Annotated in this window: 428 protein-coding genes, 13 tRNA genes, 6 rRNA genes, 1 other RNA gene, 6 pseudogenes and 1 riboswitch (2 of these 455 cut by a window edge); of the genes and pseudogenes, 287 read left to right on the forward strand and 167 right to left on the reverse strand. The window is 60.5% G+C overall.

The annotated features are described in order from the left end of the window. The 13 genes from fliR to fliF form a co-directional block, all read right to left on the reverse strand. On the reverse strand, positions 1-387 hold the 5' portion of the coding sequence (gene fliR / locus KVY02_RS00810; protein ID WP_218314132.1) for a flagellar biosynthetic protein FliR. It extends 405 nt beyond the left edge of the window; only the first 387 of its 792 coding nucleotides appear in the window; it begins with the start codon at positions 385-387; the stop codon falls past the left edge of the window. Between the two features lie 3 nt (positions 388-390). Continuing rightward, the gene (gene fliQ, locus KVY02_RS00815) at positions 391-660 is read right to left on the reverse strand and encodes a flagellar biosynthesis protein FliQ (RefSeq protein ID WP_081139170.1); all 270 of its coding nucleotides are present in this window, start codon (positions 658-660) and stop codon (positions 391-393) included. A 28-nt stretch (positions 661-688) separates the two neighbouring features. Continuing rightward, entirely contained in the window at positions 689-1,477 is a 789-nt protein-coding gene (fliP, locus tag KVY02_RS00820; protein WP_081139171.1) for a flagellar type III secretion system pore protein FliP, read from the reverse strand. After that, complete coding sequence (gene fliO, locus KVY02_RS00825) at positions 1,474-1,911, reverse strand: flagellar biosynthetic protein FliO (RefSeq protein ID WP_081139173.1); 438 nt, start codon at positions 1,909-1,911, stop codon at positions 1,474-1,476. Before fliO ends, fliP begins: the two co-directional genes overlap by 4 nt. Next, complete coding sequence (gene fliN / locus KVY02_RS00830; RefSeq protein WP_081139174.1) at positions 1,908-2,426, reverse strand: flagellar motor switch protein FliN; 519 nt, start codon at positions 2,424-2,426, stop codon at positions 1,908-1,910. The genes fliO and fliN overlap by 4 nt, the downstream gene beginning before the upstream one ends. Continuing rightward, a complete protein-coding gene (gene fliM, locus KVY02_RS00835) occupies positions 2,423-3,478 on the reverse strand; it encodes a flagellar motor switch protein FliM (RefSeq protein WP_081139176.1) in 1,056 nt (351 codons plus the stop codon). Before fliM ends, fliN begins: the two co-directional genes overlap by 4 nt. Positions 3,479-3,499: 21 nt before the next feature. Next, entirely contained in the window at positions 3,500-3,973 is a 474-nt protein-coding gene (fliL, locus tag KVY02_RS00840; RefSeq protein WP_081139177.1) for a flagellar basal body-associated protein FliL, read from the reverse strand. A gap of 161 nt (positions 3,974-4,134) precedes the next feature. Beyond that, positions 4,135-5,385 carry a flagellar hook-length control protein FliK gene (locus KVY02_RS00845; RefSeq protein ID WP_081139179.1) on the reverse strand — a complete coding sequence of 417 codons (1,251 nt, stop codon included), beginning with the start codon at positions 5,383-5,385 and terminating at the stop codon, positions 4,135-4,137. An 18-nt stretch (positions 5,386-5,403) separates the two neighbouring features. Continuing rightward, positions 5,404-5,856 carry a flagellar export protein FliJ gene (gene fliJ / locus KVY02_RS00850; RefSeq protein ID WP_016915702.1) on the reverse strand — a complete coding sequence of 151 codons (453 nt, stop codon included), beginning with the start codon at positions 5,854-5,856 and terminating at the stop codon, positions 5,404-5,406. Beyond that, positions 5,857-7,245 (reverse strand): flagellar protein export ATPase FliI, encoded by a 1,389-nt coding sequence (gene fliI / locus KVY02_RS00855; protein WP_081139180.1) that lies wholly within the window; start codon positions 7,243-7,245, stop codon positions 5,857-5,859. Between the two features lie 4 nt (positions 7,246-7,249). Continuing rightward, positions 7,250-8,005, reverse strand: a complete 756-nt coding sequence (locus KVY02_RS00860; RefSeq protein WP_081139182.1) for a flagellar assembly protein FliH — start codon at positions 8,003-8,005, stop codon at positions 7,250-7,252. Continuing rightward, the gene (fliG, locus tag KVY02_RS00865) at positions 7,998-9,002 is read right to left on the reverse strand and encodes a flagellar motor switch protein FliG (RefSeq protein ID WP_016915705.1); all 1,005 of its coding nucleotides are present in this window, start codon (positions 9,000-9,002) and stop codon (positions 7,998-8,000) included. The genes KVY02_RS00860 and fliG overlap by 8 nt, the downstream gene beginning before the upstream one ends. Beyond that, a complete protein-coding gene (gene fliF, locus KVY02_RS00870; protein ID WP_081139183.1) occupies positions 8,995-10,752 on the reverse strand; it encodes a flagellar basal-body MS-ring/collar protein FliF in 1,758 nt (585 codons plus the stop codon). Before fliF ends, fliG begins: the two co-directional genes overlap by 8 nt. Before the next feature lie 255 nt (positions 10,753-11,007). On the opposite strand from fliF, the gene fliE reads away from it, so the two are divergent. Then, positions 11,008-11,334, forward strand: a complete 327-nt coding sequence (gene fliE, locus KVY02_RS00875) for a flagellar hook-basal body complex protein FliE (RefSeq protein WP_081139185.1) — start codon at positions 11,008-11,010, stop codon at positions 11,332-11,334. Positions 11,335-11,479: 145 nt separating this feature from the next. Here fliE and KVY02_RS00880 read toward each other — a convergent pair whose 3' ends face one another. After that, positions 11,480-11,830, reverse strand: coding sequence for a flagellar protein FlaG (locus tag KVY02_RS00880; protein WP_016915708.1), 351 nt, complete (start codon positions 11,828-11,830; stop codon positions 11,480-11,482). A gap of 253 nt (positions 11,831-12,083) precedes the next feature. Here KVY02_RS00880 and KVY02_RS00885 point away from each other — a divergent pair, with 253 nt between their 5' ends. The 27 genes from KVY02_RS00885 to KVY02_RS01015 all read left to right on the forward strand — a co-directional run bounded on the left by KVY02_RS00885 (position 12,084) and on the right by KVY02_RS01015 (position 39,732). Next, a complete protein-coding gene (locus KVY02_RS00885) occupies positions 12,084-13,775 on the forward strand; it encodes an HD domain-containing phosphohydrolase (protein WP_081139186.1) in 1,692 nt (563 codons plus the stop codon). A gap of 174 nt (positions 13,776-13,949) precedes the next feature. Beyond that, complete coding sequence (fliS, locus tag KVY02_RS00890; protein ID WP_081139188.1) at positions 13,950-14,366, forward strand: flagellar export chaperone FliS; 417 nt, start codon at positions 13,950-13,952, stop codon at positions 14,364-14,366. Positions 14,367-14,372: 6 nt separating this feature from the next. After that, positions 14,373-14,777, forward strand: coding sequence for a flagellar protein FliT (gene fliT / locus KVY02_RS00895; protein ID WP_081139190.1), 405 nt, complete (start codon positions 14,373-14,375; stop codon positions 14,775-14,777). Then, entirely contained in the window at positions 14,774-16,021 is a 1,248-nt protein-coding gene (locus KVY02_RS00900) for a flagellar hook-length control protein FliK (protein ID WP_081139191.1), read from the forward strand. Before fliT ends, KVY02_RS00900 begins: the two co-directional genes overlap by 4 nt. Next, positions 16,008-16,298, forward strand: coding sequence for an EscU/YscU/HrcU family type III secretion system export apparatus switch protein (locus KVY02_RS00905; protein ID WP_081139193.1), 291 nt, complete (start codon positions 16,008-16,010; stop codon positions 16,296-16,298). The genes KVY02_RS00900 and KVY02_RS00905 overlap by 14 nt, the downstream gene beginning before the upstream one ends. 107 nt (positions 16,299-16,405) lie before the next feature. After that, positions 16,406-16,738 (forward strand): flagellar transcriptional regulator FlhD, encoded by a 333-nt coding sequence (flhD, locus tag KVY02_RS00910; protein WP_081139194.1) that lies wholly within the window; start codon positions 16,406-16,408, stop codon positions 16,736-16,738. Beyond that, on the forward strand, positions 16,735-17,259 hold the full coding sequence (flhC, locus tag KVY02_RS00915; RefSeq protein WP_016915715.1) for a flagellar transcriptional regulator FlhC: 525 nt from the start codon (positions 16,735-16,737) through the stop codon (positions 17,257-17,259). The genes flhD and flhC overlap by 4 nt, the downstream gene beginning before the upstream one ends. 223 nt (positions 17,260-17,482) lie before the next feature. Continuing rightward, positions 17,483-18,352, forward strand: a complete 870-nt coding sequence (motA, locus tag KVY02_RS00920; protein WP_016915716.1) for a flagellar motor stator protein MotA — start codon at positions 17,483-17,485, stop codon at positions 18,350-18,352. Beyond that, positions 18,349-19,269 carry a flagellar motor protein MotB gene (gene motB, locus KVY02_RS00925; RefSeq protein ID WP_016915717.1) on the forward strand — a complete coding sequence of 307 codons (921 nt, stop codon included), beginning with the start codon at positions 18,349-18,351 and terminating at the stop codon, positions 19,267-19,269. Before motA ends, motB begins: the two co-directional genes overlap by 4 nt. Before the next feature lie 43 nt (positions 19,270-19,312). Beyond that, positions 19,313-21,424 carry a chemotaxis protein CheA gene (cheA, locus tag KVY02_RS00930; protein WP_081139196.1) on the forward strand — a complete coding sequence of 704 codons (2,112 nt, stop codon included), beginning with the start codon at positions 19,313-19,315 and terminating at the stop codon, positions 21,422-21,424. Further along, on the forward strand, positions 21,421-21,921 hold the full coding sequence (gene cheW, locus KVY02_RS00935; RefSeq protein ID WP_081139197.1) for a chemotaxis protein CheW: 501 nt from the start codon (positions 21,421-21,423) through the stop codon (positions 21,919-21,921). Before cheA ends, cheW begins: the two co-directional genes overlap by 4 nt. A gap of 126 nt (positions 21,922-22,047) precedes the next feature. Next, complete coding sequence (locus KVY02_RS00940; RefSeq protein ID WP_232710722.1) at positions 22,048-23,328, forward strand: methyl-accepting chemotaxis protein; 1,281 nt, start codon at positions 22,048-22,050, stop codon at positions 23,326-23,328. A gap of 73 nt (positions 23,329-23,401) precedes the next feature. Next, positions 23,402-25,564, forward strand: a complete 2,163-nt coding sequence (locus tag KVY02_RS00945) for a methyl-accepting chemotaxis protein (protein ID WP_218314133.1) — start codon at positions 23,402-23,404, stop codon at positions 25,562-25,564. After that, positions 25,561-26,433 (forward strand): CheR family methyltransferase, encoded by an 873-nt coding sequence (locus tag KVY02_RS00950; protein WP_218314134.1) that lies wholly within the window; start codon positions 25,561-25,563, stop codon positions 26,431-26,433. Before KVY02_RS00945 ends, KVY02_RS00950 begins: the two co-directional genes overlap by 4 nt. Before the next feature lie 79 nt (positions 26,434-26,512). Then, on the forward strand, positions 26,513-27,574 hold the full coding sequence (locus KVY02_RS00955; protein WP_218314135.1) for a protein-glutamate methylesterase/protein-glutamine glutaminase: 1,062 nt from the start codon (positions 26,513-26,515) through the stop codon (positions 27,572-27,574). A gap of 42 nt (positions 27,575-27,616) precedes the next feature. Then, complete coding sequence (locus KVY02_RS00960; RefSeq protein WP_100730908.1) at positions 27,617-29,299, forward strand: methyl-accepting chemotaxis protein; 1,683 nt, start codon at positions 27,617-27,619, stop codon at positions 29,297-29,299. A 54-nt stretch (positions 29,300-29,353) separates the two neighbouring features. Continuing rightward, complete coding sequence (cheY, locus tag KVY02_RS00965) at positions 29,354-29,743, forward strand: chemotaxis response regulator CheY (protein WP_016915725.1); 390 nt, start codon at positions 29,354-29,356, stop codon at positions 29,741-29,743. A gap of 42 nt (positions 29,744-29,785) precedes the next feature. Then, entirely contained in the window at positions 29,786-30,481 is a 696-nt protein-coding gene (cheZ, locus tag KVY02_RS00970; RefSeq protein ID WP_016915726.1) for a protein phosphatase CheZ, read from the forward strand. Between the two features lie 132 nt (positions 30,482-30,613). Next, complete coding sequence (gene flhB / locus KVY02_RS00975) at positions 30,614-31,780, forward strand: flagellar biosynthesis protein FlhB (protein WP_016915727.1); 1,167 nt, start codon at positions 30,614-30,616, stop codon at positions 31,778-31,780. Next, positions 31,777-33,861, forward strand: coding sequence for a flagellar biosynthesis protein FlhA (flhA, locus tag KVY02_RS00980; RefSeq protein ID WP_016915728.1), 2,085 nt, complete (start codon positions 31,777-31,779; stop codon positions 33,859-33,861). Before flhB ends, flhA begins: the two co-directional genes overlap by 4 nt. Before the next feature lie 50 nt (positions 33,862-33,911). Further along, positions 33,912-36,086 carry a flagellar biosynthesis protein FlhF gene (flhF, locus tag KVY02_RS00985; RefSeq protein WP_218314136.1) on the forward strand — a complete coding sequence of 725 codons (2,175 nt, stop codon included), beginning with the start codon at positions 33,912-33,914 and terminating at the stop codon, positions 36,084-36,086. Next, positions 36,083-36,670 (forward strand): hypothetical protein, encoded by a 588-nt coding sequence (locus KVY02_RS00990; protein ID WP_016915730.1) that lies wholly within the window; start codon positions 36,083-36,085, stop codon positions 36,668-36,670. The genes flhF and KVY02_RS00990 overlap by 4 nt, the downstream gene beginning before the upstream one ends. 195 nt (positions 36,671-36,865) lie before the next feature. Beyond that, positions 36,866-37,177 carry a flagellar protein FlhE gene (locus KVY02_RS00995; RefSeq protein WP_232710723.1) on the forward strand — a complete coding sequence of 104 codons (312 nt, stop codon included), beginning with the start codon at positions 36,866-36,868 and terminating at the stop codon, positions 37,175-37,177. Positions 37,178-37,203: 26 nt separating this feature from the next. After that, the gene (locus tag KVY02_RS01000) at positions 37,204-37,908 is read left to right on the forward strand and encodes an RNA polymerase sigma factor FliA (RefSeq protein ID WP_016915732.1); all 705 of its coding nucleotides are present in this window, start codon (positions 37,204-37,206) and stop codon (positions 37,906-37,908) included. Positions 37,909-37,947: 39 nt separating this feature from the next. Continuing rightward, positions 37,948-38,766, forward strand: coding sequence for a motility protein A (locus tag KVY02_RS01005; RefSeq protein WP_081139211.1), 819 nt, complete (start codon positions 37,948-37,950; stop codon positions 38,764-38,766). 4 nt (positions 38,767-38,770) lie between these two features. Further along, positions 38,771-39,442: an OmpA/MotB family protein gene (locus KVY02_RS01010; RefSeq protein WP_016915734.1), complete on the forward strand. Its 672-nt coding sequence runs from the start codon at positions 38,771-38,773 to the stop codon at positions 39,440-39,442. A 23-nt stretch (positions 39,443-39,465) separates the two neighbouring features. Beyond that, complete coding sequence (locus KVY02_RS01015; protein ID WP_081192109.1) at positions 39,466-39,732, forward strand: hypothetical protein; 267 nt, start codon at positions 39,466-39,468, stop codon at positions 39,730-39,732. On the opposite strand, the gene KVY02_RS01020 is transcribed toward KVY02_RS01015, so the two are convergent. The 3 genes from KVY02_RS01020 to uvrA all read right to left on the reverse strand — a co-directional run bounded on the left by KVY02_RS01020 (position 39,729) and on the right by uvrA (position 44,037). Further along, complete coding sequence (locus KVY02_RS01020; RefSeq protein WP_218314137.1) at positions 39,729-40,289, reverse strand: hypothetical protein; 561 nt, start codon at positions 40,287-40,289, stop codon at positions 39,729-39,731. The genes KVY02_RS01015 and KVY02_RS01020 overlap by 4 nt on opposite strands. A 38-nt stretch (positions 40,290-40,327) precedes the next feature. Further along, positions 40,328-41,065: a Crp/Fnr family transcriptional regulator gene (locus KVY02_RS01025; protein WP_016915737.1), complete on the reverse strand. Its 738-nt coding sequence runs from the start codon at positions 41,063-41,065 to the stop codon at positions 40,328-40,330. Positions 41,066-41,193: 128 nt separating this feature from the next. Then, positions 41,194-44,037 (reverse strand): excinuclease ABC subunit UvrA, encoded by a 2,844-nt coding sequence (uvrA, locus tag KVY02_RS01030; RefSeq protein ID WP_193462132.1) that lies wholly within the window; start codon positions 44,035-44,037, stop codon positions 41,194-41,196. Positions 44,038-44,221: 184 nt separating this feature from the next. Here uvrA and KVY02_RS01035 point away from each other — a divergent pair, with 184 nt between their 5' ends. Genes KVY02_RS01035 through KVY02_RS01050 form a run of 4 tightly spaced genes read left to right on the forward strand, consistent with a single transcriptional unit; the run spans position 44,222 to position 47,931 of the window. Then, positions 44,222-45,601: an MFS transporter gene (locus KVY02_RS01035; RefSeq protein ID WP_081192189.1), complete on the forward strand. Its 1,380-nt coding sequence runs from the start codon at positions 44,222-44,224 to the stop codon at positions 45,599-45,601. Between the two features lie 41 nt (positions 45,602-45,642). Then, the gene (gene ssb / locus KVY02_RS01040) at positions 45,643-46,254 is read left to right on the forward strand and encodes a single-stranded DNA-binding protein (RefSeq protein WP_081192103.1); all 612 of its coding nucleotides are present in this window, start codon (positions 45,643-45,645) and stop codon (positions 46,252-46,254) included. A gap of 58 nt (positions 46,255-46,312) precedes the next feature. Continuing rightward, positions 46,313-47,209, forward strand: coding sequence for a sugar nucleotide-binding protein (locus KVY02_RS01045; RefSeq protein ID WP_218314138.1), 897 nt, complete (start codon positions 46,313-46,315; stop codon positions 47,207-47,209). Beyond that, complete coding sequence (locus KVY02_RS01050; RefSeq protein ID WP_081139220.1) at positions 47,206-47,931, forward strand: lysophospholipid acyltransferase family protein; 726 nt, start codon at positions 47,206-47,208, stop codon at positions 47,929-47,931. The genes KVY02_RS01045 and KVY02_RS01050 overlap by 4 nt, the downstream gene beginning before the upstream one ends. A gap of 101 nt (positions 47,932-48,032) precedes the next feature. Here KVY02_RS01050 and fabB read toward each other — a convergent pair whose 3' ends face one another. Continuing rightward, complete coding sequence (gene fabB / locus KVY02_RS01055; RefSeq protein ID WP_039180755.1) at positions 48,033-49,250, reverse strand: beta-ketoacyl-ACP synthase I; 1,218 nt, start codon at positions 49,248-49,250, stop codon at positions 48,033-48,035. Positions 49,251-49,262: 12 nt separating this feature from the next. Beyond that, positions 49,263-49,778, reverse strand: coding sequence for a 3-hydroxyacyl-[acyl-carrier-protein] dehydratase FabA (fabA, locus tag KVY02_RS01060; RefSeq protein WP_016915744.1), 516 nt, complete (start codon positions 49,776-49,778; stop codon positions 49,263-49,265). A 277-nt stretch (positions 49,779-50,055) separates the two neighbouring features. Here fabA and KVY02_RS01065 point away from each other — a divergent pair, with 277 nt between their 5' ends. Further along, complete coding sequence (locus KVY02_RS01065; protein ID WP_081139223.1) at positions 50,056-51,894, forward strand: putative bifunctional diguanylate cyclase/phosphodiesterase; 1,839 nt, start codon at positions 50,056-50,058, stop codon at positions 51,892-51,894. A gap of 255 nt (positions 51,895-52,149) precedes the next feature. Here the strand turns inward: KVY02_RS01065 and phrB are convergent, their stop codons facing one another. The 3 genes from phrB to KVY02_RS18210 all read right to left on the reverse strand — a co-directional run bounded on the left by phrB (position 52,150) and on the right by KVY02_RS18210 (position 55,422). Beyond that, positions 52,150-53,562, reverse strand: coding sequence for a deoxyribodipyrimidine photo-lyase (gene phrB / locus KVY02_RS01070; RefSeq protein WP_100730921.1), 1,413 nt, complete (start codon positions 53,560-53,562; stop codon positions 52,150-52,152). A gap of 30 nt (positions 53,563-53,592) precedes the next feature. Then, positions 53,593-54,513, reverse strand: a complete 921-nt coding sequence (locus KVY02_RS01075) for a MerR family transcriptional regulator (protein ID WP_198517433.1) — start codon at positions 54,511-54,513, stop codon at positions 53,593-53,595. Between the two features lie 744 nt (positions 54,514-55,257). Further along, a complete protein-coding gene (locus KVY02_RS18210; protein WP_256357544.1) occupies positions 55,258-55,422 on the reverse strand; it encodes an FAD-dependent oxidoreductase in 165 nt (54 codons plus the stop codon). A 200-nt stretch (positions 55,423-55,622) separates the two neighbouring features. Here KVY02_RS18210 and KVY02_RS01085 point away from each other — a divergent pair, with 200 nt between their 5' ends. Next, the gene (locus tag KVY02_RS01085; protein ID WP_218314139.1) at positions 55,623-56,525 is read left to right on the forward strand and encodes a TIGR01777 family oxidoreductase; all 903 of its coding nucleotides are present in this window, start codon (positions 55,623-55,625) and stop codon (positions 56,523-56,525) included. A 30-nt stretch (positions 56,526-56,555) separates the two neighbouring features. Here the strand turns inward: KVY02_RS01085 and rapA are convergent, their stop codons facing one another. Together rapA and KVY02_RS01095 are read right to left on the reverse strand one after the other, a co-directional pair. Then, positions 56,556-59,501 carry an RNA polymerase-associated protein RapA gene (rapA, locus tag KVY02_RS01090; RefSeq protein ID WP_100730923.1) on the reverse strand — a complete coding sequence of 982 codons (2,946 nt, stop codon included), beginning with the start codon at positions 59,499-59,501 and terminating at the stop codon, positions 56,556-56,558. A gap of 114 nt (positions 59,502-59,615) precedes the next feature. Then, on the reverse strand, positions 59,616-60,419 hold the full coding sequence (locus KVY02_RS01095) for a TlpA disulfide reductase family protein (RefSeq protein ID WP_218315023.1): 804 nt from the start codon (positions 60,417-60,419) through the stop codon (positions 59,616-59,618). A gap of 66 nt (positions 60,420-60,485) precedes the next feature. Here KVY02_RS01095 and KVY02_RS01100 point away from each other — a divergent pair, with 66 nt between their 5' ends. The 3 genes and pseudogenes from KVY02_RS01100 to KVY02_RS01110 all read left to right on the forward strand — a co-directional run bounded on the left by KVY02_RS01100 (position 60,486) and on the right by KVY02_RS01110 (position 62,319). Further along, a complete protein-coding gene (locus tag KVY02_RS01100; protein WP_016915758.1) occupies positions 60,486-60,719 on the forward strand; it encodes a hypothetical protein in 234 nt (77 codons plus the stop codon). Further along, a complete protein-coding gene (locus KVY02_RS01105; protein ID WP_218314140.1) occupies positions 60,703-60,936 on the forward strand; it encodes a hypothetical protein in 234 nt (77 codons plus the stop codon). The genes KVY02_RS01100 and KVY02_RS01105 overlap by 17 nt, the downstream gene beginning before the upstream one ends. A 31-nt stretch (positions 60,937-60,967) precedes the next feature. After that, a pseudogene (locus tag KVY02_RS01110) lies at positions 60,968-62,319 on the forward strand (IS1182 family transposase). Between the two features lie 166 nt (positions 62,320-62,485). On the opposite strand, the gene tnpA reads toward KVY02_RS01110, so the two are convergent. Then, entirely contained in the window at positions 62,486-62,941 is a 456-nt protein-coding gene (gene tnpA, locus KVY02_RS01115; RefSeq protein WP_125203849.1) for an IS200/IS605 family transposase, read from the reverse strand. 21 nt (positions 62,942-62,962) lie between these two features. Here tnpA and KVY02_RS01120 point away from each other — a divergent pair, with 21 nt between their 5' ends. Together KVY02_RS01120 and KVY02_RS01125 are read left to right on the forward strand one after the other, a co-directional pair. Beyond that, complete coding sequence (locus KVY02_RS01120; RefSeq protein ID WP_218314141.1) at positions 62,963-63,601, forward strand: hypothetical protein; 639 nt, start codon at positions 62,963-62,965, stop codon at positions 63,599-63,601. Positions 63,602-63,618: 17 nt separating this feature from the next. After that, positions 63,619-64,020 carry a transposase gene (locus KVY02_RS01125; protein ID WP_256357598.1) on the forward strand — a complete coding sequence of 134 codons (402 nt, stop codon included), beginning with the start codon at positions 63,619-63,621 and terminating at the stop codon, positions 64,018-64,020. Positions 64,021-64,297: 277 nt separating this feature from the next. On the opposite strand, the gene typA is transcribed toward KVY02_RS01125, so the two are convergent. Next, positions 64,298-66,124: a translational GTPase TypA gene (gene typA / locus KVY02_RS01130; RefSeq protein ID WP_016915760.1), complete on the reverse strand. Its 1,827-nt coding sequence runs from the start codon at positions 66,122-66,124 to the stop codon at positions 64,298-64,300. Positions 66,125-66,287: 163 nt separating this feature from the next. Here typA and KVY02_RS01135 point away from each other — a divergent pair, with 163 nt between their 5' ends. The 49 genes from KVY02_RS01135 (at position 66,288) to yegQ (ending at position 103,733) form a co-directional block, all read left to right on the forward strand. Beyond that, complete coding sequence (locus tag KVY02_RS01135) at positions 66,288-67,271, forward strand: biotin--[acetyl-CoA-carboxylase] ligase (RefSeq protein ID WP_218314142.1); 984 nt, start codon at positions 66,288-66,290, stop codon at positions 67,269-67,271. Continuing rightward, on the forward strand, positions 67,268-68,107 hold the full coding sequence (locus KVY02_RS01140) for a type III pantothenate kinase (protein WP_016915762.1): 840 nt from the start codon (positions 67,268-67,270) through the stop codon (positions 68,105-68,107). Before KVY02_RS01135 ends, KVY02_RS01140 begins: the two co-directional genes overlap by 4 nt. Before the next feature lie 140 nt (positions 68,108-68,247). Further along, positions 68,248-68,331, forward strand: a tRNA-Tyr gene (locus tag KVY02_RS01145). A 105-nt stretch (positions 68,332-68,436) separates the two neighbouring features. Then, positions 68,437-68,510: transfer RNA gene (locus tag KVY02_RS01150), tRNA-Gly, on the forward strand. Positions 68,511-68,524: 14 nt separating this feature from the next. Then, positions 68,525-68,599, forward strand: a tRNA-Thr gene (locus KVY02_RS01155). A 143-nt stretch (positions 68,600-68,742) separates the two neighbouring features. After that, positions 68,743-68,818 (forward strand) — tRNA-Trp (locus KVY02_RS01160). Between the two features lie 71 nt (positions 68,819-68,889). After that, positions 68,890-69,273 carry a preprotein translocase subunit SecE gene (gene secE, locus KVY02_RS01165; protein ID WP_016915763.1) on the forward strand — a complete coding sequence of 128 codons (384 nt, stop codon included), beginning with the start codon at positions 68,890-68,892 and terminating at the stop codon, positions 69,271-69,273. Between the two features lie 8 nt (positions 69,274-69,281). Continuing rightward, positions 69,282-69,815 (forward strand): transcription termination/antitermination protein NusG, encoded by a 534-nt coding sequence (nusG, locus tag KVY02_RS01170; protein WP_016915764.1) that lies wholly within the window; start codon positions 69,282-69,284, stop codon positions 69,813-69,815. Positions 69,816-69,935: 120 nt separating this feature from the next. Then, positions 69,936-70,367 carry a 50S ribosomal protein L11 gene (gene rplK / locus KVY02_RS01175; protein WP_016915765.1) on the forward strand — a complete coding sequence of 144 codons (432 nt, stop codon included), beginning with the start codon at positions 69,936-69,938 and terminating at the stop codon, positions 70,365-70,367. 2 nt (positions 70,368-70,369) lie between these two features. After that, positions 70,370-71,062 carry a 50S ribosomal protein L1 gene (rplA, locus tag KVY02_RS01180; RefSeq protein WP_096921649.1) on the forward strand — a complete coding sequence of 231 codons (693 nt, stop codon included), beginning with the start codon at positions 70,370-70,372 and terminating at the stop codon, positions 71,060-71,062. Between the two features lie 326 nt (positions 71,063-71,388). Next, positions 71,389-71,895 (forward strand): 50S ribosomal protein L10, encoded by a 507-nt coding sequence (gene rplJ / locus KVY02_RS01185; protein ID WP_016915767.1) that lies wholly within the window; start codon positions 71,389-71,391, stop codon positions 71,893-71,895. 102 nt (positions 71,896-71,997) lie between these two features. Then, a complete protein-coding gene (gene rplL / locus KVY02_RS01190; RefSeq protein WP_016915768.1) occupies positions 71,998-72,366 on the forward strand; it encodes a 50S ribosomal protein L7/L12 in 369 nt (122 codons plus the stop codon). A 364-nt stretch (positions 72,367-72,730) separates the two neighbouring features. Continuing rightward, positions 72,731-76,807: a DNA-directed RNA polymerase subunit beta gene (rpoB, locus tag KVY02_RS01195; RefSeq protein WP_218314143.1), complete on the forward strand. Its 4,077-nt coding sequence runs from the start codon at positions 72,731-72,733 to the stop codon at positions 76,805-76,807. 10 nt (positions 76,808-76,817) lie between these two features. Further along, positions 76,818-81,032, forward strand: a complete 4,215-nt coding sequence (rpoC, locus tag KVY02_RS01200) for a DNA-directed RNA polymerase subunit beta' (protein WP_218314144.1) — start codon at positions 76,818-76,820, stop codon at positions 81,030-81,032. Positions 81,033-81,229: 197 nt separating this feature from the next. Continuing rightward, positions 81,230-81,604: a 30S ribosomal protein S12 gene (rpsL, locus tag KVY02_RS01205; RefSeq protein ID WP_009098973.1), complete on the forward strand. Its 375-nt coding sequence runs from the start codon at positions 81,230-81,232 to the stop codon at positions 81,602-81,604. Between the two features lie 141 nt (positions 81,605-81,745). Then, on the forward strand, positions 81,746-82,216 hold the full coding sequence (gene rpsG, locus KVY02_RS01210) for a 30S ribosomal protein S7 (protein ID WP_016915771.1): 471 nt from the start codon (positions 81,746-81,748) through the stop codon (positions 82,214-82,216). A gap of 167 nt (positions 82,217-82,383) precedes the next feature. After that, the gene (fusA, locus tag KVY02_RS01215) at positions 82,384-84,507 is read left to right on the forward strand and encodes an elongation factor G (protein ID WP_218314145.1); all 2,124 of its coding nucleotides are present in this window, start codon (positions 82,384-82,386) and stop codon (positions 84,505-84,507) included. 29 nt (positions 84,508-84,536) lie between these two features. Then, complete coding sequence (gene tuf, locus KVY02_RS01220) at positions 84,537-85,730, forward strand: elongation factor Tu (protein ID WP_218314146.1); 1,194 nt, start codon at positions 84,537-84,539, stop codon at positions 85,728-85,730. A 159-nt stretch (positions 85,731-85,889) separates the two neighbouring features. Next, entirely contained in the window at positions 85,890-86,201 is a 312-nt protein-coding gene (gene rpsJ, locus KVY02_RS01225) for a 30S ribosomal protein S10 (protein WP_009098983.1), read from the forward strand. A 150-nt stretch (positions 86,202-86,351) separates the two neighbouring features. Further along, positions 86,352-86,990: a 50S ribosomal protein L3 gene (rplC, locus tag KVY02_RS01230; protein WP_016915774.1), complete on the forward strand. Its 639-nt coding sequence runs from the start codon at positions 86,352-86,354 to the stop codon at positions 86,988-86,990. A 15-nt stretch (positions 86,991-87,005) separates the two neighbouring features. Then, positions 87,006-87,611: a 50S ribosomal protein L4 gene (gene rplD / locus KVY02_RS01235; RefSeq protein ID WP_096921646.1), complete on the forward strand. Its 606-nt coding sequence runs from the start codon at positions 87,006-87,008 to the stop codon at positions 87,609-87,611. Further along, positions 87,608-87,904 carry a 50S ribosomal protein L23 gene (rplW, locus tag KVY02_RS01240; RefSeq protein WP_016915776.1) on the forward strand — a complete coding sequence of 99 codons (297 nt, stop codon included), beginning with the start codon at positions 87,608-87,610 and terminating at the stop codon, positions 87,902-87,904. Before rplD ends, rplW begins: the two co-directional genes overlap by 4 nt. A 17-nt stretch (positions 87,905-87,921) precedes the next feature. Continuing rightward, positions 87,922-88,752 (forward strand): 50S ribosomal protein L2, encoded by an 831-nt coding sequence (gene rplB, locus KVY02_RS01245; RefSeq protein WP_016915777.1) that lies wholly within the window; start codon positions 87,922-87,924, stop codon positions 88,750-88,752. 33 nt (positions 88,753-88,785) lie between these two features. Beyond that, complete coding sequence (gene rpsS, locus KVY02_RS01250) at positions 88,786-89,061, forward strand: 30S ribosomal protein S19 (RefSeq protein ID WP_009098993.1); 276 nt, start codon at positions 88,786-88,788, stop codon at positions 89,059-89,061. A gap of 18 nt (positions 89,062-89,079) precedes the next feature. Beyond that, on the forward strand, positions 89,080-89,412 hold the full coding sequence (gene rplV / locus KVY02_RS01255; protein ID WP_010626471.1) for a 50S ribosomal protein L22: 333 nt from the start codon (positions 89,080-89,082) through the stop codon (positions 89,410-89,412). An 11-nt stretch (positions 89,413-89,423) separates the two neighbouring features. Continuing rightward, entirely contained in the window at positions 89,424-90,131 is a 708-nt protein-coding gene (rpsC, locus tag KVY02_RS01260) for a 30S ribosomal protein S3 (RefSeq protein WP_016915778.1), read from the forward strand. A 15-nt stretch (positions 90,132-90,146) separates the two neighbouring features. Next, positions 90,147-90,560 carry a 50S ribosomal protein L16 gene (gene rplP / locus KVY02_RS01265; RefSeq protein ID WP_007112000.1) on the forward strand — a complete coding sequence of 138 codons (414 nt, stop codon included), beginning with the start codon at positions 90,147-90,149 and terminating at the stop codon, positions 90,558-90,560. Further along, positions 90,560-90,751: a 50S ribosomal protein L29 gene (gene rpmC, locus KVY02_RS01270; protein WP_016915779.1), complete on the forward strand. Its 192-nt coding sequence runs from the start codon at positions 90,560-90,562 to the stop codon at positions 90,749-90,751. Before rplP ends, rpmC begins: the two co-directional genes overlap by 1 nt. Position 90,752: 1 nt before the next feature. Beyond that, positions 90,753-91,013: a 30S ribosomal protein S17 gene (rpsQ, locus tag KVY02_RS01275; RefSeq protein WP_009723897.1), complete on the forward strand. Its 261-nt coding sequence runs from the start codon at positions 90,753-90,755 to the stop codon at positions 91,011-91,013. 51 nt (positions 91,014-91,064) lie between these two features. Continuing rightward, on the forward strand, positions 91,065-91,436 hold the full coding sequence (gene rplN / locus KVY02_RS01280) for a 50S ribosomal protein L14 (protein WP_009723896.1): 372 nt from the start codon (positions 91,065-91,067) through the stop codon (positions 91,434-91,436). A gap of 14 nt (positions 91,437-91,450) precedes the next feature. Further along, the gene (gene rplX, locus KVY02_RS01285; RefSeq protein WP_009723895.1) at positions 91,451-91,765 is read left to right on the forward strand and encodes a 50S ribosomal protein L24; all 315 of its coding nucleotides are present in this window, start codon (positions 91,451-91,453) and stop codon (positions 91,763-91,765) included. Positions 91,766-91,783: 18 nt separating this feature from the next. Beyond that, positions 91,784-92,323 (forward strand): 50S ribosomal protein L5, encoded by a 540-nt coding sequence (gene rplE / locus KVY02_RS01290; RefSeq protein ID WP_016915781.1) that lies wholly within the window; start codon positions 91,784-91,786, stop codon positions 92,321-92,323. Positions 92,324-92,333: 10 nt separating this feature from the next. Next, on the forward strand, positions 92,334-92,639 hold the full coding sequence (rpsN, locus tag KVY02_RS01295; protein WP_026001935.1) for a 30S ribosomal protein S14: 306 nt from the start codon (positions 92,334-92,336) through the stop codon (positions 92,637-92,639). Positions 92,640-92,671: 32 nt separating this feature from the next. Next, complete coding sequence (rpsH, locus tag KVY02_RS01300; protein WP_016915783.1) at positions 92,672-93,064, forward strand: 30S ribosomal protein S8; 393 nt, start codon at positions 92,672-92,674, stop codon at positions 93,062-93,064. Between the two features lie 9 nt (positions 93,065-93,073). After that, positions 93,074-93,604, forward strand: coding sequence for a 50S ribosomal protein L6 (rplF, locus tag KVY02_RS01305; RefSeq protein WP_016915784.1), 531 nt, complete (start codon positions 93,074-93,076; stop codon positions 93,602-93,604). A 9-nt stretch (positions 93,605-93,613) separates the two neighbouring features. After that, complete coding sequence (gene rplR, locus KVY02_RS01310; RefSeq protein ID WP_008959159.1) at positions 93,614-93,964, forward strand: 50S ribosomal protein L18; 351 nt, start codon at positions 93,614-93,616, stop codon at positions 93,962-93,964. 11 nt (positions 93,965-93,975) lie between these two features. Continuing rightward, positions 93,976-94,476: a 30S ribosomal protein S5 gene (gene rpsE, locus KVY02_RS01315; protein WP_081192069.1), complete on the forward strand. Its 501-nt coding sequence runs from the start codon at positions 93,976-93,978 to the stop codon at positions 94,474-94,476. A 6-nt stretch (positions 94,477-94,482) separates the two neighbouring features. Beyond that, positions 94,483-94,665: a 50S ribosomal protein L30 gene (gene rpmD, locus KVY02_RS01320; RefSeq protein ID WP_009723888.1), complete on the forward strand. Its 183-nt coding sequence runs from the start codon at positions 94,483-94,485 to the stop codon at positions 94,663-94,665. Positions 94,666-94,668: 3 nt separating this feature from the next. Beyond that, on the forward strand, positions 94,669-95,103 hold the full coding sequence (gene rplO, locus KVY02_RS01325) for a 50S ribosomal protein L15 (RefSeq protein WP_016915786.1): 435 nt from the start codon (positions 94,669-94,671) through the stop codon (positions 95,101-95,103). Then, entirely contained in the window at positions 95,104-96,435 is a 1,332-nt protein-coding gene (gene secY / locus KVY02_RS01330; protein WP_016915787.1) for a preprotein translocase subunit SecY, read from the forward strand. It begins immediately after the preceding gene. A gap of 50 nt (positions 96,436-96,485) precedes the next feature. Next, positions 96,486-96,599 (forward strand): 50S ribosomal protein L36, encoded by a 114-nt coding sequence (rpmJ, locus tag KVY02_RS01335; RefSeq protein ID WP_081139244.1) that lies wholly within the window; start codon positions 96,486-96,488, stop codon positions 96,597-96,599. A gap of 121 nt (positions 96,600-96,720) precedes the next feature. Continuing rightward, a complete protein-coding gene (gene rpsM, locus KVY02_RS01340) occupies positions 96,721-97,077 on the forward strand; it encodes a 30S ribosomal protein S13 (protein WP_016915788.1) in 357 nt (118 codons plus the stop codon). A 52-nt stretch (positions 97,078-97,129) separates the two neighbouring features. After that, complete coding sequence (gene rpsK, locus KVY02_RS01345) at positions 97,130-97,516, forward strand: 30S ribosomal protein S11 (protein WP_009099028.1); 387 nt, start codon at positions 97,130-97,132, stop codon at positions 97,514-97,516. Between the two features lie 12 nt (positions 97,517-97,528). Next, on the forward strand, positions 97,529-98,149 hold the full coding sequence (gene rpsD / locus KVY02_RS01350) for a 30S ribosomal protein S4 (RefSeq protein WP_016915789.1): 621 nt from the start codon (positions 97,529-97,531) through the stop codon (positions 98,147-98,149). A 125-nt stretch (positions 98,150-98,274) separates the two neighbouring features. Continuing rightward, a complete protein-coding gene (rpoA, locus tag KVY02_RS01355) occupies positions 98,275-99,270 on the forward strand; it encodes a DNA-directed RNA polymerase subunit alpha (RefSeq protein WP_016915790.1) in 996 nt (331 codons plus the stop codon). A gap of 39 nt (positions 99,271-99,309) precedes the next feature. After that, entirely contained in the window at positions 99,310-99,696 is a 387-nt protein-coding gene (gene rplQ / locus KVY02_RS01360) for a 50S ribosomal protein L17 (RefSeq protein WP_016915791.1), read from the forward strand. A gap of 330 nt (positions 99,697-100,026) precedes the next feature. After that, positions 100,027-101,322, forward strand: a complete 1,296-nt coding sequence (locus tag KVY02_RS01365) for a D-alanyl-D-alanine carboxypeptidase family protein (RefSeq protein ID WP_218314147.1) — start codon at positions 100,027-100,029, stop codon at positions 101,320-101,322. 78 nt (positions 101,323-101,400) lie between these two features. Beyond that, positions 101,401-102,276 carry a DMT family transporter gene (locus KVY02_RS01370; RefSeq protein WP_039180630.1) on the forward strand — a complete coding sequence of 292 codons (876 nt, stop codon included), beginning with the start codon at positions 101,401-101,403 and terminating at the stop codon, positions 102,274-102,276. Between the two features lie 101 nt (positions 102,277-102,377). Then, positions 102,378-103,733: a prephenate-dependent tRNA uridine(34) hydroxylase TrhP gene (yegQ, locus tag KVY02_RS01375; RefSeq protein WP_218314148.1), complete on the forward strand. Its 1,356-nt coding sequence runs from the start codon at positions 102,378-102,380 to the stop codon at positions 103,731-103,733. On the opposite strand, the gene KVY02_RS01380 is transcribed toward yegQ, so the two are convergent. The 7 genes and pseudogenes from KVY02_RS01380 to KVY02_RS01410 all read right to left on the reverse strand — a co-directional run bounded on the left by KVY02_RS01380 (position 103,726) and on the right by KVY02_RS01410 (position 107,538). Then, on the reverse strand, positions 103,726-104,463 hold the full coding sequence (locus KVY02_RS01380) for a DODA-type extradiol aromatic ring-opening family dioxygenase (RefSeq protein ID WP_016915795.1): 738 nt from the start codon (positions 104,461-104,463) through the stop codon (positions 103,726-103,728). The genes yegQ and KVY02_RS01380 overlap by 8 nt on opposite strands. Before the next feature lie 53 nt (positions 104,464-104,516). Continuing rightward, positions 104,517-104,927 carry a DoxX family protein gene (locus tag KVY02_RS01385; protein ID WP_016915796.1) on the reverse strand — a complete coding sequence of 137 codons (411 nt, stop codon included), beginning with the start codon at positions 104,925-104,927 and terminating at the stop codon, positions 104,517-104,519. A gap of 6 nt (positions 104,928-104,933) precedes the next feature. Then, positions 104,934-105,122 (reverse strand): annotated as a pseudogene (locus KVY02_RS01390) (LysR family transcriptional regulator); the annotation flags it as partial. After that, complete coding sequence (thiE, locus tag KVY02_RS01395; RefSeq protein WP_081192061.1) at positions 105,119-105,733, reverse strand: thiamine phosphate synthase; 615 nt, start codon at positions 105,731-105,733, stop codon at positions 105,119-105,121. The gene thiE and the pseudogene KVY02_RS01390, both read right to left, overlap by 4 nt. Continuing rightward, complete coding sequence (gene thiM / locus KVY02_RS01400; protein ID WP_218314149.1) at positions 105,723-106,532, reverse strand: hydroxyethylthiazole kinase; 810 nt, start codon at positions 106,530-106,532, stop codon at positions 105,723-105,725. Before thiM ends, thiE begins: the two co-directional genes overlap by 11 nt. 26 nt (positions 106,533-106,558) lie before the next feature. Then, positions 106,559-106,650, reverse strand: a riboswitch (TPP riboswitch). 48 nt (positions 106,651-106,698) lie between these two features. After that, positions 106,699-107,043 carry a hypothetical protein gene (locus KVY02_RS01405; RefSeq protein WP_218314150.1) on the reverse strand — a complete coding sequence of 115 codons (345 nt, stop codon included), beginning with the start codon at positions 107,041-107,043 and terminating at the stop codon, positions 106,699-106,701. Between the two features lie 120 nt (positions 107,044-107,163). After that, complete coding sequence (locus KVY02_RS01410; RefSeq protein WP_016915801.1) at positions 107,164-107,538, reverse strand: DUF2237 family protein; 375 nt, start codon at positions 107,536-107,538, stop codon at positions 107,164-107,166. A 204-nt stretch (positions 107,539-107,742) separates the two neighbouring features. Here KVY02_RS01410 and gloA point away from each other — a divergent pair, with 204 nt between their 5' ends. Both gloA and KVY02_RS01420 read left to right on the forward strand, forming a co-directional pair. Beyond that, positions 107,743-108,276: a lactoylglutathione lyase gene (gene gloA, locus KVY02_RS01415; protein WP_016915802.1), complete on the forward strand. Its 534-nt coding sequence runs from the start codon at positions 107,743-107,745 to the stop codon at positions 108,274-108,276. Position 108,277: 1 nt separating this feature from the next. Continuing rightward, positions 108,278-108,643 (forward strand): DUF6164 family protein, encoded by a 366-nt coding sequence (locus tag KVY02_RS01420; RefSeq protein WP_218314151.1) that lies wholly within the window; start codon positions 108,278-108,280, stop codon positions 108,641-108,643. On the opposite strand, the gene KVY02_RS01425 is transcribed toward KVY02_RS01420, so the two are convergent. Beyond that, on the reverse strand, positions 108,624-109,316 hold the full coding sequence (locus tag KVY02_RS01425) for a cupin domain-containing protein (protein ID WP_218314152.1): 693 nt from the start codon (positions 109,314-109,316) through the stop codon (positions 108,624-108,626). The two genes, KVY02_RS01420 and KVY02_RS01425, sit on opposite strands and share 20 nt — an antisense overlap. 139 nt (positions 109,317-109,455) lie before the next feature. Then, a pseudogene (gene ampC, locus KVY02_RS01430) lies at positions 109,456-110,604 on the reverse strand (class C beta-lactamase). Between the two features lie 183 nt (positions 110,605-110,787). Here ampC and KVY02_RS01435 point away from each other — a divergent pair. Then, positions 110,788-111,675 carry a LysR family transcriptional regulator gene (locus KVY02_RS01435; protein WP_218314153.1) on the forward strand — a complete coding sequence of 296 codons (888 nt, stop codon included), beginning with the start codon at positions 110,788-110,790 and terminating at the stop codon, positions 111,673-111,675. A gap of 20 nt (positions 111,676-111,695) precedes the next feature. Here KVY02_RS01435 and KVY02_RS01440 read toward each other — a convergent pair whose 3' ends face one another. From KVY02_RS01440 to KVY02_RS01460, 5 genes are all read right to left on the reverse strand, one after another. Beyond that, positions 111,696-112,751 carry a metal ABC transporter solute-binding protein, Zn/Mn family gene (locus KVY02_RS01440; RefSeq protein WP_218314154.1) on the reverse strand — a complete coding sequence of 352 codons (1,056 nt, stop codon included), beginning with the start codon at positions 112,749-112,751 and terminating at the stop codon, positions 111,696-111,698. Between the two features lie 22 nt (positions 112,752-112,773). After that, the gene (locus KVY02_RS01445) at positions 112,774-113,664 is read right to left on the reverse strand and encodes a metal ABC transporter permease (protein WP_096921635.1); all 891 of its coding nucleotides are present in this window, start codon (positions 113,662-113,664) and stop codon (positions 112,774-112,776) included. Continuing rightward, a complete protein-coding gene (locus KVY02_RS01450; protein WP_218314155.1) occupies positions 113,648-114,382 on the reverse strand; it encodes a metal ABC transporter ATP-binding protein in 735 nt (244 codons plus the stop codon). Before KVY02_RS01450 ends, KVY02_RS01445 begins: the two co-directional genes overlap by 17 nt. Further along, positions 114,379-114,528, reverse strand: a complete 150-nt coding sequence (locus KVY02_RS01455) for a hypothetical protein (RefSeq protein ID WP_167385702.1) — start codon at positions 114,526-114,528, stop codon at positions 114,379-114,381. Before KVY02_RS01455 ends, KVY02_RS01450 begins: the two co-directional genes overlap by 4 nt. A 158-nt stretch (positions 114,529-114,686) precedes the next feature. Beyond that, entirely contained in the window at positions 114,687-115,352 is a 666-nt protein-coding gene (locus KVY02_RS01460) for a hypothetical protein (protein WP_256357545.1), read from the reverse strand. Positions 115,353-115,783: 431 nt separating this feature from the next. Between KVY02_RS01460 and KVY02_RS01465 the strand changes: the two genes are divergently transcribed. Genes KVY02_RS01465 through KVY02_RS01485 form a run of 5 tightly spaced genes read left to right on the forward strand, consistent with a single transcriptional unit; the run spans position 115,784 to position 123,509 of the window. Then, positions 115,784-117,343 (forward strand): class I SAM-dependent DNA methyltransferase, encoded by a 1,560-nt coding sequence (locus KVY02_RS01465; protein ID WP_218314156.1) that lies wholly within the window; start codon positions 115,784-115,786, stop codon positions 117,341-117,343. A 56-nt stretch (positions 117,344-117,399) separates the two neighbouring features. Beyond that, complete coding sequence (locus KVY02_RS01470) at positions 117,400-118,611, forward strand: restriction endonuclease subunit S (protein ID WP_256357599.1); 1,212 nt, start codon at positions 117,400-117,402, stop codon at positions 118,609-118,611. Beyond that, positions 118,608-119,246: a type II toxin-antitoxin system toxin DNA ADP-ribosyl transferase DarT gene (locus KVY02_RS01475; protein WP_218314158.1), complete on the forward strand. Its 639-nt coding sequence runs from the start codon at positions 118,608-118,610 to the stop codon at positions 119,244-119,246. Before KVY02_RS01470 ends, KVY02_RS01475 begins: the two co-directional genes overlap by 4 nt. 10 nt (positions 119,247-119,256) lie before the next feature. Next, positions 119,257-120,294 carry a type II toxin-antitoxin system antitoxin DNA ADP-ribosyl glycohydrolase DarG gene (locus KVY02_RS01480; RefSeq protein ID WP_081137940.1) on the forward strand — a complete coding sequence of 346 codons (1,038 nt, stop codon included), beginning with the start codon at positions 119,257-119,259 and terminating at the stop codon, positions 120,292-120,294. Then, entirely contained in the window at positions 120,291-123,509 is a 3,219-nt protein-coding gene (locus KVY02_RS01485) for a type I restriction endonuclease subunit R (protein WP_218314159.1), read from the forward strand. Before KVY02_RS01480 ends, KVY02_RS01485 begins: the two co-directional genes overlap by 4 nt. Positions 123,510-123,635: 126 nt before the next feature. On the opposite strand, the gene KVY02_RS01490 is transcribed toward KVY02_RS01485, so the two are convergent. After that, on the reverse strand, positions 123,636-123,953 hold the full coding sequence (locus KVY02_RS01490; protein WP_081137944.1) for a hypothetical protein: 318 nt from the start codon (positions 123,951-123,953) through the stop codon (positions 123,636-123,638). Between the two features lie 139 nt (positions 123,954-124,092). On the opposite strand from KVY02_RS01490, the gene KVY02_RS01495 reads away from it, so the two are divergent. After that, complete coding sequence (locus KVY02_RS01495) at positions 124,093-124,326, forward strand: hypothetical protein (RefSeq protein WP_218314160.1); 234 nt, start codon at positions 124,093-124,095, stop codon at positions 124,324-124,326. Between the two features lie 17 nt (positions 124,327-124,343). After that, positions 124,344-124,805, forward strand: a complete 462-nt coding sequence (locus tag KVY02_RS01500; RefSeq protein WP_218314161.1) for a diguanylate cyclase domain-containing protein — start codon at positions 124,344-124,346, stop codon at positions 124,803-124,805. A 75-nt stretch (positions 124,806-124,880) separates the two neighbouring features. Here the strand turns inward: KVY02_RS01500 and KVY02_RS01505 are convergent, their stop codons facing one another. Then, the gene (locus tag KVY02_RS01505) at positions 124,881-125,804 is read right to left on the reverse strand and encodes an alpha/beta hydrolase (RefSeq protein WP_218314162.1); all 924 of its coding nucleotides are present in this window, start codon (positions 125,802-125,804) and stop codon (positions 124,881-124,883) included. A 141-nt stretch (positions 125,805-125,945) separates the two neighbouring features. Between KVY02_RS01505 and KVY02_RS01510 the strand changes: the two genes are divergently transcribed. After that, on the forward strand, positions 125,946-126,971 hold the full coding sequence (locus KVY02_RS01510) for an acyltransferase family protein (protein WP_218314163.1): 1,026 nt from the start codon (positions 125,946-125,948) through the stop codon (positions 126,969-126,971). 92 nt (positions 126,972-127,063) lie between these two features. Here KVY02_RS01510 and KVY02_RS01515 read toward each other — a convergent pair whose 3' ends face one another. Then, entirely contained in the window at positions 127,064-127,681 is a 618-nt protein-coding gene (locus tag KVY02_RS01515; RefSeq protein WP_218314164.1) for a hypothetical protein, read from the reverse strand. 635 nt (positions 127,682-128,316) lie between these two features. On the opposite strand from KVY02_RS01515, the gene glnA reads away from it, so the two are divergent. The 4 genes from glnA to glnG all read left to right on the forward strand — a co-directional run bounded on the left by glnA (position 128,317) and on the right by glnG (position 133,023). After that, positions 128,317-129,723: a glutamate--ammonia ligase gene (glnA, locus tag KVY02_RS01520; RefSeq protein ID WP_218314165.1), complete on the forward strand. Its 1,407-nt coding sequence runs from the start codon at positions 128,317-128,319 to the stop codon at positions 129,721-129,723. 152 nt (positions 129,724-129,875) lie between these two features. Next, positions 129,876-130,355 carry a DUF4124 domain-containing protein gene (locus KVY02_RS01525; protein ID WP_100732155.1) on the forward strand — a complete coding sequence of 160 codons (480 nt, stop codon included), beginning with the start codon at positions 129,876-129,878 and terminating at the stop codon, positions 130,353-130,355. 186 nt (positions 130,356-130,541) lie between these two features. After that, positions 130,542-131,603, forward strand: a complete 1,062-nt coding sequence (gene glnL, locus KVY02_RS01530) for a nitrogen regulation protein NR(II) (protein ID WP_016915830.1) — start codon at positions 130,542-130,544, stop codon at positions 131,601-131,603. Next, positions 131,596-133,023, forward strand: a complete 1,428-nt coding sequence (glnG, locus tag KVY02_RS01535) for a nitrogen regulation protein NR(I) (RefSeq protein WP_081193481.1) — start codon at positions 131,596-131,598, stop codon at positions 133,021-133,023. Before glnL ends, glnG begins: the two co-directional genes overlap by 8 nt. 113 nt (positions 133,024-133,136) lie before the next feature. Here the strand turns inward: glnG and KVY02_RS01540 are convergent, their stop codons facing one another. The 7 genes from KVY02_RS01540 to KVY02_RS01570 form a co-directional block, all read right to left on the reverse strand. After that, positions 133,137-134,105, reverse strand: coding sequence for a tripartite tricarboxylate transporter substrate binding protein (locus KVY02_RS01540; RefSeq protein ID WP_016915832.1), 969 nt, complete (start codon positions 134,103-134,105; stop codon positions 133,137-133,139). Between the two features lie 46 nt (positions 134,106-134,151). Continuing rightward, positions 134,152-135,663 carry a tripartite tricarboxylate transporter permease gene (locus tag KVY02_RS01545; protein ID WP_100732152.1) on the reverse strand — a complete coding sequence of 504 codons (1,512 nt, stop codon included), beginning with the start codon at positions 135,661-135,663 and terminating at the stop codon, positions 134,152-134,154. 1 nt (position 135,664) lies between these two features. Continuing rightward, on the reverse strand, positions 135,665-136,132 hold the full coding sequence (locus KVY02_RS01550; RefSeq protein ID WP_232710938.1) for a hypothetical protein: 468 nt from the start codon (positions 136,130-136,132) through the stop codon (positions 135,665-135,667). Positions 136,133-136,394: 262 nt separating this feature from the next. Then, the gene (locus KVY02_RS01555; RefSeq protein WP_232710937.1) at positions 136,395-137,285 is read right to left on the reverse strand and encodes a ChaN family lipoprotein; all 891 of its coding nucleotides are present in this window, start codon (positions 137,283-137,285) and stop codon (positions 136,395-136,397) included. 3 nt (positions 137,286-137,288) lie between these two features. Continuing rightward, positions 137,289-137,465 (reverse strand): DUF6435 family protein, encoded by a 177-nt coding sequence (locus KVY02_RS01560; protein ID WP_016915837.1) that lies wholly within the window; start codon positions 137,463-137,465, stop codon positions 137,289-137,291. A 90-nt stretch (positions 137,466-137,555) separates the two neighbouring features. Next, a complete protein-coding gene (locus KVY02_RS01565; RefSeq protein WP_016915838.1) occupies positions 137,556-138,068 on the reverse strand; it encodes an alpha/beta fold hydrolase in 513 nt (170 codons plus the stop codon). A 4-nt stretch (positions 138,069-138,072) separates the two neighbouring features. Further along, positions 138,073-138,204, reverse strand: coding sequence for an entericidin A/B family lipoprotein (locus KVY02_RS01570; protein ID WP_016915839.1), 132 nt, complete (start codon positions 138,202-138,204; stop codon positions 138,073-138,075). Between the two features lie 694 nt (positions 138,205-138,898). Here KVY02_RS01570 and KVY02_RS18215 point away from each other — a divergent pair. Further along, a complete protein-coding gene (locus KVY02_RS18215) occupies positions 138,899-139,030 on the forward strand; it encodes a hypothetical protein (protein ID WP_016915840.1) in 132 nt (43 codons plus the stop codon). A 65-nt stretch (positions 139,031-139,095) separates the two neighbouring features. On the opposite strand, the gene KVY02_RS01575 is transcribed toward KVY02_RS18215, so the two are convergent. The 3 genes and pseudogenes from KVY02_RS01575 to KVY02_RS01585 form a co-directional block, all read right to left on the reverse strand. Further along, positions 139,096-140,541, reverse strand: a complete 1,446-nt coding sequence (locus KVY02_RS01575) for a sodium/glutamate symporter (RefSeq protein WP_081137972.1) — start codon at positions 140,539-140,541, stop codon at positions 139,096-139,098. Between the two features lie 93 nt (positions 140,542-140,634). Then, positions 140,635-141,175 (reverse strand): annotated as a pseudogene (locus KVY02_RS01580) (phosphatase PAP2 family protein). Beyond that, complete coding sequence (locus KVY02_RS01585; RefSeq protein WP_100732149.1) at positions 141,138-142,301, reverse strand: glycosyltransferase family 4 protein; 1,164 nt, start codon at positions 142,299-142,301, stop codon at positions 141,138-141,140. The pseudogene KVY02_RS01580 and the gene KVY02_RS01585 overlap by 38 nt, the downstream one beginning before the upstream one ends. Positions 142,302-142,526: 225 nt before the next feature. Here KVY02_RS01585 and KVY02_RS01590 point away from each other — a divergent pair, with 225 nt between their 5' ends. Next, a complete protein-coding gene (locus tag KVY02_RS01590; RefSeq protein ID WP_218314166.1) occupies positions 142,527-144,110 on the forward strand; it encodes a bifunctional metallophosphatase/5'-nucleotidase in 1,584 nt (527 codons plus the stop codon). A 30-nt stretch (positions 144,111-144,140) separates the two neighbouring features. Here the strand turns inward: KVY02_RS01590 and KVY02_RS01595 are convergent, their stop codons facing one another. The 4 genes from KVY02_RS01595 to ugpB all read right to left on the reverse strand — a co-directional run bounded on the left by KVY02_RS01595 (position 144,141) and on the right by ugpB (position 148,407). Further along, positions 144,141-145,193 carry a sn-glycerol-3-phosphate import ATP-binding protein UgpC gene (locus KVY02_RS01595; RefSeq protein ID WP_100732147.1) on the reverse strand — a complete coding sequence of 351 codons (1,053 nt, stop codon included), beginning with the start codon at positions 145,191-145,193 and terminating at the stop codon, positions 144,141-144,143. A gap of 2 nt (positions 145,194-145,195) precedes the next feature. Next, the gene (gene ugpE, locus KVY02_RS01600; RefSeq protein WP_218314167.1) at positions 145,196-146,038 is read right to left on the reverse strand and encodes a sn-glycerol-3-phosphate ABC transporter permease UgpE; all 843 of its coding nucleotides are present in this window, start codon (positions 146,036-146,038) and stop codon (positions 145,196-145,198) included. 27 nt (positions 146,039-146,065) lie between these two features. Next, the gene (ugpA, locus tag KVY02_RS01605; RefSeq protein WP_039183234.1) at positions 146,066-146,950 is read right to left on the reverse strand and encodes a sn-glycerol-3-phosphate ABC transporter permease UgpA; all 885 of its coding nucleotides are present in this window, start codon (positions 146,948-146,950) and stop codon (positions 146,066-146,068) included. A 131-nt stretch (positions 146,951-147,081) separates the two neighbouring features. Continuing rightward, positions 147,082-148,407 (reverse strand): sn-glycerol-3-phosphate ABC transporter substrate-binding protein UgpB, encoded by a 1,326-nt coding sequence (ugpB, locus tag KVY02_RS01610; RefSeq protein WP_218314168.1) that lies wholly within the window; start codon positions 148,405-148,407, stop codon positions 147,082-147,084. Positions 148,408-148,582: 175 nt separating this feature from the next. Between ugpB and argE the strand changes: the two genes are divergently transcribed. Next, positions 148,583-149,749, forward strand: coding sequence for an acetylornithine deacetylase (gene argE, locus KVY02_RS01615; protein ID WP_218314169.1), 1,167 nt, complete (start codon positions 148,583-148,585; stop codon positions 149,747-149,749). Positions 149,750-149,780: 31 nt separating this feature from the next. On the opposite strand, the gene KVY02_RS01620 is transcribed toward argE, so the two are convergent. The 4 genes from KVY02_RS01620 to KVY02_RS01635 all read right to left on the reverse strand — a co-directional run bounded on the left by KVY02_RS01620 (position 149,781) and on the right by KVY02_RS01635 (position 153,530). Then, on the reverse strand, positions 149,781-151,295 hold the full coding sequence (locus KVY02_RS01620) for a tripartite tricarboxylate transporter permease (protein ID WP_218314170.1): 1,515 nt from the start codon (positions 151,293-151,295) through the stop codon (positions 149,781-149,783). Between the two features lie 12 nt (positions 151,296-151,307). Continuing rightward, positions 151,308-151,757 (reverse strand): tripartite tricarboxylate transporter TctB family protein, encoded by a 450-nt coding sequence (locus KVY02_RS01625; RefSeq protein WP_218314171.1) that lies wholly within the window; start codon positions 151,755-151,757, stop codon positions 151,308-151,310. A gap of 79 nt (positions 151,758-151,836) precedes the next feature. Beyond that, positions 151,837-152,802 carry a tripartite tricarboxylate transporter substrate binding protein gene (locus KVY02_RS01630; protein WP_218314173.1) on the reverse strand — a complete coding sequence of 322 codons (966 nt, stop codon included), beginning with the start codon at positions 152,800-152,802 and terminating at the stop codon, positions 151,837-151,839. A gap of 89 nt (positions 152,803-152,891) precedes the next feature. Continuing rightward, positions 152,892-153,530 carry an RraA family protein gene (locus KVY02_RS01635; protein ID WP_256357546.1) on the reverse strand — a complete coding sequence of 213 codons (639 nt, stop codon included), beginning with the start codon at positions 153,528-153,530 and terminating at the stop codon, positions 152,892-152,894. Positions 153,531-153,619: 89 nt separating this feature from the next. Between KVY02_RS01635 and KVY02_RS01640 the strand changes: the two genes are divergently transcribed. Further along, entirely contained in the window at positions 153,620-154,522 is a 903-nt protein-coding gene (locus KVY02_RS01640; protein ID WP_218314175.1) for a LysR family transcriptional regulator, read from the forward strand. Positions 154,523-154,580: 58 nt separating this feature from the next. Here KVY02_RS01640 and KVY02_RS01645 read toward each other — a convergent pair whose 3' ends face one another. Further along, entirely contained in the window at positions 154,581-154,895 is a 315-nt protein-coding gene (locus tag KVY02_RS01645) for a hypothetical protein (RefSeq protein WP_218314176.1), read from the reverse strand. Between the two features lie 156 nt (positions 154,896-155,051). Here KVY02_RS01645 and KVY02_RS01650 point away from each other — a divergent pair, with 156 nt between their 5' ends. The 11 genes from KVY02_RS01650 to KVY02_RS01695 all read left to right on the forward strand — a co-directional run bounded on the left by KVY02_RS01650 (position 155,052) and on the right by KVY02_RS01695 (position 168,836). Beyond that, complete coding sequence (locus tag KVY02_RS01650; RefSeq protein WP_218314177.1) at positions 155,052-155,516, forward strand: YchJ family protein; 465 nt, start codon at positions 155,052-155,054, stop codon at positions 155,514-155,516. A 366-nt stretch (positions 155,517-155,882) separates the two neighbouring features. Next, positions 155,883-156,911 carry a Bug family tripartite tricarboxylate transporter substrate binding protein gene (locus KVY02_RS01655; protein ID WP_218314178.1) on the forward strand — a complete coding sequence of 343 codons (1,029 nt, stop codon included), beginning with the start codon at positions 155,883-155,885 and terminating at the stop codon, positions 156,909-156,911. A gap of 30 nt (positions 156,912-156,941) precedes the next feature. After that, positions 156,942-158,207: a hypothetical protein gene (locus KVY02_RS18220; protein WP_256357547.1), complete on the forward strand. Its 1,266-nt coding sequence runs from the start codon at positions 156,942-156,944 to the stop codon at positions 158,205-158,207. Next, a complete protein-coding gene (locus KVY02_RS18225) occupies positions 158,201-160,426 on the forward strand; it encodes a sensor domain-containing phosphodiesterase (protein WP_256357548.1) in 2,226 nt (741 codons plus the stop codon). Before KVY02_RS18220 ends, KVY02_RS18225 begins: the two co-directional genes overlap by 7 nt. A 9-nt stretch (positions 160,427-160,435) precedes the next feature. Further along, positions 160,436-160,723 carry a GIY-YIG nuclease family protein gene (locus tag KVY02_RS01665; protein WP_039183214.1) on the forward strand — a complete coding sequence of 96 codons (288 nt, stop codon included), beginning with the start codon at positions 160,436-160,438 and terminating at the stop codon, positions 160,721-160,723. Between the two features lie 25 nt (positions 160,724-160,748). Beyond that, a complete protein-coding gene (locus tag KVY02_RS01670; protein ID WP_218314179.1) occupies positions 160,749-161,783 on the forward strand; it encodes a histone deacetylase family protein in 1,035 nt (344 codons plus the stop codon). Between the two features lie 64 nt (positions 161,784-161,847). Then, entirely contained in the window at positions 161,848-162,276 is a 429-nt protein-coding gene (locus KVY02_RS01675; RefSeq protein WP_218314180.1) for a hypothetical protein, read from the forward strand. Positions 162,277-162,308: 32 nt separating this feature from the next. Further along, a complete protein-coding gene (locus tag KVY02_RS01680; RefSeq protein WP_218314181.1) occupies positions 162,309-163,988 on the forward strand; it encodes a VRR-NUC domain-containing protein in 1,680 nt (559 codons plus the stop codon). Next, on the forward strand, positions 163,985-166,252 hold the full coding sequence (locus tag KVY02_RS01685) for an ATP-dependent DNA helicase (RefSeq protein WP_218314182.1): 2,268 nt from the start codon (positions 163,985-163,987) through the stop codon (positions 166,250-166,252). Before KVY02_RS01680 ends, KVY02_RS01685 begins: the two co-directional genes overlap by 4 nt. Before the next feature lie 48 nt (positions 166,253-166,300). Next, positions 166,301-167,080, forward strand: coding sequence for a sulfite exporter TauE/SafE family protein (locus tag KVY02_RS01690; RefSeq protein WP_218314183.1), 780 nt, complete (start codon positions 166,301-166,303; stop codon positions 167,078-167,080). A gap of 28 nt (positions 167,081-167,108) precedes the next feature. Further along, positions 167,109-168,836 carry an ExeM/NucH family extracellular endonuclease gene (locus tag KVY02_RS01695; protein WP_218314184.1) on the forward strand — a complete coding sequence of 576 codons (1,728 nt, stop codon included), beginning with the start codon at positions 167,109-167,111 and terminating at the stop codon, positions 168,834-168,836. Positions 168,837-168,919: 83 nt separating this feature from the next. Here KVY02_RS01695 and KVY02_RS01700 read toward each other — a convergent pair. Then, positions 168,920-168,996: transfer RNA gene (locus tag KVY02_RS01700), tRNA-Pro, on the reverse strand. A gap of 89 nt (positions 168,997-169,085) precedes the next feature. Further along, positions 169,086-170,090: an octaprenyl diphosphate synthase gene (gene ispB / locus KVY02_RS01705; RefSeq protein ID WP_039183196.1), complete on the reverse strand. Its 1,005-nt coding sequence runs from the start codon at positions 170,088-170,090 to the stop codon at positions 169,086-169,088. 285 nt (positions 170,091-170,375) lie between these two features. On the opposite strand from ispB, the gene rplU reads away from it, so the two are divergent. The 4 genes from rplU (at position 170,376) to proB (ending at position 173,505) form a co-directional block, all read left to right on the forward strand. Further along, on the forward strand, positions 170,376-170,687 hold the full coding sequence (gene rplU / locus KVY02_RS01710; protein ID WP_016915863.1) for a 50S ribosomal protein L21: 312 nt from the start codon (positions 170,376-170,378) through the stop codon (positions 170,685-170,687). Positions 170,688-170,717: 30 nt separating this feature from the next. Beyond that, positions 170,718-170,975 carry a 50S ribosomal protein L27 gene (gene rpmA, locus KVY02_RS01715; RefSeq protein ID WP_016915864.1) on the forward strand — a complete coding sequence of 86 codons (258 nt, stop codon included), beginning with the start codon at positions 170,718-170,720 and terminating at the stop codon, positions 170,973-170,975. A gap of 139 nt (positions 170,976-171,114) precedes the next feature. Then, the gene (cgtA, locus tag KVY02_RS01720) at positions 171,115-172,305 is read left to right on the forward strand and encodes an Obg family GTPase CgtA (RefSeq protein ID WP_016915865.1); all 1,191 of its coding nucleotides are present in this window, start codon (positions 171,115-171,117) and stop codon (positions 172,303-172,305) included. Positions 172,306-172,344: 39 nt separating this feature from the next. Beyond that, positions 172,345-173,505, forward strand: a complete 1,161-nt coding sequence (gene proB, locus KVY02_RS01725) for a glutamate 5-kinase (protein ID WP_256357600.1) — start codon at positions 172,345-172,347, stop codon at positions 173,503-173,505. On the opposite strand, the gene KVY02_RS01730 is transcribed toward proB, so the two are convergent. Both KVY02_RS01730 and KVY02_RS01735 read right to left on the reverse strand, forming a co-directional pair. Further along, positions 173,478-174,485 (reverse strand): DUF1853 family protein, encoded by a 1,008-nt coding sequence (locus KVY02_RS01730; protein ID WP_218314185.1) that lies wholly within the window; start codon positions 174,483-174,485, stop codon positions 173,478-173,480. The genes proB and KVY02_RS01730 overlap by 28 nt on opposite strands. Positions 174,486-174,587: 102 nt before the next feature. After that, entirely contained in the window at positions 174,588-175,901 is a 1,314-nt protein-coding gene (locus KVY02_RS01735; RefSeq protein ID WP_218314187.1) for a ferredoxin reductase family protein, read from the reverse strand. Between the two features lie 197 nt (positions 175,902-176,098). Between KVY02_RS01735 and KVY02_RS01740 the strand changes: the two genes are divergently transcribed. After that, positions 176,099-177,448 carry a Glu/Leu/Phe/Val family dehydrogenase gene (locus KVY02_RS01740; RefSeq protein WP_218315027.1) on the forward strand — a complete coding sequence of 450 codons (1,350 nt, stop codon included), beginning with the start codon at positions 176,099-176,101 and terminating at the stop codon, positions 177,446-177,448. Positions 177,449-177,537: 89 nt separating this feature from the next. On the opposite strand, the gene KVY02_RS01745 is transcribed toward KVY02_RS01740, so the two are convergent. Continuing rightward, positions 177,538-178,014 (reverse strand): PepSY domain-containing protein, encoded by a 477-nt coding sequence (locus KVY02_RS01745; RefSeq protein WP_016915870.1) that lies wholly within the window; start codon positions 178,012-178,014, stop codon positions 177,538-177,540. Positions 178,015-178,137: 123 nt separating this feature from the next. Between KVY02_RS01745 and KVY02_RS01750 the strand changes: the two genes are divergently transcribed. The 12 genes from KVY02_RS01750 (at position 178,138) to KVY02_RS01805 (ending at position 191,322) form a co-directional block, all read left to right on the forward strand. Next, positions 178,138-178,500 (forward strand): PepSY domain-containing protein, encoded by a 363-nt coding sequence (locus KVY02_RS01750; RefSeq protein WP_081138002.1) that lies wholly within the window; start codon positions 178,138-178,140, stop codon positions 178,498-178,500. Positions 178,501-178,512: 12 nt separating this feature from the next. Next, entirely contained in the window at positions 178,513-179,187 is a 675-nt protein-coding gene (locus KVY02_RS01755; protein ID WP_016915872.1) for a winged helix-turn-helix domain-containing protein, read from the forward strand. Next, on the forward strand, positions 179,184-180,554 hold the full coding sequence (locus KVY02_RS01760) for a sensor histidine kinase (protein WP_218314189.1): 1,371 nt from the start codon (positions 179,184-179,186) through the stop codon (positions 180,552-180,554). Before KVY02_RS01755 ends, KVY02_RS01760 begins: the two co-directional genes overlap by 4 nt. Before the next feature lie 10 nt (positions 180,555-180,564). After that, on the forward strand, positions 180,565-182,511 hold the full coding sequence (locus KVY02_RS01765) for an alkaline phosphatase family protein (RefSeq protein ID WP_218314190.1): 1,947 nt from the start codon (positions 180,565-180,567) through the stop codon (positions 182,509-182,511). Between the two features lie 98 nt (positions 182,512-182,609). Further along, complete coding sequence (locus tag KVY02_RS01770; RefSeq protein WP_016915875.1) at positions 182,610-184,358, forward strand: bifunctional diguanylate cyclase/phosphodiesterase; 1,749 nt, start codon at positions 182,610-182,612, stop codon at positions 184,356-184,358. 130 nt (positions 184,359-184,488) lie between these two features. Then, positions 184,489-185,469, forward strand: coding sequence for a phosphate/phosphite/phosphonate ABC transporter substrate-binding protein (phnD, locus tag KVY02_RS01775; RefSeq protein ID WP_081138007.1), 981 nt, complete (start codon positions 184,489-184,491; stop codon positions 185,467-185,469). 108 nt (positions 185,470-185,577) lie between these two features. After that, positions 185,578-186,447 (forward strand): phosphonate ABC transporter ATP-binding protein, encoded by an 870-nt coding sequence (phnC, locus tag KVY02_RS01780; protein WP_016915877.1) that lies wholly within the window; start codon positions 185,578-185,580, stop codon positions 186,445-186,447. Then, positions 186,444-187,271 carry a phosphonate ABC transporter, permease protein PhnE gene (gene phnE, locus KVY02_RS01785; RefSeq protein WP_016915878.1) on the forward strand — a complete coding sequence of 276 codons (828 nt, stop codon included), beginning with the start codon at positions 186,444-186,446 and terminating at the stop codon, positions 187,269-187,271. The genes phnC and phnE (KVY02_RS01785) overlap by 4 nt, the downstream gene beginning before the upstream one ends. A 34-nt stretch (positions 187,272-187,305) precedes the next feature. Beyond that, the gene (gene phnE / locus KVY02_RS01790) at positions 187,306-188,121 is read left to right on the forward strand and encodes a phosphonate ABC transporter, permease protein PhnE (RefSeq protein WP_100732296.1); all 816 of its coding nucleotides are present in this window, start codon (positions 187,306-187,308) and stop codon (positions 188,119-188,121) included. 12 nt (positions 188,122-188,133) lie between these two features. Then, positions 188,134-188,763 carry a histidine phosphatase family protein gene (locus KVY02_RS01795; RefSeq protein ID WP_039181483.1) on the forward strand — a complete coding sequence of 210 codons (630 nt, stop codon included), beginning with the start codon at positions 188,134-188,136 and terminating at the stop codon, positions 188,761-188,763. Between the two features lie 112 nt (positions 188,764-188,875). Then, entirely contained in the window at positions 188,876-189,355 is a 480-nt protein-coding gene (locus tag KVY02_RS01800; protein ID WP_218314191.1) for a C40 family peptidase, read from the forward strand. Between the two features lie 251 nt (positions 189,356-189,606). Continuing rightward, the gene (locus KVY02_RS01805) at positions 189,607-191,322 is read left to right on the forward strand and encodes a putative bifunctional diguanylate cyclase/phosphodiesterase (protein ID WP_371317413.1); all 1,716 of its coding nucleotides are present in this window, start codon (positions 189,607-189,609) and stop codon (positions 191,320-191,322) included. Positions 191,323-191,380: 58 nt separating this feature from the next. Here KVY02_RS01805 and KVY02_RS01810 read toward each other — a convergent pair whose 3' ends face one another. Beyond that, positions 191,381-191,980 carry a putative metalloprotease CJM1_0395 family protein gene (locus KVY02_RS01810; RefSeq protein ID WP_100731978.1) on the reverse strand — a complete coding sequence of 200 codons (600 nt, stop codon included), beginning with the start codon at positions 191,978-191,980 and terminating at the stop codon, positions 191,381-191,383. Positions 191,981-192,052: 72 nt separating this feature from the next. Between KVY02_RS01810 and KVY02_RS01815 the strand changes: the two genes are divergently transcribed. The 7 genes from KVY02_RS01815 (at position 192,053) to KVY02_RS01845 (ending at position 198,449) form a co-directional block, all read left to right on the forward strand. Further along, positions 192,053-192,283, forward strand: coding sequence for a DUF2835 family protein (locus tag KVY02_RS01815; protein ID WP_081138023.1), 231 nt, complete (start codon positions 192,053-192,055; stop codon positions 192,281-192,283). Positions 192,284-192,397: 114 nt separating this feature from the next. After that, positions 192,398-192,979 carry an antibiotic biosynthesis monooxygenase gene (locus KVY02_RS01820; protein ID WP_081138025.1) on the forward strand — a complete coding sequence of 194 codons (582 nt, stop codon included), beginning with the start codon at positions 192,398-192,400 and terminating at the stop codon, positions 192,977-192,979. Between the two features lie 249 nt (positions 192,980-193,228). Beyond that, positions 193,229-193,900 (forward strand): glutathione S-transferase, encoded by a 672-nt coding sequence (locus tag KVY02_RS01825; RefSeq protein ID WP_016915887.1) that lies wholly within the window; start codon positions 193,229-193,231, stop codon positions 193,898-193,900. 56 nt (positions 193,901-193,956) lie between these two features. Beyond that, entirely contained in the window at positions 193,957-194,982 is a 1,026-nt protein-coding gene (locus KVY02_RS01830; RefSeq protein ID WP_218314193.1) for a transporter substrate-binding domain-containing protein, read from the forward strand. 543 nt (positions 194,983-195,525) lie between these two features. Further along, entirely contained in the window at positions 195,526-196,167 is a 642-nt protein-coding gene (locus KVY02_RS01835) for a reverse transcriptase domain-containing protein (RefSeq protein ID WP_213262323.1), read from the forward strand. Positions 196,168-196,172: 5 nt separating this feature from the next. Further along, positions 196,173-196,802 carry a reverse transcriptase domain-containing protein gene (locus tag KVY02_RS01840; protein WP_213262322.1) on the forward strand — a complete coding sequence of 210 codons (630 nt, stop codon included), beginning with the start codon at positions 196,173-196,175 and terminating at the stop codon, positions 196,800-196,802. Positions 196,803-196,823: 21 nt separating this feature from the next. Beyond that, positions 196,824-198,449, forward strand: a complete 1,626-nt coding sequence (locus KVY02_RS01845) for a putative bifunctional diguanylate cyclase/phosphodiesterase (protein ID WP_256357549.1) — start codon at positions 196,824-196,826, stop codon at positions 198,447-198,449. Between the two features lie 77 nt (positions 198,450-198,526). Here KVY02_RS01845 and nhaD read toward each other — a convergent pair whose 3' ends face one another. The 6 genes from nhaD to KVY02_RS01875 all read right to left on the reverse strand — a co-directional run bounded on the left by nhaD (position 198,527) and on the right by KVY02_RS01875 (position 206,098). Further along, entirely contained in the window at positions 198,527-200,005 is a 1,479-nt protein-coding gene (nhaD, locus tag KVY02_RS01850; protein WP_218314195.1) for a sodium:proton antiporter NhaD, read from the reverse strand. 242 nt (positions 200,006-200,247) lie between these two features. Further along, a complete protein-coding gene (locus KVY02_RS01855; RefSeq protein ID WP_100731974.1) occupies positions 200,248-201,861 on the reverse strand; it encodes an ABC transporter ATP-binding protein in 1,614 nt (537 codons plus the stop codon). Next, positions 201,854-202,693: an ABC transporter permease gene (locus KVY02_RS01860; protein WP_100731973.1), complete on the reverse strand. Its 840-nt coding sequence runs from the start codon at positions 202,691-202,693 to the stop codon at positions 201,854-201,856. Before KVY02_RS01860 ends, KVY02_RS01855 begins: the two co-directional genes overlap by 8 nt. 45 nt (positions 202,694-202,738) lie before the next feature. After that, positions 202,739-203,698 carry an ABC transporter permease gene (locus KVY02_RS01865; protein WP_016915892.1) on the reverse strand — a complete coding sequence of 320 codons (960 nt, stop codon included), beginning with the start codon at positions 203,696-203,698 and terminating at the stop codon, positions 202,739-202,741. Between the two features lie 14 nt (positions 203,699-203,712). Continuing rightward, complete coding sequence (locus tag KVY02_RS01870; RefSeq protein ID WP_016915893.1) at positions 203,713-205,311, reverse strand: ABC transporter substrate-binding protein; 1,599 nt, start codon at positions 205,309-205,311, stop codon at positions 203,713-203,715. 19 nt (positions 205,312-205,330) lie between these two features. Then, entirely contained in the window at positions 205,331-206,098 is a 768-nt protein-coding gene (locus KVY02_RS01875; RefSeq protein ID WP_100731971.1) for an HAD family hydrolase, read from the reverse strand. Positions 206,099-206,419: 321 nt separating this feature from the next. Between KVY02_RS01875 and KVY02_RS01880 the strand changes: the two genes are divergently transcribed. Further along, positions 206,420-207,355, forward strand: a complete 936-nt coding sequence (locus KVY02_RS01880) for a TAXI family TRAP transporter solute-binding subunit (RefSeq protein WP_256357550.1) — start codon at positions 206,420-206,422, stop codon at positions 207,353-207,355. On the opposite strand, the gene KVY02_RS01885 is transcribed toward KVY02_RS01880, so the two are convergent. Beyond that, entirely contained in the window at positions 207,352-208,308 is a 957-nt protein-coding gene (locus KVY02_RS01885; RefSeq protein WP_218314199.1) for a calcium/sodium antiporter, read from the reverse strand. The genes KVY02_RS01880 and KVY02_RS01885 overlap by 4 nt on opposite strands. Before the next feature lie 97 nt (positions 208,309-208,405). Beyond that, entirely contained in the window at positions 208,406-209,374 is a 969-nt protein-coding gene (locus KVY02_RS01890) for a LysR family transcriptional regulator (RefSeq protein ID WP_218314201.1), read from the reverse strand. Positions 209,375-209,518: 144 nt separating this feature from the next. Here KVY02_RS01890 and KVY02_RS01895 point away from each other — a divergent pair, with 144 nt between their 5' ends. Then, entirely contained in the window at positions 209,519-210,463 is a 945-nt protein-coding gene (locus KVY02_RS01895; RefSeq protein ID WP_218314203.1) for a sodium-dependent bicarbonate transport family permease, read from the forward strand. Between the two features lie 153 nt (positions 210,464-210,616). Here the strand turns inward: KVY02_RS01895 and KVY02_RS01900 are convergent, their stop codons facing one another. The 3 genes from KVY02_RS01900 to smpB form a co-directional block, all read right to left on the reverse strand. Beyond that, a complete protein-coding gene (locus KVY02_RS01900) occupies positions 210,617-210,937 on the reverse strand; it encodes an addiction module antidote protein (protein ID WP_081138037.1) in 321 nt (106 codons plus the stop codon). A gap of 496 nt (positions 210,938-211,433) precedes the next feature. After that, positions 211,434-211,813, reverse strand: a transfer-messenger RNA (tmRNA) gene (ssrA, locus tag KVY02_RS01905). A 44-nt stretch (positions 211,814-211,857) separates the two neighbouring features. Next, positions 211,858-212,349, reverse strand: coding sequence for an SsrA-binding protein SmpB (gene smpB, locus KVY02_RS01910; protein ID WP_016915901.1), 492 nt, complete (start codon positions 212,347-212,349; stop codon positions 211,858-211,860). A 126-nt stretch (positions 212,350-212,475) separates the two neighbouring features. Here smpB and KVY02_RS01915 point away from each other — a divergent pair, with 126 nt between their 5' ends. Further along, positions 212,476-212,910, forward strand: a complete 435-nt coding sequence (locus tag KVY02_RS01915) for a type II toxin-antitoxin system RatA family toxin (protein ID WP_039181434.1) — start codon at positions 212,476-212,478, stop codon at positions 212,908-212,910. Further along, positions 212,900-213,211: an RnfH family protein gene (locus KVY02_RS01920; protein ID WP_100731966.1), complete on the forward strand. Its 312-nt coding sequence runs from the start codon at positions 212,900-212,902 to the stop codon at positions 213,209-213,211. The genes KVY02_RS01915 and KVY02_RS01920 overlap by 11 nt, the downstream gene beginning before the upstream one ends. Positions 213,212-213,214: 3 nt before the next feature. Here KVY02_RS01920 and KVY02_RS01925 read toward each other — a convergent pair whose 3' ends face one another. Continuing rightward, a complete protein-coding gene (locus tag KVY02_RS01925; protein ID WP_100731965.1) occupies positions 213,215-213,682 on the reverse strand; it encodes an outer membrane protein assembly factor BamE in 468 nt (155 codons plus the stop codon). 72 nt (positions 213,683-213,754) lie between these two features. Here KVY02_RS01925 and fur point away from each other — a divergent pair, with 72 nt between their 5' ends. Next, the gene (gene fur / locus KVY02_RS01930; RefSeq protein ID WP_016915905.1) at positions 213,755-214,207 is read left to right on the forward strand and encodes a ferric iron uptake transcriptional regulator; all 453 of its coding nucleotides are present in this window, start codon (positions 213,755-213,757) and stop codon (positions 214,205-214,207) included. A 151-nt stretch (positions 214,208-214,358) separates the two neighbouring features. Here fur and recN read toward each other — a convergent pair whose 3' ends face one another. Then, positions 214,359-216,032, reverse strand: a complete 1,674-nt coding sequence (gene recN / locus KVY02_RS01935) for a DNA repair protein RecN (RefSeq protein ID WP_081193533.1) — start codon at positions 216,030-216,032, stop codon at positions 214,359-214,361. A 200-nt stretch (positions 216,033-216,232) separates the two neighbouring features. On the opposite strand from recN, the gene grpE reads away from it, so the two are divergent. The 9 genes from grpE to greA all read left to right on the forward strand — a co-directional run bounded on the left by grpE (position 216,233) and on the right by greA (position 227,936). Further along, positions 216,233-216,862 carry a nucleotide exchange factor GrpE gene (gene grpE, locus KVY02_RS01940; protein ID WP_218314205.1) on the forward strand — a complete coding sequence of 210 codons (630 nt, stop codon included), beginning with the start codon at positions 216,233-216,235 and terminating at the stop codon, positions 216,860-216,862. Positions 216,863-217,013: 151 nt separating this feature from the next. Then, positions 217,014-218,948, forward strand: coding sequence for a molecular chaperone DnaK (gene dnaK / locus KVY02_RS01945; RefSeq protein ID WP_016915908.1), 1,935 nt, complete (start codon positions 217,014-217,016; stop codon positions 218,946-218,948). 109 nt (positions 218,949-219,057) lie between these two features. Next, the gene (gene dnaJ, locus KVY02_RS01950; RefSeq protein WP_218314206.1) at positions 219,058-220,209 is read left to right on the forward strand and encodes a molecular chaperone DnaJ; all 1,152 of its coding nucleotides are present in this window, start codon (positions 219,058-219,060) and stop codon (positions 220,207-220,209) included. Positions 220,210-220,398: 189 nt separating this feature from the next. Beyond that, positions 220,399-221,301 (forward strand): DMT family transporter, encoded by a 903-nt coding sequence (locus KVY02_RS01955; RefSeq protein ID WP_218314208.1) that lies wholly within the window; start codon positions 220,399-220,401, stop codon positions 221,299-221,301. 121 nt (positions 221,302-221,422) lie between these two features. Next, positions 221,423-221,704 (forward strand): DUF2218 domain-containing protein, encoded by a 282-nt coding sequence (locus KVY02_RS01960; RefSeq protein ID WP_016915911.1) that lies wholly within the window; start codon positions 221,423-221,425, stop codon positions 221,702-221,704. Between the two features lie 113 nt (positions 221,705-221,817). Then, positions 221,818-222,624, forward strand: coding sequence for a 4-hydroxy-tetrahydrodipicolinate reductase (gene dapB, locus KVY02_RS01965; RefSeq protein WP_218314210.1), 807 nt, complete (start codon positions 221,818-221,820; stop codon positions 222,622-222,624). Between the two features lie 387 nt (positions 222,625-223,011). Further along, a complete protein-coding gene (gene carA / locus KVY02_RS01970) occupies positions 223,012-224,157 on the forward strand; it encodes a glutamine-hydrolyzing carbamoyl-phosphate synthase small subunit (protein WP_026001950.1) in 1,146 nt (381 codons plus the stop codon). A 75-nt stretch (positions 224,158-224,232) separates the two neighbouring features. Next, entirely contained in the window at positions 224,233-227,463 is a 3,231-nt protein-coding gene (gene carB / locus KVY02_RS01975; RefSeq protein WP_218314218.1) for a carbamoyl-phosphate synthase large subunit, read from the forward strand. Next, positions 227,460-227,936 carry a transcription elongation factor GreA gene (gene greA / locus KVY02_RS01980; protein ID WP_016915915.1) on the forward strand — a complete coding sequence of 159 codons (477 nt, stop codon included), beginning with the start codon at positions 227,460-227,462 and terminating at the stop codon, positions 227,934-227,936. The genes carB and greA overlap by 4 nt, the downstream gene beginning before the upstream one ends. A gap of 113 nt (positions 227,937-228,049) precedes the next feature. On the opposite strand, the gene yhbY is transcribed toward greA, so the two are convergent. Beyond that, positions 228,050-228,376: a ribosome assembly RNA-binding protein YhbY gene (yhbY, locus tag KVY02_RS01985; RefSeq protein WP_016915916.1), complete on the reverse strand. Its 327-nt coding sequence runs from the start codon at positions 228,374-228,376 to the stop codon at positions 228,050-228,052. 114 nt (positions 228,377-228,490) lie between these two features. On the opposite strand from yhbY, the gene rlmE reads away from it, so the two are divergent. The 16 genes from rlmE to KVY02_RS02065 all read left to right on the forward strand — a co-directional run bounded on the left by rlmE (position 228,491) and on the right by KVY02_RS02065 (position 245,440). Further along, a complete protein-coding gene (rlmE, locus tag KVY02_RS01990; RefSeq protein WP_016915917.1) occupies positions 228,491-229,138 on the forward strand; it encodes a 23S rRNA (uridine(2552)-2'-O)-methyltransferase RlmE in 648 nt (215 codons plus the stop codon). A 213-nt stretch (positions 229,139-229,351) separates the two neighbouring features. Next, a complete protein-coding gene (ftsH, locus tag KVY02_RS01995; protein WP_218314220.1) occupies positions 229,352-231,346 on the forward strand; it encodes an ATP-dependent zinc metalloprotease FtsH in 1,995 nt (664 codons plus the stop codon). A 99-nt stretch (positions 231,347-231,445) separates the two neighbouring features. Then, positions 231,446-232,357 carry a dihydropteroate synthase gene (gene folP, locus KVY02_RS02000; RefSeq protein ID WP_016915919.1) on the forward strand — a complete coding sequence of 304 codons (912 nt, stop codon included), beginning with the start codon at positions 231,446-231,448 and terminating at the stop codon, positions 232,355-232,357. A 1-nt stretch (position 232,358) separates the two neighbouring features. Further along, entirely contained in the window at positions 232,359-233,723 is a 1,365-nt protein-coding gene (gene glmM, locus KVY02_RS02005; RefSeq protein ID WP_081193552.1) for a phosphoglucosamine mutase, read from the forward strand. A 77-nt stretch (positions 233,724-233,800) separates the two neighbouring features. Then, positions 233,801-234,550, forward strand: a complete 750-nt coding sequence (tpiA, locus tag KVY02_RS02010) for a triose-phosphate isomerase (RefSeq protein ID WP_016915921.1) — start codon at positions 233,801-233,803, stop codon at positions 234,548-234,550. A 4-nt stretch (positions 234,551-234,554) separates the two neighbouring features. Continuing rightward, entirely contained in the window at positions 234,555-234,914 is a 360-nt protein-coding gene (gene secG, locus KVY02_RS02015) for a preprotein translocase subunit SecG (RefSeq protein WP_016915922.1), read from the forward strand. Between the two features lie 30 nt (positions 234,915-234,944). After that, positions 234,945-235,031 (forward strand) — tRNA-Leu (locus tag KVY02_RS02020). A 109-nt stretch (positions 235,032-235,140) separates the two neighbouring features. Further along, positions 235,141-235,217 (forward strand) — tRNA-Met (locus KVY02_RS02025). Between the two features lie 282 nt (positions 235,218-235,499). Beyond that, positions 235,500-235,961: a ribosome maturation factor RimP gene (gene rimP, locus KVY02_RS02030; protein WP_016915923.1), complete on the forward strand. Its 462-nt coding sequence runs from the start codon at positions 235,500-235,502 to the stop codon at positions 235,959-235,961. A gap of 68 nt (positions 235,962-236,029) precedes the next feature. Next, positions 236,030-237,544, forward strand: a complete 1,515-nt coding sequence (nusA, locus tag KVY02_RS02035; protein ID WP_026001951.1) for a transcription termination factor NusA — start codon at positions 236,030-236,032, stop codon at positions 237,542-237,544. Positions 237,545-237,571: 27 nt separating this feature from the next. Beyond that, on the forward strand, positions 237,572-240,112 hold the full coding sequence (gene infB / locus KVY02_RS02040) for a translation initiation factor IF-2 (RefSeq protein WP_081193554.1): 2,541 nt from the start codon (positions 237,572-237,574) through the stop codon (positions 240,110-240,112). A 17-nt stretch (positions 240,113-240,129) separates the two neighbouring features. Beyond that, positions 240,130-240,543: a 30S ribosome-binding factor RbfA gene (rbfA, locus tag KVY02_RS02045; protein ID WP_218314222.1), complete on the forward strand. Its 414-nt coding sequence runs from the start codon at positions 240,130-240,132 to the stop codon at positions 240,541-240,543. After that, positions 240,543-241,463 carry a tRNA pseudouridine(55) synthase TruB gene (gene truB, locus KVY02_RS02050; protein WP_218314224.1) on the forward strand — a complete coding sequence of 307 codons (921 nt, stop codon included), beginning with the start codon at positions 240,543-240,545 and terminating at the stop codon, positions 241,461-241,463. The genes rbfA and truB overlap by 1 nt, the downstream gene beginning before the upstream one ends. 118 nt (positions 241,464-241,581) lie before the next feature. Continuing rightward, positions 241,582-241,851 (forward strand): 30S ribosomal protein S15, encoded by a 270-nt coding sequence (gene rpsO, locus KVY02_RS02055; protein ID WP_016915928.1) that lies wholly within the window; start codon positions 241,582-241,584, stop codon positions 241,849-241,851. Positions 241,852-241,988: 137 nt separating this feature from the next. Next, positions 241,989-244,151: a polyribonucleotide nucleotidyltransferase gene (gene pnp / locus KVY02_RS02060; RefSeq protein WP_081193556.1), complete on the forward strand. Its 2,163-nt coding sequence runs from the start codon at positions 241,989-241,991 to the stop codon at positions 244,149-244,151. Positions 244,152-244,270: 119 nt separating this feature from the next. Beyond that, positions 244,271-245,440: an MFS transporter gene (locus KVY02_RS02065; RefSeq protein ID WP_016915930.1), complete on the forward strand. Its 1,170-nt coding sequence runs from the start codon at positions 244,271-244,273 to the stop codon at positions 245,438-245,440. Positions 245,441-245,503: 63 nt separating this feature from the next. Here the strand turns inward: KVY02_RS02065 and KVY02_RS02070 are convergent, their stop codons facing one another. The 11 genes from KVY02_RS02070 to dksA all read right to left on the reverse strand — a co-directional run bounded on the left by KVY02_RS02070 (position 245,504) and on the right by dksA (position 257,830). Beyond that, positions 245,504-246,682, reverse strand: a complete 1,179-nt coding sequence (locus tag KVY02_RS02070) for an acetyl-CoA C-acetyltransferase (RefSeq protein ID WP_039181351.1) — start codon at positions 246,680-246,682, stop codon at positions 245,504-245,506. A 253-nt stretch (positions 246,683-246,935) separates the two neighbouring features. Further along, complete coding sequence (gene panD, locus KVY02_RS02075; protein WP_016915932.1) at positions 246,936-247,316, reverse strand: aspartate 1-decarboxylase; 381 nt, start codon at positions 247,314-247,316, stop codon at positions 246,936-246,938. 32 nt (positions 247,317-247,348) lie between these two features. Next, complete coding sequence (gene panC, locus KVY02_RS02080) at positions 247,349-248,209, reverse strand: pantoate--beta-alanine ligase (protein WP_218314225.1); 861 nt, start codon at positions 248,207-248,209, stop codon at positions 247,349-247,351. Between the two features lie 21 nt (positions 248,210-248,230). Continuing rightward, on the reverse strand, positions 248,231-249,022 hold the full coding sequence (gene panB, locus KVY02_RS02085; protein ID WP_016915934.1) for a 3-methyl-2-oxobutanoate hydroxymethyltransferase: 792 nt from the start codon (positions 249,020-249,022) through the stop codon (positions 248,231-248,233). A gap of 113 nt (positions 249,023-249,135) precedes the next feature. Continuing rightward, positions 249,136-249,693 carry a 2-amino-4-hydroxy-6-hydroxymethyldihydropteridine diphosphokinase gene (gene folK, locus KVY02_RS02090; RefSeq protein WP_218314226.1) on the reverse strand — a complete coding sequence of 186 codons (558 nt, stop codon included), beginning with the start codon at positions 249,691-249,693 and terminating at the stop codon, positions 249,136-249,138. Next, positions 249,690-251,075: a polynucleotide adenylyltransferase PcnB gene (gene pcnB, locus KVY02_RS02095; RefSeq protein WP_218314227.1), complete on the reverse strand. Its 1,386-nt coding sequence runs from the start codon at positions 251,073-251,075 to the stop codon at positions 249,690-249,692. Before pcnB ends, folK begins: the two co-directional genes overlap by 4 nt. A gap of 821 nt (positions 251,076-251,896) precedes the next feature. Further along, positions 251,897-253,282, reverse strand: coding sequence for a sigma-54-dependent transcriptional regulator (locus KVY02_RS02100; protein WP_218314228.1), 1,386 nt, complete (start codon positions 253,280-253,282; stop codon positions 251,897-251,899). Further along, entirely contained in the window at positions 253,260-256,205 is a 2,946-nt protein-coding gene (locus KVY02_RS02105; protein ID WP_218314229.1) for an ATP-binding protein, read from the reverse strand. Before KVY02_RS02105 ends, KVY02_RS02100 begins: the two co-directional genes overlap by 23 nt. Beyond that, positions 256,195-256,371 (reverse strand): hypothetical protein, encoded by a 177-nt coding sequence (locus KVY02_RS02110; protein ID WP_016915939.1) that lies wholly within the window; start codon positions 256,369-256,371, stop codon positions 256,195-256,197. The genes KVY02_RS02105 and KVY02_RS02110 overlap by 11 nt, the downstream gene beginning before the upstream one ends. A gap of 1 nt (position 256,372) precedes the next feature. Continuing rightward, a complete protein-coding gene (gene gluQRS, locus KVY02_RS02115; protein WP_081193564.1) occupies positions 256,373-257,272 on the reverse strand; it encodes a tRNA glutamyl-Q(34) synthetase GluQRS in 900 nt (299 codons plus the stop codon). Positions 257,273-257,392: 120 nt separating this feature from the next. Further along, a complete protein-coding gene (gene dksA, locus KVY02_RS02120; RefSeq protein ID WP_016915941.1) occupies positions 257,393-257,830 on the reverse strand; it encodes an RNA polymerase-binding protein DksA in 438 nt (145 codons plus the stop codon). A gap of 201 nt (positions 257,831-258,031) precedes the next feature. Here dksA and KVY02_RS02125 point away from each other — a divergent pair, with 201 nt between their 5' ends. Next, on the forward strand, positions 258,032-259,192 hold the full coding sequence (locus KVY02_RS02125) for an aminotransferase class I/II-fold pyridoxal phosphate-dependent enzyme (RefSeq protein ID WP_081138070.1): 1,161 nt from the start codon (positions 258,032-258,034) through the stop codon (positions 259,190-259,192). Continuing rightward, a complete protein-coding gene (gene sfsA / locus KVY02_RS02130) occupies positions 259,189-259,917 on the forward strand; it encodes a DNA/RNA nuclease SfsA (RefSeq protein ID WP_081138071.1) in 729 nt (242 codons plus the stop codon). Before KVY02_RS02125 ends, sfsA begins: the two co-directional genes overlap by 4 nt. On the opposite strand, the gene KVY02_RS02135 is transcribed toward sfsA, so the two are convergent. From KVY02_RS02135 to KVY02_RS02160, 6 genes are all read right to left on the reverse strand, one after another. After that, entirely contained in the window at positions 259,914-260,375 is a 462-nt protein-coding gene (locus KVY02_RS02135; protein ID WP_081193570.1) for a DUF4426 domain-containing protein, read from the reverse strand. The genes sfsA and KVY02_RS02135 overlap by 4 nt on opposite strands. Before the next feature lie 12 nt (positions 260,376-260,387). Further along, positions 260,388-260,987, reverse strand: coding sequence for a methionine biosynthesis protein MetW (gene metW / locus KVY02_RS02140; protein ID WP_016915945.1), 600 nt, complete (start codon positions 260,985-260,987; stop codon positions 260,388-260,390). Further along, the gene (locus KVY02_RS02145) at positions 260,987-262,183 is read right to left on the reverse strand and encodes a homoserine O-succinyltransferase MetX (protein ID WP_039181315.1); all 1,197 of its coding nucleotides are present in this window, start codon (positions 262,181-262,183) and stop codon (positions 260,987-260,989) included. The genes metW and KVY02_RS02145 overlap by 1 nt, the downstream gene beginning before the upstream one ends. A gap of 55 nt (positions 262,184-262,238) precedes the next feature. Beyond that, on the reverse strand, positions 262,239-262,832 hold the full coding sequence (locus KVY02_RS02150; protein ID WP_081193576.1) for a YggT family protein: 594 nt from the start codon (positions 262,830-262,832) through the stop codon (positions 262,239-262,241). A gap of 87 nt (positions 262,833-262,919) precedes the next feature. Next, entirely contained in the window at positions 262,920-263,747 is an 828-nt protein-coding gene (gene proC / locus KVY02_RS02155) for a pyrroline-5-carboxylate reductase (RefSeq protein WP_218314230.1), read from the reverse strand. Positions 263,748-263,815: 68 nt separating this feature from the next. After that, positions 263,816-264,514, reverse strand: a complete 699-nt coding sequence (locus tag KVY02_RS02160) for a YggS family pyridoxal phosphate-dependent enzyme (protein ID WP_218314231.1) — start codon at positions 264,512-264,514, stop codon at positions 263,816-263,818. A gap of 34 nt (positions 264,515-264,548) precedes the next feature. On the opposite strand from KVY02_RS02160, the pseudogene KVY02_RS02165 reads away from it, so the two are divergent. Continuing rightward, positions 264,549-264,884, forward strand: a pseudogene (locus KVY02_RS02165) (ATPase, T2SS/T4P/T4SS family); the annotation flags it as partial. Positions 264,885-264,982: 98 nt separating this feature from the next. Here KVY02_RS02165 and KVY02_RS02170 read toward each other — a convergent pair. Continuing rightward, positions 264,983-266,125, reverse strand: a complete 1,143-nt coding sequence (locus KVY02_RS02170) for an anhydro-N-acetylmuramic acid kinase (protein WP_218314232.1) — start codon at positions 266,123-266,125, stop codon at positions 264,983-264,985. Between the two features lie 115 nt (positions 266,126-266,240). Here KVY02_RS02170 and tyrS point away from each other — a divergent pair, with 115 nt between their 5' ends. From tyrS to KVY02_RS02205, 7 genes are all read left to right on the forward strand, one after another. Beyond that, a complete protein-coding gene (gene tyrS / locus KVY02_RS02175; RefSeq protein ID WP_218314233.1) occupies positions 266,241-267,440 on the forward strand; it encodes a tyrosine--tRNA ligase in 1,200 nt (399 codons plus the stop codon). 480 nt (positions 267,441-267,920) lie between these two features. After that, positions 267,921-269,453, forward strand: a 16S ribosomal RNA gene (locus KVY02_RS02180). A gap of 86 nt (positions 269,454-269,539) precedes the next feature. Beyond that, positions 269,540-269,616: transfer RNA gene (locus KVY02_RS02185), tRNA-Ile, on the forward strand. A gap of 114 nt (positions 269,617-269,730) precedes the next feature. Continuing rightward, positions 269,731-269,806, forward strand: a tRNA-Ala gene (locus KVY02_RS02190). 244 nt (positions 269,807-270,050) lie between these two features. Continuing rightward, positions 270,051-272,941, forward strand: a 23S ribosomal RNA gene (locus KVY02_RS02195). 165 nt (positions 272,942-273,106) lie between these two features. Continuing rightward, a 5S ribosomal RNA gene (gene rrf, locus KVY02_RS02200) occupies positions 273,107-273,222 on the forward strand. The 16S, 23S and 5S rRNA genes sit together here with 2 tRNA genes alongside, the layout of an rRNA operon. Positions 273,223-273,550: 328 nt before the next feature. Continuing rightward, the gene (locus tag KVY02_RS02205) at positions 273,551-273,739 is read left to right on the forward strand and encodes a hypothetical protein (RefSeq protein WP_016915953.1); all 189 of its coding nucleotides are present in this window, start codon (positions 273,551-273,553) and stop codon (positions 273,737-273,739) included. 128 nt (positions 273,740-273,867) lie between these two features. Here KVY02_RS02205 and KVY02_RS02210 read toward each other — a convergent pair whose 3' ends face one another. Beyond that, positions 273,868-274,722, reverse strand: a complete 855-nt coding sequence (locus KVY02_RS02210) for a Tim44 domain-containing protein (protein WP_081138795.1) — start codon at positions 274,720-274,722, stop codon at positions 273,868-273,870. Between the two features lie 142 nt (positions 274,723-274,864). Between KVY02_RS02210 and KVY02_RS02215 the strand changes: the two genes are divergently transcribed. After that, on the forward strand, positions 274,865-275,440 hold the full coding sequence (locus KVY02_RS02215; RefSeq protein ID WP_218314234.1) for an isochorismatase family protein: 576 nt from the start codon (positions 274,865-274,867) through the stop codon (positions 275,438-275,440). Here the strand turns inward: KVY02_RS02215 and yaaA are convergent. Further along, entirely contained in the window at positions 275,437-276,222 is a 786-nt protein-coding gene (gene yaaA, locus KVY02_RS02220; RefSeq protein ID WP_081193819.1) for a peroxide stress protein YaaA, read from the reverse strand. The two genes, KVY02_RS02215 and yaaA, sit on opposite strands and share 4 nt — an antisense overlap. A gap of 150 nt (positions 276,223-276,372) precedes the next feature. Continuing rightward, positions 276,373-277,404 carry an NADP(H)-dependent aldo-keto reductase gene (locus KVY02_RS02225; protein WP_081193821.1) on the reverse strand — a complete coding sequence of 344 codons (1,032 nt, stop codon included), beginning with the start codon at positions 277,402-277,404 and terminating at the stop codon, positions 276,373-276,375. Positions 277,405-277,652: 248 nt separating this feature from the next. Between KVY02_RS02225 and KVY02_RS02230 the strand changes: the two genes are divergently transcribed. Together KVY02_RS02230 and KVY02_RS02235 are read left to right on the forward strand one after the other, a co-directional pair. Further along, positions 277,653-278,150, forward strand: coding sequence for a tetratricopeptide repeat protein (locus KVY02_RS02230; protein WP_218314236.1), 498 nt, complete (start codon positions 277,653-277,655; stop codon positions 278,148-278,150). A 50-nt stretch (positions 278,151-278,200) separates the two neighbouring features. Next, a complete protein-coding gene (locus KVY02_RS02235) occupies positions 278,201-278,710 on the forward strand; it encodes a hypothetical protein (RefSeq protein ID WP_218314237.1) in 510 nt (169 codons plus the stop codon). On the opposite strand, the gene KVY02_RS02240 is transcribed toward KVY02_RS02235, so the two are convergent. The 5 genes from KVY02_RS02240 to KVY02_RS02260 form a co-directional block, all read right to left on the reverse strand. After that, entirely contained in the window at positions 278,711-279,256 is a 546-nt protein-coding gene (locus KVY02_RS02240; RefSeq protein ID WP_218314238.1) for an LOG family protein, read from the reverse strand. It abuts the gene before it with no gap. Positions 279,257-279,306: 50 nt separating this feature from the next. Further along, a complete protein-coding gene (locus KVY02_RS02245; RefSeq protein WP_016915961.1) occupies positions 279,307-279,828 on the reverse strand; it encodes a DUF501 domain-containing protein in 522 nt (173 codons plus the stop codon). 12 nt (positions 279,829-279,840) lie between these two features. Continuing rightward, a complete protein-coding gene (locus tag KVY02_RS02250; RefSeq protein ID WP_016915962.1) occupies positions 279,841-280,143 on the reverse strand; it encodes a hypothetical protein in 303 nt (100 codons plus the stop codon). A gap of 39 nt (positions 280,144-280,182) precedes the next feature. Continuing rightward, complete coding sequence (locus KVY02_RS02255) at positions 280,183-280,590, reverse strand: acyl-CoA thioesterase (protein WP_039183441.1); 408 nt, start codon at positions 280,588-280,590, stop codon at positions 280,183-280,185. Positions 280,591-280,654: 64 nt separating this feature from the next. Continuing rightward, positions 280,655-281,461 carry a hypothetical protein gene (locus tag KVY02_RS02260; RefSeq protein ID WP_081138798.1) on the reverse strand — a complete coding sequence of 269 codons (807 nt, stop codon included), beginning with the start codon at positions 281,459-281,461 and terminating at the stop codon, positions 280,655-280,657. Positions 281,462-281,523: 62 nt separating this feature from the next. Between KVY02_RS02260 and KVY02_RS18230 the strand changes: the two genes are divergently transcribed. Next, positions 281,524-281,649 (forward strand): hypothetical protein, encoded by a 126-nt coding sequence (locus tag KVY02_RS18230; protein ID WP_016915966.1) that lies wholly within the window; start codon positions 281,524-281,526, stop codon positions 281,647-281,649. Positions 281,650-281,668: 19 nt separating this feature from the next. On the opposite strand, the gene KVY02_RS02265 is transcribed toward KVY02_RS18230, so the two are convergent. Next, entirely contained in the window at positions 281,669-282,100 is a 432-nt protein-coding gene (locus tag KVY02_RS02265; RefSeq protein ID WP_016915967.1) for a hypothetical protein, read from the reverse strand. Between the two features lie 38 nt (positions 282,101-282,138). Here KVY02_RS02265 and KVY02_RS02270 point away from each other — a divergent pair, with 38 nt between their 5' ends. Beyond that, positions 282,139-283,302 (forward strand): MalY/PatB family protein, encoded by a 1,164-nt coding sequence (locus tag KVY02_RS02270; protein WP_218314239.1) that lies wholly within the window; start codon positions 282,139-282,141, stop codon positions 283,300-283,302. A gap of 23 nt (positions 283,303-283,325) precedes the next feature. Here KVY02_RS02270 and KVY02_RS02275 read toward each other — a convergent pair whose 3' ends face one another. Together KVY02_RS02275 and KVY02_RS02280 are read right to left on the reverse strand one after the other, a co-directional pair. Next, complete coding sequence (locus KVY02_RS02275) at positions 283,326-284,270, reverse strand: tetratricopeptide repeat protein (RefSeq protein WP_081138808.1); 945 nt, start codon at positions 284,268-284,270, stop codon at positions 283,326-283,328. A 153-nt stretch (positions 284,271-284,423) separates the two neighbouring features. Beyond that, positions 284,424-284,500, reverse strand: a tRNA-Met gene (locus KVY02_RS02280). 276 nt (positions 284,501-284,776) lie between these two features. On the opposite strand from KVY02_RS02280, the gene phbB reads away from it, so the two are divergent. Next, positions 284,777-285,523 (forward strand): acetoacetyl-CoA reductase, encoded by a 747-nt coding sequence (gene phbB / locus KVY02_RS02285; protein WP_081138809.1) that lies wholly within the window; start codon positions 284,777-284,779, stop codon positions 285,521-285,523. Between the two features lie 95 nt (positions 285,524-285,618). On the opposite strand, the gene KVY02_RS02290 is transcribed toward phbB, so the two are convergent. Then, complete coding sequence (locus KVY02_RS02290; protein WP_218314240.1) at positions 285,619-288,432, reverse strand: DUF349 domain-containing protein; 2,814 nt, start codon at positions 288,430-288,432, stop codon at positions 285,619-285,621. Between the two features lie 181 nt (positions 288,433-288,613). On the opposite strand from KVY02_RS02290, the gene minC reads away from it, so the two are divergent. The 4 genes from minC (at position 288,614) to sbcB (ending at position 292,200) form a co-directional block, all read left to right on the forward strand. Beyond that, positions 288,614-289,360 (forward strand): septum site-determining protein MinC, encoded by a 747-nt coding sequence (gene minC / locus KVY02_RS02295; protein WP_100731961.1) that lies wholly within the window; start codon positions 288,614-288,616, stop codon positions 289,358-289,360. Positions 289,361-289,518: 158 nt separating this feature from the next. Beyond that, positions 289,519-290,337, forward strand: a complete 819-nt coding sequence (gene minD / locus KVY02_RS02300; protein ID WP_081138813.1) for a septum site-determining protein MinD — start codon at positions 289,519-289,521, stop codon at positions 290,335-290,337. Then, positions 290,334-290,585: a cell division topological specificity factor MinE gene (gene minE / locus KVY02_RS02305; RefSeq protein ID WP_016915987.1), complete on the forward strand. Its 252-nt coding sequence runs from the start codon at positions 290,334-290,336 to the stop codon at positions 290,583-290,585. The genes minD and minE overlap by 4 nt, the downstream gene beginning before the upstream one ends. A gap of 121 nt (positions 290,586-290,706) precedes the next feature. Further along, positions 290,707-292,200, forward strand: a complete 1,494-nt coding sequence (gene sbcB / locus KVY02_RS02310) for an exodeoxyribonuclease I (RefSeq protein ID WP_081138816.1) — start codon at positions 290,707-290,709, stop codon at positions 292,198-292,200. Positions 292,201-292,213: 13 nt separating this feature from the next. Here sbcB and KVY02_RS02315 read toward each other — a convergent pair whose 3' ends face one another. Continuing rightward, positions 292,214-295,057 (reverse strand): insulinase family protein, encoded by a 2,844-nt coding sequence (locus KVY02_RS02315; protein ID WP_218314241.1) that lies wholly within the window; start codon positions 295,055-295,057, stop codon positions 292,214-292,216. Further along, positions 295,057-295,743: an SOS response-associated peptidase gene (locus KVY02_RS02320; protein ID WP_218314242.1), complete on the reverse strand. Its 687-nt coding sequence runs from the start codon at positions 295,741-295,743 to the stop codon at positions 295,057-295,059. Before KVY02_RS02320 ends, KVY02_RS02315 begins: the two co-directional genes overlap by 1 nt. Before the next feature lie 199 nt (positions 295,744-295,942). Here KVY02_RS02320 and KVY02_RS02325 point away from each other — a divergent pair, with 199 nt between their 5' ends. Continuing rightward, complete coding sequence (locus tag KVY02_RS02325) at positions 295,943-296,557, forward strand: TetR/AcrR family transcriptional regulator (RefSeq protein WP_218314243.1); 615 nt, start codon at positions 295,943-295,945, stop codon at positions 296,555-296,557. Positions 296,558-296,610: 53 nt separating this feature from the next. Further along, a complete protein-coding gene (locus KVY02_RS02330; protein ID WP_371317414.1) occupies positions 296,611-297,216 on the forward strand; it encodes a 1-acyl-sn-glycerol-3-phosphate acyltransferase in 606 nt (201 codons plus the stop codon). Positions 297,217-297,221: 5 nt separating this feature from the next. On the opposite strand, the gene KVY02_RS02335 is transcribed toward KVY02_RS02330, so the two are convergent. Both KVY02_RS02335 and KVY02_RS02340 read right to left on the reverse strand, forming a co-directional pair. Further along, positions 297,222-298,496: an HlyC/CorC family transporter gene (locus KVY02_RS02335; protein ID WP_218314244.1), complete on the reverse strand. Its 1,275-nt coding sequence runs from the start codon at positions 298,494-298,496 to the stop codon at positions 297,222-297,224. A 69-nt stretch (positions 298,497-298,565) separates the two neighbouring features. Next, positions 298,566-299,351, reverse strand: coding sequence for a cytochrome C assembly family protein (locus tag KVY02_RS02340; protein WP_218314245.1), 786 nt, complete (start codon positions 299,349-299,351; stop codon positions 298,566-298,568). Positions 299,352-299,608: 257 nt separating this feature from the next. On the opposite strand from KVY02_RS02340, the gene ffh reads away from it, so the two are divergent. From ffh to KVY02_RS02395, 11 genes are all read left to right on the forward strand, one after another. Further along, positions 299,609-301,036: a signal recognition particle protein gene (gene ffh / locus KVY02_RS02345; RefSeq protein ID WP_081193952.1), complete on the forward strand. Its 1,428-nt coding sequence runs from the start codon at positions 299,609-299,611 to the stop codon at positions 301,034-301,036. Between the two features lie 301 nt (positions 301,037-301,337). Further along, on the forward strand, positions 301,338-301,586 hold the full coding sequence (rpsP, locus tag KVY02_RS02350) for a 30S ribosomal protein S16 (RefSeq protein WP_009098555.1): 249 nt from the start codon (positions 301,338-301,340) through the stop codon (positions 301,584-301,586). Positions 301,587-301,643: 57 nt separating this feature from the next. Next, a complete protein-coding gene (gene rimM, locus KVY02_RS02355) occupies positions 301,644-302,189 on the forward strand; it encodes a ribosome maturation factor RimM (protein ID WP_016915997.1) in 546 nt (181 codons plus the stop codon). 89 nt (positions 302,190-302,278) lie between these two features. Further along, complete coding sequence (trmD, locus tag KVY02_RS02360; protein ID WP_144984778.1) at positions 302,279-303,055, forward strand: tRNA (guanosine(37)-N1)-methyltransferase TrmD; 777 nt, start codon at positions 302,279-302,281, stop codon at positions 303,053-303,055. Positions 303,056-303,204: 149 nt separating this feature from the next. Beyond that, positions 303,205-303,561 (forward strand): 50S ribosomal protein L19, encoded by a 357-nt coding sequence (rplS, locus tag KVY02_RS02365; RefSeq protein WP_016915999.1) that lies wholly within the window; start codon positions 303,205-303,207, stop codon positions 303,559-303,561. 104 nt (positions 303,562-303,665) lie between these two features. Next, complete coding sequence (gene xerD, locus KVY02_RS02370) at positions 303,666-304,547, forward strand: site-specific tyrosine recombinase XerD (RefSeq protein ID WP_016916000.1); 882 nt, start codon at positions 303,666-303,668, stop codon at positions 304,545-304,547. 19 nt (positions 304,548-304,566) lie between these two features. Beyond that, the gene (locus KVY02_RS02375; RefSeq protein ID WP_256357551.1) at positions 304,567-305,313 is read left to right on the forward strand and encodes a DsbC family protein; all 747 of its coding nucleotides are present in this window, start codon (positions 304,567-304,569) and stop codon (positions 305,311-305,313) included. Positions 305,314-305,398: 85 nt separating this feature from the next. Next, a complete protein-coding gene (locus tag KVY02_RS02380) occupies positions 305,399-306,715 on the forward strand; it encodes a homoserine dehydrogenase (protein ID WP_039183386.1) in 1,317 nt (438 codons plus the stop codon). A 2-nt stretch (positions 306,716-306,717) separates the two neighbouring features. Next, entirely contained in the window at positions 306,718-308,106 is a 1,389-nt protein-coding gene (thrC, locus tag KVY02_RS02385; protein WP_016916003.1) for a threonine synthase, read from the forward strand. Between the two features lie 6 nt (positions 308,107-308,112). Further along, the gene (locus tag KVY02_RS02390; RefSeq protein ID WP_026001960.1) at positions 308,113-309,903 is read left to right on the forward strand and encodes a single-stranded-DNA-specific exonuclease RecJ; all 1,791 of its coding nucleotides are present in this window, start codon (positions 308,113-308,115) and stop codon (positions 309,901-309,903) included. Positions 309,904-309,973: 70 nt separating this feature from the next. Beyond that, a complete protein-coding gene (locus KVY02_RS02395; RefSeq protein ID WP_016916005.1) occupies positions 309,974-310,591 on the forward strand; it encodes a YitT family protein in 618 nt (205 codons plus the stop codon). 75 nt (positions 310,592-310,666) lie between these two features. Here KVY02_RS02395 and KVY02_RS02400 read toward each other — a convergent pair whose 3' ends face one another. Further along, on the reverse strand, positions 310,667-313,213 hold the full coding sequence (locus tag KVY02_RS02400) for a heavy metal translocating P-type ATPase (RefSeq protein WP_218314248.1): 2,547 nt from the start codon (positions 313,211-313,213) through the stop codon (positions 310,667-310,669). Then, complete coding sequence (locus KVY02_RS02405; protein WP_218315029.1) at positions 313,180-313,623, reverse strand: MerR family transcriptional regulator; 444 nt, start codon at positions 313,621-313,623, stop codon at positions 313,180-313,182. The genes KVY02_RS02400 and KVY02_RS02405 overlap by 34 nt, the downstream gene beginning before the upstream one ends. 268 nt (positions 313,624-313,891) lie before the next feature. Between KVY02_RS02405 and KVY02_RS02410 the strand changes: the two genes are divergently transcribed. The 8 genes from KVY02_RS02410 (at position 313,892) to rimI (ending at position 321,694) form a co-directional block, all read left to right on the forward strand. After that, complete coding sequence (locus KVY02_RS02410; protein WP_218314249.1) at positions 313,892-315,247, forward strand: OmpP1/FadL family transporter; 1,356 nt, start codon at positions 313,892-313,894, stop codon at positions 315,245-315,247. Between the two features lie 235 nt (positions 315,248-315,482). Further along, a protein-coding gene (gene prfB, locus KVY02_RS02415; RefSeq protein ID WP_139790145.1) for a peptide chain release factor 2 occupies positions 315,483-316,581 on the forward strand; the annotation gives its coding sequence in 2 pieces (ribosomal slippage) (positions 315,483-315,557 and positions 315,559-316,581; 1,098 coding nt in all). Between the two features lie 34 nt (positions 316,582-316,615). Beyond that, positions 316,616-318,127: a lysine--tRNA ligase gene (lysS, locus tag KVY02_RS02420; protein WP_144984700.1), complete on the forward strand. Its 1,512-nt coding sequence runs from the start codon at positions 316,616-316,618 to the stop codon at positions 318,125-318,127. Between the two features lie 89 nt (positions 318,128-318,216). Next, positions 318,217-318,603: a hypothetical protein gene (locus KVY02_RS02425; protein ID WP_016916012.1), complete on the forward strand. Its 387-nt coding sequence runs from the start codon at positions 318,217-318,219 to the stop codon at positions 318,601-318,603. Positions 318,604-318,691: 88 nt separating this feature from the next. Further along, positions 318,692-320,095, forward strand: a complete 1,404-nt coding sequence (locus KVY02_RS02430; protein WP_100732346.1) for an MFS transporter — start codon at positions 318,692-318,694, stop codon at positions 320,093-320,095. Between the two features lie 42 nt (positions 320,096-320,137). Next, complete coding sequence (locus tag KVY02_RS02435) at positions 320,138-320,446, forward strand: BolA family protein (RefSeq protein ID WP_081138839.1); 309 nt, start codon at positions 320,138-320,140, stop codon at positions 320,444-320,446. After that, entirely contained in the window at positions 320,443-321,264 is an 822-nt protein-coding gene (locus tag KVY02_RS02440; RefSeq protein ID WP_256357552.1) for a hypothetical protein, read from the forward strand. Before KVY02_RS02435 ends, KVY02_RS02440 begins: the two co-directional genes overlap by 4 nt. Next, the gene (gene rimI, locus KVY02_RS02445) at positions 321,248-321,694 is read left to right on the forward strand and encodes a ribosomal protein S18-alanine N-acetyltransferase (RefSeq protein ID WP_218314251.1); all 447 of its coding nucleotides are present in this window, start codon (positions 321,248-321,250) and stop codon (positions 321,692-321,694) included. The genes KVY02_RS02440 and rimI overlap by 17 nt, the downstream gene beginning before the upstream one ends. Here the strand turns inward: rimI and KVY02_RS02450 are convergent. Continuing rightward, complete coding sequence (locus KVY02_RS02450) at positions 321,691-321,885, reverse strand: cell division protein ZapB (protein WP_016916017.1); 195 nt, start codon at positions 321,883-321,885, stop codon at positions 321,691-321,693. The genes rimI and KVY02_RS02450 overlap by 4 nt on opposite strands. Before the next feature lie 105 nt (positions 321,886-321,990). After that, complete coding sequence (gene rsmD / locus KVY02_RS02455; protein WP_189463761.1) at positions 321,991-322,611, reverse strand: 16S rRNA (guanine(966)-N(2))-methyltransferase RsmD; 621 nt, start codon at positions 322,609-322,611, stop codon at positions 321,991-321,993. 90 nt (positions 322,612-322,701) lie between these two features. Between rsmD and ftsY the strand changes: the two genes are divergently transcribed. The 19 genes from ftsY (at position 322,702) to KVY02_RS02550 (ending at position 342,097) form a co-directional block, all read left to right on the forward strand. Then, positions 322,702-324,063, forward strand: coding sequence for a signal recognition particle-docking protein FtsY (gene ftsY, locus KVY02_RS02460; RefSeq protein ID WP_218314252.1), 1,362 nt, complete (start codon positions 322,702-322,704; stop codon positions 324,061-324,063). Further along, positions 324,060-324,728, forward strand: a complete 669-nt coding sequence (gene ftsE, locus KVY02_RS02465; protein ID WP_218314253.1) for a cell division ATP-binding protein FtsE — start codon at positions 324,060-324,062, stop codon at positions 324,726-324,728. Before ftsY ends, ftsE begins: the two co-directional genes overlap by 4 nt. Then, the gene (gene ftsX / locus KVY02_RS02470; protein ID WP_218314258.1) at positions 324,725-325,783 is read left to right on the forward strand and encodes a permease-like cell division protein FtsX; all 1,059 of its coding nucleotides are present in this window, start codon (positions 324,725-324,727) and stop codon (positions 325,781-325,783) included. Before ftsE ends, ftsX begins: the two co-directional genes overlap by 4 nt. A 206-nt stretch (positions 325,784-325,989) precedes the next feature. Beyond that, a complete protein-coding gene (rpoH, locus tag KVY02_RS02475) occupies positions 325,990-326,859 on the forward strand; it encodes an RNA polymerase sigma factor RpoH (protein ID WP_026001966.1) in 870 nt (289 codons plus the stop codon). A gap of 205 nt (positions 326,860-327,064) precedes the next feature. Further along, positions 327,065-327,775: a mobilization protein gene (locus KVY02_RS02480; protein WP_081138845.1), complete on the forward strand. Its 711-nt coding sequence runs from the start codon at positions 327,065-327,067 to the stop codon at positions 327,773-327,775. Between the two features lie 233 nt (positions 327,776-328,008). Further along, positions 328,009-328,275, forward strand: a complete 267-nt coding sequence (gene rpsT / locus KVY02_RS02485) for a 30S ribosomal protein S20 (protein WP_016916025.1) — start codon at positions 328,009-328,011, stop codon at positions 328,273-328,275. Between the two features lie 99 nt (positions 328,276-328,374). Continuing rightward, positions 328,375-329,952 (forward strand): murein biosynthesis integral membrane protein MurJ, encoded by a 1,578-nt coding sequence (gene murJ, locus KVY02_RS02490; RefSeq protein WP_016916026.1) that lies wholly within the window; start codon positions 328,375-328,377, stop codon positions 329,950-329,952. Between the two features lie 102 nt (positions 329,953-330,054). Then, on the forward strand, positions 330,055-331,092 hold the full coding sequence (gene ribF / locus KVY02_RS02495) for a bifunctional riboflavin kinase/FAD synthetase (protein ID WP_026001968.1): 1,038 nt from the start codon (positions 330,055-330,057) through the stop codon (positions 331,090-331,092). Between the two features lie 8 nt (positions 331,093-331,100). Further along, positions 331,101-333,932, forward strand: coding sequence for an isoleucine--tRNA ligase (gene ileS, locus KVY02_RS02500; RefSeq protein ID WP_218314259.1), 2,832 nt, complete (start codon positions 331,101-331,103; stop codon positions 333,930-333,932). Continuing rightward, positions 333,925-334,461: a signal peptidase II gene (gene lspA, locus KVY02_RS02505; protein ID WP_016916030.1), complete on the forward strand. Its 537-nt coding sequence runs from the start codon at positions 333,925-333,927 to the stop codon at positions 334,459-334,461. Before ileS ends, lspA begins: the two co-directional genes overlap by 8 nt. 28 nt (positions 334,462-334,489) lie before the next feature. Further along, on the forward strand, positions 334,490-334,933 hold the full coding sequence (gene fkpB / locus KVY02_RS02510; RefSeq protein WP_081138848.1) for an FKBP-type peptidyl-prolyl cis-trans isomerase: 444 nt from the start codon (positions 334,490-334,492) through the stop codon (positions 334,931-334,933). Between the two features lie 36 nt (positions 334,934-334,969). Then, the gene (gene ispH, locus KVY02_RS02515) at positions 334,970-335,950 is read left to right on the forward strand and encodes a 4-hydroxy-3-methylbut-2-enyl diphosphate reductase (protein WP_016916032.1); all 981 of its coding nucleotides are present in this window, start codon (positions 334,970-334,972) and stop codon (positions 335,948-335,950) included. 105 nt (positions 335,951-336,055) lie between these two features. After that, positions 336,056-336,454 carry a type IV pilin protein gene (locus KVY02_RS02520; protein WP_269799722.1) on the forward strand — a complete coding sequence of 133 codons (399 nt, stop codon included), beginning with the start codon at positions 336,056-336,058 and terminating at the stop codon, positions 336,452-336,454. Between the two features lie 25 nt (positions 336,455-336,479). After that, positions 336,480-336,860: a type IV pilus modification PilV family protein gene (locus KVY02_RS02525; protein WP_230478472.1), complete on the forward strand. Its 381-nt coding sequence runs from the start codon at positions 336,480-336,482 to the stop codon at positions 336,858-336,860. A gap of 17 nt (positions 336,861-336,877) precedes the next feature. Then, positions 336,878-337,345: a PilW family protein gene (locus tag KVY02_RS02530; RefSeq protein WP_081138852.1), complete on the forward strand. Its 468-nt coding sequence runs from the start codon at positions 336,878-336,880 to the stop codon at positions 337,343-337,345. A gap of 18 nt (positions 337,346-337,363) precedes the next feature. Next, positions 337,364-337,819: a pilus assembly PilX family protein gene (locus KVY02_RS02535; protein WP_081138854.1), complete on the forward strand. Its 456-nt coding sequence runs from the start codon at positions 337,364-337,366 to the stop codon at positions 337,817-337,819. Positions 337,820-337,868: 49 nt separating this feature from the next. Continuing rightward, positions 337,869-338,891 carry a tryptophan--tRNA ligase gene (locus tag KVY02_RS02540; RefSeq protein ID WP_096921537.1) on the forward strand — a complete coding sequence of 341 codons (1,023 nt, stop codon included), beginning with the start codon at positions 337,869-337,871 and terminating at the stop codon, positions 338,889-338,891. A gap of 138 nt (positions 338,892-339,029) precedes the next feature. Beyond that, entirely contained in the window at positions 339,030-340,241 is a 1,212-nt protein-coding gene (locus KVY02_RS02545; RefSeq protein WP_081138857.1) for a YeeE/YedE family protein, read from the forward strand. Between the two features lie 176 nt (positions 340,242-340,417). Further along, positions 340,418-342,097: an NAD-dependent malic enzyme gene (locus KVY02_RS02550; RefSeq protein WP_081138858.1), complete on the forward strand. Its 1,680-nt coding sequence runs from the start codon at positions 340,418-340,420 to the stop codon at positions 342,095-342,097. A gap of 63 nt (positions 342,098-342,160) precedes the next feature. Here the strand turns inward: KVY02_RS02550 and acnA are convergent, their stop codons facing one another. After that, positions 342,161-344,908, reverse strand: coding sequence for an aconitate hydratase AcnA (gene acnA / locus KVY02_RS02555; RefSeq protein WP_081138860.1), 2,748 nt, complete (start codon positions 344,906-344,908; stop codon positions 342,161-342,163). A 254-nt stretch (positions 344,909-345,162) separates the two neighbouring features. Here acnA and trxB point away from each other — a divergent pair, with 254 nt between their 5' ends. Further along, positions 345,163-346,113 (forward strand): thioredoxin-disulfide reductase, encoded by a 951-nt coding sequence (gene trxB / locus KVY02_RS02560; RefSeq protein WP_039182403.1) that lies wholly within the window; start codon positions 345,163-345,165, stop codon positions 346,111-346,113. Between the two features lie 11 nt (positions 346,114-346,124). On the opposite strand, the gene KVY02_RS02565 is transcribed toward trxB, so the two are convergent. After that, positions 346,125-346,658 (reverse strand): GspH/FimT family pseudopilin, encoded by a 534-nt coding sequence (locus KVY02_RS02565; protein ID WP_081138862.1) that lies wholly within the window; start codon positions 346,656-346,658, stop codon positions 346,125-346,127. An 80-nt stretch (positions 346,659-346,738) separates the two neighbouring features. Between KVY02_RS02565 and thiO the strand changes: the two genes are divergently transcribed. After that, positions 346,739-347,836, forward strand: a complete 1,098-nt coding sequence (gene thiO / locus KVY02_RS02570; RefSeq protein ID WP_081138863.1) for a glycine oxidase ThiO — start codon at positions 346,739-346,741, stop codon at positions 347,834-347,836. A gap of 4 nt (positions 347,837-347,840) precedes the next feature. Here thiO and KVY02_RS02575 read toward each other — a convergent pair whose 3' ends face one another. Beyond that, positions 347,841-348,110 carry a PP0621 family protein gene (locus tag KVY02_RS02575; RefSeq protein WP_081138865.1) on the reverse strand — a complete coding sequence of 90 codons (270 nt, stop codon included), beginning with the start codon at positions 348,108-348,110 and terminating at the stop codon, positions 347,841-347,843. A gap of 135 nt (positions 348,111-348,245) precedes the next feature. Here KVY02_RS02575 and KVY02_RS02580 point away from each other — a divergent pair, with 135 nt between their 5' ends. Continuing rightward, positions 348,246-349,880 carry an NAD+ synthase gene (locus KVY02_RS02580; protein ID WP_081138866.1) on the forward strand — a complete coding sequence of 545 codons (1,635 nt, stop codon included), beginning with the start codon at positions 348,246-348,248 and terminating at the stop codon, positions 349,878-349,880. A gap of 25 nt (positions 349,881-349,905) precedes the next feature. Here the strand turns inward: KVY02_RS02580 and KVY02_RS02585 are convergent, their stop codons facing one another. From KVY02_RS02585 to KVY02_RS02595, 3 genes are all read right to left on the reverse strand, one after another. After that, positions 349,906-352,059 (reverse strand): putative bifunctional diguanylate cyclase/phosphodiesterase, encoded by a 2,154-nt coding sequence (locus KVY02_RS02585; protein ID WP_218314261.1) that lies wholly within the window; start codon positions 352,057-352,059, stop codon positions 349,906-349,908. 83 nt (positions 352,060-352,142) lie between these two features. After that, entirely contained in the window at positions 352,143-353,852 is a 1,710-nt protein-coding gene (locus KVY02_RS02590) for a methyl-accepting chemotaxis protein (RefSeq protein WP_218314263.1), read from the reverse strand. 235 nt (positions 353,853-354,087) lie between these two features. After that, positions 354,088-354,903 (reverse strand): outer membrane protein assembly factor BamD, encoded by an 816-nt coding sequence (locus KVY02_RS02595; RefSeq protein ID WP_016916046.1) that lies wholly within the window; start codon positions 354,901-354,903, stop codon positions 354,088-354,090. Positions 354,904-355,100: 197 nt separating this feature from the next. Between KVY02_RS02595 and rluD the strand changes: the two genes are divergently transcribed. The 5 genes from rluD to ilvN all read left to right on the forward strand — a co-directional run bounded on the left by rluD (position 355,101) and on the right by ilvN (position 362,280). After that, on the forward strand, positions 355,101-356,060 hold the full coding sequence (gene rluD / locus KVY02_RS02600; RefSeq protein WP_081138870.1) for a 23S rRNA pseudouridine(1911/1915/1917) synthase RluD: 960 nt from the start codon (positions 355,101-355,103) through the stop codon (positions 356,058-356,060). Next, entirely contained in the window at positions 356,057-356,812 is a 756-nt protein-coding gene (pgeF, locus tag KVY02_RS02605) for a peptidoglycan editing factor PgeF (protein WP_081138872.1), read from the forward strand. The genes rluD and pgeF overlap by 4 nt, the downstream gene beginning before the upstream one ends. A 159-nt stretch (positions 356,813-356,971) precedes the next feature. Then, complete coding sequence (gene clpB, locus KVY02_RS02610) at positions 356,972-359,566, forward strand: ATP-dependent chaperone ClpB (protein WP_016916049.1); 2,595 nt, start codon at positions 356,972-356,974, stop codon at positions 359,564-359,566. Between the two features lie 498 nt (positions 359,567-360,064). Next, the gene (locus tag KVY02_RS02615; protein ID WP_218314265.1) at positions 360,065-361,789 is read left to right on the forward strand and encodes an acetolactate synthase 3 large subunit; all 1,725 of its coding nucleotides are present in this window, start codon (positions 360,065-360,067) and stop codon (positions 361,787-361,789) included. Beyond that, complete coding sequence (ilvN, locus tag KVY02_RS02620) at positions 361,789-362,280, forward strand: acetolactate synthase small subunit (protein WP_016916051.1); 492 nt, start codon at positions 361,789-361,791, stop codon at positions 362,278-362,280. The genes KVY02_RS02615 and ilvN overlap by 1 nt, the downstream gene beginning before the upstream one ends. 77 nt (positions 362,281-362,357) lie before the next feature. Here ilvN and ilvY read toward each other — a convergent pair whose 3' ends face one another. Further along, positions 362,358-363,245, reverse strand: coding sequence for an HTH-type transcriptional activator IlvY (gene ilvY / locus KVY02_RS02625; RefSeq protein WP_218314267.1), 888 nt, complete (start codon positions 363,243-363,245; stop codon positions 362,358-362,360). Between the two features lie 191 nt (positions 363,246-363,436). Between ilvY and ilvC the strand changes: the two genes are divergently transcribed. The 5 genes from ilvC to rrf (KVY02_RS02650) all read left to right on the forward strand — a co-directional run bounded on the left by ilvC (position 363,437) and on the right by rrf (KVY02_RS02650) (position 370,949). Further along, a complete protein-coding gene (gene ilvC, locus KVY02_RS02630) occupies positions 363,437-364,453 on the forward strand; it encodes a ketol-acid reductoisomerase (RefSeq protein WP_016916053.1) in 1,017 nt (338 codons plus the stop codon). Positions 364,454-364,603: 150 nt separating this feature from the next. Beyond that, positions 364,604-365,488, forward strand: a complete 885-nt coding sequence (gene pssA, locus KVY02_RS02635; RefSeq protein WP_081138874.1) for a CDP-diacylglycerol--serine O-phosphatidyltransferase — start codon at positions 364,604-364,606, stop codon at positions 365,486-365,488. A 480-nt stretch (positions 365,489-365,968) separates the two neighbouring features. After that, positions 365,969-367,499: ribosomal RNA gene (locus tag KVY02_RS02640) — 16S ribosomal RNA — on the forward strand. A gap of 294 nt (positions 367,500-367,793) precedes the next feature. Next, positions 367,794-370,680 (forward strand): 23S ribosomal RNA (locus KVY02_RS02645). Between the two features lie 153 nt (positions 370,681-370,833). Then, a 5S ribosomal RNA gene (rrf, locus tag KVY02_RS02650) occupies positions 370,834-370,949 on the forward strand. Positions 370,950-371,048: 99 nt separating this feature from the next. Here the strand turns inward: rrf (KVY02_RS02650) and hisC are convergent. Next, on the reverse strand, positions 371,049-372,110 hold the full coding sequence (gene hisC / locus KVY02_RS02655) for a histidinol-phosphate transaminase (RefSeq protein WP_100732029.1): 1,062 nt from the start codon (positions 372,108-372,110) through the stop codon (positions 371,049-371,051). Positions 372,111-372,301: 191 nt separating this feature from the next. On the opposite strand from hisC, the gene KVY02_RS02660 reads away from it, so the two are divergent. From KVY02_RS02660 to mnmH, 4 genes are all read left to right on the forward strand, one after another. After that, positions 372,302-372,751 carry a copper resistance protein NlpE N-terminal domain-containing protein gene (locus KVY02_RS02660; protein WP_026001970.1) on the forward strand — a complete coding sequence of 150 codons (450 nt, stop codon included), beginning with the start codon at positions 372,302-372,304 and terminating at the stop codon, positions 372,749-372,751. 163 nt (positions 372,752-372,914) lie between these two features. Beyond that, on the forward strand, positions 372,915-374,288 hold the full coding sequence (radA, locus tag KVY02_RS02665; protein WP_026001971.1) for a DNA repair protein RadA: 1,374 nt from the start codon (positions 372,915-372,917) through the stop codon (positions 374,286-374,288). Positions 374,289-374,346: 58 nt separating this feature from the next. Further along, positions 374,347-375,384, forward strand: a complete 1,038-nt coding sequence (gene selD, locus KVY02_RS02670; RefSeq protein WP_081136420.1) for a selenide, water dikinase SelD — start codon at positions 374,347-374,349, stop codon at positions 375,382-375,384. Beyond that, positions 375,381-376,469, forward strand: a complete 1,089-nt coding sequence (mnmH, locus tag KVY02_RS02675) for a tRNA 2-selenouridine(34) synthase MnmH (protein WP_081136418.1) — start codon at positions 375,381-375,383, stop codon at positions 376,467-376,469. Before selD ends, mnmH begins: the two co-directional genes overlap by 4 nt. A gap of 16 nt (positions 376,470-376,485) precedes the next feature. On the opposite strand, the gene KVY02_RS02680 is transcribed toward mnmH, so the two are convergent. Further along, complete coding sequence (locus KVY02_RS02680; RefSeq protein WP_016916058.1) at positions 376,486-377,178, reverse strand: type 1 glutamine amidotransferase; 693 nt, start codon at positions 377,176-377,178, stop codon at positions 376,486-376,488. A 155-nt stretch (positions 377,179-377,333) separates the two neighbouring features. Here KVY02_RS02680 and KVY02_RS02685 point away from each other — a divergent pair, with 155 nt between their 5' ends. Further along, positions 377,334-377,936 carry a YjaG family protein gene (locus KVY02_RS02685; protein ID WP_016916059.1) on the forward strand — a complete coding sequence of 201 codons (603 nt, stop codon included), beginning with the start codon at positions 377,334-377,336 and terminating at the stop codon, positions 377,934-377,936. Positions 377,937-377,965: 29 nt separating this feature from the next. Here the strand turns inward: KVY02_RS02685 and KVY02_RS02690 are convergent, their stop codons facing one another. From KVY02_RS02690 to hisB, 5 genes are read right to left on the reverse strand one after another with little or no spacing between them, the layout of a single operon-like run. Continuing rightward, positions 377,966-378,472: a hypothetical protein gene (locus KVY02_RS02690; protein WP_218314269.1), complete on the reverse strand. Its 507-nt coding sequence runs from the start codon at positions 378,470-378,472 to the stop codon at positions 377,966-377,968. Positions 378,473-378,481: 9 nt separating this feature from the next. Continuing rightward, a complete protein-coding gene (gene hisF, locus KVY02_RS02695) occupies positions 378,482-379,255 on the reverse strand; it encodes an imidazole glycerol phosphate synthase subunit HisF (protein ID WP_081136412.1) in 774 nt (257 codons plus the stop codon). Beyond that, positions 379,252-379,998, reverse strand: coding sequence for a 1-(5-phosphoribosyl)-5-[(5-phosphoribosylamino)methylideneamino]imidazole-4-carboxamide isomerase (gene hisA, locus KVY02_RS02700; RefSeq protein ID WP_081136410.1), 747 nt, complete (start codon positions 379,996-379,998; stop codon positions 379,252-379,254). Before hisA ends, hisF begins: the two co-directional genes overlap by 4 nt. 11 nt (positions 379,999-380,009) lie before the next feature. Next, positions 380,010-380,651 carry an imidazole glycerol phosphate synthase subunit HisH gene (hisH, locus tag KVY02_RS02705; RefSeq protein ID WP_100732030.1) on the reverse strand — a complete coding sequence of 214 codons (642 nt, stop codon included), beginning with the start codon at positions 380,649-380,651 and terminating at the stop codon, positions 380,010-380,012. Positions 380,652-380,703: 52 nt separating this feature from the next. Continuing rightward, entirely contained in the window at positions 380,704-381,297 is a 594-nt protein-coding gene (gene hisB, locus KVY02_RS02710) for an imidazoleglycerol-phosphate dehydratase HisB (protein ID WP_218314271.1), read from the reverse strand. Between the two features lie 173 nt (positions 381,298-381,470). On the opposite strand from hisB, the gene KVY02_RS02715 reads away from it, so the two are divergent. The 7 genes from KVY02_RS02715 to KVY02_RS02745 all read left to right on the forward strand — a co-directional run bounded on the left by KVY02_RS02715 (position 381,471) and on the right by KVY02_RS02745 (position 386,259). Beyond that, the gene (locus KVY02_RS02715) at positions 381,471-381,953 is read left to right on the forward strand and encodes an acetyl-CoA sensor PanZ family protein (protein ID WP_026001972.1); all 483 of its coding nucleotides are present in this window, start codon (positions 381,471-381,473) and stop codon (positions 381,951-381,953) included. Beyond that, complete coding sequence (locus KVY02_RS02720) at positions 381,953-384,286, forward strand: AsmA family protein (protein ID WP_218314273.1); 2,334 nt, start codon at positions 381,953-381,955, stop codon at positions 384,284-384,286. Before KVY02_RS02715 ends, KVY02_RS02720 begins: the two co-directional genes overlap by 1 nt. Positions 384,287-384,383: 97 nt before the next feature. Beyond that, positions 384,384-385,481 (forward strand): A/G-specific adenine glycosylase, encoded by a 1,098-nt coding sequence (mutY, locus tag KVY02_RS02725; RefSeq protein ID WP_218314275.1) that lies wholly within the window; start codon positions 384,384-384,386, stop codon positions 385,479-385,481. Positions 385,482-385,525: 44 nt separating this feature from the next. After that, positions 385,526-385,801: an oxidative damage protection protein gene (locus tag KVY02_RS02730; protein WP_039182763.1), complete on the forward strand. Its 276-nt coding sequence runs from the start codon at positions 385,526-385,528 to the stop codon at positions 385,799-385,801. 153 nt (positions 385,802-385,954) lie between these two features. Next, positions 385,955-386,030 (forward strand) — tRNA-Phe (locus tag KVY02_RS02735). Positions 386,031-386,036: 6 nt separating this feature from the next. Continuing rightward, a tRNA-Gln gene (locus KVY02_RS02740) sits at positions 386,037-386,111 on the forward strand. Between the two features lie 72 nt (positions 386,112-386,183). After that, positions 386,184-386,259, forward strand: a tRNA-Thr gene (locus tag KVY02_RS02745). A 171-nt stretch (positions 386,260-386,430) separates the two neighbouring features. On the opposite strand, the gene KVY02_RS02750 is transcribed toward KVY02_RS02745, so the two are convergent. Then, positions 386,431-387,231 carry an inositol monophosphatase family protein gene (locus KVY02_RS02750; protein WP_218314276.1) on the reverse strand — a complete coding sequence of 267 codons (801 nt, stop codon included), beginning with the start codon at positions 387,229-387,231 and terminating at the stop codon, positions 386,431-386,433. 577 nt (positions 387,232-387,808) lie between these two features. Between KVY02_RS02750 and KVY02_RS02755 the strand changes: the two genes are divergently transcribed. From KVY02_RS02755 to KVY02_RS02765, 3 genes are all read left to right on the forward strand, one after another. Beyond that, positions 387,809-388,612: a Crp/Fnr family transcriptional regulator gene (locus KVY02_RS02755; RefSeq protein ID WP_016916070.1), complete on the forward strand. Its 804-nt coding sequence runs from the start codon at positions 387,809-387,811 to the stop codon at positions 388,610-388,612. 287 nt (positions 388,613-388,899) lie between these two features. Beyond that, positions 388,900-389,880, forward strand: a complete 981-nt coding sequence (gene thpD / locus KVY02_RS02760) for an ectoine hydroxylase (protein ID WP_218314277.1) — start codon at positions 388,900-388,902, stop codon at positions 389,878-389,880. 139 nt (positions 389,881-390,019) lie between these two features. Next, entirely contained in the window at positions 390,020-390,685 is a 666-nt protein-coding gene (locus KVY02_RS02765) for a fumarylacetoacetate hydrolase family protein (RefSeq protein WP_100731015.1), read from the forward strand. A gap of 139 nt (positions 390,686-390,824) precedes the next feature. On the opposite strand, the gene speA is transcribed toward KVY02_RS02765, so the two are convergent. Together speA and KVY02_RS02775 are read right to left on the reverse strand one after the other, a co-directional pair. Then, positions 390,825-392,735 carry a biosynthetic arginine decarboxylase gene (gene speA / locus KVY02_RS02770; RefSeq protein ID WP_371317415.1) on the reverse strand — a complete coding sequence of 637 codons (1,911 nt, stop codon included), beginning with the start codon at positions 392,733-392,735 and terminating at the stop codon, positions 390,825-390,827. Positions 392,736-392,743: 8 nt separating this feature from the next. Further along, the gene (locus KVY02_RS02775) at positions 392,744-393,700 is read right to left on the reverse strand and encodes a homoserine kinase (RefSeq protein WP_081192761.1); all 957 of its coding nucleotides are present in this window, start codon (positions 393,698-393,700) and stop codon (positions 392,744-392,746) included. A 173-nt stretch (positions 393,701-393,873) separates the two neighbouring features. On the opposite strand from KVY02_RS02775, the gene polA reads away from it, so the two are divergent. Further along, the gene (gene polA / locus KVY02_RS02780; RefSeq protein WP_218314278.1) at positions 393,874-396,639 is read left to right on the forward strand and encodes a DNA polymerase I; all 2,766 of its coding nucleotides are present in this window, start codon (positions 393,874-393,876) and stop codon (positions 396,637-396,639) included. Between the two features lie 89 nt (positions 396,640-396,728). Here polA and KVY02_RS02785 read toward each other — a convergent pair whose 3' ends face one another. After that, positions 396,729-397,754, reverse strand: a complete 1,026-nt coding sequence (locus KVY02_RS02785; protein ID WP_039182799.1) for a Fe(3+) ABC transporter substrate-binding protein — start codon at positions 397,752-397,754, stop codon at positions 396,729-396,731. A gap of 215 nt (positions 397,755-397,969) precedes the next feature. On the opposite strand from KVY02_RS02785, the gene KVY02_RS02790 reads away from it, so the two are divergent. Continuing rightward, complete coding sequence (locus tag KVY02_RS02790; RefSeq protein WP_039182802.1) at positions 397,970-399,067, forward strand: ABC transporter ATP-binding protein; 1,098 nt, start codon at positions 397,970-397,972, stop codon at positions 399,065-399,067. Between the two features lie 25 nt (positions 399,068-399,092). Here KVY02_RS02790 and KVY02_RS02795 read toward each other — a convergent pair whose 3' ends face one another. Both KVY02_RS02795 and hisD read right to left on the reverse strand, forming a co-directional pair. Further along, positions 399,093-400,793: an ABC transporter permease gene (locus tag KVY02_RS02795; RefSeq protein ID WP_218314279.1), complete on the reverse strand. Its 1,701-nt coding sequence runs from the start codon at positions 400,791-400,793 to the stop codon at positions 399,093-399,095. Positions 400,794-401,047: 254 nt separating this feature from the next. After that, on the reverse strand, positions 401,048-402,358 hold the full coding sequence (gene hisD, locus KVY02_RS02800; RefSeq protein ID WP_016916080.1) for a histidinol dehydrogenase: 1,311 nt from the start codon (positions 402,356-402,358) through the stop codon (positions 401,048-401,050). Positions 402,359-402,587: 229 nt separating this feature from the next. Here hisD and KVY02_RS02805 point away from each other — a divergent pair, with 229 nt between their 5' ends. Then, positions 402,588-403,517 carry a 3-hydroxyacyl-CoA dehydrogenase gene (locus tag KVY02_RS02805; RefSeq protein ID WP_218314280.1) on the forward strand — a complete coding sequence of 310 codons (930 nt, stop codon included), beginning with the start codon at positions 402,588-402,590 and terminating at the stop codon, positions 403,515-403,517. Between the two features lie 42 nt (positions 403,518-403,559). After that, the gene (locus tag KVY02_RS02810; protein ID WP_218314281.1) at positions 403,560-404,588 is read left to right on the forward strand and encodes a LacI family DNA-binding transcriptional regulator; all 1,029 of its coding nucleotides are present in this window, start codon (positions 403,560-403,562) and stop codon (positions 404,586-404,588) included. 45 nt (positions 404,589-404,633) lie between these two features. Here KVY02_RS02810 and KVY02_RS02815 read toward each other — a convergent pair whose 3' ends face one another. The 3 genes from KVY02_RS02815 to dctP all read right to left on the reverse strand — a co-directional run bounded on the left by KVY02_RS02815 (position 404,634) and on the right by dctP (position 407,632). After that, the gene (locus tag KVY02_RS02815) at positions 404,634-405,965 is read right to left on the reverse strand and encodes a TRAP transporter large permease (protein ID WP_016916082.1); all 1,332 of its coding nucleotides are present in this window, start codon (positions 405,963-405,965) and stop codon (positions 404,634-404,636) included. Beyond that, the gene (locus tag KVY02_RS02820) at positions 405,962-406,465 is read right to left on the reverse strand and encodes a TRAP transporter small permease subunit (protein WP_016916083.1); all 504 of its coding nucleotides are present in this window, start codon (positions 406,463-406,465) and stop codon (positions 405,962-405,964) included. The genes KVY02_RS02815 and KVY02_RS02820 overlap by 4 nt, the downstream gene beginning before the upstream one ends. Before the next feature lie 63 nt (positions 406,466-406,528). Further along, a complete protein-coding gene (gene dctP, locus KVY02_RS02825) occupies positions 406,529-407,632 on the reverse strand; it encodes a TRAP transporter substrate-binding protein DctP (RefSeq protein ID WP_218314282.1) in 1,104 nt (367 codons plus the stop codon). Between the two features lie 331 nt (positions 407,633-407,963). Here dctP and KVY02_RS02830 point away from each other — a divergent pair, with 331 nt between their 5' ends. Then, a complete protein-coding gene (locus KVY02_RS02830) occupies positions 407,964-410,174 on the forward strand; it encodes a GNAT family N-acetyltransferase (RefSeq protein ID WP_218314284.1) in 2,211 nt (736 codons plus the stop codon). A gap of 27 nt (positions 410,175-410,201) precedes the next feature. After that, positions 410,202-411,689 carry an aminoacyl-histidine dipeptidase gene (locus tag KVY02_RS02835; protein ID WP_218314286.1) on the forward strand — a complete coding sequence of 496 codons (1,488 nt, stop codon included), beginning with the start codon at positions 410,202-410,204 and terminating at the stop codon, positions 411,687-411,689. Positions 411,690-411,782: 93 nt separating this feature from the next. On the opposite strand, the gene KVY02_RS02840 is transcribed toward KVY02_RS02835, so the two are convergent. Beyond that, positions 411,783-412,259: a Dps family protein gene (locus KVY02_RS02840; RefSeq protein ID WP_096921498.1), complete on the reverse strand. Its 477-nt coding sequence runs from the start codon at positions 412,257-412,259 to the stop codon at positions 411,783-411,785. 184 nt (positions 412,260-412,443) lie between these two features. Beyond that, complete coding sequence (locus tag KVY02_RS02845) at positions 412,444-413,574, reverse strand: glycerate kinase (RefSeq protein WP_189463898.1); 1,131 nt, start codon at positions 413,572-413,574, stop codon at positions 412,444-412,446. 117 nt (positions 413,575-413,691) lie between these two features. Here KVY02_RS02845 and KVY02_RS02850 point away from each other — a divergent pair, with 117 nt between their 5' ends. The 4 genes from KVY02_RS02850 to KVY02_RS02865 all read left to right on the forward strand — a co-directional run bounded on the left by KVY02_RS02850 (position 413,692) and on the right by KVY02_RS02865 (position 416,349). After that, complete coding sequence (locus KVY02_RS02850) at positions 413,692-414,252, forward strand: hypothetical protein (RefSeq protein ID WP_081136385.1); 561 nt, start codon at positions 413,692-413,694, stop codon at positions 414,250-414,252. Beyond that, the gene (locus tag KVY02_RS02855) at positions 414,249-414,614 is read left to right on the forward strand and encodes a hypothetical protein (protein ID WP_081136383.1); all 366 of its coding nucleotides are present in this window, start codon (positions 414,249-414,251) and stop codon (positions 414,612-414,614) included. Before KVY02_RS02850 ends, KVY02_RS02855 begins: the two co-directional genes overlap by 4 nt. Before the next feature lie 29 nt (positions 414,615-414,643). After that, complete coding sequence (locus KVY02_RS02860) at positions 414,644-415,285, forward strand: DUF1007 family protein (RefSeq protein ID WP_081192740.1); 642 nt, start codon at positions 414,644-414,646, stop codon at positions 415,283-415,285. A gap of 62 nt (positions 415,286-415,347) precedes the next feature. Beyond that, entirely contained in the window at positions 415,348-416,349 is a 1,002-nt protein-coding gene (locus KVY02_RS02865; RefSeq protein WP_081136379.1) for a nickel/cobalt transporter, read from the forward strand. Positions 416,350-416,355: 6 nt separating this feature from the next. Here the strand turns inward: KVY02_RS02865 and KVY02_RS02870 are convergent, their stop codons facing one another. Then, entirely contained in the window at positions 416,356-416,775 is a 420-nt protein-coding gene (locus KVY02_RS02870) for an HIT domain-containing protein (RefSeq protein ID WP_081192736.1), read from the reverse strand. A 153-nt stretch (positions 416,776-416,928) separates the two neighbouring features. Here KVY02_RS02870 and KVY02_RS02875 point away from each other — a divergent pair, with 153 nt between their 5' ends. Both KVY02_RS02875 and KVY02_RS02880 read left to right on the forward strand, forming a co-directional pair. Beyond that, positions 416,929-417,060 (forward strand): entericidin A/B family lipoprotein, encoded by a 132-nt coding sequence (locus KVY02_RS02875; RefSeq protein WP_039182850.1) that lies wholly within the window; start codon positions 416,929-416,931, stop codon positions 417,058-417,060. A gap of 94 nt (positions 417,061-417,154) precedes the next feature. Next, entirely contained in the window at positions 417,155-417,505 is a 351-nt protein-coding gene (locus tag KVY02_RS02880) for an I78 family peptidase inhibitor (RefSeq protein WP_218314288.1), read from the forward strand. Here KVY02_RS02880 and KVY02_RS18495 read toward each other — a convergent pair. Next, positions 417,502-417,582, reverse strand: a pseudogene (locus tag KVY02_RS18495) (LysE family translocator); the annotation flags it as partial. The gene KVY02_RS02880 and the pseudogene KVY02_RS18495 sit on opposite strands and share 4 nt — an antisense overlap. On the opposite strand from KVY02_RS18495, the gene KVY02_RS02885 reads away from it, so the two are divergent. Further along, positions 417,545-417,925: a hypothetical protein gene (locus tag KVY02_RS02885; RefSeq protein ID WP_212636730.1), complete on the forward strand. Its 381-nt coding sequence runs from the start codon at positions 417,545-417,547 to the stop codon at positions 417,923-417,925. The pseudogene KVY02_RS18495 and the gene KVY02_RS02885 sit on opposite strands and share 38 nt — an antisense overlap. Here the strand turns inward: KVY02_RS02885 and KVY02_RS02890 are convergent. The 7 genes from KVY02_RS02890 to KVY02_RS02920 all read right to left on the reverse strand — a co-directional run bounded on the left by KVY02_RS02890 (position 417,879) and on the right by KVY02_RS02920 (position 424,988). Continuing rightward, complete coding sequence (locus KVY02_RS02890) at positions 417,879-418,883, reverse strand: ion transporter (RefSeq protein WP_218314290.1); 1,005 nt, start codon at positions 418,881-418,883, stop codon at positions 417,879-417,881. The two genes, KVY02_RS02885 and KVY02_RS02890, sit on opposite strands and share 47 nt — an antisense overlap. A 33-nt stretch (positions 418,884-418,916) precedes the next feature. Beyond that, a complete protein-coding gene (locus tag KVY02_RS02895; protein ID WP_081192732.1) occupies positions 418,917-419,435 on the reverse strand; it encodes an acyl-CoA thioesterase in 519 nt (172 codons plus the stop codon). An 86-nt stretch (positions 419,436-419,521) separates the two neighbouring features. After that, positions 419,522-420,832 carry a short-chain fatty acid transporter gene (locus KVY02_RS02900; protein WP_096921492.1) on the reverse strand — a complete coding sequence of 437 codons (1,311 nt, stop codon included), beginning with the start codon at positions 420,830-420,832 and terminating at the stop codon, positions 419,522-419,524. A gap of 152 nt (positions 420,833-420,984) precedes the next feature. Continuing rightward, on the reverse strand, positions 420,985-422,289 hold the full coding sequence (locus KVY02_RS02905) for an MATE family efflux transporter (RefSeq protein WP_081192730.1): 1,305 nt from the start codon (positions 422,287-422,289) through the stop codon (positions 420,985-420,987). A 3-nt stretch (positions 422,290-422,292) separates the two neighbouring features. Beyond that, positions 422,293-422,541 (reverse strand): YfhL family 4Fe-4S dicluster ferredoxin, encoded by a 249-nt coding sequence (locus KVY02_RS02910; RefSeq protein ID WP_016916102.1) that lies wholly within the window; start codon positions 422,539-422,541, stop codon positions 422,293-422,295. A gap of 72 nt (positions 422,542-422,613) precedes the next feature. After that, the gene (coaD, locus tag KVY02_RS02915; RefSeq protein ID WP_039182878.1) at positions 422,614-423,108 is read right to left on the reverse strand and encodes a pantetheine-phosphate adenylyltransferase; all 495 of its coding nucleotides are present in this window, start codon (positions 423,106-423,108) and stop codon (positions 422,614-422,616) included. Continuing rightward, on the reverse strand, positions 423,105-424,988 hold the full coding sequence (locus KVY02_RS02920) for a beta-ketoacyl synthase (RefSeq protein ID WP_218315031.1): 1,884 nt from the start codon (positions 424,986-424,988) through the stop codon (positions 423,105-423,107). Before KVY02_RS02920 ends, coaD begins: the two co-directional genes overlap by 4 nt. 218 nt (positions 424,989-425,206) lie before the next feature. Here KVY02_RS02920 and KVY02_RS02925 point away from each other — a divergent pair, with 218 nt between their 5' ends. The 5 genes from KVY02_RS02925 to KVY02_RS02945 all read left to right on the forward strand — a co-directional run bounded on the left by KVY02_RS02925 (position 425,207) and on the right by KVY02_RS02945 (position 431,914). Beyond that, on the forward strand, positions 425,207-425,872 hold the full coding sequence (locus tag KVY02_RS02925; protein ID WP_081136372.1) for a tRNA (guanine(46)-N(7))-methyltransferase TrmB: 666 nt from the start codon (positions 425,207-425,209) through the stop codon (positions 425,870-425,872). A gap of 120 nt (positions 425,873-425,992) precedes the next feature. Further along, complete coding sequence (gene dacB / locus KVY02_RS02930) at positions 425,993-427,426, forward strand: D-alanyl-D-alanine carboxypeptidase/D-alanyl-D-alanine endopeptidase (RefSeq protein ID WP_256357601.1); 1,434 nt, start codon at positions 425,993-425,995, stop codon at positions 427,424-427,426. A 25-nt stretch (positions 427,427-427,451) separates the two neighbouring features. Beyond that, on the forward strand, positions 427,452-427,823 hold the full coding sequence (locus tag KVY02_RS02935) for a diacylglycerol kinase (protein WP_016916107.1): 372 nt from the start codon (positions 427,452-427,454) through the stop codon (positions 427,821-427,823). 110 nt (positions 427,824-427,933) lie between these two features. Next, positions 427,934-430,900, forward strand: coding sequence for a bifunctional [glutamate--ammonia ligase]-adenylyl-L-tyrosine phosphorylase/[glutamate--ammonia-ligase] adenylyltransferase (glnE, locus tag KVY02_RS02940; RefSeq protein WP_218314294.1), 2,967 nt, complete (start codon positions 427,934-427,936; stop codon positions 430,898-430,900). Positions 430,901-431,020: 120 nt separating this feature from the next. Continuing rightward, positions 431,021-431,914, forward strand: a complete 894-nt coding sequence (locus KVY02_RS02945; protein ID WP_218314296.1) for an AEC family transporter — start codon at positions 431,021-431,023, stop codon at positions 431,912-431,914. A gap of 37 nt (positions 431,915-431,951) precedes the next feature. On the opposite strand, the gene KVY02_RS02950 is transcribed toward KVY02_RS02945, so the two are convergent. Next, on the reverse strand, positions 431,952-432,335 hold the full coding sequence (locus KVY02_RS02950) for a hypothetical protein (RefSeq protein WP_081136365.1): 384 nt from the start codon (positions 432,333-432,335) through the stop codon (positions 431,952-431,954). A 207-nt stretch (positions 432,336-432,542) separates the two neighbouring features. On the opposite strand from KVY02_RS02950, the gene KVY02_RS02955 reads away from it, so the two are divergent. Both KVY02_RS02955 and KVY02_RS02960 read left to right on the forward strand, forming a co-directional pair. Continuing rightward, a complete protein-coding gene (locus KVY02_RS02955) occupies positions 432,543-434,165 on the forward strand; it encodes a BCCT family transporter (RefSeq protein ID WP_100731000.1) in 1,623 nt (540 codons plus the stop codon). A gap of 44 nt (positions 434,166-434,209) precedes the next feature. Continuing rightward, a complete protein-coding gene (locus tag KVY02_RS02960) occupies positions 434,210-434,356 on the forward strand; it encodes a hypothetical protein (RefSeq protein WP_016916112.1) in 147 nt (48 codons plus the stop codon). Between the two features lie 32 nt (positions 434,357-434,388). Here KVY02_RS02960 and KVY02_RS02965 read toward each other — a convergent pair whose 3' ends face one another. From KVY02_RS02965 to KVY02_RS02975, 3 genes are read right to left on the reverse strand one after another with little or no spacing between them, the layout of a single operon-like run. Next, positions 434,389-435,654 (reverse strand): sensor domain-containing diguanylate cyclase, encoded by a 1,266-nt coding sequence (locus KVY02_RS02965; RefSeq protein ID WP_218314301.1) that lies wholly within the window; start codon positions 435,652-435,654, stop codon positions 434,389-434,391. After that, positions 435,651-436,388, reverse strand: a complete 738-nt coding sequence (locus tag KVY02_RS02970; RefSeq protein ID WP_256357553.1) for a substrate-binding periplasmic protein — start codon at positions 436,386-436,388, stop codon at positions 435,651-435,653. Before KVY02_RS02970 ends, KVY02_RS02965 begins: the two co-directional genes overlap by 4 nt. Further along, complete coding sequence (locus tag KVY02_RS02975; protein ID WP_218314302.1) at positions 436,378-437,118, reverse strand: substrate-binding periplasmic protein; 741 nt, start codon at positions 437,116-437,118, stop codon at positions 436,378-436,380. The genes KVY02_RS02970 and KVY02_RS02975 overlap by 11 nt, the downstream gene beginning before the upstream one ends. A gap of 191 nt (positions 437,119-437,309) precedes the next feature. On the opposite strand from KVY02_RS02975, the gene KVY02_RS02980 reads away from it, so the two are divergent. The 3 genes from KVY02_RS02980 to KVY02_RS02990 all read left to right on the forward strand — a co-directional run bounded on the left by KVY02_RS02980 (position 437,310) and on the right by KVY02_RS02990 (position 439,439). Then, the gene (locus tag KVY02_RS02980; RefSeq protein WP_218314303.1) at positions 437,310-438,656 is read left to right on the forward strand and encodes an MFS transporter; all 1,347 of its coding nucleotides are present in this window, start codon (positions 437,310-437,312) and stop codon (positions 438,654-438,656) included. Between the two features lie 16 nt (positions 438,657-438,672). After that, positions 438,673-439,188, forward strand: a complete 516-nt coding sequence (locus tag KVY02_RS02985; RefSeq protein WP_016916117.1) for a retropepsin-like aspartic protease family protein — start codon at positions 438,673-438,675, stop codon at positions 439,186-439,188. Between the two features lie 71 nt (positions 439,189-439,259). Further along, positions 439,260-439,439, forward strand: coding sequence for a PLDc N-terminal domain-containing protein (locus KVY02_RS02990; protein WP_039181690.1), 180 nt, complete (start codon positions 439,260-439,262; stop codon positions 439,437-439,439). A 97-nt stretch (positions 439,440-439,536) separates the two neighbouring features. On the opposite strand, the gene KVY02_RS18235 is transcribed toward KVY02_RS02990, so the two are convergent. Further along, positions 439,537-439,668, reverse strand: coding sequence for a hypothetical protein (locus tag KVY02_RS18235; RefSeq protein WP_016916118.1), 132 nt, complete (start codon positions 439,666-439,668; stop codon positions 439,537-439,539). Between the two features lie 227 nt (positions 439,669-439,895). On the opposite strand from KVY02_RS18235, the gene KVY02_RS02995 reads away from it, so the two are divergent. Further along, entirely contained in the window at positions 439,896-440,654 is a 759-nt protein-coding gene (locus tag KVY02_RS02995; RefSeq protein WP_016916119.1) for a winged helix-turn-helix domain-containing protein, read from the forward strand. A 17-nt stretch (positions 440,655-440,671) separates the two neighbouring features. After that, positions 440,672-442,294, forward strand: a complete 1,623-nt coding sequence (locus KVY02_RS03000) for an ATP-binding protein (RefSeq protein ID WP_218314304.1) — start codon at positions 440,672-440,674, stop codon at positions 442,292-442,294. Here KVY02_RS03000 and KVY02_RS03005 read toward each other — a convergent pair. Continuing rightward, complete coding sequence (locus KVY02_RS03005) at positions 442,266-443,195, reverse strand: LysR family transcriptional regulator (RefSeq protein ID WP_096921478.1); 930 nt, start codon at positions 443,193-443,195, stop codon at positions 442,266-442,268. The genes KVY02_RS03000 and KVY02_RS03005 overlap by 29 nt on opposite strands. A gap of 99 nt (positions 443,196-443,294) precedes the next feature. Here KVY02_RS03005 and metE point away from each other — a divergent pair, with 99 nt between their 5' ends. Then, positions 443,295-445,592: a 5-methyltetrahydropteroyltriglutamate--homocysteine S-methyltransferase gene (gene metE / locus KVY02_RS03010; RefSeq protein ID WP_218314305.1), complete on the forward strand. Its 2,298-nt coding sequence runs from the start codon at positions 443,295-443,297 to the stop codon at positions 445,590-445,592. A gap of 49 nt (positions 445,593-445,641) precedes the next feature. Here metE and ppk1 read toward each other — a convergent pair whose 3' ends face one another. Both ppk1 and hemB read right to left on the reverse strand, forming a co-directional pair. Next, on the reverse strand, positions 445,642-447,852 hold the full coding sequence (ppk1, locus tag KVY02_RS03015) for a polyphosphate kinase 1 (RefSeq protein WP_218314307.1): 2,211 nt from the start codon (positions 447,850-447,852) through the stop codon (positions 445,642-445,644). A gap of 115 nt (positions 447,853-447,967) precedes the next feature. Beyond that, entirely contained in the window at positions 447,968-448,975 is a 1,008-nt protein-coding gene (hemB, locus tag KVY02_RS03020; RefSeq protein ID WP_081192705.1) for a porphobilinogen synthase, read from the reverse strand. Positions 448,976-449,161: 186 nt separating this feature from the next. Here hemB and elbB point away from each other — a divergent pair, with 186 nt between their 5' ends. Further along, a complete protein-coding gene (gene elbB / locus KVY02_RS03025; protein ID WP_100730995.1) occupies positions 449,162-449,821 on the forward strand; it encodes an isoprenoid biosynthesis glyoxalase ElbB in 660 nt (219 codons plus the stop codon). Positions 449,822-449,905: 84 nt separating this feature from the next. Here elbB and tatC read toward each other — a convergent pair whose 3' ends face one another. The 5 genes in view from tatC to ubiB are tightly spaced (at most 54 nt apart) and all read right to left on the reverse strand, a layout consistent with a single transcriptional unit that may run on beyond the window. Beyond that, positions 449,906-450,682 carry a twin-arginine translocase subunit TatC gene (tatC, locus tag KVY02_RS03030; protein WP_081192702.1) on the reverse strand — a complete coding sequence of 259 codons (777 nt, stop codon included), beginning with the start codon at positions 450,680-450,682 and terminating at the stop codon, positions 449,906-449,908. Further along, positions 450,679-451,095: a Sec-independent protein translocase protein TatB gene (tatB, locus tag KVY02_RS03035; RefSeq protein WP_081192701.1), complete on the reverse strand. Its 417-nt coding sequence runs from the start codon at positions 451,093-451,095 to the stop codon at positions 450,679-450,681. Before tatB ends, tatC begins: the two co-directional genes overlap by 4 nt. A 3-nt stretch (positions 451,096-451,098) precedes the next feature. After that, a complete protein-coding gene (gene tatA / locus KVY02_RS03040; RefSeq protein ID WP_039181664.1) occupies positions 451,099-451,380 on the reverse strand; it encodes a Sec-independent protein translocase subunit TatA in 282 nt (93 codons plus the stop codon). A gap of 24 nt (positions 451,381-451,404) precedes the next feature. Next, positions 451,405-451,758, reverse strand: a complete 354-nt coding sequence (locus tag KVY02_RS03045) for a phosphoribosyl-ATP diphosphatase (protein ID WP_081192700.1) — start codon at positions 451,756-451,758, stop codon at positions 451,405-451,407. 54 nt (positions 451,759-451,812) lie between these two features. After that, positions 451,813-453,170, reverse strand: the 3' portion of a protein-coding gene (gene ubiB / locus KVY02_RS03050) for a ubiquinone biosynthesis regulatory protein kinase UbiB (protein ID WP_081192698.1). It continues 265 nt past the right edge of the window; 1,358 of the gene's 1,623 nt are visible here — the last part of the coding sequence; its start codon lies beyond the right edge, outside the window — the gene reads right to left on this strand; the stop codon is at positions 451,813-451,815.

Here is a 453,170-nt window from a genome sequence, read left to right on the forward strand (position 1 = left end):
AATACGCGACAACACCATGATGTTGGTGCCGCTAGAGGGATCAAAGAAACTGGCAAAGGCCAACCCCATCTGCAAACCGATGAATTCGCCCGCTGCCTGTACCACGGCAAACATGATATGCATGACCAACCCAATGGCCAGCCCTATCAGCATCTGCTCAATGATGATACCCACACCTGCCCACGACATGAGCGCAACCTCTGGCATGGGAGGTAGCAAGGGAGCGATCACTACCGCGATGACGGCAGCGAGTGCCACTTTGACCTGATTAGGCACGCTGGAGTGGCCCCACAGCGGGGAAGCGGTCATGAAGGCCGTAATGCGCACGAAGGGCCAGAAAAACGCGACCAGCCAGCCCTGCAACTGGGCAAAGGTGACCTCAACCACGGCCTACATCACCATCGCGGGAATATTACTGAATAGACGGTGTGTGAAGTCCGTGATCAAGCCGATGAGCCAAGGGCCTGCCACGACCAGTACGGTGAATACTGCAAGAATCTTGGGGATAAAGGTCAGCGTCATTTCGTTGATCTGCGTGGCAGCCTGAAACAGACTGACCAGCAGGCCGACGAACAGGGCGGCCAGCAGTATGGGGCCTGCCAGGAGTAGCATTACCCGCATACCCTGGTAAGCAAGGCTCATTACCATCTCTGGCGTCATGTTCGTTCTCCTTATCGGCCTGGCGGTACTAAATCATGTAAAAGCTCTCAGCCAGTGAGCCGATGATCAGTTGCCAACCGTCCACCAGCACGAACAGCATAAGCTTGAAAGGAAGTGAAATCGTGACGGGGGGGACCATCATCATCCCCAACGACATGAGTGTACTGGCCACCACGAGGTCAATGATCAAGAAGGGAATGAAGATCGTAAAGCCAATTTGAAACGCGGTTTTCAGCTCGCTGGTGACGAAAGCGGGGAGCAGTACACGCATGGGAAGCTCTTCCGGGCCTTGCATCGGGCCTATGTCGGCCAGGCGCACGAAAAGCGCCAGGTCAGGTTCCCGGGTCTGTGCCAGCATGAACTCTCTGAACGGAATTTGTGCCTGGAGTAGGAACTCTTCAAAGTTGATCGCTTCCTGAGTCAAAGGCACCCAGGCCGTATCGTACACCTGGCTGATAACGGGCGACATGACAAAAAAAGTCAGAAATAGCGCAATACCCAGCAAGACCTGATTAGGGGGCGTGGCCTGGGTGCCCATGGCGGTTCTCAGCAGGCTCAGTACGATGATAATGCGCGTGAAGCTGGTCATCATCAGCAGCATGGCGGGCAGGAATGCCAGTGAACTGAGGAAGAGCAGGGTTTGCAGAGACAGCGACCACTGTTGGCCACCATCGCCTGTTGGCTGTGAGGTCAGGCCGGGAAGCTGCTGCGCCTCTGCGGGCACGCAGAGCAGAGAAAACCAGCAGCCCAGTAATAGCAGGCTGAGGAACCATTTCGGTAGTGCCAGAGAGCGAAACAAAAGCAGAGCATGCGTCATGGTTTGGGCTGAGAGTCGGTGGAGTGCGGGGTGGCGGAATGCTTATGACGATAGCCGGCCAAGGCGCTGCTGAAACGTTGAGCAAAAGGCGCTGGTGAGCCTTCTGGATCAGGCTGCGCACGATCTTCGGGAGCGGGGCGCTCCTGGAGCTTGGTGACTTTCCCGCCACTGACTGCCAGCACCAGCCAGGTATCCTCGATTTCGACGACCACGACCCGCTCTCGGCTGCCAATGGCGGTGCTGCCCACGACACGTAGCTGCGCCCCATGGTCGTAACGATGCTGCTGCCAGCGTTTGAGCAGGGCAGTGCACACCAGTATGATCGCAATCACCAGAACCAGTGCAGCAGCGGTCTTTCCGAGGACGGCCATGCCGATAAGGGCATCGCCGCCGCTTAACGCGTCCACGGGCGTCGATGTCGTCGCGACACTCATCGGTTGAGTTTATGAATGCGCTCGGAGGGCGTGATGATCTCGGTAATACGAATGCCGTACTTATCCTCGATGACCACGACTTCCCCCTGGGCAATCAGGTAGCCGTTGATGAGAATGTCCATGGGCTCACCCGCCAGGCCCTCGAGCTCAATGACAGAGCCCTGGGCAAGCTCCAGTAGCTGCTTGATGGTGAGCTTTGTACGGCCAAGCTCAACGGTGAGTTTGACAGGGATATCCATGATCATTTCCAGATCACGGGTGGCACCACTGCTCTGTTCACCATTCAGAGGGAGGAAGACATCGTCACTGGCTGGCTTGGCCATGGGAGCTTCTTGTTCAGGCTCTTCACTGGCATCCGTTTGTTCGGCAGCCTCTTGCTCCGCCATCGCGGCAGCCCAGGGGTCATCATCGTCACTGGCGGCATCGGCGCTGGACGATGACTCTTCTTGTGCAGACATGGCTTCCGCCCAATCGTCATCAGAAACTTTTTGATCGGGTTTGTTTGGGTCTGTCATGCTTTGGGTTCCTTGGCTTTCTGTCGCGTTGAACCTTTAATAAAGTCCTGGGACGATACGTTATTCATGGCAGCATGGTCGATCAAGCGCAGAACGCGCAGTGCGCGCTGCTGCCGCTGGCTGCCGTACTCACACTCCATGACAGGTACGCCATCGACCCGCGCGGTAATCGTGGAAGGGATGTCCATCGGCAATACATCGCCTTTTTTCAACCCCATCACGTGGGCAATGCGGCTGGGGATCTGAGCGAACTCTGCAATGAGTTCGACTTCAGACTGGCGAAGCTCGCTGGCCATGCGTCGTGTCCAGGTGCCGTCGCTGTCATGGTTGCTGTCATTGATCGGGTTGACCAACAGGTCTCTCAGCGGCTCGATCATGGCGTAGGGCATGCAGATTTGGAAGCTGCTGGATAAATTACCGACTTCGATATTGAACTTGGTATTGACGACGATCTCGTTGGGCGAGTTGGTAATGTTCGCGAATTTGGACTGTATTTCCGAACGCAGAAAGTGTACGTCCAACGGGTATACGACCTTCCAGGCTTCCTTATAGGCATCAATGGCGAGGTTCAGCAGGCGCTGAATGATACGTTGTTCGGTATTGGTGAACTCGCGGCCATCTGATTTCGTCACGAAGCGTCCATCACCGCCAAACAGGTTGTCTACCACCATGAAGACCAGGTTCGGGGGGAAGACCACCAGTGCGGAGCCACGCAGTGGCTTCATCGATACAATATTGAGGTTTGTGGGCACCGGGACGTTGCGAGAGAATTCGCTGAAGCTTTGGTAACGCACTGACTCGACGGTAATATCCGAGCTGCGACGAATCAGGTTGAACAGCCCATTACGAAAATAGCGCGCAAATCGTTCGTTGATAAAGTCCAGTGCATGCAAACGCTCCCTGATGACCCGGTGTTGAGTCGACGGGTCGTAGGGGCGTATGCGCGCTTCATCTGATGTGTGTGATGACGTAGCGGTCGGCTCATCATCACCACTGACGCCCTTCAAGAGAGCATCGATTTCTTCCTGGGACAGTAGATCGTCCTGCGACATGAACGGCTCCAGTACCCGGGATTATTGAACGATGAATTCGGTGAACAGCACTTCCCGGAGATCCAGGGGCGGCTGATTCTCAGTCAGGGGAACCGATAAACGACTGATAATGTCCTGAGCCAGCGCTTCCTTACCTTCGGTGGAGGTCAGCTCACTCGCTTGCTTGCCCGACAGGAGAATCAGCAGGCGGCTGCGTACCTGGGGCATGTGCTCTTCAATGATGGCTTTGCTCTGTTCGTTGCCTACGCGTAGTGTAATACCGGTATAGAGCAGGCGTGACCCGAAACGATCATCGGCCAGATTGACAGTAAAAGGTTCGATGCGCGTAAAGACAGGTGGCGTCGGCGCGAGCGTCTGCTGCTGGGTTTCGCCTTCGGCTCCGCCCTGCTGGTCAAGAACGAGATAGATAGCCGCTGCTGCCCCTGCGGTGGAGAGCAATACCAGCATGATCATTACTATAAGCAGTTTTTTAGATCCGCCGCTTGATTCAGCCATTGTGATTCCCATGGTATTCATGCATGACACTCACCAGGCATTATGCCGAACGGGTGTGATCATGAAGAAACGAACAGGCTTATTGGAATAGCCTATCTCTTGGTTTAGCAGGCTGCTACTTTCGACAGCCCATGCTCCCTACTATGTACCTGGCGTTTTTCTCAGGCATATAAATCTACCCGGCCGTCCAGCGTGGTCGTCACCATGCTGTTTGTCTCTACTTCCGCAGCAACGTCCTGTGTGCTAGTCCCATGCTGTGTGCCTGTTTCCGGGTTTTGCTGTGAAAACGCTTGGCCGCTTGCATTTTGTTCACCGACAGAAGCATCAGTCAAAGCGATACCCTGTTCAGCCAGAATTTCTCGCAGTTGTGGTATAGCTTGCTCGAGCACTTGGCGGACCTGTGCGTGGGCCGTCAAAAAGTGAGCCTGGGCGCCATGCTCCGTCATTTTTAAAGAAATGGAGAGTGGGCCGAGTTCAGCAGGGTGAAGATTCATTTTCACCTGCTGTTCACCGCCAAGTTGGGTAATGTGAACCAGTTGCTGCCCAAGCTGTGATGGCCATGAAGGGCTTGAAACGGGCGCGCTTAGGGTAGCCTGGGTCGGTGTAATCGATGATGCTGACACAGAGGGCACTGCATTGTTAGGCGCCATTAGTGAGGGAGCTGCTGGCGCGGAACTCTGGGCGCCCTCTGGCGTTGCCAGACTCTGTATGACATTGGTGGGGGCAGTGTCAAAGGAGCTGCGTGCTAAAGCATTAGCCGTATCGCCTGTCAGGTTGGCATAAACACTTGTCGGCGATAGCAGCGGCTGTTTAGCTTGAGCGTCCAGCGTTTGGTAGATATTTGCAGTGCTATTACTCGCTATAACGAGCTGGCTAGTCACTGGGTTTAGTGATTGCAGCAGGGGTAGAACCTCGTGCTCTTCCAGTGACAGCTGTTCGGCAATCGAGCGAATAGTTGCTTCAACCACTGGAGGAGCGGGTGTCGTAGCAGTCTCCGTTTGATATGAGGTCATCAATGTTAGCCGCTGCGCGATTTCCTGAAGCTCGCCCTGAGAGGGCAGGGGTGCATCTAATGAGACTAACTCGGAGGATGATCGCTCAGCTTCGGACAAGACACTTGATGCAGGGGCGCTGCTGAGATAACCCATGAGCGCCTCGAGAGCCTCTGTATCCAATTGAATGCCCAGTGCATCAAGGGCGCTTGAAAAAGATGCAGAAGGAAGTGCATCTGATGAAGCGGTGAGCTGCGCAGATGGATTCGCTGCGTGAAGTAGGCGATGTTGTCCTTGCGATGCCAGCTGCAGCGTCTGGCGAAATAAACCATTGTTAGGTGAGTCACCTGAGGTTCTGGAAGCACTGCCTGTGGTGCTAGCATGGCCCTGACTCACGGAAAGTAGCATGTCGATATTCATATAAATCCCGGCGCCACGTTACAGCGGCTTATCAGGGCTCTGACGAGCCATACGGTTAGTGACCAACTCATCGTTGGCTTTCTGTTCATGCCTTGCCTGCCGTCGATGCTCTTCCAGCAAGCGTCGTGAGGCCAGTGTATCGTAAGAAGAGAGCCGACGCTGCTCCTGCTGCCAGTTCTGCTGGCTTTGCTGTACGCGTTTCTGTTGCGCTGCCAAGGCTTGACGTGCTCGGCTCAGTGCCGCATCAAGAGACGCCAGAAACTGCTGATAGTTATACATGGTGGCAGGGTCGATACCTTCTCTCATCGCCTGCTGCAGGCGTTCGGCGTACTCCACACGATAACGGCTCAGTGACGCTAGCTGCGCCTCCGTTTGTTGTTCCGTTTGGCGCTCCTGGGCTAGCAACTTTCCCGCTTGGTCCCGCGCATCACGCGCCAGGTCGGTCAGCATGTCGATCTGATGGTTACTCATTTAGCCTCCCACCACCGTGCGTAGCGCCTGGCGAGACTCGGCCAGCGTTGCGCACTCATCAATGTTTTGTTGTAAAAAGCGCTCCAGGCTTGGAAAGCGGTTGACCGCCTCGTCCAGTCTGGGGTCGTGTCCTGGGCTATAGGCGCCCACACTGATCAGGTCTCGGTTGCGTTGATAGCGCGAGAAGATCTGCTTGAAGGTGCGTGCTTCCTGCTGTTGCTCGGGCGTGACGATGGCCGTCATGGCGCGACTGATCGAGGCTTCGATATCGATGGCGGGATAGTGACCCGCCTCTGCCAGGGTGCGCGACAGCACGATATGGCCATCCAGTATGGCGCGGGCAGAATCGGCAATGGGATCCTGCTGGTCGTCGCCTTCCGTCAGTACGGTGTAAAAGGCAGTAATAGAGCCGCCGCCGCGCTCTGCGTTACCGGCGCGCTCTACCAGCCCCGGTAACTTGGCAAATACGGAAGGTGGATACCCCTTGGTGGCAGGAGGCTCACCAATGGCCAGCGCAATCTCGCGTTGGGCCATGGCGTAGCGGGTAAGCGAATCCATGATCAGCAGGACATTGCGCCCTGAGTCGCGAAAGCTCTCCGCAATGCGCGTGGCGTAGGCTGCCCCTTGCAAGCGCTGCAACGGGGAGGTGTCCGCAGGTGCGGCGACCACGACGGCACGCCGACGACCTTCCGGGCCCAGTATGTTGTCAATGAAGTCCTGCACTTCGCGGCCACGCTCGCCAATCAGGCCGACCACGATGACGTCCGCTTCGGTATAGCGTGCCATCATGCCCAGCAGGACGGATTTACCTACGCCGGAACCCGCAAACAGGCCCATCCGCTGCCCTCTACCCACACTCAATAGCGCATTGATGGCACGAATGCCCACATCGATTTGTGCTTCGATGGGCGCTCGAGACAGCGGGTTCAAGGGCCTCGAGCTGAGCGTCGTGCGTGACGCTTCCTCGAGGTTTTCTCGGTCGTCGAGGGGCGTGCCGTTGCCATCGAGTACCCGCCCAAGCAGTTCGTCGCCCATTGGGAAGCGGCGCGCGCTATGCCCGTTGCCATCGACCAGCGGTGTGACACGAGCGCCGGGCATCAAGCCGGAAATCTCTTCGAGCGGCATCAGGAAAAGCTTTTCGCCTGAAAAGCCAACGACTTCCGCTTCGGCAAATTTATCGCTGTCGTTCAAGCGACCATCGGCGCCGGGTAATTCAATGTGGCAGGCGCTCCCTACGGCGACGCGTAACCCGACGACTTCTATGACCATGCCCGTGGCCCTGACGACCCTACCGCTGGTGCGGTAGTGAGGCAGGCGGCTGATGCGCTGAGTGGTGCGCTGAAGGGCTTTGCGCCAGCGGTGCTGATGCGGGCAGGAGAGCGTGTTCATCGTATCAACCTGCGGAAGGAGCGCTATGGCGCTTGCGCAGCTGTGTCTGGACGCTTTGCCAGCGACTTTCAAAGGTTGCGTCCAGCTCCCCTTGAGCGCTGGTGACTCGGCAGCCTCCACGGGAGAGTTGATCATCAGGCTGGAGTACCCACTGGGCAGCCTCTAGCTCACTCCCCAGGTGTTTTTCAACGAGGGTGTGGTCTGTCGGGTTCAGCCAAAGGCGCTGTTTGCCCACCAGAGGCGGCTCAGTGTGTAGAAGCTCACGCACGATCTGCAGGATGTGGTCAGGGTGTTTATCAAGCGCATCACCAGCCAGCTGCTTGCCAGTCGCTAGCGCCAGCTCGGCAAGATCATGGGCGATGGTGTCGTCCAGGCGCTCGAGTGCCTCGGAAAACTGCTTTGCCAAGGATGCCAGTGGCGCTAACGCTTTTTGCAACTGTGCATTGAGCTCCTCGGTCGCTTGTGCACGGCCCTCCTCAAGGCCCTTGGTCAGCCCTTCTTCATGGCCGCGTGACAGGCCGGCCTGGTACCCCTCTTCTTCGGCCGCCTCGCGAATCTGCTCATAAATTCTTTGACGCTCCTGCTCTTCACGGGCGCGTGCTTCTGCAGCGGCTCGTTTAGCCGCTTCGACCTTGCGTTGGTGTGCCGTTGGGCCTTGTCCGCGGTCATTATCCGACGCTTGTGAGGCGAGCAGCTCCTCCATTTGCCAGCGGCGCCACTGGCCGTGGCGGTCGAACTCAGGTGAGTGAGTATTAGACATACTCATCATCTCCACCGGCTAGCACAATTTCGCCTGAGTCGGCCAAGCGCCGCACGATCTGCAAAATGGCTTTTTGCTCGGTTTCCACTTGCGACACCCGGATGGGACCGCGGGCTTCCATGTCTTCGCGTACCAGATCGGCAGCACGCTGCGACATGTTGCGCAGGAACTTGTCCACCAGTGCGTCCTGGGCTCCCTTGAGTGCCACCACCAGTGAGTTGGTCTCCACCTCCTGAAGCACCATCTGAATGGCACGATTGTCCAGGTCGAGCAGGTTTTCGAACAGGAACATTTCGTCGATGATTTTTTGTGCCAGATCTTCGCTGTGGGAGCGCACCGTCTCGATGGCGACTTCTTCCTGGGACGAGTTCATCAGGTTGAGGATCTCGGCAGCCGTTCTCACGCCGCCCATCTTGCTGCGCTTGAGGTTCTGGCCGTCCAGCATGCTGGTGAGCACTTCGGTCAGCTCCTGCAGGGCTGCCGGTTGAACACCGCTAAAGGTGGCAATACGCAGTACGACATCGTTGCGTAGCTTCTCTTCGAACAGTTCGAGAATGTCAGCCGCCTGGTGACGATCCAGATGTACCAGAATGGTCGCGATGATTTGTGGGTGCTCGTCACGAATCAGCTCGGACACCATGGAGGCTTCCATGAGGTTGAGCGCATCGATACCCGAGTTGTTGCCCGTAGATTCGAGAATGTCCTCGATCAGGCTGGTGGCGCGCTCGCTGCCCAATGCCTTGGTCAGGACGGAGCGGATATGCTCGCTGGAGTTGAGGTTCAGCGCGACAAACTCTTCGGTTTCCCGATGGAACGCCTCCAGCACGGCCTTCATATCTTCATGCGACACTTGATGCAGTCGTGCCATCTCGGTGCTGATCTCCTGCACCTCGCCGGCGCTGAGAAACTTGAATACCTCGGCGGCGCTGTCTTCGTCCAGGGCCAGCAATAGAATGGCGCTTTTACGTGCTCCGCTCATCTCCGTGATGCTAGTCATTGGCATTCATCCAGCTGCGGATAATCATGGCCACCATGCGTGGGTCTTCCTGGGCCATTTCGCGCAGATCATTGAGATTGTGTTCATACAGTGATGTCTTGCGTCGACGTTTGGGCTTGTCGCTGTAGGTGTCCCCGTCATTGACATCACCGTCTCTTTCATCAACATCACTGTCATCGTCACTGCCGACACTGGTGTTCAAAATACCACCGGGCGTCGCTGTGGCCACCAAAGGCGGCTGTGTGTAGCGTTTGATCAGCGGGCGAAGAATCAACCAGTAAAGCAGGAAAGCCACCAGCGCCACCAGCAAGTAGCGACCCAAATTGGCTGCCATGGCCAATGTGTCTGGCTGCTGCCACCAGACGGTTTCGGTGCGTGGGTCTTCATCGATAGCAAACGGCGTATTGACAATTTCGACCTGGTCTCCGCGTTGACCAGAGAACCCCATGGCTTGCTGAACCAGGCGCTCCAGCTGTGCCACTTCTTCAGCACTGAGGGCGACTTGCTCGGTCCCCCCCTCTTCATTGGTGACCGTACGGAAATTCACCACCACAGCCGCTGTCAGGCGCTCTATCTGTCCCAGGCGGTGCTGGATGTGCTCGATGCTGCGATCGACCTCGTAATTGACGACATCTTCCTGGCGCAAGTTGCGCAAGGCACCTGGCTCAGTTGTCGTATCCTCTGCATTGTCATCGGGTTGGTTGATAGGGGAGGGGGCAACGCCTGGCGGCGTATTACTCAGCGCGCCGGGAATGCCTGACGCCAGCGGGTCATCTCCATCGTACGACAGGCTTAGCTGGCGGCTACGTACGGCTGACTCGTTGGGGGTCTGGTTGGGGCGATAGCGTTCTGAGGTCTCTTCGCGGCGCGAAAAATCGATTTGTGCAGCGACCTGCGCGCGGACGTTGTCGCGACCTACTATCGGCAGCAGAATGTTTTCGATGCGCTGCTGATAAGAGCGCTCGACTTCCGTAATGTAAGCAAGCTGGGTGCCGTCCAGGTCATTGCCCTGCTGTGAGTTAGCGGTCAGCAGACGCCCATTTTGATCCACAACGGTTACGTTTTCGGTGGAAAGCTCCGGAACACTACTAGAGACCATGTGGACAATGGCGCTGACCTGTCCCTCTCCAAGAACGCGCCCGGGCAGCAGTGTCAAGACGACGGACGCCTTGGCGGGCTCTCGGTCACGTATGAAGACAGATGGCTTGGCCATGGATATGTGAACGCGCACGCGCTCCACGGGGCCCAGAGATTCAATCGAGCGTGCCAGCTCGCCTTCCAGACCGCGTTGAAAATTGACCTGTTCGGCGAACTGACTGATCCCGAAAGCCTGGTTGTCCATCAGTTCCAGCCCAAGGTTGCCGCCTCTGGGAAGCCCTTGCTCGGCAAGCTGGAGTCTTAACGTGTGTACTTGAGCGCTTGGCACCAGTAGGGCCTGACCGCCTTGACCGAACTGGTAAGGCACGCCGCGGCTGTCCAATTCGGCAATGATGCGCCCACCGTCCGCTTCGTTCAGGTTGCTGTAGAGTACACGGTACTCTGGGCTGCTGGCCCACATGAAAAGCGCAGCCACCACCGCGATGGAAGCTGCTGAAGCGATCAAGACAACCACCAGCGGATTGCCTCGCAGTTGCTTCATTGCGCGTTCGAGGGCTGATGGGGATGCGGATTCGCTAGAAGACACCCCGCTTTGCGAAGCGTTTGCTGTCGTACTGTTTGGACGGCCTGCCGTAGCACCGGTTTCGCTCATGCATCCCTCCAGCAGGGTTGGCAAAACGGGTGTAGGCCCAGGCGCATCACTAAAGAAGGCATAGGCTCTTTCCGTCAATCGCGGTGATCCACCAAAAAACAGGGCGGAATTATGATGAACGCCATTATGATGAGGTGTGTCCACCATAAATGAACGAAAAGCCTGGCTTTTCGCGCGCATTTGTTCGTATGAGATGGGCTGTGTCAGTGGTAGGCTCCTGCTAACACATTAAACGTCGCGATATGAGGAGTTGGTATGAGTTCGCCCTCCCTACAGTCTGCCCTTCAGCAAATGCATAGTCTGGCGGCACAGGCTGCCCAGCCCGTTCGTGGTGAGCAGGTCTCGACGGTCGTGGGGCAAGCTGGATTCGGCAGTGAACTACAGGCGTCTATCCAGAGAATCAATCGTTTACAGCAGTCAGCCAATGCCAAGGCGATGGCCTTTCAGGCGGGAGAGCCGAATATTGAGCTCAACGATGTCATGGTGGATATGCAAAAAGCCAGCGTGGCCTTCCAGATGGGTATGCAGGTGCGTAACCGGTTGGTGACTGCTTACCGAGACGTCATGAATATGCAGGTGTAAGGTGACGTACAGAGCGTGATGCTGTGGTGCCGCAACGCTAGAAAGCGCCATCAGTAGGAGCGCTATTTTGTAGTGTTTTTGTCCTGTGGCTATCGTGAGGTTCACTATGTTATGGGGTTGCCAGCGCAAAAGAGCGCTGGCAACGTCATACGTTCAAGGAAATCAGGTTGCCCTGTAGCTCTCCCAGTCGCTCTGCCATCGTAATGACCTCCTCGGCAGGAATTTGGCGAATGACATCGCCGGTTTCGCTGTCGATGACGCGGGTAATGATGCGTGAGGAGTCCTCGCTGATATCGAACTCGAGTCCGCGTGCCCTCATGGCTTCATTGATACGCTGTATCGGTTCCAGGAGTTCTTCCCTTGTCGTGCTCAATGCCAACGACTGATGTTCCTCCTGGGTGGGGGCGGTCAGCTCGGGAGGCGTGCGTATTGGTCGCTCCTGTGAGCCGGGAATACTTGACGTGGCGACCGCTAGGTCGATTGGCAGTGGGCCCATAAACAACGTTCCTCTTTGCTAAGCCATTCAAGGCTGGGTAACGTAAACTTAGAGGTCGATGCAGGTGTTGGATAGCCTCCAACAGAGTTATCGGCGAGATGTTCACAAACTTTATCTTTTTCAGTATAGACAAAAAGAAAAGCCTGATAGGCAGTAATCGGCATGCGGAGCCATTGGGGCTTCTGCTATGCTCGGTTCCCTTATATCAAGGGTGGGTTCACATGACCACCGCGGCTGTGAAAGCGAGGCACGCATGGCAGTCCAGCAAGATGAGTATGAACGTATTTCAAATCCATCCGCCATCAGTTCTCTGCTGAATACCATGATAGAGGGTGGTGGGGTGTCGCTTTGCCTTGATACCCCGGAGGCGCGTCCAGAGCCCATTGTATTAATGGAGCAGCACGAGGGTGAGACGCTGGTAATGGACTTGTCTTCCGTTGACTATTTGCTGTATCGCTTGGAGCAAGGCGAGCGTTTCTTTCTGCGGGGGCAATCTCAAGGCAAGGTGTTGCGTACACCGCTGCTTGCCCTCACCGAAACGCGCCGTTCTGGTGGGCGTTTTTTATGCTGCAGTGAATATCCGGACTCCGTAGATGTGCTTCAGCGGCGTGAGTCATATCGCGCTGAGCTGCGTATGGGCATGGTGGTCTCCGCGACCGTTTATGGCGCAGGCGAAGAAGGAGCGCCAGGCGAGTTGCGAGACCTCTCTCAGGATGGGTGTCAGCTTGAACTGCCGTTGACAGCGAGCGGCGTGCTAGCCGAGTCATCGGAGCCCATGCGTCTGGTGTTGGCATTTCCAGACGGTACTCAGTTCGAAGTGCATGCTATCGCTCGCCATCAAAAAATGGATCCAGAGCGTCACCTGTTACGCGTTGGCTTTCGTTTTGCAGGCTGCACCTCCGAGCAAGAGCGGCAGATCTGGTACTTCGTATGCGAAATCGAGCGGGAGGCTGCTCGCTACAAGAAGGAAGCCCAGGAGGAGCGTCAGCCCTCTCCGCTGTTCGCACAGCCTGGTAAGCGTGTGCCAAACGGTGAGCAGGTGGGGCGGCGTGACATTCGTCGTTACGCGACGCCAATGGCAAGGCGTGTGGTTAAAGTGGCAGCCTATCTGGATGCTCAGTTGCTGATGCTGACACAAGGCCATGATGTTGACTCACGACAGCTATCGCGCAATGCCGACCGTATTCTGCAGCTTCATGAAGAGGATCGCGAGGCGCTGCTGTTCGCGTCGCGCTGCTTGTCCATGGAGCCACTGTTGGTGCGGCATGGTATTGCCGTAGCGGTTCATCTGCTGGATCTGGTGGGCGAAAATGTGCCGCGTGATGTGCGCAAGGCAATCGTTGCCAGTGGTCTGGTGCATGATCTGGGGAAAGCGCTGATACCTCAGGTGGTCTTCAAGGCGCCCAATTTCGAGCCCCGTCATCGCCACATGTTGAGTGAGCATGTGTCGCTGCTAATGGCTCGATTGAAGACTTGCCAGTGGTTATCTGCCACGGTGGCGCAGGCGGTCATTGGTGGCATTAACGAGCGCCTCGATGGTAGTGGCTATCCTGATGGGCTGACCGGGAGCGATATCACTGAGCTGTCTAAAGCGAGTGCCGTGGTGGATGTAGTGGAAGCGATGAGGCGGGATCGGCCGGACCGACCGGCGCGAACTGCCCAGCAGATCTATCGACACCTGTTGAATCATCCTCATCAGTTTGATGTGCGATGGATCAAGCGCTACATCGAGCGCTTCAAAACGTTACCCATTGGCTCGCTCGTGCTGTTTTCCAGCGAACAGCTGGGATGGATTGTTCGCCTGGATGACGCAGGCGCACCTTTTGAAGTGGCGTTGACCCAGCAGGCGGAGCCACCCATGCGTGAAAACTTGCTTGGAAGCGTGCGGGGTGATGTGCGTGAGCGGCTTGGTAAGCCGATGCGAGAAGTTGCTGTCTCTACTTGAGCCCGTACCGCACCTTTGGAAAGTCACCTGTCGTCAATGAAATAGTGTCGGTACTTATTAAAGTCTGCTGACAGGGCGCCGATATGTCAGTTAGCGAGCAATTATGCCAAGTCTCAATTATCCAGCAGCGTATCGCTCTTTGTCGGCTGCTGCTTTTACAAGGAGGGCCCTCTGATGACCTATACTCGCAGCGGTGCAGCCTACGGTCGTGGAGCAGGCGCTTATGCCCGGGTCGGCGTGGAAAGTGGTGTCATGTCGGCGGACCCACACCAGCTGATCGTCATGCTTTTCGATGGCGCACAGGCGGCGATTCGTGCAGCCCGCATTCACATGCAGGCGGGCAACACGGTGGAGAAAGGTAAATCCATCTCCAAGGCGCTGGATATCGTCAATAATGGCCTGGCCGCCGCGCTGGACCAGGAAAAAGGTGGCGAAATTGCTGAGCAATTGGCATCGCTGTATGACTATATTGCCCGTTTGCTGTTAGCTGCGAATCTGCGTAACGATGAAGAGAGCCTAAGTCAGGCGGAGCAGCTGCTCGAGGACATTGCCTCTGCATGGCGTGAAATTGGTCAACGGCAAAGTGCGTGAGGCAATATGACAGCTTCCGAAACGGCTCATGACAACTCCAGGCAAGCGCTCATTGATGCCTATGCAAGGCTGCTGGCGAGTGTGCGCTATATGCATGAGCTTGCAGATAAAGAACAATGGGCAGAGCTGATCGAGCAGCGTAGTAACTACGTCATGCTGGTGGAAAAGTTGCGTGAATTGGACAGCGTGGTTCGGTTGGATGATGACAGCAAGCGGCGCAAAGCGGAGTTGCTTGAGCAGATCCTGGAGCATGATGTAGACATTCGCCGTCGCCTGGTTGCCAGACGAGATGAACTCGGTAAATTAATCAGTGTGACGCAGCGGCAGCGAGATTTGCATCGCGCTTATGCCCCTCAGCAGGGGAACAGTGCTTTCCCTGTGGATGCCGAAAAGGATGAGGGTGTCTCGTGAGCGGCATTACGCCGCTCATCGATACACTGTTACATCAGGTGCTGGGTCGGCAAGCTGAGGCGTCCTCTCAGCGTGCCTTGAATTCGCCGGTTCAACCAGTGTCGCCAGGCGAAGGGCCAAGAGCCTTGCAGGGCGATGCTAGTCTGGATGGACGGCCTTTACCCCCGGTTCTGGGGGATCTGCGGCGCTTGCCGGGGGCTGTGGACGGGCTGCGGCAGCCTCCCGCCGGGGAGCCGACGCAAAACGCAACGCCCAGCTCAACGCAAACGCACTTCAGTCCGGCGGCACGTACGATTGCCGATGTGTTATTGCGCTTTCCTGCGCCTCCTGCCGCCATCAGGCCGACAGCCCCCTTGTTATCACCTCAGGAGTCGCCGTCGACCACGCTGTTGGCGAGTCGTCTGGAAGGTAGTATCCGTGACAGCGGGTTATTTTACGAATCACACCTCAAGCGCTGGTTTCAGGGTGAGATGTCCCTTCAGCAACTGTTGCGTGAGCCACAGATGCAGCCGGGGCCGCGCCCTACGGCTCTGCCCCTGCCAGGTATGGCGCCCTTGGCGACGCAGGGTACGCCCTTGGGTGTACCCTCGTCCCAAGGCAGGCCCTTGGCGATCCTGCCCGAATATCCTCTGGTCCCCCTCAAGGGAACCGCTGCTCTGTTAGACCGGCCGCTGCCTCTCCCCGTCGCTTCTTCTGCCATGGCGGTGCCCTCGACGCCTGCCGTCCCGACCACCCAGCCTGACCCCCTCTTTGTGGTCGAACGCCGAGAAGCAACCAGCGCTCAGCCAGCCACGGTGGTTACGGAGCAGGAAATGGCTTCTCGGAGTGTGAGAGAAGTGGTGCATGACAGCTTGCAGGGAGTGGTGCGTCAACAGCTGGAAATGCTGGTCACCCCGACACTACGTTGGGAGGGTGACGTATGGGCCGGTATCTTCATGGCGCTTGTCGTTAACCTGCCTGGGCGTGACACGCATGATGAAAAGCAGCCCGCCGATGACGCTCCGTCTGAGTGGCGCTCAGAAATACAGCTCGATGTGCCGGAGTTGGGGGTCTTTAGTGTTGCGCTTTGGCTGCATAAACAGGTGCTGAGCATTGATTTGACCGCTGGTAGCCTGGAAACGTATGAGCGGCTCAATAGCGGGCTTGATCGCTTGGAGCAGCGTTTGAAAGCGCTGGATTTTGCCAAAGTGCAGGTCAACGCTCGCTATATTCCACCTGAGGAGCCTTCCGATGTTGCCCGGTGAGCGTCGGCGCCAAGCCGTTGCGCTGGCCTACAAGGAGGGGGAGCAGGCGCCGCGCGTAGTGGCAAAAGGGTACGGTGATTTGGCTGACAGAATCATGGCAGAAGCCCAGCGGCAGGGTATCTACGTCCACGATGCGCCTGAACTCGTTGCCTTGCTGATGCAGTTGGAGTTGGATACTGAGATCCCTGCCAGCCTGTATCAAGTGGTGGCGGAGCTACTGGTGTGGGTGTTCGAATTATCAGACGGCGAGCTGAGTCAGCGTGAAAGGCGCAAGTAGCCAATGCAGTCGTTGTATGCAACCATGATGCGAGGTAAAGAAAAAAGTCATCAATGGCGCCACTATAACGGTCATAACGATGCGCCTGGGTCGTTCGATGGGACACTATGAGTCAAACAAGCTTTCTTGATGAAATACAAGAGATAAACCTCGCTTACCTTCTGCTTGCTCAGCGCCTGTTGAGCGAAGATCGGGAGGCGGCCATGTTTCGTCTCAAAATTGACGGTGAGCTGGCAGATCTGTTGGTCTCACTGAATGCCTGGCAACTCACCAAGCTGGCCCGCAGCAACCAGTTGGTCTGTCGCTTCAGTCATGCCAGCGGCGAGCGGCTGTGTCAGGTTCTGGACAACCCGCGAGATCAGGGGTTGGCAGGATTGCATGCTTCACTGCTATCTGCCTGTGAGCCTTTTTCCTCACTATCGTCAGGAGAGTCGAAGTGAGTCAAAAGAGCCTTGTGGATGAAATGCATCAGGTGCAGCTGGCCATTGAGCTGATCGAGCTGGGTGCTCGTCTACAAGTGCTGGAGACGGAAACGGAGTTGAGTCGTACCCGTTTGATCAAGCTCTATAAGGAAGTGCGCGGCATGTCACCACCTAAAGGCATGTTGCCTTTTTCGGCAGACTGGTTCGTCACTTGGCTGCCGAATGTGCACTCATCACTGTTTTATAATATTTATCTTGGCTTGCTCGAAGGTACGGAGTGTGAACGTATCGACGCTTTCGTCAAAGCGTACCGGTTATATGAAGAGCAGGTATCGCTTGAGGGTGCAGAGTCGGTGTTGGGTCTAACGAGAGCGTGGACGCTGGTGCGTTTTTTCGAAAGCGACCTGCTGCAATTGACCACTTGCACTCGTTGTGAGGGCCGCTTCGTGGCACATGCCCATAGTCCCGTTCATGACTACGTGTGTGGTATTTGCCAGCCCCCCTCGCGGGCCGGCAAAACACGCAAATCAGGGCGTTGAACGTATAAAATTGTCACACCTCTGGCGGCCGTGAACAAAAGCAATAAACTGCGTTTTAACGCATAGATAGCGGTAAAAGTCGTTGATACTTTCTCATTAAACCGTGCTGTCACCTGAGTATGATAGACCTAAGCTGCATTTTAGATAGGGCTGCCGACATCTTTTGGTTGGGTGTCGAGTATGGCTCTGTTGATAAACCACTCATATCGCAAGGACACTGCTTGTGCTGATACTCCTGGGTTATGTCGTTGTCTTGTTCTGCGTCTTTGGCGGCTATGTGATGGCTGGTGGTAGCCTGGGGCCGCTCTATCAGCCCTTGGAGCTACTGATAATTGGAGGCGCTGGCGTGGGGGCGTTCCTGGCGGCCAACAACGGTAAGGCGATCAAGGCCACGTTCAAGATTTTGCCAAGGCTCAAGCGTACCAAGAAGTACAACAAGGCCTTGTACATGGAACTCATGGCTCTGCAGTACAAGATTCTGTCCAAGGTGCGTCGAGAGGGCATGCTGGGGATCGAGCGCGATATTGATAACCCCCAGGAGAGCCCGCTATTTCAAGAGCATCCTGACGTACTGGCCGACTCTCATATCATGGACTTCCTGACGGATTACCTGCGCTTGATGGTCAGCGGTGGCATGGAACCCATGGAAATCGATGAGCTGATGCTCCACGAAATCGAAGTCTTCGAGCAAGAGGCGCACATCCCTATTGATGCGATTGCCAAAGTGGGAGATGCCATGCCTGCTTTTGGTATCGTGGCAGCCGTCATGGGGGTTATCAAGGCGTTGACCTATGCGGACGCTACGGCAGAACAGATGGGGCAAATGATCGCCATGGCGTTGGTGGGCACCTTCCTCGGTATTTTGATGGGCTATGGCTTCATCAGCCCGATTGCCAGTTATGCCGATCGCCAGGCCAAGGAAGCTGAAAAAATGCTTCAGTGCATTCGCGTGACGCTGTTGGCCAGCTTGCACGGCTATGCTCCACAGTTGGCGGTCGAGTTTGGGCGCAAGGCGTTGCATAGCACCGAGCGCCCCAGCTTCTCTGAACTGGAGGAGTACGTGCGCGATGCCAAAAAGGGCGGTAATGCATGAGCAAGGGAGGGGATAAGCGCCCGATCGTCATCCGGCGCAAAAAGGTGGTCCATGCCCACCATGGGGGGGCATGGAAAATCGCACTGGCAGATTTCATGACGGCGTTGATGGCGCTGTTCCTCGTCATGTGGATTCTTAGTGTATCCAGTGAAGAGACGCGCAGAGGCGTTGCCGAGTATTTCAGCACGCCGCTGGTCACGGCGATTACCGGTGGTGATCGTTCGGGGAGCACTCGTGTTATACCGGGCGGTGGGCCGGATCCCACCCATAGTGATGGTGAGCATGCGCGGATCGGCGTCTTGCAGCAAACGCGGCCCAGTGCACAAGAGCGTCGTTTCTTTGAAGATTTGCAAACGCGTATAGAGCGGGCAATCGAGCGTGATCCCGATCTGCGTGAGTATCGTAACCAGATGCGCTTCGACCTGACGCGTGAAGGCCTGCGTATTCAGTTACTGGATACCGCGCAGCGGCCAATGTTCGAGCTGGGTAGCGATCAGGTAGCCCCTTACATGCGCAGTTTGTTACGCACCATGGCGCCGCTGCTCAATGATTTGCCGAATGACTTGAGTATCAGCGGGCATACGGACAGCGTTCCATATGCAGGCGGATATCGTGGTTACAGTAACTGGGAGCTTTCCAATGACCGTGCCAATGCATCACGCCGTGAGCTGGTGGCGGGAGGGCTTGATCCAGATCAGCTGCTGCGCGTATCTGGCTTTGCAGACCGAGTGCTGCTCGCGGACACTACGCCGACGGATCCCATCAATCGACGTATCGAACTTGTGGTGCTGCTGCCGGAAATCGCCGAGGCTATACGTAATCCGGGTGTTTTAGCGCCTAGCATGCCGTTTTCGACCGAGAGTGTGTCGGAAGAACTTTTGCAACAAAACATACCGCAAGCCAGCGACAGCCCATGAGCCTGGCTTGCCACATAATGATGACGTTCAAGTGGAGCGGTGCATGGACATAGCGGATTTTTTTGACACCTTCTTTGAAGAAGCCGAGGAGCTGCTGGCGGACATGGAGCAGCACTTGTTGGAACTGGATGTCGATAATCCGGATGGCGAGCAGCTGAACGCTATTTTCCGCGCGGCGCACTCCATCAAAGGAGGTGCAGGTACCTTTGGTTTCAGCGTGCTGCAAAAAACCACGCATATTTTTGAAAACCTGCTGGATCACGCGCGCAAGGGCGAGCTTGCGCTGCGCGCAGACCTCGTTGATACCTTTCTGGAGGCTAAAGACATCATGCATGAGCAACTCAATGCCTATCGCAATGAGGAAGAGCCGAACCAGGAAGCTTATGAGCGCATCTGCGAGACACTGCAGCAAATTGCGCTGGAAGAAATTGGCAAAACGCTGGATGCGCCAGCCGCTCCCAAGGCAGAAGAAGCGTTTGCCAAAGAGGCGACTCCTTCTGTCGACAGTAGTGCAGGGGATAGTGAAGAGGAGAGCCCGGCAGGCGAGCATCGCCTCAAGGTGGCCCTTCTCAATGTCGGTGAGAAAGACCGCCTGCTGCTGGTAGAAGAGTTGGAGCAGCTGGGTGACGTAGAGTCCCAGTCGGGTGATGAAAAGCGCTACGAAGTCGTCCTGAAGGGCGACGTCAGCGCCGATGATATCGAAGCCGTGATGTGTTTTATCATTGAAACAGATCAGATCGACATTACGTCACTGGCCGCCAGCGCACCTGCTGACCCCGTCGGGCCTCCAGCGTCAAGCGCCGATGCAGCGCCTCAGGAAAGTGCCCCAGCCGCTAAAGCGCCTGCGCCTGACAAGCCGGCTGCTGCAAAGACCGCCAACAAAAAAACCGCAGAGCAAGCGCCCAAAAAGACGGCTGCCGAAAGCTCGTCGATCCGTGTATCGGTCGATAAGGTGGATCAGATCATCAACCTTGTCGGCGAGCTGATCATTACTCAGTCGATGCTGGATCAGACGGTGAGTGACCTCGAAGGCCAATCGGTCAGCAACAGCTCCCTGCAAAATGGCATGAGCCTGCTGCAGCGTAATGCCCGTGACCTCCAGGAAGCCGTCATGTCGATCCGCATGATTCCCATGGAGTTCGTATTCAGCCGCTTCCCAAGGGTTGTGCGTGATACGGCCAGCAAGCTGGGCAAAGAGATCGAGCTGATCACCGAAGGCAAGTCCACCGAGCTGGACAAGAGCCTGGTAGAACGCATCACCGACCCGCTGACACACCTGGTGCGTAATAGCCTGGATCACGGTGTGGAAATGCCGGATGTGCGTGAATCGCTGGGCAAACCGCGTGTGGGCAAGCTGGTGCTTTCGGCGCGCCACCAGGGCGGGAACATTCTGATCGAAGTGCGTGATGACGGTGCAGGCATGGACCGTGATCGGCTGTTGGCCAAGGCGCGTGAAAATGGCCTCAACGTGTCGGATACGATGTCCGATGAAGAGGTGTTCCAGCTCATTTTTGCGCCCGGCTTCTCCACTGCCAAGGAGGTGACCGATGTCTCTGGTCGTGGCGTTGGCATGGATGTGGTCAAACGTAACATCCAGGGCATGGGTGGACGTGTCGAAATCCAGTCGACAAAAGGCGAAGGCACCAATACACGCATCGTGTTGCCGCTGACCCTGGCCATTCTGGACGGCATGTCCATCAAGGTAGGCAATGAGACGTTCATTCTGCCGCTATCCACCGTGTTGGAGTCGCTACAGCCCGCCAAAGGGGACATGTACGCCATGGCAGGGGATGACGTGGTACTCAAGGTGCGCGACGAGTATCTGCCGGTCATCGCCATTCATGAAGTACTGGACGTCGAAAATGCCATCACTGACCCCACCCAAAGCATTGCCGTCATCGTGCAGGGAGAAGGACGTCGCTATGCCATGTTGGTCGATGAGCTGATCGGCCAGCAGCAGGTCGTCGTCAAGAATCTGGAAGACAATTACCGCAAGGTGCCGGGCGTATCGGCCGCTACCATCCTGGGGGACGGTAGCGTTGCGTTGATTCTCGACATTACCGGCTTGCATCGCTTGAGCCGGGCGAAAAAAGAAGCAGGTAAAACCGCTAATCAACCCCATCTCTCTTATTACAAAGAGGCTGAGCCGTCATGAGTCATTCATCCAACGTAGCAGTGTTAGCCGCTGCTGAAGCAGAAAACCGCGAATTCCTGGTGTTTTCACTCGGGGATGAAGAGTACGCCATCGATATCCTGAAGGTTCAGGAAATTCGGGGCTATGAAAACGTGACCCGTATTGCGAACGCACCCGATTTTATCAAGGGAGTTACGAACCTTCGCGGGGTCATCGTGCCCATCGTCGACCTGCGCATCAAGTTCCATCTCGAGAATGTGGAGTACGGTGGTCAAACAGTTGTGATCGTGGTCAATGTTGCCGATCGCATTGTTGGTATCGTGGTCGACGGAGTTTCCGATGTGATGACGCTCGTGCCTGATCAGATTAAGCCTGCACCTGAGTTTGGGGTGACGCTCTCCTCCGACTTCCTGAGCGGCTTGGGCAGTTTGGATGACCGGATGTTGGTGCTGGTAGATATCGACAAACTGCTGACCAGTGAAGAGATGGCGTTGGTGGACAGTACGAGCCATCACTAATACTCGAGATGGGCACAGGGAGCGTGCCCGTTTTGTTCCAGCTAACCCGCCTTGGCGCCAGGGACAGCACTCGCCGGTATGGTGGCGTTTGGAGTAATGCGTGTGACACAGCTAGTGCGTCAACTGATGAGTAATATGACGGTGCGTCTTAGTTGGGGGTTGGTGTTGGCCACCTTTTCACTGCTGGTCGTGCTGGCCTGTGGTATTGGCCTTTACGCGCTTCATCATGGCGCTACGCTGGTTCAGGCAACGGCGGACGCCCAGGCGCAGCAGCAGGCATTTACGGCCTTTGCCGAGCGTATCCGCTGGGCGCTCATTGCCATCGTGTTAATGACGATTGCCACTGTTGTCATCGTATTGTGGGGCGTCACGGTCAACGTTTTGCGTCCACTGGATCGCCTGGTGGGCTACTTCGAACGCATGGCTCAGGGCGATTTGAATCAGCAGATCACCTCGCCAGGCAAGAGTGAAATCGGCAAGCTCTACAGCGCCATGGCGCACATGCAGGCAGCGCTTTCGGAAACGGTGGGGGTCGTTCGGCGTAGTGGAACCACCATCTTCGAGCGCTCCCAGCACATTGCCAATGGTAATAATGACCTCTCCTCGCGTACCGAGCAGCAAGCCTCTTCCCTTGAGGAGACGGCTTCCAGCATGGAGCAGCTCGCCTCCACCGTCAGCCATAATGCCGACAATGCCCGCCAGGCGAGTCAACTGGCGGGCGATGCGACCCTGACCGCGCGGCGTAGCGGGGAAGAAGTGGGGCAAATCGTCGAGACCATGCAGGATATCAGCGCCAGCTCGCACCAGGTGGCGGACATCATTACGGTGATCGATAACATCGCTTTTCAGACCAATATTCTCGCGCTCAATGCCTCGGTAGAAGCCGCGCGGGCAGGTGAACATGGCAAGGGGTTTGCCGTCGTGGCCCAGGAGGTGCGCAGCCTGGCCAGCCGCAGTGCCAACGCAGCCAAAGAGATTCGCACACTGATCGATACGTCATTGGGTAAAGTGGATACGGGCACCCAGCGCGTCAATCAGGCGGGCCAGACCATGCAGGATCTGGTCACCGCGGTACAGCGGGTCAGTGACATCATGGATGAGATTGCGGCAGCTTCTGAAGAGCAAAGCAACGGCATCGGGCAAGTGAACCAGGCGGTTGCCCAGATGGATCAAGTCGTTCAGCAGAACGCTCAGCTGGTGCAGCAAGCGGCACGCAGCGCCAACGAGCTGGAAAGCGAAGCAGCAAGGTTACGTGAAGCGGTGGAGCGCTTTCGTGTGGCGGAAGGGGCAGCTCCCCCATCTACCGCGCCTGTGCTGTCTCAGCCGATGAAGCGTCCTTCTGCCTCTGCGTTGGCCGCCCCAGCACTGACAAGGAAGGCGTCCCAGGAAGAGTGGGAAGCGTTTTAAGCACAACCAGTTTCTGCACAGCCAATGCCCTGAACCAGCGCCAAGCGCCTAAAATTAACAATAAGGCAGTAAGATGCGTAACAACCAGCCAGTCACTCAGCGCGAAGTCGAGTTGAGCCAGGACGACTTCCTCGTTTCTCGCACCGATCTCAAGGGGCGTATTACCTACGCTAATCCGGCCTTTATCGAGATTAGTGGCTACCGTCATGATGAACTGATGGGCGCGCCTCACAACCTGATCCGCCACCCTGATATGCCCGCCGCCGCCTTCGGAAACCTGTGGAGTACCCTGAAGCGTGGCGATACCTGGCGGGGGCTGGTCAAGAACCGGTGCAAGAGTGGCGACCATTACTGGGTAGATGCCAGCGTTACGCCGATCGTGGAAAACGATCAGGTGGTGGGCTACACCTCGGTGCGTGTGCAGGCAACGCGTGAAGCCATTCAACAAGCGGAGCAGCACTACAGCGACATTCGAGAAGGGCGCAACAAGCGTCTTTATCTGGATAAAGGGCGTGTTCGCCAGCGTGGGCTCGTTGCCAGAGTCAGACGTATGCGTCTGGATACCATTCGCGCCAAGCTGATAGGAATGGTGTGCATTGCGGCTCTCCTGCTGATCGCCAGCGGTGGATTGGGGCTATACGGTTTGAACGTGGCGGGTGAGCGCCTGGAGGGCCTGAACAACGACGGCCTGCGTGATGTCATTCGGCTGCAACAGATCGATCAGACCATCGCTCAGACGCGCCAGTCGATGATCGAGCCCGAGCGTATGCAGCTCATCACCCAGCGTTTCGACATGGGGGATACCGTGGCAGCCAGTGCTGCCCAGGTGGCGGATGTGTGGCAGGCCTATTACAGCCGTGAGGTGAATGCCACGCCACTGGCCAGCCAGTTCGATGAACAGCTGCAGGCCTTTCTGGATAATGGCATGCGGCAGGCGGTCAATGTGCTGCAAGCGGAAGAGACCTACCAGGCGTTTACTGGTCTGGACGCCGTGATCCGTGTCATGAACGAGGATGGCCGGGCGCTCTCTTCCCTGGTCAATGAACTGATTGCCCAAAAGCAGGCAACCGCGGAAGTGATGGCCTCCGAGGCCGAGCGGGGACAAACCGTCATGCTGAGCGCTCAGGTCGGTGTGCTAGCCACCGGCTTGGCACTGTTGATCGTGATCAGCCTGCTGACGCTGCGCTCCATTACACGACCGCTGAAGCAAGCCTCGCGGTTTACCTTGCAGATTGCCGGCGGCAATCTTGCCGCCAGAGTACCGCCCAGACGGCGTGATGAAATAGGCCAGCTCATGGATGCTCTCGACACCATGCGCAAGAGCTTGAGCAGCATCATTGGCGAGGTCAAGACAGGCATTGATGTCGTCACGCCAGCGGCCAAGGATATTGCCAGCGGTAACGAGGCGCTTTCATCACGTACCGAGCAGCAGGCGGCATCGCTGCAACAGACGGCGTCCAGCATGGAGGAAATGACCACTACCGTTCGTCAAAACAGTGATAACGCTCAAGAAGCACGACGTCTGGCCGATAATAATGCAACAAGGGTGTCACAAACGGGTGAGTTGATGACGCAGTTGGTCGATAACATGCAGCGAATCACGCAAAGTTCGCAGAAGATGACCGACATCATCAACGTCATTGACTCCATTGCCTTCCAGACCAACATTCTGGCCCTCAATGCGTCAGTCGAAGCCGCACGAGCGGGAGAGCATGGGCGTGGGTTTGCCGTCGTGGCCGAAGAGGTACGCAAGCTGGCGGGACGTAGTTCCGATGCGGCTCAGGAAATTCGCGGCCTGATTGATGACTCGAGTCAGCAAGTGGGCGAAGGGGCGGGCCTGGTTGAAAGGGCCGAAGTCGCGATCAGCGAAGTGGCTGAGGCTGCCCGTAGCGTCACGCAAATCATGCACGACATTTCGGCAGCCTCCCAAGAACAGAGCAGCGGTATCGCCGAGGTCAATCAGGCGGTGGCCGAAATGGACCAGGCGACGCAGCAGAATGCACTGCGTGTTCAGGAAACGGCACAAGCGGCGCTGGCCCTGGAGCAGCAGGCAGAGCTTCTGGCGTTGTCGGTCGAGGCTTTCCGCCTGTCGGGACATCGCGAGATGTCGCCACAACGTCAGCATCCGCAGGCTGCCGAGCTGTCGAAGGTGACTGCGCAACCGGGCAACGCTACACCGCCTGCGCCGGTCAAGAAACGGCCAATGGCTTCTGTAGAGGAGTGGGAAACATTTTGACAGACCAACGCGAACGGGGAGTCGACGCCGGACAGTGGGCGTCCAGCGGACAGATGGAGCGTGATCTGGTACTCACCGATGCGGACTTTACGCGTATTCGTGAGCTTATTTATCAGCGTGCAGGCATCGTGCTGGCGGAGCACAAGCGTGAAATGGTGTTTAGCCGCTTGGCCAAACGGCTGCGCCACCATGGCATGACGCGCTTTACCGACTACCTTTCGCGGCTTGAGCGTCAGCCCGACGCCAAGGAGTGGGAGGCGTTTACAAATGCGTTGACCACTAACCTCACGGCCTTTTTCCGTGAGTCACACCACTTTCCACTACTCGCAGAGCATATCAAGCATAAGCAGGAGCCGATCACCATCTGGTGTTCGGCGGCATCGACGGGGGAAGAGCCCTACTCGATTGCCATGACGCTACTGGAGACCCTTGGTGGCAGAGCGTCACAGGCCAAGGTAATCGCCACCGATATCGACACCGAGGCACTCGCCAAGGCGCGCCGTGGCATCTACTCCCAGGAGCAGGTGCGCAAACTGGATGAAGCTCGCGTGAAACGGTTTTTCCAGAAAGGCACGGGTAACCACATTGGGCTGGCCCGGGTACGGCCGGAGGTGTCTGCGCTGGTCGAGTTCATGCCGCTCAACCTGCTGGCGCCGCAGTGGCCTGTCAAAGGCCCTTTTGATGCTATTTTTTGCCGTAACATTATGATTTATTTCGATAAAGATACGCAGGCGAAAATACTCAAACGGTTTGCACCACTGATGAAGCCTGATGGTTTGCTCTTTGCTGGGCACTCGGAAAACTTCTCTTACATCAGCGATGCTTTCAAGCTGCGTGGACAAACCGTCTATACCCTTGCCAAACGATGATCGTTGTGTGTGACGCTGTTGGTGCGGCCACGGCCCACAGGAGTAATGCCGAAATGGCGACTGTTAAAGGAGGCGTGCTTTGAGCGCAGCCAAGATCAGAGTGTTGTGCGTCGATGACTCGGCGCTGATTCGTGACCTGTTGACCGAAATCATCAACTCGCAGCCTGATATGGAAGTGGTCGCGGTGGCCCCTGACCCCATTGCGGCCCGTGACCTTATCAAACAGCACAACCCGGACGTCTTGACGCTGGATGTCGAGATGCCGCGTATGGACGGGCTGGATTTTCTCGAGCGCCTGATGCGCTTGCGCCCCATGCCGGTGCTGATGGTTTCCTCGTTGACCCAGAGTGGTTCCGAGATCACTTTGCGGGCATTGGAGCTGGGCGCGCTGGACTTCGTTGCCAAGCCGAGCCTGGGTATTCGTAGCGGCATGATGGAGTACGCCAACGAAATCGCTGAAAAATTGCGCGCGGCGGCCCGCTCTCGGCCGCGACAGGCGCGCAACAAGAACACCCCGCCACCCAGCCAGCTCAAAGCGCCGATGATCTCCAGTGAGAAGCTGATCATCATTGGCGCTTCCACAGGGGGCACCGAGGCAATCCGCGCCGTGCTGGAGCCTTTGCCAGCCAATGCGCCTGCCATTCTGATCACTCAGCACATGCCCGGTGGCTTCACCCGTTCGTTTGCCGAGCGGTTGGACAGGCTGTGTCGTATCACCGTCAAGGAAGCCACCGATGGTGAGCGCGTGCTGCCAGGCCATGCCTATATCGCCCCTGGTGACCAGCATCTGGAGTTGGCACGCAGTGGCGCCAACTATGTGGCGCGGCTCAATGATGGCCCGCCGGTGAACCGTCATCGCCCGTCGGTCGATGTGTTGTTCCACTCCGCAGCCAAGCATGCCGGGAAAAACGCGGTCGGCGTGATTCTGACCGGCATGGGCAAGGACGGAGCTGCCGGGCTTCTGGAAATGCGTCAGGCAGGGGCCCCGACCATTGCCCAGAACGAAGAGACCTGTGTGGTGTTCGGGATGCCCCGTGAAGCCATCGCCGTAGGGGGCGCGGTGGACGTGCTGCCACTGGATGAAATTCCATCGAAAATGATGGCGCTGGTGGCCGCCTCTGGACGCGCTCAGCGCGTCTAAGGCCTTAGAGACAAGACAAACGATCCAAGGGAATTCATAACAATGACACGTTTGCTGCGCAACCTTAGTATTCATCTGGCCGTCATTTTCGCGCTAGTCTGCTTCGTGGGCTTGATTCTACTGATTGCCGGTTTGAGCATTGCCTCGGACCGCAGTGCACAGAGCAATTTGGCCACGCTGGATCTTATCGGCAATCAGCAGCTCAATGAGCTGAATCGCGCTGACTCGCTGCTCAACCAGGCCATGCTGGCGCTGGAAACCGCTTCGAACCTGCTGATGGTGGGGCAGACCCGTCAATCCAACGAGCAGGTGGATATCGCTGCCAATCGTCTGGAGCGTGCCGAGCGTCGTTATACGAACTTCATGGCCACACCGCGTAGCACTGAGGGCGAGTTGCTAGGGGGGGCGGTGGATGAAAGTTTCGTGCGGGTATTGGCGTTGGTCAAGGAGCAGCATGCCAGCTTCGACACCATGGACATCTCTACCTTCAACCACCTGCGCGGCGAGTTGATCGAGCCCTTGGACGAGTTGGCTGCCAATACCACGGCGTTTATCGAATATGCTTTTGGCCGCGTGGGCGCCGTACGTGAAGACGCTCAGGCGCAAGGCAGTCTCTTTACCACGATCAGTATCGCTGCCGAGGGGCTCGCGCTGCTGGTCGCACTGGCCATCTACCTTGGCCTGCGCCGTACGGTGATCAGGCCGCTGAGCGATGCCGCTGCGCGCCTTGGACGCATTGCCGAAGCCGATTTAACCCAGCCGCTCCCCCAGGCGGGCAAGAACGAGATAGGTCGACTGTTCGCTGCCATGGCCACCATGCAGCAGAACTTGAGTGCCACCGTGTCGAGGGTGCGTGAGGGCAGTCAGGCAATCCATCACGGCACTCGAGAAATTGCCAGCGGCAACGCAGACCTGTCCTCCCGCACCGAGCAGCAGGCCGCCTCCATCGAGCAAACTGCGGCCAGCATGGAACAGATGACGGCCACCGTGAAGCAGAATGCCGATAATGCTCGCCAGGCCAGCACGTTGGCAGCAGATGCATCCACTACCGCCGAGCAGGGAGGGCAAGTCGTCGCACAAGTGGTACAAACCATGCACGGTATTTCGACCAGCTCGCAAAAAGTGGCTGATATTACCAGTGTGATCGACTCGATTGCTTTCCAGACCAACATATTGGCGTTGAACGCTTCCGTGGAAGCTGCGCGGGCGGGTGAGCAGGGGCGTGGTTTCGCGGTGGTGGCTGGCGAAGTACGTAATCTGGCCAGCCGCAGTGCGGACGCCGCCAAGGAGATCAAGTCCCTCATCGAGGCCTCGGTCAGCCAGATTCAGCAAGGCTCCTCGCTGGTCGAGCAGGCAGGGCAGACCATGACGGAAGTGGTCACGGCAGTGCGGCGTGTCACGGATATCATGGATGAGATATCGGCGGCCTCGCAAGAGCAGAGTGATGGCATCGAGCAGGTCAGTCAGGCCGTTGGCCAGATGGATCAAGTGACTCAACAAAATGCCGCGCTCGTTCAGCAGGCGTCCGCAGCGGCAGCCTCGCTGGAGGAGCAGGCCAATCGCCTTGAAGAGGCCGTTGCGGTCTTTCAGGTGCTCAATGCGCGGGCTGAGCGCACTCACGCGCCAGCGTCCGTGGCAACGTCGGCGCTGCCCAAGGCCGCCGCCAACCCGCCAGCTCGTCGTGTTGCTGCTCAACAGCACCACGATGAGTGGGAAGAGTTTTAACCCTGACTGAATCAGCAGTCCCCCTGTAAATATTGTGATGTGAGAGGATGACCAATGGCCGATAAGAACATGAGCTTCCTGGTAGTAGATGATTTCCCCACGATGCGCCGCATTGTGCGTAGCCTGCTGAAAGAGCTGGGTTTTACGAATGTGGACGAAGCGGAAGATGGCCAGGACGCCCTCAACAAGCTGCGGGCAGGCAATTTTGAGTTTGTCGTTTCCGACTGGAACATGCCCAACCTCGACGGCCTGGAGATGCTCAAGGAAATCCGCCAGGATGAAGCGTTGAAAGACTTGCCGGTACTGATGGTGACGGCCGAAGCCAAAAAAGAGAACATCATTGCGGCAGCCCAGGCCGGTGCCAATGGTTACGTGGTCAAGCCGTTCACTGCGGCCACTCTGGAAGAGAAGCTGAATAAAATCTTCGAGAAGATGGGTAAATGACGCAGCTGGGCTTTGGTGCTCGGTCAACGAGGAGACAACATAATGAGCCAGAATGAGCAGGGTGGTGCTACCAAACTCTCTGAAGAGGCTGCTGAGGACCTGATCGTCCGGATTGGCAAGCTCACTCGCATGCTGCGTGACAACATGCGTGAGTTGGGGTTGGATAAGGAGATCGAAAAGGCCGCAGAGGCAATACCTGACGCTCGTGACCGTCTACACTACGTGGCCACCATGACCGAGCAAGCGGCAGACAAGGCCTTGAATGCCATTGATCGTGCCCAGCCGCTGCAGGATCAGCTCTCCGAGCGTGCCGAAGCCCTGGACAAGCGTTGGGCCGAGTGGTTCGAGGCGCCCAAAGAGCTGGATGATGCCAAGGCGCTGGTCAAGGAGACGCGCACGTACCTGAGCGATGTGCCCGAAATCACCGCTGCCACCAATAAGGAACTGCTGGACATCATGATGGCCCAGGACTTCCAGGATCTGACGGGCCAGGTCATCAAGAAGATGATGGACGTGATCCGTGAAATCGAGCACCAGCTGGTGCAGGTGCTGATCGATAACGTCCCGGGGGCAGAAGCGCGCGAAACCATGCAGCGTAAGGCGAACGATCAGTGGAAGAACGAAAATGCACGCCGCAATGAGGAGCTGCTGAATGGCCCTCAAGTAAAAGAGAATGCCACGGATATCGTCACGGGCCAGGACCAGGTAGACGACTTATTGGATGAATTGGGCTTTTAATGCCGGGTTATTGATATATTGTAAGTAGCCGCATCTGGCAAAATGGCAAACTGCTCAGCCGTCCTTTGGGGCGGCTGAGTGCATCGTATGGCGCATTTTGAGTCATCGTCCCCTCGTTAGCCGGATGACCGCATGGCAGATAACGACAGCGATCAGGAAAAGACCGAAGAGGCGACGCCCCGACGGCGGGACAAGGCCCGTGAAGAGGGGCAGGTTCCTCGGTCCCGAGAGCTGACGACTTTCATGATTCTTCTGGGAGGCGTGGTTGGCCTCTGGAGCATGGGACAAATGCTCTATGACCAGCTGGGGGCTGTCATGGAGCAAGCATTTCTGTTCGAGCGGCGCCAAGCCATGGAAACCACCCCCATGCTGGTCAATGCGCTCGACCTGGGCCAGCGAACGCTCTTCACGATGTTGCCGCTTTTTTTACTGCTCGCGGTGATTGCATTGATGGCCCCCGCGTTACTGGGCGGGTGGCTCATATCCGCCAAGTCGATGAAGCCAAAATTCTCCAAGCTGAACCCTGTAAAAGGGATCAAGCGCCTGTTTTCGATGCAGTCGTTGACCGAGCTTGCCAAGGCGATAGCCAAATCCATTCTGGTGGGTAGCGTTGCGTTCAGCTTTTTGTATTTTAATATTGGCAGGTATTTGGGGTTGATGGATCAACCTGTTCAGCAAGCCTTGACCACGGCGCTCAATATGGCTGCCTTGGCCGCTGGCCTAATCGTGTTCTCCTTGATCGTGGTGATCCTGATTGATGTACCTTTTCAACTATGGAACAACGCCAAGCAGCTCAGGATGACCAAGGAAGAAGTCAAACGAGAGCACAAGGACTCGGAAGGGGATCCCCACGTCAAGGGACGCATTCGCCAACAGCAGCAGGCCATGGCGCGTGGGCGCATGATGAGTAAAGTCCCCGAGGCGGACGTGATCATCACCAACCCGACCCATTACGCGGTGGCCTTGATGTATCAGGAAGGGAAAATGGGTGCGCCCAAACTGGTGGCCAAGGGTGCCGATGCCGTGGCCGCGAAAATCCGTGAGATCGGTGCAGAGGCCGGTGTGCCGCGACTGGAAGCAGCACCGCTGGCGCGCGCCCTGTATCATCATGTAGATCTGGAGGCGGAAGTGCCGACCGAGCTGTATACCGCCGTGGCCGAAGTCATGGCCTGGGCCTACCGTCTCAAGCACGTTTCACAACAAGGAGGCGAGGTGCCCCCCACCCCCGATAACCTGCCGGTCCCACCGGAAATGGATACGCCCGGCCGTCGTGCCGATGGCAATGAGGCGCAGCCATGAAAAGTTTGAGCCAGCTAATCAATCAGCGTAACTGGTCCAACGATGTCAGTATGAAACTGCTGGCAGGACCGCTGCTGATCCTGATGATCCTGGGCATGATGATTCTGCCCCTGCCGCCGTTCGCACTCGACATGCTCTTCACCTTCAATATTGCTCTGGCGATCATGGTGCTGCTGGTCAGCATGTTTGCCGAACGGCCACTGGATTTTGCCGCGTTTCCTGCCGTCCTGCTGTTTACCACGCTGCTGCGGCTCTCGCTCAACGTTGCCTCCACACGCGTGGTGCTGATGGAAGGGCACCAGGGGGGGGATGCTGCGGGCAAGGTTATCGAGGCGTTTGGCACCTTCCTTGTCGGGGGGAACTTTGCCGTTGGCTTGGTAGTGTTCTTGATTCTGGTGATCATCAACTTCATGGTCATCACCAAAGGGGCCGGGCGTATTGCCGAAGTCGGTGCCCGCTTTGTGCTGGATGCCATGCCTGGTAAACAGATGGCCATCGATGCCGATTTGAACGCCGGTTTGATTGGCGAAGAGGATGCCAAGAAGCGTCGCGCAGAAGTAGCCCAGGAAGCCGACTTTTACGGTTCCATGGACGGTGCCAGCAAGTTCGTGCGTGGCGATGCGGTAGCCGGGCTAGTCATCATGGTGGTCAACATCATTGGTGGTCTGCTGATTGGCATGATGCAGCACAATATGGGGTTCGGCGATGCCGCGCGCACCTATACGCTGTTGACCATCGGTGACGGTCTGGTGGCCCAGATTCCGGCGCTGGTGATCTCCACGGCGGCGGGCGTGACCGTCTCTCGGGTGAATACCGAGCAGGACGTTGGTCAGCAGATGATCAGCCAGCTGTTCGTGAATCCGCAGGTGATGATTCTGGCGGCCATGGTGATGGGCTTGCTGGGCCTCGTGCCGGGTATGCCCAACTTTGTTTTTCTGCTGTTCACTGCACTGTTGTCCGGGCTGGCCTGGTACCTGATTCGTCACAAGAATCAGGCGCTGGTCGAGCAGGAGCTGACTGCTGCACCACCCCCCATGCTGCAGGAAACCCCTGAGGCGAGTTGGGAGGATGTCCAGCTCGTGGATACGCTTGGGCTGGAAGTGGGGCACCGTTTGATTCCGCTGGTGGATTCGCGCCAGAAGGGCGAGCTGCTGGGGCGCATCAAGAGCGTGCGCAAGAAATTTGCTCAAGAGGTGGGCTTTCTGCCGCCGGTGGTGCATATTCGCGACAACCTGGAGCTACCGCCTAACACCTACGTATTATCCATGAAAGGCGCCGAAATCGGGCGTGCCGAGGCTCAGCCGGGCAAGTGGCTGGCCATTGATCCCGGCCAGGTGTCGGGGGAACTGCAGGGTACGCCGACACAGGATCCGGCGTTTGGTTTACCAGCGGTCTGGATCGACAGCAACCAGCGTGAGCACGCGCAGGTGTATGGTTACACGGTGGTAGATGCCAGTACGGTGATTGCCACGCACCTCAACCATCTGCTGCATCGCCACTCTCCAGAGATGCTGGGTCGTCAGGAAGTTCAAAAGCTATTGGACAAGCTGGGGGACGATCAAAAGTCACTGGTCGAAGAAGTGGTGCCCAAGGCTATCTCGTTGACGGTATTGCAGCGTATCTTGCAGAACCTGCTGGATGAGGATGTCTCGATTCGCGATATGCGTAGCGTGCTGGATACCCTGGCCGAGCATGCTGGCCAGCAAAAGGATCCCAATGAACTCACGGCACTGGTGCGTATCGCGCTGGGCCGCGCGATTACCCAGCAGTGGTTTGCCGGGCAGGAGACACTGAACGTCATGGGGCTGGATGCTCAACTGGAGCAAGTGTTGCTGCAGGCCATGAATGGCAACGGTGCCATGGAGCCAGGCCTTGCGGATACCCTCATGAATCAAGCCCAGCAAGCGTTGGAGCGTCATGAAGGCAGCGGAGAGGCACCGGTGCTGGTGGTGCAGCACTCGCTGCGTGCCGTGCTCTCGCGTTTTCTGCGCCGTCGCATGCGCCACCTGGTGGTCATGTCTCAGGCAGAAATTCCTGACGACCGCACGCTGCGTGTGACCACGCTGGTGGGTGGTCGCTGATGCCGCTCCTGATGGTTAGCCGTCTTTCGTACACAGGTAACAGGTGAAGCATGAGCGTTAGACGTTTTGTCGGAGCCAACAGCCGCGATGTCATGCGCCAGGTGCGAGAAGTACTCGGCGATGACGCCCTGATCGTGGCCAATCGGCGCACCGAAGGGGGAGTCGAAATCCTCGCCATGGCAGACGATGCCGTCGATCAGTTCGATCCTGCCCCCAGTCCGGCCACGCAGCAGGAACCCGCTGCGCCGGTGTTTTCGTTGCCCCAACAGCCAGACCCGTTGGAAGCCATGAGCGAGCGCCTGCTGCGTGAAATGCAAGAGATGCGCGAGCTGCTGGCGCGACGACAACCCGACCCTGCGCCAGGGGCGGATAGCGCGTCAGAGCATTTGCAGCAGGTGATGCTGCGCGTCGGCTTCAGCAACGAGCTGAGTCAGGAAGTGGTCGAGGCACTGCCCGACGAGCTGGCAGCGTTACCGGCCTCCAGTGAGACCTTGATGACCTGGTTGCGTGGTCAGCTCATGGCGCGGCTGAGCGTGCTCCGTCAGGAAGACGCATTTTTCGACCAGACCGGCATTGTGGCCCTGGTAGGCCCTACCGGGGTTGGCAAGACGACCACGACGGCCAAGCTGGCGGCTCGTTTTGTGATGCGCCACGGCACACGCCCAGTGGCGCTGGTGACCACCGACAGCTTCCGGATTGGTGCCCACGAGCAGCTGCGCATCTACGCGCGACTGCTGGATACTCCCATGTATGCGCTGGATGTCGAGCAGCCCATCGACGAGCTGGTAGGGCGCCTGCAGGGCAAGCAGTGGGTGATTGTCGATACCGTAGGCATGAGTCAGCGCGACCAGCGGGTGATCGAACAGATCGCTCACCTGCAAGGTGGCCAATCCACCGTGCGTCTGGTGCTGATGTTGAACGCTGCCAGCCAGCCCGAAACGCTGGAGGAGGTCGTGCTGCGCTACCGTCAGGCAGCCAGAGCGGCGGGGGCTACGTTGGATGACTGCATCATCACCAAGCAGGACGAAGCCGGGCGGCTGGCTCCGGCGCTGGATATCGTCATGCGCCACGGCATGCGCGTCCTGTTTGGCTCTTATGGTCAGCAGGTACCCGAAGACATGGCCGTGGCCGACGCTCGGGCGCTGATCGATCAGGCGTTGGCTGCACAGCCCCGCGCTGCGCGCCACGCCGAATCACCGGCGCCCATCAGCTTGCCACGCTGGTCGCGGGATGTGCTGGGGCAGGGGCGTCGGCTCTCGTCGGTATTGTCTCGGCTGCGTAAGCGGGTGGTGGATTTTCATCTGTTGGAAGCCGCCTGGGATATCGGGGCACTGCCCGGCGTCGTTCAGGATCAGCGGCTGGATGAGCTGCTGGCAGGAGCGGAGGCCAATAGCGCTGCCATGGGGCTGGCCTGGTCGCCGCGCCGCCAGGGACGTGGCTGTGATTGGACGATGCCGGACATTCGGCTGGATGAGCAAGGCCGCTGGTTGGCCCTGACCCGCCTTCAGCATCGTCAGCCAGCCGGCTGGCTGCCGCGCCTGGCGGAGTGCGGAGAGAATATGGCAGTGCATCTCCTCCCCGCCCTGCCGGAGCCTGACGTACTTGCCTGGTTGCATGGCCAACGTTTGACCTGGGTCAGCGCGGTACACGCCAGTCAGCGCGTAAACTGTCAGGGCGAGCGCTACACCCTGAAAGGCCTGTTTCAAGAGAGCACGCTGACCCATAGCGTCTCAATCCGTTTTCGCGGCCAGCGAATGCAGTTGTGGAACGCCTATGTGGAGGTGCAAACAGCCTCGGGCCACCCGCTGCTGGCGTGGGTAGGCGATATCCAGGACCCGGAAACAGACAAACACGTCGCGCGTCGCTACTGGTTGACACCCGCACGGCTGGGCAGCGATGTTCTGTCTCTGCTGGTCACACAGCTCGAAAGCGATGGGCTGGCCGCACTCACCAGGCGTGCCTGGCAGCAGCTCAAGGACAATGACGGCGGTGAGGTCAGTCGTGAGCTGCGCCTGCTGATGGCCAGCGGCGCGGCGGCCGTGGCAGGCCATCTCGACCTGGCCGATGATGAGCACGGCCAGGCGCTGCGAACGGACCTGATTCGGTTACTGGGTAGCCAGCGCAAGCGTCGCGACACGGCGCTGCTGGATGCGCTGCTGCATGTGCTGATGGCCCGCGATGCCATTCGTCAACTGGGCAGTGTCAGCCTCGAGGATGTGCTATGAAGGGCCAGGACCAGGCGGCAGGGCTGAGAAAATGGGCAGATTTACAGCGTCAGCAGCGCGGCGAGCAACAGGAAGAAGCGCAACAAGAACCGCAAGAGGCAATGGACGTTGACGTGCCGTCAGTCGATGCTGCGTCAGCCGTCACTGCCACTTCGCCAGAGGTCACCACGGCGGCGGCCAATGTGTCGCCGCCGCGTCCAACGCGGACACTGGTGGTGGTGGGCCTGAGCTCAGCGGGCGCCGTGCAGGTAGACAAGGTCAAGGGGCGCCTGGCCCAGTGGGCGTCGCTGGGGCGCCAATGGGCGGGTGATCCGCAGGAGTGGGACATCAAGGTAGCCCAGCCAGAGACAGGGTCGCTGACGGCCCTGGCCGAGCGCTACCCCCATTGGGCGCTATGGGTCAACAGCGATGCCGAAGCCTTTGCGAGCATGTACCGCGCGCTGCGCCAGATGCGCGAGCGGGGCGGGCCAGCGCGTTTGCTGGCACTGCACGAGCCCCACTTGCCGCGGCAGGGGCTGCTCGACAACCTGCGTGATGCCGCCGAGCATTACTTGCAGATAGAGCTGTTGCTGCTGGCGCGCTGATGGCCCCATGACAAGGTGCCGCCCATGGTTCTACACAAGAGGTCGCTCAACACGATGCGTCGGCAAACATTGATCCACGTCGTAAAGTGGTCGACAGTGACACGCAGAGCGCGCTGCTCAAGCGCAGCGCTCCTGATGCTGGCGTTTGGGTTCGCCAGCTCGGTGCTAGCGGCCACGGGGAGCTGGAGCAGCCAAATGCCCTCGGTGATGGTGGCCATGAGCGATCGGGCAAGCAGTAGCCAGGCCATCAGCCCCCCTGCGGGCGTACCGCTGGGAAGTGCGACGTTGGCGAGAGTGCAATGGCGTTTCGAGACGCCTGCCCACGTGCCTGTCAACGCCTGGCTGTGCCATCCTGAACAGTGTGTGCCCTTGGGGAGCGCGCGTGGCAGTACCATGGCACTGTCCGGCCTGAGCGCCAGCGAACCGCTCTATATGCGTTTTGCGCTGTCGCCGGGGCAGCGACCCGTGCGGGTGCAGGGGTTACAGGTCATCGTGAACTATCAGTAAAGATCGTTTAGCCGTGAGGCGATAGGATGTATACAGCACAAGGCAGGATCAAGCAGAGTGAGCTGTTGACGCAATACATGCCACTGGTGAGACGTCAGGCCTTGACGCTGCAGGTCAGATTGCCCGCCAGTATCGAGCTGGATGATCTGATTCAAGCGGGTATGGTGGGCTTGCTGGAGGCGCTGGGTCGCTTTGATGCCGCACAGGGCGCGACGTTTGCCACGTTCGCCAGCCAGCGCATCCGGGGGGCCATGATGGATGAGCTGCGCACTCGGGATTGGCTGCCGCGCAGCGTGCGCCGCTCTGCCCGGGCGGTCGATGAAACCGTGCGCCGTTTGGAGCAGGTGCTGGGCAGGCCCCCCGAAGAGACGGAAATCGCGCAGGCATTGGATATGCCATTGAGTGACTATCAGCAGCTGCTGAATGACACCAACAGCGGTCAGTTACTGCCTTTCGAGGAGCTGGTGGCCGATGGCGGTGAGCCAGCGGGTGACGAAGGCAGCGCCAATCGCCCGTTCGAGCAGCTGCTCGATGAGCAGCAGCGGCGCACGCTCATCGAAGCCATTGAGGCGCTTCCCGAGCGTGAAAAACTGCTGATGGCTCTGTATTACCAGGAAGAGATGAACCTCAAGGAAGTGGGAGCGGTACTGGGTGTGACCGAGTCGCGAGTATCGCAACTGCATAGTCAGGCCGTTAGTCGCCTTCGTGCTCGCTTGAGCGACCAGCATTAACCCTCTTACCCTCTCACGTTAACCGGCAAGGAACCGTTGATGAACCCCTCTACGCTGATCGGCATATTTGCCAGCATGCTGTTATTGGTAAGCGTGCTGTTCTTCACCGCAGAATCACCCGAAAGCTTTATCAATTTGCCTGGCCTTGCCATCGTCATTACCGGCACCCTGGCAGCGACATTCATCAGCTACCCCCTGAAGGAGGTGCTGCGGGTGGTGCGCCTGGTAGGGCTGGTATTCCGCCGCGAGAATACCTACGTGCGCGACGATATCAGCGAGTTGGTGGCCATGTCGCGGTTATGGTTCAAGGGCGATGTGCGAGCCGTGGAGCGGGAGCTGGAGCACACGCGCAACCCGTTTCTGCGCACCGGGATTCAACTGGTCATTGCCAATACCAAGGAAGATGAAATTTTTGACATGCTGCGCTGGCGAATCGCACGTCTGAAGGCGCGGGAGCATGCCGAAGCACAGATTTTTCGCACCATGGCCACCTATGCGCCGGCCTTCGGCATGATCGGTACGCTGGTGGGGTTGGTCAACATGCTGGAAGTCATGGATGCGGGCGATCTGCAGGTGATTGGTCCGCGCATGGCCGTGGCGCTGCTCACCACGTTCTACGGTATTTTGCTGGCCAATCTGGTCTTCAAACCCATTGCCGTCAAGCTGGAGCGGCGCACCGAAGAGCGGTTGATCACCATGAACATGGTGTTGGAAGGCATTTCACTGATTACCAAGCGTCGTCTGCCGTCGTTCATCGAAGAGACGCTGAACTCGTTCGTGGCCAACTACCACGATGAAATTCGTGATGCGAGCGTCAAGCCGCGCCCGGATGCCGACCCGGCGCTAAAGAAAGGGTAGCCCCATGCTCAATCAGGATGCACGGCATGCGCTGGAGCTGCCTGCGGCAGCAAGCGAGAGCGATGAAGGGTGGCTGACCAGTTACCTGGACGTCTTGACGCTGCTGATTACCCTGTTCGTGCTCTTGCTGGCGCTGACGCCTCCTGGCGGTGGCGAAGGGAGGGAGAGCGATGCCATGGGGCCGGCCAGTGCCATCATGGCCATGCCGTTGGCCTCATTGGCCACTGGTATTCATCCACGTCACGACGGCGTGCAGCCGCAGATGGCCGGGCTGGATATTCCAGGAGTCAGTGTCTCGCAGGGCCGTGAAGGTATCACCCTGCGCATCGACGACAGCCTTTTGTTTCCCAGCGGTAACGATGTGCTAACGCCCCAGGGCCTGATCGTGTTAGAAGGTCTCACGTCGGTACTCCAAACGTTCGAAGGCCAAATCTCGGTGGAAGGACATACCGATAATGTGCCCATTGCCACCCCGCGTTTTCCCTCTAACTGGGAGCTTTCCACGGGGCGAGCCATTGCCGTGGTACGCCAGTTGGAGCGCCAGGGTATCGCCATTTCTCGTATGCGGGCAGTTGGCTATGCCGACACCCAACCCATGGAAAGCAACGCGACCGCGGACGGGCGAGCTGCCAACCGACGCGTTGAACTGCTGCTCAAGCAGCAGGTCGAGGGGTAAAGCTCTATCTCGAGGCTATCTTTGTGTTGACGCATCACTCTCGACTGCAATTCTTTGGCGCCGTGCTGGTGCTCGATCCCGACTGTCGGCAAATGCAGGTCGCTCTGGGTGAAAACCTGACGCTGGCCATTTCGGCTTACGAAATCAGCACGCTCAATATGCACCTCGAGCAAGAGCGCAAGGCGCTGGCTCTGGCCAACCATCGGCTGGAACAGTTGGCCCACTTCGATCCATTGATCCAGGCCTGGAACCGCTATCGTGTGGAAATCGCCGAGCAGCGAACCGGTTAATCTTCTGTTGTGCTGTCCTCGCACAGCTGCTGCATGCGCGCGATGGCGCTGTCTGCACCGGCAAGGCTGAAGGTCATGTACCACGGCTCCTGCTCGTTTTGGTCGAAGCCCAGGAACAGCTGCTCACCGGTGCGCATCTGTGCCATCAGTGTGTCGAGATCGCTCAGGTAAAAGTGCGCGTAGAAGCCGTCATCGCCGCGCTCGGTGATGAACTCGGCCATGGTGTCCACGATGGGTTGGTCATCGATACGCAGCCGGGTAGGCACCAGATTGACGGCGCGGCTCTCGCCCTGCTGCTGTGCCAGGGTCACGCGCATTTCCAGCCAGGGGAGGTCGCATACCCCTTGGGTGGTATTGAGGCTCAAGGTGGCATCGGAGTAGCTGTGGGTTTCGACAGCACGAAAATGGCGCTCTTCGCCCAGTGACAGCGCCATCGATGACCAGTGTTCATGGGGTTCGGCGTGCTCCACGTTGAACGTGGCCGCCTGGACGAGCTGGGCGTTGCCCAGCAGGCTCCCCCCCAGTATCGCCAGCAGTGTACGGCTCTTGACGGGCATAAGCGGTATCATCGTTGAAGGTCTAAAAGATAGGGCGTTCAAGCTTCCAGCAACGGCCTGACGTTGTCGGTCAGGTAGCAGTCGTCGAACTCTCCTTCGGTAGCCAGCGCATCGAGGTCCGGAATGGTGACATGGTGCCGGTCACGAAACACCAGACCGTCTTCGCTGAGTGCGGTGAAGGTTCGGCTGACATGAACCGGGCTCAAGCCCAGGATGTCGGCCAACTGCTCCTGTGACAGGGGGAGGCGGAACTGCCCGCTGATATCGTCGTTGGTCTGGCGCAAGCGCAGATACATTTCATGTAGGAAATGGGCCATCTTCTTGCGCGCGCTGCGCCGTGCCAGGTTGACCAGCCGTTCGGTCAGCAGCGCTTGCTGTCGGCTGGCAATGGCAAACATCACCGACGTGAGCGACAGCGACTCGCGGAAGACCTCCAGCATACGCTTGTGGGGAAAGTGGCAAATGACGCCGTCGCTGATCATGCGGACATTTTCAAGGCGCTGGGAAAACGCAAACTCTCGCAGGCCGATGATGTCACCGGGCAGGAAAACCTCCAGAATCTGACGGTCGCCGTTTTCGAGGTGCCGGTAGGAGTAGGCCCAGCCGCTGCGCAGCGTGCAGAACTCATTGGCCGGTGCGCCCATCTCCCAGAGCACCGTGCCTGCCTTGATGTTGGTGGGGCTCTCTTCCAGCGAGGCCAGCAGCGCTTTCTCGTCATCGTTGAGCGAGCAGTAGTGGCTAAAGTGGCGGATGATGCAGCTTTTGTCCTGTTCCACAGCGTGTGTCTCCTCACAGGAAGCAACCATTGTTAAGCAGTCTCGCTGCTTACTATAAGCAGTCAGCGCCGCCTTTTCCTGAATTTTTTGGCCGCTGCCTAAACGCTTGGGCAGCGGCCATGATGCGGCTAGCGTGTGGCACGGCTGCCACGTTCGAGTAACGGTGCCAGAAAGCGCCCGGTGTGCGATACCGTCTGTTTGGCCAGCTGTTCAGGGGTGCCCTCGGCGATGATTTGACCTCCGCCCGAACCGCCTTCCGGCCCCAGGTCGATCAACCAGTCGGCCGTCTTGATGACATCCAGGTTGTGCTCGATCACCACGATGGTATTGCCGTGGTCGCGCAGGCGGTGCAGCACCGTCAGCAGCTGGCGGATATCCTCGAAGTGCAGGCCGGTGGTGGGTTCATCCAGAATGTAGAGGGTTTTGCCGGTGTCGCGCTTGGCCAGCTCGCGCGCCAGCTTGACCCGCTGAGCCTCGCCCCCGGAAAGCGTCGTGGCGCTTTGCCCCAAACGGATGTAGGACAGCCCCACATCCATGAGCGTTTGCAGGCGTCGGGCGATGGCGGGCACGGGGCTGAAGAAGGCCAGCGCATCTTCCACCGTCATCTCCAATACCTCGTGGATGGTCTTGCCTTTGTAGTGGATATCCAGGGTTTCGCGATTGTAGCGCTTGCCCTTGCAGACGTCACAAGGGACGTAGATATCCGGCAGAAAGTGCATCTCCACCTTGATCATGCCTTCGCCCTGGCAGGCTTCGCAGCGGCCGCCCTTGACGTTGAAGCTGAACCGCCCGGGTTTGTAGCCCCGGGAACGAGCCTCCTGGGTACCGGCGAACAGCTCACGAATAGGCGTGAAAATGCCGGTATAGGTGGCCGGGTTGGAGCGCGGGGTGCGGCCGATCGGGCTCTGGTCGATGTCGATGACCTTGTCGAGCTGGTCCAGGCCTTCCACCTTTTCGTAGGGAGCCGGTGTCAGGGTGGTGGCCCGATTGAGTTCACGGGCGGCAATCGGCATCAGCGTGCCGTTGATCAGCGTCGACTTGCCGGAGCCGGAGACGCCCGTCACGGCAATGAACAGCCCCAGTGGCAGGCTGAGGGTGACATTTTGCAGGTTGTTGCCCGTGGCACCGCGCACCACCAGTTGCTTCTCGGGATTGCCCGGGATCCGGTAAGGCGGGACGGCGATTTCGCGGCTGCCGGAGAGATATTGGCCGGTCAGCGAATTCGGGTTGTCCATCACCTGCTGCGGCGTGCCCTGGGCGACGATCTCGCCCCCATGGACACCTGCACCGGGGCCGATGTCCAGCACGTGGTCCGCCGCGCGGATGGCATCTTCGTCGTGCTCGACGACGATCACGGTGTTGCCCAGGTCGCGCAATCGCTCCAGCGTCTTGAGCAGACGGTCGTTGTCCCGCTGGTGCAGCCCGATGGAGGGTTCGTCCAGAATGTACATGACGCCCACCAGGCCAGCACCGATCTGGCTAGCCAGGCGGATACGCTGTGCCTCACCCCCGGAGAGCGTGTCGGCGCTGCGTTCGAGGTTCAGGTAATCAAGCCCCACGTTGACCAGAAATTCCAGGCGAGCATGGATCTCGTTGACGATCTTGTCGGCAATTTCTCCCTTGCGCCCGGGAAGCGCCAGCGCGCCAAAGTAGCGCCACGCCTCGCCAATCGGCAGGTGGACGATATCCGCGATGTTTCGGTCATCGACATACACATGGCGAGACTCCTTGCGGAGCCGCGAGCCGTGGCAGGCGGTGCAGGGCTGAACCGCAATGTACTTGGCCAGGTCGTCGCGCACCATGCTGGACTCGGTTTCCCGGTAGCGGCGCTGCATGTTGGGCAGCACCCCTTCAAAGGCATGCTCACGGGTGACTTTCCGGCCACGGTCTCCCACGTAAACGAAGGGGACCAGCTCGCCACCACTGCCGTTGAGGATGATGTCCCGCTCGTGGCGGGCCAGCTCCTGCCAGGGCGTTTCCAGCTCGAAGCGGTAATGCTTGGCCAGCGCCTGTAGCTGGGTAAAGTAATAAATGTTGCGCCGATCCCAGCCCTTGATCACGCCTTCCGCCAGGGAAAGCTCGGGGTGGCTGATCAGTTTCTCCGGGTCGAAGTACTGCTGTATGCCCAGGCCGTCGCAGGTCGGGCACGCCCCTGCCGGGTTGTTGAACGAAAACATCCGCGGCTCCAACTCGGAGAGCGAATAGCCGCAAACGGGGCAGGCAAAGCGGGACGAGAAGACCAGATCGTCCTGCTCGCCGTCCATGAAATGCACCATGGCGGTGCCGTCGGCCAGGTTCAGGGCCGTCTCGAAGGATTCCGCCAGGCGCTGGGCGATATCGTCACGTACCTTGAAACGGTCCACGACCACGCTGATATCGTGCTTCTTGCGCTTGTCCAGCGGCGCTATGTCGTCCAACTCCAGCACCTGGCCATCAATCTGGACGCGCACGAACCCCTGCGCGCGCAGCTCGGACAGCAGCTGTAAATGCTCCCCCTTGCGGCCTTTGACGACCGGCGCCAGCAGCATCAAGCGGGTGCCTTCCGCCAGGTTCATGACCTGATCGACCATCTGGGAGATCGTCTGGGCTTCCAGGTCCTCGCCATGCTCTGGGCAGCGAGGGGTGCCGGCACGGGCAAACAGTAGGCGCAGGTAGTCGTAAATCTCGGTAATCGTGCCAACCGTCGACCGAGGGTTGTGAGAGGTGGATTTTTGCTCGATGGAGATGGCCGGAGAGAGCCCTTCGATGTGATCCACATCGGGCTTTTCCATCATTGATAGAAACTGGCGCGCATAGGTGGAGAGCGATTCCACATAGCGCCGCTGGCCCTCGGCGTAGAGCGTATCGAACGCTAGGGACGACTTGCCGGAGCCTGACAGGCCGGTAATCACGATCAGCTTGTCGCGGGGCAGCTCCACATCGATCTGCTTGAGGTTGTGGGTGCGGGCACCCCTGACCAGAATGCTGTCCATCAACACCTCGAATCGCGTGGCAAAAGCGTAATTATACGGTTGCGGCACCCCTTCCGGCAAAACTGTCTCGCTTCGCTGCAGCGTGGCGGGCATTTCATGCTTGGCGTTTCCAGCGTGCCGACAAAGCGCTAGAATGGGCGGTTATTTCAGGCCGTTCGGCCCACTCATCGTACACAAGGGTTCTATGCGCAAGGTTTCTGCACTGCTGCTGGCTGCCGAGCGCCGAGCCATCAGCGGCTTGGCCGGTCTCTACGCATCTCGCATGCTGGGACTCTTCATGGTGCTGCCGGTGCTGGCCTTGTATGCCGATACGCTGGAAGGGGCGACGCCGTTACTGGTTGGTCTGGCGTTGGGCGTGTATGGCCTGACCCAGGCCGTTCTGCAGATTCCGTTTGGCTGGCTGTCCGACCGGATCGGTAGAAAGCGAGTGATTGCCATGGGCCTGCTGATTTTTGCCGCAGGCAGCGTCGTGGCCGCCACGGCGGATACCATTGGTGGCGTGATCGTCGGTCGCGCGCTGCAGGGTAGCGGCGCCATTGCGGCGGCCATCATGGCGCTGCTGGCCGACCAGACCCGCGAGCAGGTACGCACCGTTGCCATGGCGACCATTGGCCTCTCCATCGGTGTGTCCTTTGCCGTTGCCATGGTGCTGGGGCCCTGGCTGGCGTCATGGGGAGGGCTGTCGAGCCTGTTCTGGTTCACGGCACTGCTCACGTTGGTGGGCTTGCTGGTATTGTGGCGCTGGGTGCCGCCAGCGCCCAGGCGCCTGCGCCACCGGGATGTCGGGCTGGACCGTCAGCAATTCAAGCGTGTCATTACCCGCTCGGACTTGTGGCGTCTGGATGTGTCGATTTTTGCCCTGCACCTGGTGCTCATGGCCATTTTCGTGGCCGTGCCGTTCCGCTTGCTGAACGCCGGGGTAGCGGTGGAGTACCATGGACTGGCCTATCTGGCCATCATGGGACTGTCGTTTGTCGCCATGGTGCCGCTGGTGATCGTGGCCGAAAAGCGCCAGCGCATGAAACTGATGTGCCTGCTGGCCATTGGGGCCATCGTGCTCAGTTTGGCGGCGCTGGGGCTACCGCTCTCCCAGGGGCAGTGGCTGTTTGTCTGGCTGCTGGTGTTTTTTACCGGCTTCAATTTGCTGGAGGCAACGCTGCCATCCATGCTAAGTAAACTGGCGCCTGCCGGAGCAAAAGGCACCGCCATGGGCGTCTACTCCACCAGCCAGTTCCTGGGCGCGTTTTTGGGCGGTACCCTGGGGGGGTGGCTGGCGCACACCTGGGGGCTGGACGCCGTGTTCATCGGCTGTGCGGTGCTGGCGCTGTGCTGGTGGCTGGCCATGTGCGGCATGCCGTCACCGCCGCCGCTCTCCAGTGAAGTGGTGGCATTGCAGGATACCCAGGCCGATGCCATGGACCTACTCATGGAGCACCTGGCCGATGTGGCGGGTGTCGAAGATGTCATGGTCGTGCCGGAAGAGCGCCTGGTATATTTGAAAGTCAATCGTAAAGAGCTTGATCAGGCGGCACTGGCCCGGTTGATTCCGCCACCGCGGCCCTGATCAATGAGAGACCATCACCGTTTACGACAAGGAGCGACCTTATGGCGCGCGGTATCAACAAAGTTATTCTGATCGGTAATCTGGGCCAGGATCCGGAAGTGCGTTTCACCCCTTCCGGTACAGCGGTCGCCAACCTGAACCTGGCCACCTCGGACACCTGGATGGATCGCCAGAGCGGCCAGCGGCAGGAGCGTACCGAATGGCACCGCGTGGTGCTCTTCAACAAGACGGCTGAAATTGCCCAGCAGTACCTGAAAAAAGGCTCCAAAGTCTATATCGAAGGTCGTCTGCAGACGCGTAAATGGCAGGACCAGAATGGCCAGGACCGTTACAGCACTGAAATCGTCGCCAACGACATGCAGATGCTGGATGGTCGCAGTGGTGACTACCAGGGAGGGGGGGCGCCGCAGGGTGGCTATGCCCAGCAAGCGCCAGCCCAGTCTGCGCCGCCGCAACAGCATTACCAGCAGCCGCCTCAGCAGGCACCTCAGCAGGCACCTCAGCAGGGTGGCTACGCTCCGCAACAGCATGCCGCGCCTCAGCGTGGCGGCGCGGCGCCTCAGCAGCAGCCGCCTGCGCATCAGCAAAACAGCAGCTACGGCGCTCCGGATCCCGGTAACTTCGACGATTTTGACGACGAAATTCCGTTCTGATCGCCATGCCGTGCTGGGCGTTGCCGCCACCCTACCGGGTTGAGAAAAGGGGTCTGTCTTGAAGCTGCTAATACTGAATGCAGGACACTGCTTGAGCCTGGCATTGGCCCGTGAGGCAAGTCGGCGCTCGGATACCGAGTTGGTGATTGAGCAGGGCGTGAGCGTTTCTCCAGACCAGCTGGCGGCCATCGCCCCGGAGGCGGTGATCATTCCGCCTCTGTCGCATCCCCTCAGCATGACGCCCGCCGATGTCTATGCCCATGCCGATGCGGTGGACCAGTGTGTCGACGCCTGTCGGGCGGCTGGCATTGCCCTGGTGTGGTGCGTGTCCGACCAGCTCTACGAAGAGGGGTTCGAGATCCCGATCGACGAGCATGTCGTGCCGGCCCCCCGTGATGAGTGTTTGCGCCGCCTGGTGCAGACCGGTGACCGTATTCGCGCGGAGTATCACCGCCACTTGATCGTGCGGCTGGGGCCGCTGTTCGCCCTGGAAGGTAGCCATGCCTGGCTCAATGAAGTCATCGACAGCTTTGTAGCAGGCCAGTCCGTGCGTGCGGCCGAAGACGTGATTTTTTGCCCTACCTCGGCGGATGCCGTGGCCATGGCGCTGGTGGGCATGCTTCAGCAGCAAGCCTGTGGGGCCGATGCCTGGGGGGCGTATCACCTGGCAGGCACCGAGCCGGTCAGTGCGTTTACGTTCGTCTCCATGGTGCGTACCCAGCTGGCCACCCATCTCGAAGGGCGTGGCGAAGCGGTCGAGCTGGGTGAGGTGCAGGCGTTGAACCACCATCACGATGCCAAGCTGCGGCGAGTGCTGAACTGTCGCCGCGTGCTGGACGTCTTTGGCGTGCACCAAAAACCCTGGCGGCTCGAGGTAGGGCGGATGCTGGATGCCTGGTGCCTGACCCGCACTCAGCCGACCGTCACCGGTACTGGAACAGGAGAGTCCGCTTGATGAATGTGGTACGCAGCCTGGTGTTTTATCTGGGCTATTTTTCAGCCATGCTGCTGATTGGTGTGCTGTTCCTGCCCGTGGCACCGTTTCTTCCCCTGGCGGCGCGCTATCGTCTGTTGAACCTCTACAACTACTTCCTGATGGTCTGGTTTCGGCTGGCCTGTGGGGTACGTTACGAAATTCAAGGGCGCGAACATATTCCTGCGGGGCCTTGCGTCATTCAGGCCAACCACCAGTGTGAGTGGGAAACGCTGTTCCTGCAGGTCATGAAGCCGCCGGTCTGTACGGTGCTCAAGCGAGAGCTGCTGCGTATCCCTGTGTTTGGCTGGGGGCTGCGCCTGCTACGTCCCATTAGCCTGGATCGCTCCAGGCCTGCTCGGGCCATGAAACAGGTGCTGACGCAGGGGGTGGAGCGTTTACACGGCGGACTTTCGGTACTGATCTTTCCGGAAGGCACGCGTGTCGATCCTGGTGTGCGCAAGCGCTACAACAAGAGCGGTAGCGTGGTCGCCTGCCGTGCCGGTGTGCCGGTGCTGCCGGTGGCGCACAATGCCGGTGAGCGTTGGCCGGGTCGCCAGTGGGTCAAACGCCCGGGTGTCCTGCGTGTGCGCATTGGCCCGCCCATCGACACCGCTGGGCGTACCCCAGACGAAGTATTGGCTGATGTGGAGGCGTGGATCGAAGGGCAGCTTCGCGAGATCTCCGAGGTGCCCAGGCCTTAAAAGCCGTTGCTCCAAAGCCAGTGCCCTGACAAACAGCGCACACGCTGCACCAACACAAACGGCGCCCTTGGGCGCCGTTTGTGTGGGTCGTTGAGACCGGATCAGCCGTTATAGCGCTGGAATACCAGGCAGGCATTGGTGCCGCCGAAGCCAAAGCTGTTGGACAGCACGCGGTCAATGGTGGCGTCATCGCGGCGTTGGGTCACGATATCGAAACCATCGGCTTGCTCGTCCAGGTGCTCGACATTGGCCGAGGCCGCCACGAAGCGGTGCTGCATCATGAGCAGCGAGTAGATCGCTTCTTGCACGCCGGTGGCGCCCAGCGAGTGGCCCGTCAACGATTTGGTAGAGCTCATGGCAGGCGTTGTGTCGCCAAAGACGCTACGGATCGCCTTCAATTCGGCCACATCGCCCACGGGGGTCGAGGTGCCGTGGGTATTGATGTAGTCGATGCTGCCATCGACGGTCGCCATGGCCTGACGCATGCAGCGCATGGCGCCTTCGCCAGACGGCGCGACCATGTCATGGCCATCGGAGGTTGCGCCGTAGCCGACCAGCTCGCCATAAATTTTGGCGCCGCGTGCCTTGGCATGTTCCAGCTCTTCCAGCACCAGCATGCCGCCGCCGCCCGCGATGACGAAGCCATCACGTGCTTGATCATAGGGGCGAGAAGCGTGCTCAGGAGTGTCGTTATAGTGCGTAGACAAGGCCCCCATGGCATCGAAAAGGCACGATAGCGTCCAGTGCTCTTCTTCACCGCCGCCTGCAAACACGACATCCTGCTTGCCTAGCTGAATCTGCTCCATGGCGCTGCCGATACAGTGAGCCGAGGTGGCGCAGGCAGAGGAGATGGAGTAGTTGATGCCCTTGATCTTGAACGGCGTGGCCAGACACGCCGAGACCGTGCTGCCCATGGTACGGGTGACCCGGTAAGGACCGACGCGACGCAGGCCTTTTTCGCGCATGACGTCGGCGGCTTCTACCTGGTTGGCGCTGGAGGCGCCGCCAGAGCCGGCAATAAGGCCGGTTCGCTCGTTGGAAACCTGCGCTTCGGTCAGGCCTGAATCTTCGATGGCTTGGGCCATGGAGACATAGGCGTAGGCGGCTGCATCACCCATGAAGCGGCGCAGTTTACGATCGATCAGTGCGTCCAGGTCGATATCGACGCTGCCTGCCACGTGGCTTCTGAAGCCGCGCTCGGCGTACTCTTCCTTGAACCGAATACCGCTACGCCCACTCTTGAGCGCATCCAGGACCTGTTGCTGGTCGTTGCCCAGGCAGGACACGATGCCAAGGCCGGTGACTACCACTCGTCGCATGGGAGCCTCCTGTTAAAAATTCGCAGTGGAGGTGAATAGGCCAACGCGCAGGTCATTGGCCTGGTAGATGTCGCGCCCGTCAACGGATACGGTGCCATCGGCAATACCCAGAATGAGCCGACGGGTAATGATGCGCTTCACGTTGATCCGGTACGTTACCTTTTTCGCATCGGGCAGAATCTGCCCGCTGAACTTGACGTCGCCACAGCCCAGGGCACGGCCCCGGCCAGGGTGACCCAGCCAACCGAGGTAGAAACCGACCAGCTGCCACATGGCATCCAGGCCCAGGCAGCCGGGCATGACCGGGTCGCCCGGGAAGTGGCAGTCAAAGAACCACAGGTCAGGCGTGATATCCAGCTCGGCGATCAATTCGCCCTTGCCGTGCTCACCGCCCTCTTCATGGATGTGAATGATGCGGTCAAGCATCAGCATGTTGGGGGCAGGCAGCTGTGCGTTGCCAGGGCCAAACAGCTCGCCGCGTGAGCAGGCCAGCAGTTCTTCGCGATCAAAGGAATGTTGCTTGGTCACTGAATCGTTCCGAAAGTCAAAAATGGTGGTTGCGCCTAGTCTACTTCCCGAAACCGCTGAATGCACGCCGCAGGCGTCTTATCCTGTGTTTTTAAGGCGCATCGTGACTGCCAATGACGACCATGGTCGCGTACGGATGCGGCACTCCATGCGCGAAATTGCCTAATCAACGGATGATTCACGTAATATGATCTATCCAGGGGTGGGGTAAGGCGGCATGATGTCATCCATACCGTTGCCGACGTAGTGACTGCTGAATAGGACAACAAGAAACGCCATGTGGCTGCCTATCTCGATGAATCGTCCTTTGGTCTGGGTGGCGCTGACTGCGCTGCCTGCCTGTGTCTGGATTCCAGATGCCGCGCTGCGCATGGTGGCGGCTGGTCTGGTTTCGCTGGGCTTGTGGGACGCCTGGCAACAGGTGCGCCAGCAGCGCTTGCGCTTGCGACTTTCCCTCGATGCCATTGGGCTGGCAGGGGACGCGATCGTGATTAGTGATGTCGATAACCGGGTCCTGATGGTCAACCCTGCGTTTACCGATATTACTGGATATGACAGCCAGGAGATAGTCGGCCGCAAGTTGGAGACCCTTGCCGCGCCGCGCCACGACAAAGCCTTCTATCAGAATTTCTGGAACACGCTGAAGGCCACCGGGCGTTGGGAAGGCGAGGTGTGGAACCGCCGCAAGCATGGCGACGAATACCCCGAATGGCTGAAGGTGCGTGCCGTCACCGACCGCCGCGGCAATATCACCCATTTCATCAGTCTGTTTGCCGATATTTCGGCGCAGAAGGCCCGCGAGCGCGACCTGCGCCGCATCGGCTATGAAGACCCCCTGACCGGGCTGCCCAATCGCCGCCGCCTGCATGACCTGATGGCATCACGCTTGCGCCACCTGCGTGCGGGAGAGAGCCTGGATATTGCGCTGATCGATATAGACGGCTTGAAATCGGTCAACGACAGCCTAGGCGTAGAGTACGGAGACCGCCTGCTGGCACGCTTTGCGCAACGGTTGGCCAGTTACATGGCAGGCAGTGTTGTGGGTCGACTGGGCGGCGATGAGTTCATGGTCATTCGCACCACTACCTTCGATGACCATGACAAGTGGATCATGACCTTGCGCGACCATATGGGGCGCCCGTTTGAAATCAACGACCAGTCGCTGCGCCTGGGGCTCTCCATCGGTAGTTGCCGGGCACCCGAAGATGGGCGTGATTCCGGCGTACTGTTCCAGCGCTTGGAGTCTGCGCTGTACAGCGCCAAGCGGCTGGGGCGTAACCATAGCCAGCGTTTCCGGCCGGCGCTCGACAAGCAGGACAACCCTCAACTGGCGCTGGTGAGTGACCTGCGCGCGGCGCTGATCTCGGGAGACCAGCTGGAGCTGCACTACCAGACCCAGCATCATCCCGGTACCGGCGAGCTGATGGGAATGGAAGCGCTGCTGCGTTGGCGCCACCCGCAAGACGGCATGATTTCACCAGGAGACTTCATTCCGTTGGCCGAGCGCCACGGCCTGATGGCCGAGCTGGGCAGTTGGGTCATCGAGAAAGCCTGCGCGCAGCAGGCCCATTGGCAGAACAGCGGCATGCCCAAGGTCACGGTGTGGATCAATATTTCGGCACTGCAGCTGTTTCAGGGCGATCTGGAAACGCAGTTGGCGACCTGCCTGGAGCGCTATCAGCTAAAGCCTGCCCAGATCGGCCTGGAGCTGACCGAGTCGGTGCTGCTCGACGAGCGTGCCGGTGACATGGGGCCGCGATTGCAGGCGTTACGCGATCAGGGGTATGCCATTGCCATTGACGATTTCGGCACGGGCTATTCGTCGCTGGGTTACCTGAAACGGCTGCCGGTCGACAAGATCAAACTGGACCGCGCCTTCATTCGCGATCTGCCCCATGATCAGGCCGATGCTGCAATCGTCACAGCCGTTCTTGCCATGGCGGCGGGGATGGGGCTCGACGTCGTCGCGGAAGGCGTCGAAACCCAGGCGCAGTGCCAGTTTCTGATCAAGGCGGGCTGTACCCTGGTGCAAGGGTTCTATTTTGCCAAGCCGCTCTCTGCCGCTGAGCTGGAGCAGCGCTGGTTGCCGCCACCCTTGGCGGAAGGGGCCAACTGATCAGCTCACGACGCTGGGTTGATAGCGGCGCATGTAAGTGCTGATGCCCCAGCAGCGCGAACACGGCAATGATGGCGCTGGCCGCCTCGTCCGCACTGACCTGCATGGGCATGGGGAAGTCGTTGCGATCCGTGAGAGGGGGCTTCACGAACCCAGGGCGAAATAGCGTTCCAGTGCTTGCCTACCCTCAATGTGATGGAGCGGATCGTTGAAAAAAACTTCTTCAGTATATGCCTCGTATGGTTTTTATCTGGCCTACTTCGACAAGGCCTTGAAGGCGTCCAGGGCACGTTGACGGGCGGCCTTGTGATCGACGATGGGAGCCGGGTAGTCCACCGGGTTCAGCATGTCCTGTGGTGGCGCATGACGCGCCTTGGCGGGCAAGGAAGCCAGCTCTGGTAGCCAGTGGGCGATGAAGGCCCCTTCAGGGTCGAAACGCGTTGACTGGGTGGTGGGGTTGAAGATGCGGAAGTAGGGCGCAGCGTCCGTGCCCGTGGAGGCCGCCCACTGCCAGCCACCGTTGTTGGCGCAAAATTCACCATCGACCAGATGGCGCATGAAAAAGGCTTCCCCACGCCGCCAGTCGATCAATAAATGCTTGCTCAAGAACATGGCGGTGACCATACGCAGTCGGTTGTGCATCCAGCCGGTCGTCACCAATTGGCGCATGGCCGCATCCACGATGGGGTAGCCAGTGCGCCCTTCGCACCAGGCTGCAAACCCCTCATCGTCGTCACGCCAAGCCAGATCGCGGGTATGCTCCTGAAAGGGTTGGTGCCGGCACACCTGAGGAAAGCCCACGGCCACATGCTGGTAAAACTCTCGCCAGATCAGCTCGCTGACCCAAGTGGTGAGTCCGGCGTCCCCGTCCGCCAGATGCCCCTCGTTTTCGCTCATCACGGCTTGTAAACATTGGCGATACGAGATCATGCCCAGCGCCAAGTAAGGCGAAAGCTCACTGGTACCACGTACGTTGGGGAAGTCGCGCTGTCGTTGGTAGTGCCGCCCGCGAAAGCGTAGAAAGCGCTCCAGGTGATCGCTGGCCGCGTTTTCACCCGCAGGCCATTGGCGGCCATCCACGGGGGAGTCCTCGAGCTCGGGGAGGGCGGGCAGTGGATCACTGGGCAGGTCCAGAGGCGACTGCGCCTGAGGCGTATCGCGTAGTGCCAGCTGCTCCTGAGTTATCTGCTTGTGCCACGCCTTGGCGAAGGGGGTGAAGACGCCATAGTAATCGCCCTTGCCGGTCAGCAGGCTGCCTGGCGCAAAGGCAATGGCATCGTGGTGGCCCTGTGCCGTAATACCCGCGTGTTTGAAGGCTTTCAGGACGGCCTGGTCACGGCGCTGTTCGTTCAGCGGATATTCGTAATTGAAGTGCAGTTGCTTTACGCCGTGCTCTTGAGCTAGCGCGAGCAGCACATCGGGGGCTTTATCGAAGCTATCGATATCGCGATGCAATAGCGGGATGTTGAGACCGCTCAAGGACTCCTTGAGGGAATGCACACCGCGTGCCCAGAAATCGAGCTTGTTAGCGCCGTGACCATGGGCGCGCCACTGCTTTACGCTGCGTAAAAAGACGGCCACCACCGGGCCTTTGGCGGCAGCCGCCGCCAAGGCAGAGTTATCGTGAATACGCAGGTCACTGCGTAGCCAAACCAACTGCAGATCCATGCGCACTCCCGTGGCGTGTCCTGTTGAGTGCTAAAGAATACCTGACTCGCGTAGCAGCGGGCGCAAACGCGCCACGGCCTGAGGCAGGTCATCGCCCAGCATGTGTACCGGGCCGTCGCGCAGCTCTGTTTCACGCAGCCGGGCGACTTCGCCGCACACGCCGATCGGTACGCCCAAACGCTCGGCCGCCTTGGGCAGGTCGACCCGAATGTAGTGGTCGTTTTCGCGCTGACCGCTGGAGAGCAACACCATGGAAGAGTGCAGGCGCGATACTGCCTGGGGCAGATCTTCCAGTGCCAGCGAATGGTCGAGCAGCTGTACACGGTAGCCCTGTTCGCTGGCCATCAGCGCACACATCAGCACCCAGAGCGGGCCCGGGTCATCAGGCATGGCGGTCAGCAGCAGCAGCGGGCCGCGGGTAGCCTGGTTGGCATAGTGCAGGCGAATGCCCACCTGGCTACGCAGGAAGGATTCGAAGGTGCGGCGCACCAGGTCGTCCGGCTGAGCGGCCCATTTGGCTTCCAGGCTCAAAATGACCGGCTGCCAAAGTTCGTTGATGGCCACGCTGAGCGGGTAGAGCGCCAGGCTTTGGTGATACAGCGCCTCGAGTTTGGGCAGGTCGACCGCTTCGATGATGGCTTGCAGCTGCTGCCGCTGGCTGGCCCAGTCACCGGCATCCGGTGCAGGGGCTTCCACGGTTTCCGGCTGGTCCAGCAGGTCGGCGACCTGACTGACCGGTACGCCACGGTTGAGCCACTGCAGGATACGCTCGATGCGACTGATGTCGTCCTGCGCATAAAGCCGATGGCCTTTTGGCGTGCGTTGCGGGCGAATCAAACCGTAGCGTCGCTCCCAAGCGCGCAGGGTGACCGAGTTCACACCCGTCAGACGGGAAACTTCCCGAATCGGATAGAGCGGAGTATCGGGTGGGTGGGTCGCCTTGTTGCTCATGGGCGCCATTGCCTCTTGGTTGCCTGCAATAGGTATTGCAGGGGTCTGTCTGTAATTGCCGTGGCGATCTTGCAGTGCCGGGTCGGCGGTATGCCACTCATTCGGGTTCGGGGCGTGTCGCTACGTCGATGAACCGATAATCGCTGAAATAGCGTCACGCTATTATAGCCACCTTTGTACAACTTGTGGCCGCTGGGTACAACCTCTGTGGCTTCCATGCCGCGACACTCCTGTGGTGATAATCGTTAGACCGACCGGCCTATTAAGGCCCTTGCCAGCGCATTCCCGGATAGCCAGGCATCCTCGACGCGGCTGCCTTTCCAGCTGTTACCGCATAGTGCGATACCTTGCTGGCTGTATAGGTATCCCTATCCGTTTGGCTTGGCGGGTTGGGCGTATCGCCAGCGATGATGACGACGCGGCTGAAGGCCCCATGATGGTTTCCTGCAGCGTCTTTCAAATGCCATGCGCCATCCGCCACCCGCTTCGAGCGCGACGATACGCGGTTCCGAAAGGAGGGCCGTGTGTGCATGAAGAGCGATGGCGTCTATCAGATACCGAGTCAGCGCACTCATGCGCGGAGCTCCGGTATAACGCAACTGGCCGTCATCGTGTGTTTGCCAACCGGATGCACTAGCCTGATAAGTGCACGTTGGCCAAGGGGCCACGCAGCCTGCGTCTTGCCACTGGGCGAGCTGTTGGGCGAAATCGGCATTGCGCACGGTAAATGCCTGAGCGCCCAGATCAAGCGTCGCCGCGGTGCGGCCCTCGCGCCTTGTCGAATAGGCTGACCGTCACGCCTTGCTGTGCCAGCAGGTGGGCGCAGGCCAGTCCTGACATGCCTGCGCCAATGATGGCCACGGCGTCGTGTGGAGTCAGCGCAGGGGGGGCAGCAAGGTGTTGGGGCATGGCGGCTCGCGAAGTGGACATCATGTTGAAGAGTGATTCTATTGTAGCAATTATGTATAGATATCGTGCAATTTAAAAAGTTGCAATACGGATGGTCGACTCGCCCGCTGCACCCAGCGACGGCGTTTTGCCATAGGTGATGGATAGATCATGGATAGGTGATGGAGTGCAGGGGCTATCCAGCTTCAGGAGGGCATACCATGCGAGTACTGATTACCGGCGGCAGCGGATTCGTGGGGCAGCGGTTATGCCCACAGCTGATTGCCCAAGGGCACGACGTGCAGGTGGTGTCGCGCACGCCCCACAAGGTACGCGGAAAGCTGCCCCCCGAGTGTGATATTCGCGATAGCGCGCAGGCATTTATCGATACGCCCCCCGATGCGCTGGTGAACCTGGCAGGGGAGTCGATAGCCGCCAAACGTTGGAGCGCCGAGCAAAAGGAGCGGTTGATCCGCTCGCGGGTCGACAGCACCCAGCAGCTGGTGGCGCTGTGCGAGCAGTTGGCGGCCAACGGCCAGCCGTTGCCTGCGGTCCTGGTCAGTGGCTCGGCCATGGGGTATTACGGCGATCAGGGCAGCAAGGTCGTAGATGAGGCTACCCCGCCCCACGATGAGTTTGCCCATCGGCTGTGTGCCCAGTGGGAAGCCGCTGCCAGGCCGGTGGAAGCTTTGGGGGTTCGGTTGGCCATTCTGCGCATAGGCCTAGTGCTGGAGGCAGGCGGCGGCACCCTGCAAAAAATGGTGCCGCCTTTCAAGCTAGGGCTGGGTGGGCGGTTCGGCGATGGTCAGCAGTTCATGCCTTGGGTCCATCGAGACGACCTGGTGGCTGCCATTATCTTCTTGATCAACGGCTCTGGTCTGTCGGGCGTTTTCAACGGCAGTGCACCGCATCCGGTGACCAACGCCGAGTTCACCCAGACGCTGGCTAGGCAGCTGCATCGTCCCGCCATTTTCCCGGTACCTGCCTTCGTGCTGAAGGCGGGCTTCGGCGAGATGTCACAGCTGCTGTTGACCGGCGCGGACATGCGACCGGCACGACTGCTCGAGGAGGGGTTCAGATTTCAATACCCGACGCTACCGAAAGCGCTGGCGGCCATTTTCTAGCCGCCAGCAAGCCGCTGGTCTAGGCGTTCGCTAGGCGTTCGGGTCAACGGTGATAATGACCCGCACCGAGTCGAGCCGCAGACGAGTGTTTTCGATGGCATCGCTGAGCGCCTGACGCTCCTGCTTGAGGGCTTCCAGCTCCTCGCTGCGCACCGCCGGGTTGTGCTCTGCCAGCGCCGTCAGGCGGGCCAGCTCGGCATCCAGCTGAGCACGCATGCGCGTTTCGGCGGCTTCCACGATGCTGGGCAGCTCCCGCTCGGCCTCGCTCTCCCCCTGGGTCAGCAGGTCACGCAGCTGGTCATGACGGCTCTTGATTAGGTCACGGGCCAGCGACTTGTTGACCTTCTGCAGATTTTTGCCCAGCCCGGTAAAGGAGATCTTGCTGGTCAGATTGGCCCCTGACTCATCCAGCAGTACCCGGACGGCCGTGGGGGGCAAAAAGCGGTTCAGGTGCAGCGCTTTAGGCGCCGGGCAGTGGGTGCGGAAGATCAGCTCGGCCATCAGTCGTCCACTGGGAATGGCCGGATGGCGCAGCAGCGCCAGGGCAGTATTGCCCATGGTGCCATCCAGAATGCGGCCCATCATCTCGCGCAGCAGCGGGTGCTCCCAGGAGAGGCGTTGCACGTCATCCCGCGCCAGGGCCTGGCCACGGCTGTAGGTGGCAGAGAAGCCCTCTTCCCCTTTGACCAGCCCCGGCAGTCCGTCCAGCATGTGCTGGCTGGGCTGTAGGTGCAGCAGGCCATTGCCAATTTCCTGACTATCGACCCCGAAGATATCCAGCGCACGCTCCACGTAGCGGGGCAGTGCCGGGTCTTCATCCAGCTCACGTACCGCATCAATGACCTGTTGCGCTTGGGCCGGGCGGCAGGCGTTCAGCTCCAGCAACCGGTTGCGGCCCGCGTCGCGCTCGGCCAGTTTGGCGGTGAACATTGCGTGGGTTTCGTCGATGATCTCGGTGAGCGCCTCATCGTCGAGCAGCGCATCGGCCAGCGCGTCGCCAAAGGCGTCGAACAGGTCGCTGCCAATGCCGTGGGGGGCGCTGAAAGCGGCCATGCCTTCGTCGTACCAGCGCTGCAGTCGCTCCCCCGGGCTGCCGATGAAGCTGGGCACGTGCAGTTCGATGGCGTGGCGTTGGCCAATCCGGTCGAGGCGGCCAATCCGCTGCTCCAGCTGGTCCGGGTGCTGGGGCATGTCGAACATCACCAGATGACGACAGAACTGGAAGTTGCGGCCTTCGGAGCCAATCTCGGAGCACACCAGCACCTGGCAGCCATCTTCCTCGTCGGCGAAGGCGGCGGCGGCGCGGTCGCGCTCCACCAGCGACAGCCCTTCGTGGAAGACCGGTGCCTGGTAGCCGCCCAGCACACGCAGGCCTTCGGCCAGCCCTTCGGCGGTTTCGCGGTGGTGGGCAATGACCAGCACCTTGTCGTTGGCAAAACCGTCTTCGCTGTCGTCGCTGAGCTTTTCCAGCAGCCAGTTGACCCGGGGGTCGATATGCCACCAGGGTTCACCGTTCAGCGGATCATTGCTCAGCTCGCGGTACATGGCATCCGGGTAGATCAGTACGTCCGGGTGGTCCATGCCGGTTTCGATCAGCAGCTCGTCCAGATAGTCCTCGTCGCGCTCCAGGCGGCGCAGCACTCGGCGATAGGCGGAAGGCAACTCCAGCTTGGTCAAGTGCAGCCGCCGCTCCGGGAAGCCGCCCACGTGGCGTCGGCTGTTGCGGAACATGACGCGCCCGGTGCCGTGACGGTCGAGCAGTGCATCGCGCAGTTGGGCACGGGCCGCGTCCTGCTGTTCAGAGCTGGCCTCGGCGTTGCACAGCGTCGCCAGCAGGGCCTGGCTGTCGCGGTCGTCGGCGATGGTGGCCACGCGCTCGCGGGCGCTGGGTGTCTGGGGCAGTTCCTCCAGCGCATCGATGGCGCTGGCCACGGCGACGTAGTGCTGCTCTTCGTCCTTGAAGCGCTCGATGTCGTGGTAGCGCTCCGGGTCCAGCAGGCGTAGCCGCGCAAAGTGGCTCTCCTGGCCCATCTGCTCGGGGGTGGCGGTGAGCAGCAGCAGGCCGGGGATCTCGGCGGCCAGCTGCTCCACGCACAGGTAGCCGGGGCCGCTGGTCTCCGGGTGCCAATCCAGGTGATGCGCCTCGTCGACGATCAGCAGGTCGAAACGGCTGGCCAGGGCCTGCTCCTGACGGTGACGATTGGCAAACAGCCAGCCCTGGCTGGCCAGCACCAGCTGGGCGCTCTCGAACGGATTGGCGCTGCCGTGGGCCTGGCTCTGATGCTCGTCGAGCAGCGTGACGGTCAGCGAGAAGCGGCGCAACAGCTCCACCAGCCACTGGTGGGTCAGGCTGTCGGGTACCAGAATCAGCGCGCGCTCTACACGGCCTGCCAACAGCAGGCGGTGGAGGATCAAGCCTGCTTCAATGGTCTTGCCAAGCCCCACTTCATCGGCCAGCAGCACCCTGGGGGCGTGGCGGCGTGCGACTTCGTCGGCGATATAGAGCTGGTGGGGAATCAGGTCGATGCGCGGCCCGGCAAACCCCAGGGCGCTGTGCTGTTCGATACGCTGAAAGTGATGCAGGGTACGAAAACGCAGGTCGAACCAGTCGTTGCGGTCCACCTGGCCGGTCAGCAAGCGGTCTCGGGCCTGGTCGAACTGCATGGTGTCGGCCAGGCGTGCTTCGGGCAGTTCGCGCAGGTTGCCGTCGCTGTCTTCACCGATGTAGGTGATCAGACCACGGCTCTCTTTGCTGTCGTCCACGATCATCTGCCAGCCGTCGGCTGACAGGACCCGGTCACCGCTGCCGAACATGACTCGGGTGAGGGGCGCCTGGCGGGTGTTGTAGGTGCGGGTTTCCTGGCTGGCACTGAACAAGATGGTAACGCTACGGGCGTCGCAGTTAAGCACGGTGCCAAGCCCAAGCTCGGCCTCGCCGTCGCTAATCCAGCGCTGGCCGGGAGAAAAATCGCTCATGATGCCTCGAGGAAGTCGTCAAAATCGGGTCGCTCGCCACCGGAATGAGCCTCGGTGGCAGACAGGGCGGGGGATTCTAACGCAAAGCAGCGAGGGGATTAAGGGCTATCATGGTCAATCGTTCAGCCAGCGCTCCAGGTGAGCACGGGTGAGTTCACCCACATGCACGTCCAGGGTACGCCCCTGGGCGTCGAACAGTACGGTCGTGGGCAGGCCGGGGGCCGCGAACTCCGCCATCAGCAGCTGCCGAGGGTCGCGCAGTGCATAACGAAACACCAACTGCTGTTCATCCAGGTAGCGCACGATGGGCAGCAGGTCTTCGCCCTGGTTGACCACCACCACGCTGACCCCGTCCCGCTGGTCTGCTGCTTCCAGCAGCGGCATTTCGCGGAGGCAGGGTGGGCACCAGGTGGCCCACAGGTTGACCATCAGCAGGTCACCTTGCGTATCGAGGGAGGCCAGATTCACCGGGTTGCCGTCCAGGTCTTCCAGGGTGATGTCCGGCACGGAGGCCACCGCAAAGGTGGGCCCCAGCGGCGCCAGAGTGACCAGGACCAGCCACAGGCTGGCCGCGCCCACGGTCATGGCCAAGCCGCCAAGCATGGCCAGCAGCCGTTCACGCAGTACCCAGGCGGTCCATATCAGGCCCGCTACCAGGCCGCCAAGGGCATTGAAACCCGGCTGCCACAGCTTGAGGATATCCAGTGGCGCCTGACTGTAGCTCTCCCAGTGTAGAATGACGAACACGGCACGGGCGCCGACCAGCCATACCAGCAGCAAGCCGTTGAACCAGCGCGTGTGCTGCTGGGTACTCAGCCCCAGCAGATAACGGCTGCTCACCAGCAAAATGAGCGCTACACCCAGGGCGTAGAGGCGTGGCGTCGAGATCAGCAGCGGGCCAAGTGCAATGGCATTCATCAGTTTGTCCGTAAGCAGGTACACTGATTCACCATATCATGCATGCAACACATCACGGAGAGGTCGATGTCGCAAACTTCCTTTGACCGCCTGCGCGCCCTGGCGATTGGCTCACAGGCGTTGGGGCTAACGCTCATTATCACCCTGGAAACCGTGATGGGCGACGCCGCCCGGCCCTGGCAGGGGGGCGTGCTGGCGGCCATGGTGGGCGTGGCGCTGACCATTGCCACGCTGCGCTGGTACCGCGCTAAGCGCCGCCAGAAGCAGCAAGCGGAAGCTGCGCGTGAATCATCAGGCTGACGCCTCTGCCTGGCAAGCGCTGAAGGTGTCGCTGGATGCGCAAGGGCAGCTGGTCTGGCAGTGGCAGCAGGAAGGGCAACTGGCGGTGCTGAGTGAAGAGCCCGGAGGCTGGTGGCGACACTTCAACGCCTGGATCAGTCGTGTGCTGCGCCTGGAGAAGTGGTTATCGAACATTCTAGCAGCCTGTCGGTCTTTCCGTTGCACCGTGAGATACTGACCACCGTCATCGCCGAGCTGAGAAGATCGCCATGAGCCGCTTCATCCCTGTGGATCGCCAGACCGATTACCTGCTGCCGCCTTCGGTAGACGAGTGGTTGCCCGATGGTCACCTGGCGCGGTTCGTTGTCGATGTTGTCGAACAACTGGACCTCTCGACGTTGACCCGGCGTTACATGGGGCGGGGTTCCAAGGCACATCACCCGGCGGTGCTACTGAGCCTGCTGATCTACGGCTACGCCACCGGGGTGGTCTCCAGCCGCAAGATCGAGCGTGCCACCTATGACTCGGTGGCGTTCCGCTACCTGGCCGCCAATACCCATCCCGACCATGACACGCTGGCCACCTTTCGCCGCCGCTTTCTGCCGGAACTGGAACAGTTGTTCGTACAGGTGCTGCTGCTGGCCCGCGAGATGAAGCTGCTCGCTTGGCACCATCGCCCGACGGCACCAAGCTCAAGGCCAACGCCAGCAAGCACAAGGCGTTGTCGTATGGCCATGCCAAGAAGCTGGAGGCACAGTTCAGGGCAGAGGTGAAAGCGCTGACCGAGCGGGCCGAGTCGGCGGACAAGGAGGACGCGGCCGACGGCATGGATATCCCCGCCGAGATTGCCCGCCGTGAAGCCCGCCTGGCGGCCATCGCTGAGGCGAAGGCCAAGATCGAGGCGCGCGCCGAGGAGCGGGACGCCACCGAGCAAGCCGCCTATCAGGAAAAGGTGGCGCGGCGGGAGGCGCAGCGCAAGGCCGGCAAGAAGCCCCGTGGGCGTGACCCCGAACCGCCCACTGGTGGCCCGCGTGACAAGGATCAGATCAATTTCACCGACCCGCAGTCGCGCATCATGCCGGTCACCGGCAAGGGGTTTGATCAGTGCTACAACGCCCAAGCCGCGGTTGATACCGAGAGTCTGCTGGTGACCCATGTCCACGTCACGCAGGCGACCAATGACAAGCAGCAAGTCATGCCGCTACTGACGGCCTGGCAAGGTTACCCGGAAACGCTGGGAAAACCTGACCACCTGCTGGGTGATACCGGCTACTTCAGTGCCAGCAATATCCAGGCCTGCCATGACCATGGTATCGAACCGCTGTTGGCGATGAAGCGAGACGTCCATCACCTTCCGGTCTTTGAACGTTTCGCCGCGGATCCGCCTGCCCCGGAGAGCGAGGACCCCGTCGAACAGATGGCACACCGCTTGAAGACGCAGGCGGGCCGAGCGCTCTACGCATTGCGCAAACATACCGTGGAGCCGGTCTTCGGGATCATCAAACACGTGATGGGGTTCCGGCAGTTCTCGCTACGCGGACTGGATAAGGTCAGCGGCGAGTGGCGATTGGCCACCATGGCGTGGAATATCAAGCGGATGCACCGGTTGACGGCGGGCTGAGGGCTCGCCGCGCCCAACCGGCCAGCAGGCAAGGCGTCAGAACCGCCTTGCAGAAGCTGAGGGGCAGGTTAAGAGCCACACAACAGCACCAACACCAACACCAACACAGGGGGGGGTGAAGAACCCACGCCTCAGCTCATCCATTAACCTCAAGTCCGACAGACTGCTAGTGCGAGGATGGATAGCGAGGGGCGCGAGAGCGCCCCTGGTCCGGCCTCGATTGTTGCTCAATATACTGCTTGACCATGCTCAGGGGGGCGCCTCCGACACTTCCCGCAAAGTAGCTTGGACTCCACAGCGAGTTCTTCCGGTAGGCGGGCTGCACCAGTTCAGGGTGTAGTAACTTCATCCGCCGGCTGGATACCCCCTTCAAACTATTCACCAGCCTGGATACCGCCACTTTGGGTGGAAAGTTGACAAGCAAATGGACGTGATCGGTTTCACCGTTGAACTCCTGTAGCTCCGCCTCGAAGTCCCGACACACTCGGTCGAAAAGCAATTCGAGGGAGTTGAGATGCGCGCCGGTGAACACCTTGCCCCGATACCTGGTGACAAATACCAAATGGGCATGGAGTTTAAAAACGCAGTGTCTTCCTGTTCTGATAGCTTGTTTGGTTTCCATAGACCAAGTATATTCGAAGCCATGAAGCAGACCAAGACCCTCAAGGTTCGAGTGAAGGACAAACACGCCGCCGAGCTTAACCGCATGGCCCGCAGCGTGAATTTTGTTTGGAACTACCTCAACGAACTGTCTTCCCGAGCCATTCGGGAGAAAGGTCTGTTTCTGTCTGCCTACGACATGCACCCCTATACCAAGGGTGCTGGCAAGGACCTCGGCCTGCACAGCCAAACGCTGCAATGCATCGCTGCTGAATACGTTGCCCGCCGCAAGCAGTTCAAAAAGCCCCGCTTGAATTGGCGCAAGTCCGGCGGTGTACGCCGCTCACTTGGCTGGATTCCGGTCAATACCGGCGCGGCCAAGTGGAAGAACGGGCAGGTATTTCACAACGGCACCTACTTCAAGGTGTGGGATAGCTACGGCCTGTCGACATACAAGTTCCGTGCCGGCAGTTTCAACGAAGATAGCCGGGGCCGGTGGTATTTCAATGTTGCGGTCGAGGTGGACGTGCAGCCGACGCTTGGGCAGGGCGCCGTTGGCATCGACCTTGGGCTCAAGGATGTACCCTGTAGCGATGGAGGAAGGCTGGAAAACAGCCGCTTCTACCGCCGCATGGAAGACCAGTTGGCGACAGCTAACGTGCCCGCAACAAGCGGCGGGTAAAAGCTATTCACGCCAAGATCAAGAACCGTCGCCAGGACGCGCAGCACAAGTTTTCCCGGAAACTCGTCAACCAGTACGGCGAAATCGTCGTGGGCGATGTTTCCTCAACCAGGCTCGCGAAGACCAGGATGGCCAAAAGCGTCTACGACGCTGGCTGGTCACAACTGAAAACGATGCTGGAATATAAATGCGCTCACGCAGGCATCGTCTTCAAGGTCGTTCGCGAAACCAACACCACCCGCGCCTGTTCGTCGTGCGGCTCGCTTAGCGGGCCGCAGGGCGTCAACGGGTTGCGAGTAAGGGTCTGGGAGTGCGTGGAGTGTGGTGTACTCCACGACCGGGACGTGAATGCGGCCCGGAATATCCTCAGCCTCGGGGCAGGACGTTGCCCTCAAGAAGTTGGAATCCCCGTCCTTTAGGGCGGGGAGGGCGTCAAGACCGCTCATGCGCAGGAGTGTCCCTGATAGTGGTGTCGGATGGGGGTAGGTATCCAAACACTTGTAGGAAGTGTAGCGTGACAGCCCCCCGAGGGCGTCAACGATTGCGTTACTGTGCGATAGAATGGCGACGCTTTCCAGCGCGCTAGTGTTTAGGTTGCGTTAATGATGATATTTGTGGCCCGTTCAGCCCAGTCGACCATGGGTCGAGATAGCAAAAAGCCCGCACGATGGCGGGCTTTCGGTGTCAGCGGTCAGCTTACTTCTTGCTGGAGCGCTTGCGCTCGTTCTCTTTCAGCAGCTTCTTGCGCAGACGGATGAAGCTCGGCGTCACTTCGACCAGCTCATCGGAGTCGAGGAACTCGATAGCCTGTTCCAGCGTGAACTTCACCGGCGGCGTCAACACGATGTTTTCATCGTTGCCCGACGCGCGCATGTTATCCAGCTTCTTGCCCTTGGTGGGGTTGACCACCAGGTCGTTGGCGCGGCTGTGGATACCGACCAGCATGCCTTCGTACACTTCGGTACCGTGGTCGATGATCAGCTTGCCGCGCTCTTGCAGTGTATACAGAGCGTAGGCCAGCGCCTTGCCATCCACCATGGAGACCATGACGCCGTTGCGACGCTCGATGGCGGCATCGGGCTTCAGCGGGCCGTAATGGTCGAAACGGCTGGTCAGAATGCCGGTGCCCGACGTCAGCGTCAGGAACTGGCCACGGAAGCCGATCAGGCCACGTGCCGGGATGATGAAGTCGAGGCGCACACGGCCCTTGCCATCCGGGTTCATGTTGGTCAGCTCGCCCTTGCGGTAGCCCAGCTCTTCCATGATCGAGCCCTGATGCTGCTCTTCACAGTCGATGATGACTTCTTCGTAGGGCTCCTGCTTGACGCCGTCGATCTCCTTGATGATGACCTCGGGGCGACCAACGGCCAGCTCGAAGCCTTCACGACGCATGGTTTCGATCAGTACCGACAGGTGCAGTTCGCCACGGCCAGAGACCTTGAACTTCTCGGGCGTTTCGCCCTGCTCGACGCGCAGCGCCACGTTGTGGATCAGCTCCTGGTCCAGGCGATCCTTGATGTTGCGGCTGGTGACGAACTTGCCATCCTTGCCTGCGAACGGCGAGTCGTTGACCTGGAAGGTCATCGAGACGGTGGGCTCGTCTACGGACAGCGGCGGCAGGGCTTCGACGGCGCTCGGGTCACACAGGGTGTCCGAAATGGACAGCTCTTCGATACCGGTGATGCAGACGATATCGCCAGCGGTGGCTTCGGTAGTTTGTACGCGCTCGAGGCCCATGTGGGTCATGACCTGGCCGATCTTGCCCTTGCGCACCTTGCCATCCACACCGATCACCGAGATCTGCTGGTTGGGCTTCACGGAACCGCGTTTGATGCGGCCCAGGCCGATGACGCCGACGTAGCTGTTGTAGTCCAGGGCAGAAATCTGCATCTGGAACGGCCCATCGACTTCGACTTTCGGCGGCTCGACGATATCGACGATGGCCTGGAACATCGGGTCCATGTTGTCGGCCAGCTCTTCCGGGTCCATGCCCGCAATGCCGTTCAGGGCCGAGCAGTAGATGATCGGGAAGTCGAGCTGGTCGTCGGTGGCGCCCAGGTTGTCGAACAGATCGAAGATCTGGTCGATGACCCAGTCAGGCCGTGCGCCGGGGCGGTCGATCTTGTTGACCACCACGATGGGCTTGAGGCCCTGCGAGAAGGCTTTCTGGGTCACGAAGCGAGTTTGTGGCATCGGGCCGTCCACGGCGTCGACCAGCAGCAGCACAGAGTCCACCATGGACATGACGCGCTCTACTTCACCGCCGAAGTCGGCGTGCCCAGGGGTGTCCACGATGTTGATGTGGTAATCCTTGCCATTGCTATCTTGCCACTGAATAGCCGTATTCTTGGCCAGGATGGTGATGCCGCGCTCTCTCTCCTGGTCATTGGAGTCCATGACTCGCTCCTGACCCTCGGCCTTGCGGTCGAGCGTTCCGGACTGGCTTAACAGTTTGTCTACCAAGGTAGTTTTACCGTGGTCAACGTGGGCAATAATGGCAATGTTGCGAAGATTCTCGATCACGACGCGATCCTGCTGGAAAAATAGGGCGGCATTATAGGGTCTGGGTACGGTCCACTACCAGCACTGTCTTAAATAAAGCACCAAGTCAATAACCTAAACGCGGCAGTTTTCGCCTTCGTGACGGTTCCGTTAAGATAGGCGTTTTCCCAGTTGGGGCAGGCACATGACCATCGGTAACCTGATGCGTTTGTTGAGCGATGGCGAGGTTCATTCCGGTGAACAGTTGGGGGAGGCGTTAGGCGTTTCCCGAGCCGCCGTGTGGAAGCAGCTGAAGAAACTCGAAGCGCTAGGCGTGGAGCTGGTCGCCGTGAAAGGACGAGGCTATCGCCTGGCTTACCCGCTCGAGCCGTTGGATGGGGCGCGTATCGTCGAGCGGCTACCTGCGGATGCCCGCCATTTGCTGGCGCGTCTGTTCGTCGAAGATCAGCTGCCCTCCAGTAATGAGTACCTGCGTGAGCGGTTTTCACAGGGTGCAGGCCACGGCGAAGTGTGTTTCGTCGAGCTGCAGACGGCAGGGCGCGGACGGCGCGGCCGTGTCTGGTCGACGCCCTGGGGGCAGAGTTTGATGGTGTCCATGGGCTGGCGCTTCGAATCCGGCGTCAATGCTCTGGAGGGGCTAAGTCTCGCGGTGGGCGTCGTGGTCTCTCAGGTGCTCGAGCAGTATGGCGTGGCGCCCAAGCTGAAGTGGCCCAACGACGTGCTGTTGGCCGAAAACGAGGGCGAGCTTGGCAAGCTCGCAGGTATTCTGATCGAAGTGACGGGGGATGCCGCAGGCCCCTGTGAAGTAGTGATCGGCATTGGCATGAACTTGATGCTGCCCGATAGTCTCCGAGCGACCATCGACCAGCCGGTGGCCGCATTGTTCGATGCGCAGCCCGGAATCTCGCGCAACCAGCTGGCGGCGGACATGGTATCGGGGTTGCTGAGCATGCTGGCAGGATTCGAAACCAGCGGATTTGCACCCTGGCTCGATGCTTGGAACCAGCGCCATGCCTACTCAGGGTTGCCCATTCGGGTCATCCAGGGGGAGCGCACCAGCGATGCCGTTGCAGGCGATGTCGATGAAAGTGGTAACCTGTGGGTTACTGAAAACGGTCACTCGCGACGCCTGTCGGGCGGTGAGATTAGCGTACGTAGGCGTCTATGATTCTGGATTTGGATATCGGCAACACGCTGTCGAAGTGGCGGCTCAAGGATGCCGAGAGCAGCGAGATCCGCTCACGCGGGGCCGTATGGACCCGGGAGGAGTGGCGTCCAGGGGCGGATATTCCTGACTTGGGCGTAGTAGAAGCGGTGCGCATTTCCAGCGTGGCCAGGGCCGCCGTGCTGGACGAAACTGTCGCCCTGCTCCGCCGCCAGGTGCGTCAGGTCCATGTGGCGCGCTCGACACCCGAGGCGCTGGGCGTCGTCAATGGCTATGAGGAGCCCGGCCGCCTGGGCGTAGACCGTTGGATGGGGGCCTTGGCGGGTTACCAGCTGGCCGGCGGCTGCTGTGCGGTGGACTGCGGCAGTGCCATCACCATTGATTTCGTGTTGCCGGGCGGGGTGCATCTGGGGGGCTTCATCATCCCGGGGTTACGGTTGATGAAAGAGAGTCTCAAGCTGGGCACCCGCAATGTGGCCATCGACCCCGATAGCGAGGCCGATGCGCTGCTGGAGCCTGGCAGGCGCACGGTGGATGCCGTCAACCATGGCATCTACATGGCGGCGGTCAGTGCCATCAATCGCATTTACAGCGAGGTATGTGACCAGCAAGGAGTGGCGCTGCCCATGCTGCTGACCGGGGGGGATGCGCGCGTGGTGTCGCGCGGGGTTCAGGTGCCCCATGCTGTCTGGCCCGACATGGTGTATGGCGGCCTCGAAGCCACATTTCCGCTGACCTTCGCCGAGCGCGCAGGCAAGATGTCGGGTGCGCCGCGGGTGCCGGAGCCGGTTTCGTTGGAAAAAATTCGCGCAGGGCTTGCATTCTCCATGCTGCTTTGACAGAATGCAGCGCGTTCCAAAGCAGATGCAGTCGAGTCGCAGCGCTGATTGGTTAAATCAGTAAGCAGTAAAGATCTCGAAAATAAAGAGATTTTGGCTTGACACTGTTTTGAAGGCTGGCATAATGTGCCGCCACAGCTGGAGAGGTTCCCGAGTGGCCAAAGGGAGCAGACTGTAAATCTGCCGCGAAAGCTTCGAAGGTTCGAATCCTTCCCTCTCCACCAGATTGTATGAGTGCTGATTTGTCAGTGCTCGTGAATGAAAAGCCGGTAAGCGGGCATTAGCTACTGTTTCTCGTGCAGCGGATTGTCATTCTTTAGGCAAGTTCGGCGGGCGTAGTTCAATGGTAGAACCTCAGCCTTCCAAGCTGATGGTGCGGGTTCGATTCCCGCCGCCCGCTCCAGTTTGATGTGTTTGGCTCATGTAGCTCAGGGGTAGAGCACACCCTTGGTAAGGGTGAGGTCGACGGTTCAATTCCGTCCATGAGCTCCATATTGCGGAAAAAGCGAGCGATGCTCGCTTTTTTTGTCTTCGCTCACGGCAGTGGGTGTGATGTAAGGGTTGTCAGGCGGAAAAATCTTCGCTATCATGGCGCCCGCTCTTGCGTAGGTGGTAAATTGCGCATTTGACGATACAGGCCAGTAGCTCAATTGGCAGAGCAGCGGTCTCCAAAACCGCAGGTTGGGGGTTCGATTCCCTCCTGGCCTGCCAATCTTCCCCAGGTTGGCATGTCTTTCTAGAATTCCTTTGTCGCTCGCTGCACCCTTAGGAGTCTCGTTTTTATGAAGCCTAGTTCCGTAAAACATGGCGATGAGGTGCAACAGACGCGCCATGACGGGCTCAAGTGGGCGGCGACTGTAGCGCTGCTTGTTGTTGCAATCGTTGGTAATACCTATTTCGCCGATATTGGCCTGCTCTATCGTGTCCTCGGTGTCGTTGTGCTGTGTGCATTGGCAGGATTGATTGCACTCACTACCGCCAAGGGTCGCGACCTGATCGAGCTTGCTGTCAGCGCCAGGAAAGAGATTCAGCGCGTTGTATGGCCAACCCGTCCTGAAACCATTCAAACGACTGCCATCGTACTGGTAGCGGTGCTGGTGGTGGGGTTGATGCTGTGGTTGATTGACACTCTTCTTGGCTGGGCGATGTCCGGCGTTATTGGTTAGGAGTTTTCATGTCCAAACGTTGGTACGTCGTCCACGCTTATTCCGGCTTTGAGAAGCATGTCATGCGCTCGCTGATCGAGCGTGTGAAAATGTATGGCATGGAAGATCGCTTTGGCGAAATCCTGGTGCCGACGGAAGAAGTGGTCGAGATGCGCGACGGCAAGCGCCGCAAGAGTGAGCGCAAGTTTTATCCTGGCTATGTGCTGGTCGAGATGGAGATGGTCGACGAAACCTGGCATCTGGTGAACGAAACGCCGCGTGTCATGGGGTTCATCGGTGGCACCAAAGAGAAGCCGGCGCCCATCACCAGTCGCGAAGCCGAAGCTATTCTTCGTCGTGTGAAGGACGGCACCGACAAGCCGCGTCCCAAGACCATGTTCGAGCCGGGTCAGTCCGTGCGTGTCATCGATGGTCCGTTTGCCGATTTCAACGGTGTCGTTGAAGAGGTGAACTACGACAAGAGCCGTCTGCAGGTCAGTGTGCTGATCTTTGGCCGCGCGACGCCTGTAGAGCTTGAGTTCTCTCAGGTAGAAAAAGAGTAATCTCAAATTGTTGCAGGATGGCGCCGTGGGTGCCGTCCTGGATTCATGTAAAGCAGCCCCGCGCTGCTTTACGCGTACCGGGGAGCCGTCAGGCGTTATCACCCAATTGGAGTAATTATCATGGCCAAGAAAGTACAGGCTTACATCAAACTGCAGGTTGCTGCAGGTAAAGCCAACCCGAGTCCGCCCGTAGGCCCCGCGCTGGGTCAGCACGGCGTGAACATCATGGAATTCTGTAAGGCGTTCAACGCCGCGACTCAAGAAATTGAGCCGGGCCTGCCGACGCCTGTCGTGATTACCGTCTACTCAGACCGTAGCTTCACGTTCGTCACCAAGACGCCGCCTGCTGCCGTACTGCTGAAAAAAGCAGCGGGCATCAAGTCCGGTTCTGGTGAGCCGAACAAGAAGAAGGTTGGCACCGTGACACGTGCACAGCTGGAAGAGATCGCCAAGACCAAAGAGCCTGACATGACGGCTGCTGATCTTGAAGCCGCAGTGCGCACCATCGCTGGTAGCGCTCGCAGCATGGGCTTAAACGTGGAGGGTCTCTAATCATGGCTAAACTGTCCAAGCGCGCCAAGATGATTCGCGAGAAAGTAGACAGCAACAAGGCTTACTCTCTGGAAGAAGCCGTTGCCCTGCTTTCTGAGCTGTCAACCGTGAAGTTCAAAGAGTCTCTGGACGTTGCGATCAACCTGGGTGTTGATCCGCGTAAATCCGACCAGGTCGTTCGTGGCGCTACCGTCATGCCTAACGGCACCGGTAAAGACGTTCGCGTGGCTGTGTTCACTCAGGGTGCCAACGCCGATGCGGCCAAAGAAGCCGGCGCTGACATCGTGGGCATGGAAGAGCTGGCCGAGCAGGTCAAGAAAGGCGTGATGGATTTCGACGTCGTCATCGCTTCTCCGGATGCCATGCGCGTTGTCGGTCAGCTGGGCCAGATCCTCGGTCCGCGCGGCCTGATGCCGAACCCGAAGGTCGGCACCGTGACGCCTGACGTGGCCACTGCGGTCAAGAATGCCAAAGCGGGTCAGGTGCGTTTCCGTACCGACAAGAACGGCATCATCCACACCACGCTGGGCAAGGTCGATTTTGACGCGACCGCCGTTCAGGGTAACCTGGAAGCACTGGTAGCTGACCTGAAGAAGCTCAAGCCGAGCTCTTCCAAAGGCATCTACTTCAAGAAATTCACCCTGTCCACTACCATGGGCCCGGGTTTGACTATCGACCACTCCTCGCTGGTATAAGCGAGTCGAGGATAGTCCTGCTGGCGGCACGGGCGAAATCTCGTGTTGCCGGTGGCTGGAACCGAGCAAGAACTTTGCGGTCCCTCGCTGAGCTTTATGCCAGATGAGGCACCGTCAAAGACCGCAGGTGCCGCCGCTTTTCTGAAGTGGCGGCTTAATCGCCCTAAAGCGCCTGCGCAGATGGTGTGGCCGCCAGTTGGTTAACGCTTTTAGCAACCGCTTTCTGGTGAGCACCATCCCCTAAGGCTTCCTGTGCCGCTGTTGGGCCTGGAAGAGATGGTAACCTCCGAAACCTTGACGGGTTTCGGCACGAAGGAGTGATCACTGTGCCACTAGCACTTGAAGGCAAGAAAGCGATTGTTGCCGAGGTCAGTGAAGCGGCCAAGGGCGCACTCTCCGTCGTAGTTGCCGATTCTCGCGGCGTCACGGTCGGTAAAATGACCGATCTGCGCAAGCAGGCGCGTGAGAATGGTGTAGAGCTGCGTGTTGTTCGTAACACGCTGGCTCGCCGCGCACTCGAAGGCACCCAGTGGGAGTGTCTGAACGAGAGCTTCGTTGGTCCTACTCTGCTGGCTTTCTCCACTGAGCATCCGGGCGCTGCCGCTCGTCTGTTCAAGGAGTTTGCCAAGACTGAGCAGAACTTCGAAGTGAAAGCGTTGGCCTACGAAGGTGAGCTGATTCCGGCTGCTGACATCGATCGTCTGGCAACCCTGCCGACTTACGACGAGGCAATTGCCAAGTTGATGTCGGTCATGAAAGAAGCCTCCGCTGGCAAGCTGGTTCGTACCCTGGCCGCCCTGCGCGACCAGAAGCAAGAAGCCGAAGCTGCCTAAGCAGCGTTTCTTGCGGGCCGCGTTATCGACACGCAGCCTGAACCTGCAATAAATCCCGAGTTCTCGGTTGTCCGAGACTCCCGCAAAGTTAGGAATGGAACAATGGCACTGACCAAAGACGATATCATCAATGCTGTAGCCGACATGTCCGTAATGGAAGTTGTCGAGCTGATCGAAGCGATGGAAGAGAAATTCGGCGTTTCTGCTGCCGCAGCCGTTATGGCTGGTCCGGCGGCTGCTGGCGAAGCTGCTGAAGAGCAGACCGAATTCGACCTGGTACTGGCGTCTGCTGGTGACAAGAAAGTCAACGTCATCAAAGCCGTTCGTGAAATCACCGGTCTTGGCCTGAAAGAAGCCAAAGGCGCTGTTGACGGCGCTCCGGCGACCATCAAAGAAGCGATGTCCAAGGACGACGCTGAAGCTGCCAAGAAGAAGCTGGAAGAAGCGGGCGCAACCGTCGAGCTCAAGTAATCCTTGTGCTGATGGCTTTACGCGCTGCGTAAGCTTCCACGGCTGGCGGCGGGCTATCCCGCTGCCGGCCTTTTTCTGTTGTAATATGCTGCCGTGCAGCGAAACGACAGAGCCGCTGCGGTAAAAAGCAGCACAATAGCAGGACCGTTGTTGTGAAGCGTACGTTGTTGTAATGCGTCAGTTGTAAAGCGTGAGCGTGTCGGCAGGCAACAACGAAGCGCGGACAGCACTACCGTAACACTGTTATCTATCAAGATTTTTGACGGCGAGCTACCGATTGAGGAGCTTGCTGTCTGCGTCTGAAACGCCCGCGGGCAGATGACCACGCATCGGTCACCCATGGTGAACAAGCTGGGGAATACAGATGGCTTACTCATATACTGAGAAAAAACGCATCCGCAAGGATTTCGGCAAACTGCCCCAAGTGATGGATGTGCCTTACTTGCTGGCCATCCAGCTTGATTCCTACTACGACTTTCTCCAGCAGGATCGTTCGCCTGATGAGCGGCACGAAGTGGGTCTGCACGCGGCATTCAAGTCCGTGTTCCCGATCGAGAGCTTCTCGGGTAACGCTGCGCTGGAGTATGTCAGCTATCGCTTCGGTACGCCGGCGTTCGATGTGAAGGAGTGTCAGCTGCGTGGCGTGACCTACTCCGCCCCGCTGCGCGTCAAGGTTCGCTTGATCATCTATGATCGCGACTCCTCGAACAAGGCTATCAAGGATATCAAAGAGCAGGAAGTCTACATGGGGGAAATCCCCCTGATGACCGAGAACGGTACCTTCGTTATCAACGGTACCGAGCGGGTAATCGTTTCCCAGCTCCACCGCTCACCCGGTGTGTTCTTCGATCATGACAAGGGCAAGAGCCACTCTTCCGGCAAGCTGCTCTACTCTGCTCGCGTGATTCCTTACCGTGGCTCATGGCTCGACTTCGAGTTCGACCCGAAAGACAACGTCTTCGTGCGTATCGACCGTCGTCGCAAGCTGCCGGCTTCCGTGCTGATGCGCGCGCTGGGCATGAGTACCGAAGAGATCCTCGACGAGTTCTTCGAAACCAGTACCTTCCATATCGAAAAGTCTGGCTTCTCCGTGGAGCTGGTTCCGTCGCGCCTACGCGGTGAAACCGCCACCTTCGACATCAAGGGTGCCGATGGTGAACTGATCGTCGAAGAAGGTCGTCGGATCACCCAGAAGCACATCCGCCAGTTGGAAAAAGCGGGTCTGGAGCGTCTGGAAGTGCCGATGGAGTACCTGTTCGGCAAAACGCTGGCCAAAGACCAGATCGACACCAGGACGGGCGAGCTGATCTGCCCGTGCAACACCGAAATTACCCCAGAAGTGCTGGAGCGCATGGCTCAGGGTGGCATTACCCAGATCGAAACGCTCTACACCAATGACCTGGACTGCGGTTCCTTCGTTTCCGACACGCTGAAGCTGGACACCACCAGCTCGCAGCTGGAAGCGCTGGTCGAAATCTACCGCATGATGCGTCCTGGCGAGCCGCCCACCAAGGAAGCCGCCGAAACGCTGTTCCACAACCTGTTCTTCACCGAAGACCGCTACGACCTGTCGGGCGTGGGTCGGATGAAGTTCAACCGTCGTCTGCGTCGTGACTCCGACGTGGGCTCCGGTGTATTGGACCGCAAGGACATCCTCGATGTGCTGCGCGAGCTGATCAACATCCGTAACGGTTTTGGTGACGTCGACGATATCGACCACCTGGGCAACCGTCGTATCCGCTGCGTTGGCGAAATGGCCGAGAACCAGTTCCGTGTAGGTCTGGTGCGCGTCGAGCGTGCGGTGAAAGAGCGTCTGTCCATGGCGGAGAGCGAAGGCTTGATGCCCCAGGACTTGATCAACGCCAAGCCCGTGGCGGCGGCGGTGAAAGAGTTCTTCGGTTCCAGCCAGCTGTCCCAGTTCATGGACCAGAACAACCCGCTTTCCGAGGTGACTCACAAGCGTCGTGTATCGGCACTCGGTCCGGGCGGTCTGACCCGTGAGCGTGCAGGCTTCGAAGTACGTGACGTACACGCCACGCACTACGGTCGTCTGTGCCCGATCGAAACGCCGGAAGGCCCGAACATCGGTCTGATCAACTCGCTGGCCACCTACAGCCATACCAACAGCTATGGCTTCCTGGAAACGCCGTACCGCAAAGTGAATGCCTGTCAGGTCACCGACGACATCGTTCACCTGTCGGCGATCGAGGAGGGCGACTTCGTTATCGCCCAGGCGTCGGCGGCGGTAGACGAGTCTGGCAAGCTAATCGATGACCTGGTGCAGGTACGCCACCGCGGCGAAACCACCTTCATGCGTCCTGAGCAAGTGACGCTGATGGACGTGTCTCCGCGTCAGGTGGTCTCGGTCGCAGCGGCCTTGATCCCGTTCCTGGAGCACGATGATGCCAACCGCGCCTTGATGGGTGCGAACATGCAGCGTCAGGCCGTTCCGACCCTGCGTGCCGACAAGCCGCTGGTCGGTACCGGCATGGAGCGTTTCGTGGCCCGCGACTCCGGCGTATGTGCCGTGGCGCGCCGAGGCGGCGTCATCGACTCCGTGGATGCGCGTCGTGTGGTGGTGCGGGTCAATGAAGATGAGATCATCGGCGGCGAAGCCGGCGTCGACATCTACAACCTGACCAAGTATACCCGCTCCAACCAGAACACCTGTATGAACCAGCGCCCCATTGTGCGGCCTGGCGACAGCGTGGCACGCGGCGATATTCTGGCCGACGGCCCGTCTGTCGACATGGGGGATCTGGCTCTGGGCCAGAACATGCGCATCGCGTTCATGCCCTGGAACGGTTACAACTTCGAAGACTCCATCCTGCTCTCCGAGCGTGTCGTTCAGGAAGATCGCTTCACCACGATTCACATTCAGGAACTGACCTGTGTGTCTCGTGACACCAAGCTGGGGCCGGAAGAGATCACCTCCGATATCCCCAACGTCGGTGAATCGGCGCTGGGCAAGCTGGACGAAGCGGGCGTTGTGTACATCGGCGCTGAAGTCGGCCCCGGCGACATTCTGGTGGGTAAGGTAACGCCGAAAGGTGAAACCCAGCTGACGCCGGAAGAGAAGCTGCTGCGCGCCATCTTCGGTGAGAAAGCCTCTGACGTGAAAGACACCTCCCTGCGCGCCCCCACCGGCATGAAGGGTACGGTCATCGACGTTCAGGTCTTCACCCGTGACGGCGTCGAGAAGGACTCCCGTGCCCTGTCCATCGAGCAGATGCAGCTGGACGAAGTACGCAAGGACCTGCAGGAGACCTACCGGATTGCCGAAGACGCGACGTTCGAGCGTCTGAAGCGCACCCTGGAAGGTCAGGCCGTCAACGGTGGCCCGAACCTGAAAAAAGGCGACGTGCTGAGCGAGACGTACCTGGACGAACTGCCCCGTCAGCAGTGGTTCAAGCTGCGCATGCAGGACGAAGCCTACAACGAACTGCTGGCCCAGGCCGATGAGCAGCTCGAAAACCGCCGTAAAGAGATGGACGAGCGTTTCGAAGACAAGAAACGCAAGCTGACCCAGGGCGACGACCTCGCGCCGGGCGTGCTGAAAATCGTCAAGGTCTACATGGCGGTGAAGCGTCGCATTCAGCCAGGCGACAAGATGGCCGGTCGTCACGGTAACAAGGGTGTTATCTCCGCGATCATGCCCATCGAGGACATGCCGTTCGACGAGAAGGGCGAGCCGGTGGACGTGGTGCTGAACCCGCTGGGTGTACCGTCGCGCATGAACGTCGGTCAGATCCTGGAAACCCACCTGGGCATGGCGGCACGCGGCCTGGGCGTCAAGATCGAGGCCATGCTGCGCGATGCGCGTGGCCAGCAGGTTGCGGAAATTCGTGACTTCCTGGGGCAGGTCTACAACACGCCTGGCACCCGCATGGAGGACATCGATTCGCTGACCGATGAGGAAATCATCGCGCTGGCGAAAAACCTCAAAGGCGGTGTGCCCATGGCCACGCCGGTGTTTGACGGTGCCAAAGAGCACGAGATCAAGCACCTGCTGAAGCTGGCAGACATTCCGGAATCCGGTCAGATGGTGCTGTACGATGGTCGTACCGGCGATGCCTTCGACCGCTCGGTCACCGTTGGCTACATGTACATGCTGAAGCTTAACCACCTGGTAGACGACAAGATGCACGCGCGTTCTACCGGTTCTTACTCGCTGGTGACTCAGCAGCCCTTGGGTGGTAAGGCACAGTTCGGTGGTCAGCGCTTCGGTGAGATGGAAGTGTGGGCGTTGGAAGCCTACGGCGCTGCGTACACGCTACAAGAGATGCTCACCGTCAAGTCGGACGACGTCGAAGGCCGCACCAAGATGTACAAGAACATCGTGGATGGCGACCACACCATGCAGGCAGGCATGCCGGAATCCTTCAACGTACTCGTGAAGGAAATCCGCTCGCTGGGCATCGATATCGAGTTAGAGAGCTAGGAGCCGTCATATGAAAGATTTGGTGAAAGTACTCAAATCGCAGTCTCAGTCCGAAGAGTTCGACGCGATCAAGATTACCCTCGCGTCGCCGGACATGATTCGCTCCTGGTCGTTTGGCGAGGTGAAGAAGCCCGAGACCATCAACTACCGTACCTTCAAGCCGGAACGGGATGGTCTGTTCTGCGCCAAGATCTTTGGCCCGGTCAAGGACTACGAGTGTCTGTGCGGCAAGTACAAGCGCATGAAGCACCGTGGCATCATTTGTGAGAAGTGTGGCGTCGAAGTCACCAAGGCTGCCGTGCGCCGTGAGCGCATGGGCCACATCGAGCTGGCCTCGCCGGTCGCTCACATCTGGTTTTTGAAATCACTGCCGTCGCGTATCGGCATGTTCCTCGATATGACCCTGCGTGATATCGAGCGCGTGCTGTACTTCGAAAGCTTCGTGGTCATCGACCCGGGCATGACCACGCTGGAGCGTGGTCAGCTGCTCAACGACGAGCAGTACTTCGAAGCCCTGGAAGAGTTCGGCGATGACTTCGACGCCCGCATGGGTGCCGAAGCCGTTCAGGAACTGCTCAAGGACATCGATCTGGAAGAAGAGATCAACACGCTGCGCGAAGAGATTCCGCAGACCAACTCTGAAACCAAGATCAAGAAGCTCTCCAAGCGCCTGAAGCTGCTCGAAGCGTTCTACCACTCCGGCAATGCGCCGGCGTGGATGGTCATGGAAGTGCTGCCCGTGCTGCCGCCGGATTTGCGTCCGCTGGTGCCGCTGGACGGTGGCCGCTTCGCGACCTCCGATCTCAACGACCTCTACCGTCGTGTGATCAACCGTAACAACCGCCTGAAGCGTCTGCTGGACCTCAATGCGCCGGACATCATCGTGCGTAACGAGAAGCGTATGCTGCAGGAAGCGGTGGATGCGCTGCTGGACAATGGCCGTCGCGGCCGTGCCATCACTGGCTCCAACAAGCGTCCGCTGAAATCCCTTGCCGACATGATCAAGGGTAAGCAGGGCCGTTTCCGTCAGAACCTGCTGGGTAAGCGTGTCGACTACTCCGGCCGTTCGGTCATCACCGTGGGCCCGACCCTGCGTCTGCACCAGTGTGGTCTGCCGAAGAAGATGGCCCTCGAGCTGTTCAAGCCGTTCATCTACTCCAAGCTGCAGTCGCTGGGCCATGCGTCCACGATCAAAGCCGCGAAGAAGATGGTCGAGCGTGAACTGCCGGAAGTGTGGGATATCCTGGCCGACGTCATCCGCGAACACCCGGTACTGCTCAACCGTGCACCGACCCTGCACCGTCTGGGTATCCAGGCGTTCGAACCGCTGCTGATCGAAGGCAAGGCGATCCAGCTGCACCCGCTGGTGTGTGCGGCTTACAACGCCGACTTCGACGGTGACCAGATGGCGGTCCACGTACCGCTGACCCTGGAAGCCCAGCTCGAAGCGCGTGCGCTGATGATGGCCACCAACAACGTGCTGTCGCCTGCCAACGGCGAGCCGATCATCGTGCCGTCGCAGGACGTTGTTCTGGGTCTGTACTACATGACCCGCGAAAAGATCAACGCCAAGGGCGAAGGCATGGTGTTTTCTGACCTCAACGAGGTAGAGCGTGCCTTCGGTACTCAGTCCGTCTCGCTGCATGCACGCGTCAAAGTGCGCCTGGATGAAGTGGACGTCGACGAAGAGACCGGCGAGCGCTCCAGGCATCGTCGCCTGTACGACACCACCGTGGGTCGTGCCCTGCTGTTCCGCATTCTGCCGGAAGGCGTACCGTTCGCGCTGATCGATCAACCGATGAAGAAGAAGGCGATCTCCAGCCTGATCAACGAAGTGTATCGTCGTGCGGGCCTCAAGCCCACGGTCATCTTCGCTGACCAGCTGATGTACACCGGCTTCCGTCTGGCGACCTGGTCCGGCGCCTCGATCGGTGTCAACGACTTCGTCATTCCCGACGCCAAGACCGATATCGTCGAAGCGGCCGAAGCCGAAGTCAAAGAGATCGAAGACCAGTTCTCGTCCGGTCTGGTGACCGCAGGCGAGAAGTACAACAAGGTTATCGACATCTGGTCCAAGGCCAACGACAAGGTGGCCAAGGCGATGATGGCAGGTATCTCCAAGGAGACCGTCGTCGACCGTGAAGGCAATGAAGTGGAGCAGGACTCCTTCAACAGCGTCTTCATCATGGCCGATTCCGGTGCCCGTGGTAGCGCCGCCCAGATCCGTCAGCTGGCGGGTATGCGTGGTCTGATGGCCAAGCCGGATGGCTCGATCATCGAAACCCCCATCGTGGCCAACTTCCGTGAGGGTCTGAACGTACTTCAGTACTTCATCTCGACCCACGGTGCACGTAAAGGTCTGGCGGATACGGCCCTGAAAACGGCCAACTCCGGTTACCTGACTCGCCGCCTGGTCGACGTGGCCCAGGATCTGGTGATCACCGAAATCGACTGTGGTACTGAGAACGGTCTGACGCTGCACCCGATCATCGAGGGTGGCGACATTATCGTACCGCTGTCACAGCGTGTACTGGGCCGAGTGGTGGCGCAGGACGTCATCGATCCGAGCACCGAAGAAGTGCTGATCCCGCGCAACACGCTGCTCGACGAGAAGTGGTGTGCATCGCTGGACACCATGGGTGTGGACGAGATCATCGTGCGCTCCACCATTACCTGTGACACCGCCCATGGCGTTTGTTCATCCTGCTACGGCCGTGACCTGGCGCGTGGCCATCAGGTCAACATCGGTGAGTCGGTGGGTGTCATCGCTGCCCAGTCCATCGGTGAGCCGGGTACCCAGCTGACCATGCGTACGTTCCACATCGGTGGTGCGGCATCGCGTTCCTCGGCGGTCGACAGCGTACAGGTGAAACACGGCGGTAAAGTACGCCTGCACAATATCAAGCACGTTGAGCGTGCCGACGGCAAACTGGTGGTGGTGTCTCGTTCAAGCGCCCTGGCCGTCGCCGACGATCATGGTCGTGAGCGTGAGTACTACAAGCTGCCTTACGGTGCCGAGCTGTCGGTTCGCGACGGTGACGTCGTCGACGCTGGTACGATCGTGGCCAAGTGGGACCCGCACACCCATCCGATCATTGCGGAAGTGGAAGGTAAGGCCCAGTTCATCGATCTCGACGAAGGTGTCACCATGCACCGCAGCGTCGATGAAATGACCGGCCTCTCCTCCATCGAGGTCATCGAGACGGCTGCCCGCCCGATGGCCGGCCGCGACAAGCGCCCGATGGTGATGCTGCAGGACGCCGCAGGCGAGTACGTGTCCGTGTCCGGTTCCAACACGCCGGTACAGTACCTGCTGCCCGGCAACTCGATCATCTCCGTGGACGACGGCTCGACCATCGGTGTGGGTGAAGTCGTTGCCCGTATCCCGGTAGAAGCCTCGGGTAACAAGGACATCACCGGTGGTCTGCCGCGGGTAGCCGACCTGTTCGAAGCGCGTAAGCCGAAAGAGTCGGCCATTCTCGCGGAAATCAGCGGTGTGGTGAGCTTCGGTAAAGAGACCAAGGGCAAGCGTCGTCTGACGATTACCCCGGAATCTGGCGATCCGTTCGAAGCGCTGATTCCGAAATGGCGTCAAATCGCCGTCTTCGAAGGCGAATCCGTCGAGAAGGGCGAAGTGATTTCCGATGGCCCGAGCAACCCGCACGACATCCTGCGCCTGCTGGGTGTGGCGGAGCTGGCCAAGTACATCACTGCCGAAGTACAGGACGTATACCGTCTGCAAGGTGTAGGCATCAACGACAAGCACATCGAAGTCATCGTGCGTCAGATGCTACGCAAGGTAGAGATCACCGATTCCGGCGACTCTGACTTCATTACCGGCGACCAGGCAGAACTGGTGCGCGTGCTGGAGCAGAACGAGCGTCTGGAGAAAGAAGGCAAGTTCCCGGCCAAGTACCAACGCTTGCTGCTGGGTATCACCAAGGCCAGCCTGGCCACCGAGTCGTTCATTTCGGCGGCGTCGTTCCAGGAAACGACCCGCGTATTGACCGAAGCGGCGGTAACCGGCAAGCGCGATTACCTGCGTGGCCTGAAAGAAAACGTGGTAGTTGGACGTCTGATTCCGGCAGGTACCGGTCTGACTCACCACGCAGAGCGTCGTCGCAAGCGCGAAGACGTAGAGCGTCTGTTCAACCCCTCGGCTACCGAGGTTGAGCAGGAGCTGGGTGCTCAGTTGACCGCCCTGGATTCAGACGACGATCTGTAACCCAGGACAGGCCAAGAGCAGCCAAGAGCGGCTGGCCCTGAATGGCAGGAACCTGGCGGTAAACCACCGCCAGGGCTTGACGCCAGGCAGGGTCAGCCTTTAGAATGCGCAGCCTTTAACAGTGGGGTGGGTGCGCCCGCATCCGCTGCTTGTATTTGTTAATAGGCCAAGGCAACCATTGGAGTCAGCTAAACACCATGGCAACGATTAATCAGCTAGTGCGCAAGCCGCGCAAGCGCCCCGTCACCAAGAGTGACGTGCCTGCGCTTCAGGCATGCCCGCAAAAGCGCGGCGTTTGTACGCGCGTTTACACCACCACCCCCAAGAAGCCGAACTCGGCCCTGCGTAAGGTTTGCCGTGTGCGCCTGACCAACGGTTTCGAAGTCTCTTCTTACATCGGTGGTGAAGGTCACAACCTCCAGGAGCACTCTGTTGTTCTGATTCGCGGCGGTCGTGTAAAGGATTTGCCAGGTGTGCGTTATCACACCGTTCGTGGCGCCCTTGACACCTCTGGCGTACAGAACCGTAAGCAGGGTCGTTCCAAGTACGGTACCAAGCGTCCGAAGTCCTAAGGCGCTGAACGCAGCCTCATGGAGCGCTGCGGTGTTACCTTTTAACCGAATATGATGGTCTGATAAGAGTAAGGTCGGGCGGCGCCAAAGGCGCAAGCAGGTTCCGAGTTTACCTGAAGGATCCTTAATTGAGGGCTTATCATGCCTAGAAGAAGAGTTGTAGCTAAACGCGAAATCCTGCCGGATCCCAAGTTCGGAAGTGAGCGTCTGGCGAAGTTCATGAACCACCTGATGGTCAGCGGCAAGAAGTCCGTAGCTGAGCGCATCGTCTATGGTGCGTTGGACAAGGTTGCCGAGCGTAGTAAAGAAGAGCCGCTGGAAATCTTCGACAAGGCGCTGGAAACCATCCAGCCGATGGTCGAAGTAAAGTCGCGCCGCGTGGGTGGTGCTACTTATCAGGTGCCGGTTGAAGTTCGTCCGTCACGCCGCCAAGCGCTGGCAATGCGCTGGCTGGTAGACGCTGCGCGTCGTCGCGGTGAGAAAACGATGGTTCAGCGCCTGGCAGGTGAAATGCTGGATGCCGCTGAGGGCAAGGGCTCTGCTGTCAAGAAGCGTGAAGACGTGCACCGTATGGCAGAAGCCAACAAGGCCTTCTCTCACTATCGTTTCTAAGCTCGACGTTTCTGGGCTCGTGTCTTTTTCTGTCGGTTGCAGTGCGTTAAAGCTTTTTATCGTCATGTTGCAACACGCCGCCGCTATCGTTGTCGATGGCGGCGGTGGCATAAGCAGAAATGGCACCGCTGGATTAACGAGCATCGCCAACTAACGGGAGTTTCACCGTGGCACGCAAAACACCGCTTAATCGCTACCGTAACCTGGGGATTGTGGCTCACGTCGACGCAGGTAAAACTACCACCACTGAGCGTGTACTGTTTTACACTGGCGTAAACCACAAGCTGGGCGAAACGCATGAGGGTGCGTCTACGACCGACTGGATGGAGCAGGAGCAGGAGCGTGGTATCACTATCACCTCTGCTGCTGTAACCACCTTTTGGAAGGGGATGAATCATCAGTTTGATGAGCACCGTATCAACATCATCGACACCCCCGGGCACGTTGACTTCACTATCGAAGTTGAGCGTTCTCTGCGTGTTCTCGATGGTGCGGTCGTTGTACTGTGCGGTTCCTCCGGCGTTCAGCCGCAGACCGAAACCGTATGGCGTCAGGCCAACAAGTACGAAGTTCCGCGCATGGTGTTCGTCAACAAGATGGACCGTACCGGCGCTGATTTCTTTATGGTTGTCGACCAGCTGAAAGAGCGCCTGGGTGCCAACGCCGTGCCGATCCAGATTAACTGGGGCACGGAAGAAGACTTCAAGGGCGTTATCGACCTGATCGAGATGAAGGCTATCCTCTGGAACGAGGAAGACCTTGGAACGAGCTATGAGCTTGTAGATATCCCTGCAGAGTTGGTCGAAACCGCTGAAGAGTACCGTGAGCAGATGGTCGAAGCCGCTGCCGAGGCCTCTGAAGAGCTGATGGACAAGTACCTTGAACAAGGCGAGCTGAGCGTCGCTGAGATCAAGGCAGGCCTGCGCGCCCGTACATTGGCAAGCGAAGTCGTTCTAGTCACCTGTGGTTCTGCCTTCAAGAACAAAGGTGTTCAGGCGGTTCTGGACGCAGTAGTTGAATATCTGCCGTCACCAACGGAAGTCAAGGCCATTGAAGGTGAGCTGGACGACAAGGATGGTACTGTCGCAACTCGTGAGGCTGACGATAATGCTCCGTTTGCTGCACTGGCGTTCAAGATTGCTACCGACCCCTTCGTTGGTACTCTGACCTTCATTCGCGTCTACTCGGGCGTTCTGAAGTCTGGTGACGGCGTCTACAACTCCGTCAAGCAGAAGAAAGAGCGCGTTGGTCGTATCGTTCAGATGCACGCTAATACACGCGAAGAGATCAAGGAAGTACTGGCGGGCGACATCGCGGCCTGTATCGGCCTGAAAGATGTCACCACCGGTGACACCCTGTGCGATATCGACAACAAGATCGTTCTCGAGCGCATGGAGTTCCCGGAGCCGGTGATCTCGGTTGCTGTTGAGCCGAAATCTAAAGCTGATCAAGAGAAAATGGGCGTTGCGCTTGGCAAGCTGGCCCAGGAAGATCCTTCGTTCCAGGTCAAGACCGACGAAGAGACCGGTCAAACCATTATCTCCGGTATGGGTGAGCTGCACCTGGACATCATCGTCGACCGCATGCGTCGCGAGTTCAAGGTAGAAGCCAATATCGGTAAGCCGCAGGTCGCCTACCGCGAAACCATTCGCGGCAGCGTCGAGCAGGAAGGCAAGTTCGTTCGTCAGTCTGGTGGTCGTGGTCAGTTCGGTCACGTCTGGCTGCGCATCGAGCCGCTGACTGCAGAAGAGAAGGGTGAAGGCGAAGAAGAAATCTTCTTCAAGTTCAACTCTGAAATCGTGGGTGGTGTGGTTCCCAAGGAATACGTCCCTGCGGTTGAAAAGGGTGCTTTCGAGCAGCTGAAAAACGGTGTCATCGCGGGTTACCCGATGATCGACGTCAAAGTCACGCTGTTTGATGGTTCCTACCATGACGTGGACTCGAACGAGACTGCGTTCAAGATTGCTTCTTCCATGGCAGTGAAAGAAGGTGCCCGGAAGGCCAAGGCCGTGCTGCTGGAGCCGGTGATGAAGGTCGAAGTCGTGACCCCCGAAGATTTTATGGGTGACGTCATGGGCGACCTGAACCGTCGTCGCGGCCTGGTGCAGGGCATGGATGACTCTCCCTCTGGTAAAGTCATTCGTGCAACGGTGCCACTGGGTGAGATGTTCGGTTACGCAACCGATCTGCGCTCACAGACCCAGGGCCGTGCGAGCTACTCTATGGAGTTCGCGAAGTACGAGGAGGCGCCCTCCAGCGTCGTTGAAGCCGTCATCAACCAAAACGGTTAACCGTTAGCTAACGTAAAGAGGTTATAGCAGTGGCTAAGGAAAAATTTGAACGTTCCAAACCGCACGTCAACGTCGGCACCATCGGTCACGTCGACCACGGTAAAACGACTCTGACAGCGGCCCTGACCCGCGTGTCTGCTGAGGTTTTCGGCGGCGACTGGCGTGCATTCGATACTATCGATAACGCACCGGAAGAGCGTGAGCGTGGTATCACCATCGCGACTTCTCACGTTGAGTACCAGTCCGAGCAGCGTCACTACGCGCACGTTGACTGCCCGGGACACGCTGACTACGTCAAGAACATGATCACCGGTGCTGCTCAGATGGACGGCGCTATCCTGGTGTGTTCTGCCGCTGACGGCCCCATGCCGCAGACTCGCGAGCACATCCTGCTGTCTCGTCAGGTTGGCGTACCGTACATCGTTGTGTTCCTGAACAAGGCGGACATGGTCGATGACGAAGAGCTGCTCGAGCTGGTCGAAATGGAAGTTCGTGAACTTCTGAACGAGTACGACTTCCCGGGTGACGACACGCCGATCATCACTGGTTCTGCGCTGATGGCTCTGAACGGTGAAGACGAGAACGGCATGGGTACCACCGCCGTTACCAACCTGATCAAAGCTCTGGATGACTACATCCCTGAGCCGGAGCGTGCTATCGACCAGCCGTTCCTGATGCCGATCGAAGACGTATTCTCTATCTCTGGCCGTGGTACTGTTGTTACCGGTCGTGTAGAGCGCGGTATCGTTAAAGCCGGTGAGGAAGTGGAAATCGTGGGTATCCGCGACACCACCAAAACCACCGTTACTGGCGTTGAAATGTTCCGTAAGCTGCTCGACGAAGGTCGTGCAGGTGAGAACGTTGGCGCGCTGCTGCGTGGCACCAAGCGTGATGACGTCGAGCGTGGCCAGGTTCTGGCCAAGCCGGGCACCATCAACCCGCACACCACGTTCGAAGCCGAAGTATACGTACTGTCCAAGGAAGAAGGTGGTCGTCACACGCCTTTCTTCAAGGGCTACCGTCCGCAGTTCTACTTCCGTACCACCGACGTAACCGGTACTTGTGAACTGCCGGAAGGCGTTGAAATGGTAATGCCGGGCGATAACATCAAAATGGTTATCACCCTGATCGCTCCGATCGCCATGGACGAAGGTCTGCGCTTCGCTATCCGCGAAGGTGGCCGTACCGTAGGTGCTGGCGTCGTAGCCAAGATCGTCAAGTAAGCTGTTGACTTGATGATGCAAGGGGGCTCGCAAGAGCCCCCTTTTCTGCGCACCAATCGCAAATGTTTGACATGGCCGATTGGCGTGCCTATAATGCGCATCCTTTGAATGCGTGGGTAGACGGCTCGCGCCGTCGACATCCATTGGAGTTTAGGGCAAATGCAGAACCAGAAGATTCGCATTCGGTTGAAAGCGTTCGACCATCGCCTGATCGATCAGTCCACTGCGGAAATCGTTGAAACCGCTAAGCGTACTGGTGCTCAGGTTCGTGGTCCGATCCCGCTGCCGACCAACCGCGAGCGCTATACCATCCTGATTTCTCCGCACGTCAACAAGGACGCGCGTGATCAGTATGAGATTCGCACTCACAAGCGTGTGCTCGACATCGTTGAGCCGACCGAGAAAACCGTTGATGCGCTGATGAAGCTCGACCTCGCCGCTGGCGTAGACGTGCAAATCAAGCTCGACTAATACACTAGACACTTTGCGGCCCAGCGCTCATCGCCATCTGTCGAGAGCAGCAGCCGCCGCGCCGTGAGGCGCCACACAATGTGCTAGTGGAATGCTCTGGAAAGGGCAGCCATAGCGGGTGATAGCCCCGTACACTATAGGAGACTGAGCATGACTATCGGTTTAGTCGGTATCAAGGCCGGGATGACCCGCGTCTTTACCGAAGACGGCGCATCCGTGCCCGTGACCGTTATTGAAGTTGATCCTAACCGTGTAACGCGCGTCAAGACGCTTGAGTCTGACGGCTACGCAGCGGTTCAGGTCACTACTGGTTCTCGTAAAGCCAAGCACCTCACCAAAGCGCAAGCGGGTCAGTTTGCCAAGGCGGGTGTCGAGGCTGGTCGTTCGCTGATGGAATTCCGCCTTGCAGAAGGCGAAGAAGCTCCTGAAGTGGGTGGCGAACTCACCGTATCCCTCTTCGAAGCTGGTCAAAAGATCGACGTGACCGGCACCTCTAAGGGTAAAGGCTTCCAGGGTGCTGTTAAGCGCTGGAACTTCCGTACCCAAGACAACAGCCATGGTAACTCCCTGTCGCATCGTGCGCCGGGTTCTATCGGCATGTGTCAGACACCTGGTCGCGTATTCAAGGGCAAGAAAATGGCCGGTCAAATGGGTAACACCCGTTGCACCGTACAGAGCCTTGAGATCGTCCGTGTCGACGCCGAGCGTAACCTGCTGCTGATCAAGGGCGCTGTACCGGGAGCGACCGGTAGCAACGTTATCGTTCGCAGCGCCGTGAAAGCTGGCTGAAGGGGATAATTACCAATGAATCTGAATCTTGCTGCAGGCACGGGTACCGTTGAAGTAGCCGACGCCACTTTTGGCAAAGAATTCAACGAAGCGCTGGTGCACCAGGTCGTCACTGCCTATCTGGCAGCTGGTCGTCAGGGTACACGCGCTCAAAAGAGCCGTTCCGACGTGCGTGGCGGTGGTAAGAAGCCGTGGCGTCAGAAGGGTACCGGTCGTGCACGCGCTGGTACTATCCGCTCTCCGCTGTGGCGCAGCGGTGGTGTTACTTTCGCGGCGCGTCCTCAGGACTACACCCAGAAAGTAAACCGCAAGATGTACCGCGCGGCGATGCGCTCCATCCTGTCTGAGCTGGTCCGTCAAGAGCGCCTGGTCGCGATTGAAGAGTTCAGCGTAGAAGCGCCGAAGACCAAGCAGGTAGCTGCCAAGCTGAAAGAGCTCAACCTTGAGAAAGTGTTGATCGTCACTGAAGAAGTCGACGAAACGCTCTATCTGGCCGCACGCAACCTTCCCCACGTTGACGTGGTGGATGTCGCTGCAGCTGATCCGGTGAGCCTGGTTGCCTTTGACAAGGTCCTGGTCACCGTCTCCGCCCTGCGTAAATTCGAGGAGAAGCTGGCATGAACCAGGAACGCGTATTCAAGGTTCTGCTTGGACCGCACGTGACCGAAAAGGCCGCGATGGCAGCCGAGCGCAACCAGTACGTTTTCAAGGTGGCACCCGATGCTACCAAGCCCGAGATCAAGAAAGCCGTTGAAGCACTGTTCGGCAAGAAGGTCGGTGGCGTTCAAGTGCTGAACGTCAAGGGTAAAACCAAGCGTACTGCTCACGGCGTTGGCCTGCGTAAGGGTTACCGCAAGGCGTATGTGACCCTGGCTGCGGGTGAAACGCTCGAAGACTTCTCTGGCGCCGAATAAGGGCAGGAGTACGGATAATGGCAATCGTCAAGACCAAACCCACATCCGCCGGTCGTCGCCACGTCGTCAAGATCGTTGGTGAGGAACTGTACAAGGGCCGTGCTTATGCACCGCTTTTGGAAAAACAGTCCAAGTCCGGTGGCCGTAACAACTACGGTCGCATCACCACCCGCCACGTGGGCGGTGGTCACCGTCATCACTATCGGTTGATCGACTTCAAGCGCACCAAGGATGGCATTCCGGCCACCGTTGAGCGTCTGGAACACGACCCGAACCGCAGTGCGCACATTGCACTGCTGAAATATGCCGATGGCGAGCGTCGTTACATCATTGCACCGAAAGGCGTCAGCGCCGGTGACGTGCTGGAATCTGGTGTCAACGCGCCCATCAAGAAAGGCAATGCCTTGCCGCTGCGTAACATCCCGCTCGGTTCTACCGTTCACGGTATCGAACTGAAACCGGGTAAAGGCGCGCAGATTGCTCGCAGTGCCGGTACTAGCGCTCAGCTGGTTGCTCGTGAAGGTAACTACGCCACCCTGCGTCTTCGCTCTGGCGAAATGCGCAAGGTGCTGGCCGAGTGCCGCGCGACCCTGGGCGAAGTGAGCAACTCCGAGCACAGCCTGCGTCAACTTGGCAAGGCCGGTGCGAAGCGCTGGAGAGGCGTGCGTCCGACAGTTCGCGGCGTCGCGATGAACCCTGTGGATCACCCGCACGGTGGTGGCGAAGGCCGCACCAGCGGTGGCCGTCACCCGGTTACTCCGTGGGGCGTGCCGACCAAGGGTCACAAGACGCGTAAGAACAAGCGCACCGACAAGCTGATCGTACGTCGTCGTAACAAGACGCGTTGATCTAAATTGCCAAGACATTAAGAGGTAACGGCTGTGCCACGTTCACTAAAGAAAGGTCCCTTCATTGACCTTCATCTTTTGAAGAAGGTAGAGGCTGCAGTGGAGAAGAACGACCGTAAACCGATCAAGACCTGGTCGCGTCGTTCGATGATCCTGCCAAACATGGTAGGCCTCACAATCGCTGTCCATAACGGTCGCCAACACGTCCCGGTGCACGTCTCCGAGGAAATGGTTGGTCACAAGCTGGGCGAATTCGCTGCCACTCGCACTTATCGCGGGCATGCGGCGGACAAGAAAGCCAAACGGTAAGCCAGAGAGGATTGAGAGATGGAAGTCACAGCTAAGCTGCGTGGCGCTCGTTTATCCGCCCAGAAGGCCCGTTTGGTGGCTGACCAGGTGCGCGGTAAACCGGTCGCCGAAGCACTCGACCTGCTGACCTTCTCACCGAAGAAGGCTGCCAAGCTAGTCAAGAAAGTGCTGCAGTCCGCCATTGCAAACGCGGAAGAAAATAACGGCATGGATATCGACGAGCTGCGTGTCTCGACCATCTGCGTCGATGAGGGCATGACGCTCAAGCGTATCAAGCCGCGTGCCAAAGGCCGCGCGGATCGTATCTTGAAGCGCACCTGCCACATCACCGTCAAGGTAGCCGAGAAGTAGGAGTCGACCAGATGGGTCAGAAAGTCAATCCAACAGGCATTCGACTGGGCATCGTCAAAGACCATGCTTCTGTCTGGTATGCCGAGCGCGGCGCCTATGCCGATAAGCTCAACAACGATCTCGAAGTGCGCAGCTTCCTGGACGAGCGTCTGAAAAGCGCCTCCGTAAGCCGCATTCACATCGAGCGTCCGGCGAACAATGCCCGCATCACCATTCACACTGCCCGTCCGGGTATCGTGATTGGCAAGAAAGGTGAAGATGTCGACCGTCTGCGTCGTGATCTGACCGAGATGATGGGCGTTCCGGTGCATGTGAACATCGAAGAAGTTCGCAAGCCCGAGCTGGATGCCAAGCTGGTTGCTGCCAACGTGGCAGGTCAGCTTGAGCGTCGCGTCATGTTCCGTCGTGCCATGAAGCGCGCGGTACAGAACGCAATGCGTCTTGGCGCTGGCGGCATCAAGATTCAGCTGTCAGGTCGTCTGGGTGGCGCCGAAATCGCACGTACCGAATGGTACCGCGAAGGTCGCGTTCCGCTGCACACTCTGCGTGCGGACATCGACTACGCCACTTACGAAGCTCACACCACCTACGGCGTCATCGGCGTCAAAGTGTGGATCTTCAAGGGTGAAATCCTCGGCGGTATCGAGGAAGTACGTGCCAAGGCCAAGCAACAGCAACAGCCTGCCGGCAACGCGCCCAAGAAGAAAGGTTCCAGGTAAGGGGAGAGCGAGTCGATGTTACAGCCCAAGCGTATGAAATTCCGCAAGATGATGAAAGGCCGCAACCGTGGCCTGGCGCATCGCGGAAGCAAGATCAGCTTCGGGGAGTACGGTCTCAAGGCAACCGGTCGTGGCCGCATCACTGCGCGTCAGATCGAAGCTGGCCGTCGTGCGATCACACGTCACGTCAAGCGTGGCGGTAAAATCTGGATCCGCGTTTTCCCTGATAAGCCGATTTCCAAGAAGCCGCTCGAAGTTCGTATGGGTAAGGGTAAAGGTTCAGTTGAGTACTGGGTAGCCCAGATCCAGCCGGGTCGGGTCCTGTATGAAATTGAAGGTGTATCCGAAGAGCTGGCCCGTGAAGCATTTGAACTGGCCGCCCAGAAGATGCCCCTGTCCACCACCTTTGCGAAACGGACGGTGATGTGATGAAAGCCCAGGAAATTCGTGAAAAGTCCGTAGGAGAGCTCCAAGAGCAGCTCCTCGAGCTCCTCCGCGAGCAGTTTAACCTGCGCATGCAGAAGGCCACTGGCCAACTGAGCCAGACTCATCTGCTCAAGCAGGTCCGTCGGGATATCGCCCGCGTTAAGACTGTGCTCAACGAGAAGGCAGGTGATTGAGATGGCCGAAGAGAAAAAAACACGTACGCTGACCGGCAAGGTGGTCAGCGACAAGATGGACAAGTCCATCGTCGTCATGATCGAGCGTCGTGAGCGTCACCCGATCTACGGAAAATACGTCAAGCGCTCCACCAAGCTGCACGCCCATGATGAGGCGAACCAGGCAAAGGCAGGCGATACGGTTTCCATTCAGGAGTGCCGTCCGCTTTCCAAGAAGAAAGCCTGGACGCTGGTCGAGGTGGTCGAGCAGGCCAAGGGTTAATCCCCTGCGTCTGTTCAACCAGTGCAGTCAGATTAGGTTTGGAGAAAACCGATGATTCAGACTCAGACAATGCTGGATGTCGCCGACAACAGCGGAGCGCGCCGGGTGCAATGCATCAAGGTGCTGGGCGGTTCACACCGTCGCTACGCCCGCGTTGGTGACGTCATTAAAGTAACGGTCAAAGAAGCTATTCCTCGTGGCAAGGTCAAAAAAGGCCAGGTCCTCAAGGCAGTAGTCGTTCGTACCCGTAGTGGCGTCCGTCGTAGTGACGGTTCGCTGATCCGTTTCGATGGAAATGCGGCAGTTTTGTTGAATAACACCAACGAACAGCCGATCGGCACGCGTATCTTCGGGCCGGTAACTCGTGAACTTCGTAATGAGAAGTTCATGAAGATCATTTCCCTAGCGCCTGAAGTGCTGTAAGGAGCGAGGCGGATATGCAAAAGATCAAACGTGACGATGAAGTCATCGTCATCGCCGGGAAGGATAAGGGCAAGCGCGGCACGGTGAAGCGGGTACTTGAAAACCGTTTCGTGGTGTCCGGTGTGAATATGATCAAGCGTCACACCAAGCCTAATCCCATGGCGGGAAATCAGGGCGGTATCGTCGAGCGTGAGGCTCCGATTCACGCGTCCAACGTAGCCATCTTCAATTCGGAGACCGGTAAGGCGGATCGCGTCGGCTTCCAAGTGAAGGAAGACGGTACCAAGGTACGTATCTACAAGTCGACGCAGACGCAGATCGACGCCTAACGCGAGTCGGGTAGCATAATGGCGAACTTGAAAGAACGTTATCAAAACGAGGTGGTAGCTCAACTCAAAGAGCAGTTCAGCTACGCCAACGTAATGCAGGTACCCCGGATCACGAAAGTGACTCTGAACATGGGTATCGGCGAAGCGGTCAGCGACAAAAAGCTGATCGACAATGCCATCGGCGACCTGGAGAAGCTTTCCGGTCAGAAGCCGCTGGTGACCAAGGCACGCAAGTCCATCGCGGGCTTCAAGGTGCGCGAAGGTTGGCCGATCGGTATCAAAGTAACACTGCGCTCCGAGCGTATGTGGGACTTCCTGGACCGTCTGGTGAACATTGCCATCCCACGCGTGCGTGACTTCCGTGGTCTCAACCCGAAGTCCTTCGACGGTCGCGGCAACTACTCCATGGGTGTGCGTGAGCAGATCATCTTCCCGGAGATCGAATATGATAAAGTCGATCGCGTACGGGGGCTGGACGTCACTATCACTACTACCGCCAACACCGACGAGGAAGGTCGTGCGCTGCTTGCAGCACTGAACTTCCCGTTCAAGAAATAAGGGTTGGATCATGGCTAAGAAAAGTATGATAGAGCGTGAGCTCAAGCGTACTCAGCTGGTCGAGAAGTTTGCGGCTAAGCGCGCAGAGCTCAAGAAAATCATCTCGGACGTGAACGCTTCTGAAGAAGATCGTTTCGAGGCGACGCTGAAGCTGCAGCAACTGCCGCGCGACTCCAGCCCGGTGCGTCAGCGTAACCGCTGCCGCGTGACTGGCCGTCCGCACGGCTTTTACAACAAGTTCGGCCTCGGCCGTAACAAGCTGCGTGAAGCCGCCATGCGTGGCGACGTCCCTGGCCTCAAAAAGTCCAGCTGGTAACGCCACGTAGAATCATCAGGAGCGCACATTAAATGAGCATGCAAGACACTCTGGCGGATATGTTTACCCGTATCCGCAATGCGCAGATGGCCACCAAGGAGACGGCTACCATGCCGTCCTCCAAACTGAAAGTCGAAGTGGCCCGAGTGCTAAAGGAAGAAGGCTACATTACCGACTTTGCGGTGGCTGAAGGCGTCAAACCCGAGCTGACCGTTACTCTCAAGTACTTTGAGGGTAAGCCGGTTATCGAGCACATTCAGCGGGTTTCCAAGCCGTCTCTGCGTCAGTACAAGGGCAAGGATAACCTGCCCAAGGTAGCCGATGGCCTGGGTATCGCGATTGTCACCACCTCTAATGGTGTCATGACCGATCGTGCCGCGCGCCAGGCTGGCGTCGGTGGCGAAGTCATCTGCACCGTATTCTAGGAGGCTGGAATGTCCCGCATAGCGAAATATCCGGTTAAAGTGCCTGCTGGCGTTGATGTCAAAATCGATGCTGGCCAGCTGACCGCCAAAGGCGGCCAGGGCACGCTGTCCATGCCCATTCACCAGGACGTGGTGATTGGTCAAGAAGACGGCCAGCTGACCTTCGCCCCGAGTGAGTCTGCCAAGAGCTGGGCAATGGCCGGTACTACCCGCGCCCTGGTTCAGAACCTGGTTACGGGCGTATCCGAGGGTTTCACAAAAACTCTCGAAATTGTTGGCGTCGGTTATCGTGCCCAAGCTAAGGGCCAGACGCTCAATCTTTCACTGGGCTTCTCGCACCCGGTCGACTACGAACTGCCTAAAGGTGTTACAGCGGAAACGCCGAAGAACACCGTGATCGTGCTGAAAAGCGCGGACAAGCAGATGCTCGGTCAGTGCGCCGCGGAAATCCGCGCCTTCCGTCCGCCTGAGCCGTACAAAGGCAAGGGTGTACGTTACGCCGACGAGCAGGTGCGTCGCAAAGAAGCCAAGAAGAAGTAAGGCAGGGTTATGAACGCGAAGAAAGAATCTCGTCTCCGTCGTGCCCGCCGCGCTCGCGCCAAGATCCGCGAGCTGGGCGTGTATCGCCTGTGCGTCAACCGTACCCCGCGTCACATCTATGCGCAGATTATCTCGCCGGATGGTGGCAAGGTGCTGGCCAGCGCTTCTACGCTGGACAAGGCACTGCGCGAGGGTGCGACCGGTAACTCAGACGCGGCCTCCAAGGTCGGTGCTCTGATTGCCGAACGCGCTAAAGAAGCAGGCATCACCCAGGTGGCCTTCGACCGTGCTGGCTTTAAGTATCACGGTCGCGTCAAGGCTCTGGCCGACGCCGCACGTGAAGGCGGCCTGGAATTCTAAAGGGTTTTACGATGGCGAAGAACGAACAGCAAAACGGTGATCTGCAGGAGAAGTTAGTGCAGGTCAACCGCGTCGCCAAGGTGGTCAAGGGTGGTCGTATTTTCGGCTTCACCGCACTGACCGTCGTAGGTGATGGTAAAGGTCGTGTCGGTTTCGGTCGTGGCAAGGCGCGTGAAGTGCCGGTCGCAATCCAGAAAGCGATGGACCAGGCTCGTCGCAACATGGTCAAGGTCAACCTTGCAGGTCACACACTGCAGTACCCGGTAAAAGCCCGTCACGGTGCTTCCAAGGTGTACATGCAGCCGGCCTCCGAAGGTACTGGTATCATCGCTGGTGGCGCCATGCGTTCCGTACTGGAACTGGCAGGCGTTCACGATGTACTGGCCAAGTGCTACGGTTCCACCAACCCGGTTAACGTGGTGCGGGCGACTGTCAAAGGTCTCTCTTCCATGCAAGCACCGGAAGACATCGCCGCCAAGCGCGGTCTGTCTGTCGAAGCGATCACGGGGTAAGGCACCATGGCAGCAACGATCAAGGTTACCCAGATCCGCAGCACCATCGGCGTTTTGCCCAAGCACAAGGCTACTATGAAAGGCCTGGGTCTGCGTCGCATCGGTCATACGGTTGAGCTGGAAGACACCCCTGCCGTACGCGGCATGATCCACAAGGTTAACTACCTTGTGCGCGTTGAGGGAGAGTAATCCATGAAACTCAATACCCTGAGCCCGGCGCCGGGCTCCAAACACGCTGAAAAGCGCGTTGGTCGTGGTATCGGTTCCGGTCTGGGCAAGACCGGTGGCCGTGGCCACAAAGGTCAGAAATCACGCAGTGGCGGTAGCGTCAAGCCTGGTTTCGAAGGCGGTCAGATGCCGCTGCAGCGTCGTTTGCCGAAGTTTGGCTTCACGTCTGCCAAGTCGCTGGTATCTGAAGAAGTACGCCTGGCGGAACTTGCCAAGGTTGCCGGTGACGAAGTCACCATGGAAACCCTGAAGCAAGCCAACGTGCTGAAGGATGCGACGCTGCATGCGAAGATCATCCTTTCTGGCGAACTGAACAAAGCGGTTACCGTTCGTGGAATCAAGGTCACCAAAGGTGCCCGTGAAGCGATCGTAGCCGCTGGCGGCAAGGTAGAGGACTAAATGGCCAAGTCAGGAAACATGCCGGCGATGGGCAGCGGTCTGAGTGAACTGTGGGCGCGTTTGCGCTTCGTGCTCCTCGCCATCGTGGTGTACCGTATCGGTGCCCACATTCCCGTTCCCGGTATCAATCCTGACCAGCTTGCTGCCTTGTTCAGGGAGCAACAGGGCACCATCCTGGGCATGTTCAACATGTTCTCGGGTGGCGCCCTGGAGCGCATGAGCGTCCTCGCCCTGGGCATCATGCCCTATATTTCGGCGTCGATTATCATGCAGCTGATGACTGCAGTCTCCCCTCATCTTGAACAGCTCAAGAAAGAGGGCGAGGCTGGCCGCCGCAAGATTAGCCAGTACACCCGCTACGGCACGGTGCTACTGGCTTTTGTCCAGGCTACCGGCATGTCCGTGGGTCTGGCTAGCCAAGGCATCGCTTACAGCGCTGACTTCAGCTTCTATTTCACCGCCATCATCACGTTTGTGTCGGGTGCGGTGTTTATGATGTGGCTAGGTGAGCAGATCACCGAGAAGGGCATCGGCAACGGTATTTCGCTGCTGATCTTCGCGGGGATCGTCGCTGGGCTGCCCAGTGCCGTGGGGCAAGCCTTCGAGCTTGCTCGTAACGAAGGGGCCTGGAATGTTCTTCCGCTGTTAGCGCTGTCCGTGCTAGGTATTGCCACCGTGGCATTCGTGGTGTTCATCGAGCGTGGCCAACGCCGCCTCAAGGTGAACTACCCACGTCGCCAAGTGGGCAACAAGATGTATGCAGGTCAAAGCAGCTACTTGCCGTTGAAGGTGAACATGGCGGGCGTCATTCCCGCGATCTTTGCCTCCAGTATCCTACTCTTCCCGGCCTCTATCGGTCAGTGGGTAGGTGCTGGCGAAGGCATGGAGTGGTTGCAGCGAGCCTCGCAGGCGTTAGGCCCGGGCCAACCGCTTTACATCTTGCTTTTCGCTGCGGCAGTGGTATTCTTCTGCTTCTTTTACACAGCGCTGGTCTTCAACCCCAAGGATGTGGCTGACAATCTCAAAAAGTCAGGCGCTTTCCTGCCGGGCATTCGCCCCGGCGAGCAGACCGCTCGCTATATCGACAAAGTGATGACTCGTCTCACTCTGTTCGGTGCCTTGTATATCACTGCGGTTTCCCTGATGCCCCAGTTCCTGATCGTAGCATGGAACGTTCCGTTCTTCTTTGGCGGTACGTCGCTGCTGATCGTGGTAGTGGTCATCATGGACTTCATGGCCCAGGTGCAGTCGCATCTCATGTCGCATCAATATGACTCAGTGATGAAGAAGTCCAACCTGAAAGGCTACGGTAGCGGCGGCATCATGCGCTGAGGCGCCCCTAACGAATTGGCGCGCCGCGAGCCGTTTTTGGAGAAAGAACGATGAAAGTTCGAGCTTCCGTAAAGAAGATGTGCCGTAACTGCAAGATCATTCGTCGCAATGGCGCTGTACGCGTCATCTGTGTCGAGCCGCGGCACAAACAGCGTCAGGGCTAAACCTGGGCTGTTTTAAGCGGGTGCAGGCATACCCCTTGCCTTCGGGCTCCTAAAGGGGTATGCTGTTGCGCCTTTTGTAGATGAATAAACGAGCAAGCCGCTCAAATTTCGGAGTAAGCTGATGGCCCGTATTGCAGGCGTCAATATCCCGGACAACAAGCATGCGGCGATCTCGCTGACCTATATCTTCGGGATTGGCCGTACTCGCGCTCAACACATCTGTGTTGCTGCCGGTATCGCGCCGACTACCAAGATCGTAGATCTGTCTGGCGAAGAGCTGGACACCCTGCGTTCTGAAGTTGGTAAGTACACCGTAGAAGGCGACCTTCGTCGTGATGTCACGCTTAACATCAAGCGTCTCATGGACTTAGGCTGCTACCGTGGTCTGCGTCATCGTCGTAGTCTTCCGCTGCGTGGTCAGCGGACCAAGACTAACGCGCGTACCCGTAAGGGCCCGCGTAAGCCGATCCGCAAATAACACGCAGGCTCTTTAATCGAGAGCTGACGTTAAGACAGGAATAGACATCAACATGGCTAACCCGCGTAGTAACCGTAAAAAGGTTAAAAAGCAGGTAGTGGACGCCGTCGCGCACATCCATGCCTCTTTTAACAACACGATCGTGACGATCACAGACCGCCAGGGCAATGCTCTTTCTTGGGCAACAGCCGGTGGTTCGGGTTTTCGTGGTTCTCGCAAGAGCACCCCGTTCGCTGCGCAAGTTGCAAGCGAACGTGCAGCAACTGCTGCAGCCGAGTATGGTGTGAAAAACGTAGACGTGCTGGTCAAGGGCCCCGGTCCCGGCCGTGAATCCGCCGTGCGCGCACTGAACGCCGCCGGCTTCCGCGTGCAAAGCATCGTAGACGCGACGCCCATCCCCCATAATGGCTGCCGTCCGCCGAAGAAACGCCGCGTTTAAGGAGACAGATTCATGGCTCGTTATATTGGACCGAAGTGCAAACTGTCTCGTCGTGAAGGCACCGATCTCTTCCTGAAGAGTGGCGTGACTCCCTTCGAGAAAAAGTGTAAATCCGAGCAGATCCCGGGTGTACACGGCCAGCGTCGTCAGCGTCTTTCCGACTACGGCTTGCAGCTTCGCGAGAAGCAGAAAGTACGCCGTATGTATGGCGTACTCGAAAAGCAGTTCCGCAACTACTACAAAGAAGCCGCTCGCCTGAAAGGTGCGACCGGTGAAGTACTGTTGCAACTGCTTGAATCCCGACTGGATAACGTCGTCTACCGCATGGGCTTCGGCTCGACTCGCTCTGAAGCGCGTCAGCTGGTCAGCCACAAGGCGATTTCCGTCAACGGCCGCACCGTTAACGTTGCTTCCTACCAAGTGAAGCCGGGTGACGTGGTAGCTGTTCGTGAAAAGGCGAAGAACCAGGCTCGTATCCAAAGCGCGTTGAGCATTGCTGCCAACCGTGGCGATATCACCTGGATCGAAATCGACGCCAAGAAGATGGAAGGCACTTTCAAGGCTCTGCCTGAACGCGGTGACCTGACTGCCGACATCAACGAAAACCTGATCGTCGAGCTGTACTCCAAGTAAGCAGTCTGTTTGTTACTTCTGCTTCTTGAGGCCTGGGCGGGATAGCAAAGCTAACCGCCCAGATGCTCTTGAGTATTGTGCTTTAGAGTACTCAGTATCCGTTTGGCAGCCTGAAAGGTGTTCATATGCAGCGTTCAGTGACAGAGTTTCTTCGCCCCCGCGACATCAAGGTCGAAGAGATCAGCGCACATCATGCCAAAATCGTTCTCGAACCGTTCGAGCGCGGCTTTGGTCACACCCTGGGGAATGCACTTCGTCGCATTCTGCTTTCATCCATGCCCGGCGCTGCCGTGGTAGAGGCTGAAATCGCCGGTGTAGAGCACGAATACAGTGCGCTCGAAGGGGTGCAGGAAGATGTCATCGAAATCCTCCTGAACTTGAAAGATGTTGCGATCAAGATGCACAGCCGCGATGAGGCGGTGCTCTCGCTGAACAAGCAGGGCCCAGCCGTCGTCACCGCTGGCGACATTGCGCTTGATCATAGCGTCGAAATCGTCAACCCGGACCACGTCATTGCACACGTCAATGAAGGTGCCGAGCTGAAAATTCAGCTTAAGGTAGCGCTGGGTCGTGGTTACGAACCGGCTGACGCTCGTGGCTCTGATGAAGAGACCCGTGCTATTGGCCGCCTGCAGCTGGATGCCACCTTCAGCCCTGTTCGCCGTGTTTCCTACTCGGTCGAAGCCGCTCGTGTCGAGCAGCGTACCGACCTCGATAAGCTGATTATCGACCTGGAAACCGACGGTACACTGGATCCGGAAGAGGCTATCCGTCGCAGTGCGACCATTCTGCAAGAGCAGCTGGCCGCCTTCGTCGACCTGGAAGCTGACAAAGAGCAGGAAGTCGAAGAGGAAGAGGATCACGTTGATCCGATCCTATTGCGCCCCGTAGACGATCTCGAGTTGACCGTTCGCAGCGCCAACTGTCTGAAAGCCGAGAATATCTACTACATCGGTGATCTGATCCAGCGCACGGAAGTGGAGCTGTTGAAGACCCCGAACCTCGGTAAGAAGTCCTTGAATGAAATCAAGGATGTATTGGCAGCGCGCGGCTTGTCCCTCGGTATGCGGCTGGAAAATTGGCCACCCGCTAGCCTGAAGGACGACAAGGCCTCCGCGTAAGCGTCGACTTGAGTCCCAGTTTGGTAAGGAATCACAACCATGCGTCATCGTAAGAGTGGTCGTCATCTGAATCGTACCAGCTCGCACCGTCAGGCCATGTTCAAGAACATGTCTGTCTCGCTGGTCGAACATGAAGTCATCAAGACAACCCTGCCCAAGGCCAAGGAACTGCGTCGCGTTATCGAGCCGCTGATCACCCTGGCAAAGCAGGATAGCGTTGCAAACCGCCGTCTGGCGTTTGCTCGTACGCGCTCCAAAGAAGCCGTCGGCAAACTGTTCAACGAGCTGGGTCCGCGTTACGCCGAGCGTCCGGGTGGTTACATCCGTATTCTCAAGTGCGGTTTCCGCACCGGCGACAACGCCCCCATGGCCTACGTTGAACTGGTAGACCGCCCGGTAGCCCAGGAAGAAGCCGCTGCAGAGTAAGCGTAGCGCCCCTTCCAAGGCACAATGAAAACCGCCCCTCACCGGGCGGTTTTTTTGTGTCCATGTTTTTATGTCTACGGGATATGAACAGATTGCCTGTCGGGCCGGGATTAATCTATATATAAGCCCTCGGGCACATCCATTTGTCGGCAGGCCATGCTAGTCTTATTCGGCTGAGCATGGCCATTCAAGGGCGGTGCCAGGTCATCAGTAAGTGTGTGCCAGGGTATCAGGCGCGAGTGACGTTTAGCAGTGATGTACATTCATCAAGGGGCAGGTATGGCAGCAGAGGCAAGGTATTCACGGACAGCGGCAACGGTATGGCTGTTGATGCTCGGTCTACTGGTGATCGGCAGTATCACCAAAGCTCAGGCCAACCCCCGCTATGCGGGCATCGTCGTCGATCTGGAACATGGTGAAGTCCTCTATTCTGAGAACGCCGACGAAGCGCGCTACCCCGCCTCACTGACCAAGATGATGACCATGTACCTCACCTTCGAAGCGCTGGAGAGAGGGGACTTGCGGCTCGATCAGGCGCTGCCGGTGTCGGCTCAGGCGGCGGCCATGCCCGCCAGCAAGCTCTGGTTGTCAGCGGGCAGCACCATCAGCGTGGACACCGCCATGCGTGCCCTGGCGGTGCGCTCTGCCAACGACGTGGCCGTGGTGGTGGCCGAGGCCTTGGGCGGCAGTGAGCAGCGCTTTGCCCATATCATGACGGAGAAGGCCCGGGAGCTGGGCATGAGCAGGACGACTTTCCGCAATGCCTCGGGGTTGCCGGATGACCAGCAGGTCACGACGGCGCGGGATATGCTGACCCTGTCGGTGCGTGTGATCCAGGACTTTCCTCAGTACTACCACTACTTTGGGCTGCAGGAGTTCACCCATCGTGGCACTCGCCACACTAGCCACAACCGCCTGGTGCGTGACTATCCCGGCGCCGACGGCCTGAAGACCGGCTTCATCCGTGCCTCCGGGTTCAATGTCGCGACCACTGCCGTACATAACGGCCGACGCATGGTGGCGGTGGTGATGGGCGGTTTCACCGCCGCCTCCAGGGATACGCACATGGCCAGCCTGCTGGATCGCAGTTTCGAGCGCGCAGCGCTACGCGACCACCAGACCTGGATTGCCAACACCAGCTTCTCGCAGGAGTACATGGGCTTTGGGGGCTCACAGCAGCCGATCTCGCCTCCTCCCGAGCCCCCATCGCGGCCGATGATGGCGCATATCGACACCAGCGCACCGGTCACGGCGGCGGCCGTGGAGGCCCAGTGGTCACAAACCATGGCGCCTACACCTTCCCCGCAGGGTGACCCGCTGCTGGCCTTGATCGAGCAGGAGCGTGGCTTTGCCTCGGCGGGAGCGGCACCGGCCTCCGGAGGCGGGAACTGGGGCATCCAGGTGGGCGCATTCAGCCAGGCGTACCAGGCGGAACAGTTGGCCCAGCAGGCTGCCCAGCGCTTACCCAGCGATGTTGGAGGGCAAGTCGCCATCGATACCCTGGAGGGGCGTTCGACGGTGTTCCGAGCACGTGTCGTGGCCCTGGATGAAGCACGTGCCCGTCAGGCCTGTCAGTCATTGCAGGCCCAGGGCATGGACTGCATGGTGGTGAACGCCAGCCTTTGACGCCACCCGGCACGCCAACGCCCCGCCAGTGCAGCATTGGCGGGGCGTTTTGTTTTATGCGACCACAGGAGGAACGCCATGACATCTTCCCTGAAAGGCATTCTCTGCATGTGTGCAGGCGTACTGTTTCTGGCCTTGGGAGACGCGGTATCGAAATGGTTGGGTGAGGTGCACTCGCCGCTGCAAATCATTTTTTTCAGAGCGCTGGTGTCGCTACCGCTGATCGCTCTGCTGGCTCATTTTGGTGGTGGGCTGCGCAAGCTGCGTACGCGTCGCCCGGGCGTGCACCTGCTGCGCGGGCTCATTTATACCGCCACCATGGTGTGCTTCGTCTGGGGGTTGACCCTGCTGCCGCTGGCGGAAGCCACGGCGATTGCCTTTGTGGCCCCGCTGTTCGTGACGCTGCTGTCGGTGCCGTTACTGGGTGAGCGTATCGACCCGCCAGTGCTGGCCGCTTCGCTGCTTGGCTTTGTCGGGGTGCTGATCGTGGTGCGGCCAGGTGGTGATGCCTTTCAACTGGGGGCCATGGTGGTGCTGGGAGCGGCGGTGTTCTACGCACTGATGATGGTCACCGCGCGGCGCTATGGCGCCAACGAGCACCTGTGGGCCATGGTGTTCTACATGACGGCCGTGCCGCTGGTACTGACGGGCCTCAGCCTGCCCTGGGTATGGCAAACGCCCCATCCCTGGCACTGGCTGGGCTTTGCCGCCTCCGGGGTGCTGGGGGTGGGGGCCACGGCGTTCATCACCTTGGCCTTTCGCCATGCGCCCGCCGCCATTGCGGCGCCCTTCGATTACACCGCCATGCTGTGGGCCGTGCTGCTGGGGTGGTGGTTCTGGGGAGAACTGCCGGACGTCTGGGTCTGGGTAGGCAGCGCGCTGATCATGTGCAGCGGTCTGGCCATTGCCTATCACGACCGTCGCACCACCCTGAAACGTCGCCCCACGGCCTGACATGCACCGGGAATTGACCCAGGTCAGCAAACCGGCCGACGGGCCGCAACCCGAAAGGTGCGCTGGCTATAATGCCGCCCGTTCAAACAACGGTGACGGTTATGCAAGCTCCCGAACTTCTCTCGCCTGCGGGCACGTTTCACAACATGCGTTACGCGTTTGCCTACGGGGCCGATGCGGTCTACGCCGGGCAGCCGCGCTACTCGCTACGGGTGCGCAATAACGACTTCAAGGTGGCGACGCTGCACCGGGGCATCGAGTATGCCCACGCCAGAGGCAAGCAGTTCTACGTGGCCTCCAACATCGCTGCGCACAATAGCAAGCTCACGACCTACCTGCGGGATATGGAGCCGGTGATCGAGGCTGGGCCGGACGCTCTGATCATGTCCGACCCCGGGCTGATCATGATGATCCGTGAGCGCTGGCCGCACCAAGTCATCCACCTGTCGGTGCAGGCCAACGTGGTGAACTGGGCCGCGGTCAAGTTCTGGCAGCGGCAGGGGATTCAGCGCATCATTCTTTCTCGGGAGCTATCGTTGGAAGAGGTGGCCGAGATCCGCACCGAATGCCCGGATATCGAGATCGAGACGTTCGTTCACGGTGCGCTGTGCATCGCATATTCAGGACGCTGCCTGCTCTCGGGGTACGTCAATCGCCGTGACCCGAACCAGGGCACCTGCACCAACGCCTGCCGCTGGCAATACAAGACGCTGGATGCCACTCAGGATGCCACCGGCGACCTGATACCCGTGGCGGCGGACACCGAGCGGGCCGCGTTGGTCGAAGATGTCTCCCGGCCGGGCAAGCGGATGCCCCTCTACGAAGACGAGCACGGCACTTACCTGTTCAACTCCAAGGACCTGCGCGCCGTGCAGCACGTGGCACGCTTGGCGCGCCTGGGTGTGGCGTCACTGAAGATCGAAGGACGCACCAAGTCCCACTACTACGTGGCGCGCACTGCGCAGGTGTATCGTCAGGCCATTGACGATGCCGTGGCAGGCCGCCCCTTCGACATGGGCTTGATGGATCAGTTGGAAAACCTGGCCAACCGAGGCTATACCGAGGGCTTTTACCGCCGCCATGTGCACGATGAGTTTCAGAACTACGAGCGCGGCCACTCCGTTGGCGTGCACCAGCAGTTCGTGGGCGACATCATCGGCGTCGATGCCACGGGCAGCCTGCTGGACGTCGAGGTCAAGAACCGCTTCGAAGTGGGCGATGCCATGGAGCTGATGCTGCCCGGCGGCAATCGTCGTTTCGTGCTGAAGCAGATGGAAAACGGGCGCGGTGAGTCTCAGGCTGCCGCACCCGGCTCAGGGCATCGTGTCCGCATAGCGCTACCTGGCGCGCCCATCGCCCCGGAGCAGTGGGAGTTTGCCCTGCTGATGCGGGATCTTCCTACCGCTTCCTCCCGCACCTCCGCCCAAGCCAGCCATCTGGGCGTGGCCGTCAGTTGAACGCGTAGACATCCATCGCCAGCACGCCGTGCTCGACGCTATGGTGCAGCCGCTGGCCCTGACCCCCGGCTCCCATGGCGACCAGTAACGGTTGGAAGTGCTCCGGCGTGGGATGGTTACGCTGGGCATGGGGAGCCGTTTGCCATGTCAGCAGCGCCTCCCGCGCGTCTTTTTCCAGTTGGGTGTGTGCCCAATCGGCAAAGGCATCCACCCAGCCTGGTGCCTGGCTGCCCTGGGGCAGTAGCGCATGCAGGTTATGGGTCAGGCTGCCGGAGCCCACGACCAGAATACCTTCGCTGCGCAGGTGGGCAAGCCGCTGGCCCAACTCCATCAGCGCCGCGTTGCTCCACCGGCTGGGAAGCGACAACGACACGACCGGTAGCCTGGCCTCGGGGTACATCAGGGAAAGTGGCACCCAAGCGCCGTGGTCCATGCCGCGCTCCACGAGTCTGGCACCGAGCGTTTTGCCCAGCGTTGCGGCCAGGGCTGGGTCCCCCGGTGCCGGGTACTGCACGGCGAACAACGCTGCCGGAAAACCGCCAAAATCGTGGAGGGTCTCGGGGTGAGCGCTCTGACTGATGAGCAGCTCCGGCGTTTCCCAATGGGCAGAGACCACGACGATGGCCTTGGGGCGAAGCGTCTGGCCCAGCTCACGCAGGAACTGGTGAGCGGGCGTGGGGGTCAGCGCCAGCATGGGCGAGCCGTGAGAGATAAACAGGCTAGGTAACATAAGGCACCTCGATGTGCGGCCTGCCAGCGTAGGCGCGCCAGCAGGCCAGTGGCTCACGCGAAGCGGCGTGCAACGACCAGGCTGCCGCTGCCAAGGCCGGCTTGCACGACCAGTGCAATGGCCCAGAATACCGGGAATTCCCAGCCGCCGCCCGGGTTGGAGAAGAGCCAGCCGTTACCGATATGTACCCAGGCGGCTCCCAGCAAAACCGGTACCAGGGCAAGGCTGACCCAGCGGGTATAGATACCCAGCAGCAAGGCCAAGCCTCCGCCGACTTCCGCCGCAATGGTCAGGTAGGCCAGAAAGCCTGGCAGGCCCAGCGACTCAAAATAGCCGACCGTTCCAGGCAGGGTGAACACGAATACTTTCAACAGCCCGTGGGCCAGGGTCATGATGCCCAGGCTGATGCGCAGCAGGGCAGTGGCATGCAGGTGTGATGCTTGGGTTGTCAGTGTCGTCGTCATGGTGTTCTCTCCTGCTTCCGTCAGGTGCAGCCGCCGGGTGGTGCGCTGTATCAGCCGCGCGCCCAGCGATTCCTCGAGCGCCATGACCCGGCGCGATAGCAAGGTGCGCGAGAGGTCCAGGGCCTCCGCCGCCCGCGTGTAACTGCCTAACTCGGCCACCTTGACGAAGGCTGTCAGTTGGTCGAACTGGGTCATGACCTGAAGAACGCCTGGGCCGCCTGACGTGGGTCAGGATGGCCGCAAATGGCCGAGATCACCGCGAGCCCGTGGGCACCGGCGGCTTTCACCTGGGCGGCGTGCTCGGCTTTCAAGCCGCCGATGGCCACGCTGGGCAGCGGGCAGGCACTGGCCAGTTGGGCCAGCCCGGTAAAACCGATGGGCTGCGCGTGGTCCTGCTTGCTCCCGGTGGCAAACACGGGCCCCAGCCCCACGTAATCCAGCAGCGCCACGGGGGCACGCTGCAACTGCTCCAGGGTATTGATGGAGAGCCCGATGATCGCCTGCTTGCCCAGTACCTGGCGGGCCTGCATCACGTCCGTATCGCTCTGACCAACGTGCAAGCCGTCGGCACCGCTGGCGTGCGCCACGTTCAGCCGGTCATTGATGATCAGCGGCACTCCGCTACCTGCCAGCACTTCCTTGAGACGCTTGGCCTGGGCAATCATGGCTTCGTCGCTGGCCTGCTTGTCGCGTAGCTGGACCAGCGTGACGCCTCCTGCCACGGCGGCTTCCACGGTACGTTCCAGGCCCGTGGAGGCGCATAGCTGAGCATCCGTGACCAGATAGAGCGTAAGATCAACCGACATGTAGGGTCTCCGAGTGAGGTAGTGCAGGCAGGTCATCTGCCGTGAGCGAGTACAGGGTATCCAGCAGCGTCACATAGAAACTGCCTGGCCCTTCGGCCTGCTGCCCGGCGTGACTGCCTGCCAGATTGAAGTAGGTCAGGGCGCCGAGCGTGGCGGCCAGCGGGGCGTGACGGTTGGCCGCCACGAAACCGGCGACCAGCGCGCTGAGCCCGCAGCCCAGGGTGGTTACCCGTGGCATCAGCGGGTGGCCGCCAGTCAAACGATACAGCGACTGGCCATCGGTGACGATATCGGTGGCCCCGGTCATGGCGACGACACACTGATACCGACGCGCTGGGGTGATGGCCGCTTGGGTGGCATCGTCGGTGCTCACCGTGGCATCCACGCCCCGGCCCTGGTGGGCAAGGCCGCTCAGCGCCATGATTTCCGAGGCATTGGCACGAATCACGCTGGGCTGGTAAGCCAGCAGGGACAGGCAAGTTTGCTGGCGCAGCCGCGTGGCACCCACGGCGACCGGGTCCAGCACCCAGGGCACCGCGTGGGTTTGGGCAGAGTGGGCGGCCAGCTGCATGGCCTCGGCCCAAGGGGCAGAGAGCGTACCGATGTTGATCGAGAGCGCTCCCGCGATGGCGGTAAATTCCGCCACTTCTTCCTGGGCATGCAGCATAGCGGGGGAGGCCCCGGCGGCCAACAGCAGGTTGGCGGTACTGTTCATGGCAACGTAGTTGGTGATGCAGTGTACCAGCGGGGTCTGGTCACGCAGCGCGAGCAGCGTCTCGCGTGGGCTGGGTAGGGTCATGACTTCCTCCCGGCAGGGAGGTGGTGAATGAAAGCACCACGACTCCCTACGCCGGTGCTATCCGGTTCAGGTTCAAAGGGTGCTTCTCAGCCGCGTCGCGGCGCCCCTGTCGTAGGCGTACTATCCTCGGCCAGGCGGGATGTGTAAAGCCAATGGCGCGGAAAGATCAGCGAAACGCGATGCGCGTGCCGTAGGTCAGCATTTCATCGGGCGTCATGGCGTTGCCCGCGACGCCGATCATTTCGTCGCCGCACTGGTCAGAGAAGGTCAGCACGCCGTGGGTCAGCCCCAACTGCCCCAGCGCATCGCGGATCTCTCCGGTGCCCAGAAACGTACTGACTTCTCCCTGGGCGTTGCTCAGTTCCGAGACGCCATGAGCATGATGAAAGCGGACCTTGTAGATGCCATCCATCGAGACGACCTCCACGATGGGGGAAAAGCCGTTCTGTAGCGCGTTGGCCAACTGCTTCAACGTCAGGCGATCATCTAGCGTCATTTCAATGTCGGTCATGACACACTCCCAGGCTAACGATACGCTGAATGTACAGCTATAGAGATAGTAGTGTAGAAGAGTTGCATAGAAAATCCACTGCGACCGATGCCGGGGGGAGCGCCCCGTGCGCTGGCAGGCCTAGTGCACTGCATCCAGAGCGTGTTGCTGCAGTTTGATCAGCGGAATGATGTCCAGCGTGCGTGCATTGGTGCCTGACAAAATCACCGGTGGGGCCAGGCCCACCTCTTCAGCCTCTGCCCAGCGGTGGGCACACAGACACCAGCGGTCGCCGGGCTGTAGGCCAGGGAAGCCGTACTCGGGGCGCGGGGTGACCAGGTCATTGCCCTGCGCGCGTGAAAACGCCAGAAACTCCTCGGTGACCATGGCACATACCGAATGAATGCCCACATCGTCGGTACCGACTCGACAAAAGCCATCACGGTAAAACCCCGTCTTGGGTGAGTGACAGCAGGGGGTGAGCGGCTCACCCAGTACATTGAGATCACGTGACATGCGGCCTCCTCAGGCAGGGGCTAGAATTATCGCAGCGCCGCCCTCATACATAAGCCAAGGGTTCGGCGGCGGATTCGATGGGGTTCGCGTTAGCAGCAGCCTAAAGCCTTGTACATGGTACGGGGTTCGTCAAAGTATTTACGTACCAAAGTGCCTGCCTGGTTACCACCATGCAGAGACATCACGCAGCAACAGGAGAGAGTCATGTCGTTTTCAGGTGAACAGCATCCCGGTGTTGCCCCCGCGGCTCCCCAGACCCAAGGGTTTCGGTTGAATCACACCATGCTGCGGGTCAAGGACCCGGAGCGCGCGCTGGCGTTCTATTCCCGCGTATTTGGCATGCAGGTGCTGCGGCGGCTGGATTTCGAAGAGATGCAGTTCTCGCTCTATTTTCTGGCCAACGTGGAAGCCGACGACAAGGTGCCGGAGGACCAGAACGCTCGCACCGCCTGGACCTTCAGCCAGAAGGGCCTGCTGGAGCTGACCCACAACTGGGGCACCGAGACCCAGCAGGACTTTGCCTACCACGACGGCAATGCCGAGCCCCAAGGGTTTGGCCACATCTGCTTCAGCGTGCCGGACCTGGAGGCCGCCCAGGCCTGGTTCGACGAGCACGATGTCACCTTCGTGAAGCGTGCCGACCAGGGCAAGATGAAAGACGTCATTTTCGTCAAGGACGCGGACGGCTACTGGATCGAAGTGATTCAGGCGGATCGCATGGCGGCATTGGGCGGCTAACATGGCACATTTGCTGTTCCGGTTGCGCCACGTGACCGATGAAGAGGCCATGGAAGTGCGCCAACTGCTGGATGAACACGGCTTCGACGTGTATGAGACCCAGGCGGGGTTTTTCCGCCTGGGGGTCGATGCCATCTGGCTGCGCAACCCGGCCCAGCGAGATGACGCCGAGGCGCTGCTGGCGCAGTACCAGGTCGAACGCCAGGCCAGCGCGCGAAAGGCCCACCAGGAGGCGGTGGCCCGCAACGAAGCACCGACCTGGAGGAAGCGGTTACGGGAACAGCCGATTCAGATCGCGCTGGTGATGGTCGCTGTCATCCTGATCGCACTGCTGACCCTGCTGCCGTTCATTGGGCTGGCGCGTTAGCCTGGCACACCGCATCCGTCAGGTGCCCGCGCTTCATGTACATCATGACGCCATGTTCACCGGCGCGCAGCGATGGAGTAGCCTCAGGTGGGAAGCGGCACCAGCTGCCCTGCGGGTATTCGTTGCCCGCCTCGTAGAGCGAGCCTTCCAGTACCAGCAGTTCCAGCCCGCCCGGTAGCGCAGGGTAATCGATGGTCACCTCATGCTCCCAGCGTTCCAGGCTGACCCGCTCCTGTGCGTAGGTATGCAGCATCTTGTAGCCGATGCCTGGCCGCCGGTCGGGCTGCCAGGGCAGGCGGTGGGCAGGAATGGCCAGCTGCAGCAGGTCGTTGTCATCGAACTGATGCAGTTTCACCAGAATCAGCGCACCTTCTTCGCCAATATGGGGCGTATGGCCAGTGCCAATGGGATTGCGCAGGTAGCTGCCCGCAGGGTAGCGGCCATGTTCGTCGGCAAACACGCCCTCCAGCACCAGAATCTCTTCACCGCCGCCATGGGTATGGTGGCTGAACTGGCTGTGCGGCGCGTAACGTACCAGGCTGGTGGCGCGGGCGACTTCCTCGCCAATCCGGTCCAGCATCATACGTTCCACGCCTGCACTGGGCGACGCGACCCAGTGATACTGCTCCGGCGTCATACAGGCAAAGTGGCTAAAATCGGCGTTCAGGCGCATGGGCTTGGCTCTTTGCAATGAGTGAGATGAGCAGGGAGAGGGGCTAGTCTCCTTTATCAGCGCTGCAAAACGCAATCTTCCCTCATGCTTGACCTCGTCATTTGCAAACAAACCGCCGCTCGAAAGCGGCGGTTTTTCATTACGGGGTGTCGGTCAGCGCACTGAGAATATGGTGAGCCGTCTCGATACGCGCCTGATTGGGGTAGTTGCGGTTTGCCAGCAGCACCATGGCGATCTACTCGCTGGGCACGAAGACCACATAGCCGCCGAAGCCATTGGTTGAGCCCGTCTTGTTGTAGTAGGCCGCTTGCCGAGGGGCTTGCGGTGGCGTGAGGCGATGTGCCGGGTTGGGCGCCAAAATCATCTCGAGCGAATTGCCTTCCAGCAGTGTCTCCAGGGTCACCGGGTAGTGATAGTGCTCCCAGCCCAGGCCCTGGGTCATGGGGCCAACGTCGAAGTAGCCTGTGCGTGTCGTTGCCAAGGCGTCATCCAGCCGTTCCGTCGTGCCGCTGGCATTGGCCGGGTCTCGCATGTTCGCCTCCAGAAAGGTCAGCACGTCGGCGGCATTGGCTTTCAGCCCGTAGGCCTGGGCATCCAGCACGCCTGGGTTCACCCGAATGGGCTCATCCTCCTTCGAGTAGCCGTAGGCATAATGTGCCCGTTGCGCGTCGGGCACTTGAAAATGAGTGTGTTCGAGCCCGAGCGGTATGAACAGCGTTTCTTCCATCAGCGTCTCGAAAGGTCTGCCCAAACGTTGCGCGGTGAGATGGCCCAGCAAACCGATGCTCGGATTGGAATACAGACGTTGTGCCCCTGGAGCAGATTCGGGTTGCCATTGGCGGTAGTAATCGATCATTTGCTCTTCTGATGGCACCGAGTCCGGAAACTGCAGCGGAAGCTCGCCTGCCGTGTAGGTGCCCAGTTCCAGCAAGGTGATCTCATCGAAGGCACTGCCTTCAAGGGCTGGCCAGTAGCCGCTGGCGGGGTCAGAGAGGGAAAGGGCACCGCTAGACTGCGCGTAGCCTGTCAAGGCCGCCGTGAAAACCTTGCTGATGGAGCCTAGCTCGAAAAGCGTCTCATCCGTGACCGGCTCCTCCGTCTCCAGGTTTGCAAGCCCATAATTAAAGTAATACGGCTGCCCCTGAATGCTTAGCGCGACGGCCATGCCGGGGATACGATACTGTTCCATCAGCGGGGTGATCGTGCTGTCCAGCAACGCTTGAAGATCGGCCTCGTGAGGCTCTTCGAGCGCCCAGGCTGCCCCGCTGAAAAGTAAGGAGGAGGCCATGAGAAGACAGCGGCGTGCTGAAAACGGCGTGCGCATGCAAAACTCCTGTTGCGATGAGTCATGTCGGTGGAAGGCAGCTCTGGTCGATACAGAAGCCACGGGTGACTAAAATAAAGAGCGCGATGGGTCTCCACAAATGGCAAGATTTTGCATGAGCTATTAGAAAAATTTGGGGGTGGCGCAGTGCGTTCCTATTTGCCGTTGAAGGCTCTGCGGGCCTTTGAGGCATCGGCCAGACATTTGAGCTTCACGCGTGCAGCAGAAGAGCTGCACGTGACACAGGCGGCCGTGAGCCATCAGGTCAAGCGCCTGGAAGGGCTATTGAAGGTGCCGCTATTCACACGTTTGCCCCGAGGGCTAATGCTGACTCAGGAAGGCAAGCTGCTGTTGCCTGTGCTGAAGAATGCGTTCGATCAGATGTCGCATACGTTGGAGCGGTTAGGCGAAAGCCGTCATCGTGAGGTCTTGAACGTGGGTGTGGTGGGTACGTTTGCCGTGGGTTGGCTGCTGCCACGGCTGGCAGACTTTCATGACGCGTATCCGTTCGTCGATTTACGGCTCTCCACCCACAACAATCGTGCCGATCTAGCCGCTGAAGGTCTCGATTTTGCGATTCGCTTTGGCACGGGCGCCTGGCATGGCACGGCGGCTCAGCCACTACTGCCTGCATCGCTTTCGGTGCTGTGTGCTCCGGATATTGCTGCACGGCTCGACACGCCAGCCGATGTGTTGCATGAAACCTGGCTGCGTTCGTATCGTGCCGATGAGTGGGCCGAGTGGTTGTTGGCCGCCGGATTGCCTCGTAGCCTTCCCACGACCCAGAGCATCGTCTTCGACTCTTCCATTGCCATGGTGGAAGCCGCGCTTCAAGGGGTGGGCGTGGCATTGGCGCCACCGTTGATGTTTTCTCGGCAGCTGAGCAGTGGTGCGCTGGTGCAGCCTTTCGACACCACTGTCAGTCTAGGGGGGTACTGGCTGACACGCCTGCAAGCGCGGGCAGAAACCCATGCCATGGCGTCTTTCAGGCAGTGGCTGCTCACCACGATCAACCTGCGTGAGACTGAGCGGTAAGCAGCCGTTGACCTCAATGATCAGTGACGATGACCATGATCACCGTGGTCGTGGTCGTGGTCGTGGTCGTGGTCGTGGTCGTGGTCGTGGTCGTGGTCGCCATGACCATGATCATCATGGCCCGGTTCGGCCAGGGCGGCGTGGAGTACCGTGGCGTTGTGGCGCATCATGCCCAGGTAAGTGCTGGCATCGCCCTCACTGGCCAGCGCATCCGCGTAAAGCGTGCCTGCAATGGGCAGGCCGGTTTCTTCGGCCAGTTGCACGATAATGGACTGGTTGGTCATGTTCTCGTGGAACAGGGCCTGAACGTTCTCCTGCTCGATTACGTCTACTAGTGCTGCCATGCTGGCGCCGCTGGGATCTGCTTCGGTAGAGAGCCCCACCGGCGACAGGAAGTTGACCCCATAGGCACGGGAGAAGTAACCGAAGGAGTCGTGGCCGGTGATGACGCTGGCGGAAGCCGGGATCTCACTGATCAGCGCACGAATTTCGGCATCCAGCTCCGCCATGTCAGCCAGATAGCGATCCGCATTGGCCTGGTACTGCTCGGCGTTGTCCGCATCGACTTCCATCAAACCGTCGCGGATGTTCTCGACGTAGACCCGCGCCTGGGTCATGTCCTGCCAGGCATGGGGATCATCGTCGCCGTGCTCGTGGTCATGACCGTGACTGTGGTCATGTCCATGATCGTGGTCGTGATCGTCATGCCCATGATCGTCATGGCCCGCGTAGGCCAGGGCGTTGATGCCATCCGTTGCGGTGACCACCGGGCCTTGATAGTCGCTGGAGTCGATCAGTCGCTCCATCCAGCCTTCGAACAGCAGGCCGTTGAAGACCACCAGGTCGGCCTCGGCCAGTGCACGGGCATCACCTGGGCGCGGCGAGTAGACGTGTGCATCGCCGTCAGGGCCGACCAGGGAAGTGACCTCGACATGCTCGCCGCCCACGTTCTCGACCATATCGGCCAGAATCGAGAAGCTGGTGACCACCTGCACACGCTCATTGGCGATGGCGGCAGGCAGGGCCAGCATGGCCGAAACGCCTACCAGCCAGCGGGAGGTATGGGAAAGGGACATGACAAACTCCTTTAGTGAATGATCAGGATGTCTGCTCCAGGGCGAGTGGCGTGGTCTTGCGTCGCAGCTTGGCCGCTAAGCTGTGATAGCGGCCAAACAGCGCTGACAACAAGTAAGCCACCCCTGCGAGCAGGATAATGCTTGGCCCCGAAGGGGTATCAAAATGGAACGACAGCAGCAGCCCGCCAGTGCTCGACACCATGGCCAGCACCACCGCGATGCCGATCAAACCTTCCAGCCGCTTGCTCCAGAACCGGGCCGCCGTGGCGGGCAGCATCATCAGCCCCACGGCCATCAGCGTGCCCAGGGTTTGGAAGCCCGCCGTCAGGTTCAGCACCAGCAGCCCCAGAAACACGCTATGCACCCAGCCACTGCGGTGGCTTTGGCCGCGCAAGAACAGCGGATCCAGGCACTCCACCACCAGCGAGCGGAAAATGACCGCCAGCGTGACCACGATGAGCGTGCTGATACCGGCAATCAGCAGCAGGGCGGTCGAGTTGATGGCCAGAATGGAGCCAAACAGCACGTGGGTTAAATCCACGCTGCTGCCGCCCATGGAAATCAACATGACGCCCGCCGCCAACGAAATGATGAAAAAGCTCGCCATGGCTGCGTCTTCCCGCTGGCCGCCCATTTTGGAAACGGCCCCGGCCAGTAGCGCCACCATCAGCCCGAACAGCACGCCGCCCACACTCATCACCGGCAGCGAAAACCCCGCCAGCAAGAAGCCCAGCGCCACCCCCGGCAAAATGGCATGGGCCATGGCATCGCCAATCAGGCTCATGCCGCGCAGCACCAAAAACACGCCCAGCGGCGGCGCGGCCAAGGAAAGTGCCAGCCCACCCACCACGGCGCGGCGCATGAAGCCGTAATCGAACGGCGCGATAAACCACGCGTCAAGCAGTGCCAGCATGACGACCTCCCAACGAGAAGGGCACCACCTGGGCGGGGGCGTGATGAGTGTGCAAGGCACTCGGTGCCACCCAACGGCCATGGCCGCCGCTCAGCATCAGCACCTCATCGGCCAGGCGGCGCAGGTGGTCCATGTCGTGCAGCACGATGATGATCGTCACGCCTTCATCGGCCATCTGGCGCAGGATACGGATCAAGATATCCACCGTGTCGCTGTCCACGTTGGCGAACGGCTCATCCAGCAGCAGCAGCTCGGCTTCCTGCATCAGCGTGCGGCCAATCAGTGCCCGCTGGCGCTGGCCGCCGGACAGCTCGCCCAGTGGCCGATGTGCCAAATGGGAGATGCCCAGCCGCGCCATGATCTCGCGACCCTTGCGGTAGTGCGCCGCGCAGTAACCTTTCATGGCCCCATGGCTTGGCCAACTGCCGGTCATCACCAGCTCTTCCACGCTCATGGGGAAGGTCAGATCCAGAGCCAACTGCTGCGGCAACCAGGCACGACGCGCCTTGTCTACCGTGCACACCACGTTGCCGCTGATGGGCCGGAGTTCGCCCATGATGGCCTGAATCAGGGTGCTTTTACCTGCGCCGTTGGCACCAATCAGCGCGGTGATCGCGCCGCGCTTGATGTCGCCGTCCACATGCTCCAGCACGGTGCGCCCACCCTGTGCCAGGTGCAGGTCGTGCAGTTGCAGGCGCGAAGAGGAACGCTCACTCATAGCGGCCACCCGCCTGCCCACGCCACCAGCCCCCACAACGCCAGCAGGGGAAGGGCAACCAACCCCAGCCGTTTGGTGGCCGACAACGACATCAGCGAAAAATGACAAGGACCTTCCTTGTTATGGCGATGCATGTGCTCACTCATCGAGCAACCTCACTCACGAATAAATAAGTTATAACATAACGAATAGAGAAACAAAAAAAGAGCCGCATATTTTACGCGCTCATGCGGCCCTGACAACGACAAGCGTACCTATAAAAAGTGCCCGGCAAGCCGAGCACGAAAAGCAGCCTGGCCCACCTTCAGAACCGCCAGGTCGCGCTCAGCTGTTGAGGGGTAACCAGCAGGGCATATTCGCCTTCCAGCGTGACCGGGCCCAGCGACACCCGGGCCGGTTGGAAGTGGTTGATCGCGCGGGACGCCTGATGGGGCTGGGTCCAGATCTGTAATTCATTGATCAGCATGCCGGTGGCAAAATTGACCGCGCCATCCCGCTCCCGGCCATCGGCCGCAATCACCGCGCCGGCCACGCTGTTCACCACCAGGGAGCTGACCCGCGCTTCCCAGCCACGGCGTTCGCGTTCTGCCTGGGCCAACTGCAGGCCCAACGCCTGCACCCCGCTCAACTCGCCCTGGGCCTTCAGCCGCTCATACTCTGCCAGCGCCGCCCGATGTGGCTGGCGATCGGTGAGCGTTCCCGCCAGCGCCAGCGCCGACTTCACCACGCCAATGCGCGCATCGAAACGGTCATCGCGGCTGCTGGCCTCGCTGGACTGGTAGGCATCGACCACCAGGCTGGCCGCGTAAATGCCGCTCCAGCCCGCCTCCCACCACTGCGCCTGACGCGCCCCGTTCTCGAACACGCGGTCGTACGTGGCCCACTCATTTCCAGTTTGCGCCTGGGAGGGCAGTGTCAGCATCAGCGTTGTTGCTGCAAAAAGCACTCGCAAATAATGTTGTAACTGCATTGGGAACCGCCTGAAGGGCCGAGACATTAGCGTTAAGCGTAGCATGAGGGGAGTACGAACTTGTAAAAAAGAGGGGTGTTGGCCGCGCTTTGGCTAGTGCTGGCTGGGTTGAAAGCTTATCGACGTCAACGGGCAGCTAGGCGATCTGTTTACTTGCTTACTGCTCGGAGCCGCACTAAGCCTGAAGGCCATTAGCGCGTGCCTGAAAACCGCTTTCCATATTGCGCTGAGCTTCCTTGAGCCAGGTGTCGGCTGCAGAGATAGTAAAGCTACTCTCTCAGTAAAATTCGTTATCGGTGTCCTTGCCGTTAAGAATTTTTGCGATTGTGGCGGCCCTGGAAAGACCTTTCATACTGGTACATTACCTCTGTTGCCTGTAGTAAGCTCATATCAATTCCCTGAGAACACGCTAAAACACCCGGAGTATCATCTTGGTCGATGGAAGTGCAGAAAAACGGCTGTGGGCAGCAGCTGACCAGTTATGGGCCAACACCGGCCTCAAGCCTGCCGAGTTTTCAGCTCCTGTGCTGGGCTTGATCTTCCTGAGATACGCAGAGAAGAAGTACGCTGCCGCTGAAAAGAAGCTGGGACCGGTGGGCTCCGGTGGCCGCCGCAAGGTGAGCAAGGACGACTACCTGGCCGAGGGGGTGATCTTTCTCCCCGAGACCGCCCGCTTCTCCTACCTGCTGTCGCTCACCGAAGGCGACAACATCGGGCGAGCCGTCAATGATGCCATGAAGGCCATCGAGGAGGAGAACCCCGACCTCAAGGGTGCCCTGCCACGCAACTACACCCGCCTGGAGAACTGGGTACTTCAGGAGCTGTTCAAGCTCATCGGCCCGGTGGATCTGTCGGGGGACGCCTTCGGCAAGGTCTACGAGTACTTCCTGGGCAACTTCGCGCTGAAGGAAGGCCAGAAGGGCGGGGTCTTCTACACGCCCGAGTCCATCGTCAAGCTGATCGTCGAGATCATCGAACCCTACCACGGGCGCATCTTCGACCCGGCCTGTGGGTCAGGCGGCATGTTCGTCCACTCGGCAGACTTCGTGGAGCGTCACCACAAGACGGCCATGGACGAGATCTCGATCTTCGGCACCGAGAAGGACCAGACCACCGTCAACCTCAACAAGATGAACCTGGCGGTGCATGGCCTCTCCGGCGATGTGCGGGTCTCCAACACCTACTACGAGGATCCGCACCACGCGGTCTACAAGAACGGTGAGGGCTTCTTTGACTTCGTGATGGCGAATCCCCCGTTCAACGTCTCAGGGGTGGACAAGGAGCGTCTAGAGGGCGACCCACGGTTCCCCTTCGGGATGCCCAAGACCGACAATGCCAACTACCTCTGGATCCAGCTCTTCTACGCGGCCCTGAAGCCCACCGGGCGGGCTGGCTTTGTCATGGCCAACTCTGCAGGGGATGCCCGAGGCAGCGAGCAGGTGATCCGCCAGAAGCTGATCGAGTCTGGTGCGGTGGATGTGATCGTCTCGGTGGGGCCGAACTTCTTCTACACCGTCACGCTGCCCTGCACCCTGTGGTTCTTCGATCGCGCCAAGAGCGAGACTGAGCGTGGTGACAAGGTGCTGTTCATTGACGCCCGCCACCTCTACCGCCAGATCGACCGAGCGCACCGCGACTGGCTACCGGAGCAGATCGAGTTCCTGGCCAACATTGTTCGCCTTTACCGTGGCGAAGAGATCGAGCTCGATCAGGGCAGCGAGCCGCTGCTGGCCGAGAAGGGTCTCGCCGAGGGCTACGCCGATGTGCCTGGGCTCTGCAAGGTGGCGTCTCGCGAAGAGATCGAGGCGCAGGGCTGGTCGCTGAACCCTGGGCGGTATGTCGGGGCAGCGGCTAGAGAAGCCGAGGATGTGGACTTTACGGAGCGCTTGGAGGCGTTGGCTGAGGAGCTGGAGGTGTTGAACGCCGAAGCGAGGGAGCTGGAAGACCAGATTGGCCAAAATGTCGCCCGCTTACTGGAGGTGCCAGCGTGAGCAGTACGCTACACCAGAACTGGGAGCAACTTACCCTTGGGGATCTAGGGCGAGTTGTGACGGGGAGGACTCCGCCATCTAGCAAGCCTGAGCTATTTGGTGACCAATACCCGTTCATAACTCCGACTGACATGGCTTTTTCTGATCGGTCTATACGTCCTGAGCGCGGAATTTCTGACACAGGGGCTGAGAGCCTGTCAAGAATCAAGCTTCCGGCCAAAACGCCCTGCTTTGTCTGCATTGGCGCAACCATTGGGAAGCTCTGCTTAACTTCTGAGGAAAGCTTTACCAATCAGCAAATCAACAGCATTGTTGTCAACAAGGATAGGCACAACCCTGATTTTGTATACTACCTGCTCCGCCATGTATCAGGGCAAGTGAAATCATTGGCAGGTGGGGCGGCAACCCCAATCATCAACAAGAGTGCCTTTAGCGAGGTGCCAGTTCTGGTGCCCTCTCTGGAAGTCCAAGAATCCATTGCCTCCATCCTCTCCACCTACGACGACCTCATCGAGAACAACACGCGCCGCATCGAGATCCTCGAGGAAATGTCCCGGCGGCTGTACGAGGAGTGGTTCGCCCACTTCCGCTTCCCTGGGCATGAGGAGGTGAGCTTCAAGGAGAGTGAGCTTGGGAAGATTCCTGAGGGGTGGGAGGTTGCTTCTCTTGAGTCGTTTGGCACGATTCTGACTGGCAAGACACCCAGCAAGAAAAAGCCTGAGCTATTCGGGAGTGAAGTTCCGTTCATCAAGCTCCCTGATATGCACGGCCAAATCTTCATTACTGAGACTACCGAAGGGCTCTCCCGTGAGGGTCAGCAGTCGCAGTGGAAGAAGACTGTTCCTGCCAACTCTATTTGTGTGAGCTGCATTGGAACAGGAGGAATCGTCGTGATTACCTCGGAGCCTTCTCAGACCAACCAGCAGATCAACACCGTTGTGCCCACCAAGAGCGATCTGAGAGAGTTTCTTTATTTCACGGCACTATTTCTTCGGGATGACATCAATAACTACGGCGCCACTGGCGCGACTATGACGAACCTGAGTCGTGGTAAGTTCGCGTCGCTTAAAGTGATTGCACCCTGCGAAGAGGTGTTGTCTTCATATAGTAAGCTCGCAGCGCCAATGTTCGATCTTATTCTAAATCTGCAACGAGCAAATCGTAGTCTCCGCGCCCAGCGCGACCTGCTACTCCCCAAGCTGGTCTCCGGTGAAATCGACGTATCCGATATTCCCATGCCCGATGACAAGGAGGTCGAAGCCGCATGACGCCCCCTGACCCGACGCATATCTTCCATATCACCGCCCTTGAGAATTTGCAGCAGATCCTCGCGGCCGGTGAGCTACGAGCCAAGCGTTCGTTGGAGCAGGAAGATACGGGTTACACCAACATTGCCCACACAACCATTCAGGATCGGCGTCTTCATACGCCGGTGCCTTGTGGCCCTGGTGGTGTGTTGCATGACTACGTGCCGTTTTACTTCGGGCCACGTTCTCCTATGCTATTCACGCTTTCAAAAGGCAATGTCGAGGGATTCACAGGCGGCCAGCAATCTATTGTCCACATAGTATCCAGCGTCCAGAGAGTAGAGGCAGCTGAACTGGGGTTCGTGTTTACCGATGGCCACGGGATTATGGAGTTGACGGATTTCTACGATGACCTGATCGGACTGAACGAAATTGACTGGCCGTTGATGCGTGCCCATTACTGGGCAGATACTGATGAAGACCCTGACCGTAAACGCCGCAGGCAGGCTGAGTTCCTGGTTCATGGAAGATTCCCCGTTGAGCTCATTATAGGAATAGGGGTGATGAACGAGCACATAAAAGAAGCAGCCGAAACCTTGATCCGACGTTCAGGGCTGAACATTCCGGTGGCCGTCAAAGCCGGTTGGTACTACTGAGGGGGCATTTATGATTGAAACGACACAAGGCAATTTGCTGGAAGCCGATGCCGAGGCCCTCGTCAATACCGTGAATTGCGTGGGTGTTATGGGGAAAGGTATCGCCCTGCAGTTTAAGCAAGCGTTCCCTGAAAACTTTTCGCTGTATGCCCGCGTCTGCAAAGAAGGGGGCATGCTGCCCGGCAAAATGTTGGTCTTCGAAACGGGCGACATGGTCAATCCGAAGTACATCATCAACTTCCCGACCAAACGGCACTGGAAGGGGAAGTCGAAAATGGAAGATATTGATGCGGGCTTGGTGGATCTGGTCGCGCAGATTAAACACTACCGTATTCGATCAATTGCTATACCTCCGCTAGGGGCGGGGCTAGGTGGGCTTAACTGGGCAGACATCAAACCGCGAATTGAGCAAGCCTTTGCAGATCTGCCGGATGTCCGCGTGCTGATGTTCGAACCAAAGGGAGCCCCACCGGTTGAGCAAATGCCAGTGCGCACAAAACGGCCAAAGATGACCCCTGGGCGGGCACTGCTGATTCGGTTGTTAGACCTTTATGGCCGCCAGGGTTACCGCCACAGCTTGTTGGAAGTACAGAAGCTTGCCTACTTTTTACAGGCCGCTGGTGAGCCGATGCGGTTGCAATTCACCGCGCACCACCTTGGGCCCTATGCAGATAACCTAAACCACGCGTTACAGCGGATGGAAGGGCACTTTATTAGGGGCTATGGTGACCGCTCCGGTAATGCTGAAATCCGCCTGATGCCCGGTGCTTTGGAAGAAGCGCAAGCATTTCTGGAAAACAATTCAGAAGCCGAGCACCACCTTGAGCGCGTCAAGGCACTAATAGAAGGCTTTGAAACCCCCTATGGCATGGAGCTGCTGTCTACGATTCATTGGATAGTGACCCATGAGCCTGATAACGCCAGCAGCCTGGAACACCTCAGCGAGCGCGTAGCTGCCTGGAATCATCGCAAAAAGCAATTGATGAAGCCCAAGCATATTCACAAGGCCTATGCGCGCATTGAACAACAAGGATGGGCCTCTGCATGACACCACCGCCATCTCCTGCTTATGCCTACTCTGAGGACGCCTTGGTCGAGCAGCCTGCTATTAAGCTGTTTGCTGACTTGGGCTGGGACACTACCAATCTCTACGGGGAGTGGTCGGGAACGGTATCGAGCGAGGGGCGGCAGACCCAGCAGGATGTGGTGCTGGTGCCACGGTTGCGGCTGGCGCTGGAAAAGCTCAACCCCAAGTTGCTCGCTGATGCGCTGGAGAAGGCCGTTGAAGAGCTGACCCGCGACCGTGCCACGTTGCTAGCGGTGAACGCTAATCTGGAAGTCTATCGGCTGCTCAAGGATGGCGTGAAGGTTGAGGTATCCGAAGACAATGGTGGCACCGCTATCGAGACGGTGCGGGTGATCGACTGGAGCCATCCCGAGACGAACGACTTCCTGCTGACCTCGCAGTTCTGGGTAAGGGGCGAATTGCACACCCGGCGCACCGATCTGGTCGGCTTCGTGAACGGGCTGCCGCTGCTGTTCATGGAGTTGAAGGCCAGTCACAAGACCCTCAAGGCCGCCTATGACGGCAACCTGAGCGACTACCGCTCGGTGATCCCCCAGCTGTTCACCTACAACGCTGTGGTGATGCTCTCCAACGGCTCCGAGACCCTGGTGGGCAGCACCTTCTCCCCCTGGGAGCATCTCTTCGAGTGGAAGCGCATCAACGACGAGGGCGAGAAGGGCGTGGTGTCCTTGGAGACCGCCATACGAGGTATCGCCGAGCGGGCGCGGCTGCTGGACATCGTGGAGAACTTCACGGTGTTCGAGGAGGCCCAAGGCGGCACCATCAAGAAGATAGCCAAGAACCACCAGTACCTCGGGGTGAACAAGGCCATCGCCGAGTTGCTGCGGATCAAGGATCGCCCTGCTGGTGAGGCGGGTCGGCTGGGGGTGTTCTGGCATACCCAGGGCTCAGGCAAGTCGCTCTCCATGGTGTTCTTCACCCAGAAGATCCACCGCACCATCCCCGGCAACTGGACGTTCGTGATCGTCACCGACCGCAACGAGCTGGACGAGCAGATCTACAAGACCTTCGCTGCCACCGGGGCGGTCAACGAGGTGGAGGCCCACGCCGAGAGCGGTGCCCACCTCAAGCAGCTGCTCAGCGAGGATCACCGCTACGTCTTCACGCTGATTCAGAAGTTCGGCACCAGGCAGGGCGAGACCTACCCCAAGGTCTCTGACCGCCAGGACATCATCGTCATCACCGACGAGGCCCACCGCTCCCAGTACGACACTTTGGCCATGAACATGCGCACAGCGCTGCCCCATGCCGCCTTCCTAGGTTTTACCGGCACACCGCTGATGGCCGGTGAAGAGAAGACCAAGGAGGTCTTCGGCGACTACATCTCGGTCTATGACTTCGGGCAATCCATCGCCGATGGTGCCACGGTGCCGCTCTACTACGAGAACCGTATCCCCGAGCTGCAGCTGATCAACGAGAACCTCAACGACGACCTGACACGGCTGCTGGAAGATGCCGAGCTAAACGAAGATCAGGAGAAGAAAGTCGAGCGGGTCTTTGCTCGGGAGTACCACCTGATCACTCGCGACGACCGCCTGGAAGCCATTGCCGAGGATCTGGTGCAGCACTTCGTTGGTAGGGGCCACCAAGGCAAAGCGATGATGGTCTGCATCGACAAGGCCACCGCCGTGAAGATGTACGACAAGGTACAGGCCCACTGGAAGGGCTACCTGGCCCGTCTTCAGGCTGACCTGGCGTCTGCCCCTGAGGAACAGCAGGAGGCGCTCAAGCACAAAATCGGGGTGCTGGAGACGACCGATATGGCGGTGGTGGTCTCCCAGGGGCAGAACGAGGTGAAGGAGCTGGCGGACAAGGGGCTCGACATCTTGCCTCACCGCAAGCGCATGGTGGAGGAAGACCTCGACGAGCAGTTCAAAGATTCTGGTGGCCCGCTGCGCTTGGTGTTCGTCTGTGCCATGTGGATCACCGGCTTCGATGTTCCGTCCTGCTCGACCATCTATCTTGATAAGCCGATGAAGAACCACACCTTGATGCAGACCATCGCCAGGGCCAACCGCAAGTTTCCCGGCAAGGAAGCGGGTCTGATCGTGGACTACGCGGGTGTCTTCAGGAAGCTGCAGGAGGCGCTGGCCATCTATGGTGGGGCTTCATCCAGGGTAGCTGAGCCGAGGGCAGGATACGGTGATGAGCCACCCCAAGGCGGTGACGCACCGATCCACCAGAAGGCCGAGCTGGTGGAGTACCTCAAGCATCTGTTGGCCAAGGGAATTGGCTTCCTGACTGAAAAGCAGATTGATCCCGAAGCGATCAAAACGGCTGGAGGCTTTGATAAGGTGGCCTTGCTGGACGATGCGGTAGAGAAGCTGCTGGAAAGCGAGGAGACCAAGAAGTCCTTCCTGCACCTCGCCAGGGCGACCTCCCGAGTCTACCGAGCCATTCTCCCCAATCCCTCAGCCAATGAGTTGGCCCCCGATGCGGTGCTGCTCTCCGTGCTGGCCCAGAAGATCAAGGCGCTGGAGCCCGAGGTGGACATCTCTCAGGTGATGAGGGAGGTGGATGACCTGCTGGATCAGTCGGTAGCCCCGGTGCCCTACGTCATCGAGGAGACGGACGAGGAGAAGCTCTTCGACCTCAGTCAGATTGACTTCGAAAAGCTCAAAGAAAAATTCAACAGTGGCAAGAAACGCACCGAGACCGAGAAGCTGCGGGCGCTGCTAAACCAGAAGCTGGAGAGCATGGTGGCCAAGAACCCCAGCCGCACCGACTTCATGGAGAAGCTGCAGAAGCTGATCGAGAAGTACAACTCGGGCAGCCTGAACATCGAGGCATTCTTCCAGCAGTTGATGGCGTTCACCGAGGAGCTACAAGCGGAAGACCAGCGAGCGATCCGCGAGGGGCTCTCCGAGGAGGAGCTGGCGCTGTTCGACATCATCACCAAGCCAGCCCCAGAGATGAGCGACAAAGAGGTAGCGAAGGTGAAGGCCATGTGTCGGGAACTTCTGAAGACCCTCAAGAAAGAGAAGCTGGTGCTGGACTGGCGCAAGAAAGCCCAAGCCAAGGGGGATGTTCGCCGTACCCTGGAGATCGTCTTCGACCGGGGGCTGCCGGACAGCTTCGATGAGACGATCTACAACGAGAAGTGCGAGGCCGCCTTCCACCACCTGATGACCAGTTATTACGGTGGTGGGCAGAGCGTTTATTCGGTAGGCACATGATTCAAACGTACACAACCAGGGAGCTGTAACACAAGTGTTGAGGCGGTGAGTTCATGCAGGTGCCTGCCGCATGGGTGGCCCATGCTTAACCCCCACCCCAACATGTCGCCCGAGCGGGGGCCGTGGTTACTCTTTTTCGTTCTCTTCTTCCTCTTCCCAGTGTTCCATGGCGCGTTTGTCGTCGGGTAGGCGGACGATGTCGCCGATGTCGATTTTCTGGTGTGATTTGAAGCGGTGGCCGTGTTCGTCGAGGATGGCGGCGACGCTGCCGATGCTGACGGCGTCGTCGTCACGGTAGGCTTCTACTTTGACGCGTACGATGCGGCCCTGGTAGCGGGCGGAAAGGATAGCGCCGGGGTAGGGGGAGGTGTGGTCAGGGTCGTTCTTGAAGTACTCCACCACGCTCGCGCTGCCGGGGTCGTCCCACTCAATGTGTTTATGCATAGGAAGGCTTCCTTTCGTGGGTCTAAAAAAGGGTTCCTTTTCAGTGTAGTTTGCGTTGGTAGAAGTCAACCAATGTTCGTGGACACCGTGGGCTGGGCCGCTTAACTTAATCGTTTACGAACCAGAGAGCAGAGCGCCCATGCACTTATACCATGCGCTGTTCGAGCAGTCGGCGACCCCGCTGTTTGTGATGATGTGCGATGGCCAGGCGTGCGTTCAGGGCAATGCTGCTTTTCGGCGTACGGTCGGTTGGCAAGCCATGGGCTCGGAAGCGGCCTTGGGGCGCTGTTTTCCATTGGATGGGGCGAGCGTGCTGGACACTATTCGCCGCTGTGACGAACAGCAGCAGCCATGCGCGTTGAATGTCCGGTGAGGGGAGTCGGGGCGGGCGTGGCAACTGCAGCTTTCGCCCGTGCGCGATGGGGGGCCAGCGAGCAGCGCTTTCGCCAGCTGGTCGAGCAGGCCAACGATATCATCTACACGCTGAATGCCGAAGGCACGCTGACCTATGTGTCGCCGAACTGGCCGTGCATTCAGGGCCATGAGGTCGAGGAGGTGCCGGGGCAGGTGATGAGCTTTCTGGGGATTTCCCATGATGTGACGCCACGCCGGGAGATGGAGCAAAAAGTGCTGCATCTGGCCCAGCACGACACCTTGACCGACTTGCCCAATCGGTCACTGTTCTTCAGTCACTTGAGCAGTGCCATCGCTCAGTCCAAACGATGCGATACACCGCTGGCGCTGTTGTTCATCGACCTGGATGATTTCAAACCCATCAACGATCGTTTTGGTCATGGCGTCGGCGACCAGTTGCTGCAGGCCGTGGCCCAGCGTCTCCCTGCACGCTGCTGAAGAGTCCACGCTGATCCACTGCGCCGACCAGGCGATGTATCAGGCAAAGGCGCAGGGGCGTAATCAGGCGGTGCTTTATGCACCTGCGTCGTCAGATGCGTCGTGACCCACGTACTGGAACAGGAAGTTGAGCGCGGCGGGTAGGCTGGCGCGCCACACACGCCAGGTGTGCCCACCGGGGTACAGGTCTAGCCGCACCAGCCCTGGCTGAATGCGTTCCATGGCCTGGCGTAGCTGACGAGCGTGGTATTCGGCGTCGTATACGTCACTGCGCCCGGCGCTGATGTAGAGCGGCACGGGCGGAGTGTCGCCCTGTTCGGCGGCGGGGCGCGGTGTGACCTGAAGGCGATAGTGTTCCAGGTGCGCGGGGTAATTGAGCTGCTCCCACAGTGCCTGGTCGAACTGGCCCCGTTCATCCAGAAAGGTGGGGTGGCGGTGCGCCGACGAGTTGCTGGGCGGCGTGGGCACGTAGCTGGCAGGGCTCAGCGCGGCGGCGGCGGCAAACATTTCGGGGTGTTCCAGCGCGAAGTTGAGCGCGCCGTAGCCGCCTGCCGAAAGCCCAGCCACCCCTCGCTGCTCACGAGTGGTGCCCACGTGGTAGTGGGCTTCGATGTGAGGCATCAGGTCGTTGAAAAAGGCGCTGCGGGCGGGTTCGTTATGGCCATCTACCCACCAGCTGCGGCTGCCTGGCATCACGAATACGGCGGGGGGAATATGCCCTGCCTGAATCAGTCGGTCTGCCACTTGTGGCAGGTTGCCCCGAGTAGCCCAGTCCAGCTCGTTACCGAAAGAACCGTGCAGCAGGTAGATCACGGGGTAGGGCGTTGTCGCTTGGCTGTCATAGCCATCGGGTAAATACAGCGTATAAGGGTAATCGTAGCCCAGCGTGGGGGAGTAGAACTGCTCGCGCACCACCTCGCCTGCCAGTGCGACGTTGCTCAACACCAGCCAGCCAAAGAGCCCGGCCAAGCGTCCAGCCAGCAGAGCAATGCGTTGCAAGGCAGTTCTTCTGATCACGGGGCCTCCGGAATTTACGGGCATTTACAAGGTCGGACAGCAGGCGGCTCGCGGGTGTTCACTCTCGGCCGCTATTAACAGGATAGCGGCTAGGCGGTGCGCTGGGGGAAACCGGGAGGCTGGATGCAGAAAATCGAGGAAATCTACTGGCTGCGTGCTTACGGCTGCATTGCCGTTTTTTTGTTTCATTGGCTGGACCATTTGAACCAGCGGGTAGATAACCTGGCCACCGACCTCATGCGGATTCCCCTGGTGTTGGGCACTCCCGTGTTCCTGTTCATCTCGATATTCGTTTTCGCCGTGCGTTACGACAAGCAGATCCCGCCGGGCTTTCTGCTCCAGCGGGTCAAGTACGTCATGCTGCCTTACCTGATGTATGGCTTTATCTATTCGACGGCAGAGTGGTGGCGGTTGTCGGGCAGCGACGATGCCGTGGGCTTCCTGGCCAATGCGCGCAGCTACTTCATCTATGCGGGCTGGCACGGGTATTTCTTGATCATCGCCATGCAGTTCTATGCGGCGTATTGGGCATTTACCCGCTGGCAGCTGTGGCGGGTGAATCCGGTGCCCTGGCTTTGGGTGGCGTGTGTGGTCAGCATGGCCTACTGGGGGCTGGCGTACTGGTTCCAGGTAGAACCCCCTGGCTACTTGCTGTGGATCGCGCCCCTGGGGTGGGTGTATCTCTTCTTTCTGGCGCTGGTGCTGGTGCGCTATTACCCGCTGGCGCCTCGTGCCGTGCTGCAGGAGCGCCCCGTGTGGCTGCAAACGCTGTCGCAGTCCCGTTGGCTATGGGGGTGGGTGGCGCTGATCGTGATGGCCACCTTTGCTCATTGGCTGGCGTTCTCTTCCAAGGAAGTCTGGGTCATTCCCTTTTTCGTGCTGTTCGTGCTGGTGACCATGCGCCGCTTGAAGGGGCGCCGAGCGCCTGGCTGGGTGCGCTATATCAATGCCTACTCCTTCGGTATTTACCTGGCCCACCCGATGTTTTTTGCCATTACCGATACCTTGGTCGGCGTGGAAACGCTGCCGCTGGTGCTTTACGCACTGCTCTTGATCGTGGTGGCCAGCGTGGGCTCGGTGCTGTTGAACAAGGCGGTGAACACCACCACTTGGGGCGCCATGCTGTTTGGCAAACGCCTGAAAGTATGAGGCTGGCGTTAGGTAAGCCTCGCTGGGGTCGTTCAGTATGCCTTGTGGATTGGGGAAGGCGTTGAAGAGTGATGAAGGGACGAGGGCGACGATCAGTGTGGGGGGGGTTCGGTAGAAAAGCGTGCTTTCAACGCGCTCAGTGGAGAGCCTCGCGGCAACCCCAGTGCTTGCCCGCTGAGGGTCTTCAGGCGGGTAGGGCAGGCATGCAGGCGCTGTAGCAGGTCGGTCATTGCCGTGACCTCCAGCTCGGGGTCGAAGCCTCCCAGGCGTTCCAGCCAGGTTCGGCTGATGGCCATGTAAGGGGGCAATGCGGCGTTAGGGCCACGTAGCTGCTGCCAGAGGCGCTCTGGCAACCGAGGCGTTATCGCGCTGATGATCAGCGCATCCAGCGTTTGCGTATCTAGCTCGGGGTACAGCAGGGGCCATAGCTGTGCAGGCAATACCTGTTTGTGCATGGCCACCAGCAGCCATTCTGCTTGGCTGACATACGCCGCCTGATTCAGGCGAGCGCCCAGTTTCTTCTCTGGGGTGACGAGGCAGTGGGCGTGAAAACGGTGCTCCAGGGTCGCGAAGCGCTCATCCAGAAACGCGGCGGTCACGATCACGGGCACGAGATGCTCGGCCAGGCCAGATTGACGAATGGATCGCAGGTGGCGAGGAAGGCAGGCTCCCGCCACAGAAGCATCGACGATAAAGCAAACCGTACCCATGTCAGTGGCTTCCTTATGTGGTAATGACTCGCCTATTTGTAATTTATTGTAGGTGTTGGTTTCTTTTCGTAGCAAGTGGAAGGGTCGAGAAGCGCATAAAAATCGACCGTCTGGCTAATGCACTAATTTTGTGCAAAGACTGTTTTTTGCGTATTTTTTTGGTGCAGGTTGGGTGGGTGCAGTGCTCCATGTGATGACGTGACGAGCCAATGCGACATCAAGAGGCATCAGGAATAATTATTTTTTCTTTTTGAATCATGCTGTTATTTTTTTGAAGGCCATATTGGTGCATAGTTGGCATGCTACGTGCTTATGTTTTGTGACGGCTTCGTAGGCAGTTTTGTGACAGCTTCGTAGGCAGTTTTGTGACAGCTTCGTAGCCAGTTTTGTGAACAGTTTCATGGGCCGTCTGTCAGTCGCTAGCAGGTCATAGGCAGAAGCCTCTCGGCGTGCTACAACGATAGCCGGTCTGAAATGATCGCTGGGCGATTTGTTATCCATGGTCAAACAAACGTAAAGCGAACAAAAAAGACAAATGCGCCACGTGCCAGGGTACGTAGACGATTTGTTGCATAACACTTTTATCGATAGCTTACTGTTTCAAGCTTTAAGCCACGCTCATACCGGAGGGCACTATGTCAGCCAAGACTCTTGCGCTAATCGAAGAACACGATGTTAAGTGGGTAGACCTGCGTTTCACCGACACTCGCGGTAAAGAGCAGCACGTGACCGTGCCTGCGCGTGACGTGAACGAAGAGTTTTTTGAAAACGGCCAAATGTTCGATGGTTCTTCCATCAATGGCTGGAAGGGCATCAACGAGTCTGACATGATCCTGCGCCCGGAAGACGGCACCGGCTTCCTGGACCCCTTCACCGAAGACGCCACCCTGATTCTGCGTTGCGACATTATCGAGCCTGCCACCATGCAGGGCTACGACCGCGACCCGCGCTCCATCGCCAAGCGCGCTGAAGCCTACCTGCAGTCTACTGGCCTGGGTGATACTGCGTTCTTTGGCCCGGAGCCTGAATTCTTCATCTTCGACGAAGTGCACTGGAAGTCTGACATTCAGGGCTCCATGTACAAGATCACTTCCGACGAAGGCGCCTGGGCCACTGATAGCAAGGTCGAGACTGGCAACCTGGGTCACCGTCCGCGCCTCAAGGGTGGCTACTTCCCGGTTCCGCCGGTCGACAGCTTTCACGATATCCGTGGTGCCATGTGTAACACCCTGGAAGCGATTGGCCAGACCGTCGAAGTACACCACCACGAAGTGGCCAACGCTGGTCAGAACGAAATCGGCGTGAAGTTCAACACGCTGGTGAAGAAAGCCGACGAAGTTCAGGAAATGAAGTACGTGATCCACAACGTGGCGCACGCTTACGGCAAGACCGCTACCTTCATGCCGAAGCCGCTGGTAGGCGACAACGGTTCTGGTATGCACGTACACCAGTCGTTCTGGAAAGATGGTCAGAACCAGTTCGCGGGCGATGAGTACGCTGGCCTGTCTGAAATGGCGCTGTACTACATTGGCGGTATCATCAAGCACGCCCGTGCTCTGAACGCCTTCACCAACGCTTCTACCAACTCGTACAAGCGTCTGGTGCCGGGCTTCGAAGCGCCGGTCATGCTGGCCTACAGCGCCCGTAACCGTTCTGCTTCCATCCGTATTCCGTACACTGCCAGCCCGAAAGGCAAGCGTGTCGAAGCGCGTTTCCCTGATCCGACGGCGAACCCCTACCTGGCGTTCTCTGCCATGCTGATGGCGGGTATCGACGGTATCAAGAACAAGATCCATCCTGGCGATGCCATGGACAAGAACCTGTATGACCTGCCGCCGGAAGAGGGCAAGTCGGTTCCCACCGTGGCTCACAGCCTCGACCAGGCCCTGGAAGCACTCGATGCTGACCGTGCGTTCCTGACCGAAGGCGGTGTATTCACCGACGAGATGATCGACGCTTACATCGAACTGAAAATGGAAGACGTCGAGCGTATCCGCATGACGACTCACCCGATCGAGTTCGACATGTACTACAGCTGCTAAGCTGATGGCATGACTGCTAAGATCACCCTTGCGGTGTGACGAGCCAAAACCCCGCCTCGGCGGGGTTTTTTTATGGGCAGAATAGTTGAGGAGGCAGCATGGTGAGTAAGCGGCGTGTTGCATGGTCAGCCATATTATCCACAGGGGTTTTCGTGGCCGCCTGCCTGTGGGTAAGCGCTGCCAAGGCACAAACGGTGTACCGCATCGTTGATGCCCAGGGCAACGTGACCTTTACCGATAACCCCGAGCGCGGCGGCGAAGTGTTGCGGCTGGCGCCTCTGCCCAGCTTGCCCGCTGCACGCCCAGCCGCGCTCTCGGCGGCACGCCCTGCAGGGCGCCCGGGCCAGCCGTTCATGCCCTATGACCGGTTCATCATCGTTGCCCCCGCGCCTGGGGCTTCTCTGCGCGGTGGCATGACGCCAGTGGAGGTCAGCGTTTCCCCTGCGCTGCGTGAGGACCACCAGATCCAGCTGCTCGTCAACGGCGAGCTTAGCCAATCCCCTCTGCATAGCGATGCCTTTTGGCTGGCAGGCTTGCCCCCGGGGCAGCATCGTTTGCAGGCAGAGCTGCTGGACAGCCAGGGGCGCATTCAGCATCGCACCGATCAGGTGACGATTTTTATCGCTGATTAAGTGTATGCACTATAATGGTGCGTTGAATTAGCTAAATCTTCCGTCCCTTGCGCTATAAACGCCCGAGCGGTATCGGTAGGCTGCCCCTAAGCCGTGCATGGCGCCGTTTTGGGTAACCTGGCGCGCTTTTTGCACTTCCTCAGCTAAATCACTAACGCTACGGTTAGCGACGCTTCAGGACACGCCATGTATCAGCGCTTACTAGAACACCTCACGACGGCGGTATTGCTGCTGGACGGCGAACTTCGGGTTCGCTGGATGAATCCGGCCGCCGAGGCGCTGCTGGCGGTGAGCTTCAGTCGGGTACAAGGCATCAGTCTGGACACCCTGCTGGGCGGTGACGAGAGTATCGATGACGTGCTGGCCAAGGCGCGCGATGCGTTTCACCCTTACACCCAACGCGAAGCGCGTATTACGCCGCTCAATAGTGACCCCCTGACGGTGGATTACACCGTGACGCCGCTGTCCGCCGACGAGCTGCTGCTGGAGGTGGAGCCCCGTGATCGGCTGATGCAGATTTCCCGGGAAGAAGCGCTGACCACTCGCCAGGAGACCATCAAGGTGCTGGCGCGTGGGCTGGCCCATGAGGTGAAAAACCCCTTGGGCGGTATCCGCGGCGCGGCGCAGCTGCTGGAGCGCGATCTGGACGACCCGGCCTTGCGGGAGTTTACCCACATCATCGTCGAGGAAGTGGACCGTCTGCGCGATCTGGTGGACTCCATGCTGGGCCCCAACCGCATCATCAAGCATGAGCCGGTGAACATTCACAAGGTGCTGGAGCGCGTGCGTGCGCTGCTGTTGGCCGAGCATCCGCAGGTCACCGTTAACCGCGATTATGACCCCAGTCTGCCGGACCTTTCTGGCGACGAGTCGCAGATGATCCAGGCCGTGTTGAACGTGGCCCGCAACGCGGTACAGGCCATGAGCGAAGCCGACACGCCGTCCCCCACGCTGACCCTGCGCACCCGTGCCCGCCGCCAGTTCACGCTGGGGGCCGAGCGCCATCGGCTGGTCAGTGAGGTGGGCGTGATCGATAACGGCCCCGGCATTCCCGATGCGTTACGTGAAACGCTTTTTTACCCCATGGTGTCAGGCCGCGCGGAAGGCAGCGGCCTGGGGCTATCGATTGCTCAGTCAATTTTGCATCAACATCAAGGATTGATCGAATGCGATTCCCGACCCGGACACACCGAATTTCGTTTACTGATTCCATTGGTTATTAATTTACCGGAGATGCGTCATGACTGAGGCGACACGTACCGATGTTGCACGGGTGGTTATCGTCGATGATGACCGCGCTATCCGCTGGGTGCTGGAGCGCGCGCTAGCGCAACCCGACCTGGATGTCGAATGTATCGAGCGGGCGGATACGGCGCTGGCTCGGCTGCTGGAAAATCCACCAGATGTGCTGGTCACCGATATTCGCATGCCGGGAATCGACGGCCTCGACCTGATGTCTCGCGTGCGTGCGGCTCACCCCGATCTGCCGGTCATTGTCATGACCGCCCACTCGGACCTGGATAGCGCGGTGGCCTCTTATCAGGGGGGCGCTTTCGAGTACCTGCCCAAGCCCTTTGATGTCGACGAAGCGCTGGCGCTGGTGCGGCGGGCGGTGGCCCATGCCCGCGAGCGGCAGCGGCCGGTCAGCGTACCGGAAGGGCTGAGCGCCGAGATCATCGGCGAAGCGCCTGCCATGCAGGAGGTGTTTCGCGCCATTGGCCGCTTGTCGCACTCCCATATTACGGTATTGATCAACGGGGAGTCGGGCACCGGTAAAGAGCGGGTGGCCCAGGCGCTGCATCAGCACAGCCCGCGCTCCGGCAAGCCGTTCATTGCCCTCAATATGGCGGCAATTCCTCGTGACCTGATCGAGTCGGAACTGTTTGGCCATGAGAAAGGCGCCTTTACCGGTGCCGCCCAGCAGCGCCAAGGGCGTTTCGAGCAGGCCAACGGCGGTACGCTGTTTCTGGATGAAATTGGCGATATGCCCGCCGAGACGCAAACGCGCCTGCTGCGGGTGCTGGCCGATGGCGAGTTTTACCGGGTCGGCGGCCATACGCCGGTCAAGGTGGATGTGCGCATCATTGCCGCTACCCACCAGAACCTGGAATCTCTGGTGGATGAAGGGCGTTTTCGTGAGGATCTGTTCCACCGCCTGAACGTGATTCGGGTGCACCTGCCGCGCCTGGCCGAGCGCCGTGAAGACATCCCCCGCTTGACGCGTCACTTCCTGGCGGAGGCGGCCAAGGAGCTATCCACCGATATCAAGGTGCTGACGCCCGAGGCAGAAGCTCACCTGACGCGGCTGCCGTGGCCGGGTAACGTTCGTCAGCTGGAAAATATCTGCCGTTGGCTCACCGTGATGGCATCGGGCAGGGAGATCCTGATCGAAGACCTGCCTCCCGAGCTGCGCTCGGTCAGCGCGCCGGAAGGAGGTGCTTACGGTGATTGGCGCTCGGCCTTCCGGGATTGGGCCGACCACGCCCTGGCCGAAGGGCATACGCACCTGTTGGAAGAGGCGGTGCCGGATTTCGAGCGCATCCTGATCGAAACCGCCCTGAAGCACACAGGGGGGCGCAAGGGGGAAGCGGCCGAGCTGCTGGGCTGGGGGCGCAATACCCTGACACGCAAGCTCAAGACGCTGCTGCCCGCGCTAGCCGACGAGTAGCCCTGTTGGCAATCGCCGTCGGCTCGGCGATGCTGGCCCGGAACCACTAAAAAGCCCGCTGACACGGTCAGCGGGCTTTTTCATGCCATCCTGTTGATGGCATGCGGGGCAGCTTAGTCGTCTGCGCCCGGTACGCCGCCCAGCTCTTCGATCAGCGCCTTGTAGCTTTCGGTCTGCTCGGTGAGGGTCTGGGTGACTTCGTCTTCAGACAGGTACACCACCGGCATCAGGATGCGCTCTTCGGTGATCTCGATGAAGCGCTCATCCTGAGTGGCGGCTTCCAGTGCTTCTGCCAGGCGCTCGACGTGGGCATCCGGCGTATTGTTGGGCACCATGACCACGCGAATTTCTGCCGGGTTGATGTCATAACCGGCTTCTTGCAGGCTGGGCGCATCCGGGAAGGCTACCAGACGGTCTTCTGCCAGGCTCAGCAGGACCGGCATTTCACCCGTTTCTGCGTAGCCGGAGTGGGTGCCGCCGCTATAGGCGAAGTCCACGTCGCCAGAGAGAATCAGCGGTGCCATGCCAGCGCCGCCTGCCGTGGGCACGATGCGCAGGTCAAGACCTTCCTGCTGGGCAATGTACTCGATGATCATGCGATCCAGGGCGGTCTGCGTGGCATAGCTGGTGCCGGGGTTTTCGCGGGCATACTCCACCAGCGACTCCCAGCTGTCACCAAAGGGGCGATTCTCGCCGGTCACGATAGCCGACTGGCCCAGCGTCACGCCCGCCACGTAGCGGAAGTCGTCCAGCTGGTAGGCGGTTTCCGTGGCCAGCGGGCCGTAGGTGATGGTCATGGAGGTGCCAAAGGCAAAGGTGTAGCCTTCGTCGTTATTGTTGGCCAGGCGAGTCAAGGCCACGCCACCGCCCGCGCCCGGCTGGTTGACCACGTTCACCGGCTGGCCCAGCTCTTCTTCCAGTACGTTGGCCAGCACGCGGGCTTGAATGTCGGTGCTGCCGCCTGCGCCAAAGCCGACGACCATGGTCAGCGGCTTGCTGGGGAAGTCATTGGCCTGGGCGGTGCCAGCGGCCAGGGTCAGCGCTGCCGAAACGATGGCGGTGGTCAGAAGATGCTTTTTCATGGTGGTTTCCTCGATGGTTTTTTCTTGGTAGTGAAGGTTGCTCGGTTTAGCCGTGTTGCCGACGCTGCCGGTACTGGCGATAACTGCTCCACAGCAGGTGCAGTACCAGCAGGCCAGTGGCGACCACAAACGTCAGTGCAATGGGGCGCTGCATGAGAATGCCGATGTCGCCCCCGGAAAGAATGACTGACTGGCGCAGGTTCATCTCCAGCATGGGCGTGACGATGAAAGCGACCAGGAAGGTCACGAAGGAGTAGTCATGCTTCTTCAGGAAATAGCCGAAGATCGCGAAGCCAAACACGGTCAGCAGGCCAAAAGTGCCGTAGCCCTGCACTTGAATGCCGGCCAGGCAGAGAAAGATCACCACGGGGATGACGATGTTCTGCGGCACATCCGTGACGCGGGCAAAGATACGTAGCCCGTACCAGCCTACGGCCAGCATGATCAGGCTAGCGACCACCATGCCTGCAAAGATGGTGAACAGCATTTGTGGATGGTCGCGCAGCATCAGCGGGCCGACCTGAATGCCGTGGATCATGAAAGCACCCACCAGCAGTGCCGCCGACACGCTGCCGGGAATACCCAGCCCGAACAGCGGAATGTAGCTGGCGGGAATGACGGCGTTATCGGCAGCCTCGGCGGCGGCAATGCCATTGGGGTTGCCCTTGCCGAAGCTATCCGGGTCTTTGGCGCCGCGCTTGGCGAGCCCATACGCCATGAACGAACCTACCGATGGCCCCAGGCCCGGCAGTGCGCCAACGAACGCCCCGACGCCGGTGCTTTTAAAGATGGTCGGCAAGGTGCTTTTAAACTCTTTAAAGGAGAGGTCGTCTTCTGGGTTATGGCCAAGTTTGACGGAGCTGGCGCCTTTATTACGCCGATAAGCTTCCAGTTGTACGAACATTTCCGAAAGAGCCAGGGTGCCGATCACTAAAGGGAGAATGGGCACGCCTTCCATCAGCTCCGCGTAGCCAAACGTAAAGCGCATGGCGCCGGTTTCTGGGTCTAACCCAACCGTTCCTAAAATAACGCCCATGCCCCCGGCGGCCATGCCCTTTAAAAAAGAGCCTCCGGCCATCCCGGCAATAAAGACCAGGGCAAAAATGAGAATGGCAGCCAGTTCATAAGGGCCAAACTTGAGGGCAATCGAGGCAAAGGGAATAACGACGACGATCAATAGCAGTGTCGATAACAGGTCGCCGACCACCGACGCCAGTAGCCCTACCTTGAGCGCCTTGCGAGGCTGGCCATTGTTGGCCATGGGGTAGCCATCCAGACAGGTGGCTGCAGAAGAGGGCTCGCCCGGGGTGTTGAGCAAAATGGCAGAAACGGCGCTGCCCGCTGCCGTGCCCTTGGAGAGGCCAATCAAAAAGGCGATGGCGGCATAGGCCGACATGTAGAAAGTGAGCGGTATGGCAATGGCAATGGCCACCGATCGGTTCAGGCCGGGAATGACGCCCACGATATAGCCCAATAACACGCCTCCTAAAATGACGCTGATGGAGTGCAGTGTTAATGCATCGCCAAAGGCACTGGTAATAGCACTGAATTCTGGCATGTTAAACAATTCCTATGCGCATGAGTTGCACGGTCAGTAAGTAAAGTGCTGCGGTAGGAATCGCGGCAGAAAGTGCAATAACATACCAGCGCCGTTCACCCAGTAGTGCAACGAGACAACCTATAATAAAGGGGGCCAGCCACGTTAAAGGGATAAAGTTAGCGAGTAGGATAAAGAGTAATACATATAAGAAAGGCCAGGCTTGATACCAAAGATTGATAAGCGATAAACGCTTTAATAAAGGTGCTCGCTGTTGTTTAAGGCGAATAAAACTGACGATAAGGAGTATGGCAGCACAGATCAACATGACCCAGGCGCCTAGCGTGGCCAAACGCTGTGGATGCATACCAAACGCCATGCCGGAGCCACCGTAGCGCGGGATTAGCCAGACCAGCAGCCAACAGGCGACCAGGGTAACGCCGATTCCGGACCACAGGTTTCTTCGCTGTAATTGAGAGTCAGGTGTCATGGGGGCAGTATCAGCAGGTGAACAAGCCTTCTACCGTAGAGATCACGGTTGTTGTAATCAATTGGTAACGAGCTGCATATTAAACGGTACAATCAACGGTTTTTTGAGTATAGAGTAGGCTATACGGAAAGGCGTCATCAGTGCCGCTCAGCGTGCTTTCATGGCTAATGCTGAACCGTAGCAATATAAAATGCTTAGTCTATTAGCTAGCGAATAAACATTTTGGCGCATGGTTTTAACATAAGTGATATTGACCGCTTGTTCAGGATGACGCGTCTGGCATTGGGGTGGGTAATATGAAGATGGCATCGCTCAAGGCCGGGTCGGGAAGCACGCACTCCTCAAGTTCCCAGGGTAAGAGACTGAACGTGTCCTGAATGCCCAGCCCTTCCAACTGGTGCGCTACGCCATGGCCATGCACCACATGCCCAAGACCCATCAGCCCCACGGTCAGGGCACTCCCTTGTGCGGCGTCCGCTAGCCCCTGCGCCATGGCAACGTCCCAGCTGAGCTGAGCTTGAATGAACCGTTCCAGCATGTCGGGATTTTCCTGCCCCATGGCATGCTGGTCGAAGACTTCCTCCAGATACGTTTGGTAGGCGTCATTGGCAGGTCGCGGGGCAGGAATACCGTGGCGCTGTTCCGCGGGAATATGGTCGACCTCTTCGCTGGCCATTCGCTGGCGTAGGGCGGGAGTGATGTTGAGTGCCTTCAGTGGAATGCGGTTCAAGCGCGCAAAGTGAAGGATGGGCCAGTAAAGCTCAGGATCGAACCCCCAGGCTTCCTGCCAGTCGCTCTGCTCCAGAAACGCGTCTTCGGAAAGCTCCCCCGCGACCCAGCCTTCCAGTACCGGCTGCGCTTCTCTGGGCAACATCTCCAGGCCAATCACCATATCGCTCTCATAGGCGTACAGGCCTGCCAGGGTATGCAATTGCCAGCGGTGGTGTTCCATGGCGTCGTGCCGTTCCCCTAGCAGCACCACTGGCCGTTGCGCTGCCAGGTTGAGCACCGCATCGGCAGTCACGGCCTGACCCGATTGCCACCAGCGCCCCTGAAGCTGGCACGTTTCTGTTGCCTGTGCCTGTGCCTGTGCCTGTGACACCATGCCCAAGGCCAGCATCAGGCGGCACACGCCTCTTGGCAAACGGCCCATGGGCTAGCGGCCTTCGTCCTTCAAACGGTTGATTTCCTGCAACAGCGCTTCGGCTTCGGCGGTCAGGGTCGCATTGGCGCGCATGTCGCCATTGCGAGACGCTTGCATGGCCTCGGTGAGTTTGCGTTCGTAGTCCTGCTGCAGTTTTTTTTTGGGGTCGCGCTTGAAAAGTCCAAACATGAGCTACCTCCTATTGTGTGTATATTATTTGTATAGGTTTATGGTGCCCATGTCGAGGTTTTGGCAAGCTAATCCTGGCGTGTGCGAGCATCAGCTGGCACAGGTGGCCAAAAATCGTGTGAAATCCGCCAGGATGACCTCCAGGCTGCTGTGTAGCCGATGGTCGTCATCCACCATGCGCAGCGAGAGCCGCTGGCGCTGGGCGTGCTCGATGACCGGGCCTGGCAGCACTACGTCATCCTGCCAACCGTGAATGATATGGGTGTGTTGGGCCTGAATGATGGGGGAGGTTTCCGGGTAGCGGGGCATGCCGAGCGCGGGAGCCAACAAGAAGCAGCCGAGTACGGGCGTTTCGGCACTCAGTGCCGCACTGATCCATCCGCCCAGGCTAGACCCCGCCAGAATGCATCGGGATGGGTCATCGCCTCGGGCATTCAACGTCTCACGTAAATGAGCCAAACGGGCTGCAGGCTCGCTCATGCCGCGATAATCCATGACCACGGGCTCACAGTCATCTACATGCTCTGCGACGCCTTTTAGCGCCTGTATCTTCAAGGCGCCGGGGCCGCTCTCCAGGCCGTGGGAAAGAAAGACCGTCATCATGGGGTTACTCCGCCGAGCGCTGAATGGCAGCACCACCCCGCTCGATATCCTGGCCCATGCCGCGAACCGTATTACATCCGCTGATGACCAGCAGGGTCGACATCAAAAGTATGCCAAGCAGCATGGAGCGTTTCATGAGAGTGTCCTCAGTGGGGCTCATCCCCGAGAGTGGGGCATTCGATATATAACATAAGCGTTAACGGGGAGGCCCGCCACTGGTCGTGATGCCTGGGTGACACAAACGGCGGTGGCAGGCTAAAAATGCGCTATACGCATTTGTCGCATGTGCCACTTTTACACAGGTTTGGGCGGCTCAGAACACTACGTTGGCATAGATTATGCTCCTTTTTATTTAATTCAAGCAATTGTTTTTAATGTATTTTTTAATTTTTTCGCAAGTATTGGTCCGCCTTGTGCAGTACCATGGTTAGTAGCATAAACTGCCTCGGGTTCACAGGAAGTGACCCTTCTTTATCAACAGCGTGGGCAGGCTAACAGGCAGTCATGGAGGGCAGGACGCCCAGAAAGCATCAAGGACGTGTAGGGACATCGAGCCTGCCCACTCTTGTCAGCACCTGGATGTGCTGGCCATCAAAGCCAAGGATTGGCAGCGATGCAAAACAGCCATCTCGCGTGCGTGGGATGGTTTTTTTGCGTTATTTTTGTTTTCTCAAGTAACTGATTTTAGATAATTTTACAAATCCATCCCTGCGTCTGTACAGTAATGGTACAGATGGGCGCAGTGTTTTGGTCTATCCTGTCGTGTAGACCAACTTTTAGCGGTGAGAAGACGTCAACGCAACGGCCGCACACTGACAGGGACACGCGTTATGGCGATGGTATTGATGTTATGCATGTTCGTGCTCTTCCTGGGGTTTTCGGGGGTGGGCCTGTATATGGCGTTCAAGACGTCATTTTCCGGGGGCCTGGAAGAGCGTGACGACATGCCGCCCGATATGTAAGCCATCCTATGTAAGCCATCCAATACAAAAATGCCCGCAGCTGCGGGCGTTTTGCTATGTGACGTTTACTTGCCTTGCCATCGACCCTTGCCACGGTCGGGCACCATCCGGCCAAAGTAGAGCAGTCCAAATGCCAGCCAGCCGACGGTTAGTATGGCCGTGAAGCCCAGCACGGCAGGTGCGCCAAACTGGGCAATCAGCGGTAACGCGGCGGCGGTAAACAGGCCACCGCCCACCACGGGTTCGAACATCAGCTGTTTGTAGCCAAAGCTCTCCAGTGCGCCAGACTTGTTCTTGGGGTCTGCCATGCGCATCAGCAACAGCCCCGTGACAGTGACCCCCATGGATTGGCCGAAGTCACCAATACCGCGTTCGAACCAGTTTTCGGGGATGACGCGGGGAGCAATCACGATCAGTACGAAGAGGCTCCAGGCAATCCCGGCAACGGCCAGCAGCAGGAACGGCACGAAGTAATCGCCCAGTGTGGTCAGCGAAAGCGTTGCGAGGGCGGCCACAATGGTGAAATCCAGAGCGGTGCCTGCAATACGAGACATGGTGCGGGTGGATACGTGCCGTTCCAGCCCAAAGCGCATGACACACAGCTGTACGATCACCCCGCCAATCATGGCGATGGGAAACAGCGGCACGTGGGCGAGTATTTCCAGCCCACCGTCGCGCGCCCAGGTCATCTGCTCGATCCACTGCAGGCCTGTCAGCAGCAGCCAGCCAATCACGATGGCAATGCCCACTAGGCCAATATGCAGGCTCAAAGGGTCGGTGGTGCCTGCCTCTTGTGCCAGATCCTTTTTGAATTCGCTGAACTCCTCTGTAGAGGGCCGCTCGTCTTCACGCAGGCTTTCATCCGGCTGGTCTTCTTCACGGGTGGGCTTGACCACGCCTCTGCGTGCCGCGATGTTGATCATCACCGTACCGATCAACACCCCCGAAACGATGCCGACGGTGGCCAGGCCAAGCGCCAGGTCGGCGCCTTCCTCAAAACCGAGATCGGCGAAAGTGTCGGCCATGCCCGCGGCGGTGCCGTGCCCCCCTTCGAAACCGATTTCAATCAGCGCCCCTACCATGGGGTTCATGTTGAAAAGCGGTACCAGCACCAGCAGGGCAAGGCTTAGCCCGACCACATACTGGCCCCAGGCCATGGTCTGACCCACCACGACCTGGGGCCCTGCGCGTAGCCAGATGGTGCGCAGCCCAGGGATGGCCTTGCCAATGAATAGGGCAGCAAAGACCACGTTGATCAGCAGCCCGGGCAGCGCCGACCAGCTCTCCTGGACGTAAGCGGGGAACAAGCCGGGGCTATCTTCGAAAAGCGTGGGCATGAAGCGCCCGATGACATCGGGGCCGAGCAGCAGTAAGAGCAGCCCGCCAATCACCGAGCTGGGGAGAAACAGGCGGCGCAGCCAGGGCAGCCAAAGGCGCAGCGCGTTACTGACCAGCAGCACCAGCGCAATGAGCACCAGCGCGATAAACAGTTCACCAACGGTCATGGTCATCTCATCGCTCCTTGATGATTCGAAAAGGGTAATGAGATAAACGTAGCGCCAATCAAATGAAAGCGCTATGGCGTTCAGGTATTCGAAAAGGGCCTAGCCCATCCAGTAGAGTCCCAATAGCGCAAATCCATAGCCCATGGCGGCCCCGGCCAGCACGTCACTGACATAGTGCAGGCCCAGCCCCACCCGCGAGATCGCGATGATCAAGGCAAGCGGTAACACAATGGGTAACAGCCAGGGGGGTATGGCTAGCCACCAGCACGCTGAACATCACGGCATGCATGGTATGGCCACTGGGAAAGCTGTAGCGGTCTCGGGCGGGTTCACCACAGTGGACGCCCCCCAGGTAGGTGATGAAGGGACGCTCACGACACAGCCGGGTTTTCACCAGCTTATAGACCAGGATCGCCAGTAGCGCGATCAGTGAGTATTGCCACATGCGCCAGAGGCCGTCCGCTTGCAGCCAGGGCTGAGCTGCAATCAGTAGTACCCAAATGGGCCAATCACCCAGTTTGCTGGCCGTCTGGAGCGTCAGACGCCAGGGGCGGTAGAGCGAGAGATGCGTCACGCGCTGACACAAGCGCCACTCCAACAGGTCAAGACGATCGAATACGACAAGCGGGCGAGCTCGCATGGCGGGCCTCCTGGGCATGGTGCAGGTAACGTAGAAATTGCTCGGCAATGCCCGTCCAGCTCTGTTCCAGCGCGCGCAGGCGGGCGACTCTTCCTAGTCGTGCGTAATCGGCAGGGTGCTGACACAGCGTGACCGCCGCGTGTTGAAAGCCCAGCGCATCGTCGGTCGCCACGGTGATGCCGTTATGGCCACTGTGAATCAGTTCTGCGCTGGCCGCGTGGCGAAACGCCACGACCGCCAGACCGCTGGCCATGGCTTCGGTCACCACGTTGCCCCAGGTTTCAGACAGCGAGGGAAACACGAACATGTCGGCGCTGGCGTAATGGCGAGCCAGCGAATGCTTGTCTACGAAACCGGTGAAGTGGGCCTCGGGCAAGGCTTTTTGCAGCTGGCTGCGGGCCGGGCCGTCGCCGACGATGACCTGAGCCATATCGGGGCGAGCGCTGCGCATGGCTTGCAACGTTTCCTGCAGGAGCGAAAGGTTCTTCTCGGGTGCCAGGCGCCCTACGTACAGGGCTACCGGTTGATGCTCGCTGACACCCCACTGCTGACGCAGCGCGAGGTCGCGGTGGGCGGGCGAAAAGCGTTCGCCGTCGATGCCCCGGGACAGCACCTGTACGTCTTTGATGCCATCCTGGCGCAGCGCCACGGCTTGCTGCTGGGTAGGCACCAGGGTGAGCGCGCAGCCGTTATGGAAATAGCGCAAATAGCGTCGTGTCGCTTTGCTCAGCCAGGCAACCCCATAATCCTGACAGTAGTGGTCGAAGTTGGTATGCCAACCGGCCACCAGTGGCAGGTCCAGGCGCTGGGCTGCCTGGCGGGCTGCCCAGCCCAGCGGGCCCTGGGTCGCCAGATACACGACATCCGGGCGGTACTGCTGCCAAAAGCGCTGAAGCTTCCCGGGGCGGGCAAAGCCTACCTGAACGTCGGTATAGTTAGGCAGCGCAAACCGCCTGACCTGAAGTTCCCGAGTAGCGCACGCGGCGCTTCCGGGTTGACGCGGCGCCGGGCGTATCACGTCCACTGTGATGCCCAGCAACAGCAGTTCACGACACAGCCGGTTCAGCGTGTGCGCGACGCCGTTGATTTCCGGTGACCATGTTTCGCTGACGATACAGAGTCGCATGAGCGATTCATCCCTTTATCACGTTTAGCCACCATGGTGAGGCTCAACAGTGACACCGAGGCGACAGCCAAGTGAACAAGCGATGACATGGCGAATGACCATGCCTTGTGTTGCAGAGAGCAACTATCGTTATATGAAGAAGAACGTGACTTGACCCTGACGGAAGGAACTCAGTCCATGACCTCACGACACTTTGTTACTCCATGCGCCATTGCAGGCGCACTCATGATCTCGGCATCAGCCGTGATGGCCGACGATACCTTTACCCTGACGATCTATCACACCAACGACCTGCATGGCCGCACGGATGCTTACCCGGCCCTGGTGGCCACCTTGAACGAGGCCCGGGAGACCTATGGCGAGGGGTTGCTGCTGGATGCGGGGGATATCTTCTCCGGGACGCTCTACTTCAACGAGTTTCAGGGCCAGGACGCACTGACCTTCATGAACCTGATGGGCTACGACGCGTTCGTGCCGGGGAATCATGAGTTCGACCTGGGTGACCCTGAGACCGGTCATCAGGCGTTGGCGGCGTTCTTTGCAGGGGCAGACTTCCCCATTTTAGGCGCCAACCTGGACTTTTCGGCTTCTCCCGAGTTTGCCGAGCGCCTCGGGGAGAGCATCACGGCCGACCCCCAGCCGGGGTATCTCTATGACGGCATGATCCTCGAACATCAGGGGGAGCGTATCGGGATCTTCGGATTGAGCACCCAGGATAGCGATGCCATCTCCAGCCCGGGCCAGGTCACCATTGGTGAGTATCGACAGGCGGCCGAAACGATGGTCGAGGCGTTCGAGGCACAGGGAGTCAACAAGATCATTGCGCTCACGCATCTGGGCTACGACAGCGACCCCAGCGTCGGTAACGACCTGCTGCTGGCAGAGCAGGTCGAGGGGATCGATGTCATCATCGGGGGGCATAGCCATACGCGGGTCGCACCGCCTACGCTGCTGACCGAGCACTGGCCAGCGCCCACCGTGATAGGGCAGGCAGGTGAGTATGGCCAGCACCTGGGAGTCATGCAGGTGACCTTCGATGCCGAGGGCGTGGTGCAGGAGGTCAGCGGTGAGCTGCTGGCCGTTGACGAGCGCACGCCGGATGCGGCTGCGCTGGAGCTTTTAGCACCGTATACCGCGGCCATCGAGGCACTGCGTGACGAACAGGTAGGTGCGAAGGCGATTCTGGCGCTGCCCAACCCTCGTCATGGCCAGGGCGATGCGCTGAGCGTACGCGCCAACGAGACGGCGCTGGGCAACCTGATTGCCGACGGTCAGCTCCATGCAGCGCGCAAGGTGGTACCGGACACCCTCATGGCGCTACAGAACAGCGGCGGTATTCGTGAGGCGCTGCCCCAAGGGGATATCACCGTCGGCGACCTGATCGCCGTGCAGCCGTTCGGTAACCGGTTGACGTTACTGGAAGTCACCGGTGCCGAGCTGCTTGAAACCTTCGAAATCGCCCTGACCAATGCGCCGGACGAAAGCGGCGGCTTCCTGCAGGTGTCGGAAGGCACGCGGCTCACCTACGACAGCCGTCAGCCCGCAGGCGAGCGTCTCATCAGCCTGGAGGTGAACCGTGAAGGCGCCATGCAGGCGATCGATCCGGACAAGACCTATACCGTGGCCACCAACAACTTCACCGCGGCAGGTGGCGATGGCCACACGGCGCTGGGCGCTGCCCATGAAGATGGGCGCTATACCATCGTGGGCCATACCGATTGGGAAATGTTGCGCGATCACGTGGTGTCCCATGGCGAGGTGTTTTACCAGCCTCAAGGTCGTATTGTCGATATTGCCCAGGACGAATAGTCACTTCATCGCCCTGGGCAAGCGGTAGGCTCAGCCGGTGCGCTGCCCCGTGGTGGCATTGAACGGGTGCAGGGCACCGGCGGTGACGTACAGGTTGAGCGTCTCGCCCTCCTGAACGGGAGGCTGGCCTGCGGTTTTCAGTACCGTAGGCTGTTGGCGGTCGGCCAGATGCACGTACAGGTGGCTTTCGGCCCCGGCTGCTTCGTATAGCATCAGCGTGGCTCGTAGGGCGATATGCGGCTCGGCAGGCGGTGTCAGCAGCATGTCATCCGGGCGAATACCCAGAGTGTCCGTGCCTTCCGGCAGCTGGCTCAATATCCCTTGATGATCCTGGGGGGCCAGATAGGCCTGCGGCAGGATGTTCATGGCAGGGGAGCCGATGAACTGGGCCACGAACAGCGTGGCAGGCCGTGTGTAGATCTCCATGGGCGTGCCCACCTGCTCGATATTGCCTGCGTTCAGCACCACCAGGCGGTCGCCCAAGGTCATCGCTTCGAGCTGGTCGTGGGTGACGTACAGGCTGGTGGTCTTCAGACGACGCTGCAGCTGCTTGATCTCGACGCGCATCTGCACCCGCAGCTTGGCATCCAGGTTGGAGAGCGGCTCGTCGAACAGGAAGGCCGAGGGCTCGCGTACCAGCGCGCGTCCCATGGCCACGCGCTGGCGCTGGCCACCTGAAAGCTTGCGCGGTTTGCGCTCCAGATACTCCTCGATTTCCAGCATTTTGGCGGCGGCGCGCACGCGCTGGTCGATGTCATGCTTCTTGAAACCGCGGTTTTTCAGGCCGTAGGCCAGGTTGTTGTACACCGTCATGTGAGGGTAGAGCGCATAGTTCTGGAACACCATGGCGATGTCCCGTTCGGCTGGCTCCAGCCGATTGACCACCCGCTCGCCGATCTTCAACGTGCCTTCGGTAATGGTTTCCAGCCCGGCCACCATGCGCAGCAGGGTCGATTTACCGCAGCCGGAAGGCCCCACCAGTACCACGAACTCACCATCTTCGATGTGCAGGTCAATGCCTTTGACGGCTGCCACGTTACCGGCGTAGGTTTTCTTCAGCCCTTCCAGGGTAATGCTGGCCATGGTTACTTCTCCGTCTCGGTCAGGCCTTTCACGAACAGGCGTTGCATAAACAGGATCACCAGAACCGGCGGCAGGGCCGCCATGACGACGGCCGCCATGATCAAGTGCCATTGGGGATTTTCATCGGAGGTCATGCGCTGAATGCCCATCACGATGGTGTAGTAATCCGGGTTGGTGGTGATCAGCAGCGGCCACAGGTACTGGTTCCAGCCGTAGATGAACATGATCACGAACAGCGCCGCGATATTGGTGATCGAGAGCGGCATCAGAATGTCCTTGAAGAACTTCAGCGGCCCTGCGCCGTCCACCCTGGCGGCTTCCAGCATCTCTTCAGGGATGGTCATGAAGAACTGGCGAAACAGAAAGGTAGCGGTGGCCGAGGCAATCAGCGGAATCGACAGCCCGGCAAAACTGTTGAGCATCTTCAGGTCGGCCACTACCTGGAAGGTGGGGATGATGCGCACCTCCACCGGCAGCATCAAGGTGATGAAGATCAGCCAGAAGAACAGCATCCGAAAGCGGAAACGAAAATAGACGATGGCAAATGCGGACAGCAGCGAGATGGACAGTTTGCCCAGCGTAATGGCCATGGCCATTACGAAGCTGTTCCACAGCATGGTGCCTGCCGGTGGCGCGCCCGCGTTGGAAACGCCGGACTGCCACATGCGCGTGTAGTTTTCCAGGCCGTGGCTGCCGGGCAGCATGGGCAGCGTGCCGCGCAGCAAGTCGCCGGGTGCCTGGGTCGAGGCCACCAGCGCCACGTACACCGGAAACACCACCACGGCAACGCCCAGGATCAGCGTCAGATGGGCCAGAATGTTGGCCCAGGGGCGGTTTTCAACCATAACGAAACTCCTCACAATCCGCCTGGGTCAGTAGTTGACCCGGCGCTCGATGAAGCGGAACTGAACGATGGTCAGGGCGATCACGATGGCCATCAGAATGACCGACTGCGCCGCCGAAGAGCCCAGGTTCAAGCCTACGAAGCCATCGGCATACACCTTGTACACCAGGGTGTTGGTGGCCTGTGCGGGGCCGCCCTGGGTCGTGGCGTGGATAATGCCGAAGGTATCGAACATCGCGTACACCACGTTGACCACCATCAGGAAAAACGTGGTGGGGGAAAGGAGCGGAAAGACGATGGTCCAGAAGCGCTTCATGGGGCTGGCCCCGTCGATGGCGGCGGCTTCGATCAACGACTGCGGGATGGACTGCAAGCCCGCTAGAAAAAACAGGAAGTTGTAGGAAATCTGCTTCCAGGCGGCGGCAAAGATCACCAGCAGCATGGCGTCGCTTCCTGACGTGCGGTGGTTCCAGCGGTAGCCCACCATGTCGAGCATGTAAGGCACGATGCCGATGGAAGGATTGAAAATGAACCACCACAGCACCCCGGCAATGGCGGGCGCAATGGCATAAGGCCAGACCAGCAGGGTGGTATAGGCGCTGCGCGAACGGATCATGCGATTCACCGTGCAGGCCAGCAACAGCGCCACCGACATCGAAAGCAGCGTGGTGCCGATGGCAAAGGTGGCCGTGACCGACAGCGCATTGAGGTAGTTGCCATCGCTGAACAGGCGAGTGAAGTTCTCCAGACCGACGAAGGTCGTGCGCAGGCCGAAGGCATCTTCGCGCAGCAGCGATTGATACAGCGCCTTGCCCGCCGGCCAGATGAAAAAGATCAGCGTAATGACGATTTGCGGGGCCAGCAGCGCATAAGGCAGAAAGCGCCCCGGAAAGGTCATGCGTTTGGTTTGCATAAGCAGGTTTCCGCGAGAACGGGTAGCACGTAAGGCGAGGGGTACGCAGGTCGAGGAGTACACCGATGCCTAGCGATACTTGAAACGACTTCGCCGCCTGATCAGTACCAGGCGGCGAAGCAAGTGCTTACTTACTGGTTGGCGGACTGGAAGTCACGCAGCAGGCGGTTACCCCGCTCAACGGCTGCATCGGCAGCGGCCTGACCAGATTTGTTGCCGGTCATGACGGCTTCCATCTCTTCGGAGATGATGTCGCGAATCTGCACGAAGTTGCCGAAGCGCAAGCCCTTCGAGTTTTCGGTGGGCTCGTTCAGCGTCATCTGCTTGAGCGCGATATCCGCGCCTGGGTTCTCGTCGTAATAGCCCTGCTCGGTGCTCAAGTCCCATGCCGCCTGAGTGATCGGCAGATAGCCGGTTTGCTGGTGCCATTTGGCCTGCACTTCGGGCTCTGAAAGGTACTCGAAGAAGGCAGCAACGGCTTCGTACTCTTCATCGCTATGGCCTTGCAGTGCCCACAGCGTGGCACCCCCGATAATCGAGTTCTGCGGCGCGCCGTCGACATCGGCATAGTAGGGCTGCATGCCGAAGCCTACTTCGAAGTCGGCGTTGGCTGCTACATCTGCCCGTGAGGCCGATGAGCCGAAGAAGATCGCGCACTCCTGGGAGTAGAACATGGGTTCGGCATCAGGGCTTGAACCGGGGCCGCCCCATTTGTAGGCACCCGCGTCCTGCCAGGCTTTCAGGTTGTCCCAGTGGCGGGCCACCAGGTCGTTATTGAAGTTCAGCTCGGTTTCCAGGCCACCAAAGCCGTTCTCCAGAGTGCCCAGCGGCGAGTTGTGCATGGCGGAGAAGTTCTCCAGCATCACCCAGCTTGGCCATGAAGAGGTGAAGCCACAGCGTGCGGCACCCGACTCGGTGATCTGAGTGGCCTGTTCGGCCAGTTCTTCCCAGGTCTGTGGCGGCTGTTCCGGGTCCAGGCCAGCGGCCTCGAACACATCACGGTTGTAGTACATGATGGGCGTCGAGGAGTTGAACGGGAACGACAGCATGTTGCCGTTGGTGTCCGTGTAGTAGCCCACCACGGCGGGCAGGAAGGCATCCGGGTCGAAAGCACGGCCGTGGGCTTCCATCAGCTCGTAGACCGGGTAGATCGCACCGTCGGCATTCATCATGGTGCCGGTACCGACTTCGAATACTTGCAGGATGTGGGGCTGTTCGCCTGCACGGAAGGCCGCGATCGCGCCAGTCATCGTTTCGGTGTAGTTGCCCCGATAGCTGGGGGTGACGCGGTAATCGTCCTGGGAAGCATTGAAGTCTTCGGTCATCTCTTCCAGCAGGTTACCGAGCTGACCTCCCATGGCGTGCCACCACTGAATGTTGGTCGTGGCCTGGGCCGACAGGCTGAAAGTGGCCGTCGCCACACCGAGGGCAAGAGCATGCAACGTGAAACGAGACATAACGACTCCTTGTAGGTCATGCGCAGTACGTTTGTTGAATTTTTTGGGTGCACTGCACAGTAGAAAGTGTAGATGACGCTTTCATGAACGCACGGTGAAGTTGTCGTGACGGTCAGCATTTCCAAATGCCCATGGCGGTGCTAGGGTGGCCAAAAGCCTGCACAGCGAGAGCACTATGAGCGATGTCACCACGCTACTGACCAGACTGGTCGCCTTCGATACCACCTCCAGCGCGTCCAACCTGGCCCTGATCGAATTTGTCGAAGCGTACCTGGCCAAGGCTGGCGTCGCTTCCGAGCGGGTGATGAGCCCCTGTGGCACCAAAGCCAACCTGATTGCGCGCATCGGCCCTGATGCGCCCGGCGGGGTGATGCTTTCCGGGCATACGGATGTGGTGCCCGTCGTAGGGCAGCCGTGGAGCAGCGACCCGTTCACCCTGCGTGATGGGGGCGATGGTCGGTTGTATGGGCGAGGTACCTGCGACATGAAAGGGTTCATCGCCTGCGCGCTGGCCATGGTGCCCGAGTGGGTCAAGGCGCCTTTGCAGCAGCCTGTCTACCTGGGCTTTTCCTATGACGAAGAGATCGGCTGTGTTGGGGCGCCGAGTCTGATCAAGCGCTTTTATGAGCACTACTCCACCACGGCACGGGTCATCGTCGGCGAGCCGACCAGCATGCAGCCAGTGGTTGCCCAGAAAGGCGCTACCAACCTGCGCACTACTGTAGTGGGGCGCGAGGCCCACAGCAGCCAGGTGAACCAGGGCACCTCGGCGATTCATGTGGCGGCCAGGCTGGTCACTTTCATCGAGGACACCATGGCCACGCTGGTCGAAGAAGGACGCGTGGACGAGGCGTTCAACGTGCCGCATACCAGCCTGCACGTGGGCAAGATCAAGGGGGGCACGGCCATCAATATCATGGCGCGGGAGTGCCAGTTCGAGTGGGAGATACGCCACCTGCCTACGGAAACCTTCGAAGAGGTGTATGCCCGCTTCAGCGACTACTGCGCCACGCTGAGTGAGGCCCTGGCGGCTCAGGGGAAAACCGTCGACATCACCACAGAGCCCTTGAACGTGACGGTGCCCGGGTTGGCAAACCGTGACAACCAGCAGGTGCTGCAACTGGCAGAAGCGCACCTTCCGGCAGGCTGTTGCCAGCATGCCGTGGCCTACGCCACCGAGGCTGGCCAGTTTCAGGGGCAGGGGCTGCAGACGATCATTCTGGGGCCGGGCAGTATTGCCCAGGCACACCAGCCGGATGAGTATATCGAGCTTGCACAATTAGAGGCGTGTACTGCCTTCCTAGGTAAGATGGCTACCACGCTGAAGCAGCCATGGCAGTGACCCGCCATGGCTGCTATTGAGACTTATCGCGTTAGACTACTTGGTGTGCCTTGTGCCGCTTCCAACGTACGATGAGGGGCGAGGAAAGGGCTAGTAGGATCAGCCCCATGAGCAGTAGTGAAAAGGGGCGGTCAAAATAGTAGCCCAGCAGGTTGCCTTTGGACATCACCAAAGATTGTCGGAAGCCGATCTCCGCCATTGCGCCGAGAATCATAGCCAATACGATGGCGGCTGTTGGGAAATCGGTTTTGCGCATCATATAGCCCAGCAGTCCAAACGCGGCCATGACATAAACATCGAACATGCTGTTATTGATGGTATAGGCACCCACGACTGATAACACCACGATGATCGGTGCAAGAATGGCAAAAGGCACCGTTGCCACTTTGACAACCTGCTTTGCCAACGCCAAGCCGACGATCCCCATCAATATATTGGCCAGCAGCAGTCCTACGATAATGGCATAGACAATATGCGCATTGACGCTGAACAGTTCATGACCGGGTTGCAGGCCATGAATGTACAGTCCGCCCAACATGACGGCAGTCGCCGCACTGCCTGGAATACCTAGCGTCAGCAGGGGAATCATGGCGCCGCCGGTCACGGCATTGTTGGCTGTTTCCGCTGCGGCCAACCCTTCGATCTCGCCCTTGCCAAAACGATCCGACTGTTTGGCATTACGCTTGGCTTCGTTGTATGCCACCCAAGACGCCACATCGCCGCCCGCGCCCGGTAAGGCGCCTACGACGACGCCAATGACCGAAGAGCGCGAAATCGTGCGTCTCAGTTTTCGCCACTCGGCTCGGCTGGGGAAGAGCTGTCCGCTCAGCTTGGGGGCTTGGGAGCTAGGGGCGTGGGTACCGTGCAGCTTCTCTGCTTGAATCATGACCTGCGAAATAGAGAAGAGGCCGATCATGGCGGGAATCAGCGAAATTCCACTCTCCAGCTCAGCTATGCCAAAGGTGAAACGCGGATAAGCGGTCATCACATCGACTCCTACCAAGCTGATCAATAGACCCAAGAGGCCGGCAGAAAGACCTTTCACCAGAGCACCGCTCGAAAGACTGCCAATAATGGTCAAGCCGAATATGGCGATTAGAAAATATTCTGGTGCGCTGAAGCGCAGTGAAATTTGTGCCAAAGGAGGTGCGAGTAATAGCAGGGCCATCACGCTCACCAAGCCGCCGATTACAGAGCAGAGCGTAGAAGTTCCTAATGCCTTGAGCCCTTCGCCGCGCTGTGTCATCTGATAGCCATCCACTGCCGTCGCGGCCGATGCCGGTGTGCCTGGCGTATGAATCAGGATTGCCGTAATGGACCCCCCATATACCGCCGATGCATAAATGGCTGCAAGCAAAACCAGCGCCGCTACTGGTTGCATGCCAAACGTGACCGGAATTAGCAGGGCAATGCCCATGGTGGCACTCAGTCCAGGCAGCGCGCCCAGAAAGATTCCTCCGAGGACCCCGACAATCAGCATGAGGAGGACATCTGGAGAGGCAAGCTGGGAGAGCACCGATAAAAGTAGGGCTGTATCAATAGTCATGATCCCTCTCCTCTACAAGAGCAGTCCGGTAGGCAGCGAAATGCGAAGTTGCCAGACAAATAGTAGATAGACAAAGGTGTTCATCAGCACGAGGACGAAGAACATTTGGACATACGACTTGAGGCCGAAGTAAAACATGAAAAAAAGGGCGGCGAGGGAGCTGGCCGTAAAAAAGCCAAGGACGCTGATGAGCGCTAAATAGATACACAGAGCGGTAAACGTCACGGCAGGGCCGCGTATATGGGGGCACACAGGCGTGGAGTTGACGTTGGCCTTTTGGGCTGCTCGTGTCTTGGAGATACCCGATACGAGAATCAGTAGCGAAAACAAGCCTAAAACGGAAAGAATGAGTTTAGGAAACACCGCTGGGTCGGCGGGCATCATCATTGTCAGACTATAAAACGTGATTGAGAACAGCAGCATGGCTAACCCAATAGACACGTCCATATGGAGCGTTTTCATAAAACCACCAGTTTATTATTGTAGAGAATGGAGTGAGAGGGGGCCGTGAAGCGTGGAGCTGTCACGGCCAGCGACTTGACTACCAACCGAGGAGGTCTTCGAGTGCTCTAACGCTCTCCTCTTCCTCCTCCAGCATCTCTCGGTAGGCATCTCCAGTACGGATGTCGACCATCAGGCCCATCTCTTCCATCCTGGCCATGTGCTCAGGATCCTGCATGCCGCGAACGAACGCCGCCTCCAGCAGCTCGCGTTGGGCAGGGTCAATCCCTTTTGGTGCTGCAATGCCTCTCGCTGACCAGGAGATGACGCCTGAATAGCCAAGCTCCTCCAGGGTCGGCACGTCGGGAATGAAGGATGATCGCTCAGGCGCCATGATCGCAATAATATTCAGATCGCCGTTGCGGTGTGCCATGTTGGTATCGCCCACATTAGAGAAGTTGACATCGACATGGCCCCCCTGAATAGCGGCGCGCTGTTCTGCTGTGCCTGTCGTGTGTACAGGCACAAATTGCGTGTTGTACTGGTGATTCATCTTCAGCATGGCGATGTGATCATCACCGTTGGCCCCGGTGGTTGAGGCCGTTAGCACATTGGCCTGCGCATAGGCCACCAGCTCATCAATATCACTGAAGCGTTTTTCGTCCTTATTGATCGAAATAACCCCATAATCCGTGACATGGTTGGCAATGGGTTCGAAATCAGCCAGGTCGACATTACGGCGGTACTGTGGATCCAGGTATCCAGTGATCAGGTTGGGTGTGTTGATGTACCCTAACGTGTAGCCGTCACTGGGCGAGTTGAGCAGCTGTGTCCAGCCAACCCAGCCTCCGCCGCCTGGACGGTTGATAATATTAAGCGGTACACCAAGCTCACGTTCGACGGCCGGAAACAGAATGCGCGCGCCCACGTCCGTATTGCCTCCCGCGCCGAAGGAGATGAGTGTCGAGATGGGTCTCTCTGGATAGTCAGCCGCTGCCGCGGAGGTTGCAAAAATCATGGGCAGCGAGAAACAGGTAATCAAACTGATGGTTGTTATCGTTTTCATGTTTGCGCTCTTTTTATGATCTATTGTACAGGCTTGTAGTTATGAGGAAGCGGTATCAATCGTTCATGTTCTACATAGACGGGGCGACATTAAGTCAGGTTGAGGTGCCGTAACGTGTCCTGCAGGCCGAGTAGCTCGACGGTGCTGCGACCTTTTTTGATCTCTTCCCGGTAGGAGGCTTCTGCGTTTTCGCGCTTGACAGTGGCTTCTAGTACCGCGGCGAGGTGTTGCTGAGGAACCGCCACTACGCCGTCTTCATCACCGAACATATAGTCCCCAGGCTGAATGGCTGTGTCCCCGATGCAAATGGATGCATTGACTTTACCGGGTTGCTTCTTGGCGGTGCTCTTGATGCTCAAGCCACGACAGAAAACTGGGAAGCCCAGCGTTTTGATCGCTTGGGCATCGCGAACTGAGCCATTGATGATCAGCCCTGCCACGCCTTTGCTGATCGCCTGCTCTGTGAGGATATCTCCCCAAGGGCCTGCCTCGATAAAGCCCTTGGCGTCCACTACCAGGACATCCCCTGGACGGGTATGCAGCAAGGCGTAATGCAGCATGAGGTTATCGCCGGGGCGTATCTCCACCGTAAAGGCGGGGCCAGAGAGGCGCATAGAGGGGCAGAGAGGTTTGATGCCGCTGTCGAGAGCGCCGATGGCGCCTTGCGCTTCATAAATAGAGGCACTGCCGAACTGGCTCAGTTGTGATGCGAGATGCTTGTTTGTCATTATTATGCTCCTTGTTTGACAACTACTTTACTATTGTTTATTGATTGTCTGTAATCAATTAACGAATAACGCACACAGGTTCAAAAAAAATGAATCTTCGCCAGGTACGCTATTTTTGTGAGGTGGTCGATGCCGGTGGGGGCAGTGCCGCTGCTAAGCGACTTTTCGTAGCACCGACTGCCATCAGTGCCCAAATTGCGCTGCTGGAACAAACCGTGGGTGGAGAGCTCTTTGATCGCTCAACGCGACCGATGCAGCTCACATCGCTAGGTAAGTACGTCTATCCTCGCGCAAAAGAGCTGCTGCTACAGGCGTCGCGCTTGGAACAAGAGGCCAAGCAAGTGGCGAACGGAAGTGGCGGGTGGTTGGGGGTAGGGTTCATTCGCTCGACGTTGTTTTCATTACTGCCCAATGTGATCAAAGGCTTTCGCGAGGCGCATTCCGAGGTTCACCTGGATCTCGTCGAAGTACTGTCGGAATACCAGGAAGAGCGCCTGAGGGCGCGCCGGATTGATGTTGGTATTTCACGGTTCATCGGCACCTTCGAACGGCAGGCGGATATGGACTACAATATTATCATCGACGACCCTTTCTGGGTCGCCCTGCCCGTAGATCACCCGTTAGCCAAGCGAGCGCATTTTTCCATACGTGATTTCGAGCAACTTCCCTTCATTCTCTATCCGAAAGATACACGAAGTCCTTTTGGCCAGAAGATACTGACTCACCTTGATGAGAAGGGCGTTCGCCCGGCGATCATTCATGACGCGATTGAGATACACACGGCATTAGCACTGGTGGGAGCAGGGTTGGGAGGCACATTAGTGAGCGGTTCGATTACGCCCAACAACCGGCGAGATGTCGTGTTTCTACCCGTCGAAGATATCGACATCAGTACCACGCTGGTAGCGGTGACTCGAAAAGGCGAGACAAGTCCATTATTGGAGGCGTTCGTACACATACTGGCCAAGCAGGCGGGTGAGTCCATTCAGTGATACCCATAAAAACTTTCCACTCCATGAGGAGTGGAAAGCCTACCGTTACCGAAGGACTTCAATGCTGAGGATAGTGCTCTTCATAAAGCTCGGCTTTCGCATGGCGCATGACATCTTCGCAGGCCTGCTGGCGAGCCAGTTGGGTCAACAGCTTCTGGGTGACTTCAAAGCCTTTGCCCAGGCAGTGGTCGACTTCGTCTCGGCTAACCGTAGGCGACACGTCGTAGTCGATCTTCACCGTACGCCCTTTGCCTTCCAGGCGGTCTGCCAATGCTCTAAGCCGCCACGCGATTCGCTCTTTCCAGTTTGCTGATTCTTCCGCGCCTTCGTTTACGCTAAACGTGCACTGCCATTCCGGTCTGTAAACCTTCATAGGAGAACCTCCACTGCGTTTGGAAAGAATGATCGATCGTGTTGTCGTACTCCGTCTGTCTGAAGATCTTGCTCTGCTACTATACCTGACTCGGGCCCTATTACCGAAACAAAACGTCTACAGCCTTTACTTATTGCACAAGCCAGAGTCACCGTTATGACCCACCCCATGCCGGAAAGTTGCCCCTGTGGCAGCACGTTGCCACTGGCAGCCTGCTGCCAGCCGTTTCATCAGGGCCAGGCCATTCCAGAAACCCCGGAAGCCCTGATGCGTTCACGATACACCGCCTTTGCGTTGAATGAGCGTGACTATTTGCTGGCCACCTGGCACGCCACCACGCGCCCAGCCACACTGCCACCCGACCCCACGACGCAGTGGCAGTCGCTTGTCATCGTGTCGGCACCGCAGCCTTCCCGCGATGAAGGGCACGTGCACTTCAAGGCAACGTTCAGGGAATCAGGCCGTTGGCAGGTGCTGGAAGAAGCCTCGCGGTTCGTATGGGAAGAGCAGCGGTGGTGGTACGTCGACGGAAAGCCCGCCGTGATCCTCCTGAAGCCGGGCCGTAACGATGCCTGCCCTTGTGGAAGCGGACGCAAATTCAAGGTATGTTGCCAGCTTTGACATCCTCCCCTCCCTCAGCTTGCGCTGCCGTCTAGCGACGGAAAGGAAGGGGATTCCCAGGTTGTTACCTTCCTGGTTTCTGCTTCCAAGACGATTGCCCGAGGGAATGGCTTGGTTATCGCCGTAAAAGTCCCACAGTGGGGATTTTTACGGTGGCGAACCAACTCATATCCCCCAGGTCTCACATCGTCTCCACAGACGTAACTTTCCGAGTGCCCCTCGGTAGGTCGTGTCGACGTGAGTAGTATAGCACTGTACAAATCATCAGCAAGGGCATCCTGCGGATGCCGCGCTATCCATCCGCTCACTAAAAGTAAGCGGTTTTTCGCGCTGATTGATAAGACTAAGTAGCATGAGGCACCCCCGATGAACGCGAAGCAAACCGAACGACGACGGCAGCGTGGCTTATGGTCTTCATCGAGCGGCTGGGGGGCCATCGTGCTGTTGGGGTGGCTAAGCCTTTTCGTGGGCGCCTCTGCCCATGGCCAGACGCAAACGGAGCCTTACCCTGCCACGGACATGACGCTGGTGCTGCCCTACGGGGAAGGCGGCGCAACGGATGTCTTGTTCAGAGCCATTGCCGAGCGTGCCCAGGTCGCGCTACAGGCCCCCATCGTCGTCGTGAACATGCCCGGCAGCGGGGCCACGCTGGGGGCGCAGTTCGTCAAGGAATCCCCGCCCGATGGTTACACCGTACTGGGCAGCCATCAAACCATCGACCTCGCCTACCTGTCGGGGCTTGCCAACTTTTCGCATGAGGCATTCGCCCCCATTGCCCTGCTGACCCGCACCGTGAATATTCCGGCCACCTATGCAGGTCACTCGGTCAGCAGTGCTTCTCAGATTGCCGAAAAGGTGCGCGAACAGCCGGGCAAGCTGCTGTTCGGGGTGATTCCCAACTCAACGGACCACTTTTTTTGGCTACACTTCTTCGCGCAGGCCGGTATCGATGCCAGCGATGTACAGTTCGTCCAGTATCCTGATACCGGTGCCCAGGTCGTGGCCTTGTTAGGCAGAGAGCTTGATTTTGCCATGCTCAACCTGCCGTCTGCAGGCACCCTGTTTGCGTCGGGTGCCCTGGTGCCTCTGGGCGCTGCCAGCGAGCAGCGTCTTGCGGCGCTACCGTCCGTGCCGACGCTTCTGGAGCAGGGCATCACGCTGGTCAATACCACGGACCGCGGTTTGCTTGCTCCCTTGAACACGCCTCCTGAACGGCTGGCCAGCATTGCCACCGCCTTCCGTCAGGCGCTGGAAGCGCCTGACCTGGCACGTCGCTTGATGGACTCCCACGGCTCTCTGGTGGACTTTCGCCCGCTGGAGGCCTATGGCCAGTATCTGGATGAGCAGTATCAACAGTTGGAAAGCCTGACCCAGCGGTTAGCGTTCGAGCGCTAGCCAGACCATCGACCGGAGCCTCCACGTCCCATGCCCTTGAATACTCGTGATTTAGCCGCCGAGACGCTACTGCTGCTGGTGTCAGCGACGCTCCTGTGCATGGGCGCCACCAGCCTGTTGGTGGGGCTGGTGCTGCCACAAGTGGTGTTCGGCCCGATGCTGGTGCCGGATGCCGCGCTGGCGACGCTGCTCATCGGCGTTAGTTTACTGGCCACGCTGTGCCAGTGGCGCGTGTTGAGACTGGCAAGTGCCGGGGGCTTGACGCTGCTGCTGCTGTACACCTTGCTGCACAACCTGATGGCGCAGGGCGTCAGCGAATCATGGGTCACTGGGCAGCCGCGCATAACCAGCTTGGCGGCGGCAGTGTTGCTGGTGGTCAATGTCTGCCTATGGCGCGGGGTCGAAGGGGTAGCAAGACAGCGCTGGTGGCGCGCGGCAGGCATAGGTTTGCTGCTGTTTGGCGGTGTGGTGGTTCTTCAGTTATGGCGTCCTCAGGCAAACCAGGTGACGCTATTTACCTCCTCGCCTCTGGCGGTACTGGTGTTCATCGTTCTGTTGGGGGCTGCACTGTTGGTGGCCGGCTGGCGGCAGCGTCATGAGCGGCTCAGCCCGGGCCGCTTGACCGTGATGGTCGGGTTGGCAGGGGTGTTGGCCAGTAGCATTGCGTGGTTGCTGTTGAGCATGCATCAACGCTCTTCCACCGAGCAGCAGGCGGGTTATCTGCTGGATAGCGTGCAGCTCAATGCCGAGCAGATGATGACGGAAAGGCTGCAGTTGATGCAGCGTATGGCCGAACGCCTGGCAATGGTAGAGGGCCAACCGCGTGACGTGTTGTTGACCCGCGACGCCCAGAACTATTTTCGTGACACACTCAGTCTGCATGCGATTGCACTGATGGATGCGTCGGGAGTGCTGTCATGGTCGCAGGGACGCAGGCACACCAGCGATATCTGGCTGCTGGAGCAACTGAGCACTCCGTCTGTCCAGGCATGGGCCGATATTCCGTTCGATCGTCCGCGCCTCTTGATACCGGACAGCCTCCAGCCTAATAACGTGATTATGTTGATCCCCATCCCGGATAGTGCACAACGGTTGCTGGCTTCGTTCAACCTGGGCGAGCTGCTGAGTAATGAATTGCGCCTGGCACTTGGGCCGTTTCATGTGGATGTCAGCCGCCTTCAGCACCGTCTGGTGCGGCTGCACCCTTCCGGGTTCACGGTCGATGATGGCGAAGCCTCCACACTGATGCTGGCATCTCGGCATATGGGGTTGCCGGGGGGATCAACCTCATGCTGAGCGCCTATCCCGGCCAACACTACAACTGGGCACTGTTGGGCGTGATGCCGCTGAGCGTCACGCTGGGTGGGCTGGTGATGAGCTGGCTGCTGGCGTTCAGCGTGGGGTTGGTGGGCGCGAGCGTCACCCGGGCCAAAGAGCTGGCCGAAGCGCGCCACTCCCTGGCCGACAGCGAGCAGCGCTATCGTTCGCTGTTTGCGCACCACCCCGACGCCATTTTTGCCGTGGATCCCGAAGGGCGTTTCATCGAAGCGAATGCAACCTGCGGGCGTGTGACCGGCATTCCTCGGGAAGAGGTCTTGCAGCGTCACTTTGCCAACGTTGTCGACCCTGACGACGTCACGCATGTGGCGCAACAGTTTCAGCAGGTGCTGGGCGGTGAAATCGCGCGCTTCGAAGTCTCGCTGCGCCACCGTGATGGCCAGCAGCGCTTGCTGGATGTGATCGGTATTCCGATCACGGTCAATGGTCGAGTCGACGGAGTGTACGGCATTGCACAGGACGTCACCGCAAGCCGCGCCCAGCAGACTCGCCTTCGGACTCTGGAGCGCAGCGTGGAAGCCAGCGTGAACGGCGTGCTGATTGCCGATGCCCGCGCACCGGATTTGCCCATCATCTACGCCAACCGTGCATTTAGCGTGATGACCGGCTACTCGCTGGAAGAAGTCACGGGGCAGAACTGTCGTTTTCTACAAGGGCCGGAGAGCGACCCGGATATGGTGGAGAGGCTGCGCCACGGTATCCAGCATCAGCATGAGACCCACGTCACGCTGTGCAATTATCGCAAGGATGGCACGCCGTTCTGGAACGATCTTTACGTCGCGCCGGTGCGCGATCAGGAAGGCGTGGTGACCCACTTCGTCGGGGTGCAGCACGATATTTCCAAGCACAAGGCCTACGAGGCACGTTTGGCTTACCATGCCACCCATGACGACCTGACTCGCTTGCCTAATCGCATGCATTTCGAAGAGACGCTGCAGGCAGAGTTCGCCCAGGCCCAACAGGGGGAGCATGCCATTAGTGTGCTGTTCGTGGATCTGGACGATTTCAAGCCGATCAACGACAGCCTGGGCCATGCCGTGGGAGATCAGGTATTGATCGAAGTAGGCCAGCGGCTGAAGGCGGCACTGCGCCAGGAAGATACGGTGGCCCGCTTGGGCGGTGACGAGTTCGTGCTGCTGATTTCGTCGGTCAGTGACGAAAAGCAGGTGATCGACATCGTCGAGCGCCTGTTGCCCGCCCTGGCTCGCCCTTACTGCATCGATGGCCACGAGCTGTACCTGACGGCCAGTGTCGGCATCGCCATCAGTGGGCCGACCACACCCCAGCCACAAAGCTTGATTCAGCAGGCAGACATGGCGATGTACAAGGCCAAGCAGCAAGGGCGCAATGCGTATGCCTGGTTCAGTAACGACATCAACGAGCTGGCCAGCGAGCGCGTCATCCTGCGCAACGACTTGCAGGAAGCCATCGAGCATGATTGTCTGGAGCTGCATTATCAGCCGCTGTTCGACCGTTCGGGTAATATCGTCAGTGTCGAGGCGCTGGTGCGCTGGCGGCACCCTGTGAAAGGCTATATCTCTCCTGCACGTTTCATTCCGCTGGCCGAAGCAACGGGGCAGATCATGCCCATCAGCGAGTGGGTCCTGCAGCGTGCCTGTAGCGACATGCTGAGCCTGCAGCAAAAGGGGTTGGGAAGCCTGAAGGTGGCGGTCAATCTCTCGCCTTTGCAGTTTCATCGCGCAAGCTTTCTGGCGACGCTGCGCCAGACGCTCTCGTCGACCGGTCTTCCTGCCGAGCAGCTGACGCTGGAACTGACCGAAGGCATCCTGATGAACAACACCGAGGCGGCAATTGGTATTCTGCATGCGCTGCGCAGCATGCAGGTGAGCGTCGCCATTGATGACTTCGGCACCGGCTACTCGAGCTTGAGCTATCTGAAACACCTGCCCATCAGCACCATCAAGATCGATCGCAGCTTCATCAACGAGCTGATTCACAGCGATGACGATGCCGCCATCGTGCAGGGCATCATTTCCATGGCCCACCATTTGGGGCTTGGCGTGGTGGCCGAAGGGGTCGAGAATGACGCCCAGCACCAACGTTTGATGACTTACCGCTGTGACATGTTCCAGGGCTTCGGGCTGGCCAAACCCATGCCGCTGGCGGAGCTCGAAAACATCATGGCGGCATTCACGGCTTCGACCACCTCTGGCTGACGAGAAAACATGGCGTTGACCACCACGACCTGGTACCTGTATCTGCTGGAGTGTCGGCGAGGCACCTATGTGGGCATCACCAATGATTTGACGAAGCGCTACCAGGCCCACCGAACCGGCAAGGGCGCGCGCTATACCCGTGCGCACCCGCCCACGGCGCTCTTGGGGGCGCAGCCGTTTCCTGATCGCGCCACGGCCAGCCAGGCCGAGTACCGCTTGAAACAGCGCACCCCGGATCAAAAGCGCCACTGGGCCCGCCAATGGCCGGTCGAAGGGTGGCACCCGGAAAGCGAGTAAACACACCATGGCAACAGGAGCCTTCATGCGTACGTTTTTTTCCGAGGATAGCCGTCTGCGTCAGGCGCGCAGTGAACTGCACGATGGCACGCTGGTCAGCCCCTTCGAATGCCCGGCGCGCATGGATCTCGTGCTGGCGGCGCTGGCGCAGGCCAATATCGAGGTGCAGGCGCCGCAGGCCTATGGGCTCGACCCCGTGCTGGCGGTGCACGATGCAGACTACGTGGCGTTCCTGGAAGGCTGCTGGCAGGCATGGCAGGCCGCCGGTCATGAAGGCGAGGCCATTCCCAATATCTGGCCAGCGCGGACCCTGCGCGGCGACCGCATACCGCGCTCGGTGAGCGGCCAGCTGGGCTACTATGCACTGGCCGCCGAAACCTCGATCAGCGAGGGGACGTTTGCGGCGGCCATGGCCAGCAAGGACACTGCGCTGGCCGCCGTGGAGCATACGCTGACCACCGGCGAGCCCAGCTTTGGGCTGTGCCGCCCGCCCGGCCATCACGCAGCCTTCGATCAGTTCGGCGGCTACTGCTTCTTCAACAATGCCGCCATTGCTGCCCAGCGGGCCCTGGCCAGCGGCATGCATCGCGTGGCCGTGCTGGACGTGGACTTTCATCACGGCAACGGTACCCAGCAGATTTTCTACCAGCGTGACGATGTGCTGTTCGCTTCCCTGCATGGCGACCCCGACGTGACCTTTCCCTACTTTTCCGGCTATGCCGACGAAACGGGGGAGGGTAAGGGAGAGGGCTACACGCTGAACTACCCGCTGCCGCCCGGTACGTCGGTGGCGCGGTGGATGGCGGCGTTGGACGATGCCTTGACCCGGATTGCCCAGGCCGAGTGTGAGCTGGTGGTGGTGTCGCTGGGCGTGGACATCTTCGAAGGCGACCCGATCAGCGCTTTTACCTTCCAGCACGCCGACTTTACGGCCCTTGGCCAGCGGCTGGCCCAGTGTGGTTTGCCCTGCGTCTTTTTACTGGAAGGGGGCTATGCAGTGGGAGATATCGGTGTCAATGTGGTCAATGTCTTGCAGGGCTTTGGTGCGGGTGCGAGATGACAACGGCACCAAATTCGGGCAGTCTTATGCCTTTTTAGCCTATCAATGATGGCGGGAGCGTGTCGTGGCAGTCTACGGCGGAATACAGGCACATGAAGTGGAGCGTTGGCTGAATGCCCTCACCAACGCGGCCTATGACCGACGCTGCCCGCTCTCCCAAGTGCATGGCGGCAACGCCCGTGCGCGCACCGCTCGCCAGGACCTGCTTTATCTGGCGACCTCGTTTCGCGGTGGCGAGCGCAGTCGCGAAGCCGTTGCCGACGGCTTGAGCCGCTGGTGCCAGCACTACCTCAGCGAAGCGGAATGGTACGTGCTGGTGGGCGGTCGCAAGCCGCCCTCCTCGAACGTTACCAGCACCGCACCTCTCGCGGGTCAGCCCCGTGATGCCCAAGCCGGTAGCGAGTCTGCCGCCCCTTCCGAGGATGATGCTTCCTTGGAAGATCCCTTCGTGGACGACGCGCTAGACGCGCTTTATCAACACCGAGTGGGTTAACCCACGCCATCCAGCGCTGTTACAATGGATGCATGAACAGTGCTCATGCCGTTTCGGCCACCGCCTCCCTCGATGACCCTTTTTACTACCTGGCGAATTTCCGCTTCGTGGTCGATTGGGTGCAGTCGCGTCACGGCGATTTGCTGAGTGCCGAGGAGCATCACGCCCTCCAGCAATGGTCACGGCTGCCGCGGGCTGCTCAAGCGCTGCTGGTACGCATGGTGATGCGCAAAGGCGAGCTGTTCCGCATCGATAAGCTCAGCTATCCCGAGATTGGCGACACCCAGCAGGCACTGGCCCCGCTACTGGCCCAAGGGTGGGTCGACGAGACACCGCCGTTGAGCATCGAGGCGCTATTTCGGCTGCTGCGCCTCAGCGAGCTGCGCGACGCCCTGCAACCGATGATCCTTGAGCTGGGCATCGCCCCCAGGGCGACCAAACGCGAACTTCAGGCGGCACTGACACCAAGGCTTACCGAGGCGCGCCCGCTGCAGCAGTGGTGGCCAGAGGCCACCACGAACATCGTGCGCCTCGACATCATGGCGCTATGCGACCGCCTGCGGCTGATGTTCTTTGGCAACCTGCGCCAGGACTGGGCCGAATTCGTGCTCACCGAGCTTGGCTTGCAGCGTTTCGAACAGCTTCCGCTCTCTTCGGATTCGCGTGCATTTCAGCGCCGCGAAGAGGTCGATACCTATCTCACGCTGCACCGCCTGCGCGAGCGCCTGGAGAGCGGCGAGGCGCCGGGAGTGCTCGCCACGGACGTGCCCGCTGCCTTCGGCAACCGCTGGCTGGACGCCCGCCGCTCGCGGCTGCTGCTGACCCTGGGGCACGCGGCAGAGCGCAGCGGTGAGGCGGCCCTGGCCCTGGCGCTGTATGCCGAGTCCAGCAACAGCGAAGCGCGTATTCGTCGGCTGCGAGTGCTGGAGCGCCTGGGCCGCTATCAGGAGGCTTACGCGCTTGCCGAGGCGTCTCTCGATCAGGCAGGCGAGAGCGAAGCCCAGGCGCTGGGACGCCTGCTGCCACGCCTGACGCGCAAGTTGAATTTGCCCGCCCCATCGGCCGCGAAAGCCGTCGATGCCCCCACTTACGTGCTGGAGCTGCCCGGGCCTCAGCCGGTGGAGCGCGCCGTTGCCGAGCACTTATCCACCGCCCGTGCGCCGGTCTTCTATGTGGAAAACGGCCTGATCACGGGGCTGTTCGGCCTGCTGCTCTGGCCAGTCATTTTCAAGCCGCTGCCAGGAGCGTTCTTTCACCCGTTCCACAGCGGGCCTGCGGACCTCTACCGCGAAGACTTCGTGGGCCAGCGCCAGGCAGAGATCGACGCCTGCCTGGCGCAGCTGGAGGATGGCCGCTACCGCGCGACGATTCTGGCCACCTGGCAGGACAAGCAGGGGCTTGCTTCCCCCTTCGTGCATTGGGGAGTGCTGAGCGAACCGCTGGTCACCATGGCGCTTGACTGCCTGCCCGCCGCGCACCTGCGCGGCTGTTTTACCCGCCTGCTGGGGGATCTCAAGCACAATCGCGCAGGCCTGCCGGACCTCATTCAGCTGATGCCGGAAGCAGCAGATGGCGAGCCGCGCTATCGGATGATCGAGGTCAAAGGGCCGGGGGACCGCCTGCAGGATAACCAGCGCCGCTGGATCGACTTCTTCTGCCGCCAGGAGATGCCCGTCGAGGTTTGCCACGTGCGCTGGCAGCCCCACCCATGAGCCGCTATCGCGTGGCGGTGCGTACCCTGTGTGACTTCACCGCCCGCCAGGGTGACCTGGACCACCGCTTTACGCCCGCACCCAGTGCTCAGGAGGGCATCGAGGGGCACGCTCTGGTGGCCAGGCGGCGGGAAAAGATCCCCGGTTATCTTGCCGAACTGCCGCTCTCCGCTGAGTATCAGGGGCTGCGCGTATCTGGCCGCGCCGATGGTTTCGATGTGGCGGGCAACTGTGTCGAAGAGGTCAAGACCCATCGCGGTAGCCTGGCGCGCATGGCGGATAACCAAAGGGCGCTGCACTGGGCGCAGGTGAAAGTGTACGGCGCGCTGCTCTGTGCCGAACGGGGCCTTGCGCATATCACGCTGGCGCTGGTGTACCTGGAGATTGCCAGCGGTCAGGAAACCCGGCTGACCTGCGAAGCCCGCGCCGATGAGCTGGAAACGTTTTTTGCCCACCAGTGCCAGCGCTTCCTTACCTGGGCCGACCAGGAGGCGGCCCACCGCGAGCGCCGCGATGCATGGCTCGCCACGCTGAGCTTTCCCCATGCGGATTTCCGCCCCGGCCAGCGGGCACTGGCCGAGGATGTCTTCAAGGCGGCCAGCACCGGCCGCTGCCTGCTGGCCCAGGCGCCTACCGGTATCGGCAAGACCCTGGGCACGCTGTTTCCCATGCTCTCCGCGATGCCCCGCCAGCGGCTCGACCGGGTCGCCTTTCTGACCATGAAAACCCCCGGCCGCCGCCTGGCGCTGGATGCCCTCACCAGCCTGCAGGCCCCCGCACAGCCGCTGCGGGTGCTGGAGCTGGTGGCGCGTGACAAGGCCTGCGAGCACCCCGGTACGGCGTGCCAGGGCGATGCCTGCCCGCTGGCAAAAGGCTTTTACGATCGCCTGCCCGCGGCCCGTCAGGCGGCGGTGGAACATGGCTGGCTAGACCGCGAGGCCCTGCGCGAGGTGGCGCTGGCGCATCAGGTGTGCCCTTACTACCTGGGCCAGGAGCTGGCCCGCTGGGCCGATGTGGCCGTGGGGGATGTCAATCACTGGTTCGATAGCCACGCGCTTTTGCACGGGCTGGCCCAGGCCAACGACTGGCGGGTGGGCCTGCTGGTGGATGAAGCCCACAACCTGGTCGAGCGTGCCCGTGGCATGTACAGCGCCGCGCTCTCCCAGCAGCGTCTGAGCTACCTGCGGCGCCACTCCCCACCGGCGCTGGCCAAGCCCTTGGCGCGCGTTGGCAGGCAGTGGCAGGCCCTCAACAAGGCGGTGGAAGACCAGGCGCCGGAGCGTCGTTATCACCTGCTGGATACGCTACCCACCAAATTGTTGGGTGCACTGCATACCTTGGCCGGGGCGATCACGGATTATCTGGTGGAGCATCCCGACGGGGCGAGCCAGACGCTTCAGGAACTGCTGTTCGAGGCGCTGGCGTTCTGTCGCCTGGCAGAGCAGTTTGGCGATCATTCGCTGTGCGACCTGGACGTCGCGGGGAAGGGCAGTGCCGTCCTCGGCCTGCGTAACGTGATCCCGGCGGATTTTCTTGGCCCGCGCTTCAAGCGTGCCCACTGCGCGGTGCTGTTCTCCGCCACGCTGTCGCCCTTTCACTACTATGGTGACCTGCTGGGGTTGCCGGAGCACAGCGTCTGGCGCGAGGTGGCGTCTCCCTTCGTGGCGCAGCAGCTGGAAGTGCAGCTGCGCACGGATATCTCCACCCGTTACCATCACCGCGGGGCCTCGGTGGCGCCCATCGTGGCGACCCTGGCGGCGCAGTACCAGCGCCACCCGGGGCATTACTTGGCGTTCTTCAGCAGCTTTGCCTACCTGGAACAGGTGCTGGCTGCGTTTGCCCAGGCCCACCCGGACATTCCCGTGTTTGCCCAGACGCGCAGCATGCAGGAGGCCGAGCGCGACGCTTTTCTGGCGCGTTTTACGCCCGGCGGCTGCGGCATCGGTTTTGCAGTGCTGGGGGGCGCTTTCGCGGAGGGGATCGACCTGCCCGGCGAGCGGTTGATCGGTGCCTTTGTGGCCACGCTGGGCTTGCCGCCCTTCAACGACTTCAACGAAGCGCTGAAGGCTCGGTTACAGGCGCGCTTTGGGCGCGGAGACGACTACACCTACCGTGTGCCGGGCATGGTCAAGGTCGTACAGGCGGCGGGCCGGGTGATCCGTGGCCCCGAGGACCGTGGGGTTGTGGTATTAATGGATGACCGCTTTTCCCAGGCGCGTATACGGGCGCTGCTGCCACGCTGGTGGCAGCTGGATACCCCTTGACGCTGAGTCACGTCCCCTAACCCATAACCACAAGGACCGCATTGCACCATGGCCGATCTACTCTGGTACCAGTACGTACTCATTGGGCTGATCTTTGCCTGGAGTGGCTTCGTGCGCACCAGTTTGGGCTTTGGTGGCGCCGTGCTGGCGCTGCCGTTCTTGCTGCTGGTCAGCAACGAGCCGCTGGTCTTTCTGCCCATCATTGCCATTCATCTGCTGATCTTCTCCAGCTGGATTGCCTGGAACGGGCACCGGCAGGTGCGGCAGGCGGGCAATGGAGCCGCGGTGCAAAGCAATATCGATTGGGGGTATCTGGTCAAGGCGCTGAAGATCATGATCATCCCCAAGCTGGTCGGGGTGGTGGGCCTGCTGACCCTGCCCAACCATGTCATGACCAGCATCATCTTTGGCATCGTGATCATCTACGCCATTGGCTACGTCTTGAACAAGCCGTTCCAAAGCAAGCACCGCTATGTGGATTACCTGCTGCTGGGGCTGGGCGGCTATGTCAGCGGCACCTCGCTGATTGGCGCGCCGCTGATCGTGGCGGTGTTTGCCGCCCATGTGGCCAAGGAGCAGCTGCGCGATACCATGTTCGTGCTGTGGTTCATCCTCGTGGTCATCAAGATGGTGTCGTTCGTGGTGGCGGGGGTCGACCTGCAGCTGGTGCATCAGCTATGGCTGTTGCCGTGCGCTCTCATTGGCCACCTGCTGGGAGAAAAGGCGCACCGTTACCTGCTCCATGCCGATACCGGGCTGTTCTTTCGGGTGCTGGGGGCGGTGCTGATTCTGGTCAGCGTGGTGGGCTTGCTGAGCATGCCAGGCTAAATCACATTTCAAGAGGAGCGGTGGTCGCATGAGATTCATCGACGCGCTGGCCAGCCTGCAACGTGCAGGCCAGCTGCACAGATCCCTTCGGCGAGCGACCCACGGCATCGTGTGGCTCGTGCTGCCGCTGGCGCTACCTGCCATGGCTAGCTGCCCGGCAGCGTCCACCACGGACCTGGCGCACATCAAAGGCATTGGCGAGCAGTCCGCCCTCGCCGAAGGCCAGCGCGTGACCATCGATGGCGTCGTGACCGGGGAGTTTCTGGGGCGCGAGCGCCTCAGCGGGTTCTACCTGCAGCAAACCACCGAGCAGGGCCCGGTAGGCATATTCGTGTATGCGCCGGAGCTGGCCGAGCACAAGGCCGCGCAGGTAGTGGCGGGCCAGCAACTGCAGCTACAGGCGCGTACAGGAAGCTTTCGCGGCAACCCCCAGCTGCAGCGCGTCACTCGGCTGGTGACCTGTGACAGCGCAGGCGAGCTGCCCGAGCCCATTGCGTTATCCTGGCCCCAGGACGCGGCCTCGCTGGACGCCATGGAAGCGCTATTGGTCACTTTCCCTGAGCCGCTGACGGTCACCGATAACCATGATCTGGGCCGTTACGGCACGCTGGCGCTGGCCAGCGAGCGACGCTTTCGGCCGACCCATAGTGCCGCCCAGGCAGCTCCTTCGCCTGCGCCACTGTTGCTGGACGATGGCAGCTACCGCACGAACCCCGACCCCGTGCCCTATCTGAACGAGCAGGGGACGCGCCGCGTAGGCAGCACCCTCGACGGGCTGACCGGGGTGCTCACCCACGCCTTTGGCGACTACCGTCTGCACCCCACACAAGCGGTCACGTTCACCGACAGCAACCCCCGCCCTGGCCCGCTGGAAGCACCGGGTGATGCCCTGCGGGTGGCTACCTTCAACGTCGAGAACTACTTCATCACCCTGGGGGAGCGTGGCGCCGCCAATGCGCCCGCGCTGGAGCGCCAGCGCGGCAAGCTGGCAGCGGCCATCGCGGGGCTGGAGGCGGATATTCTGGCGCTGATCGAAATAGAGAACCGCCCCGACGCGTTGACCGATCTGGTCGAGCAGTTGCACCAGCGCACGGGGATTCGCTACCAGCCGGTGGGCGAGCCCGAGCGTCATGGAACGGACGCCATTCGGGTGGCGTTGCTCTATCGGCCGGACCGCGTGGAGGCCCTGGGAGCCCTGCATATCGACCGTGACGATGCCCACGACCGACCGCCGCTGGCCGGCTTCTTCCGCAGTGTGCGAGGTGGGCCAGAGGTAGGGGTGGTGACCGCGCACTTCAAGGCCAAATCCGGCTGCCCTGCGCAGGGGGATATCGACCGTGGCCAAGGCTGCTGGAACGAGCGGCGTGTTGCTCAGGCGCAGGCCACCCAGCGTTTTCTGGACACCTTGCGCGAGGAAGCGGGCCATGAGCGTTTGCTGCTACTGGGGGACCTCAATGCCTACGGTGCCGAAGACCCGATCCGCACTTTGGTACATGCAGGCATGACCGACCTGATCGCGCGTCATCTCCCCGCCGAGCGCCGTTACACCTACGTGTTTCGCGGTGAGTCCGGGTATCTTGACCACGCCCTGGCCAGCGCTGAACTGGCCGAGGCCGTGCAGCAGGTGCATACCTGGCCCATCAACGCCGACGAGCCGCGCTTTTTGAGCTACGACCAACAGCCGGACGACACCCCGCCCAGCCCGTTTCGCTCGTCAGACCACGACCCCATCGCGGTGGACCTGGTATGGCCATGAAACGTGGCGGGCGCTGATGAGGGGCGCAAAAACAAAAACGGCCACTTTCTCTAAGAGCTAAGTGGCCGTTTTCGTTGAATTCTTGGTCGGAATAGCAGGATTCGAACCTACGACCTCTGCCTCCCGAAGGCAGCGCTCTACCAAGCTGAGCTATATTCCGAGGGTTGCCAAGGCGTGCTTAACAACGGGACGCATCATACGTAGTTCAGGGGCTTTTTTCAAGCCCCTTTTGCGCTTGTCGGGCGCCGGTCAGGCCTGACGCTCCACGGCGAGGCGGGCCAGCTGGGCCATGCTGTCGCGGAAGGGGCTCTCGGGCAGCGCGTTCAGCTCGGCCAGGGCTTTGTCGGCCATCTCGACGGCGCGGTCGCGGGTGTAAGTGAGAGCGCCGGTGGCGTGAATGATCTCCAGCACCTCGTCCAGTTGCTCCAGGCCGCCTTTGCGAATCACCTGGCGGATCAGCTTGGCCTGTTCGGGGGTGCCGCGCTCCATGGCGTGGATCAGCGGCAGGGTCGGTTTGCCCTCGGCCAGATCGTCGCCGACGTTCTTGCCCATGGCGTCGGCGTCGCCCTGGTAGTCTAGCAGGTCGTCGATGAGCTGGAAGGCCAGGCCGAGATAGCGGCCGTAGTACTGCAGCGCGCGCTCCTGCTCCGGGGTGGCATCGGCCAGCACCGCACCGCTGTGGGAAGCGGCTTCGAAGAGCATGGCGGTTTTGCCCTGAATGGTCTCGAAGTAGTCGGCTTCCGAGATGCTCGGGTTGCCGATGTTGGTCAACTGGAGGACTTCGCCTTCTGCGATGACACAGGTCGCGCCGGAGAGGATCGCCATGATGCGCATGGAGCCGACATCGACCATCATCTGGAACGAGCGGGAGTAGAGGAAATCGCCTACCAGCACCGAGGGCGCATTGCCCCAGGCGTCGTTGGCCGTTTTCTTGCCACGGCGCATGTGCGACTCGTCCACCACGTCGTCATGCAGCAGGGTCGAGGTGTGCATGAACTCGATCAGCGTGGCGAGGGTGATGTGCTTGTCGCCTTCGTAGCCCAGCGAACGCGCTGCCAGCAGTACCAGCAGCGGGCGCAGGCGCTTGCCGCCGCTTTCGATGATGTACTGGCCGATGGTTTCCACCAGCGGCACGCGAGAATTCAACTGCGTCACAATGGTGCGGTTGACGGCCTCAAAATCGTCGGCCACCACGGCGTGCAGCGGTGAAGGCGAAGGGCTGGCAGGCGGGGTTGAGGAGACGTTGGCTGTCATGGGTTCCGTTCATCGCGGCAGGTAAGAGAGTGGGGGTCATGCTATGGGGCTGCCTGTGAGGCGTCAAGGCATAGCGGCGCCGGGCGGGCGGCGGGGTGATTGACAAGCCCCGGTGGCCTTGTGGTAAAGCGCGATAGTCGTTATAATCCGCGACCCACTCATCATGCTCCCTGTCAGATGGCTGCCAAAAGAGGCGCCACTCGCAGCAGGTCGATAAGAGCGGAAGGCGATGAGCGTTGGTTACGCGGGGCGTAACTGGCATTAACGACAAGTCCGGAGAGCGACATGTACGCAGTTATCAAAAGCGGTGGCAAACAGTACCGCGTTCAAGAAGGTCAGACCCTCAAGCTCGAAAAAATCGAAGTCGCGACCGGCGAAACGATTGAATTCGATGAAGTGCTGCTGGTTGCAGACGGCGACGACGTGAACATTGGCGCACCTTTCATTAGCGGTGCCAAGGTTTCCGCCGAAATCGTTTCCCACGGCCGTGGCGACAAAGTCACCATCATCAAGTTCCGCCGCCGGAAGCACCACATGAAGCGTCAGGGCCACCGCCAGTGGTTCACTGAAGTCAAAATTACCGGAATTTCTGCGTAAGCAGTCACTTCCCTTTAGGAGGATTTTGCAATGGCACATAAAAAGGCAGCCGGCTCCACGCGTAACGGTCGCGATTCCGAATCCAAACGCCTGGGTGTGAAACTGTACGGTGGCCAAGCGGCAACCGCCGGTAACATCATCGTGCGTCAGCGCGGAACGCGCTTCCACGCTGGCACTGGCGTTGGCCTGGGCCGTGACCACACGCTGTTCGCTCTGAACGACGGTGTCGTCAAGTTCGAGACCAAAGGTCCGAAAAACCGTAAATTCGTCAGCATCGTTTCTGCCTAAGCAACCTGGGTTGCGCAGTGCGAAGATGACGAAAGAAAAGCCCCGCCATGGCGGGGCTTTTTTGTCTTTTCAAGCCCTTTTGCCCGTACCGGGAACAGGGTGATGTAGTCAGGGCGGCGGAAGCGGCCGGGAGAATCCAATGCAGTTCGTCGATGAAGCCTCGATCATTGTTGAGGCAGGTAAAGGCGGCAATGGCTGTCTGAGCTTTCGCCGCGAGAAATATGTGCCCAAGGGGGGCCCGGACGGTGGTGATGGTGGCCACGGGGGCAGCGTTTATCTGATTGGTGACGATGCGCTGAATACCTTGATCGATTTCAAGTTTCAGCGCTTCTACAAGGCCGAGAACGGCCAGGGCGGCATGGGTCGCCAGATGAGCGGCAAGGCCGGTGAAGACCTGCACGTCAAGGTGCCGGTGGGCACCACCGTGATCGACGAGGACACCCTCGAGGTGATCGCCGATGTGACCGAGATCGGGCAGGTCGTGCTGGTGGCGGCCGGTGGTCGTCGTGGCCTGGGTAACATCCACTTCAAATCCTCCACCAACCGCGCACCGCGCCGCACCACGCCGGGTACCGAAGGCGACCGCCGCAATTTGCGCCTGGAAATGAAGGTGATGGCAGATGTGGGCCTGCTGGGCATGCCCAATGCCGGCAAGTCGACGCTGATTCGTTCGGTGTCGGCGGCCAAGCCGAAGGTGGCCAACTACCCCTTCACCACCCTGGTGCCGAACCTGGGCGTGGTGAAGCTGGGCATGCACGAGCACTTCGTGATGGCCGATGTACCGGGGCTGATCGAAGGCGCCTCCGACGGCGCAGGCCTGGGGCTGCGTTTTCTGAAGCACCTGACCCGCACGCGGCTGCTGTTCCACGTGGTCGATGTGGCGCCGTTCGACGAGTCCGATCCGGTCGACGCTGCCCAAGCCATCGTGCACGAGCTGGGCCAGTTCTCACCGGCGCTCTCCGAGCGGCCGCGCTGGCTGGTGCTGAACAAGTTCGACCTGCTGCCGGAAGAGGAGCGCGAAGCGCGGGCCCAGGCGATCATCGATGCGTTGAACTGGGAAGGCCCGGTGTTCCGTATTTCGGCGATCAGCAGCGAAGGCACCGACAAGCTGGTGCAGGCGGCGTACCGCTGGCTCACCGAGCAGCAGCGTCTGGAAAACGAAGACGAAGAGGCCCATGCCCGCGAGCAGGAGATGCGTCGCCGCATGGAAGAGGAGTCGGTGGCCCGTACCGAAGCGCGCCTTGGTCGTCGCCGCAAGCGCGATGACGAAGAAGACGATGACGATTTCGACGACGATGATTACGATGTCGAAGTAGAGTACGCCCCGTAAACGGCAGGCGTGCCGACCAGGATGAATCGCGTGAGCGCAATGGCGTGGGAGAGTCGCGACGTGGAACACAACGAGCAGTTGCCGGGCCGTGAGGCGCTGAGTAGCGCCCGCCGGATAGTGGTCAAGATTGGCAGCGCGCTGCTCACCAACGATGGTCGCGGGCTGGATGAAGCGGCCATTGGCGGCTGGGTAGATCAAATTGCTGCCCTGCACCAGCAGGGTATCGACGTGGTGCTGGTCTCTTCGGGAGCCGTGGCGGCAGGCATGGTACGCCTGGGGTGGCAGGCACGCCCCAGCGCCGTGCATGAACTGCAGGCGGCGGCGGCCGTGGGGCAGAACGGGCTCACCCAGTGCTACGAGCAGCACTTTGCTCGCCACGGCATGCTCACCGCGCAAATTCTGCTCACCCACGACGACCTCTCCAACCGCAAGCGCTACCTGAACGCGCTGTCGGCGCTGCGCACCCTGGTCGAGATGCGCGTAGTGCCGGTGATCAACGAAAACGATACCGTCGTCACCGACGAGATCCGCTTTGGCGATAACGACACCCTGGGCGCGCTGGTGGCCAACCTGCTCGAAGCCGATGCGCTGCTGCTGCTCACCGATCAGGAGGGCCTGTTCGATGCCGACCCGCGCCATCATCCTGACGCTCGATTGATTGCCGAAGGCCGTGCCGATGACCCACGGCTGGCCGCCGTGGCAGGCAGCGGCGGTGCGCTGGGCCGAGGGGGCATGAGTACCAAGGTGCGTGCTGCGCAGCTGGCGGCGCGTTCCGGCGCGGTAACGGTGATCGCCAGCGGCCGTCAGCCCGAGGTGATCACCCGTATCGTGCAGGGCGAACCGCTGGGCACGCTGCTGCGCCCGGACCAGGCGCCCATGGCGGCCCGCAAGCGCTGGCTGGCAGGGCAGCTACAGGTACGCGGTACGCTGGTGCTGGATGCCGGTGCGGTCAACGTGCTGCGCGGCAAAGGCTCCAGCCTGCTGGCCGTGGGCGTGCGGGACGTACAGGGCAGCTTCAGACGCGGCGACATGGTGCTGTGTGTGGACGAACAGGGCGCACGGGTCGCCAAGGGGCTGGTCAACTACGGTGCCGATGAGGCACGCCAGCTGGCGGGCCAGCCCAGCCACCAGATCGAGGCCATCCTTGGCTATGTGGAGGCCCACGAGCTGATTCATCGCGATAATCTGGTGGTGGTGTAAGGCGGCAGCGGTATTTGCTGTGGCCAGCCGTCCGGCACGATCATCACCCGCAACGGGGGGTGAGCCGGGTGGCTGAGCATCACCTGCTGAGGCCCGTAGCGGTCGACCAGCGGCATCACGCTGGCCGTTTGTAGCGCCAGCTCATCGAAGGATTCCGGCAGCGGCGGCGCTAACCAGTGGGGCTTTTCCAGCCAGGCCATGCTGGGTGCGTCGGCGTAGCTCTCTGCCAGTGCTGGCCAATCCTTCCTGTAGCACCACAGCCCGCGCCGGTGGTCAGGCGTTGCCCCGTCCGGCGGTGGCAGCGTTGCGTGCCACGGGTAGAACAAGACGCCGGGCATGGCCACTCGGGGCTGCAAGGCGGGCAGGGTTTCGCCGCTGTCGCGGGGGGCGAGCCAGTGGCGCAGCAAGTGTCGCGCAGGTGGCGTACACGACAGCGGCAGCTGATGCTGGCGCAAGTGCTGGCACTTCAGCGCCAGACTATCCAACCCTCCGGGGCCAATCCAACGGCTCTGGCTAGTTTGCTCTCCAGGCCCTTCGGGCAACCCCAGATAAAACTTGATGGCCACCTCCAGGTGCATGGGCGCCGGGTTCTGCCGAGTACGGTAGAGAATATCCAGCTCGCCCAGCGTCAGGCGGCGCTGGGTAATGCGTACGTTGTGGCCCAGCAGGCGAGTGTTGGGCGCGCTGTCCAGCAGCAGATGCCACAGCCGTTCATGGTAATGCCCCATGCGCTGAGGCGGTAAACGCCTTGTCCTTCCAGCCGCTTGTGGAGACTCATCCTGCCGAAAATGGTCGGCATGGCGGGCCAGCCAGGCGTGGCGCTGGGCGGCGCTGGCCAGGCCCAGCTCGGCGGGGGTAGGGCGGCCAGCCAGATGCTCGGCCAGCGTCACCAGGTCCGGGGTTGCCAGCAGCCACAGCATGTCGCGCAGCAGCCGCTGCGGCGAGTGGGGCCAGACGCCTTCCAGGCAGCCGTCGCTCATGCCATCAACGCAGCCAGAGGGCCAGCAGCGTCAGGGCAATCAACACGACCAGCGTGGCAGTGCCCAGGTGGCGGGCGTAGTGGTGCAGCATGCGAACCTCTCTCAGACGATGTCGAAGCGATCGGAAAAAATGTGCGTCGGCGGGATGCCGTGGGCAATCAGCCCGCGTTCGGCGCTATCCATCATCGGGTCTGGGCCGCAAATGTAACAGTCGGTCCGCGGGTCCAGGTCCGGCAAGACACGTTCGATCAGTGCCTCATCCACATAGCCGGTTTCGCCCTGCCACCCTTCGTGCGGGGCGGACAGCACGTGAACCACTGTCAGGGGCAGCGCTTTGCTGAGCGTTTCCAGGCGCTCACGGAAGGTGGCTTCCTGCCAGGTCGGGTTGGCATAGATCAGCCAGATCGGGGGCGCCTTGCCTGTATCACGAAAGCTGCGCAGCATGCTGATGAACGGGGTGATACCGATACCGCCCGCCAGCATCACGATGCCATGGGGGTTATCGGGGTTGGGGGTAAAAGCGCCGTATGGCCCTTCGATGAACGCTCGTGTGTTGGCCTTGACCTTGGGCAGCGTACGGGTGAAGTCCCCCAGCCGCTTGGCACTGAAAGCCACCCTGCCCGGCTGTGATGCGCTGGAAACGATGGAAAAAGGGTGCTGCTGCAAGGCAAAAGGGGTATCCCCCAGAGTGATCCAGAAAAACTGCCCGGGCTGGAAGTCCAGCTGGTGCTGGCCATCTGCCTCCAGCGTCAGCGTCGTGGTGTCGCCTCGCTCCAGCTGGTTATCCACCACGCGCCAGGGCTGGCGGCGCAGCCGCCACGGGCGCAGCAGGCGAGTTTCCACCAGCAGCCCTAGCGGCAGCAGGAGCAGCAGGGCAAAGATGCCCGAGGTGACGACGCCTTGGGTGTAGCGCTGAGCCATCAGCGCATGCCCCAGCCCGCCCATGACCACGAAAGCGGTCAGGCCGCCATGCAGCAGTCGCCATGTCTCGTAACTCAACCCCAGCCGCTTGCGCCATAGCGAGGTGACCACCAGGGTCAGGCTGGCCAGCAGCAGGGCCATCAGGGCCAGGGCGCGGAGGGTGTCCTCGCGGGGATCGAGATAGTGCAATAGGTTGGGTTCGGCGATGAATGTCAGCGTGGGATGCGCCAGCACCAGCAGCAGGGCACCGATCCCCAGCTGGCGATGAAACTGCAGTACGTTGTCGAACCCTGCGCGGTTACCAAAGCCATGACGGCCCGAAATCAGCGCTTGCAGCGCCATGATGCTCAGCGCCAGCGCACCGAGCAATACGCCTGCCTCGGCCAAGGCGCTGCGTGGAGCTGGCGGCGACACCAGCAGCCAGCTCACCGGCAGTAATGCCAGCACCATGTAGAGAGTGACCCAAAGCAGCGCTTGGCGGATGACGTGGTTCACGAATGCTTCTCCTTGTGCGTCCTTGCGAATGGCGAGTGTTGCCCCGTCTTCCTGTGGGTGGCTAGTCCAAGTGTGGGAAAAACCGAGCATTTCGCAAGTCTGGCCGCCAACGCAGCAGGAGCTGCTACGCTGACGGAAGGGCCATCGAGAGTCAGTATGGCCGATAGCGCCAGCATTCACCCGACAGGAGCAGCATGATGGGCAAAGGAAAATCGAAGAAAAGCCAGCCGAGCAAGTCCGACTCTACAGCGTCCTCGGCGGCTGCCAAGGCGCCACAGCAGCTGACCCCCGATACCGGGGCTGCCTTGTTTGAAGACGCTCGTTCGCGGCTGGTGGCCGTGTTCGAGGCGTTGGAAATCCACCCGGATGCTCAGGCGCGTTTGATGCAGCCGAGCCTTTCATTGCAGGTCAGCGTGCCGGTGCGCATGGATGATGGCAGCCTGAAGGCGTTTCCGGCCTGGCGCGTGCAGTACGACACCAGCCTGGGACCTGCCAAGGGCGGGGTTCGCTTCCACCCGGACGTGAACCAGCATGAAGTCACCACGCTGAGCTTCTGGATGGCGGTGAAGTGCGCGGTGGTCAACCTGCCCTACGGTGGCGGCAAGGGCGGCGTTCAGGTGGATGCCAAGTCGCTGTCGTCGCTGGAGCGGGAGCGGCTGGCACGGGGCTATATCCGCGCCATCGCCGACATCATGGGGCCCGACCGCGACATCCCCGCACCGGACGTGAATACCGATGCCACGGTGATGGGCTGGATGATCGATGAGTACGAGCAGATTCTGCGTGCCCAGGCGCCAGCCGCCATCACGGGCAAACCGCTGCCGCTAGGAGGCTCGCCAGGCCGGGTGGAAGCCACCGGCCGTGGCGCGCTCAAGGTGCTCGACCTGTGGGCGGCGCAGCGCGAGCGGGCGCCGGAAGAGACCACCGTGGCGGTGCAGGGCTTCGGCAACGCCGCGTACCACTTTGCCCGTTTGGCCAGCGCCGAAGGGTATCGCGTGGTCGCGGTTTCCGACTCCAGCGGAGGCCGCTATGCGGCGGACGGGCTGGACATCGAAGCGCTGAAAAAGGACAAGCAGTCCCACGGCAAGCTGTCGAAAAGTCAGCAGGGGAAAGCCCTGAGTGGCGAGCAGCTGCTGGCGCTGGAGGTGGATGTGCTGGCGCTGGCCGCGCTGGAGAATCAGGTGCATGGTGACAACGTGGCCGAGGTGCAGGCAGGCGCCATTCTGGAGATCGCCAACGGCCCGCTGACCAGCGATGCCGACCGGGCGCTCGAAAAGCGCGACGTGGACGTGCTGCCCGACGTACTGGTCAATACCGGCGGGGTCGTGGTCAGCTACTTCGAGTGGCTGCAGAATCGTGCCGGTGAAAAGTGGAGTGAAGAGCAGGTCAACGAGCGGCTGGATACACTGCTGGAGCGCGAGGCAAGCCAGGTACTCAAGCGGGCCGAGCAAGAGCAGGTGTCGTTTCGTCACGCGGCGTACTGTCAGGGCATCGAGCGGATTGCCGAGGCCATCATGGCCCGCGGCAACTGCCAGGACTGCCGCTAACCCACGGTGTCGATGACGTCATGACGCCATGAAGATGACATGAAAAAGGCGGGCCACCAGGGCCCGCCATGCAAGGTGGCTTGCGCGTATCAGTCGCGGTCGATCTCGGTGACCTGGAACGAACCCTGACGCATCTTGATGTCCAGCTCACGACCGTTCTGGTCGCGCCCTTCGATGTCGATGGTGCCGTTCTTGTCGATCTCGATCTCCTCGAACTCCATCATGCCTTCCTGGCTGGCGATATTGAGCGCCTGGCGCACATCGTCTTCGCTCATGCCCCAGGCGCCGGTGATCAGACGCTTGCGCTCTTCCTTCAGGGTATCGCCGTTATCCAGCGAGAACTCGACATCAGCGTACCACTCATCGTCCAGCCAGCCTTCGACTTCGGCGCGTCCACGGCTCTTGATGCTGATCTCTTCATAGTGCGTAAAACCATAATCGCTGGCGTAGGTCAGAATGTCGTCGATGCGGTCCACCGGCTGGGTATCGGCATATACGGTGCTGGCGGCTGCGCTCAACAGCAGGGCAGAGGCAGGAATCATCAGCATTTTTTTCATGGCGTTCATCACAAGCTCCTTTTTCATGATATGTCAGTTGAAGCGACGAGACAGTTATAGCAGCTGGGGTCTTACCGGAAGCTGACAAAGTCATTCATCTACCGTTCATGTTGACTTTGGCATGCTGGCACCATGAAAACCACGACCGCTTTCCTACGCTCCTTGCGCACCTGGCTCCGCCTTCGGGTGGTGGCCTGCGCGCTGGCGCTGGCCTGGATGGGTAACGCCATTGGCGACCAGCCTTGGCAAGCGCTGCACGGTGAAGTAGGGCGTGGCGATGTGGTGCCGCTGGAGACGATTCTGGACTGGCTGGAAGTCAACTATATGGGCGATATTCTGGAAATCGAGATCGACCGGGACGACGGGCTGGTGGAGTATGAGATCAAGATGCTGGGCCCCCAGGGCCAGGTGGTCGAGTTCGAGTTCGATGGTCACAGCGGCCAGTTGATGAAGATCGAAGGTGTCCGCATTCGCGAGATGCAGCGTAACCCCTGAAAGGATGGCGTGATGAAGTGTTTGCTGGTAGAGGATGACCAGGCGCTTGCCCGTGAGCTGAGCCAGGCCCTGCGTGAAGGCGACTGGATCGTCGAACGAGCCGAAAATGGTCAGGAAGCCGACTTTCTGGTGCGTACGGAAGCCTACGATACGGTGATTCTGGACATCGGCCTGCCGGATGGCGATGGCACCCGCTGGCTCTCTTCCTGGCGGGAAGATGGCATCGACCTGCCGGTGCTGATCTTGACCGCTCGTGAGCGTTGGGCCGACAAGGCCGCAGGCTTTACCGCCGGAGCCGATGATTACGTGACCAAGCCTTTCGAGCCCGCTGAAGTACTGTTTCGGCTGCGCGCTCTGGTGCGACGCACCCATGGCCACGCCCATCCGGTCTTGCGGGTAGGCGAGCTGAGCCTGGATACCCACACCCAGCACGTTACCCTGGTGGGCAGGCCCGTCAGCCTGACCGCCCAGGAAACCCGTCTGCTGAGTTATCTCATGCATGCCGCGCCGCGGGTAGTAAGCCGCAGTGAGCTCTCGGAGCACGTCTATGACCGTGACCACGAGCCCGACTCCAACGTCATCGACGTGCAGGTCAGCCGCCTGCGACGCAAGCTGGGTGCCTGGCGTATTGCCACCCTGCGCGGCCAAGGCTATCGCCTGCTGGCCGATGAGCCTGACACACCATGAGCGCTGCCGGGCAGCCTTGGCGGCAACGCTGGGCCAGCCGCTCCATTCATCTGCGCTTGCTGCTGGCAGCGCTGCTGATCGTACTATTGGCCCTGCCGGTGGCGGGTGGGCTGCTGGCCCATCACTATCGTAGCGCCGCAGTGAGCGCGTTCGACGAGCGTCTCGAAGCAACCCTCAACGTGATCATTGCCGGGGTCGCCTACGACCCCCTGAGTGAACAGCTGCGCTACGAACGTGGCTTGGGCGATCCCCGTTTCGAGCATGTGTTTTCGGGCTGGTATTGGCAAATCACCGACAGCGAGCAGCACACGGTAGCGTCGCGCTCGCTATGGGATCAGCGGCTGCCCGTGACCCACAGCGAACAGCTCTCGGCGCGTACCGTGCCGGGGCCAAGAGGGCAGCAGCTGAGAGTGGTGGAGCGGGATATCTATCTGGCCCCCCTGGAATCGCCTTTGCACGTTAGCGTGGCCGCCCGGGACGATGTTCTGGTGGCCGAGATTCAGGCTTTTCAGCGTCTGCTGTGGCTAGGCTTGCTGGGGCTTGGTGCCGTGTTGCTGGGAGTGCTGGCGCTCCAGGTGCGCTGGGGGTTGGCGCCTTTACGCCGCATGAATGCCAACCTGCGCGACGTGGAGCAGGGACGGGCAGCGCAACTGGATACCCGGCTGCCGCAAGAGTTGGCCACCCTGGCCAGCTCCATGAACGCCGTATTGGCGCGCGACCAGCGGCTGATCGAGCGCGGACGCTATACGGCGGGTAATCTGGCCCACGCCCTCAAGACGCCGCTCAGCGTCATGCGCCTGCTGGCGAAGCAGCTGCCCAGCGACAGCCGAGCCACCTGGGACGTCGAGCTTTCGCGTATCGACAACGCGGTGCGTCACCACCTGGCCCGGGCCTCGGCGGCGGGAGACAGCGGGCGTTTCGCGGCCATTGACCTGCAGGCTACCCTGGCGCCGCTGATGAACGGGCTGGCGCGTCTCGCTCAGCGGCGGCACATCACCCTGACGCAGCGTGTGGATAGCCAGATGCGAGTACACATGGACGACCAGGACCTGCAGGAGATGGTGGGAAATTTACTCGATAATGCCCTGCGCTGGGCCAGCCAGACGGTGCATGTGAGCTTTCAGGCGCAGCAAGGCGTATTGAGGCTCACGGTGAGCGATGACGGCCCCGGCATGACCGCCGAGGAGTGCCAGGCGGCGGTGCAGCGCGGCAAACGGCTGGATGAGCAGCGCTCCGGGAGCGGGCTGGGGCTGGCCATCGTGGCCGATCTGGTGGCCCTGTATGGCGGACAGATGCGCCTGCAGCGCGCCGAACAGGGCGGGCTGCAGGTGGTGATCGAACTACCCGTGCTGGCCGCGCGGGCCTGAAGGAGCAACGATGATCGACGTCACCGAAACACTGCCTGACGTACTGGTGGGGCCGCTACTGCGTCGCTTGTCGCCGTCACGCCTGGTGATGTGGCTGGTGGCCACGCGACCGCTGGCTCTCCAGCTGGTTCTGTTTCCGGACACCCCCGACCAGCAAACCTACCCACTGTCTCGCCAGGATCACCAATGCGTGGCCATCGGCGAGCGGGCCTACCTGTACTGCATCGATCTGAGCTTGCCCAGGGTACTGCCCACCGATACACGCATCGCCTACGATCTGCAGGTACAGAGCCGCCAGGGCGCATGGCAGCGCCTTCCCGAGTGGGCGCCGTGGTTATGTCACGCCGGGCAGGCCTACCCGGCCTTTGTGCTGGCATCGCGTCACCACCGCCTGATGCACGGCTCCTGCCGCAAGCCCCATCACGACAGCCCCGATGGTCTGGTGCGTGCCGATGCCTGGCTGGCCGAGCGCCAGCAGGCCCCTGGCGAGTGGCCTGCCTGGCTATTGATGACCGGTGACCAGGTCTACGTGGATGACGTAGCAGGCCCCACCCTGCGCGCCGTGCATGCACTCATCGCCCGGCTGGGGCTGGCCGATGAGCAGTTGGAAGGCGCCACGGTGAATGATAGCCAGGCGCTCTATGCGGCTCCCGAAACCTATTATCATCGCGAGTCGCTGCTGCCGGATGTCACCAGCAACGCGGCCCTGCGCGAGCGTTTCTTCGGCGGGGTGAAAAAGCCGGTGTTCACCTCGGCGCACGCCCAGAACCACCTGATGACCCTTGCCGAAATGCTGGCCATGTATTGTCTGGTCTGGTCGCCGACTCCCTGGCAGATCATTGCGCCCACGCCTCCCGAGCTGGCCGAGCAGGAGGCCGAAGCGTACCGTACCGAACAGGCGGTCATCGATGCCTTCGTGGCAGGGTTGCCCCAGTGCGCGCGGCTGATGGCCCACGTGCCCAGCCTGATGATCTTCGACGATCACGACGTCACCGATGACTGGAACCTGACCGCCGATTGGGAGCGCTGTGCTTATGGGCATCCGTTCTCCAGGCGCATCATTGGCAACGCGCTGGTGGCCTACCTGCTTTGCCAAGGGTGGGGCAATGCTCCGGACAAACTCAACCCGCTGCTGCATCAGGTCGGCACGTTGTTCGATGGGTCGGGCACCTTGAACCCCCAGGCCCAGGACAGCGTGATCGAGCGGCTTCTGCGCTTTCAAGGGTGGGAGTTTCAGGTGTCAGGCGCCCCCGCGCTGATCGTGCTCGATACCCGTACGCGCCGCTGGCGCAGTGAGCGCAACCCCAAACGGCCCTCGGGGCTGATGGACTGGGAGGCGCTCATGGAGATGCAGCAGGCGCTGTTGGGCACCCCCAGCGCGGTGATCGTCTCGCCTGCCCCGATGTTCGGGGTCAAGCTGATCGAGGGCATTCAAAAGCTGTTTACCCTGGCCGGCAAGCCGTTGATGGTCGATGCCGAAAACTGGATGGCCCATCGCGGTGCTGCCAGCGTGCTGCTGCACATCTGGCGGCACTCCAGGACACCCGGCAACTACGTGATCCTGTCGGGGGACGTGCACTACTCCTTTGCCTACGACATCGTCGTACGCGGGCAGGAGCAGGCCCCGCATCTGTGGCAGATCACTTCCAGCGGCGTGAAAAACACCTTCCCTCGGCGGCTGCTGGATACCTTCGACCGGCTCAATCGTTGGCTATACGCGCCGCTGTCGCCGCTCAACTGGTTTACCCAGCGGCGCAAGCTCAGCATCTACCCCCGGGACCCCGAGCAGGCCAGCGCTGGCGAGCGGCTGTGGAATGCCAGTGGGATAGGCCTGGTCAGTCTCGACGAGAACGGTCGTCCCACCGATATTCGTCAGTTGGATGCCCGCGGTGGCGACGCGGTGTTTCCGCCGCCGGACATCCCAGGCATGAAGGCGCCAACCGATGGTTCGTCATGAAAATGTCATGTAAATGACGCACGCTTGCTGCCCTGGCACCTTCCTGATGGAGTTGACAAGTCATAGGGATCGTTGACGTTTGACAGGGCAGCAGGCACATGACCGCACAAGAAACTCAGTGGCTTAACCAGATTATCGCGGCAGAAGAGCTGCACGTACTTTTTCAGCCCATTGTCGATGCCAATCAGCAGGCCATTTATGGCTACGAAGCGCTGATTCGTGGCCCCAGCACCTCTCCGTTGCATTCACCGCTAAGGCTGTTCGACGTGGCGACCCAGGCCGGGCTGCTGGTGGAGCTGGACCTGCTTTGCCGACGGCTCGCCATTCGCCGTTTTGCCGAACTCGCACTCCCTGGGCTGCTGTTCCTCAACGTCATGCCGCTGACCATCGTCGAGCGTGATTTCCGCGAGGGGCTGACGCTGGGCTTCATTCAGGAGAGTGGCCTGCCGCCGGAGCGGGTGGTGATCGAGCTGACCGAGCACGTGCCCATTCACGATTACGACCTGATGCGCCAAGCGGTGGCTCACTACCGCGACATGGGGTTTCAGGTGGCCCTGGATGACCTGGGGGCCGGTCACTCCAGCCTGCGCCACTGGGCGGAGCTGCGCCCGGATTTCGTCAAGCTGGACCGCCATTTCATTTCCGGCATCGATCAGGAACCCGCCAAGCGGGAGTTTCTGCGCTCGATACTGGACGTCGCCAAAAGCCTCGACTGCCAGCTCATCGCAGAAGGGGTCGAAACCGCGGCAGAGCACCTGTGCCTGTGGGAGCTGGACCGTGGATTGGCGCTGTTGCAGGGGTTCTACTTCGCACGTCCCAGCGTTCAGCCGCCTGTTCAGCTCAATACGCTGCTGCCCGCCACCACGCAATTGAAAACTCCCGCCGGGCGTACGGCGCATACCATCCTGCGCAGCGTGGAGGCCGTGGCGCCCAGTGTGTCAGTGCCCACGTTGGCGGAACGGTTTCGTGAAACGCCGCATCTGCGCTGCGTGGCTGTGATCGAACAGGGCGTGCCCATTGCCGTGGTGCGGCGCAACGGGTTCCTGACGCTGTTCACCAACCCTTATAGCCATTCGCTGTACGCCAAGCGCTGCGTGCTGGACATCGCCGATCGCAAGATGCTGGTGGCCGCCGCCGACATGCCCTTGGAAACGCTGAGCCAGCAGCTGACCGACAGCCGCGACATCGAACAGGAGGACTTCGTCATCGTCGATGGCGAAGGGCAGTATCTGGGTATGGGCAATATCGTCGATTTGCTGCGCGAGATCACCGCCATCCAGGTGCGTCAGGCGCGCCATGCCAATCCGCTCACCGGGCTGCCCGGTAACATTCTGATCAATGAAACCCTCACGGCCTACCTGAGCCAGGGCAATGGCTTTGCCGCTGCCTACGTGGATCTGGATCACTTCAAGGCGTTCAACGATGCCTATGGTTATGCCCGCGGGGATCATGTGATCATCTCGCTGTCGCGGCTATTGCAGGCTCAGGTGGAAAGCGCGGGGGGCTTCATCGGGCATATCGGTGGCGACGACTTCATGATGCTGTTACCGCTGGAGCACTGGGAGAGCGTGTGCCAGCAGATTCTGGCCTCCTTCGAGGTCATGGCCCCGAGCTTCTACGAGGAAGAGGATCGCCAGAGAGGCGGGCTTTCCATCGAAAGCCGTCAGGGAAGCGTCAGCTTTTTCCCTTTCGTCAGCGTGTCGGTAGCCGTCAAGCCCATCAGTGACCCGGGCCAATGCAAGGCCCTGGACATTGCCAGCCAGCTCTCCGAACTCAAGCACCAGGCGAAGAAGATTGCCGGGAACAGCCTGTTCGTGGAACGGCGTGGCTGCTGCGTGGGGCCGTGAGCCGCCAGAGCGGCAGGTCGTTCACGCGGGTGTCATGTAGACGTCACGAAGTTGTCACCCGCCAGACTCGCCGCTGTCATCCTGGGGCGTCAGGATACATCCACCTCTTCACTACCCCGTTAGGTGATCCATGCAATCCTCTCGTCTCTCTACCGTGTCACTCTCGCGCACCCTGATCAGTGCTGCCGTTGCCAGTGCCTTCGCTTTCAGTGCGATGAATGCGGCTGCCGATCTCTCCTCACGCTACGTGGACAACGATGGCGACATGGTGGCCGATATCCCCAGCGATGAGTCTCGGTGGGTCGATCCGGACACGCTGGTCTTTGCTTACACGCCGGTTGAAGACCCGGCGGTCTACGCCGACGTATGGGCGGGTTTCCTGGATCACCTGAGCGAAGCGACGGGTAAACGCGTTCAGTTCTTCCCGGTGCAGTCGAATGCTGCCCAGCAGGAAGCGCTGCGCGCTGGCCGTCTGCACGTGGCGGGCTTCAACACCGGTGGCGTACCGGTGGCGGTCAACTGTGGCGGCTTCCGTCCCTTCGCCATCATGGCGGCCGAAGATGGCAGCTACGGTTACGAAATGGAGATCATCACCTACCCCGGTAGCGGTATCGACGGCATGGAAGACCTGCAGGGTCGTCAGTTGGCCTTCACTTCCGAAACGTCCAACTCGGGCTTCCGCGCACCGTCCGCGCTGCTGCGCTCCGAGTACGGTCTGGAAGCCGGTGATGACTTCGAAACGGCTTTCTCCGGCTCCCACGACAACTCCATCCTGGGCGTCATCAACAAGGATTACGATGCGGCGGCCATTGCCAACTCCGTTGCCCATCGCATGCTGTCACGGGGTGTCATCAACGAGGGTGATTACGAGGTGATCTACACCTCCGAAACCTTCCCCACCACGGCATACGGCACCGCCCACAACCTGACGCCCGAACTGCAGCAGCAGATCCAGGATGCGTTCTTCAGCTACGACTGGGAAGGCACCGCCCTGCAGGCGGAGTTCGAGAACTCTGGCGAAGCGCAGTTCATCCCCATCAGCTATGAAGAGCACTGGTCGGTCATCCGCACCATTGCCGATGCCAATGGCGTCACTTACGACTGCGATTGATTCCAGCGCTGCGTGACCCTGTCGGCCAGGAGGGCAACCTTCTGGCCGACGCGTTATGGGGTCGAGTCAGTTGAACGTTTTGAGCGACAAGCAAACGAGGCATTCTCCATGTTGACACTCACTGGCGTTGGCAAGCGTTACCCGACGGGCGACCGCGCGCTGACCGATATTCACCTATCGCTGCCCAAAGGCCAGGTGATGGCGCTGATTGGGCCATCGGGTGCAGGCAAAAGTACCCTGATCCGCTGCGTCAATCGTCTGGTGGAGCCCAGCCAGGGCAGTATCCGCCTGGAAGAGACCGAACTGACCAAGCTGTCGGGCAGCCGCCTGCGTCACGCACGTCGCTCCATGGGCATGATTTTTCAGGAATATGCCCTGGTCGACCGGCTGACCGTCATGGAAAACGTGCTGTCGGGCCAGCTGGGCTATGTCGGCTTCTGGCGCAGCTTCTTGCGCCGCTACCCCCAGGAAGCCGTTGCTGAAGCATTTCGCCTGTTGGAGCGAGTGGGCTTGCCCCATGCCATCGACAAGCGCGCCGACGCGCTGTCGGGTGGCCAGCGCCAGCGTGTCGGCATCGCCCGCGCACTGCTGCAAAGCCCCAAGTTATTGCTGGTGGATGAGCCCACCGCCAGCCTGGACCCCAAAACCTCGCGCCAGATCATGCGTCTGATTCGCGAGCTGTGCGCCGAGCGCGAGCTGGCTGCCATCATCAATATTCATGACGTGGCTCTGGCGCAGCAGTTTGCCGACCGCATTGTGGGCCTGCGTGCCGGACAAATCGTCTTCGACGGCAAGCCCAGCGAACTCACCAGCGAGATCCTCACCACCATCTATGGGGAAGAGGACTGGGACACCACGCCCGAGCCCGCCGACGAAGAGGACGAGGCAACACAGGTAACTCGTACTGCAGCGTCAGTCGCCAAAACACACCATGACGCGCGGCCGCTCGCCCAGGTCGCCAGTGGAGGCGCGCTATGAGCACGGCAGACGCCACGGCGCGCCAGCAAGCTGCGCGCCAGGGTCAGTGGCGGCGTCTGCCGCTGATCGAAAACCCACGGCTGCGCTGGGGCCTGGCCATCGGTGTGGTGGTGTATCTGGTGCTGGCGCTGTCGTCGGTGCAGGTCAACTGGGCGCGGGTGGCGGAAGGCTCCGGCCGAGCGCTCAACTTTCTAGGGGCTTTTTTGCAGCCCGATTTCCTCAGTCGCCAGAACGACATCATCGCCGGGCTGATGGAAAGCCTGACCATGACGCTGACCTCCACCGTGATCGGCGTCTTGCTGGCGATCCCGGTAGGCCTGGGCGCGGCACGCAACATTGCCCCGCTGCCCATCTATACCCTGTGCCGCGCCATCATTGCCATCTCGCGGACGTTTCAGGAGATCATCATCGCCATTCTGTTCGTGGTGATGTTCGGCTTCGGGCCGTTTGCGGGCATGCTGACGCTGGCCTTCGCCACCATCGGTTTCATGGCCAAGCTGTTGGCAGAAGATATCGAGGACCTGGACTGGAAACAGGTCGAAGCCGTGCGTGCCACGGGGGCAAGCTGGTGGCAAACCATGAACCATGCGGTGCAGCCGCAGGTGATGCCGCGCTTGATCGGGCTCTCCATGTACCGTCTGGACATCAATTTCCGTGAATCGTCGGTGATCGGCATCGTCGGCGCGGGGGGCATTGGCGCCACGCTGAACACCTCGCTGAGCCGTTACGAATACGGCACCTCGGCGGCGATCCTGCTGATCATCATTGCCATCGTGCTGATGAGTGAATACGCCTCCAGCCATGTGCGCCGCTGGACCCAGTAGCGCTGCGATGCTTTAACCCGTAAAGGAAATTTCCATGCCTGTTTCGAGTTCCCCTCAAGGCGTGCCGCAGTGGCAGCGGCGCACCACCCGTGCCCAGTGGCTCCAGTATGTGGCCTGGCTGGCAGGTGTCTGCCTTTTCCTGCTCTGCTGGAAAGTGATCTCCGACAACACCATGTGGGTGTTCGTGGAGGATGCTGGCCGCCAGGGCAGTGACCTGATCAACCGCATGATGCCGCCCCGCTGGGAGTATGCCAGCGTCCTCTGGAAGCCCATGTGGGACACCCTCAACATCGCCACGCTAGGCACCGCGCTGGGCATCGTCATGGCGTTCCCGGTAGCTTTTCTGGCGGCTCGCAACACGACGCCCCACCCGCTGGTGCGCAGCCTGGCGTTGACCATCATCGTTTCGTCACGCTCCATCAACTCGCTGATCTGGGCGATGCTGCTGGTGACCATTCTCGGCCCCGGCGTGCTGGCGGGCATCATTGCCATTGCGCTACGCTCCATTGGGTTCGTGGGCAAGCTGCTCTATGAAGCCATCGAAGAGATCCACCCCACGCCCGTCGAGGCCATCAGCGCTACCGGGGCGAGCCGCCTGCAGGTGATGAACTACGGCGTGTTGCCCCAGGTGATGCCCGCGTTCGCCGGTATCAGCGTGTACCGCTGGGATATCAACATTCGTGAGTCCACGGTGCTGGGGCTGGTGGGCGCAGGCGGCATCGGGCTGCAGCTCAACGCCTCGATCAACAGCCTGGCCTGGAATCAGGTCAGCGTCATCTTCGTGCTGATCTTTGCCACCGTGCTGGTGTCCGAGTGGGTCTCTGCCCGCGTGCGCCACGCCATCATCTGACCGGGAGATACCATGCGCTTTCCTGATGCCGACATCATGACCATCGACCTGATGCGCCACGGTGAGCCACTGGGTGGCCGCATGCTGCGCGGCAGCACCGACCACCCCCTCAGCGAAACCGGTTGGCAGCAGGCCACGGCGGCCGTGATGCGTCACACGGTCGATGGCAGGCCGCCGTTCGATGCCATCGTCAGCTCCCCCCTGGCGCGTTGCCATGAGTTTGCCTTGTGGTTGGGGGAGGAGTTCGACCTGCCCGTGCAAGTGGACGATGACCTGGCCGAGCTCTATCTGGGACGCTGGGAAGGCAAGACCCATGACCAGGTGTTTGCCGAGGAGGGGCACGCGCTGATGAACGCCTTCTGGCACGATCCCACCACGGCAGCGCCGCCGGAAGGGGAAAGCCTGGCGGCGCTGGATGCCCGCGTGAGTGAAGCGTGGCAGCGCCTGCTGAGCCGCCCGCCGGGCAAACACGTGCTGGTGGTGGCGCATCTATTCGTCTGCAACGCGCTGCTGCGTCAGGTGATTGCCCAGCCGCTGACCCACGGGCTGGTGATGGACCTGCCTTACGCCGCCATGAGTCGACTACGCCACGAGCGCCATGCGCTGGGCGAAACGACCTTCGTGGAGTGGATCGGGCGCTGAGATGCGTTGCCTGATACGCCCTGACGGATGCTCTTCCGTATAGGCGGCTAGCGGGCACGCGTGACCTGGGCCATGATAGAGACACCCTATCGAGGCTTCTCAGGAGTGCCCCATGCCGTTTGCCCGCGTTTATTCCCTCCTGTCTCTGGCCCTGCTGTTAGTACTGGCCGGTTGTGCCAGCAAGGACGTGGCTCCCCCCGCCAAGCCGCCCGTGCAAGGGGGCATGTCACTGGAGCGTGCGCTGATTCTCTCTTACGCCCAGCAATCCATCGGCATTCCTTACCGCTTTGGCGGCAACTCACCGGATGGTCTGGACTGCTCTGGCCTGGTCGAAATGACCTACCGCGCAGCCGGATTACGTGTGCCCCGCACGGCGGACGGCCAGTACCGTGCTCTGCCACGGGTCGATACCCCCCGCCCAGGCGATCTGCTTTTCTTTGGCGAGGGCAGCAAGGCCACCCACGTGGGCATTTATGGCGGTAATCGTCAGATGATCCATGCCCCGGGCAGTGGCCGTGCCGTGGTCAGCGTTCCGCTGGATATCGACTACTGGCAGCAGCGCTTTTTGGGGGCGGCTTCACTGGCGCCCTAGCAGCAACCGACAAGGCTCCGAGAATCACACGCAGCCTTTGCGGATGCCTGCACGCGCGTTGATAGAGCGCTGTTGCCGCCAGGAACATAGCAGGCAAGACGGTGTTAATATGGCGAAAAGTCATTAAAGTAACGCTGTTTAGACGAGGAGAGCAGAGACGCATGTGCCCGCCCTTGAACGACCCAAAGGAGCAGTCTTTGCCTCACCCCGCCATGGCTTCCGGCGCTCAGGCGTCGGCGTGGCGTGTGGCAATGTCGACCCTGGATACTCAGGATGCTGCCTCGCCCAGTGCGTCGGCGTTCCGCTATGCCAATGAAGCCATCATCATTACCAACGCCGATAACCAGGTCATAGAGGTGAATCCGGCGTTCAGCGAGCTCACGGGGTTGGCGCTGGAAGACGTGCGCGGCAAGACCCCGGAAGCGTTCAGTATCCTGCCACTGGACGACCACCGCAGCGTACGTTTGATGCGTGAAGAGCTGCAGCTACGTGATCGCAGTAAAAGCCAGGTCAGTTACCGCAGCCATGATGGGCAATTCTATCCCGGCATGCTGTCGATCAATCGCGTCCGCGATACCCAGGGGCGGGTGGATCACCATGTCATGGTGCTGGCAGACCTGTCTGCCATTCCTGCCCATGCTCGGCACCTCAACCGCGAGGTCTATTTCGATGCCTTGACCGGTTTGCCCAACCTGCAGCTGTTGACGCAACTGATTCAGGAGTCGATCCAGCACGCGGAAAACCAGCAGCAGACGCTGGCGGTATGCTCGCTGGATATCGACCACTTCCAAGCCATCAACGAGCGCCTTGGATTGACGGTGGGGGATGCGCTGCTGTCGGCGTTTGCACAGCGACTTAGCCACCAGCTGTTTGGTGATGACGTACTGGCACGCATTGGTGGGGATGAATTCGTCCTGTTGCTGCACCATGGGGTCGATGACGTCTTCTTCGAGAAGCTGCTGGGCTCCATTCGCCAACCGCTGATGGTCGAAGGCCAGGTGGTTTACCTGACGGCTAGCCTCGGCATTACGCGCTACCCGCACGATCATGTGCAGGGGGATGTGCTGCTGCGTCATGCCAACCAGGCCATGTATCGTGCCAAACAACGGGGCCGCGACACCCACCACTTTTTCGATCCCCATCACGACCGTTTGCTACAAGCTCGTCATGAGCAGCGCCAACGCTTCATGGATGCGCTGGACCACGATGAGCTGCGACTGCACTATCAGCCGCAGGTGGACATGCGCAGTGGCCAGGTCGTCGGCGTGGAGGCATTGATTCGTTGGCAACATCCCGAGCGCGGGCTGCTGTCGCCGGGGCAGTTCCTGCCCGCCATCGACGCCACGCCGCTGGAAATCGACCTGGGCGAGTGGGTGATCGAGCAGGCGCTGCGCCAGCTGGCGAGTTGGCAGACGGCCAACATCGTCCTGCCCATCAACGTCAACATCAGCCCTGCGCACCTGCTGACCAGCCAGTTCAGCCAGCGCCTGGCGGCGCTGTTGGCGCGCTATCCGACGGTCTCGCCTGCGCTGCTGAAGCTCGAAGTACTGGAAAGCGCGGCCATGCACGATGTGACCGCCGCGCTGCAAACCATGGCCCGCTGTCAGGCGCTGGGGGTCAGCTTTGCGATCGATGATTTTGGCACTGGCTATTCGTCCTTGACCCATCTTCGCCAACTGCCGGTCAGCTTGATCAAGATCGACCAAAGCTTCGTGCGTGACATGCTGGTGGACCGCGACGACATGGCGATCGTCGAAAGCGTCATCTACATGGCCAACCGCTTCCAGCGGCCGATGCTGGCCGAAGGGGTCGAAACCCTGGAGCATGCCAGGGCGCTGATGGTGCTGGGCTGCGAGCTGGCCCAGGGCTATGGTATCGCTCGGCCGATGCCGCCGGAAGCGTTGCCGGGCTGGCTCGAGCAGTGGCCGCTACGCGATGATTGGCACGGCTTGAGCCGCCTGCAATGAACCCAAGCGTCAAGAGGAGTGGCGGTGGTTGAGGCTGTGACTGACGTCGTGGTCGAGATCAAGCGGCCTGTTCGGCAGTGGCTGACTCAGGGGCCGACGGGTCCGTGCCGTCGCCGCTGCGGGCCTGGTTCATCTCGCTTTGCTCTCGGGCCGCTTCCAGGCGGGCTTCCAGCAGGTACTGGCGTGCCTGGGCGGCCACCTGAAGGTCCTTGGGAGATGGGTCGGCGGGTGCAAGGGCGGCAGCGATGACGGTCTGCATTTTTTCAATGGTGGCCTGGGGGGCGCCCGGCACCGGACCATAGTCGATGGACACTTCGCCCGCGACCGCATAACGCTGCCCATCAGGGCCGATTTCGTACTCGTAAGTGGCGCCTCCCGTATAAGGCCCACCCACGGTTTGGTGTGCCATTTCGTGCTGGCGCACCGCGCGGTCGGTCTGTTTGAGCTGCTCCAGCTGTTGGATCTCTTCGGGTTCCAGCGGGGTGCCGTCTGGGCGAGTGGGGCCTGCCGTTGCCGGGGTCGTTTCATCGCTGGCAGCTTCCTCGTCGGCATCGTTTGCGCGCTGTGCTTGAGAATCGGCAGCGACCCTGGCGTTAGGCAGGGTAGGTGAAGGCCAGAGCGTGGCGCTATAGGAAGCGCTGAGTGATGAAAGATCCATGGGCGGTTACCGATGTTGAGATCGAATCCAGTATGATGAAGTATCAGCGACACTACCCGATGACGCAACGCCATGCCTTCCATTGACGTAATGATCCATTTGACGGCAGCCGAATGCCTTGCCCATTATGAAGGGCAGTATGACAACGTGCGCGTGCGCAGCGTGGATGGTCGCTGGGTGGTCTTCCCGGCCACCGCCCTGCGCCGCGTGGTGGGCCGCGACGGCGTGAATGGCGTGTTTCGGCTGTTCTTTACCGAGCAGGGTAAATTCCACGATATCGTTCCCCTGGCCCCGCATGCCTAGCTGTGCCCGCGTGGTTTTCCCTCTATAATGTAGCCGTGTGCTTCAGGCGTACCCACCTGAATGCCTGCAACCCGCCTATCCGGCAGTGGTTGCCTACTTATCAGGAGATCACCCATGTCTACCTCACCTGTCACCTTGATGGTGGCGCGTCGCGTGGCCAATGGCCGCTATCAGGACTTTATCCGTTGGCTCAATGAAGGCCGTGAGCTGGCTGCCGACTTTCCGGGCTATCTGGGCTCAGGGGTGCTGGCACCGCCTCAGGACGATGACGAATACCAGATCATTTTCCGTTTCGAAAGCGCAGCGCGACTCGCTTCCTGGGAGCACTCCGCGTCGCGCCATGCCTGGCTGCAGCGTGGCAAGGGGCTCTACGACGCGCCCCATGAGCACCGTGCCACCGGCCTGGACAGCTGGTTCAACGTGGCCCCCAATGGTGCTGCGCCGCCGCGTTGGAAGCAGGCCGTTGCCGTCTGGCTGGCCTTCTTTCCGGTCTCACTGCTGTTTCATTGGCTGTTTGGCGGCCTGTTGGCCGAGTGGACGCTGATACCGCGCGTGTTGCTCAGTACGCTGGTGCTGACGCCCGTGATGGTATTCGTATTTATTCCACTTTCAACGCGGTTACTGGCACCCTGGCTGCACGGTAAATGGTCACCAAAAGATTTGCTCCACCGTATGTGGCAACAGTACAGGGCGTGACACGCAGTGGCTCTTTTAGCCACTTTTGTAGCGGGTTGTGGTAATTGAAAACAGTCACTTAAAGATACTTTAAAGCGCACTAGAAGACGTTTTTCGAAAAGACGTAGATAATATTCTCAGTGCGCCACTCTCTCGATGGGGTTCAACGCTGTAATAGTGCTAAGCTGAAATCATTCAGCTAACGCGTGCAGTCAATGGATGCTGGCACCAGCTTGAAGGCTGCGTACCAAATCGCCTTATGGAGTCGTCATGATCCGCGTACACCACCTGGAAAAATCACGTTCTCACCGCATTCTGTGGCTATTGGAAGCTCTCGGGCTAGAGTATGACATCGAAGTCTATCAGCGTGACCCCAAAACACAGCAAGCCCCTGATGCCCTGAAAAAAGTGCACCCATTGGGCAAGTCACCCGTGATTACCGATGGCGAACTGACCGTGGCCGAGTCGGGGGCCATCATCGATTATCTGGTCAACCGCTACGGAGAAGGGCATTTTCAGCCGGGGCCAGATAAAAGTAACGAATGGGTTAACTATCGTTACTGGATGCATTATGCCGAAGGCTCTTTAATGCCGCTGTTGGTGATGGGATTGATCTTTAGTCAAATTCCTAAACAGTCGCCCTGGTTCGTCAAACCCATTGCCCAGGGTATTAGTGGCACCGTTCACAAACGCTTTCTGCAACCACAGCTGAAACAACATCTTGGCATGATCGAGTCGCACTTGAAGGCGCACGGCAATTTTGCCGGCGAGTTTCCGAGTGGCGCGGACATTCAAATGAGCTTTCCCATGCAGGCCGTGGCCGCCACCCAGTCGCTGGATGCGTTTCCGGCGATTACCGCCTTTGTGGCACGCATTGAGCAGGACTCGGCCTGGCAGCGGGTCGTGGAGCGTGCAGGGCCATTGACCATGCCCGGTGAGTGACCATTACCATGCTGTGCAACAGGGGGAGGCGTGCGAGACAGGCTGCTTGCCATGCTGTGTTGCTGACGATGGTGTTTGGGGCAGTATCGCCGCTAGCCGCTGCGCAAACGCTGCGTGTCGGGGTGTATCACAACCCGCCTAAGCTGTTCACCGATGACCAGGGGCAATTGCGTGGTGTGTTGGGTGAGCTGCTTACGGCAATGGCCCTGAAAGAGCAGTGGCAGCTGGAAAGCGTCCCGTGCGATTTTCAGCAGTGCCTGACGCTGCTGGAGCAGGATGATATCGACCTGTTGCCGGACCTGGCGTGGAGCGAAGAGCGTGCCCAGCGCTTCGCCTTTCATGCCGAGCCGGTCATGCACAGCTGGTCACAGCTTTACCAACCCAGCGACAGCCGCGTCGAGGCCATTCTGGATCTCGAGCAGCAGCGTGTGGCGGTGGTGGAGGGCTCTATCCAGCAAAGCTACCTGATGACCGTGACGCAGCGCTTCGATATCGACGTGATGTGGCTGCCAGTGGATAGTTTTGCGGCGGGCTTCCAGGCAGTCGCGCTGGGCGATGCCGATCTGGTGGCGTCCAATCATCTGTTCGGCGACTGGCGAGCCAACGATTACGGGCTGCGTGAAACCCCTATCATCTTCCAGCCTTCACGGCTCTTTTATGCCGCCTCGCCTGGTTTGGATGCCCATATCCTGGAGCGCATCGACGCTACTCTGGTGGAGTGGAAAAACGACGCGGCGTCGACGTACTACGAGACCCTGAGTGCCTGGCGGGCGCATGGCCCGCCTGCTCCTCTGGCGCCCGGGTGGCTATGGTGGCTCGGCGGTGTGTTACTGGTGGTGCTGGTGATCGCCCTGGCGGGTAATGTGCTGTTGCGCCGCCGCGATAGCCTCAATCGGCAGCAGCTCACCACTCACGAACATATGCTGTCCAGTATTCTGGATAGTGTCGATGCTTATATTTATATCAAGACACCTGATCTCAAATATCGCTACGTCAACCATCAGATTTGTGTGCGCCAGGCAAAGCCTGGACATCCGGGAAACCGAGAAGGTGGAAAGGATGTCGTGAAACCCAGTGGGTGAAAGTCCCACCCGGCCAAGGCTAGCCACCAGCCGGCAGCGAGTGTTGCGTGGTGTCGGGTAACCGCCGCTGCGAAGCGTACACAGCGAGTGGATAGGCCGTGTGATAGAGCCCCGAAATTGTGGTAGTGGCAGTCGCCGACAGTTTTCAAATGCTGGAAGGCAACACGACCCTGCCGTATGGCTTGGCAGGGAAGGGCCGCCGGGGTCGAAGAGCAGGGCATGTCCATACAGGGGTTTCCCAGGAACCTGGGAGGCCCGTCCTTCTCCTCTGAACGACAAAGGTACAGGCATGGGGCTGCCTGCGGCGAAAGCTCCCGGTCCGGTGCTGTCGTGCCTGACGGTACCGGAAGCAAACAACAGGCACTCAGGGGGTACGGCCAGGCGACCATAAGGAGCCAGCCGGATGGAAGGGCGGGAGTCGGAGTCGCTCATAGTACCGAAGAAGGCGGGGAACCTACTCGACGGGACCCGCTGGAGGGAAGGGGCGGCCAATCATCAGAACTGCACGAGGGCAACATGACAGGTGCACAGGAACCTGAGGTCATGTCCACGAAACAAGTGCGGATAGCAGCGCTGGCAGAGCGCTTCCCGCAGCGTGCCTTCACGTCACTGGCGCATCATATCGACGCCCAGTGGCTGAGGACGGCCTACCTGATGACGCGCCGTGACGGCGCCGTCGGGATCGACGGCCAGACGGCGGACGACTTCGCGCGCGACTTCGAGGCTAACGTCCAGCGTCTGCTGGAAGCGGCCAAGAGCGGTCGCTACCGGGCGCCGCCGGTGCGGCGCGTCAATATTCCCAAGGGAGACGGGCGCTCCACACGGCCGATTGGCATTCCTACCTTCGAAGACAAGGTCCTGCAACGTGCCGTGGTGGCCCTGCTGGAGCCGCTCTATGAGCATGATTTTCACGAGTGCTCGTATGGTTTCCGGCCGGGGCGCTCGGCGCATCAGGCCATCGGAACGGTGAGGAATGGCCTGATGTCGATGGGCGGAGGCTGGGTCATTGATCTGGACATCAAAGCCTTCTTCGACACGATCGACCACCAGCACCTGCGTGCGTTTCTGCAGCAACGAGTGAAGGACGGCGTGATCCTCCGCCTGATCGGCAAGTGGCTCAAGGCCGGGGTATTGGACGCCGGGCAATGGCAGAAGGGCGAGATAGGCAGCCCACAAGGGGTGTGATTTCCTTGCTGGCGAATGTCTACCTCCACTACGTGCTGGATGAGTGGTTTGAGCAAGACGTCAAACCACGCCTGCGCGGACGGGCATTCTCGGTGCGCTTCGCCGATGATGCCGTGCTCGCCTTCAGCAACGAAGCTGATGCCCGCAAGGTGCTGGAGGTACTGGCCAAGCGCTTTGCGCGCTTCGGCCTTACCCTGCACCCGACCAAGACTCGGCTGGTACGGTTTCGGCCACATCGCGAGCTACGGGCCGAGACCTTCGACTTCCTGGGCTTTACCTATTACTGGGGGAAGTCCCTGCGTGGACGCTGGATCATCAAGCAGAAAACGGCCAAGGACCGGTTCAAGCGAGGCCTGAAGCGAATTTCGCTGTGGTGCCGAGCCAACCGCCACCTGCCCCTGCGTGATCAGCACCGCCAACTCTGTCGAAAGGTTATGGGGCACTATGCGTACTACGGGATAACCCACAACATCGAGTCTCTGCAACGCTTCCAATACAGGGTTCAGACAACCTGGATCAAGTGGCTCAGGAGGCGATCGCAGAGAGGATGGTTCCCGTGGGAGAAGGCAAGGCAACTGTTGCTGACACTCCCGTTACCGCGAGCGAGAATCGTGCACCGAGCGTCCTTCGTGTGAACCTGACGGTTGAGGAGCCGAGTGCGTCAATCGCGCACGCTCGGATCTGTGGGGGGCCGGAACGAGCAATCGTCCGGTCTACCCGACCATCTGTTCGACCGGCCTGTCGAGCAGATCGTCGGTCGGGGGGACGATGCTTTTTTCGATGCGGCCAGCGCTGCAGAAATGGCTGAAGTGGACCGCCAGGTGCTGGCCACAGGCCAGAAAACAACGGTCGAAGAGCACAACGTGCTGCAGGGAGAGGAGCGGGTGCGCACCTTCCTGTCGGTCAAAATGCCGTTGATCATGTCACCGGGGGAAGCGCCCAGCCTATGCGGTATTTCCACCGAGCTGACCGACTATCTGGAGATGCAGTCGCGCACCCATCACCTGGCCTTTTATGATGCCCTGACCGGCTTGCCCAACCGTCGCCTGCTGCTCGAATCGCTGGCCGAGGCCACCCACTGCCCGTCCGGGGGCTATAGCGCCCTGCTGATCGTGGACCTCGACAATTTCCGGCTGGTCAACGACATTCAGGGCCACGACAGCGGCGAGCAGCTGCTCATCAACGTGGCGGAAAACCTGCAGCAGCGCTTGACCGAGGACGCCACCCTGGCACGCTTCAGCAGCGATGAGTTCGTGATTCTGATCAATCGGCTGGGAGAGCAGCAGCATGACGCTGCTTCCTACGTCGAGCGCGTGGCCCGCCAACTGCTGGATAACATCTCCCAGTTACGCAACGACCGGGCACTCCCCATTACGGCCAGTGTGGGCATTACGCTCTTCAACGGGGCTGGCAACCCCATGAACGGCGTGTTGCAACAGGCTGACATGGCGCTGCAGCAAGCCAAGTCAGCCGGCGGCAATACGCTGCGTTTTTTCAATGTGGATATGCAGACCAGCGTGCTGGAGCGGGCAAGCCTGGAAGGCGATCTGCATCAGGCGCTGCAGCGCCAGGAGCTGGCGCTGCATTATCAGGTACAGGTGGATCATCAGGGGGTGACGACCGGCGTGGAAGCGCTGCTGCGCTGGTACCACCCCCAGCGTGGCTGGGTGTCGCCGGGCACGTTCATTCCGCTGGCCGAAGAGAACGGCCTGATCGTGCCCATTGGCTATTGGGTCTTGCGATGTGCGTGCGAGCAGTTGGCCAAGTGGTCGCACCAGACTGCTTACGCCGCATTGACCATCTCGGTGAACGTCAGCTCGGTGCAGTTCCAGCAGCCTGAGTTCGTGCGCAATGTGGAAGCCTTGCTGGCCGAAACCCAGGCGCCGCCTGGGCGGCTGGTGCTGGAAGTGACCGAGAGCCTGCTGATGCGCGAGCCGACGCGGGTGCGCAATACCATGCTCAAACTGAGGGCCCAGGGGATTCGCTTTGCGCTGGACGATTTTGGGACGGGCTACTCGTCGCTGAGTTACCTGAAGCGCCTGCCGCTGGACGAGTTGAAGATCGACCAGTCCTTCATTCGTGAGCTGTTGACCGACAAGACCGACGCGGCCATTGTCGATACCACCATCCTTCTGGCGATCAGCCTCGGGCTGACCGTGGTGGCCGAAGGCGTCGAGAAAAAGGAGCAGTTGGATTGGCTAAAAGGGCACGGCTGCTACCGCTATCAGGGCTACCTGTTTGGTAGGCCTACGCCAATCGAGTACCTGTTCGAATCCTACTAGCTTGGCACAGGCACCCATCGCAAAACGCCCACCCCGGTGGGGGTGGGCGTTGTCAGAACGGTGGCCGCCGTCAGCGCTCAGCCGTATACCGAAAAGCTGCCTGCGTTGAGCCACAGGTGGGCGATAATGCTGGCAATGTAGCCCAGCAAGATGACCGGTGCCCAGCGCAGGTGGCCCATGAAGGTGTAATAGCCGCGCGCCTGACCCATGACGGCCACGCCAGCGGCCGAGCCAATCGACAGCAGGCTACCCCCGACCCCAGCCGTCAGCGTCATCAGCAGCCAATGGCCGTGTGACATGTCCGGCTGCATGGTGAGTACGGCGAACATCACCGGGATGTTATCCACCACCGCCGAGACCACGCCTAACGTGATATTCGCCCAGGTGGCGTCCCAGTTGGTATATAGCGCGTCCGAGAGCAGCCCCAGGTAACCCATGAAGCCCAGCCCGCCCACGCACATGACCACCCCGTAGAAGAACAGCAGCGTATCCCACTCGGCGCGGGCCACACGGTTGAAGACGTCGAAGGGCACCACGCCACCCAGCTGCTCCAGCTTTTTGTTGTCGCCCAGGCGGCTATAGCGCTCGCGCTTGCGCTCCAGCGAGCGAGGCAGGCTCTTGCGCAGGTAGTAGCCAAAGAACTGCAGGTACCCAAGCCCCGTCATCATGCCCAATACCGGCGGCAGATGGAGCAGCGTATGGCACGCGACGGCAGTGGCAATGGTGAACAAGAACAGCGCAATGATGCGTCGGGCACCGCGCTTGAGCTGCACGTCTTCATAGACGCTGTTGGGCTTCTGGTTCTTGATGAACAGGCTCATGATGACGGCCGGTACCAGGAAGTTGATCAGCGAGGGAATGAACAGGATGAAGAATTCCTGAAACTGAATCAGACCCGCCTGCCAGACCATCAGCGTGGTGATATCGCCGAAGGGACTAAAAGCGCCCCCTGCATTGGCAGCCACCACGATATTGATACACGCCAAGTTGATAAAGCGTTTATCGCCTTCTGCCACTTTAGTAATAACGGCACACATCAGAAGTGCCGTGGTCAAGTTGTCGGCAATAGGCGAAAGTACAAAGGCTAAACCACCCGTCAGCCAGAATAGCGTGCGGTAATTAAAGCCTTTGCGCAGCATCCATGAGCGCAGTGCATCAAAGACGCGGCGCTCTTCCATGGCGTTGATATAGGTCATGGCGACCAGCAGGAACAGCATTAGCTCGGTGAACTCCAGCAGTGTCACCCGAAACGCATACTCCGACGTTTCCGACATGCCGTTCTGGACGTACACCCAGCCAATGAGTCCCCATATCACCCCTGCTGCCACCAGCACGGGCTTGGACTTGCGCATGTGGATCTTCTCTTCGGCCATGACCAACGCGTAGGCCAGCACGAAGATGGTTACGGCAAAAAAGCCAATGGCAGAACTGGTCAAGTCGATCTCACCGGTCACCGCGAAGGCGGCCGGGCTTGCCAGTAGCAGCAAAGCCGCTAACAAAAAAAGCCAGCCACGAGTCCATCGGGGCTGGCCAGGGTCATGATGCAACGTCAACATGGCGTGTTTATCCTTATAATGATGAGAAGAAAGGGGTTAATAAGCCACGCCAGTTTAACAAGCTATATTGCATTGCAATACGGAATAAAACCGAATGAAAAGCGACAGGGCGTAAGCGATTACGTCTTTTTTTTGAAATTATCCGTTTCGCTAATAGTAAAGCACTCATAACAGTGTCATGAGTAAAGACTGGCCTGCGCCACTCACTCGCCCACGGGCAAACGTGAGCGGCGCAACCCGCGTTAGCGGGTAGCCATGGCCTCTTCCAGCCAGCCCAGCTTCATTTGCGGCACCGACGCCAGCAGCGTCTGGGTGTAGTCGTCGAAGGGCGGGGCGAGCACCTCATCACGCTGTCCGTAGCGGACGACCTTGCCCTGGTGCATCACCGCGATACTGTCGGCGATGGCTTTTACGGTGGCCAGGTCGTGGGTAATGAACAGATACGCCACGTTCTCTCTTTCCTGCAGGCGCAGCAGCAGCTTGAGAATGCCGTCGGCCACCAAGGGGTCGAGGGCGCTGGTCACTTCATCGCAGATGATCAGCTTGGGTTTGGCCGCCAGGGCGCGGGCAATGCAGACCCGCTGTTTCTGCCCCCCGGACAGCTCGGCGGGGTAGCGGTCGATGAAGCTTTCTCCCAGCTCGATCTCGTCGAGCAGTTCGACGACCCGCTGGCGTCGCGCCTTGCCTTTCAGGCCGAAATAGAACGTCAGCGGTCGGCCAATGATGGTTTCCACCGTGTGGCGTGGGTTCATGGCCACATCGGCCATCTGGTAGATCATCTGCAGTTCACGCAGCGTCTCCTTGCCGCGCTCGCCCAGGGTGTTGGGCAGGGCCCGGGACTGGAAGCTGACCTGCCCCTGGTTGGGCGGCAGCAGGCCGGTGATCACCCGAGCCAGGGTCGATTTGCCCGACCCGGACTCCCCGACGATGGCCAGCGTCTGGCCAGGGCTGACCGCCATGCTGACCTCGTGAAGCACGTTGCCTGCGCTGTTGCTGTAGGCGGCGCTGACCTGCTCGATGGCCAGAACCGGCGTTTCTTCCGGCGTCTTGGCGGCATGATCGATGGAGCGCACCGAGACCAGCGCCTGGGTGTAGGGCTCTTGAGGGGCCTCGATGATCTGCCGCGTCGGGCCGTACTCCACCATGGCGCCGTGACGCAGCACCATGATGTCGTCCGCCACTTGGGCCACCACGGCCAGGTCGTGGGTGATATACAGCGCGCCCACTCCCGTCTTGCTGATGGCATGCTTGATGGCGGCCAGAACGTCGATCTGGGTCGTCACATCCAGTGCGGTGGTCGGCTCATCGAAAATGATAAGGTCGGGCTCGGGGCACAGCGCCATGGCCGTCATGGCCCGCTGCAGCTGGCCGCCGGAGACCTGATGCGGGTAGCGGCTGCCAAAGTGTTCCGGGTCAGGAAGGCCCAGTTGGCGGAACAGCTCCACGGCGCGCGCTTCGGCTTCCTTGCGGCTGGCCAGGCCGTGGAGCAGGGTGGTCTCGATGACCTGTTCCATCAGCGTATGGGCAGGGTTGAACGCGGCGGCGGCCGACTGGGCCACGTAGCACACTTCTTTGCCGCGCAGCTGGCGCAGCGCCTTGGGCGAGCCGTCGAGAATGTTGCGGCCGTTGACCCAGACTTCGCCGTCCAGGCGTATGCCGCCCCGGCCATAGCCAGCCGGCGAGAGTCCGATGGTGGACTTGCCTGCCCCGGATTCGCCGATCAGCCCCAGCACCTTGCCGCGCTCCAGCGTCAGGTCGACCCCTTTGACGATGTTGATCTCCTGGGGCGGCTCGCCGGGCGGGTAGGCCGTGGCATCGATGGTCAGGTTGCGAATCGTCAACAGCGTATCAGCCACTGCGGCCTCCTTTCAGGTCGGTGGTGTGGCGCAGGATCCAGTCGGCCACCAGATTGACCGAAATCGCCAGCACGGCAATGGCGGCGGCGGGAATCAGGGCGGCGGGAACGCCGAACACGATGCCCTGTCGGTTTTCGCGCACCATGCTGCCCCAGTCGGCTTCCGGAGGCTGTACCCCCAGGCCCAGAAACGACAGCGACGATAAGAACAGCACGGCAAAAATGAACCGCAGGCCCAGCTCGGCCACCAGGGGCGTCAGCGCATTGGGCAGAATCTCGCGAAAGACGATCCAGCGTTTGCCTTCACCGCGTAGCCGTGCGGCTTCCACGTAATCCATCACGTTGATGTTGACCGCCACGGCGCGGGAGATACGAAACACGCGCGTGGAGTCCAGCACCCCCATGATCAGAATCAACATGAGAAGGGTGCTGGGCATGACCGACAGGATCACCAGCGCAAAGATCAGTGTGGGAATCGACATCACGATATCGACCCCTCGGGAAATCAGCTGGTCTATCCAGCCGCCATAGACGGCCGCCAGAATGCCCAGCACCGAGCCAATCGAAAAGGCCAGCGCCGTGGCCAGGGCGGCAATGGTAATGGTCGTACGGGCACCGTAGATCAGCCGCGAGAGTAAGTCGCGGCCCAGGTTGTCGGTGCCCAGCAAAAACTCGGCAGACGGGCCCATCCACATGTCGCCGACGCTCTCGGACATGCTGTAGGGCGCCAGCCAAGGGGCGAATATCGCCATGATCAAGAAGCTGAAGGTCAGCAGCAGCCCGACCAGCGCGGTCACGGGCATGCGCTTCAGCAGCGTTAAGGGTTTCGACATGGTGTTACGTTCCTGTCTGGTCACTGTGGCCTGGCAAGCAGCCGGTCATTTGGGATGACGCAGGCGTGGGTTGGTCAGGATGGCAATGATGTCGGCCAGCATATTGAGTCCGATGTACACCGCCGCAAAGATCAGTCCCACCGCCTGGACCACCGGGACATCGCGCTTCGAGACGTGGTCGATCAAGTACTGCCCCATGCCTGGGTAGACAAAAATCACCTCGACCACCACCACGCCGACGATCAGGAAGGCGAGGTTCAGCATCACCACATTGACCACCGGCGCGATGGCATTGGGAAACGCGTGGCGGGCAATGATGCGAAACGAGCCCAGCCCCTTGAGCTCGGCGGTTTCGATATAGGGCGACTGCATGACGTTGAGAATGGCGGCCCGAGTCATGCGCATCATGTGGGCTAGAATCACCAGCGTTAACGTGGCCGCAGGCAGTGCGATGGCGTGCAGACGTTCACCCAGGCTCATGCCGCCATGCACCGTGGAGACGCTGGGAAACCAGTTGAGCTGGACGGCGAACAGGTAGATCAGCAGGTAGCCGATAAAGAATTCCGGCAGGGAAATGGCGGTCAGCGTGGAGCCGGAAATCACCCGGTCCGGCCAGCGGCTCTGGTAGCGCACGGCGACCAGCCCCAGCAGGATGGCCAGCGGCACTGCAACGATCGCTGTCCAGAAGGCTAGAAACAGCGTGTTGCCTGCGCGGCCCCAAAGAGACTGGGCGATATCCTGACGGTTGGACAGGGCAGTGCCTAGATCGCCTTGCAGAATGCCGCCCAGCCAGTCGATGTAGCGTGACCAGGCGGGCTGGTCGAGGCCCAGTTCTCTGCGCAGGTTGTCGACGGCCTGGGGCGTGGCGCTTTGCCCCAGAATCGACTGGGCCACGTCGCCGGGCAGCATCTCGGTGCCCGCGAAAATCAGCACCGACACGGCCAGCAGGAGCAAGAGGCCCAGCGCCAAGCGCTGGGCAATCAGTTTAAGGACAAAAGAGTTCATGGCAGCCTTCCGGGTTATGACGTCAACCAGCACTTCGAAAGCGCAAAGCCTGCCATCATTTCGCCCATCGGGTTGGCTGACCAGCCGCCCACGTTGTCCAGAGTGGCCTCGATGTAGTCATTGAACATGGGCAGAATCAATCCGCCTTCGTCGCGGACGATCATGGCCATGTCGTGGTACAGCTCGCTGCGGCGGTCTGTATCCAGCTCGCCGCGTGCTTCGCGGGCCAGGGCATCGAAGTCCTCGCGGAAGAAGCGGGTGTCGTTCCAGTCGGCGCTGGAAATGTACGCTGTGGAGTACATCTGGTCCTGGGTGGGGCGGCCGCTCCAGTAGGAGGCGCAGAAGGGCTGCTTGTTCCACACTTCCGACCAGTAGCCGTCGCTGGGCTCGCGGCGGACTTCCATGTTGATGCCCGCCTGGGCGCAGCTCTGCTGAAACAGCTGTGCGGCATCCACGGCACCGGGAAAGGCCACGTCGGAGGTGCGCAGCACGATGGGGCTGTCGTGGCCGGATTTCTTGTAGTGATAGCTGGCCCGCTCGGGGTCGAATTCCCGCTGGGGAATGCTGTCGGGAAACAGCGGGTAAGCGGCGTTGATGGGGAAATCGTTGCCCACGCTGCCATACCCGCGCAGGATACGCTCGACCATGTCTTCGCGGTTGATGGCGTACTTCAGGGCCAGTCGCAGGTCGTTGTTATCGAACGGCGCCGTGTCGCAGTGCATGGGGAAGACATACTGAGCACGCCCGGAAGTGTTGTTGATCACGATGTTGGGCAGGCGCTGCACCATGTCCACCACCCGCGGCTCGACCCGGTTGATCATGTGCACCTGACCGCTCTGCAGCGCCGAGATGCGCGCCGTCGGGTCGTTGATGATGGTGATCTCGATCTGGTCGGCGAAGCCGTACTCGTCCGGGTTCCAGTAACCATCGAAACGCTCGGCGATCTGGCGCACGCCGGGCTGGAACTCCACCACTTTGTAGGGGCCGGTGCCGATGCCTGCGGCTGGGTCCTGCTTGCCACCGCCCGGCTGAATCATCAGGTGGTAATCGGAAAGCAAAAACGGCAGGTCGGCATTGGGCTCCAGCGTGACGATGGTGACTTCGTAGGTATCCGTGGCGCGAATCGACTCGATGCCGCGCATGATGCCCAGCGCACCGGACTGCGAGCTCTCGTCCGAATGGCGTTCCAGCGTGGCCACGACGTCGTCGGCGGTCATCTCCTGGCCATCGTGGAACAGCACGCCACGGCGCAGCTTGAAGACCCAGGTCTTGGCATCCGAGGAAGAGTCAATGCTTTCCGCAAGGCGGGGTACCAGCTCGCCTTCTGGTGAAACATTGGTCAAGGCTTCCCCCCAGGACTGCCCGAAGGAGTGCTGCACCTGGCTGGTCCAGCTGGCTGGGTCAAGGCTGTCCGTCGACTCCCCGCCTTGCATACCGGCGCGCAGAATACCGCCGCGTTGAGGAGTGCCCGTGCTGGCCAATACCTGGCTGGAGAGCAGCGAGCCAGCAAAGGGCGCGGCAATGCCCAGAGCCATGGCGCGACGCATGAAGTCGCGGCGCGACAGCTGGCCGCGTTTTGCTTGCTGGGTGAGAGACTCGAGTGTTGGATGCATGGTGTGTTCCCTTGATGGATTAATGATGAGGCCGTGCGATAGTCAACTCGTCATAGTCACGAATCACGTGATCCGCGTGGGTAAGGTGGGAGCCGTCCAGGTGAGGAGCGGCGCAGATACCGATACCGCCCAACAGACCGGCGGCCTGACCCATGGCCATGTCGCCATTGGAGTCGCCGATGATCAGCGTACGTTGCGGTGCCGTGCCCAGCTGTTCGCAGGCGAGTAGCGCCATCTCCGGGTAGGGCTTGCCGCGCGACACTTGATCATGCCCCAACACAGCAGAAAACGCATCGGCCAGCGAGAGCAGCTTTAGATGCAAATGCGCATTGTGGGCGTCATCGGAGGTGACCACCGCCAGCGCAATCCCCGCCTGTCGTGCCTGCGCTACGAAGTTCATCAGGCCCTTTACGGGGGTCACGCAGTTGGGCCAGTCCAGCGTGTCGGCCAGGCGGGCGATGGCATCGTGGGATAGCTGAGTAGCGTCATTCCAGGCGACGCCCGCCTCGAACAGGCTAAGCGAGACGATGGTGGCAATATCGTCCAATGAGCCAATGGTCAACGGGCCGGTGGGGTCCCACAGGCGCTGCTCAGGATCGATGCCTACCCTAGGGTAGAGCGCTTGGTGCGATAGCGCGTGTGCCTCGGGAAGGCTTTGGTTAAGGGTCGTGACCAGCTGGTCGAACCAACCAATCCAGAGGTCGCCGAAATTGAGCAGCGTACCGTCCTTGTCGAACAAAATGGCATCGATATCGTAAGTCGCGCCGTGCAAGGTGAGTTGGGGCATAAAGTGTCAGGGCTGTGATGCAGCCATCTCATGAAGGTGACAATGGCACATAGGTTACACGGGTTTCATGACACTAGCCGTGTCAGGCAGCGTGAAAATCACCCAAACCATTACCAAGGATTTTTTTTGAACGTTCAATTGAAAATAAAAATTTATCCTGAGCATTCCTATCGTTGATGTCAAGTTGAAGGGGGGTCGCAGGGGTTGGCCAGTCACGTCTACAATGCGCCTATAAAAATCAGGCCTGACAAGGCATCCCGGACCCGCCAAGGAACTTTCATGCGCGCTTCTCTTTGTTCTCTCCATTGCTTGGCTGGTTTGATGCTCGCTGCTGTCGCGCTGTTATCTTCACCTGCGCTGGCCGAGCCCCCTATCCGAGTCACCTACAAATCTGCTCTCGCGGGTACCGCTTATCACCAAATGGGCGGAGAGCTGGCGCAGGCCATACAAGCAGGCAGTGCTGGTGCGCTGCTCCTGAGCTCCGAGGAGAGCCAGGGGTCGGTGCAAAACATCATGGAGGTCATGCACCGCCAAGGGCTGTATGTGTTTACCGCACCGCCTGCCTTGATCGCGGAGGCGCTGGAAGGGCAAGGCCCCTTTGCAGGCCGCGACCCGGAGCACTTTGCGGCCATCCGGGGACTGTTTCCGGTGCCCCCGTTGACCATGCACTTCGTGATGGCCGGTGATCGAGGCACGGCACCCATCGAAGCCCTGGAGGGCAAACACGTGCTGTTGGGGCGCGGCACCTTCAGCTCGGGCGAAGCAGCGCGCTACTTCGAACTGTTTGGCTTGGCGGGCAAGGTGCGGCTGGCCGATGCCTCGATCACCAATGCGTCCGAGGCCCTGCGGGATGGACGTATCGATGCCTACGTCACGGCCAGTTCGTTTCCTACTCCCAACGTGATGGAGACAGCGTCGCTGGTGCCCATTACGCTGATCAGCTTGACCGATGAGCAGGTCGAGCGCACAGGGGCCGTACGCCAGATCATTCCCGGCGGTACTTACCCAGGCATCGACAAGCGGGTGGTGACCACGTCGTCGCCAGTCTTCGCGCTTGCCACGGTGCACATGGACGAAGACGTGGCCTACCGGTTGACCAAGACATTCTGGGAGCAGCAGGCCGCGTTGACGGAGACATCACCCTGGTGGGGCAGTGTGACCGCTGAACTGCTGGCCCACCTGCCGGTGGACCTGCACCCCGGTGCGCTGCGCTACTACGACGAGGCCAACATCGAGCTGCCGGAAGCGTTGCGTTAGAAGACCGTGAAGCTCAGGGCAATATAAGCGCCATATCCCGCCAGCAGCGCCGCCCCTTCTCCGCGTGAAAGGCGCATGCCGGTATACAGGAACAGCAGCAGCAAGCTTGCCGACCCCAGCATGACCCACTGGTCGAACTGGCCGACGCGCGCGGCGATGGGCAGGGGTTGCAGCAGGGCGGAAATGCCCAGAATGCCCAGCACGTTAAAGATATTGCTGCCCAGGATGTTGCCAACGGCAACGTCGGCATGACGGCGCAGGGCTGCAATGACCGATACCGCCATTTCCGGTAGTGAGGTGCCCACCGCGACAATGGTCAAGCCAATCACCGCTTGCGAAATACCCACGGCCTGCGCCAGCCCGATGGCGCCGTATAGCAGCAGCTGCGAGCCACCAATCAGCATGCCTAGCCCCACGACCAGCGCCGTGACGATCATGCCGGTAGACGTGGGGACCGCCGACACCTCTTCGGCTTCAGCGCTGTGCATCTCACCGGCAGGTTGCGGCACATTGCGCTCGGTACGATAGGCCCACACCAGGTAAGCGGCCAATGAGGCCAGCAGCAGCAAGGCCTGCCATTCCCCCAATGCTCCCCCCCATGAGAGCACGATGAACAGCACGCTGGCCGCCACGACGACCACGCCATCCCGGCGCAGTGCCAATGGTTGTACGGTCATGGGGCAGATGGCGGCACACAAGCCCAGAATCAGCAAGATGTTGCCGATGTTGCTGCCCACGATATTGCCCACGGCAATATCCGGCTGTTGACGAAGCGCTGCGTCCACCGATACCACCAGCTCGGGCGCGGAGGTACCAAACCCCACCACTACCAGCCCGGTCAATAACGGAGAGACGCCCATGCGCTGTGCGCTGGCGACGGCTCCACGGATGAGCGCTTCACCGCCCAGAAACAGTAATCCAATCCCTGCCAGCAGGCTCAGCCCATACAGCATGGTGTCGCTTCCTTGTTCAATGGCCTGACCTGGTATCGGGCCTCATGTTGTCAACATAGCGGGATTGAAGAGGGCTGCAACGTCTTTGCTTGATGGCTCACTCGCGCACCGGGAAGGTGGGGTAGGCCTCCAGTAAAAGCCCTAATTCGTTGCATACGAAGCGTGGCTCGATCCATTGGCTTAAATGCTCATGCACGTAGTGCAGAAAGCGCTGAGCAGTGGGGGGCAAGCGCTGGTCGTTGCGCACGATGAACTGCCAATGGCTTTCGATGGGCAAGCCAGCGATGGAAAGTACGGCCAGTTCGGAGTGCTCGTTGGGCAGCACATGCTCCGACAATACCGCTACCCCCATGTTGGCGGCCACGCCCACGCGAATGGCTTCGTTACTGGCCATTTGCAGGGTCTTGCGCATGGTCAGGCCATGCTCCTGTAGCCAGCTTTCCAGCAGCATGCGCGATGCCGAGCCAGGCTCGCGGAGCAGCAGGCGCTCACCGAGCAGTTGCTCCATGGTCACGTTTGGCTGGCTGGCCAGCGGATGATGGGCGGCAGCAATGGCCACCAGCGGGTTGCGCATGAAGCGGGCCGCCACGGCGTGGGCCAGGGCAGGGGGGTGGCTGAAGATATACAAGTCGTCTTCGCGCCGCTCGAAGCGAGCCAGGACCTGCCGCCGATTGCCGATATTGACGGTGACGTCCACCTCGGGGAACGCGTGGCTGAACGGGCCCAGCAGGCGCGGCAGCACGTATTGCGCCGTGTTCACCAAGGCAATGCTGAAGCGCCCCTTGCTGCCATATTGCAAATCGCTGAGCTGGTCCGCGAAATCATCGAAGCGCCCCAATACGTCACGGCTGGCCTGATACAGCGCCTGGCCCGTGGCGGTCATGGTCAGCCCTTGAGCGTGGTGTTCCAGCAGCGGGCTGCCAATGGCCTCGCTCAGCCGCTTCAACTGCTGCGACACGGTGGGTTGTGTCAGGTGCAGCTGCCGGGCGGCCTCGCTGATCGAGCCATGGCGCACCACGGCGACATACACTTGCAACAGACGAAAGGTCAGATGGCGGATATTCACGAAGACAGCCTTTATACGAAGGTCAAATCGAAGGTCAAATTCAGGGTATAGAAAATCATCTATGCCGAGCATTCAATATATGATTAGTTGTCTTGCCGTGTACATCGCAAAATGCGGCCACTTTCATCCGATGGAGCAGCGGCGATGCCCGATATAGTGGTCATGTTTTTTCTACTTGGACTGTTGGCTGGCGCGGTCAAGTCCGACCTTCAGGTTCCCAAGGCCACCTACGACACGCTGAGCCTGTTGCTGATGCTGACCATTGGCCTCAAGGGGGGCATGGCGCTGCATGGCAACCTGCACTGGGGGCTGGTGCCCGAACTGATGGGCGTAGCGCTGCTGTCTGCGGTCATTCCCTTGATGTTGATGCCCGTGCTCAGGCGGTTGGTACGCCTATCGCCTGCGGACAGTGCCAGCATTGCCGCCCACTACGGTTCGGTGAGCGCAGGTACCTTCGCCGTGGCACTGGCGTACGTGGAGGCGCGCCAGTTGGCCGTGGGCAGTGAGGTCACCCTCTATCTGGTGGCCATGGAGCTACCCGCCATCATGATCGCCATTGCCCTGTACCGGCGTTACCAGGGCGCAGCCGTCAAGGAAAGTACCAGCAAACTGTGGCATGAAACGCTCACGAACCGTGGGGTCATCCTGCTGGCGGGTGGTGTCGTCATCGGTGCGCTTTACGGCCCCTTCCAGGGCGAAGAGGTCACCAATCTGTTTACCAGTGCCTTCAAGGGCGTGTTGGCCCTGTTCCTGCTCGAGATGGGCCTGACTGCCGCCCAAACGCTGCGTCCAATGCCTTGGCATCACTGGCGGTTGGTGACCTTTGCGCTGGTCACGCCCATGGTGTTGTCGCTGATGGGGATTGCCGTGGGAGCGCTGGTCGGCCTGCCGATTGGTTCGGTGGTGATTCTCGCGGCCCTGGCCGCCAGTGCCTCGTACATCGCGGCCCCGGCCGCCATGCGGGCCGCCATCCCAGAAGCCAACATCGGCCTCGCCATGCTGGCCTCGCTGGGCATCACGTTCCCGCTCAACGTGATGCTGGGCATCCCGGTCTACCACCGGCTGATCGAGTGGCTGCTGGTGACGTAACGCCATGGTTTCTGGGCGCTTTCACCGTGCCCAGAAACGAAAAAAGCACCCGAGGGTGCTTGATTCGAAGGGCGGGTAGGCGTTAGCCGCTGTTGGGCCTGGTCATGGTAAGCGCCACTGGCTTCCAGGCCGCCGCCATTTTGCAGCAAATCATTAACCCGCTGTTGCTTCTTGCGTTGGGTGAGTCAAGTCGTGGAAGCGAATGCCCGTGGCCTTGATGACGGCGGACATCGTACGCAGCGTCGGGTTTCCCTTGGGCGAGAGTGCTCTGTAAAGGCTCTCCCGCGACACCTCTGCGCGTTGGGCGATGGCCGCCACGCCACCCTGAGCATCCACTACGTGACGCAGTGCCATCAGGAAAGCCGACTCACCGCCGGGCTCATCCAGCTCGTCAAACGCAGCGCGCAGATAGTCCAGTGCCATGGCGGGATCTTCGCGCAACATGGCGATAACCGCCTCGTCGTGGCTTTTCATCTTTGGGTTCTCCTTCGGTGGTCGGCCAAAAACGCCTTGGCCTGCTCTATGTCGGCTTGTTAGCGTTTCTTGGCTCCACCGACCAACAGCACCACAATGCGCTTGCCTACCTTCGCCCACCGCCTTGATGTCGCCGGGGTTGCCAGCGGCCAGCCGGTTAAGGCGGGTCAGCACTCGCATGGCGGCCATTCGGTCTTTGGCTTTTACGGCGTTGACCCACGTTTGAAAGGGGTCGTGTCCGTCGGCGGTCAGGTAGTGGGTAAGCTCGATCATCGGAAAATTGTAGCTTAAAAGCTACATGCGCGGTAGCGAATTCCATTGAGCGCCATGCTGGTGTGCCAGGGAGCGCCAACGCGACGTTCAGGCCTGCCTAGGCGACTCCACTATGCAGGTTCCATTCGCGAGAGCCGTTTTGGTGGTCCTGCTTTGAGCTGATACATGGCCTTGCGCCAGAAACGAAAAAAGCACCCGAAGGTGCTTGATTCGAAGGGGTGTCTGGTGGAGGCGGCGGGAATTGAACCCGCGTCCGCCAGCACGCGCCCATTGGCTCTACATGCTTAGATTTCGTCATTTGCTTTAACGTGTCTGACTCCGACGATCAGGATTCAGCTACGCGAGCCTTCTAAAGTTTGACGGTTGGTGAGAAGACACCACCAACCGCGGTCCTATCAGCTTTAGCTCATATCCCCGCTGCGATGAATAGGCACATCACTTTGGGGCCAGACAAGAAGCTAGCAGGGTTTAAGCTGCCAGCGCGCCTTGAGCGTAGTTTTCGTCGTTTGCGACTATTTTTCGTGATGTGGTATTTACGAGATACATCACGCTCTCGGCATGCACCGCAGGGTTTGTCACCGGCGTCGAAACCATGTCGCCCCCTTGTTCAGAGCCGCATTCTAACGTGCTCGTGCCCAATTGACCAGTTATGCCTTGTTATGTTCCCGCATAATTCGGCCTTTCTGGCGATTCCAGTCGCGGTCCTTCTCAGTGGCGCGCTTGTCATGGATCTTCTTGCCCGTCACCAGCGCCAGCTCGCACTTCACCTTGTTGCGCTTCCAGTACAGCTTGAGCGGTACACAGGTGTGGCCCTTGTCCTGCGTGACCGAGAAAATCTTGGCGATCTCCTTGCGGTGCAACAGCAGTTTTCGGGTGCGGGTGGGGTCGGCTATTTCGTGGGTGCTGGCCGTATTCAGTGGCGTCACATGGCTGCCCAGCAGGTATGCTTCGCCGTTGCGAATCAAAATATAGGTGTCGGTGAGCTGCGCTTTTCCGGCGCGCATGCTTTTGACTTCCCAGCCTGCCAGTGCCAGGCCCGCTTCGAAGGTTTCGTCGATATGGTACTCAAACCGCGCCTTCTTGTTCTGGGCTATCACGCTGCTGCCGGGGCCCTTGCTGTTACCTTTCTTAGTGGCCATGGAACCTCATCGTTGATCTGTCGTTCGCACCCCCTTCGTTATGCGGGGAGGCGTGATACCATTCAAGGTCTGTAACTATGTTTCCCATGATACGCTTTGGGCACTGTGAAGTCAGCGGAGAGGTCAATGCCAACCGTCAATCGTACCGCTTTGGTGCGCCATACCCCCCAGCAAATGTTCGATCTGGTCAATGACTTCGAACGCTATCCCGAGTTCCTGCCGGGATGCCGCCGCGCGCGTCTGCTGGAAAAGGACGATCAGCACCTGGTCGGAGAAATGACTCTGGGCCGGGCAGGGGTCGAGCAAACCATCACTACGCGCAACGACCTGCACGCACCAGAGCGGATCGAGCTTTCGCTGGTCAAAGGGCCCTTCAAGCAGCTCAAAGGCCGCTGGCTGTTCATCCCCATGGGGGATGATGCTTGCAAGGTCAGTCTGGAAATGGAGTTCGTTTTCGCCAATCGATTACTAAGCATGGCGTTTGGCAAGCTGTTTCAACAAATCGCCGGGCAACTGGTCGATGCCTTCACCAAGCGCGCCAACGAACTGTATGGCCGTTGATGACATTGCCGTCGAGGTGGCCTTCGCGCTGCCTCACAAGCAGCGTATCGTCGCGCTGAAGGTACCCAGCGGCACCACTGCCAGAGCAGCCGTTGCCATGGCCGACCTGCCCAGCCTGTTTCAGGAACTGCCCGCCGAGACCTTCGAACAGGCGCCGCTGGGCATCTTCGGCAAGGCGTTGCGCCACCCCGATAAGGAGCAGCTGCGCGAAGGCGACCGGGTAGAAGTCTACCGGCCGCTGCAGATCGACCCCAAGGCGGCTCGCCTGGAGCGGGCCAAACGTCAGGCCAGCGGCCAGTAGCCGTTACTGAGCAATCGGTACTGGCTGGGGCTCGGGGGCGGTCTCAGGCGTGGGGGCCTGCTGGGTTGGCTGCATGCTGTCCATTGGGTCAGTGCCTTCGACGGCAGGCCCCACGCCACGGTCAGAGCTGACCGGCAGGTCGCCAGACAGGTCGCCTTGCTGCTCGACGTTCACCAGTCGGCCAGCGTTATCGAAGGTGAGCGTGACGCGACGCTGTTCCACGCCCCCGTACGCTTTATCGAGGCGGTACACGTAGTCCCACTGGCGGGCATCGAAGGGGGCTTCCAGCAGCGGCCTGCCCATCACATAGGTGACCTGTTCCTGGGTCATGCCCGGCTGGAGCTGGCTGACCATCTCCTGGGTGACCAGGTTGCCTTGGGGGATGTCGCGCTTGTACACGCCGACGTAACTGCAGCCGCTAACGACGGTCAGGGCAACGGAAAGAGTAATGATACGAGTCAATTTTTGCATTTGAGCCTGTTCTTCACTATCGTGGTTTCGGTCGATGATACCCGACCTAACCTGTTACTGCGAAGAGCAACCATGGCCGATCAGAACCATGAACTACGCAAAGCCGGGCTGAAAGTGACCCTGCCGCGCGTCAAGATCCTGCAGATTCTCGAAAATGCTTCGGGCCAACACCACCTTAGCGCAGAAGAAGTGTATAAAACACTGATTGATGCGGGCGAGGATGTTGGTCTGGCGACCGTCTACCGCGTGCTGACTCAGTTCGAGTCGGCAGGCCTTGTGATTCGTCACAATTTCGACGGTGGCCATGCGGTCTTCGAGATGACCCAAGAAGACCACCATGACCACATGGTGTGTCTGGAAAGCGGTGAAATCATCGAGTTCGTCGATGACATCATCGAGCGTCGCCAGCAAGAGATCGCCGAAGAGCACGGCTACGAGCTAGTGGACCACGCTCTGGTGCTGTACGTACGCCCCCGTGGGTCGGACGTCACGCGCCAGGACAGTGGCCCCACGAACCGCAAGTAGTCCGCTGCTACATGAAAACGCCCCTGGGGTGCCAGAGATGACTGTCTGGCGCCCCAGGGGCGTTTTTTTAGGCAAGATGTGGATGAAAGGCGCTGCCTTCACCCGGCGAAGGGCAAAGGCTTGGCGTGAGTTTGGTTGAGTTTGGTTGAGCCTAGTGAGGAGGGCGCTGGCTGGCGTGCAGCATCTCACGGGCATGGGCCAGGGTCTGGTCGGAAAGCGTGACTCCGCCCAGCATGCGGGCCAGCTCGCTGATGCGGCCTCGCTCATCCAGCAGTGCCATATGGGTCAGAGTGGTATCGCGTTTGGCGCGTTTTTCGATGTGCAGATGCTGATGTGCCTGGGCGGCCACCTGCGGCAGGTGGGTCACGGTCATCACCTGGCCGTTTTCGCCCAGCTTGCGCAGCAGCTGGCCGACGATTTCGGCCGTCGCACCGGAAATGCCCACGTCCACTTCATCGAAGACCAGGCTGGGAATGGTAGAGTGCGAGGCCGCCACGACCTGAATGGCCAAACTGATACGCGACAGTTCACCGCCGGATGCCACTTTCGCCAGCGGGCGCGCAGGCTGGCCAGGGTTGGCGCTGATCAGGAACTGGACGTGATCCAGCCCTTCTGGGGTGGGCGTGTCGCGAGGGGTAACGTCGACATCGAAACGCGCCTTGCCCATGGCCAGAAAGGCCAGCTGCTGCTGAACTTCCTTGCCTAGCCGCACCGCCGCCTTTTGGCGAGCTTCACTGAGCAGCTTGGCATTGCTGCGGTAGCGCTCCCGGTAGTCGGCCACCTGGCTGCTCAGGGCTTCCAGGTCATCGTCACTGGCTTCCAGTTGCGCCACTTCCTGACGTAGCTGGGCATGCAGGGCGCAGATTTCTTCCGGGGCGACATGGTGCTTGCGCGCAATGCGGTGCACGTCGCCCATGCGCTCCTCGACCCAGGCCAGTCGCTCGGGGTCCAGTTCGGTGGTGCTGGCCAGGCGCTGCAGCTCGCTGGCGGCTTCTTCTACCTGAATGCGCGCATCGCTGAGCATGGCCAGGGTGTTGGCCAGCGTGCCCTTATCGCTGCCGGGCAGGGCGCTCAAGTGTGCGTAGGCCTGGTTCAGCAACGACAGCGCACCGCCCTCATCGTTTTCACAGCAGTCGGCGGCAAACTGGGTTTCTCGCAGAGTCTCTTCCGCGTGGGCCAGCGTGTGCTGCTCTTCTTCCAGGGTTTGCAGTTCGCCTTCGGCGAGGCCCAGCTGGTCGAGCTCTTCCACCTGATAGCGCAGCAGCTGGCGCTTGGCCTCTACCTCGCTGCCCTCTTCACTGAGCTTTTTCAACCGACGACGGGCATTGCGCCATTCACGGTAAGTCTCGGCCAGCTGCTGGCTGCGCTCACGAAGCCCGGCGTAGTCATCCAGTAGCGCCAGGTGGGTTTCTTCGCGCATGAGCGCCTGGTGGGCGTGCTGGCCATGAATTTGAATCAGCTGTTCGCCCAGCGATTTCAGGTCGGCAATGGTGGCCGGGTGGCCGTTGATCCATGCTTTGGAGCGCCCGCTGGCGGTAACGACGCGGCGTAACAGGCACTCGTCGGTAGGCAGTTCCCGGGCCTGCAGCCACTCGATGGCGGCGGGCAGGTGTTGAATGTCGAAGCGGGCGGAAAGGTCGGTGCGCTCGCAGCCGTGGCGCACGCTGCCTGCGTCGGCGCGCTCGCCCAGGCAGAGTCCCAGTGCGCCCAGCAGTATGGATTTACCCGCCCCGGTTTCCCCCGTGATGGCGGTCATGCCACGGCTGAGGTCGAGTTCAAGGCGGTCAACAATCGCGTAATCCTGGATCGCTAGCTGTGTCAGCATGAGGCCTCCTGAGGCGGTGCATCCCGAGTGCTGGATACTTATCCAATAATTGTTGTTTTATACAGTAGTCGATAACTCACTTCAATGCCCCTCTTGAGATGGCTTCGATGGCCCCCATATAGCTTTTATCCGTGGTCTAAATCCCGCGAATCAACTCAGGTGGCCGCCAACGGCACCGCTACGTATTTCAGGAGCAAGGCATGGCTAAAGAACCGCAAACCCCGTTGGATGAAGAGCTGGCGCGTCAGGAGCAGGAAGCCGAAGTCACGGAGCCAACGGCAGAAGAGCGCCTGGTAGAAGGTGAGCTGGAAGGGCTGATCGACGACGAGCCGGTGGTGGACGCAGACATAGGTAACCCTGAAGCCGACGTGCTGGCCGCCCAGGTAGAAGAGCTGGAGCAGAGCCTGGCTCAGGCCAAGGACCAGGCCCTGCGCGCTGCCGCTGAAGCGCAGAACGTGCGCCGTCGCGCCGAGCAAGAGGCCGAGAAGGCGCGCAAGTTTGCGCTGGAGAAGTTCGTCAAGGAGCTGCTGCCCGTGGTGGACAGCCTGGAGAAAGCCCTGGAAAGCATGCAGCAAGACGCTTCCGACGTGCATCGCGAAGGCGTCTCCATGACCCTGAAGATGCAGCTGGACGTGCTGGCCAAGTTTGGCGTCGAAAGCATCGAGCCCCAGGGCGAGCCCTTCGACCCGCAGATGCATGAAGCCATGGCCATGGTGCCCAATCCCGAGCTGGAGCCCAATACGGTAATGGACGTCATGCAGAAGGGCTACTCCCTGAATGGCCGTCTGGTGCGTCCCGCGATGGTGGTGGTCAGCCAGAAAGCCGGTTAATCCGATGACGCATTGCAGAAAAAAGCCCTTGAAATGCGCCAGCCGGCCCCCAAATAAAGGGCAACCCGCGAGAATGCTCGCAAACGCCTTAAACAGTTTTGACGGCGTAAACCACTAGTTTTTTGTTTCAACCGAATTCGAGGTTTTTGCTATGGGACGCATTATTGGTATCGACCTGGGCACCACAAACTCTTGTGTAGCCGTGCTCGATGGTGACAGCGCTAAAGTCATTGAAAACGCCGAAGGCGGTCGTACCACGCCTTCCATCATTGCCTACACCGATGACGGCGAAACCCTGGTAGGTCAGGCGGCCAAGCGTCAGGCCGTGACCAACCCGGAAAACACCCTTTACGCCATCAAGCGTCTGATCGGTCGTCGTTTCAAGGACGACGTCGTTCAAAAAGACATCAAGATGGTGCCGTACAAGATTGCCGAAGCCGACAACGGTGACGCGTGGGTAGAAGTCAAAGGCAAGAAGATGGCTCCCCCGCAGGTCAGCGCCGAAGTGCTGAAGAAGATGAAGAAGACCGCCGAAGACTACCTCGGCGAGCCGGTGACCGAAGCGGTCATCACCGTACCGGCCTACTTCAACGACAGCCAGCGTCAGGCCACCAAGGATGCGGGCCGTATTGCCGGTCTGGACGTCAAGCGCATCATCAACGAGCCGACTGCCGCAGCGCTTGCCTACGGCATGGACAAGTCGCGTGGTGACAAGACCATCGCGGTCTACGACCTGGGCGGCGGTACCTTCGATATCTCCATCATCGAAGTCGCCGACGTTGACGGTGAAACCCAGTTCGAAGTACTGGCCACCAACGGTGACACCTTCCTGGGCGGTGAAGATTTCGACCTGGCGCTGATCAACTACCTGGTCGACCAGTTTAAAACCGACAGCGGCATTGATCTGTCGGGCGACAACCTGGCCATGCAGCGTCTGAAGGAAGCCGCTGAGAAAGCCAAGATCGAGCTTTCCAGCGCTCAGCAGACCGACGTCAACCTGCCGTACATCACGGCAGACAACACAGGCCCGAAACACCTGAACGTCAAGGTGACCCGTGCCAAGCTGGAGTCGCTGGTAGAAGACCTGGTGCAGCGCTCTCTCGAGCCGTGCAAAACGGCGCTGAAAGATGCTGGCCTGTCCGCGTCTGAAATCGACGAAGTGATTCTGGTCGGTGGCCAGACCCGCATGCCGATGGTTCAGAAAAAAGCGGCAGACTTCTTCGGTAAAGAAGCCCGTAAAGACGTCAATCCCGATGAAGCCGTCGCCGTGGGCGCCGCGATTCAGGGTGGCGTACTGGGCGGCGACGTGAAAGACGTTCTGCTGCTGGACGTCACGCCGTTGACCCTGGGTATCGAAACCATGGGTGGCGTCATGACGCCGCTGATCGACAAGAACACCACCATCCCCACCAAGAAGACTCAAACCTTCTCGACGGCGGATGACAACCAGACGGCGGTGACCATTCACGTCGTGCAGGGCGAGCGTAAGCAAGTGTCGCAGAACAAGTCGCTGGGTCGTTTCGACCTCTCCGACATTCCGCCGGCACCGCGTGGCGTACCGCAAATCGAAGTGGCCTTCGATCTGGATGCCAACGGTATCCTGAACGTATCGGCCAAGGACAAGGCGACGGGCAAAGAGCAGTCCATCGTGATCAAGGCGTCCAGCGGCCTGACGGACGAAGAGATCGAGCAGATGGTTCGCGACGCCGAAGCCCACGCCGACGAAGACAAGAAGTTCGAAGCGCTGGTGCAACTGCGCAACCAGGCGGACGGCATGATTCACGCCACCCGCAAGACTGTGCAGGAAGCGGGCGACAAGGCCACCGATGACGAGAAACAAGCCATCGAAACGGCCATCGCCGAACTGGAAGAAGCGGTCAAGACCGATGACCAGGACAACATCCAGAAGAAACTGGATGCGCTGACCGAAGCCTCTGGCCAGCTGGCGCAGAAGATGTACGCCGAGCAGGCAGACGCTGCCCAGCAGGCAGGCGCAGAAGGCGCGGAAAGCACCAACGCCAAGCAGGACGACGACGTGGTTGACGCCGAGTACGAAGAAGTCAACGACGAGCAGAAGAAGCAGTAACCCACCTCTTTCTGCCAAGGAAAGCGGTGACGCGGGAGGCAACTCCCGCGTTGCTGTTTCCGCGGCCGAGACGCCAATAGTGCGTAGCTAACCAGGAGGCGTAGGACCCATGTCCAAGCGCGATTATTACGAAGTCCTGGGTGTCGAAAAAGGGGCCGATCAGAAAGAGATCAAAAAGGCCTATCGCCGTCTGGCGCAAAAATTCCACCCTGATCGAAACCCGGACGATAACACCGCAGCGGAAAAATTCCGCGAGGTGTCAGAAGCCTACGAAGTCTTGAGCGACGGCGAAAAGCGCGCCGCCTATGACCAGTTTGGTCATGCCGGTGTGGATGGCCAGGGCGGTGGCTTTGGTGGCGGCGGCTTCGGCGGCGGAGCCGGTGATTTTGGCGATATTTTTGGCGATGTGTTTGGCGACATCTTCGGGGGTGGCGGTGGCCGTCGGCGGGGCCCCAATGCGCCTGCGCGAGGGTCCGACCTGCGCTACAACCTGGAGCTGGACCTCGAAAGCGCCGTGGCCGGTACCACGGTGGATATTCGCGTTCCGCGCCATATCGAATGTGACCGCTGTGACGGTGACGGTGCCGAGCCAGGTTCCTCCAAGGAAACCTGCCCCACGTGCCACGGCCATGGCCAGGTACGCATGCAGCAGGGCTTCTTTGCGGTTCAGCAGACCTGCCCCACGTGCCATGGCAGCGGCCAGCACATCAAAGTGCCGTGCCACAAATGTAATGGCGAAGGGCGTGTACGCGAAACCCGCACTCTCTCGGTGAAAATTCCGCCGGGTGTCGATACCGGTGATCGCATTCGCCTCAATGGCGAAGGCGAAAGCGGCGTGAATGGCGGCCCAGCGGGCGACCTGTACGTACAGGTGTCCATCAAGCCTCACCATATCTTCCGCCGCGACGGCAAACATCTGCAGTGCGACGTGCCGATCAATTTCGTGGACGCCGCGCTGGGAGGCGAGCTGGAAGTGCCGACGCTGGATGGACGCGTGAAGCTGAAGATCCCGCCGGAAACCCAAACCGGCAAGCTCTTCCGCCTGCGCGGCAAGGGCGTGAAGCCCGTTCGTGGCGGCGCCCCCGGCGACCTGCTGTGCAAGGTGGTGCTGGAAACGCCCGTCAACCTCAACGACGAGCAGAAAGACCTGCTTCGCCAGCTGCAAGAGAGCTTCGATGGCAGCAACAGCCACAGCCACTCACCGAAGAAGACCGGCTTCTTCGACAGCGTGAAGAAGTTCTTCGAAGAGATGAAGCCGTAAAGGTTACGGCCTGACGACCAGGGACGCCCCGGCACGGTAACGTGCCGGGGCGTCCTTGTATCTGCCTCTGGCTTCGGAAGCGTTCGCTCTGGCTCGCGGTATTTTTATTAGGCAGCTAATGGTGGGTTGGGTCAGAATGGCTCAAACGAAGATGTTTGCCGCCAGCCTAACGAAAAGGGATGTAGCCGGATGACCACGGAGGCCATGGATCGCCCTGGTTTGGGAATCGTGTTGCGGGTGCTGTCGGGGGTGCTGTTCACTGGCATGCTGGTGTGCATCAAGGCCGTCAGTGATGCGGTGCCCGTGGGGCAGTCAGTGTTTTTTCGCTCGCTGTTTGCGTTGCTGCCCATCGTGGTGTTTCTGGTGCTGCGCCATGAGTTTCCACGCGGGCTGGCGACGCGGCGGCCGCTGGGGCACGCGCTGCGCTCTGGGCTGGGGGCGGCGGCCATGTTCGCTTCGTTTGCCACGGTGGCGCTGCTGCCGGTGGCGGAAACCACGCTGCTGGCGCAATTGACGCCGGTCTTCATGGCGTTGGGGGGCGTGCTGCTGCTGGGGGAGCGCTTTTCGTTCTATCGTGCCGGGGCGTTTGGTCTGGCGCTGTGCGGGGTGGGCGTGCTGGTAGTGCCCCAGCTGCTGGGGAGTAGTGGGCAGGGCTCGCTGTTGGGGTATGGGCTGGGGGCGCTGAGCGCGCTGCTGACGGCGGGGGCTCTGCTCACGGTACGGCGTATTTCCCGCACGGAAACGGCGGCGTCCATCGCGTTCTATTTTATCGTGGTCTCGGCGCTGGCCGGGCTGCTGACTCTGCCGCTGGGGTGGGCGGCGCTGGATGCACGGCAGTTCGGGCTGCTGGTGCTTTCCGGTTTGTTCGGCGGCGCGGCGCATATCGCCATGACGCTGGCGCTGCGTTACGCCGAAGTGTCGCGGCTGGCCCCGTTCGAATACATCGCGCTGGCCTGGCCGGTGCTGGCCGATGCGTGGCTGTTCGGGCTGCCCGTGTCCAGCGGCTTCCTGATGGCCTTGCCCTTTTTGCTGGGCGGCGTGGGCCTGGCCACACTGGAGGGGCGCCGAGGCGCGAAGCGTCGGCAGCGTTAGGCGGCAGCGCTTGCAGGAAAGCGAACGTATCGTTGCAGTAAATTCTCATTGGTCACTTGGCGGTTGGCAGGGCGGGCTTTAGGCTTGGGAGCTGAGCCGTCATCGAACAGGAGTAGAACGTATGCCGTTATCTCGCGCCGAGATTGCCACCCCGTCTGGGGCACGATTGATCAACCGGTTGTGCAAGCACTGGGCCCACAAGCTGGAGGTGGAGCAGGGCGAGCAGCATGCCAGGATCGTGTTTGCCAGCGGCACCTGCCTGATGCACGCGGAGCCTGAGCGCCTGGTGGTCTCCATCGAAACCCTCGAAGAAGAGCATCTGGACCAGCTGGAAGGCGTGGTGGAAAGCCATCTGGTGCGCATGGCGAAAGATGAGCCGCTGGAGATCGTCTGGGAGAACTGAGCGCCATCCGCCGTGCTTCCGTCAGCACCGCATCCCGTCAGGTGGTCTGCTATAATCGCGGCCACCTTTTTTGTTTCTCGCTGATGCCGAACGGCACACGCACAGGAGTTCCCATGACCCGAATTGCCATTGTGGGCGTAGCTGGCCGTATGGGCCGCACGTTAGTCAACGCCATAGAACAGGATGCCGGTGCCCAACTGGCCGGGGGAATCGTCGAGCCGGGCAGTTCGCTGGCGGGGGCGGATATCGGCGAGTTGGCAGGCGTAGGCAAGCGGGGAGTGGTGGCGGTGGACTCGTTGGCGGCCATCGTGGACGACTTCGACGTGCTGATCGACTTCACGGCACCCAAGGTGACGCTGGCGAACCTGGCGTTTTGTGCCGAGCACGGCAAGCGCATCGTGATCGGCACGACCGGCATGAACGATGACGAGCTGGCCGAGCTGGACAGCTACCGCGACCGCGTAGCGATGGTATTTGCACCCAACATGAGCGTCGGCGTGAACCTGACCCTGAAACTGCTGGAAACGGCGGCCAAAGCGTTGGGCGACGAAGGCTACGACATCGAAGTGATCGAGTCTCACCACCGCCATAAGGTCGATGCGCCGTCCGGAACGGCCATCAAGATGGGCGAAGTGGTGGCGGAGAGCCTGGGGCGCGCCTTGAAAGAGCACGGCGTTTTCGAGCGCGTGGGGCAGTGCGGCCCGCGTACCGATAAAGAGATCGGTTTTGCTACCGTGCGGGCAGGCGATATCGTCGGTGAGCACACGGTGATGTTCGCCACCGAAGGCGAGCGCATCGAAATCACCCACAAGGCGTCCAGCCGCATGACCTTCGCCAAAGGGGCCGTGCGGGCGGCGCGCTGGGTGGCCGCTCAGCCACAAGGCCGCTACGACATGCAGGACGTGCTGGCACTGAGCTGAGCCGTGGGCTCTTGTTAGACCAGGGTCGGCATAAAACGCTGGCCCTGGTGCGCTAAATGCTGTAACATTCCAAAAATTTTGGCCCAGTGGCTGCAAAAAGCAGCACCATATCGGCAGTCAAGCACCAAGCTGTCGAAAGAGCACCGCGCTTGTTGCACTGGTCGTCAAGTGGGAAAAGTAGTCAGCGACATGCTGCGCCATGGCCAACACCGTTATGAAGGCCACGGAAAGAGAACAACAAGCGGGATGAAACCGATTTTTTTATTGTCGGCTTCGTCCCGCTTTTTTACGACCCGACGTTTGTACGCAAACGCCGTAACCGGATCGCCGAGCCTGCGCCCACAGGCTCCCACCAGCATGGGAGAACGTGTTTTGAATAACCCCGCATTGAGCAAACCCGCGATATTGGCCCTGGAAGATGGCAGTGTGTTTCATGGAACGGCCATCGGCGCGGAGGGAATCACGAGCGGTGAGGTGGTGTTCAATACAGCCATGACCGGCTATCAGGAAATTCTCACCGACCCCTCTTATACCCGCCAGATCGTCACCCTGACCTACCCGCATATCGGCAATACCGGCATCAATTCCGAAGACATCGAGTCCGCGTCCATTGCGGCGGCGGGCCTGGTGATTCGCGATCTCCCCCTGCTGGCCAGCAGCTTCCGTTCCGAACAGAGCCTTTCCGATTATCTGGTCAGCCAGAACGTGCTGGGCATTGCCGATATCGATACCCGCCGCCTGACGCGCATTCTGCGTGACAAGGGCGCCCAGAACGGGGCGATTCTGGCTGGTGCCGAGGCCGAAGGTGATGATGCCGTCGAGCGTGCGCTGGCGGCGGCGAAGGCGTTTCCGGGCCTGAAGGGCATGGACCTGGCGAAAGAAGTCTCCTGCAAGGAGGCCTATGAGTGGTCGGAAGGCGAGTGGACCCTGGGCGAAGGTTACGCGGATGCCAGCCAGGGTGAGCGTCCCTACCATGTGGTGGCCTTTGATTACGGCGTGAAATTCAACATCCTGCGCATGCTGGCGGCCCGCGGCTGTCGCTTGACGGTGGTGCCTGCGCAAACCCCTGCGGCAGACGTGCTGGCCATGAACCCGGACGGCGTCTTCCTGGCCAACGGCCCCGGCGACCCCGAGCCCTGCGATTACGCCATCAAGGCGATCCAGGAAGTGCTGGAAACCGACACCCCGGTGTTTGGTATCTGCCTGGGCCACCAGCTGCTGGCGCTGGCCTCTGGCGCGAAAACCGTCAAGATGGGCCACGGCCACCACGGCGCCAACCATCCGGTTCAAGACCTGGACACCGGCACGGTGATGATCACCAGCCAGAACCATGGCTTTGCCGCCGATGAAGCTTCCCTGCCCAGCAACGTGCGCGCCACGCACCGTTCGCTGTTCGACGGCACCTTACAGGGAATCGAGCGCACCGACCGCCCGGCCTTCAGCTTCCAGGGGCACCCGGAAGCCAGCCCCGGCCCGCGCGATGTAGCGCCGCTGTTCGATCGCTTCATCGCGATGATGCAGGCGCGCCGCTAAGTCAGCCGCGCTGCCGCTCATTGCCCAGTTACGTCGCCTCGATGCTCATCGTCACCACTTTTTGCGGGAACCGTTATGCCTAAGCGTACCGATATCAACAGCATTCTCATCATTGGCGCTGGTCCGATCGTCATCGGCCAGGCCTGCGAATTCGACTACTCCGGCGCCCAGGCCTGTAAAGCGCTGCGCGAGGAGGGCTACCGGGTCATTCTGGTGAACTCCAACCCGGCCACCATCATGACCGACCCGGCCATGGCCGATGCCACCTACATCGAGCCGATCACCTGGCAGGCGGTAGAGAAGATCATCGAAGCCGAGCGCCCGGATGTGATTCTGCCCACCATGGGCGGCCAGACGGCGCTGAACTGCGCGCTGGACCTCGACAAGCACGGCGTGCTGGCCAAGTACGGCGTCGAGATGATCGGTGCCAACGCCGATGCCATCAACAAGGCCGAAGACCGCGACCTGTTCGACAAGGCGATGAAGAACATCGGCCTGGAGTGCCCCAAGGCCAAAGTGGCGCACACCATGGACGAGGCCTGGGAGATTCAGGCAGAGCTGGGCTTTCCGACCATCATTCGTCCTTCCTACACCATGGGCGGCTCCGGCGGCGGCGTGGCGTACAACAAGGAAGAGTTCGAAGAGATCTGTACCCGTGGGTTCGAGCTTTCCAACAACCACGAGCTGCTCATCGACGAGTCGCTGCTGGGCTGGAAAGAGTACGAGATGGAAGTGGTGCGTGACCGCAACGACAACTGCATCATCGTCTGCGCCATCGAAAACTTCGATCCCATGGGCGTACACACCGGCGACTCGATTACCGTCGCGCCTGCCCAGACGCTGACCGATAAAGAGTATCAGATCATGCGTGACGCCTCTCTGGCCGTGCTGCGCGAGATCGGCGTGGAAACCGGGGGTTCGAACGTGCAGTTCGGTATGGACCCGAAAACCGGTCGCATGGTGGTGATCGAGATGAACCCGCGGGTCTCGCGCTCCTCGGCACTGGCGTCCAAGGCCACCGGTTTCCCGATTGCCAAGATCGCTGCCAAGCTGGCGGTGGGCTACACCCTGGACGAGCTGCAGAACGACATCACCGGCGGCCAGACCCCGGCCTCGTTCGAGCCCTCCATCGATTACGTGGTCACCAAGATTCCGCGTTTCACCTTCGAGAAGTTCCCCCAGGCCAACGACCGCCTGACCACCCAGATGAAGTCGGTGGGCGAGGTGATGGCCATTGGCCGTACCTTCCAGGAGTCGCTGCAGAAAGCGCTGCGCGGCATGGAAACCGGCAACGACGGCCTTGATCCGATCATCACCGAGTTCACCGACGAAGCCATGGCCCAGCTCAAGGGCGAGCTGCAGGCAGCGGGTGCCGAGCGCATCTTCTTCGTCGCCGACGCCATGCGTGCGGGCATGAGCGTGGATGAGATCTTTGCGCTGACCAACATCGACCGCTGGTTCCTGGTGCAAATGGAAGACCTGATTCTCACCGAAGCCGCCGTGTCCAAGCGCGCCCTGGCAGAGTTCTCGGCGCGTGAGCTGTTCCAGCTCAAGCGCAAGGGCTTCTCCGATGCGCGGCTGGCGAAGCTGCTGGGCGTCTCCGAGAAGGAGTTCCGCAAGACGCGTCAGGCAGCAGGGATTCGCCCAGTCTACAAGCGCGTCGACACCTGTGCCGCCGAGTTTGCCTCCGATACCGCCTACATGTACTCCACCTATGAAGAGGAGTGCGAGGCGGACGTGTCGGATCGCCAGAAGATCATGGTGCTGGGCGGTGGCCCGAACCGTATCGGACAGGGTATCGAGTTCGACTACTGCTGCGTGCACGCCGCCTTCGCCATGCGCGACGACGGCTATGAAACCATCATGGTCAACTGCAACCCGGAAACCGTCTCCACCGACTACGACACCTCCGACCGCCTCTACTTCGAGCCGGTGACGCTGGAAGACGTGCTGGAAATCGCCGACAAGGAGAAGCCGGTGGGCGTCATCGTCCAGTTCGGCGGCCAAACGCCGCTGAAGCTGGCCCGTGAGCTGGAAGCGGCAGGCGTGCCGATCATCGGTACCACGCCGGATGCCATCGACCGCGCCGAAGACCGCGAGCGCTTCCAGGTGATGATCGACAAGCTCGGTCTGAAGCAGCCGCCCAACGCCACGGCCCGCAGCTTCGAAGAAGCCTTCACCAAGGCCGAGAAGATCGGCTACCCGCTGGTCGTGCGTCCCAGCTATGTACTGGGTGGCCGTGCCATGGAGATCGTCTACGACGCCTCCGAGCTCGAAAACTACATGACCAACGCGGTCAAGGTCTCCAACGACTCGCCGGTACTGCTGGATCACTTCCTCAGCGCGGCAGTGGAAGTGGACATCGACGCGGTCTCCGATGGTCAGCAGGTGGTCATCGGCGGCATCATGCAGCACGTCGAGCAGGCAGGCGTTCACTCTGGCGACTCTGCCTGTGCGCTGCCACCCTACTCGCTGCCCGCCGACGTGCAGGACGAGATGCGCGCACAGGTCAAGAAAATGGCCGTGGAGCTGGGCGTGAAAGGCCTGATGAACGTGCAGCTGGCCTGGCAGGATGGCGAGATCTACGTGATCGAGGTCAACCCGCGTGCCTCGCGTACCGTGCCTTTCGTTTCCAAGTGCATCGGCACCTCGCTGGCGCAGGTTGCGGCTCGCTGCATGGCCGGCAAGACCCTGGCGGAGCAGGGCTTCGAGCGTGAGATCGTGCCGCACTTCTATAGCGTCAAGGAAGCCGTTTTCCCGTTCAACAAGTTCCAGGGCGTGGACCCGATCCTCTCGCCGGAAATGAAGTCCACCGGTGAAGTCATGGGCTCGGGCGATACCTTCGCCGAAGCCTTCTTCAAGGCGCAGCTGGGCGCGGGTGAGGCGATTCCGGCGCTGGAAGGCGACCGCAAGGCGTTCCTGTCGGTACGCGAGCCGGACAAGCAGGGGATTATCGAAGTGGCTCGTTCTCTGCTAACATTGGGCTTCACGCTATGTGCAACACGCGGTACCGCTGCGGCCCTCGAAGCCGCCGGGCTGCCCGTGAAGCACGTCAATAAAGTCAATGAAGGCCGTCCCCATATCGTCGATCTGCTGAAGAACGACGAAATCGCCTACATCGTGAATACCACCGAAGGTCGTCAGGCAATCAACGACTCTTCGATCATTCGCCGTACTGCTCTCGCGCGCAAGGTGCCCTATGCGACTACCTTGGCGGGCGCTAATGCTGTTTGCATGGCGCTGGAGTACGGTAGGGAGATTACGGTGCGGCGCCTTCAGGATCTGCACGCAGGAGCAACGCAATGAACAAGGTCCCGATGACGGTTGCGGGAGAGAAGAGCCTTCGCGATGAGCTCAACCATCTGAAGAGCGAAGCTCGCCCTCAGGTGATTGCCGCCATCGCCGAAGCGCGTGAGCACGGCGATCTCAAGGAGAACGCCGAGTACCACGCTGCGCGCGAACAGCAAGGCTTCATCGAAGGCCGTATTCAGGAAATCGAGAGCAAACTCTCCGGTGCCCAGGTGATCGACGTCACCAGGCTGCCGAAAACCGGCAAGGTGATCTTTGGCGTCACCGTGTCACTGCTGAACCTGGACAGCGACGCCAGCGTGACGTACCGCATCGTGGGTGAAGACGAGGCGGACATCAAGGCCGGGCGCATTTCCGTGACATCGCCCATTGCCCGCGCGCTGATCGGCAAGGAAGAGGGCGACGTGGTGGTGGTGAAAACCCCCGGTGGCGACGTGGAGTACGAAATCGAGAGTGTCGAGCACCTCTGATCACGTTCCGCTAGCGCCATGAAAAAGGCCCGGTGCAGTTTCCTGCACCGGGCCTTTTCGTCTGGCGCTGTTTGATGATGGGCGCCAGATACGCTCAGCCAAACGGTCCTGCGTCAGTGCCGCCCGTGGTGGTTCTCGAAGCGGGTCACGTTGGATAGCTTGGGGTTGGCCTTGGGGTTGCGACGGTACAGCAGCGCCATCTTGCCGATGGTTTGCACCAGCTCGGCCTTGCTGTCAGCCAGCAGCTCGTTGATCATCGCGGCGCGATCATCCCGCTCGGGCAGGGCGAGCTTCACTTTGATCAGCTCGTGGTCGTTGAGCGCGCGGCTGAGTTCTGCGAGCAGGTTTTCGGAGACGCCGTTCTCAGAAACGGTGACCACGGGGTTCAAATGGTGGCCAATGCTACGAAATGCTTTCTTTTGTGCCTGTGACAAGCTCATGGTATCTTGCGGTATCCCGGTTAGCGCTTAACGTTCCATCTTACGGTGAAATGCCGTCAAGTGAAAGCAATCCCGTCAATGCGCCCATCTCTTATTCCAGCGTCAGATGCCCCTATGCAGCAAAAGCCTCCAAGCCGTAAACATTCAGTGAGCAAAACCAGCAACAATTGGAAGAAAGAACATTTCGACGACCAGTACGTGAAACAGAGCTGGCAGGATGGCTATCGTTCCCGGGCAAGCTACAAGCTGCTGGAGCTGGATGAGAAAGACAAGCTGTTTCGCAATGGCATGACGGTGATCGACCTGGGCGCAGCGCCTGGCGGGTGGAGTCAGATCGCCGCCGAAAAAGTCGGCCCGGAAGGTGTCGTGATCGCCTCCGACATTCTGGAGATGGACGCCCTGGCAGGGGTCGACTTCATTCAGGGCGACTTCACCGAAGAACGTGTACTCAATGCGATTCTCGAGCGGTTGGGAAATCGGCCGGTAGACCTTGTTATGTCCGACATGGCCCCCAATATGAGTGGTATGGCCGCTATCGACCAGCCACAGGCCATGTACCTTGTCGAGCTTGCTCTGGAGCTGGCGCGTGAAACGCTCTCGCCCAAGGGGCGTTTTCTGGTCAAAGTGTTTCAGGGGGAGGGCTTCGACACCTATTTGAAGGAGCTGCGCGGCAGCTTTCAGCGCGTCGTGACCCGCAAGCCGGATGCTTCGCGGGCCCGTTCACGAGAAGTCTATTTTCTGGCCGAAGGCTTTCGCGGTTAGCAAGTGACCGCGTGCATGGCCACGATAGCGACGATTTATCACCACGATTGCCAGACAGGCAGGCGTAAGGTGTGTCACATTATGCACATTGGACGAGCGTGACACAGATGGCCCAGGGCGTTATGCGCTTTGGCAATGGTTGAACGTTAAACTCTAGTGTAAGGTCTGAGTACTAACGGTTAACTGACGGATTCTTGTAATGAGGGTAGCCCCTTGAACGATATGGCGAAGAACCTGATTCTGTGGTTGGTCATCGCGGCCGTTCTGCTGACAGTGTTCAACAATTTCAGTACGGAAAGCGCGCCGCAAAGCACCAACTACTCCCAGTTTGTGCAGCAGGTGCAAAATCAGCAGATCCGCAGCGTCACCATCGATGGCTATACCATCACTGGTGAGCGGACCGATGGTTCGCAGTTCCAGACCATCCGCCCTGCCGCAGAAGATCCCAAGCTGATCGACGACCTGCTGAGCAACAATGTCACGGTGGTCGGCAAGGCGCCGGAGCAGCAAAGCATCTGGACGCGGCTGCTGATTGCCAGTTTCCCGATCCTGCTGATCCTGGCGATCTTCATGTTCTTCATGCGCCAGATGCAAGGCGGTGCCGGTGGCGGCAAGGGTGGCCCGATGAGCTTCGGCAAGTCGAAGGCCAAGCTGCTCTCGCAAGACCAGATCAAGACCACCTTTGCTGACGTGGCGGGCTGTGACGAGGCCAAGGAAGAGGTGGAAGAGCTGGTCGACTTCCTGCGCGACCCCACCAAATTCCAGCGCTTGGGTGGCACCATTCCCCGTGGCGTGCTGATGGTCGGCCCTCCCGGTACCGGTAAGACGCTGCTGGCCAAGTCCATTGCCGGTGAGGCCAAGGTGCCGTTCTTCTCCATCTCGGGTTCCGACTTCGTCGAGATGTTCGTGGGCGTGGGTGCGTCCCGCGTGCGTGACATGTTCGAGCAGGCCAAGAAGCAGGCGCCCTGCATCATCTTCATCGACGAAATCGATGCCGTGGGGCGCTCGCGTGGCACCGGCATGGGCGGCGGTAACGATGAACGCGAGCAGACGCTGAACCAGCTGCTGGTCGAGATGGACGGCTTCGAGGCCAACGAAGGCATCATCGTGATTGCAGCCACCAACCGTCCGGACGTACTCGACCCCGCGCTGCTGCGCCCGGGCCGCTTCGACCGTCAGGTAACCGTGGGCTTGCCGGATATCCGTGGTCGTGAGCATATTCTGGGCGTGCACCTGCGCAAGGTGCCGCTGGCCGATGACGTGAAGCCGCAGCTGATTGCCCGTGGTACGCCTGGCTTCTCCGGTGCCGACCTGGCCAACCTGGTGAACGAGGCGGCCCTGTTTGCGGCGCGTCGTAACAAGCGCCTGGTGGGCATGGAAGAGCTTGAGCTGGCCAAGGACAAGATCATGATGGGCGCCGAGCGCAAATCCATGGTCATGACCGATAAGGAAAAGCTCAATACCGCTTACCACGAAGCAGGTCACGCGATCATTGGTCTGGTCATGCCCGAGCACGACCCGGTCTACAAGGTCACGATTATTCCCCGTGGCCGCGCCCTGGGTGTGACGATGTTCCTGCCGGAAGAGGATCGTTACAGCCTGTCGCGCCAGCAGATCATCAGCCAGCTCTGCTCACTGTTCGGTGGTCGTATTGCCGAAGAGATGACGCTGGGGCCCAACGGTGTCACCACCGGTGCCTCCAACGACATCAAGCGCGCCACGGAGCTGGCCCATAACATGGTGGCCAAGTGGGGCCTATCCGATGAAATGGGACCGCTCATGTACGACGAGGACGAGTCTCACCAGTTCCTCGGTGGCCCGGGTCAGGGGGGCGGCAAGCTGAGGTCCGGCGAAACCACCACGCGCCTCGATAAGGAAGTGCGCAAGATCATCGACGAGTGCTACGAGCAGGCGCGCCAGATTTTGCATGACAACCGCGACAAGCTGGATGCCATGGCCGAAGCGCTGATGAAGTACGAGACCATCGATGCGCATCAGCTGAAAGACATCATGGAAGGGCGTGATCCTCGCCCGCCGGAAGGCTGGGGTGACGGCGACTCGTCGGGTGGCGGCTCTCCGGTAGGTGGCGACAAGCCGGAAGCGAAACCAGAAGAGCCTGAAGCCCCCTCGGAAGGCGATAGCGAAGAAGACGATGACGAGCCGCGTCGTCGCCCTTCGGACCCGTTGGGTGGTTCGGCAGGCTCGTGAGCCTGGCCATCACGCCAACCAGCAAAGGCGCCCCAGCGGGGCGCCTTTTTGTTATCCTGTGGCCAATGACAGTGAATTTTTTTGATTTCAGGCGGCAAGATGAACCCGATCGTTGACCCTATCTCGGCTCCGCACGTCCCGGAAGATGCCTTTCACCTGCGCTGTGGGCGCCATTCGCTCGATCTCTCGTTTCCCCGGGTGATGGGCATATTGAACGTCACCCCGGACTCGTTTTCCGACGGTGGCCAGCATGTGGCCCTCGATGACGCGCTGCGCCATGCCGAGCGCATGCTGGCAGAAGGAGCGGCGATGATCGATGTAGGGGGAGAGTCGACCCGCCCGGGTGCCACGCCGGTGTCCGAGCAGCAGGAGCTGGATCGGGTGGCCCCGGTGGTGGAGGCGCTGGTGCGTGAGCTGGATGCGCTGGTGTCGGTGGACACCAGCAGCGCTCTGGTCATGCGTGAGGTGAGCGCGCTGGGAGCGGGCATGATCAACGATGTGCGCGCTCTGGAGCGTGATGGCGCGCTGGCTGCGGCAGCCAGCAGTGGCCTACCGGTATGCCTGATGCATCGTCAGGGTGAGCCACGGGATATGCAGCACTCGCCTGGCTACGATGTGCCGGTGGAGCAGGCCGTGGCGGCCTATCTGGCGGAGCGGATCGCTGCCTGCGAAGCAGTGGGGCTGCGTCGTCATCGGCTGCTGCTGGACCCCGGTTTTGGCTTTGGCAAAACCGTCGAGCATAACCTGCAGCTGCTGAAGCACATGGCCTCGCTGAACGAGTTGGGCCTGCCGCTGCTGGTGGGTATGTCGCGCAAGAGTATGATCGGTAAGGTGCTGGGCCGCCCTGTGGAAGAGCGCCTGGCAGGAGGGCTGGCGCTAGCCGCCATGGCGGTGGAGCGCGGAGCCAAGGTGATTCGGGTGCATGACGTTGGGCCCACGGTGGATGCCGTGAATATGGCCTGGGCCGTACTGCAAGAAGGCTGTGAGCCGCTCGTGAAGAAGGAGCTGTAACATGACGCGTCGTTATTTTGGCACCGACGGAATTCGTGGCACGGTAGGGCAAGCGCCCATTACGGCCGATTTCATGCTCAAGCTGGGCTGGGCCGCCGGGCAGGTGTTGCGTCGCGAAAAAGGCCGCACCCGGGTGTTGATCGGTAAGGATACGCGTATTTCCGGCTATATGTTCGAGTCGGCGCTGGAGGCGGGGCTGTCTGCTGCTGGGGTGGACGTGGCGCTGTTGGGGCCGATGCCCACGCCGGGTATTGCCTACCTGACGCGGACCTTTCGCGCGGATGCCGGGATCGTCATTTCGGCCTCGCATAATCCCTTCGATGACAACGGCATCAAGTTTTTCTCTGCCGAAGGCAAGAAGTTGCCCGATGAGATCGAAGACCGTATCGAAGCCATGCTGGAAGCGCCGCTGACCACGGCCGAGGCCGCGCAGCTGGGCAAGGCGACGCGTATCGACGATGCGGCGGGCCGCTATATCGAGTTCTGTAAATCCACGCTGCCGGACAGGCTGAGCCTGCATGGCCTGAAAGTGGTGCTGGATTGCGCTCATGGGGCCACTTACCATATCGCCCCCAGCGTATTCCGCGAGCTGGGGGCCGATGTCAGCGTGATTGGGGCGTCTCCCGACGGATTGAATATCAACCAACAGGTGGGGTCCACCCATCCCGCTGCGCTACGTGCCGCGGTCATTCAGCAAGGGGCCGATCTGGGCGTCGCCTTCGATGGCGACGGCGACCGTGTGCTGCTGGTGGATGCCGATGGCCGAGAAGTGGATGGCGATGACATTCTCTATCTGATCGCCCGTGACCGTTTCGAGCGTGGCCTGCTGGACGGTGGTGTGGTGGGCACCCTGATGAGCAATTTTGGGCTGGCCATGGCGCTGGAGCGGCTGGGTATTCCTTTCCAGCGTGCCAAGGTGGGCGACCGCTTCGTCATGGAGATGATGGCTGCCAACGGCTGGGAGCTGGGGGGCGAGGCTTCGGGGCATATCGTGTGTGGCCATGTGCAGAGCACCGGCGACGGCATCGTGTCCGCGCTGCAGGTGCTGGCCTTGATGGTTCGCGAGCAGAAACCGCTTCCAACCCTGCTCAAGGGGCTCGAAAAAGTCCCCCAGTCGCTGGTCAACGTGCGGCTACCGGCCGGCTCCGATGCTCGCCAGGTGATGGCAGCTCCACCCTTGCAGGAAGCCGTGGCGGCGCTGGAAACCGAGTTGGGCGACCAGGGGCGCGTGCTGCTGCGCGCCTCGGGGACGGAGCCACTGATTCGGGTCATGGTAGAAGGCCGTGCCCATCTGGATGTCGACCGCTTGGCCAATCGGCTGGCTCAGGAGGTCCAGGCGCTGCTCGGTGACGACGCCAGCAAATAACGCAGGACGCGTCACAGCGGTTGTCTTGACAAGGCGGCTCCTATACCATTTCGCTCCACCTGGATTGAGGATTACCCATGCGCACGCCCTTGATTGCCGGTAACTGGAAAATGAACGGTTCGGCGGCATTGATCGAGTCGTTTGGTAAAACGTTTGCTTCCGCCACGCTACCGGAAGGTGTCGAGGTGGTGATTATTCCGCCCTTTCCTTACCTGGACATGGCGCGTCAGGCCTTTGGTGATACGCCGCTGAAGCTGGGGGCGCAAACGCTCAATCCTCAGCACGCCGGGGCGCATACCGGTGAAGTCAGTGGCCGCATGCTCAAGGAGTTTGGCGTTGGCTACGTGCTGGTGGGCCACTCCGAGCGCCGTCAGCTCTACCGTGAAAGCGACGAGCAGGTATTCAATCGCCTGGTGGCCGCTCTGGATGTCGGCTTGACGCCGATTCTATGTGTTGGTGAATCCCTTGAAGAGCGCGACGCTGGTCAGACCATGGATGTCGTGCTGCGCCAGGTGGGCTATGCCATGGCGCGACTGGAACCAGAGCAGCGTCGTCAGGTGGTGATTGCCTACGAGCCTGTTTGGGCTATTGGCACCGGGCGCACGGCCTCGCCGGAGCAGGCTCAGGAAGTCATGGCAGGTATTCGTGCCTACCAGGCAGGATTCGATGCGTCGCTGGCGGAGCAGTTGAAACTGCTTTACGGCGGCAGCATGAATGCAAGTAATGCGGCAGAGCTGCTTGCTCAGCCGGATATCGACGGCGGTTTGGTGGGCGGTGCCTCGCTTAAAACCGACGATTTCTACGCCATTTGTCAGTCAGCAGGATAACGCCATGCAAGTTGCAATTCTTATGGTTCATGTGGTGATTGCGGTCGCCCTGGTAGTACTCATCCTGCTTCAGCAGGGTAAAGGCGCTGAAGCGGGGGCTGCCTTCGGTGGTGGCGCATCGCAAACGGTGTTTGGCTCACGGGGTAGCGGTAACTTCCTTTCTCGCACCACGGGTGTGCTGGCAGCCGGTTTCTTCGTCACCTCCATGGCGCTGGCGTACTTTGCCACCCAGGCGGGCCAGGCACCGGAAGCGGGCATTCCCGACGCACGCCTGATCGAGCAGCAGCGTAGCATCCCTACGCTTGACGACAGCCCTGCAAGTATGGATAATACCGCGCCAGTGCTCGAGGAAAGCGGAGAGTAATCAGCCGCCTTTTCTTTAGCCTCCCCTGATGCCGAAGTGGTGGAATTGGTAGACACGCTATCTTGAGGGGGTAGTGACCGTATGGTCGTGCGGGTTCAAGTCCCGCCTTCGGCACCATCTGATTCGCTGGCTTGCCAGCTTCCCAGAATATCAGGATTGGCACCTGAGACGAAAACAGCACTTGACGTCAGTAGTTTAAGTGTCTATTATCGTCGACCTAGATTGATGCGGGGTGGAGCAGTCTGGTAGCTCGTCGGGCTCATAACCCGAAGGTCATCGGTTCAAATCCGGTCCCCGCTACCATTTATTTAGCAGCTTGTAGTGCCGTGAAGCAGTTCGCAATGTGCTTCGAGGCAGCGGAAAAATCGCAGCATGTTGCTAAAATGGTATTACAGGTTTCTTTCGAAAAGCCCCTTCCTGTGAAGGGGCTTTTTGTTAGTAGCTTTTTTGCGAGCCAAGAGTGTCTCACGCGCGGACGTTGTTCAGTAGCCAGAGACACATTCCCAGGTAATGCCAATCAGCCTCCTGGCTTTTATCAAGACTCCTGGCCAGGTGCCTGATGCAACGGCTATAGGAGCTTTGTCTGTGGCCACAAAACACGCTGCGCTTCATGCGCTTATCGAACCCATCGTTGCCGCCATGGGCTTCGAGCTTTGGGGCATCGAGCATGTTTCCCAGGGCAAGCATTCGCGGCTGGTCATTTATATCGAGCGCGAGAGCGGTGTCAGCGTGGAAGATTGCGCCGACATCAGCCGTCAAGTCAGTGCCGTGATGGATGTGGAAGATCCGATTCCCGGCGAGTACCGCCTGGAAGTCTCGTCACCCGGTATGGCACGCCCCCTTTATTCTCTGGACCATTTCATCCGTTACCAGGGCCATCAGGTGGCGCTGAAGCTACGCCTCGCTTTCGATGGTCGGCGCAAGTTCCAGGGGCTGCTGGCTGGGGTCGAAGGGGATGAAGTGCTGCTGCAAATGGAAGGTGAGGAGTACTGCTTTCCCATTGAAAGCATTGACGCTGCGCACGTTGTCCCGCAGTTCGAAGAATAACGGGTGGCGGCTTCCGGTAGATGCCGGGTCGGCGCACAAAAGGACAGGTTTTCTGGCGAGGCATACGCATGAGTAAAGAAATCTTAATGGTCGTGGACGCGATCTCCAACGAAAAAGGCGTCCCCCGTGATGTAATTTTCGAAGCGGTAGAAGCCGCGCTGGCCAGCGCGTCGCGCAAGCGTTTCGAGCAGGAAGAAGCCAATGTGCGGGTGCGTATCGACCGTAAAACCGGCGACTACGACACCTTCCGCTACTGGACCGTCGTGGAAGACGATGAGTTCGAGACGCCCGACTACGAAATCAAGCAGAGCATCGCCGAGCAGCGGGATCCGCCGCTGGCGTTGGGCGATGTGGTCGAGCAGAAGATCGAAAACGCCATGTTTGGCCGCATTGCGGCACAAACTGCCAAGCAGGTCATCGTCCAAAAGGTGCGCGAAGCCGAGCGTGCCGAGGTCGTGCGTCAATACGCAGACCGTGAAGGCGAGCTGGTGGCCGGTATCGTCAAGAAAACCACCCGTGATGGCCTGATCATCGACCTGGGCGAGAACGCCGAAGCGTTCCTGCCGCGCAACGAGATGATTCACGGCGAGCGCTACCGCATGAACGAGCGAGTGCGTGCGCTGCTGGTCAAGGTGGACCCGGATGCCCGTGGTGCCCAGCTGCAGCTGTCGCGTACCTGCCCGGAGTTCATCATCGAGCTGTTCAAGATCGAGGTGCCGGAAATCGCCGAGCAGCTGATCGAAATCAAAGGGGCGGCTCGCGACCCCGGCTCTCGGGCCAAGATCGCGGTAAAAACCAACGACCGCCGTATCGACCCGGTGGGCGCTTGTGTGGGTATGCGTGGTTCGCGGGTGCAGGCGGTCTCTTCCGAACTGCAGAACGAGCGCGTCGATATCGTGCTGTGGGATGACAACCCGGCGCAACTGGTCATCAATGCCATGGCGCCTGCCGATGTGGCGTCTATTCTGGTGGACGAAGACGCCCATGCGATGGACGTGGCGGTCGCCCAGGACAACCTGGCCCAGGCCATTGGTCGCAGCGGCCAGAACGTGCGCCTGGCGTCCGAGTTGACCGGCTGGCGTATCAACGTCATGACCGAAGACGAGGCGGAATCCAAGCGCGAGCAGGAGATCGATAGCCTGGTGGACACGTTCGTTCAGCACCTGGAAGTGGACGAAGACGTTGCCCGCCTGCTGGTTGAAGAAGGGTTCACCACCCTGGAAGAAGTTGCCTACGTGCCGCTGGAAGAGATGCTCGAAATCGAAGAGTTCGATGAAGAGCTGGTGGAAGAGCTGCGTGCACGCGCAAAAGACGAGCTGCTGACGATGGCGATTGCCTCGGAAGAAGCGCTGGACGGTGCCCAACCAGCGGATGACCTGCTGGAAATGGACGGTATGGAGCGCCACCTGGCCTTCATTCTCGCCAGCCGCGGCATTGTCACAATGGAAGATCTCGCCGAGCAGTCTGTCGACGATCTGGTCGATATCGAGGAGTTGGACGAAGCGCGCGCAGCGGCACTGATCATGACTGCCCGTGCGCCCTGGTTCGAAACCGACGACACATCGGATTCGAACACACAGTAAACAGGTCACGGGCTGAGGAGGGTCACTATGTCGGATATGACAGTTAAAGATTTTGCAGTGAAGGTGGGCCGCGATGTGCCCCGCCTATTGGAACAGATGAAAGAAGCCGGTTTGCAGCACGCCTCGGAAAGCGACGCCGTGTCTGAAGAAGACAAGCAGACGCTGCTGAGCTTTCTGAAGAAGAGCCACGGCGGCAGCGACAACGAGCCGAGCAAGAACCGCATCACCCTGACGCGTAAAACCCGTAGCCGCATCAAGACCGGCGAGCGCGGTAAAACCATCGAAGTTCAGGTGCGCAAGAAGAAGACCTACGTCAAGCGTGAAGAAGAGAAGCCCAAGGCTGCCGAGCCCCAGCACTCTGGCCCGCGCCAGCTGGTAGGCGACATGGCCGAAGCGGAAGCCGAGCGCAAAGCGCAGGAAGCCCAAGCGGCGGAAGAGAAAGCCGTTGCCGCAAAAGCCAAGGCGGCTGAAGACGCTGCACGCAAAGCAGCGGAAGAGCAAGCCAAGGCCAAGGCGGCAGAAGTGCCGGACATCGCCGTGCCTGACCTGGAAATCGACGATGCACCGACGGGTGAAGACCTGCCGCCTGCACCGCCGAAGGAAGGTCGTACCGACCGTCGCACGGCACCGCCCAAGAAAACCGCTGCCAAGAAAAAAGGCCGCGACGATGACGACGATCGCGGTGATCGCGAAGAGCGCAAGCGTGGCGGTGGCGGCAAGAAGGTCAAGCGTGCCGAGCGCCGTGGTGGTCGTCGTGGCGGCGCCAGCCAGAGCGGCAACGGCAAGCACGGCTTCCAGAAGCCGACTCAGCCGATCGTGCGTGAAGTCTCGATCCCTGAATCGATCAGCGTTGCCGAGCTGGCCGACAAGATGTCGATCAAGGCCAACGAAGTCATCAAGGCCATGTTCACCATGGGCGCGGCGGTGACCATCAACCAGACCATCGACCAGGATACTGCGGCGATCGTCGTGGAAGAGATGGGTCACAAGGTCAAGCTGGTGAAGGATGACGCGCTGGAAACGGAAATGCTGGAAGGCATCTCCTACGAAGGTGAAGAGATCACCCGCTCACCCGTGGTGACCGTCATGGGTCACGTTGACCACGGTAAGACCTCGCTGCTGGACTACATTCGTCGTGCCAAGGTCGCCACCGGCGAAGCGGGCGGTATTACCCAGCACATCGGTGCTTACCACGTGGAAGACAACCACGGCGGTGTCACCTTCCTGGATACCCCCGGTCACGCGGCGTTTACCGCCATGCGTGCTCGTGGTGCCAAAGCCACCGACGTGGTCATCCTGGTCGTGGCTGCCGACGATGGCGTGATGCCGCAAACTGTTGAAGCGATCGAGCACTCCAAAGCGGCTGAAGTGCCCATGGTCGTGGCGGTGAACAAGATCGATAAAACGGGCGCGGACTTCGACCGCATTCGTAACGAGCTGTCACAGCACGGCGTGATCTCCGAAGAGTGGGGCGGTGACACGCAGTTTGTTCACGTGTCCGCCAAAACCGGCGAAGGCATGGAAGACCTGCTGGAAGCGATCCAGCTGGCCTCCGAAGTGCTTGAGCTGACAGCCGTTCCGTCGGCGCCTGGCAAAGGTGTCGTTGTCGAGTCTCGCCTGGACAAAGGCCGTGGCCCGGTGGCTACCGTGCTGGTTCAGAACGGTACGCTGAAGAAGGGTGATATCGTGCTGGCAGGCCTGCACTACGGTCGCGTTCGTGCGCTGACCAATGAGCTGGGTCAACAGGTCGATACCGCTGGCCCCGCCATGCCGGTCGAGATCCAGGGTCTCGACGGCACGCCGGATGCCGGTGACGACTTCATGGTCGTGGCCGACGAGAAGAAAGCCCGTGAAGTGGCCAACTTCCGTCAAGGCAAATACCGCGAAGTGCGCCTGGCGCGTCAGCAGAAAGCCAAGCTGGAGAACATGTTCAGCCAGATGGGCCAGGACGAAGTGGCCAAGGTCAACATCGTCCTCAAAGCCGACGTTCAGGGGTCACTGGAAGCCATCAAGGGCGCTCTGGAAGAGCTCTCCACCGACGAAGTGCAAGTGGCGGTGGTCTCCTCCGGCGTGGGTGGTATCACCGGAACCGACGCCAACCTGGCGCTGGCGTCGGAAGCCATCGTGGTCGGCTTCAACGTACGTGCCGATGCCGCAGCCCGTGAGATCATCGAGCGTGAAGGTCTGGATCTGCGCTACTACAGCGTCATCTATCAGCTGATCGACGAGGTCAAGCAGGCGATGAGCGGTATGCTTGCTCCCGAGTGGAAAGAAGAGATCGTGGGCGTGGCCGAAGTACGCGACGTCTTCCGCGCGCCGAAGATCGGTGCGGTGGCCGGCTGTATGGTCGTCGAAGGCACGGTTTCCCGCAGCAAGCGTATCCGCGTTCTGCGTGACAACGTGGTCATCTACGAAGGCGAACTCGAATCGCTGCGCCGCTTCAAGGACGACGTACAGGAAGTGCGTAACGGCATGGAGTGTGGCATCGGCGTGAAGAACTACAACGATGTTCAGGTCGGCGACAAGATCGAAGTCTTTGACCAAGTGAAGGTCGAGCGCAGCCTGTAAGGCAGCGAGGAGTCAACATGCGCGAATTCAAGCGTACCGACCGGGTAGCCGACCAGCTCCAGAAGGAGCTGGCGGTACTGATCCAGCGGGAAGTAAAAGACCCGCGTCTTGGCATGATCACGGTGAGCGGCGCTGCCGTCAGCCGTGACCTGGGCTACGCCGATATCTATGTCACCCTGCTGGGTGAACAGGAGCCCGAGCGTATCAAGGAAAACCTGCAGGTGCTCAAGCGCGCCTCGGGGTTTCTGAGAAGCCAGATTGCCAAGCGCATCAAGCTGCGCCACGTGCCCGAGCTGCGTTTTCATTACGATGAAAGCGTGGTGCGTGGCCAGCACCTCTCATCGCTGATCGACGAGGCGGTCTCTACCGACCGTGCCCGCCAATCAGATGACGAGGACGACACCGACGCCCAGGATGAGGAGACGCGCTAATGGCTCGTCGCCGTCGCGGATTACCGGTGAATGGCGTGGTGCTGCTGGACAAGCCCAAGGGCATTTCCAGCAACCATGCACTCCAGCGTGTGCGCCGTCTGTTCGAGGCGCAGAAAGCCGGGCATACCGGCACGCTGGACCCCATGGCAACGGGCTTGCTGCCCATTTGCCTGGGGGAAGCCACCAAGTTTTCCGCACACCTGCTGGAAGCCGACAAGATGTATCGCACCCGGGTCGAACTGGGCGTGATCACCGACACCGGCGATGCCGAGGGTAACGTCATCGAGCGGCGTGAGGTGCCAAGCCTCACAGCCGAGGATGTGGAGGCCGTGCTGGTCCGCTTTCGTGGCGAGATCGACCAGGTGCCGCCCATGTATTCGGCGTTGAAGCACCAGGGCAAGAAGCTCTACGAGCTGGCGCGCGAGGGCAAGCAGGTTGAACGTGCAGCACGGCGGGTTAGCGTGTATGATGCGCGCCTGCTGGCGTTCGAGGGTCATGCCTTCGAGCTGGAAGTCAGTTGCAGCAAGGGAACTTACATCCGGACCCTGGCCGAAGACATTGGCCTAGCGCTGGGGTGTGGTGCCCACATCAGTCAACTGCGCAGGCTCAAGACCGGCCCCTTCGGTGGCGACGCCATGTGGACCCTGGAGGCGCTGGAAGCGCTGGCAAGCCAGGCTCATCGCGAGGCGGAACTGATGCCCGTCGATGTGCTGGTGGATCATCTGCCATCGCTCAGCGTGGACGATGCTGCCTATGACAGGCTGGCCCACGGGCAGTCGGTGCAGCTGGCCAGTGGCGAGTTGGCAGCAGATGCGTTGGCACGACTTTATCACGCCGAGACCTTTATCGGCCTTGGCGTTGTAAGAGGGCCGCAGGAAGTGGCTCCCAAGCGACTGTTGAGTACGGTCGCTCGTTCGTAATTTCGCCGTGAAAACGTTGCAAGGATGCGGCGATTTGCGCGAAAATAGCAGCTTGAGACTGCAAATATGCGTGGTCTCACCCATTCATTTTTAGGCATATTGCTTACTGGAGAGACAGATGGCATTAACCGCTGAGAAAAAGGCCGAAATCGTCAACGAATACGGCCGCGGCGACAACGACACCGGTTCCCCTGAAGTGCAGGTTGCACTGCTGAGCGCCAACATCAATGGCCTGCAGGACCACTTCAAGACCAACAAGCAGGATCACCACTCTCGTCGTGGTCTGATCCGCATGGTAAACCAGCGTCGTAAGCTGCTGGACTACCTGAAGCGTAAGGATTTCGAGCGTTATCAGTCTCTGATCCAGAAACTGGGTCTGCGTCGCTAAGCAGTCACGGCAACGATTCAAAACGGGCAGCTCCTTGCGAGCTGCCCGTTTTTTTGTTTGAGGTAGCCGTCAGCCGCGTCAACGCCTAGAATGGTGGCGAGTCAAAACGACCCAAGCGAAAAGACAAGTAGCTATTAATGTTAAAGGAAGTCGCCGTGAATCCGGTCAAGAAAACGTTCCAATACGGTCGTAGCACCGTCACCCTCGAAACTGGGCGTATCGCTCGCCAGGCCACTGGTGCCGTCATGGTCACCATGGACGAGACCGTCGTACTGTGTACGGTGGTGGCGAAGAAAGACGTCAATCCCGCCCAATCCTTCTTCCCGCTCTCGGTGCACTACCAGGAAAAGACCTACGCGGTCGGCAAGATTCCTGGCGGCTTCTTCAAGCGTGAAGGTCGCCCCACCGAGAAAGAGACCCTCACGTCACGGCTGATCGACCGCCCCATTCGCCCGCTGTTCCCCAAGGGCTTCATGAACGAAGTGCAGGTGATCTGTACCGTTCTGTCGACTGACCGCAACCATGATCCGGATATTGCGGCCATGCTGGGCACCTCGGCAGCGCTGAGCATCTCAGGCGTTCCGTTCAATGGCCCGATTGGCGCTGCGCGCGTGGGCTTCAACGAAGAGCAGGGCTACTTCCTGAACCCCACCGTCGAAGAGCTGACCACCTCCGAGCTGGACATGGTGGTGGCCGGTACCGAAAACGCCGTGCTGATGGTGGAGTCGGAAGCTCAGGAACTGCTGGAAGACGAAATGCTGGGGGCCGTACTGTTCGGCCACCAGGAGATGCAGGTGGCGGTCAACGCCATCAAGGAACTGGCCGCTGAAGCAGGCAAGCCGCGCTGGGACTGGCAGCCGCCCGCCGAAAACGTGGCGCTGAAAACCGCCATGGCCGACGCGTTCGAAGCTAAAGTGGGCGATGCGTACCGCATTACCGACAAGATGGCGCGTCAGGATGCGCTGGCCGAGCTGAAAGAGGCTGCTTTGGCCCAGCTGGTGGCTGAAGAAGGTGACTCCTCGGAAGGCAAGTTCAGTGCCGATGACGTCAAGGGGGCCTTTGCGGCGCTGGAGAAGCGCGTGGTGCGCTCTCGCGTCGTCAAGGGCGAGCCGCGCATCGACGGCCGCGACAACGTCACCGTGCGCCCGCTGGCCATCGAAGTCGGTGTGCTGCCCAAGACTCACGGCTCGGCCATCTTCACCCGTGGCGAAACCCAGGCCATCGCCGTGGCGACACTGGGTACGCTGCGCGACTCGCAGCTGATCGAGTCGCTGGAAGGCGAGCGTAAAGACCGCTTCATGCTGCACTACAACTTCCCTCCCTACTCGGTGGGTGAAGCAGGCTTCATGGGTGGCCCGAAGCGTCGTGAAATCGGTCACGGCCGTTTGGCTCGTCGTGGCGTCCAGGCCATGCTGCCCTCCGAAGAAGATTTCCCCTACACCATTCGCGTGGTGTCGGAAATCACCGAATCCAATGGTTCCAGCTCCATGGCCTCGGTCTGTGGCTCCTCGCTGGCGCTGATGGACGCAGGCGTTCCGCTGAAAGCCCCGGTGGCGGGTATTGCCATGGGTCTCGTCAAGGACGAAGACGGCTACGCGGTGCTGACCGACATCCTGGGTGACGAAGACCACTTGGGCGACATGGACTTCAAGGTAGCGGGTTCTGAAGAGGGTGTTACGGCCCTGCAGATGGACATCAAGATCGAAGGCATCAACGAAGAGATCATGGAAACCGCGCTGCAGCAGGCTCACGATGCGCGTATCGGTATCCTGGCGCAGATGAACGCCGTGATCAGCCAAAGCCGTACCGACGTCTCCGAGAATGCGCCTTCCATGGCCACCATCAAGATCGATCCGGACAAGATCCGTGACGTCATCGGCAAGGGCGGTGCTACCATCCGCAAGATTTGCGAAGACACCGGCGCGTCCATCGACCTCGATGACGACGGCACCGTGCGCATCTATGCCGAAGACAAGGCGGCGGCCAAGAAGGCCATCGATACCGTACTGGCCATCACGGCAGAAGCGGAAATCGGCAAGCTCTACCAGGGCAAGGTCGTGCGCATCGCCGACTTCGGTGCTTTCGTGAACATCATGCCGGGTACCGATGGCCTGGTGCATATCTCGCAAATCGTCGCCGAGCGCGTCAACAACGTGCGCGATTTCCTCAACGAAGGTGACGACGTCGTCGTGAAGGTGCTGGATATCGACAACCGCAACCGCGTGAAGCTCTCGATCAAAGAGATCACCGAGGAAGAGAAGGCCGCGTTTGCCGCTGCCGAGGCGGATATCGCAGGCTAATCGGCCACCCGCGTATGACCACCGCCCCTGCAGCCCCTGGCTGTGGGGGCGGTGTCGTTTGGTAGCCCCGCATATTTGAAGCCCCACGTATTTTGATAGACCCATACAGAGGAAGCAGCATGGAGCAGCAGGAGTCACCGCGCTGGTGGGCGGTGGTCGCCGTGATGATCGGCATCTTTTTACTGGTAACCGCCGAGCAGCTGCCCATTGGGCTGCTCTCGCAGGTTGCCGCAGACATGGGCGTGACCCCCGGCATGGCCGGATTGATGGTTACCGTGCCGGGAGTAGTGGCGGCGTTTTCCGCCCCCTTGCTGCCGGTGGCCGTCGGCCGTCTGGACCGCCGCATCATGCTGACGCTGATGATGGTGGTGATGGTCATTGGCAGCCTGCTGTCGGCCCTGGCCACGACCTTTATCTTTCTCCTGGCCGCCAGGGTGCTGGTGGGGATGAGTATTGGCGGTTTCTGGGCCATTGCTGGCAGCATTGCGCCGCGCCTGGTGCCGGCGCATCAGGTGGCCCGTGCCATGACCATCATCTTCGGAGGCGTGGCGGCAGCCTCGGTGCTGGGCGTGCCTTTGGGGACACTGCTGGGGGATGCCAGCCACTGGCGGGTGGCCTTCGGCGCCCTTGGCGGCTTGAGCCTGCTCACCGCCGTGGCGCTATGGGTGTGGTTGCCGCCGCTTCCACCCCGGGAGCCGGTGCGCTTGCGCATGCTGGCGCAGCAGCTGCAAAACCGAGGCGTTCGGGTCGCCGTGCTGACCACCGGTCTGGTGGTGGTTGGGCACTTCGTGGCGTACACCTTTATCAGCCCAATCCTGCAGGAGATCAGCGGCGTGGCCCAGCGGCATGTAGGCAGCCTGCTACTGCTCTATGGGGCGGCAGGCATTCTGGGCAATATCGCCGCTGGGGCTTTTGCCGGGCGCCATCCTTATCGGGCGGTGTTGGTCATCCCCAGCCTGCTGCTGGTGGTAGTCGGGCTGTTTCCGCTGCTGGGCGTGCAACCGACCAGCGGTGTGCTGCTGCTGATGCTGTGGGGCGCCGTGTTTGGCAGCGTCTCGGTCAGTATCCAGACCTGGATTCTGCGCACGGCCCCCAATACCGAAGCCGCCACGGCGCTGATGGCGTTTGTCTTCAATATGTCGATTGGCCTGGGCGCCATGGTGGGCGGTCAGGTGGTGGACAGCACCAGCCTGCCGGTGACCATGTGGGCATCGGCGGGGCTGTTCCTGCTGGGGATGCTGCTGGTATGGCGCACCCCCGCGCGCATCGTGGGGGAAAAGCACCGCTAGCCGTCAGGCAAAAAAATGCCCCCGCGTGTGCGGGGGCAGTCATCACAGCGCGAGTGCGCGGTATCAGGGGCGCTCGATGGCCAGCGCCACCCCTTGCCCACCACCGATACACAGGGTGGCCAGGCCCTTCTTGGCATCGCGGGCGATCATTTCGTGGAGCAGCGTGACCAGCACGCGGCAGCCGGAGGCACCGATGGGGTGGCCAATGGCAATGGCGCCGCCGTTGACGTTGACCTTCGAGGTATCCCAGCCCAGCTCCTTGTTGACCGACAGCGCCTGAGCCGCGAAGGCTTCGTTGGCTTCGACCAGGTCCAGGTCATCCAGGCTCCAGCCTGCTTTTTCCAGGCAGCGGCGGGTAGCCGGTGCCGGGCCGATGCCCATGATGGCCGGGTCGACCCCTGCATTGGCATATGCGGCAATGCGTGCCAGCGGCTCCAGGCCCAGCTCTTTGGCTTTTTCAGCGGAGCACAGCATGACCACGGCAGCACCATCGTTGAGCGATGAAGCGTTGCCTGCTGTCACGGTGCCATCTTTCTTGAAGGCAGGGCGCATGCCGCCCAGCTTGTCGGCAGACACTTCGCGCGGGTTTTCGTCAGTATCAAAAACCACCGGGTCGCCTTTGCGCTGGGGGACTTCCACCGGCACGATCTGGCCTTTGAACTTGCCCTCTTTGATGGCGGCGGCGGCTTTTTGCTGCGAAGCGGCGGCAAATTCGTCCATCTCTTCTCGGGTGATGGCGTATTTTTCGGCCAGGTTTTCGGCGGTGATGCCCATGTGATAGTTGTTGAACGCGTCCCACAGGCCGTCGTGGACCATGGAGTCGATGGCTTTCCAGTCGCCCATGCGCTGGCCGTTACGCGAATTCGGCAGGATGTGCGGGGAGGCCGACATGTTTTCCTGGCCGCCTGCCAGGATGATCTCGGCATCACCACAGCGAATGGCCTGAGTGGCCAGGTGCAGCGCCTTGAGGCCGGAGCCACAGACCTTGTTGATGGTCATGGCTGGCACGCTCTCTGGCAGGCCTGCCTTGATGGCGGCCTGGCGCGCGGGGTTTTGGCCAACGCCTGCGGTCAGTACCTGACCCAGCAGCACTTCATCGATCTGCTCAGGAGCCACGCCCGTCGATGCCATGATGTCTTTGATGACCAGCGCGCCCAGGTCGCTGGCAGGGATACCTGCAAGTGAACCGCCAAATGAGCCTACAGCAGTGCGGCGAGCCGCCACAATGACCACGTCTTGCATACATTGACTCCTTGAGTGAGTGTTGCATCGTTTCTATCGCAGATAAATTCATCGCAGATAGATGCATCGCAGATAGACGTGCCGCCTATCTCTTGTTGTTAGCGACGTTACTGCGTGTCGTGTCAGGCTTGGCTACAGCATAGGGGAAGGTTGTGCATTGCGGCAATACGCTTTTTTTGGCAAATAAAAACGGGCCGATCAACGGCCCGCTGGAAACATCGTTTCTGAACTGTCGTTTCTCAATTCATGCGTCTTACGCCAGCTGTACCGGTATGGCATTGCTGGTGTGGCTGACGTGGTTGCCTTCCTGCAGGTAGACCAGCGCGGGCTGGTGCTGCTCCACTTCGGCTTCGGAGTAGTGGGCGTAGCTGCAGATGATGATGCGGTGCCCAGGCGAGGCCAGATGCGCCGCCGCGCCGTTGATGGAGATCAGCCGTGAGCCTTCTTCACCGCGAATGGCGTAGGTGGTGAAGCGCTCGCCGTTCTCCACGTTGTAGATCTGGATCTGTTCGTTTTCGCGGATCCCGGCCATGTCCAGCAGCTCGCCGTCGATGGCGCAGGAGCCTTCGTAGTTGAGCACGGCGTGGGTGACGCGGGCCATGTGCAGCTTGGCCTTGAGCATGATGGTATGCATGAAAACTCCTGGATGACGAGCCAGCCTAACGGCTAGCTCCGGGCAGCCTTGGGTAGCTGCACACTGATGTTATCGATAAGCCGTGCCGGGCCGAGTTTGGCAGCCGCCAGCAGAACGGCCTGGTGGGTGGACGGCGTGACCGGGCCGAGTGCGGTGTCACGCAGCTCCAGATAGTCGGGTGTAAAGCCGGCATCATACAGCGCAGCCTTGCCGCGTTGTAGTACCTGTTCGGTGGGTTCGCCTTGCCCCAGCGCCTCGCGTAATGCGCACAGCGTGCGATATAGCGCAGGCGCCTGGGCGCGCTCTTCGGCACTGAGGTAGCCATTGCGCGACGACAGGGCCAGACCGTCCTCGGCACGCACGATGGGCACGCCCAGAATCTCGATGGGCATGTGCAGGTCGGCGACCAGCTTGCGGATCACCGCCAGCTGCTGATAGTCCTTCTCGCCAAAGCAGGCGACATCGGGCTGAACCAGGTGGAACAGCATACTGACCACCGTCGAGACGCCATCGAAGTGGCCAGGGCGTGACCCGCCGCATAGCCCTTCGCCCACCACCGGCACGTGAACGCGGGTTTGTGCCGCCAGGCCATTGGGGTAGAGCGCGCTCACCGTGGGGGCGAACAGAACATGGCAGCCCGCCTCGGTGAGCTGGGCCTGGTCGGCCTCGAAGGTGCGCGGGTAGGCATCCAGGTCTTCACCCGGTCCAAACTGCATCGGGTTGACGAACAGGCTGGAGACCACCACGTCCGCGTGCTGCCGGGCGGTGGCCACCAGAGCCAGGTGACCGGCATGCAGGTTGCCCATGGTGGGCACCAGCGCAATACGCTGCCCCTGGCGCCGATATTCGCGCAGCATGGCGCGTAGCTCGTTGATATCTCGCAAAGTGCGCATAGGAAATTCGCAATGACTCGCTTAGAAGCAGTGTTCCGTGGCGGGGAAAGTGCGGTGCTTGACCGCCTGATGGTACGCTTCGAAGGCCCCTTGAATGGAGCTGGCCTCGCTCATGAAGTTCTTCACGAAACGCGGCGTGCGGCCATGGGTAACCCCCAGTACATCGTGCATCACCAGAATCTGTCCATCGGTATCCGGCCCTGCGCCAATTCCGATGACGGGCACATCCAGCGCTTCGGTGACGGCTTTGCCAAGGCTGGCAGGCACGCATTCGAGCAGAATGACTGACGCACCAGCCTCTACCAGTACCCTGGCATCCTCGATGATCTGCGCTGCCTGCTCGGCCTCGCGGCCCTGCACCTTATAGCCGCCCAACTGATAGACAGTTTGCGGGGTCAGGCCCAGGTGGGCACATACCGGCACGCCCCGGCGCGTCAGCTCGCGAATGCCGTCGGCCATCCAGGCTTCGCCTTCCACCTTGACCAGCTCGGCACCGGCACGCATTAGCGCTGCGCCATCCTGTAACAGTTGGGCGGTAGTGGCATTACTCATGAAGGGCAGGTCGACCATGAGCAGGCTATGGCCCTTGCCCCGCGCGGCACAGCGGGTGTGGTAACAGATATCGTCGATGGTGACGGGGAGCGTGCTGCTGTGACCTTGCAGCACCATGCCCAACGAATCACCGACCAGCAGCACATCGACACCAGCGGCGCTGGCGGCGTGAGCAAAAGAGGCATCGTAGGCGGTCAGGCAACTGAACGTTTCGCCGGCGCGCTTATAGGCTTGTAGCGTGCTCAGGGTAACGGTTTTCATGGCGTGCTCTCGTTGTTTCTTCATGGGGTCGATGGCATGGCTGAACGTCAGCGCTGCTCGACCGTTATTATCGCGGCATCCCTGCGTGTGCGAAGGGGTTTAACCGGCAATTGTCACCTGAATGCGGGCATGGTGTCGAGATTTGTGTCAGACGCTAGCCGTCGAGGGGCGGCCGTATTGGGTAAGCGACGGATGTCGTCCAGCGGAAGTGTCGATGCCCAGTGGTCGAGCGGCTGCCCATGTAGGGTGAGCGATGGCTCCAGCGTGCTGGCAAGCTCTGCCAGCGGCACCAGTACAAAGGCGCGCAGGTGCATTTGCGCATGGGGCACGGTCAAGCGCGGCCATTGGCAGTGCTGTGACCCATAGAGCAGCAGGTCCAGGTCCAGGGTGCGGGGGCCCCAGTGGCGCAAACGCCGCCGCCGATGGCGCTGCTCGAGCGCCTGCAGCTGATCCAGCAGGGCCAGCGGCGAGAGGCGGGTCTCCAGGCAGGCCACGGCATTGATGAAGTCAGGCTGGTCCTGAGGGCCTATCGGCGGGGTGGCGTAGAGCGAGGAGTGGCCCTGCATCTGGCACAGGGGCAGCTCGGCCAGCGCCTCCAGGGCCCGAATGAGCTGCCCCTTGGGGTCGTCCAGATTGCTGCCCAGGCCAATATAGGCGCGTACCGGGCTCACGCTTCGCCCTTGCGAGATTTACGCTTTTTCTTGCGCCGCCGGTCACCCTGGCTTGCCGGGTCGCTGCCGACTTTTTGCAGTAGGCGCAGCTGTTCGTGTTCGTCACCTTTTTGGAAGGCCGTCCACCAGTCGCCCAGACCACGTGGGATTTCGCCCGCCTGCTCACGGAGCAACAGCAGGTCGTAGGCTGCCCGAAAACGTGGATGCTCGCGGGTCTGGAAGGCGCGCTTGCCCCGCCGCATGGGCAGGCGTGATTGCAGCTCCCAGATTTCCCGCATGGGAATACCGAAGCGCTTGGGAATCGACGTATGCTGCAACTGACGAGACACGACCTGCTGGGCGGCAGTTTGCAGTGCGGGCACTGAAGGCATGCCCTCGCGTTCGAGCGCTGCCTGGCGATGTACCACCGGTGCCCAGAGGAACGCCGCCAGCAAAAAGGCCGGTGTGACCGGGCGGTCTTCGGCAATGCGTTTGTCGGTATTGATCAGCGCCTGCTCGATCAACTCCTCTGCCCAGGCGGCATCGGCCATGGCCTCTTCGGCTTCCGGGAAGAGCATGCCGAACAGGTTGTAGTGGCTCAGCAGGCGGAAGGTAATCAGCCCATGGCCGGACATGAACAGCTTGAGCACTTCGTCGAACAAGCGTGCCGGAGGAATGTTCAGCAGCAGCGGAGCAAGGTCGTACATCGGCGCTTCGGTGGCCGGTTCGATGGTGAAATCGAGCTTGGCGGCAAAGCGGACCGCCCGCAGCATCCTCACCGGGTCTTCCCGGTAGCGCGTGGCAGGGTCACCGATCAGGCGCAGAGTGCGTGAATCGATGTCCTGTGCGCCGTTGGCGAAGTCGTGAATGGTGAAGTCGGCAATGTTGTAATAGAGCGCGTTGACCGTGAAGTCACGCCGTAGCGCATCCTCCTCGATACTGCCCCACACGTTGTCGCGCAGCAGCAGGCCATCGTCGGACTGATGGGCAATGTGGTCGCCGTGCTCGTCCTGCGGCTTGCCGCGGAAGGTGGTCACCTCGATGACCTCACGACCAAAGCGCACATGTACGATGCGGAAGCGACGGCCGATCAGGCGCGAGTTACGAAACAGGTCACGCACCTGCTCCGGCGTGGCGTTGGTGGCCACGTCGAAATCCTTGGGCATCTTGCCCAGCAGCGCATCACGAATGCAGCCACCCACCAGGTAGGCATCGTAGCCAGCGCCATTGAGGCGATAGAGCACCTTCAGCGCGGCTTCACTAATTTGCTTACGAGAAACGGGATGCTCGGAGCGCGGAATAATACGTGGGCTGAGCGCGTTGTCAGCGCTCTCTGGGGAATCGAGCAGTGATTTCAAGTGCTCTCCCGGACGATGTAATAAACGGGTAAATCCTTTAAACATGCGGCGATATCGACTCGCAAGGGTATCGATCAAGGCGTTGAGTGTATCCGACCCCCGATAGCTTGCAAAGCGCCGAGGTAGCGTTTGGGCGGTAACAGGTGACAAATGCGGAAAGGGGAGGCTACATGAGCCTCCCCCTACTAAGCAGACAATCAGCATCCATGCTGCTGTTTTTATTCATGATGGCACATCGCCCTGAATACGCACCGCAGTCGGTAGGCGTAAGAACCACTCTGATTCCGACCGCCTCGTATTCAAAACAATAATCCAACCGCGAACTTTTCTCTCCCGGCGAGTTGTTATTGGCTCCGGGGGTGTACACCTATGCTGCTGTTATTGTTGTTGGGGTGCAGCTTTTTGTGTACGTCGCGTCCTTATTTGGGCACTTGTAGGTTGCTGTTGTTTTTGTTGTCACATCAGGGTCTGCGCCGTGTTTGCAAACCCTGTGCTTACAAGTAGTGAGACTCGAGCCTGTTGTTCTTGTTAGTACCGTTATCTCTACCTGGCCCTGTTGTTCTTGTTGTGGCTCAGGTGGGGGCGGCGTCATGTTGTTTTTGTTAGCGACTGCCGCGTGGCCCAGTTTGTTCTTCTTGCTGAGTAATATTGCACTCGCTGTGCCACCTATCAGATAGCGTTTATTTTTCATGGGCTTGGCGTTTTAAAGGCGGGCCAGGGAACTTATCCGCACAGGAAGTGTTACCCCGAAATTGCCCTTTTTGCCGAGTCGTTGTGTGGGAAGGTAACAGTGAAGGGGTAACGGTTTTTGGATAATTCTTATGCAAATCAATCTATTGGACGTTAGTCTTATTGTCGACTTAAGTTTATCGGCGTGTCGTTTTTTTACGGGGAATCCCTAGCCGTTGACGCCTTTCCCAGAGGTTCTTGCGGCTGATGCCCAGCTTCTGTGCCAGCTCCGTTTCGCTCATCTGGTCCTGATGCTCCAGCACGAAGTGCTGAAAATAGTCCTCCAGAGAGAGGTCGTCCTCGTTGGGTTCCGGTTCACCGTCGCTGGCAGGAGCCGTGGGTGTGACGCTGGCGGTGGGGGACGGCGCCGGGCGATTGGTCACTGGACCAAGCCCCAGGTCGTCAGGATGGATCAGATGCCCCTCGGCCAGAATGACGCCGCGCTCCAGGGCATTTTCCAGCTCGCGCACGTTACCGGGCCATGGGTAGTCGCGCAGGTCCTGGCGTGCCGCCCGTGAAAGCCTCAGCCCCGGCCGCTCATGTCGCTTGCACGCTTTCTCCAGCAGAATGTCGGCAATCTGCAGCACGTCATCCTCGCGCTCCCGCAGCGGCGGCAGGGCAATCTGCATGACGTTCAGGCGGTAGTAGAGGTCGAGCCGGAATTCGCCGCTCCTGGAGAGGGCGCGCAGGTCCCGGTGGGTGGCGGCAATCAGGCGCACATCCACGTGGCGTGTTTCGACCGAGCCAATCTTGCGGATCTCGCCCTCTTGCAGCACCCGCAAGAGTCGGGCCTGGGCGTCCAGCGGCAGTTCACCAATTTCATCCAGAAACAGCGTCCCGCCGTCCGCGGCTTCCACCAACCCGGTGCGGGCGGCGCTGGCGCCGGTAAAGGCTCCCTTTTCATGGCCAAACAGTTCGGACTCGATCAGAGTTTCGGGGATCGCCGCGCAGTTCACGCAGATCAACGGTGCCTTGGCACGCTTGCTCTGTTGATGAATGGCGCGGGCGACCAGCTCCTTGCCGGTGCCGGACTCGCCCTGGATCAGCACGGTGACATCGGCGGGCGCCGTTTTGCGAATGCGCGTATAGACCTGCTGCATGGCGCTGCAATCACCGATCATCGTCTGCCTGCCACCGCCATCGTCGGTGATGTCCGGGGGAGTGCCCTGCTGCATGGATTGCTTGTGCAGAATGCGCTCGACGGTTTCCAGCAGTTCGGTATGGTCAAACGGCTTGGCCACGTAATCCACGGCGCCCTGCTTCAAGGCATCCACCGCCGAGCGCATGCTGGCATAGCTGGTCATGATGAGCACCGGGGCCGGGGCGGCCAGGGCGATCAGCGCCGTGCCCGGTTCCCCTGGCAGGCGCAGATCGCTGATCACCAGATCGAAGTCGCTGGGGGGGAGCTCGCGGGCTTCCTCGACGCTGGCGGCCTCGCTGACGCGATAGTCATGACGCTCCAGCAGGCGCTTGAGGGCGCTGCGAATAATCGCTTCATCTTCAACAATCAGTATCCGGGGCATGGGGCAAGTGATCATCCTGTCGGTAAAGCGGGAGCCATAGCGTGATGGCCGTGCCGCGAGGCTGTCCGGGAGGTGGCGAAGCCACTTCTATGTTGCCTTGGTGCTCATTGATGATTTGATACGCCAACGATAACCCAAGCCCGGTACCTTCGCCTGCCGGTTTCGTGGTGGTGAACGGTTCGAACAGCCGGTGTTTGACGCTGTCGTCGATGCCGTGGCCGTCGTCGGTCACGCGCCACCAGGCGTGGTTGGCCTGGTGGCCAGCCTCGATCACCACGCTGCCTTGTGGGGCACAGGCATCCTTGGCATTGCTCAGCAGGTTGACCATCACCTGGGTTAGCCGCTGGGCGTCACCACGCACCACAATGTCATCCGCGCACGCATTGGTAAAGCGCACATCCTCCCCTGAGCGGGCCAGGTGGATCAAGTGCAAGGCATCGTCGCTGACGCTGGCCAGGGCGACCGGAGCGGCGGGCTGGGGCAGGGCAGCTCGGCCGCCATGGGCAAAGCCGACCAGCGAGTTGACGATGCGGGTTACGCGCTGGGTCAGCTGTTGGATCTGGTCGGCGGTTTCCAGCAGTGCTGGGTCCTCGGTGTCGTAGCGCAGGTTTTGGGCCAGCGATGAGATGCCGGTAATCGGATTGCCGATCTCATGGGCCACGCCGGCGGCCAGTTGGCCAATCGAGGCCAGCCGCGCGGCGTGCACGAGTTCCTCTTCCAGCCACTTCATTTCGGTGTGGTCTTCGACCAGCACCACGCTGCCGCCACGGCTGTCATGGCCACTCAGAACCGCTTTATGCAGGGTGAGAAAGTAATCCTTGCCGTGCAGCGAGACGGCCTGCTTGTAAAGCGGGGTCTGGTCTGCTTCCAGTACGCTGCCCAGCAGTTCCGGCCAGGGTGCGGGCAGGCTGTCGCGGCGTGAGCCGATCACGCTGTCTCCACTGATACCCGAGAGCTGCGACAGCGCCTGATTCCACATCAGGAGTTCGTCGTCGTCACCCAGTACGCAAAGCCCGACGGGGAGATACGCCAGCGTCTGGCGGTGGTGGCGGCGCAGACCGTCCAGTTCGCGGGCCAGCCCGGTCAGCCGTGAACGGTAGGCTTCCAGGCGGCTTTCGACGAAGTGAATGTCGTCGGTGACCGGTGCATCGTCGTGGCGATAGGGCAGGTAGCGGTCCACGATATCGCGCGCCACCGAAGGCCCCATGAGCCCGGACAAGTTGGCCTGGATACGATCACGCAGGCGGCGCAGTGCGTAGGGGCGGCGCTCCTGAGGTGTCAGGTTGAGCGCCTTCAGGGCGCGACTGACCTCACGGCCAGCGGCTTCCTCGCCCAGCGCCTGGGCCAGGTGTGCGGTGAAATCACCGGCGGTGGCGGCCTCCAGCGGCAGGCGCTTGGAACGGATGACCGCGTCCACCGAGCAGGCCTCGGCAGACGAGCTTTCGCCTTCGGACATGCGCGTGAACAGCGATACCACCATCAGCAGAACGATATTGATGGCCAGCGAGATCAGCGTGACGCTGAACCAGGCAGGGTCATCGGCGCTCATCAGCGGGGTGAAGGGCAGGGCGGGCAGCGGGGTGTTGAGCAGCAGGGGCAGCCAAAGCCCCCACAGCCAGATGACGATGCCGCCGACCAATCCCGCCAGGGTGCCCTTGCGATTGGCGCCGGGCCAGTAGAGCAGCGCCAGCATGCCCGGCAGGCACTGGGCCATGCCCACGAAGGCGGCCAGCCCCAGGCTGGTGAGGGAGTGATAGCGGCCCAGGCTTTCGGCGAACAGCCAGCCTCCGGCAATCACCGCAACCACCAGCGCGCGACGTAGCCACAGCAGCCAGCCATAGAGGTCGCTGCGCGCTTCCGGCGGCCGGGCTACGAGCACTAGGTGATTCAGCACCATGCCCGACAGCGCCAGCGCAATCATCATCATGGTACCGCTGGCTGCGGCCAGGCCGCCGATGAAAGCCAGCGCACCGACCCACCAGTGCTCGGTCATCAGATAGGCGGCGTAGGCCGCGACGGGCACGTCGGGCTGGGTCGATTGGGCTGCCCATAAGATCAGCGGGACGGGCAGCGCCATCAGCAGCAGAAACAGTGGCAGTGACCAGCTGGCCTGAAGCAGAGTGTGCCGTGAGAGGCTTTCGGCGAAGGTGATCTGAAACAGGTGCGGCATCAGGAAAGCGGCGGCAAAAAACAGCAGCAGCAGGGTTCTCCACTGTGGCGCTTCCAGCTGCGGGGTGGCGGCCTGCACGGCGGCCCCTGGGCCTTCCAGCCAGCGCTGCAGGTCCTGGGGGCCATCGAACACCCACCACAGCGCAATCACGCCAAGCCCCAGCATGGCCAGCAGCTTGATCACCGATTCGAAGGCAATCACGGTCAGCAGCGTATCGTGGCGCTGGCGGTGGCTATGGCGGGCACCAAACAGCACCGCGCAGGCAGCGATAGCGGCGCAGAGCAGCAGCGTGACGCCCCCGCTGTAATGGCTGCCCGAGAGCAGGGCAATGGTGTCGCTGAGGGTCTGCACCTGAATGCCCAGCAAGGGCAGGACGGCCGCCAGGCTCAGCAGCGTGACCAGCGTACCGGCCCAGCGTGACCGATAGCGGAACGCAAACAGGTCGGCCAGAGATGAGAGCTGGTAAGTGCGGGTGATACGCTGGATGGGCACCAGCAGTACCGGTGCCAGCAAGAAGGCACCGGCCGCGCCCAGGTAGTAGGCCAGGTAGCCGAAACCGGCCTTGGAAGCCATCTCGACGCTACCGTAGACCGCCCATGCGCTGGCATAGACCCCTAGCGCCAGGGTGTAGACCATGGGGTGACGAGTGACCCGAATAGGTACCCGGCCGCGCTCGACGGCCATGCCGCAGGCCAGCAGCAGGCCGAGGTAGCCCAGGCCCAGCAGGGCAACCCCCGCTAGCTCAACGCTCATCCAGCTTCCTCTTCTGTTCAAGCCATAGGGTCAGGGCGATCAGGCCACCCCAGATGGCGAAAGGGCGATACCAGGCCGTGTCCGGGTCGCCCCAGCCGTTCATGAACAGAGGCGACAGCAGATAGCCGCCAAACACCAGAAACAGCATGATGCGGTAAACGTACATGTCAGGACTCCTCGGGCGTGGGCCGGTGGGCGTGGGGCGTCAGGCGCTCGGGCGACCAGTGGGCAATGGCCCACTGCAGTTGAGTGTCGACTGGCTCGCTTGCCAGGGTTGCCGGGGGCGCCTGGTCGAGCAGCGTGAGCGCCTGGTGCAGCTGGCGGCGCACGGCGTCTGGTGCATCGGCCAGCGGCGGGGCCAGGTTCTGTTTGGAGAGCTTCTGGCCATCCGCAGATACCACCAGCGGCAGGTGCAGGTAGCGCGGCGTGGCATGGCCCAGTGCCGCTTGCAGTTGGCGCTGCCAGGGGGTGTTGTCGAGCAGGTCGTAGCCGCGCACGATATCGGTGATGGCCTGGTCTGCATCATCGACCACGACCGCCAGCTGATAGGCCCACAAGGCATCCTTACGCTTGAGCACCACGTCGCCCAGCGCCGCCGGGTCGAACTGCTGGCGACCAAACAGGCGGTCCTGCCAGACGACAGGGCGCTGGCCGAGGTCGCTGCGCAGCCGCCAGGCAATAGGTTTGGTCGCGTCGCGCACGCCGTCTCGGCACCAGCCAGGATAGACGTCGAAATTCTGCCACTGCTTTCTCGAACAGCTGCAGGGGTAGGCGAGGCGCTGGGTGATCAGCTGCTCCAGCGCTCGCTGATAGGCGTCTGAGCGGGTGTGCTGCCAGCAGACCGCTTCGTCCCAATACAAGCCGAACCTTTCCAGCTGCTGCAGAATGGTGCGGTCGGCGCCGTCTGGGCAGCGTGGCGGGTCGATGTCTTCTATGCGTACCAGCCATTGGCCACCGGCGGCACGGGCGTCCAGATAGCTACCCAGGGCGGCCACCAGTGAGCCAAGATGCAAAGGGCCGGAGGGCGTAGGGGCAAAACGCCCGCGATAGGAAGCGGTAGCGGTCATGGCAACCCGTTTCTGGCAATCAAAGAGCACAAGCGTGGAAAGACACAAGATGACAAACAAAAACGGGCACCTCAAGGGTGCCCGTCAGCGGCCGTCACTCATGTTGCGGTGGCCGCGGTGTCAACCGCCCAGCTGCTTCTCTTTCAGCTCGGCCAGCGTTTTGCAGTCGACGCACAGCGTGGCCGTCGGGCGTGCTTCGAGGCGGCGAATACCGATCTCGACTCCGCAGGCCTCGCAGAAGCCGTAGTCGTCTTCATCGATCTTTTCGATGGTTTCGTTGATCTTTTTCAGCAACTTGCGCTCACGATCCCGAGTACGCAGTTCCAGGCTGAAGCCTTCTTCCTGGGTCGCGCGGTCGGCGGGGTCGGCGTAGTTATTGGCGTCTTCCTGCAGGTGGCGTACGGTACGATCCACCTCTTCCATGAGGTCCTGTTTCCAGTCCAGAAGCAGCTGGCGGAAGTGCGCGAGCTGCTTCTCGTTCATATACTCTTCACCCGGTGCCGGCTCGTACGGGATGAAGGACTTGGACGCTTCCGATTTCTTTTCCGCTACTGGCATGGGAGTGCCCCTTACGTTGTGACTACTGAACGTTGTGACTGCTGATCGACCATGTGCGTGTGTCACGATCGCACGCCAAAGGGGTGCTTGTTTAGCTGAAAATTAGCTGTGATGCAAGCATAATAGTGCGTTTTCGACCATGGTCCTACATCTTGTACGCCATGGGTCATGTTTTGACTACTGCTAGGAAAAGGAACCGTTATGGCCTGGAATACGCGTGTGGAACACGTCGCACCTTTTCGCGTGATGCACTTATTGGAAATGGCGCAGGCGCGTGAGGCGGCGGGTCATGATGTCATCCACCTGGAGGTAGGAGAACCCGATTTTGCCACGCCAGCCCCCATCGTGGCGGCAGGGCAGCAGGCGCTAGCGGAAGGCCGTACACGCTATACACCGGCGGCGGGGCTGGCCTCACTGCGTGAAGCGATTGCCGACCATTATGCCCAGCACTTTGGGGCAACGGTGGACCCGGCGCGGATTCTGGTGACCCCCGGCGCGTCCGGTGCCCTGCTGCTGGCCAGCCAGCTGCTGGTGGAAAGCGGTCAGCGCGTGCTGATGGCCGACCCCAATTACCCGTGCAATCGCCACTTCATGGCGCTGGCCGGTGCCCACATCGACAGCGTACCGGTGGGTCGTGACAGCGGCTGGCAGCTGACCGCACCGCTGGTCGAACGTCACTGGCAGCCCGATACGCGGCTGGCGATGCTGGCCACGCCTTCCAACCCCACCGGGCATACGCTCAGCGCTACCGCGCTAAGGGAGGTCATGCAGACGGTGGCCGCCAAGGGCGGCGATCTCATCGTCGACGAAATCTATCAGGGGCTGAATTACGACGATGCCCCGCTGTCGGCTCTGTCGCTATCGGAGAATGCGTTTGTGGTGAACAGCTTTTCCAAGTACTTCGGCATGACGGGCTGGCGGCTGGGGTGGCTGGTGGCGCCCGAGCAGGCGGTCGAGCCACTCACGCGGCTGGCGCAGAACGTGTTTCTGGCTGCGCCGACGCCCTCCCAGCATGCGGCGCTGGCGGCCTTCACGCCGGAGTGTCGCGATATTCTCGAAACCCGTCGGGCCACCCTCAGGCAGCGGCGTCAGGTGTTGCTGGATGGCCTGGCGGCGCTGGGGCTGGCGCCGGACCTGCCACCCCAGGGGGCGTTTTATGTATGGTTGGATATTGCTCGCTACAGCCGCGACAGCCAGGCCTTTTGCGAACGCCTGCTGCAAGAGGAGAACGTGGCCATCACTCCGGGGATCGACTTTGCCGTCCAGGGCGGAGAGCACCATGTGCGAATCGCGTTCACCAATGAAGTGCCCAGGCTTCAGGAAGCCATGGAGCGCCTGGCCCGCTTCTTAGGTCGCTTATGATGCACTACCCCACGCTGGTGCCGGGTACGCTGCTGCGCCGCTACAAGCGTTTTCTGGCCGATGTGCGGCTGGACAGCGGCGAAGAGGTGGTGGCGCACTGCCCCAATACCGGTTCGATGAAGGCGGTCAACGTGCCGGGGGCTCGGGTATGGCTATCGCCCAGCGACAACCCCAAGCGCAAGCTGGCCTGGACCTGGGAGTGGATTGCGCTGCCCCAGCCGGACGGCGCGCTGGCGCTGGCCTCGGTGCACACCGGGCGGGCCAATCGGTTGGTCGAGTCGGCCATACAGGCGGGAGACATCCCCCCTCTGGCAGACTACGCCACGCTGACGCGTGAGGTGAAAGTAGCCGATGCGCGGCTCGATTTTCGCCTCGACGACCCGGTGAAGGGGGCGGTCTATGTCGAGGTCAAGCAGGTAACGCTCAAGGAGGACGATGGCCACGGCTATTTCCCGGATTCGGTCAGTGAGCGTGGCACGCGGCATTTGCATCATCTGACGGCGCTGGCCCAGCAGGGTGAACGGGCGGTGCTGCTGTTTTGCGTCGCCCATGAAGGGATCGAGGACGTGGCTCCAGCGGCCCACATCGACCCCGTTTACGCGACCGCGCTGGCCGAGGCCATGGCGGCGGGCGTCGATGTGCTGGCCTACGGCATTCGTCTCGAGTGGCGCGACGCAGCGCCTTTCACTGCACGTTTGAACCGGGCGCTGACGGTGCGGGCCTAACGCTCGATGTAGAAGCGCTGGATAAAGCTGACCGGCTGCGGGGGCGCATTGCGGTCGTGGCGCACTTCCAGGTCGAAGCGCATGGGTTCGTCATGGCGCAGGCTGAACAGCGCAATGTGGTAGGTGGCATCGCCGTCGCGGACATTGCGAAAGCCGAGAGACTCCCCGGCGTCATTCAGTCCTCCGGCGCTGCCCTGGACGTTGGCCATGACCGGGCGCGTCGTGCCATCGGGCTGGCGCTGGCGCACGGCCACGTTGACCAGCCCGTGCCCGGCGCTGCGCTGGATGCGGTGGGCTTGAGCGACTTCCGGGCTCAGATGCCGCGTGGCGATGGCGCTGTAGTGAATTTCATAATCGCCCACTTCGACCCACTGTTCTGCCGTGGCCTGGGTCGACATCAGCAGCAGACCCAATAGTGTCAGCAGCGCGAGGCTGCGGCGCAGTCTTGCCATCGCCATGGCGGTTCTCCTCTACGATGGGCGGCGGCGAACCCTGAAGATGGCAATTTCGCCAAACAGATTCGGCCACCATTTGGATGTCCAGTGTCCTTTGTGGTCGCCCACGCCCACGGCGCGGTCCACGATCACCAGCCCCTTCTCACCACAGAGGTGCTCGAAGTCATTGAAGGTCGACAGGTGAATGTTGGGCGTGTCGTACCAGGCGTGGGGCAGCGATTTCGATACCGGCATGTAACCGCGCACCCCCAGGTGGACGCGGTGACGCCAGTAGGCAAAGTTGGGGAAGGTAATGATGCCTTCCTCCGCCACCCGCAGCATCTCATCGAGCATCTTGTCCGGGCGGCGCAGTGCCTGCAAGGCCTGCGTCATGATGACCTGGTCGTAGCTGTTGTCGCCGAAGCTGGCCAGGCCGTCGTCCAGGTTGTGCTCGATCACGCTGACCCCCTTGGCCACACACTGGGTGATGCCCTCCGGGTCGATCTCCAGCCCGTAACCGGAGACCTGTTTCTCGTTGGCCAGCCGCTCCAGCAGCGTGCCGTCGCCGCAGGCCAGGTCGAGGATACGGGCGCCGTGGGGCACCCAGTCATAGATCAATTCCAGGTCGGTGCGCATTAACGAGCCTCCTTCTTGGCGACGGCGTCGATCTTCAGCTCGCGAGCGACGCGACCCATGAAGGCACTGAACAGCGCGTGGTAGCGGGGTTCAGGCAGCAGGAAGGCGTCGTGGCCGTGAGGGGAGTCGATATTGGCATAGCTGACCGATTTGCCCGCCTGGGTCAGGGCATCCACCAGCTCACGGGAACGCGAGGGCGGGAAGCGCCAGTCGGTGGTGAAGCTGACGATCAGGAAAGGACATTGGGCCGGGGCCAGCGCCTGGGCAAGGTCGCCCCCGTGGCGGGCGGCAGGGTCGAAGTAGTCCAGCGCCTTGGTCATCAGCAGATAGGTATTGGCATCGAAGGCGGTGGAGAAAGTATCGCCCTGATAACGCAGGTAGGACTCCACCTGGAACTCGACATCGAAGCCGAAATTCAGGTCGTCGCTGCGCAGGTCGCGGCCAAACTTGCTGCCCATGGCGTCTTCGGAGAGGTAAGTGATATGACCGACCATCCGCGCCAGCTTCAGGCCCCGCCTGGGCACCGTGTCGTGCTCTGCGTACCAGCCATCGAAGAACTCCGGGTCGGAGCGAATGGCCTGACGAGCCACCTCGTTGAAGGCGATGTTCTGGGCCGACAGGCGGGGCGTGGCGGCAATGATAACCGCATTGGCCACTCGCTCCGGGTACGTGATGCTCCACTGCAGCACCTGCATGCCGCCCAGGCTGCCACCCACGGCCGCAGCCCAGCGCTCGATGCCCAGGTGGTCGGCCAGGCGCGCCTGACTGGCCACCCAGTCGTTGACCGTGATCACGGGGAAGTCAGGCCCCCACTGGCGACCGGTGTCTGGGTTATGGCTGACGGGGCCGGTACTGCCGTGGCAGCCGCCCAGGTTGTTCAGCGACACCACGAAGAAACGGTTGGTGTCGATGGATTTGCCCGGGCCGATATGGGCATCCCACCAGCCGGGCTTGCGGTCCTCGGCAGAGTGGTAGCCCGCCGCATGGTGGTGGCCGGAGAGTGCGTGACAGATCAGTACCGCGTTGGAGCGCTCGGCGTTGAGCGTGCCGTAGGTTTCATAGATCAGCTCGTATTCTGGCAGCGTCTTGCCGCAGGCAAGCGGTAGCGGCGTATCAAATTTGGCAACGTGTGGTGTGACCAGACCCACGGAGTCCGCTGGCCGGTCAGCAAAAGCAAGAGTGTCTGAATCAGGCATCGAAAGCGCTAGTCCTGCAAAATGGATCCTGCTCAAAAAGACGCGACGACCAGCCTCAGAGGCCGACCAGCGCGCCCGAGATTCCCGCCGCGCGGATCAGCGCGCCAACCACCAGCCCATCGACCAGGTTGATGGCGATGAACACCACGATGGGTGACAGGTCGATCATGCCCAGCGGCGGGATGACCTTGCGCACGGGAGCCATGATGGGCTCTACCAGCTGCATGACCAGCAGCGCGCCTGGATGACTGGCATTGGGAGCCACCCAGCTCAGGATGATCATGACGATCATGGCAAAGAAGTAAATCTTCAGGATGGCATTGGCCAGGGCCGCTACCCCGGCAATCAACAGGCCGGGAATCGGCGGCATGCCCAGGTCAATGACCATGAAGATGGCCACGATGCTGACGACCTTCAAGACGAATCCTGCCGCAAGGGTGGCCATGTCGAAGCGACCTGCCACGGGGCCCAGGACGCCCTGGAACAACCCTACCACCGGCTGGGTGATCTTGACCACCGACTGGCTCAGGGGGTTGTAGTAATCGGCCCGTGACGCCTGCAGCAAGAAACGCAGCATCAACAGAAACAGATAGATATTGATCAGTGTATTGACGAGCATTAGCCCCGCGCTGCCCAGTTGGCTTCCCATTACTGCCTCTCCTTCGATCTTGGTATTGGTGTGCAAAATAAACGCTAAAGGCGTATCAGGCACGTCATCCTGTGTGTAACGCAGGCATTATGTGTGTTGGCCGAGCTCTTTGGCCATGGCGTCGGCACGCTGAGCACACGCTTGCATGGCATCAGCGACGATGGTTCTCAGTTCGGCCTCTTCCATGTGGGCAATGGCGCGTTCGGTGGTGCCGCCCGGCGACATCACGTTCTGTTTCAGCGTGGCGGGGTCTTTGTCGCTGTGCTTGGCCATGGTGGCGGCACCCAACGCGGTCTGGATGGCCAGCCGTCGCGCCGTGGCGGCCGAAAGCCCCTGTGCCACGGCGGCTGCTTCCATGGCTTCGAACATCAGGAAGAAATAGGCCGGTGCGCTGCCGGACACGGCGGTGACGGCATTCAGCAGGTGCTCTTCTTCGACCCACTCGACGATACCCACTGCTTCCATCATCTGAGTGGCCAGTTCGCGCTGGGCCTCGCTGACGGCCTGATTGGCGTAGAGGCCGCTGGCGCCCATGCCGACCAGGGACGGCGTGTTGGGCATGCAGCGTACCAGGGCGTTACCACCCCCTAGCCACTGGTCGATGGTGTCAGCGTCCAGACCTGCCGCAATTGACACGACCAGCGGTGCCTGCTGCTGGACGCTATCGCGCAGGGCCTCACAAACGCCGCGCATGATTTGCGGCTTGACGGCCAGGACGACCACGTCAGCGCCACTCACCGCCGCGTTGTTATCGGTATGGGTATGAATGCCCAGGCGCGAGGCCAGGGCTGAAAGCTCGCTCTCGTTGGGGGCCGTGGCGGTGATGTCGCCAGGCGCGACACCGCTGTCGATCAGGCCGCCGATAATGGCGCTGGCCATGTTGCCTGCGCCAATGAAGGTGATCTTGTTCGCCATGGGGGTATCCTTTTTTGCAAATGGCTGCGGCGTGCCGCAGAAAATAAGCCGTGTTCGGGTGGTCGCCGTCAACTCCGAGCGCCAAAAATGGCGGTGCCCAGCCGTACCAGCGTGGCACCTTCCAGAATCGCGGCTTCGAGGTCATCGCTCATGCCCATCGAGAGCGTATCCAGAGGGGCGTCGGGCAGGGCTGCCTGCAGCGTTTCCAGCAGCGCCCGTAGCTCAGCCAACGGTTTGCGCTGCGCTTCCTGCGTTTCCGCCGGGGCGGGAATCGCCATGAGGCCCCGCAAGGCGAGGCCGGGCAGGGGCGCGATTTCCCGGGCCATGGCCAGCGCATCTTCCGGTAGTACCCCGGATTTGCTGGCTTCGCGACTGATATTGACCTGCAGGCAGATATTCAGCGGTGGCAGGTGGGCCGGGCGCTGTTCGCTCAGGCGCTTGGCAATCTTGAGGCGGTCGACGCTGTGTACCCAGGCAAACTGTTCGGCCACGGGCCGGGTTTTGTTGGATTGCAACGGGCCAATGAAGTGCCAGACAATGTCTTCCAGGTCGGCCAACTGCGCCTGCTTGTCCAGCGCTTCCTGCAGGTAGTTTTCGCCAAACGCCCGCTGGCCGTGCTGCCAGGCCAGGCGCACGCTGCTGGCGGGCTTGGTTTTACTCACCGCCAGCAGCGTTGCACCGTTCGCTGGTCGCCCGGCCTGGTCGAGCGCCTGGCCCAGGCGTTCGCGCGCAGCGGCCAGTGACTCGGGAAGCGCGTTGTCTGTCATACTCAAACACCTTACCGCAGCTGGGAAAAGAGAGATGGATATTACCGAACTGCTGGCATTCTCGGCAAAGCAGAATGCGTCCGACCTGCATCTTTCTGCAGGCTTGCCTCCCATGATACGTGTTGATGGCGATATCCGTCGGCTTAATGTGCCCGCCATGGAAAACAGTGACGTTCGGCGATTGATCTACGACATCATGAACGATCGTCAGCGCCGCGACTATGAAGAGTATCTGTAAGCCGACTTGTCTTTCGAGATGCCCGGCGTTGCGCGTTTCAGGGGCAATGCCTTCAACCTGGCGCGGGGATTGGTGCTGGTGACAGGGCCCACGGGGTCGGGCAAGAGCACGACGCTGGCGGCCATGATCGATGTCGCTACAGACGCTCCTCAAGCGACAGGGGGGCACACTGAGCGATGCTCAGACCCGAGCCAAGGGAGCGCTGTTGGTCAAGGAGTAGCGGCGCGGTATCAGGCGGCGTAAATACCGCCCAGTACACGCGGGCCGCTGGCACCCGTCACGGAAGGCAGGTTGCCGGGGAGCCCATGCAGGCGCTGATGGGCCAGCCAGGCAAAGGCACCCGCTTCAATCCAATCTTCCGGCCAGCCCAGCGTGGCCGGTGATACCAGCGCCATGTGCGGTAGGCGAGCCGCCAGCCTCTCCATCAAATGGTCGTTATGGGCGCCTCCTCCGCAGACCAGCAGGGTCGCTTTTTGATCGCCCAGCGGCAGTTGGGCGATGCCTTGCGCGATACTGGCCACCGTGAGTTCCGCCAGCGTTGCCTGAATGTCGCAGGGCGCTTCGTGACCGGTGAGGTGGCGCTGTAGCCAATCCAGGTGGAAGAGCTCACGACCCGTACTGCGCGGTGGTGGCTGCTGAAAGAAGGGCTCTTGCAGCAGCCGCTCCAGCAGTGCGGTATCCACGCGGCCACTGGCTGCCCAGGCACCCTGTTGGTCAAATCGACCGGCATGATGCTGGCCAAACCAGGCATCCAGCAGCACATTGGCCGGCCCCGTATCGAACCCCACCACCGCCTGCCCTGGTTGGCTCGATAGCCAGGTAAGGTTGGCAAAGCCGCCCAGGTTGAGCACCAGCTGTTCACCTGCCCGTGCTCCGAACAGTGCCTGATGAAACGCAGGAGCCAGGGGCGCCGCCTGGCCTCCTGCAGCCAGGTCACGACGGCGAAAATCCGCCACGACGGCGCAGCCGGTCAGTTCTGCCAGCAGGCTCGGGTTGTCCAGTTGCCAGGTATAGCGTGGCCCGCCCTGGTGCCCCTCGGGGGCATGTTCGATGGTCTGGCCGTGGCTGCCGATGGCCGCTATCTGGTGGTGAGCGACGCCATGCTCTGCCAACAGAGTGTTGACGGCCCGTGCTTGCAAGCGGCAGAAAGCATCTTCGGCAGCGGCCAGCTCGGCAAACGTCACCGACGACGAGTGGCATAAATGTAGCAGTTGCCCATGCAGCGCATCGGGCATGGCAACCGCCGTGGTGCCGATCAGGGTCGGAGGAGTATGGGGCGTTATTTCGACGAGGGCGGCATCGATGCCGTCCAGGCTGGTGCCCGACATCAGCCCGACATACAAGGTCGGTAACGCGAGAGGTGAAGTTTTCATATCGCCATGCATCCAAAACGGGGTGAAGGCTCAACCAGTGCCTTGGGGCGTGGTAATATCGCCCGCTATCACGGTTAATCGCCTATATACGGCATATAGTACATGGAGAGAGGCAATGAGTGAGGTGGATCAGGCGTTAGCGCTGCTGTCGCGAGGTACGCATGAAATCCTGGTAGAAGACGAGCTGCGCAAGAAACTGGCGTCGGGCCGCAAGCTGCGCATCAAGGCTGGATTCGATCCTACCGCCCCCGACCTGCACCTCGGCCATAGCGTGCTGCTCACCAAAATGCGCCAGTTCCAGGATCTGGGGCACACGGTGATCTTCCTGATTGGTGACTTCACCGGTCGGATCGGTGATCCCACCGGCAAGAACGTCACCCGCAAGCCGCTGACCGAAGCCGATGTCAAAGCGAATGCGGAAACCTATAAAGAGCAGGTTTTCAAGATCCTCGATCCTGAAAAGACCGAAGTCCGTTTCAATGCGGAGTGGTTCGGTGAGCTGACCGCCGCGAAGATGATCGAGCTGGCCGCCCAAAGCACCGTGGCCCGCATGCTGGAGCGTGACGACTTCGAGAAGCGTTACAAGGCCAATCAGCCCATCGCCATCCATGAATTCCTCTACCCGCTGGTGCAGGGCTACGATTCGGTTGCGCTGGAAGCCGACATCGAGCTGGGCGGTACCGACCAGAAGTTCAACTTGCTGATGGGGCGTGAAATCCAGAAGCATTTTGGCCAGGAGCCACAGGTCGTCATTACCATGCCGCTGCTGGAAGGGCTGGACGGCGTCCAGAAGATGTCCAAATCGCTGGGCAACTACGTCGGCGTGGACGAAGCGCCGGGGTCGATGTTCAACAAGCTGGTCTCCATGCCTGACAGCTTGATGTGGCGCTACTTTGAATTGCTCTCGTTGAAAACCAACGAAGAGATCGCCGCGCTGAAGCTCAGCGTGGAGCAGGGTGCCAATCCTCGGGATGTGAAGATGGAGCTGGCGCGTGAACTCATCGCCCGTTACCACGGCGATGAAGCAGCCGCGAATGCGCATAAATCGGCGGGCAACCAGCTGGCCGAGGGTGAGCTGCCGGAAGACCTGCCGGAAGTGACGGTGGATTTCGAAGGCAGCGAGCAAGCGCCCATCGCCGCGGTTCTGAATCGCTCCGGCCTGACAAAGAACAGCGCCCAGGCCAAGGACATGCTGAAAAATGGCAGCGTCAAGGTCGATGGCGAGGTCGTTGCTCAAGATGCCATGCTGGCCATCGGTAAGGTGTACGTCATCCAGGCAGGCAAGAAACGTTACGCCCGTGTGACGCTTGCTTGAACTTTTTGAAAACTTTTTCAAAATACCCCTTGCCAACCCGGCAGCGAATCCGTAAAGTACGCATCCGCTGCCGGGGACGCCAAGCGTTACCAGCGGTGAAGAAGGTTGAAAAACCTTCGGTTTGTCAGGAAGTTAGTGTCATCTGTTGGTTGGATTGATCGCTCGCTTCACGCGCTGAAAGCAGCCCTTGACAAACACCACGGAATGCGTAGAATACGCCTTCCTCGCTGAGGCAACACGGTTCAGGTCACCGAGCCCGTCGCAGCGAACTCAAGAAAGTTGCTCTTTAACAATTTGATCAGGTAATTCATGTGGGCGCTTGCCGATGAGGGTGAATCATCACCTAATATCAAGGCAAGCGAACACGAAGATGCTCTTCGGAGTATCACAGTGAATTCGTTTGAACCTTGAGTCAAGTTTGATCCGCTTTTGTTGTCTTCGGCTAGTCCTGAGATGGCGAGTAAGGATCGCATTGATCTTAAACTGAAGAGTTTGATCATGGCTCAGATTGAACGCTGGCGGCAGGCCTAACACATGCAAGTCGAGCGGTAACAGATCTAGCTTGCTAGATGCTGACGAGCGGCGGACGGGTGAGTAATGCATAGGAATCTGCCCGATAGTGGGGGATAACCTGGGGAAACCCAGGCTAATACCGCATACGTCCTACGGGAGAAAGGGGGCTTCGGCTCCCGCTATCGGATGAGCCTATGTCGGATTAGCTGGTTGGTGAGGTAATGGCTCACCAAGGCGACGATCCGTAGCTGGTCTGAGAGGATGATCAGCCACATCGGGACTGAGACACGGCCCGAACTCCTACGGGAGGCAGCAGTGGGGAATATTGGACAATGGGGGCAACCCTGATCCAGCCATGCCGCGTGTGTGAAGAAGGCCCTCGGGTTGTAAAGCACTTTCAGTGAGGAAGAACGCCTGGTGGTTAATACCCATCAGGAAAGACATCACTCACAGAAGAAGCACCGGCTAACTCCGTGCCAGCAGCCGCGGTAATACGGAGGGTGCAAGCGTTAATCGGAATTACTGGGCGTAAAGCGCGCGTAGGTGGCTTGATAAGCCGGTTGTGAAAGCCCCGGGCTCAACCTGGGAACGGCATCCGGAACTGTCAAGCTAGAGTGCAGGAGAGGAAGGTAGAATTCCCGGTGTAGCGGTGAAATGCGTAGAGATCGGGAGGAATACCAGTGGCGAAGGCGGCCTTCTGGACTGACACTGACACTGAGGTGCGAAAGCGTGGGTAGCAAACAGGATTAGATACCCTGGTAGTCCACGCCGTAAACGATGTCGACCAGCCGTTGGGTGCCTAGCGCACTTTGTGGCGAAGTTAACGCGATAAGTCGACCGCCTGGGGAGTACGGCCGCAAGGTTAAAACTCAAATGAATTGACGGGGGCCCGCACAAGCGGTGGAGCATGTGGTTTAATTCGATGCAACGCGAAGAACCTTACCTACTCTTGACATCCTGCGAATTTGGTAGAGATACCTTAGTGCCTTCGGGAACGCAGAGACAGGTGCTGCATGGCTGTCGTCAGCTCGTGTTGTGAAATGTTGGGTTAAGTCCCGTAACGAGCGCAACCCTTGTCCTTATTTGCCAGCGCGTAATGGCGGGAACTCTAAGGAGACTGCCGGTGACAAACCGGAGGAAGGTGGGGACGACGTCAAGTCATCATGGCCCTTACGAGTAGGGCTACACACGTGCTACAATGGTCGGTACAAAGGGTTGCCAACTCGCGAGAGTGAGCCAATCCCGAAAAGCCGATCTCAGTCCGGATCGGAGTCTGCAACTCGACTCCGTGAAGTCGGAATCGCTAGTAATCGTGGATCAGAATGCCACGGTGAATACGTTCCCGGGCCTTGTACACACCGCCCGTCACACCATGGGAGTGGACTGCACCAGAAGTGGTTAGCCTAACGCAAGAGGGCGATCACCACGGTGTGGTTCATGACTGGGGTGAAGTCGTAACAAGGTAGCCGTAGGGGAACCTGCGGCTGGATCACCTCCTTAAACGATGTCTTCCCCTCGCGGCAAGCGCTCACAATGAATTACCTGATCAGATAGTAGAGCAAACGGTTTTCGCACGATCCCCTCTTGGGTCTGTAGCTCAGTTGGTTAGAGCGCACCCCTGATAAGGGTGAGGTCGGCAGTTCAAATCTGCCCAGACCCACCAAATTCCTGTTACGCCGAAACGACGACATCGCCCTCTGCAGCTTGCTGCAACGTGCGGTTCATTGACGTGTCAGCGAGGAATTTATAACAAGAGGTCGGTCTTGCATAACACGATGGGGCCATAGCTCAGCTGGGAGAGCGCCTGCCTTGCACGCAGGAGGTCAGCGGTTCGATCCCGCTTGGCTCCACCATATCGCGTCGTACCAGGTGATATCTCCTGTGCTTCTCGTACCGTTTGTTGGTTTTGTGACCATTGATAAGCCAGAACGTACCGCGTTGTCTTATCACTGTTCATAGAACAGTCGCTCTTTAACAATGTATATCATGCTGACAGAAACGCGTTGAACGCGTTTCTACGTAAATTGTATTGTGATACGTCTCAAGCGTATCCGGCAATCGTTATCATTGCGAACCCCAGACTCCTTCGGGTTATAGGGTCAAGCAATGAAGCGCACACGGTGGATGCCTAGGCAGCCAGAGGCGATGAAAGACGTGGTAGCCTGCGATAAGGTTCGGTGAGGTGGCAAACGACCTGCGACCCGGACATCTCTGAATGGGGAAACCCACTCATCACAAGATGAGTATCTTGCGCTGAATACATAGGCGCAAGAGGCGAACCAGGGGAACTGAAACATCTAAGTACCCTGAGGAAAAGAAATCAACCGAGATTCCCCTAGTAGCGGCGAGCGAACGGGGACCAGCCCTTAAGCGTGTGACCGATTAGACGAACAGACTGGGAAGTCTGGTATAGCGGGTGATAGCCCCGTAGTCGAAAATCTGATCACGTGAAATCGAGTAGGTCGGGGCACGAGAAACCTTGACTGAAGACGGGGGGACCATCCTCCAAGGCTAAATACTCCTGGCTGACCGATAGTGAACCAGTACCGTGAGGGAAAGGCGAAAAGAACCCCGGAGAGGGGTGAAATAGATCCTGAAACCGTGTGCGTACAAGCAGTAGGAGCAGACTTGTTCTGTGACTGCGTACCTTTTGTATAATGGGTCAGCGACTTATATTCAGTGGCGAGGTTAACCGTATAGGGGAGCCGTAGGGAAACCGAGTCTTAACTGGGCGACACAGTCGCTGGATATAGACCCGAAACCGAGCGATCTATCCATGAGCAGGGTGAAGGTTGAGTAACATCAACTGGAGGCCCGAACCAGGATCTGTTGAAAAAGATTTGGATGACTTGTGGATCGGAGTGAAAGGCTAATCAAGCTCGGAGATAGCTGGTTCTCCTCGAAAGCTATTTAGGTAGCGCCTCACGTATCACCGCCGGGGGTAGAGCACTGTTTCGGCTAGGGGGTCATCCCGACTTACCAACCCGAGGCAAACTCCGAATACCGGTGAGTGCCAGCGTGGGAGACACACGGCGGGTGCTAACGTCCGTCGTGAAAAGGGAAACAACCCAGACCGTCAGCTAAGGTCCCCAAATCCTGGTTAAGTGGGAAACGATGTGGGAAGGCTCAGACAGCTAGGAGGTTGGCTTAGAAGCAGCCATCCTTTAAAGAAAGCGTAATAGCTCACTAGTCGAGTCGGCCTGCGCGGAAGATGTAACGGGGCTAAACCAGGTACCGAAGCTACGGGTTCATCCTTACGGATGAGCGGTAGAGGAGCGTCGTGTAAGCCGATGAAGGTGTGTTGAGAAGCATGCTGGAGGTATCACGAGTGCGAATGCTGACATGAGTAACGATAAAGGGAGTGAAAAACTCCCTCGCCGGAAGACCAAGGGTTTCTGTTCGACGCTAATCGGAGCAGAGTGAGTCGGCCCCTAAGGCGAGGCCGAAAGGCGTAGTCGATGGGAAACGGGTCAATATTCCCGTACCGGACATGATTGCGATGGGGGGACGGAGAAGGCTAGGTGAGCCAGGCGTTGGTTGTCCTGGTGAAAGTGAGTAGGCTGGGGTCTCAGGTAAATCCGGGACCCTCCCAGGCCGAGACACGAAACGAAGACACTACGGTGTCGAAGTCATTGATGCCACGCTTCCAGGAAAAGCCTCTAAGCTTCAGATCATGTGCGACCGTACCCCAAACCGACACAGGTGGTCAGGGTGAGAATCCCAAGGCGCTTGAGAGAACTCGGGTGAAGGAACTAGGCAAAATGGTGCCGTAACTTCGGGAGAAGGCACGCCGGCGTAGGGTGACGAGACTTGCTCTCCAAGCCCGAACCGGTCGAAGATACCAGGTGGCTGCAACTGTTTAGTAAAAACACAGCACTCTGCCAACTCGCAAGAGGACGTATAGGGTGTGACGCCTGCCCGGTGCCGGAAGGTTAAGTGATGGTGTTAGGCCTCGGCCGAAGCTCTTGATCGAAGCCCCGGTAAACGGCGGCCGTAACTATAACGGTCCTAAGGTAGCGAAATTCCTTGTCGGGTAAGTTCCGACCTGCACGAATGGCGTAATGATGGCCACGCTGTCTCCACCCGAGACTCAGTGAAATTGAAATCGCCGTGAAGATGCGGTGTACCCGCGGCTAGACGGAAAGACCCCGTGAACCTTTACTATAGCTTCACACTGGACGCTGATGTTGCCTGTGTAGGATAGCTGGGAGGCTTTGAACCTCGGACGCCAGTTCGAGGGGAGCCAACCTTGAAATACCAGCCTGGCATCATTGGCGTTCTCACTCAGGTCCGTGATCCGGATCGAGGACAGTGTGTGGTGGGTAGTTTGACTGGGGCGGTCTCCTCCCAAAGCGTAACGGAGGAGCACGAAGGTACCCTCAGCACGGTCGGACATCGTGCAATGAGTGCAAGAGCATAAGGGTGCTTGACTGCGAGACAGACACGTCGAGCAGGTGCGAAAGCAGGTTCTAGTGATCCGGTGGTTCTGTATGGAAGGGCCATCGCTCAACGGATAAAAGGTACTCCGGGGATAACAGGCTGATACCGCCCAAGAGTTCACATCGACGGCGGTGTTTGGCACCTCGATGTCGGCTCATCACATCCTGGGGCTGAAGTCGGTCCCAAGGGTATGGCTGTTCGCCATTTAAAGTGGTACGCGAGCTGGGTTTAGAACGTCGTGAGACAGTTCGGTCCCTATCTGCCGTGGGCGTTGGATGTTTGAGAAGAGCTGCTCCTAGTACGAGAGGACCGGAGTGGACGACCCTCTGGTGTTCCGGTTGTCACGCCAGTGGCATTGCCGGGTAGCTATGGTCGGACGGGATAACCGCTGAAAGCATCTAAGCGGGAAGCCCCCTTCAAGATGAGACATCCCTGAGGCCTAGAGCCTCCTGAAGGGCCCAGCGAGACCAGCTGGTTGATAGGCACGGTGTGGAAGCGCTGCAAGGCGTTGAGCTAACGTGTACTAATGGCCCGTGAGGCTTGACCCTATAACACCCAAGGGGTCTGGTCGTGATGATGACGAAGGAGTGCGAACGCACTCGCAACACCGGATACGCTGCAGTGAGCCAGAGCGCTTGCTGACAAGAGACGCACACAATACACGTCAAAAATACGTCAAGAACACCTCAGCATGATATGCATTACCTGTTACGCCTGACGACCATAGCACGCGTGAACCACCTGATCCCATGCCGAACTCAGAAGTGAAACCGCTTAGCGCCGATGGTAGTGTGGGGTCTCCCCATGTGAGAGTAGGTCATCGTCAGGCACTTATTACGAAACCCCGGCCTTATGGCCGGGGTTTTGCTTTTTGGGGGTCTCCCCCTGAAGAGTAGCGGAGCGCCGCCCGCCGGGTGGCCGGCCCGAACATCGTCAGGCACTTATTAAGCAAAAAGCCCCGAGCACTCTGTGTTCGGGGCTTTTTGCTGTGCGTTGTGTACAATAGTGGTGTGTGGACAGTGCACGATATTTACGCAAAGCAGGCGGGCTTAACATAATTTATAACAACTCCTTACTCTTCACATCTGGTGTACAACCCTGTGCTCTTTTAGTATGTAATTGAATGATTTGGAGTAATGGCTCAGGAGGAGAACCACATGAATACGACGATCATCAAGAAGCTGGCGACTGCGCTTTTCATTGCGCTGATGGTAGGTGGTTTGGCGGCCTGTGATAATCAGGGCCCCGCCGAGGAGGCTGGCGAAAGCATTGATAACAGCATCGAAAGCGCCGGTGAAAGCCTGGAAGAGATGGGCGAGAGCATCGAAGAGTCTGCCGAAAACTAAATTTGAAAAACTAAATCTGAAAAACCAAGCAATGCATCACCCGCTATCCGAACCTGACGGGTCAAGCATAAAAAAACAGCCGCTGAATCAGCGGCTGTTTTGCGTTGCAGCGGTCAATGACCCGCGTATCAGGCACCCGGGTTCTGTTCGATGCCTTGCAGGTACCAGGGAGCCTGGTCACGCATGGCGCGTGTGAGGTGCCAGGTTTCGTTGAACTCGGTCTGTTCGCCGTTCTCTTCCAGTAGGCCATGGAAGATGACCGTGGCTTCGGCAACGCCGTCGTACTCATTGATATCGCCAAGCTCGGCGAACAGGCGCACGACCTCCGTGCGGTTGTTGGCAGGCTCCTGTGCGCGCTCTTCGCGCAGCAGGTTGTAGAGCTCGGGGGTCACGTACTCCTGAATCTGGCTGAAGTCGTTATTGTCCCAGGCGCGCTGCAGCGTCATGAAGTGCTCCTTGGCGCCGCCGAGAAAGCGCTCTTTGTCGAACCAGGCAGGCGTGCTTTGCAGACCGCTGGCTAAACTGCCGGGAGCTGCCGACGAAGAGAAGCTGGTGGGAGCCGCGGGGGCAGCGTCACCATGCTGTTCGCGCTGATAACCCGCTTGCGTGGCAGGACGACGTTGGCGCATGAAGGCGCGGAACGCGAAGACGGCGAGCGCTGCGACACCCACCATGACCAGCAGGTCCATCATGCGCAGCTCGTCGAAGGCGCCGCCAAAGAACAGCGCTGCCAGCAAGCCACCGGCCAGCAGGCCGCCCATCATGCCACCCATGCCGCCACGGCGAGCTGCAGCAGCGCCTGCCTGACCCTGCTGGGCAGGCTGGGCCTGTTGTTGGGCAGGCGTGCTGGCGGGGCGGTCCGCCGAGCGAGACATACTGCCCACGTTGCCACCACCGCCCATGCGGCGCGCTTCGGCATACTCGATAGCGGCACTCATACCCATCACGCTGACCAGCAGCATGACAAAAAACTGTCGTAACATTGAGGTTTCTCCCTTCAGGATGCAGAAAACGGAAGGCGCCGGGAACCCAGCTCCCAATCCATAAACGAGGGCCAGTGTACCGTGTAACGTCCTGTCTGGGTTATGCTGACACACACTATAAAGACAAAAGTAAGGTGAAAAAGTGCGTATTCATAAGACAGATAGTCTGCTGCTGCTGATCGATTTCCAGGCCGGATTACTGCCCGTCATCGAGGGCGGCGAACTGGCCATTCGCGAAGCGGCCTGGCTGGCTGGGGTGGCCGAGATGCTGCAGGTGCCACGCTGGCTGACTGAACAGTACCCGGAGCGTTTAGGCGGTACGGAGGCGGGGCTGGTAAAGGCTGTGGGCACACATGAACGATGGCAAAAAACGCATTTCAGCATCATGGAAGAGCCTGACTTTGCACAGGCCCTCAAAGCGCTGGGGCGGCATCAGATCATCGTTTGTGGCACGGAAGCCCATATTTGCGTACTGCAAAGTGTGCTGGGCCTGCGGGAGGCGGGCTACGAGGTGTTCTGGCTGAGCGAAGCAACGGCCAGTCGCCGCCGCGAAGAGGCGCAACTGGCCAGGGCGCGTGCCTGTGCGGCAGGCGCGGTGGCCGTCAGCGCCGACATGGTGGCGTATGAGTGGCTGCACCGCTGTGACACCCCGCTTTTCAAGGAAGTGCACCAGCGCTTCCTCAAACCGCGCTCACCATGGCCGGTAACCTTTTTCTAGCGGTCGCGGTCGGCTTCCTTGCGGGTAAAGACCAGCGTATCACCTTCCGATGCGGCCGAGTCGAAGCGATAACCTGCCACATCGAACGATGTCAGGGCATCGGGGTCGTTGATCTGTTGCTGGATGATCCACGCGCTCATCAAGCCACGGGCTTTCTTGGCATAGAAGCTGATGATCTTGAACGTACCGTTTTTTTCGTCCTTGAACACTGGCGTAATGATGCGTGCATCCAGCTTCCGAGTGTCGATGGCCTTGAAGTATTCGTTCGAGGCCAGGTTGACCAGTACCCTGGAACCACTTTCTTCCATTGCCTGGTCGAGCGCGGGAGTCACCACAGGCTTCCAGTAGGCATAAAGGTCCTTGCCAGCATCGTTGGGCAGTTTGGTGCCCATTTCCAGACGGTAGGCCTGAATGAGATCCAGCGGGCGCAGCAAGCCGTAGAGACCCGAGAGGATACGCAGATGCTGCTGCGCAAAGCGGTTGTCTGCCTCGCTGAAGGTCTCGGCCTGCAGGCCGGTATACACGTCTCCTTGAAATGCCTGAACGGCGGGCTTGGCGTTGTCGAGGGAGAAGGGGGGCTGCCATTCGGCAAAGCGCGCGGCATTGAGCCCGGCCAGCTTGTCGCTAATGCCCATCAAATCGCTCAGCTGTTGAGGTGAATAACCACGCAAGATATCGATCAGCGGCTGGCCATGCTCCAGAAAATCAGGCTGTGTCACCTGGTCGGTAGTGGAGGGCGTTTCGAAATCCAGCGTTTTGGCCGGGGAAATGACGCTCAGCATGGCGGGCTCCTTTTGCCGTGACCAAGGATAAGCCACTGCCCTACGCTAACGTGCGGGCAGTGACGAGAAATCGTGCAGCTATTATATCAAGCCTTGGGGTGTGCCAAGGCTATCGGGGTGATAGCGGCAGGGCTATCGGGCGCAGGGGCATCAGGGGCAGTGGTTCGGCATGCGGCGATGAATGTCATCGATGGCCGTGAGCACGTCTTCGTCCAGTTTGAGCCCTTCGCTGGCGAGGTTGCTTTCCAGCTGGTCCATGGTCGTCGCGCCGATGATGTTGCTGGTCAAGAAGCTGCGCGAGTTGACGAAGGCCAGCGCCATCTGCGCGGGGTCCAGGTCGTGCTCTCGGGCCAGGTCCACGTAAGCCTGTGTCGCTGCTTCCGCTTCTGGCGAGGTGTAGCGCTTGAAACGCTCATACAGCGTCAGGCGGCCCTTGGGAGGCTGGGCGCCGTTGAGGTATTTGCCTGATAGAACGCCAAAACCCAGTGGAGAATAGGCCAGCAGCCCGACATCTTCACGATGAGCGATTTCTGCCAGACCCACCTCGAAGGAGCGGTTCAACAGGTTATAGGGGTTCTGAATGGAGGCCACCCGGGGCAGGCCCAACTGCTCCGAAAGATGCAGCATGCGCATGACGCCCCAGGGGGTCTCGTTGGAGAGACCTACGGCGCGAATTTTGCCTGCATCGACGAGTTCCTTCAGTGCCGACAGGGTTTCTTCGAGAGAGGTGGTCTCTTCCTGGGCATCGTGCACATAACCCAACTTGCCAAAGAAGTTGGTGCTGCGCTCGGGCCAGTGCAGTTGATAAAGATCCACGTAGTCGGTCTGGAGCCGCTCGAGACTGGTGTCGATGGCCTGATGAAGGTGCTCCCGGCTCATCTTGGGCCCGCCGCGAATATGATCCAGGCCCGGGCCGGCTGCCTTGGTGGCGATGATCACGTCATCACGGGCGCCGCGGGCCTTCAGCCAGGTGCCAATATAGCGTTCGGTGAGACCCTGCGTCTCCGCCTTGGGGGGAACCGGATACATTTCCGCTGTGTCGATGAAGTTGATGCCAAACGCAACGGCTCGATCCAGCTGTTCGTGAGCTTCGGTTTCGCTGTTTTGCTCACCAAAGGTCATGGTACCTAAACATAGGCGACTGACATCGATTCCCGTTCTACCCAAGGGGCGCGTTTGCATGACTCTCTCCTTATTGAGACGAAATGTGCTCGGGCGGCATGGCGCCGAAGGGTGCCATTTTCGACCAGTGGCAGCCATGTTAACGAGGCGCTACAAAAGCAGCAAATCAATAGGGTTGAGTCGGCGCCAAGGCAAGCGTATGCTTGCCAGCCCATTGATCGGCCCAGCGCCGGTTTATCGCGTGGTTAGCGGCTCCTGAACGGCGCTAGCCGAAGTTTTCCCTGGTAAAAGAGGCAGGGTGGTTCGCCATGCCGCAAGTATCATCGCTGTTGACTCGGCTGGAGTTTCGTCTGGCCGAGCAGCTGTTTCACACGCGCTGGCTGTTGCCGCGCTCACCGCGTACCCAGCGACTGACGATGCGTCTTTTCAAGCGTTGTGCGGAAGCGGGGCATCCTGATGCCCAGTCGCTGTACGGGCACATGCTGTTTCATCGTAGCGTGTCGCCTCAGGATAAAGCGCGCGGAGCCCGCTATGTATTGGAAGCGGCCCAAGCGGGTGATGTAAAGTCACAGTATCAGCTTGCGTATATCTACGAGCATGGCTGCGTGCAGTATCCACAGCGTGAGGATTACGCGGTGACCTGGTATGCACGTGCAGCTCAGGCAGGCCATTACCTCGCGGCACAGCGCCTGGTGCGCGCCTACCAACGGGGGGAGCTTGGGCTGGTGGTAGACCAGGACCAGGCTGCCTACTGGCTGAATCTGGCCGAACAACCTTCGCTGGCGGGCCGTCGCGCAGCGGCGTGAGCGGGTTCGCAGCAGGTCGTTGGCCTGCCGATAGACTGATGAGGAAAGCAGTGTCCGAGACGCTACCAACAGTGCTGGATATTGAAGCGTCCGGATTTGGACGTGGCAGCTACCCGATCGAAGTTGGCATCGCGCGTGCCGACGGCAGCTGCTGCGCGTTTCTGATTCAGCCCCTCGAAGAGTGGACCCACTGGGACCCGAAGGCCGAACTGCTGCATGGTATTTCCCGTGATCGCTTGATCAAGGAGGGCTACCCGGTGCGCCAGGTGGCCCACTGGCTCAACGACGAGCTGCGCGGGCTTGGCAAGGCATACAGCGATAGCTGGGGCTACGACAATACCTGGCTGTCGCTGCTGTTCCATCATGCGGGCATGCTGCCGCGGTTTCGTCTGGAGGCGCTGCGTATCCTGATGAGTGATGAGCAGCAGGCGATCTGGAGCGAGACCAAGGAAGCCCTCGTAGCCGAGCGCAGCATCCACCGTCATCGGGCAGGCGAAGATGCGCGCCTGTTGCAGCTGACCTACCAACGTACCCTGGCGCAGCTTGGCCGCTGCTCCTGACTAGCGTAGCTGGGTTTCCATCGCATCCAGAAGTTGATCGGGCGTGGGTGCGTCCAGCAGCATGTCACGTGTCGTCTGAGCCATGAACCCGTGACCAACGGTGCCATCCAGGAAGGTCAGCAACGGAGCGTAGAAGCCGTCGGTATCCAGCAGCCCCATGGGCTTGTCGTGGAGGCCCAGATACCCCCACGTCCATATCTCGAATAGCTCTTCAAACGTGCCAATGCCACCGGGCAGGGCGATAAATGCATCGGCGTTGGCCGCCATGGTCGCCTTGCGTTCGTGCATGTTGGGTACGCGAATCAATTCGGTCAGCCCGAAGTGCGCCTGTTCGCGCTCCACCAGGTGGTCAGGCATGACGCCGATGACGTCACCGCCAGCATCCAGCGCTGCATTGGCCAACGCCCCCATCAGACCTATCCGTGCGCCGCCGTATACCAGGGTATGACCGCGCTGGGCCAGTGCGCTTCCCAGCGTATGGGCCGCGTGACGAAAAGCGGGGCTGCTGCCTTCACGGGAACCGAGGTAGACACAAATACGTGACATGATAACGAGTCCTTAACGTAAACGGGGAGGGGCGGGGTGCCGCTGTCGACTCAAGCCAGACAGCGTTGAACGTCGTAATGCTCATCCATCCACTGGCCGATCACATTGTGGCCGCACAAGTGGTGTGCGTACTGGGTGTGCAGGCAGCGTACCTGTTGCCAGTTGCTGATGCCGCCAACGCCGCGCTCGGTGAGCACATCGGTGTAACCCAGTCGTGCGACCTCTTCCCGCTGGGCCTCGCTCATGAAATGCCAACGCGTGGCCACGTAATCTTCATGGCTTTGTCGATAGGCGGCGAGAAACTCGGGCTCTTCCTGCAGGCGCTGCTCCAGCGACTTGATGACGCCCACGGCCTCGATACGCGATATCTCGATCTTGAGCAGATCCGAGCAGAGCCAGTACAGGGTAGGAAACGGTTTGTCGTCAACGATGGGGGCCATGCGCAGCACGAGAGGGGTGCCATGCGCATCGGTGGCTGCAACGGCTTCGATACCGCGTGGGGCACGCCCGAGCTGCTGGGTGATAATCGCCAGTTGGCGTTCGTCGGGGGCTTGGTCGGTACGAATAACCATTGCTGAGGGGTCTCACTGTTGATCGTCTTGAACGAATTTGGTCGAACGGCCTACGGCTCTGAAAAAGCAGCGGTTCAACTGCTCCGGTGACGCCACGTAGCGCCACTTCTCTTCGCAGTACTCCGCCGCTCGGGCCATCAGCGCATCGTAGAGCCGATTGAACGGGGCATCATAATCGTAGGGGTCTGCGCCAAACAAGCGGATGTGCGGGTAATCGGCAAAACGCTCCATGAAATAGCGCTCCAGGTCGGCCTCGACGGCGCGGTGCTGCGCCGTATTGTCGGGATCGATCCAGAGATTGTAGCGGATAGCCATAAGGACTCCTGATGCCCTGCCCTGGGTGGCCCAAGCGGATCAGGCTGTTGCGGGCTCGGCGACTAAATGGGTGGAAAGTGCCCGACGCAGCTCTCCTTCGAGGGGGACGGCACGCTTGGCATGATGGTCATAATGCACCATGACCGTGTGTCCCAGGTTCGTCAACGTTTCGCGCTGGCGTGCTTCCTGGGTCACGGTGAAGGAGCTGTTGCCCAGCCGAGTCAGGTAGGTACGTATTTCGATATCGTGACCATAAAACAGTTCAGCACGATAATCGATTTCCATGCGGGCCATGATCAGCCGCCACTGGCGTGGGTTCAGATCGGGGGTGAAAAGCTTGAACAGGTCGTTGCGTGCCAGCTCGAACCAGGCGGGCAGCCGGGTATTGTTGATATGGCCCAGAGCGTCGGTGTCGTAAAAGGCAGGCTCGATGATACGTGTAAACATCGTTTTATCCTTGTTATGGAGGCGTCAAAACACCTTGTCAGCATTCACCCAAGCGAGCGCTTGGTCAAGCGCGACGTCGATGATACCAGGCAGTGAGCTGCATCCAGCCCAGCAGCCAGAGCGTCGCCACGGCAAACCCGGCCAGCGTGCCCCAGAAAAGCCCCAGCGTGTCATAGGTATAGGAAACGCACAGCGCATAGCACAGCAGTGAGCCCAAGCCCATGGGGTAGTGTTTGATGACCGTGGCCACGGGCGCATGGCCGTGATTCAAGTGCAGGATGAGCAAAAAAGGCAGCATGGTGACGGGGAAAGCCGCCAAGGTTCCCGCCCACTGAGGGGGCACCCAATGGGCAATCCGAGTGATGGTGAAGATGATGACGGTGGCCAGCGTGGCGCGTGCCAATAACGCTGACCAGGAAAACGCTCTGCCTGCCGAGCTTCTGACATCGGGCACCACACGAAATAGCCAGCTGAACAGCACGATGGCACACAGCGTGACCAGCGTACCAGTGACCCGCGTGAAGCTGAATTGTGCCAGCAGCGTACTGACGGCCAGCCAGGCAGCGAAACCGCCCAGTACGCCGCCGAGTACGCCCGACATGCCGGGTCGGCGCCCCGCCACGATGTAACCAGCCCCAAGGGCCATGGTGGCGGTAAAGCCCGCCAGGGTGTGAACGGCACTTTCGCTGGCAAAGGCGGGTGAGATTTCCAAACCGATGAAAAACAGCGCCAGTGCCGTGCCCAGCGGATAGCCCGAGAGCAGTCCAGCCACGCGTGGGCTGGCGCGAACGGCGACCGCCCCCAGACCCAATACCATGCTGACTGACAACCCCAGTTTGGCCAGTTGCCAGGTGAGCGGAACTTCTATCATGCGGCGTTTTCCTTGCTTTATTATGTGATTTATTAGTGGTGTGACAAACGTACGAGCGTGAATTGGCCGACCGCTTTGCCAGCCTGGAAGCGCTGCAAGCAGACCCGGAGATTCACGACTTCGTGACGTGGCTGGCCACCAAGCCAGCAGGTTTCAAGCCCAAATCGCCGGTGCGTAAACGCCGCTGAACCCGTGTTCATCCGGAGCCTAAACCAGGCGCAGCCCCTGCTGGTCCTGCCAGGCCGCTTCCAGCGCTTGCTCGAGCGGTGCCTTGAGATGCTCGGGCAGTGCGGCGTGGGCATCGTTCAGCGACACGAAGTCACGATTGCGCAGCCAGCAGTAGGCCCAGGCGCACGCTTCTTCTTCGCTTTGTGGCGCAGGGCGGGCAGGCATCTGGTTGAGCAGAAACACCGCCGTACGAGGCGCCCAGCGCGGTATTTCAGCAGTGCTTTCCTCGCACCACTGCCGGAGCGTGGCGCCGTTGGGAGTCGACTCCGGCGTGCCCAATTTGGCTACCCGTGCCGTTTCCGCCAGAATCAGCGCCAACTGATCGACATCAGCCCTGCCTAGCGACAGCCACTGACGCAGCAGTGCCGGGAGTCCTGTACGCACCTTGGTATAAAAGTCATCTTGCGGCATGCTGCGTGACTACCTCGTAAACATAAGTGAGACCGATCATGGCATTCGATTTTGCCACGCCTGTTGAGCGACGCGCGCCTGCCGGAGGTTATGCATCCCAAAAATGGCACCGCTTTGGTGCTGACGTGTTGCCGCTGTGGGTGGCCGACATGGACTTTCGCTCACCCCCTGCCGTCATAGACGCGCTTCAGGCACGGGTCGAACACGGCGTCTATGGGTACGGCGAAGTGCCCACCAGTTTGACCGATGCCCTCTGCCAATGGAGCGCCCAGCACTATGGCTGGACGATTGAGCCGAGCTGGCAGCAGTGGCTGCCAGGCGTGGTGCCGGCGCTGCACTTTGCCGCCATGGCGCTGACCCAGCCAGGCGAAGGCATCTTGACGGTCGCCCCGATCTATCCCCCCTTCATGGCGGTGGCTGCCCGTACGGGGCGCGTGGCACAGCAGGCGATGTTAGCCGAGCCCGCCGCCCCTGGCGAGCCCTGGACACTGGATATTGCCGCGCTGGAAGCGGCCATGACCCCACAAACGCGGCTGCTGCTATGGTGCCATCCCCACAACCCAACGGGGCGCGTCTGGACCACAGAAGAACTGACGGCCCTGGCAGCGTTGGTGGAGCGCCATGACCTGTGGGTAGTCTCGGATGAACTGCACTGTGACCTGCTATTGAGAGAGGGCGACACGCATCGCCCGTTGGCGGCCATGTTTCCCACCCTGGCCAAGCGCACCATCACGCTGTGGGCACCGTCCAAAACCTTCAACCTGGCCGGGTTGACCAGCGCCTGTGCCGTCATCGCCGATGCCGAACTGAGAGAGCGCTTTGCCACGGCCACCAAAGGGTTCTTGCCCGATGGCAATGTGCTGGGACTGGTGGCTGCCGAGGCAGCCTACCGTGACGGGGAGCCATGGCGGCAGGCGTTGCTGGAGGTGCTACGCAGCCATCGGGCAACGCTGGAAGCACGCGTGGCCATGTGGCCCGGCGTCTCGCTGAGCGCGCCAGAGTCTACCTATCTGGCGTGGCTGGATATGCGTGAGGCGGGTCTGGGGGCATCTCCCGCCCAGGCACTGTTGGAGCAGGCAGGCGTGGCGTTGTCAGACGGTACCGCGTTTGGCTGCCCGGGGTTCGTGCGCCTCAATTTTGGCACCACCGCTTCCCAACTGGAAGCGGCGTTGTCACGGATGGATGCGCTGCTAAAAGCGTGATGCGCTGCGCTGGTTGTACAGCATCAATAAAGCAGGGCAAACAGCTTGCGGCGGTAGGTGACCGTCAACGGATGGTCGGCTCCCAGTGCATCGAATACCTGCAGTAGCGTCTTGCGGGCCGCGTCGTCGTTATAGGCGCGGTCCTGCTTCATCAGCGTCAGTAAGGCTTCCAGGCCTGCGTCGTACTGACCATCGGCCACCTGGCGCAGCGCCCGCTGATACTGCGCTTCGCTGTCCGTGCGATCACCCAGCGTGGCGATCTCTTCGGCAGGTAGCGCCTGTTCGCTGAACTCGATGCTGGCGCGCACGCCACGCGCGGGCGCGGCATCGCGCTCTTCGGGGGGCAAATTGTCCAACACACTGCGCGCCTCTTCACCGCGGCCTTCGGCGACCAGCGCTTTGGCCAACCCCACCTGATACGCGTAGTGCTCGGGATATTGGCCCATCAGCGTTTGGTAGATCTCCCGTGCGCCAGCGGCGTCGCCAGCCCCCAAGGCTTCCTCTGCCTGCTCTTCGGGGCTGAGCGGTGCATCACTGGGAGCAGGGAAGTAGCGATTGAGCCACTCGCGGACTTCTTTCTCTGGCAACGCCCCCTGGAAGCTATCCACCAGGCCACCCTGGCTCACCAGCTTCACGTCTGGCACCGAGCGCACGCCAAGCTGGCTGGCAATTTCCGGGTTGGCTTCCACGTCCAGCGTGGCCAGCAGAAACGCCCCGGCATACTCGACGGCCAGCTTCTCGAGCACCGGCATCAGGTTTTTACAAGGCTCGCACCAGGGAGCCCAGCAATCCAGGAGTACCGGTACCTGCATGGACGCTTCCAGCACCTGCTGAATATTGCCCGCGTTCAGTTCGATGATGACCTCTTCGCGAGTAACGGAGGGGCGCTCACCCTGTGCAGCAGCACTCTGGCTGGTCGCGGGGTCGGCCGTCAAAGGGTTGCCGGTGCGGGGATCGATAATCGACATGGGTAAACTCTGCATCGCGTGAAAAAGGGATTACCCTTGGATATGCAGGCGTGAGGCGGAGGATTCAAGCAATGTGTTGGAAATAAAACGTTGGCTGCATAAGTGATGCGCACAAAAAAGCCGATCCTCGAAAGAATCGGCTTTTTCTATGTTTGGTAGCGGGGACCGGATTTGAACCGATGACCTTCGGGTTATGAGCCCGACGAGCTACCAGACTGCTCCACCCCGCATCAACGTGTGGCGTATTCTACGCATTTTTATCGCCAAGTCAACCCCTTCGATAAAACGCTTTTATGCTGGCGGTCATGATCATCGTGCTGCAACATGGCCAGAGTATAGCTATGCTTTCAGTAGGCATAATAAAAAGCATGCGGTCAGCGTGCCGCTGATGAGTTCAAGCGGCTCGCTGTCAGTGAGAAAAGCGTGAAGGCGCTTATTCAAAGTGGCTTGCGACACCATAACAGTGCTTACAGTCCAAGCCATTTGTCATATCAGGGAGGTAGTCAATGGCCAATCAAGCCCCCGTCGCCTGGGTAACTGGTGGAACTGGTGGAATCGGAACGGCAATCTGCCGCGCGTTGGCAGATGCGGGTTATTTGGTGGTGGCGGGGTACCATAACCCTGACAAGGCCAAAACATGGCTGGAAGCGCAGCAGGCCGATGGCTATGACAACATCGCACTGTCCGGTGTGGATTTGTCCGACCACAATGCCTGTATCGAAGGTGCCCGCGAGATCCACGAAAAGCATGGCCCCATCAGTGTGCTGGTCAACTGTGCCGGTATCACACGCGATGGCACCATGAAAAAAATGTCCTATGAGCAGTGGTATCAAGTCATTGATACCAACCTCAATACGGTGTTCAACACGTGCCGCAGCGTGATCGAGATGATGCTGGAGAATGGCTACGGCCGGATTATCAATATCTCCTCCATCAATGGACGTAAAGGACAGTTTGGCCAGGTGAACTATGCGGCGGCCAAGGCCGGTATGCATGGTTTGACCATGTCGCTGGCGCAGGAAACCGCCACCAAGGGGATTACGGTCAATACCGTATCGCCGGGCTATATCGCCACCGATATGATCATGAAGATTCCCGAGCCGGTGCGCGAGGCGATCCGTGAAACCATCCCGGTGAAGCGCTACGGCACGCCGGAAGAGATCGGCCGCCTGGTGACCTTCCTGGCAGACAAGGAGTCGGGATTCATTACCGGCGCCAATATCGACATCAACGGCGGTCAGTTCATGGGCTAAGCCCTGCTGTCAGGCACGACTCTTCACAAGAGCGATGTGAAAAACGGGAGGCCATGCGCCTCCCGTTTGCGTGAGTGCCGTCTGCTTTTGGGGATTCAGGGCTGGGGTGGTCTGGCCAGTCGCTGCAGCAGTCGCTCGATTTCAGGCGCTTCTTGCTGCCACAGTTCGCTGGGTAACGGTCCCAGTGCGAGCAGCTCGGCCAGGACGTCATTCAGCTCATCGACGGGGCTGCGCGTTTGATGAATACCGCTGTTGAGCCGCTCGACCTGAATGGCCAGGCGAAGCGGCTCGTCACGTTGATTGACGGTTCCCAGCGCCAGCAATGAAAGATGCACCCTCAGGCGGGCCAGTGGCTCTTCCAGAGCGTTATCCTGCGCGGGCGTTCCGGCGGCAAGCAGCGCTTGTCGGGCCTGGTTGCGCTGCTGATGCGCGTTTGCAAAGTGTTCGGGCAGCGGTGGGGCCTGTATTTGGGATGCGTCGACGCTGGGCGTGGACTCGCCTTGTAAGGCCTGCTGGTCGGCCTGCAAATGCGCGTGGATAAGGGGCGTCAGCGCTTGCCAGCGGGCTACGGCCTCGGTCATGGCCAAACGGTTGAGTCGCTCGCGCTTGGCACGCACGATGCCGCCCAAACGGCGCTGCATGCCGTCACTGCGCCGATGCCTGGGCAGGGGCTCCCACTGCTCGACACGAGAGAGATACTGTTCCAGCGTACGGGTGTCACTGGCATGGGTGGGCTGCCAGCTGTCCATTTCATCAATGATCTCCTGCAGCTGGTCCAGGGACTGCTGTTGCCGCGAGGCTTGTGCCTGCTTGCGAGCCTCTCGCTGGGCAAACAGCTGGTCGCAGGCGCTGCGGAACGCCTTCCAAAGGGCCTGCTCTTCCCCCTTGGGTGCGCGGCCTAGCGTCCGCCACTGCTGCTGCAGCTGTTTGGTACGCGCAATACGCGCGTCCAGCGGCTGTGCGTCCTCGCTTTGCAGGGCATTGACCTGCTCGATCAGGTCACGTTTTTGATGGGCAATCTGCTCCGCACGCTGATCGATCAGAGCCTGCAGCCGATGGCGAATGGCGCCAAATCGTCGGCCAATTGCTTCGCTATGCTCGCGTGGTACGGGGGAGTAATGGCGCCACTGAAGACGTGCCTTGTCACGAATTTCTCGTAGCGCGTCCGGGTCGGCATCCTCGGCCGGCTGGGCCAACAGGGTTTCGAGCTGTTCGCAGAGCGCTTCACGGCCACGCAGATTGGCGTCGCGCTCGGCGTCGAGCTGTGCGCGCCAGGGGGCGAGGCGCTCGTGAATCCGGTCGGAGGCGTGGCGAAAGCGTGCGGATTGCTCGCGATTGGCGGCGGCATCTCCCAGCGCTTTCCACTCCTTGACCAGTTGGCGGTGATGGCGGTCCAGTGCCGCTTCGGCCATGTGCTGGTCATCGGCCAGGGCCTCGATGCTGGCGCACAGCTGTTCACGTTTGGGGCCTGCCACGAAGCCGCGCCAGTCCCGCAGTTCGGCCAGTCGGGCGCCTAGCTGCTTGAGTCGGCGCTTGAGGGGCTGGGCCTCGTCGCCGGACAGCGCTTCTATCAGAGGCTTGAGGCGCTGGTGCTGGCGGCTGGCGCTTTTGAACGGGCCGCGCTCCAGCAGATGCTCGAAGCTGTCCAGGTCGGCTGCCAGGGCCTCGAACGAGGGCCCCGAGGGCGGTGAGGCGCTGGTCTTGGGCGTATGTGCCAGCTGTTTTTGCGCCTGGATCAGCAGGGTGGGAGGCGTCAAGGTGGCAGGCCAGTCGCACTGGGTCATCAGTGCGCGGAGCGCCGTGGTGTCATGCTGTACCACCGCTTGTTCCAGTGCGCTGCGTACCGACAGCCAGCGCTGCCAGGCCTCCAGGCAGTGTTCGTACTGCTGCAGCACATGGAAATAGCGCTGCTGGGCAGTCTCATGGGGGGCGTGTTGATCGGAGAGCGCCTGCCAACGCTGGTCCAGAAGCTGTCGCTGGGCGCGCAGGCTATCGATATCCTGAGCCGTCAGGTCGGTGCCGTGGGTCAGGCCTTCCAGCGTTTCTTCGAGCCCGCTCAAGAGCTGATCGCGAGTGTTCTCTACTTCGGCTCTTCTTGCCAGGCTTTGCTGGCGTGCCTGCTCCTGTGCTTCATGGTCTTGCAGCGTTTTGCGGCAACCCAGTACGGCCTGCTGGAAGCGTTGCTCCTGTTCGGCAGTGGCCGGGTGATCCAACTGACGCCATTCCCGCTCGAGGTGGCGAAAGCGACCGCCATAGAGTGGTTCCCAGGGCGCGTGAGCGTGCTTTTCCATTTGCGTCAGGATGTGTTCGCGTTGAGCCAACTGATCGGCCAGCCATTCGGCATCGTCGCGACGCTGGGTGAGCTTTTCCTTGGCCAGCCGGACCACTTGCCGGTCACGCCGGGCTTCTTTCAGGAGGCGCTTGAGGTTGTTTTCGTCGGTGATACGCTCGGCCGCCTGCTGACGCACGGCCGCCACGCTGTTATGGCAGGCGTGCTCCACCAGCATCTGCTCATCGGTCATCCGTTCCAGGGCGGCCAGGCGCAAGCTCAGGTTGTCGCCCTGGGCGGCTAACGCGTTCAATAAGCGTGGGTCAGTCAGTTGCGCCACGACACTCTGTCGCGTGGCCAGGTCGGTGCGGCCCTCGGCGCCGGTGAGCCGCTGGCAAAGCGCGTTGAACCACGCCTCGTTATGGGCCTGTTCGGGATAGCCTGCCATCAGGCCTTGCAGGTCATCCAGCGCCAGCAAGGCGGCCAGTGCTACCTCGGTGTTGTCGTCCCGGGCGAGCGTGACAAGCGCGGTGCGCTGCTCAGGATGCTGTGGGTCCAGCGTATGAAGTGCCTTGAGACGCACCTCGGGATCGGGGTGTTGCCACCGAGGAGCGAACAGGCGTCGTAACAGTCCGTGCATGGATCATCCTGCCAAGAGGTGCGTAATATGAAAAAAATCAGCCATCGATGAGTAGGCGGTTGCAGTCATCGTCGCTGTCGCTTAGCTTTGCCCTATGGTTGTGAGTTTTCCAGTCAATCACAACCCAAGGCGCGAGATTGCGCTACCCTTATTTTACCTGAACAAGACATGGAGTTCGGCCATGAGCCTCAACGCCAACAGTGCCGACATAGCCTTCACCTTCAAAGGCGGCATGCTGCCGATGACCGTCATGGAGTTGACCAGTGCTGATCCGGAGCGCATCCGTCGGCAGTTGGCTGGCAAGTTGTCGCAATCCCCCGCGTTCTTTCAGCATACACCGGTTGTGTTGAGTGTGGAAAAGCTCGATGAGCCGCACCTGGCACTGGAGCGTATCTGTGCCGTATGTCGCGATCACAAGCTGCTGCCCGTGGCCGTGCGCGGTGGGGCCGAGCCAATACGCCAGTCTGCCTGGGCGCTGGGGCTGGGCTGGTTTGCCCCGGTAGAAGAGGGGCGTGCAAGGGCGTTGGAAAGCGTCGCGCCGCTGACTGAACCAACCCAGGAAGATGAGGAAGAAGCGCTTCAGCCCACGCAAGTGCCGGGGGTTACGCGCCTCTACAGAGGGACGGTGCGCTCCGGGCAGCAGGTAAGCTCTGCCGCAGGCGACCTGATCGTGATTGGCGCGGTGAACGCAGGCGCCGAAGTATTGGCGGCAGGCAGTATCCATATTTACGGTGCCTTGCGAGGGCGTGCCCTGGCAGGTATCCATGGCAATATCGATGCCGGCATCTACTGCCGGGAACTGGAAGCCGAGCTACTGTCCGTGGCGGGCAACTACAAGCGTCTGGAAGATATCGACTCTCAACTGCTGGGGCGGGCAGCTGAGGTGCATTTCATCGCGGAACAGCTGGATATCAAACCTTTGGACTGAGCCGAGTGGCTGAACCGCCGGGCAGAGGCTGATGTTTTCTGCCTAGCGACGCCGCCGTCGTGATCCGTTACAGTACCGCTTTTGACGACATTGATGTTCCCGTTAGGTGAATAGCGCCACGGCGCTCGCCATAAACGACTTCAAGAAGGAAGTGACTCTTGGCCAAAATTATTGTGGTGACCTCTGGTAAAGGGGGGGTCGGTAAAACTACCAGCGCTGCGGCGATTTCGACGGGGCTGGCACTGCGCGGAAAGAAAACCGTAGTGATCGATTTCGATGTGGGGCTGCGTAACCTGGACCTGATCATGGGGTGCGAGCGTCGCGTGGTCTACGATCTGGTCAACGTGATCCAGGGAGAAGCTGGTCTGAATCAGGCGTTGATTCGTGACAAGCGGGTAGAGAACCTGTTTATCCTCCCCGCGTCGCAAACCCGCGACAAGGATGCGCTGACTCAGGAAGGCGTGGAAAAGATCCTGGAGCAGTTGAAGGAAGACTTCGACTTCATCCTGTGTGACTCCCCGGCAGGTATCGAGCGTGGCGCCCAGTTGGCCATGTACTTTGCTGACGAAGCCATCGTGGTGACTAATCCCGAGGTGTCGTCGGTACGTGATTCGGATCGTATTCTGGGGCTGTTGGGCTCGAAAACCCAACGTGCCGAGCAGGGGCTGGAGCCGGTCAAGGAGCACCTGTTGATCACCCGCTACAACCCGTCGCGTGTGACCTCGGGCGACATGCTCACGCTGGAAGACATTCGCGAGATTCTGGCCATCGACCTGTTGGGGTTGATTCCGGAATCCGAAGCGGTGCTGCGCGCTTCCAACCAGGGGGTGCCGGTGACCCACGATGCGGCCAGTGATGCTGGGCAAGCCTACGCCGACACTGTGTCTCGGCTGCTGGGTGAAGAGATGCCGCTACGTTTTCATGAGCTTCAGCGCAAGGGATTGCTGAGCCGGATGTTTGGGGGTAGTCGTCGATGAAACTGCTGGAATTCTTGAAGCGTGAGCGCAAGAAATCCGCCTCGGTGGCCAAGGAACGATTGCAAATCATCGTGGCGCATCAGCGTAGCCAGCGTGGTCAGCCAGACTACATGCCGCTGCTTGAGCGCGAACTGCTGGAGGTCATCCGCCGCTATGTGCACGTGGATGACGATGCCATTCAAATCTCCCTGGACAGTGAAGACAACTGTTCGGTGCTGGAGCTGAACGTGACGTTGCCCAAGAGCTAGGGGCTGGGCGATGTAGCGGCGATAGGCGTCGTGGGTGTGCTAGTCTTGAGCTTTTGTTCCCACCCGACCCGCATGGGCGTTGCCTGTGGGTGGGGGATTTCGCTCAAGGGAGTATGCATTCATGGCGCCATCCCATGCCGCCCCGGCCAGTTTTCTATGGCACGACTACGAGACCTTCGGTGCTGACCCACGCCGTGATCGGCCTGCCCAGTTTGCGGCACTGCGCACTGACGCCGAGCTCAACGAAATCGGCGATCCCATCGAGCTCTACTGCAAGCCCGCCGACGACTACCTGCCGCATCCGGCAGCCTGTCTGATTACCGGCATCACGCCTCAGAAAGCCCGTCGCAAAGGGCTGCCGGAAGCCCAGTTTGCCCAGCAGGTACAGCGCGCCATGAGCGAGCCGGGCACCTGTGTCGCGGGTTACAACAGCCTGCGCTTCGACGATGAAGTCTCCCGCCACCTGTTTTACCGCAACCTGCTCGACCCCTATGCCCGTGAGTGGCAGAACGGCAATTCTCGCTGGGACCTGATCGACGTCGTACGGGCTTTTTACGCGCTGCGCCCGGAGGGTATCGAGTGGCCGCTACGTGACGATGGCGCACCCAGCTTCAAACTGGAGCATCTGACGGCGGCCAACGGCATTGCCCATGAAGGGGCCCACGATGCGGTGGCCGATGTGCGTGCCACCATTGCCCTGGCAAGGTTGCTCAAGACGCGCAATCCCAAGCTGTTCGACTACTTGCTGGGCCTGCGCGGCAAACGGGCGGTGGCCCAGCAGCTGGATCTGCCGAATGCCAAGCCGCTGCTGCATATTTCGCGCCGCTACCCGGCCAGTCGTGGCTGTAGCGCCCTGGTCATGCCCTTGGCCGAGCATCCCACCAACCCCAACGGGGTGATCGTCTATGACCTGAGCGTGGCACCGGACGACCTGCTCTCATTGAGTGCCGAGCAGATTCGTGAGCGGGTGTTCGTCAGCCAGCAGGATCTTTCTGAAGGCGAGGCGCGTATTCCCCTCAAAGTGATTCACATCAACCGCTGCCCGGTGGTCTTTCCAGCCACGGTGCTCAAGGATATCGAGGGTGAGCACAAGGGAGAGTACGGGGCGATTGCTGCCCGGCTGGGTGTGGATATCGAGGCCTGCCGAGGCCACTGGAAAACCCTGCGCGCTGCCGCCGGGGTGGCCCAGAAGGTCAGAGAGGTGTTTGATGCCAAGCATGACGCATCGCCCCAGGACCCTGACCTGATGCTGTACGCCGGCAGCTTTTTCTCGGCGGCAGACCGCCAGCAGATGGAAAGCGTGCTGGCCATGGAGCCATGGGATCTGGTGGGTCAGCGCTTTGCCTTTCAGGATCCGCGTCTGGAAGAGATGCTGTTCCGCTTCCGCGCCCGTAGCTATCCGGAAACGCTGGAAGGCGATGAGCGTGAGCAGTGGGAAGCTTTTCGCTGGATGCGCATGAACGATCCGGCGTTATCCGGGTTTACCTTGAAGGCGTTTGCTCGAGAAATCGAACGTTACAATCAGCAGTCGCTGAGTGACCATGAGCGGCAGATACTGGAAGAGCTGGTGATGTACGTGGAGGCCATGATGCCCGCCCAGGCGTTCGACGCCTGAGCGGGGTGGAAGGCTAGCGCTCGTTGAAGGAGGCGCGTGCGTTGCGGTAGGCGGTGATGTCGCTGGGCGCGTCACCTGGGTCGAAGCGGATGTCCAGACGATGGCCGAGCAGCTCGGGCCACAGTGTCTGCAGCGCTTCCGGGGTAACGTCCAGTGCCAGCTCGGCCAGCCGCTCGCGGCGGTCAAAACGAATCTCTTCCAGTGCCGTGGCCTGCCAGTAGCGGTTGGCCATGCCCTGCAGGCTGGTGTCCCGCTGGCGCAGCCGGTCGTGCACGGCCTGACGGTGCGCGGCCAGCTCCTCATCGCTCAGCGCCTCGAGGCGCGCTTGCGCCTGGTGCAAGAAGTCATCCATGCGCTCGGCAATCGTGGCGCTATCCACATCGGGCGACTGCACGATCAGCGCAACCCCCGGTGCTTCCAGTAGCGGTGAGTAGCCCGCATTGACGATATAGCCCAGCTGCTCTTCGGTACGCAGCTGCTGGTAGAACGGCGTATCCAGCCACTGCGCCAGAACGCTGAGTCGTGCCTGCTCTTCGAGGCTCTGATCGCGCCCTTGCAGGTAGCGGAGTACCAGCGACTCTTCACGAGTGCTGTGAGGCTGTAGCGTGGTGGCGTCATCGGCCACCCGCAGCGGCAGCAGGGCAGGAATGTCGTCACGGCTCAGGCGCGGCGTCAGGGCGCCGCGGATCAGACTGGCCTGCTCCCGTGCCTGGTCGGCGGTCAGGTTACCCACGGCCATGGCGTCGATGTACAGATTGCCCAGGAAGCGGCGCCGGAAGTTGTCCAGGTGCTGTTTCTCCAGGCGCTGGCTTGCTTCCAGCAGCTCGGCACTGGACCACTGCGGGGTCAGCAGGGCTTCGCCCAGCGCGCGGCTGGCCTGCCCGGTGAGCGATCCCTGCGGTGCATTACGCCACTCGCGTTGCAGCTGATAACGCACGCGCTCGAAGGCGCTTGCCGAAATGTCGGCCTGTTTGAGTTGCGCAATGGCCTGCTCGATCAGCGGCGTTTGCCCATCCCGCCAACCCGAAAACGACAGCGTGATGCCGCGTGCATGGGGGTAGGCGCTGAAGGCTTGCCCTGCCAGCCAGGCGGGGTAGAGCGATTCGTTGAGGCTGTCGTTCAGCCAGCTGGCCAGCAGGCGTGTCAGCACCGCTTCTTCGGCTGAGTAGCTGGCGCTGGGGTGCTGCAGGCTGACCCGCCATTCGACGCTGGGCGTGTTGAATCGACTATCCTGCATGTGCCAGGCGGCAAAGGTCTCTGTGTCGATGAGCGAGGAGGGGCGCTCGTCCTGGCCGGGCTGCAGCGTCAGGTCTTCGGCAATGAAGGGGTTGGGTTCTGCCAGCGCCAGGCCCTCCAGGGCCCGGCCCGGCTGTGCAGGCTTCTGCTCGCGCCACTGGGTATTGAACCAGGGCGAGACCTGTTCGCTTTCGATATCCGGGGCGGAGTAGAAACGCAGCATGTTCTGAGGTGTCAGCGCATCCAGATACTCCTGCTGACGCTCGCTATCCATGCCATCCATACGATACGGCGCGTACTGCACGTCTTCCACAGGGTAGCGCGAAAGGCTCATGGCCAGGCGCGTGGCTTCCTGTTGGGGCGCGCCGTGCTGCTGGAAGCGGAAGGCCTGCTCGCTCAACCGCTGCTGTTCCTCATAGCGCCATTCGGCCAGGCCCTCTTCGCGAACCTGTTCGATGGCGGCAAAGAGGGTAGCCTCGATATCGTCCAGCCGCTCGGCCCCGGCGGGGGTCAGGCTGATGGAGACGGTGAACAGGGCGTGGTTGCCGTCACCGCGGCCCACGCCGGCGGATAGCCCATCGGCCAGTCCTGCCTGGCGGAGCACGGCCAGTAAGCTGCCGTCGCTCTCGTCACCCAATAGATGGGAGATGAGCTGGGTGGGCTTGGTGCGGTACTCGTCCGTGGGGTCTGGAATCGGAAAGTAAAAACGCAGCTGACGGCGGTCCTGCAGTGACTGACGCTCGATATAGCGGGGGAGCGTATCCGAATCCACCAGCGGTGCATCGATCACCGGCACGCTGAGACCGTGATCCGGGATCTCGGCAAAGCGCTCGACCACCAGGCTTTCCAGCTCGTCCAGCGGCTGAGGAGCGACTACGGCCAGGTTCATTACATTGGCATCGTAGTAGCGATGATAGAAGTCGATCACCCGCTCACGCAGCGTCGCCTCGCCCTCTGGCGGGTTGGCCAGGGTGTCACGGCTGCCCACGGCAAAGCCGGTGGTGGCGTTCGCTGGGTTGAGCAACTGGTTCAGGACGTCGTTCTCGCGCCGCGACTCATCACGTATGCGCGCCATGTACTCGGAGTGGACGATATTGCGTTCGCTCTCCAGCTGGTCGGCATTGAACAGCGGTGAGAGGAAGAATTCGCTGAAACGATCCAAGGCGCCGGGCAGTGCCGAGGGCGCGACATCGAAGAAGTAGTTGGTGTCCTGCTGGGCAGTGAAGGCGTTGTGGGAGCCCGCATTATCGGAAATGAAACGCTGGTAGGCATCCGACTGGGGGTAGGGTTCGGTGCCCAGAAACAGCATGTGTTCCAGGAAGTGCGCCAGCCCCTGCAGATCTTCCGGGTCTTGTGCACTGCCGACCCGCACGTTCATGGAGGCCGCCGCCTTGTCGGCGCTGGGGTCGCTGACCAGCAGCGCCTGTAGGCCATTTTCCAGCGTCAGTACCCGGTAGTCACGCTCGTCGAAGGGGCTGACGGTGGGGGTCACGATGTCGGCAATGGGGCTCTCTTCGGCCCAGGTGGCGGGCAGTGCCCCCCAAAGTAGCCCTGTAGACAGGCCAAGGACGATGTGCCGCGTCGCAACGCGCGGCGGGTAAGCAGGGATGAGTCGCAGCATTACAGCTCCTGTGGCACGGTCCAGCGCAGCATGGGCCCAACGGGATGCGCGCAGGAGGGTGACTGAAAGGCAGGGTTGTTCACATGCCTTGATACCGGAAAAGCGCCCAACAGTTCCAGAGGGGCCGGCATCAATAGCGGTGTCAGTTGGCTGGGGTCGGTGTTCGGGTCCAGCCATGTCGATACGTCTTCGGGGGCGATCACCACCGGCAGGCGGTCGGTCAGCGGTGACAGGCAGGCATTGGCCGGCACGCTGATCAAGGCCGTCGAGTCGGTATAGGTCGTCAAGGTGGTGTGGTAGCGGCACCAGAGGGCACCCAGCAGCAGGGGGGTGCGCTGCACGTGGGTCACCAGATAAGGCTGCTTGTTGCGTGCCTGGGGCTTCCAGACATAAAAGCCGCTCACCGGGATCACGCAGCGCCGGGCGTTGAACGCCTCCTGAAACATGGCGCGTTTGCTCAGGGTTTCGGCCCTGGCACAGTGGGGGGCGTGATCTAGCACTTTCAGCCATGGGGGAGTGAGACCCCAGAACAGCGGTGACAGCGTCATGCGGCCCTGCGCCATGCGAATGGCAGAGACAGGCTGGCGCGGGGCCATGTTCGGCGACTCGATCGGCGGCGCCGCCGAGGTGAGCGCTGGCAATAGACGAGCGAGCGGTAAGCGCTGTACGTGTAGGCGTCCCGTCATGCGGTCTCCTCGAGTGCAACGCGGTCGCTTGACTGCCACTGGGCAAGGTCAAAACGGGGTAAGCGGCGTGAATACGTTAAATGTCGTGTTTTAGTGTCGAAAACAGTGTTCGATGTAAGGTATCCTATCGTAGTCCTTGCTCACGCTAAAGCGCGATGAGGCAATCTTTCCTGTTTGCCGTTGACCCTAAGAGATCGCCATGGCCCGTCCCAGACAGCATGCGCCCGACGCCCTCCATACGCAGGTCATGCACGCTTGTGATGGGTGGTTGGCTCAGCAGCCAGTTCATGGCCTATCACTGCGTGCCCTGGCCCGCGAGGTGGGTTGTGCGCCCAGTACCCTGCTCAAGTTATATGGCAGCTTCAATAACCTGTTGCAGCATGTCAACGTTGAGACCCTGGCCCGGTTGCAGCAGACCATTACCGGCTTGGCGGCCGATGACCCTGAACCCTGGCTGCGTGCCCTGGCGCATGCCTATTGGCGCTTTGCCGAGCAGGATTGTTACCGCTGGCAGCTGTTGTTCGACTATCCGCTGGCCCAGGAGGGTGAGCTGGATCAGCGCCAAAGCGATCTCATCGAGGCGCTGTTTACTCAGGTGGAAACCTCACTGAAACAGTACCAGCCCGCGCTGGACGACCTCGAAGCGCGCCGTCTGGGGCGTACGCTGTGGGGGAGTGTGCATGGCCTGGTGCAACTGGGATTGAACGAGCGGTTGGGCTACTGGCAGGGGCAGCAGTTGAAGGTCGATGAGCTGTTGGAGCAGTTGATGAGCACGGTATTGGCCGGATTGCGGCACCGGGAGGCGGTGACGTGACAGCAGGGGTGAAGGCGCTGCGCCGCCTGCTACGTCGTTTGATCTATCTTGCCATGCGTGGCTGCTATCGGTTGACGGTGCATGGGCAAGGGCACGTGCCGAAACAGGGCGCGGCGCTGGTGGTGTGCAACCATGTCAGTTTCATGGACGCTCTGGTGCTGGGAGGCGCCAGCCCCCGACCGCTGCGGTTCGTGATGGACCAGCCCATCTTCGAGTCCCGCTGGCTCAAGTGGTGGTTTCAACTGGTAGGCGCCATTCCCATCGAGTCGGAGCGCCATAGTCCCGGCGCGCTGCGGCGGACGCTGGACGAAGTCAGCAAGGCGCTGCGCGATGGCGACGTGGTCATGGTGTTTCCTGAAGGGCGTTTGACCCCCGATGGCGAGATTCACACCTTTCGGCGTGGGCTGGAGACCATTCTGGCCCGTGACAACGTGCCGGTGATTCCTGCCGGGCTGGCCGGGCTGTGGGGCTCCTGGACGTCACATCACGGCGGCAAAGCCTTGAAGAAGTGGCCTTCGCGGTTCAGGGCGCCGGTCAGCCTGCACTTCGGCCCGCCTATTGCGGTGCAGGAGGTAGAAGGTGTTGCCCTGCGTCGCTATCTGGAAACCCGGGTAAGGGCCCTCAAGGCCGCGGCCGATAGCGATATCGCACACCGCTAGCCGCGTCAGCGACGCGGCAGGCGGTGCTTCTGCCAGCAGCGGGCGGAAGTGATCAGGTTGTCGCGAATCTCGAGAATTTCCATCCGTGTATTGCCTATCTGCAGGCAGGCCGGACCGTCCGGGAAAGATTCCAGATGTTCGAGAATCAGCCCGTTGAGGGTTTTCGGGCCGTCGGTGGGCAGTTGCCAGCCCAGCATCTTGTTGATCTCGCGGATATTGGCCGTGCCTTCTATGACGTGGCTGCCATCGTCCTGCTGATGAATCTCGTCGTCTTCGGACACGTCGGTGGTGAACTCGCCGACGATCTCTTCCAGAATGTCTTCCAGAGTGACCAGTCCTTCCACATCGCCATACTCGTCGACGACGATGCCGATACGCCGCTTCTGTTTCTGGAAATTCAGCAGTTGGGTATGCAGGGGTGTCGACTCGGGAATGAAATAGGGCTCACGCGCTTCCTGAACGATGGCGGCCTTGGTGACTTCATCGCGAGATAAAAAGCGTGCTGCGTTGCGCAGGTGCAGCATACCGATGATGTTGTTGATATCGCCTTTATAGACCGGCAAGCGGGTATGCTGGCTGGTGCGGATCTGGGTCAGGATCTCTTCCAGGGAGTCGTCCAGATCGATGCCCAGCACTTCATGCCGCGGCACCATGATGTCGTTCACCGTGACGTTTTCGAGATCCAGAATCGACAGCAGCATGGCCCGGTGGCGGTAAGGAATCAGGGTGCCTGCTTCATGCACCACGGTACGCAGCTCGTCGCGGGTCAGGCTGTCACCGCCGTTGTCGACGCTTTTCACGCCAACGAGCCTCAGCAGTCCATTGGAGACCATATTGACCAGCCATACCAGCGGGTAGAGCAGCTTGAGCAGCGGCTCCAGTGCTACCGACGTGGGGTAGGCGATGCGCTCGGGCTTGATGGCTGCGTAGGTCTTGGGCGTGACCTCGGCAAAGACCAGGATGGTGATGGTCAGTAACGCCGTCGCGACGGCTGGCCCTGTGACATCGCCAAAAAAGTGAATGGCGATGATGGTCGCGATGGATGCGGCCAGGTTGTTGACGAAGTTGTTGCCAATCAGGATGACGCCAATCAGGCGGTCGGGACGTGTCAGCAGGCGCATGACCCGTTTGGCGCGGCGGTCGCCGCTGTTTGCCTGGTGGCTGAGTCGATAGCGGTTGATCGACATCATGCCCGTTTCGGAGCTGGAGAAGAAGGCAGACAGTAAAATCAGCAAGGCTAGCAGGCCGAACAGTAACCCCAGGGGGAAGTCGTCGCTCAAGTCGAATGTTCCTTTATGGCGTGTCAGGCTCGATTTGTAGAGTCATGCGGGTAGCGTGTCAAGGAGCGCTTAGCGATTCAGCAGGATTTCCAGCACGAACTTGCTGCCAAAATACGCCAGCAGCAGCAGGGCGCATCCCCCGAGGGTCCAGCGCACCGCGCGCATACCACGCCAGCCGAAACGGTAGCGGCCCACCAGCAGCGTCGTGAAGATGATCCAGGCCCCCAGCGACAGCACGGTCTTGTGGGCCAGGTGCTGGGCAAACAGGTTGTCCAGGAAGATCAGGCCGCTGGCGATGGATACCGTGAGCAGCAGAATGCCCGCCCACACCAGCTCGAACAGCACCCGCTCCATGGTGGTCAGCGGTGGTAGTGACTGCACGATGCCGCGTATGTGGTGATGGCGCAGGGCCTGGTTTTGTAGCCCCACCAATACCGCCTGCACGGCGGCGATGGCCAGCACGGCGAAGGCCAGGGCCGAGCTGACCGCGTGCAGCAGGATACCGGGGGTCAAGCCGCTGTGGCTACCCTGGCTGGGCAGCCAGGTGGCGACGATGAGCGCGATGCCCGCCAGCGGAAACAGCACGATACCGGCGTTCAAGACGGGCTTGAACAGGCTGGCCACCAGCACCACGTTGACCGCCACGGCCATCAATAGCGTGGCGCTGGTGGTGAAGCCGGGGGCGGCGCCCACCAGCTTGACCACCACGGGAATATGCAGCAGCAGGCCAAGGGCGCCCAACAGGCGCACCATGCCCTGGCGTGGCGGCACGCGGCGAAACAGCGTCATGCCCTGCCAGATGGCAGCAGCAACGTAGAGTACAAAGGCAATCGTGGCGAAAGGTAGCGCCTGCATGATGCTATCCGTGCGCCTGGCAGCGCGTCATGGGGTAAACGTGGCGACCGGCCAAACGTTTCTGCAAAACGTCGCAGGGTCCGGTCACTGCCGCTTCTTCTAAAGCGGTACTGCTACTATAACGAATCATGGCAGCATCGCACAGTCATGGCTAGCCAACGCTTGCGGCCATGGAGACTGACGGCGTGAGCGCGTATAATCGATGTCACATTCGTCCGGTGAAGACACCCGGCGACAGCGACGGAGGCAGAGGCCCCATGTTTCAGAATTTGAGCGAGCGTCTATCCCAGACGCTGAAGTCTATCAAGGGTCAGGCGCGCCTGACCGACGACAACATCAAGGACACGCTGCGAGAAGTGCGCAAGGCGCTGCTCGAGGCCGACGTGGCGCTGCCCGTGGTCAAGGCGTTCATCGAGCGGGTGCGTGAACGTGCGGTAGGCCAGGAAGTCTCCAAGAGCCTGTCGCCGGGTCAGCAGTTCGTCAAGATCGTCCAGCAGGAGCTGGAAGCCATCATGGGCGAGGCCAATGAAGGCCTCTCCCTGAAAGGCTCTCCTGCCGTGGTGCTGATGGCAGGTTTGCAGGGCGCGGGTAAAACCACCTCGGTGGCCAAGCTGGCCCGCTACCTGCGCGAGCGCGAAAAGAAGAAAGTGCTGGTGGTTTCGGCAGACGTCTATCGCCCTGCGGCCATCGACCAGTTGGAAACCCTCGCCAAAGAGGTGCAGGTAGATTTCTATCCGTCGCGCTCTGACGAAAAGCCGGTGGATATCGCCACGGCAGCCATCAAACACGCCAAAATTCAGTTCCATGACGTCGTACTGGTAGATACCGCTGGCCGCCTGGCCATCGACGACGCCATGATGGCCGAAATTCAGGCCCTGCATAAAGCCATCGAACCCCAGGAAACGCTGTTCGTCGTCGACGCCATGACCGGTCAGGATGCGGTGAATACCGCCAAGGCCTTCCATGAAGCGCTGCCGCTAACCGGCGTCATTCTGACCAAGGCCGACGGCGATGCCCGTGGCGGTGCCGCGCTGTCGGTGCGCCACGTGACCGGCAAGCCGATCAAGTTCATGGGGGTGGGTGAAAAGGTCGATGCCCTGGAGCCCTTCCATCCTGATCGCGTAGCCTCGCGCATTCTGGGCATGGGCGACATGCTGTCGCTGATCGAAGAAGCCGAGCGCACCGTCGACAAGGACAAGGCCGCGAAGCTGGCCAGTAAGGTCAAGAAAGGCGATGGTTTCGACCTGGAAGACTTCCGCGACCAGCTCCAGCAGCTCAAGAAAATGGGCGGCATGGGCGGCCTGTTGGGCAAGCTGCCGGGCATGGGTCAGATGGCAGAGATGGCCCAGGGCCCCGGGCCAGAAAAGGAGCTGGGCAAGCTGGAGGCGCTGATCAACTCCATGACGCCCAAGGAGCGCCGCAAGCCCGACATCATCAACGGTTCGCGCAAACGCCGCATTGCGGCAGGTGCCGGACTGCAGGTGCCGGACCTGAACCGGCTGCTGAAGCAGCACAAGCAGATGCAAAAGATGATGAAGAAAGCCGGCCAGAAGGGCGGCATGCAGAAGATGATGCGTGGCATGTCCGGCATGATGGGGGGCAAAGGCCCCGGCGGCCCAGGTGGCCCCGGCGGTATGGGGGGCATGGGCGGAATGGGTGGCCCGGGTGGTTTGCCCTGGCGCTGAGCCCGCCTGATGCCCCTTTGCAAGGTTGACGGCCTGTGAGTTTTCTGGCTGTCAGGCTTTCCAAGCAGGTCGCATTTGCGTAGAATGCGGCCTCTTCATGTTTGGGTGTTGCTGAAAAGTGCTCTGGCACTGGGCGATATTCCATGGATGAAGGTCCTGAAGGTGCCCTCTGCTGGGCCAGGCAAGCGTTTCGCAAGCCCTGGTGAGGCAGGAGCACCAAGAAAACAGTATGACGAGTGTTCTGATAGCGCATTGGCGCTATGCCCCACTCGCGTAACCTCAACCGAAGGATAGTTATCGTATGGTTACCATTCGTTTGGCACGTGGTGGCGCCAAGAAGCGTCCCTTTTATCACCTGACCGTGACCGACTCTCGCAACGCCCGTGACGGCCGTTTCATCGAGCGTATCGGTTTCTTCAACCCGGTTGCCCGTGGTCAGGAAGAGCGTCTGCGCGTTGATCTGGACCGTGTGACTCACTGGCAGAGCCAAGGCGCCCAGCTGTCTGGTCGCGTTGCCGAGCTGGTCAAGGAAGCACGCAAGCAGGCGTAAGCCTGAGCGTTGTGTGAGATATCGCCGTTCATCAATGCTGTTGTGGAGTGGTCGTCAATGACGCGTTTTGAAACCAGCCCGACTGACGACACGCACGTTGTGCTTGGTAAGCTGACCAGCCCTCACGGGATCAAAGGTTGGCTGAAGGTCTACTCCTATACCAATCCCATGGACAGCATTCTGGAATACCCTGAGTGGTGGGTGCGTCAAGGTAATACGTTGACCCCCATGCGCGTCGTTCAGGGCAGTCGGCAAGGCAAGGGACTGGTTGTGCAACTGAAAGGGGTCGATGACCGTACGGCGGCCGAAGCGCTGGCCCAGGCGGACATTCTGATGCCCAAGGACGCACTGCCCGAGCTTTCCGACGATGAGTATTACTGGCATGAGCTCGAGGGCCTCGCGGTCTTTACTCAGTCAGGCGAGCGGCTGGGACGGGTCAGCTACCTGTTCGAGACCGGCGCAAACGATGTCATGGTGGTACGTGGAGACGACGACGCAATCGACAAGCGAGAGCGATTGTTGCCTTTCCTGCCCGATGACGTGATCGTTGAGATCCACCTGGAAGAGGGCCGTATGGTCGTCGACTGGGACCCCGAGTTTTGATGAGCCAGAACGCTTTGACGGAACGAACGGAAACGGATGCGACGATGACTTCACCGGCACCCGTGGAAAGTGCGACAGACGCGCCCGCCATGTGGATTGGCGTGGTATCACTGTTCCCTGACATGTTCGATGCGATTACCCAGCAGGGTGTGATCGGTCGAGCCGTCGAGAAGCAGCAGATTGCCCTGGAGTTCTGGAATCCACGCGACTACGCCACCGACCGCCATCGCAGTGTCGATGATCGCCCTTACGGGGGTGGCCCCGGCATGCTGATGAAGGTCGATACCCTCAGGGCTGCGATTGCCGATGCCCGCCAGCGCGCGGAGCAGGCAACCGGTTTGACGCCCACCGTGATCTACTTGTCGCCCCAGGGGCGCAAGCTCGATCAGCAGGGAGTTCAGGCGCTGGCCGCCGCAGGACCCCTGGTGGTGGTTGCCGGGCGCTATGAAGGTATCGATGAGCGTGTGGTGGAGAGTGACATCGATGAAGAGTGGTCGATCGGTGACTATGTGCTCAGTGGCGGCGAACTGCCGGCCATGGTACTGATCGACGCAGCGGCAAGGCTGATACCCGGTGTACTGGGTCATCAGGACTCCGCTATCGAGGACTCGTTTAACGACGGCCTGCTGGACTGCCCGCACTATACTCGCCCGGAAGTGATCGACGGGCGCAAAGTGCCTGACGTGCTGTTGAGCGGTAACCATGCCGCCATCAAGCGCTGGCGGTTGAAGCAGTCTCTGGGGCGTACCTGGCAGCGTCGACCTGACCTGCTGAGCGGACGTACCCTGAATGCCGAGCAGCAACGGCTGCTGGATGAGTTCATCGAGGAACACGCCTCGTCTGTGGTGTCGACAACGACACCCTAGAGGATGGCGGCGGTGCAGGGCGAAGGCGTTGGCCAGCGCACCTGTGTCACCCATAACGACTCCCGCGTGGCTCGCTTCGAGCGCCGGGATCACGGTTTGCCCCTTCCACAACTGCGCGGCAAACCACTACGTTATTTAGGAGCATGAAGATGAGCAGCAAGAACAAGGTGATCCAGGCGATCGAAGCCGAGCAAATGAGCAAAGAGATTCCTGCTTTTGCACCGGGCGACACCGTTGTCGTTCAGGTTAAAGTAAAAGAAGGTACTCGCGAGCGTCTGCAGGCGTTTGAAGGTGTGGTCATCGGCAAGCGTAACCGTGGCCTGAACTCCGCTTTCACCGTGCGCAAGATTTCTCACGGTGTTGGCGTTGAGCGTACTTTCCAGACTTACAGCCCGCTGGTTGACTCCATCGAAGTCAAGCGTCGCGGTGACGTTCGTCAAGCCAAGCTTTACTACCTGCGTGAGCGTAGCGGTAAATCTGCACGTATCAAGGAAAAGCTGGTTTAATCACCACGCTTTCACGGGCGCTTGGCGCTCGGATACGGAAAACCCCGTTACCGCTTTGCGGAGCGGGGTTTTTGTTTATCGTTCTAGCATGAGACCGTTTGCGTATGAGCATGATCGATGCGTATCTGGATGCTCTGTGGTTAGAGCAGGGCGCCAGTGACCATACGCTAGCGGCCTACCGTCGAGACTTGACGGCCTGGCAGCAGTGGCTGGCGGAGGAGGGCGAGACGCTGTTGACGGCCTCGCCGGACCGCCTGGGCGTGTGGCTCGACCAGCGCCGTGAGCAGGGGTATCAGCTGCGCAGCAATGCGCGCCTGGTGTCGTCGCTGCGCAGCTTCTATCGCTGGGCGCGGCTGTACGGGCATATCGATGCCGACCCGTTGGCCCGCGTGGCGCTGCCACGGGTGCGCCCCAGCCTGCCCAACACGCTGGAAGAAGACGAAGTGGAGCGGCTGCTGCTGGCGCCGGACATCGAAACGCCGCTGGGCGTGCGTGACCGCGCCATGCTGGAGTTGCTGTACGCCTGTGGGTTGCGGGTTTCCGAGCTGGTGGGTTTGACCGGCGATGCGGTGAACCTGCGCCAAGGAGTGGTGCGGGTGCGAGGCAAGGGCGACAAGGATCGCCTGGTGCCCATGGGAGAAGAGGCTGCCGAGTGGTTGGAGCGCTACCTGCGCACGGCGCGTCCTGCCTTGATGCAGGACCCGACGCGGCCTGCACTGTTTCCCGGTCGTGGTGACCGAGCCATGACCCGCCAGACCTTTTGGCACCGTATCAAGGCCCACGCCATCACGGCCGGTATCTCGAGGCCACTGTCGCCGCATACGCTGCGTCATGCGTTTGCCACCCACTTATTGAATCATGGTGCCAATTTACGTGTCGTACAGCTGCTGCTGGGTCATAGCGATCTATCGACCACGCAAATTTATACGCACGTTGCCCAGGCGCGCCTGGAGCAGCTGCATGCCGATCACCATCCAAGAGGTTGAGAAAAGAATGCGTCAACGTATGCCTGAATGTGTAGCGTCCCGTGCCCCCTGGTGGGTGCTGGCAATCAGCCTGCTGCCCTCGCTGGCTCTGGCGGACTCCACGGCCGACCGCTTGGCCGAAAGCCTGAGTGTCAATGGCCAGCCGATGCCGGTGGAGCAGGTCAGCGTCACGCCGATGGAGGGCATCTACCATGTGCGCCTGGAGAGCGGTGAGTCGTTCTACTCCAATGCCGATGGCAGCCACTTTCTGGTGGGGGATCTGTTTGAAAACGCCGATAATGGGCTGGTCAACCTGACCGAGCAGTCGCGCAATCAGCAGCGGGCCGAGGCGCTGGCCGCCATCCCCGAAGACGAACGTGTCATCTTTCGCGGCGTCGGTGAGCCCAAGGCCACGGTGGTGGTGTTTACCGACCCCACCTGCCCCTATTGCGAGCGCCTCCATGAGACCGTGCCCGAGCTCAACGAACGTGGGATTGCGGTACACTATCTCGCTTTTCCACGAGCTGGTATGGGCAGTGGCGCCGCTAACACCCTCCAGCAAGTCTGGTGCTCTGATAACCGCAGTGAAGCGATGAATCAGGCTAAAGAGGGCCAGACGATTGCCGCAGAAGCCAGCTGCGATAACCCGGTGGCAGATCAGTACGCCTTGGGGCAAGCGCTAGGGGTGCAAGGCACGCCAGCTATTATCCTGCCCGATGGGCAAATGGTGCCTGGATTTGTACCCCCCGAGCGGCTCGTTGCCATGTTAGGCTTGGAAGATGAATAACGTCACATAAGTGACGAACGGACACGCTGAGACACTGATTTAAGAAGCGGCACCCGCGGGTGCCCAACACGAAAGGGGAAGTATTTTGAAACCGGTAAGAGTAGGCATTTGTGGGCTAGGTACGGTTGGTGGTGGCACGTTCAACGTGCTGACGCGTAATGCGGACGATATCAGTCGCCGCGCGGGCCGTCCCATCGTCATCGAACAGGTCGCTCACCGCAGTATTCATGCTGACTGTGATATTACCGGCATCAACGCCACCACCGACGTGTTCGAAGTGGCCAACAACCCCAACGTGGACGTGCTCGTCGAACTGATCGGTGGCTACGACATCGCCCGTGAGCTGGTGCTGACGGCCATTGCCAATGGCAAGCACGTGGTGACGGCCAACAAGGCGCTGATCGCGGTGCACGGCAACGAGATCTTCCGTGCGGCCCACGAAAAGGGCGTGATCGTGGCGTTCGAGGCGGCGGTAGCTGGCGGCATTCCCGTCATCAAGTCCCTGCGTGAGGGGCTGGGTGCCAACCGTATCGAGTGGGTGGCCGGTATCATCAACGGCACCGGCAACTTCATCCTGACCCACATGCGGGACGAGGGCCGTGCCTTTGAAGACGTGCTGGCCGAGGCCCAGGCGCTTGGCTATGCCGAAGCCGACCCCACCTTCGACGTGGAAGGCATCGATGCGGCGCACAAGCTGACCATTCTGGCCTCCATCGCCTATGGCGTGCCGCTGCAGTTTGAAAAAGCCTTTACCGAAGGCATCTCGCGGATCACCGCCGAAGACGTGGAGCAAGCCGACAACCTCGGTTATGTGATCAAGCACCTGGGGATCTCCAAGCGTACCGATCAAGGGCTGGAGCTGCGGGTGCATCCCACGCTGATTCCAAAAGAGCGTTTGCTGGCCAATGTCCACGGGGTGAAAAACGCCATCGCGGTCATGGGCGACGCCGTGGGCCCGACGCTCTATTACGGTGCCGGTGCCGGTGCCGAGCCAACGGCGTCAGCCGTGGTGGCCGACCTGCTGGACGTGGCACGTGATATCGCCACCGACCACCACTATCGAGTGCCTTACCTGGCGTTCAGCGGCATCGACGAAGACGTCAGCCAGCTGCCGATCATGCCCATGGAAGAGATCACCACGGCCTACTACCTGCGCCTGCTGGCGGTGGACCGTCCTGGTGTGCTGGCGCGGGTGGCGACGATTCTCGCCGAGCAGGGCATCTCCATCGAAGCGCTGATCCAGAAAGAAGCCACCGAAGGCGAGCTGGTGCCGATCATTCTGCTGACCCACCGCACCAAAGAGCGCCAGATGAACGCAGCGATCCGCGAGATCGAAGCCATGGCCGATATTGCAGGCCCTGTCACCCGCATTCGTGTGGAAGCCCTGGACGAAGGAGAGTGAGCATGCGCTACGTCAGTACTCGCGGTCAGGCCCCTGCGCTCTCGTTCGAGGAAGTCGTGCTCACCGGCATGGCCAGCGACGGCGGCCTCTACGTGCCGGAAAGCGTCCCGACCTTCAGCCGTGAAGAGCTGGCCAGCATGGCCGGGCTCTCCTATGCCGAGATCGCCTTCCGGGTCATGAAGCCCTTCGTCAACGGCGAGATCGACGACGAGACGTTCCACGGCCTGGTCACCGATGCCTACGCCACGTTCAATCACGACGCGGTGCTGCCGCTGAAGCAGCTCGACGCCAACCACTTCCTGCTGGAGCAGTTCCACGGGCCCACGCTGGCGTTCAAGGACGTGGCACTGCAACTGCTGGGGCGGCTGTTGGATCACTTCCTGAAAAAGCGTGACGAGCGTGCGGTGATCATGGGCGCCACGTCCGGGGATACCGGCTCGGCGGCCATCGAAGGCTGCCGCCATTGCGACAACCTGGATATCTTCATTCTGCACCCCCACAACCGCGTGTCGGAAGTGCAGCGTCGTCAGATGACCACGGTACTGGCAGACAACGTGTTCAACGTGGCCATCGAGGGCAACTTCGACGATGCCCAGGCCATGGTCAAGGCCAGCTTTGCCAACCAGGGCTTCCTGAACGGCACCCGGCTGGTGGCGGTGAATTCGATCAACTGGGCGCGCATCATGGCCCAGATCGTCTACTACGTGGCCGCCGGGGTCGCACTGGGCGCACCGCAGCGGGAAGTGAGCTTCTGTGTGCCATCGGCCAACTTCGGCAACGTCTTTGCGGGCTACATGGCCTACAAGATGGGGCTGCCAGTGAAGCAGTTCATCATTGCCACCAATGCCAACGACATTCTGCATCGTACCCTGGCGGCCAACGACTTCTCCAAAAAGGAGCTGGCTGCCACGCTAGCGCCCTCCATGGATATCGTCGTGTCGTCCAACTTCGAGCGTCTGCTGTTCGATGCCTACGAGCGTGATGGCGACGCCGTGGCCGCCCTGCTGGAGCGCTTCCAGCAGGAGCCCACGGCGCTGGCCGATGCGCCGCTGGCCAAGCTGCGGGAAAAATTCGCCAGCTACAGCGTGGATGACGCCACGATTCTGGAAGTCATTCGCGAAGCCCATCGCCGCACGGGTGAGATTCTCGACCCCCATACCGCCACCGGTTATCGCGCGGCGGAGCGGGCGCGTCAGGATACCACCACGCCAATGATCACCCTGGCCACGGCCCACCCGGCGAAATTTGCCGAAGCCGTGGTCAAGGCGGGCTTCCAGGGCGTGCCGCTACCCACGCACATGAACGATCTGCTGGAGCGTGAAGAGCGCTACACCGTACTGCCGGCGGAGCTGGGTGCGGTGCAGCAGTTCGTTGCCGACAACCGTCGCTGAGGTGGCATGACGACAGTGTCACCCCTCTCAGCCAGTCATCCTCGCCTCGAGCCTCGTCCCCTGGACGAGGCTGTTTACATGCGCGCCCAGGCGCAAGGGCTAAGCGAGCTGCAGGCACGCCTGTTGGCGTCGCGGCTGCCCGGCTATACCGGCGAACTGACACCGCTGGTGTCGCCCAGCCTGCGCTATCTGGTGCACCCTGAAAAGCTGGCCGATGGTCGGCGCGCCGCGGAGCGTATCGCCCAGGCCGTCGCCGAAGGCGAGTCCATCGGCATCCTGACCGATTACGATGTCGATGGCATCACTTCCCATGTGGTCATCCGGCGCACTCTGGTCGAGCTGTTTGGCGTGCCCGAGCATAAGCTGCACAGCCTGATTGGCCACCGTATTCACGATGGCTATGGCATCAGCCTACCGCTGGTGGAGCGTACGCTCGGCTTGAAGCCGCTGCCCACACTGGTGATCACCGCCGACTGTGGCAGCTCCGACGAGCCGCGGATCGCGCGCTTGAAAGCGGCGGGGATCGACGTGGTGGTCAGCGACCACCATGCGCTGCCCTTGGAAGGCCCGCCGCCCTCGGCTTACGCCTGCGTCAACCCCACCCGCAGCGACTGTCGCTATCCGGATAAAACCATCGCAGGCTGCATGGTGGCGTGGCTACTGATGTCACTGGCCCGTAGCGTGTTGGTGGAGTGGGGCGCGCTGCCGGATGCCACCCCCAAGCTCTCGCCCTGGCTCTCCTACGTGGCCCTGGGCACGGTGGCCGACTGCGTCTCGTTGGGGGGCAGCCCTGCCAACCGAGCGGTGGTCAGCCATGGGTTGACCCTGATCAACCGTATGGATGCCGCCTGCTGGCGCGCCATGGCCGCGCGGTTAGGGGCCGACAGTGTCCCGTTCAACGCCGAAACCCTGGCGTTTCAGATGGGCCCGCGCATCAATGCCCGCTCGCGGCTGGACGACCCCTATGCGGCGCTGCACTTCATGCTGGCCGAGAGCGACGGCGTCGCCAATCGGCAGTTGGAGGTGCTGGATCAGGATAATCAGTCGCGCAAGGCCATCGAAGCCGACATGACCGAGGAAGCCAAGGCGCTGGCGGTCGCGGCTCTGGAGGCCAATGAGCCCGCTATCGTGGTGCTGCTGGAAGACGGCCACCCCGGCGTGCAAGGGATCGTCGCTTCCCGCCTGGTACAGGCCTATGGCCGTCCGGCGCTGATACTGACGCGGGCCGCTGCACCCAACATGCTGACCGGTTCTGGCCGCTCCATCGACGGCCTGCATCTGCGCGACGCGCTGCAAAGAACCTTCGAGCTGGCACCAGAGGCGCTGCCGCGCTTTGGCGGGCACCGCGGTGCCGCAGGGGTCGGTGTGCCCAGGGAGCAGCTGGTGGCCTTCAAGGCGGCTTTTCTGCAGGCCGTTGGCGAGCAACTGGGCAACATGCCGCTCTACCCTCGCCTATGGACCGATGGCGAGCTGTCAACGGCCCAGCTTAGCCTGGCCACGCTGGAAGAGATCGAGACCCTGGGCCCCTATGGCCGGGAGTTCGAACCTCCGCTGTTCGAAGGACGCTTCATCGTGGAGGCGCTGCGCCCGGTGGGAGCCGAAGGCTCGCATCTGATGATGGAGCTTTCCATGGGAGCGGTGACCAGCAAGGCGATCTGGTTTCGCGCCCTGACGCCGGGCGAGCTGCCTTCGTTTGGGGTGGGCGACACCCTGCACTGTGCCTACAAGCTCAACCGCAACCGCTGGCGCGGTCGCGAGGCACTGCAGTTGATGGTGGAGCACGCTAGCCCCGTTTGACGCGCTCCGCTATCCTCGCGTCCTTGGCCGATGCCCCGGCCGCTCCAACAATCCTAAAAAGGACGCATCGATGCGTATGGAAGATCTTCCCAAGGACCCCCACAAGCCCTACGAGGACGTGATGGCGATGCTGCTGGGCACGCTGTTCGTGGCGCTGGGAGTCACCCTGTATACCCACGCGGTGCTGCTGACAGGCAGCACCGCCGGGATGGCGCTGCTGCTGAATTACCTGAGCGGATGGGGGTTCGGTGTGTGGTTCTTTGCCATCAACCTGCCGTTTTACTATCTGGCCATCAAGCGCATGGGCTGGAGCTTTACGCTACGTACCTTTGCCGCCATTGGCCTGGTCTCGCTATTTTCCGAGTTGACCCAGCGCTGGGTCAGTTTTGAAAGCGTCCCTTCGCTGTACGCCGCCGTGATGGGCGGCGCGCTGATGGGCATTGGCATGCTGATGCTGTTTCGCCACCGCACCAGCCTTGGCGGCATCAACATTCTGGCGCTCTACCTGCAAGACAAGCATGGCCTGCGGGCAGGCTTTGTGCAGCTGGGAATCGACGCCGTGATCCTGCTGGTGGCACTCACCCAGCTACCCCTAGACCGCGTAGGCTACTCGGTGTTGGGGGCGCTGATGCTCAACTTGATTATCGCCCTGAACCACAAGCCAGGGCGTTATATCGGGGTTAGCTAAGCGGTTGCTAGTTAAGCCAAAACCACCAGACGATCAAGCCAATGACGGCGATACCCGCAAGATTGATCAGTAAACTCATACGGCCTCCTGCTGGGTGGGCTTCCATAACCGCAGGCGGTTGGCGTTGCTGACCACGGTGATGGAGGAGAGCGACATGGCCGCGCCCGCAATAATGGGTGACAGCAGCATGCCGGTCATGGGGTAGAGCACGCCAGCGGCAATCGGGATGCACAGCACGTTATAGCCAAACGCGCCGATCAGGTTCTGCTTGATGTTAGAGAGCGTGGCACGGCTCAGTTCAATCGCCGTGGCCACGCCGTGTAGTGAACCGCGCATCAGCGTAATACCGGCGCTCTCCATGGCGATATCGGTACCCTGGCCAATGGCAAAACCCACGTTGGCTCGGGCCAGCGCGGGGGCGTCGTTAATACCGTCGCCCACCATGCCGACCACTTCGCCCGCCGCTTGGCGGCGCTCAATTTCTGCGTGCTTGTCGTCAGGCGTCATACCTGCCTTGAACTCGCTAATGCCGACCTCGCGGGCCACCGCAGCAGCGGTATGCTCGTTATCGCCCGTCAACATCACCACGGTTAACCCATCATCCTGCAAGCGCTTCACGGCGGCGGCGGCATCTTTGCGCAGCGGGTCGCTAACGCCGAAGAGGGCGGCCAGCTTGCCATTCACCGCTAAATAAACCAGCGAGCGCGCCTTGGCTTCCAACTGGCGAATGCTCTCGTCTGCTGGGGAAAGATCAACGCCAGCCTCATCCAGTAGCCGCGCATTGCCTAGCAGCAGCGTGTCATTAGCTTGGCTGGTGCCTTTAACACCGCCGCCGGTCACGCTATCAAAGCTAGCCAGCGTATCGGGTCGGGCGCCTTGCTCTTCGGCGTAGGCCGTCAGCGCTTTGGCAAGGGGGTGCTCGGAGCGGCTCTCTAAGGCGGCCACCCAGGCCAGTACTTGGGTGCTATCATCGTGCAGCACCGTTGCCTCGGTGACGCGCGGTTTGCCTTCGGTCAGCGTTCCCGTTTTATCGACGACCAGTGTGTTCAGGCGGCTAGCGGTTTGCAGCGCTTCGCCGCTGCGCACCAGCACGCCATGCTCGGCGGCTTTGCCCACGCCAATCATGGTAGAGATCGGGGTGGCCAAGCCCAGCGCGCAGGGGCAGGCGATAATTAGCACCGTAGTAGCAGTAACCAGCATATGAATAGCCACCGGAGCGGGTCCGAGGTTGTACCAGGCAAGGGCCGTTAGCACCGCAATAATCATCACGGCGGGTACAAATATGCCTGAGATCGTATCGGCCAGCTCGCCAATCGGTGGGCGGGAGTTTTGTGCGCTGGCCACCTGCTCGGTAATGCGCCCCAAACGGGTATCGCGGCCGATGCGCGTGGCGCGGTACACCAAGCTACCGTTACCGTTCACCGTGCCCGCGCTTACGTCATCGTCCGCTGTTTTATGCACGGGCACCGGTTCGCCGGTAAGCATGGATTCATCGATATAGCTCTGGCCGTCGAGCACTACGCCATCCACCGGCAGCCGCTCACCGGGGCGCACGCGAATATGGTCATCCAGCGCTACATCGTCCACCGCGATTTCTTGTTCAACGCCGTCGCGTATCACCCGGGCGGTTTTCTCCTGCAGGTCGAGCAGCCGTTTCAAGGCGTTGCTGGTGCGACCGCGGGCTTTGAGCTCCAGTGCATTGCCCAACAAAATCAGGCCGATCACCATGGCAGAGGCTTCAAAATAGATGCCGTGAGCCACCTCAGGCAACCAGGGGGCAAAGAGCACCACCATCATGGAGTAGAGCCAGGCGGTGCCGGTACCCATGGCCACCAGGGTGTCCATGTTGGCTTGATGATGCTTGAGGTTCTTCCATGCATTCACAAAGAAGTGGCGGCCAGGAAAGACCAGAATGGCCAGGGTGAGCAGGCCAATCACCAGCCAGAACAAGCGCCCCATCCCCACCGGGTGTGGGTGATAGAAAAACATACTGAGCATGAGCGGTAGCGCCAAGGCGAGCGAGTAGGCACTACCCTTCAGGCGGATTTTATAGAGCCGCGCTTCTTGTTCTGCACGCGTCTCTTCGGCGGCGCGCATATCGACAATCGGTTCGGCGCGGTAGCCTGCGGCATCGACGGCGGCCAGCAGCGTTGCTGCATCGACATGGCCAAATACCTGGGCGGTATGGGTCGCGAAATTGACGCTGGCCGTATCCACGCCTTGTGCGCGTTCCAAGGCTTTCTGGACACTTTTGACACAGCTGGCGCAGGTCATGCCGGTGATGGCCAGGCGTATTCGCTGGCTGCCCTGGTGGGAGCGTGGCGTGTCAGCCGTGTGGGCCGCTGCCGTCGAGTCGTTACCTTCGGCCTCGGTTTTGGTGTCGTCAACAGCTGGCGGGGCCAGCTCGCTGGGAGGGTAGCCTGCCTTTGCCAGGGCGTCATCCAGAGCCGTCATGCTCAGGGTGGTGGCAACCTCCAGGCGTTTGTCGGCTGGGAAGCCGATTACCTCGGCAGTGGCGTCCTCGGCGAGAATTGCTTCCCGCATGCGCTTGACGCAGCCCTGGCAGTTCATGCCGGGCACGGTGCGGGTCAGCGTTGTGGGCGGTGCGGGGCGTTGGGGCATGCTGCATCCTCGGGAAAACTTTCGATCAAGCGGCACAGGCTGTGGCCATCGGGGGTGCCGTCGGGCATGGCCTGCCAGCTCTCCAGCGCCTGCTCCATGCGGTGCGCCAGCGCTTCCAGCTCGGCAATGCGCGCCCTGATTTGCGGCAGGCGATGGGCCAGCAGGTCGCGTACCAGTGGGCAGGGCGAGTCGCCCTGGTCGGCATGGGCCAGAATGTCGCGTATTTCGGCCACGCTAAAACCCAGTTTGCGGGCGCGCTGAATGAAGTGCAGGCGCTCCAGGTCCCCAGCGGTGTAGAGCTGATAGCCATTGTCTGGATGCCTGCTCGGCGTCAAGAGGCCTTCACGGGTGTAGTGACGCACCGTTTCCGCCGTGACGCCACCGCGTTTGGCCAGTTCACCGACTTTGATGGCGCTCACGAAGCCTCCTTTTTGACATCGCTTTCGAAAAAGATAGTGTAAAACCCTTGGGTAACCCATAGGTCAAGGGCCGCCCTCATCTCCATCGAAATGACTAAAACACTGATTTCAAACGACCGTGCGACTAATGTATAAGTAAAAAACAAAATAAAACGCTCGTTTGCCCTTGAACCAAACCCTACATTGGGCGAAAACTTAGGTGTCAGAACAATGCGGATGGAACGCACCGTCCGACGGATCATCGGGAGAGAGGCCCACTATGTATAATAACTTTAAAAAGCTCACCCTGACCGCTGCAGTAGCAGCGGTAGCATTTGCCAGCCAAGCTAACGCAGGCGGGTACCAAATCAACGAACAGAGCGTTAGCGGCCAGGGGTATGGTCACGCAGGCCGTAGCTCAAACGTCAACGACGCCACCATCGTGTTTGGTAACCCTGCGGGTATGTCGTTCCTGGATCGCGCTCAGGTGACGGCGGGCGGCACTTATCTGAACGTGAATACAGACATTCGTAACGTGGAAGCCAGCCGCACGCTTGATGCGGGCGTGGCGATGGGTGGCGCACCTGCCGGGGTGCAGGTGCCGATTGGTGGCGTACCCGGTACCAACGATGGCGACATGGTGCCAGGCACTCTCATACCCTTTGCTTTCTATGCTCAGCCGGTCAATGACCGCTTGGCCTTTGGCTTTGGCGTGTATGCTCCCTTTGGTGCTAAAACCGACTACGAAGATAGTTTCCAGGGCCGTTACTTTGGCGACTACACCGAAATCCGCGTGGTCAGTGCACAACCCACGGTTTCCTACCGCTTCAACGACCAGTGGTCGGTAGGTGCCGGTGTGACCTATAACCGCGTCGACGGTGAGCTGCGTCGTCAGCTGCCCACGGGGCCTGGGTTCGACCCGGCCACGGATGTCGATTCTCGCGTGGAAGGGGATGACGATGCCTGGGGTTACAACCTGGGGGTGATCTATCAGCCTGTTCCTGAAACCACGTTCGGCCTGACCTATCGCTCCAAGGTGGACTACACCCTGGATGGCACCTTCGTGGCGCGTGACCCTGCGGGCAACGTGGTGCGGGCGGATGATAATGCAACGCTGGATTTGACCACGCCTGAAACCATCAACTTCTCGTTGACGCAACAGATGAGTGATCGGCTGAAGCTGATGTTTGGCACTTCGTGGGTACGCTGGAGTCGCTTCGATCAGATTCTGGTCCAGGGCAGCCAGGGCGATACCATTACCCAGGAGCAGCAGGATTACTCCAACGCCTGGGCGTTCGCGACCGGTGGCGAGTACCAGTTGACACCGCAGCTTGCCCTGCGTGCAGGCGTCACGCTCGACTTCACGCCCACCAGCGATGAGTTCCGCAGCGTACGTATTCCGTCAGATGACCGGCGCATTTTCTCGATTGGCGCAGGCTGGAGCCCCACGCCAGACCTGACGCTTGATTTCGCCTACTCCTACCTGACCGAGCGTGGCACCTTCGTCGAGCAAGAACGGCGCGACCTGCTGGCCAGCGCACAAACCGGCGGCCAGCCCATTGGCGGGGTGAACTACTCGGCTGACTACAAGAACGAAGCCCATGGCTTCGGTGCTCAGCTGACCTATCGGTTCTGATGTGACGGCTCGCGCTTACTGATCGACTGACCCGGCTTCGGCCGGGTTTTTTGCTTTCTCAGGGTGGGTGCGATTGGCAGCGGGTTTGGTTACAATGCCTGCCAGAATGTCGCCGTTGGGGTGGCGGGCACCGTCTCAGGTGGCCAGGCCGTCCCAACGGCGACTGTCTCTTTTGCGGCGCGAGGCGACCCCCGCGTCAGCGAGCTTTATTTACCGACCAAGATTAGGGCGATCCATGCTGGAAACCAACCCGATTCACAACCAGATCAAGGACCTGTCTGAGCGGACAGACGTTCTTAGGGGGTATCTTTGACTATGCCGAGCGTAAAGATCGGCTAGAAGAAGTTTCCCGCGAGCTCGAAGACCCCAACGTCTGGAACGACCCGGAATACGCCCAGAAACTGGGCAAGGAACGGGCCTCCCTGGAAGCCATCGTGGCCACCATCGACGAGCTGGAGCAGGGCCTGGCGGATAGCCGCGACCTGTTGGAGCTGGCCGAGATGGAAGAAGACGAGGCCACGGTCGAGGAAGTCCGCAAGGAGCTGTCCGGGCTGCAAGATGCGTTGGAAAAACTCGAGTTTCGCCGCATGTTCTCGGGAGAAATGGACGAGAACAACGCTTATCTGGATATTCAGTCAGGATCGGGCGGCACCGAAGCTCAGGATTGGGCCAACATTCTGCTGCGCATGTACCTGCGCTGGGCCGAAAGCCACGGCTTCAAGACCGAGATCATCGAAATCTCTGCCGGGGAAGTCGCGGGTATCAAGTCGGCGTCGCTGCATATTCAGGGTGACCATGCCTTTGGCTGGCTGCGTACCGAAACCGGCGTCCATCGTCTGGTGCGCAAGAGCCCCTTCGACTCGGGTGGTCGTCGCCACACCTCGTTTGCCTCCGTCTTTCTGTCGCCAGAAATCGACGACAGCTTCGAGGTCGAGATCAACCCGTCGGACCTGCGCGTGGATACCTACCGCTCCAGCGGTGCGGGTGGCCAGCACGTCAACACCACCGACTCGGCGGTGCGGATCACCCACGAGCCCACCGGCATCGTGGTGGCCTGTCAAAACCAGCGTAGCCAGCATGCCAACCGCGACTTCGCCATGAAGCAGTTGAAAGCGAAGCTGTGGGAATTCGAAATGCAAAAGCGCAACGCTGCCAAGCAGGAAGCGGAAGACTCCAAGGCCGATATCGGCTGGGGTAGCCAGATTCGCTCTTACGTACTGGATGATCAGCGCATTAAAGATCTGCGTACCGGCGTTCAGTCCAGCAACTGCGACAAGGTGCTCGACGGGGATTTAGATCAGTTTATCGTCGCCAGCCTGAAGCAGGGTTTGTAATCTTTTTAGCGTTTGAACATGAATAGGGTGCCCGATGGCTAACCAAGACGCGTCTTCTCTCGATAACGAAAATCACCTGATCGCCGAGCGCCGTGCCAAGCTGGCGGCCCGCCGTGAGCGGGCGGCCGAGCAGGGCAAAAGCGCTTTCCCGAACGATTTCCGCCGCGACAGCCTCACCGTTGAGCTACATAACCTGCTGGGCGAGAAAGACAAAGCCGAGCTGGAAGCGCTGGACCACCAAGCGTCGGTGGCCGGGCGCGTGATGCGCAAGCGCGGCCCTTTTATCGTGATTCAGGATGTGGCTGGCCAGATTCAGCTCTACGTGGACAAGAAAGGGCTGCCGGAAGACGTGCTGGAGGACATCAAGGGCTGGGACATCGGCGATATCGTCGCGGCCCGCGGCCCGGTGCACAAATCCGGCAAGGGCGACCTCTACGTCATGATGGTGGAAGCGCAGCTGCTCACCAAGAGCCTGCGCCCCCTGCCGGACAAGTTCCATGGCCTGACCGACCAGGAAGCGCGCTATCGTCAGCGTTATGTAGACCTGATCATGAACCCGCAGTCGCGCAAGGTATTCGAAACCCGTGCGGCGGTGATCAGCTCCATGCGGCGCTTCTTCGAAGCGCGCGGCTTCATGGAAGTGGAAACGCCCATGCTGCAGCCGATCCCCGGTGGAGCCGCGGCGCGCCCTTTCATTACTCACCACAATGCGCTGGACATCGACATGTACCTGCGCATCGCGCCCGAGCTGTACCTCAAGCGTCTGGTGGTCGGCGGTTTCGAGAAGGTCTTCGAGATCAACCGTAACTTCCGCAACGAAGGGCTCTCCACGCGCCACAACCCCGAGTTCACCATGGTGGAGTTCTACTGGGCCTACGCGGATTACCGCGACCTGCTGGACATGACCGAAGCCATGCTGCGCACGGCGGCTCAGGAAGTGCTGGGCACCACCACGCTTACCTACCAGGGGGCCAGCTACGACTTCGGCCAGCCCTTCAAGCGCCTGACCCTGCGCCAGGCGATTCTGGATCACGGCGACGGCATTACCGAGGCCGACCTGGCGACGCTGGACGCTGCTCGCGCGGCTGCCGAGAAGCTGGGTATCAAGGTGAAAGAGAGCTGGGGCCTGGGTAAGCTGCAGACCGAGATCTTCGAGGAAGTGGCCGAGCACAAGCTCGACCAGCCCACGTTCATTACCGAATACCCCGCCGAGGTGAGCCCCTTGGCGCGTCGCAACGACGCCGACCCGTTCGTCACCGACCGCTTCGAGTTCTTTGTCGGTGGGCGTGAAATCGCCAATGGTTTCTCGGAGCTGAACGACGCCGAAGACCAGGCGGAGCGTTTCCGTGAGCAGGCAGCCGAAAAAGACGCCGGGGACCTGGAAGCCATGTACTACGATGCCGACTACGTTCGCGCTCTGGAGTACGGCATGCCGCCCACGGCAGGCGAAGGCATCGGGATCGACCGGCTGGTGATGCTGTTTACCGACAGTCCCTCCATTCGAGACGTGTTGTTGTTCCCGGCGATGCGCCCCGAGGTTGATTAACGTTAAACGTCGCACGGGCGGACGAAAAGTTGGTAAGGGCGCGTTTTAGCGCCCATAATGGTCAACGTTTCGACGGCGAGGAGAATCCCATGAAACTGCTAAATCGCTCTGCCTTGAGCGTCAGGCCGACCCAGACCTTCGTGGACTGGATCAATGCGCTCGAACCCACCATGGGAGACGACGACCTGACCCTGGCCGACGTCGAGCGTGAAAGCACGGTGTATCTGATTCCCGAAATGGATACCCCGGAGGCGCTGGAGACGTTTGTCCGCGACCGGCACGTGGAGATTCTGGAAACCGAGCTGCGCGCCTGGGAAGAGGATGAGCGCCAGTGGCCCGAAAAGCTCGACTGGGCGCTGTTCGAGGATTTCCTGCGCGTCGAGCACAGCTATCTGGCCATCGACCTGGATGACGAGACGGCCCTCGAGATCTCTGACGTTGACGATGCCCTGCTGCTCGACAACGAACAAGATTAGCGTGCTATTATTTTTAGCGTAAGCGCACTGTGAAACCGGCTTCGGCCGGTTTCGTCGTTTCAGAGGGGTTGTTCAGGAAGTGATGACCATGCGACTGTTCGAAACTCGTCCAGGTGACGACGGCCTGCCCGGGCCAGAGCGACGGCTGGCCGTGCTGGCCTTGGTGACCGGTACCTTGATGGCGGTCATGGATACCACCATGATCAATCTGGCGTTACCGACGATTGCCGCCGACCTGGATATCCCGGCGTCTCGGGCCGTCTGGATCACCAACCTGTTTCAAGTGGTATGCGCCGCCTTTTTGCTGGTGTTTGCCGGTATCAGCGAGCTGGTCACACGGCGGCGACTGTATCTGTTCGGCATCGGCCTGTTCATGGCCGCCTCGCTGGGGGCGGCGTTATCCCGCCAGTGGGAGTCATTGCTGGTGTTTCGCGCCTTGCAAGGGCTGGGCGCTGCCGCCACCCTCTCCATAGGGCCATCGCTCTATCGTGCCATCTTCCCGTCGCGGCTGTTGGGCAGCGCGCTCGGCTTGAGTGCGCTGGTGGTGGCCGGGGGCTACGCGGCTGGCCCGACCTTGAGTGGCGTCATCCTGTCGTTCGCCGATTGGCCGTGGCTGTTTGCGCTGAACGTGCCCCTGGGGCTCTGCTCGCTCTGGCTGGCGGGCCGGGCCTTGCCACGCGACATTCCCCGGCAGGGCGCCTTCGATACCCTGGGTGCGCTCTACTCCATGCTGATGCTGGCCAGCTTCTTCGTGGCCATGGACGCCGTCGGGCACGCTGCGCCCCTGTGGCAAAGCGGGGGCTGGGCACTGCTGGCCGTGCTGGCTTGCGGGCTGTTTATCCGCCGCCAGCGGCACGCCCCTTATCCGCTGCTGCCGCTGAGCGTCTTTGCCGAAAAGCGTTTTACCCTGGCCGTGTCGGCTTCTGGACTGGCGTTTATCGGCCAAGGGCTGACCTTTGTGGCGCTGTCGTTTTTCTATCAGGAGCAGATGGGCTTTTCACCGCTGGAAACGGCCTGGCTGTTCACCCCGTGGCCGCTGGCCATCATGCTGGTGGGGCCGCTGGCGGGCAGGTTGGCAGACCGTATCAACCCTAGCCTGCTGTCGAGCACGGGCCTGGTGCTGCTGATCATCGGGCTGGTGGCGCTGGCGCAGGTCGATGAAGGCACTGGCGTGGCGGGAAGCCTGTGGCGCACGGCGCTGTGCGGCATCGGTTTTGGCCTGTTTCAGCCGCCCAACAACCGCGAAATGATGGGCAGCCTGCCGCCGGAGCGTAGCGCCAATGTGTCGGGAGTCATGAGCACCATGCGCACGGTCGGGCAGTCTTTCGGGGTGGCCCTGGTGGGGGCTGCCCTGGCGCTAGGGGCGCCCGTTCAACTGACCCTTTGGCTGGGGGCGGTCACCACGCTCCTGGCGCTGCTGGCCAGCCTGTCGCGTATTCGCGTGGCGCAGCAGGCGTTATTGGCGCGGCGGGCATCGTCGGCTGGCAAGTAAGGGCGTACAATGGCGGCGTTGCGGACAGAAGGAGAACGCCCCATGGCGATACAGACACAGATCGAGCAGAAGTTGGCGGCGCTGACCCCTGAGCTGCTCCAGGTCGAAAACGAAAGCCACATGCACAACGTGCCGGCCAACTCTGAAACGCATTTCAAGGTCACGCTGGTCAGCGATAGCTTCGAAGCCATGATGCCGGTGAAACGCCATCAGCAGATCTATGCGCTGCTGGCCGACGAGCTGTCGGGGCCGGTGCACGCTCTGGCGCTGCACCTCTACACGCCCGCCGAGTGGCAGGCCCGGGGCGGTGCGCGCCCCGATTCGCCCCACTGTCGTGGCGGCGGAAAGTGACACCGGAAGCCGCGCGAAGGCACTATCTGGAGGCCATGGGCATTACCGCCTGGGCCTCCCGCTATCAACTGCCCAACGCACTCCCCACGCAAGCCTGTGAATGGGAAGACGCCCCTGCCAAGGCGCCACCGCGCGAGCGCCTGCATGCCCTGCTGGACGATGCTCCGCCGCCGCGCCCACGGCCCGCTGTGGCAGAGGCCAGCGCCCCCGCGCCTGCCAGTTCCCATGCCGCCCCCCAGGCGGTGCGCGCGCTGCTGGGCGGCCAACCTGTCGAAACGCCTGCGCCGCAAGCGTCAGACGATGCCGTACCCGAGACCCCCAAGGCAGTGGCCAAACCGCTGGAGTTCAGCCTGTCCTGCGTCTGTCTCGGTGGCCGCTGGCTCAGCCTGTGCGAAGGCGACATGTCGCCTCCCGAGCAGCAGCTGTTGGCCAATATGCTGCGTGCGGCAGGATTTTTGAAAGGCGAGCTGCCCACGGTGGTCACTTTCAAATGGCCGCCGATGGCCACCGCATTTACCCCAGAGGACCCGTTGGAAGAAGCCCAGGAGGGACTGGCTGCCTTCGTCTCCGGCGCGGCCAGCCGTCAGGGCTGGGCGTTGGAAAACGTGCTCTGGTGGGGCGCGAGCGATGCCGTCGAGGCATCGGCCATGGCGCAGGTGATGGCCCTGACCGATGGGCGGAGCCGCAGCTTGTCCTTGCCGGTATGGGAGGCGCCAGGGTTATCGGCATTGATGCAGCAGGCCGGGGCCAAACGTGCCCTGTGGCCACGGTTGGTGGCATTGGGGCAGCAATGGAGCCCGCATGATCACTCGGCTTGATGGCCAGCACGCCGAAGGAGTGTGCTCGCTCGAAGCGCAGGCGCGCAGCGGAGCAAGTCGCGCCCAGTTGCTGGCAGCGCTGCAGGACGAGCAAGCCTGGGTGGCAGGGTATTGGCAAGAGAGTGTTCTGCTGGGCTATGCGCTGCTGGTCAGGCTGCCCTTCGATGCCGAGTTGCAGGCCATTGGCGTAAGCCCTGAGGCACAGGGGCAAGGAGTGGGGAGGCAGTTGCTGGACGCCTGCGTGGCCGCGGCCACGCAGTGGTCATCCGAGCGGCTATTGCTGGAAGTGCGCGCTGGCAACCAGCGGGCCATAGCGCTTTATCGTCGGGCGGGGTTCGCGCAGGATGGGTGCCGTAAAGGCTACTACCCGGCCGCTGAAGGGACGACCGGGCGAGAAGATGCGCTGCTGATGTCGCGGTCGTTGCTTTAAGAGGCGCTGCCCCCTTCGATACCGTCGAACTTGCTGAGGACACCCTGCAGGCGACGCTCCCACTCTTCGCGCTCCTGCTTCAGCTGGCTGTTTTCATTGCGAAGCTCTTCGTTTTCCAACTTCATCATCTCCAACGCCTCGACGGTGTCGGTGACTTTCTGCTCCAACTGATTGAAAAGCTCCAGGCTCATGCCTACCTCCGGTGACGATCGGCAGGCAGCGGCCTGCCGACATGGGAATGAATAACGATGTCGATGCGCCGAGCGTAACGCTGCGGAGAGTCGTCGGCAAGCGCTTTACGCAGGCCCGCGACGATAGAGTCGGGCAACGCTTTCACCCGCCCGGGTTTCTCTATGCAACTGCCAGTTGGCCGGGACTTCCGGGGTTAGCGTGTGCTCGGTTTCGAGATAGATCATGGCGTCGTCGGCCAGCCAGCCACCTGCCTCCAGTTGGGCGCAGCAAGGTGCTGCCAGCCCCTGATGGAAGGGGGGGTCGAGAAACACCAGCGCCATGGGGTCGCCGGGCTGGGCGAGAAATGCCTGCGCCTCCTGGGTCACCACGTGCCCCTTGAGTGTGCCCAGGGTGGCCAGATTGTCGCCGATGAGTGACGCCACCGCCGGGGTGCGCTCGACGAAGGTCACGGCAGCCGCTCCCCTGGAGAGCGCTTCGATACCCAGCGCACCGGTGCCTGCGAACAGATCGAGGACGCGCTGGCCGTAAAGCGCCTGGCCCAGCCAGTTGAACAGGGTTTCACGCACTCGGTCCGGCGTGGGGCGCAGCCCCGGCTGGTCGAGTACCGGCAGCAAACGGCGGCGGTAGTCACCCCCAATGATGCGCAATTTTCCCGGTGGCCGAGTCGTGCCACGGGATGCAGAAGCGCCGCGAGGCGTTGAGCGAGAGGAGCGTTGTCGTTTCATGACGCGGATTGTAGCGGGCAACTTATCCAAAGTCTTGGCCTGCGGTGGTAGGATAATCGCAATGTTCACCTATTCAGTCGGATGACCCTTATGTTCGGTTTTTTCAAACGCAAGAAAAAGCACGACTCCCAGCAGGAGCCGCAGGAAAGTCAGGATCCGTCGCTAGGCGCTGAGCCCTCCGTCAGCGAGCGTGACACACCGGCTCCCGCGGCGGAAGAGGCCGCGCCAGAGGTGCCGCGCGAAGACGCGCCCGCCAGCGCCAAGGCGCTGGATGAGCCGCTATCTCCGCCAGCCACCGAGGAAGAGGCGCCGCTACCCCAGGACGAAGAGCCGGTGCACAGTGAGCTTGTGGAACATACGCTGCCAGAGCCAGAGCCAGAGCCAGAGCCAGAGCCAGAGCCAGAGCCAGAGCCAGAGCCAGAGCCAGAGCCAGAGCCAGAGCCAGAGCCAGAGCCAGAGCCAGTCAAGCCCGCGCTGCAAGAGAAGCCGGTGGCCGAGCAGGGCGAGAAGAAGGGCTGGTTTGCACGCATCAAATCGGGGCTGGGCAAGACCCGCGCCAACCTGACCGATGGCTTGGCCGATCTGTTTCTGGGCAAGAAGCATATCGATGACGAGCTGCTGGAAGACCTGGAAACCCAGCTGTTGATGGCCGATGTGGGCATCGAAGCCACCAGCGAGATCATCGAGCGCCTGGAAGCGCGGGTGTCCCGCAAGGAACTGAACAACCCGGAGGCGCTGTATCGCGGCTTGCAGGAAGAGCTGGCCGCGCTGCTGGGGCCGGTCTCCACGCCGCTGGATGTCCAGAGCGCCAATGGCGGGCCCTTCGTCATTCTGGTGGTGGGGGTCAATGGGGTGGGGAAAACCACCACCATCGGCAAGCTCACCCAGCGTTTTCAGCGCGAAGGCAAGAGCGTCATGCTGGCCGCGGGGGATACCTTCCGGGCGGCCGCCGTGGAGCAGTTGAAGGTCTGGGGTGAGCGCAACAGCGTCCCGGTGATTGCTCAGCACACCGGCGCGGACAGCGCATCGGTGATTTACGATGCGGTGGCGGCGGCCAAGGCTCGTGGGGTGGATGTGCTGATTGCCGACACGGCCGGGCGGCTGCATAACAAGAGCCACCTGATGGAAGAGCTCAAGAAGGTGCACCGTGTCATGCAGAAGCTGGATGACACCGCACCCCACGAGGTCATGCTGGTGCTGGATGCGGGTACGGGCCAGAACGCCATCTCCCAGGCCAGCACGTTCAATGATGCGGTGCCGATCAGCGGCATCACGCTGACCAAGCTGGACGGTACCGCCAAGGGCGGCATCATCTTCGCGCTGGCCAAACAGCTGGAGACGCCCATCCGGTTCATTGGCGTGGGTGAAGGCCTGGACGACCTGCGCCCCTTCGATGCCCATGATTTCGTCAACGCACTGTTTGACCGCCAGGGAGATGATAGCCGCGCATGATTGCCTTCGAGCATGTGGGTAAGCGCTATGGAGGGCGCTTTGATGCGCTGGCGCACCTGAACTTCCGCGTGGCCAGAGGTGAAATGGTCTTTTTGACCGGCCACTCGGGGGCAGGCAAAAGTTCGCTGCTGCGGCTCATCATGCGACTTGAGACTCCTAGCCGGGGCCGGGTGGTGGTGGCGGGGCACGATATTGCCCAGCTGCACCCCAGTCAGGTGCCGTTCTACCGCCGCCAGATTGGCGTGGTGTTTCAGGACCACCAACTGCTGTTCGACCGCAGCGTGTTCCACAACGTGTCGCTGCCGCTGGAAATCCAGGGCGTCGAGCCACGAGAAGCCGCCCGGCGGGTGCGTGCCGCCCTCGACAAGGTAGGTCTCTTGCATCGCGAGAAAGCGCTGCCCATCGAACTTTCTGGTGGTGAGCAGCAGCGGGTGGGCATTGCGCGGGCAGTGGTCAACAAGCCTGCCTTGCTGCTGGCGGACGAGCCCACCGGTAACCTCGACCCACAGCTGTCGGCGGATATCATGGGGCTCTTCGAGGATTTCAATCGGATTGGCACGACCATCATGATCGCCAGCCACGACCTGGCATTGATTGCCCGGTTGCGTCACCGCATTCTGCGTTTGCAGGGTGGTCGTCTGGTGGGTGACGAGGGAGCCTTATGAAGCGTTCGACACCTCGCCACCCTGCTACGCCGCGCCAGGGTGGCGCTGCCCCGCGAGCCAAACGCGCTGCGCCCACCCCGCCCTCACCGAGCGAAGCGCCAGCACGCAAGGGGGCGCGTTCGCAGCAGACGCGTTTCAGCGGTCGCCTGCGTGCCTGGGGCAGGCACCATCGTGCCATGGCCATCGACAGCCTGTACCGGCTGGTGCGCCAGCCGCTGGGCAACCTGCTGACCATGCTGGCCATTGCGATTGCGCTGGTACTCCCGGCTGCGCTCTGGCTGACGCTGGATAGCGCTCGCCTGCTGAATACCGAGCTGGATGAAAGCGCGACGCTGACGGTCTACCTCGACGTTGCCGTGGACGAAGCGCAGGCGGCGCGTATAGAAGAGGCGGTCGTGGCAGACGAAGGCGTGGCGCAGGCACGCATGATCAGCCCGGAAGAGGGCATGGCCGAATTCCAGCAGTCGCTGGGTATCGATGACACTTTGGCGGGGCTGGATGACAACCCGTTGCCCACCAGCATCGTGATCGCACCGCAAAGCGTCGACCCCGATGCCATGGCGGAGCTGGCCCATCGGCTCGAAACCCTCACTGGCGTAGACGAAGTTCGTGTCGATCTGGCCTGGGTGGAGCGGCTGCGCCATTTGGCCGAGCTGGGGCGCCGGGTGGCGCTGGCGCTGGGCGTTCTGTTCGGCTTTGGCGTCTTGCTGGTGGTGGGCAACACCATACGCCTGGCGGTGGAAAGTCGTCGCCGCGAGATCGAAGTGGTGATGCTCATGGGGGCTACCCATGCCTTTGTCAGGCGGCCATTTCTCTACAGTGGTGCCTGGTACGGCATTGGGGGAGGCGTGATTGCGCTCGGATTGCTGGGGTTGGGAAATCACTGGCTATCGCTGCCAGTGGCGGCCCTGGCAGCCAGCTATGGCGCCAGCTTCACTTTGCCGCAGCTGGATGTGACGGGCTCTACAATTCTGCTATCTTGCAGTACACTATTGGGCTGGTTAGGAGCATGGCTGGCAGTGACCCGCCACCTTTCCAGTATCCGCCCGCGCTAGGTTCACGGCGCAGGACATCGGGCAGTCACGGTCATGTCATCTCAGGTTAATGGACCAGTGACAAGCTTGAAAGAGGTGCTACCGCTGATGAACTGGCCTAGTGAACCTTGACGGTTGGCCAGGGTCTTATCAGTCAATTCCAGATGCGCTGGCCGAGTATTGCCTGCGCGTCGACCACGAAAGGTTTTAAGGGAGACCGTTTGCACATGAGCACTAGTCTTCTACCGGTGGGACAGCTGTCGCCAGGCAACGATCTGGGCGGCTACATTCAGGCGGTCAACGGCATTGCCGTATTGAGCGTCGAAGAAGAGCGTGAGCTGGCGTTTCGCCTTTATGACGAAGGCGACCTGGAAGCGGCGCGTCGTCTGGTGTTGTCGCATCTGCGCTTCGTTGTCCACATCGCTCGCAGTTATTCGGGGTACGGCCTGCCCCAGGCCGACCTGATCCAGGAAGGCAACGTTGGTCTGATGAAGGCCGTCAAGCGTTTCGATCCTAATCAGGGCGTGCGCCTCGTATCCTTTGCGGTGCATTGGATCAAGGCAGAAATCCACGAGTTCGTGCTGCGCAACTGGCGTATCGTCAAGATTGCCACCACCAAGGCACAACGCAAACTGTTCTTCAATCTGCGCAGCGCCAAGAAGCGTCTGGCCTGGTTGAACAACGACGAAGTCAACGCCATCGCCAAGGACCTGGACGTCAAGCCGGAAATCGTGCGTGACATGGAAGGCCGTTTATCGGCGTTCGACGCTGGCTACGACGCAGCGCCCGGCGATGACGACGAGAGCGCTTATCAGGCACCTGCCTACTTCCTCGACGACGCTTCGGCAGACCCGGCGACGCAGCTGGAAGATAGCGACTTCGAAGAGGATTCGACGCGCCGCCTTCAGCTGGCCTTGCAGGCACTGGATGACCGCTCTCGGGATATCCTCCAGCGCCGCTGGCTGACCGATGACAAAGCCACGTTACATGACCTGGCCGATGTTTACGGGGTGAGCGCCGAGCGTATTCGCCAGCTCGAAAAGAACGCCATGAAAAAGCTTCGTCAGAAAATGGGTGATGCTGCCATCGCTGCATGATGTGAGCTTGTTGGGTGGTGCTGCTACTTAGTGCCACCGCCTAACGCTGAAAAGCCCGAGCCCGAGAGGGATCGGGCTTTTTGCCTGGTGCAGGTTGGCTTTACGGCAATGCCCGCGACTATTTCTGCGCCTTGTCTATTTTTCGCTCTGCCTTTCCTGCTAGATTTCCCTTTGGGCATTGGGCCCCGACGGCGGAGAGGCAAGGATGGGCAAGGTTCATTTCATTGGTGGTGAAAAGGGCGGTGTAGGCAAGTCAATGACGGCGCGGGTATTGGCGCAGTACTACATCGATCATCAGTGGCCCTTTCTGGGCTTTGACTGTGATGCCTCCCACGGGACGTTTTCACGCTTTTATCAGGACTACGCCTCTGCCGTCGTGGTGGGTGACGATGACAGCCTGGACGGCATGCTCTCTGCCGTGGAAGAGCACCCCGAGCGTGACCTGATCATCGACCTGGCGGCTCAGTCGGCGCAGCCGATCAATCGCTGGGTCGAGGAGACCGATGTCTTTGGCCTGCTCAATGAGCTGGGCATGCAAGTGGTCTGGTGGCATGTGATGGACGATGGCGCAGACTCGGTGACACTGCTGGAGCAGGTGCTGGACCGCTATCAGGGGCAGCCGGTCAGTCTCGTCGTGGTGCAGAACCTGGGACGCGGCGACAGCTTCGAGCGCTTCCAGCAGTCCAGGGTGTATCAGCAGGCCGTGGCACAAGAAGCCGCGGTGATCGAATTGCCACGGCTGCATACCAAACTGACCCAAAAGATCGACTTCAACAACAGCAGTTTTTGGGCGGTGGCCAATGACCGCAGCCTGATGAACATCGCCGAACGCCAGCGCATGAAGGTGTGGTTGCGCAAGTCCTACGAGCAGCTCGAGAAGCTGAAGTCGCAGCTTGAAACCATTGACAACGGCTAGCAAGCACGCTTGACGCGTGATAGACTACGCCATCCTCTCAGACAAGACCCGTGAACGGGCAGCGAAATGACTGCTCGTTACACTATTTGGCAGAATTGAAAGTGCTGCCAAATCAATCGGTTGTTGTGGAAAGATCCGTACGGAAATGTCGTGCCAAGGCAATTGCCAGCCGACAGACACATAGTTAATCCGTTGCCGTTGATGGGCAACCTTTATTCTCCAAGGAGATACCTGTGGCGAACAGCAAGCAAGCACGCAAGCGCGCCCGCCAGGCCGAGACTCGTCGCGTCCTGAAATCCAGCCAGCGCAGCATGGTCCGCACTTACATCAAGCGCGTGATCAAGGCGATCAACACTGGCGATCATGGCAAGGCCATGGAAGAGTTCAAGGTCATGCAGCCGGTCGTTGACCGTATTGCTGACAAGGACGTGCTTTCCAAGAAGAAAGCAGCGCGCCTGAAAAGCCGCTTGAACAAGCGCATCAAGGCTCTGGCGGCGTAAGCCGGCAGTCGCCCTAAAAAACCGGCTGCGGCCGGTTTTTTTGTGTCCAAACGTTGCCCGTGCTGCTTGAGCCCCCCTTTTCTCAGTATGGAACCAGTGATGAGTGCGAAGACACCGCCGCAAGCCAATATGTCGCCGCCGCGCCGAGGGCTGATGCGCTCTGGACTGGTGGTGAGCGCCATGACCATGATCTCGCGGGTCATGGGGCTGGTGCGGGATGTGGTGGTTGCCACCTTCCTGGGGGCGGGCAACGGGTCCGATGCCTTCTTCGTGGCGTTCAAGATTCCCAATTTCATGCGCCGACTGTTCGCCGAAGGGGCCTTCAATCAGGCCTTCGTGCCGGTGTTGTCGGAGTACTCGACCCAGCGCAGCAAGCAGGAAATTCGTGAGCTGCTCAATGCGGTGGCGGGCAGCCTGACCGCCATCCTGGCGCTGATCACGGCGTTTGCCATGCTCGGTGCGCCCTGGCTGGTATGGCTGTTTGCGCCAGGCTTTGGGCGTGACCCCGACAAGCTGGCCATGACCGCCGACATGCTGCGCTTGACCTTCCCCTACCTGCTGCTGATTTCCTTGACGGCCTTTTCCGGCAGTGTTCTGAATACCTGGAACCGCTTTGCCGTTCCTGCGTTTACGCCAGTGTTGCTCAATCTTTCGTTGATCGGGGCGGCGCTGTTTTTAATGCCTCTGATGGAAGAGCCTGCCATGGCGCTGGCCTGGGGGGTGCTGATTGCCGGTGCTGCCCAGCTCGCCTTTCAGGTGCCGTTTTTGCTGCGCCTGGGGCTATTGCCAACGCCATGGCCCAACTTCGCCCATGATGGGGTCAAGCGTATTCTCAAGCTGATGGCTCCGGCGCTGTTTGGCGTATCGGTGTCGCAGATCAACCTGTTGCTGGATACGGTGTTGGCGTCGCTGCTGGTAGCCGGTAGCGTCTCCTGGCTCTACTACTCGGACCGTTTGGTGGAGCTGCCGCTGGGCGTGTTTGGGGTAGCCATTGGTACCATCATCCTGCCCGCGCTTTCCAAGCGCCACGCAGAGCAGTCCAGCGAACATTTCGCTGCCATGCTGGACTGGGCCATTCGCGTGGTGCTGTTGCTGGGCGTGCCTGCGGCGCTGGCGCTGGCGGTGCTGGCCGAGCCTTTCCTGATCACGCTGTTCCACTATGGGGCGATGACCGAGGTGGATATTCAGATGGCAGCCATGAGTCTGCGCGCCTATGCGTTCGGTCTGGTGGCCTTCATGCTGATCAAGGTGCTGGCCCCTGGCTTCTTTGCCCGCCAGGACACCAAAACCCCCGTGAAGGTCGGGATCGTCGCCATGGTCGCCAACATGCTGCTCAATTTGCTGCTGATCTGGCCGCTGGCGCACGCAGGGCTGGCGCTGGCCACGGCGCTGTCGGCGTTCCTGAACGCGGGGTTGCTGGGCTACCTGTTGTATCGTCAGGGCGTGCTGGTGTTTCAGCCTGGCTGGGGGCGGTACGCGGTGCAGCTGGGTGGGGGCAGCCTGCTGATGGGGGTGGCACTCTATCTCGTGTCGCCCCACTGGCAGGCGTGGCTGGAGTTCGGCATGTGGCAGCGGATTCGCTGGGTGTCCGGACTGGTCGTACTTGGCGGTGGGCTCTATTTTCTGTGGCTGACGGCGCTGGGGCTGCGCCCACGGCATTTCAGGATGAATAGCTAGGCTGAGGCGGGGCGTTGGTCAAGATGGCCCGATGGCAATCTTGACCTGCACCAGGCCAGCACGTTCGTTATAATCAAACGCTTTCAAGACGGCAGAGGTGCCATGCACGTCATTCGAGGTCTGCACAATCTGACACCCTCTCAGCGTGGCTGCGTGGCGACCATCGGTAATTTTGATGGCGTGCATCGCGGCCATCAGGCGATCCTGCAGCAGTGCCGAGAGCACGCGGCCCGCCTGGGAGTGCCCTTGACCGTGGTGGTCTTCGAGCCGCAGCCACGGGAGTTCTTTGCGGGTGACCAGGCGCCGCCTCGTCTGACGCGGCTGCGGGAAAAAGTGCGCTTGCTGCACGACCACGGTGCGGAACAGGTGCTTTGCCTGCCGTTCAACGACGCCTTGCGCAGCCTGACCGGCCGCCAGTTCATCGACCAGGTGTTGATCCAGGGGTTGAACGTCCGCCATCTGGTGGTAGGGGATGACTTCCGTTTTGGCTGTGATCGCCAGGGCGATTTCGAGCTGCTGGAAGCCGTGGGCAGTCACCATGGGTTTGGCGTCGAAAATACCCACACCTTCACGGTGGCAGGGGAGCGTGTATCGAGCACCCGGGTGCGTACCTTGCTGGCCAGCGGCAATTTCGAGGTGGCGGCGCGCCTGCTGGGCAGGGCCTATTCGCTGCATGGCCGCGTGGTGCGCGATCAGCAGTTGGGGCGCACCATCGGTGTGCCCACGGCCAATTTGCCGCTACTGCCCCAGCCGCTGACGCTGCGCGGCGTGTTTGCCGTGGTGGCCGAGCTGCCGAACGGTGCTCGCCTGCCCGCCGTGGCCAACGTCGGTTTTCGGCCCACCGTGGGGGCCAAACGGCCCACCCTCGAAGTGCATCTGCTGGACTTTTCCGGCGACCTGTATGGTCAGCGGCTGACGGTTTACCCTTGCGCACGGTTGCGCGGGGAAGTGAAGTTCGACGATTTCGACGCGCTGAAGGCGCAGATTCAACACGACCAGGCCAGGGCGCGCCGCTATTTTGCGGCGGCTGAGGCTGGCGTAGCACGTACTCTTCCGCTGGCCTCGGCCCCGCTTGGGCGTGAGACCGCTTCTTCTGATTTCACTTCGGCGGATAACGACGCCGATGCTAACGACGGCTGACCGGAACTATGGATTACAAGCACACGCTAAACCTGCCAGAAACCGACTTTCCCATGCGCGGCATGCTGCCGAAGCAGGAGCCAGGGCGCGTTTCCCAGTGGCAGGACATGAACCTGTACCAGCGCCTGCGCGAAGCCCGTGCGGGGGCACCGCTGTTCGTCCTGCACGATGGCCCTCCCTATGCCAACGGCAGCATCCATATCGGTCACGCCGTCAACAAGATTCTCAAGGACATCATCGTCAAGTCCAAGAACCTGGCGGGCTTCGATGCACCCTACGTGCCGGGTTGGGACTGCCACGGCCTGCCTATCGAGCACAAGGTCGAGACCACCCATGGCAAGCACCTTCCGGCCGATAAAGCCCGTGAGCTGTGCCGTGAGTACGCCGGTGCCCAGATCGAAACCCAGCTGGTGGATTTCGTGCGCCTGGGGATCATCGGTGATTGGGATCACCCCTACCGCTCCATGGATTACGCCAACGAGGCGGGCGAGATCCGCGCCCTGGCCGATATGGTCGAAGCGGGCTACGTCTTCAAAGGGCTTAAACCGGTCAACTGGTGCTTCGACTGTGGCTCGGCGCTGGCCGAGGCGGAAGTCGAGTACGCTGATAAAAAATCTGACGCCATCGACGTGGCCTTCCCCGTGGAAGATGCCGACAAGCTGGCAGCGGCGTTCGGTCTGAGCGAGCTGGCCAAGCCTGCGGCGGTGGTGATCTGGACCACCACGCCCTGGACCATTCCCGCCAACCAGGCGCTGAACGTTCACCCCGACTTCACCTACGCGCTGGTGGATACCGGCGAGCGGTTGCTGCTGCTGGCCGAAGAGCTGGTCGAGAGCTGCCTGGAGCGTTTTGGCTTGCAAGGTGGCGTGGTGGCGACGACTCAGGGCAAACACCTGGATCTGATCAATTTCCGCCATCCGTTCTACGACCGCCTCTCGCCGGTCTATCTGGCGGACTATGTGGAGTCCGAGGTCGGCAGCACCGGTATCGTTCACTCGGCCCCCTCCTACGGGGTAGACGACTTCAACACCTGCCGCGCTTACGGCATGAGCTTTGACGACATGCTCAACCCGGTGCAGGGTAACGGTGTCTATATCGACGACCTGCCTTTCTTTGGCGGTCAGATGATCTGGAAAGCCAACCCGAACATCATCGACAAGCTGCGTGACGTGAACGCGCTGATGGCCCATACGCCGATCACGCACAGCTATATGCACTGCTGGCGCCACAAGACGCCGGTCATCTATCGTGCCACGGCCCAGTGGTTCGTCGGCATGGATATCAAAGGCAAGGATGGCAAGACCCTGCGCGAACGGGCGCTGGCCGGTATCGAAGCCACCGAGTTCACCCCTGCCTGGGGGCAGGCGCGCCTGCACAGCATGATTGCCAACCGCCCGGATTGGTGTATCTCCCGTCAGCGTAACTGGGGCGTGCCGATCCCCTTCTTCCTGCACAGGCAGACCGGTGAGCTGCACCCGAACACCGTGTCGCTGATGGAAGAGGCCGCCAAGCGCGTGGAGCAAGAGGGCATCGAAGCGTGGTTCAAGCTGGAACCCTCCGAGCTGCTGGGCGCGGAAGCCGCCGACTACGAAAAAGTCACCGACACGCTGGACGTGTGGTTCGACTCGGGCACCACCCACCGCCACGTGCTGCGCGGCTCGCACCCCCATGGCCATGAGAGTGGCCCCCGGGCAGACCTTTACCTGGAAGGCTCGGACCAGCACCGGGGCTGGTTCCACTCCTCGCTGCTGACCGGCGCGGCCATCGATGGGCATGCGCCTTACCGGCAGCTGCTGACCCACGGCTTCACCGTCGATGCCCAGGGGCGCAAGATGTCCAAGTCCATCGGTAACGTGGTGGCCCCGCAAAGCGTGATGGACAAGCTGGGGGCGGACATTCTGCGCTTGTGGGTCGCCTCGACGGACTACTCCGGCGAGATGGCCGTCTCCGACGAAATTCTCAAGCGTACGGCCGACGTCTATCGCCGTATTCGCAACACGGCCCGCTTCCTGTTGTCCAACCTGAGCGGTTTTGACCCTGCTCGGGATCAAGTGGCGTTCGGCGATATGCTGGCGCTGGACCAGTGGGTAGTGGACCGTGCGGCTCAGCTGCAGGGCCGTATCGAAAAAGCGTATGAAGAGTACCGCTTCCTGGATGTCTACCAGCAGGTGCACGGTTTCTGCGCACGGGAGCTGGGTGGTTTCTACCTGGATGTCATCAAGGACCGCCAGTACACCACGCAAACCGACTCGCTGGCCCGTCGCAGTGCGCAAACCGCGCTGTATCACGTGGTGGAAGCGTTGAGCCGCTGGGTGGCCCCGATTCTGTCGTTCACCGCCGAAGAGATTTTCGAGCATATCCCCGGCCAGCGTGGCGACAGCGTGCTGCTGGAGACCTACTACACAGGCCTCTCCACGTTGGACGAGGGCGCCGAGATGGGCCGGGCGTTCTGGGAGCAGGTGCTGGAAGTGAAGCACTCGGTGAACAAGTGCCTGGAAGATGCCCGTAACGCCAAAGTGATCAAGGGCAGCCTGGCGGCGGAAGTCACGCTTTACGTGAACGACGAACTGCACACGGCGCTGGCCAAGCTGGGCGACGAGCTGCGTTTTGTGATGCTCACCAGTGAAGTGCATCTGGCACCGCTGGCCGATGCGGCCGGTGCCGAAAGTACCGAGCTTGAGGGTTTGAAGGTAGCCGTCAACGCCAGTGAGCATGCCAAGTGCGAGCGCTGCTGGCACCACCGCGCCGATGTGGGCAGTTTTGCCGCCCATCCGGACCTGTGTGGCCGCTGTGTGAGCAACTTGCCCGAAGGCAGTGGAGAGATTCGTTACTATGCCTAACACCGTGAGCGGCACGGAAGCGTCGACCCACCAGCGTCCGCCCATGCGGCGGCCGCTGCGCTGGCTATGGCTGGCGGTGGCGGTGATCGTGCTGGATTTGCTGACCAAATACGCCGCCAGCCATTTTTTGAGTTATGCACAGCCGGTTGAAGTGCTGCCGTTTTTCAACCTGACCCTGCTGCACAATACCGGCGCGGCCTTCAGCTTCCTGGCTGACCATCCTGGCTGGCAGCGCTGGTTCTTTGCCACGGTGGCCATTGGCGCCAGCATCGGGCTGACCGTGTGGCTCTCCAGGGTACGGGCAGACGAAAAGCTGCTGGCCATCGCGCTGCCGTTGATCATCGGTGGTGCGCTGGGCAACCTGTATGATCGGCTGATTCACGGCTATGTCGTGGACTTTCTCTCATTCCACGTGGCGGGCTGGTACTACCCGGCTTTCAACGTGGCCGATATTGGTATTACGCTGGGTGCCGTGGGGCTTATCTGGGAGTCGTTCATGGGCGATCGACGCCGTAAAAAAATGGCCTGAACGCCCCCGCGCCTACCTGTGAGGAACTATGGACTACCTAATTGACGATGGCATGGAAATCACCCTCCACTTCACGTTGAAGCTGGAGGACGGCACGGTGGTGGATTCCACCAAAGAGAAAGCGGCTGCCACGTTTCAATATGGCGATGGCAACTTGCCGCCGGGGTTCGAGCACCCCATCAAGGGCATGGCCGCCGGCCAGAGCGGGTCATTCCAGATTACCCCGGAGCATGCCTTCGGTCAGCATAATCCGCAGAATATCCAGACCTTGAAGCGAGCAGATTTTGGTGACGACGAGCCCGAGGTGGGTATGGTCATGTCGTTTGCCGACAAGGCGGGAACGGAACTGCCGGGCGTGGTCAAAACAGTAGAAGGTGACCGCGTGGAGGTCGATTTCAACCACCCGCTGGCAGGGCGCACGCTGACGTTCGAGGTCGAAGTTCTCAACGTCACGCCGATCACCAAACACTAATTTCCCGAGCGATGCAGGTTGCATCAAGGCGCATTTATGCAGTCATCAGAGTCATCTCAGCCCATTCAGATCAAGTTGGCTAACCCGCGCGGATTCTGCGCCGGGGTCGACCGTGCGATCGATATCGTCAATCGCGCGCTGGATGTCTTCGGCCCGCCGATTTATGTGCGCCATGAAGTCGTGCACAACCGCTTCGTGGTGGAAACGCTGCGCGAGCGCGGGGCCGTCTTCGTCGAAGAACTCCATGAAGTGCCCGACGATGTGATCGTCATCTTCTCGGCCCACGGCGTTTCCCGAGCGGTTCAGCAGGATGCCGAACAGCGTGGTCTGAAAGTCTTCGATGCCACTTGTCCGCTGGTCACCAAGGTGCACATGGAAGTGCTGCGCTATGCCAAACGCGGCCAGGAGTGCATTCTCATCGGGCATGAAGGCCACCCCGAAGTCGAAGGCACCATGGGGCGCTACGACACTTCCCATGGGGGCAAGATCTATCTGGTGGAAGACGAACAGGACGTTGCCAATCTGGTCGTCAACGACCCTGCGGCGCTGGCGTTCGTCACCCAGACCACGCTCTCCATGGACGACACGGCCAAAGTGATCGACGCGCTGCGTGAGAAGTTTCCCGAGATCCAGGGGCCGCGCAAGGACGATATCTGCTACGCCACTCAAAACCGCCAGGATGCCGTGCGCGAGCTGGCAGCGGACAGCGACCTGGTGCTGGTCGTGGGCAGCCCCAACAGCTCGAACTCCAACCGCCTGCGGGAGCTTTCCGAGCGCATGGGGACCCCCGCCTATCTGATCGACAATGCCGAGCAGATCGAGGCTGCCTGGCTCGAAGGCGTCAAGCGCATTGGTGTCACTGCTGGTGCCAGCGCCCCGGAAGTGCTGGTGAAAGGCGTCATCGACCAGTTACAGACACTAGGCGCAGAAGCCCCCGTGGAGCTGCAGGGGCGTGAGGAGAACATCACCTTCTCCATGCCCAAAGAGCTACGCGAGCGTGTGATCGTTAGTGAATAGTCAACAGTGAGACAGCGTTAACACCTGAGCTGTTCATGGAGGTGCAAAGCGTATCGGTTTGGGACATACTCGAAGTATGGTTCAGTTGATACGGGAGCACCGCGCGTGCCAGATCGCTCTATCCCCCCTGTGGGTGGCAACTTTCCCCCACAGGGGTTTACTCTCATCGAGCTACTGATCACCGTCGCGATCATCGGTATCATCGTCGGTATCGCCTACCCCAGCTATAACCGCTATGTCGAGCGTTCCCTGCGCACCGATGCGCATGCGGGCCTGCTTCAGGCCGCCTCCGAGATGGAGCGCTGCTATTCACGTCAATACTCCTACAATGGCTGTACCGTCACGGCCACCTCGCCCGATGGTAACTACGCCATTACGGTCGCCAATGGTGGTGACGAAGACGGTGGTTTCCTGCTAACGGCTTCCAGTGAGCGAGACGATGGCTGCGAACAAGACTTGCAGTACAACGCCCGTGGCGAAAGGCTGCCAGCTGCCTGCTGGTAAGCACCGGCAGCAAGGCGGCTTCTCCTTGGTCGAGGCACTCGTGGCGCTGGTGGTGCTGTCACTTGGCCTGATCAGTATTGCTGCCATGCAGCTGAAAGCCTTGCAGGCCGTGCAGCGCGGCTATCAGCAAACGCTGGTGAGCGTAGCGGCGCTGGATGCCCAGGAGCGAGTCTGGGCGGCAACGCGTCATGCCGAGGGCTGTCAGGATATCCCGCTTGCTGAGATCGAGCGTGCCTGGCACACGGCCTGGTTCGCTGCTTCAGGTGGGCCGCTTATCCGCCATGCCAGGGCGACTGATAGCACCATTACTCGGCAAGATTGCCTGTTCGAGGTGACGGTCGGGCTGGACAGCGCGTTGGACGCAAGCGCCCAGTCGCTTGTTTATCCTTTTCAACTCCCTCTTTAAAGAGTGTGGCGGCGCCTATGGAGAGGCAAAACGGCTTCACCCTGACCGAGATGATGGTGGCCATGGTGGTGGGCGTCATCATCGTGATAGGGGCAGGGCAGCTCTTCTTGAGTACTCTGCACACATTTCGGCAGACTGAAAGTCTCGGGCGCCAGCAGGAGGCGCTGATTTTCTCCGTTGCCCACATTACGGCCACGTTACAGCGCCACGGGGCATACGACGCTACGGGAGAGCCGTACTACCGGTTACAGTGCGTCCCGTCAGCCAGTGAGTGTCGCTGCACACTACAGGATATGTCGCGAGCGCAGCCGCTGGTGACCTTCCAGGCTGCAGAGGGGGGCTCCTGTGCACGCGATGAACCCGTCGGCACCGTCGTTGGACAGGCGCCTGACGTGTATCAAGTAGTGTTGCCGTTAGGACCCAGTGGTCAAGCAGTCACTTTTCATGTGACCCATCGTGAAGCGTTATTCCATCCGGATGAATAGCCTGGGGGGCTCGAGCAGATGAGCACTCAGCGAGGCGCTGCGCTGGTCATTGTCATGGTGCTGCTGGCCAGTGCTCTGGTCACGGCGATGATGGGCATGCAGTCCGCCCTGGTGGACGAGCGGCTCGCGGGCAATTTCCGTGCTTCCCTGCAGGCTCAAATGAACTCAGGGAGTGCGGCGGCACACGCATTGTGGCGATTCGACGAGCTATCGTGGGAAGGCGCGCCGCAGATAGAAGTTCCCGCCACGGTGCGCTTCGAAGACTATCTTGGTCATCCCCATGCCCAGCGCGTGTCCCAGGATTGCCCATCCCAGGGCTGCCTGTTCGTGCCGGTGGTGTTTCAAGGCGAATCATGGGTCATGGCGTTGGGGGCCGTGCTGTCTGAACGTGATGGCATCGTGGCCCAGAGTGAGCCCGTCTTCGTGCGGCTGGAGCTGCATGAGGATGGACAGGCAGTCGTGGTTTGGAAATAGGCGTACAATAGCGTATCGTTTTTCACCTTTATTCAGTTGGATCCAGATCATGAGTCAGATAGCCAAAACCCGCGTGCTGACCGGAATTACCACGACGGGGACGCCTCACCTCGGCAATTACGTCGGGGCCATCAAGCCTGCCATCGAGGCAAGCCAGGACCCTAACGTGCAGTCGTTCTACTTCCTGGCCGACTTTCACGCCCTGATCAAGTGTCAGGATCCCAAGCGTGTTCAGGCATCGCGCATGGAGATCGCCGCTACCTGGCTGGCGTTGGGTCTGGATACCGATAACGCCATCTTCTATCGCCAGTCGGATATCAGCGAAATTCCCGAGCTGATGTGGATGCTGTCGTGCGTCTGTGCCAAGGGCCTGATGAACCGAGCCCATGCCTACAAGGCCGCCGTGGCCGAGAACGAAGAGGCAGGCGACCAGGATCCGGACAAGGGCATTACCATGGGGTTGTTTAGCTACCCGGTACTGATGGCCGCCGATATCCTGATGTTCAATGCCCATAAAGTGCCGGTCGGGCGCGATCAGATCCAGCATATCGAGATGGCACGTGATATCGCTGGGCGCTTCAACCATCTGTTCAAAGGGCAGTACTTTGCTCAGCCGGAAGCCGTGGTCAACGAAAAGGCAGAGGTGCTGAAAGGCCTGGACGGTCGCAAGATGTCCAAAAGCTACAACAACACCATTCCGCTTTTTGTCAGCGAGAAAAAGCTGCAAAAGCTGGTGCGTAAGATCAAGACCAACTCTTTGGAACCTGGTGAGCCCAAAGACCCCGACACGTGTACGCTGTTCCAGATCTATGCCGCGTTTGCCAGCGATGCCGAAACCGCCACCATGCGTCAACAATATGAGGAAGGTATTGGCTGGGGAGAGGCCAAGGATCAGGTCTTCGAATACCTCAATGCCCATCTCAGCGCGCCGCGTGAACGCTATAATGCCTTGATGGAAGACCCAGCCCATATCGAAGCCATATTGCAGAAAGGCGCTGAGCGTGCCCGTGCCGAGGCATCCATTACCATGGATAAGCTGCGTTCGGTGGTTGGGCTGGGGCGTTTTGTTTAATTATTCACTTTTGGAATATTAACCTTTCAATAAAGAATTTCCGGCGTTTACGCCTCGCCGTTAGGCTTATAACTATTGTCCAACTTAGCCAAGCGCCTTGCTGTTGCAGGCGCTTTTGGCGTTGCTAACAGGTGAATTATGGCGACTACCTCAATGGTGGCTTCGAGCTCGTACCGCGTGCCCCTTCTGGCCGTGGCAGCGATTGTGCTGGGGGCGCTCGTGATTGGCGTCATCTTTGGCGCCAATATCGGGCTGCTGATGATCGTGGGTGGCCTGCTGGGTATGGTGCTCTATCATGCAGCGTTTGGCTTTACGGCGGCCTGGCGGGTGTTCATTACCGAGCGTCGTGGGCGTGGCTTGCGGGCGCAAATGATCATGCTGGCGATTGCCGTAGTGTTGTTTTTCCCGGCGCTGGGGGCGGGGTCGCTGTTTGGTACGCCGGTGAGTGGCTTCGTCTCGCCGATCGGCATTTCGGTGCTGTTCGGTGCGTTCATCTTCGGTATCGGCATGCAGCTGGGGGGCGGCTGTGCCTCGGGCACGCTGTTTACTGCTGGCGGTGGTAATGCCCGTATGCTGATTACCCTGGTGTTCTTTATCGTGGGCTCGGTCATTGGCTCCGCGCATTTCACCTGGTGGCAAAGTTTGCCCGCCTTCCAGCCGGTGTCGTTGGTCAATGTGGCTGGTGTGGGTGGCGGCATCGGCATCAGCCTGGTGCTGTTCGCTGCCATTGCCGCCTTTACGGTGATCATGGAGAAGCGCCGTCATGGCCAGCTGGAGCAGGTGCCCACGGTCGATAAGCCCGGCGTGGAGCGCTGGCTCACGGGCCCCTGGCCGCTGGTGGCGGGGGCCGTGGCCCTTGCGCTGCTCAACTTTGCCACTTTGGCATTGGCGGGTCGCCCCTGGGGCATTACCTCGGCCTTTGCGCTGTGGGGCGCCAAGGCGTATGAGCTGGTGGGCGGCGATGTGAGCCAGTGGGGTTATTGGCAAGCACCGGGTAACGCGGCCGCGCTGGAAGCCAGCGTATGGAGCGATATCACGACGGTCATGAACGTGGGTATCATGCTGGGGGCACTGGCTGCCGCCCATCTGGCCGGGCGTTTCGCACCGAATTTCCGTATTCCGCTGCGCTCGGTGTTGGCCGCTGTGATTGGTGGCCTACTGCTGGGGTATGGTGCGCGTTTGGCGTTTGGTTGCAATATCGGTGCTTACTTCAGCGGCATTGCGTCGGGTAGCCTGCATGGCTGGGTCTGGATGGCAGCAGCATTTGCGGGCAACATGATCGGCGTGAAACTGCGGCCGTTTTTCTTTGCCGGGGAAGAGGGGCGTCGTCCCACGGCCAAGAGCTGCTGATCGATAGCGTTTTGGTGTACTCGATGAACACCTCGGCCATGGCCGGGGTGTTTTTTTATGGCCATTGCTGGCGCTGCTTCTACCTTTGTCGCACGACCATGTTACATTACGCACAAACGTCGCCAACGCCCAGCGTTGCTGCATTGCAATAGCAATTGACATAAAAAGAGAGTGCCATGTCTACGAAGAGTAAGCGCCCCCTGTACATTCCTTACGCCGGTCCTTCGCTGCTTGAAATGCCGCTATTGAACAAAGGCAGTGCGTTTACTCAAGAGGAGCGATTGGCGTTCAACCTGATCGGCCTGCTCCCGCAAAAAGTCGAAACCATCGACGACCAGCTCGAACGTGTCTATCGCCAGTACCAGCAGTGCCATAGTGACCTGGAGCGCCATATTCATCTGCGCGCCATTCAGGACGATAACGAAACGCTCTATTTCCGTCTGGTGTCCGAGCATCTGGAAGAGATGCTGCCGATCATCTACACCCCTACCGTGGGGCAGGCGTGCCAGGAGTTTTCCAATATCTATCGTAACCACCGGGGCTTGTTCATCAGCTATCCGGACCGCGAACATATGGACGACATCCTGCGTAGTGCCACCAAGGACAACGTGAAGGTCATTGTGGTAACCGACGGCGAGCGTATTCTTGGCTTGGGTGACCAAGGTATCGGCGGCATGGGTATTCCTATCGGTAAGCTGGCGCTGTACACCGCTTGTGGCGGCATCAGCCCTGCCTACACGCTGCCGATCATGATCGACGTGGGCACCAATAACCAGGCGCTGCTGGATGACCCGATGTACATGGGGTGGCGTCACGAGCGAGTCAGCCAGGAAGAGTACGATGCCTTCATGGCCGAGTTCATTTGCGCCGTGAAGCGTCGCTGGCCGAATGTGCTGCTGCAGTTCGAGGATTTTGCCCAGGCCAACGCCGTGCCATTGCTGGAGCGCTACCGCAACGAACTGTGCTGCTTCAACGATGACGTGCAGGGAACGGCCTCTGTAGTGGTGGGTACGCTGATGGCTGCCTGTCAGGCGCGGGGCGAAACCATTGCGCAGCAGCGGGTGGTGTTCGTGGGCGGTGGTTCGGCGGGGTGCGGTATCGCCGAACAGGTAGTGGTCTCCATGGAGGCCGAAGGTTTGACCGAAGCAGAGGCGCGAGCGCGCATCTTCATCGTCGATCGGGATGGCTTGATGACCACCGACCAGACCTGGCAGCGTGATTTCCAGCGTCGTCTGGCCCATGATCCTGCGCTGGTAGCCAACTGGAACGGTCAGGGGCTGGAAGAGACCATCGCCCAGATCAAACCCACCATCCTGATTGGGGTCTGTGGCCAGCGGGGCATCTTTACCGAACAGGTCGTGCGTACCATGCATGCAGGCTGTGAACACCCGGTCATCATGCCGCTCTCCAACCCCACCTCCCAGGCAGAAGCCGTGCCTGAGGACGTGATTCGCTGGACCGACGGCCAGGCCTTGGTAGCCACGGGTAGCCCCTTTGCGCCGGTGGTCTACAACGGGCGGACCTACCCCATTGCCCAGTGCAACAACGCTTATATTTTCCCCGGTATTGGCCTGGGGGTGATTGCCGCCGACGCCCACCGCGTGACCGACGAGATGCTAATGAGCGCCTCGCGTGCTCTGGCCCGTGAAGCACCGCTGGTCAGGGAGGGGCAGGGTGCGCTGCTGCCACCGCTGTCGCGCATTCGTGAAATCAGTAAGTCGATTGCTTTCGAAGTGGCTGCCCAGGCGCAGCAAAACGGCGTGGCGCTGAAAACCAGCGGCTCGGAGCTGCGTGAGCGTATCGAAAAGTCCTGCTGGTCGCCGGAGTATCGCTTCTACCGTCGCCGCGCTTTCTAAGGCGCGGTGCAAAAAAAGCCCCCACCAAGGTGGGGGCGATGCAAGCATTGGAAGTTTTTACCGTTAGGCTGCGCCGATCATTTTGCGCAGCACGTAGTGAAGGATACCACCGTGGCGGTAGTAAGCCAGCTCATTGGCGGTATCAATTCTGCATTTGGCATCAATGGTACGCTCCTGGTCGCCCTGTTTGATGACCACTTTGACCGTGCCGCCTGGGCTCAAGTCGTTTAATCCCGCAATTGAAATCTCTTCGTCACCGGTGAGCCCAAGGCTCGTGCGGCTCTCGCCTTCGGGGAACTGCAGCGGTACGACGCCCATGCCAATCAGGTTGGAACGGTGGATCCGCTCGTAGGATTCGGCAATCACCGCCCGTACGCCCAGCAGTCGGGTTCCCTTGGCTGCCCAGTCGCGGGAAGAACCGGTGCCGTACTCCTTGCCTGCCACCACCACCAGCGGCGTGCCTTCTTCCTTGTACTTCATGGCGGCGTCATAGATCGACATCTGCTCACCACTGGGCACATGGCGCGTTTCACCCCCGACCACGCCGTCCAGCATTTCGTTCTTGATCCGCACGTTGGCAAAAGTGCCGCGCATCATGACTTCATGGTTGCCTCGGCGTGAGCCGTAGGAGTTGAAGTCCACGGGCTTGACGCCGTGCTCCTGCAGGTAGCGGCCAGCAGGGCTGTCGGGCTTGATGGAGCCTGCGGGGGAAATATGGTCGGTGGTGACGGAGTCACCCAGTATCGCCAGTACCCGAGCACTCTGGATATCTTCGATGGCATCGGGCTCGCGCTGCATGCCTTCGAAGAAGGGTGGGTGCTGGATGTAGGTGGAGGAGGGCCACTCGTAGACGTTGCTTTCCGGCACCTTGATCGACTGCCACGTTTCGTCGCCTTCGAAAACGGCGCCGTACTCCTTGCGGAACATCTCGGTGTTGACCTTCTGTACGGCGTTGGCGATATCTGCCTGCGAGGGCCAGATGTCTTTCAGGTACACCGGATTGCCATCGCTGTCTTCCCCGAGGGGGTCGGTGGACAGGTTGCATTGAACGTTGCCCGCCAGTGCATAGGCCACCACCAGCGGCGGTGAGGCCAGCCAGTTGGTTTTGACCAGCGGATGCACGCGGCCTTCGAAGTTGCGGTTACCCGACAGCACGGAGGCAACGGCAAGGTCCCCCTGTTGAATGGCTTTTTCGATGGCGTCGGGCAGCGGACCGGAGTTGCCGATACAGGTGGTGCAGCCATAGCCCACCAGGTTGAAGCCCAGCGCATCCAGGTCATCGTTCAGTTCGGCAGCGGCCAGGTAGTCGGTGACCACCTTGGAGCCAGGCGCCAGGGACGTCTTGACCCAGGGTTTGGTGGCCAGCCCCTTCTGACGCGCGTTACGTGCCAACAGGCCCGCCGCCATCATGACGCTGGGGTTGGAGGTATTGGTGCAAGAAGTGATGGCCGCGATGACCACGGCGCCGGGGTCCAGGTTGAAATCCTGCTCACCCATCTTGACCGCTTGGCTATCGTTATGCTGAAACGAGCGTTCGAAGCTCCGGTCGATGCCGACGGCGGTCTGGCCGCCTTCCGAGGAAAGCTTGCCCGTTTCCGTAGAAGGGTAGGACTTGCCATCTTCCTCCATGACGCTGGCGAACGCCTTGGGCATGTTCTTGAGAGAGACGCGATCCTGCGGGCGTTTGGGGCCTGCCAGGCTGGCTTCCACGCTGCTCATGTCGAGGCTGAGGGTATCGGTGAAGATGGGCTCGTCACCGGGCTCACGCCAGAGCCCCTGGGCCTTGCTGTACGCTTCGACCAGCGCGACCAGCTCGTCTTCACGGCCGGTCAGGCGCAGGTAATTGAGGGTTTCATCGTCCACCGGGAAGAAGCCGCAGGTGGCGCCATACTCGGGGGCCATGTTGGCAATGGTGGCGCGGTCCGCCAGCGGCAGGTCTTTCAGGCCATCTCCGTAGAACTCGACGAACTTGCCGACCACGCCCTTCTTGCGCAGCATCTCGGTGACCGTGAGGACCAGGTCGGTGGCCGTAATGCCTTCCTGCAGTTTGCCGGTCAGTTTGAAGCCGATAACCTCGGGAATCAGCATCGATACCGGTTGGCCCAGCATGGCCGCCTCGGCCTCGATGCCGCCTACCCCCCAGCCCAGCACACCCAGGCCGTTGATCATGGTGGTATGGGAGTCGGTGCCTACCAGCGTGTCCGGGTAGGCGAAGGTCTTGCCGTCTTCTTGTTTGGTCCAGACGGTGCGGCCTAGGTACTCCAGGTTGACCTGGTGGCAAATGCCGGTGCCGGGCGGCACGACACTGAAGTTGTCGAACGCTTTCTGGCCCCAGCGCAGGAACTCGTAACGCTCGCCGTTACGCTGCATTTCGATATCCACGTTCTCCTGAAAGGCCGTGGGGTTGCCAAACTTGTCGACCATGACCGAGTGGTCGATGACCAGATCGACCGGAGAGAGCGGGTTGATGCGGGCGGGGTCTTCGCCCAGGGACTCGACCGCTGCGCGCATGGAGGCGAGATCCACGACCCCCGGTACGCCGGTGAAGTCCTGCATCAGAACGCGGGCAGGGCGGTAACCTATTTCGCGGCTGGACCGCCCCTCGTTTTGCCAGTCGACCAAGGCTTGCATGTCGGCCTGTTCGACGCTCTCGTCGTCAGCGAAGCGCAGCTGGTTTTCGAGCAGAATCTTGAGCGTCTTGGGCAGCCGGTCGATGTTGCCCAGCGTTTCGGCTGCTTTGGGCAAGCTGTAGTAGTGATACTCCTGGCTTCCTGCCGTCAAGGTATGAAGCGTGCTGGGTATCTTGCTCATTCCATTCTCCTCTCGATCGCTTATGGGTATCGCAACGGTCACTGTGTTCCAGAATAACGCTGATCAACAGTATGGCTCATGTAGGGCACATGGGTGTGGCGGGGTCGCCTTTCAAGCCATCTTGGCCTAATAGCGTAGACCAACCCTTGTAATTACTTGTACTCGACGCCATTTCAGGCAGACTCTTCTGCGAATGTCGGCCCTGCAACGAATGTCGACGACGAACTCTGCTCAATTGTCACAAAGGTGGTGTCATGGAAACGCGTCATGAACGTTTGATCATTCTAGGCTCTGGCCCGGCGGGGTACACGGCAGCGGTTTATGCCGCTCGGGCAAACCTGAAGCCGCTGCTGATTACCGGCATGCAGGCGGGTGGCCAATTGACCACGACGACCGATGTGGACAACTGGCCTGGCGATGCCGAGGGCGTACAAGGGCCTGAGTTGATGGAACGCATGAAGCAGCATGCCGAACGTTTCAACACCGAAGTGCTGTTCGATCATATCCACGAGGTGAGCCTGGGCGAGAAGCCCTTCACCTTGAAGGGCGATAGCGGCGTCTATACCTGCGACGCCCTGATCGTGGCTACCGGCGCCAGCGCTCGCTATCTGGGGTTGCCGTCAGAGCAGCAGTTCATGGGTCAGGGGGTCTCTGCCTGTGCTACCTGCGACGGTTTCTTCTACCGCAATCAGGAAGTGATCGTGGTCGGCGGTGGCAACACGGCGGTCGAAGAAGCGCTCTACCTGTCGAACATTGCCTCCAAGGTCACGTTGGTGCATCGCCGCGATACGCTTCGCGCCGAAAAGATCCTGCAAGACAAGCTGTTCGAGAAGGCGGAGGCAGGCAAGATCGCCTTGGAGTGGTTTTACGAGGTGGAAGAAGTGCTGGGCGACAACACCGGTGTCACCGGCGTGCGGGTGAAGTCGACGCAGGACGGCAGCACCAAGGAGATCCACGCGCCTGGGCTGTTCATCGCCATCGGCCACAGCCCCAATACGGGTATCTTCGAAGGCCAGCTGGAAATGAACGGTGGCTACATCAAGGTACAGTCCGGCAGCGAGGGTAACGCCACGGCCACCAGCGTGCCAGGCGTGTTTGCCTGTGGCGACGTCATGGACCATATCTATCGCCAGGCCATCACCTCGGCGGGCAGTGGCTGCATGGCAGCACTGGATGCCGAGCGTTACCTGGACGGTATTGCCTGAAGCGGCCATGGCTAGCAGTCGATAGGCGTCTTATCAATACGCAGTCGGCCTAGCGGACTCAGCACCAGCCGCTTGCCCGTTTCGCCCGTCGCGCACACGTCGAAGCTGCCGTTATAGCCGCTGGCATGGCCGAGTGGCGTGTACGTCACTCGATGCCAGCCACGGCTATAGGTGGTGTAGGTGGCCAACTGGCCGGGAAAGGTGCGCAACACCTGCGCTGGCTCGATGGTATCCGTGGCGCGTCCTTTCACCACCATCAAGGTGTCGTGCCAGCTCGCAGTGCAGGCAGTGTGTTGTGGGTTGGCTGGGCAGACGGTGACCGCCGTGCGCTGGGTAATGGCCGTATTGCGCGCCAAGGCAAACGCAGCCTGCAGCCGCGTCGTTTCACTGTTGAGCATGCTGTGGTGCCCCAAGGCTTGAAAACCTGGGGCCAGCCAGGCAGTCATGACGGCCATCAGCACCAGGGCCACCATCAGTTCGAGGAGCGTAAAGCCTCGCTGAACCGAGCCAGGCCGTGGGTGTGCAGCGGTATCGCATGTCATCATGAGACCCTCTGTGTACGGTCATGGGGCTCATCCTAGAGGGCCTTGTGCTCTTTTTATGTAAGCCAAAACGGACAAAGCTTGTGAGCCATATCTTAATTATTGGCGGCGGTGTCATCGGCATGATGACCGCGCTCCAGCTGGCTGATGCAGGGCAGCAGGTCACGTTGGTGGAGCGCGGGCAGTGTGGCCAGGAGGCTTCCTGGGCGGGTGGGGGTATCGTCTCGCCGCTCTACCCCTGGCGTTACGGTGAGCCGGTGTCGCGGCTCTCGCGCTGGTCGGAAGGGGTCTACCCCACGCTGGCGCTACGGCTGCTGGAAGAAACGGGCATCGACCCCGAGTATCGCCAGAAAGGCCTGCTTTACCTGAACGTGGAAGATGACGAGCAGGCGCTGGCGTGGGCTCGGCAAATGGGCAAGCCGCTCGAACGGGTCGAGGCAGAGGTCGTGCAGCAGAAAGAGCCCGCCGCGCTGGCCTCTGGCGGAAGCGCTCTGTGGATGCCGACGCTGGGCAGCATTCGTAACCCCCGCCTTGGCCAGGCGCTGCGGGCCCGGCTGGCGGCGATGCCGAGCGTCACGCTGGTCGAGCAGTGCCAGGTCACCGGCTTCCTCCAGCGTCAGGGCAAGGTCGTGGGGGTGGTCACGGGGTCGGGCGAGCTGCATGCCGAGCGAGTAGTGGTATGTGGCGGAGCCTGGGCAGCCCAGCTACTGGAAGGCCTGGGTATCCAGTTGCCCGTTCGGCCCGTGAAAGGGCAGATGATCGCTTATCAGACCCCGCCAGGGCTGGTGCAGCGGGTGGTGCTCAAAGATGGTCGCTATGTGATTCCGCGCAACGATGGTCTGCTGCTGGTGGGCTCGACGCTGGAAGAGGCCGGGTTCGATAAAACCACTGATCAGGACGCCTTGGCGTCGCTGCGCCAGAGTGCTGAAAATATCATTCCTGCGCTGGCCAGGTACCCCGTGGCGTATCACTGGGCGGGGCTGCGTCCGGGCTCCCCGGACGGCATTCCGTTCATCGGGGCGCTGCCGGAATTTCCCAACGTGTTCGTCAATGCAGGGCACTACCGCAATGGGCTGGTACTGGCTCCCGCCTCGACGCATCTGCTGGTCGACCAGCTATTGGATCGTGAGCCGCTGATCGACCCCGCGCCTTACTTGCCGGTGGCGCTATGTCGGGGGTAGCGCATCAAGCATTACCGTCGTCGCGATCACGCTGTTCCTGCAGGAAGCGGTCGCGGTGGGCGCTGCAGCAAAACCACTGCTCATGGTCACGCAGTGCCTCGCTTTCCGGCACGTGAACGTCGCACCAGCGGCAGCGCACCATCTGCCCGCCTTCATGGCGAGGAGCGGGGGGCTGCTGCTGGGAAAGGCGGTGCTGGCGATACATGCCGTAGAGTTTCAGGCCTGCATAAAACAGCACCGCAAAAATAATCAGCCGAATGATCAACAGGTTCATCCTCGATAACTCCCATACCGGGAAAAAGCGGGCAGCACGCCTGTAGCCGTATGGCCTTTGCCAGCAGGCGCACCTTGCGGGACAATGCCCCAAGTGCCATCGTATTCTGAAGATTCTCAAGAGATTTTGACGCCCATGCAAGACTTAACGCTGGTAATGGCCCAACTCGACCCGCTAGTGGGAGATATTCCCGGCAATGCCGCGCGCGCCATCGAGGCCGTGCGTGAGGCGAGGATCGAGCATGGGGCGGACATTGTGGTCTTTCCCGAGCTGTTTCTTTCCGGCTACCCGCCGGAAGACCTGCTGCTGAGGCCTTCCATGGAGGCGCGCCTGCGCGAAGCCCGCGCCAAAATGGCCGAGAAGGTGGCCCGAGACGTGCTGGTCATCATTGGTTATCCCGGCGTGCGTGAAGGCAAGTGCTACAACATGGCGGGCGTGCTGTACAACGGCCAGTGGGAAGCAGAGTACGCCAAGCAGGCGCTGCCGAACTACCAGGTGTTCGATGAGCAGCGCTACTTCACCCCCGGCACCCAGCCACTGGTTTACGAGCACAAGGGTGCCAAGCTGGGGCTGTTGATCTGTGAAGACTTGTGGGAAGGCTCGCCGGTCAAGGCGGCGCAGGCGGCCGGGGCGGAAGTATTGATCAGCCTGAATGCCTCACCCTACCACCAGGACAAGCCCACCGAGCGGCTGCGCCTTCTGGAGCAGCGGGCTCAGGACGTTCAGCGCCCCATTCTCTACGTCAACACCATTGGCGGCCAGGATGAGCTGGTGTTCGATGGCGGTTCTTGCTGTGTGGATGAGCAGGGCCAGCTCAAGGTGCTGGCCCCTTACTGGCAAGCCGGGCTGATGCCCGTTCAACTGCTGCAAACCAGCGCCGAGCGTTGGGAGCCCCAGGCCGGAGAGATCGAGCCGGAAGTCATGCCGGAAGAGAGCCTTTACTGTGCGCTGGTCACCGGGCTGCGTGACTACGTCAATAAAAGCGGCTTCAAAGGCGTGGTGCTGGGGCTTTCCGGCGGCATCGACTCCGCCTTGTCGCTGGCGATTGCGGTGGATGCGCTAGGGCCGCAGCGCGTTCAGGCGGTCATGATGCCTTACCACTACACCGCCGATATCTCCAAGCAGGATGCCGCCGAGCAGGCCAAACTGCTGGGGGTGCATTATGACGTGATGCCCATCGAGCCCATGGTAGAGGCCTTCATGGCGACCCTGGCGGATAGCTTTGCGGGCACCGAGCGTGACACCACCGAGGAAAACCTGCAGTCGCGCTGCCGAGGCGTGCTGCTGATGGCCATTTCCAACAAGAAAGGCCTGATGGTGCTGACCACCGGCAACAAGAGCGAAATGGCCGTGGGCTATGCCACGCTCTATGGCGACATGGTGGGCGGCTACAACGCCATCAAGGATGTCTACAAGACCTGGGTCTACCGCCTGGCTCGTTGGCGTAACACCCAGTCGTCGGCCATTCCGGAGCGGGTCATCGAGCGTCCGCCCAGCGCAGAGCTGGCGCCCGACCAGCAGGATAGCGATTCCCTGCCGGATTACGATGTGCTGGACGCGATTCTGGTGCGCTACATCGAAGGGGACATGAGCGCCGAAGCCATCATTGCGGCGGGTTACGACGAGAACGATGTCTACAAGGTGGTGAAGCTGGTGGACCGCTGCGAGTACAAGCGTCGCCAGGCTCCGGTAGGTGTACGGGTCACGCCGCGTGGTTTCGGGCGTGACCGTCGTTACCCCATCGTCAATGGCTGGCAGCCGGGCGAGTAGCGCCTGCTGCCAGCCGCGACCAGCCCTAAGCCAGTACGGGAGGAGGTGCCAGGCAATGCTTGGCCATCTCCTCCGGTGCCACCGGCTTGCAGAAGTAGTAACCCTGATAGGCATGGCACTGGTGCGCGTTGAGATAGCGCCAGTGCTCGATGGTTTCCACACCTTCTGCAATCACATCAAGCCCCAGTGAACGCCCCATGGCAATGATGGTTTCGACGATGGCCATGTCGTCGGCGTCCTGATGAACATCGCGCACGAACGACTGGTCGATCTTGATCTGGTCCAGCGGTAAGCGCTTCAAGTACTGCAGCGAGGAGTATCCGGTACCGAAGTCATCCATGGCAAAGCTGATGCCTAGCGCCTTGAGCTGGTGCATCCGGTCGATGGTGTCCTCCACTTTGCCGATCACCGTGCTTTCGGTCAGCTCCAGCTTCAACCGATGGGCAGGGGCACCGCTGAGCTTCAGCGCGGTGGCGACTTCATCCACGAAACCGGGTTGTTGAAACTGCTTGGCACTAACGTTTACCGCTAGTACCAGATGCCGGGTGTGTTCCGTTGCTTGCCAGGCCGCCAACTGCTCACAGGCCGCGTGTAGCACCCAACTGCCAATCGGCACGATCAGCCCGGTTTCTTCCGCCAGGGGGATGAACATGCCTGGGGAGACAAACCCACGCTCAGGATGCTGCCAGCGAATCAGCGCTTCGGCACCAATGCTCCGCCCCTGGTTGTCTACCTGCATCTGGTATACCAGCACGAACGCTTTCTGCTCGATGGCCAGACGCAGGTCGCGCTCCAGCTCCGTGCGGCTTTCCAGCTGGGCTTGTACTTCAGGGTCATAAAAACGCAGGCCGTTCTGTCCGCCGCGCTTGGCCAGGTGTACCGCTGAGTTGGCGTACTGGAACAGGCTGTCGATGCTCTCTTCCAGCCCTTTGAACAATACCAGGCCCTGGCTGACGTTGAGGAACTGCTGACGGCCTTCCAGGCAGTAAGGTTGGGTCAGGGTGTGGCTCACCTGCTGGGCAAAGAACTCGGCTTTTTCGGCCGCTTTCAGCTGGTCTTCATCCAGGCCGTCCACGATGATGGCAAATTCGTCTCCGCTGAGTCGGCCAATGGTGCAGCCCTCGGGCTGCAGTGTCTCCAGCCGTTTGGCCATCTGCTTGATCAACTCATCCCCGGCGCGGTGGCCAATGCCATCGTTGATACGCTTGAACTCGTCCACGTCCACATAGATCAGGCTACCGTAGGTGCCCGTTTGGGCGTTGGTTTCGAGGGAGTGCTGAAGATGCTCGCGCATCAGGCGCCAGTTGGGTAATTCGGTGAGTGAGTCGTAGTAAGCAAGCTGATGTACCTGCTGCTCGGCATGACGCCGCTGGTGTTCGGAGTCGCGCAGAGCCAGTAGCGAGGCCGAAATGCGTTGCAGGGTTCCGCTATGCTGCTGGCTGAGCCGCTTCACTGCCTGCATGTCCGGTAACTGATCCGAGCGCTTGGAAAGGGCGAGAATGGCATCGCCCACGATGACCAAGCGTTGATTGATCCGCCATGCCGCGATCATCGCCGCGCCCAGCAGTAGCGAGAACAGCCCAATGCCGGTCCAGAGAATGGAATTGCGCTCGTGGGTCAGCGCCAGGTACGACTCGCGATGTCGATCACTGGCCCGCTGGGTCAGGGCTTCGAAAATCTGCTGAGAAAACAGGTTGAACGTCGTGAAGTACTGCTGGGCTTCACGTAGATAATAGCCAGTGTCTCCCTGATCCAAGGTGGCGGCTTCGTTCGCCATGTCCACAAAACGACGGTAATCGAAGAAGGCGCGCTGCAGAGTGTCCGCACTTTCTTGGCTGAGATCGTAGATCAGGGGTGAGGCCGCCAACTGGTCGATGCTCTGACCAATTCGGGAAAGCTCCAGATTGATGATGCCATACTCGGAATAACGCTGCATGGCACTCAGGTTGGTGTCGGTTGCCTGGCTGAGGACTTCGGTGACCCGCTGATGCAGATCGCTCAACTGGCGGTCAAAGGTGGCCATTTGCACCAGCGTGTCCAGATCATTGGACTGTAGCTGGTGGTTTTGCAGCGACTGCTCTTTCAACACCTGAGTGGCAAGCGCCAGCAGCATGGCGGGTAACACCACCATCAGTACCGGTAGCAAGAACACCATAAACAGGCTTTGGGAAGGTTTCATGATAACCTCGAAGGGAAGGCAGTGGCCGTGATGCAGTGCATCACGGCCTGTCTAAATAGTTAACGGCAAAGCGCGCGTTTTATTTAGAAACTTCCCCACTCGGGCTCTGCCGAGGTCGTTTTCGAGGCGGGTAACGCCGGTGTCGTGGCGGCAGGGCGCTTCAGTTCTTGAGCCGGAGCGTGTTGCTGGCGGGAAGGCGTCGCGCCAGTGGTGGCAGGCAGTTTGAACGCCCCCATGGCGTGGAGCAGCTGATGCGCGTTTTGGCGTAAGTTGTTGGCCGCCGTGGCGCTCTCATGAACCAGCGATGCGTTCTGTTGGGTCACCTGATCCATTTCGGTCACGGCTTGCCCGACTTCCTGCACGCCAGCACTCTGTTCAGCGCTGGCATGGCTGATTTCCTGCATGATGCTGGTCACCCGCTCGATGGCGTGGACGATGTCTTCGGTCGATTTGCTGGCCTCTTCTGCACGCTCGTTACCATGGTTGACGCGTTCGAGGTTGCTGCTGATCAAATCATTGATTTCCCGGGCAGCATCGGCGCTGCGCTGGGCGAGTTTGCGAACCTCTTCGGCAACCACGGCAAAGCCTCGGCCATGTTCACCGGCCCGTGCGGCTTCCACCGACGCATTCAAGGCCAGGATGTTGGTCTGGAAAGCAATCGAGTCGATGGTGGAGATGATGCCGGCAATTTCCTGAGAGCTCTTGTTCAGGTCGTTCATGATGGCCACGACATGGTGCACCGCTTCACCGCCCTGGGTCGCCGTCTTCGAGGCGCTGGCAGCCTCATGACTGGCTTGCTCAGAGTTGTCGGCGTTCTGCCTCACGGTGCTGTTGAGCTGCTCCATGGCAGACGCCGTTTCTGCCAGTGCACTGGCCTGCTCTTCGGTGCGGGACGCCAGGTCATTATTGCCTTCCGCGATCTGCTCGCTGTTGGAAGCGACCGCCTCGGCCGATGCGCGCACCTGCGTCACGATATCTTGGAGCTGCTTGGCCATGGCGACCTGGGAAGCCATGATGCTGCGTGTATCATTCTTCTTCACACGGCCTTTGGTCGCCAGCTCACCGCGCCCAATCGCTTCTGCAAATGCCTTGACTTCATAGGGTTCGGCGCCCAGCTCTCTGAGCAGCTGGCGTGACAGGAACACCGCAATCATGCTGCCAATCAACAGGGCAAACAGGGTCAGGCCCAGCATCTGCAATTGAAAACCTGAAGCCGTCGCGCGGGCATCCTCGGTGGTGGCATTGTTGATCTGCTCTTGCAGGTCGATGAATTGATTGATGCGGCTCAACCACTCGCGGTAAGACGGGCCCGCTTGTTCGAGCATCAACGCCTGCGCCTGCTCATATTGGTCAGCGTTCCTGGCATCGATCACTTGCTCCGACAGGGCCATGGTGGCAGTGGCCTGATCATTGATGCTGCTCAGCAGCGCCTGCTCTTGTGACGTGGCGGGGTACTGCTGGTTCAGGTCACGCATCTTGCTGATGGCAGTGTCGTAGAGGCCACGCAAACGGGTCAGCTCGTCTTGCAATGTGCCCAGGTTGCCGTTGCCTGCCGTGATGACCACGTCGCGCAACACGATCGCGCGATCATGTACACTGCCTCGCATGTCCACGGCGAATCGCTGCTTGGCTCCGTTGATATCGTTGATCTCGTTCAGGCTGCGGTCGATCTGGTTGACCTGATAGATACCGGCTGCTGTCAGCAGTACCAGCAATAGCAGGATCGTCGAGAAACCGGCGGTCAGTCGGGTGCTGATTTTCGTGCCGGCTAGGCGTTTATACAGGGATGGCATAAGGAAGCTCCTCAGGCGCCGTGCAGGCGCTTTATTATGTTCGGCGGGGCAATAATAGCGCCGCGTGAATATTTTGTACAATATTTGTATCGGTATTGGTTTTTGAAAATCTAATCAAGTATCTGTTAATTAAGCTTTTGTGACAAAAACAAAAAACCACGCCAAAGCGTGGTTAGATAAGATGCATCGATTGTATAGCTTTTAAAAAGGGGGGGGCTAGTACCCCGCTTCAGCGTTAGTTACGGCCGCCGTTGTATTTAGGCACGAAACGGCTGCCCTGAAGCTGCTCGTGATCAGGCGCATTTTCACGCAGCACGGCCAGCACTTCGCTGGCGCGATCTTGCATGCCCATGCCCTGGTAACCTTCTACCATGGTGGCCAGAGCATCCCGCGTGGCGTTGGATTCCGGATAGTTTTCAACGACCCAGCGACCGCGCTCGATGGCCGCGAGGAAGGCGCCACGACGCAGGTAGTAGTCGGCGACATGCAGCTCATGGCGAGCCAGCAGCTCACGCAGGTAGACGATACGCTGCTGGGCATCCGGGGCGTATTGGCTTTGCGGATAGCGTTGAATCAGCTCGCGGAAGTCGTTGTAGGCATCCCGTGAGGCGCCCAGGTCGCGCTTGGAAATATCGATCAGGCGCAGGCGTTCCAGGCTGAAGCGCCCTGCTTGCCAGGCGGACAGCCCGCGCAGGTAATAGGCGTAATCCACTTGCGGGTGGTCAGGGTGCAGGCGAATGAATCGGCTGGCCGCCGCGCGGGCCTCTTCCCAGTTACTGTTCTCGTAGTAGGCGTAGATCAGTTCGAGCTGGGCCTGTTCGGCATGAGGGCCAAACGGGTAGCGGGTGTCCAGGGCTTCCAGGCGCTCGATGGCGATAGGGTAGCGATTGCTGTCGAGGGCCGTACGGGCCAGCTCATACAGCTCGCGCTCTTGAACACCGGCAAGCTCGTCTTCGTCTTCCGGAGTGGTGTCATTGCTGGCACAGCCTGCTAACAGGGCAAGACTCAGGGCCAGGGCGCCAAAGCGGTTGGCAGCGGAAAAAACGCGCATCATCATCCTCGTTGCAAACAAGCCTCAATCACCGAAAAGCGACGATGGCCATAAGTAGAAATGGTAGAATAGGTCGCAGTCAGCCCACTATAAAACACCTGAGCGCAAAACGCAGGCTTGGCGATACTTTGCTGTAAGGGGTTAGCGGTGTCGTATCATCCAGAAGTAGGCGTGTTTGTGTCATAAAGAGGTCATTCATGTCTCGAATTGTGGAAGCCACGCAGCGCGTCCCCGCCACCCTGGCGGGCGCACGCTTGGACCAGGCCGCCGCGGAGTTGTTCAGCGATTATTCCCGCGAGCGCTTGAAAGCGTGGATCAATGCGGGAGAGCTTACGGTCGATGGGGCCAAGGCCAAGCCCAAGGCCAAGCTGCACGGTCACGAAGTGTTGGCGCTCCACGCCACCATCGAAGAAGACACTCGCTTTGCGCCCCAGGACATCGCCCTGGACATCGTTTATGAAGACGACGACGTCATGGTGGTCAACAAGCCTGCGGGAATGGTGGTACATCCTGCCGCAGGCAATCCCGATGGCACGCTGCTCAATGCGCTGCTGTTCCATCACCCTTCGCTGGCAGAAGTGCCCCGAGCGGGCATCGTCCATCGGCTGGACAAGGACACCACTGGCCTGATGATGGTGGCCAAGACCCTGCCCGCGCAAACGGCGCTGGTGGAGCAGCTTCAGGCGCGGACCGTGTCACGCCAGTACGATGCGGTCGTGCTCGGCAAGCCGGTGTCGGGCAGCACGATCGACGCCCCCATTGGTCGGCATCCGAAGGATCGCAAGCGCCAGGCCGTGACCGCCTCGGGCAAGCCTGCGGTGACGCATTTTCGTGTCGTCGAGCGGTTCCGCGCGCACACCCACGTGCGCTGCCAGTTGGAAACCGGGCGTACTCACCAGATACGCGTGCATATGTCTCATGCGCGTTTTCCGCTGGTGGGCGACCCGCTGTACAGCGGTCGCGCCAAGCTACCGCCGGGGGCAGCCGGGCCATTGAAGGAGATTCTGCGTGAATTTCCCCGTCAGGCGCTGCATGCGCGCCAGTTGAGCTTCGTCCACCCCACCAGTGGAGAAACGCTGACCTTCAAGGCGGAGCTGCCTGACGATTTGCTGATGCTGCTGGATTATCTGCGTGAAGATAGCGAGACCATGCGATGAGCGATGCCATAGACCTGCGCCCCACGCTGCTGCGCCCTGATTGGGCGGCGCCTGCCAACGTGCAGGCCTTTGTGACCACCCGCGAGACAGGCCCCAGCCAGAACGACTTCGCGGCGTTCAACCCGGCAGCCCACGTGGGCGATAACGCCGACCACGTGGCGCTTTGTCGTCGGCTGCTGCACAAGGAAATCGGCGATAGCCGTCCGCTGCTGTGGCTCAATCAAACCCACGGGGCACGGGTGCAACAGGAGTATCAGGAAAGCGTGCCAGAAGCCGATGCCTCGGTGGCCAGCAGCAGCGACTATGCCTGTGTGGTACTGACCGCCGACTGCCTGCCGGTGCTGTTCTGCAATCGGCAGGGCACCCAGGTAGCGGCGGCCCACGCCGGATGGCGCGGGCTCGCCGGTGGTGTGCTGGAAGCCACGGTGGCAGCGATGAACTGCGACCCCGAAGACATTCTGGTGTGGCTTGGCCCGGCGATCTCCAATGCCCAGTTCGAGGTGGGCCCGGAAGTGTACGGCACCTTCGTGGCCATCCAGCCCGACACCGCAGAAGCCTTCGATCATAGCCCTTATCGTCTGGGCCATTACATGGCCGACCTGTACCGCCTGGCGCGCTTTCGCCTGGAGGCGTTGGGCATCCATCAGATCAGCGGTGGTCACTTCTGTACGGCCTGCGAATCGCGCTTTTACTCTTATCGGCGGGATAACGGCAACACCGGCCGCATGGCAAGCGTGATCTGGATCAAGTGAGCAGTCGGGCAGCGGCTGGTTAATATCGCACGCCTCTTGAAATGGCCATAACTGCCGCCATGTTACTTGTCAAGCTAATCGTCTTTAGCACGTTCAACGACAGGTTATCGGGGTGCGCCGTGGGTCGAAACGCACGGCACCCCCCCCAGGAGGCACTCCATGCGATTCGATAAATTTACTGCCAAGTTGCAGGCCGCCATTGCCGAGGCTCAATCCCTCGCCGTGGGGCGTGGCCACAATCAACTCGACCCTGCCCATTTGCTGCTGGCGCTGCTCGACACGCGCGATACCGGCATCAAGGCGCTGATCGAAAAAGCCGAAGGCAGCGGTTCCCGGCTGCGCGACGGCTTGCAGCGCCAACTGGAAGACTTGCCCAAAGTCAGCCAGTTCGACGGCGAGGTCCAGCCTTCTCGGGAATTCGTCAAACTGATGAACCTGACCGACCGCGAAGCGCAAAAGCGCGGCGATCAGTTCATTGCCTCCGAGCTGGTGCTGCTGGCAGCGCTGGAAATGAACGGTGCCATCACCAAACTGCTCAAAGAGGCCGGGCTGACGCGCAAAAGTCTCGAGGCGGCCATCGACAGCCTGCGTGGGGGCTCCCGCGTTGACGACCCCAACGCCGAAGATCAGCGTGAAGCGCTGAACAAATATACCCTCGATCTGACCCAGCGAGCGCTGGAAGGCAAGCTCGACCCAGTGATCGGTCGTGACGACGAAATTCGTCGCACCATCCAGGTGTTGCAGCGCCGCACCAAGAACAACCCTGTACTGATCGGTGAGCCGGGCGTGGGCAAGACCGCGATCGTCGAAGGCCTGGCCCAGCGTATCGTCAATGGGGAAGTGCCCGAAGGCCTGAAGGAAAAGCGTGTGCTCTCGCTGGATATGGGGGCGTTGCTGGCGGGCGCGAAATTCCGCGGGGAATTCGAAGAACGGCTGAAAGCCGTGCTCAAGGAGCTCTCCCAGGAAGAAGGTCGGGTGATCCTGTTCATCGACGAGCTGCATACCATGGTGGGCGCAGGCAAGGCGGAAGGCGCCATGGACGCTGGCAACATGCTCAAGCCGGCGTTGGCCCGAGGCGAGCTGCACTGTGTCGGGGCCACCACGCTGGATGAGTACCGTCAGTACATCGAAAAAGACGCGGCCCTGGAGCGGCGCTTCCAGAAAGTGCTGGTGGACGAGCCCTCGGAAGCGGATACCGTGGCCATTCTGCGCGGCTTGAAGGAGCGTTACGAAGTTCACCACGGTGTCGATATCACCGACTCGGCCATCATCGCGGCGGCCAAACTCTCGACCCGTTATATCACCGACCGCCAGCTGCCGGACAAGGCCATCGACCTGATCGACGAGGCTGCATCGCGCATCCGTATGGAGCTGGACTCCAAACCGGAGGAGATGGACCGTCTCGACCGCCGTCTGATCCAGCTCAAGATGGAGCGGGAGGCGCTCAAGAAAGAGACCGACGACGCCACGAAAAAGCGTCTGGAAGCCCTCAATCAGCACATCCATGAGCTGGAGCGCGAGTACGCCGACCTGGATGAAATCTGGAAGGCGGAAAAGGCCAGCATCCAGGGTGCAGCGCAGTTCAAGGCCGAGCTGGAGCAAGCGCGTATCGACCTCGAACAGGCGCGCCGCCAAGGGGATCTTGGGCGCATGTCGGAGCTGCAGTACGGCAAGATTCCCGCGCTGGAGAAAAAGATCAGCGAAGCGGGTGAGGGTGAAGCCGATACCACCAGCCATCAGCTGCTGCGCTCCAACGTGACGGAAGAGGAGATTGCCGAAGTCGTGTCCCGCTGGACCGGCATCCCGGTGTCCAAAATGCTCGAAGGCGAGCGTGACAAGCTGCTGCGCATGGAAGATGCCCTGCACGAACGGGTCATCGGTCAGCACGAAGCCGTGGAAGCAGTGGCCAACGCGGTGCGGCGTTCCCGGGCGGGTCTCTCCGACCCCAACCGCCCCAACGGCTCGTTCCTGTTTCTGGGCCCCACCGGGGTGGGCAAGACCGAGCTGTGCAAGTCGCTGGCCAATTTCCTGTTCGATACCGAAGAGGCCATGGTGCGCATCGATATGTCCGAGTTCATGGAGAAGCACTCCGTGGCCCGTCTCATTGGCGCACCGCCTGGCTACGTCGGCTATGAAGAGGGCGGTTATCTGACCGAAGCGGTGCGCCGCAAGCCGTACTCGGTGCTGCTGCTGGATGAGGTGGAAAAAGCCCACCCGGATGTGTTCAACATCCTGCTCCAGGTGCTGGAAGATGGGCGCTTGACCGATGGTCAGGGGCGTACCGTTGACTTCCGCAATACGGTCATCGTCATGACCTCCAACCTGGGCTCGGACATCATCCAGCGCATGGGAGGCGACACCAGCAGTGACGACGGCAGCGACTACGAGCTGATGAAACAGGCAGTCATGGAAGTAGTGGGCAATCACTTCCGCCCTGAGTTGATCAACCGTATCGATGAAGTGGTGGTATTCCATGCCCTTGGCCAGGAGCAGATTCAAGCGATTGCCGGTATTCAACTGGAGCGCCTGAAGGCTCGCCTGGCAGAGCACGACCTGAGCCTGGAAATCAGTGACGACGCCATGGCGCAATTGGCAGTGGTTGGCTTCGACCCCGTATTTGGCGCGCGGCCGCTGAAACGTGCCATCCAGAGCCGCATCGAAAACCCGCTGGCGCAGGATCTGCTGGCTGGCAAGTACGCCCCGGGCGATACCATTCGCATCAGCGCGGGTGAAGGCAAGCTGATCTTTGGCTGATCCCGTAGGGGCTTGCTGCGCAATCAAATAGGGCGAATGCCCCGTCAGTGACGCTGGCGGGGCATTTTTTTGCAGCGACTGCGACCTTTGTTGCGTTTGCTCGGATAGGTGGTTGACACGCCAAGGGCGCTAATGGAATCTTGTGGGTTCCTGATTTGCGGGCGCGGAACCAGCGGGCAATCCCTCACCACCGCGCGAAGGGTAGGCTCACGCCTCTACCCGCCGAAGGACTTCCGGGCTCGGGCTAACCGCCTGACCTGGCCAACGCCCCGACACGGCAAACCGCCGTGTAAGGGAGGCACGTGTCAAGCTCGCCACGTCCAGACAGGCCATGGTGACCAGCAACGCGTGCTCCCGATGAGAGTGCAGGCCCTAACCGGGCCATATTGCCAGGGTTTGGCATCAGGTGCCGGCATGGGCCGGCAGCGGCATACCGCCGCACTCGACCCCGCAGGATGTCCTGCGGATCGCACTCGAGACCTCCAGGGGAGAAATACAGTGGAACTGCTTTCCGGCGCAGACATGATCGCCCGCTTCTTGCAAGATGAGGGCGTAGAGTACATCTATGGTTATCCTGGCGGTGCGGCACTGCATATTTACGATGCGCTGTTCCGCCAGGACAAAGTGAAGCACATCCTCGTGCGTCACGAGCAAGCGGCCACCCACGCGGCTGACGGCTATGCCCGTGCCTCCGGCAAGCCCGGTGTGGTGCTGGTGACGTCCGGCCCCGGTGCGACCAACGCAGTCACGGGTATCGCGACTGCCTACATGGACTCCATTCCCATGGTCGTGCTGTGTGGTCAGGTCATGAGCCACCTGATTGGTGACGACGCCTTCCAGGAAACCGATATCGTCGGCGTGACCCGGCCCATCGTGAAGCACAGCTTCTCGATTCGTCACCCTTCTGAAATCCCGGAAGTGCTGAAAAAGGCCTTCTACCTGGCCTCTACCGGTCGCCCCGGCCCCGTGGTCGTCGATATTCCCAAGGACATGACCGCGCCCACCGAGCGCTACGAGTACGTGTACCCGAAGAAGGTCAAACTGCGCTCCTACAATCCGGTGACCCGGGGGCATACCGGGCAAATCAAGAAAGCCGTCGAGATGATGCTGAAGGCCAAGCGCCCGGTGTTCTACACCGGCGGTGGTGTGGTCACCGGCAAGGCCAGCGAAGGCTTGACCGATCTGGTGAAGCAGCTTGGTTATCCGATCACCACCACGCTGATGGGCATTGGCGCTTACCCGCAAAGCGACCGCCAGTGCCTGGGCTGGCTGGGCATGCACGGCTCGTATGAGTCCAACATGGCCATGCACCACGCGGACCTGATCATTGCCATCGGCGCACGTTTCGACGACCGCGTGACCAACAACACGTCGAAATTCTGCCCCACGGCCAAGATCATCCATGTGGACGTCGATCCCAGTTCGGTCTCCAAGACCGTGCGTGCCGACGTGCCCATCGTCGGTCCAGCCGCCAGTGTCATCAACGAGATGATCAGCCTGGTGCAGGGGCACGAGATTGCCCACCCCGAAGCGTTGGCCGACTGGTGGCAGAAGATCGACGGCTGGCGCGCCGAGCGGGAAGGCAAGCTCTATGAGCCCTCCAGGCCCGGCGAGGCGCTGAAGCCCCAGGAAGTCATCGAGGCGCTGTGTCGCGTCACTCGGGGCGAGGCGTACGTCACCACCGACGTGGGCCAGCACCAGATGTTTGCTGCGCAGTACTACAAGTTCGACAAGCCCAACCGCCTGATTACCTCCGGTGGCCTGGGCACCATGGGCTTCGGCTTTCCGGCCGCCATGGGCATCAAGCAGAACTTCCCCGAAGACGACGTGGTATGTGTCACGGGGGAAGGCAGCTTCCAGATGATGATGCAGGAGCTTTCCACCTGTAAGCAGTACGGGGTGGGGGTCAAGATCGTCAACCTGAACAACGCGTCGCTGGGGATGGTGCGCCAGTGGCAGGACTTGAACTACAAATCCCGCCATGCGCACTCCTACATGGAGTCGTTGCCCGACTTCCATATGCTGATCGAAGCTTACGGGTTTACCGCCATCACGGTCACTACCCTGGACGAGCTGGAGCCAGCGCTGGAGCGTGCCTTTGCCAACAAGCATGAGCTGGTATTCCTGGACGTGAAGGTCGACCCCTTTGAGCACGTTTACCCGATGCAAGTGCCGTTAGGCGCGATGCGTGACATGCTGCTGTCCAAAACGGAGCGTACCTGATGCGTCATATCATCTCGATTCTGATGGAAAACGAACCGGGTGCGCTGTCACGTGTAGTCGGGTTGTTCTCTCAGCGTAACTTCAACATCGAAACGCTGAACGTAGCACCGACGGAAGACCCGTCGCTGTCACGCTTGACGGTCACCACCATCGGTGACGACCGGGTGATCGAGCAGATCACCAAGCACCTCAACAAGCTGATCGACGTGGTGAAGCTGGTCGACCTGACCGAAGGTAACCACATCGAGCGGGAGTTAATGCTGGTGAAGGTCAAGGCGCTGGGCGCTGCCCGTGATGAAGTGAAGCGTACCGTGGATATCTTCCGCGCCCAGGTCGTGGACGTGACACCGAGCCTCTACACCGTTCAGATCACCGGCGATGCCTCCAAACTGGATGCTTTCCTGCAGGCCATGGCGCCGGTGGGCATTCTGGAAGTGGCGCGCACGGGCGTCTCCGGCATTGCCCGCGGTGACAAGGTGCTGTCGCTCTGATCGCGCGTTAGTACCCACCCCAAAACCGCCCTTCGCCGGGCGGTTTTTTGTTTTTGAGTGGCGCAAGGCGGATGCCGCTAGCGAGGTGCCACCGTGGTCCAGAAAGCATCGATCATGGGATTCTGCAGCCGCCGGTTCAGCACGCACAGGCCGACATCGTAGTGGGGCAGCTCGGGCTTGACGTTGAGTACCTGTACACGCTCTGCCAGCGGGCTGTTGTCCAGCACGATACGCGGCACCACACCGACCCCAAATCCTAGCCCCACCATGCTGACGATGGCCTCATGCCCCGCCACCTGGGCATAGATACGGGGCGCAATGCCCATGGCCTTGAACCAGGTGTTGGCGTACTCCCGCGACAGGCCCGCCTCCGACAGAATCATGGGCACATGCCGCCACTGTTCGGCGGTCGAGCTTTCCGGATGGCTAGGCAGCCAGGCATGGGTTTCCGTCGGGGCGATGAACAACAGCGGCGAGCGGGTGAGCGACTTGAACGCCAGGGCGCTGGGAGGAATACGAGGCCTGGGCGTAATGGCCATGTCATCGGCCCCTTCCAGTACGCGGTTCATGGCGTCTGCCGGGTCACCCGTATGCAGCTTGAGCTCGATGCCGGGGTGGCGTACCCGCACATCGCTCAACAGCTCATACAAAAAGCTGTAGCTGGCGGTGACCGAGCAGTAGATGCTGATTTCACCGCTGAGCTGTGTCGCGCTGGTGGCCAGCGTGCGCTTTTGGGTTTCCCACTGCTCCAGCGTCTCCTTGGCGTAGCGCAGGAAAGCGACCCCTTGCGGAGTCAGCGTGACATGCCGGTTGTCACGTTCGAACAGCCGGGTGCCCAGTTCGCTCTCCACCTGCTGAATCGAGCGGCTCAAGGTGGAAGGGCTGATATGGCACAGCTCGCTGGCGCGCCCGAAATGCAGCGTATCCGCCAGAGTGACCATGTGCTTGAGAAGACGAAAATCCATGGGGTCGATGCCCTGAGTGTGATTTCATTTTATGAAATAGTATGTTGCAAATATAGCGTTTTACGCAATGGTGCCGCTGGCGTAGAGTGACCTCAACGCCTAATCCCAGTGCTGCACTAGACGGCGCGGGTGGCCATCAACGCTGACACATACACGATAACGATCTGATTCAACCGATCTGGAGTCTCGCCATGCACGTTTACTACGATAAAGATTGCGACCTTTCCCTCATTCAGGCCAAGAAAGTCACCATCGTCGGCTACGGTTCTCAGGGGCATGCCCACGCCAACAACCTGAAAGAGTCGGGTGTCGATGTCACCGTAGCGCTGCGCAAAGGCTCCTCGTCTGCGGCGAAAGCAGAAGCGGCAGGCTTGAAAGTCGCCAGCGTACCGGAAGCGTGCAAGACCGCCGACGTCGTCATGATTCTGGCGCCGGACGAAAACCAGAAAGCCATCTACGAGCAGGAAGTCGAGCCGAATCTGAAAGAAGGCGCGACCCTGGCGTTTGCCCACGGTTTCAACATCCACTACAACCAGATCGAGCCGCGTAAAGACCTCGACGTAATCATGATCGCGCCGAAAGCACCGGGCCACACCGTGCGCTCCGAGTTCGTCAAGGGCGGCGGTATTCCCGACCTGATCGCGATCCACCAGGATGCCTCTGGCAACGCCAAAGAGCTGGCGCTCTCTTACGCTGCAGGCGTTGGCGGTGGCCGCAGCGGTATCATCGAGACGACCTTCAAGGATGAAACCGAAACGGACCTGTTCGGCGAGCAGGCGGTCCTTTGTGGTGGCGCGGTCGAGCTGGTGAAGGCCGGTTTCGAAACTCTGACCGAAGCAGGTTACGCACCGGAAATGGCCTACTTCGAGTGTCTGCACGAACTCAAGCTGATCGTCGACCTGATGTACGAAGGCGGCATTGCCAACATGAACTACTCCATCTCCAACAATGCGGAGTACGGCGAGTACGTGACCGGCCCTGAGGTCATCAACGACGAGTCCCGTGCCGCGATGCGCAATGCACTCAAGCGCATCCAGACCGGTGAGTACGCCAAGATGTTCATCCAGGAAGGCAACACCAACTATCCTTCCATGACTGCACGCCGTCGTCTGAATGCCGAGCACGAAATCGAGCAGGTGGGTGCCAAGCTGCGCGGCATGATGCCGTGGATTGCTGCCAACCAGCTGGTCGACAAGTCCAAAAACTGATCGATCACCGTTATGAAAACGCCCCGAAGCGCCTATGCGTGCTGCGGGGCGTTTTGCATTCCGGCTGTCAGGACTGGTCGGCAAGGGTTCACCGTGTAGAATGAGAAGGGTTACTTGTGAATGTGACTTCACTCTAAATGGATGACACTTATGACTCAGGATGCTCGCGACCCAGAGCAGGAATCGCTCCCTTCGTCCGCTGCAGATACGGACAGCGCGGCTACTCCTTCGTCGAAGGAAGAGGAAATCGTGCGGAACGAGGATCTTGCCGCTGCCTTTCTTCGTGAAACCGAAGTCGTGGAGGAGGCCGTCGAAAACGGCAAGAAAATTCGCCGCAAGGGCATCTACCTGCTGCCCAACCTGTTTACCACGTCGGCACTGTTTTCTGGTTTCTTTGCCGTGGTGGCCGGGATCAATGGCGAGTTCACGTCGGCAGCGGTGGCCATTTTCATCGCCATGGTGCTGGATGGCCTGGATGGTCGCGTGGCGCGCATGACCAATACGCAAAGCGCTTTCGGGGCCGAGTACGACAGCCTGTCGGACATGATCTCGTTCGGCATGGCGCCTGCCCTGGTCGCCTTTACCTGGATACTGCAAGATATCGGCAAGACCGGCTGGGTGGTGGCCTTTCTCTATGTGGCGTGTGCTGCCCTGCGCCTGGCCCGCTTCAACGTACAGATCGGCAGCGTCGACAAAAAGTGGTTTATCGGCTTGCCCAGCCCTTCGGCTGCGGCGCTGGTCGCCGCCAGCGTGTGGACATTCCACAGCTTCGACGCCGATGCCGTTGGCTTCAAGCTGCTGATGCTGCTGGTAGTGGGCGCGGCGGGTATTCTCATGGTGAGTAACATCCGCTACTACAGCTTCAAGGATTTGGACTTCAAGAAGCCCGTGCCCTTCGTGGTGCTGCTGGCGGTGGTGCTTGGGTTCGTGATGATCTCGGTACAGCCCTCGGTCATGCTGCTGTTGCTGTTTGGTGCCTACGTCTGCTCGGGGCCAGTGCTGGCTGTCATGCGCAAGGCAAAGTCCAAACACTGAGCTGAAATTATTTTACAAAAGCCCTTGCCAATCCGGCAGCGAATCCGTAAAGTACGCATCCGCTGCCGGGGGCGCCAAGCGTTACCAGCGGTGAAGAAGGTTGAAAAACCTTCGGTTTGTCAGGAGGTTAGCGTCATCTGCTGGTTGGATTGATCGCTCGCTTCACTCGCTGAAAACAGCCCTTGACAAACACCACGGAATGCGTAGAATACGCCTTCCTCGCTGAGGTAACACGGTTCAGGTCACCGAGCCCGTCGCAGCGAAATGATTACAGCAGTATCGCTCTTTAACAATTTGATCAGGTAATTCATGTGGGCGCTTGCCGATGAGGGTGGATCATCACCCAATATCAAGGCAAGCGAACACGAAGATACTCTTCGGAGTATCACAGTGAATTCGTTTGAACCTTGAGCCAAGTTTGATCCGCTTTTGTTGTCTTCGGCTAGTCCTGAGATGGCGAGTAAGGATCGCATTGATCTTAAACTGAAGAGTTTGATCATGGCTCAGATTGAACGCTGGCGGCAGGCCTAACACATGCAAGTCGAGCGGTAACAGGGGGTGCTTGCACCCCGCTGACGAGCGGCGGACGGGTGAGTAATGCATAGGAATCTGCCCGATAGTGGGGGATAACCTGGGGAAACCCAGGCTAATACCGCATACGTCCTACGGGAGAAAGGGGGCTTCGGCTCCCGCTATCGGATGAGCCTATGTCGGATTAGCTGGTTGGTGAGGTAAAGGCTCACCAAGGCGACGATCCGTAGCTGGTCTGAGAGGATGATCAGCCACATCGGGACTGAGACACGGCCCGAACTCCTACGGGAGGCAGCAGTGGGAATATTGGACAATGGGGCAACCCTGATCCAGCCATGCCGCGTGTGTGAAGAAGGCCCTCGGGTTGTAAAGCACTTTCAGTGAGGAAGAACGCACGGTGGTTAATACCCATCAGGAAAGACATCACTCACAGAAGAAGCACCGGCTAACTCCGTGCCAGCAGCCGCGGTAATACGGAGGGTGCGAGCGTTAATCGGAATTACTGGGCGTAAAGCGCGCGTAGGTGGCTTGATAAGCCGGTTGTGAAAGCCCCGGGCTCAACCTGGGAACGGCATCCGGAACTGTCAAGCTAGAGTGCAGGAGAGGAAGGTAGAATTCCCGGTGTAGCGGTGAAATGCGTAGAGATCGGGAGGAATACCAGTGGCGAAGGCGGCCTTCTGGACTGACACTGACACTGAGGTGCGAAAGCGTGGGTAGCAAACAGGATTAGATACCCTGGTAGTCCACGCCGTAAACGATGTCGACCAGCCGTTGGGTGCCTAGCGCACTTTGTGGCGAAGTTAACGCGATAAGTCGACCGCCTGGGGAGTACGGCCGCAAGGTTAAAACTCAAATGAATTGACGGGGGCCCGCACAAGCGGTGGAGCATGTGGTTTAATTCGATGCAACGCGAAGAACCTTACCTACTCTTGACATCCTGCGAACTTGTGAGAGATCACTTGGTGCCTTCGGGAACGCAGAGACAGGTGCTGCATGGCTGTCGTCAGCTCGTGTTGTGAAATGTTGGGTTAAGTCCCGTAACGAGCGCAACCCTTGTCCTTATTTGCCAGCGCGTAAAGGCGGGAACTCTAAGGAGACTGCCGGTGACAAACCGGAGGAAGGTGGGGACGACGTCAAGTCATCATGGCCCTTACGAGTAGGGCTACACACGTGCTACAATGGTCGGTACAAAGGGTTGCCAACTCGCGAGAGTGAGCCAATCCCGAAAAGCCGATCTCAGTCCGGATCGGAGTCTGCAACTCGACTCCGTGAAGTCGGAATCGCTAGTAATCGTGGATCAGAATGCCACGGTGAATACGTTCCCGGGCCTTGTACACACCGCCCGTCACACCATGGGAGTGGACTGCACCAGAAGTGGTTAGCCTAACGCAAGAGGGCGATCACCACGGTGTGGTTCATGACTGGGGTGAAGTCGTAACAAGGTAGCCGTAGGGGAACCTGCGGCTGGATCACCTCCTTAAACGATGCCTTCCCCTCGCGGCAAGCGCTCACAATGAATTACCTGATCAGAATGCTGTTGATGCGCAGTGATAAACGCGCTTTCACGTTGAAAGAAAAAGAAAGACCTTCTTTTTTCTTTTAAAATGAAAGGAACAGCGTGTTTATCACTGCCTATGGCAGTCGCTCTTTAACAATGTATATCATGCTGACAGAAACGCGTTGAACGCGTTTCTACGTAAATTGTATTGTGATACGTCTCAAGCGTATCCGGCAATCGTTATCATTGCGAACCCCAGACTCCTTCGGGTTATAGGGTCAAGCAATGAAGCGCACACGGTGGATGCCTAGGCAGCCAGAGGCGATGAAAGACGTGGTAGCCTGCGATAAGGTTCGGTGAGGTGGCAAACGACCTGCGACCCGGACATCTCTGAATGGGGAAACCCACTCATCACAAGATGAGTATCCTGTCCTGAATACATAGGGACAGGAGGCGAACCAGGGGAACTGAAACATCTAAGTACCCTGAGGAAAAGAAATCAACCGAGATTCCCCTAGTAGCGGCGAGCGAACGGGGACCAGCCCTTAAGCGTGTGACCGATTAGACGAACAGACTGGGAAGTCTGGCCATAGCGGGTGATAGCCCCGTAGTCGAAAATCTGATCACGTGAAATCGAGTAGGTCGGGGCACGAGAAACCTTGACTGAAGACGGGGGGACCATCCTCCAAGGCTAAATACTCCTGGCTGACCGATAGTGAACCAGTACCGTGAGGGAAAGGCGAAAAGAACCCCGGAGAGGGGAGTGAAATAGATCCTGAAACCGTGTGCGTACAAGCAGTAGGAGCCCACTTGTTGGGTGACTGCGTACCTTTTGTATAATGGGTCAGCGACTTATATTCAGTGGCGAGGTTAACCGTATAGGGGAGCCGTAGGGAAACCGAGTCTTAACTGGGCGACACAGTCGCTGGATATAGACCCGAAACCGAGCGATCTATCCATGAGCAGGGTGAAGGTTGAGTAACATCAACTGGAGGCCCGAACCAGGATCTGTTGAAAAAGATTTGGATGACTTGTGGATCGGAGTGAAAGGCTAATCAAGCTCGGAGATAGCTGGTTCTCCTCGAAAGCTATTTAGGTAGCGCCTCACGTATCACCGCCGGGGGTAGAGCACTGTTTCGGCTAGGGGGTCATCCCGACTTACCAACCCGAGGCAAACTCCGAATACCGGTGAGTGCAAGCGTGGGAGACACACGGCGGGTGCTAACGTCCGTCGTGAAAAGGGAAACAACCCAGACCGTCAGCTAAGGTCCCCAAATCCTGGTTAAGTGGGAAACGATGTGGGAAGGCTCAGACAGCTAGGAGGTTGGCTTAGAAGCAGCCATCCTTTAAAGAAAGCGTAATAGCTCACTAGTCGAGTCGGCCTGCGCGGAAGATGTAACGGGGCTAAACCAGGTACCGAAGCTACGGGTTCATCCTTACGGATGAGCGGTAGAGGAGCGTCGTGTAAGCCGATGAAGGTGTGTTGAGAAGCATGCTGGAGGTATCACGAGTGCGAATGCTGACATGAGTAACGATAAAGGGAGTGAAAAACTCCCTCGCCGGAAGACCAAGGGTTTCTGTTCGACGCTAATCGGAGCAGAGTGAGTCGGCCCTAAGGCGAGGCCGAAAGGCGTAGTCGATGGGAAACGGGTCAATATTCCCGTACCGGACATGATTGCGATGGGGACGGAGAAGGCTAGGTGAGCGGGCGTTGGTTGTCTGGTGAAAGTGAGTAGGCTGGGGTCTCAGGTAAATCCGGGACCCTTCAAGGCCGAGACACGAAACGAAGACACTACGGTGTCGAAGTCATTGATGCCACGCTTCCAGGAAAAGCCTCTAAGCTTCAGATCATGTGCGACCGTACCCCAAACCGACACAGGTGGTCAGGGTGAGAATCCCAAGGCGCTTGAGAGAACTCGGGTGAAGGAACTAGGCAAAATGGTGCCGTAACTTCGGGAGAAGGCACGCCGGCGTAGGGTGACGAGACTTGCTCTCCAAGCCCGAACCGGTCGAAGATACCAGGTGGCTGCAACTGTTTAGTAAAAACACAGCACTCTGCCAACTCGCAAGAGGACGTATAGGGTGTGACGCCTGCCCGGTGCCGGAAGGTTAAGTGATGGTGTTAGGCCTCGGCCGAAGCTCTTGATCGAAGCCCCGGTAAACGGCGGCCGTAACTATAACGGTCCTAAGGTAGCGAAATTCCTTGTCGGGTAAGTTCCGACCTGCACGAATGGCGTAATGATGGCCACGCTGTCTCCACCCGAGACTCAGTGAAATTGAAATCGCCGTGAAGATGCGGTGTACCCGCGGCTAGACGGAAAGACCCCGTGAACCTTTACTATAGCTTCACACTGGACGCTGATGTTGCCTGTGTAGGATAGCTGGGAGGCTTTGAACCTCGGACGCCAGTTCGAGGAGCCAACCTTGAAATACCAGCCTGGCATCATTGGCGTTCTCACTCAGGTCCGTGATCCGGATCGAGGACAGTGTGTGGTGGGTAGTTTGACTGGGGCGGTCTCCTCCCAAAGCGTAACGGAGGAGCACGAAGGTACCCTCAGCACGGTCGGACATCGTGCAATGAGTGCAAGAGCATAAGGGTGCTTGACTGCGAGACAGACACGTCGAGCAGGTGCGAAAGCAGGTTCTAGTGATCCGGTGGTTCTGTATGGAAGGGCCATCGCTCAACGGATAAAAGGTACTCCGGGGATAACAGGCTGATACCGCCCAAGAGTTCACATCGACGGCGGTGTTTGGCACCTCGATGTCGGCTCATCACATCCTGGGGCTGAAGTCGGTCCCAAGGGTATGGCTGTTCGCCATTTAAAGTGGTACGCGAGCTGGGTTTAGAACGTCGTGAGACAGTTCGGTCCCTATCTGCCGTGGGCGTTGGATGTTTGAGAAGAGCTGCTCCTAGTACGAGAGGACCGGAGTGGACGACCCTCTGGTGTTCCGGTTGTCACGCCAGTGGCATTGCCGGGTAGCTATGGTCGGACGGGATAACCGCTGAAAGCATCTAAGCGGGAAGCCCCCTTCAAGATGAGACATCCCCGAGGCCTAGAGCCTCCTGAAGGGCCCAGCGAGACCAGCTGGTTGATAGGCACGGTGTGGAAGCGCTGCAAGGCGTTGAGCTAACGTGTACTAATGGCCCGTGAGGCTTGACCCTATAACACCCAAGGGGTCTGGTCGTGATGATAACGAGGAGTGTGAACGCATTCGACACACCGGATACGTCGCAGTGAGCCAGAGCGCTTGCTGACAGGAGACGCACACAATACACGTCAACGAACACTCAGCATGATATGCATTACCTGTTACGCCTGACGACCATAGCACGCGTGAACCACCTGATCCCATGCCGAACTCAGAAGTGAAACCGCTTAGCGCCGATGGTAGTGTGGGGTCTCCCCATGTGAGAGTAGGTCATCGTCAGGCACTTATCCTGTAGAAAGCCCCGAGCACACTGTGTTCGGGGCTTTTTGCTGTGCGTTGCATACGTCGAAACACCCAGCCAAAGGCTGGGTGTGAGCATCGTCAAGCGCAGAGCGTTTCCATGGCTTCGATAAAGCTGTCCATTTCGTCGTCGGTGCCGATGGTAATGCGCAGAAAGTTGTCCAGCGCCTCGGTGTTGAAGTGCCTGACCAGAATGCCGCGCTCACGCAGGCCAGCGAAGAGTTGGGCGCCTTCATGGTGAGGGTGCTGGGCGAACAGGAAGTTGGCCTTGGAAGGCAATACCTCGAATCCAAGCCGCTCCAGACGCTGGCGGGTGCGCTCCCGGGTGGCGATCACGTTATTGCGGCAGGCGTCGAAGTGTTCGGTATCCTTCAGGGCTTCGATGCCCACTAGGCTGGCCAGGCTATCTACGGGGTAAGAGTTGAAGGAGTCCTTGACCCGCTGCAGGCCTTCGATCAGCTCGCTGGAGCCAATCGCATAGCCCAGCCTCAATCCTGCCAGGCTACGTGACTTGGAGAACGTGCCCGTGACCAGCAGGTTCGGGTAGCGGCTAATCAGCGACACGGCGCTGTCAGCGCCGAAATCCACGTACGCCTCATCCACCAGCACCACGCGGTCGGTGACTTTCTGCAGAAGCGCCTCGATAGCTTCCAGCGGGTGAGCATGGCCTGTGGGGGCGTTAGGGTTGGCAAAGATGACGCCGCTTCGCTCACTCGCGCTGGCCAACGCATCCATATCCACTTCCCACTGGGCATTCAAGGGATGCTTGCGCAGCTCTACGCCGTAAAGGTTGGCATATACCGGATAGAAACTGTAGGTGATGCTGGGTACATCGAGAGGTGCCCCTTGGCAAAAAAACGCCTGAAATGCGAAGGCCAGGACTTCATCGGAGCCGTTGCCCACGAAGGTTTCCGCGACGCTGACGCCGTAGCGGCTGGCCAGGGTTTCACGCAGCGCCAGTGAGGTAGGGTCGGGGTAGAGCCGTAAATGATCGATAGGGTATTGGGCCAGCGCCTGGCTGACACCAGGGGCCGGGGGGTAGGGGTTCTCGTTGGTGTTGAGCTTGATCACGCGCTCGCGGGGCTGCTCGCCGGGAATATACGGGGTAAGATCCCTGACGGCAGGGCTCCAGTATTGGCTCATGGGGGTAACCTGATTGTGCGGATGTGAATATCCCCATGGTCGCCTGATGGCCGCAAGAGCGCAAGCATTCCCATTGGCCGCGATTCGGCCCATACTTCTCCTGTGAAGGGGTGGGCGTCGCACCTTGTAGCGGTTATGCTGTCATAAGCGCGCGAAAGAAATGTATGTCCAACACCATAAGGAGACACGCAATGCAATTCAGGAGTTTGCTAGCCGGTTCGGCTATGTTGGCACTGCTGGCGGGCTGCGCAGCTGGCCCGACGGATCAGCGCGACGACGCAGGCATGAGCGCCTCACAGGCTAACTATCAGGGTACTCTGCCCTGCCGTAACTGTGACGGCATTGACCTGGATGTGACCATGCAGGGTGAAGAAATGGCCGCTCCGGAAGAGCGTACCTTTACCTTGAATGCGACTTACCGCAACCACCCCCAGACACCGCCCGATGAAAACTACGCCGGTAACTGGGAAGTGCTGACGGGTACGCCTGCCGACCCCGACGCGACGGTCTACGAACTGACACCGGACGGTGACGGCCAGATCTACTACTTCCAGCGGATCGACGAGCGTACGCTCGAGCTGATCGACCCGGAGCGTCGTCGCTTTGAAAACGGCGAGATGCTGCAACTGCGTCGCCAGTAATCGCTGAGCGCATCGCATCAAGGCGGCCATTGGCCGCCTTTTGTATGTCTGGCGGTGGTGAAACAGTAGCAATGACGGTCGTTACAACCGTCGTAACGACCGTCGCAACAACCGTTGTAACAACAGTGGCAAGTACAGTCATGCGAGACAGGAGCGGCTAGCGGTGGCAAAAGCAAAGAGCGCCTTTGTGTGTACCGAGTGTGGTGCCGAGTATCGCAAGTGGCAGGGGCAGTGCACCAGCTGTCAGGAGTGGAATACGCTCAGTGAGATCCGGTTGACCAGTGCGCGGCCTGGCAGCGGAACGACGGCGACCGGACGCGCTGGCTATGCAGGCAACCTCTCGAAGGAAGTCGTGGACCTCAGTAACGTCGACCTCAGCGAAGTGCCACGGTTGACCTCCACCTTTGCCGAGTTCGACCGTGTATTGGGAGGCGGTCTGGTACCGGGCTCGGCCGTGCTGCTGGGCGGGAACCCTGGGGCAGGCAAGTCGACGCTGCTACTGCAAACGGCCTGCAAGCTTGCTCAGCAACGCCGCATCCTCTATGTGACCGGCGAGGAATCGCTTTCCCAGGTCGCCATGCGAGCGCATCGCCTGCAACTTCCCACCAACGGCTTGAAAATGTTGGCGGAAACCAGCGTCGAGACCATTCTGGCCGTTGCCGAGCGTGAAAAGCCCGAGATTCTGGTCATCGACTCTATTCAGACCATGCACCTGGAGGATATCAGCTCGGCGCCCGGTGGCGTGGCGCAGGTGCGCGAGTCTGCCGCAGCGCTGACCCGTTTTGCCAAGCAGACGAACACCGTCCTGCTGCTGGTGGGGCATGTCACCAAGGATGGCACCCTGGCAGGCCCCAAGGTGCTCGAGCACATGATCGATGCCTCGCTGCTGCTGGAGGGCGGGGCGGACTCGCGTTTTCGCACCCTGCGTGGCCAGAAGAACCGCTTCGGCGCGGTGAATGAGCTGGGCGTGTTCGCCATGCTGGAGCAGGGCTTGAAGGAAGTGAAAAACCCCAGTGCCATTTTCCTGTCGCGCCAGGAAGAGCAGGCTCCCGGCAGCCTTGTGATGGTGGTATGGGAAGGCACGCGGCCGATACTGGTGGAAGTGCAGGCTCTGGTCGATGAGTCAGCCCTGGGGAACCCGCGCCGGGTCGCCGTTGGGGTCGATCAGAACCGCCTGGCCATGCTGCTGGCGGTATTGAACCGGCATGGTGGGCTGTTCACCGGTGACCAGGACGTGTTCTTGAACGTGGTGGGCGGGGTCAAGGTGCTGGAAACCAGTGCTGACCTGGCGGTGCTGCTGGCGGTAGTGTCGAGCCTGCAAAACCGTGCGCTGCCCAAGGAGCTGGTCGTGTTTGGCGAAGTGGGGCTTTCCGGCGAGATTCGCCCCGTGCCCAGCGGGCAGGAACGTATTACCGAGGCAGCCAAGCATGGCTTCTTGCGCGCCATCGTGCCGCGCGCCAATGCGCCAAAGCAGTCGCCCAAGGGTATGGAGGTCATCCCGGTCGACAAGCTTAGCGATGCCCTTGAGGCGTTGTGACATGGACTATGCTGGATAGCAGAAACGCCAGCCCCGAGCACAGCAAAGGAGAGTCACCATGAGTTCGATTCGATTGACCCAGTACAGCCATGGAGCAGGCTGCGGCTGCAAGATTGCCCCAGACGTGCTGGACGGCATTCTGGCCAAGGCGGGCCCCGCGGCGGGGCATCAGCGCCTGATCGTGGGCAACCAGGGGCGTGAAGATGCCGCGGTGTACGACCTGGGCGATGGGCGGGGCATGGTTGCCACCACCGATTTCTTCATGCCCATCGTCGATGACCCCTTCGATTTTGGACGCATTGCGGCCACCAACGCCATCAGTGATGTCTACGCCATGGGTGGCACGCCAGTGATGGCGCTGGGCATTCTGGGCTGGCCACTCGACAAGCTCGCGCCCGAAATAGCCGGAGACGTCGTGGCCGGAGCGCAGGCGGTATGCCGCGAATTGGGCATTGCGCTGGCGGGCGGGCACTCCATCGATGCTCCAGAGCCGATCTTTGGCCTGGCCGTCAATGGCCTGGTGTCACTTGACCAGCTAAAGCTCAATAGCCAGGCCAAGCCCGGTGACCTGCTGTATCTCACCAAGCCGCTGGGCGTGGGGCTGTTGACCACCGCTGAAAAGCGCGGCCTGCTGGAAGCAGGGCACCAGGGGCTTGCCCGTGAAACCATGCTCAAGCCCAACACCATTGGCGTCGCGTTGGCCGGTGTCAAAGGAGTGAATGCCATGACCGACGTGACCGGCTTTGGGTTGGCAGGTCATCTGGCGGAAATGTGCAGCGCCAGTGGCGTGAAGGCCCACGTGGACTTTCGCCGCTTGCCGCGCCTGGCCGAGGCCGAAGGCTACCGCCGCCAGGGAGCCGTTCCCGGTGGCACCCAGCGCAATCAGCAGGCGCTGGGCAGCGCCCTGCCCGCCATGGACGAAGCCCACTGGCAGTGGCTATGCGACCCGCAAACCTCGGGAGGGCTGCTGCTGAGTGTCGATCCCGCCTGGCAGGACGACGTGGAGCGCATTGGTCGCGAGCACGGCGTCACGCTGGAACCGTTTGGCGAGATGCAGCCTGCCAAGGGCAACGCCGTGATCCAGGTGGTCGGATGACGCTGCCCACGCTGCCTGCTTCTTTGGAGCTGGTGGCGCGTAATACGCCCTTGATCGATGTGCGTGCGCCGGTGGAGTTCGCCCAGGGCAGCCTGCCGGGAGCGGTGAACCTGCCGCTGATGGACGATGAAGAGCGCCGCCAGGTTGGCATTGCCTATAAACAGCAGGGCCAGCAGGCGGCGATTGCGCTGGGTGAACGGCTGGTCAGCGGTGCGGTGAAGCAGTCCCGAGTGCTGGCCTGGCAGGCTCACCTGGCGCGTTATCCGGATGCACTGATCTACTGCTACCGTGGCGGATTGCGCTCCCAAATCAGTCAGCAGTGGCTGGCCGAGGCGGGCCTGCTGCAGCCCCGCATCGAAGGTGGCTGGAAAGCCCTGCGGCACAAGCTCTGCCAGCGCATCGACGAGGCCGCCCACCAGCCGCTGCTGGTGGTGTCTGGCCTGACGGGCTGCGCCAAGACGCCGTTGATCAACCAGTTGCCCAATGGCATCGACCTGGAGGCGTGCGCCCAACACAAGGGGTCCGCGTTTGGGCGTCAGCCGGAGGAGCCCGCCACGCAGATCGATTTTGAGCATGCGCTGGCCCAGCGGCTGATTGGCCAGCCAGGCAAGCTGGTGATGGAGGACGAGTCACGGCAGATCGGCAATGCCAATATCCCGCTGCCGCTATGGCAGGCACTGCAACAAGCGCCGCGCATCCGCATTGAAATGCCGCTGGACTGGCGGTTGGACCAGCTGCGCCGGGACTATATCGAAGCGCTGGAGAGAGGCTATACGGCCCGCTTTGGCCCCGATGAGGGGCGTCAGCGCATGCAGCGACAGCTCGCAAGCGCCCTGGAACGGCTGGCCAAGCGGCTGGGGCATGCACGGCTACAGCGCTTGCAGCGGCTGCAGGCCATGGCGTTTCGTGCCCACGAGGCGGGCGACGTCCAGGCTCACGAGGCGTGGCTGGCCCCGCTGCTCACCGAGTATTACGACCCGCTCTATCGTTACCACCTGGAGAAACAGCAGAGCCACCGGCCGCCCGAGCTGCACGTGGGGGACTGGGAAAGCTGCCTGGCCGCCGCTCGGCAGTGGAGTGCCTAGCGGCGGCCGATACGCATCAGAGGCTTTTGAGCCACTGGGTCATGACCCGGTCCAGCAACGGCGCCAGACGCTGAAAGCGCTTGGGATCTGCCTGTATCTGATCGCCGGTTTGCAGGAAGCGCCCGGCGGAAGGGCTCCTGGCCGTGGGGAGCGCCTCGGCATTCAGCAAGGAAGCCGCGCTGGCCTGGGTCATTTCGAGATGGCATAGCAGCGCCACCACGCGACCAGCATCCCAACTGAACCCCTGGAGCGGTGCCGCCGCACTGCCGCCCAGGGGCAGCGCGCCGTCAGGCAGGCTAAATACCAGGCGATGCCACATGAAGGCATCGAACTGCTCGGGCAGGTCAAAGGTGCTCTCTGGCGCCAGGGTGACAGGGTGCCAGCCCGTTTCGGGGTAGGTGCCGGGGGCGATGACGGCGCCCAGGGCTTCGGCGATCCATAGCGCCCCCAGGCCAATGCCCATGACGGGTTTTTGGCCATCGAGGTAGCGGTGGATGAGCTTGCGCTCTGCCTTTTGCCAAGCGGGCGGGGCGCTGAACAGCGCGTCAGGGCCGCTCAGCACGATGAGCGCGTCGCACTCGCCAGGGCGCGGGGTCAGCTCCCCTGCGTATAGATGAAAAACGGTGTAACTATGGCCCATGCTCTCCAGCCAGTCTTGCAGGCGGGCGGGTCCATGGTCAGGGCCGTGCTGTAGCAGATGAATATGCATGGTAATCTCCTCGCCGGCCGCACACATCAAGCGCGGCGGAGCTTGCCCGCCGCGAGTGTGGGACGATAACGTATCGCGTCCACTTCACCAATACCGTTTATCAATACCGTTTCATCAATACCCTCTTCATCAACACAGTGACCCAGGACATCAGCATGGTGGCAAAACCCACAGGATTCTATCAGCGTCTGCAACTGCTGCCGCTGCCCGCCCAGCAAGCCTTCATGGCGGCCTTGTGCGAGCGGCTGCTACCCAACTACGCCCTCTACGAGCAAACCACAGGCCACGGTGATGGGCATACCCTGCGTACCGTGCTGAGCCTGGTGTGGGAGCGCTTGAGCGTGCCCAATGCCAGTATCGACTTTGCCCGTCAGGCGGAAAAGCTGGCGGAGTGCGAGCCACCGGCCAACGATGACAGTTTCGGGGCGCGCCGCGCGCTGGACGCCGTGGTCTCGATCTCGGCGCTGCTGGATACCTTGCAAGGTGAGTCGCCGGAAGCGGTGCTGGACGTGAGCCGCACCTCCCGGGCAGGAGTGCGGGCATTCATCGAGCTGACCGAGGGAGAGGTGGATGCACAGGCGCTGGCGCTGATCATCCGCGACCACCCGCTGATGGCCGATGAAAACGACTTTCAGGATGCGGTGCTGGAAGCCGTCAGCGAGCCGCTCACCAAAGCGGCGCTAAAAGAGATTCGCCTGCTAGGGCGCAACAGCGGCATCAGCAACCTGGGGCTTTCGCTGGAAGAGGGCGACGAGTAGCCGCCCTTGGGTCTTGCGAACGAACGGCCTTAAAAACGGACCCCCGCCGTGATCATCATGCCCGCCGTGCCGAACACGATCAGGTCCGACTCGACGCGCCCCCACTGAATGCCCACGCTGGGCAGAAGGGCGGGGGCGATTTCGTAGCGGTTGAAAGGAATCTTGTCGCGGAACTCATCCTTATAGCCCCGCAGCAGCCCGCCGGTGAGCTTGGCGCGCACGTTGATGTTGTCGCCCAGCTGCCCCAGCGGAAACTCCCGCCCAGCGTAGAAGTACCAGGTGGGCTGGTCGAAGGAGTTCTTGAACCAGGCGGCACCCGCCAGCCAGCGGTCAGGGTTGTGCAGCTCGACACTCACCAGATCCTGCTGGTTGGTGTGCTCCGGGTCGGGGCTGAAGTGTCGAGTCAACAGGCTGGTTTGCACCAGCGTGTGGTCCAGCTCAAAGGCCGGTGGCCCGTCAGGCACAGAAAAGGCCGCGGCAGATGCGCTCAGCCAAATCATTGCCAGGCCACCTAACCAGGTGCAGGCACGCGGCATGTCACTCTCCTAAAGGCGCATCTCGATGCCGCGCTCGGCCATGTAACGCTTGGCCTCGGGAATCGTGTGCTCGCCAAAATGGAAAATGCTGGCCGCCAATACCGCATCCGCACCGCCTTTCAATACGCCGTCCACCAGATGGTCCAGATTGCCGACGCCGCCCGAGGCAATCACCGGCACGCTGACGGCCTCGGAAATGGCGTGGGTCACGCCCAGATCGAACCCGATTTTGGTGCCGTCGCGGTCCATGCTGGTCAGCAGTAGCTCGCCTGCGCCGAACTCGACCATTTTCCTGGCCCACTCGACGGCATCCAGGCCCGTCGGGCGGCGCCCACCGTGGGTGAAGATTTCCCAGCGGTCGGGTTCGCCCTCCTGAGAAACCTTCTTGGCGTCGATGGCCACCACGATGCACTGGCTGCCAAACCGGTCGGCGGCTTCCCGCACGAACTCCGGGTTGGTCACGGCGGCGGTGTTGATCGACACCTTGTCGGCACCCGCGTTGAGCATGGTGCGAATATCGTCGCAGGTGCGAATACCGCCCCCCACGGTCAGCGGGATGAACACCTCGCCAGCAATCCGCTCGACCATGTCCACGGTGGTGGCGCGGTCTTCGTGGCTGGCGGTGATGTCGAGGAAGGTGATTTCGTCGGCGCCTTGCTGGTTGTAGCGCTGGGCGATCTCCACCGGGTCACCGGCATCGCGGATACCGACGAAGTTCACGCCCTTCACCACGCGCCCGGCATCGACGTCCAGGCAGGGAATAATGCGCTTGGCCAGGCTCATGCACGGCCTCCGCTCAGCTCGTCGCTCAGGCGCTGGGCTTCGGCGACATCCAGGCTGCCTTCGTAGATGGCGCGTCCGGTAATCGCCCCCAGAATGCCGCTGTCGGCCACGTCGCACAGCGCGCGAATGTCATCCAGGTTGGTGACGCCGCCCGAGGCGATCACCGGCAGGCCGCCTTCGCGGGCCAACGCCGCGGTGGCTTCCACGTTCACGCCCTGCATCATGCCGTCGCGGGCGATATCGGTGTAGACGATGCTGGAGACGCCATCGTTGGCGAAGCGCTTGGCAAGCTCGGTGGCCTTCACGGTGGACACCTCGGCCCAGCCGTCGGTGGCCACGAAGCCATCCTTGGCATCCAGGCCCACGATGATGTGGCCCGGGAAGGCGCGGCACATTTCACCGACGAATTCCGGCTCCTTGACCGCCTTGGTACCGATGATCACGTAAGAGACCCCGGCATTCAGGTAGTGCTCGATGGTGTCCGCCGAGCGGATGCCACCGCCGATCTGAATGGGCAGGTTCGGGTAGGCGCGGGCAATGGCCGTCACCGCGTCGCCATTGACCGGCTTGCCTTCGAAAGCGCCGTTCAGGTCCACCAGGTGCAAGCGACGCGCACCGGCGTCTACCCAGCGCGCGGCCATGGCCACCGGGTCGTCGCCGTAGGAAGTGGCTTCGTCCATGCGGCCCTGCTTCAAGCGCACACACTGGCCGTCTTTGAGATCAATCGCGGGAATTACCAACATAGTGAAACCTCTCAGGGCGTCCAGGTGACAAAATTTTCCAGCAGGCGAAGGCCTGCGCGGGAGCTTTTTTCCGGGTGAAACTGCACCGCGAAGGTGGCATCGCGGCCAATCGCCACGTGGGCACTGACGCGACCGTAGTCCGTCGTGCCGAATACCTGGGCATCGTCGGCGGCATTCACGTAGTAGCTGTGCACGAAATAGAAGTGCTCGCGGTCATCGATGCCGGCCCACAGCGGGTGGTCATGATGCTGGGCGACCAGGTTCCAGCCCATGTGCGGCACTTTCAAACGCTGCCCCTGGGCATCGCGCATGTCCGCCGGGAAGCGGTCGACGCTGCCCTGGAAGAAGCCCAGACAGTCCACGCCGCCATTCTCTTCGCTGCGCTCCATCAGCATTTGCTGGCCCACGCAGATACCCAGCAGCGGCTTGGCCTGGCGGGTCAGAATCTCCTCCACCAGCCCGCGCAGCTCGGTACGCTCCAGCTCGCCCACGCAGTCACGGATGGCCCCCTGGCCAGGTAGCACCACGCGGGTCGCGCCCAGAATGCTCCGAGGGTCACGGGTAATGATCACGTTCTCATGGGTGACGTGCTCGAGCGCCTTGGCGACCGAGTGCAGGTTGCCCATTCCATAATCGATCACGGCAATGGTCATGAAGCGCTCCTTGTCGAGGTCATCGAGCGATGGCTGATCGCTGCGTTAGCCATTACAGGCACCCTTTGGTGGAGGGCATCTGCCCGGCCATGCGGGGGTCTGCCGACACGGCCATGCGCAGGGCGCGGCCAAAGGCCTTGAAGATGGTTTCTGCCTGATGGTGGGCGTTGAAGCCCTTGATGTTGTCGATGTGCAGCGTCACCCGCGCATGGTTCACGAAGCCTTGGAAGAACTCCCAGAACAGCTGGGTGTCCATGCTGCCGATGGTATCGCGGGTAAATTCCACGTTCATGAAGAGGCCGGGGCGCCCGGAGAAATCGATGACCACCCGTGAGAGCGCTTCGTCCAGCGGCACGTAGGCGTGGCCGTAACGGTAAATGCCGCGCTTGTCGCCAATCGCCTCATGAAAGGCCTGGCCCAGGGTGATGCCCAAGTCTTCGACGGTGTGGTGGTCGTCGATATGCAGGTCGCCCTTGGCGTCGATATCGAGGTCGACCATTCCGTGCCGAGCCACCTGGTCAAGCATATGGTCCAAAAACGGAACGCCCGTCTGGCAGCGAAGATGGCCTTCACCATCAAGGTTGACGCTGACCGTGATCTGCGTTTCGTTGGTGTCACGGCTAACCGTGGCAATACGCGCTGACATGTTGCATCTCCTGCGCCGAGGCGCACTCTGAGGAATAATCGGCGGGCGGCGGCTGCGGCCAAAACAAGCATTATAGAGAATCGGCCCCCCCATCCGCTACAATGCGTGAAATGTCGCCGCCCATTGCGGCGCTCAAACAGCAGCCTGGCTGCATTGGCAACGAGGATTTCACCATGCCGGTGACACTGCAATACGTCGACCAGGCCCGATGGGACGCCGATGAGCAAGTGCGTATCGACCTCGTGCGTATCTATGAAGACGCACCGCAAGAGCGCATGCCGACCACCAGGGTTTTACCCTTCATAGAGCAGCATTTACAAGGGCAGCACGTGTTTGCCTGCGCCCTGTTCAACGACCGCCTGCTGGGAGCCGTGGCGGTGCAGGAGGGCGATGACCGCGCCTGGTGGCTATCCGAGCTGTGCGTGCGCAAGACCACGCGGCGGCGGGGCGTGGGCTCACGGCTGATGGCGCTGATGGGCGAGCAGGCCAAGGAAGAGGGCCGTGTACTGCGTATTGCCACCACCACGCTGCCGCTGGCCGACCGCGTGCTGCTATCCAAATTGGGCTATCGGCCCATCGCCGATGCCGAGCCAACGGAACCGGGCCTCCCGGCCACCAGTGATTTTGTAGAGCTAGACCCTCAAGGGAAAGGTTAATGAAACAGCTACTCCGTATTTTACTGGCGGCCATCGGCATTCTTGCCATTGCCGCCGTCGCTGCCGTGGTCTACGTCACCACCTTTCTGGACCCGGAAGACTTCAAGCCCCGGCTGACCGCCGTGGTGGAAGAGCAGACAGGGCTCAATCTGGCGCTGGAAGGCCCGATCAGCTGGTCGTTCTACCCGCGTATCGGTGTCAGCGTCGAGCAGGCCCGTGCCTGGCTGCCCGAACAGTCGGTGAACGAGTCTGCCTTCGCGGCGATCAACCGGGCCGAGGTGAGCGTGGCCTTCGCGCCGCTGCTACGGGGTGAAATCGCCGTGGATGGCCTGACGCTCGACGGTATGCGCCTGAACCTGGTGAAAAACGCCGAAGGCGAGGGCAACTGGGAGCCGCTGCTGGAGCGTTTGGCAGAGCATAACAACGAGTCCGCCGAAACCGTGCTGGCACCGGCCAGCGCAGGCCCCAATGCCGATGCAGGCAACCTCTCGGTGGTGCTGAACATCGCCAGCGTAGAAGTCAAAGGGGCGGATATTCGCTACCGCGACGAACAGAGCCAGGCCCTGTGGCGGGTACAGCCGCTGAACATTTCGGGCACCAACGTCAACCCGGTGCGCTCCTTCCCGCTCAAGGCCATGTTCACGCTCTCCCGGCACAACCGCCTGGATGCCGAAGTGCTGGAGCGCACGCCGGACATGACCAGCGAGGTCAACCTGGAAACTCGCCTGCGCCTTGGCCTGCAGGATGAGCAGATCACCCTGGAGAATACCCAGCTCACCACGCAAACCCGCCCAGGCGCCAACAGCGAGCCCCAGCAGTTCAGCCTGAAAGCGGCTGAAATCGTGGCGCGTATGGGCGAGCAGCAGCTCAGCATTCGCCAAGGCGTACTGGATGCCGGCCTGCGCCATGCCGACAACTGGCAGGGAAGCCTGGCCCTTTCGCTGGCGTTCGGCCTGGAAGGCGACCTGGCCGCTCAGACTGCCCAGTTGAAGGACCTGCAACTGACCGGGCCGGATGGCCTGCGGGTCAGCGGCCACCTCAACCTCGAACAGCTGCTGGAAGCGCCCCAGTACAGTGGCCAGCTCACCGCAGCCCCCTTTACCCTGCGGCCCTGGATCTCGCGCACCGGCGCAACGCTCAATACCACCAGCGAAGCGGCGCTGAGCGACGTGGCCCTGACCAGCCCGGTCGAAGGTGATATCTCGCGCATCGCCTTGCCACGCCTCTCGTTGGTCATCGATGACAGCACCTTTACCGGCGACGTGAGTGCTGCTCTGGATGGCAGCCAATTGAGCTTCAATCTGGACGGTGACCAGCTCAACCTGGACCACTACCTGCCGCGGCCTGCCGCCCCCGAGCAAGCCAGCCGAGGCCTGCTGCGCAGCGCCTTTGCCCAGGCCGAAGAAGCCCTGCTGCCCCAGGAGTGGCTCAGCGGCCTGACGCTGCAGGGTGACCTCAGCGTCGGCGAGCTGCAGCTGGCGGGCATGACCTTCAACGACACCCAGCTGGCGCTGCGCGGTGACGAGGGCAACCATCGCCTGACCGGCTTCGAATCGCGCTTCTATGGCGGCGAGCTCAACGCCACCGGCGCGCTGGACGCCACCGACAGCGTGATGACTTGGCAATTCGCGCCGCGCATCAGCAATGTGCAAGTGGCCCCGTTGATCGAAACCTTCAGTGACGAAGAGGCCCCGCTGCGCGGCCGCTTCAATCTGGAAGGCAGCTTGACGACCCAAGGCAACAGCCGTCAGGTGCTGCTCAGCAACCTCAACGGCGAGCTGGATGCCCGGCTGAACGAAGGCGCTATCCTGCGTACCAATATCTCCCGTGAAATGTGCGAGCTGGCGGCGCTGCTGGAAGGCCAGGGCACCACCCGTGAGTGGCATCCCGATACGCGCTTCGAGCGCTTCGACGCCACGTTCCAGGTACGCAACGGCGTCGTGCACAGCGATGACTTGTCGATCACCCTGCCGGGTATCGAAGTGCAAGGCGAAGGCGAGCTCAACCTGACCTCTCAGGACTTCATGACGCTGGCCAATGCACGCCTTGTCGATACCGCCGACGCCGCCTGCCAGGTGAACCCGCGCCTGGAGCAGCTGCCGCTGCCCATCCGCTGTGAAGGCCACCTGGGGGATGATAAAGCCGAATGGTGCCGCTTCGACCGCACCGCGTTCCAGGCCAGCGTGGTGGATTTGCTGCGCACTGAAGCGGGCGGCCGTCTGGAAGAAGAGCTCGAAGAGCGCTTGGGCACCACCATCGAGCGCATCGACGAGCGCCTGGGCGAGGGCGCGGGCCAGGAGCTGCGCGAAGGTATTCGCCGCCTGTTCAATTGATACGCCTGCCTTCTTATTAGAGAAGGAGGCACCGCCCCCTGCATGCGCCGGCCTTACCGCCGGCGCTTTTTTCATGGCAAGCACTTCAGGAGTGACCATGGCCGAGATGCCTACGCCGTGCCTGGCGGCCGATGAGTTTCAACACCGTCTACTGCGCTGGTTCGACCAGTATGGCCGCCACGACCTGCCCTGGCAGTCACCCCGCAGCGCCTACCGCGTCTGGGTGTCGGAAATCATGCTGCAGCAAACCCAGGTGGCCACGGTAATTCCCTACTTCGAACGTTTCATGGAGCGCTTCCCCACGCTGGAGGCCCTGGCCTGCGCCCCCCAGGATGAAGTGCTGCACCTCTGGACAGGGCTGGGCTACTACGCCCGCGCCCGCAACCTGCACAAGGCGGCCCAGCTGGCGCTGGTCGAGCATGGCGGCGAGCTGCCCACCCAGAGTGTCGATATGCTGATGACGCTGCCCGGCATCGGCCGTTCCACTGCCGGGGCGATCATTGCCCAAAGCACCGGCCAGCAGGCCGCCATTCTGGATGGCAACGTCAAGCGTTCGCTGACACGGCTGCACGCCGTGGCGGGTTGGCCCGGCCAGCCTGCGGTAGAGCGCTCCCTGTGGGCGCTGGCCGAGTACTTCACCCCCACCACGCGGTTGGCCGACTACACCCAGGCGGTGATGGACTTTGGCGCCACGCTGTGCAAACGCAGCAAGCCCGACTGCCCCATCTGCCCGTTCAACGACGTCTGCCGCGCCTACGCCCAGGGCGAGCCGCAGCGCTTCCCGGAATCGAAGCCCAAAAAAGTTACCCCCACCCGTGAAACCCTCATGCTGATGCTGCAGGACCCTCAGGGGCGCGTGTGGCTGGAACAACGCCCGCCCAGCGGCCTGTGGGGCGGGCTCTGGAGCCTGCCGCAGTTTGAGCGCCACGGCGAGCTGAACCACTGGCTGGAGGATAATGTCGTCGCCGCCCGGCGCCTGGTGCCGCTGCCCGCCTTTACGCATACCTTCAGCCACTTCAAGCTTTTGATCACTCCACAGCCAGTGAGCTGTGAACGGCTCGCCGGAGTGCGCGAAAATGGCCTATGGTATGACGTTCACCAGCCACCTGCGTTAGGCTTGGCGGCACCCGTCAAATCGCTGCTGAGGCAGCTGGCGCCGTTTGACCTCGACCCAGCACCGGGGCCAGCGCGCTGACCACTGGCACGATTTTCATTAAGCATCCGCCCAGGAGCTATTCCATGAGCAACACCGTTTTTTGCCGCAAGTACCAAAAAGAGCTGCCCGCGCTACCTTTCCCGCCGCTGCCCGGCAAGCAGGGCCAGGAAATACAGGCCACGGTGTCACAGCCCGCCTGGCAAGAGTGGCAGGCCCTGCAAACCCGCCTGATCAATGAAAAGCACTTGAACATGCTCGACCCCGAAGCACGCGCCTACCTGATGGAGCAGATGGAACGCTTCCTGAACAACGAAGCCACCGACCAGGCCGAAGGGTACGTGCCCCCCAGCCAGGCATAAGCCCCGCCAGGGCTCCGCCGTTACCCGCAAAGGGCGCAGGTGTGGCCGTGGCTCGCGCGGCCCAATGTGCCCTAAGCATGTGACGAGAAAGAAAGTTTCACAAAGGTGTTGACGAAAACAGAAGCTTTTGGTTTAATACGCACCGTTGGCAAGGGCCAGATAGCTCAGTTGGTAGAGCAGGGGATTGAAAATCCCCGTGTCGGCGGTTCGATTCCGTCTCTGGCCACCACAACGTTGGGGTATCGCCAAGTGGTAAGGCACCGGTTTTTGGTATCGGCATTCCCAGGTTCGAATCCTGGTACCCCAGCCATTGCCAACAAGATTTCTTGTTGATTGGCTAGCTTAACGGCAACTCAATCAAATTCTCAAGAAAACGCGACGCGCCGACATAGCTCAGTTGGTAGAGCAACTGACTTGTAATCAGTAGGTCCCGGGTTCGACTCCTGGTGTCGGCACCAATAAAAGTGGTTGAAAAGCAAAGCGTTAGAGAACATGATCAAGCCGCCCTTCGGGGCGGCTTTTTCGTATGTGTCTCGTATGGGATTGCTGCTTGCTCATCGCCAGCCAATTTTAGCGATATCTTTGGCACACTCTCACCGGGAAAGCTCCTGCAAATGTTTTGAACCCAGTCACTCGTTGAGCAGGCTCCTGAGTGTGCCATGCTGCTCGGGGTGGGCGATCAGCAAGCTGTTCCATTCGTCGGGATCATCGTGGCCAGCAAGGTCGCTAACCTGGCACCCAGCCTCACGTGCGATGACAATACCCGCTGCAATATCCCAAAGCTCTAGCTCCGCACCTTGAGACCAGAAGGCGTCAAACCTGCCCATGCCGGCATAGGCAATTTCCAATGCCGCAGAGCCGGGGCTGCGAATGCCTGCCACATGGGGCATCAGCGCCGAGAGCTGGCGTTGGCTCGTCATACAGTCGCCTTTATGATGGTAAGGCAAGCAAGTGCCAACCAGCATCTCGTTGAGGGGGCGGGCCGATAAGATGGGTAATCGTCTTGACCCTTGGTAGGCTCCTTGGCCTCGCACGGCCCAGAGCATTTCGTCCAGTAAGGGATGATAGACCAGACCCTGCGTGAGCGTTGCGCCTTGGCGCACCGCGATAGAAACCGAAAAATGAGGCACCCGGTGCAGGAAGTTATTAGTGCCGTCGAGCGGGTCGATGATGACGGTAAGGTCGCTACTGCGAGACGGCGTAACGCCCGTTTCCTCGCCAAGAAATCCCACCTCTGGATGCGCACGCTGAATGGTATCGATAATGGCGTGTTCAGCTGCCTGATCGTAATGGGTGACGAAGTCCGAGCTTCCCTTGCGTTCGAAGTCGATACCCCCCGCTTTGTGATACCCCTCAGTGAGAATTTTTCCAGCCAGCCGGGCTGCTTCTTGCAGCGTATGCATCAGGTCTGGCTGAGCTGTATGGCTCATGGCGGCGCTCCTGGTACGGGGTTTTGGGTAACATATATCACTGTTACCTTAAGAGGGCTATGTGGCAATAGTGTGACATCGAAAGCTCCTTTCTCTGCATTAAAGCGATTTATTGAAGTTGCTTCGCTTCTTGTCTTTTGTTGTTTTGCTAGTTGGTCGGTTGCTTTAATGCCTTATGGAATTGATTTTTTGTTAACTTGGGAGAGTTGGGCCTTCTGCTTTAAATGGCTGTTTGAGAGGCGGGTATATGTTTGGGTAAAGGGTTGAAAGGAGTGGGGAGAGTGGGTTTGGTTTTTTATTAGCCAGTTTTTTTAAGCTTAATCATCGTGATGGCGACAGCCTGTTTGTATTGGGAGTTGTTTTCATGCTGTTAGTTTTCTTGAGTTTTTGTAATGTGTTTAACAAATGTTAATAGTTTTGGGTTTTTGGGTATTTGATAGCGCAAACTATGAAAGTTTCTTGTTTGTATGTTTATAGTTGTCTATATTTTTGTCGCGTTATCTTCCTTTTAGTGTATAGAAATTATAAAAAATTCCGGGTGAGTATAGCATTTGTCTAACTGCAAAGGAGTGTAGAGATGAATAAGGTTACTGCAGAAGAGTATAATCTAGTGGAAGATAGAAGTCGCAATGGTTTGCCGGGCCCCCTGGGGGCCGAGGGTGGTTGTATAAGTATTGGTGAAGTGTTGGGGCTGTACGGTGAGCTGGGGGCAGAGTCACTGGAAGCCTTGACCAACGTTCGACAAAAACCTGTCGAGCTGAAGAGAAACCAGAAAGTCTTTTCGCTATGCGAGGGGCGTGCCGATATCTTCGTGGTGAAAGAGGGCTGGGCAAGTCTATCCCATGCCACTTCTACACGTGGGCAAGATATTTGTAACGTCTTCATGCCGGGCGATATTATCGGAATGCGAGAAAGCTTTTTCGAAAGTCACGATATCGTGATTCTCTCGCTGACACATTGCAAGTTGGAAAAAGTATCGGTAGATGATTTGCATGCGTTGTTTAAAACCAACGACGAAATCCGCAAGGCCATTACCTCGTATGTCATGGTCAACGACAATATTACCATCGAGCGTTTGCGAAGTTGTACGCATCATCGGTCAGAAGAGCGAGTGGCGCACTTCTTGTTGGAAGTCTATGCGCGATTCAATTTCAAAGGCCTGCTGAACAGCAACGTATTCTCCTTTCCGGTGACCCAGGACATCGTAGGAGAGCTTCTGGGCATGACCAGCGTGCACGTCAGCCGCTGCATGACCGCGTTGGAGCAGAAGAAGCTGATCCGCAAGACGCGTAGCAGCATCAAGTTGCTGCAGCCGGAAGAGATGGCGCGTAATACGGGCTTCGACCGGGATTTCATCTACGGCCATATATGCCTGGGTTAGCGCACGTCCCTCGCCCGCCACCCGCGCCGCTTACCTCGAGCGGCGCTTTTTTTGGGCCGATGTTTATCAAACATTGAAATTCGCCCGTAGTGCGCTGTGCGCAGGGTGGTTGCTGCGGTGGGCCTCAACGGGGTGTCCATGAGCATGAAAAAAATGTCATAACGCACGTTATGCGCGGGGTTCCCAAGGGTTGCAAGCCGTCATGCCTGGGCTAGGCTTCTCCCTGCACTGTGTTTCTGAATGAGACACGTTTTAACTGAAATTTAATCATACAAGGAGTGGATTAGATGACAGTCGGCAATACACCTCTCAAAAACCTGACGGCCCACAAGCAGTACAGCGACATGGCAGATACCCCTTCTGCCGGCAATACGCGAGTGGACCTCTATCCTACTCGGCTGGCCACCGCGCCGGCATCGTTGACCCAGGCACGCCGTGACGACGTGGTCAAAGGGCGTGCGCTGCCGGGGCCGCTGACCCAGGCGCAGCTGGATGAGTTCGAGCGCAAGGGCTATCTGTTTATTCCAGACCTGATCCATGGCGACGAGCTGGATGCGCTTCGCGATGAAATCGAGTCGTTGATGAACAACGATGCTTACCGTGAGCGGGAGTTCAGCATCACCGAGCCGGAAAGCCAGGAGATTCGTTCGCTGTTCGCCGTGCACCATCTCTCTGCCCGTTTGGGGGCGCTGGCCAGCGACGAGCGGCTGGCAGGAGCGGCACGTCAGATCATCGGTGACGACCCTTACGTGCATCAGTCGCGCATCAACTACAAGCCCGGCTTTGCAGGCAAGGGGTTCAACTGGCACTCGGATTTCGAGACTTGGCACGCCGAAGACGGTATGCCCAACATGCATGCGGTCAGTGCATCGCTGATTCTCACCGATAACCACGAGTTCAACGGCCCGCTGATGCTGATTCCAGGGTCGCACAAAGCGTTCGTCCCCTGCCTTGGCGAAACCCCCGAGGACAACCACAAAAGCTCGTTGAAAGCCCAGGAGGTCGGGGTGCCCAGCCAGGAGGCACTGCGCCATATGGTCGACCAGTACGGCATCGAAGCGCCAAAGGGGCGAGCAGGGGGCTTGCTGCTGTTCGATTGCAACACGCTGCACGCTTCCAATGCGAACCTGTCGCCGGACCCGCGCAGCAACGTCTTTTTCGTGTTCAATCGGCCGGACAACCGCTGTGGTGCGCCGTTTGCCGCCCCCAAGCAGCGCCCAGCGTTTCTGGCCCATGGGCCAGACCAGCCTTGGCAGCCGGGCGTTTAAACGTTTACGTGCTTTGGGTACATAAGCCAGGGTGCAAGAAAAGCAGCGGGAGGGTTGTGGAACAAGCGCCAGGGTGGGGTAGACTAGTGCGCCTGTCGTTGCGAATGCGGCACGCATAATGAGAAGGAGAATACCCGCCATGCGTTTTGTTCCACAGTTTACCGATGGCCAGGAGTTTCCCCACGCGCTGGGCAAAGTCGTGTGTGTAGGCCGCAACTACGCCGACCATGCGAAGGAACTGGACAACCCGGTTCCCAGTGAGCCGCTGCTGTTCATCAAACCGGCCACCAGCGTGGTGGATTTGACCAAGCCGTTGGACCCGCCGTTTTCACGCGGTGAGGTGCACTATGAAGTCGAGCTGGCGCTGCTGGTAGGGGAAACCCTGACCCACGCCACGCAGGATGAAGCGGAGCGCGCCATCGTCGGTATCGGCCTGGCGATGGATCTGACGCTGCGCGATGTGCAAACCACGTTGAAAGAGAAAGGCCATCCCTGGGAAATCGCCAAGGCCTTTGATGGGGCTTGCCCGCTGTCGCCGTTCCTGCCGTTGAGCCGCGTGCCCAACTGGAACGCGCTGAGCTTTGCGCTGGAAATCGACGGCGAGGAGCGCCAGCACGGTGAAGGCTCGGACATGATTTTTGCGATCCCGACGCTGGTCGCGGAAATGAGCCGTCATTTCACTCTGGAGCCCGGCGACGTCATCCTGACCGGCACGCCTGCGGGTGTAGGCGAGCTGACTCGCGGCGCATCACTGCGCTTCACGCTCACCGGCGGGCTGGAGATCAACACCAGCGTGGTCGAATAAACGACCCCACCGGCTGAACGTCAAAAGCCACCGCTGCCCTGGGCAACGGTGGCTTTTTTTATGCTGGAATGTCAGGCGAGAAGGGGGCTCCTGCCCCCTTGCTCTTGGCTCCTTACTCCTCCCCCCTTACCTCAGAGCGTTACTCCAGGTAAGTGTAGCCTTCCAGCCCTTCGGTCAGGCTGGCGGCAAAGTGCGCCTGCTCTTCGGCCGAGAAACCGCTGGTCACCAGCTGTTCGGTCAGCTTCTGCTTCAGGACGCGGGCATCGAAATTGACGTAGGCCAGCACGTCCGCCACGGTGTCGCCTGCCTGGGGGTTGGAGAGTACCCACTCGCCGTCGGCGCCCAGCGCGGCATCCACCGAGTCGGTATCGCCGAACAGGTTGTGCAGGTCGCCGAGAATCTCCTGGTAGGCCCCCACCAGGAAAAAGCCCAGCCAGCGCTCGTCATCGTTGGCCCACTCCGGCAGCGGTAGCGTGCTCTCGACGCCCTGGCCGTCCACGTAGCTGTCAATGCGGCCGTCGGAGTCACAGGTGATGTCCTGAATCACCGCGCGGCGAGTGGGCGCCTTGTCCAGCCCGCTGAGTGGCAGTACCGGGAAAATCTGCTCGATCCCCCAGACATCCGGCACCGACTGGAACAGCGAGAAATTGACGAACAGCTTGTCGGCCAGTTTCTCGGCCAGCTCGTCCATGATTTCCCGGTGGGCACGGTTGCGGGTATCGAGCTTGCCCCGCAGGCGCGCGCAGGCAGCCATGTAGAGGCGTTCGCCTTCGGCGCGGGCGCTGATGCTGCTCAAGCCCAGCACGAAGCGGTCCTGAAGCTCGCTGACGGCTTGCAGCAGGTCGTGCCAGGCTTCGACCAGCACCCTGGGCTCCTGGTGTTCGGCCAGCTGATCCAGCACGCGCCACAGCTCATCCACCTGGGGGTCGTCGGTGACGCTGCGCACCGGCGGCGTGTGGTCGATACGCTCTTCACCGATCACGTTGGTGATCAGCACCGCATGGTGAGCGGTCAACGAGCGGCCGGATTCACTGATCAGGTGCGGCTGTGGCAAGTCGGCTTCCTGACACAGCTGAGCGAAGGCGCTGACCACGTTGCGCGCGTACTCCTGCATGGAGTAGTTGGCCGAACAGTAGCTGCGCGAGCGGGTGCCTTCGTAGTCGATCCCCAGGCCGCCGCCCACGTCCACGGTGTCAATGGGGGCGCCCAGCGCCATCAGGTTCTGGTAGAAGCGCGCGCATTCGCGCAGGCCGCGCTGGATGTCGCGGATGTTGGCGATCTGGGAGCCCAGGTGGAAGTGCACCAGCTGCAGGCTGGCCAGGGCGTCCTGGGCGCGCAGGGTGTCCACGACTTCCAGGATCTGGCTGGCGGTGAGGCCAAACTTGGACTTTTCGCCACCGGTGTTCTGCCACTTGCCCTTGCCCACCGAGGCCAGCCGCGCGCGCAGGCCGATGCGCGGCGTCACGTCCAGCTCCCGGGCTTCTTCCAGAATCAGGTCCAGCTCGGAGAGTTTCTCCACCACCAGATAGACCCGGTGGCCCAGCTTCTCGCCCAACAGCGCCAGGCGCACGTATTCACGGTCTTTATAGCCGTTGCAGACGATCAGCGACGAACCGCCGTCGGAGAGCGCCAGCACCGCCAGCAGCTCGGGTTTGCTGCCCGCTTCGAGCCCTACGCGACCGTTGCCACGCTCCGAGGTGGCTAGAATCTCTTCGACCACGCGGCGCTGCTGGTTGACCTTGATCGGGTACACCGCCGTGTAGCCGCCCTCATAGGCCACATCCTGCATGGCGGCGTCGAAGGCGCCACACAATTGCTCAACGCGGTCGTGAAGAATGTCGCTGAAGCGTACCAGCACCGGTAAGCGCAGGCCGGCCTGCTGCAGCTGGCGAACCAGCGCGCTGATCGGCAGGGCAGGGCCTTCGGCATCGCTGCCCAGCGGGCGCACCAGCGCCTGGCCGTGATCATCGACATCGAAGTAGCCGCTGCCCCACTGGTCCATATTCCAGGTACGGCGGGCGCGTACAGCGGGGCTGCTGGTTGCGGCCATGTCACTCATCAGGAAGCCTCCGGGATAGGGAGTGCCCCCAGCGCGATGCGTGCCTTGAGGATCACGCGGAAACGCTCGGGGTCGTGGGGGGTCAGGTCATGGGCAGGCGGGTCCACATACACCACCAGCAGGCGCGACAGCCAGTAGCGCAACGCCGTCAAGCGCAGCATGGTGGGCCACAGGGCCCGCTCGGTGTCGGTCAGTGGGCGGCGTGCCTGGTAGGCGCTCAAAATCGCCTGATAGCGCTCGGCGTTCAGGCTGCCGTCCTCGTTGGAGGCCCAGTCGTTGATGACGATGGCCAGGTCGAACAGCAGGTCGCCGGTGCAGCCATTGTAGAAGTCGATGATGCCGCCCAACTGGTCGCCTTCATACAGGGTGTTGTCACGGAACAGGTCACCGTGCAGCGCCCCCTGGGGCAGCGCACCATACTGGCTGAACGCGGTCTCGAAATCATCGACCTCGTTTTTCATCAGGGTCTGGTCGTCGGGGCTGATGTAGGTCAGCACCTTGTGATGCACGGCGCGCAGCCAGTGCAGATCGCGGGGGTTGGGACGATGCCCCGGAAAATGCTGCGAGACCTTGTGCATACGCCCCAGCGCGCTGCCCAGCGCCTGGCACTGGACCAGGTTGGGGGCGGAGGGGTGCTTGCCGGGCAAGCGCGGGAACAGCAGGGCCGGTTTGCCCGCCAGGCTGTGCAGCGCCACCCCTTCGCGGTCATGAATGGTGCCTGGTACGGGCAGGCCGTGTTCATCCAGGTAGTCCAGCAGCTCGACGAAGAACGGCAGCTCTTCGTGCTCGCCTTGTTCGAACAGCGTGAGCACCATCTCGCGGCGCTCGGTGGTCACGAAAAACGTCGAGTTTTCCGTGCCGCCTGCCACGCCCTGAAGGGACACCAGGCTGCCAACATCGAATTTTTCCAGAAACGCGGCGACCTGTGCGTCGCTCAGCGGAGTAAATACAGCCATGAGAATCTCGCCCAGGTTGCTAAGCCGGTCATTGTAGCGGCTTGGCGCGTCAGTTGGCAGCGCTGTGAACGGTGAAGGGGCGCTTTCGCAGTGCTTTTCTGCAGTCGCGCCGCCGAACGCGTATCATTGCAGAATAGACGCTCTTACTGTTCTGCTGACTATGGAATCTGGTTATGGCCCGTGCCCCTATCGTGCTAGTTGATGGCTCTTCGTACCTTTACCGTGCGTTCCACGCGCTGCCGCCGCTGACGAACTCCAACGGCCAGCCCACGGGCGCCGTGAAAGGCGTGCTGAACATGCTCAAGCGGCTGATCAAGGACTACCCCGATAGCCCCATGGCGGTGGTCTTCGATGCGCCGGGCAAGACGTTTCGCGACGACATGTACAGCGACTACAAGTCCCACCGCCCGCCGATGCCCGATGACCTGCGTAGCCAGATCGAGCCGCTACACGCCTGCGTGAAAGCGCTGGGGCTGCCGCTGCTGTGCATCGAAGGCGTCGAAGCCGACGATGTCATCGGCACGCTGGCGCATCACGCCACCCAGGCCGGGCGTGACGCGGTGATCTCCACCGGCGACAAGGACATGGCCCAGCTGGTGAACCGCCATATCACGCTGGTCAATACCATGAAGGAAGAGACCCTGGATGAGGCTGGCGTCGAGGAGAAATTTGGGCTGCCGCCCGCGCTGATCATCGACTTCCTCGCGCTGATGGGTGACAAGGTGGACAACATTCCTGGCGTGCCCGGCGTAGGAGAAAAAACCGCCATTGGCCTGCTGCAAGGCATGGGGGGCGGGCTGGAGACCATCTATGGCGACCTGGAACGGGTCACCACGCTGGGCTTTCGAGGAGCCAAGACGCTCCCCAAAAAACTGGAAGAGCACCGCGAACAGGCGTTTCTCTCCTATCAACTGGCCACCATCAAGGTCGATTGCGACCTGCCCGTAGGGCTGGACGACCTGGAGATCGCTCACCCGGATCGGGAAGCGCTGGTGGCGCTCTACAAGGAGATGGAGTTCAAGCAGTGGCTGGCGGAGCTGCTGGAGGGCAAGGACGAGGGCGTGGACGACGTCAGCGGCGGCCAGCCAGCCCCGCAGGCCGAGCAGGTGGCGTCGGGCACGGCCCCAGGCCCACGCCGCGACCACGTGATCACCGAGCAGGCCGAACTGGACGCGTGGCTTGAGCGGCTGCGCAGCGCCGAGCGCTTCTGCTTCGATCTGGAAACCACCAGCCTCAACTACATGGATGCCGAGATCGTCGGGGTCGGCCTGGCGCTGGAACCCGGTGAAGCGGCCTATATCCCGCTGGCCCACGACTATCTGGATGCGCCTGCCCAGCTCGACCGCCGCAGCGTTCTCGAGGCGCTCAAGCCGCTGCTGGAAGATCCCGGCAAAACCAAGATCGGCCAGAACCTCAAGTACGATATTTCCGTATTGGCCAACGTGGATATTCACGTCACGGGGCCGTTTGCCGATACCATGCTGGCGTCCTACGTGCTCAACTCCACCGCGACCCGCCACGACATGGATTCGCTGGCCCTCAAGTACCTGGGGGAAAAGACCATCTCCTTCGAGGAGATTGCCGGGAAAGGCGCCAAGCAGCTCACCTTCAACCAGATAGCCCTGGAGCAGGCCGCGCCCTACGCCTGTGAAGACGTGGACATTACCCTGCGCCTGCAGCAGACGCTGCGCCCGCAGGTCGAGCAGGAAGGCCGCCTGGCCGAGGTGCTCGATCACCTGGAGCTGCCGCTGATCAAGGTGCTGTCGCGGATCGAGCGTAACGGGGTGGCGCTGGATGCCGAGCGCCTGCACCAGCAGAGCCAGCAGCTGGAGCAGCGTATTCGCGAGCTTGAAAGTGAAGCCTTCGAGCTGGCGGGCCGCGAGTTCAACCTGGGGTCCCCCAAGCAGCTGGGCCAGATTCTGTTCGAAGAGCAGAAAATTCCGGTCATCAAGAAAACGCCCAAGGGCGCGCCTTCCACCGCCGAGGCCGTGCTGGAAGAGCTGGCGCTGGACTACCCCTTGCCCAAGGTGATCATGCAGCACCGTGGCCTGGCCAAGCTGAAGTCTACCTATACCGACAAGTTGCCGCGCCTGTTGAACAAGAAAACCGGCCGCGTGCACACCAGCTATCACCAGGCGGTGACCGCCACCGGGCGGCTCTCCTCGTCGGACCCGAACCTGCAGAACATCCCGATCCGTACCGCAGAGGGGCGCAAGATTCGCCAGGCCTTCGTGGCCCGCCCCGGGTATCGCATCGTGGCCGCGGACTACTCGCAGATCGAGCTGCGCATCATGGCCCACCTGTCGGAAGACAAGGGGCTGCTGGAAGCCTTCGAACAGGGCCGCGACATTCATACCGCCACCGCCGCCGAAGTGTTTGGCACCGCGCTGGACAAGGTCACCGCCGACCAGCGCCGCAGTGCCAAGGCGATCAACTTCGGTTTGATCTATGGCATGAGCGCCTGGGGGCTGTCGCGTCAGCTGCATCTCGAACGCCAGCAGGCGCAGACCTACATCGACCGCTACTTCGACCGTTACCCCGGCGTTGCCCGCTACATGGACCGCATTCGCAGTCAGGCCGCCGAGAATGGCTTCGTCGAGACCGTCATGGGGCGGCGGCTCTACCTGCCCGAGATCCACTCGCAGAACCGCAACCGCCGTCAGGGGGCCGAGCGCACCGCAATCAACGCGCCCATGCAGGGCACGGCGGCAGACATCATCAAGCAGGCGATGATCGACGTGGATGCGTGGCTGGCGGAAGGGGCGTTCGATGCCCTGATGGTCATGCAGGTGCACGACGAACTGGTGTTCGAGGTGGCTGAAGCGCAGGTAGACGCGTTCATCGAGGAGGTCAGTGCACGGATGCAGTCGGCGGCCACACTGAGCGTACCGCTGATCGTGGAAGCCCAGAGCGGCGCCAACTGGGACGAAGCACACTAGAGGAGGCGCCGTTCAAACCCTGGTTGACTGGCCATCCACACAAAAACCCCACCTTGCGGTGGGGTTTTGCATACTGCCTGGGCCAGCGCTTAGCGCCAGTTGACGCGGTCGAAAATGCGCACGGCTTCCGGGTTGTTGTTACCCAGCTCGCTGATGTTCACTTCGTCGCGCTGGAAGTCGCCCCAGGACTCCAGAACCGGGTTCTTCTTCACGCCATCGACCACCGGGAACTCGTAGTTACGCTCGGCCAGCACTTCCTGGGCCTGGTCGGAAGCCAGGAACTCGAGGAAGCGGATGCCGTTCTCGGCGTTCTGCGCGTTGGCGACCAGACCTGCACCACCCACGTTGATGTGCGTGCCGCGATCATCCTGGTTCGGGAAGATCACGCCCACTTTACGGGCGGCTTCGCGGTCGGAAGCTTCGCTGGAGTGCAGCAGACGAACATAGTAGTAGTGGTTGGCCACGCCCAGCTCGCATTCGCCGCTGGCCACGCCCAGAATCTGGTCGGTATCACCGCCTTCCGGGTTGCGCGCCAGGTTGTTGACCACGCCCTGTGCCCACTCTTGCGCTTCTTCCGCACCGTGGTGCTCGATCATCGAGGCCAGCAGAGACTGGTTGTAGATGTTGTTGGAAGAGCGGATACAGATCTTGCCTTCGAACTGTGGGTCGGCCAGGTCTTCATAAGTAGCGATCTGGCTCGGGTCGAAGTTCTCACGGTTGTAGAAAATCACCCGTGCGCGCTGGCTGAAGCCAAACCACATGCCTTCGGGATGACGCATGGACTCCGGCAGGCGCTCGTTCAGCACGTCGGAATCCACGGCCTGGAACAGGCCATCCTGCTCGGCACGCCACAGGTTGCCGGCATCCACGGTCAGCATGACGTCGGCAGGGCTGGCCACGCCTTCACGCTGCATACGCTCCATCAACTGATTGGCGTCGCCTTCCAGCACATTCACCTTGATACCCGTTTCTTCGGTGAACGCGTTGTACAGAATCTCGTCTGAGTCGTAGTGGCGAGCGGAGTAGATGTTGACCTCGTTGGCCAGTGTGCTGCTGGCAAATGCCGAGCCAGCCATGACGGCGGCGACAGAGACTGCAAGACGTGCCTTTTTCATAACAAACACCCTAAATGTTTATGATAATAAGTTGCATTGTCAAACTGCGCCTATTGAAACGTCTTGTTCCATGGACGTCAAGCGAAATGCTAATGACACGCAACACTTTTTATGCATGTACGTGCATCTGCCGCCAATAGAAAATAGAATGCAAATAACTTTCAACCGTGTTCGCAGTCAGGCATCTGCGCTGCGCACTAACCATGGGTGAACGAATGACGGCAACGGTGTCATTTTCAGAGGTGGCAGCACCGGCGGCGGCGCTGTCGCTGCGGGGTGTCGAGCACACGTTTGCAGCCAACAAGGTGGTCAAGGGCATCGACCTGGAGATCGGCCAGGGCGAAGTGGTGTGCCTGCTGGGCCCTTCCGGCTGCGGCAAGACCACCCTGCTGCGTATCGCGGCAGGCCTGGAGGTGGTGCAGGAAGGCGAGGTCAGCCTGGACGGGCAGGCCATCGCGGCCCCAGGCAAGCGCCATGTGCCGCCCGAAAAGCGCAATGTGGGCCTGGCGTTCCAGGATTCGGCGCTGTTTCCCCATCTGAGCGTGTTGGAAAACGTCACCTTTGGCCTGAAGCAGCTGCCCTCCAGCCAGCGCCGCGCGCGTGCTTTGGAGCTGTTGGACCAGCTGGGCATGGCCGCCTATGCCGAGACTTACCCGCACATGCTGTCGGGAGGCCAGCAGCAGCGTGTCGCGCTGGCCCGCGCGCTGGCGCCTACGCCGCGGCTGATGCTGCTGGACGAGCCCTTTTCCAGCCTGGATGCCCGGCTGCGGGATCGTATCCGAGACGACACGCTGCACGTGTTGAAAAAGCTGGGTTCGGCCACGCTGCTGGTGACCCACGACCCGGAAGAGGCGATGTTCATGGCGGACCGCATCGCACTGATGCGCGATGGCAAGATCGTCCAGACCGGCACCCCTCGCGAGCTTTACTGTGCGCCCATCGACCCCTTCGTGGTGACCTTCTTTGGTGAGGTCAACGAGCTGGCGGGAGTGGTGCAAGGCGGGCGAGTGCAGACCCCCGTGGGCGCAGTGGATGCCAGCTGGCTGCCGGAAGGCAGTGACGTGCAGGTGATGATTCGCCCCGAGGCGCTGCGCATTCAGGAGCGAGACCTGCCAGCCGAAGCGCACAGCCATAGCCACGTGGTCATGGCCAAGCTGCTGGGCCGCACCAGCCTGATCCACCTGTGTGCCCATGGCACCGATGGCCAGGAAGCGCACCTGCATGCCCGTGTGCCTGGGGTGTTCCTGCCCCAGGAGGGCCAGCCCATCGACATCGATCTGGACCACTCCCAGGTCTTCATCTTCCCACGCTGAGGCGCGGGAAGACGTGTGTTTGAACTTACTCGGCCTGGCTGCCGGGGCGCGCTCGGCGCATGGCCAGGCTGAGGAGAATCACTGGTAGGATCCCCACCACCACGATGGTCAGCGAGGCCGTGGAGGCCTCCGCCAGCCGCTCGTCCGACGCCAGGTTATGGGCGCGTACCGCCAGCGTATCGAAGTTGAACGGCCGCAGGATGATGGTGGCCGGCAGCTCCTTCATGGCATCGACGAAGACCAGAATCCCCGCCGCCAACAGGCTGCTGCGCATCAGGGGCGTATGAATGCGTCGCAGCGTGCCCCCTGCGGTTTGGCCCAGGGTGCGCGAGGCGGCATCCATGCTGGGGGTGACCTTGCCCAGGCTGGCTTCCACGGCATTGAACGACACCGCCAGAAAGCGCACCACGTAGGCGTAGATCAGAATGAAGGCCGTGCCGCTGAAGACCAGCCCGATAATCTTGCCGTAGTTGGCGTGCAGCCAGGAGTTGAGGGTGTGGTCCAGCCAGGCAAAGGGAATCAGAATGCCGACCGCCACCACGGAGCCCGGAATGGCGTAGCCCATGGCCGCAATACGGGTGAACAGGCGTGCGCTGGGGGAGTTGTTGAGGCGTACGCCATAGCTCAGCAGCACCGCCAGCCCCACCGCAATCAGGGCCGCAATGGCCGACAGCGACAGGCTGTTCAGGGCGAAGCCGATGAAGCGCGTGCCGAACAGGCTGTCGCCAATCCGAATCGCCATGTTCAAGAGCAGGCCGCTGGGCAGCAGGAAGCCGATGGTGATGGGCAGCAGGCAGGCCAGAAACGCGCCGGTGGCCTGCCAGCCGCGCAGGCGGTACTCGGGCAGCTGCTGGTAACGGCTGGAGGTATGGAAGTAGCGCCGCTTGCCCCGTGACCAGCGCTCCAGCAGTACCAGCACGATCACGAAGGTCAGCAGGCAGGCCGCCAGCTGTGCTGCTGCCACCGGCTCGCCCAGTCCGAACCAGGTGCGGTAGATACCGGTGGTGAAGGTATCCACGCCAAAGAATTGCACCGCTCCGAACTCATTGAGGGTTTCCATCAGCACCAGCGACACGCCGCCCACCAGCGCAGGCCGCGCCAGGGGCAGGGCCACGGTGCCAAACAGGTGCCAAGGCCCGCGCCCCAGCGTGCGTCCCACGTCCAGCACGCACACCGACTGCTCCAGAAACGAAGCCCTGGCCAGCAGGTAGACATAGGGGTAGAGCACGAAGGTGATCAGCGTGATGGCGCCCCCCAACGAGCGAATGTTGGGAAAGTAGTAGTCGCCCACTCGCCAGTCGAACCACTCCCGCAGCATGCTCTGCAGTGGCCCCGCCACCTGCAGGAAGTCCGTGTAGGCATAGGCGATCACGTAGGTGGGAACGGCCAGCGGCAGCAGCAGCGCCCACTCGAAGATGCGCTTGCCGGGAAAGCGGCACATGACCACCAGCCAGGCGGTTCCCGTGCCAATCACCAAGGTACCGAGGCCTACCCACAGCACCAGCCAGAAGGTATTGCTGAGATAGCGGGGCAGGACGGTGCTGGCCAGGTGCTGCCAGATGCCGTCGGTGGGCAGCACGATATGGCCCAGAACCACCAGAATCGGCAGTGCCACGGTCAGCGCGATGAGAAACAGCGCAATAGACCAGGGGTTGAGCGACAGCGCAAAGCGTGAAGCGACCCCTGACAGCAGAGCCGATGATGGGCGGCGAGCGGGCGTGGACACGTCGTGATCTCCTTGGACGAGAAGCTGCGTGGCTCGTCAATGCGAAAAAATAGCGGTTGCAAATAGTATCACCTGCGCCGGTAGGGTGCAGCTCATCGGCCGCCCATTAAAAAACCCTGCCCGTGGGGCAGGGTCGAGGCGTGTACCCGTGGGGCTCCGTCAGTGGGCGGTCCAGCCGCCGTCCACCATCAGCGCGCTGCCCGTGACCAGCGCCTGCATGCCGTCCAGCCTGAAGCCGGGGGCCTGGGGAAGGTTCATGCGTCCACCGCCGAGGCGTAGGGCACCTCCTGTTTGCCATAGCGGCGCACGCGCTCGTTGGCCTGTTCGGCGTGGCCTGCAAAGCCTTCCAGCATGCAGAGTCGTGAGCAGTAGCTGCCGATCTCAGCCGAGGCTTCATCGGTCAATACCCGCTGATAGGTGCAGGTCTTGAGGAACTTGCCCACCCACAGGCCGCCCGTGTAGCGCGCTGCCTTTTTGGTGGGCAGCGTGTGGTTGGTGCCAATCACCTTGTCCCCATAGGCGACGTTGGTGCGCGGGCCGAGGAACAGCGCGCCGTAGTTGGTCATGTTCTCCAGGTAGAAATCCGGGTCTTCGGTCATGACCTGAACGTGCTCGTAAGCCATCTCGTTGGCCACTTGCAGCATTTCCTCGTGGCTGTCACAGACGATGATTTCTCCATGACTCTCCCAGGCCTGGCGCGCGATATCGGCGGTGGGCAGTTTCTGCAGCAGTTCCTCGATGGCCGCCAGGGTGTCCCGGGCCAGCGCTTCGGAATTGGTCAGCAGGGCAGCGGGGGAGGTTGGGCCATGCTCTGCCTGCCCCAGCAGGTCGGTGGCGCACAGCAAGCCGTCCACGCTCTCGTCGGCAATCACCAGCGTCTCGGTGGGGCCCGCGAACAGGTCGATGCCGACACGGCCATATAGCTGGCGCTTGGCCTCGGCGACGAACGCATTGCCGGGGCCCACCAGCATGTCCACTGGCGCGATGGAGTCGCTGCCGATGGCCATGGCACCCACGGCCTGAACGCCGCCGAGTACCAGAATCTCATCCGCGCCTGCCAGGTGCATGGCCGCTACGATGGCGGGGTGGGGCTTGCCCTTGTAGGGCGGCGCCGCCGCGATGACGCGTTTCACCCCGGCGACCTTGGCCGTCAGGACGCTCATGTGGGCAGACGCCACCATAGGGTAGGAACCCCCGGGGATATAGCAGCCCACCGCGTTCATCGGCAGATGTTTGTGGCCAAGGATGACGCCGGGGCGGGTTTCGATCTCGACCGGCTGCATGGAGGCCAGCTGCGCCTCGGCAAAGCGACGTATCTGGGCCTGGGCAAAGCGGATGTCGTCCAGGTCACGCTCGGACACTTCGCTCATGGCCTGAGCAATCTCGGCTTCGCTCAAACGGAAGTTTTCCGGTGACCAGCCATCGAACTTTTCCGACAGCTCGCGAATGGCGGCGTCGCCTCGGGCCTGGATGTCGGCCAGCGTACGCTCGACGGTTTCGCGTACCTGGCGGTCCGCTTCGGCGCGGGTTTCGAGGGAAGCACCGGCTTTGAGGTGGCGAATCATGACGCTCTCCTGAAAGGATTGTTGTTGGGTAGAGTCAGCTGGGTCGGGTCAGCATGATGGAGCAGAATAAGGCTAGGGCCTGTTGCATACGAATGCAAACACTTTTGGAGCATGCTATGTTGAACCGGATGCGGGTCTTGCAGGCCCCATTTGAAATGCGCCTGCCAGGGCGGGTCGCGCCATGGATTCAGCAGGGCAAGAACAATAAAATCACACGAGGTGAGTGGCCATGAGTACACAGGTAGCCGTCATTGGCGCGGGATTGATTGGGCGGGGCTGGGCAATCGTCTTTGCCCGAGCGGGCGTCACGGTAAGGCTTTATGACGTGGACGAGCAGCAGCTGACGCTGGCCAAGGGGCTCGTGATGGCGTCGCTGTTCGACCTGCAGGACGCTGGGTTGATCGACCAGGCGGAGGCCATCGCGGCGCGTATCCACTACTGCGCTGACCTTGCCAGCGCCGTGGCGGACGTCGAGTACGTGCAGGAGTGTGGGCCGGAGAACGTGGCCCTGAAACAAGCGCTGTACAGCCAGCTGGAAAGCGTCGTGACGCCCGACACGATCCTGGCCAGCTCCACGTCAGGTATCGTGGCGTCGCAGTTTGCGGGCCACTTGCAGCATCCGCAGCGCTGTCTGGTGGCGCACCCCGTCAACCCGCCGTATCTGGTGCCGCTGGTGGAAGTCGCACCCTCGGAGCAGACCCATGCAGCGGTGGTCGAGCGTACCCTGGTGTTGATGCAGGAAGTGGGGCAGGCGCCTATTCTGGTCAAGCGTGAGGTGCAGGGGTTCATTCTCAATCGGCTGCAGGGCGCATTGCTCAACGAAGCGCTGCGCCTCTTCCGTGATGGCTATGTGTCCGCCGAGGACCTGGATAAAACGGTTAAACACGGGCTGGGCCTGCGCTGGTCGTTCATGGGGCCTTTCGAGACCATCGACCTGAACGCCCCAGCCGGTGTCGTGGACTACGCCGGGCGCTATGGCCCGCTCTACCGTGACGTGGATACCCAGCGCAGCGCGGCCAACCCTTGGGAGCCCGAAACACTCGAACGCCTGGCGCAGGAGCGTCGCGAGATATTGTCGGAAGCACAGCTGGCCGAACGCCAGGCCTGGCGTGACCGCCGCCTGATGGCGCTGATGGCCCATCAGCGTCAACACGCCTAGCGCGGCGGGTGCCGGGGCCTTGCGACCAACCAGAGGATGAGCATGAAAAAACGGCCCGTGACGTCACGGCAAGTGGCAGAACTGGCGGGGGTGTCGCAGTCGGCGGTCAGTCGCTGCTTCTCTCCCCACGCCAGCATTGCCCCCCAGACCCGGGAAAAGGTATTGGCGGCGGCCCAGCAGTTGGGCTACCGCCCCAATGCCATCGCCCGCTCCTTGATTACGCGCTCGTCGCGCACCATTGCGGTCGTCATGACCCAGCTGGACAACCCGTTCTACGCCCAGATGCTGGAGTATGCCGCGCGGCGGTTTCAGCAGCATGGCTACCACCTGCTGCTGTTCATGAGCAGCAACGAGCAGCAGACGGCGGGCGTCATGGCGGACATTCTGCAGAGCCAGGCAGACGGCATTCTGATGCTGGCGGCGACGCTTTCCTCTTCGCTGGCCAGCGAGTGCGTCTCCCGAGGCATTCCGGTGGTGCTGATCAACCGCACGGTGGCCTTCGAGGGGGTCAGCCAGGTCGCCAGCGATAACTATCGTGGAGGCTATTGGGTGGGTGAGTTCCTGGTCGCTAGCGGTTATCGGCGCATCGCGCTGGTGGCCGGGCTTGCCGACTCTTCTACCAGCAGCCAGCGGCGTGATGGCTTCATGGCGGCGCTGGCGGCGCAGGGTGTTAGCTGTTGGGGGGAGGCATGCGGCGACTATGACTTCGCGGCAGCCCAGGCGGCGACCCGCAAGCTGTTCGAGGCGGCGCCCTACCCGGATGCGGTCTTTGCCGCCAATGACCATATGGCCATTGCGGTGATCGATACGCTCAGCGGCGAGCTGGGGCTACGCGTGCCTGAGGACGTGGCGGTGGTAGGGTTCGACGATATCCCCATGGCGGCCTGGCCGAGCTATCGGCTCACCACCGTTCAACAGCCGGTCGAGCCCATGGTGGACGAGGCGGTGGCCCTGCTGCTGGCGCAAATCGCCAGTGGGCAGGTCGCGGGGGAGCGAAAAGTATTGCCGGTGACGCCCATCGTACGCGCCAGCGCCCCGGCAACAGGGCGTGGTGTTGCGTCATCTTCATGAAGTTTGCCGCCTTGCCCGGCAAGGCGGCAACGCGAGGGCGTCAGTTTAGCCCAGCAGCATGCGCGGCAGGCCGGTGACCAACCAGGGGAAGAACGACATCAGCAGGCAGGCCAGCAGAATCAGCGCCACGAAGGGAATGACCGCTTTGTAGAGATCGACGATCTCCACACCCGGCGGTGAAACCCCTTTCAGATAGAAGAGCGCATAGCCAAACGGTGGCGTGAGGAAGGAGGTTTGCAGCACTACGGCCACCATCACCACGAACCACAGCGGATCGACGCCCATTTGCTGAACGATGGGCAGCATGATCGGGAAGCTGAGCAGGACGATGCCCGTCCAGTCCAGGAACATGCCCAGAATGAACACCAGAAACAGCATCATGATCAGCGCGCCGGTGGTGCCGCCCGGCATGGCCAGCAGCAGGTCCTGAATCACCTGCATGCCGCCACCCCGTGAGAACACCCCGGTGAAGGCGGTCGCGCCTACCAGCACCAGCATGACCATGGTCGTGGTCTTGCCTGCTTCCAGCAGCGTCTTGAAGCAGGTGGAGACCCGGCGGTCACCAAAGATCAAAAACAGGATAAAAGCAATGAACACGCCGATGGCCGAGGCCTCGGTAGCGGTGGCCACGCCGGTGAAGAGCGCGCCGAGTACCCCGAGGATCAGCGACATGGGCGGCACCACGTACTTGCCCAGCATGATCAGCAGTTGCCGAGTGCTGACTTCCGCACGCTCTTCCTTGGGTACCGGAGGGCCATAGGAGGGCTTGAAGTAGCAGATCAGCAGTACGTAGAGCGCGTACATTACCCCCAGCATCAGGCCGGGAATCATCGCCCCTGCAAACAGGGCGCCTACCGATACCGGCGAGTAGCTGGCCATCAGGATCAGCATGATGCTGGGCGGGATCAGGATGCCCAGACAGCCGCTGGCCATGATGACCCCGGTGCTCAGCTCCTTGTTGTAGCCATACTTGAGCATCGGCACCAGGGCAATCATGCCCATGACGGCAATGGAGGCGCCCACGATACCGGTGGTGGCGGCCAGCAGGACAGAGACGATGACCACGGTCAGCGCCAGCCCGCCCCGCAGGTTGGCCAGCAGCAGGCGCATGGCATCGAACATCTTTTCGGTGACCCCGGAATCGTTGAGAAACCGTGCCATCAGGACGAACAGCGGTATGGCAACCAGCACATAGTTGTCCATGGCGTTGCCGAAGATGTTGTTGATCAGGGTGCCCAGCACCCGCTCGCCAGGGCCGAGAAAGGCGCCGATGACGGCGACGCCGCCGAGCACGAAGGCCAGCGGATGGCCCATGAACAGGCCGATCAGCAGCCCGCCAAACATCACCAGCGCCAGCAGTTCAGGACTCAGGTTCATGCCGATTTCTCCTCGCGCAACTGCATGATGGCCCGCAGTACGATGGCAATGGCCTGCAGCAGGATGAGGGCAGCCGCCACCACGATAACGCCTTTGATCGGGTAGACGGGAATCGACACCATGCCGTAGGTGGTTTCACCCCGGGTGTAGGAGCGTTCGAAGAAGCGCCAGCCGTAGGTCAGCAGCATCCAGATGAAGGGAACGAAGAAAATCAGGTAGCCCAGGACTTCGATCAGGGCCTGGCGCTTGCGGGACAGCAAACGTTTCAGTACGTCGACCTCGACATGGGCATGATGGCGCAAACCGTAGGCGGCCATCAGCATGAAGTGGGCACCAAACAGCATCTTGGTAACATCGAACGCCCAGTCACTGGGGCGGCCGAGAAAAAAGCGTGACGCAATGTCGTACAGCACGATGAGGGTAATGATGGCAATCAATGGCGCGATCAATCGCCCAAACAGCTCATTGATTGCATCGATCGCCTTGGCAATCGCATTCATGGAAGATCTCCGCGGTCAGCATACAAAACCGCCCCGGTCGGCCCGGGGCGGCGCAGAAACGCCTTACAGGCAGGCTTCGATCTCTTCCAGTGAGGGCAGGTTATCCATGGTGCGGCTCATGTTGAAAGGAGCCGAGACGTCGCGCCATTTGGCGTAGTCTTCCAGGTAGGTCACCATGGAGTGGTAGACCTTGGCGTGGTCACTGTTTTCACAGGCGCCGCGCACGATGACCTCGTTGGTGATCTCCTGAATGCGGGCCAGATCCTCTTCCGAGAACTGGTTGATGGTGATACCCGCATCGATGAACTTCTGGGTGGCATCGGTGGACTCACGCTCGGACCAGGCCAGTGACCAGGCCATGGTGGCGTCGGCAGCGATGCGCAGCTTCTGCTGGGTCTCTTCCGACAGCGCGTTCCAGGCGTCGAGGTTGATCATGACCCCGAAGACGCTGGCGGACTGGTGCCAGCCAGGCGTGGCCCAGTAGTCGGCCACTTCGGCAAAGCCTGCGTTGTAATCCACGCCGGGGGTCGAGAACTCACCGGCATCGATCACGCCACGCTCGATGGCCTGATAGACTTCGCCACCGGCCAGGGTTACCTGAGAGCCACCCAGGGCTTCCAGCACGCGGCCCTGGTCACGGCCCGAGAGACGCAGACGCTTGCCTTCCAGGTCGGCGATGCTTTCGATGGGCGTACGGCCCATGAAGCCGGACTCGTTGTTGAGCGCGGCATAGGGCAGGTACATCATGTTGTACTGGCCGTAAATCTCTTCGTACAGTTCACGGCCGCCCCACTGCTGAATCCAGTTGATGTAGTCAACGGCGTTGAACAGGCTGGTGGTGGTGGCCAGCGGCGAGAACGCGGGGTTCAAGCCTGCCCAATAGCCTGGCCAGTCACCGGCGGCTTCGATACTGCCGGTTTCGGTGGCATCGAACACTTCCGTGCCGGGCATCAGCGTACCGCCCGCGCGGAAGTTGATCTGTACTTCGTCTCCCGCCAGCTGGTTGACCAGCTCGGCCCAGTGCTGATCGAGCTTGATCAGGTCGAGGTTTTCGGGCCAGGTGGAGGTCATGGTCCACTGCTCTTGTGCTTGAGCAGTCGTGGTGAGAGCGGCAAATGCGACACCAGCAGCAAGGCTGGTCAAGGAAAATTTTGTAGTCTTTTTCATTATCAATTTCCTGGTACTTTGGCGGTTGGCGTTATTAGTGTTGATTACCTGAAAGCAGGAAAGCACAGCGAGTAGGGCTGACGTTTACGTAAAGTAAAAGCGGCCAAGGCTGTACCGCTAAGCTAGCACACTCCCCCCGCTGCGGCGCAATATCAGAGTTTGCAGGAAGTTAACGCACGCCATGAAACATCGATTGATGTAAAAATTGTTTAAAAACATTTGGTTAAGTAATTGTTTAAACGGTTGGACAGGTCTGGATAGCGCGTTGAAGCGTTGAAAATGTGTGCCTTGTTGTACCAAAGTTGTAAGCAATCGACCCTTGAGGAGCGTGATGAGCGAAGCAAGTGATGACCGCCGCATATCACTACTGGTGGGCCATGCGCGGCGCTGGCAACGCCGCCGTTGGCGGGGGCTCGTGTGGCTCAGCGGGCATGCCGAGCACGCTCGCCGACTGGCGCTCACGCTGTGGCACGCCCAGCCGTGGCAAGCGCCATTGTGGGTGGGCGACCCGCAGGAAGCCCCCGTGTCGCCTTGCCTGCCCGCAGCCAAAGCGCGCACGCGACTGGGGGCCGAGCATCAGCTGATCGTCATGGACGTCAGCGGTCGTGACGGGCTGGACCCGGACGCCCTGGGCGCGCTGGCCGGCACGCTGACGGCGGGTGGCATACTGCTGCTGGTAACCCCCGAGCCATGGGGTGAGCGCCCCGACCCGAACTACGCACGCTTTGCCGACCACCCCTGGCAATGGACCGCGCTGAGCAGCTTTTACCTGGCACGTTTGGCGCGCCAGCTCAGTGCTTCGCCCCAGGTGGTGCGCTGGCCGGTGGCTGGCCCGCTGGTGCTTTCCAGGCTGCCCGCCGGGCAGCCCTCGCCACGCCGCCCTGAAGACCCCGCCTGCCTGACGCCCGACCAGGCCCGTGCGGTCACGGCCCTGAGCAAGCTCAAGCGTCGCCGCCCGCTGGTCATCACGGCCGACCGAGGGCGCGGGAAAAGTGCGGCGCTGGGCATTGCCTGTGCGCGCTTGCTGCAACAGGGGAGCTACCCGCGGCTACTGGTCACCGCCCCCAGAGCCAGCGCGGTGGACAGCCTGTTCGAGCGTGTCATGGTGCTGTGCCCTGAGGCGCAGCGCCGCGGCCATGAGGTGCAGCTGCCTGCCACGGGAAGCTCGCTGTGCTTCTTGCCACCCGACCTGCTCGATACCCAGCTGGCTCAGGGCACGTTGGGAGGCAGCGGGGCGCTGCTGCTGGTGGATGAGGCCGCGGCACTCCCAGCAGCTATGCTGGCCCGCTGGCTGGCCGCGTTCCCGCGTATGGCCTTTGCCACGACGGTGCATGGTTACGAGGGCTCTGGCCGGGGCTTTGCGCTGCGTTTTCGGGAGGTGCTCGAGCGCCAGACACCCCAGTGGCGGGAGCTGACCCTGGACACCCCGATTCGCTGGGCAGCCAATGACCCTCTGGAAAGCGTCATTCAACAGGCGCTGCTGCTGAGCGCGCCGCTGCCTGAGGCTCACGCGCATGGCCTCATCGACGCGCAGACCCTCAGCGTGAGCCAGGTACAGCTGGCTGCCAACGAGCCGTTGCTGGAGCAGCTGTTTGGCCTGCTGGTGCAGTCGCACTATCGCACCACCCCCAGCGACTTGCGCCAGCTGATGGATGGCCCCGGCACGCAGCTGCGCATGGTGATGGCAAGCCAGGGGCACGCCTCGACTGCTGCCACGGGGGCCACCGATACGGCGCCGCTGGCAGTGCTGGTCACTCGGGAGGAGGGCGGCTTTGACCCGGCGCTGGCCGAACAGGTGGCGCTGGGCCAACGGCGGCCCCAGGGGCATTTGCTGGCCCAGTCCCTGGCGGCTCACGGAGGGCATCGCGAGGCGTTGACCGCCCGCTGGCGCAGGGTGGTGCGCATTGCGGCTCACCCCGAGCGGCGTCGCGAAGGTTTGGGGCGCAGGCTGTTGGTAGCCGATATGGCCAGCGCAGCAGAGCAGGGCGTGGCGCTGTATGGCGCCACCTTCGGCGCGGAGGCGGGGCTACTGTCATTCTGGCTGGCCCTTGGGTTCACGCCGGTGCGCCTGGGCGTGACCCGGGAAGCGGCCACGGGGGAGTATGCCATCATGGTCGCCAAACCGTTGAACGAGATCGGCCAGGCCGTATTGCACAGTATGCAGCAAGGTTTTGTGGCGTCTTTGCAGGGGCTATTGGCCTTCGAGCTACGCGACTTACCCGCGCCGGTGGTGGCGCTGCTGCTGTCCGAGCTGCCTGAACGGCCGCTGAGTGCCGTGGAGCGACAAACGATTCACGACGTGGCCTATGCCCATCGCGACCCCGCCCTGGCGCGGGCTGCCTTGCAGGCGCTGGGGCGGGAGGCCAGCCGTGCGCCGCTGGGAGAGGCCCGGCTAGCGCATCAGCAGCTGGTGGCCTGGGCCTACCAGAATCAACCGCTGGCCGATGCCCCGCGCGAAGCCACGCAGCAACTGCGCCGAGTGACACAGCAGCTGATGACCGCGTCGATGCTTTTCTCGGATGGGCAGGAGCGGTTAAAGTAGCCCGGTTATCGATGACGAAGAGTTTCCATGAACGCACATCTAGAAGCGCTCGCGCCCACGTTGGTGTGGCAGCATTTTCGCACGCTGTGTAATACCCCTCGGCCATCGGGCCACGAGGCAGCGCTGGTCGCCAAGCTGGAAGCCTGGGCCGATGGCCTGGGGCTTGCCCATGACCGGGATGCCTTCGGCAACCTGCGTATCCGTAAGCCCGCATCACCGGGGTGTGAGGCAGCGCCGGGCATCATCCTGCAGGGGCACCTGGACATGGTGGCGCAGGCCAACGCAGGCCAGGCCCACGATTTCACGCGGGACCCCATTCGCACGGTGGTCAAGGAGGGGTGGCTGCACGCTGAGGGCACCACGCTGGGGGCTGACAACGGCATGGGCGTGGCTGCCATTCTGGCCGTGCTGGAGGACCCGGAACTGACCCACGGGCCGCTGGAAGCGCTGTTCACCCTGGAGGAAGAGACCTCCATGGGCGGGGCGCTCAATCTGGCCGAGCAGTGGCTCGAGGGCTCACTGTTGCTCAACCTCGATAGTGAAGACCGTGGCCAGGTCTATATCGGCTGCGCGGGCGGTGCCGACGTGGTGGTGGATGCCCAACTGCCTGGTGCTGCGCTGCAGCCCGATGAGCAGGTCATCTCGCTCTCCTTGACCGGCCTCAAGGGCGGTCATTCGGGCATGGATATCGACAAGCCGCTGGGCAATGCCAACCGACTGCTGGTACGCGTGCTGTGGGCGCTTGAAGCCTTCGATGCGCGGCTGGTGAGCTATCAGGGCGGCACCCTGCGCAATGCCATTCCCCGTGAAGCCTTTGCCCAGGTGGCGCTGCCCGCCGACGATGTCGAGGCCGCGCTGGCCACGGTGGAAACCCTCGCTAGAACGCTCAAGGCGGAGCTGGGTAGCTGTGACCCTGGCCTGGTGCTGACGGCTACGCAAGCGGCCCCTGCCGAGGCCGAACCGCTGACCCGCGACGCCAGCGCCATGCTGCTGGCCGCCTTGCATGCGGCTCCTTGTGGGGTCGAGCGGATGAGCGCCGATGTGCCGGGGGTGGTCGAAACCTCCAACAATCTTGGCGTGCTGAGCGTGGAGCAGGGACGTTTTCACCTCTGTGCACTGGTGCGCTCGCTGCACGACAGCGCAGCGATGGCCATGGCCGGGCGCTTCCAGGCGCTGTTCGGGCTGATGGGTGCCCGCGTAAAGGTCGAAAATGGTTACCCAGGCTGGGCGCCCAACCCGGAAAGCCCGCTGTTGGCCACCTTCAATACTCGCCATGCGGCGCTGATGGGCCACGCTCCAGAGGTGAAGGTCATTCATGCCGGGCTGGAGTGCGGGATTCTGGGCAGCAAGTACCCTCATCTGGACATGATCTCGTTCGGGCCCTTGATTCGCGGGGCTCACTCACCGGACGAGCGCGTCGAAATTGCTTCCGTGGCGGAGTTCTGGGCCATGCTGCGTGATCTGATCGAAACCCTGGCCAGGCAAACCGCCGACTCGGCCAGTCGCCAGGTCTGAGCTGACATGCCCGCCCAGCAACATTGGCGGGCAACAAAAACGGCACCGCAAGGGTGCCGTGGGTGGTGTCTCGGCGGTGCGCCGCCGAGAGGCCTACTTGCCCAGGTAGGCGTTGAGCATCCAGACGGTCTTTTCCTGCTCGCGAATGTAATCGCCCGCCTGAGAAGCGGTACCTTCGTCGTCGGCATCCGAGGCCAGCGACAGCAGCTCGCGCTGCAGCTCGATCAATGTCTGATATCCGCTGAGCACGCCTTTGACGCAGGTTTTGCCGTCGTGAACGTCCTTGTCTTCCTGAATGCGCGACAGGGCGATGTAGTCGCTGTAGGCGTGGACAGGCTTGTGCCCCAGGGTCAGGATGCGTTCGGCGACTTCGTCCACTTTGGTCAGCAGGTCGGTGTAGAACTCTTCGAACTTGGCATGCAGCTCGAAAAAGTCGTTACCCTTGACGTTCCAGTGGTAGCCCCGCACGTTCATGTAGAAAATCTGGTAGTTGGCCAGTAGATGATTCAGCTTTTCCGCAAGCTGGCTGGCGCTGCCTTCGTGTAGGCCAATGCTGTTGGTATCTTCCATTGTCTGCTCCTCCATCGTTTCGTTTTTTCCAGCTTAAGGCCCTGGTTGACCAATGCAAAACAGGTTTTTTGCATCGCCACCATAGCGGCCTGCCATGACCGGCGGTGAGCTGGCGACGGCTGACTCATCGCAACATATCAAGAGATGTTGGCGACTCGGCGATTTTTCAAGGGGGCCGCCGCCTTCAATGGGCCAGCCACAGCCGGGCTATGCTGTCGCAGCGGTCGCTGAGCAGTTCAGCGGTACGCGGCAGGGCGTCTTCCAGGCCCATGGGGCCATCGGCCAGGGCAAAGGCGGCGGTGACGCCTTCATTCAAGCAGGCCTGCCAGCCATCCCCCAGGCTGCCCGCCAGCACGATGACCGGCTTACCCAGGCGCTGGGCGGCACGGGCCACGCCAATCGGGGTCTTTCCAGAGAGACTCTGGCCATCCAGGCGGCCTTCTCCGGTGATCACCAGATCCGCCTTGGCCAGCAGGCTGCTCACCTGGGCTTGCTGCATGATCATGTCGATACCCGGCGAGAGTCTGGCGTTCAAGAAGCTGCTGGCGGCAAAGCCCATGCCGCCCGCGGCACCCGCGCCTGGCATGTCTCGGTCATCGCGACCCAGGGCTTCTACGGCGAGCGTGGCAAAGTGCCCCAAAGCGCGGTCGAGGGTGGCCACGTCGTCGGGGCTGGCCCCCTTTTGCGGCCCGAACACGGCGCTGGCACCGCGCTCACCGAGCAGCGGGTTATCCACGTCCACGGCGGCCGTGACGTCCAGGCTGGCCAGCTTCGGGTCCAGGGTGGAGAGGTCCAGCGTGGCCAGCTGCTGCAGGGCAGCCCCGCCGGGAGGCAGCGGCTGGCCATGCTGGTCGAGCAGCCTGGCCCCCAGCGCCTGCAGCATGCCGGCGCCCGCATCGTTGGTGGCGCTACCGCCCAACAGGAGCAGGGCCTGGGTGGCACCGGCGTCCAGGGCCGCCAGGAACAGTTCGCCCACGCCATGGGTGCTGGTATGCAGGGCGTTGCGCTCGTCGCTGTTCAAGTGCTGCAAGCCGCTGGCTTCTGCCAGCTCGATAAACGCGGTACGCTGCTCGCCAAGCCAGCCCCAGCGGGCCTGGCGGGGTCTGCCCAGGGCATCTTGAACGGTGAGCGTGCGACACTCTGCCTGAGTGGCTGCCATCAAGGCATCCAGGCTGCCCTCGCCGCCATCGGCCAGCGGGCAGAGGTGCGTGATGGCCGAGGGTGCCGCCCGTGTAATGCCGTGTGCCATGGCCTGGGCCGCTTGTTCGGCGCTCAGGGCATCCTTAAAACTATCCGGGCAAAGCAGTACATTCATCGCACAACCTCCTTGAAACGTTGTCTCAGCGTATTGTCGTTCTTTTTCGTGTTAGCCTGCGAGCTTAGCGTGCTGCTGGACCGCACACCAGTCGCACAAAGGGCAAGAGGAATTCACATGAAGGTTATCCCGATCAGCATGACCTGCCTGCTGGCCTTGGCCGGCTGCCAGACAGTGCCAGACCGCTTGCCCCAGGCCGAGCCTGGGCCTGCTGCGGCCTGTGCATTCCCGGTCCATCAGGCAGCCGACTCCCTGGCGGCGGTCACTCGTGCTGTCGATGTGCTGGAAGCGTGGGGCTTTAGCCTGGACGCCACCGACACTCGGCTTGGCCTGGTCAGCGCCTCCCGCGAGCGCGAGCTGGTGGGATATTATGACCGTTATGATTATTACTCCCCCTACGGCAGCGGCTTCCGGCTGTTTGGCGGGATGGGCGTGGGACGCGGCTCCAGCATCGGCCTGGGAGTCGGCGGGCGTTTTGGTGCGGGCGCCGGGCAAACGCCCACGGAAGTGGAGCGTGTATCGGTGCTGGTCAGTGACGCGCAGCTACGCCTGTCTCGGGACATTCGCCGTTTCGATCACTTCGGTGAGCAGCGCGAGGCCTACAGCGCCAGTAACGATGACTTTTGCGGACGCTTTCAAACAGCCTTTCAACAGGCCCAGGGGCAGGGGGGCTTATGAGCCGTTTCATCAAGTGGGGAGCCGCGCTGGTCACACTGCTGTGGCTGGCCGGATGTGCAACGACGCAGCCGCTGGAAAGCCGCGATTTGCACTACCGTGCCGATACCGAGCAGACGTTCCGTGAGGCCGTCGCGATGATGATCGAACAGGGGTATGTGGTGCGCCATGCCGATATGTCCCTGGGGCGGGCGGAAGCGGTGCTGGCCCGCTGGCCCGGCTACCGGTTGCAGCTTCAAGTGAGCGAATCGGGCGGCGGCACGCGGGTGCGGGTATCTGCGCTCAGCGGCAGTCAGCCGATTCCCCCCTATGTGCTGGACCCGTGGCTGGTGGAGTTACAAAGCAGATTAGGAGAGTTACCGTGACGTGGAAAACAGCCAACCGCTGGAGGTGGATGAAAGGGGTAGCCTTGGGCATGGGCCTTGGGCTGGCCAGTGGTAACGTATGGGCGCACCCCCATAGCTGGATCGATCTCAGCATACGCGTGATCACCAACGAGGCGGGTGAGGCCACTGGCGTGCATCAAACCTGGCGCATGGATCCGTTTTACAGCCTGGTGGTGTTCGAGGAGCTGCAGCAGGTGCCCGGCGCGTCGCTGGAAGAGGGCCTGGACCAGCTGGGCAGCGATATCCGCGACAATCTGGTGCCCCAGCACTACTTTACCGAGCTGCGTATCAACCGCGAGCGGCTGGCCTTTGGCGAGGTGACGGAGTATACCGCCATGGAGCGGGATGGCCGTTTGACCTTCATGTTCATACTGCCCCTGGAGAGCCCTCAGCCGTTGCAAGGCAACGTGCTGGAGTACCAGGTCTTTGACCCTACCTATTACATCGAAGTGGTGCATGAGGCCGATAACGATGGCCCCAGCAAGGGGGCGCTGGTGTTGAATGGCGAGCCCGCCTGCGAGCTGAGCATCATCGCGGCCGATCCAGACCCCGAACTGGTGCTGCAGGCAGCCCTGCTGGACGTGGACGAAGAGGGTGAGCCGGGCCTGGGCCGCCACTTTGCCGAGACCGGCAGGGTGGATTGCCGCTAGCGCAGACGACCTGCTATCGTGTATAAAATATTACTTTATAACTTTTTAGCTGTGGAGGGAGGATGCCGGTAACACGACAACAGTTGGCCTGGGCAGCAGGCGGTATTCTGTGTGCCATCCTGTTGGTCTGGGTCGTGCAAAGCAATCTGCAGGGCGTCAGCTACCAGCTGTTGGGCTGGCAGCGCGACTTGCATCGCAGCCTGACGCTGGCCATCACGGAACTCTCCCGCACGCCGTCTACGGGTGCGTGGATGACGCTGCTGGGAGTCAGCTTCGCCTATGGCGTGTTTCATGCTGCGGGGCCTGGTCATGGCAAGGCGGTGCTGGCCACTTACCTGGCTTCCCATGGGGGAGCGACCCGGCGTGCACTGGGGCTGTCGTTTGCGGCTTCCTTGCTGCAGGGTGTGACGGCCATCGTCATGGTCGTGGTGCTGGTGCACGGGCTGGGGTGGCTCACTCGGCAGGCCATGGGGAGCGTGGTCTGGGTGGAACAAGCGAGCTTTCTGCTGGTGGCGCTGCTGGGCGTCTGGCTATGCTGGCGTGCCATCAGGCAACTGCGCCACGCCCATCGCGCGCAGGCGCCGGAGGCCGAGCCCCACCATCATGAGCACAGCCACAGCCACAGCCACGATCATGCCCACTGCTGCGGCGGAGCCCACCATATCGAGCCACAGCAGGCGCTGGAGTGGCGTACTGCGTTGATGACGGTGGGGGCCATTGGCATGCGCCCCTGTACCGGGGCCGTGTTGATGCTGGGGGCAGCCAGCCTGCTGGGGCAGTTCCATGTGGGGGTGGCCTCGGTGCTGGTCATGTCGCTAGGTACCGGCATCACCGTTTCGGCGCTGGCCATGGCCAGTATCGTGGCGCGGGGCTGGGCGACTCGGCGGCTGCAACGACAGCAGAGCCAGCAAGTGGTGGAGAAAGTCGCGGGGTGGGTCGCCCTCACGGGGGGCGCGCTGATCGTGGCGCTGGGCGTCTCCTTGTCGTTGGCGGGAGCAGCGCAGCCTGCCAGCGGCCCGCTGCTGAGCGAGCCGCCGAGTCGCAGTGTACTGCCCGGCGGCTGAGGCAGCCTAAACGCTCAAGCCATTGATCAGGGCGAGTAGCTGTTCACGCTGCTTGCCCTGGTCCGCAAGCTCATACGGCTCAGGCGTGCCGTTGCCCCATACCGGGGCTGGCCAGCTGGCATCGTCGCGGTAGCGGATCACTACGTGAAGGTGCAGTTGGCTCACCACATTGCCCAGTGTGGCGATATTGAGTTTGTCGCCGTGATAAGCCTCTTTCATGACCGCTCCCAGGGCCGAAGCTTCTCGCCACAGCTGTGCCTGGTCTGTGTCGCTTAGCTCGAAGACTTCGCTGACATCGTTGACGCGGGGCACCAGCACCACCCAAGGGTAACGGGCATCGTTCATAAGCAGCACACGACACAGGGGCAGGTCGGCCAGTGGGAAAGTGTCTGCTTCCAGGCGAGGGTCGAGAATCAGGTCGGCCAAGTGACGTCTCCAGGTGGGGCTTGATGGCAAGCGTAGGTTCAAGGCTGCAGCATAGCAGGCGAAATACCGAAAATCTGTTACGTTAAGACGGGAGCCGCTTCGTTCTCGACGAAGGGAGGCTCGAAGGCGACATCACTTGTTAAGGAGAACATGATGAAAAAATTACTGGCGACAAGTTTTATCCTGCTGATCACTGCCGGTGCGCTGGCGGGCTGTAATACCGTGGCAGGCGCAGGCCAGGATGTTCAGGAAGGTGGTCGTGCCGTTCAGGATGCCGCTAGCTGATCAAGGCGGGCTTTGAGCAAGCAAGGGTCAGGCAGTCATGCCTGACCCTTGCTTTTAGAGGACGACCATTAAGCGCTTTTCTTGAGGAACACGCATGCCACTTCCCCTTTCCACCTTCCGACCTACCCGTGCCTTAGCGGCGCTGCTGGCTGCCTTGCTGCTGGCCGCTTGTACGTCCCAGGCCCCCAGTGAGCCAGCCCCCGAGCCTCCCGTAGTTGGCAGCACGCCGGTGGATGCCGAGGCGGTCTGTGATGCCGATGCCGTGGCCCATGCCATTGGCTCGCCTTTCGACGAAGCCCTTGTCGAAGCGCTGCGCGACGAGAGCGGTTCCCGTCATGTACGGGTATTGCGGCCTGACAGCGCCGCGACCATGGATTACCGGGAAGATCGTTTGAACATTGTGCTGGGCAGTGACGAGCTGATCGAGGCCGTGCGCTGCGGCTAACGCAGTATCAGCCACACGCAGGCAGCGGTGAGCACGCCCATGGTGATGTTGAAGGCCCGCCATGCCCGGTCGCTCTTCGTCTTCGATACGCTCCATGAGCGGGAGAGCGGCCTGACCGACCTCAGCTTGAGCCTGCCGCCGCCTCATCCATTGAGAGCCCAGGCGCTGAGTACGGCGCTGCATGCCCTGAGCGGCGACCCAGAGGTACTGACACGCGGAATTACCTACTCCGGCGCGCAAGGGAGCGAGCACCATCGCCAGCTGCTGGCACGCTGGCTGGGCCGGCTTGGCATGGCCCTGGCGGCCGACGAGCTGCTGGTGACCCAAGGGGGCCACCACCACCGTTTGATGCCAGGGCCCGTGGCCAGCCGCCTCACTCGTAGCGATCTTTCCAGCGCTGTCGCGCTACCTGCTCCTTGAGCATCTCCAGAATATCCAGCAGCACCTGCTCGGTTACCTGCTGGCTACCCTGGTCGACCTGCAGCCAGCTATCGAAGCTGCTATCGGCAGTCTGCTCCAGCATCTGGCGAAAGGCTGGGGAGTGCAGCTGCTGGGCAATCTCGTCCACCAGCCGCTGGGCCACGCCGCTCAGCGACGCTTCCAGAGCGCTGGAAGCCGCGTGGCCCATGGGCAGGCGCTGCAGGCGACGGATCTCCGGGCTTTCTCGCAGCGTACGGCTGACCAGCTCGCTGATGGCGGTCTGGATGGCGCTGCGGTTCTGCTGATAGGCCTGCCCTGCGGTGGCTTCCAGGCGCTGGGTGATCTCATGGATCAGCTGGCGTTTGCGCGGCATGATGACCCGCTCGATGACCCGCTCCGAGAGGGAGTCGCTGGCCGTGATCTGCTGTTGAACGTTGCCCAGCAGGCGCAGAGCGATACGGTCCGAGAGCTCTTCCAGCAGAATGTCGTAATACTTGGCAAAGAAGCGGTAAAGCGGCCACTGGGTGACCGTGATGAGGCCAAGCCGATGCAAGCGGTGCAGCAGCGACACCACGCGCAGGATGCGCAGCAGCCGGAAGCCGCCCACCGGAATACAGCCCAGTACGTCGTACCAGTGGACGAACGGGTAGAAAAACCAGCGGTGATAGCGCCGTTCGGCGATGGCCACCGTCCAACCCAGCAGGACATCGGCCACGAACAGGCCGACAAACATCAGGTCGATGGTGGTGAAGCGGCTATGGATCGCCGTGTCGTAGGCCGCATGGGCGCTCGGGGCCATGGCGGAGAAGGCTTGATTGAGCGGCTCGATCAGAAACAGCGAGTCGAACAGCAGCAGGCTCAAATTCACGGCCACTGCCGTCAGGATCAGCAAATCCCAGCCGATATGTGCGTATTCGACCCCCTTGGGCAGATGGGGGTAGCGCCGCCTGATGGGCATGGTGACTCCTTGTCATGACGAATAGGGCAGCGACTAGCGCTGCCGGTGATACTGTTGGGCCCGCTCCTCTTCCTGTTCGGCCTGTTTGCGCAGCTTCTTGCGCAGGGCGGCTTTTTCGAAGCGCAGCTTCTGTAGCGGCGTCTCCAGTGCCAGCGGCGGCACGCGAGCCGGTTTGCCCTGCTCGTCCACGGCCACCATGGTCAGGTAGCAGCTGTTGGTGTGGCGTATCAGCTTGGCGCGAATGTCTTCCGCCACCACTTTGATGCCGATCTCCATGGAGGAGCGGCCAACGTGATTGACGCTGGCCAAAAAGGTGACCAGCTCACCCACATGGATGGGCTGCTTGAACAGGACCTGATCCACCGAGAGCGTCACCACGTAGTGGCCCGAGTAGCGGCTGGCACAGGCGTAAGCCACCTCATCCAGCTTCTTCAGGATAGCACCGCCGTGCACCTTGCCACTGAAATTGGCCATGTCGGGGGTCATCAGGACCGTCATGGACAGTTCGTGCTGGCCAGGCAGTGGGCTGTGTTCAAGCGTCGTGTCGGTCATGGAGATCACCTTGTGAAAGCCAAAAAATACCCGCCCCCTGGCGCGCTGGCCGAGTGGGGCGGGTGGTCAACAGCGTAGCGGGTGGCTTAGAACCAGACCAGCCCTATCGAGATGATCGCGCCGGTAATGAACAGCTGGATCAGACAGAAGCCCATGATGTCCTTGGCCTTGAGCCCGGCAATGGCCAGTACCGGCAGCGCCCAGAAGGGTTGCAGCAGGTTGGTCCAGGCGTCGCCCCAGGCAACCGCCATGGCGACCCGAGCGATATCCGCTCCGAGTGCTTCGGCCGCCGGTAGCATGACCGGTGCTTGAACGGCCCACTGGCCGCCGCCGGAGGGCACGAACAGGTTGACGATACCGGCGCTGATGAACGACCAGAACGGCAGCGAGTTAGCCGTGGCAAACGACACCAGCCACTCCGACATGCTCTGCGCCAGGCCCGACTGCACCATGATGGCCATGATCCCCGCATAGAAAGGGAACTGGATGACGATGCCCGCGCCGCCCTTGATGGCTTCGTTCAGGCTGGTAAGCAGGTTGCGCGGCGTGCGGTGCAGCACGATCGCCAGGAACAGGAACATGAAATTCACCACGTTCAGGTTCAAGCTGCCGCCGCGCAGCAGGAAGTGGTCCAGCAAGAACAGCAGGCCAGGTACACCCACCAGCAGGGCCAGCGGCATGCTGTTTTCGAGCTTTTCGGCGGGGCGGGTAATGCGACCAACGGGCTCGGGCTCGTCATCCAGCAGCCTGGGGTCTACATAGACGCTGTCCTTCTCATCCGGCAGCATCAGGCGATTGACCAGCGGTACGGCAATGAACAGACACACCACGATGGCCAGGTTGAAGAAGGCAAAAATCGTCGAGCTGGTACTGATGACGCCGATCTGATCGGCGGAGAAATGCCCCTCGGTGGCGATGGTGAGCGGCACCGAGCCTGCGAGCCCGCCGTGCCAGACCACGAAGCCGGAGTAGGCGCTGGCCACCAGCAGGCGATAGTCCACCTTGATCAGGCGGGCCAGCTCCTTGGCGAACAGGGCACCGACGACCAGGCCGAAGCCCCAGTTGATCCAGCTGGCGGCCAGCGATACCAGGGTGACCAGAATGATGGCCCCGCCCGGCGTTTTGGCGGTACCGGCAATTTTCTGCAGGATGCGCTTGACCGGCGGCGAGCTGGCCAGCATGAAGCCGGTGACCAGCACCAGCAGCATCTGCATGGAGAAGGTCAGCAGTCCCCAGAAGCCATCTCCCCACATGCGCAGTACGGCCAGGGGCGTTTGTCGCTCGACGGCGATGGCCGCTACCGCCGCTACCAGGGTCAGCAGCAGCACAAATATATACGGGTCGGGTAAATAGCGTTCGACCAGCTTGACCGCCGGTTTCGAGATGAGTTTTAGCATGCAGTGCTCTCTTTATTCGTTATTAGGAAGTGCGCGGCTAATATACGGCGGTGCGGCATAATTTTCACCCCTCGACGACTCATGGAGCGGCCCCCTCAAGCTCACGTTAGCGTAATTGGCCAAAGCCGCCCGTTGTGGGCTTCAACGCTAGCTTAGCGAGCTGGATGGTCGCACCACCGGGTGCGCCGGTAGTGGCGGTAATAGAGGATCAGCACCAGCGAACGTGTCACGGTGAACAGGGTGAGTGCCAGCCACAGGCCATGATTGCCAGCGTCCTGTAACCACCACCAGCAGGGCAGGTAGACGGCCAGCCCGGCAAAGATGCTGTTACGCATTTGGCTGACGGCGGTGGTACCAATGAAAACGCCGTCCAGCAGGTAGCTCCACACGGCGATCAACGGCATCAGCACCATCCAGGGTAGATAGACGGCGGCCACCGCGCGCACTTCTTCCAGCCCGGTGAGCAGGGCAATTAGCTGGTTGCCGAACAGGGCAAACAGCAGGGCGGCGGCCCCGGCGGTCCAGAAGGAGAAGCGTGCCGCGGCCCGGACGGTGGCGGCGAACGCTGACCAATCACGGCGCCCGTAGGCTCTGCCCACCAGCGATTCTGCGGCGTGGGCAAAGCCATCCAGGGCGTAGCTGGTCAGCATGATGAACTGCAGCAGCACGGCGTTGGCGGCCAGCACGGTATCCCCCTGGCGAGCCCCCTGGGCGGTGAAGAATGCCATGGCGAACAGCAGCCCCAGGGTGCGCACGAACAGGTTGGCGTTGACATTGAACAGCGCCGCATAGGCGCTCCATGCCAGCAGCCGCTGGCGCTGAAAGTGGCCCTCGAGAAGCCCCAGTTGGCGCATCACCAGATAACCGCCAAACGCCAGCGCGCTGTAGTCGGCCAGTACGCTGGCCAGCGCAACGCCGTTGCTGGTCATGCCCAGCCCCACCACGAACCAAACATCCAGAAGGATGTTCACACCGTTGGTCAGTAGCAGGATCATCAGCGTCACTCGGGAATTCTGCTGCCCCAGAAACCAGCCCAGGATGGCATAGTTGGCCAGCACGGCAGGAGCCGACCAGAGTCGGATTTCAGCGTATTCCCGGGCCAGCGGGGTGGCCTCGGCGCTGCCGTCCAGCAGCCACAGCCCCAGCGAGATCAACGGGGAGCCCAGCAGGATCAGCAGCACGCCAATCCCAACGGCGATGATCAGCGATTGGCCCAGCAGGTTGCGTACATCGCTGGGCGCATCGCGCCCCATGGCTTGCGCCACCAGGCCAGTGGTGCCCATGCGCAGGAACCCGAATCCCCAATAGAGAAAGCTGAACAGGGTGGCCCCCAGCGTGACGCCTGCCAGATAGCGGGGGTCGGGCAGGTGGCCCACCACGGCGGTATCCACCAGTCCCAGCAGCGGAACGGTGATGTTGGAGAGAATAATGGGCCAGGCTAACGCCCAGATACGCACGGGTCAGGCTGCGGTGATGATGCGGTACTTCTCCATCAGCTGTGCCTGGGTCTCGGGGCGCTCCGGGTCCAGGGGAATACAGTCGACCGGGCACACCTGCTGGCACTGAGGTTCGTCGAAGTGGCCGACGCACTCGGTGCACAGGTTGGGATCGATGACATAGATCTCCTCGCCGGGAGAAATGGCATCGTTGGGGCATTCGGGTTCACAGACGTCGCAGTTAATGCATTCGTCAGTAATCATCAGGGCCATGGGCATACCTCACGAATGGCGGAGCACTCGGGCGGTGGTATACCCGAGTATTTTACTCAACAATAGCGATGGTTAACCAGTGTAGTGCTTACGCAGCGCCTCTGCGACCTGCGGATGCACCAGCGCTGAAATATCGCCTCCCAGCTTGGCGATTTCACGCACGATGGTCGAAGAGATGTAGGAGTTTTCCACCGCAGGCGTCAGAAAGACACTTTCCAGCTCGGGGTTCTGGGCGCGATTCATGTTGGCCAGCTGTAGCTCGTACTCGAAATCCGAGACGGCGCGCAGGCCGCGCAGAATGATCGTCGCACCCTGTTCGTGCATCATGGTGGTGAGTAGCGACGAGAAGCCGATCACCGACACGTTCTCCAGCGAGGCGCACACCTGCTGAGCCAGCGCGATGCGGGTCGGCAGCTCCAGCGCGGGGCGTTTGCCAGGGCTGGCCGCCACGGCGATGACCACCTGATCGAACATGCGCGCTCCACGCTCGATGAGATCGAAGTGGCCATTGGTGATGGGGTCGAAGGTACCGGGGTAGACCGCGATATTGCGGCGAGGGGCGCTCATGACTGCCCCTCGCCGTTCAGTGAGCCAAACGGGTTGTCGACGTTCAGCGATACTGCCTGGTGGTAGCCGGGGATATGAATGCGGTCGGCCCGGATATCCAGCTCCGGGCCTTCCAGCACGGCTTCGCCAAACTGGTAGCGCGGGGCGTAGTGGCCCTTGTCCGCCTCGCTGAGATACGCGGCGGCCTGGGCACGCACGGTTTCCCGCTTGGCTTTCCAGGCCTCCACGGCAGCGCTGCCATGGCGCTGGAGCAGCAGCTGCTCGGTGACCTGGGGGGACAGCACCACGCCGGTGGCGTTATTGCCACCAAACCCTTTGGCGTTGATGAAGGCGGCATCGGCGCTGAACGCCTGGGGCGTCGTGAAAAAGCGCAGCCGCTCGGCATAGACGTCATCGGCCACTGCATCCAGAGTGGGAATGCTCGGCAGCAGGCCGTGGGCGAAGCTGCCCAGGGCGCTGGCCAGCTGGTCGCCCGCCGCAGAGCCCTGGGAGTGGCCAATGAACGCTTTGATGGCCACCACCGGCCACTGCTCGATTCCGTTCGCACGGGCAATCTCATCGAACACATGGGATTCCGTGGTGCGGTTCTTGGGCGTACTGGTGCCATGGGCATGCAGATAGGTACGCTCCTTGAGCGCGGTCTCTCCCAGCATGTTCCTGACCAGCGCCGCAGCCTTGCCCAGCGTGATGTAGTTGCCGATCCCCGGCGCCGAAATGGAGCGCTTGTAGCCGTCGGCGTTGACGAACACATCGGGGACGGCCCCCAGAATGTCGGCCCCCAGCGCCAGAGCCAGCGCATCGTCCATCAACAGCACGAACTGGCTGGCTTCGGCCATGGTGAAGCCGCAGTTGCGGGCAAACGGGCGGCATGCGCGCTGGTAGTCGGCATCGGTGAGCAGGGTCAGGGCGTCCAGGGCTTTCAAGCTGGCGTCGTCTGCCAGCGCGCCCATGGCCCGAAAGCCTTCGATGATCTCGGGGGTGATCGGCGCATCGGCGGTACCGACCATGACCACTCGGCGGCGTCCGGCGCGAATATCGTCGATGCCCAGGCGCAGGTTGTAGAGGAAGCTGGCACAGGCACCCAGCGCCGCGCCGGTGCCACCCACGCTGCCCAGTACATAGGCATTGAGGAAATCAGCCGGCATCTGCCCATACCCCAGGGGCATCTGCTTGGACGTTGCGCGCTGCCCGCTGACCAGACTCTTCAGCAGCCCGCCCCAGCCTTCGTCATCCAATTGGCCAATCGAGTTGCCCGCATAGACCGCGATATGGTCAGGGTTGAGCTGCTGGCGCAGGGTCTCCCAGTCAAGGCCACTGGCGCCAAGGCAGTCGCTGGCCCCGAAAATGGCCATGGCCAGCCCGCGCGGGTGATGCACGCTGCGGTACAGGCTGGCCGGGTCGAACCCTGAGGGCAGCTGGGCAGCGGCCTTCACCTTGGGTTCCTGAGTATCGGGTAGCAGGACCTCCAGCATGCCCGCTGGCAGGGTCACTTCTACTTCTCGGGCGTCCAGTTCGCGTACTTCCCAGCCTTCCGGCAGCTGCTCGGGCAGCTGTTTGCGACGCAGCGTGACGCGCACGGGCTCGGCCAGCGCCAGCTCTGCACGGCGGTTGGCAGGCAGGCCCGGTGCCTGGAAGCGTGGATCCTCGTTACGGCGGATCAAGGTGTGGTCGAGCACCTGCTCACGCAGCAGGCTGGCAGGCGAGTCAATAGGCTGGCCTGTGCTGTCTTGCCATCCATGGTCGGAGTGTTCGGCGAGACGCATGAGCGCGGCCAAGCCTTCCAGTGTTTGGCGCTGCTGATCGGCGGGTAAGGCATCAAGCACGGTGCGGCGGAAGGCCTGATGGCCCGAGGTTCTGCCGGCGGGATTGATGCCGCCCATGCCGACAATCACCGGTAAGTGTGACAAGCCGGGTTCCTCGTGGTGCGGTGGTGTTTAATGACAATTATCGCCAGGAGGCCGTTTCACAGCGCCTGTCCTGAACTTAATAGTGAGCTTAATAGCGACTCTGGCGTGATCATAGCACCGGGCGAGCAACGGCGTCATGCCGCGCAGCTGGGAGACTGATAGAATCACGTTTTTTTCATGCAGAGGATGTCATGCAGCACACCTCACGATCGGTGACTTCCAACCAACCGGGACCACACCAGGATGTGGTGCGGCGCGTCGAGCGTGCCCTGGCGCATCCGCTGCGCAAACCCATTGCCGAGCATACCCGCCTGGCTTTCGAACAGGCGGACCTCTGGCGGCGCCAGCACGCTGCACCGTTGATCATCGATGCAGGATGCGGAGTCGGGCTATCGACCCGCCGTTTGGCGCAGAGGTTCCCCGACCACTGTGTGATCGGGGTGGATCGCAGCGCAGACCGGCTGGGGCGAGATCACGGCGAGCTGCCGGGCAATGCGCTGCTGGTGCGTGCCGACCTGGTGGATTTCTGGCGCCTGGCGCAGGCAGCCCGGTGGGCGCCTGCGCGTCATTATCTGCTCTATCCCAACCCTTACCCCAAGTCGGCCCACTTGAAAATGCGCTGGCATGGTCATCCGGTTTTCCCCACACTGTTGGCGCTGGGTGGGCGGCTGGAGCTGCGCTCGAACTGGGACCTCTACGTGGAGGAGTTTGCCCAAGCCGTGCAGGTGGTCACTGGGCGTGAGGCGGCGGTGGCCCAGGTAACGCCCAACGGCGACTATCTGACGCCGTTCGAAGCCAAGTATGATCAAAGTGGCCAGGCGCTATGGCGCTTGACCATCGATTTAGAGCGGCCGTAGCGAGTTTCTTCCTGAGCATGGCCAGCGTTTTCCACGATGAATCTGTATTGATACTGTGCATTGAGGTAGTCCAACGTGACGTGTTTTTTTAATTTACCTGCGCGCTGGCTGCGCGCCAGTATGGTGGCAGGCGTTGCCAGTGCCGCGCTCTGCGCCAGCACCTCTCTGTGGGCGGATTTCACTCGGCTGAGCCAGCTGGAGGCCAAAGGGTTTTCGGTGAGTGCCGAGGCGCGCCTGCTGGAGGGGGGGAGCCCCAGCGAGCTGCTGTTGGGAAGCCTGAACCCCGAGCGTCAGCTGTCGCCTGCGTCGGTGACCAAAGCCTATATGGCGGCTGCGCTACTCAACCGCTTTGGCCCCCAGCACCGCTTTACCAGCCAGCTGGTGAGCACCGCGCCCGTGGAGAATGGCGTGCTCCGTGGCGATCTGGTGTTCGAAGGCGGCGGTGACCCTGGGCTGACCAGCGAAGACCTCTGGCGGCTGGTGCAGCGCCTGCAGCTGGCAGGCGTCGAGCATGTGGACGGTGCGTTGGTGGTCAGCCAGTGGCGCTTTGGCCCGGTGGAGTGCATCACCACCGACCGCTGCAACGCACGCACGCGGGTCGCCAATGCTTACAGTGCGCCGCTGACCTCGGCGGGGGTCAACTTTGGCACCTGGTGCGTCAACGTGGCGCCCGCTACCACTGCTGGGCAGCCCGCGCGCACGGGCTTGTGTGACAGCGCCGCGCCGCTGATCGTGATCGACAACCAGGTCGTCACGCGCCCGGCCAATAGCGGCACGGAAATCAGCGCCGAGCGAATCACCGATGAGCGTGGCGACGTCATGCGCCTGACCGGGCAGATTTCCACCAACGCGGCGGCCCGGGATGTCTACCGTGGGGCTGGCGATGCCGCTGAGCAAACGGCACAGCTTCTGCTGGCCATGCTGAATCAGGCGGGGGTGACGGTACGTGACCCTTGGCGAGTGGGCTCGACGCGTCCGCCCAGCGAAGCGCGTCGTCTGGCGGCCGTCGACGGTCAGCCGTTGCAGGAGCTGCTGCTGCGGACGATGAACTATTCCAACAACTACATGGCCGATGTGCTGGCGCTGAACCTGGTGGAAACGCCCCAGGCACAGCTGCGTCAGGCGGGGCAGGCCATCGAGGCCTATGCCCAGGGGCTGTCTGGCCACGGCCCGATCACGCTTTCCAGCGGTAGCGGCTTGACCACGGACAACCGCACGTCGGCCCATGGTACTAACGTGATGCTGGAAGACATGTATCGTCAGAGCGCGCTGTTTCCGAGCTTCGTGGCATCGTTTCAGTCGCCTGCCAACGGAGTGATGCGCTTCATTCGCCGCGGTTCGCCCACGTTCCAGAATAACGTCATGCTCAAGACCGGTACGCTGAATCAACCCTTTGCCGTGCGCGCAGTGGCGGGCTATTTCCGCACGGCGCAAGGGCGCTGGGGAGTCTTCAGCGTACTGGTCAACGGCAGCGGCAGTACTCCTTATCTGAGCTGGCCGGAAGTGCTCGACCCGCTCTCCCTGGATCTGGATGCCATGATCCTGGCTCATTAATCAACGTGCAGACGAGACAACGGGCATGAAGCCACAACACACCGGGTTAACCCATCTGGTTCACTCCACGCGCTACTCATGGAAAGGCCTGAAGGCCGCGTTTCGAAACGAAGCCGCCTTCCGTCAAGAGTTGGCCATTGCCGCCGTACTGCTGCCGTTTGCCTGGTGGATCGGCGAGGGCCCGGTCAGCTGGCTGCTGCTGGTGGGCAGCCTGCTGCTGGTACTGATCGTGGAGCTGCTGAACAGCGCCATCGAGAACGTGGTGGACCGTATTGGCACCGAACATCACGAACTCTCTGGCCGTGCCAAGGATATTGGCTCGGCGGCGGTCATGCTGTCACTCATCATGGCGGGGCTCACCTGGGGCCTGTTAGGCTGGGAGAAGTGGCTGGGCTGACCCGCTCCCATGGCCCAGACAAGCAATGAAAGGCCAGCAATGACAGACCCGTAATGACCGACCAGCACTGAGTCGTGTCACTTCGACGTGCGTTAGGCGCAGAGGTAGATATGCAGACACCGCAGGCTCTCTTTTCCACCACCACGTTGCCTGACGCACTGTCAGGCCCGGCCGCAGAAGCTCGGCAGCGTCTCGTGGATGCCCTGACACAGGCCGACAACCTGGCCTCGATGACCGGCAAGGCACTGCCCTCTGGGCCATGGCATGACCTGCCAGAGGCGCGTCGTGAAGCGCTGGCCCGCGTGGTGACGGTCTCGACGTTCGCATTGGAAACCCTGGCGCGCTTTCCCCACTGGCTGGCCGAGCTGGAGGCTTCTGGGGAGCTGGACCGCGCTCCCGACAAGGCGACGCTCGTGCAGTGGCTGCACGACGCCCTGGCAGACTGCGAGGAGGAGGAGAGCCTGCAGCGTACCCTGCGCCGCTTTCGCCGTGCCCGTATGCTGGGCATCGTCTGGCGTGACCTGAATCGGCCTGCAGGCGCCACCATGTGGCAGACGGCGCAGTCGGTTGCCTGGCTGGCAGAAGTGTGCATCGAGGCGGCACTGGGGTGGCTGGAAAACTTTTACGCCTCCCGGTGGGGGCTGCCTGACGTGCGAAGTGATGGCTCACCCCAGCGGCTGGTAGTGCTGGGCATGGGCAAGCTGGGCGCGGGCGAGCTGAACCTCTCCTCCGATATCGATCTGATCTTTGCTTTTCCCGAAAAAGGCGAAACCCAGGGAGGGCGCAAACCCCTCGAGCATCAGGAGTATTTTACCAAGCTCGGCCAGCGCTTGATTGCTGCCCTGGATGCCATGACGGCCGACGGTTTCGTGTTTCGCGTGGACATGCGTCTGCGCCCGCTGGGCGACGGTGGGCCGCTGGTGGGCAGCTTCTCGATGCTGGACAGCTACTATCAGGATCAGGGGCGTGAGTGGGAGCGCTACGCCATGCTCAAGGCGCGCCCCGTGGCAGGGGATATCGACGCCGGGCAGACGCTGCTGGCGAGCCTGCGCCCGTTCGTCTATCGCCGCTATCTGGACTTCGGCGCCATCGAGTCGTTGCGCGAACTCAAGGCGATGATCAATCGGGAAGTCAAACGCAAGGGCATGGAGAGCAATATCAAGCTGGGGCCCGGGGGCATTCGCGAAGTCGAGTTCATCGTGCAGGCATTTCAATTGATTCGCGGTGGGCGGGATACCGAGCTGCAAGTGACATCGCTGTACACGGCTCTCAATCGTCTGCCTGAATTGGGTTTGTTGCCCACTGCCGTGGTGGACGAGCTGCTGCCGGATTACGCCTTCTTGCGTGATCTGGAACATGCCATTCAAGCCCTGGAAGATCGCCAGACCCAGCAACTGCCTACCGATGACGATGATCGCGAGCGGGTTGCCTTCGCGCTGGGCTACGACGGCTGGTCATCCCTGCAGGAGCAGTTGAACCGCGTGCGTGAGCGGGTGCGTCGACACTTCGATGCCGTGATTGCCGACCCCGAAGAAGAAGCCGACGAGCCGCAGAGCGAAAACGCCCTGGCGCAGTGGCGCTTGCTGTGGCGCGAAGAGCTGGAGCCCGACGAGGCGCAGGCCTTGCTGGCCGGGGCAGGGTTCCATGAGCCTGAGCGAGCCCACAAGCGGCTGGTCAGCCTCTACCACTCACGGGCAGTGCAGAGCATGCAGCGCATTGGCTTCGAGCGGCTGGACGCCCTGATGCCGCTCCTGCTGGAGGCATTGGCCAGCAGTGACGCGCCGGATACCGCCTTGGCGCGGGTGCAGCCCTTGATCGAGGCCGTGCTGCGTCGGACGGCCTATCTGGCGCTGCTGCGTGAAAACCCCCATGCGCTGGAGCATCTGATGCGGCTCTGCTGCGCTAGCCCCTGGATTGCCGAGCAGCTGGCCAGATACCCCATCCTGCTCGATGAGCTGCTCACCCCGGACACGCTCTACACGCCTGCCGACAAGGCGCGCCTTGCCGACGAGCTACGCCAGACGCTCAATCGCCTGCCCGAGGATGACGAAGAGGCGCAGCTGGAAGCACTGCGGGTCTTCAAGCACGCCCAAATGCTGCACGTCGCGGCATCGGATGTGGTCGGTACGCGGCATCTGATGAAAGTGAGCGATTACCTGACCTTCATTGCGGAAGTGATTCTGGAAGCGGTGCTGGCCATGGCTTGGAAGCACTTGGCCCGCAAGCATGGCGTGCCCCCTGGCTGTAATAGCCGTGAGCCGGCGTTTCTGATCATTGGCTATGGCAAGCTGGGCGGCATCGAGCTGGGCTACGGCTCGGATCTCGATCTGGTGTTCCTGCACGACAGCGACGGCAAGGGCGCCACCGATGGTCCGCGTTCGCTGGACACCCCGGTCTTCTTTACTCGCCTGGGGCAGCGCATCATTCACCTGCTGACGGCCATCACGCCTGCGGGCAGCCTCTACGAGGTGGATATGCGGCTGAGGCCTTCGGGCAATGCTGGCCTGCTGGTGACCTCGCTGGAGGCTTTCGCCGACTATCAGCGTCAGAATGCCTGGACCTGGGAGCACCAGGCGCTGGTGCGGGCCCGGGTAGTGGCGGGCAGTGACGCACTGGCCGCTCGCTTCGAGACGCTGCGAGGTGCGATTCTGGGCGTCGAACGTGCCCAGGACACCTTGCGCAGCGATGTGGTCAACATGCGCCACAAGATGCGTGACCATTTGGGCAGCAAGGGGGCGGCCAATACCGTGAGCACCGAGGGCACCTTCGACTTGAAACACGATGCGGGTGGCATGGTGGACATCGAATTCCTCTGCCAGTATGCCGTGCTGGCCTTTGCCCACCAGACGCCCGCGCTGCTGACCTACAGCGACAATATCCGCATTCTGGAAACCCTGGCCGACAGCGGGCATATCACCCCCGGCGAAGCCGAACAGTTGAAAGAGGCCTACCTGGCTTACCGTAGCCGCACGCACCGGGCCGCGCTAACCGGCGAAAAGGCAGAAGGTAGTGCCCGCGAGCTGGCGAGCCATCGTCACGTGGTGGCGGACCTGTGGCAGCGTTTTCTGGGCGCATGATCCACCAAGGGCTAATGGGCAGCCGCAGGGATAAAAAGATAGCCTGTTAAGATAACAACAAGGACGACAGGACATGCATGCCACAACCCCAGCGGGCTCGCCGGTTCGGCAGGGCCGCTCATGACTGGCCACATTCTCGCCACGCTGCTGCCGGTATTCCTTATTGCTGGCTGCGGCGCTGCCTACGGGCGCTACCGCAGCCCCGACATTGGCAGCCTGAATACCCTGAACATGGAGCTGTTCGTGCCGCTGCTGGTATTTGCCGTACTGGCAGACCGCCAGGCGCCGCTGGCCGACTATGCCTGGCTGGCAACGGCGGCAGCGGTGGTGGTGCTGGGTTCCGGCCTGGTGCTGTGGCCGGTGGCCAAGTGGCTCTCGCTGGACATCAAGGTCTTCCTGCCGCCCATGATGTTCAACAACTCCGGCAACATGGGAGTGCCGCTACTGGTGCTTGCCTTTGGGCCCGAGGCGCTGCCCGCTGCCGTGGTGGTGTTCATCATCGAAATGCTGCTGCATTTTTCGGTAGGGCTCTACATGCTGGACCCGCGCACGTCCCTGTGGCGGATGCTGCGCATGCCCATCGTGGCTGCCAGCGTGGCAGGGCTGCTGGTCAATGTGGGGGGAGTGGCACTGCCCAGTTGGCTGTTGGAAGCCATGCACATGTTGGGAGGTATCTGTATCCCGCTGATGCTGTTTGCCTTGGGGGTACGGCTGCTGGAGATCGATTTCAGCGACTGGCGCACAGGGTTGCTGGGTGCCGTGCTGTGCCCGCTGTCGGGGCTGGTGGTCGCCTTGCCCTTGATGTGGCTACTGCCTTTGAACCCGCTGCAGACCGCCGTGCTGCTGGTATTTGCAGTGCTGCCTCCGGCAGTGCTCAACTATCTGGTCGCGGAACAGTACAAGCTGGAACCCCACAAGGTGGCTTCGCTGGTACTGATCGGTAATCTGGGCAGTCTGGTGGTCATGCCGCTGGCGCTGGCAGCGGCCTTTGCCTGGATACAAGCACCGCCCTAATGAAGAGAATGAAGTGCTTACCAGATGGCGTACCGACTCAGTGGCGCGGCTCGTCTTTCACCTCATAGCTGCCTTCCAGAACGTTCTGGTGCGGGCGATGGCCATGAGATGCCTGGCTTTGTGAAGAAGCATGACGTTGAGAGGCATAGCCGCCACCAATATCCTGAGCCTGCTCGGCACGCATTTGTTCCATGCGCTTTTTCATCTTGTGGCGTACGAAGGGCATCATGGCCCAGCCGATCAGCAAAAATATCAGGCCCAGTACCATGCCGACGATCATCAGCGCCCCGAAGGCAAGCCAGGTCAGCAGCAGCTTGACGCTGCCCATGACGCCAGTGGGGCGTGACTGAGCAGCTCGGGCGCGCCACTGGTGCGCAGCTTGCCAAGCAGCATTACGTTGATCGCGATTCATCTGTGGCATATATGCCTCCATCGTTCGTTTGCCTTATTGGAACATACCCCGATGGGCAAGTTCACTCTTGTGCTCGCCGTTTATCCGATTTGAAAATCAGTAAAGGCTAATTATGCAGCGTTAAACACCTGACATGCGGCTTCCCCCGTTGAGTGTTAGGATTTATGAGAACGCACCAGGAGAGTGCCAACCAAGTTCATTAACCAGGGTGGTGATATGACGAATCATGGAGGCAAGTCGGTATTTATCGCTTCGGCGATCATTATTTTCGGCTTGGTCATTATTGGCGCAGCGTTTCCAGAGGCCTTTGGCAATGCGGCGGAAACGGCACTGGCAACCGTTACGGAACTGTTTGGCTGGTTTTATCTGTTTTCGGTCTTTGGCTTTGTCGTGTTCTTGATTGGTCTTGCGCTGAGTAAATACGGCAAAGTGCGCCTTGGGCCACAGGATAGTACGCCCAGCTACAGCTTCTTTTCATGGATCAGTATGTTGCTGGCGGCTGGTTTTGGGGTAGGCCTGGTGTTTTACGGTATGGCCGAACCCATGTCGCACTACATCAACCCACCTTACGGCGATGTGCCCGCCGAAAGCGAAGCTGCCGCCCGTTATGCCATTCAGTACAGCTATTTCAACTGGGGTATCCACCAGTGGGCGGCGTTTTCGGTCGTGGGCCTGATCATTGCCTATTTTCAGTTTCGCAAGGGCCAGGCGGGGCTCGTATCGTCGGTTCTCTCTTCGGTCACCGCAAAACATCCACGAGTGCGCCCCTACGCGTCCTGGCTGGATGTGTTTGCGGTCGTGGCTACCGTCATGGGGGTCGCTACCTCACTAGGGTTGGGCGTACTGCAGATGAACGGCGGCTTGAACGCCGTTTTTGGCTTGCCTGAAAACGGCTGGTGGCAGTTCGTGATCCTGCTGGTGATGTTTTGTGCCTACATGGCCTCCACCTGGTCAGGGCTGGATAAAGGCATCAAGCGGTTATCCAACCTCAACATGGTGCTGTGCATCGGTTTGATGGTCTATGTACTGGTCACGGGGCCGACGGTGGCCATCCTGGAAACCATCACCTTGGGGATCGGTGATTATCTGCAGAACTTCATTGGCATGAGCCTGCGTATTTCCCCCTATAGTGATAACGAGTGGGCCAGCAACTGGACGATCTTTTACTGGGCCTGGGTGATTGCCTGGTCTCCCTTCGTCGGCACCTTCGTGGCTCGTGTTTCACGTGGGCGTACGATCAAGGAGTACGTGTTTGGGGTGCTTTTCGTGCCGCCGCTGTTGGCCTGCCTGTGGATCGGGGTGTTTGGCGGTGCCGCTTTGAACCTGGAGCTCAACGGTGATGTGGGGCTGGCGGCGGCCACGGAAGCGAATATCACGGTGGCATTGTTCGAGATGTTTGCCCTGATGCCGTTTTCTGGCCTGCTCTCGGTCATTGCCATGATGTTGATCTTCATTTTTCTGGTGACTTCGGCGGATTCGGCGTCGTACATCGTGGCGCAAATGACTGACAATGGCTCGATCAACCCGCCCCTTTACAAGCGCATTATCTGGGGCGTCTTGATTGCAGCGATTTGCCTGACGCTGATCGTGGCAGGCGGGCTTTCGGGGCTGCAGTCTGCAGCCGTGCTTGCGGCGCTACCGTTTACGTTCATTTTGTATATGATGATTGTCGTCCTGGTACGGGAGCTGCGTGCCGATCGTAAAGCCATGCTGACCCAGCTGTATCGGCGTCATGGTGAAACCCCGGTGGGAGCCGATGCTTTCGAGGCCGAGCAGCTGGGTGAAGAAGAGCGACTGCGTCGTGCGCCCAGCGTAGTGAACCGGCGTATCAATAGCTAATCAACAGTGTCGATAGAGGACGCACCGATGGAACAGGCGTGCTAATGGCCCGACAGGGACGTCACGGAGCCACGCGAAGGCAGCCCAAAGGCGTTGCCTTCGACCGTTGGCTGGATCGTATCGTAACCGTCGCCGTAGTGACCGCTATGGTGGTGGGACTCTCCGCCGTCCTGGCGCACTGGCTGCTGTAACGAGCTGCTGAGTGCCTTCGAGCAACGCCCGGCTAAGCCGGGCGTTTTTGCGTTTCGATGCGATTTCGGCCACGGCGCTTGGCATGGTAGAGCTGCTGGTCGGCCCTGCTGAGCAATTCGTCATGACCCAAGGGATGGTCAGGGGTGGTCGTTGCAATGCCCATGCTGGCGGTCAAGTGCGAATGCGTGGTGGAATAAGCATGGGGAATGGCCAAGGCAAGAATGGCCTGACGTAGGCAGTGGGCGGTTTGCATGGCTTCATCGGCATCCACGCCGGGAAGCACACACACAAACTCTTCCCCGCCGTAACGTGCCAGCAGGTCGCGGTGCGGTGTGATGCAGCCATTGAGCGCCTCAGCGACAGCACGCAGCGTGTCGTCACCCATGGCGTGGCCATAGTGATCGTTGAACTCCTTGAAGTTGTCGATATCGATAAAAATCACCGACAAGGGCTGATGCTGGCGTGCACAGCGTTGCCACTGCTTGGCCAGAAACATATCGAAATGGCGGCGGTTGGCCACGCCGGTGAGGCCATCGTATTGTGATAGCTGGTGTAGATGGTCGCGCTGCTCCAGACCCGACTGAAATTCACGCAATAAATGATCGAGACTCTCTACCAGGTGCCCTAGCTCATCGTTGCGGTGCCAGGTCAGGGTGGGCTTGGGCCACTGCCCGGGGCGCGTGGGGTCGGTATTAATGATCGCCGCGTGTACCTTGAGCAGCGGTCGAGTGATGAAGAAGTGAAAGAAGACGATGACCAGGCTACTCAGCAGGAATGCCTCGATCATGCTTCTTCCCACCACGGAGTAGCCGCGTTCCAGAAACTGGCGGGCGAGATAACCGTCGTCCAACGTGAGGACGATTTCGCCCACGGTGGCTTCCGGTGCATTGCTGCCCATGTAGTAACTCAGCGGCATCGAGTGGTGGGTAATGTCACCGAACAGCCGTTGGCCTAGCCAACTGTTGGGCGGTGGCTCCTGTGTGTCAAACGCTGCCAGCGCGCGGCCGAAGTCGTCACGTACGGCCACCTGGGCGATGTCGTTACCATTGAAGAGCCCATAGGCAATCTGGTGAGCCAGGTCCGGGTTGAGCTGGAACGCGGCTTCGGCGGCGGCCCCGTTGACGATGGCTAGCTGTTGCAAGGTGCGCTGTTTGACCTCTTCACGCATGGTGCTGGCATGGCCTACAAGCTCGAGACAGCCTGCGATGAAACTGATCACCACGGCAATCAGCAGGGTCAGCAGGGCTTGCTTGAGCGTCAAGCGGCCATGGATGAAGGATCGCTTGTCAACGCTCACGGCGCAGGCTCCTGTGTTGGCCCCAATGGGGTGTCCAGATGGCGTTGCAGTAGACGTGTGGCGTCGATACCGACACTGGGGTGGCACGCCAGGTACAGCGGGGCGTAGTAAAAAGTGAAAAGATGCTGTATCGCCAGATTTTGAGCATTGGCCAGGTACTCTGCCGCGGCACGCCCGGTGACGATCACGTCCAGCAATCCGGCACCCAGCCGCGCGATGTTTTCGCGTTCAGTAGGGGCGCGTAACACAGGCACGCCCTGGCTCTCTACGTAATCGCCAACGGCGTCTTCCCTGAAACTCCCCACGCGCTTGTCTTGCAGGTCGGCCAACTGATCAGCCTTCAGCGGCACTGTGGGGGATGCCAGGCTAAAGGCCGACCACTCATTGATGGCCAGTGGCCCCACCCACAGAAACTGCGACTCGCGGGCGGCGGTGCGCGTCGTGGAATAGACGCAGTGATACTCACGCAGCTGTGCTTCCGTGTAGGCGCGTGCCCAGGGCAGCAGGCGGAACTCTGCTTCGATGCCCGCATGCGCTAGTGCGTTACGTAGCTGTTGAGTGGCGGTGCCGACCAGGACGCCTTGATCGTTATGGTAGTTGAACGGGGGGTACTCTTCCGTATTGATGATCAAGTGGGGGAGATGAGCAAATGCCGGTGAGGCTAGCCAACCCCATAGCCCCAGCACCAGGAGGCCGGTTTTGACGTTGGTGAGACGCCGCTGTCTAGTCATCATGGTATGCCTGTGTGACTGCCGGGTAAGCGTTCACTCGCTCCAGTGCCTGTTGTAGCTGTGCCACCAGCAGCGGATCGGTCTCTTTGTTCAGGGCAAAGTATAGATAAGATTCGCTCAGCGTATGCACGGGCGTCACAACGTCAGCATGATAGCCTTCCTGCTCGGCGATCCAATGGGCGACATCCTCGCTGTAGGCCCATAAGTCGACGCGATGATGCAACAGCATATGCAGCGCACTGCGGCTGTCGATGGCGGGGCGTATCAGCTGCTCCGGGTAGCCTGCTTCCAGCAAGGACTGAGCGCCGATATCTTCGCGTATGACGGCCACACTGAGGCCCTGTTCCATGGCGTCGTCCAGCGATGCCATGCGTAGGGGGGAGCCTTCAGCCGCCAGTAGCACCACCCGGTCCCGGGCAATGGGGCCAACCCAGTGAAAGCGCGCCTCTCGGGAGGATGTGCGAGTGGTGGAGAAGAGCACGGTATTGGGGCGGTTCAAGGCGATTTCGTAGCCTCTTACCCAGGGGAAGTAACGGATGCTGTCACGCTTGAGAGGTGAACTGGTATGCGCCAGCATTGCCTCGAGCAGGTCGACGGCGGTGCCCTTGATCTCGCCTGCCTGCAGATAATTATAGGGGGGATACTCTTCGGTAATGAACGTCAGTCCAGCAAGCGAGGGAGGCGACGCATCGGCAAACGCAGGCAGTGAAGCCAGGCAGCTGCCAAGCCACACGGAGAGTGCTGCTCCCCCTCGTTTAAAGATTAACTTGCCGAGTCCCATCCTGAGGTGTCCCTGTCATTATATAATCCAGCAAAGTTAGAGTAACTCGATAGCGCTGTCACCTCTATTCTGTTAACGCTTTTCATGGCGGTATTGCATTTGGTACTGCTAATCTTGAGCTTCTTTTCCTGTGAGTCCTTTATATGCTGCCCAGTGCTGCGCCAGTGGTTAAAACGCCTTATGCTTCCCGCCGGGAAATTTTCGGCTGGGCAATGTTCGATTTTGCCAATCAGGCCTATACGTTATTAATTATTACCGTGGTATTTGGCGAGCTGTTTACCACCGTCATTGTGGGGGACCGCAATGACGGCTTTCGCCTGGCCAACTTTTTGTGGAGCCTTGCGCTGGCGATCAGTTATCTGATGGTAGTGGTTAGTGCTCCCTTGTGTGGCGCGATCATGGATTACCGTGCCGAGAAAAAACGCTTTCTGTTCTTCAGCTATCTGGCCACGGTGCTGACCACCGCCATGCTCTATTTCGTGACGCCAGGCTACGTGGTGTTGGGGCTGCTGCTGATCGTGCTTTCGAACTATGCCTACTCCATGGGCGAATCGTTCATTGCTGCCTTTCTTCCCGAGTTGGGCCCACCGGATGCATTGGGACGGATTTCCGGGTTTGGCTGGGCGTTAGGCTATGTGGGTGGACTGGTGGCTGCAGGTTTCACGCTGATGGTGCTGGGCGAGGCGACGGCGGATAATTTCGAGCAGATCCGCTGGGTGGGGCCCTTCGCAGCCGGGTTCTTCCTGGTGGCGGCAATCCCTACGTTCCTGTGGCTGAAAGAGCGTGGCATACCGCAGCCCGCTGGCGTCCCTTACCGTCAGATTGCTCGGCAGCGGATCATGGGCACCTTTCATGAGCTGCGTTACTTCAAGGATTTGAGCATTTTTCTGGTGTCGCTGCTGTTCTCCATGGCCGGTGTTTACATCATCATCGCTTTTGCCTTTATTTACGGGGCCCAGGTCATTGGCTGGGATGAGAGCGTACGCAATATCATGTTCATCATCGTCCAGGTGACCGCGGCCACCGGGGCCATCGGTTTTGGCTTTTTGCAGGATCGCCTGGGCGCCAAACGCACTTATCAGATCACCCTGGGGCTATGGGTAGCCGCCATCGTCGCCATTTGGGCCACGCCTGAACTCACGGCCTGGTTGAATGGCCGTTTCGGGCTGGAGTGGCAGGCGCAGCATCTCTTCCTGTGGGTAGGCTGTCTGGCGGGCTTGAGCCTGGGATCCAGCCAGTCCGCCAGCCGTGCCCTGGTGGGGGTCTTTTCCCCGTTGCCGAAATCTGCCGAATTTTTTGGTTTCTGGGGGCTGGCCAACAAGCTCGCAGGGGTGATGGGCATCGTCATGCTGGGGGTGTTGCAGGCCCTGATAGGCCTTCAGGCCTCCATTCTTCTGTGTGTGGTGCTGTTCATAACGGCTATGCTGATTTGTATGTTCGTGAACGAACGACGGGGTCGCGATGCCGCGGCGGCTTGGAAAAGCTCCTGAACTCGTGAGGTACGTCATGACGACAGCCAAGTCACAGCAGGGCGGTATCGTCATGATGCTGCTGTTCTGGGTGCTGCTGATCGGTGTCGGCACCTGGTGGGTCCAGGGCGGGCTCGAGCAGATGCTGTACCCCAATGCCCAGATCATGAATACGTCGCCGGAGAATGGCCCTGTCACGCTCAAGCGCAACCGTGCCGGCCACTTTGAAGCGCCGGGGGAGATCAACGGCGAAAGCGTTACGTTTTTGCTGGATACCGGCGCGACCTATGTGGCCGTGCCCGGGGAGTTGGCAGCGCAGCTGGGCCTGGAGCCTGGTCGGCGTGCCTGGTTCAATACTGCCAATGGCCGTGTCGAAGGCAGCCTGACTCAGCTGGATGAAGTGGCGCTGGGCGGCATCCGCATGAGTAACGTGCAAGGCTCCATCAGCCCAGGCATGGAGCGGGATACCGTCCTGTTGGGCATGAGCTTTTTGAATCACTTGGCCATCGAGATTCGCGGTGGTGAAATGATTCTACGTGTGCCAGAACCTTGAACCAACCTTGTGCGCTTGCCTAACATGTGCTTAGCTAAATGCTCACGGATGCAACCCAACAAGGAGTTACCATGGGTATTGAAGTCGGCGGTTTGTTAGGTTTGATTTGGCTCGTCATTGTCGTGTGGGCCATCGTCAAGGTGGCCAAGAGTTCGGCGGGCGGCCTTGCCAAATTGCTATGGATTATCGTGCTGTTGATGTTCCCGCTGGTGGGCTTGATTGCCTGGTTTTTGTTGGGGCCCAAAGGGTAGCGTAACCAACGGCTAACACTGTTGAACAGGCAGATATTAAAAAAGGCAGGCCCTATGGGCCTGCCTTTTTGCGATCAGTGCGATGGACGCGCTCGAGTCAGCTGTTACTATCGCTGGGTGGGGCCTTGTAATGCCCCGGGATTTTCAACTTCTCACCGTTGGGCAGATCGCGCACCTGGGTGGGTACATAAACACGCTTGATCACACTTTTTGCCTTGCCATTTTCCATGGCGATATCCTCCTGCCACATTGTCGACAGTTGCGCCTTCACATTAGCGCTTGATGGTGGAAGAATCAAGCCACCCACGGAAACGTCAGGGAGATGGGTGCTGAACGTTGATCAAGGGGCAGGCGTTACCGCAGTTTTAGGGTATCCTGAAAGCGCTCACAACCTGCTGTTGCAGAGGGGATGTGCGGGTGACAACACAAACTGCCTAAGCGGAGTGAAGGAAAAGGATGGTGGATCACTTGGAACAGCAATTTCAAGCACTTGGATCGCAGGAGGCGGTAACGCCCGACTACCCCGACCAGGATCATGTGCTGATTATTGAAGATGATCAGCGCTTGGCGGAGCTCACCCGTGACTACCTGGAAGCCAACGGCTTTCAAGTGACGATCGAAGCGGATGGTGCCAAGGGGGTAGATCGTATCCTGACGCTGCAGCCGGATCTGGTGATTCTGGATCTCATGCTGCCCGGTGAGGATGGCCTGGCCATCTGCCGCCGCGTGCGGCCCAATTTCGCCGGGCCGATCATGATGCTCACCGCGCGCACCGACGACCTGGATCAGGTGCTGGGGCTGGAGATGGGCGCCGATGACTACGTACCGAAGCCGGTACAGCCCAGGGTGCTGTTGGCCCGTATGCGTGCTCTGTTGCGGCGTGCCGACGGCCCTGCTCCCGACGGTGAAATGCGCCTGAAGTTCGAGAATCTGGAAATCGACAACGCCACCCGCGAGGCCTGGTTGGCAGGTGATCGCATCGACTTGACCAGCGCCGAGTTCGACCTTTTATGGTTGCTTGCCCGCAATGCGGGGCGGGTGTTGACGCGGGAAGAGATCTTCAGTGATTTGCGCGGCATCAAGTACGATGGCCAGGATCGCTCGATCGATGTGCGGGTCTCCCGTATTCGCCCCAAGATTGGCGATGACCCCAATCAGCCTCACCGCATCAAGACGGTGCGTAGCAAGGGCTATCTGTTCGTCAAGGACAGCTAACCAGGAGAGGTCGCCCAATGCGGCGAGTGCTGAGTCACGGCTCGTTTTTACGCTTCTACCTGCTCCTCGGGTTAGCGCTATGCGTGGTGTTTCTGATTGCCCTGGGTGGACGCTCGTTCATCGAGCAGGTGCGTCGAGAGGATTACCGAGAGCAGCTGGCTGCACTGCCCATGTCGATGATGACTCAGCGACTGGCCAGCGTGGCTGAGGAGGAGCGTGACGCGCTATTGGGCGAGCTCTCCGAGCGCCTGGGCATGCAGCTGGCGCTGCGTCGCATGGCCGATACCCCGCTGGGCTATTTCGAACGATCACGCATCGAGCGGGGTCGTGTGCTGGTGGCGGAATCCCCCTGGCAACTGCGCCAACGTTTGCCGGATTCTCCACGCCAGCATGAGGTATGGCTGCTGGAAGCGAATTTTGCGGCCTGGGGGGAGCGCCAATGGCAGGGTAGCCTGGTGGCGTTGGGCGAGTGGCTGGCTAGCATGCCGCCTCAGGAACGGGCCGATACCCTCAGCCACTTGCGCCCTGGTAGCTGGCCATTGACGCTGCTGAGCGCACCGCCAGAGGACCTGACTGCCGAACAGCGCTTTCAGATGACGCTCGGGGGCGTCATTACCCGACTGATGTCCGACAAGCTCGCCATCACGCTGGTCTACCAGCTCCCCGTCCCGCCGGGTGACACGCCCCAGTGGCTACAGGCAGGCCCCGTCACGCGGGGCGATACGCTGCCGCTCAACTTGCATCTCCCCTTGCTGGTCGGCCTGATGGCCGTGCTCAGCCTGATCGTTTATCTGATCATGCGCAGTATCGAATCACGCATGGCGCGACTGGAGCTGGCGGCAACCCGCATCGCCAGTGGCCGCCTGGAAACCCGTGTAAAAGTGGAAAGCGGTGATTTTCTCGGTCGTGTCGGCATGGCGTTCAACGGTATGGCCAATCAGGTGCAGAGCTTGCTGCGTGGCCAGCAGGAGATGATCCGCGCGGTCTCCCATGAGCTGCGCACCCCGGTGGCGCGTATCCGCTTTGCCGTGCAGATGGTGGAAGACATGACCGACCAGCCGGCCATTCAGAGGCAGCTACAGGGCATCGATGCCGATATCACCGAGCTGGACGAACTGGTCGATGAGATTCTGACCTATGCCCGGTTGGGGGGAGACACCCTGCACGGTGGCGAGCTTGAAATGAGTCTGGTCGACTGCCGTGCCATGGCCAACCGGGTCATCGATACCCTGGCCCCGCTGCACGCAGGCCTCACGCTTGAGCTCGACCCTGGCCCAGACATCGAACTGCTGGCCGAGCCTCGCTATCTTCAACGGGCGCTACAGAATCTGGTCGGCAATGCCTGTCGTTACAGCAAAACACAGGTGATCATTCGGCTCTGGGATGAGCCCCACCTCGTGCGCATCGATGTGGAAGACGATGGGCCGGGCATACCGCTGGAAGCCCGGGCCGATATCTTCAAGCCGTTTGCCCGGCTGGACGATAGCCGCGCCCGCAGCTCGGGCGGGTATGGCCTCGGGTTGTCCATCGTGCAGAAAATCATGAGTGGTCATGGCGGCAGCGTCACCGTGGACAGCAGCCCAGCGCTGGGCGGCGCCCGCTTTACCTTGCTCATTCCTCGTCGCGATTCGCCGGCCTGATCCCGGAGAGTACCGCAAAGGAGGTCTCCTGAGCCGTGCGTAAAAAGTCCTGCATCCACGGCGCTTCCATGGTCTCTTCACGAATGGCCGCGTACAGCGTGCTCCAGATGCCCTGTTCGCCCAGCTTGACGGCACTGACGTAGTGGCGCTCCAGATACTCGGTCAAGGCCCAGTTGGGCAGCGCGCAAACCCCACGGCCGCTGGCCACCAGCTGCATCATCATGATGGTCAATTCGGCCGTACGAATCTCCTTGGGGCGCACATTAGCGGGCGTCAGGAATTGGGTGAAGACGTCCAGTCGTGACTGCTCCACCGGGTAGGTGATCAACGTCTCTTCGGCCAGGGCGGCGGGCAGAACATAGGCACTGCCCGCCAGGCGATGCTGTCGGGCTACGGCCAACAACCCCTCGTAACGAAACAATGGCTCGTAGTGCACCCCTTCCAGCGGCTGAGGGTCGGCGGTGATGACCAGGTCCAGCTGCTCGCGTGCCAGGGCAGGTAGCGGGTCGAAATGGTGGCCGCTGGGGATGTCGATTTCCACCTCTGGCCAATGGTCACGAAAATAGTCCACGGTGGGCATCAGCCACTGAAAGCAGCTGTGGCATTCGATGGCCATGTGCAGGCGTCCCTGCTCGGTGCCTGCCAAGCGCGCCAGGTCTCGCTCGGCCTTGCGTACTTCGGGCAAAATGTCATCGGCCAGCGCCAACAGGCGCAAACCGGCGCGGGTAAATTCCACGGGGCGCGTCTTGCGCACGAACAGCGCGCTATCGATACGGCCTTCCAGGTCTTTCAACTGGTGGGAAAGCGCTGACTGGGTGAGGTGCACGCGCTCGGCGGCTTCCACCAGCGACCCCGTTTCCCTCAGCGCCAGTAGCGTGCGCAAATGGCGTAGCTCAATCATGGTGAGTAATTTTCATGTTTTATATTAGAATCTTTAGTTTGATTCACTTTTGTGCGGTGAGCAAACTGAGTGACATCATTCGCATGGGAAGGATTCATCATGACAGTGTCTCATATACTCGGCTACCCCCGCATTGGTGCACGACGTGAGCTGAAGAAAATCACCGAGGCTTACTGGCGCGGTGAGGCCGACCGAGAAGCTTTGGAGAGCACCGCTCAGGCGCTACGGCTCCATCATTGGCAAATTCAGCAGGCGGCTGGGCTGGACATGGTCAGCGTCGGTGACTTCGCCTTTTACGACCAGGTGTTGAATGTTTCGGTCATGTTGGGGGCGGTACCCGAGCGCTTTGATGCTGCCGATGAAGTCAGAGACGGCAGGGTAGACCTGGATACCATGTTTCGCATGGCTCGCGGGCGAGCACCCAGCGGAAAACCCGCTGCCGCTTGCGAGATGACCAAGTATTTCGATACCAACTATCACTACCTGGTGCCCGAACTTCACCAGGGCCAACGCTTCACACTGGCCTCGGAGCGGCTGTTCGATGAGGTCGATGAAGCGCTGCAGGCAGGGTTCACCCCCAAGGTCACACTGGTAGGGCCTCTGACCTGGTTGTGGCTTGGCAAGACCAAGGGCAGCCGTTTTGATCGACTCACGCTGTTGGATAGCGTGCTGGATGTCTACAGCGATATCCTGGCGCGCTTGGCGACCCAGGGCGTGGAGTGGGTGCAGCTCGATGAGCCTGCTCTGGTGCAGGACTTGCCCGTGGCCTGGCAGCAGGCGTATGAACGCGCTTATCATCGCCTTCAGGCGGCACCGTCTAAACTGTTGCTGGCGACCTATTTTGGCGCCCTGGGCGATAACCTTGCCTTGACCACTCGACTGCCGGTCGCTGGGCTGCATATTGATGCTGTGCGTGCTCCAGAGCAGGTCGAAAGTGTTATCGACCGTTTGAGTCCGCACCAGATTCTTTCGCTCGGTTTGGTCGATGGCCGCAATGTCTGGCGGGCCGATTTGGCCGCCTTGCGTGAACGCCTGCTGCCCATCAAGGTGCGTCTCGGCCGGCGGCTCTGGCTGGCGCCCAGCTGCTCGCTGCTCCATGTGCCCGTGGATTTGGCCCAGGAAGATAGCCTGGACCCGGAGCTGCGATCATGGCTGGCCTTCGCTCGTCAGAAATTGGACGAGGTGGTCAGCCTGGCGCGTCTGATCGACAACCGCGCCACGCCTGCCGATGAGCAGCGCTTGAACGAGGCCACACGTGCGCTGGACACGCGGCGTGAGTCGCGGCGTATCCACCAGCTCGAGGTAAGCACGCGCCTCGCAGGCATCACACCAGCAGATAGCCAGCGACGGTCAGCTTACCCCCAACGCGCGCTGGAACAGCGGCGTGCGCTGGCGCTCCCACTGTTTCCCACCACTACCATTGGCTCCTTCCCGCAAACCAGCGAGATTCGTGAAGCACGACGAGCATTCAGAGCCGGTGAGCTTGGACAGGCCGATTACGACGCGAGAATGGCGCAGGAAATTGCCTATGTCATCGCACGCCAGGATGCTCTGGGGCTGGATGTATTGGTACATGGCGAAGCCGAACGTAACGACATGGTGGAATACTTCGGTGAACAGCTGGACGGCTTTGCCTTTACCCGATTTGGCTGGGTACAAAGCTACGGTTCACGCTGCGTCAAACCGCCGATCATCTATGGTGATGTAGCCCGCCCCGCGCCCATGACGGTGCGTTGGAGTGAGTACGCCCAGTCGCTGACGCAAAAACCGATGAAGGGCATGTTGACCGGCCCGGTGACGATTCTTCAATGGTCCTTCGTGCGTGATGACCAGCCCCGAGCCCTCACCTGTCGCCAGATAGCCCTGGCACTGCGTGATGAAGTTCGTGACCTGGAAAGCGCGGGAATTCGGGTGATCCAGATTGACGAGCCCGCCCTGCGTGAAGGCTTGCCGCTGCGCCAGAGTGAGTGGCAGACCTACCTGGACTGGGCCGTCGAGAGCTTTCAGCTCAGTGCGGCGGGGGTTGCCGACAGTACCCAGATTCACACCCATATGTGTTACTCGGAGTTCAACGATATCATCGGTGCCATTGCGGCCCTGGACGCGGACGTGATCACCATCGAGACATCGCGCTCGGACATGCAGCTGCTGGATGCTTTTCAGGACTTTGCTTACCCTAATGAAATTGGGCCTGGGGTATACGACATTCACACGCCCAACACTCCCGAGGTGAGCTGGATGGCAACGCTCATGGAGAAGGCGTTGGAAAAGATTCCCGCTGAACGGCTATGGGTCAATCCTGACTGCGGGCTGAAAACCCGTGAGTGGGCCGATGTGGAGCCGGCCCTGGCCAATATGGTGAAAGCTGCCCGCCAGCTGCGCCAGCAACACACGTGAGAGGGAAGTGTGCCTGAGCTGCCCCGGCTACCAGGCCAGGGCGGCGGCCTCAGCTCTTCGTGGCGTAAGCGTAGAGCAGCGTTTCCTGGGCGCTGATGGCATCGCCGTGGCCTGGGTCCTGGAGCTGGTAGCTGCCATCGCTCTGCAGTAGCCAGCTTTGGCAGTTATCGACCAGGTAGGTCTCCAGGTCCTTGCGCACCCGGGTGGCGAGCTTCTTGTCCAGCAGCGGGAAGCAGGTTTCCACGCGGTGGAACATGTTGCGCGACATGAAGTCGGCGCTGGAGCACCAGGTTTCCGGTTTGCCGTCGTTATGGAAGTGAAAGACTCGGGTATGTTCCAGAAAGCGGCCAATGATCGAGCGTACGCGAATGTTGTCTGATACGCCCGGCACGCCGGGTTTCAGGCAGCACATGCCGCGAATGATCAGGTCGCACTCCACGCCCGCCTGAGAGGCTCGGTAAAGCGCCTTGATCAGCTTGGGCTCGGTCAGCGAGTTGCACTTGATGATGATATGGCCACGTTTGCCCTTGCGGGCGATCTGGGCTTCCCGATCGATCATTTCCACCAGCCGCTCGTGCAGCGTGAACGGCGCGTGCAGCAGCGTATCGATCTTACGCGCGCGGCCCATGCCCGAGAGCTGCTGGAAGACCTTGTGCACGTCGGCACACAGCGCCTTGTTGGCAGTCAGCAGGCTGTAGTCGGTATACAGCTTGGCGGTCTTGGCATGGTAGTTGCCCGTGCCCAGGTGCGCATAGTGACGCAGCTCGCCGCGCTCACGGCGGACGATATGCAGCATTTTGGCGTGGGTCTTGTAGGCCATGATGCCGTAGATGACGATGGCCCCGGCTTCCTGTAGGCGCGAGGCAAGCTGCAGGTTGTCTGCTTCGTCGAAGCGTGCCCGTAGCTCGATGACCACGGTGACCTCCTTGCCCTGGCTGGCGGCATCCACCAGCGCGCTGACGATGGAGGAGTCGGCACCGGTACGGTAGAGCGTCTGCTTGATGGCCAGAACGTCTGGATCGCGTGCGGCTTCGCGCAGCAGGTCTTCGATGGGGGAGAAGGCCTGGAAGGGGTGGTGCAGCAGAATGTCGTTGTTGGCAATGGCGCTGAACAGGCTGCCGCCCTTCAAGCCCTTGGGCACGCTGGGGGTAAACGGGCGATAGAGCAGCTCGGGGCGGTCCACGTCGCCCAGCACGGCCATCATGCGGGTCAGGTTCACTGGCCCCTGTACGCGGTATAGATCGTCGTTGTCCAGCTCGAACTGGCGTAGCAGGAAGTTGATGAGCTCATCCGGGCAGTTATCGGCGACCTCCAGGCGTACGCCGCTGCCATAGCGCCGTGCTAGCAGCTCGCCGCGTAACGCCGATGCCAGGTCTGAGACCTCTTCCGGGTCGACGGTCATGTCCGCATTGCGGGTCAGGCGGAACTGATAGCAGCCGCGCACGCGCATGCCGGGGAACAGCTCTTCGGCATGGGCATGTATGAGCGAAGACAAAAAGACATACTCGGTGTAGCCCTCTGCACACAGCTCTCTGGGCAAGGCCATCAGCCGTGGCAGCGAGCGTGGGGCGGGCAGAATCGCCATGCCGCCAGCACGGCCAAAGGCGTCTTTACCATCGAGCTCGACGATGAAGTTGAGGCTTTTATTGACCAGCCGAGGGAACGGATGAGAGGGGTCCAGGCCGATGGGGCTGATGACCGGCATGATCTCGTTATCGAAAAATTCCCGCGCCCAGGCCTTCTGCGCCTCGGTCCATTGATCGCGGCGGCGAAAACGTAGCCCCTGGGCTTCCAGGGCAGGCAGCAGGGTGTCATTGAGGATCGCGTATTGGCGGGCGATTTGCTGGTGGGCAATGGTGGAAATCTCCCCCAGCACGGCCTTGGGTAAGCGACCATCGGCGGCGGTGGTGTCATCGCCCAGCGCCATTTGGTGCTTGAGCCCCGCGACCCTGATTTCGAAAAACTCGTCCATGTTGGACGAGAAGATCAGCAGGAACATGAGACGGTTCAGCAGCGGATGCGCATCGTCCAGCGCCTGCTCCAGCACGCGAATATTGAACTGCAGGTGCGAAAGCTCGCGGTTGAAGTAGAGCTGTGGGTCATCCAGGTCGGCTTCCGGAAGCACTTCACGGGCCTGTACTCCCGTCGGTGTACGGTTGACCCGTAAAGGCAGTGCCTCGGTACTGTCGCTCACGAAAGTCTCGTTACCGGGCACGGTACTGCTGACATCGGTGGTGGAATCGGCTGAGTTGTCTTCCATGCTGGCCCCCTGCGGTAATGGCGCTTGCCTGTGCTGCTTGTTATAACGCGAATTGCGTTAAGTATGCAGGGGCAAGATGACAAACAGGTGTCACCGATTTGTCATCCTGGTGGCATCAGCGCTGCAGCAGACGCGCCGCTTCCAACGCGAAGTAGGTCAATATGCCGTCGGCCCCCGCCCGCTTGAAGCACATCAGCGATTCGAGAATCACCGGCTCTGCGGCCAGCCAGCCGTTGTCGAAGGCCGCGCGGTGCATGGCGTACTCACCGCTCACCTGATAGGCGAAGGTTGGCACCTGCAGCTCGCTTTTGACACGCTGCACTACGTCAAGATAAGGCATGCCCGGCTTGACCATCACCATGTCGGCACCTTCGGCGATGTCCAGCGCCACTTCGTGCAGAGCTTCGTCGCTGTTGGCGGGGTCCATCTGATAGGTGCGTTTGTCGGCCTTGCCCAGATTGGCGGCGGAGCCGACGGCATCCCGGAAGGGGCCGTAGTAGTTCGAGGCGTACTTGGCGCTGTACGCCATGATGCGCACATTGTGCAGCTGCTCCTGCTCCAGTACCTGGCGAATCGCACCAATCCGGCCATCCATCATGTCGGAGGGGGCCACGACATCGGCGCCGGCTTCCGCATGAGAAAGGGCCTGCTTGAGCAGCGTGTCCACCGTGCGATCATTTTGCACGTAGCCCTGGGCATCGAGAATGCCGTCCTGGCCGTGGCTGGTGTAGGGGTCCAGCGCCACATCGGTGATGATACCAAGCTCTGGCACGGCTTCCTTGAGGGCACGCACGGTGCGCTGTACCAGGCCACTGGCATTGTAGGCCTCTTCGGCCAGCTCGCTTTTTTGCTCGGCGCCGATCACCGGAAACAGCGCCAGCGCCGGTATGCCCAGGGCATGGGCCTCCTTGGCTTGTTCGATCAGCAGGTCGATGGACAGCCGCTCCACGCCGGGCATGGAGGCCACCGCTTCACGCTGATTTTCGCCTTCCAGCACGAACACCGGCAGAATCAGGTCGTTGGGCGTCAGGGTCGACTCCTGCATCAAACGGCGTGAGAAGTCGTCCCGGCGCATGCGGCGCATGCGGGTGGCGGGGAAATGGCGCGGGCTTGAGGTGTTCAACGGCTCTCTCCAGACAGTCTCGAAAAGGGTGCCCCACGAGCATTGGCCAACAGCGCGGACAACTCTCTGGGCGTGGGTTGAGTATATCAGTCATGCCATGCAGCGAAAGCCGCCTTGTGGCCGCAGGGCAGACTGACTAAAGTGAGTCACTCAGCCATTCGCATGGCTTCGACAAGGAGTAGAGGTATGACCAAGCAGGTAGCGGTGGTATTAGCCGGCTGTGGCGTGTTCGACGGTTCGGAAATCTACGAAACGACACTGACACTACTGCGTCTGGATCAGTTGGGCATCGGGTATCGCTGCTTTGCACCCGATGTAGAGCAGCATCACGTCATCAACCACCTGGATCAGACGCCGGTGGAGGGTGAGCGACGCAATGTGCTGCAGGAGTCGGCCCGTCTGGCGCGTGGCGAGATCAGTCCGATCACCGAGCTGGTGTCCAATGATTTCGATGCAGTGATCGTGCCCGGTGGCTTTGGCGTTGCCAAGAACCTGTGTGACTTTGCCATGCAAGGTGACGAGATGCAGGTGCTGGAAAGCGTCAAGGAGGCGCTGGCAGGATTCAAGAAAGACGCCAAGCCGATTGGCTTGATGTGCATTTCCCCGGTCATGGTGCCCCGGCTGTTGGGGGATGGCATCGCCGTCACGGTAGGTCATGATCCGGGCGTATCCGGGGCGATCAGTGCCATGGGCGGGCTGCACCGTAGCTGCGGCGTGGAAGAGATCGTCGTGGATCTCGAGCATCGCGTGGTCACCACGCCTGCCTATATGCTGGCAACGCGCATCAGTGAAGCTGCCACGGGCATCTTCAAACTAGTGGAGCGTATCGATGAAATGATGGGCTAGGCTGGCTGGCAAGCCCGTAGGGAAAAAGCCTCTGTCATCGTGGGATGACAGAGGCTTTTTAATGGCCTTGAGCATACAGGAGCGCTAGTCGGTCTGCTCTTCCTCGGTGGTTTTTGGCTTGCGCACCAGACGGCCAAACAGCAACCCCACTTCGTACAACAAGTACATGGGAATCGCCAGCAGGCTTTGAGAAATCACATCGGGCGGCGTCAGCAGCATACCGACGACAAAGCAGCCCAGTATGATATACGGGCGCTTCTTCGACAGGCTTTCCACGGTCGTCGCGCCGGAGAGAATCAGCAGGAAGGTGGCGATGGGGATTTCAAAGGCCACGCCAAATGCAAAGAACAACTTGAGCACGAAGTTCAGGTACTGATTGATGTCGGTCATCACCGCGACATTTTCCGGCCCCGTTTGGGTAAAAAACTCGAACAGCAGCGGAAACACCACGTAATAGGCAAACGCTGCCCCGGCATAAAACAGCGCCACGCTGGAAACGAGAATCGGAATGGCCAGCGCTTTCTCGTTATCGTAAAGCCCCGGCGCCACGAAGGCCCAGGCCTGGTGCAGCACGAAAGGAATGGCAATGAAGACCGCCACTACCAGTGTCAGCTTGAAAGGTGCCAGGAAGGGCGAGGCGACCTCGGTGGCAATCATCTGGGAACCTTCGGGCAGCAGTGCCATCAGCGGCTCGGCCACGAAGGTGTAGATATCGTTGGCAAAAGCATAGAGCCCCAGGAAAATCACCAGGATCACCACGACCGCCTTCATCAAGCGCGAGCGCAGCTCGATCAGATGCTCGATGAGAGGCGCCTGGCCCTGGTCGTTGTGCGGTGGCTGGGAGTTGCCAGACATGCTCATGAGTGGGGTCTATCCTTTTGATCGGCCGTATCGGTGTCGCTCGGCAGGTCTTCACGCACGGTCTGCAAAGCGTCATCCAGTCGTGCGCTGGCCCTGGCCACCCGCTGTTCGGTGTCTGCCTGGGCGGAAGGCTGGGCAGGCACGGCTGAAGGGGCGTCAGCAATGCTCTCGACATCCTGCTTGGCTTTTTTCAGGCTGTCATCGAGCTTTTTCTGCTGCTCATTCAGCTTTTGCCGCAGCTCTTCGGCTTCCAGTTGGGCACTGATTTCACGCTGCATGCCGGATACCGTGCGCTTGATCTTGCCGATCCATAGACCCGCCGTGCGCGCCGCCTTGGGCAGGCGTTCCGGGCCCAGCACCAGCAGTGCCACGACGCCGATGAGCATGAGTTCAAGAAAGCCGATATCCAGCATGGGTTATTTGCGCTCTTCGTTGCGGTCGCCAGAGTGAACGTCTGCCGCTGGCTTCTGCTCAGCTTGAACGTCGTAGGTGTTGCCGTTCTCTTCGTGGGCGACCTTGGCCTGAGGCTGATCAGAGGGCTTGTCGCCGTCCTTCTCTTCCTCGTGCATGGCTTTCTTGAAGCCCTTGACCGCGCCGCCCAGGTCGGTGCCCACGTTACGCAGTTTTTTGGTGCCGAAAATCAGGATGATGATGCCCAGAACAATCAGCAGCTGCCAAATACTGATACCACCTAACATATGCGTTTCCTCATGGATGCAGGGTTAACGTTGTGATCGGGACGCTTTTTCGTCGTGACCAGAGATTCCAAACCGTCGCGCAAGCTCGTCCAGCACGGGCTGATGGTCCAGGTCCAGATGCGACAGCATGACCAGGCTATGAAACCACAGGTCGGCCGTTTCGGCGATCAACGCTTGACGGGCCTGCTCATCGCCGTGCTCGGCATCCTTGGCGGCCAGCAGCGTTTCGGTGGCCTCTTCGCCCACTTTCTCGAGTATCTTGTTCAAACCCTTGTGATGCAAGGAGGCAACATAAGATTCTTCTGGTTGCGCATGGCGACGCTGTTTCAAAACGTCGGCCAGGGTGTCCAGTACGGGGGCTTGGTTGGCATCTGTCATGGTGTTCTCGTTATTCATCGCAATAGAGTGTCATCCGGCACGCACTGGAAAGGCTCACTGCCAGATCAGCAGCAGCAACCCGACCCCGGCAGCTGCCAGAATCGGCCAATCCTGGGTGGCGGCCCAACTGCTCAGCGGCTGCCAGGCAAGCGCGATGGCCACGAGTGCCAAACCGATGCGCAGCCGATGCTGGCGTTTGCCCTGTTGTTTCAACTGGTGGCGCATCTGGCTGAGCGCGGTGACCTGCTGATGCCGCTGGCGGTGTTCATGTTCCATGCGGCTGAGCGCCTGATGTGCCAGCGCCGGCAGCTCTGGCAATTGATGCGAAAGCTCCGGCGCCTGGCGCTTGAGCGATGCCCAGAGCCCGCCGATACCGGCACGCTCTCTCATCCACTTTTCCAGGTAGGGCTTGGCGGTGCTCCATAGGTCCAGCTCCGGGTAGAGCTGACGCCCCAGCCCTTCGATGTTAAGCAGGGTTTTCTGCAGCAGCACCAGCTGCGGCTGAACTTCCATGTTGAAGCGTCGCGCCGTTTGAAACAGCCCCAGCAGCACCTGCCCAAAGGAAATATCCTTCAGAGGCTTTTCCAGAATCGGTTCGCACACGGTACGAATGGCTGCGGCAAATTCGTTGGCACGGGTGTTCTCGCCCACCCATCCCGACTCGATGTGCAGGGAAGCGACCTCGTAATAGTCCTGATGGAAAAAAGCCAGCAGGTTGCGCGCCAGATAATCCTGGTCTTCCCGGGTGAGGCTGCCCACGATACCGCAGTCGATGGCGATGTACTGGGGGTCGTCCGGGTCGTCACAGTTGACGAAGATATTGCCGGGATGCATGTCCGCGTGGAAGAAGTTGTCCCGGAATACCTGGGTGAAGAATAGTTCCACGCCGCGCTCGGCGAGCTTTTTCAGATTGGTGCCGCGGGCCCGCAAGGTCTCCAGGTCGGCCACCGGTACGCCGCGAATGCGCTCCTGCACCATCACGTGGCGCCGGGTGTAGGGCCAGTAGATGGTGGGCACGAAGAGGAGCGGCGAGTCCTTGAAATTACGTTTGAGCTGAGAGGTGTTGGCCGCCTCCTTGTAGAGGTCCAGCTCGTCGAACAGGGTGGCTTCATAGTCGCGAATGACTTCTACCGGGCGCAGGCGTCTGGCTTCGGGCACTTTGGCCAGCAGCTTCGCTACCTGGTACATCAGCCCCATGTCCTGGCGCATGATTCGGTCGATGCCGGGGCGAATGATCTTGACCACGACCTCTTCGCCACCGTGCAGGGTGGCGGCGTGCACCTGGGCGATGGAGGCCGAGGCGAGGGGCACACGGTCGAAGGCCGCAAAGGCCTCCACCAGGGTCATGCCCAGCTCTTTCTCCACTCGGGCCGCTGCCAGCTCGCCAGCAAAGGGCGGCACCTGATCCTGCA

Origin of the sequence: Halomonas sp. 18071143 (assembly GCF_019211725.1) — a bacterium.
In the GTDB taxonomy this organism is placed as follows: domain Bacteria; phylum Pseudomonadota; class Gammaproteobacteria; order Pseudomonadales; family Halomonadaceae; genus Vreelandella; species Vreelandella stevensii.

What these genes read in the sequence shown, in the direction of transcription:
- fliQ (WP_081139170.1), bottom strand. Translation starts at nt 660, where the DNA reads ATGACGCCAGAGATGGTAATGAGCCTTGCTTACCAGGGTATGCGGGTA.
- fliP (WP_081139171.1), bottom strand. Translation starts at nt 1,477, where the DNA reads ATGACGCATGCTCTGCTTTTGTTTCGCTCTCTGGCACTACCGAAATGG.
- fliO (WP_081139173.1), bottom strand. Translation starts at nt 1,911, where the DNA reads ATGAGTGTCGCGACGACATCGACGCCCGTGGACGCGTTAAGCGGCGGC.
- fliN (WP_081139174.1), bottom strand. Translation starts at nt 2,426, where the DNA reads ATGACAGACCCAAACAAACCCGATCAAAAAGTTTCTGATGACGATTGG.
- fliM (WP_081139176.1), bottom strand. Translation starts at nt 3,478, where the DNA reads ATGTCGCAGGACGATCTACTGTCCCAGGAAGAAATCGATGCTCTCTTG.
- fliL (WP_081139177.1), bottom strand. Translation starts at nt 3,973, where the DNA reads ATGGCTGAATCAAGCGGCGGATCTAAAAAACTGCTTATAGTAATGATC.
- KVY02_RS00845 (WP_081139179.1), bottom strand. Translation starts at nt 5,385, where the DNA reads ATGAATATCGACATGCTACTTTCCGTGAGTCAGGGCCATGCTAGCACC.
- fliJ (WP_016915702.1), bottom strand. Translation starts at nt 5,856, where the DNA reads ATGAGTAACCATCAGATCGACATGCTGACCGACCTGGCGCGTGATGCG.
- fliI (WP_081139180.1), bottom strand. Translation starts at nt 7,245, where the DNA reads ATGAACACGCTCTCCTGCCCGCATCAGCACCGCTGGCGCAAAGCCCTT.
- KVY02_RS00860 (WP_081139182.1), bottom strand. Translation starts at nt 8,005, where the DNA reads ATGTCTAATACTCACTCACCTGAGTTCGACCGCCACGGCCAGTGGCGC.
- fliG (WP_016915705.1), bottom strand. Translation starts at nt 9,002, where the DNA reads ATGACTAGCATCACGGAGATGAGCGGAGCACGTAAAAGCGCCATTCTA.
- fliF (WP_081139183.1), bottom strand. Translation starts at nt 10,752, where the DNA reads ATGAGCGAAACCGGTGCTACGGCAGGCCGTCCAAACAGTACGACAGCA.
- fliE (WP_081139185.1), top strand. Translation starts at nt 11,008, where the DNA reads ATGAGTTCGCCCTCCCTACAGTCTGCCCTTCAGCAAATGCATAGTCTG.
- KVY02_RS00880 (WP_016915708.1), bottom strand. Translation starts at nt 11,830, where the DNA reads ATGGGCCCACTGCCAATCGACCTAGCGGTCGCCACGTCAAGTATTCCC.
- KVY02_RS00885 (WP_081139186.1), top strand. Translation starts at nt 12,084, where the DNA reads ATGGCAGTCCAGCAAGATGAGTATGAACGTATTTCAAATCCATCCGCC.
- fliS (WP_081139188.1), top strand. Translation starts at nt 13,950, where the DNA reads ATGACCTATACTCGCAGCGGTGCAGCCTACGGTCGTGGAGCAGGCGCT.
- fliT (WP_081139190.1), top strand. Translation starts at nt 14,373, where the DNA reads ATGACAGCTTCCGAAACGGCTCATGACAACTCCAGGCAAGCGCTCATT.
- KVY02_RS00905 (WP_081139193.1), top strand. Translation starts at nt 16,008, where the DNA reads ATGTTGCCCGGTGAGCGTCGGCGCCAAGCCGTTGCGCTGGCCTACAAG.
- flhD (WP_081139194.1), top strand. Translation starts at nt 16,406, where the DNA reads ATGAGTCAAACAAGCTTTCTTGATGAAATACAAGAGATAAACCTCGCT.
- motB (WP_016915717.1), top strand. Translation starts at nt 18,349, where the DNA reads ATGAGCAAGGGAGGGGATAAGCGCCCGATCGTCATCCGGCGCAAAAAG.
- cheA (WP_081139196.1), top strand. Translation starts at nt 19,313, where the DNA reads ATGGACATAGCGGATTTTTTTGACACCTTCTTTGAAGAAGCCGAGGAG.
- cheW (WP_081139197.1), top strand. Translation starts at nt 21,421, where the DNA reads ATGAGTCATTCATCCAACGTAGCAGTGTTAGCCGCTGCTGAAGCAGAA.
- KVY02_RS00940 (WP_232710722.1), top strand. Translation starts at nt 22,048, where the DNA reads ATGAGTAATATGACGGTGCGTCTTAGTTGGGGGTTGGTGTTGGCCACC.
- KVY02_RS00945 (WP_218314133.1), top strand. Translation starts at nt 23,402, where the DNA reads ATGCGTAACAACCAGCCAGTCACTCAGCGCGAAGTCGAGTTGAGCCAG.
- KVY02_RS00960 (WP_100730908.1), top strand. Translation starts at nt 27,617, where the DNA reads ATGACACGTTTGCTGCGCAACCTTAGTATTCATCTGGCCGTCATTTTC.
- cheY (WP_016915725.1), top strand. Translation starts at nt 29,354, where the DNA reads ATGGCCGATAAGAACATGAGCTTCCTGGTAGTAGATGATTTCCCCACG.
- cheZ (WP_016915726.1), top strand. Translation starts at nt 29,786, where the DNA reads ATGAGCCAGAATGAGCAGGGTGGTGCTACCAAACTCTCTGAAGAGGCT.
- flhB (WP_016915727.1), top strand. Translation starts at nt 30,614, where the DNA reads ATGGCAGATAACGACAGCGATCAGGAAAAGACCGAAGAGGCGACGCCC.
- flhA (WP_016915728.1), top strand. Translation starts at nt 31,777, where the DNA reads ATGAAAAGTTTGAGCCAGCTAATCAATCAGCGTAACTGGTCCAACGAT.
- flhF (WP_218314136.1), top strand. Translation starts at nt 33,912, where the DNA reads ATGAGCGTTAGACGTTTTGTCGGAGCCAACAGCCGCGATGTCATGCGC.
- KVY02_RS00990 (WP_016915730.1), top strand. Translation starts at nt 36,083, where the DNA reads ATGAAGGGCCAGGACCAGGCGGCAGGGCTGAGAAAATGGGCAGATTTA.
- KVY02_RS00995 (WP_232710723.1), top strand. Translation starts at nt 36,866, where the DNA reads ATGCCCTCGGTGATGGTGGCCATGAGCGATCGGGCAAGCAGTAGCCAG.
- KVY02_RS01000 (WP_016915732.1), top strand. Translation starts at nt 37,204, where the DNA reads ATGTATACAGCACAAGGCAGGATCAAGCAGAGTGAGCTGTTGACGCAA.
- KVY02_RS01005 (WP_081139211.1), top strand. Translation starts at nt 37,948, where the DNA reads ATGAACCCCTCTACGCTGATCGGCATATTTGCCAGCATGCTGTTATTG.
- KVY02_RS01010 (WP_016915734.1), top strand. Translation starts at nt 38,771, where the DNA reads ATGCTCAATCAGGATGCACGGCATGCGCTGGAGCTGCCTGCGGCAGCA.
- KVY02_RS01020 (WP_218314137.1), bottom strand. Translation starts at nt 40,289, where the DNA reads ATGCCCGTCAAGAGCCGTACACTGCTGGCGATACTGGGGGGGAGCCTG.
- uvrA (WP_193462132.1), bottom strand. Translation starts at nt 44,037, where the DNA reads ATGGACAGCATTCTGGTCAGGGGTGCCCGCACCCACAACCTCAAGCAG.
- KVY02_RS01035 (WP_081192189.1), top strand. Translation starts at nt 44,222, where the DNA reads ATGCGCAAGGTTTCTGCACTGCTGCTGGCTGCCGAGCGCCGAGCCATC.
- ssb (WP_081192103.1), top strand. Translation starts at nt 45,643, where the DNA reads ATGGCGCGCGGTATCAACAAAGTTATTCTGATCGGTAATCTGGGCCAG.
- fabB (WP_039180755.1), bottom strand. Translation starts at nt 49,250, where the DNA reads ATGCGACGAGTGGTAGTCACCGGCCTTGGCATCGTGTCCTGCCTGGGC.
- KVY02_RS01065 (WP_081139223.1), top strand. Translation starts at nt 50,056, where the DNA reads ATGTGGCTGCCTATCTCGATGAATCGTCCTTTGGTCTGGGTGGCGCTG.
- phrB (WP_100730921.1), bottom strand. Translation starts at nt 53,562, where the DNA reads ATGGATCTGCAGTTGGTTTGGCTACGCAGTGACCTGCGTATTCACGAT.
- KVY02_RS01075 (WP_198517433.1), bottom strand. Translation starts at nt 54,513, where the DNA reads ATGAGCAACAAGGCGACCCACCCACCCGATACTCCGCTCTATCCGATT.
- KVY02_RS18210 (WP_256357544.1), bottom strand. Translation starts at nt 55,422, where the DNA reads ATGCCCCAACACCTTGCTGCCCCCCCTGCGCTGACTCCACACGACGCC.
- KVY02_RS01085 (WP_218314139.1), top strand. Translation starts at nt 55,623, where the DNA reads ATGCGAGTACTGATTACCGGCGGCAGCGGATTCGTGGGGCAGCGGTTA.
- rapA (WP_100730923.1), bottom strand. Translation starts at nt 59,501, where the DNA reads ATGAGCGATTTTTCTCCCGGCCAGCGCTGGATTAGCGACGGCGAGGCC.
- KVY02_RS01095 (WP_218315023.1), bottom strand. Translation starts at nt 60,419, where the DNA reads ATGAATGCCATTGCACTTGGCCCGCTGCTGATCTCGACGCCACGCCTC.
- KVY02_RS01100 (WP_016915758.1), top strand. Translation starts at nt 60,486, where the DNA reads ATGTCGCAAACTTCCTTTGACCGCCTGCGCGCCCTGGCGATTGGCTCA.
- tnpA (WP_125203849.1), bottom strand. Translation starts at nt 62,941, where the DNA reads ATGGAAACCAAACAAGCTATCAGAACAGGAAGACACTGCGTTTTTAAA.
- KVY02_RS01120 (WP_218314141.1), top strand. Translation starts at nt 62,963, where the DNA reads ATGAAGCAGACCAAGACCCTCAAGGTTCGAGTGAAGGACAAACACGCC.
- KVY02_RS01135 (WP_218314142.1), top strand. Translation starts at nt 66,288, where the DNA reads ATGACCATCGGTAACCTGATGCGTTTGTTGAGCGATGGCGAGGTTCAT.
- KVY02_RS01140 (WP_016915762.1), top strand. Translation starts at nt 67,268, where the DNA reads ATGATTCTGGATTTGGATATCGGCAACACGCTGTCGAAGTGGCGGCTC.
- secE (WP_016915763.1), top strand. Translation starts at nt 68,890, where the DNA reads ATGAAGCCTAGTTCCGTAAAACATGGCGATGAGGTGCAACAGACGCGC.
- nusG (WP_016915764.1), top strand. Translation starts at nt 69,282, where the DNA reads ATGTCCAAACGTTGGTACGTCGTCCACGCTTATTCCGGCTTTGAGAAG.
- rplK (WP_016915765.1), top strand. Translation starts at nt 69,936, where the DNA reads ATGGCCAAGAAAGTACAGGCTTACATCAAACTGCAGGTTGCTGCAGGT.
- rplA (WP_096921649.1), top strand. Translation starts at nt 70,370, where the DNA reads ATGGCTAAACTGTCCAAGCGCGCCAAGATGATTCGCGAGAAAGTAGAC.
- rplL (WP_016915768.1), top strand. Translation starts at nt 71,998, where the DNA reads ATGGCACTGACCAAAGACGATATCATCAATGCTGTAGCCGACATGTCC.
- rpoB (WP_218314143.1), top strand. Translation starts at nt 72,731, where the DNA reads ATGGCTTACTCATATACTGAGAAAAAACGCATCCGCAAGGATTTCGGC.
- rpoC (WP_218314144.1), top strand. Translation starts at nt 76,818, where the DNA reads ATGAAAGATTTGGTGAAAGTACTCAAATCGCAGTCTCAGTCCGAAGAG.
- rpsL (WP_009098973.1), top strand. Translation starts at nt 81,230, where the DNA reads ATGGCAACGATTAATCAGCTAGTGCGCAAGCCGCGCAAGCGCCCCGTC.
- rpsG (WP_016915771.1), top strand. Translation starts at nt 81,746, where the DNA reads ATGCCTAGAAGAAGAGTTGTAGCTAAACGCGAAATCCTGCCGGATCCC.
- rpsJ (WP_009098983.1), top strand. Translation starts at nt 85,890, where the DNA reads ATGCAGAACCAGAAGATTCGCATTCGGTTGAAAGCGTTCGACCATCGC.
- rplC (WP_016915774.1), top strand. Translation starts at nt 86,352, where the DNA reads ATGACTATCGGTTTAGTCGGTATCAAGGCCGGGATGACCCGCGTCTTT.
- rplD (WP_096921646.1), top strand. Translation starts at nt 87,006, where the DNA reads ATGAATCTGAATCTTGCTGCAGGCACGGGTACCGTTGAAGTAGCCGAC.
- rplW (WP_016915776.1), top strand. Translation starts at nt 87,608, where the DNA reads ATGAACCAGGAACGCGTATTCAAGGTTCTGCTTGGACCGCACGTGACC.
- rplB (WP_016915777.1), top strand. Translation starts at nt 87,922, where the DNA reads ATGGCAATCGTCAAGACCAAACCCACATCCGCCGGTCGTCGCCACGTC.
- rplV (WP_010626471.1), top strand. Translation starts at nt 89,080, where the DNA reads ATGGAAGTCACAGCTAAGCTGCGTGGCGCTCGTTTATCCGCCCAGAAG.
- rpsC (WP_016915778.1), top strand. Translation starts at nt 89,424, where the DNA reads ATGGGTCAGAAAGTCAATCCAACAGGCATTCGACTGGGCATCGTCAAA.
- rplP (WP_007112000.1), top strand. Translation starts at nt 90,147, where the DNA reads ATGTTACAGCCCAAGCGTATGAAATTCCGCAAGATGATGAAAGGCCGC.
- rpmC (WP_016915779.1), top strand. Translation starts at nt 90,560, where the DNA reads ATGAAAGCCCAGGAAATTCGTGAAAAGTCCGTAGGAGAGCTCCAAGAG.
- rpsQ (WP_009723897.1), top strand. Translation starts at nt 90,753, where the DNA reads ATGGCCGAAGAGAAAAAAACACGTACGCTGACCGGCAAGGTGGTCAGC.
- rplN (WP_009723896.1), top strand. Translation starts at nt 91,065, where the DNA reads ATGATTCAGACTCAGACAATGCTGGATGTCGCCGACAACAGCGGAGCG.
- rplX (WP_009723895.1), top strand. Translation starts at nt 91,451, where the DNA reads ATGCAAAAGATCAAACGTGACGATGAAGTCATCGTCATCGCCGGGAAG.
- rplE (WP_016915781.1), top strand. Translation starts at nt 91,784, where the DNA reads ATGGCGAACTTGAAAGAACGTTATCAAAACGAGGTGGTAGCTCAACTC.
- rpsN (WP_026001935.1), top strand. Translation starts at nt 92,334, where the DNA reads ATGGCTAAGAAAAGTATGATAGAGCGTGAGCTCAAGCGTACTCAGCTG.
- rpsH (WP_016915783.1), top strand. Translation starts at nt 92,672, where the DNA reads ATGAGCATGCAAGACACTCTGGCGGATATGTTTACCCGTATCCGCAAT.
- rplF (WP_016915784.1), top strand. Translation starts at nt 93,074, where the DNA reads ATGTCCCGCATAGCGAAATATCCGGTTAAAGTGCCTGCTGGCGTTGAT.
- rplR (WP_008959159.1), top strand. Translation starts at nt 93,614, where the DNA reads ATGAACGCGAAGAAAGAATCTCGTCTCCGTCGTGCCCGCCGCGCTCGC.
- rpsE (WP_081192069.1), top strand. Translation starts at nt 93,976, where the DNA reads ATGGCGAAGAACGAACAGCAAAACGGTGATCTGCAGGAGAAGTTAGTG.
- rpmD (WP_009723888.1), top strand. Translation starts at nt 94,483, where the DNA reads ATGGCAGCAACGATCAAGGTTACCCAGATCCGCAGCACCATCGGCGTT.
- rplO (WP_016915786.1), top strand. Translation starts at nt 94,669, where the DNA reads ATGAAACTCAATACCCTGAGCCCGGCGCCGGGCTCCAAACACGCTGAA.
- secY (WP_016915787.1), top strand. Translation starts at nt 95,104, where the DNA reads ATGGCCAAGTCAGGAAACATGCCGGCGATGGGCAGCGGTCTGAGTGAA.
- rpmJ (WP_081139244.1), top strand. Translation starts at nt 96,486, where the DNA reads ATGAAAGTTCGAGCTTCCGTAAAGAAGATGTGCCGTAACTGCAAGATC.
- rpsM (WP_016915788.1), top strand. Translation starts at nt 96,721, where the DNA reads ATGGCCCGTATTGCAGGCGTCAATATCCCGGACAACAAGCATGCGGCG.
- rpsK (WP_009099028.1), top strand. Translation starts at nt 97,130, where the DNA reads ATGGCTAACCCGCGTAGTAACCGTAAAAAGGTTAAAAAGCAGGTAGTG.
- rpsD (WP_016915789.1), top strand. Translation starts at nt 97,529, where the DNA reads ATGGCTCGTTATATTGGACCGAAGTGCAAACTGTCTCGTCGTGAAGGC.
- rpoA (WP_016915790.1), top strand. Translation starts at nt 98,275, where the DNA reads ATGCAGCGTTCAGTGACAGAGTTTCTTCGCCCCCGCGACATCAAGGTC.
- rplQ (WP_016915791.1), top strand. Translation starts at nt 99,310, where the DNA reads ATGCGTCATCGTAAGAGTGGTCGTCATCTGAATCGTACCAGCTCGCAC.
- KVY02_RS01365 (WP_218314147.1), top strand. Translation starts at nt 100,027, where the DNA reads ATGCTCGGTCTACTGGTGATCGGCAGTATCACCAAAGCTCAGGCCAAC.
- KVY02_RS01370 (WP_039180630.1), top strand. Translation starts at nt 101,401, where the DNA reads ATGACATCTTCCCTGAAAGGCATTCTCTGCATGTGTGCAGGCGTACTG.
- yegQ (WP_218314148.1), top strand. Translation starts at nt 102,378, where the DNA reads ATGCAAGCTCCCGAACTTCTCTCGCCTGCGGGCACGTTTCACAACATG.
- KVY02_RS01380 (WP_016915795.1), bottom strand. Translation starts at nt 104,463, where the DNA reads ATGTTACCTAGCCTGTTTATCTCTCACGGCTCGCCCATGCTGGCGCTG.
- KVY02_RS01385 (WP_016915796.1), bottom strand. Translation starts at nt 104,927, where the DNA reads ATGACGACGACACTGACAACCCAAGCATCACACCTGCATGCCACTGCC.
- thiE (WP_081192061.1), bottom strand. Translation starts at nt 105,733, where the DNA reads ATGTCGGTTGATCTTACGCTCTATCTGGTCACGGATGCTCAGCTATGC.
- thiM (WP_218314149.1), bottom strand. Translation starts at nt 106,532, where the DNA reads ATGACCCTACCCAGCCCACGCGAGACGCTGCTCGCGCTGCGTGACCAG.
- KVY02_RS01405 (WP_218314150.1), bottom strand. Translation starts at nt 107,043, where the DNA reads ATGACCGACATTGAAATGACGCTAGATGATCGCCTGACGTTGAAGCAG.
- KVY02_RS01410 (WP_016915801.1), bottom strand. Translation starts at nt 107,538, where the DNA reads ATGTCACGTGATCTCAATGTACTGGGTGAGCCGCTCACCCCCTGCTGT.
- gloA (WP_016915802.1), top strand. Translation starts at nt 107,743, where the DNA reads ATGTCGTTTTCAGGTGAACAGCATCCCGGTGTTGCCCCCGCGGCTCCC.
- KVY02_RS01420 (WP_218314151.1), top strand. Translation starts at nt 108,278, where the DNA reads ATGGCACATTTGCTGTTCCGGTTGCGCCACGTGACCGATGAAGAGGCC.
- KVY02_RS01425 (WP_218314152.1), bottom strand. Translation starts at nt 109,316, where the DNA reads ATGCGCCTGAACGCCGATTTTAGCCACTTTGCCTGTATGACGCCGGAG.
- KVY02_RS01440 (WP_218314154.1), bottom strand. Translation starts at nt 112,751, where the DNA reads ATGTCCCTTTCCCATACCTCCCGCTGGCTGGTAGGCGTTTCGGCCATG.
- KVY02_RS01445 (WP_096921635.1), bottom strand. Translation starts at nt 113,664, where the DNA reads ATGCTGGCACTGCTTGACGCGTGGTTTATCGCGCCGTTCGATTACGGC.
- KVY02_RS01450 (WP_218314155.1), bottom strand. Translation starts at nt 114,382, where the DNA reads ATGAGTGAGCGTTCCTCTTCGCGCCTGCAACTGCACGACCTGCACCTG.
- KVY02_RS01455 (WP_167385702.1), bottom strand. Translation starts at nt 114,528, where the DNA reads ATGAGTGAGCACATGCATCGCCATAACAAGGAAGGTCCTTGTCATTTT.
- KVY02_RS01460 (WP_256357545.1), bottom strand. Translation starts at nt 115,352, where the DNA reads ATGCAGTTACAACATTATTTGCGAGTGCTTTTTGCAGCAACAACGCTG.
- KVY02_RS01475 (WP_218314158.1), top strand. Translation starts at nt 118,608, where the DNA reads ATGACGCCCCCTGACCCGACGCATATCTTCCATATCACCGCCCTTGAG.
- KVY02_RS01480 (WP_081137940.1), top strand. Translation starts at nt 119,257, where the DNA reads ATGATTGAAACGACACAAGGCAATTTGCTGGAAGCCGATGCCGAGGCC.
- KVY02_RS01485 (WP_218314159.1), top strand. Translation starts at nt 120,291, where the DNA reads ATGACACCACCGCCATCTCCTGCTTATGCCTACTCTGAGGACGCCTTG.
- KVY02_RS01490 (WP_081137944.1), bottom strand. Translation starts at nt 123,953, where the DNA reads ATGCATAAACACATTGAGTGGGACGACCCCGGCAGCGCGAGCGTGGTG.
- KVY02_RS01495 (WP_218314160.1), top strand. Translation starts at nt 124,093, where the DNA reads ATGCACTTATACCATGCGCTGTTCGAGCAGTCGGCGACCCCGCTGTTT.
- KVY02_RS01510 (WP_218314163.1), top strand. Translation starts at nt 125,946, where the DNA reads ATGCAGAAAATCGAGGAAATCTACTGGCTGCGTGCTTACGGCTGCATT.
- KVY02_RS01515 (WP_218314164.1), bottom strand. Translation starts at nt 127,681, where the DNA reads ATGGGTACGGTTTGCTTTATCGTCGATGCTTCTGTGGCGGGAGCCTGC.
- glnA (WP_218314165.1), top strand. Translation starts at nt 128,317, where the DNA reads ATGTCAGCCAAGACTCTTGCGCTAATCGAAGAACACGATGTTAAGTGG.
- glnL (WP_016915830.1), top strand. Translation starts at nt 130,542, where the DNA reads ATGTATCAGCGCTTACTAGAACACCTCACGACGGCGGTATTGCTGCTG.
- glnG (WP_081193481.1), top strand. Translation starts at nt 131,596, where the DNA reads ATGACTGAGGCGACACGTACCGATGTTGCACGGGTGGTTATCGTCGAT.
- KVY02_RS01540 (WP_016915832.1), bottom strand. Translation starts at nt 134,105, where the DNA reads ATGAAAAAGCATCTTCTGACCACCGCCATCGTTTCGGCAGCGCTGACC.
- KVY02_RS01545 (WP_100732152.1), bottom strand. Translation starts at nt 135,663, where the DNA reads ATGCCAGAATTCAGTGCTATTACCAGTGCCTTTGGCGATGCATTAACA.
- KVY02_RS01550 (WP_232710938.1), bottom strand. Translation starts at nt 136,132, where the DNA reads ATGACACCTGACTCTCAATTACAGCGAAGAAACCTGTGGTCCGGAATC.
- KVY02_RS01555 (WP_232710937.1), bottom strand. Translation starts at nt 137,285, where the DNA reads ATGGGCCGTTTGCCAAGAGGCGTGTGCCGCCTGATGCTGGCCTTGGGC.
- KVY02_RS01560 (WP_016915837.1), bottom strand. Translation starts at nt 137,465, where the DNA reads ATGTTTGGACTTTTCAAGCGCGACCCCAAAAAAAAACTGCAGCAGGAC.
- KVY02_RS01565 (WP_016915838.1), bottom strand. Translation starts at nt 138,068, where the DNA reads ATGATGACGGTCTTTCTTTCCCACGGCCTGGAGAGCGGCCCCGGCGCC.
- KVY02_RS01570 (WP_016915839.1), bottom strand. Translation starts at nt 138,204, where the DNA reads ATGAAACGCTCCATGCTGCTTGGCATACTTTTGATGTCGACCCTGCTG.
- KVY02_RS18215 (WP_016915840.1), top strand. Translation starts at nt 138,899, where the DNA reads ATGGCGATGGTATTGATGTTATGCATGTTCGTGCTCTTCCTGGGGTTT.
- KVY02_RS01575 (WP_081137972.1), bottom strand. Translation starts at nt 140,541, where the DNA reads ATGACCATGACCGTTGGTGAACTGTTTATCGCGCTGGTGCTCATTGCG.
- KVY02_RS01585 (WP_100732149.1), bottom strand. Translation starts at nt 142,301, where the DNA reads ATGCGACTCTGTATCGTCAGCGAAACATGGTCACCGGAAATCAACGGC.
- KVY02_RS01590 (WP_218314166.1), top strand. Translation starts at nt 142,527, where the DNA reads ATGATCTCGGCATCAGCCGTGATGGCCGACGATACCTTTACCCTGACG.
- KVY02_RS01595 (WP_100732147.1), bottom strand. Translation starts at nt 145,193, where the DNA reads ATGGCCAGCATTACCCTGGAAGGGCTGAAGAAAACCTACGCCGGTAAC.
- ugpE (WP_218314167.1), bottom strand. Translation starts at nt 146,038, where the DNA reads ATGGTTGAAAACCGCCCCTGGGCCAACATTCTGGCCCATCTGACGCTG.
- ugpA (WP_039183234.1), bottom strand. Translation starts at nt 146,950, where the DNA reads ATGCAAACCAAACGCATGACCTTTCCGGGGCGCTTTCTGCCTTATGCG.
- ugpB (WP_218314168.1), bottom strand. Translation starts at nt 148,407, where the DNA reads ATGTCTCGTTTCACGTTGCATGCTCTTGCCCTCGGTGTGGCGACGGCC.
- argE (WP_218314169.1), top strand. Translation starts at nt 148,583, where the DNA reads ATGAGCGATGTCACCACGCTACTGACCAGACTGGTCGCCTTCGATACC.
- KVY02_RS01620 (WP_218314170.1), bottom strand. Translation starts at nt 151,295, where the DNA reads ATGACTATTGATACAGCCCTACTTTTATCGGTGCTCTCCCAGCTTGCC.
- KVY02_RS01625 (WP_218314171.1), bottom strand. Translation starts at nt 151,757, where the DNA reads ATGAAAACGCTCCATATGGACGTGTCTATTGGGTTAGCCATGCTGCTG.
- KVY02_RS01630 (WP_218314173.1), bottom strand. Translation starts at nt 152,802, where the DNA reads ATGAAAACGATAACAACCATCAGTTTGATTACCTGTTTCTCGCTGCCC.
- KVY02_RS01635 (WP_256357546.1), bottom strand. Translation starts at nt 153,530, where the DNA reads ATGACAAACAAGCATCTCGCATCACAACTGAGCCAGTTCGGCAGTGCC.
- KVY02_RS01640 (WP_218314175.1), top strand. Translation starts at nt 153,620, where the DNA reads ATGAATCTTCGCCAGGTACGCTATTTTTGTGAGGTGGTCGATGCCGGT.
- KVY02_RS01645 (WP_218314176.1), bottom strand. Translation starts at nt 154,895, where the DNA reads ATGAAGGTTTACAGACCGGAATGGCAGTGCACGTTTAGCGTAAACGAA.
- KVY02_RS01650 (WP_218314177.1), top strand. Translation starts at nt 155,052, where the DNA reads ATGACCCACCCCATGCCGGAAAGTTGCCCCTGTGGCAGCACGTTGCCA.
- KVY02_RS01655 (WP_218314178.1), top strand. Translation starts at nt 155,883, where the DNA reads ATGAACGCGAAGCAAACCGAACGACGACGGCAGCGTGGCTTATGGTCT.
- KVY02_RS18220 (WP_256357547.1), top strand. Translation starts at nt 156,942, where the DNA reads ATGCCCTTGAATACTCGTGATTTAGCCGCCGAGACGCTACTGCTGCTG.
- KVY02_RS18225 (WP_256357548.1), top strand. Translation starts at nt 158,201, where the DNA reads ATGCTGAGCGCCTATCCCGGCCAACACTACAACTGGGCACTGTTGGGC.
- KVY02_RS01665 (WP_039183214.1), top strand. Translation starts at nt 160,436, where the DNA reads ATGGCGTTGACCACCACGACCTGGTACCTGTATCTGCTGGAGTGTCGG.
- KVY02_RS01670 (WP_218314179.1), top strand. Translation starts at nt 160,749, where the DNA reads ATGCGTACGTTTTTTTCCGAGGATAGCCGTCTGCGTCAGGCGCGCAGT.
- KVY02_RS01680 (WP_218314181.1), top strand. Translation starts at nt 162,309, where the DNA reads ATGAACAGTGCTCATGCCGTTTCGGCCACCGCCTCCCTCGATGACCCT.
- KVY02_RS01685 (WP_218314182.1), top strand. Translation starts at nt 163,985, where the DNA reads ATGAGCCGCTATCGCGTGGCGGTGCGTACCCTGTGTGACTTCACCGCC.
- KVY02_RS01690 (WP_218314183.1), top strand. Translation starts at nt 166,301, where the DNA reads ATGGCCGATCTACTCTGGTACCAGTACGTACTCATTGGGCTGATCTTT.
- KVY02_RS01695 (WP_218314184.1), top strand. Translation starts at nt 167,109, where the DNA reads ATGAGATTCATCGACGCGCTGGCCAGCCTGCAACGTGCAGGCCAGCTG.
- ispB (WP_039183196.1), bottom strand. Translation starts at nt 170,090, where the DNA reads ATGACAGCCAACGTCTCCTCAACCCCGCCTGCCAGCCCTTCGCCTTCA.
- rplU (WP_016915863.1), top strand. Translation starts at nt 170,376, where the DNA reads ATGTACGCAGTTATCAAAAGCGGTGGCAAACAGTACCGCGTTCAAGAA.
- rpmA (WP_016915864.1), top strand. Translation starts at nt 170,718, where the DNA reads ATGGCACATAAAAAGGCAGCCGGCTCCACGCGTAACGGTCGCGATTCC.
- cgtA (WP_016915865.1), top strand. Translation starts at nt 171,115, where the DNA reads ATGCAGTTCGTCGATGAAGCCTCGATCATTGTTGAGGCAGGTAAAGGC.
- proB (WP_256357600.1), top strand. Translation starts at nt 172,345, where the DNA reads ATGGCGTGGGAGAGTCGCGACGTGGAACACAACGAGCAGTTGCCGGGC.
- KVY02_RS01730 (WP_218314185.1), bottom strand. Translation starts at nt 174,485, where the DNA reads ATGAGCGACGGCTGCCTGGAAGGCGTCTGGCCCCACTCGCCGCAGCGG.
- KVY02_RS01740 (WP_218315027.1), top strand. Translation starts at nt 176,099, where the DNA reads ATGGGCAAAGGAAAATCGAAGAAAAGCCAGCCGAGCAAGTCCGACTCT.
- KVY02_RS01745 (WP_016915870.1), bottom strand. Translation starts at nt 178,014, where the DNA reads ATGAACGCCATGAAAAAAATGCTGATGATTCCTGCCTCTGCCCTGCTG.
- KVY02_RS01750 (WP_081138002.1), top strand. Translation starts at nt 178,138, where the DNA reads ATGAAAACCACGACCGCTTTCCTACGCTCCTTGCGCACCTGGCTCCGC.
- KVY02_RS01755 (WP_016915872.1), top strand. Translation starts at nt 178,513, where the DNA reads ATGAAGTGTTTGCTGGTAGAGGATGACCAGGCGCTTGCCCGTGAGCTG.
- KVY02_RS01760 (WP_218314189.1), top strand. Translation starts at nt 179,184, where the DNA reads ATGAGCGCTGCCGGGCAGCCTTGGCGGCAACGCTGGGCCAGCCGCTCC.
- KVY02_RS01765 (WP_218314190.1), top strand. Translation starts at nt 180,565, where the DNA reads ATGATCGACGTCACCGAAACACTGCCTGACGTACTGGTGGGGCCGCTA.
- KVY02_RS01770 (WP_016915875.1), top strand. Translation starts at nt 182,610, where the DNA reads ATGACCGCACAAGAAACTCAGTGGCTTAACCAGATTATCGCGGCAGAA.
- phnD (WP_081138007.1), top strand. Translation starts at nt 184,489, where the DNA reads ATGCAATCCTCTCGTCTCTCTACCGTGTCACTCTCGCGCACCCTGATC.
- phnC (WP_016915877.1), top strand. Translation starts at nt 185,578, where the DNA reads ATGTTGACACTCACTGGCGTTGGCAAGCGTTACCCGACGGGCGACCGC.
- phnE (WP_016915878.1), top strand. Translation starts at nt 186,444, where the DNA reads ATGAGCACGGCAGACGCCACGGCGCGCCAGCAAGCTGCGCGCCAGGGT.
- phnE (WP_100732296.1), top strand. Translation starts at nt 187,306, where the DNA reads ATGCCTGTTTCGAGTTCCCCTCAAGGCGTGCCGCAGTGGCAGCGGCGC.
- KVY02_RS01795 (WP_039181483.1), top strand. Translation starts at nt 188,134, where the DNA reads ATGCGCTTTCCTGATGCCGACATCATGACCATCGACCTGATGCGCCAC.
- KVY02_RS01800 (WP_218314191.1), top strand. Translation starts at nt 188,876, where the DNA reads ATGCCGTTTGCCCGCGTTTATTCCCTCCTGTCTCTGGCCCTGCTGTTA.
- KVY02_RS01805 (WP_371317413.1), top strand. Translation starts at nt 189,607, where the DNA reads ATGTCGACCCTGGATACTCAGGATGCTGCCTCGCCCAGTGCGTCGGCG.
- KVY02_RS01810 (WP_100731978.1), bottom strand. Translation starts at nt 191,980, where the DNA reads ATGGATCTTTCATCACTCAGCGCTTCCTATAGCGCCACGCTCTGGCCT.
- KVY02_RS01815 (WP_081138023.1), top strand. Translation starts at nt 192,053, where the DNA reads ATGCCTTCCATTGACGTAATGATCCATTTGACGGCAGCCGAATGCCTT.
- KVY02_RS01820 (WP_081138025.1), top strand. Translation starts at nt 192,398, where the DNA reads ATGTCTACCTCACCTGTCACCTTGATGGTGGCGCGTCGCGTGGCCAAT.
- KVY02_RS01825 (WP_016915887.1), top strand. Translation starts at nt 193,229, where the DNA reads ATGATCCGCGTACACCACCTGGAAAAATCACGTTCTCACCGCATTCTG.
- KVY02_RS01835 (WP_213262323.1), top strand. Translation starts at nt 195,526, where the DNA reads ATGTCCACGAAACAAGTGCGGATAGCAGCGCTGGCAGAGCGCTTCCCG.
- nhaD (WP_218314195.1), bottom strand. Translation starts at nt 200,005, where the DNA reads ATGTTGACGTTGCATCATGACCCTGGCCAGCCCCGATGGACTCGTGGC.
- KVY02_RS01860 (WP_100731973.1), bottom strand. Translation starts at nt 202,693, where the DNA reads ATGTCGAAACCCTTAACGCTGCTGAAGCGCATGCCCGTGACCGCGCTG.
- KVY02_RS01865 (WP_016915892.1), bottom strand. Translation starts at nt 203,698, where the DNA reads ATGAACTCTTTTGTCCTTAAACTGATTGCCCAGCGCTTGGCGCTGGGC.
- KVY02_RS01870 (WP_016915893.1), bottom strand. Translation starts at nt 205,311, where the DNA reads ATGCATCCAACACTCGAGTCTCTCACCCAGCAAGCAAAACGCGGCCAG.
- KVY02_RS01875 (WP_100731971.1), bottom strand. Translation starts at nt 206,098, where the DNA reads ATGCCCCAACTCACCTTGCACGGCGCGACTTACGATATCGATGCCATT.
- KVY02_RS01880 (WP_256357550.1), top strand. Translation starts at nt 206,420, where the DNA reads ATGCTCGCTGCTGTCGCGCTGTTATCTTCACCTGCGCTGGCCGAGCCC.
- KVY02_RS01885 (WP_218314199.1), bottom strand. Translation starts at nt 208,308, where the DNA reads ATGCTGTATGGGCTGAGCCTGCTGGCAGGGATTGGATTACTGTTTCTG.
- KVY02_RS01895 (WP_218314203.1), top strand. Translation starts at nt 209,519, where the DNA reads ATGCCCGATATAGTGGTCATGTTTTTTCTACTTGGACTGTTGGCTGGC.
- KVY02_RS01900 (WP_081138037.1), bottom strand. Translation starts at nt 210,937, where the DNA reads ATGAAAAGCCACGACGAGGCGGTTATCGCCATGTTGCGCGAAGATCCC.
- smpB (WP_016915901.1), bottom strand. Translation starts at nt 212,349, where the DNA reads ATGGCCACTAAGAAAGGTAACAGCAAGGGCCCCGGCAGCAGCGTGATA.
- KVY02_RS01915 (WP_039181434.1), top strand. Translation starts at nt 212,476, where the DNA reads ATGCCAACCGTCAATCGTACCGCTTTGGTGCGCCATACCCCCCAGCAA.
- KVY02_RS01920 (WP_100731966.1), top strand. Translation starts at nt 212,900, where the DNA reads ATGGCCGTTGATGACATTGCCGTCGAGGTGGCCTTCGCGCTGCCTCAC.
- KVY02_RS01925 (WP_100731965.1), bottom strand. Translation starts at nt 213,682, where the DNA reads ATGCAAAAATTGACTCGTATCATTACTCTTTCCGTTGCCCTGACCGTC.
- fur (WP_016915905.1), top strand. Translation starts at nt 213,755, where the DNA reads ATGGCCGATCAGAACCATGAACTACGCAAAGCCGGGCTGAAAGTGACC.
- recN (WP_081193533.1), bottom strand. Translation starts at nt 216,032, where the DNA reads ATGCTGACACAGCTAGCGATCCAGGATTACGCGATTGTTGACCGCCTT.
- grpE (WP_218314205.1), top strand. Translation starts at nt 216,233, where the DNA reads ATGGCTAAAGAACCGCAAACCCCGTTGGATGAAGAGCTGGCGCGTCAG.
- dnaK (WP_016915908.1), top strand. Translation starts at nt 217,014, where the DNA reads ATGGGACGCATTATTGGTATCGACCTGGGCACCACAAACTCTTGTGTA.
- dnaJ (WP_218314206.1), top strand. Translation starts at nt 219,058, where the DNA reads ATGTCCAAGCGCGATTATTACGAAGTCCTGGGTGTCGAAAAAGGGGCC.
- KVY02_RS01955 (WP_218314208.1), top strand. Translation starts at nt 220,399, where the DNA reads ATGACCACGGAGGCCATGGATCGCCCTGGTTTGGGAATCGTGTTGCGG.
- KVY02_RS01960 (WP_016915911.1), top strand. Translation starts at nt 221,423, where the DNA reads ATGCCGTTATCTCGCGCCGAGATTGCCACCCCGTCTGGGGCACGATTG.
- dapB (WP_218314210.1), top strand. Translation starts at nt 221,818, where the DNA reads ATGACCCGAATTGCCATTGTGGGCGTAGCTGGCCGTATGGGCCGCACG.
- carB (WP_218314218.1), top strand. Translation starts at nt 224,233, where the DNA reads ATGCCTAAGCGTACCGATATCAACAGCATTCTCATCATTGGCGCTGGT.
- greA (WP_016915915.1), top strand. Translation starts at nt 227,460, where the DNA reads ATGAACAAGGTCCCGATGACGGTTGCGGGAGAGAAGAGCCTTCGCGAT.
- yhbY (WP_016915916.1), bottom strand. Translation starts at nt 228,376, where the DNA reads ATGAGCTTGTCACAGGCACAAAAGAAAGCATTTCGTAGCATTGGCCAC.
- rlmE (WP_016915917.1), top strand. Translation starts at nt 228,491, where the DNA reads ATGCAGCAAAAGCCTCCAAGCCGTAAACATTCAGTGAGCAAAACCAGC.
- folP (WP_016915919.1), top strand. Translation starts at nt 231,446, where the DNA reads ATGAACCCGATCGTTGACCCTATCTCGGCTCCGCACGTCCCGGAAGAT.
- glmM (WP_081193552.1), top strand. Translation starts at nt 232,359, where the DNA reads ATGACGCGTCGTTATTTTGGCACCGACGGAATTCGTGGCACGGTAGGG.
- tpiA (WP_016915921.1), top strand. Translation starts at nt 233,801, where the DNA reads ATGCGCACGCCCTTGATTGCCGGTAACTGGAAAATGAACGGTTCGGCG.
- secG (WP_016915922.1), top strand. Translation starts at nt 234,555, where the DNA reads ATGCAAGTTGCAATTCTTATGGTTCATGTGGTGATTGCGGTCGCCCTG.
- nusA (WP_026001951.1), top strand. Translation starts at nt 236,030, where the DNA reads ATGAGTAAAGAAATCTTAATGGTCGTGGACGCGATCTCCAACGAAAAA.
- infB (WP_081193554.1), top strand. Translation starts at nt 237,572, where the DNA reads ATGTCGGATATGACAGTTAAAGATTTTGCAGTGAAGGTGGGCCGCGAT.
- rbfA (WP_218314222.1), top strand. Translation starts at nt 240,130, where the DNA reads ATGCGCGAATTCAAGCGTACCGACCGGGTAGCCGACCAGCTCCAGAAG.
- truB (WP_218314224.1), top strand. Translation starts at nt 240,543, where the DNA reads ATGGCTCGTCGCCGTCGCGGATTACCGGTGAATGGCGTGGTGCTGCTG.
- rpsO (WP_016915928.1), top strand. Translation starts at nt 241,582, where the DNA reads ATGGCATTAACCGCTGAGAAAAAGGCCGAAATCGTCAACGAATACGGC.
- pnp (WP_081193556.1), top strand. Translation starts at nt 241,989, where the DNA reads ATGTTAAAGGAAGTCGCCGTGAATCCGGTCAAGAAAACGTTCCAATAC.
- KVY02_RS02065 (WP_016915930.1), top strand. Translation starts at nt 244,271, where the DNA reads ATGGAGCAGCAGGAGTCACCGCGCTGGTGGGCGGTGGTCGCCGTGATG.
- KVY02_RS02070 (WP_039181351.1), bottom strand. Translation starts at nt 246,682, where the DNA reads ATGCAAGACGTGGTCATTGTGGCGGCTCGCCGCACTGCTGTAGGCTCA.
- panD (WP_016915932.1), bottom strand. Translation starts at nt 247,316, where the DNA reads ATGCATACCATCATGCTCAAGGCCAAGCTGCACATGGCCCGCGTCACC.
- panC (WP_218314225.1), bottom strand. Translation starts at nt 248,209, where the DNA reads ATGCGCACTTTGCGAGATATCAACGAGCTACGCGCCATGCTGCGCGAA.
- panB (WP_016915934.1), bottom strand. Translation starts at nt 249,022, where the DNA reads ATGAAAACCGTTACCCTGAGCACGCTACAAGCCTATAAGCGCGCCGGC.
- pcnB (WP_218314227.1), bottom strand. Translation starts at nt 251,075, where the DNA reads ATGTTTAAAGGATTTACCCGTTTATTACATCGTCCGGGAGAGCACTTG.
- KVY02_RS02100 (WP_218314228.1), bottom strand. Translation starts at nt 253,282, where the DNA reads ATGCCCCGGATACTGATTGTTGAAGATGAAGCGATTATTCGCAGCGCC.
- KVY02_RS02105 (WP_218314229.1), bottom strand. Translation starts at nt 256,205, where the DNA reads ATGAGCGTTGAGCTAGCGGGGGTTGCCCTGCTGGGCCTGGGCTACCTC.
- KVY02_RS02110 (WP_016915939.1), bottom strand. Translation starts at nt 256,371, where the DNA reads ATGTACGTTTACCGCATCATGCTGTTTCTGGTGTTTGGCGGCTATCTG.
- gluQRS (WP_081193564.1), bottom strand. Translation starts at nt 257,272, where the DNA reads ATGACCGCTACCGCTTCCTATCGCGGGCGTTTTGCCCCTACGCCCTCC.
- dksA (WP_016915941.1), bottom strand. Translation starts at nt 257,830, where the DNA reads ATGCCAGTAGCGGAAAAGAAATCGGAAGCGTCCAAGTCCTTCATCCCG.
- KVY02_RS02125 (WP_081138070.1), top strand. Translation starts at nt 258,032, where the DNA reads ATGGCCTGGAATACGCGTGTGGAACACGTCGCACCTTTTCGCGTGATG.
- sfsA (WP_081138071.1), top strand. Translation starts at nt 259,189, where the DNA reads ATGATGCACTACCCCACGCTGGTGCCGGGTACGCTGCTGCGCCGCTAC.
- KVY02_RS02135 (WP_081193570.1), bottom strand. Translation starts at nt 260,375, where the DNA reads ATGGCGATGGCAAGACTGCGCCGCAGCCTCGCGCTGCTGACACTATTG.
- metW (WP_016915945.1), bottom strand. Translation starts at nt 260,987, where the DNA reads ATGCGCACCGACCTGGAATTGATCTATGACTGGGTGCCCCACGGCGCC.
- KVY02_RS02145 (WP_039181315.1), bottom strand. Translation starts at nt 262,183, where the DNA reads ATGCCTGATTCAGACACTCTTGCTTTTGCTGACCGGCCAGCGGACTCC.
- KVY02_RS02150 (WP_081193576.1), bottom strand. Translation starts at nt 262,832, where the DNA reads ATGGGAAGCCAACTGGGCAGCGCGGGGCTAATGCTCGTCAATACACTG.
- proC (WP_218314230.1), bottom strand. Translation starts at nt 263,747, where the DNA reads ATGGCGAACAAGATCACCTTCATTGGCGCAGGCAACATGGCCAGCGCC.
- KVY02_RS02160 (WP_218314231.1), bottom strand. Translation starts at nt 264,514, where the DNA reads ATGACAGACAACGCGCTTCCCGAGTCACTGGCCGCTGCGCGCGAACGC.
- KVY02_RS02170 (WP_218314232.1), bottom strand. Translation starts at nt 266,125, where the DNA reads ATGAAAACTTCACCTCTCGCGTTACCGACCTTGTATGTCGGGCTGATG.
- tyrS (WP_218314233.1), top strand. Translation starts at nt 266,241, where the DNA reads ATGAGTGAGGTGGATCAGGCGTTAGCGCTGCTGTCGCGAGGTACGCAT.
- KVY02_RS02205 (WP_016915953.1), top strand. Translation starts at nt 273,551, where the DNA reads ATGAATACGACGATCATCAAGAAGCTGGCGACTGCGCTTTTCATTGCG.
- KVY02_RS02210 (WP_081138795.1), bottom strand. Translation starts at nt 274,722, where the DNA reads ATGTTACGACAGTTTTTTGTCATGCTGCTGGTCAGCGTGATGGGTATG.
- yaaA (WP_081193819.1), bottom strand. Translation starts at nt 276,222, where the DNA reads ATGCTGAGCGTCATTTCCCCGGCCAAAACGCTGGATTTCGAAACGCCC.
- KVY02_RS02225 (WP_081193821.1), bottom strand. Translation starts at nt 277,404, where the DNA reads ATGCAAACGCGCCCCTTGGGTAGAACGGGAATCGATGTCAGTCGCCTA.
- KVY02_RS02230 (WP_218314236.1), top strand. Translation starts at nt 277,653, where the DNA reads ATGCCGCAAGTATCATCGCTGTTGACTCGGCTGGAGTTTCGTCTGGCC.
- KVY02_RS02240 (WP_218314238.1), bottom strand. Translation starts at nt 279,256, where the DNA reads ATGTCACGTATTTGTGTCTACCTCGGTTCCCGTGAAGGCAGCAGCCCC.
- KVY02_RS02245 (WP_016915961.1), bottom strand. Translation starts at nt 279,828, where the DNA reads ATGGTTATTCGTACCGACCAAGCCCCCGACGAACGCCAACTGGCGATT.
- KVY02_RS02250 (WP_016915962.1), bottom strand. Translation starts at nt 280,143, where the DNA reads ATGGCTATCCGCTACAATCTCTGGATCGATCCCGACAATACGGCGCAG.
- KVY02_RS02255 (WP_039183441.1), bottom strand. Translation starts at nt 280,590, where the DNA reads ATGTTTACACGTATCATCGAGCCTGCCTTTTACGACACCGACGCTCTG.
- KVY02_RS02260 (WP_081138798.1), bottom strand. Translation starts at nt 281,461, where the DNA reads ATGATAGAAGTTCCGCTCACCTGGCAACTGGCCAAACTGGGGTTGTCA.
- KVY02_RS02265 (WP_016915967.1), bottom strand. Translation starts at nt 282,100, where the DNA reads ATGCCGCAAGATGACTTTTATACCAAGGTGCGTACAGGACTCCCGGCA.
- KVY02_RS02270 (WP_218314239.1), top strand. Translation starts at nt 282,139, where the DNA reads ATGGCATTCGATTTTGCCACGCCTGTTGAGCGACGCGCGCCTGCCGGA.
- KVY02_RS02275 (WP_081138808.1), bottom strand. Translation starts at nt 284,270, where the DNA reads ATGTCGATTATCGATCCCCGCACCGGCAACCCTTTGACGGCCGACCCC.
- phbB (WP_081138809.1), top strand. Translation starts at nt 284,777, where the DNA reads ATGGCCAATCAAGCCCCCGTCGCCTGGGTAACTGGTGGAACTGGTGGA.
- KVY02_RS02290 (WP_218314240.1), bottom strand. Translation starts at nt 288,432, where the DNA reads ATGCACGGACTGTTACGACGCCTGTTCGCTCCTCGGTGGCAACACCCC.
- minC (WP_100731961.1), top strand. Translation starts at nt 288,614, where the DNA reads ATGAGCCTCAACGCCAACAGTGCCGACATAGCCTTCACCTTCAAAGGC.
- minE (WP_016915987.1), top strand. Translation starts at nt 290,334, where the DNA reads ATGAAACTGCTGGAATTCTTGAAGCGTGAGCGCAAGAAATCCGCCTCG.
- sbcB (WP_081138816.1), top strand. Translation starts at nt 290,707, where the DNA reads ATGGCGCCATCCCATGCCGCCCCGGCCAGTTTTCTATGGCACGACTAC.
- KVY02_RS02315 (WP_218314241.1), bottom strand. Translation starts at nt 295,057, where the DNA reads ATGCTGCGACTCATCCCTGCTTACCCGCCGCGCGTTGCGACGCGGCAC.
- KVY02_RS02320 (WP_218314242.1), bottom strand. Translation starts at nt 295,743, where the DNA reads ATGACGGGACGCCTACACGTACAGCGCTTACCGCTCGCTCGTCTATTG.
- KVY02_RS02325 (WP_218314243.1), top strand. Translation starts at nt 295,943, where the DNA reads ATGGCCCGTCCCAGACAGCATGCGCCCGACGCCCTCCATACGCAGGTC.
- KVY02_RS02330 (WP_371317414.1), top strand. Translation starts at nt 296,611, where the DNA reads ATGCGTGGCTGCTATCGGTTGACGGTGCATGGGCAAGGGCACGTGCCG.
- KVY02_RS02340 (WP_218314245.1), bottom strand. Translation starts at nt 299,351, where the DNA reads ATGCAGGCGCTACCTTTCGCCACGATTGCCTTTGTACTCTACGTTGCT.
- ffh (WP_081193952.1), top strand. Translation starts at nt 299,609, where the DNA reads ATGTTTCAGAATTTGAGCGAGCGTCTATCCCAGACGCTGAAGTCTATC.
- rpsP (WP_009098555.1), top strand. Translation starts at nt 301,338, where the DNA reads ATGGTTACCATTCGTTTGGCACGTGGTGGCGCCAAGAAGCGTCCCTTT.
- rimM (WP_016915997.1), top strand. Translation starts at nt 301,644, where the DNA reads ATGACGCGTTTTGAAACCAGCCCGACTGACGACACGCACGTTGTGCTT.
- trmD (WP_144984778.1), top strand. Translation starts at nt 302,279, where the DNA reads ATGTGGATTGGCGTGGTATCACTGTTCCCTGACATGTTCGATGCGATT.
- rplS (WP_016915999.1), top strand. Translation starts at nt 303,205, where the DNA reads ATGAGCAGCAAGAACAAGGTGATCCAGGCGATCGAAGCCGAGCAAATG.
- xerD (WP_016916000.1), top strand. Translation starts at nt 303,666, where the DNA reads ATGAGCATGATCGATGCGTATCTGGATGCTCTGTGGTTAGAGCAGGGC.
- KVY02_RS02375 (WP_256357551.1), top strand. Translation starts at nt 304,567, where the DNA reads ATGCCTGAATGTGTAGCGTCCCGTGCCCCCTGGTGGGTGCTGGCAATC.
- thrC (WP_016916003.1), top strand. Translation starts at nt 306,718, where the DNA reads ATGCGCTACGTCAGTACTCGCGGTCAGGCCCCTGCGCTCTCGTTCGAG.
- KVY02_RS02390 (WP_026001960.1), top strand. Translation starts at nt 308,113, where the DNA reads ATGACGACAGTGTCACCCCTCTCAGCCAGTCATCCTCGCCTCGAGCCT.
- KVY02_RS02395 (WP_016916005.1), top strand. Translation starts at nt 309,974, where the DNA reads ATGCGTATGGAAGATCTTCCCAAGGACCCCCACAAGCCCTACGAGGAC.
- KVY02_RS02400 (WP_218314248.1), bottom strand. Translation starts at nt 313,213, where the DNA reads ATGCCCCAACGCCCCGCACCGCCCACAACGCTGACCCGCACCGTGCCC.
- KVY02_RS02410 (WP_218314249.1), top strand. Translation starts at nt 313,892, where the DNA reads ATGTATAATAACTTTAAAAAGCTCACCCTGACCGCTGCAGTAGCAGCG.
- lysS (WP_144984700.1), top strand. Translation starts at nt 316,616, where the DNA reads ATGGCTAACCAAGACGCGTCTTCTCTCGATAACGAAAATCACCTGATC.
- KVY02_RS02425 (WP_016916012.1), top strand. Translation starts at nt 318,217, where the DNA reads ATGAAACTGCTAAATCGCTCTGCCTTGAGCGTCAGGCCGACCCAGACC.
- KVY02_RS02430 (WP_100732346.1), top strand. Translation starts at nt 318,692, where the DNA reads ATGCGACTGTTCGAAACTCGTCCAGGTGACGACGGCCTGCCCGGGCCA.
- KVY02_RS02435 (WP_081138839.1), top strand. Translation starts at nt 320,138, where the DNA reads ATGGCGATACAGACACAGATCGAGCAGAAGTTGGCGGCGCTGACCCCT.
- rimI (WP_218314251.1), top strand. Translation starts at nt 321,248, where the DNA reads ATGATCACTCGGCTTGATGGCCAGCACGCCGAAGGAGTGTGCTCGCTC.
- KVY02_RS02450 (WP_016916017.1), bottom strand. Translation starts at nt 321,885, where the DNA reads ATGAGCCTGGAGCTTTTCAATCAGTTGGAGCAGAAAGTCACCGACACC.
- rsmD (WP_189463761.1), bottom strand. Translation starts at nt 322,611, where the DNA reads ATGAAACGACAACGCTCCTCTCGCTCAACGCCTCGCGGCGCTTCTGCA.
- ftsY (WP_218314252.1), top strand. Translation starts at nt 322,702, where the DNA reads ATGTTCGGTTTTTTCAAACGCAAGAAAAAGCACGACTCCCAGCAGGAG.
- ftsE (WP_218314253.1), top strand. Translation starts at nt 324,060, where the DNA reads ATGATTGCCTTCGAGCATGTGGGTAAGCGCTATGGAGGGCGCTTTGAT.
- ftsX (WP_218314258.1), top strand. Translation starts at nt 324,725, where the DNA reads ATGAAGCGTTCGACACCTCGCCACCCTGCTACGCCGCGCCAGGGTGGC.
- rpoH (WP_026001966.1), top strand. Translation starts at nt 325,990, where the DNA reads ATGAGCACTAGTCTTCTACCGGTGGGACAGCTGTCGCCAGGCAACGAT.
- KVY02_RS02480 (WP_081138845.1), top strand. Translation starts at nt 327,065, where the DNA reads ATGGGCAAGGTTCATTTCATTGGTGGTGAAAAGGGCGGTGTAGGCAAG.
- murJ (WP_016916026.1), top strand. Translation starts at nt 328,375, where the DNA reads ATGAGTGCGAAGACACCGCCGCAAGCCAATATGTCGCCGCCGCGCCGA.
- ribF (WP_026001968.1), top strand. Translation starts at nt 330,055, where the DNA reads ATGCACGTCATTCGAGGTCTGCACAATCTGACACCCTCTCAGCGTGGC.
- ileS (WP_218314259.1), top strand. Translation starts at nt 331,101, where the DNA reads ATGGATTACAAGCACACGCTAAACCTGCCAGAAACCGACTTTCCCATG.
- lspA (WP_016916030.1), top strand. Translation starts at nt 333,925, where the DNA reads ATGCCTAACACCGTGAGCGGCACGGAAGCGTCGACCCACCAGCGTCCG.
- fkpB (WP_081138848.1), top strand. Translation starts at nt 334,490, where the DNA reads ATGGACTACCTAATTGACGATGGCATGGAAATCACCCTCCACTTCACG.
- ispH (WP_016916032.1), top strand. Translation starts at nt 334,970, where the DNA reads ATGCAGTCATCAGAGTCATCTCAGCCCATTCAGATCAAGTTGGCTAAC.
- KVY02_RS02530 (WP_081138852.1), top strand. Translation starts at nt 336,878, where the DNA reads ATGGAGAGGCAAAACGGCTTCACCCTGACCGAGATGATGGTGGCCATG.
- KVY02_RS02535 (WP_081138854.1), top strand. Translation starts at nt 337,364, where the DNA reads ATGAGCACTCAGCGAGGCGCTGCGCTGGTCATTGTCATGGTGCTGCTG.
- KVY02_RS02540 (WP_096921537.1), top strand. Translation starts at nt 337,869, where the DNA reads ATGAGTCAGATAGCCAAAACCCGCGTGCTGACCGGAATTACCACGACG.
- KVY02_RS02545 (WP_081138857.1), top strand. Translation starts at nt 339,030, where the DNA reads ATGGCGACTACCTCAATGGTGGCTTCGAGCTCGTACCGCGTGCCCCTT.
- KVY02_RS02550 (WP_081138858.1), top strand. Translation starts at nt 340,418, where the DNA reads ATGTCTACGAAGAGTAAGCGCCCCCTGTACATTCCTTACGCCGGTCCT.
- acnA (WP_081138860.1), bottom strand. Translation starts at nt 344,908, where the DNA reads ATGAGCAAGATACCCAGCACGCTTCATACCTTGACGGCAGGAAGCCAG.
- trxB (WP_039182403.1), top strand. Translation starts at nt 345,163, where the DNA reads ATGGAAACGCGTCATGAACGTTTGATCATTCTAGGCTCTGGCCCGGCG.
- KVY02_RS02565 (WP_081138862.1), bottom strand. Translation starts at nt 346,658, where the DNA reads ATGATGACATGCGATACCGCTGCACACCCACGGCCTGGCTCGGTTCAG.
- KVY02_RS02575 (WP_081138865.1), bottom strand. Translation starts at nt 348,110, where the DNA reads ATGAACCTGTTGATCATTCGGCTGATTATTTTTGCGGTGCTGTTTTAT.
- KVY02_RS02580 (WP_081138866.1), top strand. Translation starts at nt 348,246, where the DNA reads ATGCAAGACTTAACGCTGGTAATGGCCCAACTCGACCCGCTAGTGGGA.
- KVY02_RS02585 (WP_218314261.1), bottom strand. Translation starts at nt 352,059, where the DNA reads ATGAAACCTTCCCAAAGCCTGTTTATGGTGTTCTTGCTACCGGTACTG.
- KVY02_RS02590 (WP_218314263.1), bottom strand. Translation starts at nt 353,852, where the DNA reads ATGCCATCCCTGTATAAACGCCTAGCCGGCACGAAAATCAGCACCCGA.
- KVY02_RS02595 (WP_016916046.1), bottom strand. Translation starts at nt 354,903, where the DNA reads ATGCGCGTTTTTTCCGCTGCCAACCGCTTTGGCGCCCTGGCCCTGAGT.
- rluD (WP_081138870.1), top strand. Translation starts at nt 355,101, where the DNA reads ATGTCTCGAATTGTGGAAGCCACGCAGCGCGTCCCCGCCACCCTGGCG.
- pgeF (WP_081138872.1), top strand. Translation starts at nt 356,057, where the DNA reads ATGAGCGATGCCATAGACCTGCGCCCCACGCTGCTGCGCCCTGATTGG.
- clpB (WP_016916049.1), top strand. Translation starts at nt 356,972, where the DNA reads ATGCGATTCGATAAATTTACTGCCAAGTTGCAGGCCGCCATTGCCGAG.
- ilvN (WP_016916051.1), top strand. Translation starts at nt 361,789, where the DNA reads ATGCGTCATATCATCTCGATTCTGATGGAAAACGAACCGGGTGCGCTG.
- ilvY (WP_218314267.1), bottom strand. Translation starts at nt 363,245, where the DNA reads ATGGATTTTCGTCTTCTCAAGCACATGGTCACTCTGGCGGATACGCTG.
- ilvC (WP_016916053.1), top strand. Translation starts at nt 363,437, where the DNA reads ATGCACGTTTACTACGATAAAGATTGCGACCTTTCCCTCATTCAGGCC.
- pssA (WP_081138874.1), top strand. Translation starts at nt 364,604, where the DNA reads ATGACTCAGGATGCTCGCGACCCAGAGCAGGAATCGCTCCCTTCGTCC.
- hisC (WP_100732029.1), bottom strand. Translation starts at nt 372,110, where the DNA reads ATGAGCCAATACTGGAGCCCTGCCGTCAGGGATCTTACCCCGTATATT.
- KVY02_RS02660 (WP_026001970.1), top strand. Translation starts at nt 372,302, where the DNA reads ATGCAATTCAGGAGTTTGCTAGCCGGTTCGGCTATGTTGGCACTGCTG.
- selD (WP_081136420.1), top strand. Translation starts at nt 374,347, where the DNA reads ATGAGTTCGATTCGATTGACCCAGTACAGCCATGGAGCAGGCTGCGGC.
- mnmH (WP_081136418.1), top strand. Translation starts at nt 375,381, where the DNA reads ATGACGCTGCCCACGCTGCCTGCTTCTTTGGAGCTGGTGGCGCGTAAT.
- KVY02_RS02680 (WP_016916058.1), bottom strand. Translation starts at nt 377,178, where the DNA reads ATGCATATTCATCTGCTACAGCACGGCCCTGACCATGGACCCGCCCGC.
- KVY02_RS02685 (WP_016916059.1), top strand. Translation starts at nt 377,334, where the DNA reads ATGGTGGCAAAACCCACAGGATTCTATCAGCGTCTGCAACTGCTGCCG.
- KVY02_RS02690 (WP_218314269.1), bottom strand. Translation starts at nt 378,472, where the DNA reads ATGCCGCGTGCCTGCACCTGGTTAGGTGGCCTGGCAATGATTTGGCTG.
- hisF (WP_081136412.1), bottom strand. Translation starts at nt 379,255, where the DNA reads ATGAGCCTGGCCAAGCGCATTATTCCCTGCCTGGACGTCGATGCCGGG.
- hisA (WP_081136410.1), bottom strand. Translation starts at nt 379,998, where the DNA reads ATGTTGGTAATTCCCGCGATTGATCTCAAAGACGGCCAGTGTGTGCGC.
- hisH (WP_100732030.1), bottom strand. Translation starts at nt 380,651, where the DNA reads ATGACCATTGCCGTGATCGATTATGGAATGGGCAACCTGCACTCGGTC.
- hisB (WP_218314271.1), bottom strand. Translation starts at nt 381,297, where the DNA reads ATGTCAGCGCGTATTGCCACGGTTAGCCGTGACACCAACGAAACGCAG.
- KVY02_RS02715 (WP_026001972.1), top strand. Translation starts at nt 381,471, where the DNA reads ATGCCGGTGACACTGCAATACGTCGACCAGGCCCGATGGGACGCCGAT.
- KVY02_RS02720 (WP_218314273.1), top strand. Translation starts at nt 381,953, where the DNA reads ATGAAACAGCTACTCCGTATTTTACTGGCGGCCATCGGCATTCTTGCC.
- mutY (WP_218314275.1), top strand. Translation starts at nt 384,384, where the DNA reads ATGGCCGAGATGCCTACGCCGTGCCTGGCGGCCGATGAGTTTCAACAC.
- KVY02_RS02730 (WP_039182763.1), top strand. Translation starts at nt 385,526, where the DNA reads ATGAGCAACACCGTTTTTTGCCGCAAGTACCAAAAAGAGCTGCCCGCG.
- KVY02_RS02750 (WP_218314276.1), bottom strand. Translation starts at nt 387,231, where the DNA reads ATGAGCCATACAGCTCAGCCAGACCTGATGCATACGCTGCAAGAAGCA.
- KVY02_RS02755 (WP_016916070.1), top strand. Translation starts at nt 387,809, where the DNA reads ATGAATAAGGTTACTGCAGAAGAGTATAATCTAGTGGAAGATAGAAGT.
- thpD (WP_218314277.1), top strand. Translation starts at nt 388,900, where the DNA reads ATGACAGTCGGCAATACACCTCTCAAAAACCTGACGGCCCACAAGCAG.
- KVY02_RS02765 (WP_100731015.1), top strand. Translation starts at nt 390,020, where the DNA reads ATGCGTTTTGTTCCACAGTTTACCGATGGCCAGGAGTTTCCCCACGCG.
- speA (WP_371317415.1), bottom strand. Translation starts at nt 392,735, where the DNA reads ATGGCCGCAACCAGCAGCCCCGCTGTACGCGCCCGCCGTACCTGGAAT.
- KVY02_RS02775 (WP_081192761.1), bottom strand. Translation starts at nt 393,700, where the DNA reads ATGGCTGTATTTACTCCGCTGAGCGACGCACAGGTCGCCGCGTTTCTG.
- polA (WP_218314278.1), top strand. Translation starts at nt 393,874, where the DNA reads ATGGCCCGTGCCCCTATCGTGCTAGTTGATGGCTCTTCGTACCTTTAC.
- KVY02_RS02785 (WP_039182799.1), bottom strand. Translation starts at nt 397,754, where the DNA reads ATGAAAAAGGCACGTCTTGCAGTCTCTGTCGCCGCCGTCATGGCTGGC.
- KVY02_RS02790 (WP_039182802.1), top strand. Translation starts at nt 397,970, where the DNA reads ATGACGGCAACGGTGTCATTTTCAGAGGTGGCAGCACCGGCGGCGGCG.
- hisD (WP_016916080.1), bottom strand. Translation starts at nt 402,358, where the DNA reads ATGATTCGCCACCTCAAAGCCGGTGCTTCCCTCGAAACCCGCGCCGAA.
- KVY02_RS02805 (WP_218314280.1), top strand. Translation starts at nt 402,588, where the DNA reads ATGAGTACACAGGTAGCCGTCATTGGCGCGGGATTGATTGGGCGGGGC.
- KVY02_RS02810 (WP_218314281.1), top strand. Translation starts at nt 403,560, where the DNA reads ATGAAAAAACGGCCCGTGACGTCACGGCAAGTGGCAGAACTGGCGGGG.
- KVY02_RS02815 (WP_016916082.1), bottom strand. Translation starts at nt 405,965, where the DNA reads ATGAACCTGAGTCCTGAACTGCTGGCGCTGGTGATGTTTGGCGGGCTG.
- KVY02_RS02820 (WP_016916083.1), bottom strand. Translation starts at nt 406,465, where the DNA reads ATGAATGCGATTGCCAAGGCGATCGATGCAATCAATGAGCTGTTTGGG.
- dctP (WP_218314282.1), bottom strand. Translation starts at nt 407,632, where the DNA reads ATGAAAAAGACTACAAAATTTTCCTTGACCAGCCTTGCTGCTGGTGTC.
- KVY02_RS02830 (WP_218314284.1), top strand. Translation starts at nt 407,964, where the DNA reads ATGAGCGAAGCAAGTGATGACCGCCGCATATCACTACTGGTGGGCCAT.
- KVY02_RS02835 (WP_218314286.1), top strand. Translation starts at nt 410,202, where the DNA reads ATGAACGCACATCTAGAAGCGCTCGCGCCCACGTTGGTGTGGCAGCAT.
- KVY02_RS02840 (WP_096921498.1), bottom strand. Translation starts at nt 412,259, where the DNA reads ATGGAAGATACCAACAGCATTGGCCTACACGAAGGCAGCGCCAGCCAG.
- KVY02_RS02845 (WP_189463898.1), bottom strand. Translation starts at nt 413,574, where the DNA reads ATGAATGTACTGCTTTGCCCGGATAGTTTTAAGGATGCCCTGAGCGCC.
- KVY02_RS02850 (WP_081136385.1), top strand. Translation starts at nt 413,692, where the DNA reads ATGAAGGTTATCCCGATCAGCATGACCTGCCTGCTGGCCTTGGCCGGC.
- KVY02_RS02855 (WP_081136383.1), top strand. Translation starts at nt 414,249, where the DNA reads ATGAGCCGTTTCATCAAGTGGGGAGCCGCGCTGGTCACACTGCTGTGG.
- KVY02_RS02860 (WP_081192740.1), top strand. Translation starts at nt 414,644, where the DNA reads ATGAAAGGGGTAGCCTTGGGCATGGGCCTTGGGCTGGCCAGTGGTAAC.
- KVY02_RS02865 (WP_081136379.1), top strand. Translation starts at nt 415,348, where the DNA reads ATGCCGGTAACACGACAACAGTTGGCCTGGGCAGCAGGCGGTATTCTG.
- KVY02_RS02875 (WP_039182850.1), top strand. Translation starts at nt 416,929, where the DNA reads ATGAAAAAATTACTGGCGACAAGTTTTATCCTGCTGATCACTGCCGGT.
- KVY02_RS02880 (WP_218314288.1), top strand. Translation starts at nt 417,155, where the DNA reads ATGCCACTTCCCCTTTCCACCTTCCGACCTACCCGTGCCTTAGCGGCG.
- KVY02_RS02885 (WP_212636730.1), top strand. Translation starts at nt 417,545, where the DNA reads ATGGTGATGTTGAAGGCCCGCCATGCCCGGTCGCTCTTCGTCTTCGAT.
- KVY02_RS02890 (WP_218314290.1), bottom strand. Translation starts at nt 418,883, where the DNA reads ATGCCCATCAGGCGGCGCTACCCCCATCTGCCCAAGGGGGTCGAATAC.
- KVY02_RS02895 (WP_081192732.1), bottom strand. Translation starts at nt 419,435, where the DNA reads ATGACCGACACGACGCTTGAACACAGCCCACTGCCTGGCCAGCACGAA.
- KVY02_RS02900 (WP_096921492.1), bottom strand. Translation starts at nt 420,832, where the DNA reads ATGCTAAAACTCATCTCGAAACCGGCGGTCAAGCTGGTCGAACGCTAT.
- KVY02_RS02910 (WP_016916102.1), bottom strand. Translation starts at nt 422,541, where the DNA reads ATGGCCCTGATGATTACTGACGAATGCATTAACTGCGACGTCTGTGAA.
- coaD (WP_039182878.1), bottom strand. Translation starts at nt 423,108, where the DNA reads ATGAGCGCCCCTCGCCGCAATATCGCGGTCTACCCCGGTACCTTCGAC.
- KVY02_RS02920 (WP_218315031.1), bottom strand. Translation starts at nt 424,988, where the DNA reads ATGGGCGGCATCAATCCCGCCGGCAGAACCTCGGGCCATCAGGCCTTC.
- KVY02_RS02925 (WP_081136372.1), top strand. Translation starts at nt 425,207, where the DNA reads ATGCAGCACACCTCACGATCGGTGACTTCCAACCAACCGGGACCACAC.
- dacB (WP_256357601.1), top strand. Translation starts at nt 425,993, where the DNA reads ATGGTGGCAGGCGTTGCCAGTGCCGCGCTCTGCGCCAGCACCTCTCTG.
- KVY02_RS02935 (WP_016916107.1), top strand. Translation starts at nt 427,452, where the DNA reads ATGAAGCCACAACACACCGGGTTAACCCATCTGGTTCACTCCACGCGC.
- glnE (WP_218314294.1), top strand. Translation starts at nt 427,934, where the DNA reads ATGCAGACACCGCAGGCTCTCTTTTCCACCACCACGTTGCCTGACGCA.
- KVY02_RS02945 (WP_218314296.1), top strand. Translation starts at nt 431,021, where the DNA reads ATGACTGGCCACATTCTCGCCACGCTGCTGCCGGTATTCCTTATTGCT.
- KVY02_RS02950 (WP_081136365.1), bottom strand. Translation starts at nt 432,335, where the DNA reads ATGCCACAGATGAATCGCGATCAACGTAATGCTGCTTGGCAAGCTGCG.
- KVY02_RS02955 (WP_100731000.1), top strand. Translation starts at nt 432,543, where the DNA reads ATGACGAATCATGGAGGCAAGTCGGTATTTATCGCTTCGGCGATCATT.
- KVY02_RS02960 (WP_016916112.1), top strand. Translation starts at nt 434,210, where the DNA reads ATGGCCCGACAGGGACGTCACGGAGCCACGCGAAGGCAGCCCAAAGGC.
- KVY02_RS02970 (WP_256357553.1), bottom strand. Translation starts at nt 436,388, where the DNA reads ATGATGACTAGACAGCGGCGTCTCACCAACGTCAAAACCGGCCTCCTG.
- KVY02_RS02980 (WP_218314303.1), top strand. Translation starts at nt 437,310, where the DNA reads ATGCTGCCCAGTGCTGCGCCAGTGGTTAAAACGCCTTATGCTTCCCGC.
- KVY02_RS02985 (WP_016916117.1), top strand. Translation starts at nt 438,673, where the DNA reads ATGACGACAGCCAAGTCACAGCAGGGCGGTATCGTCATGATGCTGCTG.
- KVY02_RS02990 (WP_039181690.1), top strand. Translation starts at nt 439,260, where the DNA reads ATGGGTATTGAAGTCGGCGGTTTGTTAGGTTTGATTTGGCTCGTCATT.
- KVY02_RS18235 (WP_016916118.1), bottom strand. Translation starts at nt 439,668, where the DNA reads ATGGAAAATGGCAAGGCAAAAAGTGTGATCAAGCGTGTTTATGTACCC.
- KVY02_RS02995 (WP_016916119.1), top strand. Translation starts at nt 439,896, where the DNA reads ATGGTGGATCACTTGGAACAGCAATTTCAAGCACTTGGATCGCAGGAG.
- KVY02_RS03000 (WP_218314304.1), top strand. Translation starts at nt 440,672, where the DNA reads ATGCGGCGAGTGCTGAGTCACGGCTCGTTTTTACGCTTCTACCTGCTC.
- KVY02_RS03005 (WP_096921478.1), bottom strand. Translation starts at nt 443,195, where the DNA reads ATGATTGAGCTACGCCATTTGCGCACGCTACTGGCGCTGAGGGAAACG.
- metE (WP_218314305.1), top strand. Translation starts at nt 443,295, where the DNA reads ATGACAGTGTCTCATATACTCGGCTACCCCCGCATTGGTGCACGACGT.
- ppk1 (WP_218314307.1), bottom strand. Translation starts at nt 447,852, where the DNA reads ATGGAAGACAACTCAGCCGATTCCACCACCGATGTCAGCAGTACCGTG.
- elbB (WP_100730995.1), top strand. Translation starts at nt 449,162, where the DNA reads ATGACCAAGCAGGTAGCGGTGGTATTAGCCGGCTGTGGCGTGTTCGAC.
- tatC (WP_081192702.1), bottom strand. Translation starts at nt 450,682, where the DNA reads ATGAGCATGTCTGGCAACTCCCAGCCACCGCACAACGACCAGGGCCAG.
- tatB (WP_081192701.1), bottom strand. Translation starts at nt 451,095, where the DNA reads ATGCTGGATATCGGCTTTCTTGAACTCATGCTCATCGGCGTCGTGGCA.
- tatA (WP_039181664.1), bottom strand. Translation starts at nt 451,380, where the DNA reads ATGTTAGGTGGTATCAGTATTTGGCAGCTGCTGATTGTTCTGGGCATC.
- KVY02_RS03045 (WP_081192700.1), bottom strand. Translation starts at nt 451,758, where the DNA reads ATGACAGATGCCAACCAAGCCCCCGTACTGGACACCCTGGCCGACGTT.